Origin of the sequence: Salinicola sp. CPA57, assembly GCF_003206035.1 — a bacterium.
Classification (GTDB): Bacteria; Pseudomonadota; Gammaproteobacteria; order Pseudomonadales; family Halomonadaceae; genus Salinicola; species Salinicola socius.
Window position 1 is genome coordinate 57,672 of sequence record NZ_PZJR01000011.1, and the last position, 456,367, is coordinate 514,038.

General features: G+C 61.9%; 427 protein-coding genes, 14 tRNA genes and 1 pseudogene (2 of these 442 only partly in view). 241 read left to right on the forward strand and 201 right to left on the reverse strand.

What is annotated here, in order from left to right; all coding sequences use genetic code 11:
* The 4 genes from DOM36_RS12455 to DOM36_RS12470 form a co-directional block, all read right to left on the reverse strand.
* Positions 1-78: the start of a NahK/ErcS family hybrid sensor histidine kinase/response regulator gene (locus DOM36_RS12455; RefSeq protein ID WP_110643278.1), read on the reverse strand. It extends 3,888 nt beyond the left edge of the window; 78 of the gene's 3,966 nt are visible here — the first part of the coding sequence; it begins with the start codon at positions 76-78; the stop codon falls past the left edge of the window.
* 93 nt (positions 79-171) lie between these two features.
* Positions 172-687, reverse strand: coding sequence for a hypothetical protein (locus tag DOM36_RS12460; protein ID WP_075571475.1), 516 nt, complete (start codon positions 685-687; stop codon positions 172-174).
* A gap of 92 nt (positions 688-779) precedes the next feature.
* Entirely contained in the window at positions 780-2,561 is a 1,782-nt protein-coding gene (locus tag DOM36_RS12465) for a sodium:solute symporter family protein (RefSeq protein WP_110643279.1), read from the reverse strand.
* Positions 2,562-2,567: 6 nt separating this feature from the next.
* On the reverse strand, positions 2,568-2,828 hold the full coding sequence (locus tag DOM36_RS12470; RefSeq protein WP_075571477.1) for a DUF4212 domain-containing protein: 261 nt from the start codon (positions 2,826-2,828) through the stop codon (positions 2,568-2,570).
* A 762-nt stretch (positions 2,829-3,590) separates the two neighbouring features.
* On the opposite strand from DOM36_RS12470, the gene DOM36_RS12475 reads away from it, so the two are divergent.
* The 3 genes from DOM36_RS12475 to ttcA all read left to right on the forward strand — a co-directional run bounded on the left by DOM36_RS12475 (position 3,591) and on the right by ttcA (position 6,967).
* Positions 3,591-5,408 carry a DUF294 nucleotidyltransferase-like domain-containing protein gene (locus DOM36_RS12475; protein ID WP_110643530.1) on the forward strand — a complete coding sequence of 606 codons (1,818 nt, stop codon included), beginning with the start codon at positions 3,591-3,593 and terminating at the stop codon, positions 5,406-5,408.
* Positions 5,409-5,419: 11 nt separating this feature from the next.
* Positions 5,420-6,037 carry a 3'-5' exonuclease gene (locus tag DOM36_RS12480; protein WP_075571478.1) on the forward strand — a complete coding sequence of 206 codons (618 nt, stop codon included), beginning with the start codon at positions 5,420-5,422 and terminating at the stop codon, positions 6,035-6,037.
* Positions 6,038-6,112: 75 nt separating this feature from the next.
* Positions 6,113-6,967 carry a tRNA 2-thiocytidine(32) synthetase TtcA gene (gene ttcA, locus DOM36_RS12485; protein WP_110643280.1) on the forward strand — a complete coding sequence of 285 codons (855 nt, stop codon included), beginning with the start codon at positions 6,113-6,115 and terminating at the stop codon, positions 6,965-6,967.
* Positions 6,968-7,049: 82 nt separating this feature from the next.
* Here the strand turns inward: ttcA and hpxO are convergent, their stop codons facing one another.
* Positions 7,050-8,222, reverse strand: a complete 1,173-nt coding sequence (gene hpxO / locus DOM36_RS12490) for an FAD-dependent urate hydroxylase HpxO (protein ID WP_110643281.1) — start codon at positions 8,220-8,222, stop codon at positions 7,050-7,052.
* 171 nt (positions 8,223-8,393) lie between these two features.
* On the opposite strand from hpxO, the gene DOM36_RS12495 reads away from it, so the two are divergent.
* From DOM36_RS12495 to DOM36_RS12555, 13 genes are all read left to right on the forward strand, one after another.
* On the forward strand, positions 8,394-9,119 hold the full coding sequence (locus tag DOM36_RS12495; RefSeq protein WP_083942029.1) for an alpha/beta fold hydrolase: 726 nt from the start codon (positions 8,394-8,396) through the stop codon (positions 9,117-9,119).
* A gap of 77 nt (positions 9,120-9,196) precedes the next feature.
* A tRNA-Val gene (locus DOM36_RS12500) sits at positions 9,197-9,272 on the forward strand.
* 69 nt (positions 9,273-9,341) lie between these two features.
* Positions 9,342-9,418 (forward strand) — tRNA-Asp (locus DOM36_RS12505).
* A gap of 119 nt (positions 9,419-9,537) precedes the next feature.
* Positions 9,538-9,614 (forward strand) — tRNA-Asp (locus DOM36_RS12510).
* Positions 9,615-9,659: 45 nt separating this feature from the next.
* Positions 9,660-9,736 (forward strand) — tRNA-Val (locus DOM36_RS12515).
* Between the two features lie 4 nt (positions 9,737-9,740).
* Positions 9,741-9,817, forward strand: a tRNA-Asp gene (locus DOM36_RS12520).
* A 371-nt stretch (positions 9,818-10,188) separates the two neighbouring features.
* Complete coding sequence (locus DOM36_RS12525; RefSeq protein ID WP_110643282.1) at positions 10,189-12,201, forward strand: NADPH-dependent 2,4-dienoyl-CoA reductase; 2,013 nt, start codon at positions 10,189-10,191, stop codon at positions 12,199-12,201.
* Positions 12,202-12,464: 263 nt separating this feature from the next.
* Complete coding sequence (locus DOM36_RS12530; RefSeq protein WP_075571649.1) at positions 12,465-13,514, forward strand: low specificity L-threonine aldolase; 1,050 nt, start codon at positions 12,465-12,467, stop codon at positions 13,512-13,514.
* Positions 13,515-13,835: 321 nt separating this feature from the next.
* Positions 13,836-15,758 carry a PrkA family serine protein kinase gene (locus tag DOM36_RS12535; RefSeq protein ID WP_075571650.1) on the forward strand — a complete coding sequence of 641 codons (1,923 nt, stop codon included), beginning with the start codon at positions 13,836-13,838 and terminating at the stop codon, positions 15,756-15,758.
* Between the two features lie 120 nt (positions 15,759-15,878).
* Positions 15,879-17,159 (forward strand): YeaH/YhbH family protein, encoded by a 1,281-nt coding sequence (locus DOM36_RS12540; protein ID WP_110643283.1) that lies wholly within the window; start codon positions 15,879-15,881, stop codon positions 17,157-17,159.
* A gap of 43 nt (positions 17,160-17,202) precedes the next feature.
* The gene (locus DOM36_RS12545; protein WP_110643531.1) at positions 17,203-18,747 is read left to right on the forward strand and encodes a SpoVR family protein; all 1,545 of its coding nucleotides are present in this window, start codon (positions 17,203-17,205) and stop codon (positions 18,745-18,747) included.
* 153 nt (positions 18,748-18,900) lie between these two features.
* Entirely contained in the window at positions 18,901-19,176 is a 276-nt protein-coding gene (locus tag DOM36_RS12550) for an Lrp/AsnC ligand binding domain-containing protein (protein WP_075571652.1), read from the forward strand.
* Positions 19,177-19,182: 6 nt separating this feature from the next.
* Positions 19,183-20,037, forward strand: a complete 855-nt coding sequence (locus DOM36_RS12555; protein WP_232823823.1) for a DNA/RNA non-specific endonuclease — start codon at positions 19,183-19,185, stop codon at positions 20,035-20,037.
* A gap of 244 nt (positions 20,038-20,281) precedes the next feature.
* On the opposite strand, the gene DOM36_RS12560 is transcribed toward DOM36_RS12555, so the two are convergent.
* The 3 genes from DOM36_RS12560 to DOM36_RS12570 all read right to left on the reverse strand — a co-directional run bounded on the left by DOM36_RS12560 (position 20,282) and on the right by DOM36_RS12570 (position 20,650).
* Positions 20,282-20,368, reverse strand: a tRNA-Leu gene (locus tag DOM36_RS12560).
* Between the two features lie 46 nt (positions 20,369-20,414).
* Positions 20,415-20,501 (reverse strand) — tRNA-Leu (locus DOM36_RS12565).
* A 62-nt stretch (positions 20,502-20,563) separates the two neighbouring features.
* A tRNA-Leu gene (locus DOM36_RS12570) sits at positions 20,564-20,650 on the reverse strand.
* 271 nt (positions 20,651-20,921) lie between these two features.
* Between DOM36_RS12570 and rnr the strand changes: the two genes are divergently transcribed.
* From rnr to DOM36_RS12620, 10 genes are all read left to right on the forward strand, one after another.
* Positions 20,922-23,405: a ribonuclease R gene (gene rnr, locus DOM36_RS12575; RefSeq protein WP_110643284.1), complete on the forward strand. Its 2,484-nt coding sequence runs from the start codon at positions 20,922-20,924 to the stop codon at positions 23,403-23,405.
* Between the two features lie 45 nt (positions 23,406-23,450).
* A complete protein-coding gene (rlmB, locus tag DOM36_RS12580) occupies positions 23,451-24,266 on the forward strand; it encodes a 23S rRNA (guanosine(2251)-2'-O)-methyltransferase RlmB (protein WP_075570795.1) in 816 nt (271 codons plus the stop codon).
* A gap of 282 nt (positions 24,267-24,548) precedes the next feature.
* Positions 24,549-24,968: a 30S ribosomal protein S6 gene (gene rpsF / locus DOM36_RS12585; RefSeq protein ID WP_075570796.1), complete on the forward strand. Its 420-nt coding sequence runs from the start codon at positions 24,549-24,551 to the stop codon at positions 24,966-24,968.
* Between the two features lie 26 nt (positions 24,969-24,994).
* Positions 24,995-25,222: a 30S ribosomal protein S18 gene (gene rpsR, locus DOM36_RS12590; RefSeq protein WP_035472385.1), complete on the forward strand. Its 228-nt coding sequence runs from the start codon at positions 24,995-24,997 to the stop codon at positions 25,220-25,222.
* A 52-nt stretch (positions 25,223-25,274) separates the two neighbouring features.
* On the forward strand, positions 25,275-26,126 hold the full coding sequence (locus DOM36_RS12595; protein WP_110643285.1) for a hypothetical protein: 852 nt from the start codon (positions 25,275-25,277) through the stop codon (positions 26,124-26,126).
* Between the two features lie 16 nt (positions 26,127-26,142).
* Positions 26,143-26,589 carry a 50S ribosomal protein L9 gene (gene rplI / locus DOM36_RS12600; protein ID WP_075570798.1) on the forward strand — a complete coding sequence of 149 codons (447 nt, stop codon included), beginning with the start codon at positions 26,143-26,145 and terminating at the stop codon, positions 26,587-26,589.
* A 167-nt stretch (positions 26,590-26,756) separates the two neighbouring features.
* A complete protein-coding gene (gene dnaB / locus DOM36_RS12605) occupies positions 26,757-28,142 on the forward strand; it encodes a replicative DNA helicase (RefSeq protein ID WP_075570799.1) in 1,386 nt (461 codons plus the stop codon).
* Positions 28,143-28,205: 63 nt separating this feature from the next.
* Positions 28,206-28,499, forward strand: a complete 294-nt coding sequence (locus tag DOM36_RS12610) for a hypothetical protein (RefSeq protein ID WP_075570800.1) — start codon at positions 28,206-28,208, stop codon at positions 28,497-28,499.
* A 251-nt stretch (positions 28,500-28,750) separates the two neighbouring features.
* The gene (locus DOM36_RS12615) at positions 28,751-30,532 is read left to right on the forward strand and encodes a bifunctional diguanylate cyclase/phosphodiesterase (protein ID WP_110643286.1); all 1,782 of its coding nucleotides are present in this window, start codon (positions 28,751-28,753) and stop codon (positions 30,530-30,532) included.
* A 129-nt stretch (positions 30,533-30,661) separates the two neighbouring features.
* A complete protein-coding gene (locus DOM36_RS12620) occupies positions 30,662-30,964 on the forward strand; it encodes a DUF6482 family protein (RefSeq protein WP_075570801.1) in 303 nt (100 codons plus the stop codon).
* Positions 30,965-31,198: 234 nt separating this feature from the next.
* Here the strand turns inward: DOM36_RS12620 and DOM36_RS12625 are convergent, their stop codons facing one another.
* A complete protein-coding gene (locus DOM36_RS12625; RefSeq protein ID WP_110643287.1) occupies positions 31,199-32,761 on the reverse strand; it encodes a cryptochrome/photolyase family protein in 1,563 nt (520 codons plus the stop codon).
* A 110-nt stretch (positions 32,762-32,871) separates the two neighbouring features.
* Here DOM36_RS12625 and hemH point away from each other — a divergent pair, with 110 nt between their 5' ends.
* The gene (gene hemH / locus DOM36_RS12630; protein WP_110643288.1) at positions 32,872-33,855 is read left to right on the forward strand and encodes a ferrochelatase; all 984 of its coding nucleotides are present in this window, start codon (positions 32,872-32,874) and stop codon (positions 33,853-33,855) included.
* A gap of 27 nt (positions 33,856-33,882) precedes the next feature.
* Here hemH and DOM36_RS12635 read toward each other — a convergent pair whose 3' ends face one another.
* The 7 genes from DOM36_RS12635 to DOM36_RS20115 form a co-directional block, all read right to left on the reverse strand.
* Positions 33,883-34,275 carry a Na+/H+ antiporter subunit G gene (locus DOM36_RS12635; RefSeq protein WP_110643289.1) on the reverse strand — a complete coding sequence of 131 codons (393 nt, stop codon included), beginning with the start codon at positions 34,273-34,275 and terminating at the stop codon, positions 33,883-33,885.
* A gap of 11 nt (positions 34,276-34,286) precedes the next feature.
* A complete protein-coding gene (locus DOM36_RS12640; RefSeq protein ID WP_075570805.1) occupies positions 34,287-34,556 on the reverse strand; it encodes a K+/H+ antiporter subunit F in 270 nt (89 codons plus the stop codon).
* Complete coding sequence (locus DOM36_RS12645) at positions 34,553-35,050, reverse strand: Na+/H+ antiporter subunit E (protein WP_110643290.1); 498 nt, start codon at positions 35,048-35,050, stop codon at positions 34,553-34,555. The genes DOM36_RS12640 and DOM36_RS12645 overlap by 4 nt, the downstream gene beginning before the upstream one ends.
* On the reverse strand, positions 35,047-36,564 hold the full coding sequence (locus DOM36_RS12650; RefSeq protein WP_110643291.1) for a monovalent cation/H+ antiporter subunit D: 1,518 nt from the start codon (positions 36,562-36,564) through the stop codon (positions 35,047-35,049). Before DOM36_RS12650 ends, DOM36_RS12645 begins: the two co-directional genes overlap by 4 nt.
* Positions 36,561-36,911 carry a Na+/H+ antiporter subunit C gene (locus DOM36_RS12655; protein ID WP_075570808.1) on the reverse strand — a complete coding sequence of 117 codons (351 nt, stop codon included), beginning with the start codon at positions 36,909-36,911 and terminating at the stop codon, positions 36,561-36,563. The genes DOM36_RS12650 and DOM36_RS12655 overlap by 4 nt, the downstream gene beginning before the upstream one ends.
* The gene (locus DOM36_RS12660; protein ID WP_075570809.1) at positions 36,911-39,715 is read right to left on the reverse strand and encodes a monovalent cation/H+ antiporter subunit A; all 2,805 of its coding nucleotides are present in this window, start codon (positions 39,713-39,715) and stop codon (positions 36,911-36,913) included. Before DOM36_RS12660 ends, DOM36_RS12655 begins: the two co-directional genes overlap by 1 nt.
* 291 nt (positions 39,716-40,006) lie before the next feature.
* Positions 40,007-40,183, reverse strand: coding sequence for a hypothetical protein (locus tag DOM36_RS20115; RefSeq protein ID WP_157958639.1), 177 nt, complete (start codon positions 40,181-40,183; stop codon positions 40,007-40,009).
* 516 nt (positions 40,184-40,699) lie between these two features.
* On the opposite strand from DOM36_RS20115, the gene DOM36_RS12665 reads away from it, so the two are divergent.
* From DOM36_RS12665 to DOM36_RS12675, 3 genes are all read left to right on the forward strand, one after another.
* Entirely contained in the window at positions 40,700-41,857 is a 1,158-nt protein-coding gene (locus DOM36_RS12665) for a lytic murein transglycosylase (RefSeq protein ID WP_083941892.1), read from the forward strand.
* A gap of 228 nt (positions 41,858-42,085) precedes the next feature.
* Positions 42,086-44,347, forward strand: a complete 2,262-nt coding sequence (gene flhF / locus DOM36_RS12670) for a flagellar biosynthesis protein FlhF (protein WP_110643292.1) — start codon at positions 42,086-42,088, stop codon at positions 44,345-44,347.
* Positions 44,344-44,802, forward strand: a complete 459-nt coding sequence (locus DOM36_RS12675) for a hypothetical protein (RefSeq protein ID WP_110643293.1) — start codon at positions 44,344-44,346, stop codon at positions 44,800-44,802. The genes flhF and DOM36_RS12675 overlap by 4 nt, the downstream gene beginning before the upstream one ends.
* Positions 44,803-44,839: 37 nt before the next feature.
* Here the strand turns inward: DOM36_RS12675 and DOM36_RS12680 are convergent, their stop codons facing one another.
* On the reverse strand, positions 44,840-45,550 hold the full coding sequence (locus DOM36_RS12680) for a 16S rRNA (uracil(1498)-N(3))-methyltransferase (RefSeq protein ID WP_110643294.1): 711 nt from the start codon (positions 45,548-45,550) through the stop codon (positions 44,840-44,842).
* A gap of 298 nt (positions 45,551-45,848) precedes the next feature.
* On the opposite strand from DOM36_RS12680, the gene purD reads away from it, so the two are divergent.
* From purD to coq7, 4 genes are all read left to right on the forward strand, one after another.
* A complete protein-coding gene (gene purD / locus DOM36_RS12685; protein WP_110643295.1) occupies positions 45,849-47,144 on the forward strand; it encodes a phosphoribosylamine--glycine ligase in 1,296 nt (431 codons plus the stop codon).
* 173 nt (positions 47,145-47,317) lie between these two features.
* Positions 47,318-48,190 carry a phosphoribulokinase gene (locus tag DOM36_RS12690; protein WP_075570814.1) on the forward strand — a complete coding sequence of 291 codons (873 nt, stop codon included), beginning with the start codon at positions 47,318-47,320 and terminating at the stop codon, positions 48,188-48,190.
* 47 nt (positions 48,191-48,237) lie between these two features.
* On the forward strand, positions 48,238-48,582 hold the full coding sequence (locus DOM36_RS12695) for a histidine triad nucleotide-binding protein (protein WP_075570815.1): 345 nt from the start codon (positions 48,238-48,240) through the stop codon (positions 48,580-48,582).
* 86 nt (positions 48,583-48,668) lie between these two features.
* Positions 48,669-49,310, forward strand: a complete 642-nt coding sequence (gene coq7, locus DOM36_RS12700; RefSeq protein WP_110643296.1) for a 2-polyprenyl-3-methyl-6-methoxy-1,4-benzoquinone monooxygenase — start codon at positions 48,669-48,671, stop codon at positions 49,308-49,310.
* A gap of 105 nt (positions 49,311-49,415) precedes the next feature.
* On the opposite strand, the gene DOM36_RS12705 is transcribed toward coq7, so the two are convergent.
* The 3 genes from DOM36_RS12705 to DOM36_RS12715 all read right to left on the reverse strand — a co-directional run bounded on the left by DOM36_RS12705 (position 49,416) and on the right by DOM36_RS12715 (position 51,625).
* Positions 49,416-49,835: an OsmC family protein gene (locus DOM36_RS12705; RefSeq protein WP_075570817.1), complete on the reverse strand. Its 420-nt coding sequence runs from the start codon at positions 49,833-49,835 to the stop codon at positions 49,416-49,418.
* 96 nt (positions 49,836-49,931) lie between these two features.
* Complete coding sequence (gene murU, locus DOM36_RS12710; protein ID WP_110643297.1) at positions 49,932-50,597, reverse strand: N-acetylmuramate alpha-1-phosphate uridylyltransferase MurU; 666 nt, start codon at positions 50,595-50,597, stop codon at positions 49,932-49,934.
* Positions 50,594-51,625, reverse strand: a complete 1,032-nt coding sequence (locus DOM36_RS12715; protein WP_110643298.1) for a phosphotransferase — start codon at positions 51,623-51,625, stop codon at positions 50,594-50,596. The genes murU and DOM36_RS12715 overlap by 4 nt, the downstream gene beginning before the upstream one ends.
* A gap of 412 nt (positions 51,626-52,037) precedes the next feature.
* On the opposite strand from DOM36_RS12715, the gene lptD reads away from it, so the two are divergent.
* The 8 genes from lptD (at position 52,038) to DOM36_RS12755 (ending at position 60,312) form a co-directional block, all read left to right on the forward strand.
* Positions 52,038-54,503, forward strand: coding sequence for an LPS assembly protein LptD (gene lptD / locus DOM36_RS12720; RefSeq protein WP_075570819.1), 2,466 nt, complete (start codon positions 52,038-52,040; stop codon positions 54,501-54,503).
* Positions 54,504-54,591: 88 nt separating this feature from the next.
* A complete protein-coding gene (locus DOM36_RS12725) occupies positions 54,592-55,551 on the forward strand; it encodes a peptidylprolyl isomerase (RefSeq protein ID WP_075570820.1) in 960 nt (319 codons plus the stop codon).
* On the forward strand, positions 55,551-56,558 hold the full coding sequence (gene pdxA, locus DOM36_RS12730; protein WP_110643299.1) for a 4-hydroxythreonine-4-phosphate dehydrogenase PdxA: 1,008 nt from the start codon (positions 55,551-55,553) through the stop codon (positions 56,556-56,558). Before DOM36_RS12725 ends, pdxA begins: the two co-directional genes overlap by 1 nt.
* Positions 56,559-56,573: 15 nt before the next feature.
* The gene (rsmA, locus tag DOM36_RS12735; RefSeq protein WP_075570822.1) at positions 56,574-57,422 is read left to right on the forward strand and encodes a 16S rRNA (adenine(1518)-N(6)/adenine(1519)-N(6))-dimethyltransferase RsmA; all 849 of its coding nucleotides are present in this window, start codon (positions 56,574-56,576) and stop codon (positions 57,420-57,422) included.
* Positions 57,419-57,802 carry a Co2+/Mg2+ efflux protein ApaG gene (gene apaG, locus DOM36_RS12740; protein WP_075570823.1) on the forward strand — a complete coding sequence of 128 codons (384 nt, stop codon included), beginning with the start codon at positions 57,419-57,421 and terminating at the stop codon, positions 57,800-57,802. Before rsmA ends, apaG begins: the two co-directional genes overlap by 4 nt.
* A 35-nt stretch (positions 57,803-57,837) precedes the next feature.
* Positions 57,838-58,668, forward strand: coding sequence for a symmetrical bis(5'-nucleosyl)-tetraphosphatase (locus tag DOM36_RS12745; RefSeq protein ID WP_110643300.1), 831 nt, complete (start codon positions 57,838-57,840; stop codon positions 58,666-58,668).
* Between the two features lie 114 nt (positions 58,669-58,782).
* Complete coding sequence (gene glpE, locus DOM36_RS12750; protein ID WP_110643301.1) at positions 58,783-59,109, forward strand: thiosulfate sulfurtransferase GlpE; 327 nt, start codon at positions 58,783-58,785, stop codon at positions 59,107-59,109.
* Between the two features lie 33 nt (positions 59,110-59,142).
* Positions 59,143-60,312 carry a polynucleotide adenylyltransferase gene (locus DOM36_RS12755; protein ID WP_075570826.1) on the forward strand — a complete coding sequence of 390 codons (1,170 nt, stop codon included), beginning with the start codon at positions 59,143-59,145 and terminating at the stop codon, positions 60,310-60,312.
* Positions 60,313-60,393: 81 nt separating this feature from the next.
* Here DOM36_RS12755 and DOM36_RS12760 read toward each other — a convergent pair whose 3' ends face one another.
* A complete protein-coding gene (locus DOM36_RS12760; protein ID WP_075570827.1) occupies positions 60,394-61,740 on the reverse strand; it encodes a gluconate:H+ symporter in 1,347 nt (448 codons plus the stop codon).
* A 300-nt stretch (positions 61,741-62,040) separates the two neighbouring features.
* Here DOM36_RS12760 and DOM36_RS12765 point away from each other — a divergent pair, with 300 nt between their 5' ends.
* Positions 62,041-62,574, forward strand: coding sequence for a gluconokinase (locus DOM36_RS12765; RefSeq protein ID WP_232823824.1), 534 nt, complete (start codon positions 62,041-62,043; stop codon positions 62,572-62,574).
* Positions 62,575-62,626: 52 nt separating this feature from the next.
* Here DOM36_RS12765 and DOM36_RS12770 read toward each other — a convergent pair whose 3' ends face one another.
* The 6 genes from DOM36_RS12770 to DOM36_RS12795 form a co-directional block, all read right to left on the reverse strand.
* Positions 62,627-63,634, reverse strand: a complete 1,008-nt coding sequence (locus DOM36_RS12770; RefSeq protein ID WP_110643302.1) for a LacI family DNA-binding transcriptional regulator — start codon at positions 63,632-63,634, stop codon at positions 62,627-62,629.
* A 134-nt stretch (positions 63,635-63,768) separates the two neighbouring features.
* On the reverse strand, positions 63,769-64,698 hold the full coding sequence (locus DOM36_RS12775) for a lysine exporter LysO family protein (RefSeq protein WP_110643303.1): 930 nt from the start codon (positions 64,696-64,698) through the stop codon (positions 63,769-63,771).
* 135 nt (positions 64,699-64,833) lie between these two features.
* Positions 64,834-65,556, reverse strand: a complete 723-nt coding sequence (locus DOM36_RS12780) for a hypothetical protein (protein WP_110643304.1) — start codon at positions 65,554-65,556, stop codon at positions 64,834-64,836.
* Between the two features lie 250 nt (positions 65,557-65,806).
* On the reverse strand, positions 65,807-68,239 hold the full coding sequence (locus tag DOM36_RS12785) for a membrane-bound PQQ-dependent dehydrogenase, glucose/quinate/shikimate family (RefSeq protein WP_110643305.1): 2,433 nt from the start codon (positions 68,237-68,239) through the stop codon (positions 65,807-65,809).
* 98 nt (positions 68,240-68,337) lie between these two features.
* A complete protein-coding gene (locus DOM36_RS12790) occupies positions 68,338-69,267 on the reverse strand; it encodes a glyoxylate/hydroxypyruvate reductase A (RefSeq protein WP_110643306.1) in 930 nt (309 codons plus the stop codon).
* 120 nt (positions 69,268-69,387) lie between these two features.
* Positions 69,388-70,794 (reverse strand): PLP-dependent aminotransferase family protein, encoded by a 1,407-nt coding sequence (locus DOM36_RS12795; protein WP_075570833.1) that lies wholly within the window; start codon positions 70,792-70,794, stop codon positions 69,388-69,390.
* A gap of 196 nt (positions 70,795-70,990) precedes the next feature.
* On the opposite strand from DOM36_RS12795, the gene doeA reads away from it, so the two are divergent.
* From doeA to DOM36_RS12835, 8 genes are all read left to right on the forward strand, one after another.
* Positions 70,991-72,190: an ectoine hydrolase DoeA gene (doeA, locus tag DOM36_RS12800; RefSeq protein WP_110643307.1), complete on the forward strand. Its 1,200-nt coding sequence runs from the start codon at positions 70,991-70,993 to the stop codon at positions 72,188-72,190.
* A gap of 188 nt (positions 72,191-72,378) precedes the next feature.
* Positions 72,379-73,518 (forward strand): N(2)-acetyl-L-2,4-diaminobutanoate deacetylase DoeB, encoded by a 1,140-nt coding sequence (gene doeB, locus DOM36_RS12805; protein ID WP_110643308.1) that lies wholly within the window; start codon positions 72,379-72,381, stop codon positions 73,516-73,518.
* Positions 73,515-73,997, forward strand: coding sequence for an Lrp/AsnC family transcriptional regulator (locus tag DOM36_RS12810; RefSeq protein WP_075570835.1), 483 nt, complete (start codon positions 73,515-73,517; stop codon positions 73,995-73,997). Before doeB ends, DOM36_RS12810 begins: the two co-directional genes overlap by 4 nt.
* Before the next feature lie 216 nt (positions 73,998-74,213).
* Positions 74,214-75,677 carry an NAD-dependent succinate-semialdehyde dehydrogenase gene (locus DOM36_RS12815; RefSeq protein ID WP_110643309.1) on the forward strand — a complete coding sequence of 488 codons (1,464 nt, stop codon included), beginning with the start codon at positions 74,214-74,216 and terminating at the stop codon, positions 75,675-75,677.
* A 130-nt stretch (positions 75,678-75,807) separates the two neighbouring features.
* A complete protein-coding gene (locus DOM36_RS12820; protein ID WP_110643310.1) occupies positions 75,808-77,208 on the forward strand; it encodes an aminotransferase in 1,401 nt (466 codons plus the stop codon).
* A gap of 83 nt (positions 77,209-77,291) precedes the next feature.
* A complete protein-coding gene (eutB, locus tag DOM36_RS12825) occupies positions 77,292-78,278 on the forward strand; it encodes a hydroxyectoine utilization dehydratase EutB (protein ID WP_110643311.1) in 987 nt (328 codons plus the stop codon).
* A gap of 51 nt (positions 78,279-78,329) precedes the next feature.
* Positions 78,330-79,277, forward strand: coding sequence for a cyclodeaminase (locus DOM36_RS12830; protein WP_110643312.1), 948 nt, complete (start codon positions 78,330-78,332; stop codon positions 79,275-79,277).
* On the forward strand, positions 79,274-79,825 hold the full coding sequence (locus tag DOM36_RS12835; RefSeq protein WP_157958640.1) for a GNAT family N-acetyltransferase: 552 nt from the start codon (positions 79,274-79,276) through the stop codon (positions 79,823-79,825). Before DOM36_RS12830 ends, DOM36_RS12835 begins: the two co-directional genes overlap by 4 nt.
* Before the next feature lie 79 nt (positions 79,826-79,904).
* On the opposite strand, the gene zwf is transcribed toward DOM36_RS12835, so the two are convergent.
* Positions 79,905-81,497: a glucose-6-phosphate dehydrogenase gene (zwf, locus tag DOM36_RS12840; protein ID WP_232823825.1), complete on the reverse strand. Its 1,593-nt coding sequence runs from the start codon at positions 81,495-81,497 to the stop codon at positions 79,905-79,907.
* A gap of 202 nt (positions 81,498-81,699) precedes the next feature.
* Here zwf and DOM36_RS12845 point away from each other — a divergent pair, with 202 nt between their 5' ends.
* The 3 genes from DOM36_RS12845 (at position 81,700) to DOM36_RS12855 (ending at position 85,458) form a co-directional block, all read left to right on the forward strand.
* On the forward strand, positions 81,700-82,023 hold the full coding sequence (locus tag DOM36_RS12845) for a YrhK family protein (protein ID WP_075570842.1): 324 nt from the start codon (positions 81,700-81,702) through the stop codon (positions 82,021-82,023).
* Positions 82,024-82,131: 108 nt separating this feature from the next.
* Positions 82,132-83,571, forward strand: coding sequence for an amidase (locus DOM36_RS12850; RefSeq protein WP_232823826.1), 1,440 nt, complete (start codon positions 82,132-82,134; stop codon positions 83,569-83,571).
* 174 nt (positions 83,572-83,745) lie between these two features.
* Entirely contained in the window at positions 83,746-85,458 is a 1,713-nt protein-coding gene (locus DOM36_RS12855; protein WP_110643315.1) for a thiamine pyrophosphate-dependent enzyme, read from the forward strand.
* Between the two features lie 176 nt (positions 85,459-85,634).
* On the opposite strand, the gene DOM36_RS12860 is transcribed toward DOM36_RS12855, so the two are convergent.
* From DOM36_RS12860 to DOM36_RS12880, 5 genes are all read right to left on the reverse strand, one after another.
* The gene (locus DOM36_RS12860; protein ID WP_075570845.1) at positions 85,635-85,922 is read right to left on the reverse strand and encodes a DUF1330 domain-containing protein; all 288 of its coding nucleotides are present in this window, start codon (positions 85,920-85,922) and stop codon (positions 85,635-85,637) included.
* A 4-nt stretch (positions 85,923-85,926) separates the two neighbouring features.
* Positions 85,927-86,613 carry a type 1 glutamine amidotransferase domain-containing protein gene (locus DOM36_RS12865; RefSeq protein ID WP_110643316.1) on the reverse strand — a complete coding sequence of 229 codons (687 nt, stop codon included), beginning with the start codon at positions 86,611-86,613 and terminating at the stop codon, positions 85,927-85,929.
* A 75-nt stretch (positions 86,614-86,688) separates the two neighbouring features.
* Positions 86,689-87,723: an NADP-dependent oxidoreductase gene (locus tag DOM36_RS12870; protein ID WP_075570847.1), complete on the reverse strand. Its 1,035-nt coding sequence runs from the start codon at positions 87,721-87,723 to the stop codon at positions 86,689-86,691.
* A 92-nt stretch (positions 87,724-87,815) separates the two neighbouring features.
* A complete protein-coding gene (locus tag DOM36_RS12875; RefSeq protein WP_075570848.1) occupies positions 87,816-88,415 on the reverse strand; it encodes a TetR/AcrR family transcriptional regulator in 600 nt (199 codons plus the stop codon).
* Positions 88,416-88,497: 82 nt separating this feature from the next.
* Positions 88,498-89,412, reverse strand: a complete 915-nt coding sequence (locus DOM36_RS12880; protein ID WP_110643317.1) for a LysR substrate-binding domain-containing protein — start codon at positions 89,410-89,412, stop codon at positions 88,498-88,500.
* 92 nt (positions 89,413-89,504) lie between these two features.
* Here DOM36_RS12880 and DOM36_RS12885 point away from each other — a divergent pair, with 92 nt between their 5' ends.
* Positions 89,505-90,407, forward strand: a complete 903-nt coding sequence (locus DOM36_RS12885) for a DMT family transporter (protein WP_110643318.1) — start codon at positions 89,505-89,507, stop codon at positions 90,405-90,407.
* A 156-nt stretch (positions 90,408-90,563) separates the two neighbouring features.
* Positions 90,564-91,361, forward strand: a complete 798-nt coding sequence (locus DOM36_RS12890) for an MBL fold metallo-hydrolase (RefSeq protein ID WP_110643319.1) — start codon at positions 90,564-90,566, stop codon at positions 91,359-91,361.
* Positions 91,362-91,622: 261 nt separating this feature from the next.
* Here DOM36_RS12890 and fucP read toward each other — a convergent pair whose 3' ends face one another.
* A complete protein-coding gene (gene fucP / locus DOM36_RS12900; RefSeq protein ID WP_110643320.1) occupies positions 91,623-92,921 on the reverse strand; it encodes an L-fucose:H+ symporter permease in 1,299 nt (432 codons plus the stop codon).
* A gap of 448 nt (positions 92,922-93,369) precedes the next feature.
* Between fucP and DOM36_RS12905 the strand changes: the two genes are divergently transcribed.
* From DOM36_RS12905 to DOM36_RS12920, 4 genes are all read left to right on the forward strand, one after another.
* Positions 93,370-94,056, forward strand: coding sequence for a DUF4396 domain-containing protein (locus tag DOM36_RS12905; protein ID WP_110643321.1), 687 nt, complete (start codon positions 93,370-93,372; stop codon positions 94,054-94,056).
* 185 nt (positions 94,057-94,241) lie between these two features.
* Positions 94,242-94,625: a hypothetical protein gene (locus DOM36_RS12910; protein ID WP_110643322.1), complete on the forward strand. Its 384-nt coding sequence runs from the start codon at positions 94,242-94,244 to the stop codon at positions 94,623-94,625.
* 34 nt (positions 94,626-94,659) lie between these two features.
* The gene (locus tag DOM36_RS12915) at positions 94,660-95,190 is read left to right on the forward strand and encodes a cupin (RefSeq protein ID WP_110643323.1); all 531 of its coding nucleotides are present in this window, start codon (positions 94,660-94,662) and stop codon (positions 95,188-95,190) included.
* Positions 95,191-95,361: 171 nt separating this feature from the next.
* Entirely contained in the window at positions 95,362-96,246 is an 885-nt protein-coding gene (locus DOM36_RS12920) for an NAD(P)-dependent oxidoreductase (protein WP_110643324.1), read from the forward strand.
* A gap of 52 nt (positions 96,247-96,298) precedes the next feature.
* Here the strand turns inward: DOM36_RS12920 and argC are convergent, their stop codons facing one another.
* Together argC and DOM36_RS12930 are read right to left on the reverse strand one after the other, a co-directional pair.
* A complete protein-coding gene (gene argC / locus DOM36_RS12925) occupies positions 96,299-97,258 on the reverse strand; it encodes an N-acetyl-gamma-glutamyl-phosphate reductase (RefSeq protein ID WP_075570858.1) in 960 nt (319 codons plus the stop codon).
* Between the two features lie 63 nt (positions 97,259-97,321).
* Positions 97,322-98,587: an aminotransferase class I/II-fold pyridoxal phosphate-dependent enzyme gene (locus tag DOM36_RS12930; RefSeq protein ID WP_075570859.1), complete on the reverse strand. Its 1,266-nt coding sequence runs from the start codon at positions 98,585-98,587 to the stop codon at positions 97,322-97,324.
* A 339-nt stretch (positions 98,588-98,926) separates the two neighbouring features.
* Between DOM36_RS12930 and DOM36_RS12935 the strand changes: the two genes are divergently transcribed.
* From DOM36_RS12935 to DOM36_RS12945, 3 genes are all read left to right on the forward strand, one after another.
* Entirely contained in the window at positions 98,927-99,808 is an 882-nt protein-coding gene (locus tag DOM36_RS12935) for a 3-keto-5-aminohexanoate cleavage protein (protein WP_075570860.1), read from the forward strand.
* A gap of 122 nt (positions 99,809-99,930) precedes the next feature.
* Complete coding sequence (locus tag DOM36_RS12940) at positions 99,931-100,902, forward strand: L-carnitine dehydrogenase (RefSeq protein ID WP_110643325.1); 972 nt, start codon at positions 99,931-99,933, stop codon at positions 100,900-100,902.
* A 17-nt stretch (positions 100,903-100,919) separates the two neighbouring features.
* Positions 100,920-101,411, forward strand: coding sequence for a thioesterase family protein (locus DOM36_RS12945; RefSeq protein ID WP_232823827.1), 492 nt, complete (start codon positions 100,920-100,922; stop codon positions 101,409-101,411).
* On the opposite strand, the gene DOM36_RS12950 is transcribed toward DOM36_RS12945, so the two are convergent.
* Positions 101,408-102,391: a GlxA family transcriptional regulator gene (locus DOM36_RS12950; protein WP_075570862.1), complete on the reverse strand. Its 984-nt coding sequence runs from the start codon at positions 102,389-102,391 to the stop codon at positions 101,408-101,410. The genes DOM36_RS12945 and DOM36_RS12950 overlap by 4 nt on opposite strands.
* Positions 102,392-102,507: 116 nt before the next feature.
* On the opposite strand from DOM36_RS12950, the gene DOM36_RS12955 reads away from it, so the two are divergent.
* The 9 genes from DOM36_RS12955 to DOM36_RS12995 all read left to right on the forward strand — a co-directional run bounded on the left by DOM36_RS12955 (position 102,508) and on the right by DOM36_RS12995 (position 111,456).
* On the forward strand, positions 102,508-103,212 hold the full coding sequence (locus DOM36_RS12955; protein WP_110643326.1) for a haloacid dehalogenase type II: 705 nt from the start codon (positions 102,508-102,510) through the stop codon (positions 103,210-103,212).
* A 90-nt stretch (positions 103,213-103,302) separates the two neighbouring features.
* Positions 103,303-104,637 (forward strand): nodulation protein NfeD, encoded by a 1,335-nt coding sequence (locus DOM36_RS12960; protein WP_198651276.1) that lies wholly within the window; start codon positions 103,303-103,305, stop codon positions 104,635-104,637.
* Positions 104,634-105,422, forward strand: coding sequence for a slipin family protein (locus DOM36_RS12965; RefSeq protein WP_110643328.1), 789 nt, complete (start codon positions 104,634-104,636; stop codon positions 105,420-105,422). Before DOM36_RS12960 ends, DOM36_RS12965 begins: the two co-directional genes overlap by 4 nt.
* A 71-nt stretch (positions 105,423-105,493) precedes the next feature.
* Positions 105,494-106,198, forward strand: a complete 705-nt coding sequence (locus DOM36_RS12970; RefSeq protein WP_157958641.1) for an HAD-IB family hydrolase — start codon at positions 105,494-105,496, stop codon at positions 106,196-106,198.
* Positions 106,199-106,361: 163 nt separating this feature from the next.
* Positions 106,362-107,639 carry an Nramp family divalent metal transporter gene (locus DOM36_RS12975; RefSeq protein WP_232823828.1) on the forward strand — a complete coding sequence of 426 codons (1,278 nt, stop codon included), beginning with the start codon at positions 106,362-106,364 and terminating at the stop codon, positions 107,637-107,639.
* 75 nt (positions 107,640-107,714) lie between these two features.
* The gene (mntR, locus tag DOM36_RS12980; RefSeq protein WP_075570867.1) at positions 107,715-108,137 is read left to right on the forward strand and encodes a manganese-binding transcriptional regulator MntR; all 423 of its coding nucleotides are present in this window, start codon (positions 107,715-107,717) and stop codon (positions 108,135-108,137) included.
* A gap of 420 nt (positions 108,138-108,557) precedes the next feature.
* Entirely contained in the window at positions 108,558-110,045 is a 1,488-nt protein-coding gene (locus tag DOM36_RS12985; protein WP_110643330.1) for a SulP family inorganic anion transporter, read from the forward strand.
* 68 nt (positions 110,046-110,113) lie between these two features.
* A complete protein-coding gene (locus tag DOM36_RS12990; RefSeq protein WP_110643331.1) occupies positions 110,114-110,974 on the forward strand; it encodes a universal stress protein in 861 nt (286 codons plus the stop codon).
* Positions 110,975-111,099: 125 nt separating this feature from the next.
* Entirely contained in the window at positions 111,100-111,456 is a 357-nt protein-coding gene (locus tag DOM36_RS12995) for a RidA family protein (protein ID WP_110643332.1), read from the forward strand.
* Positions 111,457-111,589: 133 nt separating this feature from the next.
* Here DOM36_RS12995 and DOM36_RS13000 read toward each other — a convergent pair whose 3' ends face one another.
* Positions 111,590-112,195 carry a hypothetical protein gene (locus tag DOM36_RS13000; protein WP_110643333.1) on the reverse strand — a complete coding sequence of 202 codons (606 nt, stop codon included), beginning with the start codon at positions 112,193-112,195 and terminating at the stop codon, positions 111,590-111,592.
* Positions 112,196-112,398: 203 nt separating this feature from the next.
* Between DOM36_RS13000 and DOM36_RS13005 the strand changes: the two genes are divergently transcribed.
* The 9 genes from DOM36_RS13005 to DOM36_RS13045 all read left to right on the forward strand — a co-directional run bounded on the left by DOM36_RS13005 (position 112,399) and on the right by DOM36_RS13045 (position 120,062).
* Positions 112,399-112,959 carry a CinA family protein gene (locus tag DOM36_RS13005; RefSeq protein ID WP_110643536.1) on the forward strand — a complete coding sequence of 187 codons (561 nt, stop codon included), beginning with the start codon at positions 112,399-112,401 and terminating at the stop codon, positions 112,957-112,959.
* 150 nt (positions 112,960-113,109) lie between these two features.
* Positions 113,110-114,174: a recombinase RecA gene (recA, locus tag DOM36_RS13010; RefSeq protein ID WP_075570873.1), complete on the forward strand. Its 1,065-nt coding sequence runs from the start codon at positions 113,110-113,112 to the stop codon at positions 114,172-114,174.
* A gap of 89 nt (positions 114,175-114,263) precedes the next feature.
* Positions 114,264-114,716, forward strand: a complete 453-nt coding sequence (locus DOM36_RS13015; RefSeq protein WP_232823829.1) for a regulatory protein RecX — start codon at positions 114,264-114,266, stop codon at positions 114,714-114,716.
* A gap of 430 nt (positions 114,717-115,146) precedes the next feature.
* A complete protein-coding gene (gene alaS / locus DOM36_RS13020; RefSeq protein ID WP_110643335.1) occupies positions 115,147-117,750 on the forward strand; it encodes an alanine--tRNA ligase in 2,604 nt (867 codons plus the stop codon).
* 74 nt (positions 117,751-117,824) lie between these two features.
* Entirely contained in the window at positions 117,825-119,069 is a 1,245-nt protein-coding gene (locus DOM36_RS13025; RefSeq protein ID WP_075570876.1) for an aspartate kinase, read from the forward strand.
* Positions 119,070-119,299: 230 nt separating this feature from the next.
* A complete protein-coding gene (gene csrA / locus DOM36_RS13030) occupies positions 119,300-119,497 on the forward strand; it encodes a carbon storage regulator CsrA (RefSeq protein ID WP_075570877.1) in 198 nt (65 codons plus the stop codon).
* Positions 119,498-119,712: 215 nt separating this feature from the next.
* Positions 119,713-119,805, forward strand: a tRNA-Ser gene (locus DOM36_RS13035).
* Between the two features lie 55 nt (positions 119,806-119,860).
* A tRNA-Arg gene (locus DOM36_RS13040) sits at positions 119,861-119,937 on the forward strand.
* Positions 119,938-119,985: 48 nt separating this feature from the next.
* A tRNA-Arg gene (locus DOM36_RS13045) sits at positions 119,986-120,062 on the forward strand.
* Positions 120,063-120,120: 58 nt separating this feature from the next.
* On the opposite strand, the gene DOM36_RS13050 is transcribed toward DOM36_RS13045, so the two are convergent.
* The 7 genes from DOM36_RS13050 to DOM36_RS13080 all read right to left on the reverse strand — a co-directional run bounded on the left by DOM36_RS13050 (position 120,121) and on the right by DOM36_RS13080 (position 127,347).
* Entirely contained in the window at positions 120,121-121,119 is a 999-nt protein-coding gene (locus DOM36_RS13050; protein ID WP_110643537.1) for a tRNA-dihydrouridine synthase family protein, read from the reverse strand.
* A gap of 214 nt (positions 121,120-121,333) precedes the next feature.
* Positions 121,334-122,845 (reverse strand): tripartite tricarboxylate transporter permease, encoded by a 1,512-nt coding sequence (locus DOM36_RS13055; RefSeq protein WP_232823830.1) that lies wholly within the window; start codon positions 122,843-122,845, stop codon positions 121,334-121,336.
* Positions 122,846-122,939: 94 nt separating this feature from the next.
* A complete protein-coding gene (locus tag DOM36_RS13060) occupies positions 122,940-123,473 on the reverse strand; it encodes a tripartite tricarboxylate transporter TctB family protein (RefSeq protein ID WP_110643337.1) in 534 nt (177 codons plus the stop codon).
* Positions 123,470-124,483, reverse strand: a complete 1,014-nt coding sequence (locus DOM36_RS13065) for a tripartite tricarboxylate transporter substrate binding protein (RefSeq protein WP_110643338.1) — start codon at positions 124,481-124,483, stop codon at positions 123,470-123,472. Before DOM36_RS13065 ends, DOM36_RS13060 begins: the two co-directional genes overlap by 4 nt.
* A gap of 123 nt (positions 124,484-124,606) precedes the next feature.
* On the reverse strand, positions 124,607-125,137 hold the full coding sequence (locus DOM36_RS13070) for a chromate transporter (protein ID WP_110643339.1): 531 nt from the start codon (positions 125,135-125,137) through the stop codon (positions 124,607-124,609).
* Entirely contained in the window at positions 125,134-125,712 is a 579-nt protein-coding gene (locus tag DOM36_RS13075) for a chromate transporter (protein ID WP_075569493.1), read from the reverse strand. Before DOM36_RS13075 ends, DOM36_RS13070 begins: the two co-directional genes overlap by 4 nt.
* Positions 125,713-125,715: 3 nt before the next feature.
* Positions 125,716-127,347 carry a gamma-glutamyltransferase family protein gene (locus DOM36_RS13080; RefSeq protein WP_110643340.1) on the reverse strand — a complete coding sequence of 544 codons (1,632 nt, stop codon included), beginning with the start codon at positions 127,345-127,347 and terminating at the stop codon, positions 125,716-125,718.
* A 226-nt stretch (positions 127,348-127,573) separates the two neighbouring features.
* On the opposite strand from DOM36_RS13080, the gene DOM36_RS13085 reads away from it, so the two are divergent.
* Positions 127,574-128,299, forward strand: coding sequence for an FCD domain-containing protein (locus tag DOM36_RS13085; protein ID WP_110643341.1), 726 nt, complete (start codon positions 127,574-127,576; stop codon positions 128,297-128,299).
* A 39-nt stretch (positions 128,300-128,338) separates the two neighbouring features.
* On the opposite strand, the gene DOM36_RS13090 is transcribed toward DOM36_RS13085, so the two are convergent.
* Positions 128,339-128,950: a YigZ family protein gene (locus DOM36_RS13090; protein ID WP_075569496.1), complete on the reverse strand. Its 612-nt coding sequence runs from the start codon at positions 128,948-128,950 to the stop codon at positions 128,339-128,341.
* Positions 128,951-129,015: 65 nt separating this feature from the next.
* Positions 129,016-129,492, reverse strand: coding sequence for a LexA family transcriptional regulator (locus tag DOM36_RS13095; protein ID WP_110643342.1), 477 nt, complete (start codon positions 129,490-129,492; stop codon positions 129,016-129,018).
* A gap of 278 nt (positions 129,493-129,770) precedes the next feature.
* On the opposite strand from DOM36_RS13095, the gene smc reads away from it, so the two are divergent.
* The 4 genes from smc (at position 129,771) to DOM36_RS13115 (ending at position 137,196) form a co-directional block, all read left to right on the forward strand.
* On the forward strand, positions 129,771-133,274 hold the full coding sequence (smc, locus tag DOM36_RS13100) for a chromosome segregation protein SMC (RefSeq protein ID WP_110643343.1): 3,504 nt from the start codon (positions 129,771-129,773) through the stop codon (positions 133,272-133,274).
* 209 nt (positions 133,275-133,483) lie between these two features.
* The gene (gene zipA / locus DOM36_RS13105) at positions 133,484-134,740 is read left to right on the forward strand and encodes a cell division protein ZipA (protein WP_075569499.1); all 1,257 of its coding nucleotides are present in this window, start codon (positions 133,484-133,486) and stop codon (positions 134,738-134,740) included.
* Between the two features lie 153 nt (positions 134,741-134,893).
* Positions 134,894-136,930, forward strand: a complete 2,037-nt coding sequence (ligA, locus tag DOM36_RS13110; RefSeq protein WP_110643344.1) for an NAD-dependent DNA ligase LigA — start codon at positions 134,894-134,896, stop codon at positions 136,928-136,930.
* Complete coding sequence (locus DOM36_RS13115) at positions 136,927-137,196, forward strand: YheU family protein (protein WP_075569501.1); 270 nt, start codon at positions 136,927-136,929, stop codon at positions 137,194-137,196. Before ligA ends, DOM36_RS13115 begins: the two co-directional genes overlap by 4 nt.
* Positions 137,197-137,299: 103 nt before the next feature.
* On the opposite strand, the gene DOM36_RS13120 is transcribed toward DOM36_RS13115, so the two are convergent.
* Positions 137,300-138,613 (reverse strand): 2-hydroxycarboxylate transporter family protein, encoded by a 1,314-nt coding sequence (locus tag DOM36_RS13120; RefSeq protein ID WP_110643345.1) that lies wholly within the window; start codon positions 138,611-138,613, stop codon positions 137,300-137,302.
* 335 nt (positions 138,614-138,948) lie between these two features.
* Between DOM36_RS13120 and DOM36_RS13125 the strand changes: the two genes are divergently transcribed.
* Together DOM36_RS13125 and DOM36_RS13130 are read left to right on the forward strand one after the other, a co-directional pair.
* Positions 138,949-140,571, forward strand: a complete 1,623-nt coding sequence (locus DOM36_RS13125; protein ID WP_232823831.1) for an ATP-binding protein — start codon at positions 138,949-138,951, stop codon at positions 140,569-140,571.
* 3 nt (positions 140,572-140,574) lie between these two features.
* Positions 140,575-141,306, forward strand: coding sequence for a response regulator (locus tag DOM36_RS13130; protein WP_075569503.1), 732 nt, complete (start codon positions 140,575-140,577; stop codon positions 141,304-141,306).
* 53 nt (positions 141,307-141,359) lie between these two features.
* Here DOM36_RS13130 and mnmC read toward each other — a convergent pair whose 3' ends face one another.
* The 3 genes from mnmC to DOM36_RS13145 form a co-directional block, all read right to left on the reverse strand.
* Positions 141,360-143,402, reverse strand: a complete 2,043-nt coding sequence (mnmC, locus tag DOM36_RS13135; protein ID WP_110643346.1) for a bifunctional tRNA (5-methylaminomethyl-2-thiouridine)(34)-methyltransferase MnmD/FAD-dependent 5-carboxymethylaminomethyl-2-thiouridine(34) oxidoreductase MnmC — start codon at positions 143,400-143,402, stop codon at positions 141,360-141,362.
* A gap of 194 nt (positions 143,403-143,596) precedes the next feature.
* Positions 143,597-143,896 (reverse strand): YciI family protein, encoded by a 300-nt coding sequence (locus DOM36_RS13140; protein WP_075569505.1) that lies wholly within the window; start codon positions 143,894-143,896, stop codon positions 143,597-143,599.
* Positions 143,896-144,447, reverse strand: a complete 552-nt coding sequence (locus DOM36_RS13145) for a septation protein A (protein WP_075569506.1) — start codon at positions 144,445-144,447, stop codon at positions 143,896-143,898. The genes DOM36_RS13140 and DOM36_RS13145 overlap by 1 nt, the downstream gene beginning before the upstream one ends.
* Positions 144,448-144,596: 149 nt before the next feature.
* Between DOM36_RS13145 and DOM36_RS13150 the strand changes: the two genes are divergently transcribed.
* Both DOM36_RS13150 and DOM36_RS13155 read left to right on the forward strand, forming a co-directional pair.
* A complete protein-coding gene (locus DOM36_RS13150) occupies positions 144,597-145,481 on the forward strand; it encodes a PHP domain-containing protein (RefSeq protein ID WP_075569726.1) in 885 nt (294 codons plus the stop codon).
* A 112-nt stretch (positions 145,482-145,593) separates the two neighbouring features.
* A complete protein-coding gene (locus DOM36_RS13155; RefSeq protein ID WP_075569507.1) occupies positions 145,594-146,214 on the forward strand; it encodes an L-threonylcarbamoyladenylate synthase in 621 nt (206 codons plus the stop codon).
* 88 nt (positions 146,215-146,302) lie between these two features.
* Here the strand turns inward: DOM36_RS13155 and DOM36_RS13160 are convergent, their stop codons facing one another.
* The 3 genes from DOM36_RS13160 to DOM36_RS13170 form a co-directional block, all read right to left on the reverse strand.
* Positions 146,303-147,025, reverse strand: a complete 723-nt coding sequence (locus DOM36_RS13160; protein ID WP_075569727.1) for an HAD family acid phosphatase — start codon at positions 147,023-147,025, stop codon at positions 146,303-146,305.
* Positions 147,026-147,211: 186 nt separating this feature from the next.
* Positions 147,212-148,879: a methyl-accepting chemotaxis protein gene (locus DOM36_RS13165; protein WP_110643347.1), complete on the reverse strand. Its 1,668-nt coding sequence runs from the start codon at positions 148,877-148,879 to the stop codon at positions 147,212-147,214.
* 111 nt (positions 148,880-148,990) lie between these two features.
* Positions 148,991-149,887, reverse strand: coding sequence for an ion transporter (locus DOM36_RS13170; RefSeq protein WP_075569509.1), 897 nt, complete (start codon positions 149,885-149,887; stop codon positions 148,991-148,993).
* A gap of 150 nt (positions 149,888-150,037) precedes the next feature.
* Between DOM36_RS13170 and DOM36_RS13175 the strand changes: the two genes are divergently transcribed.
* Complete coding sequence (locus DOM36_RS13175) at positions 150,038-150,355, forward strand: hypothetical protein (RefSeq protein ID WP_110643348.1); 318 nt, start codon at positions 150,038-150,040, stop codon at positions 150,353-150,355.
* Positions 150,356-150,502: 147 nt separating this feature from the next.
* On the opposite strand, the gene DOM36_RS13180 is transcribed toward DOM36_RS13175, so the two are convergent.
* A complete protein-coding gene (locus DOM36_RS13180; RefSeq protein ID WP_157958642.1) occupies positions 150,503-151,405 on the reverse strand; it encodes a CYTH domain-containing protein in 903 nt (300 codons plus the stop codon).
* Between the two features lie 247 nt (positions 151,406-151,652).
* Here DOM36_RS13180 and DOM36_RS13185 point away from each other — a divergent pair, with 247 nt between their 5' ends.
* The 6 genes from DOM36_RS13185 (at position 151,653) to glrR (ending at position 159,756) form a co-directional block, all read left to right on the forward strand.
* Positions 151,653-152,333 (forward strand): TIGR00153 family protein, encoded by a 681-nt coding sequence (locus DOM36_RS13185; RefSeq protein ID WP_075569511.1) that lies wholly within the window; start codon positions 151,653-151,655, stop codon positions 152,331-152,333.
* Between the two features lie 55 nt (positions 152,334-152,388).
* A complete protein-coding gene (locus DOM36_RS13190) occupies positions 152,389-153,657 on the forward strand; it encodes an inorganic phosphate transporter (RefSeq protein ID WP_075569512.1) in 1,269 nt (422 codons plus the stop codon).
* A 244-nt stretch (positions 153,658-153,901) separates the two neighbouring features.
* Complete coding sequence (gene argA / locus DOM36_RS13195; protein ID WP_110643350.1) at positions 153,902-155,212, forward strand: amino-acid N-acetyltransferase; 1,311 nt, start codon at positions 153,902-153,904, stop codon at positions 155,210-155,212.
* An 841-nt stretch (positions 155,213-156,053) separates the two neighbouring features.
* Positions 156,054-157,649, forward strand: a complete 1,596-nt coding sequence (locus DOM36_RS13205) for a sensor histidine kinase (RefSeq protein WP_232823832.1) — start codon at positions 156,054-156,056, stop codon at positions 157,647-157,649.
* Positions 157,634-158,179 carry a hypothetical protein gene (locus tag DOM36_RS13210; protein ID WP_110643352.1) on the forward strand — a complete coding sequence of 182 codons (546 nt, stop codon included), beginning with the start codon at positions 157,634-157,636 and terminating at the stop codon, positions 158,177-158,179. Before DOM36_RS13205 ends, DOM36_RS13210 begins: the two co-directional genes overlap by 16 nt.
* 197 nt (positions 158,180-158,376) lie before the next feature.
* Positions 158,377-159,756: a two-component system response regulator GlrR gene (gene glrR / locus DOM36_RS13215; protein WP_110643539.1), complete on the forward strand. Its 1,380-nt coding sequence runs from the start codon at positions 158,377-158,379 to the stop codon at positions 159,754-159,756.
* Between the two features lie 76 nt (positions 159,757-159,832).
* On the opposite strand, the gene DOM36_RS13220 is transcribed toward glrR, so the two are convergent.
* Positions 159,833-160,762 carry a LysR family transcriptional regulator gene (locus DOM36_RS13220; protein WP_110643353.1) on the reverse strand — a complete coding sequence of 310 codons (930 nt, stop codon included), beginning with the start codon at positions 160,760-160,762 and terminating at the stop codon, positions 159,833-159,835.
* Positions 160,763-160,874: 112 nt separating this feature from the next.
* Between DOM36_RS13220 and DOM36_RS13225 the strand changes: the two genes are divergently transcribed.
* Entirely contained in the window at positions 160,875-161,690 is an 816-nt protein-coding gene (locus DOM36_RS13225) for an NAD(P)H-dependent oxidoreductase (protein WP_110643354.1), read from the forward strand.
* Positions 161,691-161,831: 141 nt separating this feature from the next.
* Here the strand turns inward: DOM36_RS13225 and DOM36_RS13230 are convergent, their stop codons facing one another.
* The 3 genes from DOM36_RS13230 to xseA all read right to left on the reverse strand — a co-directional run bounded on the left by DOM36_RS13230 (position 161,832) and on the right by xseA (position 164,881).
* A complete protein-coding gene (locus tag DOM36_RS13230; RefSeq protein ID WP_075569519.1) occupies positions 161,832-163,076 on the reverse strand; it encodes a type II toxin-antitoxin system HipA family toxin in 1,245 nt (414 codons plus the stop codon).
* Positions 163,073-163,327, reverse strand: coding sequence for a type II toxin-antitoxin system Y4mF family antitoxin (locus tag DOM36_RS13235; RefSeq protein WP_110643355.1), 255 nt, complete (start codon positions 163,325-163,327; stop codon positions 163,073-163,075). The genes DOM36_RS13230 and DOM36_RS13235 overlap by 4 nt, the downstream gene beginning before the upstream one ends.
* 147 nt (positions 163,328-163,474) lie before the next feature.
* Positions 163,475-164,881 carry an exodeoxyribonuclease VII large subunit gene (xseA, locus tag DOM36_RS13240; RefSeq protein WP_110643356.1) on the reverse strand — a complete coding sequence of 469 codons (1,407 nt, stop codon included), beginning with the start codon at positions 164,879-164,881 and terminating at the stop codon, positions 163,475-163,477.
* 341 nt (positions 164,882-165,222) lie between these two features.
* Here xseA and guaB point away from each other — a divergent pair, with 341 nt between their 5' ends.
* The 8 genes from guaB (at position 165,223) to DOM36_RS13280 (ending at position 175,566) form a co-directional block, all read left to right on the forward strand.
* The gene (gene guaB / locus DOM36_RS13245) at positions 165,223-166,692 is read left to right on the forward strand and encodes an IMP dehydrogenase (protein WP_075569522.1); all 1,470 of its coding nucleotides are present in this window, start codon (positions 165,223-165,225) and stop codon (positions 166,690-166,692) included.
* Between the two features lie 240 nt (positions 166,693-166,932).
* Positions 166,933-168,507 (forward strand): glutamine-hydrolyzing GMP synthase, encoded by a 1,575-nt coding sequence (gene guaA, locus DOM36_RS13250; protein ID WP_110643357.1) that lies wholly within the window; start codon positions 166,933-166,935, stop codon positions 168,505-168,507.
* A gap of 71 nt (positions 168,508-168,578) precedes the next feature.
* Positions 168,579-172,019: a hypothetical protein gene (locus DOM36_RS20120; RefSeq protein WP_157958643.1), complete on the forward strand. Its 3,441-nt coding sequence runs from the start codon at positions 168,579-168,581 to the stop codon at positions 172,017-172,019.
* Entirely contained in the window at positions 172,016-172,486 is a 471-nt protein-coding gene (locus DOM36_RS13260; protein ID WP_110643359.1) for a response regulator, read from the forward strand. Before DOM36_RS20120 ends, DOM36_RS13260 begins: the two co-directional genes overlap by 4 nt.
* Positions 172,479-173,702, forward strand: a complete 1,224-nt coding sequence (locus DOM36_RS13265; protein ID WP_110643360.1) for a response regulator — start codon at positions 172,479-172,481, stop codon at positions 173,700-173,702. Before DOM36_RS13260 ends, DOM36_RS13265 begins: the two co-directional genes overlap by 8 nt.
* 342 nt (positions 173,703-174,044) lie before the next feature.
* A complete protein-coding gene (locus tag DOM36_RS20630; protein ID WP_348626404.1) occupies positions 174,045-174,149 on the forward strand; it encodes a hypothetical protein in 105 nt (34 codons plus the stop codon).
* A gap of 65 nt (positions 174,150-174,214) precedes the next feature.
* Positions 174,215-174,817 carry a RhuM family protein gene (rhuM, locus tag DOM36_RS13275; RefSeq protein ID WP_232823833.1) on the forward strand — a complete coding sequence of 201 codons (603 nt, stop codon included), beginning with the start codon at positions 174,215-174,217 and terminating at the stop codon, positions 174,815-174,817.
* A gap of 233 nt (positions 174,818-175,050) precedes the next feature.
* On the forward strand, positions 175,051-175,566 hold the full coding sequence (locus DOM36_RS13280) for a PEGA domain-containing protein (protein WP_198651278.1): 516 nt from the start codon (positions 175,051-175,053) through the stop codon (positions 175,564-175,566).
* Between the two features lie 123 nt (positions 175,567-175,689).
* Here DOM36_RS13280 and DOM36_RS13285 read toward each other — a convergent pair whose 3' ends face one another.
* Positions 175,690-176,421, reverse strand: a complete 732-nt coding sequence (locus DOM36_RS13285; protein ID WP_198651279.1) for an SDR family oxidoreductase — start codon at positions 176,419-176,421, stop codon at positions 175,690-175,692.
* A gap of 172 nt (positions 176,422-176,593) precedes the next feature.
* Here DOM36_RS13285 and DOM36_RS13290 point away from each other — a divergent pair, with 172 nt between their 5' ends.
* From DOM36_RS13290 to DOM36_RS13305, 4 genes are all read left to right on the forward strand, one after another.
* The gene (locus DOM36_RS13290; RefSeq protein WP_110643361.1) at positions 176,594-177,484 is read left to right on the forward strand and encodes a LysR family transcriptional regulator; all 891 of its coding nucleotides are present in this window, start codon (positions 176,594-176,596) and stop codon (positions 177,482-177,484) included.
* Positions 177,485-177,712: 228 nt separating this feature from the next.
* The gene (locus tag DOM36_RS13295; protein WP_110643362.1) at positions 177,713-178,696 is read left to right on the forward strand and encodes a DUF1852 domain-containing protein; all 984 of its coding nucleotides are present in this window, start codon (positions 177,713-177,715) and stop codon (positions 178,694-178,696) included.
* 54 nt (positions 178,697-178,750) lie between these two features.
* Complete coding sequence (locus tag DOM36_RS13300; RefSeq protein WP_110643363.1) at positions 178,751-179,782, forward strand: methionine synthase; 1,032 nt, start codon at positions 178,751-178,753, stop codon at positions 179,780-179,782.
* Positions 179,783-179,892: 110 nt separating this feature from the next.
* The gene (locus DOM36_RS13305) at positions 179,893-180,369 is read left to right on the forward strand and encodes an NYN domain-containing protein (protein WP_075569529.1); all 477 of its coding nucleotides are present in this window, start codon (positions 179,893-179,895) and stop codon (positions 180,367-180,369) included.
* A 126-nt stretch (positions 180,370-180,495) separates the two neighbouring features.
* On the opposite strand, the gene DOM36_RS13310 is transcribed toward DOM36_RS13305, so the two are convergent.
* The 4 genes from DOM36_RS13310 to DOM36_RS13325 all read right to left on the reverse strand — a co-directional run bounded on the left by DOM36_RS13310 (position 180,496) and on the right by DOM36_RS13325 (position 184,887).
* A complete protein-coding gene (locus DOM36_RS13310) occupies positions 180,496-181,227 on the reverse strand; it encodes a hypothetical protein (protein WP_110643364.1) in 732 nt (243 codons plus the stop codon).
* Between the two features lie 240 nt (positions 181,228-181,467).
* Positions 181,468-182,310 (reverse strand): hypothetical protein, encoded by an 843-nt coding sequence (locus DOM36_RS13315; protein WP_157958644.1) that lies wholly within the window; start codon positions 182,308-182,310, stop codon positions 181,468-181,470.
* 289 nt (positions 182,311-182,599) lie between these two features.
* Entirely contained in the window at positions 182,600-184,075 is a 1,476-nt protein-coding gene (locus DOM36_RS13320) for a DUF2252 family protein (protein WP_232823834.1), read from the reverse strand.
* A gap of 218 nt (positions 184,076-184,293) precedes the next feature.
* The gene (locus DOM36_RS13325; protein ID WP_198651280.1) at positions 184,294-184,887 is read right to left on the reverse strand and encodes a LysE family translocator; all 594 of its coding nucleotides are present in this window, start codon (positions 184,885-184,887) and stop codon (positions 184,294-184,296) included.
* Positions 184,888-184,994: 107 nt separating this feature from the next.
* On the opposite strand from DOM36_RS13325, the gene DOM36_RS13330 reads away from it, so the two are divergent.
* From DOM36_RS13330 to lldD, 3 genes are all read left to right on the forward strand, one after another.
* On the forward strand, positions 184,995-185,849 hold the full coding sequence (locus DOM36_RS13330) for a LysR substrate-binding domain-containing protein (protein ID WP_110643543.1): 855 nt from the start codon (positions 184,995-184,997) through the stop codon (positions 185,847-185,849).
* 9 nt (positions 185,850-185,858) lie between these two features.
* Positions 185,859-185,987, forward strand: a complete 129-nt coding sequence (locus tag DOM36_RS20585) for a hypothetical protein (RefSeq protein WP_280952803.1) — start codon at positions 185,859-185,861, stop codon at positions 185,985-185,987.
* A gap of 185 nt (positions 185,988-186,172) precedes the next feature.
* Positions 186,173-187,369, forward strand: coding sequence for an FMN-dependent L-lactate dehydrogenase LldD (lldD, locus tag DOM36_RS13335; RefSeq protein ID WP_110643366.1), 1,197 nt, complete (start codon positions 186,173-186,175; stop codon positions 187,367-187,369).
* A gap of 68 nt (positions 187,370-187,437) precedes the next feature.
* Here lldD and DOM36_RS13340 read toward each other — a convergent pair whose 3' ends face one another.
* Entirely contained in the window at positions 187,438-188,370 is a 933-nt protein-coding gene (locus tag DOM36_RS13340; RefSeq protein ID WP_110643367.1) for a LysR family transcriptional regulator, read from the reverse strand.
* 144 nt (positions 188,371-188,514) lie between these two features.
* On the opposite strand from DOM36_RS13340, the gene DOM36_RS13345 reads away from it, so the two are divergent.
* Both DOM36_RS13345 and DOM36_RS13350 read left to right on the forward strand, forming a co-directional pair.
* Positions 188,515-189,168, forward strand: coding sequence for a glutathione S-transferase (locus tag DOM36_RS13345; protein WP_110643368.1), 654 nt, complete (start codon positions 188,515-188,517; stop codon positions 189,166-189,168).
* Positions 189,169-189,196: 28 nt separating this feature from the next.
* Positions 189,197-190,924, forward strand: a complete 1,728-nt coding sequence (locus DOM36_RS13350; protein WP_198651282.1) for a pyridoxamine 5'-phosphate oxidase family protein — start codon at positions 189,197-189,199, stop codon at positions 190,922-190,924.
* A 98-nt stretch (positions 190,925-191,022) separates the two neighbouring features.
* Here DOM36_RS13350 and DOM36_RS13355 read toward each other — a convergent pair whose 3' ends face one another.
* The 3 genes from DOM36_RS13355 to DOM36_RS13365 form a co-directional block, all read right to left on the reverse strand.
* On the reverse strand, positions 191,023-192,564 hold the full coding sequence (locus tag DOM36_RS13355; RefSeq protein ID WP_232823835.1) for a sorbosone dehydrogenase family protein: 1,542 nt from the start codon (positions 192,562-192,564) through the stop codon (positions 191,023-191,025).
* Positions 192,561-192,989 carry a DUF2231 domain-containing protein gene (locus DOM36_RS13360; protein WP_110643369.1) on the reverse strand — a complete coding sequence of 143 codons (429 nt, stop codon included), beginning with the start codon at positions 192,987-192,989 and terminating at the stop codon, positions 192,561-192,563. Before DOM36_RS13360 ends, DOM36_RS13355 begins: the two co-directional genes overlap by 4 nt.
* 188 nt (positions 192,990-193,177) lie before the next feature.
* Complete coding sequence (locus tag DOM36_RS13365) at positions 193,178-194,185, reverse strand: NAD(P)-dependent oxidoreductase (protein WP_110643370.1); 1,008 nt, start codon at positions 194,183-194,185, stop codon at positions 193,178-193,180.
* A gap of 79 nt (positions 194,186-194,264) precedes the next feature.
* Between DOM36_RS13365 and DOM36_RS13370 the strand changes: the two genes are divergently transcribed.
* Together DOM36_RS13370 and DOM36_RS13375 are read left to right on the forward strand one after the other, a co-directional pair.
* A complete protein-coding gene (locus tag DOM36_RS13370; RefSeq protein WP_198651283.1) occupies positions 194,265-194,933 on the forward strand; it encodes a TetR/AcrR family transcriptional regulator in 669 nt (222 codons plus the stop codon).
* A complete protein-coding gene (locus tag DOM36_RS13375) occupies positions 194,934-195,311 on the forward strand; it encodes an ester cyclase (RefSeq protein ID WP_110643372.1) in 378 nt (125 codons plus the stop codon).
* A 145-nt stretch (positions 195,312-195,456) separates the two neighbouring features.
* Here DOM36_RS13375 and DOM36_RS13380 read toward each other — a convergent pair whose 3' ends face one another.
* The gene (locus DOM36_RS13380; protein WP_110643373.1) at positions 195,457-196,410 is read right to left on the reverse strand and encodes an alpha/beta hydrolase; all 954 of its coding nucleotides are present in this window, start codon (positions 196,408-196,410) and stop codon (positions 195,457-195,459) included.
* Between the two features lie 95 nt (positions 196,411-196,505).
* On the opposite strand from DOM36_RS13380, the gene DOM36_RS13385 reads away from it, so the two are divergent.
* The 3 genes from DOM36_RS13385 (at position 196,506) to DOM36_RS13395 (ending at position 198,915) form a co-directional block, all read left to right on the forward strand.
* Positions 196,506-196,919: a MerR family transcriptional regulator gene (locus DOM36_RS13385; protein WP_110643545.1), complete on the forward strand. Its 414-nt coding sequence runs from the start codon at positions 196,506-196,508 to the stop codon at positions 196,917-196,919.
* A gap of 38 nt (positions 196,920-196,957) precedes the next feature.
* Positions 196,958-197,098, forward strand: coding sequence for a DUF2256 domain-containing protein (locus DOM36_RS13390; protein ID WP_110643374.1), 141 nt, complete (start codon positions 196,958-196,960; stop codon positions 197,096-197,098).
* A gap of 113 nt (positions 197,099-197,211) precedes the next feature.
* Positions 197,212-198,915, forward strand: coding sequence for a mechanosensitive ion channel domain-containing protein (locus tag DOM36_RS13395; protein ID WP_110643375.1), 1,704 nt, complete (start codon positions 197,212-197,214; stop codon positions 198,913-198,915).
* Positions 198,916-198,970: 55 nt separating this feature from the next.
* On the opposite strand, the gene DOM36_RS13400 is transcribed toward DOM36_RS13395, so the two are convergent.
* Entirely contained in the window at positions 198,971-199,846 is an 876-nt protein-coding gene (locus DOM36_RS13400; RefSeq protein WP_110643376.1) for a glycosyltransferase family A protein, read from the reverse strand.
* Between the two features lie 669 nt (positions 199,847-200,515).
* Here DOM36_RS13400 and tmpT point away from each other — a divergent pair.
* Complete coding sequence (gene tmpT, locus DOM36_RS13405; protein WP_110643377.1) at positions 200,516-201,193, forward strand: thiopurine S-methyltransferase; 678 nt, start codon at positions 200,516-200,518, stop codon at positions 201,191-201,193.
* Here tmpT and DOM36_RS13410 read toward each other — a convergent pair.
* Positions 201,109-202,071, reverse strand: a complete 963-nt coding sequence (locus DOM36_RS13410; RefSeq protein WP_110643378.1) for a LysR family transcriptional regulator — start codon at positions 202,069-202,071, stop codon at positions 201,109-201,111. The genes tmpT and DOM36_RS13410 overlap by 85 nt on opposite strands.
* 167 nt (positions 202,072-202,238) lie before the next feature.
* Here DOM36_RS13410 and DOM36_RS13415 point away from each other — a divergent pair, with 167 nt between their 5' ends.
* Positions 202,239-202,979 carry an SDR family oxidoreductase gene (locus DOM36_RS13415; protein ID WP_110643379.1) on the forward strand — a complete coding sequence of 247 codons (741 nt, stop codon included), beginning with the start codon at positions 202,239-202,241 and terminating at the stop codon, positions 202,977-202,979.
* A gap of 40 nt (positions 202,980-203,019) precedes the next feature.
* Here the strand turns inward: DOM36_RS13415 and DOM36_RS13420 are convergent, their stop codons facing one another.
* Positions 203,020-204,237, reverse strand: a complete 1,218-nt coding sequence (locus tag DOM36_RS13420) for an MFS transporter (RefSeq protein ID WP_110643380.1) — start codon at positions 204,235-204,237, stop codon at positions 203,020-203,022.
* 101 nt (positions 204,238-204,338) lie between these two features.
* On the opposite strand from DOM36_RS13420, the gene DOM36_RS13425 reads away from it, so the two are divergent.
* Entirely contained in the window at positions 204,339-205,301 is a 963-nt protein-coding gene (locus DOM36_RS13425) for a LysR family transcriptional regulator (protein ID WP_232823837.1), read from the forward strand.
* 373 nt (positions 205,302-205,674) lie between these two features.
* Here the strand turns inward: DOM36_RS13425 and DOM36_RS13430 are convergent, their stop codons facing one another.
* Both DOM36_RS13430 and DOM36_RS13435 read right to left on the reverse strand, forming a co-directional pair.
* Positions 205,675-206,265, reverse strand: coding sequence for an NAD(P)H-dependent oxidoreductase (locus DOM36_RS13430; RefSeq protein WP_110643382.1), 591 nt, complete (start codon positions 206,263-206,265; stop codon positions 205,675-205,677).
* A 264-nt stretch (positions 206,266-206,529) separates the two neighbouring features.
* A complete protein-coding gene (locus tag DOM36_RS13435) occupies positions 206,530-206,898 on the reverse strand; it encodes a helix-turn-helix domain-containing protein (protein ID WP_110643383.1) in 369 nt (122 codons plus the stop codon).
* A gap of 157 nt (positions 206,899-207,055) precedes the next feature.
* On the opposite strand from DOM36_RS13435, the gene DOM36_RS13440 reads away from it, so the two are divergent.
* The 5 genes from DOM36_RS13440 (at position 207,056) to DOM36_RS13460 (ending at position 212,440) form a co-directional block, all read left to right on the forward strand.
* Entirely contained in the window at positions 207,056-207,667 is a 612-nt protein-coding gene (locus DOM36_RS13440; RefSeq protein ID WP_110643384.1) for an NAD(P)-dependent oxidoreductase, read from the forward strand.
* A 387-nt stretch (positions 207,668-208,054) separates the two neighbouring features.
* Positions 208,055-208,909: a glutathione-dependent disulfide-bond oxidoreductase gene (gene yghU / locus DOM36_RS13445; protein ID WP_110643385.1), complete on the forward strand. Its 855-nt coding sequence runs from the start codon at positions 208,055-208,057 to the stop codon at positions 208,907-208,909.
* A 119-nt stretch (positions 208,910-209,028) separates the two neighbouring features.
* Positions 209,029-210,291 carry a dicarboxylate/amino acid:cation symporter gene (locus tag DOM36_RS13450; protein ID WP_110643546.1) on the forward strand — a complete coding sequence of 421 codons (1,263 nt, stop codon included), beginning with the start codon at positions 209,029-209,031 and terminating at the stop codon, positions 210,289-210,291.
* Positions 210,292-210,313: 22 nt separating this feature from the next.
* Positions 210,314-211,474: an N-methyl-L-tryptophan oxidase gene (solA, locus tag DOM36_RS13455; RefSeq protein ID WP_157958645.1), complete on the forward strand. Its 1,161-nt coding sequence runs from the start codon at positions 210,314-210,316 to the stop codon at positions 211,472-211,474.
* Between the two features lie 96 nt (positions 211,475-211,570).
* A complete protein-coding gene (locus tag DOM36_RS13460; protein WP_110643387.1) occupies positions 211,571-212,440 on the forward strand; it encodes a putative RNA methyltransferase in 870 nt (289 codons plus the stop codon).
* Positions 212,441-212,486: 46 nt separating this feature from the next.
* Here DOM36_RS13460 and DOM36_RS13465 read toward each other — a convergent pair whose 3' ends face one another.
* Positions 212,487-214,286 carry a sensor domain-containing phosphodiesterase gene (locus DOM36_RS13465; RefSeq protein ID WP_110643388.1) on the reverse strand — a complete coding sequence of 600 codons (1,800 nt, stop codon included), beginning with the start codon at positions 214,284-214,286 and terminating at the stop codon, positions 212,487-212,489.
* 286 nt (positions 214,287-214,572) lie between these two features.
* Between DOM36_RS13465 and DOM36_RS13470 the strand changes: the two genes are divergently transcribed.
* A complete protein-coding gene (locus DOM36_RS13470) occupies positions 214,573-214,896 on the forward strand; it encodes a helix-turn-helix transcriptional regulator (RefSeq protein ID WP_232823838.1) in 324 nt (107 codons plus the stop codon).
* 50 nt (positions 214,897-214,946) lie between these two features.
* Here the strand turns inward: DOM36_RS13470 and DOM36_RS13475 are convergent, their stop codons facing one another.
* Positions 214,947-216,014: an aldo/keto reductase gene (locus tag DOM36_RS13475; protein ID WP_110643389.1), complete on the reverse strand. Its 1,068-nt coding sequence runs from the start codon at positions 216,012-216,014 to the stop codon at positions 214,947-214,949.
* A 185-nt stretch (positions 216,015-216,199) separates the two neighbouring features.
* Between DOM36_RS13475 and DOM36_RS13480 the strand changes: the two genes are divergently transcribed.
* Positions 216,200-217,153 carry an AraC family transcriptional regulator gene (locus DOM36_RS13480; RefSeq protein ID WP_110643390.1) on the forward strand — a complete coding sequence of 318 codons (954 nt, stop codon included), beginning with the start codon at positions 216,200-216,202 and terminating at the stop codon, positions 217,151-217,153.
* Positions 217,154-217,166: 13 nt separating this feature from the next.
* On the opposite strand, the gene DOM36_RS20125 is transcribed toward DOM36_RS13480, so the two are convergent.
* Complete coding sequence (locus DOM36_RS20125) at positions 217,167-217,433, reverse strand: hypothetical protein (RefSeq protein WP_157958646.1); 267 nt, start codon at positions 217,431-217,433, stop codon at positions 217,167-217,169.
* A 387-nt stretch (positions 217,434-217,820) separates the two neighbouring features.
* Here DOM36_RS20125 and DOM36_RS13485 point away from each other — a divergent pair, with 387 nt between their 5' ends.
* Positions 217,821-219,284 (forward strand): catalase, encoded by a 1,464-nt coding sequence (locus tag DOM36_RS13485; protein WP_075569555.1) that lies wholly within the window; start codon positions 217,821-217,823, stop codon positions 219,282-219,284.
* A gap of 92 nt (positions 219,285-219,376) precedes the next feature.
* Here the strand turns inward: DOM36_RS13485 and DOM36_RS13490 are convergent, their stop codons facing one another.
* The 4 genes from DOM36_RS13490 to DOM36_RS13505 all read right to left on the reverse strand — a co-directional run bounded on the left by DOM36_RS13490 (position 219,377) and on the right by DOM36_RS13505 (position 224,289).
* Positions 219,377-221,005 (reverse strand): methyl-accepting chemotaxis protein, encoded by a 1,629-nt coding sequence (locus tag DOM36_RS13490; RefSeq protein ID WP_157958647.1) that lies wholly within the window; start codon positions 221,003-221,005, stop codon positions 219,377-219,379.
* Between the two features lie 247 nt (positions 221,006-221,252).
* Positions 221,253-222,320: a nucleoid-associated protein gene (locus DOM36_RS13495; protein ID WP_110643392.1), complete on the reverse strand. Its 1,068-nt coding sequence runs from the start codon at positions 222,318-222,320 to the stop codon at positions 221,253-221,255.
* Positions 222,321-222,529: 209 nt separating this feature from the next.
* Complete coding sequence (locus DOM36_RS13500; RefSeq protein ID WP_110643393.1) at positions 222,530-223,291, reverse strand: ABC transporter permease; 762 nt, start codon at positions 223,289-223,291, stop codon at positions 222,530-222,532.
* Complete coding sequence (locus DOM36_RS13505) at positions 223,288-224,289, reverse strand: ABC transporter ATP-binding protein (protein WP_083941639.1); 1,002 nt, start codon at positions 224,287-224,289, stop codon at positions 223,288-223,290. Before DOM36_RS13505 ends, DOM36_RS13500 begins: the two co-directional genes overlap by 4 nt.
* A 241-nt stretch (positions 224,290-224,530) precedes the next feature.
* On the opposite strand from DOM36_RS13505, the gene DOM36_RS13510 reads away from it, so the two are divergent.
* A complete protein-coding gene (locus DOM36_RS13510) occupies positions 224,531-225,121 on the forward strand; it encodes a lipid-binding SYLF domain-containing protein (RefSeq protein ID WP_110643394.1) in 591 nt (196 codons plus the stop codon).
* Between the two features lie 123 nt (positions 225,122-225,244).
* Here the strand turns inward: DOM36_RS13510 and DOM36_RS13515 are convergent, their stop codons facing one another.
* Entirely contained in the window at positions 225,245-225,973 is a 729-nt protein-coding gene (locus DOM36_RS13515) for a YebC/PmpR family DNA-binding transcriptional regulator (protein ID WP_075569559.1), read from the reverse strand.
* A 227-nt stretch (positions 225,974-226,200) separates the two neighbouring features.
* Between DOM36_RS13515 and dbpA the strand changes: the two genes are divergently transcribed.
* From dbpA to DOM36_RS13530, 3 genes are all read left to right on the forward strand, one after another.
* Positions 226,201-227,634, forward strand: a complete 1,434-nt coding sequence (dbpA, locus tag DOM36_RS13520) for an ATP-dependent RNA helicase DbpA (RefSeq protein WP_232823839.1) — start codon at positions 226,201-226,203, stop codon at positions 227,632-227,634.
* Between the two features lie 33 nt (positions 227,635-227,667).
* Positions 227,668-228,528 carry a PA4780 family RIO1-like protein kinase gene (locus tag DOM36_RS13525; RefSeq protein ID WP_110643395.1) on the forward strand — a complete coding sequence of 287 codons (861 nt, stop codon included), beginning with the start codon at positions 227,668-227,670 and terminating at the stop codon, positions 228,526-228,528.
* A gap of 127 nt (positions 228,529-228,655) precedes the next feature.
* Positions 228,656-229,663, forward strand: coding sequence for an NAD(P)-dependent alcohol dehydrogenase (locus tag DOM36_RS13530; protein ID WP_110643396.1), 1,008 nt, complete (start codon positions 228,656-228,658; stop codon positions 229,661-229,663).
* A gap of 137 nt (positions 229,664-229,800) precedes the next feature.
* Here the strand turns inward: DOM36_RS13530 and DOM36_RS13535 are convergent, their stop codons facing one another.
* Positions 229,801-230,622 (reverse strand): transporter substrate-binding domain-containing protein, encoded by an 822-nt coding sequence (locus DOM36_RS13535; protein WP_110643397.1) that lies wholly within the window; start codon positions 230,620-230,622, stop codon positions 229,801-229,803.
* Between DOM36_RS13535 and DOM36_RS20325 the strand changes: the two genes are divergently transcribed.
* The 4 genes from DOM36_RS20325 (at position 230,616) to DOM36_RS13555 (ending at position 233,025) form a co-directional block, all read left to right on the forward strand.
* Entirely contained in the window at positions 230,616-230,804 is a 189-nt protein-coding gene (locus tag DOM36_RS20325) for a hypothetical protein (RefSeq protein WP_198651284.1), read from the forward strand. The two genes, DOM36_RS13535 and DOM36_RS20325, sit on opposite strands and share 7 nt — an antisense overlap.
* 127 nt (positions 230,805-230,931) lie before the next feature.
* Positions 230,932-231,555, forward strand: a complete 624-nt coding sequence (locus DOM36_RS13545; RefSeq protein WP_198651285.1) for a LemA family protein — start codon at positions 230,932-230,934, stop codon at positions 231,553-231,555.
* Positions 231,555-232,370, forward strand: coding sequence for a TPM domain-containing protein (locus tag DOM36_RS13550; RefSeq protein ID WP_083941641.1), 816 nt, complete (start codon positions 231,555-231,557; stop codon positions 232,368-232,370). The genes DOM36_RS13545 and DOM36_RS13550 overlap by 1 nt, the downstream gene beginning before the upstream one ends.
* Positions 232,371-232,389: 19 nt before the next feature.
* Positions 232,390-233,025, forward strand: a complete 636-nt coding sequence (locus DOM36_RS13555) for a TPM domain-containing protein (RefSeq protein WP_110643398.1) — start codon at positions 232,390-232,392, stop codon at positions 233,023-233,025.
* Between the two features lie 128 nt (positions 233,026-233,153).
* Here the strand turns inward: DOM36_RS13555 and DOM36_RS13560 are convergent, their stop codons facing one another.
* Positions 233,154-234,629: a DEAD/DEAH box helicase gene (locus DOM36_RS13560; RefSeq protein WP_075569566.1), complete on the reverse strand. Its 1,476-nt coding sequence runs from the start codon at positions 234,627-234,629 to the stop codon at positions 233,154-233,156.
* 427 nt (positions 234,630-235,056) lie between these two features.
* On the opposite strand from DOM36_RS13560, the gene DOM36_RS13565 reads away from it, so the two are divergent.
* The 4 genes from DOM36_RS13565 to DOM36_RS13580 all read left to right on the forward strand — a co-directional run bounded on the left by DOM36_RS13565 (position 235,057) and on the right by DOM36_RS13580 (position 237,348).
* Positions 235,057-235,431: a VOC family protein gene (locus tag DOM36_RS13565; protein ID WP_110643399.1), complete on the forward strand. Its 375-nt coding sequence runs from the start codon at positions 235,057-235,059 to the stop codon at positions 235,429-235,431.
* Between the two features lie 84 nt (positions 235,432-235,515).
* The gene (locus DOM36_RS13570; RefSeq protein ID WP_110643400.1) at positions 235,516-236,682 is read left to right on the forward strand and encodes a glycerophosphodiester phosphodiesterase; all 1,167 of its coding nucleotides are present in this window, start codon (positions 235,516-235,518) and stop codon (positions 236,680-236,682) included.
* A 73-nt stretch (positions 236,683-236,755) separates the two neighbouring features.
* Positions 236,756-237,046 carry a cupin domain-containing protein gene (locus DOM36_RS13575; RefSeq protein ID WP_075569569.1) on the forward strand — a complete coding sequence of 97 codons (291 nt, stop codon included), beginning with the start codon at positions 236,756-236,758 and terminating at the stop codon, positions 237,044-237,046.
* An 89-nt stretch (positions 237,047-237,135) separates the two neighbouring features.
* Complete coding sequence (locus tag DOM36_RS13580) at positions 237,136-237,348, forward strand: SEC-C metal-binding domain-containing protein (RefSeq protein ID WP_232823840.1); 213 nt, start codon at positions 237,136-237,138, stop codon at positions 237,346-237,348.
* Positions 237,349-237,355: 7 nt separating this feature from the next.
* Here the strand turns inward: DOM36_RS13580 and DOM36_RS13585 are convergent, their stop codons facing one another.
* A complete protein-coding gene (locus DOM36_RS13585) occupies positions 237,356-238,276 on the reverse strand; it encodes a LysR family transcriptional regulator (RefSeq protein ID WP_232823841.1) in 921 nt (306 codons plus the stop codon).
* A 294-nt stretch (positions 238,277-238,570) separates the two neighbouring features.
* Here DOM36_RS13585 and DOM36_RS13590 point away from each other — a divergent pair, with 294 nt between their 5' ends.
* The 8 genes from DOM36_RS13590 (at position 238,571) to DOM36_RS13625 (ending at position 247,420) form a co-directional block, all read left to right on the forward strand.
* Entirely contained in the window at positions 238,571-240,091 is a 1,521-nt protein-coding gene (locus DOM36_RS13590) for an ABC transporter substrate-binding protein (RefSeq protein ID WP_110643401.1), read from the forward strand.
* 76 nt (positions 240,092-240,167) lie between these two features.
* A complete protein-coding gene (locus DOM36_RS13595) occupies positions 240,168-241,085 on the forward strand; it encodes an ABC transporter permease (RefSeq protein ID WP_110643402.1) in 918 nt (305 codons plus the stop codon).
* A 9-nt stretch (positions 241,086-241,094) separates the two neighbouring features.
* Positions 241,095-242,030 (forward strand): ABC transporter permease, encoded by a 936-nt coding sequence (locus DOM36_RS13600; RefSeq protein WP_083941643.1) that lies wholly within the window; start codon positions 241,095-241,097, stop codon positions 242,028-242,030.
* Positions 242,030-243,031 carry an ABC transporter ATP-binding protein gene (locus tag DOM36_RS13605; protein WP_232823842.1) on the forward strand — a complete coding sequence of 334 codons (1,002 nt, stop codon included), beginning with the start codon at positions 242,030-242,032 and terminating at the stop codon, positions 243,029-243,031. Before DOM36_RS13600 ends, DOM36_RS13605 begins: the two co-directional genes overlap by 1 nt.
* On the forward strand, positions 243,028-244,059 hold the full coding sequence (locus tag DOM36_RS13610; protein ID WP_110643403.1) for an oligopeptide/dipeptide ABC transporter ATP-binding protein: 1,032 nt from the start codon (positions 243,028-243,030) through the stop codon (positions 244,057-244,059). The genes DOM36_RS13605 and DOM36_RS13610 overlap by 4 nt, the downstream gene beginning before the upstream one ends.
* 60 nt (positions 244,060-244,119) lie before the next feature.
* Positions 244,120-245,538 (forward strand): M20 family metallopeptidase, encoded by a 1,419-nt coding sequence (locus DOM36_RS13615; protein ID WP_075569573.1) that lies wholly within the window; start codon positions 244,120-244,122, stop codon positions 245,536-245,538.
* Positions 245,526-246,716, forward strand: coding sequence for a M20 family metallopeptidase (locus DOM36_RS13620; RefSeq protein WP_198651286.1), 1,191 nt, complete (start codon positions 245,526-245,528; stop codon positions 246,714-246,716). Before DOM36_RS13615 ends, DOM36_RS13620 begins: the two co-directional genes overlap by 13 nt.
* Before the next feature lie 251 nt (positions 246,717-246,967).
* On the forward strand, positions 246,968-247,420 hold the full coding sequence (locus DOM36_RS13625) for a hypothetical protein (RefSeq protein WP_110643552.1): 453 nt from the start codon (positions 246,968-246,970) through the stop codon (positions 247,418-247,420).
* A gap of 86 nt (positions 247,421-247,506) precedes the next feature.
* Here the strand turns inward: DOM36_RS13625 and pip are convergent, their stop codons facing one another.
* The gene (gene pip / locus DOM36_RS13630) at positions 247,507-248,463 is read right to left on the reverse strand and encodes a prolyl aminopeptidase (RefSeq protein WP_110643404.1); all 957 of its coding nucleotides are present in this window, start codon (positions 248,461-248,463) and stop codon (positions 247,507-247,509) included.
* A 245-nt stretch (positions 248,464-248,708) separates the two neighbouring features.
* Between pip and DOM36_RS13635 the strand changes: the two genes are divergently transcribed.
* Positions 248,709-249,080: a diacylglycerol kinase gene (locus DOM36_RS13635; RefSeq protein ID WP_075569575.1), complete on the forward strand. Its 372-nt coding sequence runs from the start codon at positions 248,709-248,711 to the stop codon at positions 249,078-249,080.
* Between the two features lie 40 nt (positions 249,081-249,120).
* On the opposite strand, the gene DOM36_RS13640 is transcribed toward DOM36_RS13635, so the two are convergent.
* From DOM36_RS13640 to nadC, 4 genes are all read right to left on the reverse strand, one after another.
* A complete protein-coding gene (locus DOM36_RS13640; RefSeq protein ID WP_110643405.1) occupies positions 249,121-249,732 on the reverse strand; it encodes a nucleotidyltransferase family protein in 612 nt (203 codons plus the stop codon).
* Positions 249,722-250,693, reverse strand: a complete 972-nt coding sequence (locus tag DOM36_RS13645; protein WP_110643406.1) for an XdhC family protein — start codon at positions 250,691-250,693, stop codon at positions 249,722-249,724. The genes DOM36_RS13640 and DOM36_RS13645 overlap by 11 nt, the downstream gene beginning before the upstream one ends.
* Before the next feature lie 201 nt (positions 250,694-250,894).
* Entirely contained in the window at positions 250,895-252,049 is a 1,155-nt protein-coding gene (locus tag DOM36_RS13650) for an SIR2 family protein (protein WP_075569578.1), read from the reverse strand.
* Between the two features lie 4 nt (positions 252,050-252,053).
* The gene (nadC, locus tag DOM36_RS13655; RefSeq protein ID WP_198651287.1) at positions 252,054-252,956 is read right to left on the reverse strand and encodes a carboxylating nicotinate-nucleotide diphosphorylase; all 903 of its coding nucleotides are present in this window, start codon (positions 252,954-252,956) and stop codon (positions 252,054-252,056) included.
* 117 nt (positions 252,957-253,073) lie between these two features.
* On the opposite strand from nadC, the gene DOM36_RS13660 reads away from it, so the two are divergent.
* Positions 253,074-253,313: a hypothetical protein gene (locus DOM36_RS13660; protein WP_075569579.1), complete on the forward strand. Its 240-nt coding sequence runs from the start codon at positions 253,074-253,076 to the stop codon at positions 253,311-253,313.
* Entirely contained in the window at positions 253,310-254,839 is a 1,530-nt protein-coding gene (locus DOM36_RS13665) for a sodium:solute symporter family protein (RefSeq protein WP_110643408.1), read from the forward strand. The genes DOM36_RS13660 and DOM36_RS13665 overlap by 4 nt, the downstream gene beginning before the upstream one ends.
* A 19-nt stretch (positions 254,840-254,858) precedes the next feature.
* Here DOM36_RS13665 and DOM36_RS13670 read toward each other — a convergent pair whose 3' ends face one another.
* A complete protein-coding gene (locus tag DOM36_RS13670) occupies positions 254,859-256,103 on the reverse strand; it encodes an MFS transporter (protein WP_232823843.1) in 1,245 nt (414 codons plus the stop codon).
* A complete protein-coding gene (locus DOM36_RS13675; protein WP_110643409.1) occupies positions 256,100-257,209 on the reverse strand; it encodes a helix-turn-helix domain-containing protein in 1,110 nt (369 codons plus the stop codon). Before DOM36_RS13675 ends, DOM36_RS13670 begins: the two co-directional genes overlap by 4 nt.
* Before the next feature lie 218 nt (positions 257,210-257,427).
* On the opposite strand from DOM36_RS13675, the gene DOM36_RS13680 reads away from it, so the two are divergent.
* Positions 257,428-258,738, forward strand: a complete 1,311-nt coding sequence (locus tag DOM36_RS13680) for a carbohydrate porin (protein WP_157958648.1) — start codon at positions 257,428-257,430, stop codon at positions 258,736-258,738.
* A 141-nt stretch (positions 258,739-258,879) separates the two neighbouring features.
* Here the strand turns inward: DOM36_RS13680 and DOM36_RS13685 are convergent, their stop codons facing one another.
* From DOM36_RS13685 to DOM36_RS13695, 3 genes are all read right to left on the reverse strand, one after another.
* Complete coding sequence (locus tag DOM36_RS13685; protein ID WP_075569582.1) at positions 258,880-260,406, reverse strand: tripartite tricarboxylate transporter permease; 1,527 nt, start codon at positions 260,404-260,406, stop codon at positions 258,880-258,882.
* Between the two features lie 2 nt (positions 260,407-260,408).
* Positions 260,409-260,951 carry a tripartite tricarboxylate transporter TctB family protein gene (locus tag DOM36_RS13690; protein WP_157958649.1) on the reverse strand — a complete coding sequence of 181 codons (543 nt, stop codon included), beginning with the start codon at positions 260,949-260,951 and terminating at the stop codon, positions 260,409-260,411.
* Between the two features lie 80 nt (positions 260,952-261,031).
* The gene (locus tag DOM36_RS13695; protein WP_075569584.1) at positions 261,032-262,012 is read right to left on the reverse strand and encodes a tripartite tricarboxylate transporter substrate binding protein; all 981 of its coding nucleotides are present in this window, start codon (positions 262,010-262,012) and stop codon (positions 261,032-261,034) included.
* Positions 262,013-262,311: 299 nt separating this feature from the next.
* Between DOM36_RS13695 and glnE the strand changes: the two genes are divergently transcribed.
* Both glnE and DOM36_RS13705 read left to right on the forward strand, forming a co-directional pair.
* Positions 262,312-265,275, forward strand: coding sequence for a bifunctional [glutamate--ammonia ligase]-adenylyl-L-tyrosine phosphorylase/[glutamate--ammonia-ligase] adenylyltransferase (gene glnE / locus DOM36_RS13700; protein ID WP_110643412.1), 2,964 nt, complete (start codon positions 262,312-262,314; stop codon positions 265,273-265,275).
* A 68-nt stretch (positions 265,276-265,343) separates the two neighbouring features.
* Complete coding sequence (locus DOM36_RS13705; RefSeq protein WP_075569586.1) at positions 265,344-265,961, forward strand: YrbL family protein; 618 nt, start codon at positions 265,344-265,346, stop codon at positions 265,959-265,961.
* Positions 265,962-266,055: 94 nt separating this feature from the next.
* Here DOM36_RS13705 and DOM36_RS13710 read toward each other — a convergent pair whose 3' ends face one another.
* The 6 genes from DOM36_RS13710 to DOM36_RS13735 form a co-directional block, all read right to left on the reverse strand.
* Complete coding sequence (locus tag DOM36_RS13710; RefSeq protein WP_110643413.1) at positions 266,056-267,006, reverse strand: rhodanese-related sulfurtransferase; 951 nt, start codon at positions 267,004-267,006, stop codon at positions 266,056-266,058.
* 151 nt (positions 267,007-267,157) lie between these two features.
* On the reverse strand, positions 267,158-268,084 hold the full coding sequence (locus DOM36_RS13715; protein ID WP_110643414.1) for an ornithine cyclodeaminase: 927 nt from the start codon (positions 268,082-268,084) through the stop codon (positions 267,158-267,160).
* Positions 268,081-268,563, reverse strand: a complete 483-nt coding sequence (locus tag DOM36_RS13720; protein WP_110643415.1) for an OsmC family protein — start codon at positions 268,561-268,563, stop codon at positions 268,081-268,083. The genes DOM36_RS13715 and DOM36_RS13720 overlap by 4 nt, the downstream gene beginning before the upstream one ends.
* Positions 268,564-268,576: 13 nt before the next feature.
* Positions 268,577-269,224 (reverse strand): FMN-binding negative transcriptional regulator, encoded by a 648-nt coding sequence (locus DOM36_RS13725; RefSeq protein ID WP_110643416.1) that lies wholly within the window; start codon positions 269,222-269,224, stop codon positions 268,577-268,579.
* Position 269,225: 1 nt separating this feature from the next.
* On the reverse strand, positions 269,226-269,975 hold the full coding sequence (locus DOM36_RS13730; RefSeq protein ID WP_110643417.1) for a GNAT family protein: 750 nt from the start codon (positions 269,973-269,975) through the stop codon (positions 269,226-269,228).
* Positions 269,976-269,980: 5 nt separating this feature from the next.
* Positions 269,981-270,427 carry a GNAT family N-acetyltransferase gene (locus DOM36_RS13735; protein ID WP_110643418.1) on the reverse strand — a complete coding sequence of 149 codons (447 nt, stop codon included), beginning with the start codon at positions 270,425-270,427 and terminating at the stop codon, positions 269,981-269,983.
* A gap of 242 nt (positions 270,428-270,669) precedes the next feature.
* On the opposite strand from DOM36_RS13735, the gene DOM36_RS13745 reads away from it, so the two are divergent.
* On the forward strand, positions 270,670-272,121 hold the full coding sequence (locus DOM36_RS13745; protein ID WP_110643419.1) for a PLP-dependent aminotransferase family protein: 1,452 nt from the start codon (positions 270,670-270,672) through the stop codon (positions 272,119-272,121).
* Between the two features lie 27 nt (positions 272,122-272,148).
* On the opposite strand, the gene DOM36_RS13750 is transcribed toward DOM36_RS13745, so the two are convergent.
* On the reverse strand, positions 272,149-273,516 hold the full coding sequence (locus DOM36_RS13750) for a mechanosensitive ion channel domain-containing protein (RefSeq protein ID WP_110643420.1): 1,368 nt from the start codon (positions 273,514-273,516) through the stop codon (positions 272,149-272,151).
* 164 nt (positions 273,517-273,680) lie between these two features.
* On the reverse strand, positions 273,681-274,199 hold the full coding sequence (locus DOM36_RS13755; protein ID WP_110643421.1) for a YchJ family protein: 519 nt from the start codon (positions 274,197-274,199) through the stop codon (positions 273,681-273,683).
* A 131-nt stretch (positions 274,200-274,330) separates the two neighbouring features.
* Between DOM36_RS13755 and DOM36_RS13760 the strand changes: the two genes are divergently transcribed.
* A complete protein-coding gene (locus DOM36_RS13760) occupies positions 274,331-275,044 on the forward strand; it encodes a DUF3581 family protein (protein ID WP_075569597.1) in 714 nt (237 codons plus the stop codon).
* A 165-nt stretch (positions 275,045-275,209) separates the two neighbouring features.
* A complete protein-coding gene (locus tag DOM36_RS13765; RefSeq protein ID WP_110643422.1) occupies positions 275,210-276,049 on the forward strand; it encodes an ion transporter in 840 nt (279 codons plus the stop codon).
* Between the two features lie 212 nt (positions 276,050-276,261).
* Here DOM36_RS13765 and cynS read toward each other — a convergent pair whose 3' ends face one another.
* The 5 genes from cynS to DOM36_RS13790 form a co-directional block, all read right to left on the reverse strand.
* Complete coding sequence (cynS, locus tag DOM36_RS13770; RefSeq protein ID WP_110643423.1) at positions 276,262-276,702, reverse strand: cyanase; 441 nt, start codon at positions 276,700-276,702, stop codon at positions 276,262-276,264.
* A gap of 71 nt (positions 276,703-276,773) precedes the next feature.
* The gene (locus DOM36_RS13775; protein WP_075569600.1) at positions 276,774-277,586 is read right to left on the reverse strand and encodes a formate/nitrite transporter family protein; all 813 of its coding nucleotides are present in this window, start codon (positions 277,584-277,586) and stop codon (positions 276,774-276,776) included.
* Positions 277,587-277,669: 83 nt separating this feature from the next.
* Positions 277,670-278,140 (reverse strand): nitrite reductase (NAD(P)H) small subunit, encoded by a 471-nt coding sequence (locus DOM36_RS13780; protein WP_232823865.1) that lies wholly within the window; start codon positions 278,138-278,140, stop codon positions 277,670-277,672.
* A gap of 56 nt (positions 278,141-278,196) precedes the next feature.
* Positions 278,197-280,815: a nitrite reductase large subunit NirB gene (gene nirB / locus DOM36_RS13785; RefSeq protein WP_110643424.1), complete on the reverse strand. Its 2,619-nt coding sequence runs from the start codon at positions 280,813-280,815 to the stop codon at positions 278,197-278,199.
* Entirely contained in the window at positions 280,812-282,083 is a 1,272-nt protein-coding gene (locus DOM36_RS13790) for an FAD-dependent oxidoreductase (RefSeq protein WP_232823845.1), read from the reverse strand. Before DOM36_RS13790 ends, nirB begins: the two co-directional genes overlap by 4 nt.
* Before the next feature lie 702 nt (positions 282,084-282,785).
* Here DOM36_RS13790 and DOM36_RS13795 point away from each other — a divergent pair.
* The 3 genes from DOM36_RS13795 (at position 282,786) to DOM36_RS13805 (ending at position 286,928) form a co-directional block, all read left to right on the forward strand.
* A complete protein-coding gene (locus tag DOM36_RS13795) occupies positions 282,786-285,635 on the forward strand; it encodes a molybdopterin-dependent oxidoreductase (protein ID WP_110643426.1) in 2,850 nt (949 codons plus the stop codon).
* On the forward strand, positions 285,622-286,521 hold the full coding sequence (cobA, locus tag DOM36_RS13800; RefSeq protein ID WP_232823846.1) for a uroporphyrinogen-III C-methyltransferase: 900 nt from the start codon (positions 285,622-285,624) through the stop codon (positions 286,519-286,521). Before DOM36_RS13795 ends, cobA begins: the two co-directional genes overlap by 14 nt.
* 65 nt (positions 286,522-286,586) lie before the next feature.
* A complete protein-coding gene (locus DOM36_RS13805) occupies positions 286,587-286,928 on the forward strand; it encodes a zinc ribbon domain-containing protein YjdM (protein ID WP_075569603.1) in 342 nt (113 codons plus the stop codon).
* Between the two features lie 153 nt (positions 286,929-287,081).
* On the opposite strand, the gene DOM36_RS13810 is transcribed toward DOM36_RS13805, so the two are convergent.
* The 4 genes from DOM36_RS13810 to DOM36_RS13825 all read right to left on the reverse strand — a co-directional run bounded on the left by DOM36_RS13810 (position 287,082) and on the right by DOM36_RS13825 (position 291,301).
* The gene (locus tag DOM36_RS13810) at positions 287,082-288,434 is read right to left on the reverse strand and encodes an MFS transporter (protein ID WP_110643427.1); all 1,353 of its coding nucleotides are present in this window, start codon (positions 288,432-288,434) and stop codon (positions 287,082-287,084) included.
* A 406-nt stretch (positions 288,435-288,840) separates the two neighbouring features.
* Positions 288,841-290,139: a nitrate regulatory protein gene (locus DOM36_RS13815; protein ID WP_232823847.1), complete on the reverse strand. Its 1,299-nt coding sequence runs from the start codon at positions 290,137-290,139 to the stop codon at positions 288,841-288,843.
* Positions 290,140-290,432: 293 nt separating this feature from the next.
* The gene (locus DOM36_RS13820) at positions 290,433-290,801 is read right to left on the reverse strand and encodes a hypothetical protein (protein WP_075569606.1); all 369 of its coding nucleotides are present in this window, start codon (positions 290,799-290,801) and stop codon (positions 290,433-290,435) included.
* Positions 290,798-291,301: a hypothetical protein gene (locus DOM36_RS13825; protein WP_075569607.1), complete on the reverse strand. Its 504-nt coding sequence runs from the start codon at positions 291,299-291,301 to the stop codon at positions 290,798-290,800. Before DOM36_RS13825 ends, DOM36_RS13820 begins: the two co-directional genes overlap by 4 nt.
* Before the next feature lie 209 nt (positions 291,302-291,510).
* Here DOM36_RS13825 and DOM36_RS13830 point away from each other — a divergent pair, with 209 nt between their 5' ends.
* The 3 genes from DOM36_RS13830 (at position 291,511) to DOM36_RS13840 (ending at position 294,104) form a co-directional block, all read left to right on the forward strand.
* Complete coding sequence (locus DOM36_RS13830) at positions 291,511-291,849, forward strand: PepSY domain-containing protein (protein WP_232823848.1); 339 nt, start codon at positions 291,511-291,513, stop codon at positions 291,847-291,849.
* Between the two features lie 108 nt (positions 291,850-291,957).
* The gene (locus DOM36_RS13835) at positions 291,958-292,629 is read left to right on the forward strand and encodes a response regulator (protein ID WP_075569609.1); all 672 of its coding nucleotides are present in this window, start codon (positions 291,958-291,960) and stop codon (positions 292,627-292,629) included.
* A gap of 11 nt (positions 292,630-292,640) precedes the next feature.
* Positions 292,641-294,104 carry a HAMP domain-containing sensor histidine kinase gene (locus DOM36_RS13840; protein ID WP_232823849.1) on the forward strand — a complete coding sequence of 488 codons (1,464 nt, stop codon included), beginning with the start codon at positions 292,641-292,643 and terminating at the stop codon, positions 294,102-294,104.
* Between the two features lie 29 nt (positions 294,105-294,133).
* Here the strand turns inward: DOM36_RS13840 and DOM36_RS13845 are convergent, their stop codons facing one another.
* Entirely contained in the window at positions 294,134-295,123 is a 990-nt protein-coding gene (locus DOM36_RS13845; protein WP_075569610.1) for a LacI family DNA-binding transcriptional regulator, read from the reverse strand.
* Between the two features lie 33 nt (positions 295,124-295,156).
* Between DOM36_RS13845 and DOM36_RS20130 the strand changes: the two genes are divergently transcribed.
* The 8 genes from DOM36_RS20130 to tal all read left to right on the forward strand — a co-directional run bounded on the left by DOM36_RS20130 (position 295,157) and on the right by tal (position 304,324).
* A complete protein-coding gene (locus DOM36_RS20130; protein WP_232823850.1) occupies positions 295,157-295,384 on the forward strand; it encodes a hypothetical protein in 228 nt (75 codons plus the stop codon).
* Between the two features lie 222 nt (positions 295,385-295,606).
* Positions 295,607-296,926: a sugar ABC transporter substrate-binding protein gene (locus tag DOM36_RS13850; RefSeq protein WP_075569611.1), complete on the forward strand. Its 1,320-nt coding sequence runs from the start codon at positions 295,607-295,609 to the stop codon at positions 296,924-296,926.
* A 240-nt stretch (positions 296,927-297,166) separates the two neighbouring features.
* On the forward strand, positions 297,167-298,012 hold the full coding sequence (locus DOM36_RS13855) for a sugar ABC transporter permease (protein WP_075569749.1): 846 nt from the start codon (positions 297,167-297,169) through the stop codon (positions 298,010-298,012).
* Positions 298,009-298,833, forward strand: coding sequence for a carbohydrate ABC transporter permease (locus DOM36_RS13860; protein WP_075569612.1), 825 nt, complete (start codon positions 298,009-298,011; stop codon positions 298,831-298,833). Before DOM36_RS13855 ends, DOM36_RS13860 begins: the two co-directional genes overlap by 4 nt.
* 45 nt (positions 298,834-298,878) lie before the next feature.
* Positions 298,879-300,012 (forward strand): sn-glycerol-3-phosphate ABC transporter ATP-binding protein UgpC, encoded by a 1,134-nt coding sequence (gene ugpC / locus DOM36_RS13865; RefSeq protein ID WP_075569613.1) that lies wholly within the window; start codon positions 298,879-298,881, stop codon positions 300,010-300,012.
* A 61-nt stretch (positions 300,013-300,073) separates the two neighbouring features.
* Positions 300,074-301,549, forward strand: a complete 1,476-nt coding sequence (locus tag DOM36_RS13870) for a mannitol dehydrogenase family protein (RefSeq protein ID WP_110643430.1) — start codon at positions 300,074-300,076, stop codon at positions 301,547-301,549.
* Between the two features lie 84 nt (positions 301,550-301,633).
* Positions 301,634-303,121: a xylulokinase gene (gene xylB, locus DOM36_RS13875; protein ID WP_110643431.1), complete on the forward strand. Its 1,488-nt coding sequence runs from the start codon at positions 301,634-301,636 to the stop codon at positions 303,119-303,121.
* A gap of 246 nt (positions 303,122-303,367) precedes the next feature.
* Positions 303,368-304,324 (forward strand): transaldolase, encoded by a 957-nt coding sequence (gene tal / locus DOM36_RS13880; RefSeq protein WP_110643432.1) that lies wholly within the window; start codon positions 303,368-303,370, stop codon positions 304,322-304,324.
* A gap of 384 nt (positions 304,325-304,708) precedes the next feature.
* Here tal and DOM36_RS13885 read toward each other — a convergent pair whose 3' ends face one another.
* The 6 genes from DOM36_RS13885 to DOM36_RS13910 all read right to left on the reverse strand — a co-directional run bounded on the left by DOM36_RS13885 (position 304,709) and on the right by DOM36_RS13910 (position 310,227).
* On the reverse strand, positions 304,709-305,701 hold the full coding sequence (locus DOM36_RS13885) for an LLM class flavin-dependent oxidoreductase (protein WP_110643433.1): 993 nt from the start codon (positions 305,699-305,701) through the stop codon (positions 304,709-304,711).
* A gap of 148 nt (positions 305,702-305,849) precedes the next feature.
* Positions 305,850-306,554, reverse strand: a complete 705-nt coding sequence (locus tag DOM36_RS13890; RefSeq protein WP_232823851.1) for a hypothetical protein — start codon at positions 306,552-306,554, stop codon at positions 305,850-305,852.
* A 19-nt stretch (positions 306,555-306,573) separates the two neighbouring features.
* Entirely contained in the window at positions 306,574-307,371 is a 798-nt protein-coding gene (locus tag DOM36_RS13895) for an SDR family oxidoreductase (protein WP_110643434.1), read from the reverse strand.
* Entirely contained in the window at positions 307,358-308,053 is a 696-nt protein-coding gene (locus DOM36_RS13900) for an iron-containing redox enzyme family protein (RefSeq protein ID WP_075569619.1), read from the reverse strand. Before DOM36_RS13900 ends, DOM36_RS13895 begins: the two co-directional genes overlap by 14 nt.
* 31 nt (positions 308,054-308,084) lie before the next feature.
* A complete protein-coding gene (locus DOM36_RS13905; RefSeq protein ID WP_110643435.1) occupies positions 308,085-309,587 on the reverse strand; it encodes an AMP-binding protein in 1,503 nt (500 codons plus the stop codon).
* A complete protein-coding gene (locus tag DOM36_RS13910) occupies positions 309,580-310,227 on the reverse strand; it encodes a thermostable hemolysin (RefSeq protein ID WP_110643436.1) in 648 nt (215 codons plus the stop codon). The genes DOM36_RS13905 and DOM36_RS13910 overlap by 8 nt, the downstream gene beginning before the upstream one ends.
* 199 nt (positions 310,228-310,426) lie before the next feature.
* On the opposite strand from DOM36_RS13910, the gene DOM36_RS13915 reads away from it, so the two are divergent.
* A complete protein-coding gene (locus DOM36_RS13915) occupies positions 310,427-312,061 on the forward strand; it encodes a BCCT family transporter (RefSeq protein ID WP_075569622.1) in 1,635 nt (544 codons plus the stop codon).
* A 230-nt stretch (positions 312,062-312,291) separates the two neighbouring features.
* Entirely contained in the window at positions 312,292-312,465 is a 174-nt protein-coding gene (locus DOM36_RS20330) for a hypothetical protein (RefSeq protein ID WP_198651289.1), read from the forward strand.
* An 86-nt stretch (positions 312,466-312,551) separates the two neighbouring features.
* Here the strand turns inward: DOM36_RS20330 and DOM36_RS13920 are convergent, their stop codons facing one another.
* Complete coding sequence (locus DOM36_RS13920; protein WP_075569623.1) at positions 312,552-313,229, reverse strand: GntR family transcriptional regulator; 678 nt, start codon at positions 313,227-313,229, stop codon at positions 312,552-312,554.
* Between the two features lie 202 nt (positions 313,230-313,431).
* Here DOM36_RS13920 and DOM36_RS13925 point away from each other — a divergent pair, with 202 nt between their 5' ends.
* The 4 genes from DOM36_RS13925 to madM all read left to right on the forward strand — a co-directional run bounded on the left by DOM36_RS13925 (position 313,432) and on the right by madM (position 317,657).
* Positions 313,432-314,790 carry a malonyl-CoA decarboxylase gene (locus DOM36_RS13925; RefSeq protein ID WP_232823852.1) on the forward strand — a complete coding sequence of 453 codons (1,359 nt, stop codon included), beginning with the start codon at positions 313,432-313,434 and terminating at the stop codon, positions 314,788-314,790.
* Between the two features lie 36 nt (positions 314,791-314,826).
* On the forward strand, positions 314,827-316,365 hold the full coding sequence (locus tag DOM36_RS13930; protein WP_075569625.1) for a malonyl-CoA synthase: 1,539 nt from the start codon (positions 314,827-314,829) through the stop codon (positions 316,363-316,365).
* Positions 316,366-316,479: 114 nt separating this feature from the next.
* Positions 316,480-316,881 (forward strand): malonate transporter subunit MadL, encoded by a 402-nt coding sequence (madL, locus tag DOM36_RS13935; protein ID WP_075569626.1) that lies wholly within the window; start codon positions 316,480-316,482, stop codon positions 316,879-316,881.
* A gap of 14 nt (positions 316,882-316,895) precedes the next feature.
* Entirely contained in the window at positions 316,896-317,657 is a 762-nt protein-coding gene (gene madM / locus DOM36_RS13940; protein ID WP_110643437.1) for a malonate transporter subunit MadM, read from the forward strand.
* A 70-nt stretch (positions 317,658-317,727) separates the two neighbouring features.
* On the opposite strand, the gene DOM36_RS13945 is transcribed toward madM, so the two are convergent.
* Together DOM36_RS13945 and DOM36_RS13950 are read right to left on the reverse strand one after the other, a co-directional pair.
* A complete protein-coding gene (locus DOM36_RS13945) occupies positions 317,728-319,095 on the reverse strand; it encodes a sensor domain-containing diguanylate cyclase (protein ID WP_198651290.1) in 1,368 nt (455 codons plus the stop codon).
* A gap of 55 nt (positions 319,096-319,150) precedes the next feature.
* Complete coding sequence (locus DOM36_RS13950; protein ID WP_075569628.1) at positions 319,151-319,927, reverse strand: EAL domain-containing protein; 777 nt, start codon at positions 319,925-319,927, stop codon at positions 319,151-319,153.
* 180 nt (positions 319,928-320,107) lie between these two features.
* On the opposite strand from DOM36_RS13950, the gene DOM36_RS13955 reads away from it, so the two are divergent.
* The 8 genes from DOM36_RS13955 to DOM36_RS13990 all read left to right on the forward strand — a co-directional run bounded on the left by DOM36_RS13955 (position 320,108) and on the right by DOM36_RS13990 (position 326,955).
* Complete coding sequence (locus tag DOM36_RS13955; protein ID WP_110643560.1) at positions 320,108-320,806, forward strand: extensin family protein; 699 nt, start codon at positions 320,108-320,110, stop codon at positions 320,804-320,806.
* Positions 320,807-321,043: 237 nt separating this feature from the next.
* Positions 321,044-321,667, forward strand: coding sequence for a YbhB/YbcL family Raf kinase inhibitor-like protein (locus DOM36_RS13960; RefSeq protein WP_110643439.1), 624 nt, complete (start codon positions 321,044-321,046; stop codon positions 321,665-321,667).
* A 6-nt stretch (positions 321,668-321,673) separates the two neighbouring features.
* Positions 321,674-321,982, forward strand: coding sequence for a DUF3253 domain-containing protein (locus DOM36_RS13965; RefSeq protein ID WP_110643440.1), 309 nt, complete (start codon positions 321,674-321,676; stop codon positions 321,980-321,982).
* Positions 321,975-322,499, forward strand: a complete 525-nt coding sequence (locus tag DOM36_RS13970) for a TIGR02281 family clan AA aspartic protease (protein WP_110643441.1) — start codon at positions 321,975-321,977, stop codon at positions 322,497-322,499. Before DOM36_RS13965 ends, DOM36_RS13970 begins: the two co-directional genes overlap by 8 nt.
* Positions 322,500-322,666: 167 nt before the next feature.
* The gene (locus DOM36_RS13975; protein WP_110643442.1) at positions 322,667-323,203 is read left to right on the forward strand and encodes a carboxypeptidase-like regulatory domain-containing protein; all 537 of its coding nucleotides are present in this window, start codon (positions 322,667-322,669) and stop codon (positions 323,201-323,203) included.
* Between the two features lie 24 nt (positions 323,204-323,227).
* Entirely contained in the window at positions 323,228-323,875 is a 648-nt protein-coding gene (locus DOM36_RS13980; protein WP_110643443.1) for a glutathione S-transferase, read from the forward strand.
* A gap of 326 nt (positions 323,876-324,201) precedes the next feature.
* Positions 324,202-324,921 carry a response regulator transcription factor gene (locus DOM36_RS13985; protein ID WP_075569634.1) on the forward strand — a complete coding sequence of 240 codons (720 nt, stop codon included), beginning with the start codon at positions 324,202-324,204 and terminating at the stop codon, positions 324,919-324,921.
* Positions 324,922-325,317: 396 nt separating this feature from the next.
* On the forward strand, positions 325,318-326,955 hold the full coding sequence (locus DOM36_RS13990; RefSeq protein WP_075569635.1) for an ATP-binding protein: 1,638 nt from the start codon (positions 325,318-325,320) through the stop codon (positions 326,953-326,955).
* A 54-nt stretch (positions 326,956-327,009) separates the two neighbouring features.
* On the opposite strand, the gene DOM36_RS13995 is transcribed toward DOM36_RS13990, so the two are convergent.
* Positions 327,010-327,942 (reverse strand): LysR family transcriptional regulator, encoded by a 933-nt coding sequence (locus DOM36_RS13995; RefSeq protein WP_075569636.1) that lies wholly within the window; start codon positions 327,940-327,942, stop codon positions 327,010-327,012.
* Between the two features lie 125 nt (positions 327,943-328,067).
* Between DOM36_RS13995 and metE the strand changes: the two genes are divergently transcribed.
* The 6 genes from metE to DOM36_RS14025 all read left to right on the forward strand — a co-directional run bounded on the left by metE (position 328,068) and on the right by DOM36_RS14025 (position 334,038).
* Positions 328,068-330,356, forward strand: a complete 2,289-nt coding sequence (gene metE, locus DOM36_RS14000) for a 5-methyltetrahydropteroyltriglutamate--homocysteine S-methyltransferase (RefSeq protein ID WP_110643444.1) — start codon at positions 328,068-328,070, stop codon at positions 330,354-330,356.
* A 228-nt stretch (positions 330,357-330,584) separates the two neighbouring features.
* Positions 330,585-331,370, forward strand: a complete 786-nt coding sequence (locus DOM36_RS14005; RefSeq protein ID WP_110643445.1) for a C-type lysozyme, inhibitor — start codon at positions 330,585-330,587, stop codon at positions 331,368-331,370.
* Positions 331,371-331,591: 221 nt separating this feature from the next.
* Positions 331,592-332,200, forward strand: a complete 609-nt coding sequence (locus tag DOM36_RS14010) for an NAD(P)H-dependent oxidoreductase (RefSeq protein ID WP_075569639.1) — start codon at positions 331,592-331,594, stop codon at positions 332,198-332,200.
* Positions 332,201-332,379: 179 nt separating this feature from the next.
* Entirely contained in the window at positions 332,380-332,820 is a 441-nt protein-coding gene (locus tag DOM36_RS14015) for a VOC family protein (RefSeq protein WP_075569640.1), read from the forward strand.
* 5 nt (positions 332,821-332,825) lie between these two features.
* Positions 332,826-333,299: a TspO/MBR family protein gene (locus DOM36_RS14020; RefSeq protein ID WP_232823853.1), complete on the forward strand. Its 474-nt coding sequence runs from the start codon at positions 332,826-332,828 to the stop codon at positions 333,297-333,299.
* A gap of 52 nt (positions 333,300-333,351) precedes the next feature.
* Complete coding sequence (locus tag DOM36_RS14025) at positions 333,352-334,038, forward strand: uracil-DNA glycosylase family protein (RefSeq protein WP_232823854.1); 687 nt, start codon at positions 333,352-333,354, stop codon at positions 334,036-334,038.
* A gap of 19 nt (positions 334,039-334,057) precedes the next feature.
* Here DOM36_RS14025 and DOM36_RS14030 read toward each other — a convergent pair whose 3' ends face one another.
* Positions 334,058-334,459, reverse strand: coding sequence for a DoxX family protein (locus DOM36_RS14030; protein ID WP_075569642.1), 402 nt, complete (start codon positions 334,457-334,459; stop codon positions 334,058-334,060).
* Between the two features lie 377 nt (positions 334,460-334,836).
* Here DOM36_RS14030 and DOM36_RS14035 point away from each other — a divergent pair, with 377 nt between their 5' ends.
* The gene (locus tag DOM36_RS14035; RefSeq protein WP_157958651.1) at positions 334,837-335,889 is read left to right on the forward strand and encodes a GGDEF domain-containing protein; all 1,053 of its coding nucleotides are present in this window, start codon (positions 334,837-334,839) and stop codon (positions 335,887-335,889) included.
* Between the two features lie 44 nt (positions 335,890-335,933).
* On the opposite strand, the gene DOM36_RS14040 is transcribed toward DOM36_RS14035, so the two are convergent.
* The 6 genes from DOM36_RS14040 to DOM36_RS14065 form a co-directional block, all read right to left on the reverse strand.
* Positions 335,934-336,641 carry a phosphatase PAP2 family protein gene (locus DOM36_RS14040; RefSeq protein WP_232823855.1) on the reverse strand — a complete coding sequence of 236 codons (708 nt, stop codon included), beginning with the start codon at positions 336,639-336,641 and terminating at the stop codon, positions 335,934-335,936.
* A 216-nt stretch (positions 336,642-336,857) separates the two neighbouring features.
* A complete protein-coding gene (locus DOM36_RS14045; protein WP_110643447.1) occupies positions 336,858-339,707 on the reverse strand; it encodes a valine--tRNA ligase in 2,850 nt (949 codons plus the stop codon).
* Between the two features lie 362 nt (positions 339,708-340,069).
* Positions 340,070-340,495 carry a DNA polymerase III subunit chi gene (locus DOM36_RS14050; protein WP_075569646.1) on the reverse strand — a complete coding sequence of 142 codons (426 nt, stop codon included), beginning with the start codon at positions 340,493-340,495 and terminating at the stop codon, positions 340,070-340,072.
* Between the two features lie 327 nt (positions 340,496-340,822).
* Positions 340,823-341,563 (reverse strand): SDR family oxidoreductase, encoded by a 741-nt coding sequence (locus tag DOM36_RS14055; protein ID WP_110643448.1) that lies wholly within the window; start codon positions 341,561-341,563, stop codon positions 340,823-340,825.
* A gap of 233 nt (positions 341,564-341,796) precedes the next feature.
* Complete coding sequence (locus tag DOM36_RS14060) at positions 341,797-342,897, reverse strand: branched-chain amino acid aminotransferase (protein WP_232823856.1); 1,101 nt, start codon at positions 342,895-342,897, stop codon at positions 341,797-341,799.
* A 255-nt stretch (positions 342,898-343,152) separates the two neighbouring features.
* Positions 343,153-344,670, reverse strand: coding sequence for a leucyl aminopeptidase (locus tag DOM36_RS14065; protein WP_075569648.1), 1,518 nt, complete (start codon positions 344,668-344,670; stop codon positions 343,153-343,155).
* A gap of 351 nt (positions 344,671-345,021) precedes the next feature.
* On the opposite strand from DOM36_RS14065, the gene lptF reads away from it, so the two are divergent.
* The 4 genes from lptF (at position 345,022) to bfr (ending at position 348,540) form a co-directional block, all read left to right on the forward strand.
* Positions 345,022-346,101, forward strand: coding sequence for an LPS export ABC transporter permease LptF (lptF, locus tag DOM36_RS14070; protein WP_075569649.1), 1,080 nt, complete (start codon positions 345,022-345,024; stop codon positions 346,099-346,101).
* Positions 346,101-347,165, forward strand: a complete 1,065-nt coding sequence (lptG, locus tag DOM36_RS14075) for an LPS export ABC transporter permease LptG (protein WP_075569650.1) — start codon at positions 346,101-346,103, stop codon at positions 347,163-347,165. Before lptF ends, lptG begins: the two co-directional genes overlap by 1 nt.
* Before the next feature lie 364 nt (positions 347,166-347,529).
* Entirely contained in the window at positions 347,530-347,733 is a 204-nt protein-coding gene (locus DOM36_RS14080; protein WP_110643449.1) for a (2Fe-2S)-binding protein, read from the forward strand.
* A 324-nt stretch (positions 347,734-348,057) separates the two neighbouring features.
* A complete protein-coding gene (bfr, locus tag DOM36_RS14085; RefSeq protein ID WP_075562680.1) occupies positions 348,058-348,540 on the forward strand; it encodes a bacterioferritin in 483 nt (160 codons plus the stop codon).
* Positions 348,541-348,701: 161 nt separating this feature from the next.
* Here the strand turns inward: bfr and DOM36_RS14090 are convergent, their stop codons facing one another.
* From DOM36_RS14090 to DOM36_RS14110, 5 genes are all read right to left on the reverse strand, one after another.
* Positions 348,702-349,793, reverse strand: a complete 1,092-nt coding sequence (locus DOM36_RS14090) for a 5-(carboxyamino)imidazole ribonucleotide synthase (protein WP_110643450.1) — start codon at positions 349,791-349,793, stop codon at positions 348,702-348,704.
* 2 nt (positions 349,794-349,795) lie between these two features.
* Positions 349,796-350,296, reverse strand: a complete 501-nt coding sequence (gene purE / locus DOM36_RS14095; RefSeq protein ID WP_075562678.1) for a 5-(carboxyamino)imidazole ribonucleotide mutase — start codon at positions 350,294-350,296, stop codon at positions 349,796-349,798.
* A gap of 158 nt (positions 350,297-350,454) precedes the next feature.
* The gene (locus DOM36_RS14100; RefSeq protein WP_075569653.1) at positions 350,455-350,685 is read right to left on the reverse strand and encodes a DUF1653 domain-containing protein; all 231 of its coding nucleotides are present in this window, start codon (positions 350,683-350,685) and stop codon (positions 350,455-350,457) included.
* Positions 350,682-351,641, reverse strand: coding sequence for a tRNA cyclic N6-threonylcarbamoyladenosine(37) synthase TcdA (gene tcdA, locus DOM36_RS14105; RefSeq protein ID WP_110643451.1), 960 nt, complete (start codon positions 351,639-351,641; stop codon positions 350,682-350,684). The genes DOM36_RS14100 and tcdA overlap by 4 nt, the downstream gene beginning before the upstream one ends.
* A 10-nt stretch (positions 351,642-351,651) precedes the next feature.
* Positions 351,652-352,470 carry a pseudouridine synthase gene (locus tag DOM36_RS14110; RefSeq protein ID WP_110643452.1) on the reverse strand — a complete coding sequence of 273 codons (819 nt, stop codon included), beginning with the start codon at positions 352,468-352,470 and terminating at the stop codon, positions 351,652-351,654.
* A gap of 143 nt (positions 352,471-352,613) precedes the next feature.
* On the opposite strand from DOM36_RS14110, the gene DOM36_RS14115 reads away from it, so the two are divergent.
* The 5 genes from DOM36_RS14115 to DOM36_RS14135 all read left to right on the forward strand — a co-directional run bounded on the left by DOM36_RS14115 (position 352,614) and on the right by DOM36_RS14135 (position 356,477).
* Entirely contained in the window at positions 352,614-353,342 is a 729-nt protein-coding gene (locus tag DOM36_RS14115; protein ID WP_110643453.1) for an NAD-dependent deacylase, read from the forward strand.
* Between the two features lie 196 nt (positions 353,343-353,538).
* Complete coding sequence (locus tag DOM36_RS14120) at positions 353,539-354,498, forward strand: bile acid:sodium symporter family protein (RefSeq protein ID WP_279626530.1); 960 nt, start codon at positions 353,539-353,541, stop codon at positions 354,496-354,498.
* A gap of 95 nt (positions 354,499-354,593) precedes the next feature.
* Positions 354,594-355,400 carry a DTW domain-containing protein gene (locus DOM36_RS14125; RefSeq protein WP_075569657.1) on the forward strand — a complete coding sequence of 269 codons (807 nt, stop codon included), beginning with the start codon at positions 354,594-354,596 and terminating at the stop codon, positions 355,398-355,400.
* A 242-nt stretch (positions 355,401-355,642) separates the two neighbouring features.
* A complete protein-coding gene (locus DOM36_RS14130) occupies positions 355,643-356,344 on the forward strand; it encodes a metal-binding protein ZinT (protein ID WP_110643454.1) in 702 nt (233 codons plus the stop codon).
* A gap of 56 nt (positions 356,345-356,400) precedes the next feature.
* Positions 356,401-356,477, forward strand: a tRNA-Arg gene (locus DOM36_RS14135).
* Positions 356,478-356,765: 288 nt separating this feature from the next.
* On the opposite strand, the gene DOM36_RS14140 is transcribed toward DOM36_RS14135, so the two are convergent.
* Complete coding sequence (locus DOM36_RS14140) at positions 356,766-357,716, reverse strand: LysR substrate-binding domain-containing protein (protein ID WP_110643455.1); 951 nt, start codon at positions 357,714-357,716, stop codon at positions 356,766-356,768.
* A gap of 151 nt (positions 357,717-357,867) precedes the next feature.
* Between DOM36_RS14140 and DOM36_RS14145 the strand changes: the two genes are divergently transcribed.
* Positions 357,868-358,794 carry a DMT family transporter gene (locus tag DOM36_RS14145; RefSeq protein WP_110643456.1) on the forward strand — a complete coding sequence of 309 codons (927 nt, stop codon included), beginning with the start codon at positions 357,868-357,870 and terminating at the stop codon, positions 358,792-358,794.
* Positions 358,795-358,912: 118 nt separating this feature from the next.
* Here the strand turns inward: DOM36_RS14145 and DOM36_RS14150 are convergent, their stop codons facing one another.
* Complete coding sequence (locus DOM36_RS14150) at positions 358,913-359,635, reverse strand: cation diffusion facilitator family transporter (protein WP_110643457.1); 723 nt, start codon at positions 359,633-359,635, stop codon at positions 358,913-358,915.
* Between the two features lie 65 nt (positions 359,636-359,700).
* Here DOM36_RS14150 and DOM36_RS14155 point away from each other — a divergent pair, with 65 nt between their 5' ends.
* Positions 359,701-360,099, forward strand: coding sequence for a helix-turn-helix domain-containing protein (locus DOM36_RS14155; RefSeq protein WP_110643563.1), 399 nt, complete (start codon positions 359,701-359,703; stop codon positions 360,097-360,099).
* A gap of 815 nt (positions 360,100-360,914) precedes the next feature.
* Positions 360,915-363,071, forward strand: coding sequence for a hypothetical protein (locus DOM36_RS14160; protein WP_110643458.1), 2,157 nt, complete (start codon positions 360,915-360,917; stop codon positions 363,069-363,071).
* A 659-nt stretch (positions 363,072-363,730) separates the two neighbouring features.
* Here DOM36_RS14160 and DOM36_RS20135 read toward each other — a convergent pair.
* Positions 363,731-364,234, reverse strand: coding sequence for a hypothetical protein (locus DOM36_RS20135; protein ID WP_157958652.1), 504 nt, complete (start codon positions 364,232-364,234; stop codon positions 363,731-363,733).
* Between the two features lie 3 nt (positions 364,235-364,237).
* The gene (locus tag DOM36_RS14165; RefSeq protein ID WP_157958653.1) at positions 364,238-365,281 is read right to left on the reverse strand and encodes a hypothetical protein; all 1,044 of its coding nucleotides are present in this window, start codon (positions 365,279-365,281) and stop codon (positions 364,238-364,240) included.
* Positions 365,282-365,402: 121 nt separating this feature from the next.
* On the opposite strand from DOM36_RS14165, the gene tssI reads away from it, so the two are divergent.
* From tssI to DOM36_RS14190, 5 genes are all read left to right on the forward strand, one after another.
* The gene (gene tssI / locus DOM36_RS14170; protein ID WP_110643460.1) at positions 365,403-367,232 is read left to right on the forward strand and encodes a type VI secretion system tip protein TssI/VgrG; all 1,830 of its coding nucleotides are present in this window, start codon (positions 365,403-365,405) and stop codon (positions 367,230-367,232) included.
* Positions 367,233-367,244: 12 nt separating this feature from the next.
* Complete coding sequence (locus DOM36_RS14175; protein WP_110643461.1) at positions 367,245-367,853, forward strand: DcrB-related protein; 609 nt, start codon at positions 367,245-367,247, stop codon at positions 367,851-367,853.
* The gene (locus DOM36_RS14180) at positions 367,850-369,094 is read left to right on the forward strand and encodes a polymorphic toxin type 46 domain-containing protein (RefSeq protein ID WP_110643462.1); all 1,245 of its coding nucleotides are present in this window, start codon (positions 367,850-367,852) and stop codon (positions 369,092-369,094) included. Before DOM36_RS14175 ends, DOM36_RS14180 begins: the two co-directional genes overlap by 4 nt.
* Before the next feature lies 1 nt (position 369,095).
* Positions 369,096-369,380 (forward strand): immunity protein Tsi6 family protein, encoded by a 285-nt coding sequence (locus tag DOM36_RS14185; RefSeq protein ID WP_110643463.1) that lies wholly within the window; start codon positions 369,096-369,098, stop codon positions 369,378-369,380.
* Between the two features lie 357 nt (positions 369,381-369,737).
* Positions 369,738-370,073, forward strand: a complete 336-nt coding sequence (locus DOM36_RS14190) for a hypothetical protein (RefSeq protein ID WP_110643464.1) — start codon at positions 369,738-369,740, stop codon at positions 370,071-370,073.
* 173 nt (positions 370,074-370,246) lie between these two features.
* On the opposite strand, the gene DOM36_RS14195 is transcribed toward DOM36_RS14190, so the two are convergent.
* Both DOM36_RS14195 and DOM36_RS14200 read right to left on the reverse strand, forming a co-directional pair.
* Complete coding sequence (locus DOM36_RS14195) at positions 370,247-371,056, reverse strand: AraC family transcriptional regulator (protein ID WP_110643465.1); 810 nt, start codon at positions 371,054-371,056, stop codon at positions 370,247-370,249.
* 11 nt (positions 371,057-371,067) lie between these two features.
* Positions 371,068-371,673 (reverse strand): LysE family transporter, encoded by a 606-nt coding sequence (locus tag DOM36_RS14200; RefSeq protein WP_110643466.1) that lies wholly within the window; start codon positions 371,671-371,673, stop codon positions 371,068-371,070.
* 276 nt (positions 371,674-371,949) lie between these two features.
* Here DOM36_RS14200 and DOM36_RS14205 point away from each other — a divergent pair, with 276 nt between their 5' ends.
* Positions 371,950-372,693 carry a sulfite exporter TauE/SafE family protein gene (locus DOM36_RS14205; protein ID WP_110643467.1) on the forward strand — a complete coding sequence of 248 codons (744 nt, stop codon included), beginning with the start codon at positions 371,950-371,952 and terminating at the stop codon, positions 372,691-372,693.
* A 180-nt stretch (positions 372,694-372,873) separates the two neighbouring features.
* Here DOM36_RS14205 and ycaC read toward each other — a convergent pair whose 3' ends face one another.
* Positions 372,874-373,497, reverse strand: coding sequence for an isochorismate family cysteine hydrolase YcaC (gene ycaC / locus DOM36_RS14210; RefSeq protein ID WP_110643468.1), 624 nt, complete (start codon positions 373,495-373,497; stop codon positions 372,874-372,876).
* 108 nt (positions 373,498-373,605) lie between these two features.
* Positions 373,606-374,424: a pirin family protein gene (locus tag DOM36_RS14215; protein ID WP_232823857.1), complete on the reverse strand. Its 819-nt coding sequence runs from the start codon at positions 374,422-374,424 to the stop codon at positions 373,606-373,608.
* Positions 374,425-374,633: 209 nt separating this feature from the next.
* Between DOM36_RS14215 and DOM36_RS14220 the strand changes: the two genes are divergently transcribed.
* The 4 genes from DOM36_RS14220 to DOM36_RS14235 all read left to right on the forward strand — a co-directional run bounded on the left by DOM36_RS14220 (position 374,634) and on the right by DOM36_RS14235 (position 376,982).
* Positions 374,634-375,566 carry a LysR substrate-binding domain-containing protein gene (locus DOM36_RS14220; protein WP_110643470.1) on the forward strand — a complete coding sequence of 311 codons (933 nt, stop codon included), beginning with the start codon at positions 374,634-374,636 and terminating at the stop codon, positions 375,564-375,566.
* A gap of 43 nt (positions 375,567-375,609) precedes the next feature.
* A complete protein-coding gene (locus DOM36_RS14225) occupies positions 375,610-376,020 on the forward strand; it encodes a polyketide cyclase (RefSeq protein ID WP_110643471.1) in 411 nt (136 codons plus the stop codon).
* A gap of 134 nt (positions 376,021-376,154) precedes the next feature.
* On the forward strand, positions 376,155-376,424 hold the full coding sequence (locus DOM36_RS14230) for a hypothetical protein (protein WP_232823858.1): 270 nt from the start codon (positions 376,155-376,157) through the stop codon (positions 376,422-376,424).
* A 354-nt stretch (positions 376,425-376,778) separates the two neighbouring features.
* Positions 376,779-376,982: a cold-shock protein gene (locus DOM36_RS14235; RefSeq protein WP_071229947.1), complete on the forward strand. Its 204-nt coding sequence runs from the start codon at positions 376,779-376,781 to the stop codon at positions 376,980-376,982.
* A 172-nt stretch (positions 376,983-377,154) separates the two neighbouring features.
* Here the strand turns inward: DOM36_RS14235 and DOM36_RS14240 are convergent, their stop codons facing one another.
* On the reverse strand, positions 377,155-377,418 hold the full coding sequence (locus tag DOM36_RS14240; RefSeq protein WP_075569676.1) for a type B 50S ribosomal protein L31: 264 nt from the start codon (positions 377,416-377,418) through the stop codon (positions 377,155-377,157).
* Between the two features lie 159 nt (positions 377,419-377,577).
* On the opposite strand from DOM36_RS14240, the gene DOM36_RS14245 reads away from it, so the two are divergent.
* Positions 377,578-377,883 (forward strand): hypothetical protein, encoded by a 306-nt coding sequence (locus DOM36_RS14245; RefSeq protein ID WP_075569677.1) that lies wholly within the window; start codon positions 377,578-377,580, stop codon positions 377,881-377,883.
* Positions 377,884-377,895: 12 nt separating this feature from the next.
* On the opposite strand, the gene DOM36_RS14250 is transcribed toward DOM36_RS14245, so the two are convergent.
* Positions 377,896-378,174 carry a hypothetical protein gene (locus tag DOM36_RS14250; protein WP_075569678.1) on the reverse strand — a complete coding sequence of 93 codons (279 nt, stop codon included), beginning with the start codon at positions 378,172-378,174 and terminating at the stop codon, positions 377,896-377,898.
* 235 nt (positions 378,175-378,409) lie between these two features.
* Between DOM36_RS14250 and DOM36_RS14255 the strand changes: the two genes are divergently transcribed.
* Positions 378,410-379,987 carry a BCCT family transporter gene (locus DOM36_RS14255; protein ID WP_110643472.1) on the forward strand — a complete coding sequence of 526 codons (1,578 nt, stop codon included), beginning with the start codon at positions 378,410-378,412 and terminating at the stop codon, positions 379,985-379,987.
* 97 nt (positions 379,988-380,084) lie between these two features.
* Here DOM36_RS14255 and DOM36_RS14260 read toward each other — a convergent pair whose 3' ends face one another.
* The 10 genes from DOM36_RS14260 to def form a co-directional block, all read right to left on the reverse strand.
* The gene (locus DOM36_RS14260; RefSeq protein ID WP_075569680.1) at positions 380,085-380,558 is read right to left on the reverse strand and encodes an Hsp20 family protein; all 474 of its coding nucleotides are present in this window, start codon (positions 380,556-380,558) and stop codon (positions 380,085-380,087) included.
* 328 nt (positions 380,559-380,886) lie between these two features.
* A complete protein-coding gene (locus DOM36_RS14265; RefSeq protein WP_075569681.1) occupies positions 380,887-382,101 on the reverse strand; it encodes a TraB/GumN family protein in 1,215 nt (404 codons plus the stop codon).
* A 124-nt stretch (positions 382,102-382,225) separates the two neighbouring features.
* Positions 382,226-383,470, reverse strand: coding sequence for a serine/threonine transporter SstT (sstT, locus tag DOM36_RS14270; RefSeq protein WP_110643473.1), 1,245 nt, complete (start codon positions 383,468-383,470; stop codon positions 382,226-382,228).
* A 263-nt stretch (positions 383,471-383,733) separates the two neighbouring features.
* A complete protein-coding gene (locus DOM36_RS14275; protein WP_075569683.1) occupies positions 383,734-385,182 on the reverse strand; it encodes a TrkH family potassium uptake protein in 1,449 nt (482 codons plus the stop codon).
* 55 nt (positions 385,183-385,237) lie between these two features.
* Entirely contained in the window at positions 385,238-386,611 is a 1,374-nt protein-coding gene (gene trkA, locus DOM36_RS14280) for a Trk system potassium transporter TrkA (protein ID WP_075569684.1), read from the reverse strand.
* 179 nt (positions 386,612-386,790) lie between these two features.
* Positions 386,791-386,997, reverse strand: coding sequence for a dodecin (locus DOM36_RS14285; RefSeq protein ID WP_075569685.1), 207 nt, complete (start codon positions 386,995-386,997; stop codon positions 386,791-386,793).
* A 91-nt stretch (positions 386,998-387,088) separates the two neighbouring features.
* Positions 387,089-387,784, reverse strand: coding sequence for a nicotinamidase (locus DOM36_RS14290; protein ID WP_232823859.1), 696 nt, complete (start codon positions 387,782-387,784; stop codon positions 387,089-387,091).
* A 138-nt stretch (positions 387,785-387,922) separates the two neighbouring features.
* Positions 387,923-389,251 carry a 16S rRNA (cytosine(967)-C(5))-methyltransferase RsmB gene (gene rsmB / locus DOM36_RS14295; protein ID WP_075569686.1) on the reverse strand — a complete coding sequence of 443 codons (1,329 nt, stop codon included), beginning with the start codon at positions 389,249-389,251 and terminating at the stop codon, positions 387,923-387,925.
* The gene (fmt, locus tag DOM36_RS14300) at positions 389,248-390,309 is read right to left on the reverse strand and encodes a methionyl-tRNA formyltransferase (protein WP_110643475.1); all 1,062 of its coding nucleotides are present in this window, start codon (positions 390,307-390,309) and stop codon (positions 389,248-389,250) included. The genes rsmB and fmt overlap by 4 nt, the downstream gene beginning before the upstream one ends.
* Positions 390,310-390,425: 116 nt before the next feature.
* Positions 390,426-390,932, reverse strand: a complete 507-nt coding sequence (gene def / locus DOM36_RS14305; protein WP_075569688.1) for a peptide deformylase — start codon at positions 390,930-390,932, stop codon at positions 390,426-390,428.
* A gap of 188 nt (positions 390,933-391,120) precedes the next feature.
* On the opposite strand from def, the gene DOM36_RS14310 reads away from it, so the two are divergent.
* Positions 391,121-392,377 carry a LysM peptidoglycan-binding domain-containing protein gene (locus DOM36_RS14310; protein WP_157958654.1) on the forward strand — a complete coding sequence of 419 codons (1,257 nt, stop codon included), beginning with the start codon at positions 391,121-391,123 and terminating at the stop codon, positions 392,375-392,377.
* A gap of 85 nt (positions 392,378-392,462) precedes the next feature.
* The gene (gene dprA, locus DOM36_RS14315; RefSeq protein ID WP_110643477.1) at positions 392,463-393,686 is read left to right on the forward strand and encodes a DNA-processing protein DprA; all 1,224 of its coding nucleotides are present in this window, start codon (positions 392,463-392,465) and stop codon (positions 393,684-393,686) included.
* 54 nt (positions 393,687-393,740) lie between these two features.
* On the opposite strand, the gene DOM36_RS14320 is transcribed toward dprA, so the two are convergent.
* Entirely contained in the window at positions 393,741-394,580 is an 840-nt protein-coding gene (locus DOM36_RS14320) for a 5'-nucleotidase, lipoprotein e(P4) family (RefSeq protein WP_110643478.1), read from the reverse strand.
* 191 nt (positions 394,581-394,771) lie between these two features.
* Between DOM36_RS14320 and DOM36_RS14325 the strand changes: the two genes are divergently transcribed.
* From DOM36_RS14325 to aroE, 3 genes are all read left to right on the forward strand, one after another.
* Entirely contained in the window at positions 394,772-395,320 is a 549-nt protein-coding gene (locus tag DOM36_RS14325) for an L-threonylcarbamoyladenylate synthase (protein ID WP_110643479.1), read from the forward strand.
* A 77-nt stretch (positions 395,321-395,397) separates the two neighbouring features.
* A complete protein-coding gene (gene hemF / locus DOM36_RS14330; protein ID WP_075569693.1) occupies positions 395,398-396,330 on the forward strand; it encodes an oxygen-dependent coproporphyrinogen oxidase in 933 nt (310 codons plus the stop codon).
* On the forward strand, positions 396,327-397,139 hold the full coding sequence (gene aroE, locus DOM36_RS14335) for a shikimate dehydrogenase (protein ID WP_110643480.1): 813 nt from the start codon (positions 396,327-396,329) through the stop codon (positions 397,137-397,139). The genes hemF and aroE overlap by 4 nt, the downstream gene beginning before the upstream one ends.
* Positions 397,140-397,285: 146 nt before the next feature.
* On the opposite strand, the gene DOM36_RS14340 is transcribed toward aroE, so the two are convergent.
* Both DOM36_RS14340 and DOM36_RS14345 read right to left on the reverse strand, forming a co-directional pair.
* Positions 397,286-398,092: a M48 family metallopeptidase gene (locus tag DOM36_RS14340; protein ID WP_110643564.1), complete on the reverse strand. Its 807-nt coding sequence runs from the start codon at positions 398,090-398,092 to the stop codon at positions 397,286-397,288.
* Positions 398,093-398,206: 114 nt separating this feature from the next.
* Positions 398,207-398,872: a hypothetical protein gene (locus DOM36_RS14345; protein WP_110643481.1), complete on the reverse strand. Its 666-nt coding sequence runs from the start codon at positions 398,870-398,872 to the stop codon at positions 398,207-398,209.
* A gap of 316 nt (positions 398,873-399,188) precedes the next feature.
* Between DOM36_RS14345 and DOM36_RS14350 the strand changes: the two genes are divergently transcribed.
* The 4 genes from DOM36_RS14350 to DOM36_RS14365 all read left to right on the forward strand — a co-directional run bounded on the left by DOM36_RS14350 (position 399,189) and on the right by DOM36_RS14365 (position 405,598).
* The gene (locus DOM36_RS14350) at positions 399,189-400,061 is read left to right on the forward strand and encodes an ATP-binding protein (protein WP_110643482.1); all 873 of its coding nucleotides are present in this window, start codon (positions 399,189-399,191) and stop codon (positions 400,059-400,061) included.
* Positions 400,062-400,133: 72 nt separating this feature from the next.
* Complete coding sequence (locus DOM36_RS14355; protein WP_110643483.1) at positions 400,134-403,601, forward strand: ATP-binding protein; 3,468 nt, start codon at positions 400,134-400,136, stop codon at positions 403,599-403,601.
* Between the two features lies 1 nt (position 403,602).
* A complete protein-coding gene (locus tag DOM36_RS14360; RefSeq protein ID WP_110643484.1) occupies positions 403,603-403,989 on the forward strand; it encodes a response regulator in 387 nt (128 codons plus the stop codon).
* Positions 403,982-405,598 (forward strand): diguanylate cyclase, encoded by a 1,617-nt coding sequence (locus DOM36_RS14365; RefSeq protein WP_110643485.1) that lies wholly within the window; start codon positions 403,982-403,984, stop codon positions 405,596-405,598. Before DOM36_RS14360 ends, DOM36_RS14365 begins: the two co-directional genes overlap by 8 nt.
* Before the next feature lie 15 nt (positions 405,599-405,613).
* Here the strand turns inward: DOM36_RS14365 and der are convergent, their stop codons facing one another.
* The 13 genes from der to DOM36_RS14430 all read right to left on the reverse strand — a co-directional run bounded on the left by der (position 405,614) and on the right by DOM36_RS14430 (position 418,683).
* Positions 405,614-407,017 (reverse strand): ribosome biogenesis GTPase Der, encoded by a 1,404-nt coding sequence (der, locus tag DOM36_RS14370; RefSeq protein WP_110643486.1) that lies wholly within the window; start codon positions 407,015-407,017, stop codon positions 405,614-405,616.
* Between the two features lie 190 nt (positions 407,018-407,207).
* On the reverse strand, positions 407,208-408,374 hold the full coding sequence (bamB, locus tag DOM36_RS14375; RefSeq protein WP_110643487.1) for an outer membrane protein assembly factor BamB: 1,167 nt from the start codon (positions 408,372-408,374) through the stop codon (positions 407,208-407,210).
* A complete protein-coding gene (locus DOM36_RS14380; protein ID WP_075569703.1) occupies positions 408,374-409,030 on the reverse strand; it encodes a tetratricopeptide repeat protein in 657 nt (218 codons plus the stop codon). The genes bamB and DOM36_RS14380 overlap by 1 nt, the downstream gene beginning before the upstream one ends.
* Positions 409,031-409,128: 98 nt before the next feature.
* Positions 409,129-410,409, reverse strand: a complete 1,281-nt coding sequence (hisS, locus tag DOM36_RS14385; protein ID WP_110643488.1) for a histidine--tRNA ligase — start codon at positions 410,407-410,409, stop codon at positions 409,129-409,131.
* Positions 410,410-410,548: 139 nt separating this feature from the next.
* Entirely contained in the window at positions 410,549-411,664 is a 1,116-nt protein-coding gene (gene ispG / locus DOM36_RS14390; protein ID WP_075569705.1) for a flavodoxin-dependent (E)-4-hydroxy-3-methylbut-2-enyl-diphosphate synthase, read from the reverse strand.
* Positions 411,665-411,672: 8 nt separating this feature from the next.
* Positions 411,673-412,737, reverse strand: coding sequence for a RodZ domain-containing protein (locus DOM36_RS14395; protein WP_110643489.1), 1,065 nt, complete (start codon positions 412,735-412,737; stop codon positions 411,673-411,675).
* 60 nt (positions 412,738-412,797) lie between these two features.
* Positions 412,798-413,535, reverse strand: coding sequence for a type IV pilus biogenesis/stability protein PilW (gene pilW, locus DOM36_RS14400; protein WP_075569706.1), 738 nt, complete (start codon positions 413,533-413,535; stop codon positions 412,798-412,800).
* 204 nt (positions 413,536-413,739) lie between these two features.
* Positions 413,740-414,873 carry a 23S rRNA (adenine(2503)-C(2))-methyltransferase RlmN gene (rlmN, locus tag DOM36_RS14405; protein ID WP_075569707.1) on the reverse strand — a complete coding sequence of 378 codons (1,134 nt, stop codon included), beginning with the start codon at positions 414,871-414,873 and terminating at the stop codon, positions 413,740-413,742.
* Between the two features lie 82 nt (positions 414,874-414,955).
* Positions 414,956-415,384 carry a nucleoside-diphosphate kinase gene (gene ndk / locus DOM36_RS14410; protein WP_075569708.1) on the reverse strand — a complete coding sequence of 143 codons (429 nt, stop codon included), beginning with the start codon at positions 415,382-415,384 and terminating at the stop codon, positions 414,956-414,958.
* A gap of 277 nt (positions 415,385-415,661) precedes the next feature.
* Positions 415,662-415,988, reverse strand: a complete 327-nt coding sequence (locus DOM36_RS14415; RefSeq protein ID WP_075569709.1) for an iron-sulfur cluster assembly accessory protein — start codon at positions 415,986-415,988, stop codon at positions 415,662-415,664.
* 43 nt (positions 415,989-416,031) lie between these two features.
* On the reverse strand, positions 416,032-417,207 hold the full coding sequence (locus tag DOM36_RS14420; protein ID WP_110643490.1) for an aminotransferase class V-fold PLP-dependent enzyme: 1,176 nt from the start codon (positions 417,205-417,207) through the stop codon (positions 416,032-416,034).
* A 78-nt stretch (positions 417,208-417,285) separates the two neighbouring features.
* The gene (iscR, locus tag DOM36_RS14425; protein WP_075569711.1) at positions 417,286-417,768 is read right to left on the reverse strand and encodes a Fe-S cluster assembly transcriptional regulator IscR; all 483 of its coding nucleotides are present in this window, start codon (positions 417,766-417,768) and stop codon (positions 417,286-417,288) included.
* A 132-nt stretch (positions 417,769-417,900) separates the two neighbouring features.
* On the reverse strand, positions 417,901-418,683 hold the full coding sequence (locus DOM36_RS14430; protein ID WP_075569712.1) for an RNA methyltransferase: 783 nt from the start codon (positions 418,681-418,683) through the stop codon (positions 417,901-417,903).
* 124 nt (positions 418,684-418,807) lie between these two features.
* On the opposite strand from DOM36_RS14430, the gene DOM36_RS14435 reads away from it, so the two are divergent.
* Positions 418,808-419,602, forward strand: coding sequence for an inositol monophosphatase family protein (locus DOM36_RS14435; RefSeq protein WP_075569713.1), 795 nt, complete (start codon positions 418,808-418,810; stop codon positions 419,600-419,602).
* A gap of 114 nt (positions 419,603-419,716) precedes the next feature.
* On the opposite strand, the gene DOM36_RS14440 is transcribed toward DOM36_RS14435, so the two are convergent.
* Positions 419,717-421,099 (reverse strand): sodium:solute symporter, encoded by a 1,383-nt coding sequence (locus DOM36_RS14440; RefSeq protein ID WP_075569714.1) that lies wholly within the window; start codon positions 421,097-421,099, stop codon positions 419,717-419,719.
* A gap of 86 nt (positions 421,100-421,185) precedes the next feature.
* On the reverse strand, positions 421,186-422,142 hold the full coding sequence (gene speB, locus DOM36_RS14445; RefSeq protein ID WP_075569715.1) for an agmatinase: 957 nt from the start codon (positions 422,140-422,142) through the stop codon (positions 421,186-421,188).
* 184 nt (positions 422,143-422,326) lie between these two features.
* Here speB and DOM36_RS14450 point away from each other — a divergent pair, with 184 nt between their 5' ends.
* Positions 422,327-423,775, forward strand: a complete 1,449-nt coding sequence (locus tag DOM36_RS14450; protein ID WP_110643491.1) for a sigma 54-interacting transcriptional regulator — start codon at positions 422,327-422,329, stop codon at positions 423,773-423,775.
* A gap of 1 nt (position 423,776) precedes the next feature.
* On the opposite strand, the gene DOM36_RS14455 is transcribed toward DOM36_RS14450, so the two are convergent.
* The 12 genes and pseudogenes from DOM36_RS14455 to queA all read right to left on the reverse strand — a co-directional run bounded on the left by DOM36_RS14455 (position 423,777) and on the right by queA (position 435,682).
* Complete coding sequence (locus tag DOM36_RS14455; protein WP_110643492.1) at positions 423,777-424,991, reverse strand: AI-2E family transporter; 1,215 nt, start codon at positions 424,989-424,991, stop codon at positions 423,777-423,779.
* 260 nt (positions 424,992-425,251) lie between these two features.
* Positions 425,252-425,433 (reverse strand): annotated as a pseudogene (locus tag DOM36_RS14460) (protein translocase subunit SecF); the annotation flags it as partial.
* Positions 425,434-425,468: 35 nt separating this feature from the next.
* The gene (gene ftrA / locus DOM36_RS14465; RefSeq protein WP_110643565.1) at positions 425,469-426,509 is read right to left on the reverse strand and encodes a transcriptional regulator FtrA; all 1,041 of its coding nucleotides are present in this window, start codon (positions 426,507-426,509) and stop codon (positions 425,469-425,471) included.
* 129 nt (positions 426,510-426,638) lie between these two features.
* Complete coding sequence (locus DOM36_RS14470) at positions 426,639-427,505, reverse strand: phytanoyl-CoA dioxygenase family protein (protein ID WP_157958655.1); 867 nt, start codon at positions 427,503-427,505, stop codon at positions 426,639-426,641.
* Complete coding sequence (locus DOM36_RS14475) at positions 427,469-427,882, reverse strand: alcohol dehydrogenase catalytic domain-containing protein (RefSeq protein WP_110643494.1); 414 nt, start codon at positions 427,880-427,882, stop codon at positions 427,469-427,471. Before DOM36_RS14475 ends, DOM36_RS14470 begins: the two co-directional genes overlap by 37 nt.
* Positions 427,879-428,670 (reverse strand): hypothetical protein, encoded by a 792-nt coding sequence (locus tag DOM36_RS14480; protein ID WP_157958656.1) that lies wholly within the window; start codon positions 428,668-428,670, stop codon positions 427,879-427,881. The genes DOM36_RS14475 and DOM36_RS14480 overlap by 4 nt, the downstream gene beginning before the upstream one ends.
* 49 nt (positions 428,671-428,719) lie before the next feature.
* Positions 428,720-429,622 (reverse strand): DMT family transporter, encoded by a 903-nt coding sequence (locus DOM36_RS14485; protein WP_110643496.1) that lies wholly within the window; start codon positions 429,620-429,622, stop codon positions 428,720-428,722.
* 491 nt (positions 429,623-430,113) lie between these two features.
* Positions 430,114-431,019 (reverse strand): protein translocase subunit SecF, encoded by a 906-nt coding sequence (secF, locus tag DOM36_RS14490; protein ID WP_075569718.1) that lies wholly within the window; start codon positions 431,017-431,019, stop codon positions 430,114-430,116.
* 10 nt (positions 431,020-431,029) lie between these two features.
* On the reverse strand, positions 431,030-432,877 hold the full coding sequence (secD, locus tag DOM36_RS14495) for a protein translocase subunit SecD (protein WP_110643497.1): 1,848 nt from the start codon (positions 432,875-432,877) through the stop codon (positions 431,030-431,032).
* Positions 432,878-432,981: 104 nt separating this feature from the next.
* Positions 432,982-433,314 (reverse strand): preprotein translocase subunit YajC, encoded by a 333-nt coding sequence (yajC, locus tag DOM36_RS14500; protein ID WP_075569720.1) that lies wholly within the window; start codon positions 433,312-433,314, stop codon positions 432,982-432,984.
* A gap of 104 nt (positions 433,315-433,418) precedes the next feature.
* Positions 433,419-434,537, reverse strand: a complete 1,119-nt coding sequence (tgt, locus tag DOM36_RS14505) for a tRNA guanosine(34) transglycosylase Tgt (protein WP_110643498.1) — start codon at positions 434,535-434,537, stop codon at positions 433,419-433,421.
* Positions 434,538-434,644: 107 nt separating this feature from the next.
* Positions 434,645-435,682: a tRNA preQ1(34) S-adenosylmethionine ribosyltransferase-isomerase QueA gene (queA, locus tag DOM36_RS14510; protein ID WP_075569758.1), complete on the reverse strand. Its 1,038-nt coding sequence runs from the start codon at positions 435,680-435,682 to the stop codon at positions 434,645-434,647.
* Between the two features lie 134 nt (positions 435,683-435,816).
* Between queA and DOM36_RS14515 the strand changes: the two genes are divergently transcribed.
* Positions 435,817-435,903: transfer RNA gene (locus DOM36_RS14515), tRNA-Leu, on the forward strand.
* A 42-nt stretch (positions 435,904-435,945) separates the two neighbouring features.
* Here DOM36_RS14515 and DOM36_RS14520 read toward each other — a convergent pair.
* From DOM36_RS14520 to DOM36_RS14585, 11 genes are all read right to left on the reverse strand, one after another.
* Positions 435,946-436,965 carry a tyrosine-type recombinase/integrase gene (locus tag DOM36_RS14520; protein WP_110643499.1) on the reverse strand — a complete coding sequence of 340 codons (1,020 nt, stop codon included), beginning with the start codon at positions 436,963-436,965 and terminating at the stop codon, positions 435,946-435,948.
* Positions 436,965-438,260 carry a hypothetical protein gene (locus tag DOM36_RS14525; protein WP_110643500.1) on the reverse strand — a complete coding sequence of 432 codons (1,296 nt, stop codon included), beginning with the start codon at positions 438,258-438,260 and terminating at the stop codon, positions 436,965-436,967. The genes DOM36_RS14520 and DOM36_RS14525 overlap by 1 nt, the downstream gene beginning before the upstream one ends.
* 309 nt (positions 438,261-438,569) lie before the next feature.
* Complete coding sequence (locus DOM36_RS14530; protein ID WP_110643501.1) at positions 438,570-439,319, reverse strand: TraX family protein; 750 nt, start codon at positions 439,317-439,319, stop codon at positions 438,570-438,572.
* Positions 439,316-440,587: a secretin N-terminal domain-containing protein gene (locus tag DOM36_RS14535; protein WP_110643502.1), complete on the reverse strand. Its 1,272-nt coding sequence runs from the start codon at positions 440,585-440,587 to the stop codon at positions 439,316-439,318. The genes DOM36_RS14530 and DOM36_RS14535 overlap by 4 nt, the downstream gene beginning before the upstream one ends.
* Positions 440,568-441,650, reverse strand: coding sequence for a zonular occludens toxin domain-containing protein (locus DOM36_RS14540; RefSeq protein ID WP_110643503.1), 1,083 nt, complete (start codon positions 441,648-441,650; stop codon positions 440,568-440,570). The genes DOM36_RS14535 and DOM36_RS14540 overlap by 20 nt, the downstream gene beginning before the upstream one ends.
* Positions 441,650-442,006 carry a DUF5455 family protein gene (locus DOM36_RS14545; RefSeq protein ID WP_110643504.1) on the reverse strand — a complete coding sequence of 119 codons (357 nt, stop codon included), beginning with the start codon at positions 442,004-442,006 and terminating at the stop codon, positions 441,650-441,652. The genes DOM36_RS14540 and DOM36_RS14545 overlap by 1 nt, the downstream gene beginning before the upstream one ends.
* A gap of 10 nt (positions 442,007-442,016) precedes the next feature.
* Positions 442,017-443,537 carry a hypothetical protein gene (locus DOM36_RS20140; protein ID WP_157958657.1) on the reverse strand — a complete coding sequence of 507 codons (1,521 nt, stop codon included), beginning with the start codon at positions 443,535-443,537 and terminating at the stop codon, positions 442,017-442,019.
* 95 nt (positions 443,538-443,632) lie between these two features.
* On the reverse strand, positions 443,633-443,902 hold the full coding sequence (locus DOM36_RS14560) for a major coat protein (RefSeq protein WP_110643507.1): 270 nt from the start codon (positions 443,900-443,902) through the stop codon (positions 443,633-443,635).
* A gap of 250 nt (positions 443,903-444,152) precedes the next feature.
* Positions 444,153-444,503 carry a hypothetical protein gene (locus tag DOM36_RS14565; RefSeq protein ID WP_232823860.1) on the reverse strand — a complete coding sequence of 117 codons (351 nt, stop codon included), beginning with the start codon at positions 444,501-444,503 and terminating at the stop codon, positions 444,153-444,155.
* A 369-nt stretch (positions 444,504-444,872) separates the two neighbouring features.
* Complete coding sequence (locus tag DOM36_RS14575) at positions 444,873-445,079, reverse strand: hypothetical protein (protein WP_110643509.1); 207 nt, start codon at positions 445,077-445,079, stop codon at positions 444,873-444,875.
* Positions 445,080-446,097: 1,018 nt separating this feature from the next.
* Entirely contained in the window at positions 446,098-446,304 is a 207-nt protein-coding gene (locus DOM36_RS14585) for a DNA-binding protein (RefSeq protein WP_232823861.1), read from the reverse strand.
* Positions 446,305-446,448: 144 nt separating this feature from the next.
* Here DOM36_RS14585 and DOM36_RS14590 point away from each other — a divergent pair, with 144 nt between their 5' ends.
* The 3 genes from DOM36_RS14590 (at position 446,449) to DOM36_RS20145 (ending at position 448,422) form a co-directional block, all read left to right on the forward strand.
* Positions 446,449-446,745: a transcriptional regulator gene (locus DOM36_RS14590; protein ID WP_110643511.1), complete on the forward strand. Its 297-nt coding sequence runs from the start codon at positions 446,449-446,451 to the stop codon at positions 446,743-446,745.
* Between the two features lie 139 nt (positions 446,746-446,884).
* Positions 446,885-447,475 carry a DUF2726 domain-containing protein gene (locus DOM36_RS14595; RefSeq protein ID WP_110643512.1) on the forward strand — a complete coding sequence of 197 codons (591 nt, stop codon included), beginning with the start codon at positions 446,885-446,887 and terminating at the stop codon, positions 447,473-447,475.
* A 59-nt stretch (positions 447,476-447,534) separates the two neighbouring features.
* Positions 447,535-448,422, forward strand: coding sequence for a hypothetical protein (locus tag DOM36_RS20145; RefSeq protein WP_157958658.1), 888 nt, complete (start codon positions 447,535-447,537; stop codon positions 448,420-448,422).
* A gap of 370 nt (positions 448,423-448,792) precedes the next feature.
* Here DOM36_RS20145 and DOM36_RS14605 read toward each other — a convergent pair whose 3' ends face one another.
* Positions 448,793-449,686, reverse strand: coding sequence for a LysR family transcriptional regulator (locus tag DOM36_RS14605; RefSeq protein WP_110643514.1), 894 nt, complete (start codon positions 449,684-449,686; stop codon positions 448,793-448,795).
* A 111-nt stretch (positions 449,687-449,797) separates the two neighbouring features.
* Here DOM36_RS14605 and DOM36_RS20150 point away from each other — a divergent pair, with 111 nt between their 5' ends.
* The 4 genes from DOM36_RS20150 (at position 449,798) to DOM36_RS20590 (ending at position 451,627) form a co-directional block, all read left to right on the forward strand.
* The gene (locus tag DOM36_RS20150) at positions 449,798-449,950 is read left to right on the forward strand and encodes a hypothetical protein (protein ID WP_157958659.1); all 153 of its coding nucleotides are present in this window, start codon (positions 449,798-449,800) and stop codon (positions 449,948-449,950) included.
* Complete coding sequence (locus tag DOM36_RS14610) at positions 449,943-450,701, forward strand: SDR family oxidoreductase (protein WP_110643515.1); 759 nt, start codon at positions 449,943-449,945, stop codon at positions 450,699-450,701. The genes DOM36_RS20150 and DOM36_RS14610 overlap by 8 nt, the downstream gene beginning before the upstream one ends.
* Positions 450,702-450,714: 13 nt before the next feature.
* On the forward strand, positions 450,715-451,428 hold the full coding sequence (locus tag DOM36_RS14615; RefSeq protein ID WP_198651291.1) for an SDR family NAD(P)-dependent oxidoreductase: 714 nt from the start codon (positions 450,715-450,717) through the stop codon (positions 451,426-451,428).
* Positions 451,429-451,495: 67 nt separating this feature from the next.
* Complete coding sequence (locus tag DOM36_RS20590; protein ID WP_280952805.1) at positions 451,496-451,627, forward strand: hypothetical protein; 132 nt, start codon at positions 451,496-451,498, stop codon at positions 451,625-451,627.
* A gap of 140 nt (positions 451,628-451,767) precedes the next feature.
* Here DOM36_RS20590 and DOM36_RS14620 read toward each other — a convergent pair.
* Positions 451,768-451,844 (reverse strand) — tRNA-Arg (locus DOM36_RS14620).
* A gap of 165 nt (positions 451,845-452,009) precedes the next feature.
* Between DOM36_RS14620 and DOM36_RS14625 the strand changes: the two genes are divergently transcribed.
* Together DOM36_RS14625 and DOM36_RS14630 are read left to right on the forward strand one after the other, a co-directional pair.
* Positions 452,010-452,897: a methyltransferase domain-containing protein gene (locus DOM36_RS14625; protein WP_110643517.1), complete on the forward strand. Its 888-nt coding sequence runs from the start codon at positions 452,010-452,012 to the stop codon at positions 452,895-452,897.
* Positions 452,894-453,904: a methyltransferase gene (locus tag DOM36_RS14630; protein ID WP_110643518.1), complete on the forward strand. Its 1,011-nt coding sequence runs from the start codon at positions 452,894-452,896 to the stop codon at positions 453,902-453,904. Before DOM36_RS14625 ends, DOM36_RS14630 begins: the two co-directional genes overlap by 4 nt.
* Positions 453,905-453,960: 56 nt before the next feature.
* Here DOM36_RS14630 and DOM36_RS14635 read toward each other — a convergent pair whose 3' ends face one another.
* Together DOM36_RS14635 and greB are read right to left on the reverse strand one after the other, a co-directional pair.
* Positions 453,961-454,590 (reverse strand): EAL domain-containing protein, encoded by a 630-nt coding sequence (locus DOM36_RS14635; RefSeq protein ID WP_110643519.1) that lies wholly within the window; start codon positions 454,588-454,590, stop codon positions 453,961-453,963.
* A gap of 108 nt (positions 454,591-454,698) precedes the next feature.
* Positions 454,699-455,238, reverse strand: coding sequence for a transcription elongation factor GreB (gene greB, locus DOM36_RS14640; RefSeq protein ID WP_110643520.1), 540 nt, complete (start codon positions 455,236-455,238; stop codon positions 454,699-454,701).
* Positions 455,239-455,472: 234 nt separating this feature from the next.
* Between greB and DOM36_RS14645 the strand changes: the two genes are divergently transcribed.
* Positions 455,473-456,093: a hypothetical protein gene (locus DOM36_RS14645; RefSeq protein WP_232823862.1), complete on the forward strand. Its 621-nt coding sequence runs from the start codon at positions 455,473-455,475 to the stop codon at positions 456,091-456,093.
* Between the two features lie 28 nt (positions 456,094-456,121).
* On the opposite strand, the gene DOM36_RS14650 is transcribed toward DOM36_RS14645, so the two are convergent.
* Positions 456,122-456,367: the end of an HlyD family type I secretion periplasmic adaptor subunit gene (locus DOM36_RS14650; RefSeq protein WP_110643521.1), read on the reverse strand. The gene runs 942 nt beyond the window's last position; 246 of the gene's 1,188 nt are visible here — the last part of the coding sequence; its start codon lies off the right edge, out of view; it ends in the stop codon at positions 456,122-456,124.

Consider the following 456,367-nt stretch of genomic DNA (forward strand, 5'->3'; position numbering starts at 1 on the left):
ATCCCCGCGCCAGGCAATGGCGAACAGCGTGGCGACATAGAGCAGTGCCACGACGATCAGTAACCCGCCTTGAAACATGATTCTCTCCCTTGACCTGCGGCCATTCCAGGGCAACGCCAACCTCGAGGGCAGCCGCGATGCCGGGCTCGATGACAATGGTGCCGTGCTGGATCAGTTCTTGGTACAGACCGCCTCGAGTTGCGGGTCGTCGCTGGCGAGGTGGCGCAGGCGGTCGAGGTCGGGCTGGCGGCTGTCGCCGATGAGCGGCACGCTCTCGCGGGCGCTGCAGTTCATCAGGTACGCCTGATGTGTCAGCACGTCGCGATACTGCATCTCGAAGCGGTAGAGTATGAACTCGACGAGGCGCTCGCCTCCGGCCTGCGATTCCACCAGCTTGTCCCGGTCCACCACGCTGAACGCCGTGGTCAGCGGGTAGAGGTACGTCCACGGGCGCCATGGCATCCGGCTCTGCTCGGCCGACACTACCTGTGCCGAGTCGGGCAACTGCTGGACCTTGTTACCATACCAGTCGTACTCGTAGTTGATCTGATAGGCGATCAGGCCCAATCCCGCGCAGACCGGAATGATCCAGCGCGGCAGACGTTTACCGCTGAGAGCGCGCAGCAGCAATGCCACGCCTGCGGCGCCCAGGCCCGCGACGGCGGCGGCAACCAAATGCCATATCATAGTGAGTCCTTGCTCAAAGAATCGGGCTTCCCGCTGGGAAGCCCGATTCGATTGAAACCAGCTGGCCTGATTCGTCAGGAGTGCATTGTCGCTTAGTGATCGATCGCGATACCAGCCCCTTTGGGATAGCGCACGCTCTCGACGAGATCCTGAATCTCCTGGGGTGGCTCCTCGCTGACGCTGGAAACCACGTAGGCCACGACGAAGTTGAGGATGGCGCCGACCGCACCGATGGATAGTGGCGAGATGCCCAGTACCCAGTTGGCCTCGGTGTCCGGCAGGTTGTTGGTATCCGGAATGAAGAACCAGCCCTTGTAGACGAAGATGTAGACCAGGGTGAAGATCAGGCCCGTGAGCATGCCGGCAATCGCGCCCTTGTTGTTGATTCGTTTGGAGAATATTCCCATCATCAGCGCGGGGAAAAGCGAGGCGGCGGCGATACCGAAGGCCAGTGCCACGACCTGGGCAGCGAATCCGGGAGGATTGACGCCGAGATAGGTGGCGACGACGATCGCGACGGACATCGAGATGCGCGCTGCCCGCAGTTCGCCCTTCTCGGTGATCTTCGGATTGATCGCACCCTTGATCAGGTCATGACTGATCGCCGAGGAGATCGCCAGCAACAGGCCGGCCGCGGTGGATAGTGCTGCAGCCAGGCCCCCCGCCGCGATCAGACCGACCACCCAGCCGGGCAGATTGGCGATTTCGGGGTTGGCCAGGACCAGAATATCGTTGCTGACCTCCAGCTCGTTGCCTTGCCAGCCGCGGTTGGAGAAATCGGCGGTGTCGTTGTAGAGCTGAATGTTGCCGTCGTTGTTCTTGTCCTCGAAGCTAATCAGCCCCGTTTCTTCCCAGGTCCGGATCCAGTCTGGACGATCTGCGTAAGCGATGGGGTTGGCGGCAGCGTCCTCGTAGTTCTCGACCTGGCCGGCCATGTCCGGGTAGATGGTGGTCACCAGATTGAGGCGGGCCATCGAGGCCACGGCCGGCGCCGTCAGGTAGAGCAGGCCGATGAACACCAGGGCCCAGCCGGCGGACCAGCGCGCGTCGGAGACCTTGGGCACCGTGAAAAAGCGCATGATGACATGCGGCAGGCCCGCGGTGCCGATCATCAGCGATAGCGTGAACAACACCATGTTCAGCTTGTTGTCGACCATCGCCGTGTACTCATTGAAGCCCAGTGCGGTAACGACTTCGTTGAGCTTGCTCAGTAGGGGCTCGCCGGAGGCGCTGTGATCGGAGAACAGGCCGAGAGGCGGTATCGGGTTGTCGGTCAGCTGCAGTGAAATGAACACCGCCGGGATGGTGTAGGCAATGATCAGCACGATGTACTGCGCCACCTGGGTATAGGTGATCCCCTTCATCCCTCCCAGAACCGAGTAGAAGAACACCACGATAGCGGCGATGATCAGACCGGTTGTCGCGTCGACCTCCAGAAAGCGCGAGAAGGCCACGCCGGCTCCGGCCATCTGGCCGATGACGTAGGTGAGCGAGGCCACGATCAGGCAGACCACCGCTACCATGCGCGCCGATTTGCTGTAGAACCGGTCGCCGATGAACTCGGGGACGGTAAACTTGCCGAACTTGCGCAAGTAAGGGGCCAGCAGCAGAGCCAACAGCACATAGCCGCCGGTCCAGCCCATCAGAAAGGTGGAGGCGCCATAACCTGCCGAGGCGATGATGCCCGCCATGGAAATGAACGAGGCGGCGGACATCCAGTCGGCGCCGATCGCCATGCCGTTGGTGATCGGGTGTACCCCGCCGCCAGCGACGTAGAAGTCCTTGGTCGAACCGGCCTTGGCCCAGATCGCAATGCCGATGTAGATGGCAAAGGAGCCCCCGACAAAGAGAACGTTGATCGCAAATTGACTCATGCAGGCTTACTCCCCGAGTCCGAATTGTTTGTCCAGTCGGTTCATCTTCCAGGCATAAAAGAAGATCAGGCCGATGAAGATCAGAATGGATCCCTGTTGAGCGAACCAGAAACCCAGGTCGGTACCGCCGACGGATATGCCGGCGAGCAGGGGGCGCAACAGAATGGCGCAGCCATAGGATGCCAGCGCCCAGACAATCAGGCAGCCGGTTATCAGGCGAAGGTTCGCCTTCCAATAGGCAGCAGCGTTGGATTTGTCATCTGCCATGTTATCGTTCTCCGCGTCATTGAAGGTGGGAAGTGGCTTTGAGTTTATGTTTGCCCGGTAGGTCGGTCGTTCATCGACAAACTGTATTCATCGTGAGTGATTCGCATGCATACGAATTTTGCGCGGGGAGGTTCGACCGATTGGCACTTTTCGATCACTCATTTTATGGCGACTCCAGTCGCTCTTGATTGGCGCCATGGCTCGTCGACGGGATGCTTTATCGACGGGCGATTGCCCTGCGTTACTCAATAGCAATATTGGGCAACGAAAACAAGGCGTTAAATCTTCTACCTTAGTATCGTCGGAATGGCTGAATAATAGTTGTAGATAGTTGACTAGCTGTAAATAAAGCTGTGGTTAAAATTTTGGCCGATGTCTATAGGACAATGGTCTGGTCATGAATTCGCGTCGCCCGGTCTGGCGGAGCGGCCAAGATCGATAGTCTGTTTTTTGCTGTAAAATAGCGAGTCATTACGAAATAAAAAGACAGTGAGTTTCGTTAATTTATAATAAGCTCGAAAACAAAAATAAGAGAAAGTGCAAGTGGTGTCGAAGTCACCCCGAAAACAGTGCTGCAGAAATGTCGGAAGCGTTCGGGAGCGCTGTCGATAGCGTCTTTGCTTGAGCATCCACGGTATGGTGCTTTTCAAGAGTGAATTTTCGTAACTGAGACGATGTGGCAGTTCGAGCGCGCCTTTGAAGGGCTCGTTCGCTGCCGGATCCCCGACAAGGGTGTGCCATTGCGATGGCGGGAGCCGCATGATGGTCGATATGGACCTTTCCCAGCCGCCTTTCACGCTGCTCGACGACAGCGGACGTGAGCGTGTGGTTCGTGGCGTCGATCTGCTCTATTTCAGTCGTGACGAGATCATTCTCGATGCCGGCCAGCCCGGTGAGTTCATGTACATCATTCACAAGGGTGAGATCGCGGAGCTCGATCCACACGCGCCGAGCGATCAGGCGCGCATTGCCCATTACACGGCTGGTGACCTGTTCGGCGCTATCAGCATTCTCAAAGGGACCAGCCGATATCGCTTCAAGGTGGAGCAGGAAAGCCTCTGCTATGCGATGCCCTGGTCACTCTTCGAGCAGCTTTGCTGCGATTACCCGGCGTTCGCCGAATTCTTCCGGCGCGGGTTGGCGCAGAAGACCCGCCTGCTAGCCGAGCGTCGCGCCGAGAGTGGCGTGAACATGGCGGGTTTCATGCTGGCTCGGGTCAGCGCGTGCATGCGAGCCCCGTTGATCGTCGAGTCGACCACGAGTATTGCCGCGGCGGTCAACCGGCTCAACGAGAGCCATGCCGATAGTCTGCTGGTCGGCAACAACGGTCGCTTCGGTGTGGTGACCAAGACCGATTTGCTCAATGCCCTGGTCATGGAGGGCGCGACGCAGGCGCGTCCGGTCGTCACCATTGCCCACTTCGAGCTGGTATCCGCCGGTCCCGATCAGTATCTGTTCGAAGCGCTGGTGCAGATGACTCGGCATCAGGTGGCCAGGGTGGTAGTGGTCGAGCGGGATCTGCCGGTCGGCGTGGTGGAGTTGACCGATGTGCTCAGTTACTTCTCGAGCCGCTCCTACATGGTCAGTCTCGAGCTCGAGCAGGCCGGCGATCTCGAGGCTCTGGCTCGTGCCAGCGCTCGATTGCCGGCGTTGGTCCAGGCACTGATGGCCCAGGGGATCAAGCTCCGTTTTGTCATGGACCTGCTGGCGGCGCTCAACGGACGTATCGTCGACAAGGCCTATCAGTTTCTCATCGACCCTCGCTACCGCGTCCAGAGCTGCCTATTGGTGATGGGCAGTGAAGGACGCGGCGAACAGATTCTCAAGACCGATCAGGACAATGCACTGATCGTTGCCGACGATAGCGATTGGCCCGATCGCGCGATGGCCATGCAGCGTTTCACCGAAACGCTCTACACGCTGGGCTACCCACCGTGTCCGGGCAACATCATGGTCTCGAACCCTGCCTGGGTAGACAGTGAGAGCGGCTGGAGAAGGACGGTCTCGCGCTGGGTCGAACGCCGTGACGAGGCGTCGCTGATGAACCTCGCGATCATGCTCGATGCCCGTGGCGTGGCCGGCGACACCCGTCTGCTGGATCGCCTACGCGAATATCTCTTCGACAGCTGCTCCCACGATGAACTGCTGCTCTCCTACCTGGCTCGGGCTGCGCTGCATTTCGCCGCGCCGCTGACCCTGTTCGGCACGCTCAAGAAACCCAGACACGGTATCGACATCAAGAAAGGCGGCATCTTTCCGATCGTGCACGGGGTGCGCACCCTGGCGCTGGAATGTCGTATCGACGAAACATCGACCCTGGCCCGGCTGGCGGCGCTGGCCGAACAGGGACGGCTGGAAGCGGACTTTGCCGCGGATCTCGGCGAGGCGCTGGCGCTATTCATCGAGTTGCGCCTCAAGCAACAGCTGACCCGGCTCGACGGACGGCAGAACAGCGACGAACCCAATCTGGTCGTGGTTCAGGCCCTGTCCTCGCTGGAGCGCGACCTGTTGCGCCAGGCGCTGCATATCGTCAAGGATTTCCAGCAGCGTCTGACGCACCGTTTTCATCTGGAATACTGACGAGGGCCGCGATGATACGTTCGTTACGCCGTGCGGCCGATCGACGCCGCCAGGGGCATGGCCGCTATGACTGGCTGTTCAGCCCCTACGCCGGTGACGAGCTGGTGGCCATCGACTGCGAGACCACCGGCCTCGACACCAGGACCGCCGAACTGGTCTCGATCGCCGCAGTGCGCATCAAGGGCGAACGGGTGATGACCAGCGACTCGCTGGATCTGCATCTCCAGCCGCCGGCCAGCCTCCACGGCGACTCCATCAAGATCCATCGCCTGCGCGGGGTCGACCTGAATGATGGCGACGAGCTGGGAGAAGCGCTGGAGAAGTTCCTCGACTTCATTGGCAACCGGCCGCTGCTGGGCTGGTGTGTCGATTACGACCTGGCGGTCATCGACCGCCAGCTGCGCCCCCTGTTCGGCTTCGGTTTGCCCAATCCATGCGTCGATGTGGCACGGCTCTATCGTCGCGAAATGCATCGGACGCGGCCGCAGCTGGAGCCAACGATGAATTTCGAGCGGGTCGCCGAGGCGCTCAATGTCCCGGTGATGGGCCGTCATACCGCCCTCGGTGATGCGACGACCACGGCCTTGATGTACGTACGCCTGAAGAAGGGTGCACTGGCGGCAAGTTAGCGAGGGAGCATCGCAAGTCGCCGGGTGCAGTGATAGCATGAGCGCGCCTTCATACCCATCTGTGTCGTTCGACCCATGCAAGCATCTACCGTTACCCAGAAGTACGAGTTCAACAAGCTGCAGAAGCGCCTGCGTCGCCAGGTCGGCAACGCGATCATCGATTACGGGATGATCCATGAAGGCGACAAGGTGATGGTGTGTCTGTCCGGTGGCAAGGACTCCTACACCATGCTGGAGATCCTGATGAATCTGCAGCGCAACGCGCCGGTCGATTTCGAGCTGGTGGCGGTCAATCTCGACCAGAAGCAGCCGGGGTTTCCCGAGCACGTGCTGCCCGAATACCTGGACGCCAGGGGGGTGAATTACCACATCCTGGAGCGCGACACCTATTCGGTGGTCAAGGAGAAAACGCCCGAAGGCAAGACGACCTGCGCGCTCTGCTCGCGTCTGCGCCGCGGTTCACTCTACGGTTTCGCCGAAGAGATCGGCGCGACCAAGGTGGCGCTGGGGCATCATCGCGAGGACATCCTCGAGACGCTGTTTCTCAACATGTTCTTTGGCGGCTCGCTCAAGTCGATGCCACCCAAGCTCTTGTCGGACGACGGCAAGAACATCGTCATCCGACCGCTGGCCTACTGCCGCGAGGCCGACATTGCCGAATTTTCGCGGCAGATGGCGTTTCCGATCATCCCCTGTAACCTGTGCGGCTCCCAACCCAACCTGCAGCGCCAGGTGGTCAAGGAGATGCTGGCGGAGTGGGAGGTCAAGCATCCCGGGCGGCTGGAGACCATGTTCAAGGCGGTGACCAACGTCGCCCCCTCGCAGCTCGCCGATCGCAGTCTGTTCGACTTCGAAGGGTTGGAGGCCAAGCAGCGCCAGCGACAGGAAACGCGGATCGATGCCTTCGATCTGCTCGCCCGCGAGGCCTGAACCCGGTTTCTGGTGCAATCCTTGACCCTCGGGTCGCGACCTTCTCCACGGCCTGTCGGTCATCCGGCAGGCCGTCGGTATGTCAGCCTAGCGGGCCACCCAGGATCGTCTTGCGCATCCCGCCCATGATGCGAGTGCCGTCTTCCTCGGCCAGCTCGGCATACCAGGCCCGTGTCGTGTCGGGATTGGCGCCATGGGTGGTGTCGGCGCGTTGCCGCGCGCGGCGGACGATCTCGCCCACGCGTGCCGCTCGATTCTCGTCATAGCTCTTCAGCGCCGTCGCAATGTCGTTGTCGGCCTCGTCCAGGGCGCGGGCCAGCACCCACGCGTCTTCCATTGCCTGACAGCCACCCTGGCCCAGATCCGGTGCCATGCCATGGGCGGCGTCACCCAGAATCGCGGCACGCTCGCCGACGAGCGTGTCCAGCGGTTCGATGTCGTGGATTTCGACGCGGGCCATCGCGGCGGGATCGAAACGCGCGATCAACTTCTGCACCGGCTCCGCCCAGCCGGCGAAATGGCGTGCGAGTTCGTCACGATAACGCGTTGGGTCATTCGGTGTGTCGACCGGGAGGGGAACGTCGAAGAAGCAATAGAACTCCGGGTTGGCGGGGTCGCCGCTCATCGGCATCATCGACACGCGCTGATGATCGCCAACGTATTGTACCCAGTTCTCGAGCGGAGCCAGATCCGGCGTTGCCGATACGCGGACGTTCCAATTGACGTAGCCGCAGTAGCGGCGTTCGACGGAGCGCCCCAGCGCACGCTCGCGAAGTCGTGAATGGGTGCCGTCAGCGATCACGATGAGGTCCGCCCGGCGGGTCGAACCGTCGGCGAGTTCGGCGCTGATGCCACCGGCGTCCGGGCGGTAATCCGTGCAGGCCAGCCCCAGCGTGACACTGTCCTCTCCCACGGCGTCCAGCAGCAGCTGCTGGAGGGTCGCCCGGGCGATGGGGCAGGCACGCTGGCGGACCTGGTCATAGAGCGTCTGCAGGCCGAACCGGGTCAGGGGCTCGCCGTCCCGGGTATAATAGGCCATGGCGTTCATGCGGCCGCTGGCCAGTTCCACGGCGTCGCCCACGCCCAGTGCCTTGAGTACCTTCACGCCGTTGGACCAGACCGAAATGGCGGCGCCGACCGGGCGAAGTTCGGCGACGCGGTCGATGACCTCGACCCGGTGGCCTGATTGCTGCAGCGCGAGGGCCGCGGTCAGCCCGCCCATGCCGGCGCCGATCACGAGAATGTTCAAAGCCATGAGTTGTCCTGAAATTGTTATCGTTGGCTCGGTCGAATCTGACCGATCGATCAGGTTTTGTCATCCTACGCAAAAAAGATACCCGCTGGGAATGCCGGTGTAGCCATCTCTGGAATCGACACCAGGCTGGTGTCATCTTTTTCGACAAGGTTTCTTCGACAAGGCAAAGCGATGACCAAGGTGGTGATAGGGCCGACACTCGAGATCCAGGATCGCGAAAGGTTGCGCAAGGCGCTTGAAGCGGGCGATAGCTCACGTCATGAAACCGCTATCGGCGGATTCGTCGTCGAGGGTGTGGCCAAGTCTGCCCGGTTGATCCTGTGCCATGGCGCTGGTGCCGGACACGACTCCGAATTTCTCGCCCGACTGCGTCGGGGCCTGGCCGCGAGGGGTATCCAGGTCGTCGCGGTGGAGTTCGGCTACATGACGACCATGCGCCGGGAAGGAAGGCGTCGACCGCCGCCCAGAATCGAGACGCTGGTGACGGAACTGGCCGAATGGCAACGGACGCTGCTGACACTCGATGGGGAAACGCCGCTCTGGCTTGGCGGCAAGTCCATGGGGGGAAGAGTGGCAAGCCTGCTGGCGACACAAACCGAGGTGGCCGGCCTGGTTCTGTGTGGTTATCCGTTTCATCCTCCCGGCAAACCCACCCGGCTGCGACTCGATCACTGGTCGCGGATTGCCTGCCCACTGCTGCTGTTCCAGGGAACTCGTGACCCGTTCGGGCGGCGCGACGAGGTCGAGGGTTATGATTTTCCGGCGCAGGTCGAGTGTCATTTCATGGAGGGCGGCGACCACGACTGGCAGGCCCCTAAGCGCCATCTGCAGACGCAGTCCACATTGATCGATGAAGCTGTTGGCCACGTGGCGCGGCGGCTGGGCGCAAGTGAATGATCCAGATGAAGAAAAGCGGCGTGAAAAGCTGTTGACTTTCAACCGGCCGCAGGTAAAATGCAGCGCCACGTGACCACGGGTGGTTAGCTCAGCTGGGAGAGCACCAGCCTTACAAGCTGGGGGTCACAGGTTCGAACCCTGTACCACCCACCATCATGGTTTCATGATGCTCGGGTATCACGTGTTGCAAGTCGCAGTAGCGGGAAAAGCGTTGGAGTCTGCGGACCGGTAGTTCAGTCGGTTAGAATGCCGGCCTGTCACGCCGGAGGTCGCGAGTTCGAGTCTCGTCCGGTCCGCCATTCCATCAGTTTTCTCACGCCGTCAAGGTATGCGATATCATTGCAGGTGGGGCAGTTCGCTAGTTGCGTAGTTCGTATCAGGGGTCCTTGTTTCGACATGAATTCTTGATGCACAGAGTGGACCGGTAGTTCAGTCGGTTAGAATGCCGGCCTGTCACGCCGGAGGTCGCGAGTTCGAGTCTCGTCCGGTCCGCCACGCTTCGCACTGGTCGTATTTGTGGTATTGAATCGTTTGACGTTTGGGTGGTTAGCTCAGTTGGTTAGAGCACCAGCTTCACATGCTGGGGGTCACAGGTTCGAGTCCCGTACCACCCACCATAGCGGACCGGTAGTTCAGTTGGTTAGAATGCCGGCCTGTCACGCCGGAGGTCGCGAGTTCGAGTCTCGTCCGGTCCGCCATATCGACGTCTTCTGCTGCATTCAATACGTTTCACGCTTCGCTGCATTCAATACGTTTCACGCTTCGCTGCATTTAATACGTTTCACGCCTCGTAGTCCGGCGCTACCGCGATAACCGCGGTGTTCTGCGCTTCGACTTCTGAAGTTCTCGATACTCTCCGCTGTCCTTTGCCATGGTCCCGCCTCCGTCTGTCGGGCGAATCGTCGCTCCTGTCTGTCTTTGCACGCCTATCCTTGCGCTCGATGTCACCCGTGCGGTGCTACCGCTTTGGTGGAATGGCTCTCGTCGTGGTTTTCGTTACACTGGTCCTCATACGCGCGTTTGAAACCGCTGCCGGCGGTGTGCGCCTCGACATGAGTGGATCCGATTCGTGACGCGTTTTCCCAATCTCTTTCGTCCTCTGCAAGTTGGCTCGCTGACGCTGCGCAACCGTGTGGTGATGGGGTCGATGCATACCAACCTGGAAGAAGCACCGAGCGGCTTCGAGCGTCTGGCGGCGTTCTACGCACAACGGGCACGTCATGGGGTGGGTTTGATCGTCACCGGTGGCATTGCGCCCAACCCTGAAGGGGCGGTCTTTCAGGGCGCAGCCAAGCTTGCCGAAGAGGCCGAGGCCGAGCAGCATCGCCCGGTGGTGGAAGCTGTCCATGCACACGGCGCGCATATCTGCCTGCAGATTCTGCACGCGGGCCGTTACGCCTATTCCCCGGATCTGGTGGCGCCTTCGGCAATCGCAGCGCCGATCAGCCGCTTCACGCCACGCGCGTTGAGTGGCGACGAGATCGAACGGCAGATCGATGATTTCGTGCGCTGTGCCGAGCTGGCGCGGCGCGCGGGGTACGACGGCGTCGAGATCATGGGGTCGGAGGGGTATCTGATCAATCAGTTCCTGTGCCGCCGGACCAACCACCGCGACGACGCCTGGGGCGGCGATAGCCAGCGCCGGCAACGCTTCGCCATCGAGATCGTGCGTCGCGTCCGTGACGCATGCGGTCCGGATTTTCTGCTGATCTTTCGGCTGTCGATGATCGATCTGGTGGAGGAGGGCAGTACCGGCGACGAGGTCGTGGCGCTGGCGCTGGCGATCGAGCGTGCCGGTGCGGACGTGATCAATAGCGGTATCGGCTGGCACGAGGCGCGCGTGCCGACCATCGTCACCAGCGTGCCGCGTGCCGCTTTCGTCCCGGTCAGCCGGGCGGTGCGCGAGGCGATCTCGATACCGCTGATCGCCACCAATCGTATCAATATGCCGGCGATCGCTGAGGCGGTACTGGCCGAGGGGCACGCCGACCTGGTCTCGATGGCACGACCTTTTCTCGCCGATCCGGCCTGGATGGCCAAGGCCGAGCAGGGGCGAGTCGATGAGATCAATACCTGCATCGCCTGCAATCAGGCCTGCCTCGACCATACCTTCCAGGGCAAGTTGACCTCCTGTCTGGTCAATCCGCGCGCCTGTCATGAAACGGAGCTGACGCTGCCGCCGACCGATTCGCCCAAGCGCATCGCCGTGGTGGGTGCCGGTCCGGCGGGCCTGGCCGCGGCCACCGCCTGCGCCGAGCGTGGCCATCGGGTGACGATTTTCGAACGCGATCCGCAGATTGGCGGTCAGTTCCGGTTGGCGCAGCGAATACCGGGGAAAGAGGAATTTGCCGAAACGCTGCGCTACTTCGCCACCCAGTTGACGCTGCACGGCGTCGAGCTGCGCCTCGGCACCGAGGCTGATATCCAGCAACTGCAGGAGTTCGACGAGATCATCATTGCCACCGGGGTCAGACCGCGCGCGCTCGACATCGAGGGTATCGAGCATCCCTGCGTGATCACCTACCCTGTGGCGATCCAGCATCCCGAGCGCGTGGGACGTCGCGTCGCCATCATCGGTGCCGGCGGGATAGGTTTCGATGTCGCTGAACTGCTGGCGCATGCCGAGCAGCCGGCGCTCGATATCGAGCGTTGGTGTGACGAGTGGGGCGTTGACTTGACGGTTGAACACGCCGGCGGCTTGAAGCCGCGGCTGAAGCCCACGGTGCCGCGACAGATCACATTGCTGCAGCGCAAGACCGGCAAGCCGGGGGCAGGGCTCGGGGTGACTACCGGCTGGGTCCACCGGGCCGCACTGCGGGCTCGGCGGGTCGAGACGCTGTCGGGCTGCGTCTATCGGCGCATCGACAGTGACGGTCTGCACCTTGATGTCGATGGGGAGTCCAGGCTACTGGCGGTCGATAGCATCGTGATCTGCGCCGGGCAGGAGTCGCAGCAGGCGCTCCATCAGGCGCTGGTCGCAACCGGGGCGCGAGTTCATCGTATCGGCGGCGCCGATCTGGCAGCGGAGCTCGATGCCAAGCGTGCCATCGATCAGGGCGTGCGGCTGGCGGCGTCGCTGTGAGCCTCGCCGGGTTGCGTTGAGTCAGCGTGAGTGGCGGATAGATACGCGCTGCCGGGGCGCGAAGACAGATGTTAGACTTGGGGCTCACCAGTAAGCGCGAGCCGTGTGACGGCGACCCCGTCGCTTTCCTGGCCGCGCTTCTTGTTATTCAGGCTGCCGTGTATTTCCGACCGCCATGCCTGACCCTCAGAAACGTGCACTCTTTCCGCCTTGACCGGCTCGAGTCGCTTTTCTCGATGGAGGGATCGAACAAGGACCCCCAGATGACATCCGACTGTAACCCTCGCTATCTGGCGAGCGACAATACCTCCGGCATCTGTCCGGAAGCGCTTGATTACCTGATTCGGGCCAATGCCAGCGACGATCTCGCCTATGGCAACGATGCCTGGACTCACCGTGCCGCGGATCGTTTCCGCGAACTCTTCGACTACGATTGTGACGTCTTTTTCGTCTTCAACGGCACTGCCGCCAATTCGCTGTCGCTGGCGGCGTTGGGTCAGAGTTATCACAGCGTGATCTGTCACGAACTGGCCCATATCGAGACCGACGAGTGTGGCGGGCCGGAGTTTTTCTCCAACGGCTCCAAGCTGCTGACCAGCCCGGGTGAGAACGGCAAGCTGACGCCCGAGGGAATAGAGCGGCTGGTGGTGAAGCGCAACGATATCCACTACCCCAAGCCGCGGGTCGTCTCGATCACACAGGCCACCGAGGTGGGAACGGTCTACTCCCGCGAGGAGCTGCTGGCGATCCGCACCGTCGCGGACAAGTACGACCTGCGTGTTCACATGGACGGCGCGCGTTTCGCCAACGCCTGCAGTGCGCTGGATGCCTCCCCGGCCGAGCTGACCTGGCAGGCTGGCGTCGACGTGCTCTGTTTTTCCGGTACCAAGAATGGCTTGCCGATGGGCGAGGCGATTCTGTTCTTCAACAAGGAACTGGCCGAAGACTTTGCCTACCGTTGCAAGCAGGCGGGGCAGCTGGCTTCCAAGATGCGTTTCATCGCCGCGCCCTGGCTGGGGCTGCTTGAATCCGGTGCCTGGCGGCGCAACGCCGATCATGCCAATGCCATGGCCCGCTACCTCGCCGACGGCCTGGCGTCTCTGCCCGGTGTCTCGCTGATGTTTCCGGCTCAGGCCAACAGTGTCTTCGTCAGCTTGCCGGAGCCGGTCATCACCCAGCTGCGTGCCAAGGGCTGGACGTTCTACACCTTCATCGGCGCCGGCGGTGCGAGATTCGTGTGTTCCTGGAACACGACTTCCGAGCTGCTCGACCAGCTACTGGAAGACGCCCGCGCCGCCTTCGACGCGCCCTGATGCGCGCCGGCGCCCGGTCGATTCGGGCGCCGGTCACTTCTCGCCTCCCTCCCTTGTTGATGCGCCAGCGAATTTATCCAGTTTTTTCGATGGGTTAGCGACGTCTGCCTGAATTGGCACGTTTTATCCATGCAAATTCCCCGTGCATCGAAACCGGATCGTGATAGCGTGTTCTAAAGGGTCAATTCCGACGCTGCGTTGAAAAGACTCGCAAAATGGGTCTACCCGACGCTTCGTGAATCTGTCTATGCTGATAGTCAGCTAACCCGGCTGGCAGGACCTGGGTCCTGAGCGGTCGGGGGTCACGACCAGGAGGCTTCCATGAGCATCTTCGATCACGTGCAGAGCCGTTACGAGCAGGTTCAACAGGAAGAGATGAGCCTGCAGGAATATCTCGAGCTGTGCCGGAAGGATCCTCGAGTCTATGCCAACGCCGCCGAGCGGATGCTCAATGCGATCGGGGAGCCGGAAGCCATCGATACGGCCAAGGATCCCAGCCTGTCGCGAATTTTCTCCAACAAGGTCATCCGCCGCTATCCCGCCTTTGCCGAGTTCTACGGCATGGAAGAAGCGATCGAACAGATCGTCTCCTATTTTCGCCACGCCGCCCAGGGGCTCGAGGAGCGCAAGCAGATTCTCTACCTGCTGGGTCCGGTCGGCGGTGGCAAGTCGTCGCTGGCGGAACGCCTGAAGTTGCTCATGGAGCGCGTGCCGTTCTACGCGATCAAGGATTCGCCGGTCTACGAGTCTCCTCTGGGATTGTTCTCGCCGGAAGAGGATGGCGAGCTTCTCGAGAAGGAGTACAACATCGCCCAGCGCCATCTGAGAGGGCCGATGTCGCCTTGGGCTGCCAAGCGACTCAAGGAGTACGGCGGCGATCTCTCGCAGTTCCGGGTGGTGCGCCTGCATCCGTCACGCCTCAACCAGATCGCGGTTTCCAAGACCGAGCCCGGTGACGAGAACAATCAGGATATCTCGTCGCTGGTGGGCAAGGTCGATATCCGCCAATTGGAGCTCTATTCCCAGGACGATCCCGATGCCTACAGCTTCTCCGGCGGTCTCTGCAAGGCCAACCAGGGGCTGATGGAGTTCGTCGAGATGTTCAAGGCGCCGATCAAGGTGCTGCATCCGCTGCTGACCGCCACACAGGAGGGTAACTACAATCCGACCGAGGGCATGGGCGCGATTCCCTTCGAAGGCATCATCATGGCCCACTCCAACGAGAGCGAGTGGCAGCAGTTTCGCAACAATCGCAATAACGAGGCCTTCCTCGACCGCGTCTATATCGTCAAGGTGCCGTACTGCCTGCGCGTCTCCGAAGAGGTCAAGATCTATCAGAAGCTGCTGGAGCATTCGTCGCTCAACGAAGCGCCCTGTGCGCCGGACACGCTGCGCATGCTGGCCCAGTTCTCGACGCTCTCCAGGCTCAAGGAGCCGGAAAACTCGAGCATCTACTCCAAGATGCGGGTCTACGATGGCGAAAATCTGAAGGACACCGATCCCAAGGCCAAGTCGATCCAGGAATATCGTGACGCCGCCGGCGTGGACGAAGGGATGAACGGCCTCTCCACCCGCTTTGCCTTCAAGATTCTTTCCAAGGTATTCAACTTCGACGCTCACGAGATTGCCGCCAACCCGGTCCATCTGCTCTACGTGCTGGAACAGGCGCTGGAGCGCGAACAGTTGCCGAAAGAAGTGCACGAGCGCTATCTGCGTTTCATCAAGGAGTATCTGGCGCCGCGCTACGTCGACTTCATCGGCAAGGAGATTCAGACCGCCTATCTCGAGTCCTACACCGAGTACGGTCAGAACATCTTCGATCGCTACGTCACCTACGCCGACTTCTGGATTCAGGACCAGGAGTATCGCGATCCGGAGACCGGTGAGCTGTTCGATCGCCAGTCGCTCAACGAGGATCTCGAGAAGATCGAGAAGCCCGCCGGCATTTCCAATCCCAAGGACTTCCGTCACGAGGTGGTCAATTTCGTGCTGCGGGCGCGTGCCCACAACAACGGCATGAATCCCAGCTGGCAGTCGTACGAGAAACTCCGGGGCGTGATCGAGCACAAGATGTTTGCCAACACCGAGGAGTTGCTGCCGGTGATCTCGTTCAATGCCAAGGCGTCGGTGTCGGATCAGCGCAAGCATGAAGACTTCGTCGATCGCATGGTGCAGCGCGGCTATACCGAGAAGCAGGTGCGACTGTTGTCCGAATGGTATCTGCGGGTTCGCAAGTCGCACTAGCCGGCGATTCACTGATGTCAGCCGGGAGGCGGCCGCGGGCCGGGCCGCGCTTCCAGGGGCAGAGGCCGTTGCGGGTGGTCGCTGTCAAAGCCAGTCTGCGGCCAGCCTGCAGGAGATGCCATGAGCTACTTCATCGATCGACGCCCCAATGCGCGCAACAAGAGCGCGGTCAACCGTCAGCGATTCCTGCAGCGCTATCGCTCCCACATCAAGCGGGCCGTGGAAGAGTCGGTGAATCGACGCTCGATTACCGACATGGAGCGCGGGGAAAAGGTGTCGATTCCGGCCAAGGATATCTCCGAGCCCTCTTTCCAGCATGGGCCTGGCGGTAGGCGTACGGTGGTGAGTCCCGGCAACAAGGATTTTGCCGAGGGCGACCGGCTGCGACGGCCGGGCGGCGGCGGTGGTCAGGGCGACGGCGACGGTCAGGCGGGAAATCAGGGCGAGGGCATGGATGAATTCGTGTTCTCGCTGTCGCGGGAGGAGTTTCTCGATTTTGTCTTCGATGGTCTGGAGCTGCCGCACCTCGAACGCAAGCAGCTGCAGGTGCTGGAGGAAACCCGGCCGGTTCGCGCGGGGATTTCGAAAGAGGGTGTGCCGGCGCGGATCAATATCGTGCGCTCGATGCGCGAGGCTCAGGCTCGGCGTATCGGCATGCGGGCACCGCTGAAGCGCGCCCTGCGTGAGGCGCAGGAGGCGCTCGAGAGCGAAGAGCGAAAGGATCCGGTGCTGCGCAATCCGGCGCGTATCGGTGAACTCAAATCCGAGATCGAGCGGTTGGAGAAGCGGATCGAGTCGATTCCGTTCCTGGACACCTACGATCTGCGCTACAACCATCTTACCCATCAGCCGATGCCGTCGAACCAGGCCGTGATGTTCTGCATCATGGATGTTTCCGGTTCGATGACCCAGGCCCACAAGGATATCGGCAAGCGCTTCTTTCTCCTCCTCTATCTGTTTCTCGAGCGCAATTACGAGAAAGTCGAGCTGGTGTTCGTGCGTCATCACACCGTGGCCAAGGAAGTCGACGAGGAGGAGTTCTTCTACTCGCGGGAGACCGGCGGCACCATCGTTTCCAGTGCCCTGACGCTGGTCAACAGCATCATTGAGGCTCGTTATGCGCCGGAGCAGTGGAATCTTTACGTGGCCCAGGCCAGCGATGGCGACAACTGGGACGACGATTCCTCGACCTGCCTCGAGCTGCTCGACGAGTCGCTGATGCGCAAGCTGCAGTACTTCACCTATGTCGAGATCACGCCCCACGCCCATCAGGCGCTGTGGGAGGCCTATGACACGGTCAGAGCGGCGTATCCCGAGCGCTTCGCCATGCAGCAGATAGTCCAGGCGGAAGATATCTACCCGGTCTTCCGCGAGCTTTTCCGTCAGCGCGCGCAGAGCTGACATGGAGATCTTCGGCGGGACGCCACGCAGCGAGGAGTCACCGATGACGCGACGCAAGCCTTTAGCCACCGGCTCGGACTGGAACTTCGAGACGCTCGAAGCGTACGAGCATGCCATCGCCGCGCTGGCACGTGAATATCGGCTGGACACTTACCCCAACCAGATCGAGATCATCACCTCCGAGCAGATGATGGATGCCTATGCGAGCGTCGGCATGCCGATCGGTTACCACCACTGGTCGTTCGGCAAACAGTTCCTCTCGGTAGAGCAGGCTTACCGCCGTGGGCAGATGGGATTGGCCTACGAGCTGGTGATCAATTCCGATCCCTGCATCGCCTATCTCATGGAAGAAAACTCGCTGATGATGCAGGTGCTGGTTATCGCCCACGCCTGCTACGGACACAATTCGTTCTTCAAGGGCAACTATCTGTTTCGTGCCTGGACGGACGCCTCGGCGATCGTCGACTATCTGGACTTTGCCCGAAAGTATGTCGCCAGATGCGAAGAGCGCCATGGGGTCGAGGCGGTGGAGCAGCTGCTCGATGCCTGCCATGCGCTGCAGAACTACGGCGTCGATCGCTACAAGCGTCCTTCGCCGATCTCGGCCGAAGAGGAGGTCAGGCGTCAGGACGAGCGAGAAGCGTACCTGCAGACACAGGTCAACCGGCTCTGGAGCACGATCCCCCTGGCGGTGAGTGGGCTTGCCCAGGAGCCGCCGCACGATCACGAAAACGATCCGCTGGGCCTGCACCGTCATGGCCGCTATCCCAGCGAGCCGCAGGAAAATCTGCTCTATTTCCTCGAGAAGAATGCGCCGCTGCTGGAACCCTGGCAGCGCGAGATCGTGCGTATCGTGCGCAAACTGGCCCAGTATTTCTATCCGCAGCGTCAGACCCAGGTGATGAACGAAGGCTGGGCCACTTTCTGGCACTACACCTTGATGAATCGTCTTTACGACGACGGCCAGATCGACGAGGGCATCATGCTCGAGTTCCTGCAGTCGCATACTGCGGTCGTCAGCCAGCCCGGTTTCGACAGCCCCTATTTCAACGGCATCAACCCCTATGCACTGGGATTCGCGATGTTCAGCGATATCCAGCGCATCTGCCGGGCACCGACAAGCGAGGATCGCGAGTGGTTTCCGGACATCGCCGGCAGCGACTGGCTGGAGACGCTGCATTTCGCGATGCAGAACTTCAAGGACGAGTCGTTCATTCAGCAGTTTCTGTCGCCCAAGGTGATCCGCGACCTCAAGCTCTTCAGTCTGGTCGACGACGATCGTGACGACAGTCTTCAGGTCGAGGCGATTCACGACGATCGCGGCTATCGGCGCATTCGTGAGGCGCTGAGCGTGCAGTATGCGCTGTCGGCTCGTGAGCCCAATATCCAGGTCTGGGAAGCCGATATCCGCGGTGATCGCTCGCTGACGCTGCGTCATGTGCAGGATCGTCGGCGCCCGCTGGGCCAGAGTCTCTTTCCTGTCATGCGCTATCTGCATCAGCTGTGGGGATTCCCGATCAGGCTAGAGTCGATGGAAGGCGGCGATGTCGTGCGCCGCTATCAATGGCCGATTCCCGAATCGGCGTGATAGGGGGAGTCTCCCGCGTCCGCTTCGGCTGGGAATGGCTCGGGCATCCGCTGACGCCGGGAGGCGACCCGTCGCAGAGCTGATATACTCGCGCCGATCATCATTCTGTTGATTGGCCCGTCGATCGCGGGCCGAATTCGGTGGGAGAGGGAAATGCAGAACGCCGTCATTCTGATCAATGTCGAAAAGGGCCGGATTCGCGGTGTCGCCGAGCGGTTGGCCGACCTCGAGGGGATCAGCGAGGTCTATTCGACCTGCGGTCGCTACGATCTGATTGCCATCGCCCGCACGCGGGATTTCGAATCACTGGCCACGCTGGTGACCGAGCGCCTGATGAGTGTCGAAGGAATTCGCGATACCGAGACGCTCAACGCCATGCAGGTGCACTCGCGCCACGATCTCGACGCCATGTTCTCCGTCGGTCTCTAGGCCAGCGTGGCGCGTCGTCGAAAGCGAGGGCTGCTGGGGCAGCTGGCTCGCTCGTCCAGAATCGGTCTGGTTTTTGTCATCGTCATCAGCGGGCTGTGGTACTGGCAGGAAGGGGATGTCCGTGACCGGCTGAGCTGGATGGGCGTTCCCGAATGGCACTGGAACGACTGGCGGGGCTGGAATCGCGTGCTGCGTAACGATGGTTTCCTGGTGGGCTGGTCGGACGTGCGGGGCGAGCCGCTTTGGGTCGGCTATGCGCTGAATCGGGTCATTGATCCGCACAGCTATTCACGGCCCGATCGGTTCGAGTCCGACTGGCGCAGCCTGTGGCCCATCAGCGCCGACGACTACACCCGTAGTGGCTACGATCGCGGTCACCTGGCGCCGAACTATGCGATGTCGGTCGTTCATGGGCGCGATGCGCAGATGGCCAGCTTCCTGATGACCAACATCACGCCGCAACGCCCCAAGCTCAATCGTCAGCTATGGCAGCGCCTGGAAGAAGCGGTCATCGACGATTTCGTGCCGCGTTTCGGGAGCGTCTGGGTCGTTGCCGGGCCGGTTTTCGATGATCAGTTGCTGCATCGGGTAGGTTTCACCCAGATTCCCGTGGGTTTCTACAAAATATTGATCGTACCCGGCCAGACGCCGCGGGCGCTGGCATTTTTCATGCCGCAGGACGTCAATGGAAAAGAACCACTGGCGCGCTTTCTGGTCACGATCGACGAGATCGAGGCGCGTACCGGGCTGGATTTCTTTCCTCGACTGGCCGATCCCGTCGAGCGCCGGCTGGAAGGGCGCGTGGAGACGAACGGTTGGGGGCTGGAAGCGATCTCGACGCGGCCGGGGCGCTATCAGTGATCTCTGGCGTATCGAGCGGGCGCTGGTCGGCAGGAGTCTATCCGCGCAAACGGCGAGAAGGGTGCCGAGAGAGGCGCTCATGGCAGGAGCTGATACGGGATCGGGGTGATGAAGAGGATGACGCCGGAAAAAGAGAAACCGTGCGCAAAGAGATCTTGCGAAGAATAGATCGTTGGGCAGTAACCGGCGTTGTGTCAGACAGTCGGTGCCTGTTCGATCGAAATGTTCTGCAGTACATGACACATGGTGCCCAGGAGAGGACTTGAACCTCCACGTCCATAAGGACACTAGCACCTGAAGCTAGCGCGTCTACCAATTCCGCCACCTGGGCGTGTCATGATGCTGAACTTGCTTGGCGACCTGAAGCAGGTCTGGATTGGTGCCCGGAAGAGGACTTGAACCTCCACGTCCATAAGGACACTAGCACCTGAAGCTAGCGCGTCTACCAATTCCGCCATCCGGGCTTAATCCGACCCTGTGGCTTTCATTGAATTTTCATTCTCGAAAGCGTCACCGCAAGAAGCGATGGTGCCCAGAAGAGGACTTGAACCTCCACGTCCGTAAGGACACTAGCACCTGAAGCTAGCGCGTCTACCAATTCCGCCATCTGGGCCAAGGCGCGATGCATGATACCGACTCTGCGACCGAATGCAAGCGTCTCATGGCCGGTGTGAAAGCCGCGTTCCGAGCAGCTTCTCAGGCGTCGTCAAGCAGGGTGTCGAGGTGGCAATTGGGCCTGTAGGTCAGTGCATGGTTGGGTCGAACAGGCGTGGCCGCTATACTTGTCGCATGAATCCCAAAAAACTGAACGGCTCAAGCCGCCCGCCGCGTGCATTTTCTTTATCACTCAGGCCCAACTGGCTCAACGCAAGGACGATGGTTGCATGACTCATTGGACGTTGAATGACGATCCGCACGCGGCTCGTGAAACCCAGAAATATGACAATCCCGTACCCAGTCGTGAGTATCTGTTGGCACGACTGGAGGAGTACGGCAAGCCGATTACCCACGAAAACATGAGTGCCATGCTGGGGCTCGAGGACGAGAACCAGCTGGAGGCCGTGCGTCGCCGGCTGGCGGCGATGGAACGCGACGGGCAGATCCTCAAGGATCGCAAGGGCGCCTACGCGCTCATCGACAAGCTCGATCTGATCAAGGGGCGGGTTCAAGGCCATCGTGATGGCATGGGCTTCCTGATCCGTCATGACGGCGTCAAGCCCGATCTGGTACTGCCGCCACGTCAGATGCGCCGGGTATTCAATGGCGACGTGGTGCTGGCGCGTATCAGTGGGCGGGATCGCCGCAACCGCGCCGAGGGCACCATTGCCGAAGTGCTGGCGCGCAACACCCAGACGCTGGTCGGCGTATTTCGTCAGAACACCTCCGAGTTTGCGGTTCTGATCCCCGAGAATTCTCGGATCAGCCAGGAGGTGATCATCCCCCACAGTGTCAGCGGCGGGGCGAAAGACGGGCAGATCGTTTCCGTTCGCATCACCCAGCAGCCGGAAACGCGCAAGCAGCCGGTCGGTGAAGTGGTGGAGATCCTGGGCGAGCGGATGGATCCCGGTCTCGAGATCGACATTGCGATTCGCTCCCACGACATACCTGCCGACTTTCCGCCGGAAGTGGATGACCAGATCGCCGGCATGTCTGCCGAGGTCAAGGAGGAGGACAAGACGGCCCGTATCGATCTCCGCGAGATGCCGCTGGTCACCATCGACGGCGAGGATGCCAAGGATTTCGATGACGCTGTCTGTGCCTGGAAGACCAAATCCGGCAGTTGGAAGCTGGTGGTGGCAATCGCCGATGTCTCTCATTACGTCCGCGGTGGCAGCGCGCTGGACAACGAAGCCTATATTCGCGGCAATTCGGTCTACTTCCCCGGTCAGGTCGTGCCGATGCTGCCGGAGCTGCTTTCCAACGGGCTGTGCTCGCTCAATCCGCATGTCGATCGCCTGACCATGGTCTGCGAGATGAACATTTCGCAGACCGGTACCATCAGCCGCTACAAGTTCTACGAAGCGGTGATCCAGTCCCATGCGCGGCTGACCTACAATCAGGTCGGTACCATGCTGCAGGAGGCGGACAGTGAAGAAGGCATCGCGCTGAGAGAGCGCTATCGTGAGCTGGTGCCCTCGCTCGAGAATCTCCACGGCCTCTATCAGGTGCTGCGCAAGGCGCGCGAAGTGCGTGGTGCCATCGACTTCGAGACCACCGAAACAGAGATCGTCTTCAATGACGAGCGCAAGATCGAGAAGATCGTTCCGCGTAGCCGCAACGACGCCCACAAGGTGATCGAGGAGTGCATGCTGGCGGCCAACGTCGCGACGGCACGATTCCTCGACAAGCACGACCTGCCCGCGCTCTATCGAGTCCACCAGGCGCCGGCGCCGGAGCGTCTGGAGAATCTCCGGGTATTCCTGGGCGAGCTGGGCCTGACGCTGGGCGGGGGCGACGAGCCGACGCCCAAGGATTATCAGGCGTTGCGCGAGGTGATCCAGAACCGGCCGGACTTCGATATCATCCAGACGGTGATGCTGCGTTCGATGAGTCAGGCGGTCTACTCGCCGCAGAACGATGGGCACTTCGGCCTCGCCTATCAGGCCTATGCGCACTTCACCTCGCCGATTCGCCGCTACCCCGATCTGCTGGTGCATCGCGCGATTCGCTCGGTCATTCGCGGCCCGCGTCAGACCCAGACCGTGCAGCGTGCCGAAGGCGCCCCGGTGGAAAAACCCACCACCTGGTGCCCTTACACCTTCGAACAGATGATCGAGCTGGGCGAGCACTGCTCGATGACCGAACGTCGCGCCGACGACGCGACGCGGGATGTCACCGACTGGCTCAAGTGCGAGTTCCTTTCCGACAAGGTCGGCGAAGTCTACGAAGGCACGATCGCTTCCGTCACGCAGTTCGGCATTTTCGTGCGTCTCGACGATGTCTATGTGGAAGGACTGGTGCACGTGACGTCGCTGCCGTCCGACTACTACCATTTCGAAGCCGACAAGCATCGCCTCAAGGGTGAGCGCAGTGGTGTTGCCTATCGCCTGGGCGACGGAGTCACGGTTCGTGTGGCGCGCGTCGATCTCGATGATCGCAAGATCGATTTCGACCTTGCCGATTCGACGCCGCGGCATCACCGCACGCCGCGTGGTCAGAAGCCCGGTGCGGGGAAAGCCTCCGGTGACGGCGCATCGGCCAGGAAGTCGTCGTCGAGCAAGAGTCGTCCCGGCAAGCGCGAGCGCCAGGGCGCCGCGGCGGGAAAAGACACGAGCGCTGACGAGTCGGCGCCTGACGCGGCCAACAACGAGGGTGGCGTGCCCAAGCGTCGTACCCGCGGCCCACGTCAGCGTCGGGGAAAAGGATGAGCGCGCCGTTGATCTTTCGAGCTGCGGCGCACGGTGGGTAATGCCATGAGTCGTTCAACCAGCCGGCGTCAACCTGCCAAGTCCCAGGATCGCCCCCGCACGCCCGATGGGCTCGAATCGGTCTACGGGGTGCACGCCGTTCGCGCGCTGTTCGAGCGGGGTCAGCCGCCGAAGGTGCTGTGGATCCAGCAAGGTCATGCCGAGCAGCGCCTGGAGGCACTGTTGCAGCTCGCCCACGCCGCCGGATGTGATCTGAAACGGGTGGCGCGAGAAACCCTGGATGGGGTGTCCAATCAGGCCTCCCATCAGGGGGTGATCGGATTTTGCGAGCCGCTGGTGGCGGAAAGTGAAACCACTCTTTGGTGGCGGCTCGAGCAGTGGCTAAAGGGCGAGCCGCCGCTGCTGCTGATTCTCGATGGCGTGACGGATCCGCACAATCTTGGAGCTTGCCTGCGCAGTGCCGATGCCGCCGGTGTCAACGGCGTCATCGTTCCCAAGGACAAGTCCGCGCCGCTGAACGCCACCGTTCGCAAGGTGGCCTGCGGGGCGGCCGAGCTGGTGCCGGTGTTTCAGGTCACCAATCTGGCACGTTGCATGGACAAGCTCAAGCAGCAGGGGGTTTGGATCACCGGCACTGCCGGCGAGGCCGACAGCCTGCTCTACGACGCCGATTTCACCGCCCCCTGTGCGCTGGTGATGGGGGCGGAAGGCAAGGGCATGCGCCGTTTGACCCGCGAGGCCTGTGACGGACTGGTCAAGTTACCGATGCAGGGCGGCGTTTCCAGCCTCAACGTCTCGGTCGCCACGGGGATCTGTCTGTTCGAGGCCGTTCGTCAGCGCGGGCTCGCGGCCAGCGGTTAAGCTTGCACCGACTGGTTCCTGTCTCTACAATTGCGCGGTTCTGTGGGCAGGCTATGCTCATGGAACGCGACTCTATCCCCGAATTTCTCTGATGCGAGGGGTTCGTCCGGTCTTTCACGGGCGGGTCTGTCGGAGCGACAAGGGAAGAGCGCTAATTGGTCTGAATATTCGGATATCACTGCGATCACTCATCGCAATCCGGTATCGACTCCTTGCTTCTCATGGTGGCCATCTATCGATGATCGGCACCGTGCAGAAGCTGCCAAACCGAAAGGAGCTAACATGCGTCATTACGAAATCGTGTTCATGGTCCATCCGGACCAGAGCGAGCAGGTTCCGGCCATGGTCGAGCGCTACACCGGCCTCGTCACCGAAAACGGCGGCACCGTGCATCGTCTCGAAGATTGGGGGCGCCGCCATCTGGCCTACCCGATCAACAAGATCCACAAGGCACACTACGTGCTGATGAACGTCGAATGCAGCGGCGAGACTCTCGACGAGATCGAGAACATCTTCCGTTTCAACGACGCCATCATCCGCAGCATGATCGTGCGCAGCAAAGAGGCCGTGACTGAAGCCTCGCCGATGATGAAGCCGACCGAAGAAAAGAGCCGTCGCCGTGACGACAAGCCCTCCGAGCGTGGTGATCGTGAGCGTTCAGAACGCCCCGAGCGTTCCGAAGCCGCTGAAGAAACCCACTGATTCGATTTCGCTAAGGAGAGACTCGCATGGCACGTTTTTTCCGTCGCCGTAAGTTCTGTCGCTTCACCGCCGAGGGCGTGAAGTACATCGACTACAAAGACATCGATACGCTGAAAGCCTACGTCACCGAAACCGGCAAGATCGTTCCGAGCCGCATTACGGGTACTCAGGCGCGCTACCAGCGTCAGCTGTCAACCGCTATCAAGCGGGCGCGCTACCTGGCGCTGCTGCCGTACTCCGACAGCCACCAGTAAACCCCGGTTCCGGTACCCGTTGATCCGGTAAACCAAACCACAGCGAGACATCATGCTGGTACTGGCCCGATGGATCATGCGCGGCATGCCGCAAGCCGTTGCGGCGGCTGCACTGACAGCGCTGGTGCCGTGGCTTTTCTGGTTCAGCGCCGCCGTGGCGGGGCTGGTCACGCTGCGCCGTGGCATGACGACGGCGGCCCCGGTATTGATCGCCGCAGCCATCCCCGCCGGTTGGTGGTGGATGCAGGGCGATGCGGTACCGCTGGCCAGTATCCTGCTGGTCACGTTGATGGCCACGGTGCTGCGGTCCCGTATGCGGTGGGCGGAAGCGCTGATCGTCGGCAGTGTCGTCTGCATGGCGATGGTGCAACTGGGTATTTTCCTCCCGGCGGGCGGTACGGCATCGTTATTGGCGGAGTTACGCCAGAGTTCGTCGGAAGTGGCCCGCATGCTGGATCAGCTATCGGCGCAGGGCGTCGATACCGAGATGATGGCAGCGCTGGTAATTGGCGGTGCGACCGGCCTGGTGGTACTGCTCGCCGGCATCGCCTGTCTGGCGCTGGCTCGCAGTTGGCAGGCCGGGCTCTACAACCCTGGCGGTTTTCGCGAAGAGTTCCACGCGCTGAAACTGTCCGGGAAGCAGCTTCTGCTACTGGTCGGGTTGATGGTCCTGGGAGTGGTATTGGCCGTTCCCGCGGCCAGTCTGCTGGCTTGGGTACCGCTGCTGGTCGCCGGTGTGGCGCTGGTACACGGGTTTATCGGTTTGAAGGGAATGAGCGGGTTCTGGCTGGTAGGCTTCTATGCCTTGTTGTTGACCACCTGGCCCACGATTCTGATTGTACTGCTGTTGGCGTTGGTAGATACCTTCGCGGATTTTCGCGGTCGTCTGACACGCAGTGATTGACGAGAGGTTCACGAGAATGGAAGTCATTCTGCTCGATAACATCGGTAAGCTGGGCGACCTGGGTGACAAGGTCACCGTCAAGCCCGGCTACGGTCGTAATTATCTGGTTCCTTACGGCCTGGCCGTACCGGCAACCAAAGACAACGTCGAAGCGTTCGAGACGCAGCGTGCGGAGCTCGAAGCCCAGGCTGCCGAACGCAAGTCCCAGGCTGAGACGCGCGCTGCCCAGCTCGCCGAAATCGAGCTGTCTCTGGTCGCCAAGGCCGGTGAAGAAGGCAAGCTGTTCGGCTCCATCGGTCCGCGCGATCTGGCCGAAGCCATGGCTCAGGCCGGCATCGAAGTCGCCAAGAGCGAAGTGCGCATGCCGGAAGGCCCGCTTCGCCAGACGGGCGAATATGACATCGCGCTGCAGCTGCATGCCGAAGTCACCTCCAGCGTCCGTGTCGTGGTAGTGGCCGAGTAAGTTTCGACCGTTATCGTGATGTGACGTCTGGCTCAAGGCACGCAGGGCTCACGCCCTGCGTGCCTTTTTCATGACCGGTAGGCGTGGCGATGGCCACGAGCCACTGGGTAGAATGAGCGCCAGATCATTTCCGCAGGTTCCACGCACGATACAGGTGAACGCCAAGCATGAATCAACGCGTCGACAATGACCGGGAAACCGCGCAGCTGAAGGTGCCGCCGCATTCGCTCGAGGCAGAGCAGTCGGTGCTGGGCGGGCTGATGCTCGACAACAGCAGCTGGGACACGGTGTCGGAGCGTCTGGTAGCGGACGATTTCTACCGTCACGAGCATCGGCTGGCGTTCAATGCGATGGCGGAACTGGCCGAGAGCACCCACCCGCTCGATGTCGTGACCCTGTCGGAAGCGCTCGAGCGTCGCGATCAGCTCGAGAGCGTGGGCGGGCTTGCCTACCTGGCGGAGCTGGCGCGCAACACGCCTTCTGCCAGCAACATCCGCGCCTATGCCGATATCGTTCGTGAGCGGGCGACGCTACGCAAATTGATCCAGGCCTCGCGCCAGATCGCCGACAGCGCCTATTCTCCGGACGGCAGGCTGCCGGACGAGCTGGTCAACGAGGCCGAGCGGCTGGTCTTCCAGATCAGCGAGTCCCGGCCCAAGTTCGGCGGCCCGATCGGCATGAGTCAGTTGCTGACCAAAGCCGTCGACCGGATCGACGAGCTGTTCAACATGAAGGGCCAGATGACCGGTATCTCGACCGGTTTCCGCGACCTCGACGACATGACGTCGGGTCTGCAGCCCTCGGATCTGGTGATCATCGCCGGGCGCCCGTCGATGGGCAAGACCACCTTCGCCATGAACCTGGTCGAGCACGCGGTAGTCTCCAGCGACAAGCCGGTGGTCGTCTTCTCGATGGAGATGCCCGCCGAATCGCTGATGCTGCGCATGCTGTCGTCTCTGGGGCGCATCGATCAGACCCGTGTGAGAACCGGTCAGCTCGAGGACGAGGATTGGCCGCGGCTGACGTCGGCGGTCAATCTGCTCAAGGATCGTCAGTTGTTCATCGATGATACGCCGGCGCTATCGCCCAACGAGCTGCGCTCCCGCGTGCGCCGGATCGCCCGCGAGCACGGCAACGTCGGTCTGGTGATGATCGATTATCTCCAGTTGATGCAGGTACCCGGGCTTTCCGAGAATCGTACCGCGGAGATCTCCGAGATTTCCCGCTCGCTCAAGGGGCTGGCAAAGGAGTTCAACTGTCCGGTGGTGTCGCTGTCTCAGCTCAACCGATCACTGGAGCAGCGTCCCAACAAGCGGCCAGTGATGTCGGATCTGCGTGAGTCGGGGGCCATCGAGCAGGATGCCGACGTCATCGCCTTCGTCTATCGTGACGAGGTCTACAATTCCGACAATCCTGACAACAAGGGGTTGGCGGAATTGATCATCGGCAAGCAGCGTAATGGGCCGATCGGTACCGTGCACATGGCCTTCATCGGCAAGTACACGCGATTCGAGGATCTGGCGCCGGACAGCTACGGTCAGCACTACGAGTAAGCCGACCGACAGTGAAGAAGCCGGCGTTGCCGGTGTTTTGGAAAGATATCAAGGAGTCGAATCATGGCAGGCGGTTTTCAGCGGGGGCGTCGTCAACGGGTCCCCAAGATCGAGGTACGAGGCCAGCTGGAGAAGCTCGAGCGGGAAGGCCCCTTCAAGGAGTGGCTGGGCATGCCCGATCTCTACCGTCACTGGCTGACGGTCGATGGCGAGCTCTACAGTTACCAGACGGAAGATGCCGAGTTGCCGGTCGCCGTCGGCGATCGCGTGGTGTTTCGCTACAAGGAAGCCAAGGCGGGCAAGTGGATCGATCGAAACTCTCTGGGCAAGGCGATCGATCCTTCCGATTATCGCTAGGCCATGTCTGAAAAGTACTGCGCTTGCCCATGCGGCGTTAACAATCGGCTGGTGCGTCAGCCCGGTCAAGGTGTTCATTGACACCCCGTAAACTGGTACGCCAGCCCGGTCCGTCTTCGCCGATTTTTGCCTTGGCTACGCGCCCCGCGTCTTGCCTTCGCTCGTCGACTTTTCAGACAAGGCCTGGGCGCTGTCATTCCGACGACAATGTAATTTTATGTGTCATTATTGTGTCATGATATTGCTGTTTCATGGCATTCATGAACCCACCTCTTGCTCCCATCGACAACTCCTTCCTCAAGGAGATCGTCGCCCGTCGCGATCTGAGCGTGCATTTTCAACCGATCGTTTCCGTCGCGACCGGCCACATTCTGGCTTACGAGGCCTTGTCTCGCGGCCCGCGGGATTCGCCCTACGCGAATCCGATCCCGATGTTTCGGGCGGCCCGCGAATGCGGCCTGCTTGCCGCGCTGGAGTGCGGGTGTCGAGAACGGGCCATCGAAAGCTGGGTGGACACCGGCCTTGGCGAGCTTCTGTTCCTCAACGTCAGTCCGGAAATTCTGATCGACCCAGAGGATCTCGGCGACAGGGCGCTGGCGCTGCTGCAGCAGCACGGTCTCTCGCCGGCCCGCCTCGTCATCGAGATCACCGAACAGTCGCCGGGGATCGACCCCGACCTGATGGCCGAGGCTGCCCGCAACTATCAGGCGATGGGGTTCTCCATCGCGCTGGACGATCTGGGAGACGGGTACGCCGGCCTGCGACTTTGGTCCCAGCTCAATCCGGACTACGTCAAGCTGGATCGCCACTTCGTCAGTCGTCTTGACGAGGATCGCGTCAAGCTCCGGTTCGTACGCTCCATCATCGATATCGCACACAGCATGGACAGTCGTGTCATCGCGGAGGGGGTGGAGCGGGAGGGGGAGCTGGATACGCTTCTCGAGCTGGGCGCGGATTATTGCCAGGGGTGGTTGTTCGCGCGCCCCGATGCCGCTCCCCAACGGATACGCGAGGCGCTCGAGGCCCGGCTCGCTTCGCTGGCCGCCAACCGTCGACCGGCCACCGCCGCGACAGAGATCCAGCGCCTCAGCGTGCCTCTGCCTGCGCTGGATGCCGACCTCTGCGTGGCGGAGGCGTCCGAGCGCTTCAGCCGTCTGCCGCATGCCAACGCGCTGGCGGTCGTCGATGGCAGGAGCCGGCCGATCGGTATCCTGGGGCGTCAGCAGCTCATGGCGCTGCTCGGCAAACGCTTCGGGTTCGATCTTCACGGTCGTCAGCCCATCACCAAGGTGATGCGGACCCAGGCGCTCTGTGTGGAGGCCCACGAGCCGCTGGAGCGGGTCTCGCGCAAGGTGACGGGGCGCGAGGAGGCGTCCCGGGACGAGGATTTCATCATCACCGACGGTGGCCGCTATCTGGGCATGGGACACGTCATCAACCTGCTGCAACTGTTCACCGAACAGCAGGTTCAACTGGCGCGACAGGCCAATCCATTGACCCAGTTGCCCGGCAACCGCCCCATCAGGGTGGCACTGGAACACTATCAGCGTCAGGCGCGGGGCTTCGTCGCCTGCTATCTGGATCTCGACAATTTCAAGCCCTTCAATGACCGGTTCGGTTACGCCCTGGGGGATCGAATGATCCTTGCGCTGGCGAATCTGGTGAGCAGCGAACTGGGGCGGGAGGACTTTCTGGGCCATCTCGGCGGCGACGATTTCATACTGCTGCTGGATGACGGGAAGAATCTCCACCGTCGGCTGGCCGGTATACAACAACGCTTCATCGTCGAGAGTCATGCGCTGGTTCCCGCCGACGCCAGAGCGGAAGGTGGCTTTCATGCCAAGGATCGTTACGATCAATGGCGTTTCTTCCCGCTGGTCCGCCTGTCGATCATCGCGCTTCGCGTCGGTGCCGAGGCCAGGGTCGAGAGCTTCGGCGATCTCTGGAGTCACTTCAAGCCGGCAGCCAAGCGCGCCGGCAACGGCCGGGTCGTGGTGAGGCTAGACTGCCGTTCGGCACCGGTCGGGGAGTGAACGATCGGCGTGCCTTGGCGTCTTAGTCACAGCTCTGTCACAACGGACTGTCAGGGTGTCGCGACGGGATGGCAAGGAACGTCTCCCGATCCAGAACACGATTCCATACACGACCCACGGGAGGGAACCATGGAACTCAAGGAACTCGAACACTATCAGCGACATCACGAAAGCTTTGAAATTCGTGTCATCGCCCATGCCGGCAGTCGCTACTATCAAGTCATGCTGGAACCGGAAGACGGATCCACGCAGGTGTTGACCCGACGCGGCAAGCCGATGCTGTTTCGCGCGCTCGACGATGTCTACGGCGAGTTGAAGCGTGCAGGTATCCATCGTGCCTATCTGGTTCAGCAGGTGGCCAATGACGAGATCGTCGGGCATGAACCGCACTATCACGATCCGCTGCTGTCGCGAATGCCTCTGGTGTTCTGATCTCGACAGATTTCTCGGCGCGATCTTCCATTCACCCACATCGTTTCCCTCCGGCGAGTCGACTAGTGACTTGCCCCGTCATGGAGGGAAGTTTGTCTCCCGCCCTTGTCTCTGTTCTTGCCGGTGCTTCCTCTCGCGTTGATTCTCTCGTGGGGGCAGCTGTCAGCACCCGTTTGCTGATCGTCAGCGCCTTCCTCCCCGATGCCGCATGCCGATAGCCACTGATTCCTTGCCTCAGCGACGTTCATAACCCTCGGCGTGATCGCCCTTGCCGTAAGGGGCCTCGAAGTGAACCGAACGCAGGAATCGATCGGCCTGGTCGAGAATGGCCTGGCGTTTGTCCTGCCGCATTCGATCCCAGCTGCCGTAGATGAGCTTCATGCGATGGTTACCGCCCAGGCGTTCGCGGTGACGCTGCAGAAAATGCCAATACAGGCTGTTGAAGGGGCAGGCGTTTTCGCCGGTGACCTGCTTGACGTCATAGCGGCACTGACGGCAGTGATCCGACATGCGATCGATATATTTTCCCGACGCACAGTAGGGTTTGGAACCGAGATAGCCACCGTCGGCGTAGAGGGTCATGCCCAGCGTATTGGGCAGCTCGACCCATTCGAAGGCATCGACGTAGACCGCCAGGTACCAGTCGCAAAGTGCGGCCGGGGATACGCCGCAGAGCAACGCGAAGTTGCCGGTAATCATCAGCCGTTGGATGTGATGGGCGTAGGCGTTGTCGCGGGTCATCTCCAGTGCCCGCCGCACGCAGCGCAGATCGGTCGTCGCGGTCCAGTAGAAATCGGGTAGTCCCCGCAGCGCCTCGAGGTGGTTTTGACGTTTGTAATCCGGCATGCGCTGCCAGTAGATACCGCGGACGTATTCGCGCCAGCCCAGAATCTGACGCACGAATCCTTCGACGGCGTTGATTGGCGCGGTACCTTGATGCCATGCCGTTGCAGCTGCTTCGCAGACTTCACGGGGAGAAAGCAGCCCGATATTCATCGCGGCGGAGAGACGCGAATGAAACAGCCAGGGTTGCTCGTCGCTGATCGCATCCTGATAGGTGCCGAAATCGGGCAGCGCGTGAGCGATGAAATGACGTAGATCGCTCAGTGCCTGACGCCGGGTCACTGCCCAGTTGAAATGGGTCAGCGTGCCGAAGTGTTCGCCGAAATGCGCCTCTACCAGCGCCATCACCTCGTGGGTGATGTTGTCCGGCCGGTGACGGGGGGGCGGAGGGAATTCCAGCCCTCTTTCGACCGGCTGTCGGTTGTCATGATCGAAATTCCACTGACCGCCGGCGGGTTCGTTCTTCTCCATCAGCAGTCCGGTCCGTTTGCGCATCTGACGGTAGAAGTCCTCCATCCGGAAGCGCTTGCGCCCGTCGAGCCACTCGCCGAACTCGGCAACCGAGCAGTAGAAACGCGAATCCTCGTAGAGCCGCCAACGTGTGCCGCGATCCTGGATGCGTTCGAGTAACCGCCATTCGCCGGGATGCGTCACCCGGATCTCGTCGCAGCGGTAGGCATCGGCAAGCCGCTCGGCTTCCTGTAGCAGGTCCTGACGATTGTCATCGTCGTCGAGCGCGCTGTAGTGGACCTGATACCCTTTGTCGCGCAGGGTATCGGCGAAGTGGCGCATCGCCGACAATATCAGCACGATCTTCTGGGGGTGGTGGGGGACATAGTCTCCCTCTGCCTTTACCTCGCAGAGAGCGACCACGGCATTGGGCGGGGCGGTGGCGAGGAGTTCCAGCTCCTCGCTCAACTGATCACCCAGAATCAGGATCAGCGGACGCGACATGAAGTTATCCATAACTTATACACATGATGTTGATCGTATAAGATGATCGGGTAAGTGCAAGCGGCGATGGTAGAATTTCGTCAAAAGATGGCAGGTAAAGGAGTGGTGTTATGGCGGCCCGTTATGGAGTGCTGCTGGTCAATCTGGGAACGCCCGAGGCGCCCACGCCCAAGGCCGTGAGGCAGTATCTCGGTGAATTTCTTGGCGATCCCCGGGTCATCGACGCACCGCGCTGGCTGTGGTGGCCGATTCTGCACGGCGTCATTCTGCGTATCCGTCCGCCGAAGGTCGCCAAGGCCTACGCCTCGGTGTGGCAAGAGGAGGGCTCTCCGTTGCTGGCGATCGGGCGACGCCAGCAACGAGCGCTGCGTGAACGTCTGGCAACTCAGCATGGCGAACCGGTGCCGGTGCAATTGGCGATGACCTACGGCAAGCCCAGCATGGAAGAGGCCGGACTCAAGCTGCGTGAATCGGGTGTCGAGCGGATCCTGGTGGTGCCGCTTTATCCACAGTTTTCACGCACGACCACGGGGGCCGTGTTTCAGCGGCTGGCCAAGGCGCTCGAGCCCTGCCCGCACCTGCCGGAGCTGCGCTTCGTACGCGATTATCATGACCACCCCGACTACATTGCGGCACTGGCAGCCAGCGTTCGCCAGCATTGGGAGACCCAGGGCGACCGCGGTCGGCTGCTGATGTCCTATCACGGTATCCCCAAGCGCTACGTCGATAACGGTGATCCTTACGCCAGACACTGCCAGAAGACCAGCCAGTTGCTGGCCGAAGAGCTGGGGCTGGGCGAGGGCGAGTGGTTTCAGAGCTATCAGTCGCGGTTTGGCCGTGAAGAGTGGCTCAAACCCTATACCGACGAGACGCTGAAGGGGTGGGGCGCGGACAAGACGGAGTGTGTCGACGTCATCAGCCCGGCTTTTGCGGCGGACTGCCTGGAGACGCTGGAAGAGATCGATGCCGAGAACCGTGAATACTTCCAGCAAGCCGGGGGCGGACGCTACCGCTATATTCCCGCGCTCAACGACCGCCCTGAGCACGTCACGATGCTGGCCAATCTGGTCGAACAGCACACCGCCGGCTGGTGAAGCCGGCGGCGGGTGGCGCTTGGCTCGTCAAGGCAGTGGGGAGTCGCCCTGCGGAGCTTCCTCGACGGCATGCTTGGGTTTTTCGCTTTCCAGTTCCACCGGATTGCCGCGCGTGCGGGGATCCGGCTTCAGCTTGTGGTGCAGGGCGCTCTTGGCCAGCATGTGGGCCGACACGGGCGCGGTGATGAAGGCGAAGATGGTGATCAGCAGCTCCTGGATGATCGGGCCATCTTCGCGGCTGAAATAGATCAGCGAGCCGATCAGCGTGCAGCCGACGCCGAGCGTGGTCGTTTTCGAGGGGCCGTGAAGACGCATGTAGAAGTCCTTCAGATGCGTCAGGCCCAGCGAGCCGATAAAGGCAAATGCCCCTCCGGCGATGAGCATGAAGGCGATCACGCCTTCGATAACCGTCTCTAGCATCGTCACGCCTCCTATTCGATGATGTCGCCGCGAAGCAGATACTTGCAGATGGCGATGGTGCTGACGAAGCCCAGCATCGCGATCAGTAGCGCCGCCTCGAAGTAGTCCTTGTTGTTGACCCAGATCCCGAACAGCACGATCAGCGCGATCGAGTTCATGTACATGGTGTCCACCGCCAGAATGCGATCCGGCAGACTGGGCCCGACCACGGCACGATAGAAGTTGAGCAAGATGGCAGCGCAGAACAGCGCCAGCGCGATCCACAGAGCCATATCGATCATGATTCGAAGATCTCCAGCAGAGGGCGCTCGTAGCGCTGGTGAATGTCATCGATCAGGGCGTTGATGTCGCCCACGTCCAGGGCGTGAATCAGCAGCGTCCTGCCATCCAGACGTAGATGCGCCGAAACCGTACCAGGCGTCATGGTAATGGTGCTGGCCAGGATGGTGATCGGAAAGTTCCCCTTCAGCGTCAGCGGGTACTCGACGAAGGCCGGACGCATCCGGCCGCGGGGGTCGAGGATCAGCTTCGAGACCTGAAGGTTGGCGGTCACGATATCGCCCAGCACGCGGAAGACGTAGCCAACCAGCTTCAACGGCCGCTTGATGGTCGGCTGGCGCTCCCAGAAAGGGCGACAGATCATCGGAATCAGGATCGCCAGCAAGCCGCCGAGAATCCATTGCCCCAACGCAATGCTTTGCTGCAGCATCAGCCAGACCACCAGCAACAGCAGTGAAAGCACTGGCATCGGCAGCCAGCGAGTGGGAGGAATCATGAGTCACCTCCGGCAACATTGCGGGACAGGATCGCCTCGACGTAGGCGCTTTGATCGAGCAACTGCGTGGCACTGGCATCGGTGAATCGAGTGATCGGGCCGGCCAGGATCGACAGCACCGGTGATGCTCCGATCAACAGGATCAGTCCGGCCAGCATCGCCGGTTTCAGTCTGGGGCCGTCGCTATCGCCGCGTCCCGCCTTCCAGAACACGGTCGAACCGCTGCGCGCCATCGCGATGAGGCCGGCGAAGCTCGAGAGCAGCAGCAGCGACCACAGCCAGGGCTGCTCGTCGGGGCGTGCCGAGTCGAGCAGCAGTGCCTTGCCGATGGCGCCCGACAGTGGCGGCAGACCGATGACCGTGACCGCGCCGATGAAGTAGAACAGTCCCAGCAGCGCCGGCTGGGTGACGCCGCGACCGGGCACGATGCGCGCGCCGGCCTTGCCGCGCTGTTCTCCGATCGCGTCGGCCAGCAGGAACAGACCACCGCTGACCAGCGTGGTGTGGATCATGTAGTAGAGCAGGGCGGCGATGGGGGCTTCACGATTCATGCTGACGCCGACCAGCAGCGTCCCCACCGAGATCAGGATCAGGTAGGCCACCTGGTTACGCAGATCGCGCGCCGAAAGGACGCCCAGACCGCCGAGTGCCAGCGTGGCCAGCGCGAACCACCAGAGCCACGGCTGAACGAAGTTGGCGAGTTCGCCGGCGCCGTTTCCGAAGATCAGCGTGTAGATCCGGAGAATGGCGTAGATGCCCACCTTGGTCATGATCGCGAATAGCGCCGCCACCGGTGCCGGCGCGCTACTGTAGGCGCGTGGCAGCCAGAAGTAGAGCGGCAGGATCGCGGCCTTGAGCCCGAACACCACCAGCAGCAGAAACGCGCCGGCCTTGACCAGACCGAGCCGGTCGGGATCGAGCGCGGCCACTTTCTGCGACATGTCGGCCATGTTGAGCGTGCCGGTGGTGCCGTAGAGCACGCCGAGGGCGATCAAGAACATCGCTGACCCGGCCAGGTTCAGCGCCACGTAGTGGAAGCCCGCCTGGGTACGATCCTTGCCGCCGCCGTGCATCAGCAGCGAGTAGGAGGCGATCAGCAGCACTTCGAAGAACACGAACAGGTTGAAAATGTCGCCGGTCAGAAAGGCGCCGTTGATTCCCATCAACTGAAGCTGGAACAGGCCGTGGAAATTGCTGCCTTTGCGATCATCGCCGGCGCAGGCATAGGTGACGGCGCCCAGGGCCAGAAAACTGGTCAGGCAGACCATCAGCGCGGAGAGTCGGTCGAGTACCAGAATGATACCGAAAGGCGGTTGCCAGTCGCCCAGCGCATAGTAGGTGATCCCATCGCTGTCGCTCTGGACTACCAGCATGGCGCTGACGATCAGCAACGCGGCCGTACTGATCAGCGCGATCGCCCGTCTGGGCAACACGATCGAATCACGCCTGACCAGCATCAGCAATCCGCTCAGCAGTGGCAGAAGAATCGGGAGAATGATCAGGTGGTGCATCAGGACTTCTCCTCCTTCGACTCTTCGGCACGCTGGTCGTTGACCTGGTCGCTGCCCTGATCACCACGCACGCGCATTGCCAGGATCACCGAGAACGCGGTCATCGCGAAGCCGATCACGATAGCCGTCAGCACCAGCGCCTGGGGCAGCGGATCGGCGTAGTGGGTGACGCCGTCCTGCATCACTGCGGCCCCGTTGGTGGTCAGGCCGCCGGTGGAGAAAAGGAACAGGTTGACCGCATAGGAGAGCAGCGTCAGTCCCACGACCACGGGGAAGGTGCGCCCGCGTAGCGCCAGATAGAGGCCGCTGGCCGCCAGAAAGCCGGTCACGGTGGCAAAGAGCGCTTCCATCAGACGGTCTCCTTTTCATTCTCTTTGCTGGGGCGATGGCGTGTCGTCAGCTTGCCCAGGTTGGCCAGGATCATCAGCGTGGCGCCGACGACGGTCAGATAGACCCCGAGATCGAACAGCATCGCGGTGGCGAGCTCGATCTCGCCGATCCAGGGGAGGGAGAAGTGGCCAAAGGCGGAGGTCAGGAAGTTGTGACCGAAGACCCAGCTGCCAAGTCCGGTCATCGCAGCGATGGCGACGCCTGTCACCGCGATCGGCTGATACTGGTATGACATCCGTTGCTGCGTCCAATCCACCCCGCGGGCGATATACAGCAGGATCAGGGCAACCGCCGTCACCAGACCGGCGATGAAGCCACCGCCGGGTTCGTTATGACCGCGCAGGAAGATGAAGACCGAGACCAGCAGCGCCAGTGGCAGCAGGCTCTGCGACACCGTTCCCAGCAGCATCGGATGAAGATCCTTCGACCAGGGACGCCCTTCGCTGTCGCTCGAGGGCATGAACAGCCTCAGACGATTGAGCAGCTTGTAGATGCCGATGGCGGCAATGCAGAGCACGGTGATCTCGCCCAGCGTATCGAAGCCACGGAAGTCGACCAGGATGACATTGACCACGTTGTGGCCGCCGCCGCCGCTGACGCTGTTCTCGAGGAAGAATCCGGAAATGCTGTTCAGCGGCCGCGTCAGCAGGGCGTAGTTGAGGCTCGCGACGATACCGCCGAAAGCGGCCGCGAGCAGCACGTCTCTCACCACCCGGCCGCCGCTGGACTCCTTGGGCGTGCGCTGCGGCAGGAAGAACAACGCCAGCATCAGCAGAATGACCGTCACGACCTCGACCGCCAGTTGGGTCAGCGCAAGATCGGGGGCCGAGAAACGCGCGAAAGCCAGCGAGACCATCAACCCCACCACCGACAGCATCATCAGCGAGACCAGGCGTCGGCGATGCAGGACTGCCGTTCCCAGGCCGGCCAGGATGGTAATGGCGGCACCCGCGATGAGCAGCCCGTCGAGCGGCTGAAGTGGCAGAGGGCCCTGCAACTGCTCGAGATCCAGCAGGCCGCTGCCGGTCAGGAACAGCACGGCGATGATCAGCCACAGCATGTAGCGCTGCAGCGAGCCGTTCTCCAGGCGGTCGATCGCTTCCTGAGCCCAGTGCAGCACGCGGCGGGTATTGTGCTCGAAGATCATCAGCGCGTTGCGCTGCGGGAACTGGCGCTGGAAGCTGAACAGATTGCGACGCAAGACATAGAGACCGACACCGCCGGCCAAGGCAATGGCACTCATCAGCAGCGGCAGATTGAAGCCGTGCCAGAGGGACAGATGCAGCTCCGGCCTGGGCGACAGGATCGTGGCCTGCGCGGCCGCGTCGAGCAGGCCGGTCAGTATCAATGCCGGCATCAGGCCGACGAGGATGCATGGCACGACCAGCAGAATCATCGGCAGGCGCATCATCAAGGGGGCTTCGTGTGGCGTCTTGGGCAGCTCCTGCGCCTCCGGACCGAAAAAGACGTTGCGCACGTAACGCAGCGAGTAGGCCACCGACAGCACGCTGCCAAGCGTTGCCAGGACCGGAATCAGCCAGGCGAGACCGCCCAGGATGCCGGTGCCTAGCGTCTCGGTCAGCATCATTTCCTTCGAGATGAAGCCATTGAGAAGCGGGACGCCGGCCATCGAGGCGGCGGCGAGGGCGGCCAGCGCCGCCGTCATCGGCATGCTGCGTCGCAGGCCGCTCAGCTTTCGGATATCCCGGGTTCCGGTTTCGTGATCGACGATGCCGGACGACATGAACAGTGTCGCCTTGAACATGGCGTGATTGACGATATGAAAGAGCCCCGCCACTACCGCCAGCTTGCTGTCCAGTCCGAACAGCATGGTGATCATGCCCAGATGGCTGATAGTGGAAAATGCCAGCACGCCCTTGAGGTCGTACTTGAGCAGTGCGAAGTAGGCGGCATAGATCATCGTCACCAGCCCGGTCAGGGTGACGATGTAGAGCCACAGCTGCGAACCGGCCAGGGCCGGATGCATGCGGGCGAGCAGGAAGACCCCGGCCTTCACCATGGTGGCGGAGTGCAGGAACGCCGATACCGGCGTCGGTGCCGCCATCGCATGTGGTAGCCAGAAGTGGAACGGGAACTGCGCCGACTTGGTGAAGGCCCCCAGCAGCACCAGCAGCAGCGCCGGCAGGTAGCGCGGATCGGCCTGGATCAGATCGCGACTGTCGAGCACGGTCTGCATGTCGTAGGTGCCGACGATATGCCCGATCAACAGAAAACCGGCCAGCATGGCCAGCCCGCCCATGCCGGTGACGGCCAATGCCATGCGTGCGCCGCGTCGGGCCTCGCTCTGCTGATACCAGTAGCCGATCAGCAGGAACGACGACAGGCTGGTGAGCTCCCAGAACACCCACAACAGCAGCAGGTTGTCGGCCATGACGATGCCGATCATGGAGGTCATGAACAGCATCAGGTAGGCGTAGAAGCGCGGCATGCTGTCGTCCGGCGACAGATAGTAGCGGGCGTAGAGAATGATCAGCAGCCCGATACCCAGGATCAGCAGCAGGAACAGCAGCGAGAGTCCGTCGATCCGGAACGCGAGATCGAGCCCCAGCTGTGGGACCCAGCTCATGCTGAAGTGATACACCTCGCCGGAGATCACCCCTGGTGCGTGGGCGATGACGATGCCTAGCGCGATTGCCGGCAGCAACGCGGTGGTCAAGGCATTGAGATTGCGTTGCCGGTTGCTGCACAGCAACGGTATCAGGCTGCCCAGTAGCGGCAGCAGAACGATCAGCGGCAGTGACATGAAATTGTCGCTCTTTTCTTGAATCAGGGAGGCTCGCTCACCGGCCAGACGCTTGGCGCCAGGTCGAAGGATTCGAGCGTCGTTCTCGCGTCCGTCGCGATCGATCCGCGACCGTGTCTCGCCTCAGTGTAAGCGATGTTGCCAGCCACACGAGGCCTGGGTCGTGTGGCCGAGGCCGACAATCAGTGCGGTGATGATCTGCTCCGCGAAATGGCATCAGCAGCCGTCTACGGACAAGTAGCGGTGGCGAGCGATGGTTCCGCGTTGACGTTCAGGGAACGCGGCGCCAGATCAGAGCCGCTGGGGCGGATCGGTCAGATAGGGGCGGCGTACGCCGCGAGGTGCCAGCATCCAGGCGGGAGTCAGTCCCTGATTCGTGATCGTGCCAGCATTGGACGGCAGAGTCTGGGCACCGGTACAACAGGTCGCGCATGTCAGCGACAGCTGGCTAGGCATGTGGCCCTGCATGGTGTCTCTCCTCTCTTCAGGAAGCGCTCGACGATAATGAGGAAACGATGAAGTCTTTGAAAATATTAGTTATTTTTCGGAGTCGAGCGACTGCGTTCGACCGACTTTAGCACGCCGCCATTCGCCTAGCCATAGGCCCGGTACGCCAGGCATCAGGATCTTTTGCCCGGATGGCGAGCAGGGTTCGCCAACCGAGGCAGCGCCATTCCCATGCGGGATGAATGCGCTACACTGCTGACGCCCAGCGTCATTTTGGAACAACCCCAGCATTAAGGATGTGCTCTCGTGAAGCGTTCACTGCCGGTCAAGGCTCCTATTACATTATCGCTGTGTCTTTCTGTCGCACTCTTGGGATGTCAAAGCGTCGCGGATACCCAGACAGCATCGAGCGCGAATGCATCCGGCACGGCCAATGTCTCGACGCCGTCATCTGCCGACTCGGCGCGCTCGGCCGAGACCGGGGGGCGGTCCGAACGGAAGACCGTGCAAGCGACTTCTGGGCAGGGCACCGATGAGATGGCGACTGCCCCGAACCCCGAGGTGAGGCAGGACCCCGCCGGCTTCGAGGCCTGGGTCGACGCGTTCCGGCAGCGCGCCGCCAGCGAAGGGATCGATCAGGCAACCCTGGCCGAGGCGTTCGATCGGGCCAGCTACCAGCCGCGCATTCTCGAGTACGATCGCTCCCAGCCCGAGTTCACTCGCCAGATCTGGAGCTATCTCGACAGCGCCGTCTCGGCGCAGCGGGTTTCTACCGGTCGCGAACGCCTCGCCGCCAATCGCGCCACCGCCGATCAGGTCACGCAGCAGTATGGCGTTCCCGGAGAAGTGATCGTCGCGATCTGGGGGATCGAGAGCAACTACGGCAGCAATTTCGGTGATTTCGAGACCATCGATGCGCTCTCGACACTGGGTTTCGATGGTCGCCGCCAGTCGTTCGCGCGTGGCGAGCTGATGGCAGCACTCAAGATCCTTCAGAACGGCGATATCGATCGGGATCGCATGCGTGGCTCCTGGGCCGGCGCGATGGGTCACACCCAGTTCATTCCCAGCAGTTTCCTGGCCTATGCGGTCGACGAGGATGGCGATGGTCGGCGCGACATCTGGGGCAGTATTCCCGATGTAATGGGCTCCACTGCCAACTATCTGGACGCCTCCGGCTGGCAGCGCGGTCAGCCCTGGGGCGTCGAAGTCAAGCTGCCGGATGACTTCGACTACTCGCAGACCGAGCTGTCGGTCCGGCATACCGCCCAGACCTGGCAGTCTCGAGGTGTGACGCGCCTCGACGGCAGCCCGCTTCCGAGCTTCGACCAGGCCTCGGTCATCGCCCCCGCCGGCGCCAAGGGGCCGGCTTTCCTGGTAGGGCATAACTTCCGCGTGATCATGCGCTACAACGCGTCGACCAGCTATGCGCTGGCGGTGGCAACGCTGTCGGATCGGCTGGCCGGGCGGCCGGGTATTCAGGGCGAATGGCCGCGCTCCGAGCCGGCGCTGTCGCGGGATCGTATTCGGCGCATGCAGCAAGGCCTCAACGATCAGGGTTTCGACGTCGGCACGCCCGATGGTCTGGTCGGACCCAATACTCGAGCTGGCCTGCGAGCCTATCAGCGCAGCATTGGCGTCATCCCTGATGGCTACCCCACGCAGTCGTTGATTCAGCGTCTGACCGACGGCTGAATTCCCCCATGCGGCCGGCGCGGGAACGCCTGCGTCGGTCGTCTCCATGCCTGGATCCAGCCCCGCCCCTCGCTTGCCATCGTGATCGCCCAGCTCTCGAATTGGCGTTGATTTGATGGTCATTCCAAGCCATGCCGCAAGCCTCGCGGCTGGCAGACTGTGGCCGCGAATCTTCTAGAGGCGGCCAGCGACAGTAATCGCCGGGCCGCCTCGAACATCGAGGAAGTCATGGGCGTCCAACGTTTCGTTGCCAGTAACAGCCGTGAGGCCATGCGCCAGGTGAGATCGGCGCTGGGAGATCAAGTGCTGATTCTCTCCAACCGTTCCGTCGAGGGCGGTGTCGAGATCATTGCCATGCCCGAGCAGGAGCACGAGCAGGCGCTGTCCAGCGTCGACGGGCCAGCCGAGGACGTGGCGTCGGCGGAAGCGCCGATGGCAACGGTGACCGATCCCACGGTGGAAACCTTGCAGGCACTAAACCGTCAGTTGCTGGACGATGTCCGCGCGATGCTGCGCGAGGGCGTCGCTTCCTCGCAGGCCAGCACGCCCTCGCTGGCGACGATATTGCGCCAGCGTCTGATCCAGGCCGGCTTCAGTGCCGCGCTCGCCGACGAGATCATCCAGGATTCGCCGGACGAACTGCGCGACGAGCCGGCGGAATCCCCCGCCGTGACGGCTTGGCTGGTGCGTCAGTTGAGTTCGCGTCTGTCGCTGCTGGAGGACGAAGAGGCACTGTTCGCCGATGGCGGCGTCTTTGCGCTGGTCGGGCCCACTGGCGTCGGCAAGACCACCACGACGGCCAAGTTGGCCTCCCGCTATGTGATGCGCCACGGCCCCAAGGACGTTGCCCTGGTGACGACGGATAGCTACCGCATCGGCGCGGCCGAGCAGTTGCGGATCTACGCACGGCTGCTGGGCACCGAGGTCCACGCGCTCGAGCAGAACGGCGATCTGGGCGATCTGCTGACGCGCCTGACCCAGCCGCGCCGGGCGTTGCTGTCGCGTAGTGCGGGCAAGAAACTGACGGTGATCGATACCGTCGGCATGAGCCAGCGCGACCAGCACCTGGTGGGTGAAATTTCGCGGCTGGGCAGCGGCCCGGCCCCGGCACGTCGAGTATTGGTGCTCAATGCCGCCAGCCATGGCGATACCCTGGCGCAGGTCATCGATGCCTGGCAGCAGGCGTCACTGGAGGCGGGGGAGCCACTGTGGGGCTGCATTCTGACCAAGCTCGACGAAGCGGCGCGGCTGGGCAACGTGCTGGACGTGGTCATTCGCCACCGGCTCAAGCTCTGCTATGTCTCCCGGGGCCAGCGCGTACCGGAGGACCTCGAACGGGTGGATGCCACGTCGCTGCTGAACGAGGCATTGGCACTGGCCGGCGAGTCGCCGTTCGTCAGCGACGCGGCGGCGCGCACGCTGCCCCCGCAGCAGGCCCGGCAGCAGGCGATTTCGCGCGGCGTTCTGCGCCAGAGCGACGCGCTGGCCGCCACGCTCGATACCCTGAAGCAGCACAATCTGGGGATGACGCTGTTGGAACAGGCCTGGCACCGCACCCGGCTGCCGACGGCATCCGGCGGTGAGGAATTCTCCCGGCTGATGGCCGGCGTCACCCAGCAGAGCTTGCTCAGCGCCGCCGACACGCCCCATGCGCTCTACTGGTCGAAGGCCGTGAGCGTCAGCGGTGCCGATCAGGCCATGCCGCTGGTGTCGCTGGATCATCAGGGCATGCCTCAGCCGCTGACCTGGCCGCGGCATCGGCTACCCGCCGGCAGTGGCGAGCAGTTCCGCTGGGCCGAGAAGCTCGGCGCGGGTTGGCATCTGATGACGCAGCTTCCGACCGTTGCCGATCTCGAGCGCATCGATGCTGCCGGTCGAGGCTGGCTGGCGGCGGTGACCGGCACTCGCCGGATTCGTCACGATGGCGAGTGGCTCGCGCTGTCTCAAGCCATGGCGTTGGGTGAGACCCTCGAACCCCGCCCGCTGCGTCATCAAGGGCGCGCCGCCAGTCTGCATCTGACACGGCTGGAAACGAGCATCAGTCAGCGCCGGCGGGATTCGCACGGCTTGCCGGTGGTGGCGTGGTATGGCGAGATCCGGGATGCCGATGAGGGTCGCCGGCTGGCACGACGCTTCTGGCTGAGCAGCAGTCACCCGGGGCTCGATATCGCATCGCGGCTGCCGCAGGCGGTGATCGCCGAGGCACTGCCGGGGCTGACCCGGCAGGCCGACCAATTGTTGCAGGCACGTGGGCTGGTCGAGGATCGGGAGCAGCGCTGGCAACTGGCCTCGACGCTGTCGGCGCTGGCGCTGCGCTTGAGCGCGGAAGAGGCCAACTGGGCGATGGATGTTCGCGCGCGTCTTTCCGGCATTGCCCAACGTCGCTGCGGCCGCCGGCCCCGCGCGCTGCTGGAGGCGCTGATGGACACCCTGAGTGCGCATGATGCGCTGGCGGGCCTCGCATCGTCCGACCGGGCGCTGGCGGCATGACGGATCAGGCGGCGGGACTGCGCGCCTGGGCCGACCCCGACGCCTTGCAGCTGGGGGTAATCGGTGAGCCGGGAGACGATGCGCTGATGCAGGCGCTGACGGTGCTGCCCACTTCTCGAGGCGGCTGCTGGCAGGCGTTGCGGGTCGACCAGTTGCGAGGCCCGGCGCTGGCCTGGATGCTGTGGGTCGACACTGCGCAGATCGATGTCGCCGATCTCTATCGGCGCGTCAAGCGCGCACTGGCGCCTCCCGCTGCCTCGAGTCCTCCCACGACCGGCACGCCGGTAACGCTGCTGCTGTGGTTGCACGATGGTGGCACGAGCACCCAACCGTCGCTGGATTCAGCGACAACGCGCCTGCTCGCCAACCTGAGCATGACCCTCAAGCGCTTCTTGAACGTCGAGCTCACGCCGGATCTGGCTCGCTGGCAGCGTTGCGTTCCGATGCCGGGCTGACGTTGCCCGGTCCGCTCTGGGATACCGCTCGACTCGCTCAGAACAGTCGGGCGAGCAGTGCCGTGACTGCCGTCTCTACGCGCAGAATGCGCTCCCCCAGATGAATGCCCTCGAAACCCAGCTCGAGAAATCTGTCGACCTCGTAGTCGACGAAACCGCCCTCCGGGCCGATGGCCAGCAGCGTCGGATCGCTGATGGCGCGCGGACATTCCCGGGCCAGACCGGGGTGTGCCAGCAGACCGCGCTGATCCTCCAGCAGCGCCGGCAATCGATCTTCCACGAACGGCTTGAAGCGGGTTTCCAGCGTGATCTCCGGCAGCCGGGTATCGCGCGCCTGTTCCAGCCCGAGCAGGAGATGCTGGCGCATCTTTTCCGGCTTCAGTTCGGGAGACTGCCAGTAGCTCTTCTCGACGCGCCGGGTGTGCATCAACGTCACGCGTTTGACGCCCAGCGCCGAGACGTGCTCCAACGTTCTTGCCAGCATGCGCGGTCGCGGCAGTGCCAGCAGCAGATGAACCGGCAGCGGTGCCGGCGGCTCGCGGTCGAGGGTGACCCGGAATTGCGCTTCGGTATCGTTCAGCGAGAGCAGTTCGCCACGCCCCATCCGCCCGCCGAGGACGCCCACGGTCAGGCAGTCGCCGACGACAGCGCGATGGACGTCAGCAAGATGACGCAGGCGGCGCGGATCGCGGAGAACGGCGTGGGTGTCGTCTATCCACTCATCGGGGTGCAGCAGAATCAGATTCATGAGGGCGGCAATTCAACGCAGCGGAAAAGGGGAATCGAGCAGGGCGGCCATTTTGCCTGAGCGACGCGCTCGAACATAGACGGGGCTGAGCATGGATGGACCTGAACATGGGTGACACTAAACATGGACGTGCCTGATTATGGCAGTCCCGATCACAGCGGCGAGCGCGAGACCTTTCTGACATAATGTCCCCATTGACTCTCTCACACATACTCTCTTACACGTACTCTCTTGCACGTACTCTCTCACACATACTCTCTCACTCAGCCAGTCAAGGCTCGGCAGAAGAAGGTTAGCGATGAAGGTTCTGATCATTGGCGGGGGCGGGCGCGAACATGCGCTGGCATGGAAAGCGGCACAATCGTCGCAGGTCGAGACGGTTTTCGTGGCACCGGGCAATGCCGGCACGGCACGGGAGCCCGGACTGACCAACGTTGCCATCGATGTCATGGATAGCGAAGGGCTGATCCTCTTTGCCCGCGACAATGCCGTCGACCTGACCATCGTCGGACCGGAGGCACCGCTCGTCGCCGGCGTCGTCGATGCGTTTCAGGCCGCAGGCCTGGCGATCTTCGGGCCGAGCGAAGGCGCCGCCCAGCTTGAGGGTTCCAAGGCGTTCACCAAGGATTTCCTGGCGCGCCATTCGATTCCGTCTGCCGATTATCAGACCTTCAGTGAAGTCGCGCCGGCGCTGGCCTATCTCCGGCAGAGGGGGGCGCCGATCGTGATCAAGGCCGACGGCCTGGCGGCGGGCAAGGGTGTCGTCGTCGCGATGACCGATGCCGAGGCCGAAGCGGCGATTCGCGACATGCTCGAGGACAACGCTTTCGGCGATGCCGGCGCTCGAGTCGTGATCGAGGAGTTTCTCGAGGGCGAGGAGGCGAGCTTCATCGTCATGGTCGACGGCGAGCACGTACTGCCGATGGCCACCAGTCAGGATCACAAGCGAGCCGGGGATGGCGATACCGGGCCCAACACCGGCGGCATGGGCGCCTACTCGCCGGCGCCGGTGGTCACCGGGAACGTCCATCAGCGCATCATGGACGAGGTGATCCTGCCCACGGTTCGTGGCATGGCCGCCGAAGGACACCCCTACACCGGTTTTCTCTACGCGGGCCTGATGATCGACGCCGACGGCGCCCCCAACGTGATCGAGTACAACTGCCGCTTCGGTGACCCGGAAACCCAGCCGATCCTGATGCGACTGCGAAGCGATCTGGTATCGCTGTGCCAGGCCGCCCTGGAGCGCCGTCTCGACCAGGTCGGGTGCGAATGGGATCCCCGTGCCGCGGTGGGTGTGGTGCTGGCGGCGGAAGGTTATCCCGGCAGCTATCGCAAGGGGGACGAGATCACCGGCCTTGACGCGGCAGACGCCACCGGCTGCAAGGTGTTCCACGCCGGCACCGGCATGAGCGACGATGGTCGCGTCGTCACCAGCGGGGGGCGCGTGCTATGTGTGACCGCTCTCGGCGATACGGTCGGCGCCGCGACGGCACAGGCTTATGCCGGTCTCGAGCTGGTGCGCTGGCCCGGGGCCGAGTACCGTCGCGATATCGCCTATCGCGCCATCGCCCGAGAGCATCAGCCGGACTGAGGCAGCGCATCAGCCAACCGAGAAGTCAGGCGCTTTAGCGACAAGGAAAATCGTCATGCAGCGAGTGAGGCATCGATCAACGACCGGGCAGCGGCTCGAACGCTCGAGTGGCCACGGCATTGTGTCGGGTTCCCGCGCCAGCCGGTCGAGCTCGCTGAAGGAAGAGGTTCTGCATGTCGCGTGAATTTCCGATCATCGCGGTGACGGGCTCCTCGGGGGCCGGCACCACCACGGTCAAGCGCACCTTCGAGCGCATGTTCGCGCGTGAGGATGTGCACGCCGCGTTCATCGATGGCGACGCCTTCCATCGCTATTCGCGGGCGGAATTGGCGCAGATTCTTCAGGTCGAGCCGGAGCGCAAGGCCGAGCTCTCGCACTTTTCCGTCAACGCCAATCTGCTCGACCGGCTCGATGCGCTGTTCCAGGAGTACGGCGAGAACGGCAAGGGAACCTATCGCCATTACATTCATGCCGAAGACAAACGCATGATCGAGGCGGGCTGGCAGGTCGGGACCTTCACCGACTGGCAGCCCATTCCCAGTGGCACCGACCTGATGCTCTACGAAGGGCTTCACGGTGGGCTGGTCACCCACGAGGTGGATATCGCCAGGCACGTCGACATGCTGATCGGCGTGGCCCCGACCATCAATCTCGAGTGGCTGCAGAAGATCGATCGCGATACCAAGCTGCGGGGCTACTCCCAGGAAGCGGTCATCGATACCATCCTGGGCCGCATGCACGACTATGTGCGCTACATTCAGCCTCAGCTGTCACGCACGCATATCAACTTCCAGCGCGTGCCGACGGTGGACACCTCCAACCCGTTCGAGCTGCAGGACGTGCCCAACGATGGCGAGTCGTTCGTGGTCATTCGCTTCCGGGATCCAGAGGCCGTCGACTTTCCCTATCTGGTCACCATGATTCATGATGCCTTCATGAGTCGGCCGAACACGCTGGTCGTACCCGGCGCGCGCCTGTCTTTGGCGATGGATCTGATTCTCGCGCCACAGGTGCGCCAGCTGCTGGCTCAGCGCCGTTTTCGCTGAAGTCCGCCTGCCGATACCGACAAACCCTCTCGACATCAGGAGCGCTCATGGAGCCGACACTCTTCAGCAAGATCATCGATCGCGAAATACCGGCGGAAATCGTCTACGAGGATGACGAGGTGCTGGCGTTCAACGACGTCAACCCGCAGGCGCCCACGCATATCCTGATCATCCCCAAGAAGCCGATCGCCACCCTCAACGATATCGAGGAGGCCGATCTGGCGCTGGTCGGGCGGTTGCAGTACACCGCGGCCAGACTGGCCAGAGAGTTGGGATTTGCCGAAGACGGCTACCGTGTGGTGATGAACTGCAACGAAGCGGGCGGGCAGTCGGTCTATCATATCCACATGCATCTCCTGGGCGGACGCCAGATGCAGTGGCCGCCGGGTTGAAAGCGCGACCGCTCGACGTTCGTCCTCAGCCCGTTCGTTTCACCGTGACGGCCCTCGACCCGCCGCCAGATCGTCAGGAGACATCGATGACACGCCAGATTTCCCGCGCCGACAACCTGATTCATCAGTTCGATACCGTGCTGCGCACGCTGGTGCCCAAGGCGGCTCAGCCGAGTCGCCCGTCTCCGGCCAACGTGCAGCCCGAAAGCCCTCTCGACGAGGAACAGCGCCATCATGTCGCCGGCTTGATGCGGATCAATCATACCGGCGAGGTGTGCGCGCAGGCGCTCTATCAGGGCCAGGGCCTGACCGCGAAATTGACCGAGACCCGAGTACGGATGGAAGAGGCGGCCGCGGAAGAGATCGATCATCTGGCATGGTGCGATCAGCGCCTGCAGGAGCTCGACAGCCGCACCAGCTATCTCAACCCTGCGTTCTATACGGCTTCTTTCGGGATGGGGGCGCTGGCCGGCGCGATCGGCGACCGTGTCAGTCTCGGCTTCGTCGCGGCCACCGAAGAGCAGGTCGGGCGGCATCTCGAAGCCCATCTGCGCAAATTGCCGATCGACGACAAGCGCTCGCGTGCGGTGCTGGAACAGATGCGTATCGACGAGGCGCAGCATGAACTCTGGGCGCTGGAATCCGGCGGTCAGCGCTTCCCGCTACCGCTGAAGTGGGGCATGCGGCTGATGTCGAAGGTCATGACCAAGAGCGTCTACCGAATCTGAACGACGGCTCGGGACGTGGATGAAGGCTCGAACGTAAACCGCCAGCGATACCGTCGCTGGCGGTTTGCGTTCCGGACGTGGGGATGGATTTTTGCGGCCCGCGGTTTACGCCTCGACGATTTCGTAGGAGTGGGTGATCTCGACACCACCCTTGGCGAGCATCAACGACGCGCTGCAGTACTTTTCGGCGGAGAGATCGACGGCGCGCTTCACCACGGCGTCCTTCAGTGCCTTGCCGGTGACGACGAAATGGACGTGGATCTTGGTGAAGACGCTGGGCGTGCCATCGAAGCGTTCGGCCTCCAGCGTGGCGACGCAGTCGGTCACCTCGGCGCGGCCTTTCTCGAGAATCTGGATGACGTCGAACGAGGTGCAGCCGCCGAGGCCCATCAGCACCATTTCCATCGGACGCGGTCCGGTGTTGCGCCCGCCGTTATCCGGATTGCCGTCGATCACGACGCTGTGACCGCTGCCGGATTCGGTGACGAACTGGCGGCCGTCGGTCCATTTGACTGTGGCTTTCATGACGAGGATTCCTTGCTGGGGATTCGTTGCCGAATCACGTGTTGATCGATGAGGGCAGGATAACATTCCCGACGCTTGCTCGTGACGTCCGCGCCGTCATGACCGGAGCCTGGCTTCCAGCTCGGCCAGCCGTGCCGGGGTGCCGACGTCGACCCAGTCGCCACGATGATGCCAGCCGCCGACGCGGCCCGCCTGCATCGCATCCACCAGTAGCGGCGCCAGCTTGGCGATCGCGCCGGCAGGCAGATCGGCGATCAACCGCGGGTGAATGACGCCCAGGCCGGCGTAGATCAAGCGCGGTTCGCCTTCGGCATGCAGACGACCCCGTGCATCGAGGTGGAAATCGCCGCGACGATGAAAGTCGGTAGTGTCGGCCATCACCAGCGAGGCCAGATCGTCCGCTGTCAGCGTGAGTTGCGCGAGCGGGAAGTCCGTCCACACGTCTCCGTTGATCAGCACGAATGGGGCATCACCCAGTTCGGGGAGTGCCTGACGCAGCCCGCCGGCGGTTTCCAGCGGCGTCTCCTCGACGCTGAAGGTGAGCGAGACGCCGAAGCGTTCGCCGTTGCCGAGCGCATCGATGATCTGCTGCGCCCGGTAGCTGACGTTGACCACGATGTCTCGAATCCCCGCCGCCGCCAGGCGCTCCAGATGATGAACGATCAGCGGCTTGCCGGCGACCGGCAGCAGCGGCTTGGGGCAGTGGTCCGTGAGCGGGCGCATGCGGGTGCCGAGGCCAGCGGCGAGGATCATCGCTTTCATGATCTCCCTCCGGCACCGCTGGTCGCTCGGTGTTCGGCCAGGCGCGCCTCCATCGCCGGGCGGTAGCTCTCGCGTAGCCAGCGATGGAAATCGCCGAGCGCCGGCAGCGCTTCCAATCCTTCGTCGAGATGCGCGTAGAAGTGAGGCAGCCATTCGAGATAGCTCGGCTTGCCGTCGCGCAGGCAGAGTCGGCAGAACTGGCCCAGGATCTTGAGCTGGCGCTGAGCGCCGATCGCCTCGACGCCGGCCCGGAACGTCTCGCCATCGATATCGGGGGAGAGTCTTCCTGCCGCGAGGCAGCGTTGGCGGAACCCCTCGATCCACAGGTCCATCTCCTGCCGTGACCAGCGATGATAGCGACCCCGCAGCAGCGAAATCAGATCGTAGCCCAGCGGACCCGCCAAGGCGCCCTGGAAATCGATGATCCATAGCCGGTCCTGGTGGATCATCAGGTTCATGGCATCGAAATCGCGATGCACGGCGACGGTGGGGAGCGCCGCGATATGGCCGAGCAGATGACGCTTGACCTCAGGCCACTGCGGCGGCGTCTCGATCCCGAGCCAGCGCGTCAGCCCCCAGTCGGGAAAGCGATCCATCTCCTCGTCGAGAAAGTCGGGTTCATAGCGGGGTAGCGATGCGATCGGTGCGCGCTTTTCGATCTCGTCGAGCAGATCGAGCGCCTGTGTCGTCCCGCTTCGCGCCTCGGCGTCGGTGCCGAAATGGTGGTGCAGGCTGTCGTTGCCGAGATCGTCGAGCTCGATGAAACCCTGCTCGAGATCGACGGCATGGATCATCGGTACCGGTAAGCCTGCCGCCTGCCATTCACGGCCGATGACCACGAACGGTTGGCTATCTTCCAATGTCGGCGGCGCATCCATGACGATGCGGGAGGTGAAATCGGGAAAGGTGACGCGGCAGTAGCCGCGAAGGCTGGCATCGCCAGCGACAGCTTCCCATCGGCAGGCCTCTGGCGACAGATGGTGGCGGGTAGCGATCCAGTGGCGAAGGGCATCGAGGCGCAAGGTCATGCAGGCTTCCGGTGGTGGTGGCGGGTCGGGGCGACGGGTCGCCGTATCGGCGCTTCGCGGCGAGTTGACGAGCCGGGGATGGCACCGCATGCTGGGCTTCAACCCGGGCGCGCCGAGCCAACCGTCCGACGGACGTGACTGACGTCGCTTGACGCGCTGGCGACGGTTTCGGTGACGGGCCAGTGTGCCGCGTTTGCTCGGCATCGCCAAATCGGACGGCTTCGCTAACGCGGAATCGCAATGCGCCGACCTCACCGGATCGAGCAGCGCTGGTTTGCCCGGATCGAAAGGCACCGGCAGCGTCGGCAAGATGGCCCGGCAGCCGTTCAGGCGATCAATGAGAAATGGCTTCGCGGCAACTCCCGTCGAGGTCTGTATACTACCGACTTCACTCGGCAAGGACACAGAGGACATGGGCAAGCGACTGGTCTGGACTGCCCTGACTGGCCTGATTTCATCGACAGCTCAGGCGGCGCCCCCCGCACCGTTACCGGCGGATCAACTGGATTGGGCGCCATGGGGCGATCAAGCGCCGGCCGGCGACCTGTGTGGTGGCCGCTATATCGAACCGGGCTACCTTCTGCCCGAGGGCAAGACGCCCGAAGAAGTACTGTCCGACTCGGGATCCGCCGCATACGGCAACGACGGTGAAACCATTCTGGGCGGCAACGTCGTTTTGCGGCGTGGCGAGAGCCAGCTGGAATCGCCACGGGTCCGGGTCAATGCCGCCCGTGACACGGCGTTCGCCGACGGACCATTGACGGTTCGCTATCCGGGGATGCTGGTGCGTGGCGGAGACGGTCAGGTTTCGCTCGACAGCGATGCGGCGCGTATCGACGACGCTCACTATGTGGTTCACGATCAACGACTGCGCGGCGATGCGCAGTCGATGCAGCGGCTCGACGACGGCCGCTACCGGATGACCGAGGCGAGCTTCACGACCTGTGCACCCGATAGCCGGTTATGGCGCCTGGTAGGCAGCGATGTCACCATCGATCGTGAGCAGGGCTTCGGCACCGCCTCCAACGCGCGCTTGGAAATGGGCGACGTGCCTGTCTTCTACTGGCCGTGGGTGCGGTTTCCGATCGATGATCGCCGACAAAGCGGCTTTCTGTGGCCGACGATGGGCATCTCCAGCGACGGGCTCGACTACAGCCAGCCTTACTATCTCAATCTGGCGCCCAACTACGACGCCACCATCACGCCACGAGCGATCACCGATCACGGTTTCATGCTCGGCGGCGAGTTTCGCTACCTGTTCGGCAGCGACCAGGGGACTCTGGAAGGTTCCTACCTGCCAAACGACAGTGGTGGCGACAGCGAGAACCCCAACGATCCCGACAATGCCTTCGATGGAGAGGATCGCTGGTACATCGACTACAGTCATTACGGCCGGTTCACGGATCGACTGGACTACGCCATGCGCTACGGCGCCGCCAGCGATGGTCGCTATTTCGATGACTTCGGTACCGACTTCGGCGAACAGGACACCGAATACCTCGATCGTCTGGCTCGGCTGAGCTACCAGGGCACGACCTGGAATCTCGATGCACGCGCGCAGGGCTATCAGCGTCTCGAATATCCGCTGGACGAGGATGACCGGCCTTACTACAAGTTACCGAGCCTGACTGCCAACGCGCGCTGGGATCAGGACAACGGTCTCTATCAGGAGTGGAACTCCAACGCGACCTACTTCTGGCGCGACCTGCACGGCGTCGACAGCGACGGTTTCTGGGAGGACGAAGAGACCGGCGACATGCGCCAGATCCGGCTGCGCGAAGCGGCCAACGGCTCGCGGGTCAATCTGACACCTGCCATCGGTTGGCGCGGACAGCCGAGCTGGGGCTTCCTCGAGCCAAGATTTCAGCTGTGGCAGACCAACTACGACCTCGACTACGGCAACCGGGACACCGATCGCGACGAGAGCCTGTCTCGCACCGTGCCGGTCTATTCGGTGGATTCCGGTCTGATCTTCCAGCGCGACGTATCGCTGTTCGATCAGGACTGGAAGCAGACCTTCGAGCCACGTCTTTATTACGCTTACGTACCGGAGCGGGATCAGTCGGAGTTCCCCGACTTCGACACCGATGAGCGCCCCATCTCGTGGAGTCAGCTGTGGTCGCCGTATCGTTTCACCGGCGCCGACCGGGTGGGCGACGTCAACAAGCTCTCCTACGGTGCCTCGACGCGCTTCCTGGAGGACGATACCGGACGCGAGCGACTGTCCCTCTCCGTGGGTCAGAGTGCCTACTTCTCCGATCGCAATATCGACATCGACGGCGACCCGGATACGCTGCCGGACAAGGAAACCGACTACGAGGATTGGTATCGGGCCACCCGTGACCGTTCACCGGTCATCACCCAGCTCGACTGGCGCATCAACGATCAGTGGCGATCCCGCTACGAATGGTTCTACGACCCGGACCGTTCCAAGACCGAGAAGGCCTCGGCTTACCTTCAGTACATGAGTCCGGTCGGGCATGTGGTGAACCTTGGCTACCGTTGGCAACTCGAAGGTTTCGATCCGTCGTCGGACGACGATGATCGGCTGAACTATGACCGTGAGGACTTCGATGTGTCGTTCGCCTACAAGGCTACGTCTTCGCTGGATCTGATCGGCCGTTATCTCTACGACAACACCAACAGCCGCGACCTGGAAACGCTGGCCGGCGTTCAGTTCAACAGCTGCTGCAGTGCGGTGCAGGTGGTATGGCGCGAGTGGGTCCAGGACAATGACACCGCCAACACCATCAGCGATGACTATACCGATCGCGGGCTGTTCCTTCGCTTCGTGTTCAAGGGGCTGGGCGGTGTCGGCCAGAATACCGATGCCTACTTCGCTCGCGCGGTGCCGGGTTATGAAGCGAGCCAGTTCTGAGCCATCGGACTTTCGATGTACGTCAGGCAATCAATGTGTACGGCGGGCCCTGAGGGCTCGCCTCTCCATCAAAGCAAGAGAGGTAGGCATGCGTCCTAGATTATGGATCCCCCTGGCGCTGGTAATGCTGCTGTCGCCGTTGACCGCGATGGCGGAAGTGGTGCAGCTGGATCGTATCGTCGCCGTGGTCAACGACGATGCCATCATGCACAGCCAGCTCGAACAGCGGGTCGCCCAGGCGCGCGACCAGCTCCAGGCCAACAACATCCAGATGCCGCCGGAGCGGGCGCTGGAGCGGCAGGTACTGGACCGCATGATCGTCGAGCAGATCGAGTTGCAGATGGCCGAGGATGCCAAGCTGAGCATCGACGAGACCCAGCTCAACAGCACCATGCGCGGCATTGCCGAGAACAACGGCATGAGCCTGGACGAGTTCGCGAACACGCTGGAGAAGCAGGGCCAGAACCTGGCCGAAGTCCGCGAGCAGGTCCGTCGCGAGCTGTTGATTCGCCAGGTCCAGCAGAGCCAGGTTGCCAGCAAGATTTCGGTATCGGACCGTGAAGTCGACCGCTTTCTGGCGCAGCGCGGCGAAAACAGCAACACCGCCTACCATCTGGCCCAGATCCTGATCGCCGTACCGCAGTCGCCGACGCCGGATCAGGTGACCCAGGCACAAAACGAAGCGCAGAAACTCTATCAGCAGCTGCAGGATGGTGCCGATTTCCAGCAACTGGCCGTGGCCGAGTCGGACGACGCCCAGGCACTGCAGGGCGGTGATCTCGGTTGGCGCCAGGCGGCGCAGATTCCGTCGATCTTCGCCGATGTCATTCCCGATCTCGCCAAGGGTGACGTCAGTGAACCGATTCGCAGCCCCAGCGGTTTCCATCTGGTCAAGCTGCTCGATACCCGTGGCGGTGACAGTCAGCAGATGAGCCGCGATCAGGCGAGCCAGGCAATCTTCCAGCGCAAGGTCAGTGACGAACTCGAGGCGTGGACACAGGAGATCCGTGCCAGCGCCTACATCGACAACCGTCTCGACGAGAATTGATGGCGGTGCCGGTACTGGCGTTGACGACCGGCGAGCCTGCCGGCATCGGCCCCGAGCTTGCCCTGGCGGTGGCGCGGGACTGGCAGCAGTTGAAGGCGACGGTGGTCGCCGTGGGGGATCCCGACCTGCTGGCCGAACGCGCCCGATTGCTGGGCTGGTCGGTCGAGCTGGAGGTTCTCGCCCCTGGCGATATGCTGCCGGCACCGGTCAATGGCCGACTGCCGGTGTGGCCGGTGTCGCTGGCAACGGCTTCGATTCCCGGTCGTCTCGATACCGCCAATGCCGGCTACGTGCTCGAGACGCTGGATATCGCCGTCGATGCCTGCCAGCGGGGCTTCGCCGATGCCATGGTGACGGCGCCGCTGCACAAGGGCGTGATCATCGACGGCGGACTTGTCGGGTTTACCGGCCATACCGAGTACCTGCGGGATGCCTGCGGTGTCGAGGAGGTGGTGATGATGCTGGCTACCGAACGCACCGGCAGGCCGCTGCGGGTGGCGTTGGCCACGACTCATCTGCCGCTTGCTCAGGTGTCGAATGCGATTACCGGCGCCGGTTTGACGCGCGTCACCCGTATTCTGGCGCAAGAGCTGACCCACCGCTTCGGCATCGCCTCTCCTCGGATACTGGTGTGCGGTCTCAACCCCCACGCGGGAGAAGACGGACACCTGGGTCGCGAGGAGCTGGAGATCATCACGCCCGCGCTGGACCGATTGCGTGACGAGGGTCTCGACCTGGTGGGTCCATTGCCTGCGGATACACTGTTCACGCCGCGCCATCTCGATCATGCCGATGCGGTGCTGGCGATGTATCACGATCAGGGCTTGCCGGTACTCAAGTATGCCGGGTTCGGGCAGGCCGCCAATATCACGCTGGGCCTCGGGATGGTGCGGACCTCGGTCGATCACGGCACCGCGCTCGATCTTGCCGGTAGCGGTCTTGCCGAGGTGGGCAGTCTGCGAGTCGCGCTGCAGGTGGCTCGGCAGATGGCAGTCCGCGTTCACTGAAGGAATTCGTTTTTCATGTCTACACGCTCTTCCGAACGTTCTCCGATGCCTCGCGCCCGGAAACGGTTCGGTCAGAATTTTCTCCGCGATGGCGGGGTGATCTCGCGCATCGTGCGTGCCATCGCCCCGCGTGCCGGAGACCGGCTGATCGAGATCGGTCCCGGTCAGGGCGCGCTCACCGGTCCGATACTCGACGCCGCCGGCGCGCTGGAAGTGATCGAGCTCGACCGCGACCTGATCCCTGGCTTGCGGGTGCAGTTTTACGACTACCCCGAGTTCACGATCCACGAGGGCGACGCGCTCAAGTTCGATTTCCTCGAGCTGTCCCGACAGGACGGACGCCCGCTGCGAGTGGTAGGCAATCTGCCCTACAACATCTCGACGCCATTGATCTTTCATCTGCTGACGGCACGTGGCGCCATTGCCGACATGCACTTCATGCTGCAGAAAGAGGTCGTCGAGCGTCTCGCCGCCGAGCCCGGCGGGCCAGATTGGGGCCGACTGTCGGTGATGACCCAGTATCACTGCGAGGTCGAGTCGCTGTTCGTCGTGCCGCCCGGTGCGTTCGTGCCGCAGCCCAAGGTCGATTCGGCGATCGTCAGGTTGACGCCGTTCGCCGAGCCGCCGTGGCCGGCCAACGACGAGAGGCATTTCGCCGATGTGGTACGACAGGCATTTGGTCAGCGACGAAAGACGTTGCGCAACAACCTCAAGGGGACCATCGAGGCCGACGCGCTGGCGTCGCTGGGGATCGACCCCGGCCGTCGTCCGCAGACGCTGAGCGTCGAAGAGCTGGTCGCCATCAGCAATCATCTGACCGGCCACCAGTCGGAGAGCCATTCCGCGACGGAGAAGACTTCATGAGCGAGACCGCTCCCGTTATCACGGTCGACGTCGAGCCGTCGTTTCGCGAGGACGAGTCCTCGCCCAACGACAAACGTTTCGTGTTCAGCTACACGGTGACCGTGCACAATCGATCCGACCACAGCGTGCAGCTGCTGTCGCGCTACTGGAAGATCACCCAGGGTCACGGCAAGGTTCAGGAAGTGCGCGGCAACGGCGTGGTCGGCAAGCAGCCGACCATTACCGCCGGGCACAGTTTCCGTTACACCAGTCGCGCGGTGATCGAGTGCCCCGTGGGCGTCATGCAGGGCAGCTACACCTGTATCGATCTCTCCAGCCAGGCTTCATTCGACGTCGCCATCGCGCCGTTTCGCCTGGCCGGCCCCAATCAGGTTCACTGACCGGACGAAGTCGCGTCTCAATCACAAGGAAGCGTATGGCGACCTACGCAATCGGCGATCTGCACGGCTGTTACGTGGAATTCGAGACCTTGCTGGAAAAGCTCGATTTTTCGCCTTCCCGCGATCATCTGTGGCTGACCGGCGATCTAGTCAATCGCGGCCCCGATTCGCTCGGCTGTCTGCGCCGGAGTGTTGCGCTGGGCAGTGCCGCCAGTGTGGTGCTTGGCAACCACGATCTGCATCTGCTGGCGGTGGCACAGGGGCACGGCAAGCTCAAGCGCAACGATACCCTGACCGACATTCTGGAGGCCCCGGATCGGCCGGAGATGCTGGAATGGCTGCGCCGCCAGCCGTTGCTGATTGCCGATCATGAGCGTGGCTACGTGATGACCCACGCCGGACTTTTGCCCCAGTGGTCGATCGCCCAGGCAAGCGAACTGGCTGCCGAGGCGGAGGCGGTCTTGCGTGGTGACGATGTCGATGATTTTCTGAGCGTGATGTACGGAAATCGGCCGGCTCGATTCACGCCTGATCTGACCGGCGAGGATCGCATTCGAGCCATCGTCAACGTCTTTTCCCGTATGCGCTTCATCGCCGACGACGGCACGCTGGATTTCGCTGCCAAGGAAGGGCTGGACAGCACGCCTGAGGGTTACGCGCCCTGGTTTACCTATCCGCGGGAGGACGACCCGGCTGGCGATCGGAGGCTCACGCTGCTGTTCGGGCACTGGGCGGCGCTGGAGGGGCGCACGCCGGACGCGCAGGTCGACGTCCGGGCGCTGGATACCGGCTGCGTCTGGGGCGGTTCGCTGACCGCTCTCGATCTCGGCAGCGGTGAACGGATCGCCGTGCCCGCCAGCCGCTGAGATGCCCGGGGATTGCCGTCCACAAGCGGATCTTGTTCAAAGTTCAGCCTTTTCAACGCCGGTCCTAGCCAGACCCCCGTTTCTTTCAGAGCCTAGCCCTTTCAGGAGTGAGCCATGACCCCGTCCTTCGAACATCTCGACCCGACGACGCTGGCGCAATGGCTGAGCGAAAGGCGCCCGTTGCAGCTGGTGGATATCCGCGATCCATTGAGTTTCGCCCAGGGGCACATACTCGGCAGTCGTCATCTCGACAACACCACGGTGGCCGAACTGGTGGACAAGACGCCCAGCGACACGCCCGTGGTGGTGGTCTGCTATCACGGCCACTCCAGTCAACAGGCCGCGAGCTGGCTCGCTGGCCAGGGCTTCGACGAAGTCTATAGCCTGGATGGCGGCTTCGTGGACTGGGCGCATCGCCGGCCCGACAGCGTCGAACGTTAGATTGCCGCACGGCACCCAACCCGGAGTCAGACGATGAAGCCGCAACCCGATCCACATCCCGATCCTCGCCTCAGTGGGCTGGATGTCTACCTGGTCGGCGGCGCCGTACGCGACGCTCGCCTCGGCTGGCCGGTCGGCGATCGCGACTGGGTCGTGGTGGGTACCACGCCGGAAACCATGCGCCAGCGCGGATTCAAGTCCGTCGGTCGGGATTTTCCGGTGTTCCTGCATCCCGATACCCATGAGGAGTATGCGTTGGCCCGCACCGAGCGCAAGCAGGGCCACGGCTACACCGGATTCGAGATTCACGCGAGCCCCGACGTGACGCTGGAAGCCGATCTCGCACGGCGTGACTTCACCGTCAACGCCATGGCCGAGACGCCGGCGGGCGAGCTGATCGACCCCTACGGTGGCGCGGCCGACCTCGAGGCCGGACTGCTCAAGCATGTGTCGTCGGCGTTTGTGGAAGACCCCTTGCGGGTACTGCGAGCGGCCCGTTTTCTGGCTCGCTACCGCCGGCTCGGCTTCACCATCGCACCGGAAACCCGGGCGCTGATGTGTCAGCTGGTGGCCAGTGACGAGATGCGCCATCTGGTTGCCGAGCGCGTCTGGACCGAGACCCACAAGGCGTTGGGAGAAGCCGATCCCGCGGCCTATTTCCAGACACTGGAATCCTGTGGCGCCCTGGCAGTGCTGATGCCGCCCCTGTCGACCCCGATGTTGGAGCGTGCGCTGGATCGACTCGCGCACGTACCCGATGAGTCGGCTGATTACCCCTTGTCGCTGTGGCGCTGGGCCCGGCTCGGCGAGCACCTCGAGGACGACGAGCAGTCCCGGCTCAATGACGTCGTCAAGGCGCCCAACGCCTTTCGTGACGCCATGCGTCTGGCGGCGCTGTCATATCGATTGCGTCAGCAGATCGACGGAGTGCGTCCCGATGGCGCGGAGGATCGCACCGGGGCGATCATGGCCTGGCTCGACGCGATCGATGCCTGGCGCCGACCGGGACGGGTGGCACCGTTGCTCTCCTTGATCGCGCATGAAGACGGGGAGCTGGCGGACGACCTGGCGCTGGCCTGGCGACTCGCCTCGCAGATCCTGCCCCAGGCGCTTCTCGACGAAGGTTTTCGCGGCGCCGAGCTGGGCGAAGCGCTGTCACGCCGACGCGAGGCAACGGTGCGGGAAGCGCTGGAAGCACGCTGAATAGAGACCCACGACGGCACACGAAAACGCCCGCTGCGTGGTTTCACACGGCGGGCGTCTTGCATCAGGCCAGCTTGTTTCCTAGATGAAAAAACCGATGATCAGCGCCATGACGAGGCCAGTCAGGCCGATGATGGTCTCCATCACCGTCCAGCTTCTCAGCGTCTGTGCTTCGGTGAGACCGAAGTAGCGGTTGACCAGCCAGAATCCGGAGTCGTTGACGTGGCTCAGCACCGTGGCGCCGGAGGCGATCGAGATCACCAGCAGGCCGAGCACCGGGCCGTCGAGATTGAGCGTGGTGATCACCGGCGCCATCAGCCCGGCCGCGGTGATCATGGCGACCGTGGCCGACCCCTGGATCACGCGAACCGCAGCGGAGATCAGAAACGCCAGCAGGATCGGCGGCAGGGCGCTCTCGGCCATGATGTTGCCCATCACCTCGCCGACGCCGGAGTCGATCAGCACCTGCTTGAACACCCCGCCGGCACCGGTGACCAGAATGATGATACCGGCCGGTTCCAGCGCCTTGGTGGCGACTTCCATGACCTGTTCCCGCGTCATGCCGCGACGCGTGCCCAGCAACGTGAAGGCAAGCAGGGTGGCCAGCGTCAGCGCGACGAACGGATGACCCAGGAAGGTCAAGGCAGCCAGCACCGGGCTATCTTCCGGCAGGATGAAGCCGGACACGGTATTGAGCACGATCAGTGCCAGCGGCAGCAGGATGATCGACAGGATCAGCTTGAAGCTGGGCAGACCGCTGGTATCGATATCGTTTTTCGGCAGCTCCATGTATTCGGGAATCTGGGCGTCGATACGCTTGGCGATCCAGCGGCCGAATAGCGGGCCGGCGATGATCATGGCCGGCAGGCCGCAGATCGCGCCGAACAGAATCACGTAACCGAGATCGGCGCCGATCAGTTTGGCGACGGCGATCGGACCCGGTGTCGGCGGAATGAACGAGTGCGTCACGGCAAGTCCCGCCAGCAGCGGAATGCCGTAGTAGAGCAGCGAGCGCCCGGTGCGGCGGGTCAGGGCATAGATCAGCGGCACCAGAATGATGAACGCGACGTCGAGAAACACCGGTATCGCCACCAGAAAGCCGGTAACGCCCATCGCCCACTGAGAACGGTCCTCGCCGAACTTGTCGAGCAGCGTGCTGGCCAGACGGTCGACGCCGCCCGAGACCTCCAGCATCTTGCCGAACATGGCCCCCAGACCAACGACGGTGGCGACGAAGCCCAACGTGCCACCCATGCCTTTTTCGACGGTATCCAGCAACTGATCAACGCCCATGCCGGTAAACAGCCCGACCAGCCCGCTGACGACGAGCAGGGCGACAAACGCGTGCAAGCGCAGTTTCATGACCAGATAGAGCAGCACGATGATGCTGCCCAGCGCGGCGAGTATCAGGGATGTGGGGCTATCCATGGCAACGAAAATCCTTGGTGGGAGCACACGACGTCAGGGCCGGATATACACCCTTGGTGGCGTTGTGCTTCGCAGTGGAGTTGGCGAAAATGAATGTTACCGGTAACAAGTTGGTCCCAACAATGCACCTAAAGGTGTAGAGACAACGCTGGTCGAATCGGTTTAGGGCAATGGATCATTGGGCCCGATTCAGGTCGCCAGGTGGATCAGCGAGGCGAACCGAAGTGATCGTCTGGATTTGGATCACTGACGCACGAATCACACATGCATCAATCGGAAGGCAAAGTCATGGACGCAAAGATGGGTCAACGCATCGTCGTGATGGGCGTATCGAGCTGCGGCAAGACCGAGGTCGGGCAGCGGCTGGCGACGGCGCTGGGCGGGCGGTTCCTGGATGGCGACGACTACCACTCGCCGGAGAGCGTCGCCAAGATGTCGCGCGGCGAACCTCTCGACGACGAGGATCGGAGCGGTTGGCTGCACCGGCTGGCAGACTTCCTGGCCGAAGCCCGGGCGCAGGGCGAAACGCTGGTCATCGGCTGCTCGGCGCTCAAGCGACGCTATCGCGATACGCTGCGCAGGGGCGATGGCGCACTCACCTTCGTCCACCTCGCCGGGAGTCGCGAACTGTTGCTGCAGCGCATCCAGTCGCGCCGGGATCACTTCTTCAAAGGTGAGGCGATGCTCGATAGCCAACTGGCCACGCTCGAGCCGCCGGGTGATGATGAAGCCGTCACCGTCGATATTGCCGGTACTCTCGATCAGGTGGTCAACGAAGCGGTGTTGAAGCTCGAAAAACGCTTTCTCGCCAGCGAGCGACCAACTGGCCAATAAGCCGGGCCATGAGGCGGGCAACGGCCGCAGAAACGCGGAATCGGGAGCGCCTTCACAAACTGCCGCCGCGTCGGATCCGGAAGCCGAGGTCCTCGCTGGCCGGCTGTAGCGGCGTTCCCTGCAGACGGGCCAGCAGACGCCTGGCGATGGTGTCGCCGATAAGGCGGCGGGGCGTGACGACCGTCGCCAGTGGCGGTGAGGTCGCCTCGGTGATGTCCAGGCCATTGAAGCCCGCCAGCGCCAGCTGATCCGGGACGTTCATACGACGTCTCTGACACTCGAACAGCGCCCCGGCGGCGAGATCGTCGTTACCGCAAAAGATACCCTCCAGATCCGGCCAGCGATCGAGCATGGACGCCAGCATCTCTCCGCCCAGTCGGTAGGAGGAGGGGTGCGGCGTCGTCAGGCAGCGTTCGGTCGACAATCCCGCTTGCTGCATGGCCGTCTCCCACCCCGCCATGCGCAGCTGCGCGCGATGGTCCATGCGTGCGCCGAGAAAACCGACGCGCCGATACCCCTGATCGAGAAACGTCTGCGTCATCGCCTTGCCGGCCTGGTGCTGGTCGAGTCCGACGTTGATGTCCAGCGGCGTTTCGGTCAGCTCCAATGTCTCGACCACCGGTATCCGTGCCTGCCTCAGCAGGCGGCAAGCGTGGCCGGTATGCCGGGAGCCGGGAAGAATCAGTGCCTCCACGCCGTAACGCAGGTAGGTGTCGATCAGCCGTTCTTCCTCGAGAATCGAGTATCCGGTGTGCCCGATCAACACCTGATAACCGGCTTCACTCAATCCTTCCTCGATCCCCCGCTGAATTTCCGAGAACACCGAATTGGAGAGCGAAGGGATCAGCAGGGCGACGCTGTGCGATCGCCCGCTCGCCAGCGCGCCGGCGGAATGATTGGGAATGTAGCCGAGCTCGTCGATGGCGGATTCGATGCGGAGTTGCAGCGTTGCAGAGACGAGATGGGGCTCGCGCAGGGCGCGCGACACTGTGATCTTGGTGACGCCGACACGTTCGGCAATGTGCTGAAGCGTCACCCGCCCAGAGGAACGACGCGGCATGACAATCCCTGGAGGTCGATTTTTATGGTCGGCTGTTACCGGTAACTTTCGAAGGAGATTACCATGCAGGCCCTGACGAACTCCGTAGGGCCATAGTCGTAGAGAAGACATCGAACGAAGCCTTCATGGCGCGATCAGAACGACAGCAGCAACAGAATCAGCAGCGGTGACAGCAACGACAGCAGAAAGCCGCTGACGATGGCCAGAGGCACGCAGGTAATGCCACCGTACTGTTTGATCACCGGCAGGCTCACGTCCATCGATGTCGCGCCGGCGTAGCCGATCGCCAGCGGCATGGCGCGACGGACGAACAGCGGTACCAGCAGAAAGGCGAGCAGCTCGCGGGCCAGGTCGTTGAAGAACGCCGCGCCGCCGAGTACCGGGCCGAGCTGGTCGCCGATCAGGATGCCGGAGAGCGAATACCAGCCGAACCCGGCGGCCATCGCCATGCCCTGATTCCAGGGCAGTTGCAGCAGCGGTGCGGCGATCAGCCCGGCCAGCATCGAACTCACGAATACCGTCATTGCGATCGCCAGCCCCAGTCGGTTGAGCAGAATCTGGCGCAGTCCGAGTCCGGAGTTGCGCAACTGACAGCCGATCAGAAAGAGCAACGCATAGAGCGCCCAGGTCGCCAGCGTTTCCGCCACCGAGGCCAGGTGCCACCCCAGCAACTGGGCGCCCGCGCCGATGATGACGCCGAGCAGCACCACGCCCGCCAGCTGCAATGAGCTCAGCATCGCCTGCAGCTTGCCGGCGGAAGCCGCATCGCTTTCGCCGTTCGCCAGCGGTTTGCGCCTTGCCAGCCGCTGGCGCGACAGCCACGCCAGCGCCAGCAGGTTTATCGGCGAGATCACCAGAAACAGAATCAGTGCCGTGGATCCGATTCGGGACAACTGCCCGAGCAGATCTTCCAGGCCGCCAAGGCTCACGCCCATCAGCAGCAGGATCACGTAGACCGAGGCACTGACGCCGCGATCGATGGCCTGACGAATCCCAGCCTGGCGAACGGGGATCAGATAGCCCACGATCAATGGCAGCAGTATCCACAACAATCCCAGCAGCATGACCTCTCCCGAAGCGGACCCATGAGTCACCGACAACGATGCGGCACGAAAAAAACGGACGCCGATGAATCGGCGCCCGTGATTGGCAATGAACTCTAGAGGATACGCGCTGAAGAGGGAAGAACGGCTGGCCGGTTATCCGCCGTTGGTGCTTGCCGGGGCTGCGCTGGATGGGGCGAGCGTCAGATCGGTGAGGGTCAGGTGGCTACGTTCCTCGTCGTCGCGCACGTAGCGCATCTTGAGCAGCAGGCCAGGGATTTCGCGGTGAAAGGTGAAATAGAGATGTCGGCCCTGTTTGTCGGGATCCCAGGCGTCCACGGTAACGCCGGGAAACGTGCCGGCGGGCGTCTCGATGTCGCCACGATCGATCACCCGGTAGTAGAGCATCTCCGTCTTGCCCTTGTGATTCTGATAGTCGAGCTGGCAGGGAGAGACCTGTGCGCTGGCACACCGTGCGGATGGCGCCTTGCGGGAAAGCTCGAACAGCGCGGTCTGGCGGTCCGGTAGCGCCTGCAACTGGGACCGGTCCAGATGATAGTCGTCGCCGATTCCCACCAGCGAATAGGCGCTGGTGTAATCCAGCGCCTGGATGCGATCGCCGTCCAGCCTGAACTGGCCGCGTTCCTCGCCGCTGGCGACCTTGATGCTGGCCCGCATGTCGCTCTCCCACACATCGCCGGAATGCGAGACATCGCCCTGACGCGACAGAGCATGAGTGATCGTCGCATCCGGCCAGCCGCTGATATCGAGCTGGTAATGGGCGGTGAACGGCGTCGGCGCGGCCAGTGCCAGACTAGCCCAGCAGGCCAAGGCCAGTGCGGCGGTTGCCTTGAAGACCGAGCGATAGTTGAGTGACATGATTTCCCTTGCAGCCTATTTCAGTGGAGCGGTTGTCGCACGTTCAGTCGAGTGAGACATAAGACGCCGAATTGCTGACGGTGTTCCCAAGGGACCATTCGTGGACCCCATCTCAATATGCCGCCGGAGACCGGGGGCCGGCCAACGCTATCGGTACGGTGCCCGCACAGATACGGCCAGGACGGCAGGGCGCAGGAACGACAACGGGGCCCGAAGGCCCCGTTGATCAGTCGTGGCAGACGCTTCGACGTCAGTCGTTATCCGGCAGGGCATAGGCGATCACGTAGTCGCCGCGATCCGGTGACTGGCGAGCGCCACCTGCCGAGATCAGGATGTACTGCTTGCCCGTCTCCGGTGACACGTAGGAGATCGGCGTGCCCTGGCTGCCGACCGGCAGGCGAGCCTTCCACACTTCTTCTCCGGTTGCCGAGTCGAAGGCGCGCAGCCAGTAGTCCTGGGTCGCGGCGAAGAATGTCAGGCCACCTTGCGTCGTCAGCGAGCCGCCAATGGTCGGCATGCCGACCGGCATCGGCATGCGCAGTTTGGTGCCGAACATTACCGTGTCCTGAATCGTGCCCAGCGGGACTTCCCAGTTGACCTTCTGCGTCTTCATGTCGATCGCGGTCAGGCTGCCGAACGGCGGCTCCTGACAGGGAATGCCGAGCGGCGACAGGAAGCGGTCCTTGACCACCGAGTAGGGTGTGCCCTTGAGCGGCACCGCACCCATGGCAGCGTTGACCGCTTCGCCACCCTCGGAGGCGGCGGCGTCCTTGTCCTGCGGTTCCATGTGGACCCACAAGCCCAGGCGCATGTCATTGACGTAGAGCGTCTGGGAGGTCGGATCGTAGGAGAATCCGCCCCAGTTCAAGCCACCCAGCGAGCCCGGATAGGAGAGCGAGTAGTCGGTGTCCGGTGCGGTGAACAGTCCGTCGTAGCGATAGCCCTTGAAGATGTAGCGGCACATCAGCTGATCGAACGGGGTGGCGCCCCACATATCCGCTTCTTTCAGGTGCTCGGCGCCGATCTGCGGCATGCCGACGGAGACCGGCTGGGTCGGAGAGTACTTTTCGTTGGGGATATTCGCGGGCTTGACCTTCTTCTCGACGACATCGGTCAGTGGCTTGCCGGTCAACCGATCCAGCACGAAGATCTGGCCGACCTTGCTGCCAAAAGTGAGCGCCGGGGTGCTCGATCCACCTGCGTTGGGGAAATCGATCAACGTCGGTTGCATTGGCACGTCGTAATCCCACAGATCGTGGTGGACCGTCTGGTAGTGCCACTTCTCTTCGCCAGTGGTGGCGTCGAGCGCCAGCATGGTCGCTCCATACTTCTCGTCTTCCGGCGTGCGTTCCGGACCCCAAAGATCGATGGCGGCGCCACCTACCGGCATGAAGAGGATATTGGAAGCCGGGTCGTAGGTCATCGGCGCCCAGACATTCGGCGTCGAGCGCACATAGTTGTCACCGGGGGCCGGCGCTTCCCGATCTTGCGGATTGCCGGGATCGAACGCCCAACGCATCTCGCCGGTGATGACATCGAAACCGCGCATCACGCCGCCGGGCATGTCGAGGGCGACGTTGTCGGCCACGCGGCCGCCGACGGCGACGGTGGTGCCCGCTACCGTTGGCGGCGAGGTCAGGGAATAGAGCGGTGCCTTGGCGTCGCCCAGACCGGCCTTGAGATCGATACGACCGTTGTCGCCGAAGCTCTGGCACAGCTCACCGGTTTCAGCATCCAGGGCGACCAGAACGGCGTCGATGGTATTCATGAAGATGCGGCGGCGACAGGCCGTGGCATCGGCGGCGAGGGACGGCTGTGGAACCGGCGAGGCATCGCCCAACGTCGGCTGCTGGACCGGCTTGTCGGCATCGAAATAGGCCAGTCCGCGGCAGCGCACCCAGGTCTTGGTGTCGGTGGGAAACTCATGACGCCATTTCTCTTCGCCAGTATCCGCATCGACCGAAATCACGGTGTTGGACGGCGTGCAGAGGTAGACGGAATCGCCGACCTGCAGCGGCGTTTGCTGATCCTCGAAGCCCGCCCCGGTGGGGCTAAGCGGTGTGTCGCCGGTGTGAAAGGTCCAGGCGACCTCGAGGGAGTCGACGTTGTCTCGGTTGATCTGATCGAGCGCGGCAAAACGCCTGCCGCTGCCGTCCGAGCTGTAGTGATCCCAGTCCACCTGACGAGTGGCATCGGTAACCGGGGTCTCGCCGGTGGCGGCGACGCTATTGTGGATGCCATGGGGCTGGAACATGCCCCAGGTCATGCCCACGATCGCGATCAGTGCGACCGCGGCAGCGCCAAGGCTGATGCCTTTGTTGGCCTGCAGGCCGGCTCGCTTCAGGATCAGCGGTTGAATCAGCAGCAGCAGGAACAGAGCGCACAGGAAAGTGAAGATACGCGCGTGCAGCGCCCAGAAATCCAGCCCCGCCTCCCAGAACGCCCAGATGACCGTGGCGATGAAGGCAAGCAGGTAGATGGCCAGCGCCTTGGTGCCACCGCGAACGATTTCGATGCCCGTGGCGGCTAGCGCCAGACCCATCAGCAGGTAATACCAGCTGCCACCGCGACCGATCAGCATGCCCCCGCCGATCGCAAGCCCCAGTCCCAGTATGGTGAAGATCGCGCCGACCAAGATCAGCAAGGCGCTGACCGGCCGTGATACCCCGTTTTTTCGACTCATCCCTCGAACCCCTGTGTAATAAGCGTCGCGATTCTACCCAAGACTATAGTCATAAGCCAACTTGTTAGCATGCTACTGTTATGGTTCCGAGTCTGGCCTCAATATCCCGCCTCGGGGTCGATGGTCTCGACCACCTTGCCCTTCGACATCGCATCCAGCGCGTCGGCGACCTGGTCGGCGGCAGCGCCGATCGGGGTCGGTCCGGCCATGTGCGGGGTGATCAGGATGCGTGGGTGGTGCCATAGCGGGCTGTCCGCGGCCAGTGGTTCACTCGGGAAGGCGTCCAGCAGGGCGCCACGCAGGCGACCTTCGGACTCTTCCTCGCCGAGTGCGTCGAGCAGGGCGGGCTCGTCGATCAGGGTGCCGCGACCCGGGTTGATCAGGCTGGCGCCATCGGGGAGCTTGGCCAGATTGTCGCGATTGATGATGTGGCGCGTGGCCGGCGTGTCCGGCAGCAGCGTGATCAGCGTCTTGACCTGGCGCAGCAGCGTGTCGAGCCCGTCATCGCCGTGATGGCAGGTGAGTCCGTCGATCTGCTTGGGCGAGCGGCTCCAGCCGTGGACCGGGTATCCGTCGGCGGCGAGCATCTGCGCCACGCGGGTGCCGATGGCGCCGAGCCCCAGCACGCCGATCGACCAGTCGGGCTTGTCGACGACCGGTACCTCGCGCCATTCGCTCGTCGCCTGCTGACGCCGGTAGCGGTCGAAGTCGCGCTGGAAATGCAGCACGCCGTAGCGAACGTAGTCGCCGATCAGCTCGCCCATCCCGGCGTCGCGCAGCTTGACGATGGGGATCTCGCGGGGCAGCGACGGGTTCTGCAACAAGGCATCCACCCCGGCACCCAGATTGACGATGCCTCTGAGCGCCGTCTGTTCATCGAACACCGAGGCCGGCGGCTTCCAGGCGACCAGGTAATCGACCTGCGGGTTACCGCTATCCATCGCGACGATAATTTCGGCGTTCGGCAGACGTTCGAGCAGGATATTGCGCCATTGTTCGGCGTCGTTGTGATAGATCAAAACTCGCATCTGGGCTCCGTCCTCGTTGTCGTGTTGGAGCCCGTTATCATCGCAGGTTACGCACGGCGAAAGAAATTGCCGCGCATCGCTTGTCTGTTCCGCGACCGCGAATCAGGATGTCCCGTCGCTTCAGTACGCGATTTCCAGCATCGGCGGTGGCGCCTCGCCCAGCAACTGGCTCAACACGTCCAGGCCGCTGGCCAGGCGTGCCAGATCCGGTTCGGCCCCCAGGCTGATGCGCACGCGGCGCGGCATGGCGGACTGCTCGACCAGAAACGGCTGGGCAGTGGTGATGGCAACGCCTTCCTGGCGCGCCTGCTGCTGCAGTTCCTCGGCACGCCACGGCTCGGGAAGCGCCAGCCAGACATGCAGGCTGCTGGGGCGCGATTCGATGGCATGCCCCGCCAGCTTGCGTGCCGCCAGCGACTGGCGCTCCGCCAGCAGTTGGCGCTGTTCGTGGGCGAGCGTATCGACCATGCCGCTGGCCAGCCAGTAATCCGCCAGTTCGAAAATCAGCGGGGTCGCCATCCAGCTGGTGGCCCGCAGGCGCGGCAGGGTGTGATGCATCTGCCCACGGGGGACACTGAGATAGCCGGCGCGCAGCCCGGGCACGGTCGACTTGGTCAGACTGGTGACGTGGAAGCTCTGCTGGGGGAGACGAGCGGTCAACGGGATCAGACCCGCCGGCTCCAGCAGTGCATGGACATCGTCCTCGATCAGCCAGACATCATGACGCAGCAGAATCTCGGCCACGGCGTCGCGACGGGCGTTTTCCATGGTCGCGCCGGTGGGATTGAGCTGGGTCGGCGTCAGGCAGACGGCGCGAGGGCGGAATTTCACGATGGCCGCCTCCAGCGCCTCGGGGATGACGCCCTGCTCGTCGATCGCCACGCCGTGGAGCTGGAAGCCTAGCGTGCGCGCCAGCGCGATCAGCCCGTGGTCGGTCAACGTCTCCGTCAGCACGATGTCGCCATGCTGGACAACCGTGGCGATGGCCAGCATCAGGCCATGGGCGGCGCCGTTGCAGAGCAGCCGGTCATCGGTTTCGCCGGGGACACCCAGGCGCTCTTTCAACCAGGCGTTGGCGCGTTCGCGCTGATGCTGCAGCCCGGCGATGGGGCGGCAGGCGCCAATGACATCGGCGTGGGCGGACTTGGCGAGCTCCGCCAGGGCGTCGCGAAAGCGCCGATGATGAGAAGGCGGGCAGACCGTGTGGGCGATCGACAGATCGATCGGCGCGGCGTCGGTGACGGCCGCCGGCGCGCGCAGGTACTCGTTCTCGGAGTCGCCCTCGGCATCGCGAATCCAGGTACCGCTGCCGACACGGGCCTGAACGAGGCCGCTCTTCTCGGCCTGTTCGTAGGCGCGGGAAACCGTCTGCACGCTGACGCCGAGCGTCTCCGCGAGCTCGCGATGGGTCGGCAGGCGCATGCCGGGAGCTAGCACCCCGTGGCGGACCGCTTCGGCGAGTGCGCGGGCGATGGAAAGATATTTGGGGCCGTGCCCGCCGAGGAAGGGCGTCAGGTCGATTGTCATGATGCAATAAAGCCTTTGACGGCACGCTGAGCGACGATGCTACTATCGTCGTCGATGCATTGACCGATAATTGTCATGAATAATGGTAAGTAAATCATGACAATTTCACACCCGGTCGGCAAGCGGCAGGACACTCGGCTCGATCCCCTCGACTGCCGATGTCCCTACAATTCGGTCCCGTTAGTCGAGTGGCGCCATGTTTCAGGTTTCTTTACCTTTCTCGCGTGAAGAGTACGCCAGCCGTTTGCACAAAGTGCGCGTATCCATGGCGAGCCGGGGAATTGATGTTCTCGTTGTCAGCGACCCTTCCAACATGGGCTGGCTGACGGGTTATGACGGCTGGTCGTTCTACGTGCATCAGTGTGTGCTGGTGGGCCTGGAGGGCGAGCCTGTCTGGTATGGGCGGCGCCAGGATGCCAACGGTGCCTGGCGTACCTGCTGGATGGACGCCGAGCGCGTGCGCTACTACCCGGACTACTACGTTCAGAATCCGGACATGCATCCGATGGAGTATCTGGCCCAGTCGGTGCTGCCGGAATATGGCTGGCATACCGGTAACGTCGGGCTGGAGATGGACAACTACTACTTCTCGGGCAAGGCCTATATCAGCCTGCTCAAGGAGTTGCCGCACGCGCAATTGATCGACGCCACGGCGCTGGTCAACTGGTGCCGGGCGATCAAGTCGCCCCAGGAGATCGCCTACATGCGCACGGCGGCGAGAATCGTCGAGTGCATGCACACCCGGATCATCGAGATGATCGAGCCTGGCCTGGCCAAGAGCAAGCTGGTCTCCGAGATCTATCGGGTCGGCACCGAAGGCTGGACCGACGAGCACGGCAAGGTCCACGGTGGCGACTATCCCGCCATCGTGCCGTTGCTGCCGACCGGCAGCGACGCCGCCGCCCCCCACCTGACCTGGGACGACACCCCGTTTCGCAAGGGCGAGGGGACGTTCTTCGAGATCGCCGGCTGCTACAAGCGCTACCACGCGCCGCTGTCGCGGACCGTTTTTCTGGGCAAGCCACCGCAGGACTTCATTCGCGGCGAATCGGCTCTGCTCGAAGGCATCGACAACGGGCTGGCGGTGGCCAAGCCCGGCAATCGCTGTGCCGATATCGCGCTGGCGCTGGGTGCGGCGATGGACAAGTACGGTTTCGATCGCGGCGGCGCGCGCTGCGGCTATCCGATCGGGATCAGCTATCCGCCGGACTGGGGCGAGCGCACCATGAGTCTGCGCCCATCCGACGAGACGATTCTCGAGCCCGGCATGACTTTTCACTTCATGCCCGGCATGTGGATGGACGACTGGGGCCTCGAGATCACCGAAAGCATCCTGATCACCGAGAATGGCGCCGAGCCGTTGTGCCATTTTCCGCGCCAGCTGTTCGTCAAGTAAGTCGCGTCAGCTGTTCGTCAACTATGTTCGTCAAACAAGAGTGTGCCGGTCGTTGGTGGGATGAGGCCGAATAGCGGGTCTGAGGCCCGCCGCGATTCCGGCTCGCCCGGCTATTTTGCTATCTTTCAATGACGCGCCTGTTAGCGATCCGCTGCGGCGCGTCATCCGCTTCATTGAGGAGAGTTCGCATGTCCGCAACCCTGCGTCCCAGCCCGATCAGCGCTACCGTCGACTTCGATGCCCAGGGCGTTCAGCACGGCTTTCTCAAGCTGCCGATCTCCATCGACACCTCCGCCTGGGGCGCAGTGATGATCCCGATCACCGTGGTCGCCAACGGCGAAGGCCCCACGGCGCTGCTGACCGGCGGTAACCATGGCGACGAGTACGAAGGCATCACTTCGCTGCTCAAGCTGGCGAGCACCCTCAAGCCCGAAGAGGTTCGCGGCCGAGTGATCATCGTGCCGATGATGAACACGCCGGCGGCAGAAGCGGGCAAGCGAACGTCGCCGCTGGATGGCGGCAATCTCAATCGCAGCTTCCCCGGCGACCCCAATGGCGGCGTGACGAGTCAGATCGCCGACTATTTCACTCGGGTGCTGGTACCGATGTGCGACGTGGCGCTGGATCTGCACTCCGGCGGTCGCACGCTGGACATCGTGCCGTTCGCCGCCGCGCATCGGCTCGACGATCTCGCCCAGGAAAACGCCAGTCTCGCCGGCGCCGTCGCCTTCGGCGCGCCCTACGCCATGATGATGTTCGAGCTAGACGCCACCAAGCTCTACGACACTGCGGTGGAATCCCAGGGCAAGACCTTCGTCACCACCGAGCTGGGCGGCGGCGGCACCTCGACGCCGCAGAGCCTGGCGCTGACCGAGCGCGGCGTGCGCAATTTCCTGATTCACTATGGCTTGATGGCTGGCGAGATCGAGAAGCCGACCGAACCCATGGTCTACGTCGATATGCCGGATGCCAGCTGCTACGTCCAGAGCGAGCATTCCGGCCTGCTGGAACTGACGGTGTCTCTGGGGGAAATGGTTCAGCAGGGCGATGTGCTGGCAAGGATCCACGACATGAGTCGCACCGGCGCAGTGCCGGTCGAATATCGCGCCCAGCGCGACGGCGTGCTGATCGCGCGGCGGTTCCCGGCCAAGGTCGGAATGGGCGATACCATCGCCGTGGTCGCGGAAGTGGTCGAGTCGCTGGAACGTGCGGGTTCCTTATCCGCCCCGAAGCCGGCCCTTTCATCGGCCCCGAAGCCGGCCGAAAGCCATTCATCGGCCCCGAACCCGGCCGAAAGCCATTCATCGGCCCCGAAGCCGGCCGAATGAGACTCGATCGCTACGACCTCAAGATCCTGGAAATTCTGAGCCATGACGGTCGGATCACCAAGTCGCGGCTGGCGGAGGCAATCAGTCTCTCCGTCAGCCCGTGCTGGGAACGGGTCAAGCGGCTGGAGAAAGCCGGGATCATCGAAGGCTACAGCGCCCGCATCAATCCCGACGCCATCGTCAAGCGCACACCGGTGTGGGTGCAGATCGAGCTCAAGCAGCACAATGCCGAAAGCTTTGCCCGTTTCGAGCGCATGGTCCGGGAGACCGACGCCGTCGCCGAGTGCGTCGCGGTCGGCGGCGGCGTCGACTACCTGGTCAAGATCGCCGCCGACAGCATCGACGCCTATCAACGCCTGATCGATGCCTGGCTCGTGTCCGATCTGGGGATCGAGCGCTACTTCACCTACATCGTCACCAAGACGGTCAAGCGCGAAGGGCCGCCGGTATTCTCCGAAACGGATGCATCGAATTTCTAGCATAAGCTGAATATTCGCCCGGCCTTGGCCGGGCGAGTTTGCGCTTGTCTCCTGTCCCACCAAAAAAACCGCAACTCCTGAGCGGGCTTTCGGAAGAAAGCGTGCCGCAAAGCGGTAGAGACGAAAAGTTTCCTGCCGCCGAATCGATACCATGGTCGCACTCGCAGGATAGGCAACCCGTTCTGCTCCACCGCCGATACCCCTGCAGGAGGCGATATGAAACTCAACGATCCCAGGCTTTTCCGCCAGTACGCTTATGTCGATGGCAAATGGACCCACGGTAGCGAGGGCCGCGAGGAAGCGGTCGTCGATCCCGCTACCGGAGAGACCCTGGGCCATTGCGCATTGCTGGAAGCGGCGCAGATTACCGATACGGTAACCGCGGCAGAGAATGCTTTCGCCGCATGGCGAGCGATCAACGTCCATGAGCGCGCCGAAAAGCTGCACGCCTGGTATCGCCTGCTGCACGAGCACAAGGAAGATCTGGCGCTGCTGATGACCTACGAGCAGGGCAAGCCGCTCGACGATTCCCGGGGTGAGGTCGATTACGGCGCCAGCTTCATTCAGTGGTTCGCCGAAGAGGCCAAGCGCGCCTACGGCGTGACCATTCCCAGCCATATTCCCAACGCGGCGCTGGGAACGATCAAGGAACCGGTCGGCGTCTCGGCGATGTTCACGCCGTGGAACTTCCCGCTGGCGATGATCACGCGCAAGGCGGGGGCGGCGCTGGCTGCCGGTTGCACGGTGATCGTCAAGCCGGCCAACGAGACGCCATACTCCGCGCTGGCACTGGCCGAGCTGGCCGAGCGGGCCGGTATTCCGGCGGGCGTGTTCAACGTCGTCACCGGCGATCCGGCGACCGTCTCCGAGGTGCTGTGCAACGACAACCGCATTCGCAATATCTCGTTCACCGGCTCGACCCGCGTCGGCAAGCTGCTGATGCGCCAGAGTTCCTCCAGCGTCAAGCGCATGTCGCTGGAGCTTGGCGGCAATGCGCCGTTCATCGTCTGCGACGACATGGATCCGGATGCCGCGGCGAAAGAAGCGGTCGCCGCCAAGTTCCAGACCGCCGGGCAGGATTGTCTCGCCGCCAACCGCATCTTCGTTCACCGCAAGATCTACGACGCCTTCGTCGAGCGCTTCGTGGCACACATGCAGGCGCTGAAGGTCGGCAACGGTCTCGAAGGGAGCGATATCGGCCCGCTGATTCACCAGCGCGCGGTCGACATGGCCAAGGGTATCGTCGAGGACGGCATCCAGAAGGGCGCACGCAAGCTGGGTGGCGAGGGCCAGGCCCCCGGCGAGAACTTCTTCATGCCGACGTTGCTGGCCGATATCACCCCGGAGATGCGCGTGTTCCGCGAGGAGACCTTCTCCCCGGTCGCGGGTGTCTGTGCGTTCGACGACGATGAGGAGGTTCTCCGGCTGGCCAACGACACCGAGTACGGTCTGGCCGCCTACGTCTATACCAACGATGTTCGCCGGATCTGGAAGCTGATGCGCGGGCTCGAGTACGGCATGGTCAGCGTCAACAGCGTCAAGATGACCGGCGCGCCAATCCCGTTCGGCGGCGTCAAGCAGTCAGGGCTCGGCCGCGAAGGCGGTGCGGCAGGACTCGAGGAATATCTCGATACCAAGTACTACTGTCTCGGCAATATGCCCTCTGCCAGCAATTCGTAGATTGATCGATTCTATCGCGGGTATGACACAAGGATCACTCCGATCGCTGCGCCCGCCCGGATCGCTGCCGTTTCCGACAACGCTCGATGGTGCGAGCACGGCAGCAATCCTCTTTCGGTAAGGAAATCGTATGACCGATACTCGTACGCTGATCGACAACGATCGCCGCCATGTCTTCCATGCTTCTACCCATCTGCGCGATTACGCCCATGGCGATTTTCCGGGCCGCGTGATTACCGGTGGCAAGGGGATCTCCATCGTCGATCGCGATGGGCGCGAGATGATCGATGCCTTTGCCGGGCTCTACTGCGTCAACATCGGCTACGGCCGCACCGAGATCGCCGAGGCGATCTACGCCCAGGCCAAGGAGCTTGCGTACTACCACACCTATGTCGGCCACTCCAACGAGCCGTTGATCGCGCTGTCCGAGCGCATTGCCAAGCTCGCCGGCAACGGCTTGAACAAGGTCTACTACGGGCTTTCCGGCAGCGACGCCAACGAGACCCAGATCAAGCTGGTGCGCTACTACCACAATGTCACCGGCCGGCCGCAGAAGAAAAAGATCATCTCGCGCCAGCGCGGCTATCACGGCTCCAGCATCGCCGCCGGCTCGCTGACCGGGTTGCCCGCGTTCCATCAGCATTTCGACCTGCCCATCGACGGCGTGCTGCATACCGAGGCGCCATATTATTACCGCCGGCCTCGGGGCGAGATGAGCGAACGCGAATTCTCCGCCTACTGCGCCGAACAGCTCGAAGCGATGATCCAGCGTGAAGGGCCGGAGACTGTCGGCGCCTTCATCGGCGAACCGGTGCTGGGCACGGGCGGCATCATTCCGCCCCCGGCAGGCTACTGGGATGCGATCCAGGCCGTGCTGAAGCGCCACGACATCCTGCTGATCGCCGACGAAGTCGTCAGCGGCTTCGGCCGTCTGGGCAGCGATTTCGGCTTCCAGCATTACGGCATCAAACCGGATCTGGTCACCATCGCCAAAGGGCTGACCAGCGCCTATCAGCCGCTTTCCGGCGTGATCGTCGGCGAGCGCGTATGGAAAGCGCTGGAAGATGGCACCGGCGAATACGGTCCGATCGGCCACGGCTGGACCTACTCCGGCCACCCGCTGGGTGCCGCGGCGGCCATGGCCAATCTCGATATCATCGAGCGCGAAAACCTGGTGGGTAATGCCGCCGAGACCGGGGCCTATTTCAATGCCCAGCTCAAGAAGACCTTCGGCGAGCACCCGCTGGTCGGTGACGTGCGCGGCGAGGGGCTGATGGCTGCACTGGAATTCGCGCCGGAGAAGGGCGAGTACACGCCATTCGATCCGTCGCTCAAGGTCGGTGCCCGGGTCGCGGCCGCCGCGCTGGAAGAGAACCTGATCGCTCGAGCCATGCCCAACGGCGATATCCTCGGCTTCGCGCCGCCGCTGGTGATCGATCGTGGCCAGGTGGATGAAGTGATCGCCCGCGCCAAGCGTGCCGTCGACAAGGTCACTGATGCGCTGACGCGCGAGGGCAAGCTCAACGCCTGAGTGTTGATGGCGCCATGAGACTGCGGAAGGGTGGAAACGTCCACCCTGCCGTTTCCATTTTCTCAATCGGGAATCGCTCAACGATGTCAGACTCCGTGACGCTTCACGACATCTATCTGGCGCGAAGCCGCATCGCCGGCCAGGCGGCGCGGACGCCGCTGATTCTCTCCCAGAGCCTGTCGGCACGCTTCGATGCCGAGATCTATCTCAAGCTGGAAACCCTGCAGCCGAGCGGTGCCTTCAAGCTGAGAGGCGCGCTCAACAAGATCGCGTCGCTAGCGCCGGAGCAGCTGGAACGCGGCGTGACCACGGCCTCCACCGGCAATCATGGCCGCGCGGTGGCCTGGGCGTCGAAGCGTCTCGGCGCCCGCGCCATCATCTGCGTTTCCGAATTGGTACCGGCCAACAAGATAGCGGCCATCGAGGCGCTGGGTGCCGAAGCCCGGGTCATCGGGCGCTCCCAGGACGATGCCTTCGTCGAGGCGCGGCGTCTCGTCGCCGAGGAGGGCATGGCGCTGATCGAGCCCTTCGACGATCCGTTGATCGCAGCGGGCCAGGGCACCATCGGGCTCGAACTGATGGAAGACGTCCCCGGGCTGGACCGGGTGCTGATCGGGCTTTCCGGCGGCGGGCTGCTTGGCGGCATCGGGCGCGCGGTCAAGGGCATCAACCCGAAGGTCCAGGTGACCGGCGTCAGCATGCTCGAGGGCGCGGCGATGATCGAGAGCCTGGCCGCCGGCAAGCCCGTCGAGGTGGAGGAGGAGGCCTCGCTGGCGGACTCGCTGGGTGGCGGCATCGGACTCGACAACCGCTGCACGTTCGAACTGGTCCGCGAGGTGATGGACGACCACCACCAGGTCTCGGAAGCGGCCATCGCCCGCGCCATGCTGCACTTCTTCGAGCATGAAAAGATGCTGGTGGAAGGCGCCGCCGCGGTCGGGCTCGCCGCCATCGAGGAGCACGGCATCGACGTTCGGGGCGAGAAGGTGGCGCTGATCGTCTCGGGCAATGGCGTCGATGCAGAGACGTTGATGCGGGCAAAGACGCTGATCGACTACCCGGCGCGCTGAGCGGCTGAATGCGGATACGAATTCAAATGAACGGCCTCAGGAGCCCCCCCGATGGAACTCTATAATCGCGAGCAGATTCAGAAAGTCGTCAGTCTCGATCACGCCGCGCTCGAAGCGGTCGAGGCAGGCTTCCGTGCCCTGGGCGAGGGCAACGTGGTGCAGCCGCCGATCCTGTCGATGGCGATCGAGGAGGCCAATGGTGAGGTCGACGTCAAGACCGCGCACATCAAGGGCAACTCGCGTTTCGCGATCAAGGTCAGCCCGGGCTTCTTCGACAATCCGAAACTGGGACTGCCGAGTCTCAACGGCCTGATGATCGTGTTCTCGGCCAAGACCGGTCTGGTCGAGGCGGTGCTGTTCGACGAAGGCTACCTCACCGACATTCGCACCGCGCTGGCCGGCGCCATTGCCGCCAAGCATCTCTCGCGCGCCGACAGTCAACGCGTCACCGTGCTCGGCGCCGGGCTGCAGGCGGAGCTGCAGGTCGCCGCGCTCATGCTGGTGCGCGACATCGACACCCTCGACGTGTGGGCGCGGGACGTGGCCAAGGCCGAAGCCTACGCTGCGCGGATGCAGGAGAAATACGGGCTGACCGTGGCGGTACATACCGATATCGGCGAGGCCTGCCGCGAGGCGGACATCATCGTTACCACCACGCCGTCGCGGGAGCCGCTGCTGAGCGGCGAGCATTTACGTGAAGGCGTTCATGTCACCGCCATGGGTTCCGATAGCCCGGACAAGCGTGAGCTGGATACGTCCGTCATGGAACGAGCCGATCACTACGTCGCCGATACCCGCGCCCAGAGCGAGAACAACGGTGAGCTCAAGGCCTACGCCGGCCACCAGCCGCCGTTCGCCGTCAACGAGCTGGGCCGCGTGATCGCCAGCGGCAAGAGTCTGCGTGCCACCGACTCGCAGATCACCGTCTGCGATCTCACCGGTACCGGCGTGCAGGACACCGCCATTGCCGGTTTCACGCTGGCCCGACTGGCGTCGTGACGGAGCGGCAGCGTCGCGAGGCGATAGTAGTACGGCGGGCAACGCAGGGCGATGCGGCATCGATCGCGACAATCCATGTCGACGCCTGGCGCCACAACTACCGCGGATTGATCGACGACGACACACTGGCCAGAAGAGATTTCGACAGCCGATTGGGAACCTGGCGACGGGAGCTGGAACTGGGGGCAGAAGTGCTGGTGGCGGTGCAACGTCAGGCCGTGGTGGGCTGGGCTCGCGTCGGGGCGTTTCGTCATCCGCCCGAGACTCGCCCCGACGTGAGATCGACAACCCAGGGCTGGGCCGAGATTCATGGGCTTTATGTATCACCCTCGGCACAACGTTGTGGGGTGGGGTCACGACTGCTGCGCGAGGCGGATAGCGTGTTTACAGCACGGTGCTTTCGCAACGTCGGGCTTTGGGCCTTCGCCAACAACCTGGCGGCCATTCGCTTCTACGAGTCCTGTGGCTTCAGCGATCAAAAGCTGGACCAGAATTTCGAGATCAACGGGCAACCCTTGGTGGAACGTTTGCTGGCACGGCGTCTCTAGGTTCTGCCGCCCGTTGAGACGCGACTCGTCGTTATCCCTTGGCTTTTGCGCCGGCGCCTCATGGCACGTCAAACCGCGATCAGCGATCGCTACGTTTCGGCACCGGTGCCACGCCGGGGCCGGTGGGTTCGCCAACCTTGTGCCACAGGCGGCCGTCTCGCTGGATCAGTTCGTGGGCGCCGCTGGGGCCGTCGGTGCCGGCGGCGTACCCTTCGATGCCCGATTTTCCGGTCCCCGATTTTCGGGACCAGGCTTCCAGGAACGGCTGCACGGCGCGCCAGCCGTTCTCGATGGTGTCGGCGCGCTGAAACAGCATCTGATCGCCGGTCAGGCAGTCGTATATCAACGTTTCGTAGCCGGTGACCGCGGGCAGATCGAAGAAGTCCTTGTAGGCGAAGCCCATCTTGACCGTATCCATCTCCAGCTCCGGGCCGGGGCGCTTGGCCTGGAAGTCGAACCACATCCCCTCGTTGGGCTGGATCTGGATGATCAGCCAGTTTGAGGCCATCCGATCCACGTCGGTATTGCGAAACTGGGCGTACGGCGCCGGTTTGAAGCAGATCGCGATCTCGGTATCCCGCGCGCTCATGCGCTTGCCGGTACGCAGATAGAACGGTACGCCGATCCAGCGCCAGTTATCGACCATCACCTTCATGGTAACGAAGGTTTCGGTCTGGCTGTCCGCGTCGACACCGTCTTCCTCGAGATAGCCGGGCACCTGGCGATCGCCGAGCGTACCCGCCTCATATCGGCCACGCGCTGAGTTGTCGTCGGCTTCGTCGATGGTCCACGGGCGAATGGCGCCCAGCACCTTGGATTTCTCGCTGCGCAGCGCATCCGCCCCAAAAGCGGCCGGTGGCTCGATGGCAACCATGGCGAGAAGCTGAAACAGGTGGTTGGGAACCATGTCGCGCATGGCGCCGGCCTTGTCGTAGAAGGCAGCGCGCGCTTCGACCCCCACCGTTTCTGCCGCGGTTATCTGAATGTGATCGATATAGTGATTGTTCCAGAACGGCTCGAACAGCACGTTGGCAAAGCGGGCGACGAGGATGTTCTGAACGGTCTCCTTGCCGAGGAAATGATCGATTCGATAGATCTGATCTTCCTTCATGACTTCGAGCAGATTGGCATTCAATGCCTGCGCCGATTCGAGATCATGACCGAACGGTTTTTCGACGACGACCCTGCGGTAGTTTCCGCCTTGCTCGGTCAGCAACCCGGCCTTGCCGAGTTGCTGGGCAATCTCGCTGAAGAAGCGGGATGAGGTTGCGCAGTAGAAGATCGCGTTATCGTTCTCCGACGAGGCAATGGTGTCCTTGATCCGACGATAAATGGCCTCGTCGGTGAAGTCTCCCTGTAGATACTGAAGCCGCTTTTCGAACTCGCACCAGTGAGATTCGTCCAGTGCGCTGCCGCGACCTTCCGAGTGATTGTCGGCGGCCTTGTCGGCGATGAATTGCTTGAGATGGGCGCGAAAACCGTCGTCGTCATGCTCGGCAAGATCGACGCCGATGATTCGCATTTTGGGGTCGATGAGATGATCCCGATCCAGATTGTAGAGCGATGGGATCAGTAGACGTTTCACCAGATCACCACCGGCACCGAAGATGAACATGGTGGTGTTGTCGGCAGCCGGCGTCTGCTCATGCTGCGCTTGTGTCGAATGGGGCACGGGGCGTCTACCTCGTCTTGTGGGTTGCCGAGAGCGGGGCTGGATGGATCGCCGAGAGCCACTCGTCTCGTTTGATCTCATCATGGAAGACAATTCCTGCCGGGGCCAGTGAATTGGCTCGGGGATCCCAGGCGCCGTCTTTGCGGACCTCGGCAGGCTGAACCAGAATAGCGTGACGAAACTTACAGGGAGGATTAACGAGATGAGTGAGAGTACGCAACGAAACGCGACCCGATCGGGTCGTGACGACGAATCGCTGACGCTTCGTTTCGGCCGGGACGAACTCGTCATTCGTCAGCGCTACGAAATGCTGAGTATCGTCAACGACGTTCTGATCGGTGTCTGGTTCGTCATCGGCAGTCTCTTTTTCTTCTACGAATCTCTGACATATGCGGGCACCTGGCTGTTCGTGATCGGCAGCGTCGAGATGCTGATTCGCCCAGTCATCCGGCTGGTTCGTCGGCTGCACTTGCAACACGTGAATGGTAACTCGTCATCGCCCAGTGCCGCCGAACATGACTTCTGAGACTCCCTGGTGCCTTGGCATCTTCTCGGTGTCGACATTGCGCCCTCGCGGAACTGCCGACTAGGCTGGGTCGCAACGAACCCGTTTACCACAGGATGTGGAGGAAATGTGAGCGACGCTGATTCAGCTGCCGATCTGGGAACTGATCTTGAAAATATGGACGCCGGAAAGCTCGAGCGGTTGTATCGATCCGGGGAGGCCTCGCCGCTGGAGGCGACACGGGCGGCGCTGGAGCGGATCGATCGTTTCAATGGAGCGGTCAACGCCTATGTCCATGTCGATCGGGAGGGCGCCGAGAAGGCGGCCAAGGCATCGGCTCGGCGCTGGGGGCAGGGCAGGCCGCTAAGTGCCATCGACGGTATCCCCGTGTCGATGAAGGATCTGGCCGAGGTGGCCGGCATGCCGACACGGGGCGGCTCATTGACGTCATCGGACGCCGTGTGTCAGGAAGATTGTCCGCCGGCGCGTATGCTCCGGGAAGCGGGAGCGGTGATCCTGGGCAAGACCAACACGCCGGAATTCGGCTGGAAGGCGGTGACCGACAACCGCGTATTCGGCGCCACCTGCAACCCTTGGGATACCCGCCTGACACCGGGTGGCTCCTCCGGTGGGGCCGCTGCCGCTGCCGCGCTCAACATGGGCGTGCTGCATCAAGGCGGCGACTCCGGCGGCTCGATTCGCATCCCCGCGGCGTTTACCGGTGTCTTCGGTTTCAAACCGACCTACGGCTGGACGCCGCAATGGCCGCCGGCCACCGAGCCGTCGCTCTCCCATATCGGTCCGCTGACCAGAAGCGTCGAAGACGCCGTGCGCATGCTCAACGTGATCGGCCGCTACGATTATCGTGACCCCTATGCCACCCGAGGGCAGCCGAAGGATTGGGGTGCCGATCTCGGCCAGGATCTGCGCGGTCTGCGCATCGCCTATTCGCCCACGTTGGGTTACGCCGAAGTCGACGAGCAGGTCGCCGCCCGCGTTCGCGAAGCCGTTCGTAACCTCGAGCAACTGGGGGCCGAAGTCGAGGAGATACACCCGGGTTTCGAGTCGCCGATCGATATCTTCCAGAAGCTCTGGTTCACCGCATCGCTGGATTTCTGGTCGAAATGCAGTGACAAGGAGCGTGAGCAGCTCGATCCGGGCCTCGTTGCCAATGCGCGCACCGCGCAGCAGTGGAGTGCGCTCGATCTGTTCCAGACGCTGGGCCGACGAGCCAATTTCACCGAGTGCCTGGAACGCTTCAACCAGAAATACCACCTGCTGATGACCCCGACGGTACCGATCGAGCCGTTCGAGGCCGGCCACGAAGTGCCGCCAGGCAGCGGCATGCGGGACTGGGAAGAGTGGGCGCCGTTCTCCTATCCGTTCAACCTGAGTCAGCAGCCGGCGGCTTCCGTCCCCTGCGGGTTCACCGAGCGCGGTCTGCCGGTGGGCTTCCAGCTGGCCGGCGGCAAGCATGATGACGTCCGTGTGCTGCGCGCCTGTCACGCCTACATGAAAGCGCACCCGCCGCGCTTTCCGCGGGTGCCCGATCCTTCCGAGATGGCCTGAGTCCGAGCGTGATCGCGATTGCCGACTACGCTTGAGATAGATGTCGCGCTGAATGCGCGGCGTCTGTCGCTCTACTTTCATCGCCCAGTTTACCGGGCCCGCGACGGCGGGACCGTCGAGGACTCTATCCGAGCGCCTCGAAGGTTCTGCCGTCACGCGATAAGGAGTCGCATCATGAGTCATCAGAATGTCGCTGAAATCATCGTCGAAACGCTCTCCCAGGCGGGCGCCAAGCGCTGCTATGGCGTAGTCGGCGATACCATCAATCACTTTACCGATGCCATCCGTCGCAGCGATCTCGAGTGGGTGCACGTTCGTCACGAGGAAGTGGGCGGTTTTGCGGCCGGTGGCGAAGCCTACATGACCCGGGAGCTGGCCCTGTGCGCCGGTACCTGCGGCCCCGGCACGCTGCACTTCGTCAACGGGCTGTTCGAAGCCCATCGCAGCGGTTCGCCGGTGGTGTTGATCGCTTCCCAGGTCGGCACTGCCGATACCGGCATCGGCTTCCCGCAGGACGTCGACCCCAGGCCGATCTACGCGCAGTACAGCGTTTTTTGCGAGACGATCATCAATCCCGATCAGGTCCGTCGCATGACGGCGCTGGCGGCCCAGACGGCGCTGGCCAAGAACGGCGTGGCGGTGCTGATCGTGCATGGGGACCTGTTCACCCAGAAGCCGAGCCAGGACCTGCCCTACCGAGTGCATCGTTTCGATCCGGTCACGCGGCCGAGCGCCGAAGAGCTGGTGCCGGCAATCAAGGCACTCAATGCCGGCGGCAAGATATCCATCTTCGCGGGCTCCGGCTGTCAGCACGCGCGCAATGAGGTAATGGCGCTGGCGGCCAAGCTAAAGGCGCCGGTAGCCTGGACCTCACGGGCCAAGGATTTCATCGAACCGGACAACCCTTTCGGGGTCGGCATGACCGGCGTCTTCGGGCTGGCCGGCGGTTATCACGCCGTTGCCGAATGCGATACCTTGCTGCTGCTCGGCTGCAACTTCGCCTGGACCCAGTTCTATCCGGATAAGGCGACGATCATTCAGGTCGATATCGATCCGCAGCAGATCGGCAAGCGCCATCCGGTCGATGTCGGACTTCTTGGCAGCGTGCGCGATACCTGCGCCGCGCTCGCCCAGATCGTCGACGAGCAGAGCGACACGAAATGGCTGGAGCGGTGCCGCAAGAGCTACCGCAAGGCGCTGGAGCGTGACGCCCACGAGTCTTCGGACGATGGTCTGATCCATCCGCAGGAATTGACCCTGGCGCTCGACGAAGCTGCCCACGACGATGCGATCTTCACCGCCGACGCCGGCAGCCCGATGGTCTGGATGCTGCGCCACATCCATGCCAACGGTAAGCGCCGGACGCTGTCCAGCCTCGTCCACGGCACCATGGCCAATGCTTATCCGCAGGGAATCGGCATTCAGAAAGCGTTCCCCGGCCGTCAGGTCATCGCCATGTGCGGCGACGGTGGCATGACCATGCTGATGGGGGACCTTTTGACCCTCAAGCAGGAGAAGATCCCGCTCAAGATCGTGGTCTTCAACAATAGCTCGCTGGGCTTCGTCGAACTGGAACAGAAGGTCGATGGCCTGCTCGACACTTACACCGACCTTGAAAACCCCGATTTCGGGCTGCTGGCTCAGTCCATCGGACTGTGGGGCCGGCATGTCGAGCAGGAGCACGAACTCAAGCATGCCATCGCCGAATGGCTGGCCTATCCCGGACCGGCGATTCTCGACGTCAAGGTCAATCGCATGGAGTTGGTGATGCCGCCCAAGGTCGAACCGGGGCAGGTGACCTCCACCGCGCTCTATTCCGGCAAAGCCGTACTCAATGGCCGGATGAGCGATGTCATCGATCTGGTGAAGAGCAACTTCTGGAAGTAGACGATCCGGCGATTTCTCCGCCGCCGCTGGGTGGCATCAGGGGATGAGTGCGGGGATCGATCCAGGCCAGGGTCGGTGTTTTGAGACGCCCGGCGAGAATGAAAGAACCCGGGACGTCGACGAATCGCCCCCGGACCCGGGGGCGATCCAAGTCGGCAATCTGCCAACGCGGGCCGTTAAACCCCTTCCACCATCATGACCCGGTAGTCGGCTCCCTTGAGACGATGCTGCTTGGCTTCCTGATAGGCCGGGCTTTCATACCACGCCAGCGCGGCCTGACGATCGGGAAACTCCAGCACCACCGCACCCTCGGCTTCAGGGCCTTCCAGCGTTGTGATATCACCGTAGAAGGCAAGCGGTTTGGGCGGGTTATCTCCTCTTGCCTGGCTGGCCTTGTCGGCATAGATCGCCATCTCCTCGCTATCGAGGGTGGCGTCCTTGATGAAGATCACGTAAGTGCTCATCGACTTACCCCTTTTGGTTGAGCTGTTTCAGCAGCACCTTCGCGGTTTCGGCGGAGGAGCCTGGATTCTGACCGGTAATCAGCAGGCCGTCGGCGAGGACATAGGAAGACCAGTCTGCCCCTTTGCTGTAGTCACCACCCTGTGACTTGAGTACGTCTTCGACCAGAAACGGTACGACGTCTGTCAGGCCGACAGCTTCTTCCTCGCTATTGGAGAAGCCGGTGACCTTCCTGCCCTTCACGATCGGCGCGCCGTCGGCATCCTTCACGTGACGCAATACCCCAGGGGCATGGCAGACTAGGGCTGCTGGACGACCCGCCTGCAGGGTCCGTTCGATCAGCGCAATGGATGTCTTGTCTTCCGCCAGATCCCACAGCGGGCCGTGGCCGCCGGGATAGAAGACCGCATCGAAATCATCGATATCGACATCCGCCAGTACGTGGGTGCTGGCCAGTGCTTTGATGGCTTCCGGGTCAGCGCGGAATCGTTTGACCTCTTGGGTATCCGCTGCCGGATCGTCGCTTTTGGGGTCCAGCGGTGGCTGGCCACCCTTGGGCGAGGCCAGCGTGATATCGACACCGGCGTCCTGGAAGACGACATAAGGCGCCGCCAGCTCTTCGAGCCAGAAGCCGGTCTTCTCGCCGGTGTCACCAAGCTGATCGTGTGATGTCAGTACCATTAATACTTTCATGGGATAAACGCCTTTCGGGTTGTGACGATAGGGGTTGTCGCGGGACCTGATGTCTCTGAATCCGGAGACATGGAATCAACGCTCGCCGACCTGGATGACGAGTTTGCCGAAATTGTCGCCCCTCAACAGACCGTTGAACGCCTCGGGGGCGTTTTCCAGGCCTTGCTTGATCTCTTCGCGATAGTGAATGCGACCCTCGTCGACCCAGCGCGACATCTCATTGAAGAATTCGTCGAAGCGATGACCGTAGTCGTCGAAGATGATGAATCCGCGCACGGTGAGGCGCTTCTTGAGAATGGTCGTCATCAACAGTGGCAGACGGTCCGGCCCCGCCGGGAGATCCGTCGCGTTGTACTGAGCGACCACGCCGCAGACGGGGATCCGGGCGCTGGTATTGAGCAGCGGCAAGACGGCATCGAAGACCTTGCCTCCTACGTTTTCGTAGTAGACGTCGATACCGGCATCGCAGGCGGCTTCGAGCTGGGCCTCGAAGTCTTCGGCTCGGTGGTTGATACAGGCATCGAAGCCAAGTGTCTCGACCACATAGCGGCACTTCTCTTCGCCGCCGGCAATACCGACGACTCGCATGCCCTTGATCTTGCCGATCTGTCCGACCGTCGCTCCGACAGGGCCGGTAGCGGCAGCGACTACCAGGGTCTCGCCCGCCTTGGGTTTGCCGATATCCGTCAGCCCCATGTAGGCGGTAAAGCCTGGCATGCCCATGACGCCCAGGGTGTAGGAGGGATTCTCGGGCTGCTGGCCCAGATTGGTCAGGGCCGTGCCGTCCGACAGCGCATAGTCCTGCCAGCCGGTGAAGCCGAGCACCCAGTCGCCCGATTTGAAATCGGCATGTCGAGATTCGACGACGCGACTGACGGTGCCGCCCACCATCACCTGATCGATCTCCACGGGTGGGGCATAGGAGGGCGCGTCACTCATGCGGCCCCGCATGTAGGGGTCCAGCGAGAGGTAGACCGTGCGCAGCAAGACCGTGCCTTCCGTGACGGAGGGAATCGCGGTCTCTTCCAGGCGGAAGTTATCCCGACTCGGCTCGCCGTGAGGGCGCGAGGCCAATACCCACTGTCGGTTGGTCGCATGATTCTGCGTCATGACGTACTCCTTTCACTTCAATGAATCTGATTCGATTAGACCAGTCGTCTAGTCGCGAGGAAAATAAAAGAGCCGAGTCGTCGGCCCTGGATCTAGTCCTGATCGAGCAAGCGTCGTGTAGTGCTCAGCGCCGACTGCAACGGGCTATCGTTCTGAGTCACCTTGGCCAACATGCTGGCCCCTAGCCACATCTGGTAAAGCGAGGCAGCCAGCTCTCTGGCATCACCATCGTCAGCCATTTCTCCGTTCTGCCGGGCGCGGGTCAGCTCGCGGGTCAGACGCTCGATGATGCGATCGGTGCCGTTTTCCAATACCTGACGCATCGAAGCGGAAAGATCGCTGACCTCGGCACCCAGCTTGACCACCAGACAACGGCTTTGCAGGTCGTGCCCGCTCTGGGTTTCCACCCACCGTTGCCAGTAACGCATCAATCGCGAGACGGCGGAACGCTCGTCACTGGAAGCGAGCAACTCGTCGAGTTCGGCCAGATAGCGGCTGAAGTAACGTTCCAGCAGTGCCACTCCAAACGCTTCTTTCGATTCGAAGTAATGGTAGAAAGAGCCTTTGGGTACCTGGGCCGCCTTGAGAATTTCATTCAACCCGACCGCGGAAAACCCTCGGTTTCCCATGGTGGACTGAGCGATATCCAGGATCTGCGTTTTGACGTCGCGATTGGCAAGTGAGCGGTTCATGCATCCACTCTAGTCTTGAATAGACCGGTCGTCTAGTGTTCGTTCGCTAGGAGTTGCCGCGACGGGGCGGGTGAAGTGACCGCTAGCAGGGTGGGTCGTTCAGTGCTTCTTCCAGCCAGTCGAGCAGCGCCCGACACGCGTGGCGATCCACGGTCTCCCGGTGAGTGTAGACGGCGATCGCTTCGGGTTGAATGAGAGCTTCCACCACGGGTCTTACCAGTTCACCGGTTTCGATCGACCGCTCGGTCGTGCGCTGCCACCCCAGCGCGATGCCGTGCCCGGCCAGCGCTGCTTGCAACATCAGGGGATAGCTGTCGAACACTTTTCCGGCTAACGGCGTCGCCACGTCCCGGCCCATTGCCGTGAACCAGTCGCTCCACTCCATCCAGTCGGGCGGCTCTGCCCGATGGTGAAGCAGATCGAAATCGGTCAACGCGTCCAGGGAGATTGGCCTATTTCGAGCGGCTGGATGATCCGGGTTGCAGACGGGATAAATGGTATCCGCGGCGGTAAACGCCAATGTGTGGTTGCCACTCGGGCGGCCATGAGTCTGCAATGCGATGTCGAACGGGTCGCGTTGCTCGGTCAACGGCCGGGTCGATGTCACCAGCTTCAGATCGATATCGGGATGGCGCTGGTTGAATGTCGCCAGGCGAGGCATCAGCCAGTAGAACGCCTCGCAAAGTTGGCAGAACAGGATCACTCGAGGTGCGCGCTCTCCGCCGCGGAGGTCGTCGGCATGCTGCGCGATCCGGCACAAGCCTTGGGAGATGACCTCGGCCAGTTGGCGTCCGGCCGGGGTCAGGAAGACGCCCCGATTTCTGCGCTCGAACAGCGCCGCACCGAGATCCTTCTCCAGCGACCGTACCTGGCGACTGATGGCAGCCTGAGTCAAGCCGAGTTCTTCGGCGGCCCGAGTAAAGCTTTCCAGCCGGGCGGCGGCTTCGAACGGCAGTAAAGTGGCGAGGGGCGGCAGCGAGCGGTTCAATGGAAACATAACCCAGGCTCATGGATGGTGACGCAGCCATCGTTGGTGACGGGTGCGGTCGGTGAGGCACGCTCTGGCGATCGCCACCGACAGGAGTCGTCATGAAAGCACCTTGCGTAATTGAGGATAACCCTCGCCAAGGCATTCTGCTGATCGTCGGCGCGGTTTTTCTCCTTGCCCTGGCCGATGCATTGGTCAAGGGGCTTAGCGATACGCTTTCTCTGTGGCAACTGTTGGTGATCGCACCGCTTATTTCATTGCCGATACTGATACTGGGGTGGCGACGCCAGTACGAGCGCCTTCCACGGCGTCTCGATACCTGGGGCTGGATCGGCGTACGCAACGTCTTGCTGTTGGCCATGTGGATCGCGTTCTATGCTGCGCTGCCCTGGATTCCGCTGAGCATCGCCGCCGTCGGAATCTACACGACACCGTTGTTCATCGCCGTGCTGGCAGCGCTGGGAGGCGAGCCGCTGACGCGGCGGCACTGGACCGCGCTATGGCTCGGTTTCGCTGGCGTCGTGATCGTGCTGCGCCCTGGAGATGAGCTGTTCTCTCCGGCCATGTTGCTGCCACTGCTGGCGGCGCTCTGCTATGCGGGCGCGATGGTACTGACACGGACACGCTGTCGTGAGAGTTCTCCCTGGCTTCTGGCACTGGGGCTCAATCTCGCGTTCCTGCTGGCGGGGGTGGTCGGCAATGTCGTCGTGGTCGTCGTCGCGCCGGAAACGTCATCCGGCTTTCTCACTCTCGGTTGGCAGCGGCTCGATGCGATCGTGTACCTGATGATCGGGCTCTATGCATTGCTCATGGTGAGCGTCAACCTCGCGGTCGCCCGGGCCTATCAGATTGCGCCTTCGTCGCTGGTGGGAACATTCGACTACACCTATCTGATATTTGCCATGGGGTGGGGGTTCTGGTTATTCGGCGAGGTACCCGATGGTCCAATGCTGGTGGGCATGGCGACTATCTTGATCGCCGGATGGCTAATGGCTGATGGCTGATGGCTGATGGCTGATGGTACGGCAGTAAAGCGAGACGATCGCTGGCAAGCGCAAGGCCTCAAGCTACGTTGATAACAAGCGGCGTTGATAACAAGCGGCGTTGATAAAGCGAACTGAAAAGAGCGATGATCTGGGTCGGTTCCAGGGGAGGTCGAGATGCGTAATCATGGTTTTATCTGTGCTACCTGCGGTGTGCAATATCCGCCGAGCGAGGCCCCGCCGGAGCACTGCGGGATCTGCGAGGACGAGCGTCAATTCGTGCCCGTCGAGGGCCAGCGCTGGACGACGCCAACCCAACTGGCGACCCGTCACACCAACACCTTCCGCCACATGGCGCCAGGGCTGATGGCGATAGGCACCACCCCAAGCTTCGCCATCGGCCAACGCGCCTTCCTGTTGCGCACGCCGGCCGGCAATGTGCTGTGGGACTGCCTGACGCTACTCGACGAGGCGACCATCGAGATCATCGAAGGTCTCGGCGGACTCGATGCCATCGTGCTGTCGCACCCGCATTTCTTTTCCACCATGGCGGATTGGGCGCAGGCGTTCGACTGCCCGATCTACGTACACGCGGCAGATCGTGATTGGGTCACTGTGTCGGATGCGCGCATCGAGTTCTGGGAGGGGGCGTCACGCGAGATATTGCCGGGCATCGATATCCATTGCCTGGGCGGCCATTTCCCCGGCGCCAGCGTGCTGCACTGGACCGCGCAGGAGGTTCTGCTGACCAGTGATACGCTGATGGTGACGCCGGATCGCATGGCGTCGTTCATGTGGTCCTACCCCAACAATATTCCTCTCGACGCCAGCACGGTCGAGAGTATCGCCAGTCGCCTCGAGCCGCTCGCGTTCGACAGCGCCTATTCGGCCTTCTGGGGCCGCGAGATCCTGATCGATGCCAAACGCGTCATCGAGGAATCCGCACAGCGCCACTGCCGGGCACTGAGTGGATAACGCGTACGTCGGGATTGGGCAGCGGCATCTGCGAGCCGTTGATGAAGCCGACCTGCGCATTGTCGAATAGCGCCCGGCTGACCTGGACCTTCTGCCGTGCCTGGGCGTATGGCGTCTGGGCGCGTGGTGCGCGGTCGGTGAAGCCACCGCTCATCCGAATGACGGATCGAAGCCGGGAACCGATGCCCGGCATCGACGAGTCGAGGGCCCCATCGAAAACGCCCCTCGCGGGAGGGGCGTTTCATGTGGCTGCCGGGACGTTCAGGACGAGGCGGCGTGCGCGCCCCGGACCGACGGATGCGGATCGATGACGCGCGAGCCGCGGAAACCGTAGAAGGCGATGAACAGATAGCAGATCAGCGGCAGCACGAAGGCGTGGTGAATGCCCACGGTGTCGGCGATCGCGCCCTGGGCCACCGGCAAGATGGCGCCGCCCACGATCGCCATGATCAGCAGGCTGGAGGCCTTGCTGGTCAGCGGGCCGAGCTTGGCGATGCCGAGCGTGAAGATGGTCGGGAACATGATCGAGTTGAATAGCCCGATGGCGACGATACTCCACATCGCGACGTGACCGGAGGTCAGCATGGTCGCGGCGGTCAGCAGTGCCGCCACGATCGCGAACACGCCCAGCATCAGGCTGGGACGAATCTTCTGCATCAGCGCCGAGCCGATGAAACGACCGATCATGGCCCCCCCCCAGTAGTAGGCGACATAGCTGGCGGCGCTGCTTTCGCTCATGTTGCCGATATCCGGCAGCGAAATGTAATTGATCAGGAAGCTGCCGATGGACACTTCCGCGCCGACGTAGGCAAAGATGCCGATGACGCCGAACAGCACATGGGGATGACGCAAGGCTTCGGCGGCGGTGACGTTCTCGGTCGGGCTATCGTCGCGGGCCTGATCCTTGAAATTGGGCAGTTTCCACAGATAGATCACCACCGCGAGAATCGCGAGTACGGCGGCCAGCAGCAGGTAGGGGAGTTGCACGCTCTGGGCCTGCTGGACCCTGTAGGCCATTCGGTCGGCGCCGGACATGTCGGCGAGTTCACTGGCACCCAGCACCGCGGCGCCCAGGATCAGCATGCCGCCGAAGTACGGGGCCAGCGTGGTGCCCAGCGAGTTGAACGCCTGGGCCAGATTGAGCCGGCTCGAGGCAGAGCCTTCCGCCCCCAGCAGGCTGACATAGGGGTTGGCCGCGACCTGCAGCATGGTGACGCCGCTGGCCAGCACGAACAGCGCGGTCAGGAACAGCGGGTAGGAAGGCGCTCGAGCGGCGGGGTAGAACATCACCGCGCCCACCGCCGCGATCAACAGCCCCAGGCTGATGGCGTTCTTGTACCCGATCCTGGCGAGCACCTTGCCCATCGGTAGCGACATGATGAAATAGGCGCCGAAGAAGGTGAACTGGATCAGCATGGTCTGGGTGTAGTTCAGCGAGAAGACCGCTTTCAGGTGGGGAATCAGAATGTCGTTGAGACAGGTGATGAAACCCCACATGAAAAAGATCGTCGTGACGACGGTCAGTGCGCCGCGGTAATTAGGTCGTTGCGTGTCGGACATGATCGAAATCCTGTTGATGATGTGTCCAGGGGATGGACCGCCGATCCGAGGTCAATCGTGTCAGCGAGCATGATGGAGCGAGATGATGCATTAAGAGAGGCGGCTTATAAAGTAGCCGTTCATCATTAGAGCGATAAGGGAATTGTCGCGGATTGACGGTAGCCGATGGTGGTATTGACGGGAAGCAACGCCCAGGGGTCAAAATTACGTTTTATTCTTTCTTTTGTAGTGATTAGAAGCGGATATTTATCATTAATTCTAATTTTATTGCTAATAAAACAACAGTTTTTGCAATGATCCGTGCTCCTGAAACGACCGGTCTGAGCAACCCCCGTGCAGGACGTCGCTTGTTGGCGACGCCGAAGGTTTCTATACCTGAGGCATGTTTCCAACACGACACGAATGGGGACGTTCTGTCGTCAAGCCATCGCCACGGGAGGGCAAAACGATGCTGATTTTCTGGTCCTGGGTCTTTCTGCTGCTGGGTATGGTCACGGCGCTTGCGATTACAGTCGATGTCTCGAAGCGGCCACAGCCGATGGCCATCATGAATGTCACCTGGCCGATCACCGGGCTCTACATGCCGATCTTCGGCTGGTGGGCCTACCGCCGGATGGGGCGTGCGCCGACGAAGTCGGAACAGGCTCAGCACGCTCGTGAGGGGCACGGTCACCATCACCACGGCGGTGAGAAACCCAAGTGGCAGAGCGTCTTCGTTTCCGCAACGCACTGTGGCGGGGGCTGCACGCTGGGTGATGTCGTCACGGCGCCGATTGCCACGGCTACCGGTTTTGCCCTGCTGGGTTCGGCGGTGTTAGGGCATTTCGTGCTGGCCTTCATCGGCGCTTACCTGTTCGGTGTGCTGTTTCAGTATCTGCCGATTCGCGCCATGAGCGACGCGAGCCCCGGGGCTGCACTACGCGATGCGATCAAGGCCGATACGCTGTCGCTGATCGCCTTTCAGTTCGGCATGTACGTCTGGATGCTGATCGCTCTCTATGGCTGGCTGGGGGAGATGAATGCGTTCACGGCGCCGTTCTGGTTCATGATGCAGATCGCGATGCTGATTGGCTTCGTCACCTCCTATCCCGCCAATTGGGTACTGATCAATCGGGGCATCAAGCACGGCATGTGAAACGAGAGGCAAAAGCTGCGCTTCCACAGCTCGGTTCTGCTAATTTCTAGCGCTTGGGCTTGGTCATCGCGCAGGGCTGGCGCCTGCGCTCATTCATCGGGTGGTGTCATGGCTCTGCGTCCGCGCGCACAATTCTCCGTTCCCTCCTCCGTCGTCCGTTCCCCCTGCCTTGGGGCGCGCTGGCGTTGCTGTGGCTGGCCGGCTTTTTGGGCCTGGAGGGTTGGCCCTCGCTGGTCGCACTGGTGATCTCCGGCTTTGGTATCACCCTCGAGCTCACGCTGATCATGGCGCTGCCGCCGTGTCTGGAGCGGGGAGAAGCGGTGGCCTCGCTGACTGCCGGCATGTCCTTCGTCGGCTACGCCATGGCCTTTGTCATGCCGATGATCGGTGGCTGGCTGGCAGAGGCGTTCGCCAACGAGAATCTGGCGCTCTGGCCGATGCTGCCGTTCGCCGCGCTGAGCCTGATTGCGGTCTATCGGATGCCGCTCGACATGGAGACTGAAATGACGAACAACGACGGCCGGACGGGCGTCTCCCAGGCTCAAGATATCGAGTCTGCAAGATTGTAGAGGCCCTCAATCATGCCAGGGTCAGGAGGAGGTCATGACGAAACCACAACCCGAAACGCTGGTTCTCGAGGCCGATGAAACCAGCGGCTTCCCCAACTCGCCGCTGCCGGTATTGATCTATCGCCAGATCCTAGACACTTCCGAAGAGAATTTGGCGGCGAGGTTCGAAGCGCTGTTCGCTCGCCATCGATGGCCACCGCAATGGCGCTATGGCCTTTACGATTTCGACCATTTCCATTCCACCGCGCACGAAGCGCTGGGCGTCTTCCGCGGCCAGGCGCATGTCCGGCTTGGCGGCCCCGACGGCTGCAAGCTCGATATCGCCGCGGGCGACGCGCTGGTGCTGCCGGCGGGCGTCGGTCATGCCTGCCTCGAGGCCAGCGACGACTTCACCATGGTGGGGGCTTATCCACTGGGGCAGTCATGGGAGGTCGAGCGTGGCCAGCCCGGCGAGCTCGAATCCATCTGCCGGCGGGTGGCTGCGGTCGCGTTGCCCGATGAAGACCCTGTCGGCGGAGCGCTGTTGTCGCTATGGCGTCAGGGCGCCGAGACGACAGAGCAGTGAGATGACAGAGCAGTGATACGACAGAGCAGTGATACGACAGAGCAGTGAGATGACGGGGCAGTGAAGTGATAGCACGGCAAGCGGGCCAGAGGGATGAAACGTGTCGCTGGCTTGAAGAACGGGACTTTCGTCTATAGTCAGGAGCCTACATTTTCGTCGAGGATCCTTACGATGTCCGATTCCCGTTCCGTCGCCGTGCTGGGTTTGGGCGCCATGGGCCACGCCTTCGCCACCAATCTGCTGAAAGCCGATTTCGATGTCACCGTCTGGAATCGCTCCCCCCACAAGGCAACCGGTCTCGTCGAGAATGGCGCGCGCCTTGCCGTGTCTCCCGCCGATGCGGTGGGCCTGGCCAAGGCCGTGATCACGATGCTGCCGGATCTCGCGGTGACGCGGGACGTGCTGTTGGGTGATGGCGGTGCGCTGGCCGCGATGCCCGCAGGCGCGACGTTGATCCAGATGGGCACCCTGGGCGCGGCCGAAACCGACCGGCTGATTGCCGAAGTTGGCGAAGTGCGTGACGACATCGTGTTCATCGATGCCCCGGTTTCCGGCACCAAGGCGCCAGCGGAGCAGGGCGCGATCGGCATCCTGGCCAGCGGCGATCGTGATCGTGCCGGCGCCGTGGTCGACCCGATCTTCGACGTGCTGGGCAAGCAGATCCACTGGCTGGGTCAGGCCGGACAGGGCGCGCGGATGAAAGTCGTCGTCAATGCCTGGCTGATCTCGATGATGCAGGGGATCGCCGAGACCGCGCATCTAGCCGATTCGCTGGGCTTCGCGACCGACGATCTGTGGCAGGTGCTCGACGGCGGCCCGCTGGCCACGCCCTACATGAAACTCAAGCTGGACATGATCGCCAGCGGAGAATTCGACCCGCAGATGGCGATGCAGTGGGGCCTCAAGGATGTGGGGCTGGCGCTGGAGGCCGGCGATGACAAGGCGCTGCCCTCGCTGTCACAGATCCGCAATCTCTGGTTCGACGCCGTCAACGCCGGGTATGGCGAGAAAGACATTGCCGCGATTCACGCCTACCTGGAAAAGTATCGGCGCTGATGGCTCTGGGCTGCAGATTCCAGGCTCGGACCCAGAGCCGGGGAGCGTTTCGTCAGACACTCAACCCCGTCGTCTCATCCACCCCCAGATGCACGTTCATGTTTTGCACCGCGGACCCGGCAGCCCCCTTGCCGAGGTTGTCGAGCCGCGAGACCAGGCAGACGCGCTCCGCGTTGCCGAACACGAACAGGTCGACACGATTGGTCTCGTTGGCGCCCTGAACGTCGAAAAAACCGTTGTCCAGATTCTCGAGGGCTTCGAACGGGCGGACTTGCACGAAAGGTTCATCGGCGTAGTGTGCACGGTAGGCATCGAGCAGAGCTTCCGCCCGGGTTCCCGCGCCAAGGTGGGAGAGCTGTAGCGGCACGCTGACCATCAGGCCTTTCAAGAAAGGACCAACGATCGGCGAGAACACCGGCGGTTGCGCCAGCCGGCCGTGCTGTTGCATCTCCGGCAGATGCTTGTGGCCCAGGCCCATGGCGTAGGGGCGTGGCGCGTTCAGACGGCCGTCGCTGTCACTCCGGTACTCGGCGATCATCGCTTTCCCGCCGCCGCTGTAGCCGGTCAGCGAGAACGCGGAGAGCGGGTAGTCTGCCGGCAGCAGTCCGGCGTCCACCAATGGCCGAACCAGCAGAATGAAAGCGCTGGCATGACAGCCGACATTGGCGATGCGCTTGCTGGCTCGAATCCGTTCCCGCTGACCATCGCTCAGTTCAGGCAGGCCGTAGACCCAGCTCGGATCGGTACGAAAGGCCGTGCTGGCATCGATCAGGCAGGTGTCCGGATTCTCGACCATCGCCGCCGCTTCGCGGGAGGCGGCGTCCGGCAGGCACAGAAAAGCGACATCGGCGGCATTCAGCAGGCGCGCCCGTTCGGCCGGATCCTTGCGCTTGTCGCTGTCGATACGCAGCAACTCGATGTCGTCGCGCGCCTGGAGATAGTCGAACAGCCGCAGGCCGGTGGTCCCTTCCTGTCCGTCGACATAGACTTTGAACAAGTCCTTGAATGCCATGAGCGTTTTTCCTGCCGTTGATCGGTGGCGATATCGTGATCGCGATATTGTGCGGATTTGGGCTCAGGTTGTCATGCCGTTGATCGGTCTGGCCGCCAGCCGGGATTCGCCGTGGCACTCCTGGGCGCAACGTTCGATTCGCCGGCAGGCTTCCCGCAGGCGCTCGGCATCCACGGTCAGGCTCAGCCGCACGAACCCCGCCGCGGAGGGGCCGAAAGCGTCCCCGGCGAGTACCGACACGCCGTGCTCGTCGAGCAGGCGATCAGCAAAAGCGTGCGTACTGAGCCCGGTGGCGCGGATGTCGATCATCATGAACATGCCCGCGGCCGGCGACAGCGTGGCGACGATCTCGCTGTCACGTAGCGTCTCGACCACCGCATCGCGGCGCTGTCGATAGGTGTCGCGCATCGTGGCCAGCGCTGCCGGGGGCTCGTCGAACGCCGCAATCGCCGCGTCCTGGATGAATGGCTGACAGCCGTAAAGCATGCACAGAGCCAGATTGACAAGGTGCGACATCAATGGCGGCGGGCCGACGACCCAGCCGAGGCGCCAGCCGGTCATCGCATGGGATTTGGACAGGCTGCTGATGATCACGGTGCGCTCCGGCATTCCCGGCAGGCTGTCGGGGCTTGCATGTTCGCCATCGAAGATCAGATCGGCGTAGACGGCATCGACGATCAGCCACAGATCGTGCTCGCGGCACAGCGTGGCGATCGCGTCCCACATCGCCGGCGTCAGGCATTGACCGGTGGGATTGTGCGGGCTGTTGATCAGAATCGCCTTCGTGCGCGGCGTGATCGACGCGGCGATGTCGGCGGTCCGTGGCTGGAAGCCTGCATCGGCGGACAGCGGCACCCAGACCGGCACGGCGCCGGTGGCCTGGACCACGGCTTCATAAGTGACGTAGGCCGGTTCGGGAATGATGATCTCGTCACCCGGATCGAGCAGGCACTGGGCCGTGGCATAGAGGCCGCACTGTGCGCCGGCGAGCACGGCGACATTATCTGCGCTCGCGTCTGCGTGGCCGCCATGGGTCCGGTGAAAGTTGGCAATACGCTCGCGCAGCGTCCGCTTGCCCTGCACCTCGGCGTAGTGGGTCGAGCCGCCGCGCAGGCTGTCGACTGCCGCCTCGACGATAGAGGGCGGCGTGTCGAAATCGGGATCGCCCACCGACAGGATGATGACGTCTTCACCGCGGGCCTGACGTGCCTTGGCGCGGAAATGAATGTTCCAGGCGCTCGCGCCCTTGCCGGCAATGCGCTGGGTCAGTTGCGCATAGCGGGGAGAGGTATCATCCAGGTGAGAGTCTTGTGGTCGATCTGAGCGCATGGTCGTCCCATCATGGCGAACTGCCTCGGAAGGCGGGCAAAAAGGGATAGCCTAACGATTATGGTTCGCCACGAACAGCCGCCGAGCGGCTTCACGCTTAGGGTCGTTCCCAGCTCAAGCATTTTCCCGGGTCGACCGGAAGTCGGTTCGGAAAATCGCTACGGATGACGGCGCCACGTGGCCAATGCTCGTCGTGACAGGTCAAAATCGCGGCGTGTCATGACAATCGATGCGACGGTGCGGCACCCACAATGGGGAGCATCGACACGCACCCGGCGGGTGCACTCATGCAATGCCGCGAACCGCTACCGGTTCGGGGTTGGACCCAGAGGCTATCTCATGAATCGCGATGTCATCCTGACCTGTGCCGTTACCGGTGCTGGCGACACTGCCGACAAACACCCGGATCTGCCCGTCACGCCCAAGCAGATCGCCGACAGCGCGCTGGACGCCGCTCGTGCCGGTGCCAGCATCGTCCACCTGCACGTCCGCGACCCGGAAACCGGCGGCGTCAGCCACTCCACCGATCACTTTCGTGAAGTGGTCGAGCGCATTCGCGAATCCGATGTCGATGCGGTGATCAATATCACCGCCGGCGGCGGTGGCGATCTGTTCCCCGAGATTCGCGATGGCGTGATCCACGGGCTCGAAGGCACCGATCTGCAGACTGCAGCGGAGCGTCACGAGCCGGTGGGCCAATTGCTGCCGGAACTCTGCACGCTGGACTGCGGCAGCTTGAATTTCGGCGACATGGTCTATCTGAACAGCGCCGACTGGCTGCGCGAACATGCGCGGCTGATCCAGCAGGCGGGGGTCAAGCCGGAACTCGAGTGCTTCGATCTGGGCCATGTCTGGTTCGCGCGCCAGCTGGTCGAGGAAGGCCTGATCGATGGCGATCCGCTGTTCCAGCTCTGTCTGGGCATCCCCTGGGGAGCCGAGGCCGACACCGAAACCATGCTGGCGATGCGCAACAAGCTACCGGAAAACGCGATCTGGTCCGCGTTCGGCATCGGTCGGCAGCAGTTTCCCATGGCGGCGCAGTCGATGATCATGGGCGGGCACATGCGTGTTGGCCTGGAAGACAACCTCTATCTCAGCAAGGGCGTTTTCGCCACCAACGCGCAGCTGGTCGAGCGTGCCGCCACCATCGCCGAGAATCTCGGCGGCAAGGTGCAGACGCCGGCCCAGACCCGTGAGTCGCTGGGACTGCGCAAGCCCTGATTTCACGCTTGGCCTGATTTCACGCCAGCCCCATTCCAGCCCTTTTGGCGAACCCGCGCTCAGCGAAGACGTGAGCGCGGGATCGCGGGCTTCCCTTTTCCGAACTGCCCTGGAGGGTCTTGATGACTGCTTCCACTCTTCCCCGCAATGTCGCTGTGATCGGTACCGGCGTGATCGGCAACGGCTGGATCGCCCGCGCCCTGGCGGCCGGCTGCCGGGTCACGGCCTTCGATCCCGATCCCGCTGCCGGGGAGCGCACCCGCGCCTTCGTCGAGCGCGCCTGGCCGTCGCTCGAACGGCTCGGGCTCGCCGAGAACGCCGATCCCGAGGCGCTGACCTTCGTCGATTCACTGGAGGCCGCCGTCGAGGGCGCCGAGCTGATCCAGGAGAACGTCCCCGAGCGGCTGGCGCTCAAGCACGACGTGTTGAGCCAGCTCGACGCGCTGGCGCCGCTGGACGTGGTGATCGGTTCGTCGACCTCCGGCATCAAGCCGAGCGACCTGCAGTCCGCCTGCGAGCGGGCGCCAGGGCGCGTGATCGTGGCGCATCCGTTCAACCCGGTCTATCTGCTGCCGCTGGTGGAACTGGTCGGTGGCGAGCACACCGCGCCGGTGGTGATCGAGCGCGCCCAGGCACAGTATGCCGCGCTTGGCATGCGTCCGCTGGTGGTGCGTCGCGAGATCGAAGGTCACGTCGCCGATCGGCTGATGGAGGCGTTGTGGCGCGAGGCGCTGCACCTGGTCAACGACGGTGTCGCCACTACCGAGGAGATCGACGCGGCGGTGGTCTACGGCTGCGGTCTGCGCTGGTCGCTGATGGGGACGTTCCTCACCTTCCATCTGGCCGGTGGCGACGGTGGCATGCGACACATGCTGCACCAGTTCGGCCCGGCGCTGAAACTGCCGTGGACCAAGCTGGAAGCGCCGGAGCTGACCGACGAACTGATCGATAGGGTCGCCGATGGCTGCGAGCATCAGGCCGCCGGCCGCAGCGTCGCCGAGCTCGAGACACGCCGCGATGCGTTTCTCACCGAACTGCTGGAGCTGACCCAGAAATACTGGCCGGAAGCCGAAGGGCTCCAGGGTCGGATTTAATGAACGAGACGGATTTGATGAGCGAGGCGCCTCTGATGACCACGATTCCGGATGATCCGCTTTTCCAGACCCGGGTGCTGGATGCCTGGGTCGACTACAACGGCCACATGAACGATGCCGAGTACGCCCGCGTGTTCTCGCTGGCGGTGGAGGCGTTGATGGATCGCGTCGGTCTCGAGGAGGCCGGTCGCGCCGAGCATGGCTATACGATCTATACCCTAGAGACCCATCTCTGCTATCGCCAGCAAGCGCATCGCGGTGAAGGATTGCGGGTGGCGCTGACGCTGCTCGACAGCGACGCCAAGCGTCTGCACGTGCTGTTCACGCTGAACAATGTGGATGGAGACGTGCTCGCGACCAGCGAACAGATGCTGATGGGGATCGACGTGGCCAGTGGCCGGCCGGCACCGTTTCCCGAGCCGGTGGCCACGGCGATTGCTTCGCTGCCGGCCGCGGGTGACGAATGGCCCAGCGCTGCCGGGCGTCGAATCGGCATTCGCCGCGGCTAGTCTTCCGGCGGGACTCGGCCGGCGCGACGCGCGTCGCTCGGGGCCTGAGCGTAGCGTTGGCGGTAGGCACGGGAAAAACTCGAGGCTGAGCCGAATCCGCAGGCCAGCCCGATGCTCAGAATGTCGTGATCGGTCTCCTCGAGCAGATGCCGGGCTCGATCCAGGCGCAGTTCGAGGTAGTAATCCCGGGGGCGCTTGCCCAGTTCATCGAGAAACAGCCGCTGAAGCTGGCGCAGCGACAGGCCGATCCGCTCGCTGAGTTCGGTTATCGACAGCGGCTGTTCGAGATGCTGCTCCATCAGCGCCACTGCGTCGACCAGTGGCCGGCGATGTGTGCCCAGTCGTTTCGCCAGCGGCAATCGCTGGTGATCCTGGCGCGGGCGCAGACGAGCATGGATCAACTGTTCGGAAATATCGTCGGCCAGGCCCTGACCGTGACGACTGGCGATCATGCTCAGCGTCATGTCCATGGCCGCGGCACCGCCGGCGCAGGTGAAGCGGCGGGCGTCGATCTCGAACAGCGATTCCACGGCCTCGAGTCCCGGAAAACGCTCGCGGAAGGCGGGCAGACTCTCCCAGTGCAGTGTCAGACGATGGCCGTCGAGCAGGCCGACCTCGGCGAGTATCAGCGGGCCGGTGTCGATGCCGCCCAGCAGGCAACCTTCGCTGGCCTGACGGTGAAGCCATTGCGCCAGACGACGCGATCGGTCGCGCTCAGGCTCGAAACCGGCGCATACCGCCAGTGTCGGCAGGGAGGGCGCGTCTGCCAGGCCACAGTCGACCAGCAGGGTCATGTCGTTGCTGGCGGTGACGGGCTGACCATCCTCGCTGATCAACAGCCACCGATAGAGCTCACGGCCCGCCAATCGATTGGCGATTCGCAGCGGTTCCACGGCGGAGAAAAACGCCATCATCGAAAAGCGCGGGACCAGCAGAAATCCCACCGGCTCGGGATACGGTCCGGCGTAATCCAGGCGCATGGTTTGTCACTCCGACATTACAAAACAGAACAATGATTTCGTTCGGCTTTTCCCCGAATTCGTGAGCTCATAGTGACAAAAAACGCAATATGAAACACGTTGACCAAGGATTTAACATGCAAACACCGGTACTGGCATTCGATGTGTACGGGACGCTGGTGGATACGCAGGGCGTCGTCGCGCCCCTGGCCTCCCGGATCGGCGATGATGCGGTCGCCTTCGCGGAGCGTTGGCGAGACAAACAGTTCGAGTTCGCCTTTCGCCGTGGCCTGATGGGCGCTTACGTCGATTTCTTTCAGTGTCAACGGGAAGCGCTGGATCTGGTCGATCAGGAGCGGGGCTCGCGTTTTACCGAGGAGTTCAAGCAGGGTCTGATGGTCGTCTACCGTCGGCTGCCAGCGTTCAAGGAAGTTCCCGCTGCGCTCGAGCGTCTTCGCGGACTGGGCGTGCGCTGCGTGGCGTTCTCCAACGGCAGCCGTCAGAGCCTGGAGTCGCTGTTCGACCATGCCGGGTTGACGGCAATGTTCGACGATATCATCAGCGTCGAGGAAGTGCGGCGGTACAAGCCCGATGCGGTCGTCTACGCGCATCTGCGCCAGCGCACCCATAGCCGCCCCGACAACACCTGGCTGGTTTCCAGCAATCCTTTCGATGTCATCGGCGCGCGTCACGCCGGCCTGCGGGCTGCCTGGATCCAGCGCAATCCCAATACCCCATTCGAACCCTGGGGCGACGCGCCCGACATGATGGCGCCCGATCTCGAGGCGCTGGCGGACCAGTTCCAGGTGGTCCTCGAACGCGAGGGAAAGCGTCGCAGCTGAGCCGAACAGGACTTCCGTCTAACGGCGCGAACGCCGGAAACTGGCTACGCTGCCAATATGGCCGACTCGACGGGTGGAACTCGCAGACTCATGACGCGGCGGTGGTGCCGCGCGGCCTGGCTCGTCTGTCTGTTGGCGGGCTTGCTCCTGGCGCTGACCGGACTGGCCCAGTCGCCTGCCGCGAATCGGGCAATGGTGCTGACGCTCGACGACAGCATCAATCCGGCAACGCGTGATTATGTCGAACGCGGCATCGATCGCGCCGAGGCGATGAGTGCAGAGCTCCTGGTCATCGAGCTCGACACGCCCGGTGGACAGGTCGAATCGATGCGCCGTCTGGCTCAGGCGATCCTTGCCGCCGAGCTGCCGGTCGCGACCTACGTCACTCCGAGCGGGGCGCGGGCGGCCAGCGCCGGTACCTACCTGCTTTACGCCAGCCCCGTCGCAGCCATGTCGCCCGGTACGCATCTCGGTTCGGCGACGCCGGTGACGCTGGGCAAGGCGTCGGGCGAGGACGCCAACAGCGAGGCGATGCGCCAGAAGATGATCGAGGACGCCGTGGCGACGATCCGTGGCTACGCCGAGCGTCACGGGCGCAATGCGGACTGGGCCGAGCTGGCCGTGCGCGAGGCGGCCAATCTCGGCGCGGAGGAGGCGCTCGATCGCAATGTCATCGATGTGGTGGCCACCGATCTCGAGGATCTGATGACGCAGCTGGATGGCAGGCAGGTCGCGCTGGCGGACGGTGCGAAGACGCTGTCGACCCAAGGCATCGAACTCGTTCGCGAAGGGCCGGACTGGCGTACTTCACTGCTCTCGCTGATTGCCAACCCCGTCGTGGCCTACGGCTTGCTGCTGATCGGCTTCTACGGGCTGGTATTCGAACTCGCCAGCCCCGGCACGCTGGTACCTGGCATCATCGGGGGCATCAGCCTGCTGCTGGGCCTTTTTGCCTTCCAGGTGCTGTCGATCGATCTGGCCGGGCTGGGGTTGGTGCTGCTGGGTCTTGCGATGATCGTTGGCGAGGCCTTCCTGCCCAGTTTCGGTGCGCTTGGTGCGGGCGGTATCGTCGCTTTCGTGATCGGTTCCATCCTGCTGATGGACGAGGCCAACAGTGCCGTGGCGTGGCCGCTGATCGGCGGTACCGCACTGATCGCCGCCGGCTTCCTGCTGTGGGGTGTGATGCGTCTGATGACGGTGCGACGGCGGGCTCCTCTGGCCGGTCGTGAAGAGTTGATCGGCGCCGATGCGGTGGCACTGGGGGATTTTTCCGCCGGCCGTGGCAAGGTGCTGCTGCATGGCGAGCGCTGGCGGGCCCGTGGCGAGGGCAGCATTCATGACGGCGACAAGCTTCGTGTCACGGCCTTGGAGGGTTTGACCGTCAGTGTCGAACCGACCCCGGCCCCCTGGGAGGAGACGAGATGATGTTGGCCTATCTGGTACCCGTCGTACTGCTGATTCTGCTGTTGCTGGCCTCGGTCCGGATTCTGCCGGAATACCGCCGCGGCGTGGTGTTCTTTCTCGGTCGCTTCCAGGATGTCAAAGGGCCGGGGCTGTTCTTCCTGATACCGGTGGTGCAGAAGATGCAGGTGGTCGATCTGCGCGTGATTACCATGGACGTCCCGGAACAGGACGTCATCTCCCGGGATAACGTCACCGTGCGTGTCAACGCGGTGCTCTATTTCCGTGTCGTCGACCCGGAGCGGGCGATCATCCAGGTCGAGAATTACGTCAACGCCACCAGTCATCTGGCGCAGACCACGCTGCGTTCGGTGTTGGGCAAGCACGATCTCGACGAGATGCTTTCGGAGCGGGACAAGCTCAACGACGACATCCAGGAGATCATCGATACCCAGACCGAAGCCTGGGGGATCAAGGTCGCCAATGTCGAGATCAAGCATGTCGATCTCGACGAGAGCATGATCCGTGCGATCGCGCGCCAGGCCGAAGCCGAGCGTGAGCGCCGGGCCAAGGTGATCCATGCCGAGGGCGAACAGCAGGCCGCCGAGAAGCTGGTCGAGGCGGCCGATATCATGTCCCGCAATCCGGCGGCGCTGCAGCTGCGTTACCTGCAAACCATGAGCGACATGAGCAACAAGAACGCTTCAACCATCGTTTTTCCGCTGCCAATGGACATCATGGAGGCATTCAAGACCATGGCGGGCTTCAGCAGCCGCAAGCCTGACCCCAACGTGTCGGAAGAGACATGACGACGGCTCAATGCCGCGGCGAGAGCGTGTATGCTTGAGATTCATTCCGCCGACAGACCATGGAGCCTCGCTTGGCCACGTCACAATTCCCCTCGCCACACCGGCCATCCGCACTCGCCATCTTCGATCTCGACGACACCCTGCTCGATGGCGACTGTACCCATCTCTGGCTCGAATGGATCATCGAATGCGGCTGGGTCGAGGACGGGTCGGCTCTGCTGGAACAGATGCGCGAGCACGACAAGCAGTACCATGCCGGCACGCTGAACATGACCGATCATCTGCGTTTTACCCTTGCACCGCTGATCGGTCGCACTCGCGGGGTGGTGAAAGAACAGGTCGACGCCTTCGTCGAGGACAGAGTTCGGCCGCGCTTGATGCAGGAAGGGGTCGCGCGGCTCCAGGCCCACAGCCGGGACGGCCACGCCACGCTGGTGATCTCCGCCTCGATGCATCATCTGGTCGAGCCCATCGCGCACGCCATCGGCGCGGACGGTGCCCTGGCGACGCTGCCCGAGCTCGATGCCGACGGTCGTTTCACTGGCGAGCCCACCGGTATCCAGACCTACCAGCGCGGCAAGCTCGACGCCTTCGAAGCGTGGCTATCCAGCCACGACACCGGCTTTGCCGAAGGCTGGGAGACCTGGGGCTACAGCGACTCCTTCAATGACCTGCCTTTGCTCGAATTCGTCGACCATCCCCACGCCACCCAGCCGGACGCCCGCCTGCGCGAAATCGCCGAAGCGCGTGGGTGGCCGGTTCTGCAGTGGCGCTAGCGCCCGACAGCCACCACCGAAATCATCAATCACCCTGATTGAAATAACTCATGGCGGGTCACCGTTGCGTCATCGGTAACTGGGGTATATTTTATCAACCGAGGTTTAACTTGATAACCGAGGCATCGTTGCCTGGGTATGTTGATCATCTCCAGAGGCCGTCGTGTCCAACTCCTTGACCGAATCCCGTGACGAACGCCTGTCGGCGCCGGCGACTGCTCGCCGTCGATCGGGGCTGTCGCGCTTTCTACCGTTTTTCGGCCCGGCAATGATCGCGGCAGTCGCCTATATCGATCCGGGCAACTTCGCCACCAACATCGAAGCGGGCTCGCGTTACGGTTATGTCCTGCTGTGGGTGGTGCTGTGGGCCAACCTGATGGCGATGCTGATCCAGACGCTATCGGTGCGGCTGGGTCTGGCAACCGGCAAGAATCTGGCGGAGATGATCCGGGATCGCTATCCGCGCCCGCTGGTCTGGTTCTACTGGGTCCAGGCCGAACTGGTTGCGATTGCCACGGACCTGGCCGAGTTCCTCGGTGCCGCGCTGGCCTTCAATCTGCTGTTCGGGATGACGATGCTCGAAGGGGCGCTGCTCACGGGCGCGATCACCTATGCCGCGCTCTACATGCAGCGCTTCGGTTTCCGCCTGCTGGAGGTCATCATCGGCAGCATGCTGCTGGCGGTGGCCGCCGGATTCGTCATTCAGATCATCATGGGGCGACCCGAGGCCGCGCCGGCCATTCAGGGCTTGCTCCTGCCGCAGTTTCCCGATGGCTACGCGGTGTTTCTGGCCGCCGGGATCCTGGGCGCGACGGTGATGCCCCACGTCATCTATCTACACTCGTCGCTGTCGCAGCGCCGCGTGGCGACTCATACCGACGAACAGCGCCGCCGTGCCATGCGCTATTACCGCTGGGACGTGATCATCGGCATGGGTATCGCCGGAATCATCAATCTGTCGATGCTGGCACTGGCCGCCTCGGTCTTCTTCGATAACGGCCGTACCGGCGTCGCTTCCATCGAGCAGAGCTATCAGCTGCTGGCGCCGTTGATGGATCGGGATCTGGCGAGCACGCTGTTCGGCTTTACACTGCTGATGGCGGGGCTATCCTCGTCCATCGTCGGCACCATGGCGGGCCAGGTGGTGATGCAGGGGTTCGTCGGCTTCACCATTCCGCTGTGGCTGCGCCGCCTGTTGACGATGCTGCCGGCGATCGTGGTGATCATGCTGGGTTTCCCCGAGCAGCAGGTTCTCGTCGCCAGTCAGGTGGTCCTCAGTTTCGGCATTCCCTTTGCGTTGATTCCGCTGATCCACTTCACGGCACAGCACCGGTTGATGGGAAATCTGACCAACCGTCGCTGGGTAACCGGGCTGGGATGCCTCATCGCGGCGATCATCATCTTGCTGAATGGGTATGTGTTGGCCTTCGAGTTGCTGTAGGCTTTCAAGGACGCGCGCGGGCGAACTCCTGAAAGGCTCCCGCCGCCCATCATTCTGCCCGTCGATGAGAACATCATGTCAGTGACGCCACGCCCCCGTTATGCCCGCTTCGAGCGTACGCGCCTCGACCACCAGCAGGAGCTGGTGGAAGATTACGTGGAGGAGATCGCGCAGCTACATCGCGACCACGGCGAAGCTCGGGCCAGCGATCTGGCCGAGCGTTTCGGCGTCAGTGCCGCTGCGGTCTCCAAGGTGATTGCGCGGCTCAAGCGTGACGGGCTGGCCGAGGCGCGTCCGTATCGCGGCGTCTTTCTGACCGTGAAAGGCAGTGAGCTGGCCGAAAAGGTCGAGGCACGCCATCAACTGGTATTGTCGACGCTGCTGGCACTGGGCGTGCCGCCCCATGTGGCCGAAGCCGATTCCGAAGGCATCGAACACCACTGCAGTGATGCCACCGTCGAAGCCATGCAAAGGTTTCTGGAAGCGCATAACCGCTAGACAATGGCATTGGCCGCAGATGCCCCTCCCTATTCCGTCTGGGAACCTTTCGACGTTGGTGGTAGAATCTTGCGCGTTGAAAGTCCTCGATCCATCACGCGCTCGACAAGGTCGCCTTCATGCAAGACCGATTCGACAACATCACCGGCATGACGCCACCCTAGCGTAACGCCCCCACCTCGACGTGCCTTCTATGCGCGCGTCTGGCTGTCCCGATACCGCTGTATCGGCGAGACGGCTCGTATTCGTTCGACCCATTCAATCCAAATTCTTGCCGCGACTGCGTGGCCGTCCTTTGATGGCACTCTTTGCTGACGCCTCGTCAACGACGGGCAGTACAGGTGGTCATCCTGTCTCCGTGCGATCAGGCGGGTAGCAGCCCATGACGGTTCACCGCGGCCCATGACAGGGAACTTGCCCATGCTTGAGATGATAAAAAAACACTGGTTATCCAATGTCCGTGGCGACGTGCTGGCTGGCGCAGTCGTCGCGATGGCGCTGATTCCGGAGGCGATCGCATTTTCGATCATCGCCGGCGTCGATCCCAAGATCGGTCTCTACGCGTCGTTCTCGATTGCCGTCGTGATCGCCTTTACCGGCGGCCGACCGGGGATGATCTCGGCGGCGACCGGCGCCACGGCACTGCTGATGGTGACCCTGGTGCGTGATCATGGCCTCGAGTATCTGCTGGCCGCAACGCTGTTGACGGGAGTGATCCAGATCGTATTCGGCTATCTCAAGCTGGGCGAGCTGATGCGCTTCGTGTCGCGCTCTGTAGTGACCGGCTTCGTCAACGCCCTCGCCATTCTGATCTTCATGGCGCAGCTGCCGGAACTGACCGATGTCACCTGGCATGTCTATGCGATGACCGCCGCCGGGCTCGGTATCATCTATCTGTTTCCGTATCTGCCGATCATCGGCAAGGCGTTGCCGTCGCCGCTGGTCTGCATCGTGGTGCTGACGATCGTCTATATGGTCAGCGGCATGGACATTCGTACCGTGGGGGACATGGGCGAGCTGCCGGACTCGCTACCGGTGTTTCTGTGGCCGGACGTGCCGCTCAACCTCGACACCTTGATGATCATTTTCCCCTATTCGCTGGGCATCGCCATCGTCGGCCTGCTGGAGTCGATGATGACCGCGACGATCGTCGATGAGTTGACCGATACCTCGAGCGACAAGAACCGCGAGTGCAAGGGACAGGGCGTTGCCAATATCGCCTCCGGCCTGCTTGGCGGCATGGCGGGTTGTGCAATGATCGGCCAGTCGGTGATCAACGTGAAATCCGGCGGTCGTACGCGTCTATCCACCCTGATCGCCGGCGCTTTCCTGCTGATCCTGGTGGTCTTCCTGGGTGACTGGGTCTCGCAGATCCCGATGGCCGCGCTGGTCGCGGTGATGATCATGGTCTCGATCGGCACGTTCAGTTGGGAATCCATCGTCAACCTGCGTCGCCATCCGATGTCGACCAACATCGTCATGCTCGCCACGGTGATCGTCGTGGTGACGACCCACAACCTGGCGATCGGGGTTCTGGTCGGCGTGCTGCTGGCCTCGCTGTTCTTCGCCAACAAGGTCGGGCAGATTCTCTACATCGGGAGTCGCATGGACGGCGACGCCAAGACGCGCAACTATGACGTCGTGGGGCAGGTGTTCTTCGCTTCCTCGACCCGCTTCAATGCCGGGTTCGATTTCAAGGAGGCGATCGAACGGGTGACGATCGACGTCTCCCGCGCTCACTTCTGGGACATTACCGCGGTCGAAGCGCTGGATAACGTGGTGGTCAAGTTCCGCCGCGAAGGTACCGAGGTCGAGGTGATTGGCCTGAATCAGGCCAGTGCCACCCTGGTCGATCGATTCGGGGTGCATGACAAGCCGGACGCGGTAGAAAAGCTCATGGGCCACTGAACCCTGGTCATCGGGCCGGGCTGGCCCGCTTTCCATCATCAACCAATAATGGCTGAAAGGAGAATCCCATGAGTGAACGTCAGGTTCTGGCCTGCATCGATGATTCGCGCCACGCTTTTGCAGTCTGCGCCGCGGCTTCGTGGGCCGCCGAGCGGATCGGTGCGCCGCTCGAGCTGCTGCACGTGCTGAGCAAGGCGCCGAGTCTGGGCGCCACCGATGCCAGTGGGCAGATTGGTCTCGGCAGTCGTGAGCACCTGCGCGAGCAACTGACCCAGCTCGACGAACAGCGCGCCAAGCTGGCTCAGCAGCACGGCCGGGAGTTGCTGGAAGCGGCCCGAGGCCAGGCCGAGCGTCTGGCTCCGGGTACGGCGGTAACCACCGCGTTGCGTCACGGTGATCTGATCGAATCTCTGGTCGAGCGCGAGGCCCAGACCCGGCTGGTCGTGTTGGGCAAGCGCGGCGAGTCGGCGGATGGAGCGCTCGAACATCTGGGCAGCAATCTCGAGAGGGTCGTGCGCACGCTGCACACGCCGATTCTGGTGACGCCTCCCGAGTTCCAGCCGCCATCTCGGCTGTTGCTGGCCTTTGACGGCGGCCAGACGACCCGCAAGGGCGTCGAGATGATCGCCGACAGCCCGCTGCTCAATGGTCTGGTCTGTCACGTGGTCATGATCGGTGCCGGCACCGACGACCAGCGAGCCCAGCTCGAGTGGGCGCTGAACCGGCTTCGTCAGGGGCAGGTCGATGCTCAGGGCACGATCCTGGCCGGTGACGTCGATGAAGTGCTCGCCGACTATGCCGATCAACAGAAGATCGATCTGATGATCATGGGCGCCTATGGCCACTCGCGAATCCGTCACCTGCTGGTCGGCAGCACCACGACCGCCATGCTGCGACATACGCGAACGGCAACGCTGATACTGCGCTGACCCCGCATACTACGCTGACCCTCATACTGCGCTGATCCTTATACTGACTGATCGCCACGACACGCCACTGTCGTCGTGGCATCGATGACCATCGGCCGCTATTGGCAGGCCTTCAGGAGTCTCGAATGACCATTCAACGCCACGATCCACAAACCCGCATGAGCCGGGCGGTGATTCACAACGGCACCGCCTATCTCTGCGGCCAGGTGACGGGTGCCGAAGCCCGTGACGGGGACATTACCGCCCAGACGATCAGCATGCTCTCTCGTGTCGAGGCGCTGCTTGAGGAGATCGGATCAGATCGCGAGCATCTGCTTTCGGCCACGATCTATCTGGCGGATGGCGAGGATTTTGCGGCCATGAATGCGGTGTGGGACGCCTGGGTACCGGTTGGGCATGCGCCGGCGAGAACCTGCATCGTTGCACCGATGCCGGCCAGGGAGCTCAAGGTCGAGATCACGCTGACGGCGGCGATCAAGTAAAACCTAGTGTGGCGTCTCGCAAGTAACGCGAAGAAATATCGGATGCATGGCGGCGCCAGGGACCGATATTATTGGATGGTATTTGTGAGACACCACACTAGAAAAAGGGGGACCAGGATCTATCTGGATTGGCTCAGCCGTCGTCGCGCGATGGCTGTGCCGGCTGATGGTTGAGAAAGCGTGACAGTCGCTCCTTCTGGCTTTCGCCGATCTGGCACAGCTGCCAGGCGATCTCGGCGTACTGCATGAGCGTCGGCAGCATCAGCTGCAGCCGATGCGCATCGTTTTCATGCCGCTCTGCCTCGGCGTCCAGCCACTCGAACAGCCGTGCCAGGCGGGTGTAGTTCACGTCGCCCCGGCCGCTGTTGCCCCGTAGCGCGTCGATCGCCAGGCAGCGCATCACGCTACGCTTGTTCGGGTCGAGGCTCTCCTTGTCCAGCAGCGCTTCAGCATGCTGCACGAACTGGCCCATCAACTGTGACAGTTCGGCAGCTTCCAGCTGGCGGCGCACCGCGTCCTGACTTTCGATCAATGCCTGCTGCTGGCGCTTGAGTCCCTTGACCAGAACCACCAGCTGGACGCACAGCCAGCCCGCCAATACCAGGGTCAGCAGATACACGCCCAGCGGTGCCAGCGCATGGACCGGCAGAGGCCAGCCAAGGTCGCTGGCCAGCACGCCGCCGACGGCCAGCGCCAGCAGCACGATAATGATCAGGGCGATGGAAATGCCGGAATTCATGCGGTGTCCATGACAAGAGAGGCGGTGGTGCCATGACGCTTTATCGGCACCGAATCGCTATCCTTGAGCTTCCGCTAATATGGATTTTGGGCGCGTTGAGTGCTATCTCCCCCAGAATTCCTATTCTTCGGCACGAGCTTCGCCTTTGGACATACTTGTATGCTCTGGTAGAAATCTTGTCTCTGATCAACGAGGAGCCATTCATGGTATCGGACTCCATCCTGCCTCACGATACTGAACTGGGGGCTTACGAGCTGTCTCGGCGGCTGGGCAAGGTCTGCCTGGCTCGAGGAGTGCGAGTGACGGCGGCGGAGTCCTGTACCGGCGGCGGCGTCGCCAGTGCGATTACCGCGATTGCCGGTAGCTCCGCCTATTTCGAGACGGGTTACGTGACCTATGCCAATACTTCCAAGCAGCGTCTACTGGGCGTTTCCCGCGCCACGCTGGATGCTCACGGCGCCGTCAGCGAGGCGACCGTGCGTGAGATGGTCGTCGGGGCATGCCGCGACAGCGGCGCGGAACTGGGCGTCTCTGTCAGCGGTGTGGCCGGTCCGGATGGCGGTACGCCTGACAAGCCCGTGGGTACGGTCTGGTTTGCCTGGGGCAATGAGCGACACCAGCGTGTGTGCTGCCATCATCTGCCCGGTGATCGCCAGGGCGTGCGCGAGCAGGCCGTGTCGGTGGCGTTGGCGGGGTTGATCGAGGCGCTGACGGATGATGACTCCGATGGTGCCCCGGTGACAGCGAAGGGATCGATTCCGTAGCCTTTGCTCGAGACATGATTGAAAATCTGACGGCGGGGATAGGCGCGCGAGCTTTTTTTCGCCATACTACTGTCTAACCATACAGTATGTGAGCCGAGCGACGCGAAAGGCGTTGCCCCGTCTCACCCTGCGCATTCATAGGAGACGTTCATGGCACAGGACGAAAACCGCAGCAAGGCACTCAATGCGGCTCTGTCACAGATCGATCGCCAATTCGGCAAAGGTACCGTGATGCGTCTGGGTGACACCCCGCGTACCGCGATTCCGGTGGTGTCGACAGGGTCTCTGGGGCTGGATATCGCGCTGGGTGTCGGCGGGCTGCCTTACGGCCGTGTCGTCGAGATCTTCGGTCCCGAGTCCTCGGGCAAGACGACGCTGACGCTGTCGGTCATCGCTCAGGCACAGAAGGATGGCAAGACCTGCGCCTTCATCGATGCCGAGCACGCACTCGATCCCGCCTACGCCGAGAAGCTGGGTGTCAATCTCGACGACTTGCTGGTATCGCAGCCCGACACGGGCGAGCAGGCGCTCGAGATTTGCGACATGCTGGTGCGCTCGGGCGGTGTCGACGCCATCATCATCGATTCCGTCGCGGCATTGACACCGCGTGCCGAGATCGAAGGGGAGATGGGGGATTCCCACGTCGGTCTGCAGGCGCGCCTCATGTCGCAGGCGCTTCGCAAGATCACCGGGAATATCAAGAACGCCAACTGCATGGTGGTGTTCATCAACCAGATCCGCATGAAGATCGGTGTCATGTTCGGTAGCCCGGAAACCACGACAGGCGGTAACGCCCTGAAGTTCTACTCCAGCGTGCGCCTCGACATTCGCCGCATCGGCTCGGTCAAGCAGGGCGACGAGGTCACCGGCAACGAGACCCGGGTCAAGGTGGTCAAGAACAAGGTGGCGCCCCCGTTCCGCCAGGCGGAGTTCCAGATTCTGTACGGGAAGGGCATCTACCACGCCGGCGAGGTGATCGATCTCGGCGTTCAGTGCAACCTGGTGGACAAGGCCGGCGCCTGGTACAGCTACAAGGGCAGCAAGATCGGCCAGGGCAAAGCCAATGCCGCGCAGTATCTGGAAGAGCATCCCGAGATCATGAACGAAATCGAAACTCAGATTCGGGCCCAGTTGCTGGCGGCACCGACGACCAAGGAAAAGGCGCCTGAAGCCGCCGTGGCCGAAAGCGATGATTCCAGCGATACGCTACTGTAAGTAGCCTTGGAGCGGTACTGATGTTCGGTAATGGCGGCAGGTCCGCCCGGGGTGATTCCTCTTGCGATGCTTCGTCGGGAGAGGCGCCCTTGCGAGATGTGTCCCCCAGAGACATTGCCATCCAGTTTCTGGCCCGGCGCGAATATTCCCGAGCCGAGCTGGTGACTCGGATGGGCGCGAAGGGGGTCGAGATTGATGAAATCCATCGCACGCTGGACCAGCTCGCCGAAGACGGGCTTCAGTCCGATGCGCGTTTTGCCGAGGTGTTCGTGCGCTCGCGCATCGCGCGGGGGCAGGGGCCGGTCAGAATACGCGTCGATCTGGGCCAGCGAGGCATCGACGAACCGCTGATGGCGCTGGCCTTCGAGGCGGAATCGCCCGATTGGCAGAGCCTGGCCTGCCAGGCCCTCGCCAAGCGCTTCGACGGCCCCGGCGCTACGCCCAGAGAGCGTGCCAAGCGCGAGCGCTTCCTGGCCGGGCGCGGTTTCGAGTTCGACCATGTTCGCCATGCCATGACCCACGCCTGGCGCGAAGAGGGCTGATCGGGCCGCTGATGTTCGATGCGCTCTCTCCTCCCGACTGCTTCGATTCACGGCGCGCCATACCGCCGATCCTTTCGTGTAGGCAGCAAGTAACGCCACGACAGCTGCCGCCCTGCTGATTTTCCTCGCAGTCTCTCGCGCCTCTCCTCTAATCTAGCCTCTCGATAACCTGAGTTTGGCCTCGGTACGCCTGATATCGGCGTTCACGGGACGCACGGATCCAGTTTCTCCCGCGCCAGTCGCGGAGGCATTGCGTCGTCGAATCCCGGCGACAACGGTGTCGCACTCGACAGACTATCGGCCGACCACGTTATACTAATGCGCTTTGCGATGGCCGGAGAGGTGCTGATGGCGCCTTTTCGTTGCCGGATTTTGCGTCGCCACGTGGTCTGCTAGCCGCCGTGGGCGCGCCTATCGCCACGGATTGTTTATGAAAAGTGCAGATATCAGACAGGCTTTCCTGAGCTACTTCGAGGATCTCGGACACACGATCGTGCCTTCGGCCTCTCTGGTGCCGGAAAACGACCCGACGCTTCTCTTCACCAACGCTGGCATGGTTCCGTTCAAGGATGTCTTCCTCGGCCGCGACCCCCGCCCGTACGTGCGCGCCACCTCGGCGCAGCGCTGCGTGCGCGCCGGCGGCAAGCACAACGATCTCGACAACGTTGGCTATACCGCCCGCCATCACACCTTCTTCGAAATGATGGGCAACTTCAGCTTCGGCGACTACTTCAAGGCCGACGCCATCCGTTATGCCTGGTCTTTCATTACCGAAGTGCTGGGGCTGCCCAAGGACAGACTCTGGGTCACCGTCCATATCAGTGACGATGAAGCCGCGAGGATCTGGATCGATGACATCGGCGTCGACCCGACGCGTCTGTCGCGTCTGGACGAGGACAACTTCTGGCAGATGGGCGATACCGGCCCCTGCGGCCCCTGCTCGGAGATATTCTACGATCATGGCCCCGAGGTCTGGGGAGGGCCGCCGGGCAGCCCGGAAGAGGATGGCGATCGCTACATCGAAGTGTGGAACCTCGTTTTCATGCAGTTCGATCGCGATGCATCCGGCAACATGAATCCGCTGCCCAAGCCGTCGATCGACACTGGCATGGGACTGGAGCGGATGGCGGCCGTGATGCAGGGCGTGCACTCCAACTACGAGATCGATCTGTTCCGAAATCTCCTGTCGGCGGCGGCCGAGGTGACCGGTCACGACGATAGCAAGACGCCGTCGCTGCGTGTCATCGCCGATCACATTCGCTCCTGCGCGTTTCTGATCGTCGACGGTGTGCTGCCGTCCAACGAAGGGCGCGGCTACGTGCTGCGTCGGATCATTCGTCGTGCCGTGCGTCATGGCCACAAGCTCGGGGCCAGCGAGCCGTTTTTCCACAAGCTGGTGGCGGCACTGGATGCCGAGATGGGCGAAGCCTACCCCGAGCTACGCCAGGCTCGCGATCAGATCGAGCGCGTGCTGTTGAAGGAAGAGCAGCAGTTCGCGCGCACGCTCGATCATGGCATGGGCCTGCTCGAGGAGGCGCTCTCCACACTCGACGGGGAGATCCTGCCGGGCGAGACGATCTTCAAGCTCTACGATACCTACGGCTTTCCGTTCGATCTGACCGCGGATGTCTGCCGCGAGCGTGGCGTCACTCTCGACGAGGCGGGGTTCGAGCGTGAGCTGGAGGCCCAGCGCCAGCGGGCGCGAGCCGCCAGCCAGTTCGGCGGTGACTACGGCGCCGCGCTCGAGCTCGAGGGTAGCACCGAGTTTACCGGTTACGACCGTCTCGAGGACTCGTCGACGGTCATGGCGATCGTCGATGCTGAGGGCACTCCTCTCGACGCGCTCGAGGAGGGCCAGAAGGGTGTGGTCGTGCTGGATCGTACCCCATTCTATGGCGAGTCCGGCGGGCAGGTGGGCGATACGGGCTATCTGCAGGCGACCGATGGCCGCTTCCAGGTCACCAACACGCGCAAGCAGGCCGGGCATCATCTGCACGAAGGCGTGATGGTCGGCGGCCGCCTGAGCGTCGGCGAGGTTCTCACGCCGCAGGTCGACCCCTCGCTGCGGCAGGCGACCATGCGCAATCACTCGGCGACTCACCTGCTCCATGAAGCGCTGCGGCTGACGCTGGGCGAGCATGTGCAGCAGAAGGGCTCGCTGGTCAGCGCCGATCGGCTGCGCTTCGATTTCAGCCATTTCGAACCGCTCACGCCGGAACAGCTGGCGCAGATCGAGCGGATCGTCAATGCTCAGGTGCTGGCCAACGCGCCGACGCAGACTGACTTGATGACGCTCGACGAAGCCAAGGCCAAGGGCGCTCGTGCACTGTTCGAAGCCAAGTATGCCGATAGCGTGCGGGTACTGACGATCGGCAGTGACGACTTTTCGATCGAGCTCTGCGGTGGTACCCATGTCGCGCGCAGTGGCGATATCGGACCTTTCCACATTGTCTCCGAGTCCGGCACGGCGGCCGGCGTGCGTCGCATCGAGGCCGTCACCGGCGAGGGTGCGCTGGCCTGGTTCGACGCCCAAGGGCGTGAGCTCGACGCCGTCGGTGAGCGGCTGAAAGCCAAGCCGGATCAGATCGTCGAGCGTCTGGATGCGGTGTTGGAGCGCCAACGCGCGCTGGAGAAGGAGCTCGAACGGCTCAAGGCGAAGCTGGCGAGCGCGGCCGGCAACGATCTGCTGGCTGAAGCCCAGGATGTTGACGGGATCAAGGTGCTGGCAACGCAGGTCGACGGTATCTCGGGCAAGGAACTGCGCGGCTTGCACGATCAGCTCAAGCAAAAGCTGGGCTCCGGGGTTCTGGTGCTGGCGACGGCTCAGGATGGCAAGGTCAGTCTGATTGCCGGGGTGACCGACGATCTGACCGCCAAGGTCAAGGCAGGCGAGCTGGTCAATCACGTCGCCGCCCAGGTGGGCGGCAAGGGCGGTGGGCGCCCTGACATGGCGCAGGCGGGCGGTAGCGATCCGACGCAGCTGCCGGCGGCGCTGGAAGGCGTGCCGGCCTGGGTCGCCGCGAGGCTGGGCTGAACGCGGCCGGGCTAAATGCATTCACGGCCGGCGTCAGCGTCGGCCGACAACGCTAGGGAGCGAGAAACAGACTCATGGCGCTATACGTACAAAAGTTCGGAGGCACATCGGTCGGCTCGGTCGAGCGGATCAAGGCCGTGGCAGAGAAGGTCAAGCGTGACCGCGATGCCGGCCATCAGGTCGTGGTCGTGGTATCGGCCATGAGCGGGGAAACCAACCGCCTCATCGGGCTGGCCAGCCAGATCAACGAGGATCCCACGCCCCGCGAGATGGACATGCTGGTCTCGACCGGCGAACAGGTCACCATCTCGCTGCTGGCCATGGCTCTGCACCAGCTGGGGGTGCCGGCGACGTCCTACACTGGCGCTCAGGTGGGTATTCGCACCGACAGCGCGCACACCAAGGCGCGCATCCAGCGGATCGAGACCGATGAGATTCAGGAAGATCTGGACGATGGCCAGGTCGTCGTCGTCGCGGGTTTCCAGGGTGTCGACGAAGAAGGCAATATCACCACGCTGGGACGTGGCGGTTCGGACACGACCGGTGTCGCCCTGGCCGCTGCGCTGAAGGCCGATGAGTGCCAGATCTATACTGATGTCGACGGTGTCTACACCACGGATCCCCGAGTCTGCTCCAAGGCCAGGCGTCTGGAGAAGATTACCGTCGAGGAGATGCTGGAACTCGCTAGCCTCGGCTCCAAGGTGCTGCAGATCCGCGCCGTGGAGTTCGCCGGCAAATACAACGTACCGTTACGCGTGCTTTCGAGTTTCGAGGAAGGCCCAGGCACGCTGATCGTGGCAGACGAGGAATTCGAATCGATGGAAGAACCGCTCATTTCCGGTATCGCCTTCACGGCGAACGAAGCCAAGCTGACGTTGCTCAACACCCCTGATGTCCCGGGCGTTGCCTCGCGGATCCTGGGGCCGATCGCCGATGCCAACATCGAAGTCGACATGATCGTGCAGAACGTCGCCCCGGCTGGCGACTACACCGACTTCACCTTCACCGTCGCCAAGGGCGACTACAAGCAGACCACACGCATTCTGCAGAATGACGTCATCCCGGCACTGGGCGGGGGCGAGCTTCGCGGCGACGAGAACATTGCCAAGGTGTCTCTGGTGGGTGTCGGGATGCGGTCTCACGCCGGCGTCGCGTCCAAGATGTTCCGCGTGCTCTCCGAAGAGAATATCAATATCCGCATGGTGTCGACCTCCGAGATCAAGATCTCCGTGGTGATCGACGAGAAGGCGATGGAGCTGGCGGTGAGAGCACTGCATACGGCTTTCGGTCTCGATAAAGACAGTATTCAGAGCGAATAATCGAATAACCCCTTCACGAATGTCTCAGGCGTTCTACGCTAAGGGTGAGTTGGAAGAAAGTGAATGGAACATGCGTTCTTTCAACGTTGCCGCGGGGTTGCATGGAATGGCGTCATTGGCCTGAGAGCCCGTATGACGCATAATCGGCTCTCGGGTAGCAGGCTCGTTTCGCAGGAGGCCCGAGAGCGTCACCCGAGAATGGAAGAAGGACCTGAGAAGGAGATCAGATAATGCTCATCCTGACCCGTCGCGTGGGAGAGACTCTCATGATCGGCGACGATATAACCGTCACCGTTCTGGGGGTGAAAGGGAATCAGGTGCGTATTGGCGTGAATGCGCCCAAGGATGTGGCCGTCCACCGTGAAGAGATCTATCAGCGCATCCAGCGCGAGAAATCCGAAGACGAAGACGGCGATCCTGGCGCGTGAGTGCTGGATAGGCGCTTTGGTACCGTCTGAGCTGGTGAAGTCGTCCCCTTTATCGGCTCGGGCTATCCCCGAACATCCTCTTCGTCTGCCGGCATCCGCCTTCTTCCTTCGCTCATCGGTAACTTCTTCATCCTTTAAGGTTTTTTTCGAAAAAAGTTTGGCCTGTCGGCTGGACAACCTGCCATGGAATCGGTAATCTACGCGCCGTGCTGATCGGAGAGGTGGCCGAGTGGCTGAAGGCGCTCCCCTGCTAAGGGAGTATAGGGTTTATAGCCCTATCGAGGGTTCGAATCCCTCCCTCTCCGCCATTTCCGAACAATCGGAAACCGCGATCGACACTGTGTGAAGAAATTGGTGGATCAAGCGCCCGTAGCTCAGCTGGATAGAGTACCTGACTACGAATCAGGGGGTCGGAGGTTCGAATCCTCCCGGGCGCACCACTCGACATGAAGCCGGATATATCGACGTCGCCCTTCACGGTTTTACAAGCGCCCGTAGCTCAGCTGGATAGAGTACCTGACTACGAATCAGGGGGTCGGAGGTTCGAATCCTCCCGGGCGCACCATCTTCTCGAGAACCCCCGCACTCCTGTTACAAAGGGTGCGGGGGTTTTTGTTCATGGGTCATTCGATTGTGGTCGGGCGCAGGTGGCCCCACGACGGATCGCGCCCGGACTCATCGCTATCCAGACCGGCCAGAAAGGATGGCAGGGCGGTTTCCCGTCGCAATGCCATGAAGCGCGTTGCCGCTTCTGCATCTCGGCCCCGCATGATGTTCAGCCACTGCTTCAGCAACGATACGATCACTTTCTCCTGCATTCCCGCCTGCTGCTTGGCCTGTGCATAGCGCGTCAGCATTGCGCTGCGCGCCGACCACGGCGTCGGCGATAGACGTTCGCCGCCGGAATCCTGCCAGTGACGGATGCGCCGAGCCAGCCACGGGTCGGCCAGCATGCCGCGGCCCAGCATGACATCGTGACAGCCCGAGAGCGTGCGCGCTTTCCAGTAATCCTCCAGCGACCAGATATCGCCGTTGGCCACCACCGGCACGCTGACGGCGCTGCGGATACGAGCGATCCATTCCCAGTGGGCGGGCGGGCGGTAGCCCTCGCGCCGCGTTCGGGCATGGACCACCAGTTCCTCGGCACCGCCAGCTTCCGCCGCCTGTGCGCAGGCCAGGGCCAGCTGCTTGTCATCGAAGCCGAGCCGCAGCTTGGCGTTGACCGAAACCCCGAAGCGCCGTCCCGCATCTGCCACCGCCGTGACCACGGCATGAACACGCTCCGGTGTGCGCAGCAGTGAAGCGCCGCCGTCGTGACGATTGACCGTCTTGGCCGGGCAACCGAAGTTGAGATCGAGACGTGTCGCACCCTGAGCGATCGCCTGCTCGGCATTGGCGGCCAGCGCCTGCGGGTCGGAGCCGAGCAGTTGCAACGTGACCGGCGTGGACGACGGCGTGAGCGGCCCCGAACTGCCTGCCGTCGCCAGCTCCGGACAGTGGCGCAGGAACACTCGCGGTGGCAGCTTGGCGTCGACGACGCGCACGAATTCGGTGACGCACCAGTCAAGCGCGCCATCGTCGCTCAGTAGGGCGCGAGTGTCGGCATCGATGACGCCCTCCATGGGCGCCAGGCCGATACGGCCCCTCTTGATCGAGGGTGCGCGAGAAAAAGGCACGTCGGGAGAGGCGGTGTCAGAAAAGGCGGTGTCAAAATAGGAGAAAGGCTGTGCCATACGACCTCCGGAGAATCGGTCGCCACGCTAGCACACCTCTCGCCGAGGACGAATGAAAAGATGAGCGGCACCGTCGCCGGATTGCCGCTCGTCCTGTGATTCATCAAGTGCTGGCGCGGACGGCAGCCCGTTGCTGAAGCAAGCGCCGGACCGTAAACACCACCGAGAGCACGGCAAGCAGCAGCAGCGCCGCCGAGATCGGGCGAGTGAAGAACAGCGTCCAGTCCTCGTCGGCCATCAGCGCACGGCGCAGGTTGGTTTCGGCGATCGGTCCCAGAATGACCCCGAGTACCAGCGGTGCCAGCGGGTAATCGAGCTTGGCCAACAGGTAGCCCACCAGGCCGACGCCGATCAGAAGATAGAGATCGGTGACTCGATTGTTGAGTGCCAGCGCGCCGACCGCGCAGCAGACCAGCACCACCGGGACGATGATCGACTTGGGGATTTCGGTGATCCGCAGGAACCAGCGCATGCTGATCAGACAGAAGGCCAGCACCATGCCGGCGGCCACAAACATCGCCAGGAACATGCCGTAGACCAGATCGGCGTTGTCCATGATCAAGCGGGGACCGACGCTGACGCCCTGTACCATCAGCGCGGCCATCAGTACGGCGTCGACCGCGCTGCCGGGGATGCCCAGCGCGATCATCGGGATCAGCCCGCCGCCGGCCGTGGCCGAGTTGCCGGACTCCGACGCGACCACGCCATCGGCGATACCGGTGCCGAAAAGCTCCGGTGTCTTCGACGCGCGTTTGGCCTGATCGTAGGCGATCAGGTTGGCGATGCTGCCGCCGGCGCCCGGTACCGCGCCGATGACCACGCCCAGCATCGACGAACGCAGCAGATTGACGGGCCGGCCAAGCACCTCTCGCATTACGGCGAACGGTCGAAAATGCATCTTCCCGCTCACCAGCGCCTGCCCCTGATGGAGTTCCGCAGGATTCTCGACTTCGCTGGCAAGCTGGCTGACCGCGAAGATACCGATCAGCACTACCAGGAATGGAATGCCGGCCGCCAGCACGTCGATACCGAAGGTGAATCGGGGCACCCCCATCATTGGATCCTGTCCCACCGTCGCGATGAACAGTCCCAGCAGGCTCATCATCAGCCCCTTGAGAATCGACTTGCCGACCAGGCTTGCCACCACGGTGACGGCGAACAGGATGAGCGAGAAGTACTCCCAGGGCCCGAGCTTGACGGCGATCATGGCCAGTGGCGGCGCGGCCACGATCAGCACCACGGCGCTGATCAGCGCACCGAAGAACGAGGCCCAGATCCCCAGTGCCAGCGCTCGGCCCGGCTCGCCCTTGCGGGCCATGGGATAGGCATCGAAAGTGGTCGCTACCGCCGAAGGTGTACCGGGAATGCCCAGCAGCGCTGCGCTGATCAGCCCGCCGGACCCGCCCCCGACATAGACCGCAAGCATGGTCGCCACGCCTTGCAAGGGCGGCATGGTGAAGGTGACCGGCAGTGTCAGCACGATCGCCATGGTGATCGTGAATCCGGGAATGGCGGCGGCCACGACACCAGCCATGACCCCAATCATCATGCTGACGAGTGTCGCCAGCGAAAACAGTTGTTCGACGCTGCTGAGCAGTGCATCGGTCATTGGCATGGGAAATTCTCTCGTCCCGTTGGTCTTGTTTGAGTGGGCTATCAGTCCAGGGCTATCCGTTCAGGACTATCCGTTCAGGGCTTACGGTCTCCAGCTACCAGAGGTGCCCCCGGGGTAGTGAAATCAGGAACACGTGGCTGAACAGGACGTAGAGTCCTAGGCCGAAGACCGCGGCGATCACGCCAGCAATCAGCAGTCGTCTTCCGCGTCGGGCGCCCAGAATGACTTGCACCGCCAACAGGAACAGCAGTGATGCCAACGCGAAGCCGATCCACGGCATCAGCAGGGCGTAGAGCGAGAATACCGCCAGCGTGGCAAAGGCCATGCGGCGCTGGATGAACCAGTGGGTGGCTCCCACGCCCGCCTCACGATCGGTGCGGCGCAGCGCTGCCACCGACTGCACCATGATCGCCAGATTGAAGATGATCAACGCGCCCAGAATCAGCCGGGGAAAGGATCCGGCACCCAGCGGTTCCCACATCGACGAGGGCAGATCGCCGGCCTGCAGGAACAGACCCACGAACAGCGCCGCCAGGCCGGCATTGAAGATGATGTTGGCGAGCGCCTTGCCGCGCTCGCTGTCAGTCTCCCGCTCGACGCGGGAGCCCGTGTTGGTGGCATCGTTCATCGCGCCAGCTTGCCGGAAAGGCGCTTGATGGTTGCATCGACGTCAGCAAGGTAGTCGGCGTAAGCCTGCGGCCCCATGAACTCGACTTCGGCGCCAGCCTTGTTGACCCGAGAGATGAACTCCGGATTCTGGGACATGGTTTCGAAACCCTTTGCCAATGTTTCCACCTTGGCCGGATCGATTCCCTTGGGTGCGACGATGCCGCGGTTGATGCTCAGGTTGAGATTGTCGTAACCGAGCTCCTTGAAGGTAGGTACGTCGGGTGTCTGCTTGAGACGCTCCTTGCTGCCGACGGCGAGAAAGCGCAGGTCGCCGTTCTTGACGAACTCCAGGCTCGAGGAGATATCGCCGATCGAGGCGTCGATGTGACCTCCCACCAGCGAACGAATGCGCGCGCCGGTTCCCTCGAAACCGACGTATCGGAACTGGGCGCCGATAGCGTCTTCGATCATCGCTGCATGGACATGGGGAATGCCGCCGAGGGTGGCGCCGACACGAATCTCGCCAGGATTGGCCTTGGCGTACTCGGCGAACTCCTCGAATGTCTTCCAGTCACTGTCGGCATTGACCACCAGGTATTGCGGTGAGGAGGCCAGCGAGGCGATCGGCTGGAAATCATCCCAGTTGAGCTGGGTCAGGCCGGTGGCGTTGGAGGCCATCAGCCCCTCGTGGATCTGACCCACGGTGTAGCCGTCGGGATCTTTCTGCGCGAGCTCCTTGAGGCCGATGGTCCCGCTGACGCCGGGCATGTTGATCACCGGCATCGGCTGGCCAAGGGTTTCCTGGGCGGCGTTGGAAATGATGCGCATCAGGGCATCGCTGCCACCGCCCGGCGACCACGGCACGATGAATTCGATGGCGTGATCGGGGTAGTCGTCGGCTTGTACCGACTGACTGGTCGCCAGAGCGGCGGCGCCGAGCCCGACGGTCAGTGAAGCGATCGCCGCGCTGGAGGCGAGCGCTCGGCCCAGCTTTCCATGGGCGGCATGGTGGAGTACGTCGTAGAACATGAGTTGTCCTTATTGATTTGTTGGTTTGACGTCGTGTCGTCTTGCTTCGAATCGTTGTCTGTCTTCGAGGTGCTGCTTTTTTGAGGTGCTGCTTTTCTTCGGCTCGGGCGGTTTTCCCACCGCTTATCCGAGCAGAAATCCGCCATAGATCAGGCCAAGAAGCACGGCCCATACCGGATGAAGCTTGAGTCGCCACAGCATGACGCAGGCGATCGCGGCGATGATCGCAGTGTGAATCCAGCCGGCGTCGCCGACCCCTTCGCTCAGAAACGACCAGGTGAGATAGCCCATCAGCACCATGATCACCGGTCTCACCCACTGGCTCATCGACTTGACCTTGATCGAATCCCGGTAGCGATACAGGGTTCCCAGTGCTACCAGCATCAGGATCAGCGAAGGGGCGACGGTGGCAAAGGTTGCCACCAGACCGCCGCCGATCCCGGCCACGTCGTAGCCGATGTAGCCGGCCATCTTGGTGGCGATGGGGCTGGGCAGCGTGTTGCCCAGCGCCAGGGTCTCGGCGAACTGCTGTGAAGTCATCCAGCCATAGCGGCCGACCACTTCGTTCTCGACCAGCGGAATGATCGCAGGGCCGCCGCCGTAGCCGATGATGTTGGGAATGAAAAAGGCGAGGAACAGATCCCAGTAGATCATGACTCGGTCTCCCCGCTACGCTCGCGCCGCCGGTCCGGGCGCAGCAGCGCCGCCACCAGAATTGCCGCGATCACCAGCCCCGGGTGGATATCCAGCCCGTAGATCAGGCCACCGGCGATCGCTCCCATGATCAGGGTCACGATCCAGCCCAGCACGGCGCGTGATTTCTGAAAGAAGTCCCAGGTCAGTTGGGCCATCATCACCATCACCACCGGGACGACGCCCTCGCTCATGCCCTGAATCCAGCGCTGATCGCGGTAGCGGGTGAACAGTCCCAACAGCACGACCATTGCCACGATGCAGGGCACGATCACCGCCAGGACGGCGTTGATGCAGCCCAGCACGCCGCCGACTCGATAACCGATGGTGCCGGCCATCTTGGTCGCGATGGGCCCGGGCAAGGTATTGCCGATGGCCAGCACGTCGCCGAACTCTTCATCGTTCATCCACTGGTAGCGCGTGACCGCCTCGGCACGAACCAGCGGAATCATCGACGGGCCACCGCCGAATCCCAGCAGGCCGATGCGCAGGAACGCCACGAACAGGCGTCGCTGAGTCGTCAAGGATGAGGGCATGGCTCAGAGCACCGCGATGCTGGAGTCGGTACGCGGCTCGGTGCCGCCGCAGTAGATCCCGCTTTCAGGATCGCGCAGAATGATCTGGCCGCGGCCGTAGGCGGTGCTGTCGACGGCCATCGTCATCTGATGACCGCGTACCGCCATCTCGCGAATCACATGCATCGGATAGCCCGGCTCGATACCGATCTGGCGTCCGCCCATCCACTGCCAGCGCGGTGCGTCCAGCGCTGCCTGCGGGTTGAGGCCGAAGTCGACCAGATTCATCACCACCTGCATGTGACCCTGCGGCTGCATGAAGCCGCCCATTACGCCAAACGGGCCGAGCGCGGTGTCGCCGCGGGTCAGGAAGCCGGGAATGATGGTGTGAAAGGTGCGTTTGCCGGGCGCCAGCACGTTGACGTGACCGGCATCGAGGCTGAAACCGTGACCGCGATTCTGCAGCGAGATGCCGGTATCCGGCACTACCACGCCGGAACCGAAACCGTGATAGTTGCTCTGGATATAGGAGACCATGTTGCCGTCGCTGTCGGCGGTAGCCAGATAGACGGTGCCGCCGGCTTGCGGCTGGCCGGGCTCGGGATCGATGGCGCGCTCGCCGATCAGACGGCGACGGACGTCGGCGTACTCGTCGCTCAGGAGCGAGGCGACGCTGGTGCGCATGTGCTCGGCCTGAGTGATGTGATGATGGCCATCGGTGTAGGCGAGTTTCATCGCCTCCAGCTGACGATGCAGCAGTTGCGGATCGTCGCGCACGGTGACATCGAATCCTTCCATCATGCGCAGCGCCATCAATGCCACCATGCCTTGGCCGTTGGGCGGAATTTCCCAGACGTCATAGCCGCGGTAGTTGACCGAGATCGGATCGACCCACTCGGGCCGATAGTTCGCCAGGTCCTCGGCTCGCAGGTAGCCGCCCGTCGCTCGCGAAAAGGCGTCGATCTTTTGCGCCAGCTCGCCACGATAGAAGCTCTCGCAGCGGCTCTCGGCCAGCGCCTCGAGGGTTCTGGCCTGGGCCTCGTTGCGGTGGAGTTCACCGGGCTGGGGCGCGTGACCATTCGGCGTGAAGGCCTCCAGCCACGTCGCGATGGCGGGATCATCCGCCTTGGCACGAAATTCGACCTCGGCGCGCTGCCATAGCAGGCTGATCACCGGAGAGACAGGGAAGCCTTCCCGGGCGATGCGGATCGCCGGCGCCAGCAGGGTGGCGAAGTCCAGCTTGCCGTACTGCCTGGAGAGCTCGGCCCAGGCGGCGGGAATGCCGGGGACGGTGACCGGCGTCCAGCCGTGCAGGGGCATCTCATCGTGACCGGCGGCCTTGACCGCCTCGGGCGTCAGCCGCGCCGGCGCATGGCCACTGGCGTTGAGGCCATGGAGCTTGCCGCCACCGTCGTGGCCCTCGGCCAGCCACACCAGCGCAAAGGCATCGCCGCCGATGCCGTTGCCGCTAGGCTCGACCACGGTCAACACCGCTGCCGTCGCGATGGCGGCATCGATCGCGTTGCCGCCCTGAGCCAGCATATCGCGTCCGGCCTGGCTGGCCTGTGGCTGTGACGCCGCAACCATGCCCCGGCTGGCATAGGTGGCACTACGGCGAGACGGAAAGGGGTTGTTGTGATCGAAAGCGAGTGACATGGCATTTCTCGATTTATTGTGAGCCGATTGACCGTGAGACGGTTCGCTGAAGCCGGCCGCCCCGAGATCGAAAGGTCTTACGGTAAACTGATGTAAATCGTTTATGATATGAAAAATCGATTTTTACTATGGCGTCGTACTCTCGTGCAGGTCAAGTCCCTTGTCGGCATCATGGGCGACGTCGACAAATCAGTGAGTTCTCGTCATCGAAAGAAGGTCAGTCTCTATGGGAGCCGAAGCGCCCACCGGCAGCCTGTCGGCCAGCCAGCTGTACGCAGCACTGAAACGCGATCTGATCGGCGGTCGTTTTGCCACCGGACAGAAGCTCGCCATTACCGCACTCAAGCAGCATTATCGTGTCGGGCTGAGCCCGTTGCGCGAAGCGCTGAATCGACTGGCGGCCTATGGCCTGCTGGAGCAGGAGAGCCAGCGGGGCTTTCGGGTTCCCGCGCTGAAACGTACCGAGCTGGACGACATCGCCGATTTAAGGCAGCGCTTCGAGGGGCAGGCGCTGGAGCAGGCGCTCGAAGCCGGTGGCGACGAATGGGAGGCCGGCCTGCTGGCGGCGTTCCACCGGCTCAAGCGGGCGGATGAAGTCTCCGGGCAGCTCGATCACTGGGAACAGATGCACCTGCAGTTCCATCGTCATCTGCTGGAGCCCTGCGGCTCACCCTGGCTGCTGCGCTTCATCGAACAGCTTCATGATCAGTTCGACCGCTACCGCCGCATGGCGCCGGCCAACGACGCGGTACGGACGATGCTCAATGATCAGCATGGCCAACTGGTCGACCTGGCGATGGCACGCGATATCGCCGCCGCCAGAGGTTTGCTCGAAGAGCACATACGGCTCTCCTACGAAGTGGCTCAGGGCGCCTGCCAGGAGAATCGGAGGAGCGGAGGTAGCAACGAGGGGGGGAGCGAGCGAGAAGGCGGAAGCGTGCCGGGTGCGTAACGACGCCACGGTTCGATCACACGGCGCGAGAGAGACCGATCAAAGGCGTACCAGTGCGCCTTTGAGGCGTTGCTCGAGCGACGTCAGCGAGACGCTGTCATCGGCGGGCCATTCCAGTGCCAGGCGCGCGCCGTGGCTATCGTAATCGGCGCTGGCGACGGGGATGTCGTGCTCCGCCAGCCAGCGACGGGTTTCCGCCTCATGGCTGAAATCGACCTGGATAGCCACCGCGCGACGCTCGGTGAACGCGCGCCGGGGTAGCGTTTCGAGCGCCTTGAGCACGGCCTGGGTGTAGGCGCGAACCAGGCCGCCGGTACCCAGCTTGGTGCCGCCGAAATGGCGTGTCACGACAGCGCCGACCTGTCCCATGCCGCTGCCTTCCAGGGCCTGGAACATGGGTCGTCCGGCGGTGCCGCCCGGTTCGCCATCATCCGAGAATCCGATCGCGACCTGCTCGCCGGGCGCGCCGGCGATGAAGGCAGAGCAGTGATGGCTGGCATCGGGATAGGTGGCCCGCGCCTCGTTCAGAAGCGTGTCGAAGGCAGCGCTGTCTGGCGCATGACAGAGCCAGCAGATGAAGCGGCTCTTCTCGATCTCGATGGCATGAACATGACGCTCGGAGGGGGCAAGATCGGGGATCGGATAGCGCATGGAATCTCTTGGTCGATTCGAGCAGGCAAAGCCTGCTCGGGCCGCTGCCAGTCCGGCCCGATGGCTCAGGCCGCCTGAGGCGAGTTGCTGCGCATCACGCCCATGACCAGACCGAGCACCTGAACGTCCTCGTTCTTCAAGTAGATCGGCGGCATGCTGTCGTTGGCGGGCTGCAGGCGGACGCCGGATTTCTCGATGAACAGCTTTTTCAGCGTCACTTCTTGATTGTTGATCAGGACTACCGCGGTCTCGCCGTTTTCCGCCGACTCGTAGCGTTCGATGATGATGACATCGCCATCGAAGATGTTGCTGTCGATCATCGAATCGCCGCGGACGCGCAGCGCATAGGTGTTGCGGCGGACCAGCTTCGCCGGGACGTGCACGGTAGCATTGTCGAGGCAGGCTTCCATCGGCAGGCCGGCAGCGACCTGGCCCAGCAGCGGGATCTCGACCATATCGGTGGCGTCGATGGGTTCCCAGTTGCCGTCGATCAGCGGCAGATTCGGCTGGCGCTGGAGATAGCTCGGTGCGGCGTTTGTCATCGTCTTCTCCCGAGGTGGTATCGCCATCATAGCAAGGCAAGCGGCTGCGGCAAGTTGATAGCGCCACTTCCCTTGGCAACTTCACGTTCTTTCTTCACATTCTCGATGTCTGCCGCCGGCCATGCCCAAGTCGGCTCGAGGGCTGGCGCGACCGATTCGGCGACATTGACGCTGGATATCGACCACGCGGTGCCTTAGGCTCTGCCGAAACCTGCAGCGGGCCGCCAAGACGGGCATTTCGCCGCTGTGACATCGGGTCCGGGAGCTCCATTTACTGCATGCGCCTCAAGTCCATCAAGCTGGCCGGCTTCAAGTCGTTCGTCGATCCGGTCACGGTACCGTTCGACGGCAACATGACCGCCATCGTCGGACCCAACGGTTGCGGCAAGTCCAACGTCATCGACGCCGTGCGCTGGGTGATGGGCGAATCCTCCGCCAAGACACTGCGCGGCGAGTCGATGACCGATGTCATCTTCAACGGCTCCACCGGTCGATCCCCCATCGGCCTGGCCTCCGTCGAACTGATTTTCGACAATCGCGACGGTGATCTCGGCGGCGCCTACGCCGGTTACAACGAGATCGCAGTGAAGCGCCAGGTCACCCGCGAAGCGCAGTCCACCTACTTCCTCAACGGCCAGAAATGTCGCCGCCGCGATATCGCCGACATTTTCCTGGGCACCGGCCTGGGGCCACGCTCTTACGCGATCATCGGCCAGGGCATGATTTCCCGGCTCGTCGAGGCGCGTCCGGAAGAGCTTCGCAATACGCTGGAAGAGGCGGCGGGAATCTCCAAGTACAAGGAGCGCCGCCGGGAGACCGAGAACCGGCTGCGGCGTACCCAGGAGAACCTCGAGCGTCTCGACGATATTCGCGAGGAACTCGACAAGCAGCTCGAACGCCTCAAGCGCCAGGCCGAAGCGGCCAAACGCTATCGCACGCTGAAACAGGAGGAGCATCGCCTGCGGGGCGAGCTGGCGGTCCTGCGCGAGCGGGCGCTGCGCAGCCAGCAGCGCGACGAGGAAGCCCGCGTGCGCGACTGCGAGATCCAGGTCGAACGCGAGATTCTTGGGCAGCGACAGTGTGAAACGCGCCTGGAGGAAGGTCGGGAGATGCGCGATGCCGTGGCCGCGGAGCTGGAAACGCATCAGGCCGCGTTCTACCAGACCGGTGCCGATATCGCCCGGCTGGAGCAATCGCTCGAACATGCCCGCCAGCGGGCGCAGCAGTTGGCCGGTGATCTCGACGGTGCCCAGCGCGAGCGGGATTCGCTGGCACAGCTGGTCGAGCAGGACGCCGCGCGTCGTGCGCAACTGGAGGCCCGACTCGAGACGCTGCTGCCCGATGCCGAGATTGCAGACGAGGCATTGCTGACATTGGAGGCTCAGCTCGAGGAGGCCGAGGCGGCAGCCCATGAGCGCCAGCAGCAGTGGGAGGCGTTCAACGAACGGGACCGGGACGCACGCCACCGCGCCGAACGCGAACAGGAGACGATCCAGCGCCTCGAACGCCAGCTCGAGGAGTGGGCCCGCGAGCTCGAGCGCCGTCGGCAGCAGCGGGCGGAGCTGCCCGACGTCGGTGACCTCGACGTGGAAAGGGAGGCGCTGCAGGAAGCCTTGGCGGTATTGGACGAGCGACAGCAGACGCTGGAGATTCGCCGCGAGGAGCGTCATCAGTCGCGTCAGCGTGCCCGGGAGGGGCAGGCCGACGTTCAGGCATCCCGGGATAGCGAACGCGAGCGTCAGCATCGTTGCCAGGGAGAGATTGCCTCGCTCGAGGCCCTGATCGAGGCGGCGCTGAGCGATGACGACGCCAGTCTGGCCGAGCATCTCGATGATCACCCGCTGGCTGACGCGCCGCGGGTTGCCGAGGGTCTCGCCGTAGCGGAGGGCTGGGAGCGTACCGTTGCCTGGGTGCTCTCGCCCTGGCTCAAGGCGCGTCTGGCGGACCCTGAAGCTGCCCGTGCGCCGCTGGAATCGCTGACTCGCGGCGAGCTGCCGGTGGTGTCGGGTCAGGCAGCAGGCGCCGCACCGGCGCAGTCGTTGGGCGCGAAAGTCGACGGTGCCGGCGCGCTGACGCTGTTGCTGTCGACGATCCACTGCGTCGACGATTCGGCAACGGCCTGGCAGAGGGCGGCCGAGCTTTCCGAAGGCCACAGCGTGATCACCAAGGATGGCCTGTGGCTGGGCCACGGTTGGGCCAGGCGTCTGGGGCGGGACGACGCCAACGCGGATAGCGTCTTGCTGCAGCGTCAGCGTCGCGACGTGCTGCTCGAGGAACTGGCGACACTCGACGCCTCGCTGGCCGAGCGCGAAGCGCAGATCGCCCGCTGGCAGACCGAGACCCACGCCAACGAGGCGGCGCTGGAAACCCTGCGGCAGGAGGAGCGTGAGCTCGCCGAACAGCGCCAGATGCAAGCGACCCGACTCGCTACCCTGGAAAGTCGGGTCGAGCATGTGGCCTCGCGACTGCGGGAGTTCGACACCGAGCAGGCGCAGGGCCAGGAGCGGCAGGCTTCCCAGGCGTTGGAGCTCGAAAGTGCCAGGGAGCGCTGGCAGCAGGCGCTCGATCAGATCGAGGCCAACAGCGCCGAGCGCGACTCGCGACAAGCGTCCCGCGAGCAGAGTCAGGCACGGTTGACCGGACTGCGCCAGCAGCAGCAGCAGGCGCGCCAGACCCAGCAGCAGCTGGCGCTCGAACGTCAGCGTCTGGAGGCCCAGCGCGGCGAGCTTCAGCAGCAGGCCGAGCGCAGCCGGGAACAGCTCTCTCGGCTCGAGGAGCGTTGCGAGCTGCTGCGAGAGCAACGCGAGACACTCCACGAGCCCGACGACGATCAACGCGAGCGCCTGGCACAGCTGCTCGAAACGCGATCGCAGCAGGAAACCGCGCTCAATCGCTGTCGGGATCGCGCCAATCAGATTGGCGAAACGCTGCGTCAGACCGAGATCGATCGCCAGCAGCATGAACGCCAGCTGGAAGGGCTTCGTCAGCGGCTGCAGGAAGCCAGAATGCAGGTGCAGGCGTTGACGCTCAAGGCCGATGCTCAGCAGGAGGCGCTGGCGGAGCAGCAGCAGGACGCCCGCGAGCTACAGCAACATCTCGATCCCGATGCCACCGAATCCGCCTGGCAGACCCGCCTGGAAGAGACCGGCGAGCGCATCCGGCGGCTCGGTGCCATCAACCTGGCGGCGATCGAGGAGTACGAGCAGCAGGCCGAACGACGCGACTATCTTGAAGCCCAGCATGCCGAGCTCAGCGAGGCGATCGACACGCTGGAACGGGCAATCAAGCGCATCGATCAAGAGACACGATCCCGTTTCAAGCAGACTTTCGAACAAGTGAACCAGGGCCTGATGGCACTTTTTCCACGAGTCTTCGGCGGTGGGGCCGCGTGGTTGACGCTCACGGGGGAGGATTTGCTGGAGACGGGCGTGGCAATCATGGCACGCCCCCCTGGCAAGAAAAACAGCACCATTCATTTGCTGTCAGGGGGTGAAAAAGCGCTGACGGCACTGTCTTTGGTGTTTGCTATCTTCCAGCTCAATCCGGCCCCTTTTTGCATGCTCGATGAAGTCGATGCGCCACTCGACGACGCGAATGTCGGACGCTATGCGAAGCTGGTCAAGGAAATGTCCGAGAGCGTCCAGTTCATCTTCATCACCCATAACAAAATTGCGATGGAAGCTGCCGAACGATTGATGGGCGTGACCATGCAGGAGCCGGGCGTATCCCGTCTGGTATCCGTCGGTGTGGAGGAAGCGGCATCGATGGCAGAGGCGTCCTGATGTTGTCGAAAATAGCCAAACTGGCTATGGACGTAATAGGATGTCGCACATGGGATGGAATTGAAGGGTGATTGCTGATGGGCAAAACTTCACTTGACAAAGAAAAAAAGTAGCCCATTTTTGACAAATCACGCTATGCTAGGGCCAACATGCCGTGAGCATGTTGTCCTCTTCCAGCATAGTGGCACCGCGAACAGGCAAGACGACCCATGGAACTAAGAGAGTGGCTGATCATCCTGGGGCTGGTTTTGGTGGCGACCATCGTGGTCGATGGCTTCCGCCGCCTTCAGCGCCAACGTCGGGTTCCGCGCCTAGATCAGGCGATCGGAGAGAGTGGAACTGACGACGGATCCGAGGCGGATCCGGAACAGGCGGCCCGCGAGGCCGAGGTCAACTGGGAATTGCCCAATGGAGGGGCACGTGTCGTCCGTGCGGCGACGTTCGAACGTAGCGGTAACGGTGCGGAGCCGGTCAGGCCTTCCGAGCCCAAGCGTCAGGAGCGGATTCCGAAAGAGGAGCTGCAAAGCAGCATTCTCGATCGTGGCACGCGCTCGTCGTTCGCCGACATGCAGCACAACGTGACGAACAATGTGAAGAGTGCGGTTCGTGCCGGTGCCAAGCGTGTCAGTGATTCGGCACACCGTCTGAGCCACAGGCGCGACGATGCCAGGCGTGAAGCGGAGGACGCGCGGGCGCAGAAGGCGGAGCGTCATCTCGAGCCGCGGCTGGCGTCCGAAGAGGGGATGTCAGCCGAGCCCGCCAGCCGTCTGCAGATCACCACCCTGGTGCCGAAGGATGGTGATGCCGTCGCAAACGGTGGCCGGCAGGACGTCGAGGAGACGAACGTGGCCGATCAGCCGGAATCGATTCGGTCGGATCGCCGCGCCGAGCCGAAATGGGAAGGGCAGCCGGCTACCGATCTCGATGCCTCATCGCGCCATGATGTCGTCACCCAGCATCCGGCGGTGGAACGGGCCAAACGTCACCACGTCAGTGCCGCACGCGCCCGCGAGACGCTGGCACATTCCGACGAGATCATCGTCATCAGCGTGCTGGCCAGAACCGAGGATGGTTTCGACGGTGCCGATCTGCTCAACTTGATGCTGGCGTGCGGTCTGCGGTTCAGCGAGATGGGGATCTTCCACCGCTACGAGACCGAAGCCGAGGACAGCGAGCTGCAGTTCTCGATGGTCAACGTGGTCAAGCCGGGGGTGTTCGATCTCGACAGCATGGAGGAGATCGTGACGCCGGGCGTGACCTTCCTGATGCCGCTGCCTGGTGCCAACGATACGGCGGCCGCCTTCGAAGCGATGCTGGAGACCGCGATGGTGCTGGTACGCAACCTCGGTGGGGAGCTCAAGGACGAAAATCACAGCGTGATGACCGCCCAGACGATCGAGTTTGCCCGTCAGCGCGTGCAGGAGTTCGAGCGTCGCCATCGGTTGCATCGCTATCAGGCCAACTGAGTTGGCAACGGCCTGAGCCGAGCTGGACGTGACGACGGGGCCCTTCGGGCCCCGTCGCCGTTTCCGGTCTTTGGATATCCCCGCGCTGCGGCAGTCACGCCCGGCTTCCGCTACAATGCGGGCACACTTTGTGCGGCGACCGAATCGAGTGTCATGAGCCAGATCCCCCAAGCGGTCCGAGAGCGGGCCGGTGCGTTGCGCCAGCAGCTGGACGATGCCAACTACCACTATTACGTCGAAGACCAGCCGCAGATTCCGGATGTCGAGTACGACAGCTTATTGCGCGAGCTGCAGTCACTGGAGAACGATCATCCCGAGCTGGTAACGCCGGATTCACCGACCCAGCGGGTCGGCGCGCGTCCCGCCGAGCGCTTTCTCGAGGTGACTCACGTCGTGCCCATGCTGTCGCTCGACAACGCTTTCAGCGAAGAGGAGCTCGCGGCGTTCGTCAAACGGGTGGCCGACAAGCTCGAGAGCGATGCACAGACGCTTCGTTTCTGCTGTGAGCCCAAGCTCGATGGACTCGCGGTGTCACTGGTCTACGAAAACGGGCAGCTGGTTCAGGGCGCGACGCGGGGCGACGGACGCACCGGTGAAGACGTTACGCTCAATCTGCGCACCCTCCACTCCATTCCTCTCAAGCTGCGCGGCCAGTCAGTGCCGTCGCTGATCGAGGTGCGTGGAGAAGTCTACATGCGCCACTCGGGCTTCGAGGCGATGAATGAGCGCGCGCGCGAGAATGGCGACAAGGTCTTCGCCAATCCACGCAATGCCGCTGCCGGCAGCCTGCGCCAGCTGGATTCCTCGATCGCCGCCAGGCGGCCGCTGGAATTCTGCGCCTATCAGGTCGCCCGGCTCGAAGGCGATGACGATGCGAAGTCGCATTCGGATTATCTGAAGCGGCTGCGCGAACTGGGCTTTCGCACCAGTCCGCTGCTCGACGTCGTCGAGGGCGTGGACGGCGTCGTCGCGTTCTGCCATAACCTGGGCGAGCGTCGCGACGCGCTGGACTACGATATCGACGGCGCCGTATTGAAAGTCGACAGCCTGCGCGATCAGCGCGAACTGGGTTTCGTCTCCCGCGCGCCGCGTTGGGCCATCGCCTACAAATATCCGGCCCAGGAGCAGACCACGACGCTCAACGACGTGGCCTTTCAGGTTGGTCGTGTCGGTACGCTGACGCCGGTGGCCAAACTGGAACCGGTTCAGGTTGCCGGGGTGACGGTATCCAATGCCACGTTGCACAACATGGACGAGGTCGAACGGCTTAACGTGCGCATTGGCGACACCGTGATCGTGCGCCGCGCCGGCGACGTCATTCCCCAGATCGTGGGGATCGTCGAGGCGCAGCGCCCGAAAGACACTCGTGCCATCGAGATGCCCACCGCATGTCCGGTCTGCGGTTCGCAGATCGAGCGGCTCGAAGGCGAGGTCGCCGCCCGCTGTTCCGGCGGTCTTTACTGCCCGGCGCAGCGCAAGGAGGCGTTGAAGCATTTTGCCAGTCGGCGCGCCCTGGATATCGATGGCCTCGGCGAAAAGCTGATCGATCTGCTGGTCGAGCGTGAGTGGGTCAAGACGCCGGCGGATCTGTTTCGGTTGAGAGCCGAACGGCTCGCCGAACTGCCGCGGCTGGCCGCGAAATCCGCGAACAATCTGGTCCAGTCGCTCGACGCGGCCAAACGGACGACGCTGGCACGTTTCGTCTACGCCATCGGGATCCGTGAAGTGGGCGAAGCCACCGCGGCGAGCCTGGCGCATCACTTCGGCGCTCTGCAGACGCTGCGAGAGGCATCGCTGGAAGCGTTGAAGGCCGTCGACGATGTCGGCCCCGTGGTGGCTCACCATATTCATACCTTCTTTCGCCAGACGCACAACCAGGAGACGCTGGACGATCTGCTGGCGGTCGGCGTGACCTGGGAAGAGGAAGTCATCGGCGACCGACCTCAGCCGCTGGAAGGGCAAACCTGGGTACTGACCGGTAGCCTGGAAAACATGACCCGCGACGAAGGCAAGGAGCGCCTGCAGGCACTCGGCGCCAAGGTTGCCGGCAGCGTGTCGAAGAAGACCGCGATCGTCGTCGCCGGGCCCGGTGCCGGTAGCAAGCTGGCCAAGGCCGAAGAGCTGGGCATCGAGGTGATCGACGAAGCGACGTTCATCGAGCGGCTGACACAATGGGAGGCGGAGACATGAGTGGACGCTTCGTCGAGATTCCGCATCGGATGTTGCCCGCGGAAACGCTGGATGCCCTGCTTGAGACCTTCGTGACCCGGCAGGGCTACGACACCACCGACGTGGCGACGGACATGCATGACTGGGTGCGCGATCTCAAGCGCCAGCTGGAGCGTAGCGAGCTGCTGATCGTGCACGACCTGCAGACCGAGAGCACCGAAGTCATGACCCTGGCCCAGTGGCGCGGCTTCGGCCGTGACCTTGCCGACGACGAGGAAGAAGGCTGAATGGAGCGGCCGTCGCCGAGTCATCCGGAACACGAAAAACGGCGCCACGGNNCCGTGGCGCCGTTTTCATGACCCGGCATTCTGACTGGCCATTGCTGACAAATCAGGTGAAGAACAGCGGCACCACGATGCTGGATATCAGCAGGATCAATGCACCACCGAGACGCGACGAGATCTGCGCGAACGGCATCAGCTGCATCCGCTTGGCGGCTGAGAGTACTGCGACATCACCCGTTCCGCCCATGTTGGCCATGCACAGTCCGGCGGTGATCGCGGATTCGATCGGGTAGAAGCCGACCAGCTTGCCGACCAGCCCGGCACCGAACGCTGCGCCGGCGACGACGGCGAAGACGATCATCACGTAGGTGATGGAGATCGCGTCGATCACCTGACCGAGATCGGTGTAGGCGATCCCGATGCCGAACAGCAGGGCGAAGGTCCAGTTCTTGGCGACGAACTGGAACCATTGCGCCGCGGCATCGTTGATCGACTCCGGTACCACGTTGGCGATCTTGAGCACGGCGACCAGAATGATCATCAGCGCGTACGGATGCAGCGGAATGAAGCCGCCCAGGATCTCGCCGGCGACGAAAAAGGTGAGTGCGGCGATGATGCCGATACCCAGCTTGGAAAGATCCGGCTTGCTTTCGCGCTCTTCGATTTCCACACCCGGCATCATCTGGCCATTGCCGGTCAGACTCGGCATGCGATTGGCCAGGCCATTGAGCAGACCGGCGATGATGATGGCGAAGACGTTACCCAGCGCCAGTGCGGGCACCAGAATGGAGATATAGTAGCTGGCCGGCTGACCCAGCAGCTGCTCATAGATCTGGCTCATCGGTACGGCACCGGCACCCATGCCGCCGCCCATGATCGGCAGGGCGATGACCACGACGGCATCCTGCGGCGAGAAACCCATCATCCAGCCGACGGCGATCGCGAACAGGGCCGCGAACAGCACGGCGCAGACCAGCGGCAAGGCGTAGCGCGAACCGACCTTGACCAGCACCTTGGAATCCATCCCCAGGATGCTGCCGGTGATCAGCGCGGCGATATAGAAGTTGAGGAAGCCGCCGCCCTTCATGAACTGGGTCACGTTGTCGACGACGCCGGTCGGCAGCCACTGAACGTAGACTAGTGCTGCGGCACCGAAGATGGCGAGAATGGCGCCGCCTCCCAGATAGGTTTTGACGATCGGTAGCCGATCACCGATAAATCCCATGAGTTCGCCAAGGATCATCATCACCAGCAACGCGCCGATCATGCCGGTCGGGATCGTGTCGGTCACCATGGAAGCGATCAGAACCAGCGTAGCGATGGCGAAAAGGGGCAACGGAATGCCGAAGATGGGCGTCGATAGCCAGCTGTCTCGGCGTCCGGCATCGGACGACGCGGTTTGCGTCACGGTTGAAGTCATGGTTGGCTCCCCAAGGATTTTCGCCCAAAGGGCGTTAGGCGATATTCGTGCCCCGTAGGGCGGTACGCAGCCGAGGATAGAGGCCTCACCGCGTCGACCAAGTTTTATGAAATTATTAAAGCCTTATTAAATTATTGAAAGACGGGCGTTCGCGCCCGGCACAGACCTGGATTGCGCGGTATACCACCATGGTCTAAATCCACGGTCGTACCGGCATGAACCTCGGGGAGCAGTGATGCGGATCGGTGATGGGCGAGGCGATGGGCGAAACGATAGTCAAACAGGCGCGGATGGGTCCGACACTCCAGCCAACAGGACGAGGTCGGAATGACATCATGGCTAACTGGAAAAGCGGCATGAGGCGCTTGCGTCTGAGTGCCCAGATATCGATTCTGGTCGCCAGCATGATCGTGCTGACGCTGGGTGTCGCACTGCTGCTGTTCAACTATCAGCTGCGCGCCAATCTCGAGGAGGCCCAGGGCGAACGGGTGATGGGGCTGGCGGCGGTGCTGGCCGACCGGGAGGACGTCAAGGCGGCGTTGGCGGCCCGGCCCATCGTCCACGACCCTCGCTCGCCGCTGCGCCAGGAGATCGAACGACTGCGCGAACGCCTGGGGGTGGATTTCATCACGGTCATGGATCTCGATCATCTACGCCTGACCCATCCCGATCCCGACGAGGTCGGGCGGTATTTCCGCGGCGGCGACGAAGATCCCGCACTGGCGGGTGAATCCTACGTCTCTCGCTCCGAAGGGACGCTGGGCGTCAGCATTCGCGGCTTTTCGCCTGTGGTCGATGCCCAGGGCACGGTCATCGGAGCGGTCTCGACCGGTGTCACGCTGACCCGTGTCGGCCTGCTGCTGGCCGAACGACGCCAGAGCCTGTTGATCGGCATCGCGCTGCTGATGCTGGTCGGCGCTTCGGGTGCCTGGTGTCTGGCACGCTATATCAAACGCATCCTTCTGGGGTTCGAACCCCACCAGATATCCCAGTGGGTCCGGGAGCGCCAGGCGATGCTGGCGTCGTTACACGAGGGGGTATTGGCAGTCGATGGCGGGGGCCAGGTCACGCTGGTCAATCCCGCGGCCTGTCAGTTGCTGGATCCCTCGGCGGCGGACGATGGCTCGGGGATTCCGACCGCGACGCTCAAGGAGCTGTTCGACAGCGGCGTTCCCGCGCTTGATCGTCGGTTGACGCTGAACGGCCGTGCACTGATCGTCAACCGTGTACCGATTCGCGGCGAACGCGGCGCGGGCGGCAGCGTGGTGACGCTGCGCGATCGCAGCGAGGTGAACCGGCTGGCGGAAGAACTGACCGGCGTCAGCCGATACGCCCAGGCGCTGCGTGCTTCCACCCATGAGTTCAAGAATCGACTGCACGTCATTCTGGGGCTGGTCCAGCTGCGGGATCTGGGGCGCCTGGAGCGCTATCTGCGCGAGCTCGACGACACCTTGATCGCCCCGGCGGCGGCGCGGATCGCCGGCGTTCGAGACCCGATCCTGGCCGGCTTCCTGCTGGCCAAGGGAAGCGAGGCCAGAGAGCGGCGGGTGGAATTCGAGATCGACCTGGAGAGCGAGATACCTGCGCCTGACGAGAGCGAGGTTCTTCACCTGCTGGTGTCAATCATTGGCAATCTGGTGGAGAACGCATTCGAAGCGGTCGCCGGACGCGAGGCGCCACGGGTCAGCCTCTCCCTGGGGGTCGATGGCGGGGCGCTGTCCCTGCACGTCTCGGACAACGGTCAGGGGATGGCCGAGAACCAGCGCCAGCAGGTCCTGCAGCAGGGGTTCTCCTCCAAGGGAGAGGGACGAGGCTACGGGTTATCCCTGGTCAAGGCGCACGTGGAGTCGCTCGGTGGATCGCTGGCGCTCTATTCGACGCTGGGGCGTGGCACGCTGGTCGAGGTGACAGTACCCTATGCGATGGCGGTAACGCAGGTAACCGACGGAGTGACGTGAACGATGCGCGTGCTGGTGGTAGAAGACGACCCGATGGTGATGCGGCTCAATGTGGAGTTTCTCAATCGCATTGACGGCATCGACCTGGTCGCGCAATGCGAGGATTTGCCGGCAGCGAGAGACATGCTGGCAAAAGAGCCAGTGGATCTGCTGCTGCTGGATGTCTATCTGCGCGAACACAATGGCCTGTCGCTGGTGCGTGATCTGCGCCGCCAGGCCCGTGATATCCAGATCGTGCTGATCACCGCGGCCTCGGAAATGGAGACCGTGCGTGAAGCCAAACATCTGGGTGTCAGCGACTACCTGGTCAAACCGTTCAAGTTCGAGCGTTTCAAGGACGCTCTGAGCCGTTGCCTGGACACCCACCGCCGACTTTCTCGGCTGCCGGCGCGCGCCCACCAGCGCGACCTGGATGCACTGTTTCGCCGCGAAGCGGCTGCCAGCCAGCCGGCCCGCCCCGGCGATCTGCCCAAGGGGCTGACCGCCAATTCGCTGGCCCAGGTGGCGAGAGCGGCCGCCGAGCAGGAAGGCGCGGCTTTCACCACCGAAGGGTTGAGCGAAAATACCGGCATGTCGCGAGTGTCGGTGCGCAAGTATCTCAAGCATCTGGTGGATCGCGGCGTGCTCGAGGAGTCCTTCCATTACGGCCAGATCGGCCGCCCCTCCTTTACCTACCGCTGCCTCGATGGCGACGCGCTGACGCAACTGGCGGAGACCGGCAGCGCGGGCGCGTGAGCGTCCGGTCGAATCGGTTGTGTCGGTAAATCGGACCGGGAAATCGAGCCGTATCAGCGGCCGCGAATCAGATCGGCGATGATTCGCCGGCCGGGATGCAGATGATCGATCAGCTCGCGTTCCAGCGGCATTGGCTCGTCGTATAACCGTGACGCGATCAGTTCGGCGCACAGCGGCGCGCTGACCATGCCACGAGAGCCGTGGGCCGTACTTACCCAGAGCCCGGGATAATGGCTGCCCGGACGGTCGAAACGTCGCTTGGCATCCTTGCCCAGTGCTGCGTAGTCGTCGCGCCAGCACCCGGTATCCGGCAGCGGCCCGGCGTAGGGTGTCTTGTCGGGGCTGGCGGCGCGAACGCTGGCGCGCCCGGTGCAGTCAGCGGTCGTCAGGCCGGCGAACTGCCCGGCCAGCGCCGGTGCCGTCCGCGCCAACTCGTCGAGATTGCGTCGATGATCCACTTCCCGGACGGCGGTAGCGTCATCGTTGGGCGAGAAGGTCGCGCCGAAGGTGAGCTTGCCCTCTCGCGCCGGCATCACATAGCCCTCCGCACAGAGCACGCGCGCCAGCGCCGAGGCACTATCGGCGTCGGTGTCCGCATCGGCGTCGGTGTCCGTATCGGCGTGCGGCGGCCACGACAGCGTGGAGATCTGGCCACGGACGGATTGCAGCGGCAGGCCGTCGAGCCAATCGTGGCTGGCGTGGCCGGTGGCGAACACGACCTGATCGACGTCCAGCGAACCGTCTCCCAATTGGAGCTGCCAACCGGCTTGTGTCTCTCGCAGCGATGTGAGCTCGGTGCGGCGAAGCGCGATGCCTGGCGTCGCCGCCAGATGGTGGCACAGGGCGATCGGATCGACCCAGCCTGCCTGGGGATAATGAAGGGCGGGCTGGGCCAGATCGATGCCGGCGAGCGCGGCGGCATGAGAAGGATCGCTGGCGGAAACGACAGCCGCCGGCAAGTCGTAGTTGGCCAGGAACCGCTGCCGTCGCCGATCGTCTCCGGCCAGTTGCAGCAGTCCGCAGTCCGACCACCATTGGCGCTGGGGGTCCAGGCGCGCCAGCCAGCGCTGCGTATGGAGTAGTGCCGCCAGATAGAACCGGCTCTGGAGATTGGGTTCGATCGCCAGTTTGACGTAGAGCGCCGCCTGGGGATTGCCCGAAGCGCCGGCTGCGATACCGGCACGGTCGATCAAGGTCACCCGGCTGCCGCGCCGCGCCAGCGCCGCCGCGACGCTGGTGCCGGCAATGCCGGCACCGATGACGGCAACATGGCCGACGGCCATGACGGGCGGAGGCTGGAACCAGGGCGTCGTCGCTCGGGAAGACATGGCCTCGGATGCCGGCGGCACCGATTCGTCTCGCTCGCCACGCAGCATCTCGCGCTTGCGGCCGAAGCCCGGTACCTTGCGCCAGCGGAAGCCGGCGGCGGCCAGGCCACGACGCACGAAACCCGCGCAGGTAAAGGTGGCAAAGGTGGCGCCCGTCCGGCTGGCGATGGCCATGGCGGTGAACAGTTCGGGTCGCCACATGTCGGGATTCTTCGACGGCGCGAAACCGTCGAGAAACCAGGCATCGATCTGGCCGTCCAGACGCGACAGGCAATCCGCGGCGTCACCGAAATGCAGATCCAGCGTGACGCGGTCATCCAGCTGCAGCCGATGGACGCCAGCCACCGCCGGTGGCCACTGTGCGATCAGCGAGCCGGCCTGGCGTGACAGTTGCGGCCAGCTGCGCCAGGCGCGCTCCAGCGCATCGCGAGTGAGCGGATGCTTTTCGGTCGAGACCAGATGCAGTCTGGCGCCAGCGGGGGCGTATTCATCGAAACACGCCCAGGCACACAGCATGTTGAGCCCGGTGCCGAAGCCGGTTTCACCGATCGTGAACGGCCGCGGCTCGTGCCAGTCAGCCAATCGCCGTGGCAGATCGTTGTTGTCGATGAAGACGAAGCGCGTCTCTTCGCGGCCATCCTGACGAGAGAAATAGACGTCATCGTAGGCGGTCGAGAAGGGCGCCTCGACGTCGCCATCGTCCACGCGCCAGTCGAGTTCGGCATGATGGATGCCGTGGCGATGAGGGGTAACCGGCTTGGCGTTCATGATCGTCACGCTCGCGGGCCGTCAACCGGTCGACTCGTCAGGGACCGGCGACGCGTTGTATGAAAATTGATCGCTTGCCGTCAGGCGACGGCTTGTCGGCAGCTTGGGAAGGCGTCCGCGGGATCTTCACAGTGTTATCCACAGCAAGTGTGCAAAACCCGGCTGTGGATAACGAGGCGGCTGGAGGGCCCGGGTTACGGCAGTACCCGCTTGAACGGTTTGACCCGCACTTGCGAATAGACCCCGGCGGCGACGTAGGGGTCGGCGTCGGCCCAGCGCTGGGCGGCTTCGAGCGAGTCGAATTCGGCCACGATCAGGCTGCCGCTGAAACCGGCATCGCCTGGATTGTCGCTGTCGATGGCCGGATGGGGGCCGGCGAGGACCAGCCGCCCCTCGTCTTTCAAGGCTTCCAGCCGTTCGACATGCGCTGGACGGACCGAGAGCCGCTTGTCCAGGCTGTCGTCGATGTCATCGCTGATGATGGCGTAGAGCATCAGGAACCTTCCTCCGATTGTGATTGCGAAAGGTGGCGGGCCAGAAACAAGCCTTGCCCGACCACGAACAGCAGGGTCAGCCCCAGCATGCCGAACAGCTTGAAGTCGACCCAGGTCGCTTCGTCGTAGTAGCTGAAGACGTAGACGTTGAGCGCGGCCATGGCGAGGAAGAACAGCACCCAGGCCAGATTGAGCCGCCGCCAGGTGGCTGCCGGCAGCGACACCGCCTTGCCCATCATCCGCTGGGTCAGCGTCTGGCCGCCGAACAGCGGCGAGAGCAGAAAGGCAACGCCGAACAGCGCATTGATGACGGTGGGCTTCCACTGAATGAAGGCCGGATTGTGGAAGGCGATGGTGGCGCCGGCCGAGACGATCACGATGATCGAGGTGATCAGCAGCATCTTTTCGATGCGGCGCTGACGCCACCAGACGATGCCCAACTGCGCCAGCGTGGCGGGGATCAGCACCATCGTCGCCGTGATGATATCGCCGCTCAGATGATAGACGGCGAAGAAGATCGCGATGGGCAGGAAATCGAACAGCAGTTTCATACGGGCTAGGCCTCCGGCGAGTGGTGACGACGCAGACGTTTGACCCGGCCCGTCGCGCCCGTCACCATAGTCGATCTATTCTGACAAAGACGCTGGCTGGCGTCATGCCCATGAGCGTTTTTCCCACCGATGATCTCGAAATCCACCCGATGAAGCTGGCCGACACGCTCGACGGCATTCGGGGCGTCGATCTACACCTGCACTCCACGGCCTCCGACGGCAAGCTCTCGCCCGCCGAGCTGGCGGATCTTTGCCATGCCCGCGGGATGACCCACGTCGCGCTGACCGATCACGATACGATCGACGGGATCGAGGAGGCGCGGCAGCGATGTCGCCATCACGGCATCAACCTGATGGCGGCCGCCGAGCTCTCCTGCCAATGGCGAGGGATCGGTCTGCACATCGTGGCGCTGCTGCCGCAGGGCACGTCTTCCGCTCTCGACGCGGGCCTGGAGATACTGGCCAACGCGCGCGACCTGCGATCCCGCGAGATCGCTCACCGCCTGGAAAAGGTCGGGCTGGCCGACGGGCTAGCCAGGGCGCGACAGGCGGCCGGAAGTGAGCGCCCACTGGGGCGGCCCGATTTCGCGGCGGCGCTGGTTGCGGCCGGCGTGGTCCCGGACGTCAAGACGGCCTTCAAACGCTATCTCGGCGCCGGCAAGCGCGGCGACGTCAAGATGCACTGGCCCGAGCTCGCGACGGTCGTCGGTTGGATTCGCGATGCCGAAGGTGTCGCCGTCGTCGCCCATCCGCTGCGTTACGGCATGACCCGGCGCAAGCGCGATCTGATGTTCTCGGCGTTCATCGACGCCGGCGGCGAGGCGGCGGAACTGGTCAGCGGTTACCAGAACCCGGATACGACCCATGACCTGGCCCGGCAGCTCGACTTCCACGGGCTGTATGGCTCGATCGGCAGCGATTTCCACTATCCGGGTGGCCCCTTGTCGCCGGGGACGATCAGTCCGCCGCCGCGCTCCCGCGTCAAACCGGTGTGGTGTCATCCGGCCTTGCAACGCTTCGCCGACGGCGAGTAGCGCCGCGTCTGTTATTCTTGAGAGCAGTTGTTGTCGAAAGCCAAGATCATCCGTGATCGACCACAGACCTGCGTGGCGGGACGGGTTTCAAAAGCGGTGTCAGGAGAGCGTGATGACCCAATTTTTCCAGATTCATTCGCAGAATCCGCAAAAGCGTCTGATCGACCAGGCCATCGAGATCCTGCGTCAGGGCGGCGTGATCGCCTATCCCACCGACTCCGGCTATGCCCTTGGCTGTCGGCTGGGCGAAAAGAAGGCCGTCGAGAAGATCAAATGGCTGCGCCAGCTCGATGACCGTCACAACTTCACGCTGGTGTGTTCCGATCTGTCGGAGATTGGCACCTATGCCAAGGTCGACAACAGCGTGTTTCGGCTGCTCAAGTCACACACGCCCGGCGCCTACACTTTCATTCTCAGCGCGACCAGCGAAGTGCCGAGGTTGCTTTTGCATCCCAAGCGGCGGTCGATCGGCGTCCGCGTGCCGGACCATAACATCACTCACGCCTTGCTCGACGCGCTCGGTGAGCCGCTGATGAGCGTGACGCTGATCCCGGCAGGGGAAACCTGGCCGATGACCGACGCGGAAGAGATCCGCGAGCGCTTCGGGGCGCATCTGGAGTTGATCATCGACGGCGGCGCCTGTCAGCTCGAACCGACCACCGTGGTCGATTTGCGCGAGATCCCGCCGGTGATCGTCCGCGAAGGACGGGGCGATTCTTCGGCCTTTCGTTGAGTCATCCACTGCGTGGACGGCTCGGCCGAGCGGCGCTCGAGCCTTGATGACGAGGTAGGGCGGGACCTGCGGCGTCCCGCCTCCCACGCTAGCGAGTCTTCAGTGGCGCCGACCACGCTTCGAGATCGGCATCGCTCCAACTGCCGTAGCTGGCGTTGGGGAACATGATCCAGTCATCGCCGAAATGGGCATCGTCCTCGGCCACCAGCCGATGCTGGTCCTTCAGGTCGGCGTGATGGAAATCGCTGGAGAAGTCCGCCAGCGAATCACCCAGTTGCAGGACCAGCTCGTGATCGCGCTCGATGGCGGCGCGGCGCTCTCCCTTCGAGGGACCCAACAGCCGGACCTGGGCGTCGTCGACCTGGGGCAGATGCAGCGAGCGGAGTGTCGCGAGCGTCGACGCCTTGTTCTCCTGGTAGCGGTCGGAGACGTAGAAAATCGTCACTCCCTGGGCATCGGCGTAATTCAGGAACCTGCGTGCGCCGGGAATCAGCCGCGGGTGTCCCTCGCGCTCCCACACCTTCCAGGTATCCCAGCCGGTGAAATCGTGACAGGCCTGCATGTCGCGGACGAGCAGTGCCGAGTTGTCGATGACGGTCTCGTCCAGGTCGGTCATGATCGCCAGGTTGTCCGCCTCGGGGTGGGCGGCGATCTTCTGCTGCAATCTCGCCGTGGCCAGGGCGTAGCTCTGCCGCTGCAGTGCATCGACCTCGGCCGACTGCTGTTGATAGCGAAGGGCCATCGCGTAGGCCTCGGGGGCGCAGGCTTCATCGGCGGCAGCGGCCTGGAAGGTCGAAGCGATACCCAGCATCAAGCCGGTCGTCAGCGCCCACGAGAGTCGGTGCTTGGGGCTGGTCGTGTCACTGGTCTTGTTCATTGAAGCGTCCCTCTGAGATGTCGGCACGGTGGCCGGAAAGCATGGCAGGTGGTATCCGAAAAGCGGCTTCGCTCACCCATGGGCATCACCAGTCGGCTCCAGGGGGAGACGATGCCGCTCTCAAACCGGCAGCGCCTTGTGCTCCTCATGGTGCTTTCTCACGCTGGAGCGGGGCCGGTCGTCGGCCAGAGCCATGCTATCCGGCTCGGCAGTCTCCTGCATCCCGGCGTCGGGTCCCGGCACTGGCGTCTCCAGCCTGAACTGGTTGCATTGCTCCTGCTGGCGCTGCGCCCGGGCGTCCAGATCCTGCGTCGCCCTGAGCGTGCGTTCCGCCAGCGAGACGTTGCGCTGGGTGGCGATGTCGATGGCATTGATGGCCTGGTCGATCTGGTGGATGCCGTCGCGCTGCTGCTGGCAGGAGAGAGCGATACCCTCCAGCAACTGGCCGAGCTGATGGCCGGACTGCACGGCGGTGGCCATCGTCTCCCTGGCCTGGTTCAGGACCTGGGCGCCTGTCCTGACCTGGAGGTGCGTCCCCTCGATCTGTGCCCGGATAGTCTTGGCGGCTTCGGCGGAGCGCGCCGACAGACCGCGAACCTCGGCGGCAACCACGGCGAATCCGCGGCCCTGCGCCCCGGCCCGTGCCGCCTCGACCGAGGCATTCAGCGCCAGCAGGTTGGTCTGGAAAGAGAGCGAATCGATCATCCCGATCACTTCCAGCGACGATTCGGAGCGGGCCTGGGCCGCCTCGATCTCGGTGACCGCGGTGGATATCTGGTCTCCGCTGGCGTCGATCCGGCGCCGGTTCTCCTCCGACAGCGTCCGTCCCTGGTCGGCGTGATCCGCCGTATGCGCCACGGTGGCAGTGATCTCTTCCATGCTGGCGGTGGTCTGCTGGAGCGCCTGGGCCTGCTGCCGGCTCTGGTCGTTCAGGGCATGGCTGGCTTTGGTCAACTCCAGCGCGTCGCCACGCAGTGCCCGGCTCTCCCGTTGCACTTGCGAGACCAGCTCCAGCAGCGAGGCCTGCATCGCGTCGACGCCGGACTTGAGCAGCCGCATCTCCCTCACGCCCCGGGTCGACAGGCGCTGGCTGAGGTCGCCCTGGGCGATGTCGGCGCAGTGTCGCCTCACCTCGCCCAGCGGGCGCAACAGATGGCGCTGGAACATGAAGAAGGCCAACAGGATCAACGACAGCGTGACCACGGCCGCCGTGATCAGCCCGACCTGCAGGAGGTGCACGTCACGCCCCATGGCAGCCGCACCCGACACCGCATTGGCTTTGGCGGTGGAGGACAAGCCGGCAAGACTCGCATCCAGCGCGGCGGTCAGGTCGTTGGCCTGCTTGACGCTGGTTTGATAGGCCGAGACATCCCAAGCCTTCAGCGTATCGAAGCCGGGCTGGATGCCGTCGTCGATCAGCGCCCTGAAGCGATCGGCGAGATCGCCCCCGGGCGACTCGGGGGTTGCCGGGGGCAGCTCCGCGAGGCGCTGCTTCGCACTCGCGAAAGTGGCCTGCGCCTGCGCCCAACTCTTCCTGGCGGGCTTGACGCGCAAGCGGTTGTAGTCGGTCTGATAGCTGTCCAGCAGAACCCGGGTCTGCATCAGTTCGGCATAGAGTTCGCGTGCCATCCCGAGCTGCACGACATTGAGGGCATAGACCGAATCGAAGGCGTTTCTCGCCTGTTTCATGGCCAGGTAGCTGCCGCCGCCGATGACTGACATCAGCAGCGCGAACAGCAGCAGCATGGCCACGAGGCCGCTGCGGAGCGTGAGGCGAAGCGATTGCATGACAACTCCCGATGATGACGAACCGCCTGGTGTGGCATCGTGGGATGGGAGTTTGTCGCCTTTATGTCACAGGTTGATGACAAAAGTTAACGTTTCGGTGGCCCTGCGACATCAATCACCCTTGTCGTGCGCCTCGGGAGGTTCCGCTTCCGTCTCGTCGTCGTCGGGGGCATTCGGGTCCTGCGTCTCTTCGTTGAGCCAGGAGCCGCAAAACCGGCAGTACTTGGCATCTCGTTCATGGCCTTCGCGGCCGCAGCCGGGGCAGGCTTCCTCGGAATAGCGCTCGCGCTGGATCGAACGAATGACCTCGGCGGAGAAGACCCCGGTGGGTACGGCGATGATCGAGTAGCCCAGGATCATCATGAACGCGGAGATGAACTGCCCCAATGGCGTTACCGGGGCGATATCGCCGTAGCCGACCGTCGTCAGGGTAACGACGGCCCAGTACATTGCCCGCGGCATGCTGGTGAAACCCGCCTCCGGCGGCTCGATCATATAGATGACGGAGCCGAAGATCGTGATGATCAGCAGTATGGTGGTCAGGAACAGCAGGATCTTGCGCTGGCTGCGCTGCAGCGCTTCCACCAGCATGCGGCCCTCGCCGACGAACTCCATGAGTCGCAGGACCCGGAACACGCGCAGCACCCGCAAGACTCGAACCACCAGCAGCGATTGTGCGCCGGGTATAAAGAGAGCGAGCCAGGTGGGGAGGATCGCCAGCAGATCGAGAATGCCGTAGAAACTGCGCAGATAACGCAGTGGCCGGTCGAGACAGTAGAGCCTCAGGGCCAGCTCCAGCGTGAAGATCAGCGTGAAGCCCCACTCCACCACGTAGAAAATCTCGCCGAAGCGCTCATGAAGCCCCGGCACGCTGTCGAGGAAGACGGTCGCCACGCTTACCAGGATGAGCGTGATCAGTACGATGTCGAAGGCCTTGGCCTTTGGGGTGTCCGATTCGAAGATGATCTGAAACAGCCGTTTGCGTAGCGATGAGCCGCCCGATTGCATCAATTGAGTTCCTGTCCTGGTGGCCGGCTACGCGATGAAGCGCGTCCGATAATTCATTTATATGATATTCAATTTCTCGGCGCGTCCGCCGACAATGCCAATGATACTTCGGGTTCACCGAGGTCGATCGACCGTCAGCCCGGGATATTGATGACGCTGTATGCCGATCTGTTCATCGACTGGACGCGTCGACACGACCCCATGTTCTTCTCGATGGCCGATTCGGCGCAAGCCTTCCTCGGTCGACAGCCTGCCATTCACGCCTCTCTCGGCGCTGGCATTCGCGACCCCCATCTGCGTAGCCGGGTAAACGACAAGTTGCAGGTCGTCGAGCAGGGCGGGCGCGTGCTCGAGGAGCAAGCGCAGTCCGGCGAGCTGTTGGAAACCCGCTGTCGGCATCGCAGTGACGAATGCTGTCGCTTCGAAATGACGTTCGCGACCGGGTCGGTGTCAGGGGCCCTGACATGAGCAGGATTGTGCCAGCGCAATGGCGATGGCGTGGCCATTCGCATGGCCGGCACCCAGACCGATACCACGGAACAGCGGCTGGTCGCGGACTTTGCCCCCCTGGCCCTATCGCGTCAGGGGGTCGGGTCGCGCTGCCACGTCCCGACGTTAAGCAGCGTCATGTCTGAGAGCCAGCCAGTCCTGTCCGCGCCAGGGAACGACGCCCCGACCCAGGTCCGCCAGAATTCGCTCGGCCGCCTCGATGCGTTCGTCATGCTCCCGGTGCGGAGCAATCCGCCGGGCATTCCATTGCTGAACGAGTCGATCGCAACGGTCTCTGGCGGTGGCGAGCCAGGCGGGGGCCTGGCTGTCCTGCCAGTTGTCGATGGCGTCGATCAGCGCGTCCACCGAAGCCGTCTCGATAACGATGGGCGCGGTCCAGCCGCTGCCCAGGCAGCCGGCGCGGCTGGCCTTGCTGTGGTTGGCCGGACGCGCCGGCAGCGGTGGGGCGCCTGATGTCGAGGGTTCGCACAGGCGCTGTGCCAGTGCCCACAGCTGCTCCGGAAGACCGTGCTTGAGCTCGAGCTCGAGCTCGCAGATCGGCAGGCTGGCATCGCCAACGTGAATGGTGCCCTGGTCCAGCGCAATTTCGATATCGCTGCCCTCGATCTGATACCGCCACAGCCGCCGCTCGAAATCGGTGGTGAATACCGGACGCAGCGTTTCCAGGTCCAGTCCGGAAAGGGCGGGGTGGTCGAGTTCACGAAGCCCGCCCAGATCGAGACCGGCGGCATTGCACGCGGCGCTGTCGATCGACCACTCCCACTCGCCGCGGCTCGACAGCCCTCCCTGGCTTTCGGCAGCGCTCTTCAAGGTCTGCAAACGCCGATCATCTTGCCGGCGAACCCGCAATGCGACGCGACGCGACTGCAGAATGCCCTCGGCGGTGTCGTAATACTGGTTGCCTAGAGAGACCGTCCGCGAGGCCATTGTCTGCAGCAGGGGGTGATCGATCAGGTGGGCAGGGCCTTCCGGCGCCAGCGCCAGTTTGAGTTCGATCTCGTCGCTCATGCATGCTCCCGCGGTGACTGTTGGTTGAACGCTGAATGAGGTGCCGGTTTGAACGTTGTCCGGCATCGCTGCTTGAACCGGAACCGTGCAGTAGACCGGAACCGGGCATTGGACCTGAGGCGAACCCGATCTCGAATGCGGCTTCGAACGCGAACACGGGCGGCGGCGCCTTCATGAATTTTTCATGACGCATCCAGATGCAATCATTATACTGGCGCCGCCACTTCCAACGCATCCAGGCCACGTTATGGTGAGTACCAATCCGTTCTCGGCGCTGTTTGGACGATCGCCGTTCCAACCGCTTCTGGCTCATATCGTCAAGACCAGCGAGTGCGCCGGCCAGCTGCTGCCCTTCTTCGATGCCGCGCTGGGTGGCGATTGGGATGAAGCGAAAAAGCACCGCGAAGCGATTACCCGGCTCGAACACGAGGCGGACGAGCTCAAGACGCAGCTGCGCCTCAACCTCCCCAACACCATGTTTCTGCCGGTCTCCCGCTCCGACCTGCTGGAACTGATCAGCGTTCAGGACAAGATCGCCAACAAGGCTCGGGATATCACCGGGATCATGTTGGGCCGCAACATGATCATCCCCGAACCGCTCGCGGAGCCAATGCGCGATTATCTTCGCACCGCCGTCGAAACCGTCGACCAGGCGCGCAAGGCGCTCGAGGAGCTCGAGGATCTACTCGAATCGGGCTTCGGTCGCAATGTCTCCGATGTCATGCACGAACTGATCAAGGAGCTGCATGATCTCGAGCACAAGGCCGACGAGCAGCAGATCGACATTCGTCGTCGCCTGTTCCAGCTCGAAGCGGAACTGCCGCCGGTCGACGTCATCTTCCTCTATAAAATCATCGAATGGATCGGTGAACTGTCCGACCGCGCCGAGCGCGTGGGCAGCCGCCTGCAGATACTGACGGCCCGCTGATTGCGGGTCTTCGCCATTCTACGCCTTCGTCACGCCACTCAAGCGAACAGAGCCTATGTCCATCATTGCGCAATACGGTGATGTCTTCATCATTCTCGCCTGTGTCTTCGGCTTTTTCATGGCATGGGGAGTTGGTGCCAACGATGTCGCCAACGCCATGGGAACCTCGGTCGGCTCCAAGGCAATCACGATCAAGCAGGCGATCATCATTGCGGTGATCTTCGAGTTTCTCGGCGCCTGGCTGGCCGGGGGGCAGGTCACCGAAACGATCCGCAAGGGCATCATCGACCCTGCACTGCTCGAGAACGATCCACAGATGCTGGTCTACGGCATGCTGGCTTCGCTGCTGGCGGCCGGTTCCTGGCTGATGATCGCCTCGTTCAAGGGCTGGCCGGTTTCCACCACGCACTCGATCGTCGGCGCCATCGTCGGCTTTGCGGTGGCGGGGCTGGGCGTCCAGTCGGTCAACTGGGGATCGGTGGGTACGATCGCGCTGAGCTGGATCACCTCGCCGCTGATCGCCGGCGTGTTCGCTTTCATGCTGTTCCGCTCGGTGCAGGTGCTGATCTTCGACAGCCCCGATCCCTTCGCCGCCGCCAAGCGCTATGTGCCGGGCTACATCTTCCTGGTCGGCTTCATCGTCTCGATGGTGACACTGGTCAAGGGGCTGTCCCACGTGGGGCTGCATCTGACCTTCGGCGAGAGTCTGCTGCTGGCGGTGGCGTTCGGCGTGGTGATCATGATGTTCGGCCTGCTGCTGGAAAACCGGATCAACCGCGGTGATCGGCGGGCCCGCAGCAATTACGACTTTTCCAGCGTCGAGCGTATCTTCGGCGTACTGATGATGTTCACGGCTTGCGCCATGGCCTTCGCCCACGGCTCGAACGACGTCGCCAACGCGGTCGGTCCGCTGGCGGCCGTGATCAGCGTGGTCGAGAACGGTGGCGGTGTTTCCGGCGCGGCGGCGATGCCGTGGTGGGTGCTGGTGCTCGGCGGCGGCGGGATCGTGGTCGGCCTTGTCACCTACGGCCACAAGGTCATTGCCACCGTGGGTACCGGGATCACCGAACTGACCCCGAGCCGCGGGTTCGCCGCGACGCTCTCAGCCGCTTCCACCGTCGTGCTGGCTTCCGGTACCGGCCTGCCGATCTCGACCACGCATACGCTGGTCGGCGCCGTGCTCGGCGTGGGCCTGGCCCGCGGCATGGCGGCGCTCAATCTGCGCGTACTCGGATCGATCGTGCTCTCCTGGCTGATCACGCTGCCGGCCGGCGCGCTCCTCTCCATCGCCTTCTTCTTCATGTTCAAGGGCATGTTCGGCTAGATTCTGAAAACTGGCTGCGCTCGGTAATACCGCGTTAAAAATCGGCTTAAAGTGCTCATTTACAACCTGTAAACTGGAACGCCAGCCCGGCCCGTTTTCGCCGATTTTTGCCTTGTCTTACCTTCGCTCGCCGACTTTTCAGGGAGCGAGTTTTTATGGGGCAGTGCCCAAAGACGCTCTGGTATAGTTGAGGCAGGCCCCACGCGGGTCATGCCTCACAGCCCACAGCCGGAGCGTCAACCCCTTGGACTCGCGTTTCCCCTTCGTCGACTGGTTTCGTCACTCATCGCCCTACGTCAATGCCCACCGCGGCAAGACTTTCGTCATTCTGATCGAAGGCGAGGCGATGGCATCGTCGCGACGCGGCCAACTATTGCAGGATCTGGCACTGCTGCACACGCTCGGTGTCCGGGTGGTGCTGGTTTACGGCATCCGGCCGCAGGTCGGCGCGGCGCTGGAGACCGACGGCATCACGCCGATGCGGGTTGGCGGGCGCTGGGTCGCCGATCGCCAGATCATGGATCACGTCGAGCGTATCGCCGCCATCCAGCGGCTCGAGCTCGAAGCCCAGCTGTCGCTGGGATTGCCCAATACGCCGTTGCATGGCGTCGAACTGACGGCGGTTTCCGGCAATCTGGTGACGGCCAAACCGCTGGGCGTCCGCGGCGGGGTGGATTTCGATCACAGCGGTGAAGTTCGTCGCGTGCGCAGCCAGGCCATCGAGAGCCTGCTCGCCGGCGGCAACCTGGTGATTCTGCCGCCGCTGGGCTACTCACGCACCGGGGAGATCTTCGATCTCGACGCCTCGGAAATCGCCCAGCACGTGGCGGTGTCGCTCAGGGCGGATAAGCTGATTCTGCTGGGCGAGTCGGCCGGGCTGCATGACGACAGCGGCCAGTTGCAGCGCCAGCTGACACCCGACGAAGCCGACACCCTTCGCGAACGGGCGACTCCCGGCAGCGAACTCTCCCGACACCTGGGTGCGGCCTGCGGGGCGGCTCGTCACGGCGTCGGGCGTACCCATCTGCTCTCCTGGCACGATCACGATGCGCTCCTTGGCGAGCTGTTCACTCGTGATGGTATCGGCACCATGATCACCCAGAACCACTATGAGCAGTTGCGTCAGGCGGTGCTGGACGACGTCGGCGGCCTGTTGGCGCTGTTGAAGCCGCTCGAGGCCAGCGGCATGCTGGTGGCGAGAACCCGCGAGCGGCTGGAGCACGAGATCGAGGACTACATCGTGATCGACCGCGATGGCATGGCGATCGGCTGCGCGGCGCTGCACGATTACGCCGACGCCCGGATGGGCGAGCTCGCCTGTCTGGCCGTCCATGATGATTATCGCCGCGGTGCGCGGGGGGAAACTCTGCTCGAAGAGATAGAGCGGCGTGCCCGCCGGCAGGGGCTCACGCAGCTTTTTGCCCTGACCACCCATACCACGCACTGGTTCGTCGAACGTGGCTTCTCCGTCGCCTCGCCGGAGGCGCTTCCCGATCTCAAGCGCGAGACCTACAACCAGGCCCGTCGCTCAAAGGTGTTGCTGAAGTCGCTGTAAAGCGACACTCGAAAGCCCCGGATTGCAGCGATGGCGTCGGCAAAAGGGGACGCTGTAACTTTATGTTTTATAAGGAATCAATGGATTTCGGCCGAAAGGCGTCGTGAAATGGCGACGTTTTTCGGCCTTTTTGATGACCCTGTCACGGTACTCCCGATCAGGGAGCGTTTCTGAATCAATCGACCATATTTAAGCTATTGATATTTAAGGTTTTAATAAAACCTGGCACAGGTCTCGCTATTACCTACAGCGAGAGCAACGAGATGGTTTCTCTGAAGCTATCTCGTCGGATCTGGTCAGTGCCCCTAACTACCCTGTGCAGGGCCTGGCAGGATTCGACAGCGTCTGCTCCACGCGATGTGTGACTTAGGTTGCGATGAGACGGGTGCGGCCTTAACGGGCAAGGAGATGCACCATTAGGGCAAGGATGCCCCGGCAAGGATGCCTTCCCCCTCGCGAGAGGGGATCCATTGCGATGGGTCGCCGGATTGTTTGGAAATGATCTTTCGATCGATCAGGCGGCCGATTCAGAAACGAAGCAGGCGGTTCGCCGTCACGCTATTCGATAGCCCCTGAATGGCTGAGTCGAATATCGGCTTCGGGGCCATCTGGCCCGCGGGAGCGGTCTCGAATAGCTGATTCAGGCAGTGTTTCAAGGTCGTTCTCGACCCTTCAGTTCCCTGCGTACTTGGGCCGGCTCTGCCGGCCCTCTTTTTTTGAGTGGATTCCCGGCGCACGACCGGAGGCGGCTGTCGATCAGGGTGAGGCTGATATCCCTGCGCGCTCGACGCTTCGACCTGAATGAGCATTCAATAATAATGTTATCCTTGCGGAACGATCCATGACCCCGATGGGCATCCTGCATAGAGCGATTTTCATGACCACCGAGTTCTCCCGACGCTGGCGTCCTCGCTCGCTACTGCAACTGGTGTTGCTGGCATTCGTTGTCGTCATGCTGCCGATTGCGGTGCTGATGTTTCAGGCCGGCCAGGCGCTGTCTCAGCTGTCGACGCTCGCCGACCAGAGCGCTCGGGAAGCCGTCGAAGAGACACGCCGGGCGCGCATGCTGAGCTCGCTGGCGCTGCAGATGGAGCGCAGCGCCCGCCAGTACGCCGTGATCGAGGAACAAGGACTTCGGGATATCTACGATCAGAAAGTCCAGCAGTTCGGGGAGTTGCTGCAACAGCACGAACCGTTGATGCGCGACAATCCCGACTTTCAATCGCTGGACCAGCGCTTTCAGGAGCTGCAGCGCCTGCCCCAGGCATCGGTGGATGACATGGACGCCTTCCTGGCGCGGTTTTCAGGGTTCGCCACCGAGTCCGATGCGGTAAGGAACGCCACCAATGCGCTGGTCGATGCGCGTATCGCGGATATCCGCGATCAGGCGAACTCGGTCAAGGCGAGGCTGTGGATGCAGACCGCCGCACTGGTTTCCGCCAGCCTGATCCTGATGCTGTTCTTCACCTGGTTGATCACGCGACCGATTCGCCAGATCGAGCGGCGAATCTTCGGGCTGGGTAGTGGCGATTGCGATCACGTACCGACCCGCATTCAGGGCCCGGCGGAACTGGTCCAGTTGGGCGATCGACTCACCTGGCTTTCGAATCGGCTGTCGGAGCTGGAAGCGCAGAAGCAGCAGTTTCTCCGTCACATGTCGCATGAGCTGAAGACGCCGCTCGCCAGTGTCCGGGAGGGGACTTCGTTGCTCTCCGACGGCGTGGCCGGTGAACTCAACGAGCGTCAGAGCGAGGTCGTGAGGCTGATCGACGAAAACGGGCAGGAATTGCAGACGCTGATCGAGCAACTGCTGGATTACAACCTGCTGCAGAACAGTCGCCGAATGAAGGTCGCCTCGTTCGATGTCGCTACCGTGATACAGGAAGTGCTGGCCAAGCACCGGCTGGCGCTGGACAACAAGGGCATGCAGGTCAAGAGTCCGCACCACCCGTTGCAGTGGCAGGCGGATCGCGAGCGCACGGTGCGGATCCTGGACAACCTGGTTTCGAATGCCATCGCCTACGGTGACGACGGCGGTCAACTGGTCATCCGCGTTGCACAGCAGCGCGACTGGCTGGTGCTGGACGTCGCCAACAGCGGCGAACCCATCGCCGAAATCGATCGCGAACACCTGTTCGAGGCGTTCTATCAGGGCAGCGCGCGGCGCAAGGGCCCGTTGAAGGGGTCGGGCATCGGCCTTTCCGTGGCATCGGACTGCGCCAGGTTGCAGGATGGGGAGCTGGTGCTGGTGGATGACGCCGACCTCCCGGTCTGTTTTCGACTTACCCTGCCGTGGGCCAATCGCGCGGCTCCCGGTTCGCAACAGGATGCGGCGCACGGTTCGCAACACGATAGAGCGCAACACGATAATGAAGCCGCGCCAGATGAGTCGCTCCTGGGCGGTGAAGGAAGGAAAGAAACATGGTCAGTCAGATAAGAACGACGTTGGCGCTGGTCGGCGTGATGGCACTGGCGGGTTGCCAGTCGCTCTCCCGTGAATCCGTTCCCTACGGTTGCGGCGACATCCCGACTTACGCCGACAATGTATGCCTGGTCGACACCTGGATCGCGTTCGGCCTGCAGGCCCAGCGCGGCGATGCGGAGTGGCGCGAAGAGATGCTGGCCGACGTCGGCCAGCGTCGTATGGATCAGAAGGCGGTGCGCGCCGTGGTGCTCTCCTGGGATGGCCCCGGCGAATGGCAAAAGGCATCGAATCTGTACAAGGCGTCGATCGACTCGGCGCCGGCCCGGCTGCAGCCGCTGCTTCGGCAGTGGTTGAACGAGCTGGAGGCGCGGCGTCAGCTATACGCCCAGCGTGGCAATAGCGTCCGCGGGCAGGGCAGTCGCCACGACGGCACGCAGGCGCTCAAGCGGGAAAACGAGAAGCTGAAGCAACAGCTCAAGGAGATGTCGGACAAGCTGGAAGCCCTGACCGATATCGAACGAACCATCAACGCCCGCGACTGACACTCGCCCAGCGACCTACACTCACGTCAACCAAGCCATCCGTGCGATTCGAGCAGTATCGGCATCGCACGACCGCGTCACAAAGAGCGTGACAACCCTTCAATCGGCAACGACAAGGCGAAGCGGTGGCAGGAGGTGCCCATTCGATGTCCCTGAATACAGAAGCTCCCAAGACCCGACCGGTCAGAACGCCGGCCATGCAGCCAGGCAAGCGCAGTAACGCGGCCCATATCCTGCTGGTCGACGACGATACCAGCCTGCTCAAGTTGCTGGGCATGCGTCTGGAAAGCCGCGGCTTTCGGGTCACCACGGCCGAAAGCGGCCGCGAAGCGCTGACCCATATCGAAGAGACCGCGCCGGACCTGGTGCTGTCCGATCTGCGCATGGACGAGATGGACGGCCTGGCGCTGTTCCATGAGTTGCAGCGCCGCGTGCCGGGCATTCCGGTAATCATTCTCACCGCCCACGGTTCGATTCCGGATGCCGTCAGCGCGACGCGCCAGGGTGTGTTCAGTTTCTTGACCAAGCCGATCGATCGCGATGAGCTGTTCGAAGCGATCGACGAAGCGCTCAAGCAGACGCCGACCACGCGTGGCGAGGGCGGTGAAGCGTGGCGTTCGAAGATCATCACCCGCAGCCCGCAGATGGAGCGCATTCTCGAGCAGGCCTACATGGTCGCCGCTTCGGACGTCAGCGTGCTGCTGACCGGCCCCAGCGGGAGCGGCAAGGAACTGCTGGCCAATGCCATGCATCAGGCCAGCCCGCGCGCCGACAAGCCCTTCGTCGCCATCAACTGCGGCGCACTGCCGGAACAGCTGCTGGAAAGCGAACTGTTCGGTCATGCCCGCGGCGCCTTCACCGGCGCCGTGAGTCAGCATGACGGGCTGTTTCTGGCGGCCGATGGCGGCACGCTGTTCCTGGACGAGATCGGCGATATGCCGCTGCCGCTGCAGGTCAAGCTGCTGCGCGTACTGCAGGAGCGTCAGGTTCGCCCGCTGGGCAGTACCAAGTCGTTTCCGATCGATGTCCGGATCATTTCCGCCACCCATCGCGATCTCGACCGCGCCATGCACGAAGGCGACTTCCGCGAGGATCTCTACTATCGCCTCAACGTGGTCAACCTCAAGCTGCCGCCGTTGAGAGATCGCGCCGAAGACATCCCCCTGCTCGCCAAGCACATCGTGGCCCAGGTCTCGACGCGGCATAAGCCGTTCGTCAAAGGCTTCTCGCCGGAAGCGCTCAATCTGCTCGCCTCCAGCGGCTGGCCGGGTAACGTGCGCCAGCTGGTCAACGTGGTCGAGCAGTGCGTCGCCCTGACCAGCACCCCGATGATCCCGGAAGCGCTGGTCTCCCAGGCGCTGGTCGCCGAGGAGAACGCACTGCCCTCGTTCAGCGAGGCGCGTGCGGGTTTCGAGCGCAGCTACCTGATCAAGGTACTCAAGATCACCGAAGGCAACGTCACCCAGGCGGCGCGCATCGCCGGACGAAACCGCACCGACTTTTACAAGCTGCTGTCGCGTCACGATCTGGACCCCAGCACCTTCAAGCCGAGCGCGATGCCGGATCCGGCAGGCTGACCGCTGCCAATTGACAATGACCCGATCCGGCAAGTGCTGCCGGATCGGGTTTTTTATGTCGCCAGGGAAGCGAATGCTATATCGCGTCCGTACCCGCCTCGCCCGGTGTGCGGGGAACCAGCTCGATAATCCGCTGACGCAGCCATCGGTGCAGCGGGTGAGTCGTGGTGCGGTCATGCCAGACCATGGCCATGTCGAAACCGGGAACGGGGAGCGGCGGGTCAAGAAGCCGCACCCGACCGACGCGGTCGTTGGCGACTCGTGTAGGGACCAGAGCGATCATGTCGCTGCGCGCAACGATCTCCGGCACCACCAGAAACCCCGGCGCCGACAGGGCCACCCGGCGACGCAGGCCGACGGCGGCCAGCGCATCGTCCACGGGGCCATGAAAGCCGCCGCCTTCCGGCGAAACGATGACGTGGTCCAGTCGGCAAAAGGTGTCGAGATCGAGGGGGCCCGGCAAGGCCGGGTGGTCGGGGCGAACGATGGCCACGTACGCCTCGCGATAGAGCGTGCGCATGCGCAAGGTTTGCGGCGCCGTCCCGGGCGTCGTCAGGGCCAGATCGACCTCGCCGCGAGCCATCTGCGCATCGAGGGTCGCCGTATCTATCGTTCGCCACGCAATGCGGATCCCCGGGGCTTCGCGACTCAAGGCCAGCGCCAACGGCATCAGCACCGAGTACTGCACATAGTCACTGGCGGCGATGGCGACCGTAGCCTTGGCCGTGGCCGGCTCGAAAGGGCTGGTGTCAGCGATGACCTGTCGCACGCCTTCGAGGGCGGCGTGCAGTGGTGCCTGGAGCTCGAGTGCCCGCTGGGTCGGGATCATGCCGCGCTGGGCAGGCAGCAACAGCGGGTCCCCCAATAATTCTCGCAATCGGGTCAAACGGGTAGAAAGGGCCGGTTGGCTAAGATGCAGTCGCTTGGCGGCACGACTGACATTGCGTTCGACCAGCAGCGTGTCGAGGGTCACCAGCAGGTTCAGATCGAGTCGATCAATATCCATTGTATTTATACCAAGACATAAAATATCCGATTTCTACAATACCAGACGACACGTCAAGATCATGGCCGAACGTGATCATTCCCCGATCATTGCCACAATGAGGAACCGGCCCATGAGTCATATTCTGATCGTCCATGCCCACCCCGAGCCTCAGTCGCTGACCAGCGCATTGAAGGATCTGTCACTGGAAATTCTGCAGGCGCAGGGGCACGAGGTGCAGGTTTCGGATCTCTATGCCATGCAGTGGAAAGCGATCGCCGATCGCAAGGACTTCATCGAGACGGTCGACCCGGATCGATTGCGCTATATCGCCGAATCCCGCCATGCCTATGCGTCAGAGACGCAGACCCTGGATATCGCCGCCGAGCAGCGCAAGCTGCTGTGGGCCGATGCCGTTCTGTTCAGCTTCCCGCTGTGGTGGTTCGGCATGCCCGCGATTCTCAAGGGATGGGTCGATCGTGTGTTCGCTTTCGGGTTTGCCTATGGCGTCGGCGAACACGGCGGGGAACGGTGGGGCGATCGTTATGGCGAGGGCGTATTGGCTGGACGGCGGGCGATGCTGATCCTGCCGATTGGCGGGCGCGCGCCTCACTACAGCGATCGCGGCGTCAATGGCAGCCTGGAAGAGATCCTGTGGCCGATCCATCACGGCACGCTTTACTACCCCGGAATGGAGGTGATGCCGCCCTTTCCGGTGTATCAGAGCGACCGGCTCGACGAAGCCGGCTGGCAGCAGATAGCGGTCGATCTCAAGCGTCGTCTCGAGCGGCTGTTCAGCGATGCGCCCATCGCGTTTCGGCGTCAGAACGGCGGGCATTACGACACCGATCAGCGTCTCAAACCGGGCCTTGGCCAGGGTGAAGGCGGGACGCGCATCCATCTCTTGCAGCCGGGAGACCCCGAGGAGCGGCTGGTACAGGGTGTATGAAGGAGGATGGCGTGGCCGCGAAAGCAGAATTGCCATTATCGTTACGGCCCCGGTAACCAGATTCCCCACCATGGCCTCTTCAGGCCTTCGGCAGTGGCTTTTGGGGCGCTACAGATTCATCCGGTGTCGTGTCTTCAGCGTTTATGACACCCACCTCGCTCTGGCACGCTTCACTTGACCTAGAATGTGATGGCTGAGGCGTTCGATCAGCGTTTGCTCGGTGCCTTGGCGGGCAACAAGCGCCAGCCGAACGCTGACCCGCTCGACGGCATCTGGCATGGACTCGGCAAGCGCGAGACCTTGTTGTCGGAAATAGCGCGGCTGCAGCTCAAGCTCTTCGGCGCAGGCATCAAGCTGTTGGCGGCCAATCTGGCCTGGTCGGTTCTCGCCCCCCAGGCTGAACGCGAACCGCCGAGCCAGGCCTGAATAAAGATTCGTGCCCATCAGATCGTAAAACGGCGCCAGGCGAGGGCCTTCAGTCGTAAACAGCACGGACAGATTCTTGGCGTGACTATCGTGGTTGCCGATCAGCAGGTTGAAGAAAACCCAACGAATGAAGCGCTGATGGTCGGTCAGGGGAACCTCTGCTCGCTTCAGCAACTCTCGACAACGGGCGAGACCGGGGCCACCATCGCTTTCATACTTGACGTCCGATCGGACCCCGGCGAGCTGGCAGAAATCCAGTTGATGCAGGCGGCGCAGCTCGCCTTTGTCATCCCATATACGATCGTAGCGAGTGATGAGACAAGCCTGCGTTTCCGGCTGATAGACAGCTTCGGCTGCCCCTAATCCCAGTTCTTTGGCCAGCTGTTGGCCAAACGTTTCGTTCAGCGCCGAGGCCCAGACGCTATCGAACGTGCGGATGTCCGGTTTGAGGATATGACTGGAAGGGGAGGAGCCCTCGGGTAGATAGGGGATACCCTCTTTCACCATCAACAGGCGTTTATTTTGGGCGCCGGCCAGGGATAGACGCGCGTCTGTCCCTTCGAAGCTGCTCAGTGTGGGCTCTCCGTTGGCAAGGCTGCGAGCCAATTCGTCCCAGGTGGTCTGCCGATATCGGACTGCTTTCGGTCGCACCCCCGATGGCTGCAGAGAGAAGCCGCTGGCGGTATCGCCGCCCACGGCATCCAGCAGCCCGAAGAGCGTGGTAGCGTGCCTTTGCTGCTCCAGAAATTCGCGTAGTCGACCTTCCGGCAATAGATTTTCGAAGAACGATTCGACGCCAGTGCCTGCGTGCATCGGGACCTCGGCTGGCAACCCTGGCGCCAGTGACAGGCCACCGTCGTCGATCCAGCTCTGGGCATAGCAAAACCGTAGTGGTTGCTCGTCGAAGAGAGTGCCGACTTGCGACTCTGCCGCGTAGAGATCCAGCGATCGCACACTCATTCGGCGCTACCTTTGCGTCGAATGGACACTTCCAGCCCCATCAGATCGAGGACATCGAGCACCTTCTGCATCTGAAGTGTCGGTTTGCCTTTCTCCAGGTCGACGACGAACCGGTTACCCGTGCCCGCTAGCCCCGCCAAATCGGCTTGGAGCAGCTTCTGTTCCCGGCGCAATTGTTGAACGATCTCACCGATTGCTTCGGTCGAGCGAACGGTTTGGGGTAGGGAGGGGGATTCTCCCGTTCGAGCCATGGTGGTCTCCCGAAGTTACCGAACGGTAATAATAGCGTTTCTCAAACAATGATACGCCAAAAGATTACCGAGCGGTAATTTACAGCGAAGGTTGGCGATTCAAAGCCGATTTATTCCCGAGCGGTAACTTTCTGATTCTGGCCTGCTTCAGCGCTTCAGCCGCCGCTTCACTTCCAACTTCAAACGGCCTTCGCCGAGGCGGGCCGTCAGCATCTGGCCGGGCTGGGTCTGGCTGGCGGCGCGGACGACCTGGCCACTATCGTCCTGCAGAATCGAGTAGCCTCGGCCCAGCACGGCCAGCGGGCTGACGGCGTTGAGCTCACGCGCGATTCCCTGCAGGTTCTGGCGTTCCTGGTGCAGCCGACGACGCTGAGCGATGTCGAGCCGCTGGCGAAGCTGGTCGATCCGTTCCCGCGACTGGCGCAGCGTGCGGCTGGGGTCGTGCAAGGTGAAGCGTCGGTTGGTGGCATCGAGCCGCTGGCGATCCCGCTGCAGACGCTGGCGCATCGCCAGTTGCAGCCGCCGATCCAGCGCCGCCAGATGCTGGCGCTGCTGGGCGAGGCGTTCGCCGGGGTGGCGCAGCCGGGCGCGGAGATGATCGAGGCGTTGGGATTCGGCGTTGAAGCGCCCGCGCCAGGCCTGGTGAAGCCTTCGTCGCTGCTGATTCAGCGTCGCCTCGAGATCGCGTCGGTCCGGCACCAGCCGTTCGGCGGCGGCGGAGGGCGTCGGCGCGCGCACGTCGGCGGCGAACTCGGCCAGGGTCACGTCGACTTCGTGGCCGATGGCGGCCATCACCGGCAGCCTGGAGTGGAAGATCGCCCGCACCAAGTGTTCGTCGTTGAATGCCCACAGGTCTTCCAGACTGCCGCCGCCGCGGGTGATCAGGATCGCATCGAAGGGATCGATCGCCGGGCGCCCGATGTCGTTGTGAGTCTCCACGTCTTTGTGAGTCTCGGTATCCTTTCGCGCCTGACGATTGATCAGGGCCAGCGCGCGAATCAGCGCCGGCGGTGCCTCGCGCCCCTGAACCACGGACGGAAACACGCTGACGCGAACCATCGGCCAGCGCGCCTGCAGTACTGCGAGCACATCGCGAATCGCCGCGCCGGTGGGGGAGGTGATCAGCGCCAGATGGCGGGGCGGGTAGGGCAGCGGCCGGGCGTTGGCGAACACGCCTTCGCCGCTCAGCTGCTGCTTCAGCCGTTCGTAGGCCGCCATCAACTCGCCTTCGCCGCTGGGCTGAACGGCATCGACGATCAACTGGTAATCGCCGCGCGGCTCGAAGATCGACACCCGTCCGCGAACCTTGATCCGGTCGCCATCCTTCAGCGGCGTGCGCGACAGGCTCGCCCGGTTGCGGAAGAACGCACACTTGAGCTGGGCCTTGGCGTCTTTCAGGCTGAAGTAAATGTGGCCGGAGGCGGGCCGCGCCAGCCCGGAAATCTCGCCCTCGACCCAGCAGTCGCCGAAGCCGCGCTCCAGCATCTGGCGGGCCTGGCGATTGAGATCGCTGACGGAGATCGCCTGTGGCGACGGTGAGGTGAACGCAAGCATGGGCTGACCCGAAAGGAAGCGGTGATGAATGGTCGAAAGCCTAGCACGAAGCCGGCGGCCCTGGTGCTGGTCAGAAACGATGCTGATCAGAAGCGTTGCTGGTCAAAAACGGCGCCGGTCGAATACAGCACCGATCGAACCCGCAACCGACGCTTGCCATTGAGAGGCAACGGCCAAGCGACTATAATGCGCGATTAACTTTTCGCGGCTCCCGGTTCATTGCCGAGTCCACACTGCAAGAACGGTCTCCAAGGCTTGTCCCAGGGCATTCACCTTCAAGACCATCGCGGTGCCGCAGGCTGTCACAGGCTCCCCACCACCTGCCAATTGGGTTTCCGACCATGCTACGTATAGCGCAAGAAGCTCTTACGTTCGACGACGTATTACTCGTACCCCGCTACTCGGATGTCCTGCCCAGAGACGTCGACCTCAAATCCCGCCTGACCCGCAACCTGACCCTGAACATCCCGCTGCTCTCTTCGGCCATGGATACCGTGACCGAAGCGCGTCTGGCGATTGCCATGGCGCAGGAAGGCGGTATCGGCATCATCCACAAGAGCATGTCGATCACCCAGCAGGCCGCCGAGGTCCGCAAGGTCAAGAAGCACGAGAGCGTTATCGTCAAGGACCCGGTCACCGTGGGCCCCAACGCCAAGCTGCAGGATCTGCTGGAGATGGCCAAGGAGTACGGCTATTCCGGCTTCCCGGTCGTCGAGGGCGAGACCCTGGTCGGGCTCGTCACTGGGCGTGACATGCGCTTCCAGCCGGATTACAGCGACAGCGTCGAAGCGATCATGACCCCGCGTGAAAAGCTGGTCACCGTGCCGGAAGGCACCTCGCTCGACGTGATCAAGACCAAGCTGCAGGAAAACCGCATCGAGAAGATCCTGGTCGTCGACAAGGACTTCCACCTGCGCGGCCTGGTCACCGTGCGTGACATCGAAAAAGCCCGCACCTACCCGATGGCCGCCAAGGACGCCGATGGCCGCCTGCTGGTCGGCGCCGCCGTCGGCACCGGCCCGGAAACCCCGGACCGTATCGCCGCGCTGGTCGAAGCCGGCGTCGACGTGCTGGTCGTCGATACCGCCCACGGTCACTCCAAGGGCGTCATCGATCGCGTGCGCTGGGTCAAGGAACACTACCCGGAGCTGCAGGTGATCGGCGGCAACATTGCCACCGGCGACGCTGCCGTGGCACTGGCCGAAGCCGGCGCTGACGCGGTCAAGGTCGGTATCGGCCCCGGCTCCATCTGCACCACCCGCGTCGTCACCGGTGTCGGCGTGCTGCAGATCACCGCCGTCGCCAACGTCGCCGAAGCGCTCAAGCCGTTCGACATTCCGCTGATCGCCGATGGCGGCGTGCGCTACTCCGGTGATATCGCCAAGGCGATCGTCGCCGGCGCCAGCACCGTGATGCTCGGCAGCATGCTCGCCGGCACCGAGGAAGCACCGGGTGAAGTCGAACTGTTCCAGGGCCGCACCTACAAGGCCTATCGCGGCATGGGCTCCATGGGCGCGATGTCCCAGACTCAGGGCTCCTCGGATCGCTACTTCCAGAGCAAGGACGAAGGCGTCGAGAAGCTGGTGCCGGAAGGGATCGAAGGCCGCGTGCCCTACAAGGGCCAGATGAGCGCCATCGTTCACCAGATGATGGGCGGCCTGCGCGCCTCCATGGGCTACACCGGCTGCCACAACATCGACGAAATGCGCACGCTGCCGGAGTTCGTCAAGATCACCGGTGCGGGCATTACCGAGTCGCATGTACATGATGTGCAGATCACGAAGGAAGCGCCGAACTACCGCGGCGCTTGATAGGACGTGCCCGGGCCGGCACCAGGCGTTGTTGGAAACGCACTCGGCATGCTCATGAACAACTCGTTCACTCCGCTGCCTCGTGCGTTTCCGCCTAGCCTGGCACTCGGCCCGAACACGCCGATGGTCTGTCCCGGCAGGAAGGGCAGGCTGATCAACCAATTTCCAGCCATTTCCGTCTCATCAGCGGCGCCTAACAGCGCCGCTGTTTGTTTAAGCACTATTTCCAGGGCTCATCCGATGACCGATATCCATTCGCACAAGATCCTGATCCTCGACTTCGGCTCCCAGTACACGCAGTTGATCGCGCGCCGTGTGCGCGAGATCGGCGTGTTCTCCGAGATCCGCGCCTTCGATATCACCGAAGAAGAGATCCGCGAATACAATCCCAACGGCATCATCCTTTCCGGTGGGCCGGAATCGGTCTCCGAGCTGGGCTCGCCGCGGGCACCGGAGTGCGTGTTCGAGATGGGCCTGCCGGTCTTCGGTATCTGCTACGGCATGCAGACCATGGCCGAACAGCTCGGCGGCGCCACCGAAGGCTCCAACAAGCGCGAGTTCGGTTACGCCCAGATCAGCGTCGCCTCGGAAGACGACCTGCTCGGCGGCATCAAGGATCATGTTGGCGAGCGTGGCGATGCATTGCTCGACGTGTGGATGAGCCACGGCGACAAGGTCGCCCGCGCCCCGGCGGAATTTACCATCACCGCCTCCACGCCGAGCTGCCCGATCGCTGCCATGACCTGGCCGGAAAAGCGCTTCTACGGTGTGCAGTTCCACCCGGAAGTGACCCACACCCTGCAGGGCCAGCGCATCCTCGAGCGCTTCGTGCTGGATATCTGCAAGGCGGAAAAGCTTTGGACCCCGGCTCAGATCATCGAAGACCTCACCGAGCGCGTCCGCGAGCAGGTCGGTGACCGCCACGTACTCCTCGGCCTTTCTGGCGGCGTGGATTCCTCCGTGGTCGCGGCGCTGCTGCACAAGGCGATTGGTGACCAGCTGACCTGCGTGTTCGTCGACAACGGCCTGCTGCGCAAGCAGGAAGGCGACCAGGTGATGGAAACCTTCGGCCAGCACATGGGCGTCAAAGTGATTCGCGTCGATGCGGAAGACGAGTTCCTGGGCAAGCTGAAAGGGGAGAACGACCCCGAAGCCAAGCGCAAGATCATCGGCAACACCTTCATCGATGTGTTCGACCGTGAAGCCGCCAAGATCGACGGCGTCGAATTTCTCGCCCAGGGCACCATCTACCCGGACGTGATCGAATCCGCCGCCAGCAAGACCGGCAAGGCCCACGTGATCAAGTCGCACCACAACGTCGGTGGCCTGCCGGAGACCATGAAGCTCAAGCTGGTCGAACCGCTGCGGGAACTGTTCAAGGACGAAGTGCGCAAGCTCGGCCTCGAACTCGGCCTGCCCTACGACATGGTCTACCGTCACCCGTTCCCGGGGCCGGGCCTCGGCGTGCGCATTCTGGGTGAGGTGAAGAAAGAATACGCCGATATCCTACGGGAAGCCGACGCCATCTTCATCGAAGAGCTGCACAACTTCGACTGGTACCACAAGACCAGCCAGGCGTTTGCCGTGTTCCTGCCGGTGAAGTCAGTCGGTGTCGTCGGCGACGGCCGCCGCTACGAGTGGGTCATCGCCATCCGCGCCGTCGAAACCATCGACTTCATGACCGCCCGCTGGGCGCATCTGCCGTATGAGCTGCTGGAGACAGTCTCCAACCGCATCATTAACGAGATCAGTGGCGTATCGCGGGTGACGTATGACGTTAGTAGTAAGCCGCCCGCGACGATTGAGTGGGAGTGAGTTGGTTGCCGATCGACTGAATGAAAAAGCCCGCCAATTGGCGGGCTTTTTGTTGAATATCACGATCTACAATGATAGAACAGAAGAAAAATTTATGCGTTTCAATTATACAGGTTGTGACAGTGCCAAAATCATCATTGTTAAAATTTAAAAATAATACCGTTAACTCAAGATTTCAGCCGTTTTTTAGTTTAAGTAAATCTAGGAGAGATCTAAGGTATGAAGATTATGCGTCTGCCATAGCTTGGATTTTTTCTGCTAAAAAAAAGGGTGAACTTGTCTTTAAACATTGGATTGTTGCTCAGCGCCCAATGAAACTTTCCTATCTTAAGAAACTTCCGGAGTTAGACAAGATAACTCCAGAAGGAGAGTTTCGATGGTGTTGTGAGGTATTGTTAAAGCACTCTAAAGATTTGAATAAGTTTGTCGCCATTAAGGACCAGGTTGAAGATAGAATTAAAGATAACGACCCCATAACAGCTTGCGATTTATTGGATGAGATAGAGAAAGAGTTTGGTTTTTCTCTCTGGGTAATGGAGGTAAGGCTTGCCATATACCAATACTTTTACGGGTTGGAGAAGCAAAAAGAATACCTTGAAAGAATTAAGAACGAGGCAAGTCCTGTAATTAAATGGCTGTCATCTAGTTTAAGTAGAAGAAACGAAGATGCTAGCACATTTTACAGGTACATGACAAAAACTATTGAGGTGCTTACGGATAGTGACTTGCCTGCCGGGCTGAAAAAATCTCTTATCTATAAAACTACTGGAGTTTTTCCTGATAATATTGAAGATTTATCTGAGATACTCCGTTACGAATCGGCATCGTCCTTTATAGATCAATATACAGTCTTGTTAAGTGTTCTATCAATACTAGTTTCAAGCGCCGGGAATGAAAAGCTCATCAATAAGTGTCTTTCAAGACTAGGGTCAGAAATTAATGATAGAAGCATTAACAGGATTGTATTCTTAAATGGTGGTGACGTTAACTCAAATGAAGTGTGGGAAAGCGTTGAAGACGGCAAGTCTTACCCAAATGTTTTTATTGATGAAAGTTGCTTAGATACCCTCGCACCTCAGTTCTTATCGACAGTTGCAGAGTCTTGTATTCGAAATAACTTTCTTCCATTAAAAAAAGAAGGGGTGGTGGATGAATTGTTCCACTGCTTGCTAGATATTTATTACGACGGCAGTTTCTCTAATCATGTCTTAAGTAAGGGCATGAAGTTATGCTTGAACTTTAGCGCTTTTAATTTTGCGCAAGTGTTAGCTGTAGATTTTTTGGCAGAAATATCTTCAAGCCCCGTTTTGAGCGAAATTCGTTTCAATAGTAGGTTTATTGCGTCTCCATTACTTGATCCATTATATGTAGCTTATTTGCCAGAGAGCCAGAAAGACAAACTTCTCGAACACTCGAAGAGCCTTTATGGACAATCGTATGTTGTTAAAATGGCTGAATATATGATTGGATTTTACAATAATTTGGGAGACGTGGTTGAGGGAGTGGATGAGGAATTCCGTATTTGGTTGGATGCAGAAAAAGCATATTCAAGGAAAGAGTTTTCAAAAGTTTTAGAATTTTCAAAAGAAGAGTTGAAGATAAGTTCTCCTAGATTGAAAAGAGTATTTATAAGACTTATAGCCAATGCGATAGATCAGGCTGGAGATATTTCGGATTTAAATTATTTTATCGCTAATAAAGCCGTGGCTTATCCTTCTGTAATTAATATGCTTCCTCTCGTAAAATGCGCTAAACAATTGGATAAGAATACCCGAAAAGAATTAGCAGCCGATATTTCCACACCTATTGCATTGCATTTGTACTCGGTGGCATACGATGATGAATACGATAAAGTACTTTCTTACGCCTACGAAGATTTTCTTACCGTTAATAATATTACAAAGCCATCCGAAATGCTAAAAATTGCAGATGGATACGATTCAGCTCTTGTGATTTATTATCTGAAATATATTTGCGTTCCTCAGATAATGAAAGTCTCGACTGAGTTTAATGGTACGTCAGAACTCGAAAATGAAAGGATGGCGGTTTGCTCAATATTACTGCAATTGGACCCTGGTGACGCAGAAATATATGAGTCAGAAATTAAAGAAATAACCAAAACGCAGGTGATCCGTAAAGGGGTTAGACATGTCGAGCAAAGCAAAATATCTATTGATGTTCCATCCATAAGAAAGTGGGCCGATAAAAATCTACAAGAAAATTTCTATCGTTATCAAGCTTTAGTAAGTTCAGGATTTAATCCAGCAGCGGGATTCGAAGAGGCACTCTATGAATCAATAGCTTCGGGTAAACCTTTATCGGGTGACATTTTTGACGTGCCCCAAGATGAAGCCGGAACTTTACTAAAAGGGTTAGTACACGATCTTCTAACAGAATGTACGGTTAGCCCTGTTCATGGTTTAGACTGCTACTTAAGCATGAGGGTTCGTCATGGTGCTCTATCCGGCCAGCTTCGAGGCCCCGTGGAGCTGGAAAAAATAATTACTCAGAAGTTGGATGAAGAGGGTAGATATGCATCTAACGAATACTGGTCGAATAAATATGAAGATCTTGGTGAGCAGTTGATTAAGCATCTCGATGATTGTTTAGTCAGGTTCAGTTATGAGTACGATGAACTTATAGATTTTACTGCGAATCAGTTAGTCCAAATCAAGTCGTTTGTAAAACCGGAGGGTTTGTTCGAAATAAAAATCACACGCCGTGATTTGATGTTCATTGCATCAACAGTTAACGATAAATCGTCATTTAGCGACTTTGTTGACCGATGTATAGACTTGTTCTGGCAGTGCGTGGATTTTTGCTTGTCAGAAGTTAGAAGAGTGATTGAAGTTGAACTAAAATCCAAGTTAAATAAAATATTCTACGAATTGCAAGACAGTGTCGATAGTGTTGTGGATGGCGGTAGTGCTGCGGAATTTAATCGTGCCCTGAGAACAGCTCAAACAAACTCTCTGCAAGCGCTAACTCAAATTGTAGAATGGTTTAAACTTCCTGCACCCAAAAGTGAACCTAATTTTTCTCTCGAAGATTTGATTGATGTTGGACTGCAGTGCGTACAAAGACCTCATAAAGACTTTTATCCAGAAGTACGGAAGCGGTTGCCTGATTTACCTGTTTTTGTTGGTGCGTTGAATATCTTTTCCGATATTTTTTACATTATTTTTGATAATATAAAAAAATATTCAAACAACGGCGGTAAAGTGCAGGTGGATGTGGTGGCTGAGAGGGTGACCGGAAATAAACTTCAGATAAGTGTGGTTAGCGAAGCGAGTGAAATAATGCGCAGTGCTGATTCAATAGCTAAAGTAGAAAAAATAAGGCGTCTTATAGATAGCGATAAGATCTATGATTCAGTCAAGTCGGAAGGTGGAACTGGATTGATCAAATTGAAAAAAATAATAGGGTCTAATAACAGTCTTGATTTTGGTTATGTAGGGTGCAATTCATTCAAGGTGGAGTTTTCATTGTCGATGCATGAGTTTAGCGCATGAAAATTTTAATAGTTGAAGATGATGAAAACAAGAGAATTCAGCTTTCTAATTATCTGGATGAAGTTGTTCCTGATGCATTCTTGCTTATTGAACGCTCTTTGCAAAGCGGAGTAAGGAGAATAAGGAGGGAGCAGTTTGATTTAGTGATATTAGATATGACTTTGCCAACTTTTGATCCGAGTTCAGATGAACCAGGTGACGATACTGTGATTTTCGGAGGCAAAGATTTTTTGAGTCAAATGGACAGGTTTGATATCACTACACCGGTTATAGTTTTTACTCAATTTGAGGTTTTTGGACGCGGATTGAATGAAGTTGATCTGAAGGATTTGGATCAAGAGTTAAAGAAAGGGTTTCCCGAAATCTATCATTCAGTGGTTTACTATCACGCTTCTATTGACAGCTGGAAGACTAGTTTGAAAGCGGCGCTGGTAGGTACGAACTGCCTAAGAGCTAACAATGATTAATTTGCTAGTGGTTGAAGATGGACAAGAAAAACTTAAGCGTATACTTAACGGATTAAAGGAGATTCCGGAATGTACGAATAATATTGACGTTGCTCGAGACGGCATTGAAGCAAAAGAAAAACTAAAAGGTAAGTTTTATGATTTAATGGTTCTTGATATCGCCTTGCCCCTATCATCCGATCAAGACCCCGATCCAATGGGTGGCGTGAAGTTGCTTGAAGAATTAGCTGAAAGGGATGTTTTTAACAAACCGCGAGAAGTGATTGGACTGACGGCGTTTAATGATATCAGAATAAGATCAAACGAAAAGCTAAGTAATCATCTTTGGCAAGTGCTACAGTATGACGTAGCTTCCAATGAATGGCTCGAGCGAATTAAAAGGAAAGTATACCATATATTGGAAACGAAAGGTGCTGCTGAAGCTTTGAAAGAATATGAATATGACGTTTGTATAATAACTGCGTTGAAAGAGCCAGAGCTTAAAGCTGTGCTTAACTTGCAGTGGAACTGGCAGTTAATAAGTGATGATAGTGATCCAGCGGACTATTACAAAGGTAATGTGTTTTCATATGATGGATCTAGTTCATATTCGGTTGTGGCGGCTTGTGCTCCTAGAATGGGAATGACTGCATCTTCCATTTTGGCCACTAAAATGATATTAAAATTCAAGCCAAGATACGTGGTTATGGCTGGTATAACTGCAGGGGTTAGAGATAAGGTCAATTTGGGTGATGTTGTAATTGCTGACCCAAGCTGGGATTACGGTAGTGGTAAGCAAACGTTAAGTGACGAAGGGTCACACTTTCACGCAGCCCCTAATCAAATATCTTTGGATCCATTTATCAAGTCAAGGGCTTCTAAGTTAAGCTCGGATAAAGAGTTTTTGTCTGAGTTGGCGAAATATTGGCCAACGGATCTACCCAATGTTGTCAAAGTTCACATTGGCCCGGTCGCTTCCGGTGCAGCTGTATTAGAGGATACAGCGCTGGCTAAGCATATTCAAAGCCAGCATCGAAAATTGATGGGTATCGAAATGGAGACCTATGGAGTTTATGCCGCGTGTCAAGACTCTCCTCTACCGCAGCCTAAAGCTATATCTCTAAAATCTATATGTGATTTTGCGGATTCTGATAAAAATGACACTTACCAAGAATATGCGGCTTACACTAGCGCTTCGGCAGTAAAAATGCTTGTAGAAAGGTATTTGTTTAGTTAGTAAGTATTTTGATGCTGCCAGTTGCTTCCATCGCAGGCGCTTTAATACTTGTCTTGGATCTTCTTATCATAACTCGCGCCGCCATCTTCTTGGGTACACAGGACGTCTACTACGCCGTGCGTGAAGTCTACGGCAAACCGTCGGTTCTAGGCGAGGTTGATGGCGAATTGGGAGGTGCTGAATGCCCGCTGCTATGCCATTTACGAGGGCGACGCAAAGCAGCGCGGTTTTCAGAACACACTGTGAACGATCGGCTTTAAGGGGAAGCTAAATCCGTTCATCCATCGCGCGGACGGTTCCGCTAGGGAAAACTTTACCCTGCTAGCGCTGAAGATTCGTAAGGTGTATGGCAAACGCGTCGAGGTCTACGGCTTGCCCAAGCTCACCGTCCATTCCCTCATCAATGCCGCTAGCCAGTTCATAACGATCGAGGGCGACTGCTGCTGAGTTGAGGCATCGATGCGGCGCGCCGTCGGAGAGTGCGTGATATTGTCCATTGATGCCAAACGCACTTGGGTCAAATCAATATGGGCGAACAGCCACAAATTCTGATCTACGAAGATGCCGAGAAGGCGGTTGACGTCCGTCTGGATGAAGGGCGCGAGACCGTCTGGTTGACGCAGCGGCAGATGTCCGAACTGTTTAATAAAGATGTTCGCACGGTCAATGAGCATGTGCTGAACGTTTACGACGAGGATGAGCTTTTGAGAGAGCCAACTATCCGGAAATTCCGGATAGTTCGCCAGGAGGGCTCGCGTCAGGTTTCACGCGACATCGAACACTACAACCTGGATGTGATTATTTCGGTTGGCTATCGCGTCAAATCACAGGCGGGAACTCGGTTTCGCCAATGGGCAACTCGCGTCCTCCGAGAACATCTAACCCAAGGCTGGACGCTGCACCAACAGCGCTTCGAGGCCAACGCGCGGGAGCTGGAGGCGGCGATGGCGCTGGTGCGCAAGGCGGCGCACAGCTCGGCGTTGGATCCGCCGGTCGGCCGAGGGCTGGTGGATATCGAGGCGCGTTATTCGCAGACGTTCTCGATCAATTCGTCTTCGGCGAGCCGGCCTGTCCGAGTATCGAGTCGAAAGCGACGCATCTGCTCTATTTCGTGATCAAGAATCACCCGTTCGCCGACGGCAACAAACGCAGTGCGGCCTTTCTGTTCGTCGATTTCCTGCATCGCAACGGGAGTTTTTTAGACGCTAAGAACCATGGTTTTCTTTGGATAATTAAAGAAGTGCGGCGGAATGTCGTTATTAGACAGACACTTGCATCGTGAAAGAACGTGCGGTGTGTTTCCGAAGGCCTTCAAGAGCCTACCTGTACTTCAAGAGAACGTAGATTAATGAGCTTCAAGACCCTTGCCGCCCTCATGGGCACCTGCGCTGCGCTCAGCCTGACCGGTTGTGCTTCCATTGTTGGCGACAGCGATCAGAGCCTGACGATCAGTAGCTCGCCCTCCGACGCGGCGGTCGTCATCACCGACGAGACGGCCAAACAGATATTCGTTGGCACGACGCCCACCACCGTGACGCTGAAGAAGTCCGATGGCAGTTACTTCGGCGGGAAGACCTATCACGTCGAGATCGACAAGCCGGGATACCAGACGCGCGAGATGGAGCTGACCGCGTCGGCAAACGGCTGGTACATCGGCGGTAACATCCTGTTCGGTGGCTTTATCGGCTGGTTGGTCGTCGACCCGTTCAACGGCGGCATGTACACGTTATCCCCGGATGAGATCAACGCTGACCTCGGTGATGCAGTATCGATCGAGGGTGAGAGTCAGTCACTCAATCTGGTCATGATGGAAGACGTGAGCGCCGACATGAAAGACAAGCTGGTCAAGATCGGACAGATCTGACCTCCACAGGCCGGGCGCTTGCCCGGCCTGATCCTCTCTCCACTCCCATCAGCCTCTCCACTCCCATCAGCCCATCCATTCCCAAGAAAGCCGAATGCCTCTCTATGCTTATCGTGCGTCGACTCAATTCGCCGATGCCGTCGGGCGAATGGTGATCTCGGTAGTATCGACGCTGGCCGGCGCTTCGATGAGCTGTCGGACGGCGCGGGCGATGTCGACCGGTTGCAGGGCGATGGCACGATAGTCGTCCATGAACGCGGCGGTTTCGTCGTGGGTGATGGTCGCGGCCAGGTCGCTGGCGACGACGCCGGGGTTGACGCAGGTCACGCGAATATTCGAACTCTCCTGGCGCAATCCATCGGAGATCGCACGGACCGCGAACTTGGTGCCGCAGTAGACCGCGCCGGTGGGTACGGCCTGTAGGGCGCCGATGGAGCCGATGTTGATGATCTGGCCCTCGGCCTGACGCTCCATTACCGGCAGCACGGCGCCGATTCCCCACAGCACGCCCTTGATGTTGACGTCGACCATGCGCTCCCATTCGTCGAACTTGCCAGCGGAAAGCGGCGAGAGCGGCATGATGCCGGCGTTGTTCACCAGCACGTCGATACGCCCCCAATGATCCAGCGCAGTTTGGGCGAACGCGGCCATGGCGTGTCGATCCGTGACGTCCAGTGCGCGCACTTCCACGGTACCGCCGTTTTCGCGAATGTCCGCCGCGATCTGCTCGAGTTTGTCGATACGGCGCGCACCCAGTAGAACGTTGGCCCCGGCGGCGGCCAGTTCGCGGGCGATGCCCTCACCGATGCCGCTGCTGGCACCCGTGATCAAGACGATTTTGCCTTTCATGCTCATGGTCTTCTCTCCTGTTGTCTCTGGAATGCGTTCTGTAATGAGCTCTGGAATGAGCTTTGAACCGAACTCTGGAGCGAACTCTCGTTCGGCTCCGGCGAGCAACAAGATAGGGCGCGAGACTGTTGAACAGAATATGCTGAACGCTGGACACATCGGTTAGCTAGGTTTACCAATGAACAATGATCTCAATCTCCTGACGATGTTCATCGCTGTGGCAGAAGCGGGAAACTTCCGCGCTGCCGCCGACCGGCTGGGTGTGACACGCTCCGCCGTGAGCCAGGGTGTCCGGCGCCTCGAAAGCGCGTTGGAAAGGCCGCTCTTCAACCGGACCACGCGTAGTGTTCGGCTGACGCAAGAGGGTGAGCGGTTACTGCAGGCGGTTTCCACTCCGCTGGCGGAAATCACGGCCGTGCTGGAGGCCACGCTGGATTCGCCCGAATCGCCCCATGGCATGCTGAAGGTCACGGCGACGTCGATTGCGGAGCGGTTTCTGTCAGGGCCGCTGATCGCTGATTTTGTCGAGAAGTATCCCCGCGTCACGCTGGATGTGACGGTGACCGACGAGGAGTTCGATATCGTCGCGGGCGGGTTCGACGCGGCAATCAGACTCGGGGAGGTGATCGAGCAGGATATGGTTGCCGTCCCGCTGACCGGGGAGCAGCGTCAGGTCGCCGTCGCTTCGCCGAACTATCTGGCCCGCCACGGTCGGCCGATGTACCCGCAGGAGTTGGCCTATCACCGCTGCATCGGTTGGCGTCCGCTACCCGAAACGGCGCCGTATCGATGGGAGTTCGAAGGCGACGGCAGGGCGTTCGACGTGGCGGTCGAGCCGCAGGTGACCACCAACGACATGCTGTTGATGATCCGGACATCGCTTGCTGGCGGCGGCATCACATTCGGGATGGAAGAGACGTTTCGACCCTATATCGAGCGCGGCGAACTGATCACGATCCTGGATGAGTGGCTGCCGCCTTTCGCCGGCTTCTATCTCTACTATCCGAGCCGCCGCACCGTCACGTCTAGGCTTCGCGCCCTGATCGATCACGTTCGCGAGTATCGATAGACGGCACGACGACCCTGGCTTCCAATCACATCATGAGTCTGCCTCATGTTCTGGTGAGGCTAAATCACTTTTCCTCATCTTCTCACTCTGGCATAAAGTACCCATCATTTTTCGATACTCAGACACGATGACGTTTATCCCTGGGCACGTAGGAATCGCGCGAACTCGCGCTTACGTGAATGCCGGTAAATGAATCGATTGTCTGCTTGACCAGGGTACAGGTTAGCGATGAACAGCCAGTTCAGTTTCGACATCAAGAGCATCCGGTTCGACGAGCATTACCGTCCGGCCGAGAACACGCGCACGACCACCAACTTCGCCAACCTGGCAAGAGGGGAGCGTCGAGAGGAGAATCTGCGCAATACCCTGACCATGATCGACAACCGTTTCAACGCGCTGGCGCATTGGGACAACTCCAAGGCGGATCGCTACGCCGTCGAGCTCGACATCATCACCGGCGAGCTGAGCGTGGGGGCCGAGGATGAGGACGACACTTTCCCGGCGATCGAGATGCTGAAAACGACGATCATCGACAAGCAGACCCGCAAGCGTATTCCGGGCATGGTAGGGAACAACTTCTCCTCCTACGTGCGCGACTACGACTTCAGCGTCTGGCTGTCGGAGCACAACCGGGATCGTTCCGAATTCGGTATCCCCGAAGGGTTCGGCGACCTGCACGGCAAGCTGTTCAAGCGCTTCGTCGACTCCGATGCGTACCGGGCTTCCTTCAGCAAGGCGCCGGTCATCTGTCTCAGCGTCTCCAGCAGCAAGGTCTATCGCCAGACCGACAATCGCCACCCGGTGCTGGGCGTGGAGTACGAAAACGACGAGTCCTCGCTGACGGACTTCTACTTCGGCAAGATGGGCCTGCAGGTGCGCTACTTCATGCCGCCGCATGCCGTCGCGCCGCTGGCGTTCTACTTCTCCGGCGATCTGCTGGCCGATTACAGCGATCTCGAACTGATCAGCGCCATCAGCACCATGGAGACGTTCCAGAAGATCTATCGTCCCGAGATCTACAACGCCAATTCGGTGGCCGGCAAGATCTACCAGCCGAGCCTCGAGCATCAGGACTACTCGCTGACGCGCATCGTCTACGATCGCGAAGAGCGCAGCCAGCTCGCCGTCGAGCAGGGCAAGTTCACCGAGCGGCACCTCATCAAGCCCTACCGCCATGTGCTCGAGCAGTGGTCGGCCGATTATTCCCTTTGATTAACCCGTTCCAACGACATCCTTTGATCAACCCGTTATTAAGGTCATTTTTGCATGAAGACTTTGTTGCCCACGTCGACGGCCGGTAGCCTGCCCAAGCCCGCCTGGCTGGCCCAGCCCGAGACGCTCTGGTCGCCGTGGAAACTGCAGGACGAGGAGCTGGCCGAGGGCAAGCAGGATGCGCTGCGGGTCTCCCTGCACGACCAGCAGCGGGCCGGTATCGATATCGTCAGTGACGGCGAACAGACCCGTCAGCACTTTGTCACCACCTTCATCGAGCACTTGAGCGGCGTCGATTTCGAAAAACGTGAAACCGTCAAGATCCGTGATCGCTACGATGCGAGTGTGCCGTCAGTCGTCGGTGCGGTCTCTCGCGTCAAGCCGGTTTTTGTCGAAGATGCCAAATTCCTGCGCCAGCAGACCGACCAACCGATCAAGTGGGCGCTGCCGGGCCCGATGACCATGGTAGATACGCTCTATGATGGTCACTATAAAAGCCGCGAAAAACTGGCCTGGGAGTTCGCCAGGATTCTCAACCAGGAAGCCCGCGATCTCGCCGCCGCCGGCGTGGACATCATTCAGTTCGATGAGCCCGCCTTCAACGTCTTCTTCGACGAGGTGAACGACTGGGGCATCGCCGCGCTGGAAAAAGCCATCGAAGGCGTCGAGTGCGAGACCGCCGTGCATATCTGCTATGGCTACGGCATCAAGGCCAATACCGACTGGAAGAAGACTCTGGGCTCGGAGTGGCGCCAGTACGAAGAGATCTTCCCCAAGCTGCAGGCGTCGAACATCGATATCGTCTCGCTGGAGTGCCAGAACTCCTACGTGCCGATGGAGCTGATCGAACTCATTCGAGGCAAGAAAGTGATGGTCGGGGCGATCGACGTGGCCACCAACACCATCGAAACCCCGGAAGAGGTCGCCGAGACCCTGCGCAAGGCGCTCAAGTTCGTCGATGCCGACAAGCTCTACCCCTGCACCAACTGCGGCATGACGCCCTTGTCTCGCCGGGTGGCCCAAGGCAAGCTCAGCGCTCTGAGTGCTGGCGCGGAGATCGTTCGGAAGGAGCTCGCGGCTCGATAGCAGGGTTCCAAACGGCGAAAGACGCGGCGGTGGTCATCAAGACTCTGGCCGGTGGTTGGCAACACGTTGCCGGCACCGGCCTTCAAGCGTTTCCGGGAATCCCTTTTACCATGACCACCGTTGCCATCTTCGTCGACACCCAGAACGTCTACTACACCGTGCGCGATGTTTACGCCAAACAGTTCGACTATCGCCGGTTCTGGGCGAAGGTGACCGCGAACCGCGAGGTGCTGACCGCGCGCTGTTATGCCACCGACAAGGGCGACGCCAAACAGCGCGGCTTTCAGAACACGCTGCGAACGATCGGTTTCGAAGTGAAGCTGAAGCCATTCATCCAGCGTGCGGATGGCTCCGCCAAGGGCGACTGGGACGTGGGCATCACGCTCGATGCCATCGATTACGCGGTCCAGGCGGATGTGATCGTGCTTGTCTCCGGCGACGGCGACTTCGACCTGCTGGCGAGGAAGATTCGCGAGGTGCACGGCAAGCGCGTCGAGGTCTACGGCGTGCCCCGGCTCACCGCGCACTCGCTCATCAACGCGGCGAGCCAGTTCATACCCATCGAAGGCGACCTGCTGCTGGGGTGAAGTGCCAGCGATGTCTCTTAGGCCAACAGTCCGTTAGACGACGCCTTCAACGATCGATACGTTGACATCCAGAGGGAAATTTTCTGGTGGTGAAGGATTATCAATCCTCTCTCATCTTGGGCTGGCTCAATTTCCCTTCAATCGCTCTTCATGCGACGTATCGTCGTAGTCAAAATCTAGCCATTTTCGAAAAGCCCGATACCGATTCATGGTCAGAGCGGTCGCTAGTATACTCGCCACGACGTAGCCAAACCCAAGCGTTACCTGCACAGGAAGGCTCTTCTGAATTAGCCAATCACCGATGGATGTCCGCGTCAAAAGAAAAGCGGCGAGCAATGCAAAAGAGCAGAAAGCTGTCGCAACTTTGAGTCGGTAGCGTAGAAGGTAAAAGCTGCCGTATTTCTCAAGTACACCATGGATGTTGATGGCATTATGATATTCGAGAACCACTCCCATGCCTGACGGTTTTTCTTTAAGCGTCTTGAGGCGGCTGAAATTCAACAGTGCTTGTAACGCAGGCCGGCTTCGAACGTTAATCATGGCAACGGTAAGCGTGATGGTGTTGTCCACCAGAGGCGCATAGATAATTTCGGCACCGGGCGGCCAATAGAGCTGAATATCATTGATGAAGTAAGTGTAGGTGGTAAAACGCCCGCCGTTCCCTGTACTCCCCGTTACTTTTTTCTCGATCAGCCGGCCGTGCAGCTGGGTGGTAATTGGCTCGAGGGTTGCTGCTCGGCCTAATCCATGGGCGATAAACAGTATTCCTATCGCCATGACGGCCAAATCCACCAGGATCATGACACCGACGAGCAGTATAGGCTCACGGATATTGTCGTATACGAAGGCGACCGCCAAGGCTAAGCTCGAGAGGACGAATAGGAACCCTAGTAGTACGATTAGATATTTAAAAAAAGTGATCCGTAGATAGACTGAATAGGCGTGAAATCTTTCCAAGTCCGTCAGTGGTCGATGTGAATGGTTCAAGCGGACACCTGTTGTGGTCAGTGATACACCGGTGATTCAGTGTTTGATTCTCATCAATAATATGGTGAGGTTTGGGGGCTTTTGGTAACCCGTGATCTGGTGGCGAAAAGACTACCCCCGCAATTTTTGCTCAAGTGGTGTATCGTCATAATGGGGGTTCAGCCACTTTCGTAGCAGTATGTAGATTTTTAGCAGGCCATACAACGCTAGACCACTGGCGATAAAGTAGCCGATCATGGCCAGTAGGAAAATGAGTACGTTTCCCTGAGAAACCAGTGCTAATGTAAAAGGTTGCATGGCAATGTAGAGCGTTAGCGCTGCCCAGCATACGGCGCCGATGATATACGTCATCTGATAGATCACGAGATAGTAACGCCCATATTTTTTCAGTGACTGGTGAATATTGATCGCGGGCTGATAGCGAAGTACCACCGCATAGGCGGAGGGCTGCTTTTTAAGCGTCGCCGAGGCAAATCTTGCCAGCAGCTCTTGCAGCCTTGCGTGAGGTTTGAGCGCAATCATGGCGACCGTCAGCGATATGTAGCGGCCGATCATCGGACGAAGGATGTCGCTGGAACCTGGTGGCCAATAGATCTGGGTGTCCTCGATGAAATAACGTCGGTAGACAGAGCCTTTATAGTAAACGCGCCTTTCGATCAGGTGGCCGCGTAACTGGGCAGTCTTGCTCATGGGCATGAACGCCAAGCGAAGACCCAGCGCAATGCAAAGCACGCCCACCCCCAAGAACAGGATACCCAGCACTATCATGAACAGACCCAGCAGCTCCGGTACCCCCTGCCTATCGAAAAACAGCGCCGTGGGTAGCGTCAGGCCCGTCAACAATAAGGCTCCACCAAACAGTAGCACGATCCATTTGAGTACGATCAAGCGTAGGTAGAAAGTGCGGACGTGGCTCTTTTCCATGGACGATAATGGGCGGGTGTCGTTACTCAAAGGGCTCTCTTTTTGCGTTTATCGCTTTCTCTCGAGTCTCTGCAGGTGCTTTTGCGTGCTTGCGCAGTGCATGGTGAGTCGTGGCGTAACGAGGGTAGCAGCTTGCGCCCACCGAACCGACCCCGAGGGCGCGAGATGTGTTTTCTATACCACGCCGCGAATTGCTTTGTGGGTCGCAACTGAATAGGGCGCGCAGGCCTTGTTGGAATACCTCAGCGACACCGTACTTACATTACCACCGATAACCTCCAGGTTGCGGCGTTACCGAGTGCCTTGCCGTAAACAGGTCTCACCGATGCACGCAATCAAGATGCTCGAACGCCCCCCGGGCGTGATCCTCACGGAACATTTCGTGGTCGCGGCGCACGCGGTCGGCGGCCTCAACAGCGAACTCGACCATGTCTTCGGTAAACAGCGCCGGCGGGCCGATGGCTTTCACGATCGCCGGTTCGATGTCGTAGTCGACCCTGCCGGATTCGTCGGAGCGGGCGTGCACGGTGGCCAGTACGCCGCCGCAGATGCGGGCGTACTCCTTCCACTCGCTTTTGGAGAGATCGTCCAGGTCGATATCGTCGCGAAACGGGGCGCGCTCGCGCGATAGATAGCTCAGACCGTCGAACTCGACGTGGCCGTAGAATACGTCGCCGCGTACCAGATGCACGGCCTGGGCGTGGCTGACGCGCTCGGCGAGGGTGTCGAGCTCGTAGGCCGAAGGCGGCACCAGACCGGATAGGGCAGAGCGCCGGGCCTGCTTGAACTCGATGATCAGATCGTCCGTACCGTCGCGCTCGGGGCCTTCGATCAGCACGTAGTAGCGGTTGAGACCCAGCGAGGCAGTGCCCTGGCCGCGACGTATCGCGACATCCTTCACGCGCATGGCTTTCTCGTTCAGCCCTTCCTCGTTCAACCCTTTCTCGTCAAGCCCTTCCTTATCCATGCGCCTGGCGCGTTCCGGGACCTCGATCTCGTTCTCCTCGATCAGCCGGTCGGTGATCGTCTGGAATTCGTCGCGACGGGACGAGATCGGCACCAGTTTCTGGGTGGGGCGAAAGCCGCAGCGGCTCTCGTCGAGATAGTCGTCGATCAGCCACCCCGCGCGGTCCTCGTCGGCGTCCTTGAACAACTTGCGAATGAGCTTGGGCGCGTTGTCGTAGCGCATCTCTTCATCCTGCTCGGTGCCTTCGCGAGCCAATCGCTCCATTTCTTCGATATAGCCCCGCACGAAATGGCGCACGATCTTGATCTGATGCTTGCGCTTGAGCTCTCCCTCGGCCTCCGCGGCGATCATGAAACCGACCGCGCCACGCTTGATATCCCAGGTAAACGGGGCGTAATAGGCCTCGTCGAAATCGTTGACCGAGAAGATCGGCACGTTGTTCACGTTGGGCATGACGCCGAAATTGCCGGGGTGGACGTCACCCAGCGCCAGCACAGTCGGCATCCAGGCATCTTCGCCGGCCATGTCGCGATAGAAAAGCAGCGCCGTGCCGCGAAAGAACGAGAACAGCGAATCCGACAGCTTGGCGAACTTGACGCCGGCTTCTTCGGAGCCGTTGGCGATGCGGGTCTGGTGATCCTCGCGCAGCGTCTGGCGCACGTGCCGACGACGCTCGAAGCCGGTCAGTACGCTCGGGCGCAGCACGAATTCGCCGTCGGCCACCGCTTCTGCCAGACGTTTGAACGTCTCGAAACGCGTCGCGACTTCGGGGGCCGGTTCCTTGGGCGATTCCTGCTCCAGCGCCGCCGCCAGTTCTTCCTTGCTCATGGAAGAGCGTCCCGGGACATCACGCTACTGAGCGCGTTCGTATAGCGCCTGGCGCGTGGCTTCCGAATTCGTGGACATGAACACTCCGGTTCTTATGGGCCGTACTCGCTTGGTCTGGGTGTGAGTCAAACGAGCTCAAGCCGAATGGGTGTCGGTGTCTTCAGCATGCACGACTTGCGTGGGCGTCGCATGCCTCCATCGGATATTCCCAAGGTAGCTTACTCGAACCACATCGGGATGATGGACGCGCCAAGGAGTGCCCCCAGCGTCATATTGACCAACCGCCATTGCTGGTCAGTTCTGATGAGACGGGCCAGTAAGAGGCCGACGGCGCACCATAGCGTTAGAGAGCCAAACGCTGCTAGGCCAAAGGATAGACCCAGAAGTGCTCCGAGCTGGATTGGGCCGCTCGCGAGAGTGGCAAACGAAGCTGCCGCACTCAACGTCATCGCCCAGCCTTTGGGGTTATGCCAAAGTAGCCAGATCCCCCCGAGAAAACGAGTCGGTTTGGCTAGCGTTGTCTGTGCATGTGGTGGCGGGCTCTGAGCGATTTTCCAGGCTAGCCACAGCAGATAGAGCGATCCCAAGGCCTTCATGGCGACCTGAATCGAAGGTAGCGCCAATAGAATGGCGCCTAGGCCCGCGGCGGTAGATGCTCCCATGGAACCCAGGCCGACAGCGATGCCTCCCATCAGCGGTAAGGACCGACGGTAACCGAAGTGGGCGCCGGAGGCTGTCGCGAGCGTCGTGGCGCCGCCGGGTGTCATCGTCGAAGTCACGACAAACAGTAAAAGCGGCAAGATTTCAGTCACTGATATCCTCGTCGTCAGAGTGGAATATCGGAGCAGGTTATCGTGTGAAGTCGAATTACAGAATCGCATATTGAGCATGGTTGGTATTAGCATTCATAATGCTGCACATGTCTCGCAATCTTGAAATCTCATTACTTCGTTCATTCGTCGCAGTCGCGGATCATGCCAGCATGACGGCAGCAGGACGGGCCCTGCATTTGACCCAGAGCGCGGTCAGCCAGCAGATCGCCCGCCTTGAAGACCTCTGCGGGCCGCTTTTCAAACGTGAAAGGCGAGGCATGCGCCTGACGTCAAAGGGTGAGCAGTTGCTGGGTAAAGCGCGGCGACTGATCTTGCTGAATGATGAGCTATGGTCCGATGTCCAGGAGTCGACGATATCCGGCCGCGTACGGCTGGGGGCGCCTTACGATCTGATAGGCCCATGGCTTGGGCCTATTTTAAAGGCTTATGCGCAAAGCCATCCTTCAGTGGAGCTCTCGCTTTCCTGTGCTTCGTCGCCGGATCTACGCTCAGCTGTCGCTGACGGAAAAATAGATATCGCCTTGGTCGAAGAGCCCACGGGTATGCATGAGGGTGAATGTCTTGCCGTTGATCGGCTAGTGTGGGTCGGAGCGAAAGGCGGAGGGGCGCATTGGCGAACGCCCCTCCCGTTATCTCTGGTGGCAGAAACATGTGCTTTTCGACCGGTCGTGCTGGGGGCACTGGACGACCACCGCCGGCAGTGGCGAACCTTGTTCGAAAGCGGCAGCATCGACGCTACGACCGAGACCGTACGCTCGGATCTGGCGGTTACCGCGTGGTTGGCTTCTACTGTCCCAGCCGATCTCAGCATTCTGGGGCCCGATGCGGCACTGCCAGAATTGCCCCCATTCGCGATCAGCCTTTATCAACACAAGGGAATCGCCACGGACGCGGTAACCAAGCTGTCGGAGGCGATTCGCTGGGGCTTTGGCAATCGTTAGGTGATACCGATGGCGCTGAGAGTCGACCATCAGCGCGTCTGCGCGCACTCGGGGATGACCATCGAGGAATTCCATCAACAGCGGCGCGACGTGGATGCGTTCGAACGCCTGTGGGCAGGCGATACGGCCTCCGACTAAAGTCACGCTCTCCCGATCCGCTTTTCTCGAGGGGGAATTGATACGCTACGGTCAAACGGCGTCTCTCTTTCATCGCCGCCTACGACGAGCGCCCGTTTCATCGCTCCCGAACCGAGCGTCTCTTTCATCGCTCTCGTACCGAGCGTCACTTCCATCGCTCCCGAACCGAGCGTTAAGGCGAATCCATGATCATTTCAGGTCCTTCCGATTACCGGCGCGCCGCCCAACGTCGTATTCCTCGTTTTCTGTTCGACTACCTCGATGGCGGTGCGGTGACCGAGAGCACCATGCGCGGCAACGTCGAGGCGCTGCAGGCGATTCCGTTGCGCCAGCGGGTGTTGCAGGGCGGCGGCACGCCGACGCTCGAAACCGACGTGCTCGGTAGCCGTTGGCAGATGCCCGTGGCGCTGGCACCGATCGGGGCCACCGGCATGTACGCCCGTCGCGGTGAAGTGCAGGCGGCGCGAGCCGCGCAGAAGGCGGGCATTCCCTACACGCTCTCCACGGTTTCCGTCTGTTCGATCGAGGAGGTGGCAAAGGCTGCGGCGGGGGAGTTGTGGTCCCAGCTCTACGTGCTGAAGGATCGCGGTTTCATGCGGAACGCGCTGGAGCGAGCCTGGGCTGCTGGCATGAAAACGCTGGTGTTCACGGTCGACATGCCGCTACCGGGGTCGCGCTACCGCGATCGCCACTCTGGCATGTCCGGCCCTCACGCCAAGCTGCGCCAGTACGCTCAAGCGCTGACACATCCCCGCTGGGCGTTCGATGTCGCCCTCCAGGGCAAGCCGCTGTCGTTCGGCAATATCGAAGCCTACACCGGCCGCCAGATGAACATGGACGACTACATGGGCTTTCTGGCCAAGAACTTCGACCCTTCCATCAGTTGGAGCGAACTGGAGTGGATTCGGGACAGCTGGAAGGGCAATTTGATCATCAAAGGGCTGCTGGACAAGCAAGATGCGCGAGATGCGGTAAGAATGGGCGCCGATGGCATCATTGTCTCCAACCACGGCGGGCGCCAGCTCGATGGTGCGATTCCCACCGCCCAGGCGCTGCCGCGTATCGTCGAGGCGGTCGGGGACGAACTGACGGTGCTGGCGGATTCCGGCGTTCGCTCCGGGATGGATGTGATCAGAATGTTGGCGCTGGGTGCCAAGGGTGTCCTGCTCGGCCGCGCTTACGCCTATGCACTGGCGGCCGAAGGGGAGCGTGGCGTCTCGCATCTGCTCGACCTGATCGCCGCCGACATGCGCGTGACCATGACGCTGATCGGTGCCAACTCGCCGGCCGATATCAGCGCCGATCATCTGGATTCCGTCGCGAGGGAGCTGAAGGGCGAGCAGCGTCCGGCGGTCGCGGAGCCCGATAAAGCGGCGTTCTGATCGGTGATCGTCACTGACGATTCGATCGATGATTGATCGTCGTCTATGCCGTCGATCGGCAGGCAACCTCAGCGCAGACCCTCGATCTGGCGCAGACCATCGATCTGGCGCAGACCATCGATCTGGCGCAGTCGCGAGGCGGCGAAGTCGATGAAGGCTCGGACCTTCGCCGCCGCTCGGCGTCCTTCGACATGGACGAGATGAATCGGTAGCGGGGCGGGTTCGTGCTTCTCCAGAACGGTCTGGAGACGGCCCGACCCGAGATCGGGCCCGACCTGATACGACAGCACACGGCACAGGCCCCAGCCTCGTCTGGCGATATCGATGGCCGCAGCCAGGCTGCTGACCGTGAGCTGAGGATTGACCCGGACGACATGCGTCCCATCCCTCCCGAGGCGCCACTCGTTCAGCGGCGGGGTGGATCCGCTCGAAACGACGCGATGAGAGACGAGCTCGCTCGGGTGTTCGGGCCGGCCGCGCGTGGCGAAATAGTCGGGCGACCCGCAGATGACGCGGCGGACCTGGCCGATGCGGACGGCGGCTAGCTCGGATGCGGGCAGGTGGCCGATGCGTACGGCGATGTCGAAGCCTTCCTCGACCAGGTTGACGATGCGGTCCACCATCAGCACGTCGGCGCGGACCTGGGGATGGTCATCGAGAAATTCGGTGAGCAGCGGCGCGACGTAGATTCGCCCGAACTCCTGCGGACAGGTGATTCGCAGTTGCCCGACGGGCGTGTTGGCTGCGCCCGAGGCCGTGTCGTCGGCGGCTTGCAGATGAGCGAGGATCTCTCGCACCTCCCCGAGATACGTCTGGCCGACCTCGGTCAGCCTGACTCGCCGCGTCGAGCGGGTGAAAAGCCGGGCACCGAGGGCGGTCTCGAGCATGTTGATGGCTCGTGTGGCGGAAGGCGCACTGAGCCCGGTGGCGCGGGCACCCTTGGCGAAGCTTTCCGCTTCGGCGACGGCGACGAAAACTTTCAGGGCCTGAAGGCGATCCATGACGTCTTGCTCAGTTCGGGGTCAATGATAGTTTCAGAATTCAAAGTGGTGCCTTTCAGAATAGACCGATTCTTCTGCGACTCGTAAGGATCTACAGTGGCTTCTTCGATAACCCCACCCATCCATGGGATGAAGGAGCCTGTCATGTCGAGCGCCGACCTTGAAACCAACGCCCTCACCGATCAGCCCGTAAAACTCTATCGCAACCCCAAGTCCGGCCACTGCCACCGCGTCGAGCTCATGCTCGCGCTGTTGAAGATCCCCTACGAAAACGTCGATCTCGACATGGCCAACGGCGCCCATCACGAGCCTGACTACTTGAAGATCAGCCCGCTGGGGCAGGTGCCGGCGATCGATGACAATGGCATTGCGCTTTCGGATTCGAACGCCATCCTCGTCTATCTGGTCGAGCGCTACGGCGATCCTGCTCTCTGGATCGGCACCGATCCGATCGAGAAGGCTCGAGTTCAGCGCTGGCTTTCCATCGCGGCGGGCGAGATCGCCGCTGGCCCCTGTGCCGCGCGTCTCGTCACCGTATTCGACGCCCCGCTCGATCACGAGGGCGCCAAGGCGAAGGCGCATAAGCTTTTCGTGATGATGGACGCCCATCTCGACGGTCGCGACTGGCTGGCAGCCGACAGGCCGACGCTGGCCGACATCGCGGGCTACAGCTATATCGCCCATGCGCCGGAAGGTGGCGTCGGTCTCGCCGACTATCCGCACGTCCGGGCCTGGCTCGCGCGTCTCGAGTCACTGCCACGCTTCATCGGCATGGCCCGCTCGCCGGCACTCGCCTGAGTCGAAAAGGTTCGAACGGAGGTCGGTCATGACACACGAAACGATGCCTTCCCAAGAGACGACTGTCCAAAATCCGCCGTTCCACGAAGGCGAACTCGAGGCGCAGCGGCGCGCCGGGGTGGCCAGTATCGCCAGCTCGGCAGGTCGTTTCATCCGCGATCACATGCCCGCGCAGCATCGTGAGTTTTTCAGCAGCCTGCCTTTCGTGGTCCTCGCAGCCGGCGACGAAACCGGGCGTCCCTGGGTCACGTTGCTGGAAGGGAAACAGGGATTCATCGCCGCACCCGATCCGCGCCAGCTGACGGTCGCGGCGAAACTCGGTGCTCAAGATCCGCTGGCGTCGACGTTCGGCGCCGGAACCGATGTGGGTCTGCTCGGCATCGAACTGGCGACGCGGCGGCGAAACCGTGTCAATGGGGTGATCAGACCCGCTGGCGATGCCTTCGTCATCGAGGTGCGACAGAGTTTCGGCAATTGCCCGCAGTACATTCGCGAGCGCGAATGGCGGTGGGTCGGTCCGGCGATCGACACCCGTGCGACCGTATCGGATCGACTGGCGGCTGAGCAGCGGGCTCGGATCGTCGCGGCCGATACCTTCTTTATCGGCTCCGGCTTCAGTTCTGCCCCCGGCGGCGAATCGGGCGGAGAACCGGGCAGCGAGACAAGCATGAGCCGAGGTTACGACGCCTCTCACCGGGGCGGCGATCCCGGCTTCGTGCGGGTGACCGAGAACGGAACGCTGCAGATCCCGGACTACGCCGGCAACAACTTCTTCAACACGATCGGCAATCTGATCCAGGACCCGCGCGTGGGGCTGCTGTTCGTCGACTTCGAGAGCGGCGGCATGCTGCAGATCACCGGCCGGGCCCGCATCGACTGGGCGCCGCAGGAGCGTCGAGTTGAGATCCTCGACCCGAACGCGAAGCGATGGATCGAGGTGACCGTCGAGCAGGTCGTGGACCGCCCGGCGGCACTGGCCCTGAGATGGCATCGCGAAGACGAGGCACCATTGCGACTGGAAGTCGTCGACAAGGTGATCGAAAGCGACCAGATCACCTCCTTCTATCTGGCCGATGCCGGAGGTCGCGCGCTTCCGCCCTTCGAGGCCGGTCAGCATCTGGCGGTCGAGCTGGAAATACCGCATCAGTCCATTGCGAACCGCCCGGCGCGGGTCGGTCGCAGCTACTCGCTCTCGGGATCGCCATTCGCGGGGACATATCGGCTTAGCGTCAAGCGGGAAGATCGGGGCGTCGTGTCGCGCTTTCTGCATGACCGGATCGGTATCGGCGACAGGATCGCGGCGCGCTCGCCCGCGGGCGAATTCGTCGTGCCTCCTCGGCACGGGCCACTGGTGCTGGTCAGCGCCGGCGTGGGTATCACGCCGATGCTCGCGATGCTGCACGCGGTCGTGGCGGAAGCGGACAACGATCAACGTCCGGTCTGGTTCGTCCACGCCACGCGCCACGGCGGGACACACGCTTTCCGGGCCGAGGTCGAGGCGCTGCTAGCCCAGTCCGGCAGCGTGGCGCAACGCATTTTCTACAGTGCCCCGCGTTCGAGCGACAGGCCGGGTATCGACTACGACGTCAAGGGACGGATCACGGCCGATGACCTTCTCGGGCTCGGCGCCGGGCGGGAGGCGAGCTATCTGCTCTGCGGTCCGGCCCGGTTTCTCGCCGAGCTCAGCGCCGGGCTGGAAGATCGTGGTGTCGATGCGGAGCGGATCGGATTCGAAACGTTCGGCCCGGCGGGGTGAAACGGATCGTAGGGATCAAAAAATACCCCAAGGGGGAAACGCCCTTGGGGTATTGCGCGACAGCATCACTGCGTCAGGCGATCGTGAGACGATGACATTCAGGGAGAGTTGCTGGCCTCGCCTTCGGACGTGGCCGATCCGTCGTCCGGCGCGGTGGCTTGTTCACCGCTCGTGTCGGATTCCATCGCCGTACCAGACTCGTCTCCGGACATGGTGGCGTCATCCGCGGCTGCGGCAGAACCCTCTTCAGCCATCGTGGATTCATTCGCGGGCACGGCCGCGCCATCCCCGGCGGCGGCGGATTGGCTAGTGCCGCTATCCTGCTCCGCGCTGGCGCCGTCCCGCGTCACGCGCCACACCGCGTTGGTCAGATCGTCGGCAATGATCACCGAGCCATCCGGGGCGACGGTCACGCCGACCGGGCGGCCACGCGTCCGGCCATCATCGGTGAGAAAGCCGGAAACGAAGTCGATGGGGTCTCCGGCAGGTTCGCCGTTCTGGAACGGTACGAACACGACCTTGTAACCGACGGGATCGGCGCGGTTCCAACTGCCGTGCTCGCCGACAAAGGCGCCATCCGCGAACTGTCCCCCTACGGCCGGGTTGGAGAAGTCGACACCGAGCGGTGCGCGGTGGGAGCTCAGGCTGTAATCCGGCGCGATTGCCGATTTCACCAGCTCCGGGTTCTCCGGCTTCACCCTAGGGTCGACGTTCTGACCCCAATAGCTGTACGGCCAGCCGTAGAAGCCGCCTTCCTGAATCGAGGTCAGATAGTCCGGCACCAGATGCGGGCCGAGTTCGTCTCGCTCGTTGGCGACCGCCCACAGCTCGTCCGTATCCGGCTGGAAGGTCAGTGCGGTGGGGTTGCGCACGCCGGTGGCGTAGGCGCGGTGCGCGCCGGTCTCCGGATCGATCTCCCAGATTTCGGCGCGGTCGACTTCCGCTTCCATGCCGCGCTCGGTGATGTTGCTGTTGGAGCCGATACCGACATACAAGTGCTGGCCGTCCGGGCTCGCCGCCAGCGACTTGGTCCAGTGATGATTGATCCTGGCGGGAAGCGGCGTCACCACCTCGGGGTCACCGCTGGCTTCAGTCTGGCCTTGCTGGTAGTCGAACCGCACCAGGGCATCCTGGTTGGCGACGTAGAGATCGTTGCCGACCAGCGCGAGGCCATAAGGCGCGTCGAGGTTTTCGGCGAAAACCGTCTGCTCTTCGTAGGTGCCGTCACCGTCGCTGTCGCGCAGCAGCGTCAGGCGGTTGCCGCCCTTGACCGAGGTCTTGCCCTTCGCCTTGATCACGCCGGCGATGAAATCCTTCGGCTTGAGTTTCGGGGCATGGCCGCCGCTGCCTTCGGCAACCAGAATATCGCCATTCGGCAGCACCAGCGTCTGACGCGGGATCTTGAGGTCGGTGGCAATGGCCTTGATGCTATAGCCATCCGGGACCGTGGGAAGCTCGTCATTCCAAGGTGCCTGTTCCGGTACGCCCATGTTGGGTAGCAGGCCGCGTTGAGGATCGGGCAGCTCTGGATTGGCGCCATACTGTGGATCGACATCGGCGGCATTGGCGCCACCGGCCAGCAGCAGGATCGAAAGTGGAGCGGCGTAACGCAGGCGGGCGAAAGGGCGTGCGTATTTCATGAAAGACCTCCGGTCTTGCGGCTGGTGAATCCGATCCAGATCGCGACCAACGAGAGCACCGCGACGACGATCGACAGAGTCAGGCCCGTCGGCATCATCGCCCAGGCATCTCTGGCATGGACCAACGCATTGATGAAGCCGAGAACCCAGGTCACCAGCAACAGCACGAAGTAGAGGATGGACAGACCACGACTACCGGCAGGGCGAAAGATCCCGATGAGAGCGCAGATCATCGCAAAGCCGCAGAACACCAGGCCGCCGGCAATCAGCCAGGAGGAAAAAGTGCTCCACAGTATTTCAAAGCTCGTTGAATACATGTAGTCGCTTAGCGCGGCACCCAGGAAGAGGGGGAAGGCGCCGGCAAGCAACATTCCATGAAGTGGATTTGGCCCGGTCTGAACCGGGCGTTCTGCAGTGGCAATCATGGCAAGCTCCTTTTGCGGGTAAGCCAGAACGTCTCTCACATCACGATATTTCCCGATCAGAATAGACCCCGATGCGAAACATTCATCCTGATGCTGATATTTCGTTCGTGTGGCTGGAGTCTAGTCGACGCGGGGAGTCTTCACCCAGACAATAGCTTGGCGCGTGTCATCCTCTGTTTTTGACCTCGTCACGACGGCTCGAGCGCCATGATCTTTCCTCCTGCCTGCTTGAAGCGAGCGAGATATCCCTCAGGTTCGAGCAATTGATAAGGAAAGTAGAGTCCAGGGGGCGTTGCCGGCTTTCCATCGAAACCGAGTAGCCGTTCGATCAACAGCGCGACACCCAACCCAGTCAGTGGCATCTGCCCGTCGGGATGAACGACCGCGTGACGCGTGCGCAGCGGCTGGCCAGCGATATCGATGCCGTGGAGCTCGATCAAAATCTCGGCCGACATCGGCTCGCCATGGGAGTGATCCGCGTCCTGCCTGACTGCCAAATTGAACTCGACGTTGGATGCGCTGGTCTCCGTTGCGAGCGCGACGACATCGTGGGGCGAGAGCGCCATGGCGGGCAGCATCGTCCCGTCTAGGGTTTGCAGCTCGGCTTTGAGATCGTCACCTTGACGCCAGATCCAGATGCCATCGCGACGTGCTTGAATGGCGGGGAGCGTCTGCGTCTGGCGCTCGAGATCGTCGAACCCGGCAGGTCCGGTGGCGTCCTGCTCGCCGAGAACCGCCCCCAAACGAATGGTATCGACTCGCTTGAACGACCTGACGAATTCGAGCGTCGGAATCGTTGTCGCTCCGACCAGCCATTCGGTGCCAAGAACGACCGGCGCAGCCGTTGGTTGATGCATGTACGCTGCGACTTCCGGTCCGACTTCGTGGAGCGCTGGCGAAATACTGATGTACGGTACACGCTGGCGTTGGGCGAAACGGAGCGCGGCGGTCGTCGTATCGGTGAAATAGATCGCGACCGCGCTGACTGGCCGCTTACCAAGGCCCAGATCGGCTGCGGCGAGGTCGATCTTCACGCCCTCGGCATTGCCGATACTGGCTGCCGCCTCTCTCGCTTTTTCAACGTTACGCCCGCCGATCAATAGGGGAGCGTCTGGATGGGTGGAACGCAGGAATTCAGCCGTCTGGCGACCGACGATGCCGGCCCCGCCAATGAGCAGAATGGGATCGAGTGTCATTGCGAATTCTCCTGAGTGCGTGATAAAACCTACCAATAGTAGGTTTTAAAAACGATAATCTACTTTTGGTAGGTTATCAATGAGGAGTGATCGATTGGTAAACGAGGAAAAAAAGGGAAATCCCCTGGAGGAGACGGTAAAGCCTTTGTCTCGCCGGCTTTCCCGAGTTCAGCGGCGACATCAATTGCTGGATACGGCGTTGACGATCGTTCGGGATGAGGGCGCCGATCGGTTGACGCTGGGGCGCCTGGCGGCGCGCGCCGGGATCTCCAAACCGGTCGCCTACGACCATTTCGGTACGCGTTCGACGTTACTCATCGAACTCTACAAGTCGCTCGACCAGGCACAGGCAGCGGCGCTCAAGGAAGCACTGACCACTGGCGAGCGCGGCATCGAGGAGACCATCACCGCTCTCGCCTCGGCCTACATTCACTGCTACGCCGATACCACTGGCGAATGGCACGCAATCGGCGCGGCGCTGGCGGGGAGCGAGGAGAAAGAGACGGTTTATCAGGAGCTGCTCGATGGTTACGTTCGGCTGTTCGCCGCCGTGCTGAAACCGCATGTCGATCTCCAGCAGGCCGAGCTGGAGCGGCGCTGCATCGGTCTGATCGGCGCCGGTGAAGCCTTGTCAGCCGTGATGGTGCGCGGCAATTGCGGTGAGGCCGAAGCCGCAGAGACTTTCGCATCGCTGATTCGGGGCGGGTTGCGAAACTCCTTTTCATGTCGATCAGACGAGGAGGCGTGAATGGATCTAAAGCCGCGCTATGAAGCCTATATCGCGTGTCTGAACGCCCGTGATCTCGATGGTCTCGACGAGTTCGTCAGCGATACCGTCATTCACAACGGTTCGATGATTGGCATCCGCGGGTATCGCGCAATGCTGGCCGGCAACTATCGCGACATACCCGACCTGCGCTTCTCCGTCGAACGGCTGATATCCGATTCTTCGACCGTTGGCAGCAGGCTGCGTTTCGACTGTCATCCGAAAGCCAAATTTTTGGGGCTGCCGATCAATGGGCGATTTGTGGTGTTTCACGAGAATGTTTTCTACCGATTCTCGGAAGGTCGAATCCAGGAGGTCTGGTCGATCATCGATAAGGCTGAGATCGAACGACAGTTGTAAGTTTGTCGGTGCCTTTGGGAGGGTGAGTGACGCACTTGCTCTCCGTAGGCGATAAGAACTTCCGCAGCAGCACTGCAACGGGCCGTCTGGAACGGCCCGCCTGTTGATGGATGACTCTGGCTTCTGGAAGCTGCTCGGGGCGAATTCAGGGTGGTGTAACGCGCTCCACGAACGTCAATAGATCGCGATTGAAGCGTTTGGACTCTTCCAGAAACGGCGCATGACCGGAATCGGCATATAGCTTGCTGTCGATACTCGGATTGAAACTTCTGGCTCTCGCGATCGTCGCTTCTGGTTTGAGTAACGCGTCTTGTGCGCCCGAGATGAAAAGCAGAGGTACCGTGGCATTGCCCAGGCCTTCGGCGGCGGGGATCGTCATCGACTGTACCGAGCGCTGCATGTCCCAGGAGGCCATCGCGGCGTTGGCCAGCAGGCGTTCGAAGGTCACCTGATCAGGCTGTTGATGGAAGCAGAGACCCAGGAAGGTGCGTTCGGCATCGAGATGGGCCTTCAGATCGGTGGAAACCATGTCCCGATAGACGTCCGGATGCGACTGGATTTGATCCGGCTTGAGTTCGACGACCCCATCGACATAGACCGCGCCGGTGATATCGCCATCGCCATAGGCCGCGAGGTAGTTGGTCATCACGGCGCCGCCCAGGGACCAGCCGACCAACACGGGCTTGTGGATATCGCGAGCTTGAATGATGGCCGCGAGATCGTCGGCCCAGCGGCGTCCTTCGGTGTAAGCGCTAGCCTCGGTTGGCTTGCCGGACTGGCCGTGACCCCGGAGGTCGTAGGTGATCAGGCGATGCTGCTGCAGGGTGGGATCTTCCAGCTGCTTCTCCCAATTCAGGTGGCTCCCCAATAGCCCATGGATAAAGATGATCGGCGTGCCGTCGGGATTGCCGGTTTCCTGGACTGCCAGATCCACGCCGTCCGGTGCCTTGACGACATTAGTATTAACAACATTGTTATTGACGACATTGGTATTGACGGCATGATTCTGCGTTTCGGCCAGGGCTGCCGTTGAAACGGCCAGCCAAAGCGTTGCAAGCACGAGTGATGCGAAGCTTCGCGGCGGAGATATTGAAAGCATGTGTCTTTCCTTGATTGAGGTTACCAGGCGAAGCTTCCGGGCTTACACTAGCGTCAAGGTCAAGAAAAAAGAGATAGGCTCCCCCCATGAGCGTTATGAGCCACAAAAAAAGCCCTCCCGCGACGATCTCCATCGGCGAGCTTTCCGAGCGAACCGGCGTCAGTCGACGGGCGCTACGACACTACGAGAACGAGGGGCTTCTCGCGTCCAGGCGAGCGGACAACGGCTACCGGTGGTTTCCGGAAGCCGCCGTGACACGCGTGATTCAGATCCAGCGCTTTATTTCCGCAGGCTTCAGCCTAGTGGAGATTCGAACCTTCCCCGAGTGCATGCTGATGTTGGATGGCGCGGTCCCATGCCCTGAAACCGTCGCTGCGCATCGCCAGCGCCTGGCAATGATCGACAGCCAGATGGCAGACCTCGAGCGACGGCGAGCGCTGTTGAAGTCACTGCTGAAAGACGTTGAACCCACGACATCGCCGATGGCCGGCGCGCCTTGGACGATGTGAGTGCCTGACCTTATCCAGTCGAGAACCGGCAGCGATTCATGCCCCCGCGAAAATCCAACCTCCCCACCAAGATATGTCCCGTCTGTCAGCGGCCGTTCGCCTGGCGCAAGAAGTGGGCGCGGGAGTGGGAGAATGTCGTCTACTGCTCGGAGCGATGTCGGCGCCAGGGGCGAGACTGACCCGCACGGACGGGCCTTGGGTGGTTGATCCACGTGATGGACGCGCTCCGGAGAAGTCGGGATGATCCGCCGGATGGACTACACGGATGACTCACTAGAGCGGTGACGCACGGATGAAAAGAATCGGCTCGTGGCAACGATGGATGCTGGCTGTCGTGATACTGCTGGTCTCCAGCGTGTGTCTGGCGCAGTCGCAGGACGAGGGGACCGCGCAGGACTGGTACGCCCTCGATTCGCTCAACACCGGACTGGGGAAGGCGCCGGGCTCCGTCAAGCTCAGAACGCCTCGGGAATCGATGCGAACCTTCCGGGATCTCACCGATAGCGGGAATTTCGAGGCGGCGGCGCATATCCTCAACCTCGCCGACCTGACACCGGCGGCGCAGCGCGAACGGGGTGCCGAACTGGCCCGGCAGCTCTCCGAGATATTCCAGCGGGGCAAATCGATACGGATCTCCAGCCTTTCCGGGCGCCAGGACGCTGCCATCGAAGATCCGACGGGAGAGAGTCCTCAGGCCGGTAAGCCGCGTCGGGATATCGAGCTGGCTTCCCTCGAGGCCGACGGTAACGCCTATGACATCCGGCTGGGGCGATACCAGCTGGGGAACGAGGAGCCGGTCTGGCTGATCATGCCGGAGAGCGTGGCCGCGATTCCGGCACTCTATCGGGAGTACGGCCCAACAGAATTCGAGCGACACATACCGGAAAGCCTCAAGGGCTCCTTCGGGGTGCTCAGGATCTGGGAATGGATCGCCATTCCGCTGGTGCTGCTGGGCGTCGCACTCGTTGGCAAGGGCGTCTATCGACTGGTCGAGTTGGTGACACGCTGGCTGCCGTCCGGTTCGCCGAGCATTTTTGCCAAGCAGATTCGCGGCCCCGTGGCACTCATCGTGATGTCGCTGTTGACCCAGGCGCTACTCGATTACGTCGTTTCCTTTTCGGCGGCGGCAACCATCACGCTGCGAGTCGTGCTGATCGCCATTCTGGCCTGGGGCGCCGGCGCCGTTGCACTGCGTCTGGTCGATACCATGATGCTGAAGATGACTCGCCGCCTCGCCGGGCAGATCGACGACTCCAAACCCAAGGACGAGCGCAAGCTGCTGACCACGCTGTACGCGGTGCGTCGGATCATCATTCTGATCATGGTGACGGCGGTCACGATCTACGTGCTGGGCCAGATCCAGCTATTCGAGACGCTAGGATTGTCGATTCTGGCCTCGGCCAGCGTATTGGCGGTTCTGGTGGGCGTGGCGGGGCAGGCGGTGCTCGGCAACATCCTGTCGTCGTTCCAGCTGTCGCTGGCGAAGCCGATACGGGTCGGCGATCTGGTGGCGTTCGAGGGGCAGTGGGCTTATGTCGAGGGGATCTTCTATACCTATATCCGGCTGCGACTCTGGAACGAACGGCGCCTCATCGTTCCGGTCACCTATTTTGCATCGAAGGCGTTCGAGAATCTCTCCGCCAAGAGCACGAAGGAGTATCGGAGCCTGGTGCTGACGCTGCACCTGAGCGCCGATATCTCGCTGGTGAGGGAAAAGTTCCTCGAATTCGCCAAGGCCGAGGAGAACGTCATCGAGCATCACAAGCTGCTCTGCTGTGTCACCGATCAGAATGGCCCGGCGCAGACGGTCACCTGCTATCTGATGACGATCGATCCATTATCGGGGTGGGCCGCCGAGGTGAGTGTCAGAGAAAAGCTGTTGGCATTCATTCGCGACGAGCATCCCGAATGGTGGCCGAGGGAGGTCGTCGTGATCAGTCATCGGGACATCGCCCGCGGCCACACCACTGCCGGTGACGATGACGTCACCCAGTGACCGCGGATTGATCGCGCTGGCGCTCGGGTTCTGGGCCGGGCGCCAGACACTGACGTTACCGGCAAGCTTCCTCGCCATCGGCCCACATCCAGTAGCCGGCGCCGAACAGCAGGCCGACGATCAGCCCCGGCCCTGTCGCGGCGCCCGCCAGCACGGCCAAATTCCAGCCGCCCGCGGCCATGCCGGCGGTCTCCACGCCGTAGTGGGCGCAGTCTTCACTCAATCCGCCGTACTCGTGGAGTGAGTACTTGATGCCTTGCTTCACGCCCACAGCCGCCAGCGCCGTGAGGTACGGATCGCCGATAGAAGATAGGAGCGGATTGGCCTCGCTGTAGCCGTGGTCCAGCGCGTAAGCGGTCGTGGCGGCATCCAGCGTAGTACCCAGGCCCGGGGGGCGCGTGTTGGCACAGCCGGTGAGCGTGACGGCTGCCAGCGCGGCTCCTATGAGCATTATCGAACGAGTCAGTTTCGAGCGATTCAGGCTCGAACGATTCAGGCTCGAAAGCTTCATGTCGGTGTCGCTCTGGTGCCGGTCGCGAAGCGGCGTGACGGCATTGGCTGCATCACCCCATGGCGATCCCGAATAAGTCACATCGAAGCCATCATCGACGAGGAGGTCGATCAAATGGAGGCCCAGTTGAGTCGGCCCCCAACGGTCATCGGAGTCGATAAATGCAATATGTTCACCTCGCGCCACCGCGACACCACTGTTGCGAGCATCGGCCGCCCCGCGATTTTGCTGAGTCACGATACGAATGCGCTCATCACGAAACGCGCGACACACCTCCAGGGTGCGATCGACAGATCCATCGTCAACGATGATCAATTCAAAATCCTGAAACGTCTGATCAAGAACCGACTGAATGGCGTCACCGACACAACGTTCGGCATTGTAAACGGGCAGTACGATGGAGAAGGTAGGCAGATTCATGGCATTCACTTTTGCTGAAATAAAGGGAAAATTATTTACTCTTCCCTACAATCAAAAAGCATGCCAACTCTATTTTCATAGTATAAACATTGGCTTAAAAGAATCCCTTCCGCGGGCGCTTCTTAATTTGCAACTAATTGTAAGTGCAGTGTGCAATCTAGAAGTCTTAGACTTCGCAAACTGCAAAGGCGAAGAGTGCGTCGAACTGTGTTCCTGGCCGATGTCAGGTGGACGCTTCCTGTCCCATCGGAGATTCCTTGACGATTCCGCTCCCAGCGAAGGCTGGGGCCGGTGCTAGTCATCGACCCGACAGAGGTAAACTTTAATTAGGTTTGTAAGTTTTTCGCCATATACTCCTATGCATCTATTTTGGATGAGATTTTTCCATGCCTATCGCTCTTTGCGTTGAGAAAACGGAAAGAGCGATAGCATGGCTTCGGTACTTGCAGACAGATTTGGGGCTCGATACGCGCCGAGCCTCATCGTTTCTCGACTCGGTCAATGAAACGTCCTGGGCTACTTCGCATATCCCAGTGGTGAGCCGAATGCTATTCGTCGCTTCGACGACATAAATCGAGTTCTCGGTTCGAAATACCCTGCCCAGGTCGAGCAGCCAGCTTGGGCAAAAGCGGTTAAGCTCAAGATTCGATTGGAGAGGAAGACGGCCTTATGGAACACGATTTCTGGCAGGCGCGGTGGGAGAGCGAGCAACTGGGTTTTCATCTCCCTTTCGTTCATCCCATTCTCAAGCGCAATTTGGCGAGTTTCGAACTCGATGCCGACGCGCGGATCTTTCTACCGCTCTGCGGCAAGACGATGGATATCGGCTGGCTGCTGGCGCAGGGCTATCGAGTCATTGGCGCGGAGCTGAGCGAGATCGCGGTGGCTCAGCTGTTCGAGAGCCTGATCAATGACCAAGGCATGGCGGAGCCCGTGATCGATGAATGGGTTGGCGGCCAACGCTGGCAGGCCGGAGGCCTGACGATCTTTCAGGGTGATATCTTCCAGTTGACGGCGCAGGATCTGGGCCCGATCGATCTGGTTTATGATCGCGCCGCGCTGGTGGCGCTGCCGCCGGCCATGCGACCCATCTACGCCGAGCAGATACTGGCCCTGACCCTTGCCGCACCGCAGCTGCTGATCACCTTCGAATACGATGCCGCCGAGAAGGACGGTCCGCCATTTCCGGTACTGCCGGAAGAGGTGGCGGCTCACTACGCCGGGCGTTACGAGCTCACCGAGCGATCGCGCAAGGATGTGCTTCAGTCGTCGCTCAACTTCCGCGAGGCCGGTGTGTCTCGGTTCGTCGAAGTCGCCTGGTCGCTGTCGCCAAAGCATGCGCCGTAGATCGTCGTCAGCCACTCCAGGAACACGCGAACCCGAGGCGAGAGCTGTCGTCGCTGCGGATAGACCGCGTAAAGCGGTAGCGTCGGTTTTTTCCACCCGGACAGGATTTCCACCAGTTCACCCCTGGCCAGATGCGATGCCAGTCTGAAATGGGGCAGCTGGATCAGCCCGAAGCCTTCCAGGGCGCTCGTCACGTAGCTTTCCGCATCGTTGACGGTCAGCCAGCCCCCGGTAGTGAAGGCGCGTGTCTTGCCGTCGACGATCAGGTCGAGCGTCCTGTCCGGCGCGTTGGACCCGGAGACGAAGTGAATCCCGTGATGGTGGCGGAGCATGTCGGGTGTGCTGGGCGTTCCCATGCGTTCCAGATAGGCCGGGCTCGCGCAGATGACCTGCTCCAGCGTTGCCAGTCGCCGGGCGACCAGGCTGGAATCCTCGGGTTCACCACTGCGTACTGCGCAATCGATACCTTCGCCAACGAGGTCGACGCGCCGGTCTCCCGTGGTGATGACCAGCTCCAGCGCCGGGTAGCGTGCATGGAAGGCTTCGAGCCGTGGCAGCACGATTCGGCTGGCGTGAGTGCCATGCAGTTCGACGCGCAGCACACCCCGTGGATTGTCCGCGACCGGCTGAAGAATGGCCTCGGCATCCTCGAGTTCCGCCAGCAGATGAACGCAGCGTTCGTGAAAGGCCTCGCCGTCCGGTGTCGGACGCACCTGACGCGTGGTGCGCTCCAGCAATCGCACGCCGAGCCGAGCTTCGAGCTGCTGGATCGTCAGCGTGGCGGTCGCGCGGGGAATATCCAGCGCGTTGGCCGCTCGGGTGAAACTGCCGCTTTCCACGATGCGCACGAAGAGCGTCATCGCCTCGAATCTGTCCATCGAGATTATTGGCCTGTGCTGAATAGTATTGGCAGATTAGTCGATTTATTCATTTCAAAGAAACACCAATACTGGCTTTGGTTCGCTTGGCCTGTTCGCCCGCAAAGCGCGGTTGCCAAGTATGTTCCTGAAATCACTGTCTACCGGAAAGCAATAGGAGTCGATTGATGACGAATACCGTACAGAAAGTCGCCCTGGTCACCGGCGCCTCTCGGGGCATCGGCCGTGCTATCGCGCTGCAGCTGGCCGCCGATGGGTTCGCCGTGGTGGTCAATTACGCCGGCAACAAGACGCTCGCCGAGCAGGTCGTTGCCGATATCGAAATCGAGGGTGGCCGCGCTTTGGCGGTCCAGGCTGATATCGCCGAGACGAGCGCCGTCACGCAGTTGTTCGAACAGACGCTGGCGGCATTCGGTCGGATCGACGTGGTGGTCAACAACGCCGGCATGATGCAGATGGCGAAGCTCACCAGCGACAACGTCGAGATTCTCGACCGGACGCTTGCAACCAACCTGCGGGGCAGTTGGCTGGTGATGGCGAAAGCCGCCGAGATATTGAGCGACGGCGGTCGGATCATTGCGTTTTCCTCTTCGGTGCTGGGCAAGTCGTTCCCGGGCTACGGTGCCTATATCGCCAGCAAGGCCGGCGTCGAAGGCCTGGTCAGGGTGTTGGCCAATGAGCTGAGAGGTCGCAATATCTCAGTCAATGCCGTGGCACCGGGACCGGTGGGGACCGAGCTGTTCTTCGAGGGCAAGAGCGAGGAGCAGGTTCAGACGATCGCCAGCATGGCGCCGTTCGAACGTTTGGGTCAGCCGGACGAGATCGCCGGTGTGGTGTCGTTTCTGGCCGGGCCGCAGGGCCGCTGGATCAATGGCCAGATCCTGCGCGCCAACGGCGGCATGGTGTGACGCCTCGAGACAGCAACCGGCGGCGTTTTATTGCCCTGGCTCAATGCTGAGCGGCCGGCATCGGCGTTCGATCGAGCAGGCGGATCAGCAAGGCGCCCAGTGCCGATACCGTGGCCAGCGCGATAACGCCTGGCCAGCCCCATACACCGAGCAGCAGACTGCCCAGCGCGGATCCTACCGCCATGCCGATGAATACCAGCGTGAACATCACGGCATTGAGACGACTGCGGGCGGCGGGGTCGAGCCCGTAGATCAGCGTCTGGTGGGAGACGAGGGTGGCCTGTATGCCGAAATCGAAGCCCAGCGCACCCATCACGATCAGCCCCAGAGCCAGCGGCGCGGGGAGCCAGGGTTCGGCCGCCATCGCCACGAACGAAAGCAGCACGATCGCACTACCGATTCGCGTGACCTGATGCGGGCCGCTGCGATCCGCCATGCGGCCGGCAAGGGGAGCGGCGAGCGCACCGGCGGCACCGGCCAGCCCGAACGCGCCGGAAACCGCACTTCCAAGCTGGTAGCGCTCTAGCAGATGAATCGAGAGGGTCGACCAGAACGCGCTGAAGGCGACCGAGAGCAGCGCCTGCGCCGTGGCGGCTCGGCGTAGCTCAGGCTGGTCGCGCCACAGATGGTAGAGCGTCGTCAGCAGGGCGCGGTAGCCCAGGTTGGAGGTCGGCTCGAAGCGGGGCAGGCCCCGCCATAAAGGCGCGCTGATCAGCACGATCAACCCCGTGGCGATGAAGAACATCGCGCGCCAGCCGAACGCTTCGGCCACCACGCCGCTGACGACACGTGACAGCAGAATGCCCAGCAGCAGGCCGGTCATCACCGTTCCGACGACCTTGCCGCGCTCCCGATCGGCGGCCAGCATGGCGGCGGCCGGGACGATGTCCTGAGCGATGGTGGCGGTCAGGCCCACGGCCAGGCTCGCCAGCAGGAGGGTCGCGATCGACGGTGCCAGCGCGGTGGCCAGCAGCGCAATTGCCAGTAAAACCGCCTTGATCACGATCAACAGGCGCCTATCCATTCGGTCGCCCAGCGGGATCAACAGCAGAATGCCCAGCGCGTAGCCCAGTTGGGTCAGCGTGGGGATCAGGCCGGCCGTGCGCGCGTCGATATCGATATCCGCGGCCAGAATGCCGAGCAGCGGCTGCACGTAGTAGAGCGATGCCACGCTGAGCCCGGCGCTGGTCGCCAGCAGGATGATCAGTCGTCGAGGAAGCGCGGATGACGCTGTCGGATCCTGGAAAGTAAGAGGCATGACGATGTTCCTGAGGCCGGACGGGAGGTGCAGCGCATTCTGATGGTGTATGAACATTGCGTGTAGTAGCGTGATTCGAACAACGGTTATACGCGGAGCGAATGAATCGCATGGATGAGTCCCGGTTTGGTTCCCCCGATCGCCTCGAATTGCTGCAGACCTTCATGCGTATCGTCGAGACCGGCAGCCTGTCGGCCGCGGCTCAGCGCGTGGGGGTGAGCCAGCCCACGGTCAGCCGTCGCCTCAAGGCACTGGAAAGCCTGCTGGGACTGCGTCTGGTGCAACGCTCGACCCATCGTCTCAGCCTGACCGATGACGGCGAGCGCTGCTTTCGCCATGCGCAGGGGGTCTGCGAACGCTGGGCCTCGATGGCTCAGGATCTGCAGGGGCTGACCGAAACGCCGCGTGGCAGGCTGCGCGTGCTAGTGCCGCATGCCTTCGGCCAGGATCAACTGCTGGAATTGCTGGAATTCTATCTTCGGGAATGCCCGGAAGTCAGCGTCGAGTGGCTGCTGCACGACCGTTACCCGGATTTCATCGCAGAGGGCATCGACTGCGCGATCCGAGTCGGCAAGGTGGAAGACCCTGCGGTCGTCGCCGTGCCCGTGGCGGAGGTGCCGCGTATCGTGGTGGCGGCGCCGGCAGTGATCGCCGGCATCGAGATCGACGATATCGAGGCGGTGGCCACGCTGCCGTGGCTGGCGCTGCGCACCTTCTATCGCGACCGTGTTTCGCTGATTCACGCCGGCGATGGTCGCGAACACCACTTCGCTATCGCGCCTCGGGTGAGTAGCGACAATCTGGCGGCCATTCGTCAGCTTGCCGTCTCCGGCTTCGGCGTCGCCATCGTGTCCGCCTGGCGGGTCGCCGAGGATCTGGAGGCCGGGCGCCTGGTCCAGCTGGTGCCGAGCTGGTGTGCCTCGCCGCTACCGGTCTACCTGGTCTATCCCTATGCCGACGATTACCCGCCGCGGCTGCGACGATTCATCGATCTGGTCCGCGCGCAGGCCCCCGGCATGTCGGGCATGACGATGCGCAGGAAGACTCTGCCGTCAACCCGCTGAAACCTGACCGCGACGCTCCTGCAAGATCAATCGCACCGCAACCGCCGCCGCGATCACGCCGGCGGCCACCATCATCGCCCCGCGCGACCCGGCATGATCGCCCACCCAGCCGACGATCGGCGCGCCGGGCGGGGTGCCCCGAATCGATAGTTGTAGACCCGCAGCGAGCGGAAAAGACGCGCGTCGCTCATCGCGCGCGGGGTTCTCGGTGACAGGGCGCGACTGACCTTGGTCGGGGGATGATCATCAACAGCGAAGACGCCTTGTCCTGAAAGTTGATGCCGGACCGAGATCCCTGCTCGGCCTGTCTGCCAATGGGTGTGGATTCGTCAGCATGACGGGCGGCCCCAGCGGGGTGGCGAGAACGGCCGGCCTAAAAGGGCGGGGCGCGATGAGCGCGCTGGCGTTTGCCCGCCTCGGTCCACCATGAGAGGTCATCGGCAAAGCGATCGAAAGCGCGTTCGAAGGAGGCGCCGGCATCGCCGAGCGGCGCACCTTGCTCGTCCAGCGTTCTGCCGATCTGACCGACCGTGACCGTGCTGGAGATGACGACCATGCCCATCTCGGCCAGCGTGCCGTGCCAGGCGAGATTGGCGTGGGCGCCGCCGAGGCGTCCGGCCGAATAGCTGACGATGCCGGCCGGCCGCCAGAACCATTCTTCCAGAAAGTGATCGGTCAGGTTCTTGAGCCCGGGCTGCATGCCCCAGTTGTATTCGCCGGTGACGAAGACGAAACCGTCCGCGTCGCGAATCTTGCCGGCCAGAGTTTCCATCGCCTCCGGCGCCTCGCCCTCGGGATACTCCTTGTACATGCGATCGAGCATCGGCAGATCGATCTGCATGGCATCGATCAGTTCGGCATCGGCGCCGCGGGCGTTGAGCGTGCGCACGGCATAGTCTGCCAGGCGGATGCCTGCGCGGTCGGATCGGTAGGAACCGTAGAGAACCAGAATGCGATCGGCCATGGGAAGCTCCTGAATCAAAGCAATGAGTCAAACCGGGAGGGTCTGTCGATAACCGCTGTCTCTCGACGCCCGCCACGAACCGCCGACGAAGTGAAGAGACTGGCATTGGCCACAGCATAGCCGCCGGCGCGGCCTTCGGCTCGCCCGAGCGCGGATCTCGCGATTCGCCTCGTCATCCGCTCGCTGAGGTGGTCGACCAGCGCCCTGGTCTCGTCCGCAGGGTTCAAAACGCTGGCTCGCTGGCGCGCCGATGTTTCGATGCGCTCAGCGACTCGCCCGATAGTGTGCGCGCGCGTCGACAATGGTCCTGTGGTTCTCGTCGGCCCACGCCACCAGGTGCTGCATCGGCTGCAGAAAGGAGCGACCCAGATCGGTCAGGGTATATTCCACCCGGGGGGGAACTTCGGCATACACCGTGCGCGTCACGAAGCCGTCCTGCTCGAGCTGTTTCAGGGTTCGAGAAAGCATTTGCTTGGAGATATCACCAATCTCGCGCAGCAGGGTATTGAAGCGAAATGTGCCGGATTCCAGCGTGCTGAGGACAAGCAGGCTCCATTGATCACCGATACGATCCAGAACGTCGCGAACCGGACAGGGCTGTTCGAAGTCGTGAGCGTCACGCAGTGAAGACATCTGAAGTTTCTCGAGTCGCGATGTTTAGCCAAAGGTCATCTGGCAGTGACCGGGTCAGGTCCAACTGCCTTCTTGCGGTTGGGAGAAAAGTCTCATAATTTCACTCAATGGTCTAATGAAAAGACCAAGGCAAAAAATGAGACTCAGGAGGTCGATCATGGCAACTGTTGCGTTGATTGGTGCGTCCGGCAACGCCGGTTCTCGTATTCTGAAAGAGTTGTCGGATCGCGGTCACCGCATCACTGCGATAGCGCGCGATGCCGGCAAAATCCCGGCGCTCGACGGCGTGACCGCGAAATCCGCTGACCTGTTCGACCGCCAGGCGTTGTCACAACAGCTCCGCGGTCACGATGCGGTCATCAGTGCCGTGCATTTTGTCGCCAGCGATTTTGATGCCCTTGTGGGGGCCGTTCGCGATGCCGGCGTCAAGCGCTATCTGGTGGTTGGCGGGGCGGGCAGCCTTGAGGTCGCACCCGGTCAGCGTCTGATCGACCAGCATGATTTCCCCGCTGCCTACCGGGAGGAAGCGACTGGAGGTGCGGAATTTCTGGATCGACTCAAGCAGGTCGAAGACCTGGACTGGACCTTTCTGTCGCCTTCCGCAATGTTCCTACCCGGCGAGCGTACGGGGCAATTTCGCATCGGCAAGGACACGCTGCTATCCAACGATCAGGGCTCCAGCATCTCGTTCGAGGACTACGCCCTCGCGCTGGTCGATGAACTTGAAACGCCACGCCACCTTCGCGAGCGCTTCACCGTCGGCTATTGAGCGTAATTGGTTGGATCGTGGCAAGCCTGATTGCATTCGCCAACGCGCCGGCATACGCCGGCGCGTTGACGTTTCAGCGCGCCACTGCAAGGCTCGCACGTTCAAGGATAGCAACGGAGCCATGAACGATGGCGATCGAGGTAGATCGAATCCGCCGGCATGCGCTGATCGCCGGTGCCTCGCGTGGTATCGGGCTGGGACTCGTCAAACGCCTGCTGGGTCAGGGCTGGGAGGTCACTGCCACCCATCGGAAGGCTCGACGCTTTCCTGGTAGGGGCAGATCGATTGCAGCTCGCCGAGCAACCTTTAACACGCTATGTTTTCCTCACACGATGGCGATGCCGGATGGACGGCATCGTCGCAGCCACTTCCTGTCACGGAGTTGTGATGAGCGATTACACCCCACCCAAGGTCTGGGAACCGAAAGAGAGCGGCGGCAAGTTCGCCAGCATCAACCGTCCGGTCGCCGGCCCGACCCACGACAAGGCGCTGCCGATCGGCGAACATCCGTTCCAGCTCTACTCGCTGGCGACGCCCAACGGCGTCAAGGTCACCGTGATGCTCGAGGAGTTGCTGGCACTGGGCAAGGACGCCGAGTATGACGCCTGGCTGATCAAGATCGGCGATGGCGATCAGTTCGGCAGCGGCTTCGTCGAGGTCAACCCGAACTCCAAGATCCCGGCGCTGATGGATCGTAGTGGCGACAAGCCGATTCGCGTATTCGAGTCCGGCTCGATCCTGCTGCATCTGGCGGAGAAGTTCGGCGCCTTCCTGCCGAGCGATCCGGCCCAGCGTGTCGAGACGATGAACTGGCTGTTCTGGCAGATGGGCAGCGCGCCGTATCTCGGTGGCGGTTTCGGCCACTTCTATGCCTATGCACCGGAGAAGATCGAATACGCCATCGATCGCTTCACCATGGAAGCCAAGCGTCAGCTCGACGTCCTCGACCGTCGCCTGGCCGAGTCGCGCTATCTGGCCGGTGACGAGTACACCATCGCCGATATCGCCACCTGGTCCTGGTACGGTCAACTGGCGCTGGGGCGGCTCTACGATGCAGCGGAGTTTCTGGACGTGGAGAGCTACGAGAACGTCCAGCGCTGGGCCAAGGAGATCGATGCCCGGCCTGCCGTGCAGCGTGGCCGCATGGTCAATCGCACCTTCGGTGAGCCGGAATCGCAGCTCCACGAGCGCCACGAGGCAAGCGACTTCGAAACGAAGACCCAGGACAAGATCGGCGGCTGATACGCGGGTCCGGTATCCCCAGCCCGGCTATCACGCCGGGCTTTTTGCGTTACGCTACGTGACATCGACACCGCGTCGACTTCGCGGGGTTATCCAGCAGCTCCTTCATAGGCATGTTCATGAAAACTCTGTTTCGAGGCTATCTCGAATCCTCGTTGATCCTCCGTGTCACCATCGCGCTGGTTCTCGGCGTGGCGGTGGGGCTGATCGGGGGAGAGACGGTCGCCGCGTGGCTGGCGCCATTCGGCGATCTGCTGCTGCGACTGCTGCAGTTTCTGATCGTACCGATCGTGCTGTTTACGCTGATCGTAGGCATCAATCAGGCCGATCTTGGCCGCATGGGCCGGATCGGCGGCAAGGTATTCGTCTATTACGTGGCGACGTCGGCCATGGCGATCGTGGTCGGGCTGGCGGTGGCGTCGCTGTTCTCCCCGGGCAGTGGCATGACCCTGGGCGACGGCGCCAGTGTCGAGGTGCCGGACAATCCGGGCCTCGTCAGCGTGCTGTTGAGTATCGTCCCGGATAACATCGTCGCGGCGCTCGCCGAGCCCAACCTGCTGGGAATCATCTTTACCGCCTTCGTGTTCGGCATTGCGCTGCTGAAGATGCGTCACGGCGAGGGGCAGCGCGCACTTGATAACGGGCTGGGCGAAAAGCTCTACGAGGTCATCGAAGCGCTCAACGCGGTGACCATGAAAGTGATGGCGGGCGTGCTCCAGTACGTGCCGATCGGGGTATTCGCGATCGTGACCGGCACCGTCGCCAGGCAGGGCATGGATACGATTCTCTCGCTCGGCAGTATGGTTATCGTTCTTTATGTCGCGCTGGCGGTGCATCTCTTCCTCTACTGCGTGCTGATGACGACATTCGGCGTGCGCTTGAAGGCCTTCTTCCGCGAGGCACGCACGCCAATGGCCACGGCCTTCGCGACCCAGAGCAGTACCGGCACGCTACCACTGACGTTGAACGCGGCGCAGCGGCTCGGCATTTCGCAGAGTCTGTACGGCTTCAGCCTGCCGCTGGGCGCGACCATCAACATGGATGGTGCGGCGATCCGGATCGCGATCTCGGCTGTTTTTGCCGCCAACGTTGCCGGCATCCCGCTGGACTTCATGACCATGGTCGAGATCGTGCTGATCGGCACACTGACCTCCATCGGCACCGCGGGCGTACCCGGCGCCGGTATCGTGATGATCGCGACGGTCTTCGCCCAGGTCGGGCTGCCGATCGAGACCGTGGCGCTGTTGACCTCGATCGATGCGCTGGTCGGCATGGGTTGCACCGCGCTCAATGTGACCGGCGATCTGACCGGTACCGCCATCATCGCCCGCTGCGAGGACAAGCGGGCGGATGCGCAACATACGGAAGCCACGAAGGCTTGATCTCGATTCCAGGAAATCTCGAATGAGTCCTACCACACGCTCGGACTATCTGATCATCGGCGGCGGCAGCATGGGGCTGGCGGCGGCCGACTATCTGGCCTCCCGCCCCGACGCCAGCCGCCAACCTTCGGTGCAGGTGCTCGACGCTCACAGCCCGCCCCACGATCAGGGCGCACATCATGGCGAAACCCGCCTGATCCGGCTGGCTTACGGCGAGGGTAGCGGCTACGTCTCGCTGGCAATGCGTGCCCTGGACCGCTGGCAGGAGCTGGAGCGGGAGACTGGGGAGTCGTTGTTTCTACCCACCGGGGTGCTCAACCTGGGTCCGGCAGCGGCGCCGTTCATCCAGCAGGTCGAGGCAAGTGCGCGGCAGTACGATCTGCCGCTGGAGAGACTCGGCGGTGAGGCTGCCTCGGAGCGCTGGCCGGGGTGGGCGCTCGATGCTTCGATGCGCGGCGCTTTCGAATTCCGCGCAGGCGTGTTGCGGGTCGAGCGAATACTCGCCAGCTGGCGTCAGCGGGTAGACCGAAGCGCGAACGTGACCTTGACGACGGGGGCGCAGGTGACACGGCTTCAGCCATTGGCAAAAGGCGGATTCGAGGCGACGTGTGCCGATGGCCGTCGATTCAGCGCCGATCGACTGCTGGTCTCGGCAGGACAGCACCTGGCACCGCTGCTGGCTGCACTCGGGATCGAGCTGCCGCTGACTCGCGTTCGCAAGACGTTTGCCTGGTTCGAGGCCGGCGCGCGTTACGGTCCCGAGAGCTTTCCGGGATTTAGCCTCACCGACGAGGAGCTGGGCGTCTACTACGGCTTCCCGGATATCGATGGCGCCGGATTCAAGATCGGCCGCCATGATAGCGGCCAGATCCTGGCGCCGGGCGAGCGGATGGCGGCCTTCGGAGATTATCCCGACGATATCGTCGAGCTGCAGCGGGTGATCGAGCGCTATCTCCCGGGGGTAGGGGCTCTGCGCCATGGCGCCGTCTGTCAATACATTCGCACCCCGGACGAACATTTTCTGATCGATGAACCCCTGCCCGGCCTGATCGTGGCGGGGGGATTCTCCGGGCACGGTTTCAAGTTCGCCAGTGCCCTGGGTGAATCCCTTGGGGAATGGCTGGTCAGCGGTCATGCCGCCCCCGGGTTGGCCGGGTTCGGTCTGGGGCGTTTTTCGAAGTGATTTCTTCTTCAGCGTAACGTTTCCCGATGTGAGAGGGCCTTTCGCCAACGTCGAGGTCGCGTAAACTGGGCGGCTTCACGAGCAAGCGGTAGCACTATGTCCTTCGTCTCTTTTTCCGCCCTGGCGTGTCCGCTGGACGGCGATCCGATGCATCGCGAGGGCCAGGCATGGCGCTGCGCGGCCGGCCACAGTTACGACATCGCCAGGCAGGGCTACACACATCTGTTGCCGGTGCAGCACAAGCGGTCTCGCGATCCGGGGGACAGCAAGGGGATGGTGGCGGCACGTCAGCGTTTTCTGAACGCCGGTCATTATCAGCCCGTGGCCGAGGCCGTCGCGGGGGCCGTGCTGGCGAAAGGGTCGACCTCGACAACGCTTCACTGTCTGGATGCCGGCTGCGGCGAGGGTTACTACCTGCGCCAACTGGCGCAGGCCGATAGTGACGTGTCGCTGTCACTGCTGGGCCTGGATATTTCCAAGTGGGCGGTGCTGGCTGCTGCCAAACAGGAGCGGGGCGCCACCAGACAGGAGGAGGAGGGACGCGCCAGTTGGGTGGTGGCCAGTAACGCCAACCTGCCGGTTCAGGACGGCTCACTGGACTGCGTGCTGTGCCTGTTCGGCTTTCCCGCTTATCCGGAGTTCGTCCGCGTGCTCAAGCCGGGGGGCGTGTTGATACAGGCCGATGTCGGACCGGATCACCTGCGAGAGCTACGGGAAATCATCTATCCCAGCCTGAAACCGGAGCGCGAGCGCCCGGCATTGGCGCCCGACGGACTGATCCCGTTGGAGGTCGAGACGATTCGCTACGTTCTGACCCTGGAAGAGCCGCAGGCCGTCGCCGATCTGCTGGCGATGACCCCGCATCTCTATCGCGCCAGTGCCGAGGGCCGCGCCAAGGCGGAAGCGTTGACGTCGCTCAGCGTGACCATCGACGTCCGCCTGAGGCGGCTCGAACGGCTGGCGTAGCTTGCGGGGATAAGGGAACTCGTGGAGACGCGTCGGGCTCGTCCTTTCAAAAAGCCCGGTGATGCAGGCAGTACTCGCCGGCCCACTCGATGGCGTCTTCGAAAGGCAGCGCCGGACTGTAATGGAATCCTTGCCCCAGATCGCAGCCGAGCGCTCTAAGCCGCGACTCGATCGCCCCATTTTCGACTCCCTCCGCGATGACAAGGCGTTTGAAGCTCTTCGAAAGGCCGATGATCGCGGCAACGATGGCCTCGTCCTCGGGACTGTCGAGCATACCGATGACGAAGGAGCGATCGATCTTGATCTTCTGGGTCGGAAAGGTCCGTAGATAGCTGAGCGATGATTGTCCCGTGCCGAAATCATCCAGCGACAGTTGCAGGCCGAGCCGTAGGCAGCCCCGAATGTTGGCGACGATGGTATCCATGTCCTGCTGCGGCGAAGTGCTTTCCAGGATCTCCAGTGTCAGCCTCCCTACCAGCTCTTGATCATGCCTTGCGAGAGTCTGATGCAGGTGGTCGATGAAACCGCTGTCGAGAAAGCAGGAAGGATTGACGTTGACGCTGACGGCGTAGGGCAGGCCACGTTGCATGCAGTGTTCGAGTGCCGTCAGCCCCTTGTCGATGACGTACTTGCTCAGCTCGACATCGAGCCAGGTATTCTCGACATGGGGCAGAAAGCGCCCCGGAGGCAGGATCTCACCAGAAGGCAGGCGCCAGCGAAGTAACCCCTCGAAGCCGGCGACGGTATCGTCGCGGTAATCGATCTTGGGCTGATAAAACAGCTCCAGCCGTTGCTGTGAGAGAGCCTGGTGTACGTCTCCGACAATGGCGATACGCGCTCGCCGGGCATGATGAAGCTCGAGATCGAAACGGCAGTAGCCGTTCTTGCCGGCTTCCTTGGCCGAGTACATGGCTTGATAAGCGTGGTGTAGCAGCACGTCCACGTCCGCTTCGTCGCCGGGATAGCCAGTGATCCCCATGCTGGCCGTGAGGGCGTGAACGTGACCCGAGGTCTCTATGGGACTGCGAATCTGGTCGAGGATGCGCTGACAGGCCTCCGCCTGGAGTACGTCGCGCATGACGATGACGAATTCGTCTCCCCCCAGGTGAATGACGAGATCCTTGCGCCGTACCGCATCGCGAAGACGCGCCGCAACTGTCCGCAGCACCGCGTCACCGATATCGCTGCCATGCAGTTCGTTGATGCTCTTGAAGCCATCCAGATTGAGCAGGCACACGGAAAGGTGGCCCCGGTGCTGTCTGGCAAGTGTCAATTCCGCTTTCATCAGCGTTTGCAGGAAACGTCGGTTCGGCAGGCCCGTCAATGTATCGATGTCATCGAGCGTCAACCCTGGCGGTCGGCGGGTCAGCAGATGATGTCCGATCTCGTCCGCTATCTGGCTGGCGAGGACATGGAGCATGTCGAAATTCAGCGCTGCGGCCGAAACCGGTGACGTATGCACCAGACAAAGCGCGCCGATGCCGACACCCTCGTGATCTCGTACGGGCACACCGGCATAGAAACGCAAGCCAGGCGAGCCGACGACCAGAGGATGTCTGGTGAACTCGGGGTGACATCGTGCATCTTCGATGACGAAAAGCGCGTCGTGACGGAGCGTGCGATGCGCGAGCGAAAGCGCATCAGGGATGTCGGTCGATAACGCTCCTACGCGGGTTCTGCGCCACTGCTGATCTTCACCCGGCAGCGTGAACCAGGCATCCGTGACCTCGTAGTGCTGCCTGGCTATCCAGCGCACCCGATCGACGCGCTCTTCAGTCAGTGCGTCGATGAGTGTTGCGTCATGCATGGCTTGCTGACGCCATGGTTCGTATCGATCCAGATTCACGGCGTGGCACCTCATCGAAAGCCGTCTGCGTTGCCCCATCCGTGTGGCATTCCAACAACCGCTCTATAGTAAACTTAGGACTCTGCGACTATGGTTGAGTGCTACAAATCGACAGGAGTTGAATTAATTATTCAATACAAATTTGAACCGTGGTTCAACTTAAATTGAACAAATAGTTCAAATTAAATCAATGGATGAAAAACAGTTGTTTGCGCTGCGTCTTCAAGCGGCTCTCACTGCCGCCGGGTATGAGTGTCGCCCTTCCGTTCTGGAACGCGAATTCAATTTGCGCTATTGGGGCGCGCCAATCACCTTTCAGGCCGTGCGCCGATGGTTACGGGGCGACTCGATACCTTCGCAGGACAAGTTGCAAGTGCTGGCGGGTTGGCTGGGCGTCGAACCCCAATTCCTGCGCTATGGCCAACAATCATCACAGGACCGGGGAGAGATGCAGGCAACTTGGGTGATACCCGTGGGCGGAGAAGAGGACGAAGTGTTGCGGATCTATCGGGGATTGACCGAAGAGCAGCGCAAGATCCTGCGGCAGGTGGTGTTGACGTTCGCGAGGGCCAATGGACTGCAGCCGGAGGATACCGAGGGATCCTCCTGACATGCATCGGCGACGGAGCCGATCGGATCGCGCTCCGTCGCCGCGTCCCGTTACCGCTGCCGCGATGCTGACATCTGCCCGCGGCGATAGTCGCCCTGACGATCCAGCATCCAGCCCGGATACTCCGGCGGCAGCGCGCTGACCTGGTCGAGGCGGTCCAGTTCGTCCTCGTCGAGACGCACCTCGGTGGCGGCGATATTGTCGTCGAGCTGATCGAGACGCCTGGCGCCGACGATGACGCTGGTCACGGCCCTCTGATGCAGGAGCCACGCCAGCGCGATCCGGGCAACCGACACGCCCTTGGTATCGGCTATTTCGCGCATGGTGTCGATGCAGTCGAAGCCGCGCTCCCGGTCCACCGGCGGGAAGTCGAAGGTGGCGCGTCGGTCGCCGGCCTGTGCTTCTCCGTCCCGCGTGTACTTGCCGCTGAGCAGCCCGCCGGCCAGCGGGCTCCAGACCATCAGCCCCAGCTTTTCGTTCTCCAGCAGCGGGACGATCTCGCGTTCGAGGTCGCGCCCGGCCACGGTGTAGTAGGCCTGTAACGATTCGAACCGGTGCCAGCCGTTCTGCCGGGCGATGCCCAGCGCCTTCATGATCTGCCAGGCCGCCCAGTTGGAGACGCCGACGTAGCGTACGTGGCCGTGCTCGACCAGCGTGTGCAGCGCGCGTACGGTCTCCTCGATCGGCGTCGCGGGGTCGAAGCCGTGGATCTGGTAGAGATCGATGTGGTCGAGCTGCAGACGCTTCAGGCTCGCCTTGACGCCCTCCATGATGTGGTAGCGCGAAGCGCCGCGATTGTTGACCCCGCTGGAGCGGTAGGGATCGTCGGTGCCGGTGGGGCCGAAGACCTTGGTGGCGACGACGACATCGTCGCGCGCAACGCCGAGATTCCTGAGCGCCTGGCCGGTGATGACTTCGGACTGGCCCTGGGAGTAGACGTCGGCCGTGTCGATGAAATTGATGCCGGCGTCGAGAGCCCGGCCGACCAGCTTGTCGGCATCCGCCTGCTGCAGATTGCCGATCTGGCTCCACATCTCGCCGTTGCCGCCGAAGGTCATGGTGCCCAGGCAGAGCTCGGAGACGAACAGGCCGGTATTGCCCAGATTGCGGTAGCGCATGGTGGTACTCCTCGTTATCGATGAGGGAAGGGACGACAGAGAATCGAGTATGGTCGACAGGGGGAAACGAGACTGGCTCGATCCGATCGGATCCTTGCCCAAAACTGCCAGAGGCAGCTCCTCGAGTGCCTTTCGGTGGCGGGTTGGGATAGGCTGGATCTCTCGTGGGGAGAGATATCGCAGTCATGAATCAACGAGTCGATGCACTGAAGCCGCTGTCCGGGAAGGAGATGGCGGCCGGGAACGATAGGGCGCTCGTGGGTTACCGCCAGGCACTGGTCGAGTTGCTCGATCGTCTGACACTGGGTCGCGAGGGGAAGTTGCCGAGCGCCATACCCGGGCTGTCGATCCATCGGCTGAGCGCGCCTCGGCCGCCGCAGTACGTGGTACACGATCCGGTGTTCAGCGTGATCGCCCAGGGCGCCAAGCGGCTCTCGATCGGGCAGGAGATCTACGAATACGACCCGATGCATTACCTGGTCTCGTCGGTCGACCTGCCGGTACTGGCGGACGTTTCCCGGGCCAGCCGGGAGGCGCCCTACCTCGGGTTGCGCCTGGATCTCGATGTCGAACTGATCGGCGAGCTGATCCATGACGATAACCTGGCGACCGTCTCGGCCACCGAACCGGCGCGGGGTCTCTACGTGAACCGGCTGGAAGCCCCGCTGCTGGAAACGGTGCTGCGTCTGCTGCGGTTGCTGGAGTCGCCGCAGGACATTCCGGTACTGGCGCCAATGATCAAGCGCGAGATCGCCTACCGCCTGCTTCGCCATGGGCACGGTGCCCGGCTCCGCCAGATCGCGCTGAAGGATAGCCAGACCCGGCGGATCGCCGCGGCGATCCGCCTGCTGCGCGAGCGTTACGCCGAACCGCTGCCGGTCGCCGTCATCGCCGGGAACGTGCATATGAGCGTGTCGTCGCTGCACCATCACTTCAAGGCGGTCACGGCGATGAGTCCCCTGCAGTACCAGAAGCAGCTGCGCCTGCAGGAGGCCCGGCGCTTGCTGCTTGCCGGGACCCTCGAGGTGACTGCGGTGGCGCAGCGTGTCGGCTACGAGAGTCCCTCCCAGTTCAGCCGCGAATATCGGCGCTGTTTCGGTCTGCCGCCGCAGCGGGACAGGCAGCGCTGGCGCCCCTAGCCGAGTGCCGGGATCACGCCATCATCGACGGCATCATGCGGTAATACGGATTGAACGGTATCCCTGGCGTACCGCCTACCATGATGGTCGGAATCGAGAGAGTGAAGAGGATTCGCGACAGCTCCTCGCGCCTGTTCCTGGTCGACAATAGGGTCAGATCCATCGAGCAGAAATCATTTCGGTCGATGCCCGTTCCGGTGGGGAAGACGATCACTTGTGGTGACAGCCATGAAATTTGCCCATGATCGATATGGTCAATGGCTATCAGGCCGTGTGGCATGAAAAGCCAATAACTATTACGCAGCCCTTGCGGCGCCTGATGTGGACGTTTTCCCAGCCGGCGGCAGTGCGTGCCGCACCCCCGACAGATGCCGGCTCGTTGCCCTAAAGTTGGCCTGTGTCGGTTGGACAGCGCCTGGGGTTCACTCTATAAGTTGTGGTGCGCCCGTATCGGGCAACCGTCTTTTCTGAATCGGGTGAACGCGTTTGAGTTCTGGGCGGTTCAGGCGGGCAAAGTCGAGGCGATCGCGTCGCGAATCTGGCTCCGGGGCTATCGATTTCCCGCAGTGAAGGGCTTGTTGCGACAACCACGCCGAAGGGGTCGCCGCGTGGGTAGCAGTATCGAGGCGATCAATGCCTCGCATCAAAGAATTAGGGAGAGATCACCGTGACTAGCGACAATCGCAAACCGACAACGACAGATGCCGGTATTCCAGTGGCGAGCGAAGAAAACTCGCTTTCCGTAGGTCCGGATGGCCCGATCGTGCTTCACGATCACTATCTGATGGAGCAGATGGCGGCATTCAACCGGGAGATGATTCCGGATCGCCAGCCCCACGCCAAGGGCGGTGGTGCCTTCGGTCATTTCGAAGTGACCCACGACGTCAGCCGGTATACTCGAGCGAAATTTCTCCAGCCAGGCAAGACGACCGAGATGGTCGCTCGCTTCTCTACCGTCGCCGGTGAAAGCGGTAGCCCGGATACCTGGCGTGACCCGCGTGGCTTCGCGCTCAAGTTCTATACCGAAGATGGCAACTTCGACATGGTGGGCAACAATACGCCCGTCTTTTTCGTGCGCGATCCGATGAAGTTCCAACACTTCATTCACTCCCAGAAGCGCCGTGCGGACAATGGGTTGCGCGATCACGACATGCAGTGGGACTTCTGGACCATGGCGCCGGAGTCGGCCCACCAGGTGACCTGGCTGATGGGTGACCGCGGCGTGCCTGCCAGTTGGCGTCACATGAACGGATACTCCAGCCACACCTACATGTGGGTCAACGCACAGAGCGAGCGTTTCTGGGTCAAGTATCACTTCAAGACCGATCAGGGCATCAAGTGCATGACCCAGGAGCAGGCGGACCAGATGGCGGGCAGCGATGCCGACTATCACCGCCGCGACCTGTTCAATGCGATCAAGCGGGGCGACTACCCGACCTGGACGCTGCAGGTCCAGATCATGCCGTTCGAGGATGCCAAGACCTACCGCATCAATCCGTTCGATCTGACCAAGGTCTGGCCGCACGACGACTACCCGCTGATGGAAGTCGGCAAGATGACGCTGAATCGCAATCCGGAAGACTTCCATACCCAGATCGAGCAGGCTGCCTTCGAACCCAACAACATGGTTCCCGGTACCGGACTGTCGCCGGACAAGATGCTGCTGGCACGCTCCATCTCCTACGCCGACGCGCACCGCGCTCGTCTCGGAGTGAACTACAAGCACATTCCGGTCAATACGCCGAAGGTGCCGGTCAACAGCTACAGCAAGGGCGGCGCGATGCGCATGCATAACGCCAGCGATCCGGTCTATGCCCCCAACAGCAAGGGGGGCTCCAAGGCCGACCCAGAGCGTTACCCGGAAGATGCGGTATGGTCGGCGGACGGTGAGTTCGTTCGCGCCGCCTATACGCTGCGTCCGGCGGACGACGACTACAGCCAGGCCAACGATCTCGTCAACAAGGTGATGGACGATGCGGCCCGGGACCGTCTGGTCAACAACGTCGTCGGCCACGTTTCCGGCGGTGTCGAGGAGCCGGTTCTGTCCCGTGTGTTCGAGTATTGGCACAACATCGACGCGACCATCGGTCGTCGTATCGAGGAAGGTGTGAAGGCCAATCGCGGGCAGTGACGCGTTGCTGCCGGCACAGATCTGAAGCTGTCGGCTAGCGAATTGAAAAGGCCCCGTTCANNTGAACGGGGCCTTTTTACGTCACGATGCGATCAGAAGCTGCTCCACTCCTCGGTTTCCATCGGTGCTGTCTTCCCGGCGGGACGGGCGGGGCGAGCAGAGGTCGAAGATGCGCCGGAGGCCAGGGGCAGCGGTCGATGGTTGACGCTCGCCGGCGCTTCCTGATAACCACTGAAGAAGCCGACCTCGCGCGCCAGCAGCTCGGCCTGAACCTGCAGGTTCCCGGTTACACCGGTGGATTCCTCGACGAGGGATGCGTTCTGCTGAGTCACGCTGTCCATTTCCCCAACCGCGAGATTGATCTGCTGGATCCCCGTCGATTGTTCCCGGCTGGCCACGGCGATTTCCGATACCAGATCCGTCACCTTCTCGACGTTGCTGACGATGTTGGCCAGCGTTTCGCCGGAGCGGTTGACCAGTTCCGAACCGCGTGAGACTCGCTGTGCGCTCTCCGATACCAGTTGCTTGATCTCGCCAGCGGCATTGGCGCTGCGGCTTGCCAACTGACGGACCTCGTGCGCCACCACCGCGAACCCCCGCCCTTGCTCGCCGGCCCGAGCGGCCTCGACGGAGGCATTGAGTGCCAGAAGGTTGGTCTGGAAGGCGATCTCGTCGATCATGCCGATGATGTTGGAGATCTGCTTGCTGGAGCTGTCGATCTGCTGCATCGCAATGATGGCTTCGTTGACGACTTCGCCACCCTGCTTGGCCTGAGTACTGACCTGGCTGGCGAGTTGGTCGGCCTGAACCGCATTGTCCGCATTCTGCCCGACGGTATTGGTGATCTGCTCCAGCGCCGCGGCGGTTTCCTGCAGGCTGGCGGCCTGTTCCTGGGTCCGCTGGCTCAGGTTCTCGTTACCGGCCGCCAGCTCGGCGGAGATCGATTCGACGTTTCTCGCGTTGCGTGCCACTTCGCCGATGACGCTGGAAAGCTTGTCGCGCATGCCGGCCATGGCATTCAGCATACGGCCGAATTCGTCGCGGTAGCTGGCACTCAGGCGCGCACCGAGATCGCCCTTGGCCAGTGCCTCGGAGAACGCCGTGGCTTCGCGCAGCGGGCGGAGAATGCCGCGAACCAACCACCAGCCGATGGCGATGGCGAATAGCAGGCCGATGCCAATGACAAACGCTATGACGTTGCGGCTGAAGGTATAGTCGGCGACGCTCTGTTGATAGTCGGCCATGGTGGACTCCCGCGCAATGCGATAGAGCGAGGTCACCGAATCATAGAGGCCAGTGTAGCTTTCATTGATCTGTTGTTCGGTTGCCTGACCACTATCCAGTACATCACGAAGTGTCTGCAGCTGCTGGAGATAAGTCTCCGAGAGCGTCTTTTCGGCATCACTGGTTGCCAGCACTGGATAATATTCACTCCAGGCCTCATCGGCTCGATCCCGATTCTGATCGACTTCCTGACGCTGTTGAGCGGAAAGATCACCTGCGCCGACCTTGGCGAAGATCGTGCGATTATCGCTGGTCGCGGCTATCACCGATGAGAGCGTGACCATCGTTGCGACATTGTCTTCGACGATGGACTGCATGGCTTGCTGTGTCTGCCGGTTGCTCAGTATTCCCTGAACGCCGATCCCAACCATCAGGGCGATCATCAGCCCCAATGCGATGATCAGCCTTGCCTTGACGCTTTTCCTGATGTCTAGCACTCGTATTCACCCCGCCGGATTGATATGGACCCGCCATTTTTTTCTGTGTCGCTGCACATGGCTTTTGGTTGCCGAACTGGCTCGGCTAGAGGTCTATCGGCGTGGTGAATCCTGGATTTAGCGGCTTGCGTGGAATTATTCGCTACTTTACGAGCCAGATTAGGGTAACGGGCTGTTTTGGCTCGTTTAGCAGCATGAATTAATTATGATTCGGACTGGGGGGCTCTCTCCGGCCTGAGTCGCTCTGTCACCCCTTGCGCTGCTTGATCTGATCTTTCAACTGCCCGGGTACCTGCTTGATGATCAGACGGTCGCGTTCGTCGTCGTACTCGATGCTGTTGCCGAGCAGGTGGGAATCGAAGCTGATCGAGACGCCGCTGGCACGTCCGGCGAAACGCTTGAACTGCTGCAGGGTGCGCTTGTCCGGCGGAATTTCGGCGGCGAGCCCGTAGTCCTGGTTGCGGATATAGTCGTAGAACGCCTTGGGCTGCGTTTCATCGACCAGCTCGGAAAGCTCGTCCAGCGTGATCGGCTCGCCGCGCTTGGCCTGACCGTTGGCGTAGTCGATCAGCGCTTCGGTCTTTTCGCGGCTGGCGTCCTCGGGCAGGTCTTCGCTCTCCACATAGTCGCTGAACGCCTTGAGCAGGGTGCGGGTCTCGGCGCCGGCGTTGACGCCTTCCTGACATCCCAGCCACTCCCGGAAAGCTTCCACCAGCTTCTTGTTGCCGCGGTCCTGCACATAGGTGATGTACTGGCGCGACTGTCCGCGCTGCCACTGGGTCAGATCGATTCGTGCCGCCAGCATCAATTGGCCGAGGTTGAGCTGCTGAACGGGGACGACGTTGAGGTCGGCATCGAAGCCGTAGCCGTCGCGCTGATGGAGCAGGGTCAGCGTCAGATACTCCGCCTCGCCCTGACGGGAGTGCACGAACCACCAGTGGCCGCCGATCGAAAGGTGGCCATCGATCAACGGCATCAGGCTTTCCGTGGTCTGACGCGTGAAATCGGTAAAGTTGATCTCACCGCGGCGGTAGCGCTCGAGCTCGAAGGCGAAACGGGACGTCGTCGATGGGGTTTCGGGGTTACCGTCGTCGGCGTCTTCTGTTTCGTTCCCGCTCGCCACGTCGTCTGGCTGGGCGTCCGCCTCTCGAAAATGCCCCCACGCCTTGGGTTTGCCGTGGAAGCTCGAAGTGAACGTCGCCAGTAGGGATTCTGCCATCGCGGTGTCGGTCATCGCCTCGCCGGGAGTCAACGTGGCGGGCTGTTCGTCGCTCCGTTTATCGAGGCGATGGGCGCAGGCTTGCAGTATCGGCATGAGATGGCTCGTGAAACGTGAAAGGGCAGGCCGCCACTCGGCAGCCCGCGCAAGAAAGAGGATATGGCTTGGCGCTCGTTCTTTCCGTGAGTTCCTCGCCCCCGTTCTTCGCCCCAGTTCCTCGCGCTAGCCCCAGGCGCAGTGGGCTTGGCGTGACGAACCTGGCGCGACGAACCTGACGTGACGAACCTGACGTGACGAACCTGACGTCAGGGGCGCAGTCGGTATCCGGTACGGAAGATCCAGCTGATGACAGCCAGGCTGGCCGCCAGGAAGACGCCGATCATGACCAGGCTGGCGACGATACTGACATCGCTGATCCCGTAGAAGCTCCAGCGGAAGCCGCTGACCAGATAGACCACCGGGTTGGCCAGCGTCACCGTCTGCCAGAATGGTGGCAGCATGTCGATGGCATAGAAACTGCCGCCGAGGAACGTCAGGGGCGTGATGATCAGCAGCGGGACCAGTTGCAGCTTCTCGAAGCTATCCGCCCAGATCCCGATGATGAAGCCGAGCAGACTGAAAGTGAGCGCGGTCAACAGCAGAAACAGCAGCATCATGAACGGGTGCAGGATGTGCAGGTCGACGAAGAAGTTGGCGGTGACGAGAATCACCAGCCCCAGGATCGCGGACTTCGAGGCGGCTGCGCCGACATAGCCGAGCACGATCTCGAAATACGAGATCGGCGCCGACAGCATTTCATAGATGGTGCCGGTGAACTTGGGGAAGAAGATCCCGAACGACGCGTTGGAGACGCTCTGCGTCAACAGCATCAGCATGATCAGGCCGGGCACGATGAAGGCGCCGTAGCTGACGCCTTCGACCTCCTGGATGCGCGAGCCGATGGCGGCGCCGAAAACGACGAAGTAGAGCGATGTCGAAATGACCGGCGATATCAGGCTCTGTAGCAGCGTGCGCCCGGCGCGGGCCATTTCGAAGACGTAGATGGAGCGGACGGCTTGCAGATTCATGGGCGCTCTCTGACCAGGTTGACGAAAATATCTTCCAGCGAACTTTGCTTGGTGTGCAGATCCTTGAAACGGATGCCTGCGGCCTCGATCTCGTTGATCAGCGCACTGACGCTGACATGGCCGTCATCCCCGGCATCGCTGGCGTCGTAGGTATAGACCAGCACGCTGCCTTCCTCGGCCAGGGTCAGCGGGTAATGCGCCAGCGCCGGCGGCACGCTGGCCAGCGGCGTCTGCAGGTGCAGCGTCAGTTGCTTGCTGCCGAGTTGACGCATCAGCGCCGCCTTCTCCCGCACCAGCACGATCTCGCCGCCGTTGATGACGCCGATACGATCGGCCATCTCCTCGGCTTCCTCGATGTAGTGCGTGGTCAGGATGATGGTCACGCCGCTATTGCGAAGTTCCCTGACCACTTCCCACATGTCGCGTCGTAGCTCGACGTCGACGCCGGCGGTGGGCTCGTCGAGAAACAGGATTTCAGGCTCGTGGGCCAGCGCCTTGGCGATCAGCACACGGCGCTTCATGCCGCCGGAGAGCGTGATCAGCTTGTTCTTGCGCTTGTCCCACAGCGACAGCGCCTTGAGTATGCGCTCGATATGGGCGTCATTGGGCGGCTTGCCGAACAGGCCACGGCTGAAGCGTACCGTGTTCCAGACGGTCTCGAAGGCGTCGCTGGTCAATTCCTGTGGCACCAGGCCGATCTTGGCGCGTGCCGCGCGATAGTCGGTGACGTTGTCGTGGCCATCGACCATCACGCTGCCGCTGCTGGCATTGACCAGTCCACAGATGATGCTGATCAGGGTCGTCTTGCCGGCGCCGTTGGGGCCGAGCAGTGCGAAGATCTCGCCGCGCTGGATCTCCAGGTCGATCTGCTTCAGCGCTTCGAAACCGGAATCGTAACGCTTGGAAAGACCGGTAATGGCAATCACCGGCGTTGGCTGGACGGCAGGCGTCTCGGTTCGTACCGTGCGCTCTGGTGCTGTGGGCGTCTCGTGATTCATGAAGGCGATACATCGTGACGTGGTGGGGGCCCACCATTGTAGGCGAAAAAGACCGCGGGCTGGACCCGGGCGTGATCGAGATCGCATCGGCATCGCGATGGCCGACGGAACAGCGGTCTCTTGTTGCGGCGAAACGGGCGCAATGGCGCAGAGTTGTCTATAACAAACAGGCAACATAAAAAATCATACAGGCAGGATCGGTGTCGAAACGACGCCGAGTTTTCCCGCAAGGAGGCCATTCATGCCACGTTCTTCCCTTATCAACCGTACTGCCATCGTGTTGTTCGCTGCCGTTCTCGGCGGAACTGCGCTATCGGCGTGTACCACGACCACCACGTCCGACCGCGAAAGCCGGCTGTCGCAGCGTGAACAGCTGGATCAGGACGTCCAGCAGACGCTGGACCGGCTCTATCGATCGGTCCCCGAATCGCGGTCGCTGGCACAGCAGGCCGAAGGGGTGCTGGTCTTCCCCGGCGTGCTCGGCGCCAGTTTCATCGTCGGGGCCAGCCATGGCGACGGCTCGCTGCTGATGGATGGTGCCAAGGCGGGTTACTACACCACGACCAGCGGCTCGATCGGGTTTCAGGCGGGCGCGCAGTCGCAGGCGGTCATCTATATGTTGATGACGGAAGAGGCGCTCAATCGCGTCCGTAGCGACAATGGCTGGTCCGTCGGTGCCAGTGCCGGCGTGGCCGTCGCGGACGTGGGTGCCAATGGTCAGATCACCAACAATACCGCCAACAAGGAAGTGGTCGCGTTCGTGATGAACAACCAGGGGATTCAGGGTGGCGTGTCGTTGGGCGGTGCCAAGATCTCCAAGGTCAGTCCCTGAACCGGATCCGACACGCAGGCGAGGCCGGACGGACGCCTCGGTTCATCAATTCCTGAAGGTCTGATGCCAGAAACCCACCGAAAGGTGGGTTTCCTGTTGGCGACCGAGAAGCCTTCCGTCGCGTCAGGCGCGTTCGGGTAGCTCGGCGTTGTGATAGACGTTCTGGACGTCGTCGAGATCGTTCAACATGTCGATGAATCTTTCGAAAAGAGCGACATCATCGCCTTCCAGCGGCGTATGGGTCTGCGGCAGAAACTGAATTTCGTCGGCTTCGAACTCGAGTTCGCCGAAGGCATCGATCAGTGCCTGCTTGGCCTTGGCATACTCGGTATGCGGCGCGAACACCGTGATGTGACCCGCCTCGTTCTCGATGTCGGTGACATCGACGTCGGCCTCCATCAGCGCCTCGAGCACCGCCTCCTCGTCTTCACCGGCAAAAGCGAAAATGGCGCAGTGGTCGAACATGTGGCTGACCGCGCCTTGAGTGCCGATCTTGCTCTTGGTCTTGGTGAAACAGCCGCGGACATCGCCGAAGGTGCGGTTCGGGTTGTCGGTCAGGCACTCGACGATCACCATGCAGTTGCCGGGACCGAAACCCTCGTAGCGGGCTGCCGAGAAATCCTCGCCGCCGCTGCCCTTGGCCTTGTCCAGCGCCTTGTCGATCACGTGCGAAGGAACCTGATCCTTCTTGGCCTTGTCGATCAGCCCGCGAAGCGTCAGGTTGCCGGAAGGATCGGTGCCGCCGGCCTTGGCGCAGACATAGATTTCGCGGCCATACTTGCTGTAGACCTTGGTCTTGGCGTCGGCCGTTTTGGCCATGGATTCCTTGCGATTCTGGAAGGCCCTACCCATTGTCACTACCTATCAGGTTGTCAACGACGGCGAGATTTTACGCAACATTGCGCCGATGTTGCAGGTTTATTTGGGCTTTATCGCACCAATTGGCTAGCCCGAGCCATGAGACGGCGTCAATCTCCTCGTGCTCTGGTATTCTGCCGCGCCTGAGCATGACGTGGTGAGGCCCAAGGTGTCCGCCGGTTGATTGCATCGCCCCTTCAACTCGATCAGGAGCATTTGCCGTGCCCGAGACCCATCACTCCGAGACGATTCGCCCCGAGGCTCGTCATGCCAAGGCGTTCTCCTCGCTGCCGCTGGCCGCGGAGCTTCTGGATAATCTCGAATCACTGGGCTATCTGGCGATGACGCCGATCCAGGCTGCCAGCCTGCCGCCGATCCTGCGCGGTCAGGACGTGATCGGCCAGGGCAAGACCGGGTCGGGCAAGACCGCTGCCTTCGGACTTGGCCTGTTGTCGGCGCTCGACGTCTCGCGCTTTCAGGTGCAGGCACTGGTGCTGTGTCCGACCCGCGAGTTGGCGGATCAGGTCGCCGAAGAGCTGCGTCGGCTGGCGCGGATGCTTGCCAACGTCAAGATTCTGGCGCTCTGTGGCGGCACGCCGCTGGGCCCGCAGTTGAACTCGCTATCGCATGGCGCGCATGTCGTCGTCGGTACGCCGGGACGTATCGAGGAACATCTGCGTAAAGCATCGCTGGATCTCTCGTCGCTCGCCGTGCTGGTGCTGGACGAGGCCGACCGCATGCTCGACATGGGGTTTCAGGCGGCGCTGGAGGCGATCGTCGCGGCGACCCCGACAGCGCGCCAGACACTGCTGTTCAGTGCCACCTATGGCGATAGCGTGCGCCCGGTCGCGGAGCGCATGCTGCGTGAGCCGGTGAACGTGGAAGTCGACTCGACCCACGATGAACGGAGCATTCGCCAGCACTTTCATCAGGTCGCCGACGAACCGGGCCGGCTCGCGGCGCTAAGCCGGCTGTTGCTGCACTACCGGCCGGAGTCCAGCGTGGTGTTCTGCAACACGCGTCGCGAGACTCAGACCGTGGCGGACGAGTTGGCCGCGGCCGGCTTCAGTGCCCAGGCGTTGCACGGCGATCTCGAGCAGCGCGATCGCGACCAGACCCTGATTCGCTTTGCCAACAAGAGCCTGTCGGTTCTGGTAGCGACCGACGTGGCCGCGCGTGGACTGGATATCGACGCGCTGGATGCAGTATTCAACTACCAGATCGCCCGGGAGCTCGAAGTCCACGTGCACCGCATCGGCCGGACCGGGCGCGCGGGCGCCAGTGGCGTTGCCTGCACGTTGGTGACCGAGAAGGAAGCCTATCGGTTCGAACGTCTGGAAGCCTTTCTTGGCGAGACGCTGACGCTCGAACCGTTGCCCGGTCGCTCGACCGCATCGCGGGAACCGTTCAAACCCCGCATGGCGACGTTGCAGATCGATGCCGGCAAGAAACAGAAAATCCGCCCGGGCGACGTGCTGGGGGCATTGACCAACGGCGACAACGCCCTCAGCGGCGACCAGGTCGGCAAGATCAAGGTGCTGGATCGCAGCGCTTACGTGGCGGTCGAGCGCGGTATCGCTCAACAGGCGCTGGCGACGTTGAGCGCCGGCAAATTGAAAGGGCGCAGCTGTCGAGTGCGCCGAATCGGACGCTGAGGGATAACGAGGACCTGTGAGGATAGCGAAAGCATGAAAGTACCCAAGCGATTGCAGCCGCTGGTCGAGGATGGCCTGGTGGACGAGGTCGTCAGTCAACTGATGAGCGGCAAGGAAGCCCAGGTTTTCGTCGTTCGCTGTGGAGATGAGTTGCGCTGCGCGAAGGTGTTCAAGGAAGCCAAGCAGCGCAGTTTCAAGCAGGCGGTGGCCTATCAGGAAGGGCGCAAGGTGCGTAACAGCCGCCGTGCGCGGGCGATGTCGAAGAAGACCCGCTACGGCCAGCGCGAACAGGAGTCGGCGTGGCTGAATGCGGAAGTCGATGCGCTCTACCGCCTCGCCGAGGCGGGCGTGCGGGTACCGACGCCACATGGCTTCGTCGACGGCGTGCTGCTGATGGAGATGATCGTCGACGCCGATGGTGACGTCGCGCCGCGCCTCGACGACGTCGAGCTGACACCGGAACTGGCGCTCGAGTATCACCAGCGCCTGATCGGCGAAATCGTGCAGATGCTGTGCGCCGGTCTGATTCACGGCGATCTCTCCGAATTCAATATTCTGGTGGGTGCCGAGGGGCCGGTGATCATCGATCTGCCCCAGGCGGTCGATGCCGCCGGCAACAACAACGCGCCCTGGATGCTGGTTCGCGACGTCGACAACCTGCGCAGCTATTTCGGCCACTACGCGCCGGCGCTGCTGAAGACCGACTACGGCAAGGAGATCTGGGCGCTCTACGAAGCCGGCGAACTGCATTCCGACGTTCGTCTGACCGGTCGCTATACCCCGGATACGACGCTGGTCGATGTCAGCAATGTCATGCAGGTGATCGACGCCGCCCGTGAAGAAGCGGCGGAGCGTCAGGAGCGTGAACAGGACGATGACGAGGAGAGCTGGTAAAGCGTCGTGCTGACAACTTTCGGCACCGTTTTGTCGGCCTGGCTTGATCCTGGCCGGAGCAGAACGTCTACACTTTGAGCACCCCATCAAGCGGTCTTTCGAGATCGTTTCGTTCAAGGAGTGCTTCATGCGAGTCATCAATCTCAAATCACCCGGTGGCCTGGACCAGCTCAATCTTCATGAGGTCGAAGGCCCAGGCGAGCCAGGGCCGGGGGAAATTCAGATCCGCCTCCACGCCAGTTCGCTCAATTTCCACGACTATATTGTCGCCAGCGGGAAATCCCCGACCGAGGAAGGTCGGATCCCCATGGCTGACGGTGCCGGTGTCGTCGAAGCCGTGGGCAAGGGCGTCACCGAGTTCAGGGCCGGTGATGCCGTCGTTTCCACGTTCTTCCCGCACTGGCTCGATGGGCCGGCGCGCGTTGCCGACTTCAAGACGGTGCCGGGCGATGGCGTCGACGGCTACGCCCGCGAGCAGGTGGTACGACCGGCCCAGTGGTTCACCCATGCCCCCGAGGGCTACACCCATGCCGAGGCCGCCACGCTGACCACGGCCGGCCTTACGGCCTGGCGTGCGCTGATCGTCGACGGTGGCCTGAAGGCGGGCGATACGGTGCTGACGCTGGGTACCGGCGGGGTGTCGATCTTCGCGCTGCAGCTGGCCAAGGCCATGGGTGCGACGGTCATCTCGACGTCGTCCTCCGAGGAGAAGATCGCGCGGCTGAAAGCGCTGGGTGCCGATCATACGATCAACTATCGCGAAGAGCCGGAGTGGGGCAGGAAAGTGCAGGAACTGACCCACGGACGCGGTGCCGACCATGTCATCGAAGTCGGCGGGCCGGGCACCCTGCCGCAATCCATCGATGCTGTCGCCATCGGTGGGCATATCTCGCTGATCGGCGTGCTGACCGGTCGCGGTGGAGATATCCCGACGTCCAAGCTGATGGCGAAACAGGCCCGGCTTCAGGGCTTGATCGTCGGCAGCCGTCAGCATCAGATCGAGATGATCCGTGCCCTTGAGGTGATCGGACTCAAGCCGGTCATCGACTGCTCGTTCCCGCTGGATCGGATTGCCGATGCCTTCCGCCATCAGGAGTCCGGCAAGCACTTCGGCAAGATCTGCCTGGAATTCTGATCGTCACACCGGCGCGGAAATGCCAATCTCCGCGGCCCGATGGACAGCCGTAAACGCAAAGCGCCGCCGGAACATTTCCGGCGGCGCTTTTTCATGGGCTCTGACGTTCTTGAGTGCTTTGACTGTCTTGACGGAGGTTACGAGCCAGACTTGCGAGAGGCGGGGCGCAGATCGTAGTCGAAATACTGGTGCATCAGGGTTTCGAACGTACCGTCTGCATAGACGCTATCCAGCGCCTGATCGAAGGTCTCGGCGAGATCCTTGTCGCGTGGGCGCACCGCGATCGCGTTGCCCTTGCCGAAAATCGACTCCGGGCTATCGAGCCGGGGGCCAACCTGAACGTATTGGCTGTCGGGGCTGCCGATCTCCAGAGTATCCAGGGCGACCGGATAGTTGAGAAACGCCAGATCCAGGCGCTGCGATTCCAGATCCAGCGCGACATCCGCCGCCGTGGCGTAACGCTGAACGTCGAGCTTGTCGCCATACTGCTGGGTGATGTAGCTATCCTGGGTGGTGCCTCGCTGCACGCCCACCGACAGTCCCTTCAGCGACGCCGTATCGTCGAGAGAGATATTGCTGCCGCGTCGCGCCACCCAGACCTTGGGTGACATGGCGTAAGGCCTGGTAAACAGCACCTGGCGTTCGCGAGCCGGGGTGATCCGCATCGATGACATGATGGCGTCGTACTTGCGAGAGAGCAGCCCGGGAATGATGCCATCCCAGCCCTGAACCACCCACTCGCAGTCGAGCTTGGCCCGCTCGCAGAGCGTGTTGCCCAGATCGATCTCGAATCCTTCCAGCTCGCCGTCGGCGTTGCGGTACTCGAACGGCGGGTAGGGCACGTCCACGGCGATACGGACGTGCTGAGGCGCGGCGGCATGGGCGCCGGCCGCCAGGCCCAGGCCGACGGTCAATACCGCGAGAGGACGGGCAAGGCGAAGATTGAATCGTTGTGTCACGCAATGATCCTCATATTGTTGTGGTGATGGGATTCCACCATCCGATCATCGCGCAGGGCAGTAATGAAGACCAGAGGGAGAACACGAGGGAGAACATCTCCTCCCATGACTATCGGCGTGCGGACGATGCCGGACTGGCAGCGCTTGCCGCCCGGATCCGGGCCAGCGGCGACGCGGGCTGAGCTGTGGGGGAATCGCCTTCCCATGGCGCCGGCCAACCTGTAACTTGGCGTTATCGCCGCCTGGGCCCCGAGCATTCGGGAACCCTCGTGGCTTCGATTTCCAATCTTCTCCAATCGGGAACCTTCCATGCAGACACCTGTGACCGCCTTGCCCGCCGCCGCTCGTCAACCGTGGCGGTGGATGCTGCTGCTGGTACTGATGCTGTCGCTCTCCGGCTGCGGCATCAACAACATTCCGACACTGGACGAGAAGGTGAAGTCGGCCTGGTCCCAGGTCGAGAACCAGTATCAGCGCCGCGCGGATCTGGTCCCCAACCTGGTACAGACGGTGAAGGGTTTCGCCAGTCAGGAGCGCGAGACGCTGACGGCCGTCGTCGAGGCGCGCGCCAAGGCGACCTCGATCCAGGTCGACGCCGATTCGCTGAACGATCCGCAGAAGCTGCAGCAGTTCCAGCAGGCCCAGAGCCAGCTGACCGGCGCGCTGAGCCGATTGATGGCGGTTTCCGAACGCTATCCCGATCTGAAGTCGAACCAGAATTTCCTGGCCCTGCAGTCGCAGCTGGAAGGCACCGAGAATCGGATCGCGGTGGCACGTCGCGACTTCATCCAGGCGGTCGAGGCGTACAACACCGAGATCCGCACCTTCCCCGGCAAGATCTGGCATAGCGTGTTCTACAGCGACATGCCGATTCGCGAGAACTTCGAGGCGACAGCGGAAGATGCCGATCAGGCACCCAAGGTGGAGTTCTGATGCCGGTATTGATGCGACAACGGATTCGACGATCGTGTACTCGCGCCATTTCGCTGACGCTGGGCCTCTGGCTGCTGACGTTTGCGCTGGTCGCGCAGGCGGCGCCGGAGTTCCCCGATCTTACCGGACGTGTGGTCGACAATGCCGAGCTTCTCGACGCTTCGACCCGATCCCAGCTGACCGACATGCTGGCGGCCCATGAGGAGGCGACGGGTGAACAAGTCGTCGTGGTGACGCTGCCGAACCTGCAGGGCGAGGCGATCGAAGACTACGGCTATCAGCTCGGCCGCCACTGGGGCATCGGCCAGAAGGGCGAGGATACCGGCGCGCTGCTGATCGTGGCGGTGGACGAACGTGCCGTGCGTATCGAGGTCGGTTATGGCCTCGAGGGCCGGCTGACCGACGCTCAGTCTTCGATGATCATCAATCAGATCATTACCCCGGCCTTTCGCGACGGCGACTTCGCCGGCGGAATTACCCGCGGCGCCCAGGCGATGGTCGAGGTGCTGGGGGGCGATCCCTCGGCGGAAACGGCACCGCAGCAACCCGATCGGCAGGCGTCGCGCCATATTGGCGGCGCCGGTTTCTGGTTCTTCGCGCTGTTCATGATCGTCATGCTGATCGTCCGTAGTGGCGGCGGTGGTGGTGGTGGCCGCGGTGGCAAACGACGTCGGCGCGGGGGCTTCATGGGTGGCTTGCTGATGGGCGGGGCGCTTGGAGGCTCCGGTGGCTTTGGCGGCGGTGGTTTCGGCGGTGGCGGCTTCGGCGGCGGCGGCGGTGGTTTTGGCGGCGGCGGTGCCTCCGGTGGATGGTAGACGACAGGATAACGACAGCATGGCTTTATTGAATGAAAGCGAACAACGGCAGGTCGGCGATGCGATCACGCGAATCGAGCGCGATACCGACGCCGAGGTCGTCACTGTCCTGGCGCGTCAGGCCGATGATTACACCTATATCCCGCTGCTGTGGGCCGGACTGACGGCGCTCATCGTCCCCGGTGCGCTGAGCGTGATCGCCAGCTGGCTGGGGTGGCTGGACGGCATCAGCGCCTGGTACCTGCTGCTGGTGCAGTGGCTGCTCTTCATCGTGCTGGCGGTGGTGTTTCGGTTGCCGTCGGTGCTGACGCGGCTGATCCCGCGCCAGGTGCGCTTCTGGCGCGCTTCCAATCTGGCGCGGCGGCAATTTCTGGACCAGAACCTGCACCACACCGATGCGGGCACCGGCATGCTGATCTTCGTCTCGGAGGCCGAGCGTTACGTCGAGATTCTCGTCGACCGGGGGATTTCGGAGCGACTGGACGATGACACCTGGCAGTCGATCGTGGTCAGCTTCACGGCCAAGGTGAAAGCCGGAGAAACCTTGCAGGGTTTCCTTGAGTGCATCGAGGGTTGCGGCGAGTTGTTGAAGACTCACGTCCCGGCGACACATGAGCGCAACGAGTTGCCCAACCGACTCGTCGTGCTCGACTAGACTTTCGATCCCGATCCCGATCCCGATCCCGATCCCGATCCCGATCGCTAGATCCGGTCCGTTCATCGGCCGGATACGACAACGCCACCGNNGGCGTTGTCGTTGGATGCCGGGTGGAATGTCGGGTATCAGACGTTGCCGTTGGGGGTGCCACCACCGCTACGTCGTTGGCCGCCGCCGGAGCGCTGGCGGCGTTGCGCCGGTGCATCACCATTGCGATTGCCGCCGTCGCTCCGGTTGCCATTGGTATTGCCGCGGTTATCGTCGCGTGCGCTGCGCTGGCTCGATGAGGTGCTACGCCCACCGCCATTGCCACGCCCACCACCGTTGCTGCCGCGTGCGCCACCGCCGCTATTGCCGCGTCCGCCACCACCATTGCCGCTGCGCCCGCCACCGTTGCTGCGGCGCTGGCCGCCACGAGGCTGGCGATCTTCGTTCTCGTCGACCTTGGGGCCGCCGCCGGGCGTCGGTTCGAAACCTTCCACTGCCTGACTGTTCAAGCGCTGACTGATCAGACGCTCGATGCCGGCCAATTCCTTCTTTTCGTCCAGGCTGACCAGCGAAACGGCCTGCCCGCTGGCGCCAGCACGACCGGTACGACCGATACGGTGAACGTAGTCTTCCGCCACATTGGGAAGCTCGAAGTTGACGACCTGCGGCAACTGATCGATATCCAGCCCGCGGGCGGCGATGTCGGTGGCGATCAGTGCACGAACACCGCCGCTCTTGAAGTCGGCCAGCGCTTTGGTACGCGCATTCTGACTCTTGTTGCCGTGAATCGCCGCGGCTTCGATCCCCTGACCCTCGAGATACTTGGTCAGACGGTTGGCGCCATGTTTGGTGCGGGTGAAGACCAGCACCTGCTGCCACTGATGGGTCTGGATCAGATGCGACAGCAAGGCCGGCTTGCGGCTCTTGTCCACCGGATGCACCCATTGGGTCACCGTGGCGGCGGCGGCGTTGCGCGGCGTGACCGACAACTCGACCGGATCGTTGACCAGGCCCTTGGCCAGCTTGCGGATATCGTTGGAGAACGTCGCCGAGAACAGCAGGTTCTGACGCTGCTTGGGCAGCACGGCCAGAATCTTGCGGATATCGTGGATGAAGCCCATGTCGAGCATGCGATCCGCTTCGTCGAGCACCAGCACTTCGAGCTTGTCGAAGCGAACCACCTTCTGCTGATAGAGATCGAGCAGACGGCCAGGTGTGGCGACGAGGATGTCGACGCCCTGACGTAGCGTGGCGATCTGCGGATTGATCTTGACCCCGCCGAAGACCACGGCGCTCTTGAGCGGCAGGTGCTTGCCGTAGGTCACCACGCTCTCGCCAACCTGCGCGGCGAGTTCACGGGTCGGGGTCAGGATCAGCGCACGCACCGGAATCTGTGAACCGCCCCGAGGGCGTTCACCTTGAGACAGGCGGTGCAGGATCGGCAGGGTGAATCCTGCGGTCTTGCCGGTGCCGGTCTGTGCGGCCGCCATGACGTCTCTTCCCTCGAGGACGGCAGGAATCGCCTGTGACTGAATCGGGGAGGGAGTGTCGTAGCCCTGTTCGGCAACGGCTTTCAGCAACGGGGCACTAAGGCCCAGTGAGTCAAAACTCATTCGGTATTCTCTAGGTCGCGGCGATTAGCGAAGCGAAGCGGCTAAGCTCTACCGGGAAATGCCAGTGCTGGCTGATGCGCCTGGAGGCGGCAAATAGGAGGGTCGTCAACTCTTTCAGCTTCGCGTGACGACGGTCAGACAGGTAACGGCGTTGGGGCTGCAGCTTAACGCATGTGGACTCGCGCCGCCATCCCGGTACCGCGACTATCGTCGAATGAGGCCCGGCGCCGGCTTTGGAATGAAGCGGACCAATGAGAGGAGCCTGGCCGCTCGCCTGCAGCCGAAGTAAGGACTGACTGGGGCGAGGGAAGACGATTGGGGGAAGCCGTTGAGCGAAGTCAGTTATAGACAGGCCGTCATGCCCGGCGCTGGCTATGCTGGATAGCGACACGCTTTCTGGATCTGCTTAACGGACAGGAGAACGATAATGCACAAGAGTCGTCTGGCGGCACTCGTCATCGATAGCCAGGGCGAGGAGAAATCTTCCGCCATCGATTTCTGGGCCCGGGCACTGGGCTGGCCTTGTCAGGAGACCGACGACAAGTACGGCAAGCTGGCCACGCCTCCGGATCAGCCCGATGTGTTGATCCAGCAGGTGGATCATCCCAGCCGGGTTCATCTGGATATCGAAAGCGACGATATCGAGGCAGAAGTGACCCGGCTGGAAGGGCTGGGTGCGACGGTGATCCAGCGGCGGGAACGCTGGACGGTGATGGAGGCGCCTACCGGCCATCGGTTCTGTATCGTTCATCCGCAGCGACCGGATTTCGCCGACGCCGATAACGTCAACGTCTGGTCCTGACTTGGTCAACGTTGGGATTATCGGGTAGCGTCTAGGTCCGATCGGGTCGAGAGATCCGATAACGAATGAAGCGAGGAGATAACGATGACCATTGTGCCACGTCGCTGGCTACTGGCCTGTGGTGTCAGCCTGCTGCTGCCGGTGGGGGTCGCCCATGCGGCCAATGCCCAGTCTCAGGACGACGGCGAACCGCAAGGCTCGACGCTTTGTACCAAGATTCCGATTCCCTGTGACGCGGTCATCGCCCATCGGGGCGCCTCCTACCAGGCGCCGGAGTCGACCCGGCCCGCTTACCTTCTGGCGCGGGATCTGGGCGTCGATTATCTGGAACTCGATCTACAGCGAACGAAAGATGGCGTGCTGGTGGCCATTCACGACAATACCCTGAACCGGAATACCAACGTGGCCGACGTGTTTCCCGACCGGGCCGACGCGGCAGTCTCGAGTTTCACGCTCGACGAGCTCAAGCAGCTCGACGCCGGCAGCTGGTTCAACGCGAGCTATCCGGACCGTGCCCGCGACAGTTATTCAGGTCTCGAAATATTGACGCTGGATGAGGTGATCGACATCGCCGAGAGTGGCGATAACCATCCCGGGCTCTATATCGAGACCAAGGTGCCCGAGCAGTTTCCGGGTATCGAACAGGATCTGCGGGACAAGCTCGAGGCGCGGGGATGGCTCGGCAAGGCAGCGAAGACTCGACCTGCCGCCGAACAGGGGGCTGTGAACGTGGGTGACACGCCGGGCCGCGTGGTGATGCAGACCTTCTCCAAGGCGAGCCTTGAGACGCTGGAGGAGACCATGCCGGAGGTACCGCGCGTCTTGCTGCTATGGCTGGGGAAGGGCGGTATCGAGGCCGCGCCAGCCAAGCCGCAGCGGGACGACGAGAGCAAGGCCGATTACTACGCCCGCCAGCAGGTCGCTTCACCAGAGGCGTATCGGTCCTGGCTCGACTTTGCCAAGGATCATGGCGCGATCGGCGTCGGCCCGTCGGCGATCCAGACGGAGCACGACGGCCAGTTCAGCAGCCAGTTCAGCTACATGGAGCTGGCCGAGCCCTGGATGGTCGGCATGGCCCATGACGACGGCATGCTGGTGCATCTCTATACGGTCGACGAGCCGGCGGACTTCGAACGCTACCAGCAGCGCGGCGTCGATGGCTTCTTCACCAACCGCGCGGAACAGTTGCTGGAATTCCATGGCCATCCGGCCCAGGACCAGGACGCCATCCTCGAGCGCCACGGCTACTGACGACCCGGTCGGGCATCGGCAAAATCGCGTCGACGCCCGGCGTACCCCACGATTTCGACAGAGGAGTTGTTGCATGAGCGCTTCGCGCCCCCAGGCCCAGCCAACCGTACAGATCGACAATGACCGTGTCGTGGTGACCGAGTGGCGCTTTCCTCCTGGCGCCGAGACCGGCTGGCATGCCCATGAGCACGACTATGTCGTGGTGCCGCAGTCCACCGGCAAGCTCGAACTCGAGACGCTGGATGGCCATACGTTCTCGACGCTGGAAGCCGGCGTTTCCTACTACCGGGACAAGGGCGCCGAGCACAACGTGGTCAATGCCAACGATTTCGAATTCGTGTTCGTCGAGATCGAGATCAAGTAGCGCGCTCACGTCGCCAGGCAATGGCGCTGCCTCGAACCATGGAGGATAATCGCCCGTCGGTCATCCTCCATTCATCACGGTATCGCGTTATGACTCAGCCTCACGTCCACGGCCCGGACTGCCAGCACGACCACAGCCACGACCATTATCATGGTGCTTCCGGTCACGTTCACGGCCCGCATTGCCAGCATCATCACCACGAAGCGCAAGCGCCGGCGCGCAATGCGATGAAGGATATCGGCCGCAACGACCCTTGCCCCTGTGGCAGCGGCAAGAAGTTCAAGAAGTGCCACGCCGGCTGAAAGCCTGTCATGGCTTGCCAGCTTCCATCATCGCCTTGAGATGTTCGAGAAACGCCTCGGTCGCCGCCGGCAGCGTGCGGTTGGCGAGTGTCTGCAGCTCCACGTGGCGCGCGTCCATGCCGGCATCTCTGATCGGCACCGCGACCAGCCGGTCATGAAGCAGCCGATGACGAATCGAAATCTCGCCGGCCAGAGCAATGGCGCCGCCCAGCATGGCGAAATTGACCAGTGCCTCGGTGTAGTTGCTGGTGAAAATCGACTCGAAGATCAGATTCTGCTGACTGCAGCAGATGTCGAACAGCTGACGTAACGTCGTCTCCGGGGGCGGCAGGGCGATAGGATGGGGCTGCAGCTGTGCCAGCTTCACGTCACGTCGGCTCGCCAGCGGGTGGTCATGGGCCATCAGCGCCTGGATGCGCGAGCGCTGGCGCGAGGCCACCTGAATGTCGCGCTCCGGGGCCAGGCTGAAGGTCAAGCCGATATCCGCTTCTCCTTCACGTACCTTGCGTGTCACCTCGGCAGGCGAACTCACGCTGAGCCGAAACTGGATGCCTTGATAGCGGCGTCGAAATTGGATGATCGTCAGCGGTATGAAATCCACCGCGAAACCCTCCGAGCAAGCCAGGCGCACCGTGCCACGTTCGAGCCCTTGAAGTGCTTGAATGTCACTGGCCACGCGTTCGGTTTCCAACTGCATGCGCCTGGCATGCGCCGCCAGTAGCTCCCCGGCGGCGCTCGGCACCATGCCTCTGGCGCGGCGCTCGAACAGCTGGGTGTCGAGCTCGTATTCGAGTCGCGCGATCTGCCGACTGATCGCCGAAGCCGCGACATTCAGGCGAATCGAGGCTTCGCTGATCGAGCCGCTTTTGACCACCGTCAGAAAATAGCGCAAGGCAGTTTCCTGCAGCGCGCGGCTATTCATCGCCATGAATATCGATCCATGAAACTCATCCTTTGTTTTTATTAAGGTTTGCCGAAATGGCAACGGTTGATTCTAAACATTGTACTTGTGGCATGGGTGGGCGTTCGATAGCTTCGAGTGAAACGGGGCATTTCTTCAAGCGGATCCACAACACAATATCCTCCGCCAACGAGGCGCCGCCGCCGGTCGTTCGGATGCTCATCCATCAACCCGATCCCATCCAACGATACGCTTTCGTGACAACAACACGCTCTCATCCAACAACACGCTCTCATCCAACAACACAACAATGAGGTTGAAATGCGATCTAACCTGACGTTTCGCCATATCGTGGCCGGCACGGCGCTGTGCTGCCTGTCACTACCGGCACTGGCCAACAAGACCGACGATACGCTGGTCTACGCCTCGGACAGCGAACCCGAAAACATCAGTCCGTATCACAACAATCTGCGAGAGGGCGTGATCATCTCGCACCTGGCGTGGGATACGCTGATCTACCGCAACCCCGAGACCAACGCCTACGAGCCGATGCTCGCCACCGAGTGGCACTGGGTCGACGACACCACGCTTGAGATGACGCTGCGTCAGGGCGTGACGTTCCAGAATGGCGAGCCTTTCAATGCCGACGATGTGGTCTTCACCTTCAATTATGTGGTGTCGCCCGACTCGAAGGTGGTCACGCGTCAGAACACCGACTGGATCAAGAGCGTCGAGAAGATCGACGACACCCATGTCCGCTTCCATCTCAACGGGCCTTTCCCGGCGGCACTGGAATATCTCTCCGGTCCGCTTCCGGTCTTCCCGGATCAGTACTTCCAGAAAGTCGGCCTCGAGGGTTTCAGCAAGCAGCCGATCGGCACCGGCCCTTACCGGATTACCGAAGTGACGCCGGGGGAAGGCGTCAAGATGACCCGCAACGACGACTACTTCGCCGATAGCCCGATCGGCAAGCCGCACATCGGCAAGCTCGAATTCAAGGTGATTCCCGATCAGGATTCCCGCGTGGCGCAGTTGATGACGGGGCAGGTCGACTGGATCTGGCGTGTACCGGCAGATCAGGCCGAGCAGATGCAGGGCATGCCCAACCTGACCGTGGACAGTGGCGAGACCATGCGGGTCGGGTATATCTCCTTCGATGCTGCCAAGCGTGAAAATTCGCCGTTGAGTCATCTCGAAGTGCGTCAGGCGATCAATCACGCGATCAATCGCCAAGGCATGGCCGACAATCTGGTGCGGGGCGGCAGTCGACCCCTTTATGCGCCGTGCTTTCCCGCCCAGTTCGGCTGCGAGACTCAGGATGTGGTCGAGTACGATTATGACCCGGACAAGGCGCGCCAATTGCTGGCGGACGCCGGCTACGGCGATGGTTTCGAGCTGAACCTCTACGCCTATCGCGAGCGGGACTACGCCGAGGCGATGATCGGCGACCTGCGTAACGTCGGCATCCGCGTCAACTTACGCTTCATGACCTCGCCGGCGTTGCTCGAGCAGCAGCGCGGCGGCAACACCGACATGTCGTTCAAGACCTGGGGCTCCTATTCGGTCAATGACGTTTCCGCGTTCACCAGTGTCTATTTCGGTGGCGGTGCCGATGACCACTGGCAGGACGAGCAGGTGCAGCAGTGGCTCCACACCGGCGATACGTCCGTCGACCCCGACGTCCGCAAGGAGAATTATCGCAAGGCGCTCCAGCGGATCTCCGAGCAGGCCTACTGGGCGCCGCTGTTCTCCTACTCCACCTACTACGCCTATACCTCCGATCTGAATTTCACGCCCTACCCGGACGAGTTGCCGCGCTTCGCCGAGGCCAGCTGGAAGTAACGCTTTCCGCTATCCGTAACCCGTACGCGCGGTCCTGCGCCTGGTGAGGCGAGGCCGCGCGGCGTGAGGAGGTTTCATGGGCACTTTCATCATTCGCCGGATTCTGGTGGCGATCAGCGTGGCGCTGACCATCTCGATCGTCAGCTTCATGCTGCTGCATCTTTCCGGCGATCTGGCGACGTCGATCGCCGGGCCGGAGGCGACCGCCGAGCAGGTCGAGCAGATTCGCATCGATTACGGACTCGATCAGCCCATCGTCAATCAATACCTTGACTGGCTGGGTGGCGCGCTGACTTTCGATTTCGGCCGCTCCTACTACTACCAGAGCACGGTGGTCGATCTGATCGTCGATCGAATGCCGATCACGTTGACCCTGGGCGGCCTCGCGCTGGCACTGGCGGTGAGCATCGCGATCCCGCTCGGCGTGTTGGCGGCGCTCAAGCGCGACACCTGGGTCGATCGGCTGGCGCTGCTGTTTGCCGTCGTGGGTCAGGCGATGCCGAGTTTCTGGTTCGGCCTGACCCTGATCGTGATCTTCGCCGTCACCCTGCAGTGGCTGCCTGCCGCGGGTAGCGACGGCTGGCAGCATTTCGTGCTCCCGGCAATCGCCCTGGGCTACTACGCCACGCCCGCGATGATGCGCTTGACCCGGACCGGCATGCTCGAGGTGCTGGAGGCCGACTATATCCGCACGGCTCGGGCCAAGGGGCTGCGCACCGGGTCGGTGATCTTCAAGCACGCGCTGCGCAACGCGATCATTCCGGTGGTGGCGCTGGCCGCCGTCGAACTCGGGTTCATGCTCGGCGGTTCGGTGGTCATCGAGTCGGTCTTCTCGCTCAATGGGCTGGGTCAGCTGGCCTGGGATGCCATCTCGCGCAACGACTATCCCGTCGTGCAGGCCGTGGTGCTGATCATCGCGCTGTTCTACATCGTGCTGACGCTGCTGGCGGATGTCGCCAACGCGGCGCTCGATCCCCGTATCCGCACCCGCTGAGGAGACGACATGACGATTTCGAACGTTTCGCCGGCCGAGTCTTCCGCGTCGACGGCCGGCGCCTCTCTGGGCGAGATTCCGCTGCCGGCGCCGGCATGGTCGCGAGTGACCCGTCGACTGTTCGGCCATCGCGGTCTGGCGATCGGCCTGATCGTGGTCGGGCTGGCCGTGCTGATCGCGCTCTTCGCGCCGCTGCTGGCGCCTCATGACCCCTATCACCAGGACATCGCCAACCGGATGGTGCCGCCGGTGTGGCACGACAAGGGCTCATGGATACACGTACTGGGCACCGACAAGCTGGGCCGCGACACCTTGAGTCGGCTGCTCTTCGGCACTCGCATTTCATTGACCATCGGGCTGGTGGTCGCACTGATCTCCGGCATCATCGGCACCACGCTGGGCGTGCTGGCCGGCTATTTCGGCGGCCGTGTGGATGCGGTCATCAGCTACATCATCACCACGCGTCTGGCGATGCCGGTGGTGCTGGTGGCGCTGGCGCTCTCCTCGCTAACCGGTGGCTCGCTGACCACGGTGATCGTGTTGCTGGGTCTGCTGCTGTGGGATCGATTCGCGGTGGTGTCACGCTCGGTCACCCAGCAGGTGCGCGACGCCGAATACGTCTATGCGGCACGCACGCTGGGCTGCTCGCTGCCGTACATCCTGCTGCGGGAAGTGCTGCCCAACATCGCCGGCTCGCTGATCGTGGTGATGACCCTGGAGATGGCCCACGCGATCCTGCTCGAGGCGACGCTGTCGTTTCTCGGCATGGGCGTGCAGCCGCCGCTACCGTCCTGGGGCCTGATGGTCGCCGAAGGCAAGGCCTACATGTTCTTCCAGCCCTGGGTCATTGCAATTCCGGGGATCGCGCTGTTCGTGCTGGTACTGGCGATCAACCTGCTAGGCGATGGGCTACGGGATCTCAACGCACCGGGAGGGCGCAACTGATGCCATTGCTGGACGTGAAAAACCTGCGCGTCGATCTGCCGGTAGAGGCGGGTACGCTGCACGCCGTGCGCGGTATCGACTTCCACGTCGATCGCGGCGAGATGCTCTGCCTGGTCGGGGAGTCCGGCTGCGGCAAGTCGATGACGTCGCTGGCGCTGATGGGACTGCTGCCGCGCAAGGCCAGGCTGACGGCGGACCGGCTCGAGTTCGACGGGATCGATCTGACCACGCTCTCCGAACGGCGCCGCAGCGACCTGCGCGGCGCGCGGATGTCGATGATTTTTCAGGAGCCGATGACCGCGCTCAATCCGGCCTACACGCTGGGCAATCAACTGTGTGAAGGCGTGATTCGACACTGTGGTGTCAGTCGGCGCGAGGCCAGCGAACGGGCGATCTATCTGCTGGAGCGCGTCGGCATCAGCGCCGCCAAGGACCGGCTCAATCAGTATCCCCATCAGCTCTCCGGCGGGTTGCGACAGCGCGTGATGATCGCCATGGCGCTGATGTGCGAACCCGACCTGATCATCGCCGACGAGCCGACCACGGCCCTCGACGTGACGATTCAGGCCCAGATCCTGCGTCTGCTGCGTGAGCTGCAGCAGGAGTTCGGCACCGCGGTGATCTTCATCACCCATGACCTCGGCGTGGTGGCACGCATCGCCGATCGCGTCTCGGTCATGTATGCCGGCGAGGTGATCGAATCGGCACCCACGCCGGCACTCTACGCCAATCCCGGACATCCCTACACACGCGGCCTGTTGAGCTGCATTCCCGCGCCGGGCAAGACACCTCCCGGCAGTCGACTGCAGGCGATTCCGGGCGTCGTGCCCAGTCTCGTGGGGACCGTCGAAGGGTGCGCCTTTCGCAATCGCTGTCCGCAGGCGCAGCCGACCTGTGAACGGACGCCGCCATTGAAATCGTTGCTCGACGATCATCAGGCCCGCTGTCACTTTGCCGATCAGCCGGTACCGGCGCCGCGTCAACCGGAGACGATGTCATGAACGTAGATTTGACCACCGAGATAGCCGGACCGCGCCCGTTGTCGACGACGCCGAGCGCCGCTTCGATATCGCGAACGCCGCCGGCACTGGAGCTTTGCGGACTCTCGAAAAGCTACACGCTGGGCGGTGGACTGTTCAAACGGGGACGCTCGCTCGGCGCAGTCAGCGACGTTTCACTGCGGATCCCGCGGGGGCAGGTCATGGGGCTGGTGGGGGAGTCGGGCTGTGGCAAGAGCACCCTGGCCAAGATGCTGCTGGGGCTGACGACACCCAGCGAGGGTGACGTGCTGGTCGATGGCAAGCCGCTGCGGGGCGCCAACCAGAAAGCGCTGGCGCGGCACGTTCAGCCGATCTTCCAGGACCCATACTCCTCGCTCAATCCGCGCAAGCGGATTTCACAGATCGTTGGATTGCCGTTGCAGGTGCACGGCATTGGCACGGCCCGCGAGCGAGCGGCACGCGTCGCCGAAACCCTGGATGTGGTCGGGCTGCCCCGACGCGCCGCCGATCAGTTCCCGGGCCAGCTTTCCGGCGGCCAGCGCCAGCGGGTGGCCATTGCCCGCGCGTTGATCATGCGTCCGGACATCGTGATCTGCGACGAGCCGACCTCGGCGCTGGACGTCTCTGTTCAGGCACAGATTCTCAACCTGCTGCTGGATCTCAAGCAGGCGTTCGGATTGACCTACCTGTTCATCAGCCACGACCTGGCGGTGGTCGAGCATCTGGTCGATCGGGTGGCAGTGATGTACCTGGGGCGTATCGTCGAGGAGGGCACGCGAGCACAGATCTTCGGCGCGCCGCGTCATCCCTACACCCAGGCGCTGCTGGCCTCCGCCTTGACGCCGGAGCCCGGGCTGGGCGTGCCGGATATCGGCTTGGGCGACGCCATGCCGGATCCGAGCGCGCCGCCCTCCGGGTGCGCCTTTCATCCGCGTTGCCCCAGGGCTGAGGCGGTCTGTCGTCAACAACGGCCGCGACTGGAGGATATCCGTGGCGACAACGCCCGAGTCGCCTGCCATTTCGCCTGAGTTCGTTCGACACGAACTCAGGCCGTTCCACCATCATTCGAATTCAACGAGGAGAGATTCATGGCGCGACCACAAGCGCTGCAACACGCGCGGGATGGCTTCGACAATGGCGACTTCCTGCGTCAGCTCGATGCCCGCATCGCGGTGCGTAGCGAAAGCCAGGAGGCGGGGCGCGACAGCGAATTACGCCGTTATCTGACCGACTTCGTGATTCCCGATATCGAGAAACTGGGATTCACCTGGGAGATCGTCGATAACCCGGTCAGCGGTTTCGGGCCGTTCCTGCTGGCCGAGCGTATCGAAGTCGAGACGGCGCTGACTTTGCTCACCTACGGTCACGGCGATGTCGTGCGCGGCTACGATTCGCAGTGGCGGGAAGGTCTGTCGCCCTGGCGAATCGTGGTCGAAGGCGAGCGCTGGTATGGCCGAGGCACTGCCGACAACAAGGGCCAGCACACCATCAACTTCGCAGCGCTTGCGAGTGTCATCGACGCGCGCGGCGGCAAGCTTGGCTACAACGTCAAGCTGATTCTGGAGATGGGAGAGGAGACCGGCTCGCCAGGGCTCAAGGCTGTCTGTGAAACCCATCGAGATCGCCTTTCGGCGGATCTGTTCATCGCCTCCGACGGTCCGCGGCTATCGGCGGACTCGCCGACACTATTCCTCGGCTCCCGTGGATCGTTCAACTTCGATCTACGCCTGCGCGTCCGTGACGGCGCGCATCACTCCGGTAACTGGGGCGGCGTGCTCTCGAATCCGGCAACCCGACTCGCCAATGCCTGGTCGACGCTGGTCGATGCCCACGGCAAGATCCTGATCGAAGGCCTGCGTCCGCCGGCGATTCCTGAACCGGTTCGCGAGGCGGTCGCCTCGCTCGAGGTCGGCGCGACACCTGGCGACCCGGCGATCGACACGAGCTGGGGCGAGCCGGGCCTGCTGCCCGCCGAGCGGCTGTTTGCCTGGAATACGCTGGAGCTTTTGGCGATCAAGGCCGGCAACCCGGATGCGCCCGCCAATGCGATTCCCGGAGAGGCGTATGCCCATTGCCAACTGCGCTTCGTGGTCGGCAGTGACCGCGAGCGCTTCCTCGAACATCTGCGTCGGCATCTCGACGCTCACGGCTTCGACGACGTGGAGGTCAGCAGCGCGCGCATGTCGCAGATGAATGCGACGCGACTCGACCCGTCGGATCCGTGGGTAACCTGGGCGCTGGCATCGATTCGCGAGTCCAGCGGCAAGGTGCCGACGCTGCTGCCCAACCTGGGCGGGTCGCTGCCCAACGATGTGTTCGCCGAAACGCTGGGGCTGCCGACGCTGTGGGTGCCGCACTCCTATCCGGCCTGCTCTCAGCACGCCCCCGACGAGCACGCCCTGGCGAGCATCGTACGGGAAGGTCTGGGTATCATGGCCGGGCTATGGTGGGATCTGGCCGAACACGGACAAGACATGTTGAAGGAGCGCGAGCAATGGCATCGCTGAACGATGCAGAGAGAATGACGGCGACGGCCTGCGACTGGCTGGCCGGGCAGCAGGCGGAGATGGTCGACTGTTTGAAGACCTTGGTCGATATCGATTCCAACAGCTACGACAAGGCCGGCACCGATGCGGTGGCGGACGTCATCGTGGGCTGGCTGGAAGCGGACGGTATCGACGTGAAGCGCATCTCGCGTCCGGAATCCGGCGATATTCTCGAGGCGTGGCTGGAGGGCGACGGCAGCGATGCCGGTCATGTGCTGATGATGGGGCATCGCGATACGGTGTTTCCGACCGGCACGGTCGCCGAGCGTGGCTACACCCGGCAGGGCGATACCGCGTTCGGCCCCGGCGTTGCCGACATGAAATCGGGGCTGGTGCTCAATATCTTCGTGCTGCGGGCGCTCAAGCGCCTGTCGCCGTTGCCCTTCCCGGTGCGTGCACTATTCACCGCAGACGAGGAAATCGGCTCCCGCGACGGTACCGCCTTCATTCGCGAAGCGGCCAGTGGTGCACGGGCCGTGCTCAACGCCGAACCGGGCCGTATCAGCGGCAACGTGGTCACCGGCCGCAAGGGCGGAGCAGCCTTTCTGATCGAAGTGACCGGCAAGGCGGCCCATTCCGGTGTCAGCCATGCGGATGGCGCCAGCGCCATCGAAGCGTTGGCGCGCAAGATCGTCAGGCTCCATGCATTGACCGACTACGACAGCGGCGTGACCACCAACGTCGGATTGATCGAGGGTGGGGTGTCGCGCAACACCGTGTCCCCTTCGGCCACGGCACAGCTGGACACGCGCTTCGTCACCAACCAGCAGCGGCTCGATCTGCTGGCAGCGATCGAGGCGATCATTGCCGAGGAGGACATTCCTGGAACGCAGGCAACGATTCGTCAGACGTCGGGATTCCTGCCGATGGAGCCGGCGATGAGCGAGGGGCTGTTCGCGCGATACCGTACGCAGGCCGAGAAGATCGGCTTCAATGTCGAGGGCGAATTCACCGGTGGCTGTTCGGATGCCGGTACCACGGCGAGCCTGGGTATCCCCACGCTCTGCGGAACGGGCCCGGTGGGCGCCAAGATGCATACGGCAGATGAGTATTGCCGACTGGAGACCTTCGTGCCGCGCGCCCAGGCGGTGGCGGCGACGATCGTGAGTCTGGCTGCCGAACCATCGGTGCAGCCATGAGTAGCGGCAGGCAGCACGGCATCCATCAACGGAATGAACGGTGCGACTTGCACTAGGTTACGCAAGGTGACGTTTCGGTTTCACTATGTCGATCAATGATACGTTTTGGCCTCCTTGTGGGGATTGCCGCGTTTCATAATCGACGGGTTCCCGCTTTGCGGGCACTAGCCAGAGGCACGCTGACAGAAGTCATGCCGATGTCATCCAGCCGCGCCACAATAATCGAAACGAACCTCATGCAGGGGAACCCGATGTCTACCGTCACCGCCACGGGCAATAGTCCCGCCAACCCGTCGTCTTCCTTCTCTTCCTTCGAAGATCAGCTTTCGACCTCCCGGTCCAGCAAGATCCTTGCAGACTATGTCAAGGATCATGGCGGTGCGGTGTGGAAAAGCGACCTTCAGGCGCTGGCCAACAATGCCAGCGGCAATACGCCGCCGGAGGTTTCCGCGGCCGCCAGCTATATGCTGAGCCATCCCGATGTCTACACGGCCATCGAGACTCTCGACAATCCGAACGCGGATGGTCTTTCCGGTCACTGGAACTTTCAGAACGCAGCCGATGGCGCGCTTGGGAGTACCGGGACGATGGCCGATCTGAAGGACGTCTTCGATCGAGCCATCAAGAGTTCGGCCGAGATCACCAAGCTGACCACCGAGAAGAAGACCGGGCTGGATGCCACCAAGCAGCGTCCTCAGAACTGATTCCTCGATCGTCACGAAAACGGGAAGCCAATGGCTTCCCGTTCTGGGTCGTATTGTTTTGTCGGGATCCTCGAGGCGTCCGGAGATCAGCGGCGATCGGCGAAACCATCGGTTGCCCGAACCAGCGCGGCCATGATTTCGGGTTCGCTGAACGCATGGCCGGCGGCTTCGATGATCTCGAGCCTCGCTTCGGGCCAGACCTTCGACAGATCCCAGGCGTTTTGAAGCGGGCAGACCATGTCGTAGCGACCGTGAATGATCACGCCGGGAATGCCGGTCAGGCGATCGGCCTGACGCAATAGCTGATCATCGAACTCGAAGAAACCCTTGTTGATGAAGTAGTGGTTTTCGATCCGGGCGAAGGCCAGTGCGAAGTGGTCGACGGCATGCGAAGCGGTGGCATCGACGGGAACCAGCTTCGAGGTTTCGCCTTCCCACACGCTCCAGCGCTGGGCGGCCTCGAGCTGGCGTTCGCGATCCTCGCCCATGAGCCGTTCGTGAAAGGCCGGGATGATATCGTCGCGCTGGCCCTCCGGGAGTATTTCGACCAGGCGCTCCCATTTTTCGGGGAACATGTTGCGCGCGCCGTGCTTGTAGAACCAGTCGAGCTCCTGCTGGCGCATGGTGAAGATGCCGCGCAGCACGAGTTCGCTGACACGCGCAGGATGGCGTTCGGCGTAGGCCAGTGCCAACGTCGATCCCCAGGATCCGCCGAAGATCTGCCATCGCTCGGCACCGATCATCTCGCGCAGACGCTCCATGTCTTCGGTGAGATGCCAGGTCGTGTTGTTGTCGAGACTGGCGTGCGGCGTCGAGCGCCCGCAGCCGCGCTGGTCGAACAGCAGGATGTCGTAGCGCGTTGGATCGAACAGCTGACGATGGATCGGCCGGCAGCCACCCCCGGGACCTCCGTGGAGGAAAACCACCGGCTTGCCGTCTGGGTTACCACAGCGCTCCCAGTAGATCTGGTGGCCGTCTTCGGTCTCCAGATGGCCACTGGCATGAGGTTCGAGGGGGGGATAGAGCGGATTGGATTCGGACATGATTGACCTTGTTGGAAATCTGACGCTGCGTCGTCTTGTCGTCGCACCAGCATAAGGGCCGCACGGGGAGGGTGCCAACTGCACTGCCGGCCCCGCCATCGAGATTCGGGCGGTCCGCACGGACAGTCGATGCCGATGATGTCGTCATGGACCTCTGCTACCATCGTCGCCTATATACGTTGGCAGAGCGCCGACACTCGAATCACGTTAGAGGGCAGCCGCGCATCGGGCTGCAACGGACATCCATGAAATCTCGCGACACCGGTTTTCGTCATCTGGTCTACTCCACGGGGTACTCGTTGAAAGGTCTGGTGGCGGCATTTCGCAACGAGACGGCCTTTCGCCAGGAAGTGGCGCTTTGCGTCGTGCTGGTGCCCTTTGCCTGGTGGATCGGCAAGAATCCCGTCGAATGGCTGGTGCTGGTCGGCAGTTGCATCTTCGTGCTGATCGTCGAACTGCTCAACAGCGCGGTGGAGACGGTCGTCGATCGAATCGGCCCCGAACATCACGAGCTCTCCGGGCGCGCCAAGGACATCGGCTCGGCGGCGGTGATGCTGGCCCTGGGGATGGCGGCCGTGACCTGGGGGCTGCTGGCCTGGGACAAGTTCTTCGGTTGATGTCGCCCAGTTCGTTGTCCCCGAGGCGAGTGAACAACGTCTAGTCTTCCAGATCCTGCGGGGTGTCGACATCCCGCCAAATGCCGGCATCGTCGACATCGACGAGATGAACGGCTTCGCGATTCGCCTTCACGATGGCTCTCGCCCCGTCTCCTTTCTTCAGCTGTGCCAGCGCCGGCCAGAAAGTGCGCCCGAACAGCACCGGATGACCGCGTTGTCCCTGATGGCAGGGGATGACGATACGCTCGGAACGGGCATGGCGATTGAGTTGTGCACAGGTGGTCGCATTCAGCCACGGCATGTCTGCCAGTACCACGGCGGCAGCGACTGCCGGCTCGTCTTCAACGATCAGATGACGGAACGCGTCCCCGAGGCTGCCACCCAGCCCGCCGCTGGCGTGGGCCGCCGTCAGTCGCCGAAGCGGGGAGGTTCCGGCCAGCTCGAGCGCAGCGAGGACGGCATCGTCGCCCGGGCGCGTCGTCAGCCAGCATCGGGAATAGGCCTGTGAAACCGTTTCCAGCGTCGTCGCCAGCAGCGTTCGGCCGTCGCCGAGCCTGGCCTGGCGCTTGTCGCTGCCGAAGCGGCGAGACACGCCGGCCGCCATGATCAGCGCCACGACGGCTGGCGGCTCGGTCTGGGAGTCAGAGCTCATGGCGTGACTTGCCGCGCCTTACGCGGAGCACGTCTGCGACCACGGCGAGGGCGATCTCGGCGGGCGTCTTGCTGTCGAGATTGAGCCCGATCGGCATCTGGATGCGCGAAATGGCGTCGTCGTCCAGTCCGCCGGAGCGCTTGAGACGCTCGGCGCGCTTCTCGGAAGTGCGTTTCGACCCCATCACGCCGATGTAGAACGCCGGCGTGCGTACCGCTTCGATCATCGCCAGATCGTCGATCCGGGGGTCGTGGGTCAGCGCGACGATGGCGGTAGCGGCGTGGGTGGCGCCGGCGCCGATGAACAATGACGGCAGCACCGACTGCACCTCGATGCCCTCGACCTGGAAATCGCGGCGGGCTTCTTCTCTGGGGTCGCAGACGATCACCTCGAAGCCCAACGTGCGCGCGAACTCGGCGCAGAAACGCGACACCGGCGAAATGCCCGCGATGATCAGGCGCAGAGCCGGCCCCACCCGAAGCTGGATGATCTGGCCGTCGCGCTCGACCCGCGGACCATTCTCGCCGGCTTCGACGAAGCGCTTGCGGCCGCTCTCCAGATCGATCCGCCGGACCAGCGAGCGCTGGCCCAACAAGGTGGCGTGAAGCACTTCCAGATGCGTCAGCGTCGCGGCATCCGGCGTCAGCCGCTCCACCAGCACGTCCAGAATCCCGCCGCAGGGCAGCGATACCTGAGGGGATTCGTCGGCGCCTTCACCGTAGCGTACGACCGACAGCGCATCGTCGAAATGCCCCTCGGCGATCCTGCCGAGAAAGTCCTCTTCGATGCAGCCGCCGGAGAGCGAGCCGACATGCGTGCCGTCGGCCTTGGCGACCAGCATCGAGCCCGGCTCGCGCGGCGAGGAGCCGAATGTCGCCAGCACGCTGCAGAGCCAGATCGGTTCGCCGGCATTGGCCCATTCGAGGGCGGCATCGATGACTTGGAGATCGAGGTGTTGCATGAGGTTTCCGTTGTGAGCGAGAAGGCCGCGTCTTCCGTGACGGGCGGAAAGGTCATGGTGCCTAGGATAAGGGATCTTCGGGGGCCCGTGGGGTCGAGTTCCGCAACGATGCGCCATTTGACGGGCGGCCGTGAGTCATGATCGACGGCCGGCGAACGGCGAATGAGGAGCGACTCACGACCAGCGAATGACTGGTGAACGTCAGCACCGGGCGATGCGCTTGCAGAAGTCCTCGAAGCGGCCGCTGTAGTAGTGCTCGCGAGGCCAGCCGGTGCGCGGGAGATAGAAGAACATCTCCTCGAGCCGCGACTTGATGGTCGAATGATTCTTGGTGTCGATGACGAACACATGCTTGCCCTTGGCATCGTTGGGACTCTCCGCCAGCTGGCGCAGGATGAATCGAACCAGCGAGTCCTCCTGGGGCATGCTGTAGCCGACGATCACCAGCACGTCGGTTTCGCGCAACAGACGCACGGCCTTGGGAAAGACCTGATGGAAATAGGGTTCGTCGTAGTCCTGAACCTGGGACGGCAGGATCAGCAGCGGCGGCTCCTGCCGGATTTCGGTATCGCTGCGGCGGCGATACTCGAAGTCGAAACCCTGAGCCGTGGGCAGGATCTCGAACCCGCCGTTGATCTTGATCACGTTGCGATCGACGGTGCGCGGCAGGTGCTCCCAGATCGAACCGCCGCAGATCCGCTGTGGCGTGATGCCGCGATACAGGCGACCGAATACCGGAGCCTGCTGGCGGTAGACGTGCTCGAGGATGGTCTCGATGGTGAAATCGTAATTGGTGGTCAGGAAGTGATAGAGCGGCCAGTTCTCGTCGAGGCCGGCGCGTTCCGCGCGATCTTCCAGCGAGGCGAAGAATTGCGTGATCGCGCGCTGGCCGTCGCTGTCGTAGGGCGAGGTGAAGCGTAACGTGGTGTCATCGACGTTATGGATGTCGCAGGCGGCGCTGAAGCGACGCATGACCAGGGTTCGCAGCTCGTGAATGCTCAGCCGCAGGTTCTGGTCGTCGAAGTAGCGATTGCGGATATCGGGGTAGCGTACCTGCATGTCGAGCACGTAGCGCAGGTTCTTGAATCGCTCGAAGTCCAGGTGGCGATAATGCTCCCAGCCGATGACGTGCATCACATGCTGGAGGTTGGGAAAATCGCGAATGTCGTCGAGATCGATGGCGAACAGCTCGCCGTCGGTGGGCGAGCGCGGATCCCACGCCTTCGAGAACCCCGCGCCGCACCAGAAGGTGACGACGGGCGGCTTGCGCAGCCCGAAATCCTGCGCCAGCAGGCCCGACATGAGCGTATCGAACGCCTCGACGGTGGCGGCGTTGCTGATCTCGGTGGATGACATCGAATCACGCCTCCCGGGTCGGCGGCACGTCCACGACGTCATCCAGGCCAATATCGACCGCCGGTGCCGATTGGGTGATCCGCCCGACCGAAATGAAGTCGACGCCGGTTTCGGCGATGGCGCGTATCGTCTCCAGGCGTACGCCGCCGGACGCTTCCAGCGGTTCGCGGCCGCGCACCAGCTCGACGGCGCTGCGCATCGTCTCCACCGCCATGTTGTCGAGCATGATCATGTCCGCGCCGGCGGCGAGCGCTTCCTCCACCTGATCCAGCCGGTCGCACTCCACTTCGATACGCGTCAGCACCGGCACTCGTGATCGAGCCCGCGCCACGGCCTCTGCGATACCGCCGCAGACCGCGATGTGGTTGTCTTTCAGCATCACGCCACTGTCGAGGCCGAGCCGATGGTTGCGACCGCCGCCGCAGGCCACGGCGTGTTTTTCCAGCGCGCGCAGGCCGGGTGTCGTCTTGCGGGTATCGACCAGCTGCGCGCCGGTGCCGGCGACCCGTTCGACGTATTGCGCCGTGAGGGTCGCGATGCCCGACAGATGCTGGATCAGATTCAACGCGGTGCGCTCTGCCGTCAGCAGGCTACGGGCCGGGCCTTGCAGCCGCATCAGCGTGATGCCTTCGGAGACCGTCTGGCCGTCCACGGCCAACAGTTCGATCTCGATACGCGCGTCGTAGAGCGAGAACACGCGGGCGGCGACCGCAAGCCCGGCGATCGTCATTGGCTCTCTTGCGCGCATCTCGAACTGGCCGATCGACGCTTCGTCGACCATCAGGGTCGCGGTCAGATCCACGTGACCGATATCTTCGGCCAGGAAGTCGCGCAGGCGTGCGTCGAGTGCCATGGGGTCCATCTGCCACACGGTCGAAACGTCAGAGACTAGGGAGGTTGCGGTCATCGAAAATTCCATGGCGGTTTCATCGTCTTCGAGACTATCGCGTTATCATGGGCGCTGCAGTGATGCGCTTACTGTAAATGACAAAATGTCCAAAAAGCACAAGGTGGGGAATTGCCAATGAGCGCTCGGGGTTGGATATGGGGCGTCTGGATACTGGTCCTTTCGTGTTACGTCGTGCCGTATGGTCTGCTTGGACAGGTTCATGCCTGGTACGGCAGCTTCCTGTTCTGGTGCGTGGTCGGCGTGCTGGTCATCGTCGCCAACATCATGATCACCCGGACGTTTCAGACAGGGGAGTCGCCTGACGCGGAGCCTCGCGGTGACGAGTTGCCGACGCAGCGGAGGCGCAGACGATGACGACAGGACTGATCTGGAGCGCGGTCATCGTCTACCTGATCGTGGGCCTGGGCGTTGCCTTTCTCTCCCGCGGCAAGACCACCAACGGGGCCGGTGTCGACATGTCCGGGTATTTTCTCGGCAACCGCCAGATGAACGGTTTCGTCTCGGCGCTGAGCTACAGTGCCACGACCTACAGTGCCTTCATGATGGTGGGGTTGGCGGGGCTGACCTACGCCGGGGGCGTCGGCGCGTTCGGGTTCGAGATCGTCTATTTCGCCGGCGTGTCGCTGGTAGCGATCTTCGGGCCCAAGTTCTGGGCGGTGGGCAAGCGTTTCGGTTACGTGACGCCCAGCGAGATGCTCGGCCATCGATACGGCGATCGAAAAGTCGCCGTGGCGACCGCCATCGCCAGCTGTCTGTTTCTGATCCCCTATGCGGCGGTACAACTGGCCGGCGTCGGCTATCTGCTGGCGGGGATGAGCGGCGGCGCGATCTCGTTCACCACCGGCGTGGTCGTGTCGACGGTACTGGCGATCCTGTTTTCCTATATCGCCGGGATTCGTTCGGTGATGTGGACGGACTCGCTGCAGGCACTGTTCATGATCGTCGCGTCGACATTGGTGGCACTGCTGGTGGTGCACTCGCTTGGCGGCTTCGCCGAGCTGTTCGACACGCTCGCCACGGAGCACCCGGCTTCTCTCACGGTCCCTGGGCCAGGACTTTTCAGCTTCACCACCTTTCTGGGGCTGACGATTCCATGGTTCTTCTTCAGTCTCTCCAACCCCCAGGTCAGCCAGCGGCTGTTCATGCCGGCGTCGCTGAAGTCGATGCGCCAGATGCTGATCGGCTTTCTGATCTTCGGTTTCCTCTACACCGTTGTCTCGGTGCTGTGGGGCTTCTCGGCGCTGGTGGCGTTCCCCGATCTGGCCCAGTCGGATCTGGCGACGCCGACGCTGCTGGCCTCCGAACACGTGCCGCCGGTGCTGGGCGTGATCGTGATGGTGGGGATTCTGGCGGCGGCGGTGTCGACCATCGATTCGATCATGCTGACGCTGTCGTCGATGCTGTCGCGGGACGTCTATGCCAACATCGCCACCGGTGCCAGCGAGGCGACACAGCTCAAGGTAGGCAAATGGGTGCTGCCGGTCATCGCGATTCTCGCCTTCCTGTTCGCGGAGCTGCAGCTCAGTCTGATCGCGGTGCTCTCGGTGGCGGCTTCCACCGGTCTGGTCGTCGTCGTTCCGGCGATCATCGGCGCCTTCTACTGGAAGCGCGGTACGGCGGCGGGTGCGCTGGCCAGCATCGTCATCGGCGGTCTGGTCGTTATCGCGCTTTACCTGAGCGGCGCCAAACCGCTGGGGCTGCCGGCAGGTATCTGGGCGCTGCCGGTTGCCGTGGCGCTGTTCGTGATCGTGAGTCTACTGACCCGGCCGAACCGAGAGTCGGCCAGCGAGTTCATGACAACGGCGGGCACGGCGACATCGAGTGGCGGGAGAGCTGCTGCAGGCGAGTCTTCCGGCATCTCGCCCGACGGTCGCCTGTAACCGACCGAAAGCTTGTCCTTCATCTTCCGAGCCCGGCTTCGTGCCGGGTTTTTTTATGCACGGCGTTTTCCTGGAGGGTTTTTTCCTGCCGGGCTTGCTGCCGCAGTACCAGCAGCACGAGCCACATGCCCAGGACCAGCGGTATCAGCATCAGGTTGAGCGTCTGCCAGCCGAGCCAGGCATTCAGCGGTCCGGCGAGTAGCGCCGAAAGGGCCGTCAGCGAAAACACCGCGCAGTCATTGAGGGCCTGTACCCGTGGGCCTTCGCCGGATCGATAGGTGGTGGTCAGCCACGCGCTGGCGGGCAGGAAAGTGAAGTTCCAGCCCAGTCCCAGCAGGAACAGACCGATAGCGAACGTCCACAAGGAGGCGGGCAGCAGGGCGTAGAGCAGACTGGCCAGTAGACTCAACGAACCCACGACAATCATCCGCTGATGGCCGAAGCGCCGGGTCAGGTCGCCGGTGACGAACGAGGGCGCGAACATCGCCAGGATATGCCACTGGATCACGTTGGTGACGTCGCCAAAGCCGTGCCCGGCGTGTGTCATGGCCAGCGGCGTTGCGGTCATCGCCAGATTCATGATGGCGTAGCTCAAGGTGGCGATCAGTACCGCGGCGAGCAGCGGTGGATGGCGCAGCAGCGCGCCGGGTCGGCGCGCCAGCTTGGAGTCGGGGCTGCGCTGTGGAGAAGGAAGTGTCAGCCGCGACAGCAGTACCAGTGCCAGCGCGTAGAGTCCGGCGAGACCTACGAAGCAACCCAGGAAGGGAATCTCGAAACCGTGCTGTGAAGCGCGCGCCAGCCAAGGCCCGAGAAAGGCGGCGATGACGCCGCCGGCCATCACCAGACTCAGCGCTCGGTCACGTTGGGCGGGGCCAGCCGCGTCGATGGCCGCGAAGCGGTAGAGCATGCCGGCACCGATGCTCATGCCGATGGCGAACGTTCCCAGATTGAACAGCGGGAAATTCGATGCCTGCAGCGCCAGCATGCAGATCGCGATGCCGACAAGCCCGACACCGTTGCCGATCAAGAAGGTGCGCTTTCTCCCAAGCCTCGCGGTCAGCCAACCGGAAGGCAGGGTGGCTGCCGTCAGCCCCAACAGTTGGGCTGCCACGGGTAACGTGCTCCAGTCGGCATTCGCTGATAGTTGATTACCCACCAGCGGCGAGACGGCAATCAGCAGGATATTACCGCTGACCAGCAGTGCCTGGCATAGCGCCAGACCCCAGACAGTGAGCGGCAGGCGCGGTGTGATCCGAGTCGTCATGAGGCATCTCGCGTTTCAGGATTGGCGCCGGCAAGGCCGAACCGGGCACGGTAAGCGCTGGGTGCCAACCCGTAGCGACGCTGGAATTGGCGGCGTAACTGCTCGGCACCGCCAATGCGGCAATGCTCGGCAATCCGTGTCAGCGAGGCATCGCTCTCCGCCAGCAGACGGCGTGCGGATTCCAGTCGCAGACGGGTCAAGAATTCGAACGGGGTCATCTGTAACTGCTGGCGAAACAGGCGCTGAAAGTGACGCGGCGTGACGGCTATCGATTCGGCCAGGCCTTCGCTGTTCCAGTCCGCCAGCGGATCGTTCAGCACTCGATCAATCAGCGTCCTCAGCCTGCCGTGACTGGCGAGCTGGCAGCGAAGCCCTTCACTGAACTGTGCCTGATCGCCGGGGCGATGGAGAAACATGACCAGCTCTCGCGCCACCTCTCCCGCGAGTCGATGATCGTGATCCTGGGCGACCAGCGCGAGCGCCAGATCCATGCCGGCGGTGACGCCAGCGCTGGTGTAGAGGTTGCCGCTTTGCCGATAGAGCGCATCGGCTGCGACATGGATCTTGGGGAATTCCCGCGCCAGCCGCTCGGCCTGCCGCCAGTGCGTCGTGACGCAGCGACCGTCGAGCAGGCCGGTTCTCGCCAGCGCAAAAGCGCCGGTGCAGATCGAGCCGACACGAGATGCCGATACGGCCCGTTCGGCGAGCATCCGAATGACCCTGTCGTCGAGATCGTGAACGCCGTGACCGCCGGCGACCAGCAGCGTATCGGTGGGGGACGTCGTGGCCGACGGACGGCTGGTCGATGCGAATGCGCCCAATGCATGAGTGGCCACCAGCGTCATGCCGCCGTTGGACGTGACTTCGCCGGGTTCGATGGCGTTGAGACGCAGGTCATAGTGGCGGCGGCCCAGCAATGTGTTGGCGCTGGCAAAGACCTGCCAGGGCCCGCTGGCGTCCAGCAGTTGGCAGTTCGGATAAACGAAGAGATCGACGGTATGGGACACACCCTTGCCTCTGCTGAAGATGACGCGAATCTCGAAGGTGACTCGGGCCGATTGCGATGAGCCCAGTGTGAGTCGATCGAGGTATGTCGGCAATGACATCAATCCCACCCGAAACGACATGGTGGCCCGCTTCGATATCACCGACTCGAGTGGTGCCATCCATGGTGGGATGGACACCGGGTCATGCCGCGAACGTCTTATCCTTTGGTCGACCCTGCTGGCGCCGTGGGCGCCGTTGGCTATCGGTGCGTGAGAATTGGGATTATCATCTTCTGCGCATTAGTAACGTGCTAACTATATTTTGGGGAGGCCAGTTCATGGCAGATGTCACATCACGGGTTATCGGAATCGGCGGTGTATCGGTGATTCTATTGGGTGGTTTCGGGGTGATGGGCACGGCGCAGGCATATTCGGCATTTTCTGCGGATTCCCCCGACATGTTTGGAGACTGGGGCGGCGGGCGCACCGCGCTGGAAGATGCCGGCGTCAGTTTCGATTTCGACTATGTGGGCGAGGCGGCCACGATTCTCGATGGTGGCTATCGCGACAGCCATGTGACCAAGTACGCGGATCAGTTCGCGGTCGGTGCCAATTTCGACCTCGACAAGCTTGCCGGCATTCCCGACGCGGAATTCCAGCTCACCGTCACCAACCGTAATGGCCATAGCGTCAACGACAGGTTGAGCGATCCGGGTGCGACCGTTGGCGGCTCGTCGGTGCAGGAAGTCCAGGGGCGCGGACCGGTCACCAGGCTGACCCAGTTCTGGTACCGCCAGCGTTTCTTCAATGACGCGCTTGCCGTCAAGCTGGGGCGAATTCCGTTCGGCGATGATTTTGCCACCATCGACAGCAACTTCCAGAACCTGGCATTCGGCGGCGCACAGCCGGGCAACTGGGGCAATAACATCTACAACTGGCCGATCGCGCAGTGGGCCGCGGTGATCCGCGCCAATGTCGCGCCAGAGTGGTACGCCCAGGTTGGTGCGTTCAATATCAATGACAGCAATCTGCAAAACGATAACGGCTTCGATCTGCGCACCCGCGGTACCGAAGGCACGCTGTTCCCGGTGGAGCTCGGTTATACCCCGACGCTGAACGGTCTGGCGGGTGCCTACAAGCTCGGTTTCTATACCCAGAACGTCGACAACCGCGCGTATGGCGATGGTCCCGCGGATCGCACCAGCGATACCAATACCGGGTTCTATTACGTGGTCCAGCAGCAGGTGACCCAGCGTGGCGGCGACGCGGATCGTGGCCTGACGCTGTTCAGCATGGGCAACGCCAACCAGGGTGACACCGCGGGCATCGATCGCTACGTCTCGGTCGGCGCGACCTACGCAGGGCCGTTCGATGCGCGTCCGCAGGATGACGCCGGCATCGGCCTGGCCTATCTGCACGTCAACGACGACGTCAATGACTATGTCGACTATTACAACGCCACGCCGGCCGGTTCGCTGTCACCGCTGCCGCGCCAGGGCCACGAGTATGACGCCGAGGTCTACTACAGCTTCAACCTGACCGGCTACCTGACGCTTCGGCCCAATCTGCAGTACGTGGTCAATCCCTCGGCAGTGGACTCGGTCGACAACGCCTGGGTCGCAGGCACGACGATCAAAGCGAGCTTCTGATCAGGGCCGGTTTGCAGCCTCACGTGCGATCGGCTCCACGCAAGAACGGCTGCCCTTGGGCAGCCGTTTTCGTGACGATGCTTCGATACAATCCGCGCCAAGTGCTGGTTTCCCATCGCGCATGGCCGCGACAGGTTCGTCCTATGCGGGCCGTGTTCCCAGCCCGTTGTCCTTGGGCTTGCGAATCACCATGAAGTAGAAGAACACCACGGTCAGCGCGATGAAGAAGAGACTGTCCGGGCTGGTGAAGAAGATCAGCGGGTTACCGTCGTTGATGGAAAGCGCTCGACGGCAGTACTCCTCCAGGCTCGGTCCGAGCACGAACCCCAGCAGCAGGCAGACGGTGGGATATTTCTGCTTGCGCAGGTAGTAGGCCAGCACACCGAATACCAATGCCAGCGCCATCTGGAACGTGGAGTAGGTGGCCACGTAGCTGCCTACCAGTGCCACGATGGCAATGCTCGAATAGAGCACGTCACGGCGGATCGACACGATCTTGAGAAAGTAGGGACCGAGCAGATAAAGGGTCAGCGGAATCAGGATCAGGGCGCTGACGAACAGCGAGGCGAACATCGGCGCGATCAGGTCGAGCTGTTGGGTCATGAACTGCGGGCCGGGCTGGAGGCCGTTGATCACCAGCACGCCGAGCACGATGGCGGTGGTCGGATCGCCGGGGATGCCGAACGTCAGCATCGGCACGAACGCGCCGCCGCACATCGAGTTGTTGGCGCATTCTGCCGCCGCGATACCTTCCGGATTGCCCTTGCCGTAACGCTCCGGGTGCTTGGACGAGCGCATCGATTCGGCGTAGGAGACGAAAGCCGCCATCGAGCCGCCGGCACCGGGGAGAATGCCGACCGCGTAGCCGATGACCGCGCTTTTCAGGTAGCGCAGCGCGCCAATCTCGCGGACTTCGGACAGCGGCGGGATGAAATCGCGACGTCTCACCTTGGCCGCCTTGATCATGCTCGGGTCGACGGTGCGGGTGCTACGGCTATCGGCTTGGACCAGTAGCTCGCTGATGGCGAAGGTGCCGATGATCAGCGGCATCATGTCGATGCCCTGGACCAGCACGCCGGTGCCGAAGGTAAAGCGGGCCAGCGGCTGGACCACGTCGATGCCGATGGTGGCGATCATGACGCCGAACAGGGTCGCGATCATGCCCTTGGTGATCGATCCGCGCTGGGAAATGATGATCACGATCAGCGCAAAGGCGATCAGCGAGAACTTGCCCGGCGTGCGGATCAGCAGCGCCACGTCCGCCGCCAGCGGTGCCATCACCATCAGCAGCAGGGCGCCCAGCGAACCGCCGATCATCGAACCCAGTGCGGCATGGCCGAGCGCCTTGGCACCCTCGCCGCGCTGCTGCATCGGGTAACCTTCCAGGGCGGTCATCATCGACGAGGGCGCCCCGGGAATGTTGATGGTGGTGGCGGTGATGCTGCCGCTGCACATCCCGGCCATGAAGATGCTGGCACAGGCGACCAGCGCCGTGGTCACGTCGAGGCTGTAGGTCAGCGGCAACAGCAGGGCAATCGCCAGTACCGAGGTCAGCCCCGGCACCGCGCCGAAGAAGGTGCCGATCAGGAATCCCCCGATCATGTAGAGCAGGGTTTCGGGATTGGCGAGGGCGGCGAAGCCGCCAAGCAGCCCGGAGATCGCGTCCATGATCATTGACTCCAGAGAGTGGGCAGGCGGACCTGGAAGACGACCTCGAACAGCAGGTAGCCCGCCAGGGTGATGGCGACGGCGGCAATCAGCTTGGTCAGCCATTTATCGCGGAAGCCGCCGCCGAACAGACAGCAAAGCAGCAATACGTAGACGAACGTCGCGACGAAGTAGCCGATCAGATCGAACGCCAGCAGATAGCCCGCCGTCAGCACGACGACGCCGATCGCGCCGAGGGAGAGCCCGGCGTACTGGCGGCCGCTGGCAATCTCATCGTGGCTTTCCGCGTCGGCGGACGACGATTCGGCGGATGCCCTGGCCTTGCCGCGCAGCGCATGAACCATGGCGCAGGAGAGCGCAATCAGCATGATGATCGCGGTCGCGATGGGGAAGAAGGACGCGGTCATGTTGCCGGCCTTCATCGGTGGGCCGAGCTGGATCGCCGAGATCAGATAGATCAGGGTGATGATCGCGAGCGCTGCCGGTACATAGAATTCACCACTCAGTCCAGCGCGTCGGGAAGAGTGCGGAGATGACGGTTTCAACGACATAGGGCACCTGAAGTCGCAGCGCTGCGCCATGCGAACGGCATGGCGCAGTGTGGATAGGAACGAACGCGAGTGGCTTATTTTTCCAGCACGCCCTTGTCGACCAGCTCATCCATGGTGCTGAAGAGCTGCTGCTGCGTATCGTTCGCCCATTGGGTCACGTCGTCGGCTCCCAGCCAGGCGGGCGTCACGCCGATCTGTTTCAGCCACTGCTGGAATTCGTCGCTCTCATAGGCCTTGTGGTACGTGGCTTCCAGCTTCTCGATCACGTCATCCGGGGTGCGGGCCGGGGCGACCATGATGATGAAACTGCCCATCTGCAGATCCAGGCCGGTATCGGTCTCGGTGACCGGCGGTACATTGGGGAAGCCTTCATTCTGGGTGTCGGAAAACTCGACCAGACCGCGCGCCTGACCGGACTCGATCAGCGGCGCCAGATCGCCGAGACTGGTGACGACGGCATCGACTTCGCCGTTGAGCAGGGCTTCCTTCTGTGACGCTGCGCTGTTGTCGTAGGAGACGATCTTGAACTTGGCGCCGGTCTGTTCCTGCAGCTGCAGCAGCGTCAGATGGGTTCTGGCCCCCATGTTCTGGATGCCGACGCGAAGACTGTTGGGCTTTTCCTTGGCCGCGGCAATCAGGTCATCCAGCGTCTTGTAAGGAGAGGATTCCGGCACGGTGATCGCATCGGCTTCGCTGGTGATGCGCGCAATCATGCGCATCTTGTCCATGTTGAAGCCGGGCAGCATGTTCTTCCACGGGATCGTGATGATGCTGTCATAGGTGATCGCGGCGATGGTCTGCCCGTCCGGGCGCGCTTTCATCAACTGGAGCAGGCCGGTTGCCGTCATGCCGCCTTCCACGTTCTCGACATACATCGAGACGGGCAGCGACTCTTCGGCGATGTTGGAGGCCTTGCGAACGATGGCGTCGGTACCACCGCCGGCGGCTGCCGGCACGATGACGCGGATATCCCGATTCGGGAAGTCGGCTTGGGCGGTGCCTACCGTCAGTGATGCCAGGCAGGCGATCCCCAGCAGGGTTTTCTTGAACGTCATGAGGTAATCCTTGGCAGTGGGTGGACTTCGGGAGTGGGGTCGGCAGATTGACGAGCGCTTGTTGTTGGAGGAGTGCACCCGGACCCGGCTAATTGGCTTGTGCCTTTGTAGCCGGTTTATTCGTACGATGTAATACAACCTTGGTTTGACACCGTGCATCTGGCCGAGCGATGGCGCCAATCAGTCGAGGCGTCGGCAAGTGGGCAACGACCTTCGTCGCTTGGGTCTCGCTCGAGGCTTTCGTTATGCTGGTCAGACCTATCCGCGTTGACCCGCCCATCGCCCGCCTGGAGCCCCTGATGCCGTTACCCGAGTCCTGGTTTGCCGAGATCGACGTTCCCGTCGCGCTGGAAAGTGCGTGGCGCGAGGCCAGGCAGCGCCTGAGCGAGGGACTCGCGGCCACGACCATCGACCCTGCCATCATCGACGGCTGGCTTTCCCTGAACGACACGCGTCGGCGCGAATTTTCCCGACTGGTCCTGCTGTCGGACTTCGCCCTGGACGCGCTGACCACGCGCCCCGCGCTGCTGCCCACCTTGATCGAGAGTGGCGAGCTGGAGGCGGCACCGAGCCGGGCACAGATCGAAGCGTCGCTCCACCAGGCGCTGGCGCCGGCGGACAGCGAGGAGACGCTTCATCGGACGCTGCGTCGTTTTCGCCAGGCGCGGATGGTGGGCATCGTCTGGCGGGATCTCAACGGCGCCGAGATGTGGACGACCGCCCGCGCCGTCTCCGAACTGGCGGAAATCTGCCTCGAAGGGGCGCTGGGGTGGCTCGAGGGGCATTTCGCGGCCCGCTGGGGGATACCGGCTCCACGCGCCGACGGCACAGCCCAGCGGCTGATCGTGCTGGGGATGGGCAAGCTCGGCGCTGGCGAGCTCAATCTCTCTTCGGATATCGATCTGATCTTCGCGTTTGCGGAGAAGGGCACGACCCGGGGCGGAGAGCGCGAATACGAGCATCAGCAGTACTTTACCAAGTTGGGCCAGAAGCTGATCGCGGCGCTGGATGCGATAACGGCGGACGGTTTCGTCTTTCGGGTCGACATGCGCTTGCGTCCGTTGGGCGACGGCGGGCCTCTGGTCGGCAGCTTCAACACCTTTACCAGCTACTATCAGGATCAGGGGCGCGAGTGGGAGCGTTACGCCATGCTCAAGGCGCGTCCCGTGGCCGGTGATCTTGACGCCGGGCATGAGTTGCTCGATGAGCTCAAGCCCTTCATCTATCGCAAGTATCTGGATTTTGGCGCGATCGAGTCGCTGCGCGACATGAAGGCGATGATTCATCGCGAGGTCAAGCGCCTGGGGCGGGACGACAACATCAAGCTGGGGCGGGGCGGGATCCGCGAGGTCGAATTCGTGGTTCAGGCGTTTCAGCTGATTCGCGGCGGTCGCGACACCGAGCTCCAGGTGACGTCGTTGCGAGAAGCCATGGCGCGCCTGGTGACGCTCGAGCTGCTGCCGCAGTCGGTGGTCGACGAACTGCAAGAGGATTACGCGTTCCTGCGGGATCTCGAGCACGCGCTGCAGGCCCAGCAGGATCGTCAGACGCAGCAGTTGCCGAACGATCCGGAGAACCAGGCGAGGTTGGCGATGGCGATGCAAATGCCTGACTGGGATGCCTTGAAAGCAGCACTCTCCGCGTGCCGGGAGCGCGTTCGACGCCACTTCGACGCGGTGGTCGCCGACCCGGACGACGAGTCGCAGGCGCCCGCTGGAGAGTCATCCCAAAACGACGCGGTCTGGCGCCAGCTGTGGCACGGTGAAATGGACGACGCCGAAGCCGAGCGCGTGATGGCGGCAGCAGGCTACGAGCCGCCCGAGGCGCTGCGGCGGCTCAAGACTTTCCGCGATTCGCGCGGCGTGCAATCGATGCAGCGTATCGGTTATGAGCGCCTCGACGCCGTCATGCCGATGTTGCTGGAATCGGTCGCCGACAGTGAAACGCCCACCACTGCGCTGGAGCGTGTGCTGCCGTTGATCGAAGCGGTGCTGCGGCGCACCGCCTATCTTTCGCTGCTGCGCGAGAATCCGCAGGTACTGCCGTCGCTGGTCCGGCTGTGTGCGGCCAGCCCCTGGATCGCCGAACAGCTGGCGCGTCACCCCATTCTTCTCGATGAGCTGCTGACCCCGGCAACGCTCTACTCGCCTGCCGACAAGCAGCGGCTGGCGGACGAGCTGCGTCAGACCCTGGCCCGGATCCCCGAAGACGACGAGGAGGGTTGGCTGGAGGCGATGCGAGTCTTCAAGCAGACCCAGGTGCTGCGGGTTGCCGCGTCCGACATTGCCGGCGGCCGTGTGCTGATGAAGGTCAGCGATTATCTGACCGCGATCGCGGAAGTCGTCCTCGATAGCGTGCTGCAGATGGCGTGGCGCTCGCTGAGCGCGCGCTACGGTCAACCGGAACCGCGCGAGGGGGCTGATCGAGCCGCTTTCCTGATCGTCGGCTACGGCAAGTTGGGTGGCATCGAGCTGGGCTACGGCTCCGATCTCGATTTGGTGTTCCTCTACGATGCCGCACCTCGCGGCGTTACCGACGGCGCCAAATCGATCGACAATCTGGTGTTCTTCACCCGGCTGGGGCAGCGCATCATCCATCTGCTCAGCGTCACTACGCCGAGCGGCACGCTCTATGAAGTCGACATGCGCCTGCGCCCCTCGGGTAACGCCGGCTTGCTGGTCTCCTCGTTGCAGGCTTTTGCCGAGTACCAGCGCAAAGACGCCTGGATCTGGGAGCATCAGGCACTGGTCCGCGCGCGCGCGGTGGCCGGGAATGATGAATTGGCAACACGCTTCGAGGCTATTCGCCGCGAGATGCTGGCGCGAGAGCGGGACTGCGCCGAGCTGCGCCAAGAAGTCGTCAGGATGCGTCTGAAGATGCGAGAGCACCTCGGCAGTGGCGGCGAGGCGCGGGAAGCCGGCCAGTTTCACCTCAAGCAGGATGCCGGCGGGCTGGTGGATATCGAGTTCATGAATCAATACGCGGTGCTGGCGTTGTCGTCCCGGACGCCGGCGCTGCTCGAGGTCACCGACAATATGCGGTTGATGGATGCGCTGGCCGAGAGCGGCCGCCTTCCCGAACAGGACGCGCGGAATCTGCAGGCGGCCTATCTCGCCTATCGCGATGCCAGTCATCGCGCATCGCTGGCCAAGCGCGGCAGTCTGGTATCGGCCGAGACGTTCGCCGATCACCGCGCGCATATCCTGGCGCTATGGCAGCGCTGGATGCAGCCTGAGACAGAATCCGGGGCGAACGATCAATGAATACAGTGTTTGATTACGTTATTATTAACGAGTCATGACGTCTTGATGTCGGCTCGGAGTGGCCCACGATGTATCGACTCGCCCCTGTCAACGAGATTGCCCACGGCAACGACCGAGCGATCTACCGGCACCCGGATCGTCCCGAGTGCTGCATCAAGGTGCCTCGTTTTCCTGAACGCGGCAGTCAGCAGAACGAACGCGAGAAAGTCTATTTCGAGAATCTGAAGCGCCGGGGCGTCGATGACTGGCGCCACGTTCCGGAGTATTTCGGCGCGGTGGCGACGGATTGCGGGGAAGGGCTGGTCTTTGGCCTGATTACCGATGCCGATGGTCAGATATCTTCCACCATTCGGCAATATCGTCAGCGGGGCGAGACAGCCTGGTTCGAGTCCCAGGCGTTCTCCAACGAGCTGCAAGGGCTCTATCGTTACCTGCGTGACAACTGGATCGTGCCGTCCGATATCAACGATCGCAATATCGTCTGCCAGCGCCGGGTGGACGGCACTCGGCGGCTATGGCTGATCGATGGCGTCTCCAACCCCGACTTCATGCCGCTGGCCAATGTCTGGCCATGGTTCGCGCGGCAGAAGATCGATCGACGGATGAAACGATTCTTCGCCAAGTTGGCCGGTTACGGCCTGTTGCCCGAGCCCGAGCGCAACGAGCGGGTTCGTAGCGTTCACTAATCTTCGCTGACTGCCGTACTGACGCCGCCATGTCTTGCAAGGACGACGGCCTCTCGATGAATTCGAGAGGCCGTCTGCATTGGTGTCAACCCGATCAGCGACCCGCAGATGCGGCGCGCGGGTCACGTCCCAGCGGATGCGGCTCGTTACGCGCTTTGGCCAGATCGATCTGCTTCTGCCGTTCGCGGGCACTGGCACGGGTCTTTTCCGGCAGCGAGTCCCAGCAGTGGGGGCAACTGATACCGGGCGAGTAGCGCTCTGAGGCCTGGTCCTCGGTGGAGATCGGCATCCGGCATGCGTGGCACTGTTCGAACTCGCCCTCGCTCAGATCGTGGCGAACGGTGACTCGGTTATCGAACACGAAGCAGTCGCCGCGCCAACGAGTCTGGGCTTCCGGAACCTTCTCCAGATAGCTCAGGATGCCGCCCTTGAGGTGGAACACCTCTTCGAAGCCCTCGTCGAGCATGAAGCTCGAGGCCTTCTCGCAGCGAATGCCCCCGGTGCAGAACATCGCCACCTTCTTGTGCCGGGTGGGGTCGTAGTGCGTTTTGACGTACTCCGGAAACTCGCGGAACGACTTGGTCTTCGGGTCGACGGCGCCTTCGAAACTACCGATCGCTACCTCGTAGTCGTTACGCGTATCGATCACCAGCACTTCGGGGTCATCGATCAAATCGTTCCACTGTTCCGGCTCGACGTAGGTGCCGACGCGCCGATTGGGGTCGACGCCGTCGACGCCGAGCGTGACGATCTCGCGCTTGAGCTTGACCTTGGTGCGATAGAACGGATGCGCTTCGCAGTACGACTCCTTGTGCTCGAGCGCCGCGAAGCGCGAGTCACGCTTGAGCCAGCCGAGCAGCGCATCGATATCGGCACGCGTGCCGGAGACCGTGCCGTTGATACCCTCGACGGCGAGTAGCAGCGTGCCCTTGACGTCGCGACGCTTCATCTCGTTCAGTAGCGGCTCGCGCAGGGTTTCGAAATCGTCCAGCGTGACGAATTGATACAACGCCGCGACGACGATCGGTAGATCGTTGGATGACATGCAGGACTCCTGGTTGTCGCCCTCGCAAAGGGCGGACCGGGTAAGGCGAGGGCTATCGAGGCCCTCGATGAACGTCACGTATTTTACGCCGCTGAGCGGCGTCGTCCAGCGGTCGGCTGTCGCAGCTCGGGTAAGCGGGTCTCGTTTGCCGTTACTGAACGCTCTCGGCGATATAGCGTGCGATCATCAGGTCGAGATGCGCGCCGCCGCCATTCTTGAATACCGTGATATCGCTCCCGTCCTGCCGGCCAGGATGGCCGTCGAGCAGATCGTAGAAGTCGCCGAGAACGTCTTGTTCGGAGATGGCGCCACTGGCGATGGGAATCTTCAGTTCCCCGATATGGCCCATCGTTGTCTCGCGGCTATCGACGAACAGGCGGCCGGCTTTCAGCAATTCGTCGTCCGCCTCGCGCATGTCAGCCTTGTAGGCGCCGATGAGGTCGACGTGGGTGCCGGGCTGTATCCACTCTCCCAGAATCAACGGCGCACGCGCCATGGTGGCGCTGGTGATGATGTCCGCCGACCGGGCGGCGGTTTCCAGATCGGTCACGGCGGTGACGTTCAGGCCGCGCTTGGCGCAGGTTTCCGCCAGTGTCGACGCCTTGTCGTGAGTACGATTCCAGACGCTGATGCGTTCGAGCTCGGGAAAGAGCGAGGTGTAGGCATCGATCAGACTGGCAGCGACATTGCCGGCACCGCAAATCAGCAGATGACGACTGCTCGGGCGGGCGAGCAAAAGAGCGCCCAAGGCGGAATCGCTGGCCGTCTTGATTTCGGTGACGAGCCGGCTTTCGATGATCGCCTTCAGCTGACCATCATCGGGCGCGAAATAGAGCATGGCGCCCTGCACGGTATCCAGCCCACGGGCGGCATTACCATCGAAGACAGTAACCGCCTTGGCGCCATAGCCCACGCCGGGAATGAAGCAGGAGCGGTTGAGCAGCGTCTTGTCGGCCGGGCCCAGGAAGGTATCGTCGATCTCCGGCCGCGCGGCGCGATGGCCCTGCTTCAGGGCCTCGACGGCCTCGGCCCAGGAAAGGCGGTCGCGGGCTTCGGTATAGGTGATGAGTCGGGTCATGGGGGCTCTCGGGGTTCGACGATCTCGGTGACGACGGCGGTCTTGACAGAGTTGGCGATGAAGCAGCCCCGGTGGGCCTGGTGGTGCATCGTCTCGAGCTGCTCACGTGTCGGCCGGCGCTCGCCGGAAAACGTCACGGCCGGTCGCAGGGTCACTCGCGTGATGGAGAGTCTGCCCTCCGCATTTTTCTCCATCACGCCGATGGCCTGGTCTTCGTAGCGGTCCACGGCAAAGCGTCGTTTGGCGGCGATACCCAGGAACACCAGCATGTGACAGCTGGCCAGCGAGGCGACGAACGCCTCCTCGGGATCGACATGGGACTCGATGGAGTAGGGCAGCGGGACAATGTGGGGCGATGACGATGCCGGTACACTGACACCGCCATCGAAAAGCCATTCATGGCCGCGACTGTAGCGGTTGTCGGTGAAAGCTTCCTCGGACTGACGCTGCCACCGAACGGTGGCGATGTAGTTGGCCATCGTGACTCCCTTCTCAGTCTAGGCCGCTCAGGCATCGAGCCGCGTCGTCAGGATAGCCGTACTCTACCTGGAGCCCTCGATAGATCGACTCGCGCTCGCTGATCGGCTTGTGTTGACTCGCCTTGCGCTTGCCTTCCAGCCGCTCGATGGTCAATTCGATACCCATGATGGCACGACACATTCCGGCGATGTAGTCATCCGGGGCATCGTCGATCGACCACGGTGACGGCCGGTCCTGCTCGAAGCGCAGGGTGAGTCGTCCCACGAGCCGTTTCAGCCATTCGGGATCATCGATCAGCCGTAGCCGGCAGTGGGCGTGCACGACCTGATAGTTCCAGGTCGGCACGACCTTGCCATGATCTCGCTTGGCGGGGTACCAGCTCGGCGTGATATAGGCGTGCGGTCCGTGGAAGGTGGCCAGGGCCGAGCGCGTGTCCGGGCCGTTCTTCAGCTCGCGGGCGAGCGGATTGCCACGGGCGATATGCCCTAGCAGTGTGGCTGGCGTCGCCCCGTCGTTGGCCGGCTCGAACAGCATAGGCAGATGGTCGGCGGTCAGCCCGCTGTCGGCGCCGTGGGTGACCAGCGTGGCAAACGGCGATTGCTCGATGGTCAACTGCAGGGTTTCGGCATCGTCGATCCGAAAATGGCTCGGTTGGTACATGCTACCGCTCCCTTCCCGGCAGTTGGCCGGTCATGCTCGACAGCGATCGTCGTTGGCGGCCGTTGGCGTCGAAGTTCTCGGCTGCGAGCCACCGTTCGTGGCAGCGCCGAATCGCTGGCCACTCTTCGTCGATGATCGATAACCAGGCCGTATCGCGGTTGCGGCCGTTGACCACGCGATGCTGGCGAAATACGCCCTCGAAGCGAAAGCCCAGGCGTTCCGCGGCGCGACGCGAGGGCGCGTTCAGCGCATCGCACTTCCACTCCACGCGGCGGTAGCCGAGCTCGAAGGCGTAACGGATCATCAGCATCAATGCTTCGCTCGAGATCGGCGTGCGCACCATGCGGGGAGAGAAACTGAGATGACCGATTTCGATGCGCCCATCCGCCGGGACGATGTTCAGATAGGTCGCCATGCCAACGGCCTGATCGTTCGTCGGATCGATAATGGCGTAGCAGAGCGGGTCGGCGCCCGCGGTCATCAGCTCGAGCCAGCGCCGGCAGCCGATTTCATCGTCGAAATCGCGTCCGCCGAGGTAGGTCCAGCGCGCCTGGGCATCATGGTCATTGGCGATAGCGGGATCGGGGTCCTGCCATGCCTGCCATAGCGCGGGTGCGTGAAGCGCGGCATCCAGCGGTTCCAGTCGACAGAAACGGCCCTGCAGAGCGATACCGTCCGGTGGAGAAGGGGGCTGCCAGCTTTCGATATCGGCGCCGACGGGTTGGCCGTATGGGTTGGTGATCGAGGTCATGGTGACTACACGCTCAGCAGGTAGGTATGAAACGCCTCGTCGCGCTGCCAGCCGAGCGACTGGTAGCGGGACTGGGCGGCGGCGTTCTCGACCTGGGTGCGCAGCATCAATTGGGCAATACCGTGCTCGGATGCCAGCTCCCTGGCGGCCTGCAGCAGGGCGCTGCCGATGCCGCGGCAACGACCCTCGGGGACGACGAAGAGATCGTTGAGAATCCAGCGTGAACCGAGTGATGTGGTCGAGGGCACGGGGAACAGCTGCACGAAGCCGACGGCCGAGCCAGTGCCGTCCAGCGCGATAAGAAGATGCGCGTCTTCCCGCTCGAAGCGCTGGATCAGAAAGTGCCTTGCGCCCTCCGGGTCGCTGGGTTGTCGATAGAACTGACGATAGCCGTCGACCAGCAGAGCGAGGTCGTCGATATCTTCGGGCTTGGCTACACGAATGGTGGGCATGTCGGGCTCCTTCGGCAGTGACGTGAAATGAGTCTGGCATCATACTGGTTCCCCGGTAAGATCCAGTTGGCGCGGTAATAAGGGGACCGGTAGTGGAGGAACCCGTGACCAGTCACCCAGTGATCAGTCAACCAGTGAAGATAGAGCCAGTGAAGATAGAGCCAGTGAAGATAGAGCCAGTGAAGATAGAGCCAGTAACACCGCCTCATGCCCACCGACTCTGGATCATCGACGCGCTGGCGATGCAACTCGCCTCGCCGTCGACGCGGACCTTGAGCCAGCGACTCTATCAATCGCTGCGAGAATGGATTCAGCAAGGTCAGCTCGGTGTCGGCAGCGCACTACCTTCTTCGCGCCAGTTGGCTCGCGAACTCGGACTGGGGCGTAACACCGTGCTGGCCGCCGTCGACCGGCTCACGGCCGAGGGCTTCGTGGAGACACGCCCAGGCGCGGGAGTCTTCGTCGCCGAGTGGCAATCGGAGCGCGGCGCGGGGGCAATACCGGTATCCAGTGCTGGTGCCGTCTCGCATGAACTCTCCGCTCGGGGGCAGCGCATTCTCGATTTCAGCAGGGTGTTGAGCGATCGCCATACCGCCTTCGCCCCGGGCGTACCCGCGCTGGACCAGTTTCCGCGTGAACGCTGGCAGCGCCTGCTGCGTCGGCATTACCAGCGAGCACCGATCGAATGGCATGACTACCAGCACCAGGGCGGGGTCGCGGCGTTACGCGAAGTGCTGTGTGACTATCTGCGGCTGTCGCGCTCGGTGCGTTGCCGGCCCGAACAGATCCTGATCACCCAGGGGGCCCAGCAAGGCTTCGAACTGATCGCCCGACTGCTTGCCGATGCCGGCGACGCGGTGTGGGTGGAAGAGCCCGGTTATGGTGGTGCGCAGTCCTGCTTCGTGGCGGCCGGTCTGAACGCCATACCCCTGGCGGTGGACGAGGACGGCGCGAACGTGAATCGCGTAGCGGACGAGACGCCGGCGCCCCGATTGATCTACGTCACGCCTTCACACCAATATCCCAGCGGCGTGACGATGAGCCTGCCGCGGCGGATGGCGTTGCTCGAAGCCGCCTCCCGTCACGGGGCCTGGATCATCGAGGATGACTATGACAGCGAGTTTCGCTACGCCAGTGCACCGATCGCGTCGCTGCAAGGGCTCGTCGACGACGCGCCGGTAATCTACGTCGGCACGTTCAGCAAGGTACTCTATCCGGGATTGCGGCTGGGCTATCTGGTATTGCCGGAAGCACTGGTCGAGCCGTTCACGCGCGCCAATGCGCGACTTCACCGGGAAGGCCAATACGTGGCACAGGCGGCATTGGCGGCATTCATTGGCGAGGGGCACTTCGTGCGTCACGTTTCGCGGATGCGTGAACTCTACCGCTGGCGGCAGGCGCAGTTACGCGAGGCGCTGGCTTCGGCCGTCGCACGCGGGCTCGTACTGTCGGCGGGGCAGGCGGGGATGCATCTGGTTGCCCAATTGGAGAGCCGCGAGATCGAATCCGAGCTGGTCGCGCGGGGGCGCCGGGCCGGCATTCTGCTGTCGCCGCTGTCAGGTTACTTCCTGCAGCAGCCGGGCAGGCCCGGACTGGTGTTGGGTTACGCCGGCGCCACGGATGCCGAAATCGCCACGGCCGGGCGCTGGCTGTGCCGCGCCTGGTGTGAACTGAGCGCTCCGGACAGGCGTTGATCCGGGGCTTGTCGGTGGAAGCCGACGTCAGGCGTCGCCTTCTCCATCCCCGTCGGTATCGCTGGGGCCTGGGGCACTCCGGTGGTTGTTTTCCGGAGATCGTCGCGCCGTGCGTGATGACGTGCCGTGGCGAGTGCGCCGCTGTTCGCTCTCGTATTCTGAGTCTGTGTCCTGACGCTCGCCGTTTTCATGTTCGAGGTCATCTCGCCCGGTGCCGTCGTTGCTGGAGTTATCCTGCCGAACTCGGTCTTTTTCGACGCTCTCTTTTTTGACGCTCTCTTTTTCGACACCTTCGGGCAGATAGATGCGGGAGGCCGGAATGGCCAGTTCCGCGCCCCGTTCATCGATGATGTCGCGAATCTTCAACAGGATTCCCTGCTTGATCTCGTGAAAGCGTTGCCAATCCGTCTCCAGGGTAAAGGCGTAGACGATGATATCCAGCGAGTACTGGCCGTAGGTGGAGAAGTTGACCGTGATCAGTTCGTCCTGATTGATCTCCTCGTGCTCCAGCAGCATGTTGCGGATATCCCGAGCGACATTCTCGATGACACCGATGTCCTGGTAGCGGAGGCTGATGGTTTCCCACAGCCGACGGCTGACCATTCGTGTCGGGGTTTCCACCGAAATCTGACTGAACCAGGCGTTGGGCACGTAGAGCGGTGGGCCGGCGAAGGTCCTGACGGTGGTGAGACGCCAGCCGATGTCTTCGACGATGCCCTCGATCTGGCGTTCGGGGGAGCGAATCCAGTCGCCGACCACGAACGGCTTGTCCAGATGAACGACCATGCCGCCGAAGAAATTGGCGATGACGTCTCGCGCGGCAAAGCCGATCACCAGGCCGCCGAAGCCGCCCATGGCGAGAATGCTCGACATCGATACGCCCAGAATCTGGAGGCCGATCAATATCAGCGTGACGATCAGTACGGCGCCGACGATCTTGGTCAAGGCGGACGCCGAGGTGGGGTCGACCGGCTTGGCATGACAGTTGCCGGGGGGAAACACCAGCCGCTGTTCCAGGCGCCGGAAAAGCCGGATGCCGCCCCACGCCACGAGCAGGAGCGTGATCAAAGCGCCGATCCGTGACAGCACGGGATTGGCTCGCTCGATCCCGAAATGCGCCCCGATAACGCCGAGATCGATCATCAGTGCCGTGACCCAGACCCACCAGCGCAGCGGAAGGCGCAGCCCGTGAAGGATGGGGTCGTCCCATCGACGCGGTGACTCGCGCAGACGACGCTCCATACGGTTGAGTACGAAGTGCAGCGCGATGTCGATGATGATCGCCGCCAGTAGCACCAGGGCCGGCAGTACGATCCAGCCGGGGATATGGAGCCATTGCCCCAGCTCGTTCTGGAAGCGGGAAAGAAGGTTCGTGGCGCTATCGGAAATATTCATGCACCTGCTTTTTATGTCGGGGAATCGGCGCGCTGTGGCGCGCCGGTAGGGCTTAATGACTCACCGTGTCGAGTCGTTGGCGAGGCTCCGGTTCGAGAAAAGCGTAGCGGGCCATCGCCGTGTGTTCCACAGCGATGGTCGTTTCGTCGCGTTATCGAACGGGATCAGCGCAGGCAGCAGCGTTTGGCCTTTTTGCCGCTGCCACAGGGGCAGGGCGCATTGCGTGAAACGGGGACGCCGTCGGCCGGCGGATCGATGATGCCGTCGAGGTAACGCCAGATGCCCCGATGTCGACTAAAACGGGAGCGCTCATGAAGCACCTGCGGCGCGGCGAGCGCCGCTGCCGTGGCCGGACGGAAACGCGCCTTGAACTCGACCGTGCCACGCGCACCGCTCTCGCGGGCGTCGAGGATCTCGAGCCCCAGCCACTGGTTTTCCTGTCGATCGAGCTGTTCGGCCGTCAGCGCCGGATCGATCGTATCGGCATCCCAGGTCTCGACGAGATAGCCGCCAAGCCCGCCCAGCGCGAAGGCGGTATAGCGTGAACGCATCAGTGCCTCTGCAGTCGGCGCGGCGGCTTCCCCGAGGTGATAGATTGCACAACAGCGGGCGTAGGGATTATGACTCCCGCAGGGGCATAATCGAGAATCGAGGGTTTCCGAGGCTGTGGTTGGAACATTCATTTGGGTACACTACGCTATCGTTTGTCTCTAAATGTTAATGGTGCGCTGCGATTTACCCTAACATGTGGTAAAAGAACGGCGCCTGGAATCCCAACCAACGCCAAGTCATTCGACACGTGGGTCGACCACTTATGTTTCTCGACGAGTTTCATTCCGCTGACGCGGACCGCATCTGTATCACCGCAGAGCAGGCCAGTCAGTTCGCGCGTCAGATCGCGGGAGATTACAACCCGATCCATGACCCCTGTGCGCGTCGTTTCTGCGTGCCGGGCGATCTGCTGTTCGCGCTGGTGCTGTCTCGTTATGGCTTGTCCCAGCACATGACGTTTCACTTCTGTGGCATGGTCGGGGACCGGGTGTCGTTGAGCTTCGTGGAAGATGACGCCGGAACCGTCAGCGTCGTGGATCAGGGCGGCAAGCAGTATCTGCGCGTCAAGCGAAGCGGCTGGACGATTCGCGATCCCGCCACCGTCGAGACTTTCACCCGTCGCTACGTGGCCTTCTCGGGGCGCAACTTCCCGCATTACCTCAAGCCGCTGCTCGAAGAGAAGGGCGTCATGTTCAACCCCCAGCGGCCGCTGGTGATCTATGACAGCATGGGATTCACGCTCGAGGATCACGATCCGTGCGATCTGGACCTGGACTTTGCCGGAGCCAATCTGGATGTCAAAGGCAAGCGCGGAGAAGCCCATCTCGAATTTCGCATGAGTTGCCATGGCCACGACGTGGGTATCGGCTCCAAGAAGCTGGTCATCAGCGGGCTTCAGGATTACGACGCGGACAAGATGGAGACGTTCGTGACCAACTTTGCCCAGTTGAAGGCGGCCAACCCCTGCTCGGCCTGAAAATTCGCCTGGCGGACTTCAGGTCATACAGCGATCGCGTTGTGCCCGACGGGCGTTGAGCCTTCGATTCGTGTCTGATCGCCTCTTTCGCCGATAATGCCATTCATGCCGTCTGTCGCGGCCAAGGGCTGACGGCGCCTGATCGTCGACGTGAATGGAATCCCCATGAAGGAACACGTGACCCCCTTCCAGTTCTTCATCCTGGCGCTTTCGTTCTATGTGCTGGGGGCAATGCTGGCGGAAATCTTCCTCGCTCTGCCGGCCGATATTCTTCAGTTGTTCGACTATCTGGACTATATCGTCTGTTTCTTTTTCTTCATCGACTTCTGCCAGCGGTTCTATCATGCCCCCAGCAAGTGGCGATACATGCGCTGGGGATGGCTGGATCTGCTGGCGTGTATTCCCGCCGGCTGGTTTCAGGCGGCGCGTCTGGCCCGTGTCGTTCAGATCATTCGCGTGCTCCGCGCGCTGCGCTCCCTGGAACTCATCTGGCAACTGCTGTTCCGCAACCGGGCCGAGGGCGTGCTGGCATCGGCGGCGACGGCGACCGTACTGCTGGTGGTCTTCGGGGCGATGACCGTGTTGATGGTGGAAACCCCCAACCCGAACAGCCCCATCAATACCGCTGAAGAGGCGCTGTGGTGGGCGATCGTGACCGTGACCACTGTCGGTTATGGGGATTACTACCCGGTCACGACGCTAGGGCGGATCGTTGCCGTGCTGCTGATGGTCTGCGGGGTGGGGCTTTTCGGTAGCTTCGCGGCCTACGTCAGTTCGCTGTTCGTCGAGGACCAGGGCGAATCGGATTCTCGCCAGCACAAGGCGAATCGGCGCATGATGCGTCACATGATCGAGCAGGTGAGCGAGTTGCAGGTCGAGATCGAATCGTTACGACAGGAGCTGCGCGAGCACCGTCAGGAACTGGCCGAGCGCCATGACACCGGGCGCGATGAGGGTGAAGGCGACGATCTTCGCCAAAAACCCGATGGCGACGGCGATGGCTGATGAGCGCAATGACGATATTGCATTGTCGGGAAAATATAAGGGTGCTAATATAATCCCATCGAATGAAGACACTTCGATAGCAGTCGTTCGAGTCGCGTCTCCAAGTATCACCCCGCCTCGCCCGCGCATCCCCCCTCTTGCGCGGGCTTTTTTATGTCCGTTTTCAGGGTCTCAGAAAGCATGAGTCCAGGACCGTAACCCCGCTGGATGGATTACCAACTCTTGTAGGGCAGGAACTTGCCGCTCAGGGTAACTACCACGCGATCCCCTTTGGGATCGGGCTGGCGATCGACTTCCATCTCGAAGTCTATGGCGCTCATGATGCCGTCGCCGAATTTTTCCTGAATCACGTCTTTCAGTGTCGCTCCGTAGACCCCCACGATCTCGTAGAGTCGGTAGACGAGCGGATCCTGAGGAATTGCCTGATCCCAGGTCTTGGTCGGGAAAGCTTCCAGCGCGGCAATCACGTCATCGCCCAGGTCCAGAGTGGCCGCGATGCGCCGAGCGGCCTCGGACGGGGCACTGTTCATGCCGTGGCACGCCGATGCGACCCACACGGGCGAGCGGCCGACGGCTTCTCCCAGTGTGTCCCACGAGATCCCCTTGCGCGCCTTGGCGGCCATCAGCGTATGGTGCATTTCCTGTTTGTCCATGACTGTGCTTCTCCAGTGGGTGGTTGACGTAATCGATGTTGACGCGGCGCTCTGATGAGCGCCGCGACGGTTCAGATCAGATTACGCCTGGGGCCGGTCTTGACGTGGGTGGCGTAGAGCGTCAATCCGGTGAAAGCGAGCCCTCCGGCCAGATTGCCCAGTACGGTCGGGATTTCGTTCCACCACATGTAGTCCCACACCGAAAAGCCACCCCCCATGATCAAGGCCGAGGGAAAGAGAAACATGTTGACGATCGAATGCTCGAAGCCCATGTAGAAGAACAGCATGATTGGCATCCACATGGCGATGGCCTTTCCGCTGACCGAGGTGGAAACCATTGCACCGACGACGCCCATCGAGACCATCCAGTTGCATAGCATGCCGCGGATGAAGATCGTTACCCAGCCAGCCAGACCATATTCGGCATAACCCAGCGTGCGCGCCTCGCCAATCCCGGCGATCTTGTCACCCACGACACCCGGTCCAATGGAAAAGCCATAGGTCAGAATGAAGGCCATCATGAAGGCGACCGTCAGCGCGCCGCCTAGATTGCCGAGGAAGACCCACGCCCAGTTGCGCAGCACTCGATTGAGGGTAACGCCCGCACGGCGATCCAGCAGCGCCAACGGGGTCAGCATGAAGACGCCGGTCAGCAGGTCGAATCCCATCAGATAGAGCATGACGAAACCGACCGGGAACAGAATGGCGCCGACGAGTGGCTGTCCGGTCTGAACGGTGATCGTGATGGCGAACGCCGCCGCCAGGGCCAGAATGGCGCCGGCCATGAAGGCGCGGATCAACGTGTCTCGAGTCGACATGAAGATCTTCGATTCGCCGGCGTCCACCATCTTGGTGGCGAACTCCGCTGGGACGAGATAGGACATGGTCGATTTCCTTTTGTATTTGTCTGGGAACTGAGGTTCATCAACGACAACTGCCATCGGCGGCGTCACGGGTATCGTTCATGTCATCGCGGTTCCGCCTCCACGGGGATGTGAAGCTCGACGTCGTCGCCATTCCAACCGACGGTCCAGGTGCGCAAACGCCGGGTGGCATCCTCGATGCACTGACCGTCCGTTAGTCGGAAATGCTGTTTGTAGATGGGAGAGGCGACCACCAGCTCGCCCTGGAGATCGCCGACGATGCCGCGGCCGATCACGTTGGCGCCGGAAAACGGATCGTAATTGCCTAAGGCGTAAAGCTCACCGGCGTTATCGGGCCGGTCGAGCAGGCTGTCGGCGGTATCGGGCCGGTCGAGCAGGCTGTCGGCGGTATCGGGCCGGTCGAGCAGGCTGTCGGCGGTATCGTCGGGCCGACAAGGCAGCCCGTCAGCGGATTCGGGCTGACTAGGTAAAAAGAAGATCGCGATCTGATGCCCTTCATGCCAGGCAACGATGCCGGAGCCGGCGACCAGGTCAGCGCGACTGCACAGGCGCACGTGGCGAGAAGAGGAGGCAGATTGCCCTGACTCGGTTTCTAGCGGGGAGAGTACGCTCATGACGTCACCTCCACGGCCAGTGCGTCGATCTCTTCGGGACGCGCAGGCCGGGGCTGATCGCGTTCGCTGACGGCAATGATGTCCGGATCGCTGCGCTTGTCGTTGACGAAGGTGCGGAAGCGCTTGAGCTTGTCCGGATCCTTGAGCGCGTTGGCCCATTCGCATTCGTACTGATCCACCACGTGCTGCATCTGGGCCTCGAGCTCATGCCCCAGCCCCAGGCTGTCCTCGAGGATGACCGCCTTGAGATAATCGAGCCCGCCGTCGAGGTTCTCGCGCCACACCGAGGTACGCTGAAGGCGATCGGCGGTGCGGATATAGAACATCAGCAGCCGGTCGATGATGCGCAGCAGTTCGGTATCGTCGAGATCGGTGGCGAACAGCTCCCCATGGCGTGGGCGCATGCCGCCATTGCCGCACACGTAGAGATTCCAGCCGTGCTCGGTGGCGATCACGCCGATGTCCTTGCTCTGGGCTTCGGCGCACTCCCGGGTGCAGCCGGAGACGGCGAACTTCAACTTGTGCGGCGAGCGCAGTCCCTTGTAGCGATTCTCGATGGTCAGTGCCATGGCGACGCTGTCCTGAACGCCGTAGCGACACCAGGTGTTGCCGACGCAGGATTTCACGGTGCGGGTGGATTTGCCGTAGGCGTGGCCGGTCTCGAAGCCGGCGGCGATCAGCTCGCCCCAGATCTCCGGAAGTTCGTGCAACTGGGCGCCGAACAGGTCGATACGCTGGCCGCCGGTGATCTTGGTATAGAGATCGTACTTCTTGGCCACCGCGCCGATGGCGATCAGCTTGTCCGGAGTGATCTCCCCGCCGGGAATACGCGGCACCACCGAATAGGTACCGTTCTTCTGCATGTTGGCCATGAAGGTATCGTTGGTGTCCTGCAGCGGCACCAGCGAGGGATTGGTGATCGGCGCGTTCCAGCACGAGGCCAGGATCGAGGCGACGGCCGGCTTGCAGATATCGCAGCCCAGCCTTCCCTTGCCGTGACGGGCATGGAGCGCCTCGAAACTTTGAATGCCCTCGACCCGGATGAGGCCGTAGAGCTCCTGGCGGGTATAGGCGAAGTGCTCGCAAAGGCTGCGGTCGACTTCGACCCCGCGACTTTCCAGCTCATGCTCGAAGACCTGCTTGAGCAGGGCCGTGCAGCCGCCGCAACCGGTGCTCGCTTTGGTTTCCCCCTTGAGCGCGCCGAGGTCGGTACAGCCGGCGTCGACCGCCTGGCAGACAGCCCCTTTGGAAACGTTGTGGCACGAGCAGATCGTGGCACTTTCCGGCAGGGCATCCGCGCCCAGCAGCGGCGCGCCCTCGCCCTGAGGCAGGATCAGGCTGGCCGGATCGGCGGGCAGCGCGATGCCGTTCTGCACGTACTGCAACAGCGTATCGTAATAGCTGTTGTCACCCACCAGCACGGCGCCCAGGGCGCGCTTGCCGTCGCCGGAGACCACCAGCCGGCGGTAGCCGTGGCCGGCTTCGTCGATGAAGCGGTAGCTCACGGCGCCTTCGGTCGCCGCATGCGCATCGCCGATGGAGCCCACGTCGACGCCAAGCAGCTTGAGCTTGGTCGACATGTCGGCGCCGCTGAACGGCTCGCCGCTATCGACCAGGCAGCCGGCTACCGTGCGCGCCATGGTGTAGCCGGGGGCGACGAGGCCGAAGACCTGGCCGCTCCACAGCGCGCATTCGCCGATGGCGAAGATGTCCGGATCGGAGGTGTGGCAGGTGTCGTCGATCACGATGCCGCCTCGCTCCCCGATCTCCAGGCCACAGTCGCGGGCCAGCCGATCCTGGGGGCGAATACCGGCCGAGAACACGATCATGTCGGTCTCCAGCCACTCGTTGTCGGCGAAGTTCATGCGGTAGCGGTGGGTGTCGCCGGTCACGATGCCGCTGGTGGCGCGAGCGAGATGCACCTGCACGCCCAGCGCTTCGATCTGACACTTGAGTGCCTCGCCGCCCTCGGCATCCAGCTGCACCGGCATCAGGCGGGGGGCGAACTCGACCACGTGGGCCTCTAGCCCCAGCGACTTGAGCGCGTTGGCGGCCTCGAGGCCCAGCAGGCCGCCACCGACCACCACGCCGCGGCGGATTTCCCGATCTTCCAGTGACAACGCCGCCTCGCGGATGCGGTCGAGATCGTCCAGCGTTCGGTAGACCAGGCGGGCATGGCCGCCATCGTCGGTCTCTGGCGTCGGTATCGGCGGCACGAAGGGATAGGAGCCAGTCGCCAGAATCAGTTGGTCGAAGTCGTGCAGGCCGCGATCGGTGGCGACGTTGCGGGCGGTGCGATCGATCGAAGTGACCGCTTCGCCCAGGCGCAGGTCGATACCGTGACGTGCGCAGAAATCCGCTTCGCCCAGCGCCAGCGCATCGGCATCGCTGCCGGTAAAGTAGTCGGACAGGTGCACGCGGTCATAGGCTCGATGGCGCTCCTCGCCGAAGACGGTGATTGCGTAGCGATGGTGAGCACCGCGCTCTACCAGTTGCTCCAGACAGTAGTGTCCGACCATGCCGTTGCCGATCACCAGCAGGCGGGGCTTGTCGGTCGTCGTGACCGGGGCGTGTGTCGTGACAGGGGCATGTGTCGTACCAGGAGCGTGAGTCATGCCGCTTCCTCCAGTTTATCAGTGGCGTTGTCGGCCAGAAGTCGGGTGGCGTCATCGGCGCCGAACAGCAGTACGTCGCGGCAGGCGCTCAGATCGTGGGCCTCACGGGCGTGATGGAAATAGCCGGGGCCTGCGGCGGTATCGCCGTAGAGCACCGCGCCGACGAGACGATCGTCGTGCAGCAACAGCCGACGGTAGTCGCCGTTCTCGGCATCGGCGTAGGTCAGCGTCTCGTGCCCTGGCGGAATCTCGACCGGGCCGAAGGCAAAGATCGAGATATCCGCGACCTTGAGACGGGTTGCACACGGGATCTCGCGGTAGGGGGCGCTGTGCTGGCCGCAGAGCCGAGCGGCCAGCACATCCACCTGTCGCCAGATCGGGTCGACCAGACCGTAGGTGTTGCCCTCGAACTCGCAGCACTCGCCGAGGGCGTGAATGGCGGGGTCGCTGGTCGTCAACGTCGCATCGACGACGATACCGCGGGCGACATGCAATCCGGATTGTCGGGCCAGTGCCGTATGGGGCTTGATACCGGCGGCGACCACCACGCAGTCGGCAGGCAGTCGGCGGCCATCCTCCAACCGCACCGCGGACACGTTGCCATCGGTATCGCCTTCGCAGGCGGCCAGGTGGGCGTGGGTCTCGATGGTCAACCCGCGGCTCTCCAGCTCGGTACGCAGCCAGCTCGCCGCTGTCTCATCCAGTTGCCGGTTCATCAAGCGCTCGCTGCGCTGGAGGACGGTGACGGCCAGCCCTCGCTTGCGCAGACCTTCCGCCGCCTCCAGCCCCAGCAGCCCGCCGCCGACGACGACCGCACGGCTACCCACGGCTCGCGACGTGAGCCAGGCGGTATCGACGACATCGCGGAACCCACCGACATTGCCCAGCCGAACGCCGGGAACGTCCGGCAGGGCAGGGCGCGAGCCGGTCGCCAGTATCAGGCGGTCGTACGCCACCGGTTCGCCCCGGTCGGTCTGGATCCGGCGTCGTCGCCGGTCGATGGTGACCACGCGCTCGCCCAGCCGCCATGTCACGCCCGCCGTCGCGACATTCTCGAGGGGGAGATCGAGCGCTTCACGTTCGATCTCGCCGGCCAGCCACGGCGACAACAGGATGCGGTTGTAGGCCGGCGAGGTTTCCTCGCCGATGACCGTGATGCGTTCGGGTCGTTCGGGGTGTTTCAACACCGCGCTCAGCAGGCGATGGCCAGCCATGCCATTACCGACGATCACCAGGTGCGTCGGGATGCTGTGGGGATCCGAGGGCAAGTTCCGGGAAGCGTTCGGGAACCTGTCTTGACTACTTTTCCGGGACATGAAGTCTCTCCCATCCGCCGTCGTGGCTATCCTTCAGATGATGGCCAACAACGAAAAAGGCGCCTGATGACACGAAGCGGGGGCTTCGCGGCATCAGGCGCCTTTGCCTGAAATTCGAACAGTGTCTGTCTCGCTGTCATGCGACGGGTGCCAACAGCGTTGCAGGCATCGTTTCGCATCGACGCGACCGCCATTGGTCGTCGTCAGATTGGAGGAAGCGAAAAGCGTGCCAACGCTTCCTCGATGCTGTCATTTCAGCGCGATGAGGCCTTTCTTCTGTTTTTTCGAGAGACGTCTGACCCTCGTCTTTGCGCAACATCGGTGCGCAACCGACGGCTACTGCACCAATGCGTGCCATACCTTCCATCGAAGCGCCGGGGCGAGGCCGACAACGTCCTGGTCCGAATGCGGCAAGACACTACTCTGCGGCTATCATGACGAGATTGGCCCCATTCTTGCTTGCTCTGGAACATGAAACGAAGTTGATCAGAGATGTCTCGTCTCGATCGACCTGATCGGTGCCAACGGCGGCATCGGTCTAGCCGGAACGACATCGATAACGCGCCGGCGAGTCATCTGATTCGCCGCCAGCAGGCAACGAGGCCTGACGTCACCTTGGGTGATGTCAGGCCTTTTTGCGTTTTGGAGGTTCGCATGTCAGATCAGCAGGCCAAGGGCTGTTCGGTTACCGAAGACACGGCTATTTGTCCGCCTTTCAAAGACACCACCCCCTGTCCGCCTTTCAAGGACACCACCCCCTGTCCGCCTTTCAAGGACACCACCCCCTGTCCGCCCTTCAAGGACACCACCACCTGTCCTTATTGCGGCGTCGGGTGTGGGGTCGTCGTCGGGCATGACGGCGAACGGGTGAGCGGCGTCGAGGGCGATCGGAGGCATCCGGCCAATTTCGGCCGGCTCTGCGTCAAGGGTAGCGCCCTTCACGAGACCCTGGGCGACGAAGGGCGCTTGCTGCGCCCCCGTGTCGACGGCAAGTCGGTGGATTGGACGACGGCGCTGAATGCCGTGGTCACCCGGTTGGCGTCGACGCAGCGCGAGCATGGTCGAGACGCGGTGGCGGCCTATCTGTCCGGCCAGCTGCTGACCGAGGACTATTATGTCGCCAACAAGCTGTTCAAGGGCTTTCTCGGTACGCCGCATGTGGATACCAATTCCCGACTGTGCATGGCCTCGGCGGTGGCCGCCTACAAGCGCGCCTTCGGGGCGGATGCCGTGCCGTGCTGCTACGAAGATCTGGAGTGCGCCGAACTGGTGGTACTGGCGGGTTCCAATCTGGCCTGGAACCATCCGGTACTCTATCAGCGCCTGAAGGCGGCCAAGGCGCGTAATCCATTGATGCGCGTGGTGGTGATCGATCCGCGCGTGACCGACAGTTGCGAAATCGCCGATCTCTACCTGGGGCTCGAGCCGGGCAGCGATGCGCGGCTGTTCAATGGCCTGCTGGCGTGGATGGAAGAGCAAGGTCGGGTCGATCACCGTTATCTGGCCCTGCATACTCAAGGGTTCGACGCCGCACTGAGCGCTGCCTGCGAAGATGGCAACAGCCTCGCGGCCATCGCCCGCGACTGCGATGTCGATCCTGAACGGTTGGAAACCTTCTTCTACTGGTTCGCGACCCATCTGCACGTGGTGACGCTCTACTCCCAGGGTATCAACCAGTCGAGCAGCGGCACCGACAAGTGTCAGGCGATCATCAACTGCCACCTGGCCGGGGGCAAGATCGGTCTGCCGGGGGCCGGGCCGTTCTCGATCACCGGACAGCCCAATGCGATGGGCGGTCGTGAAGTCGGCGGGCTGGCCAACCAGCTGGCCGCGCACATGGACTATCACACCCCGGGCGCCATCGATCGGGTCACCCGTTTCTGGCAGACGGCCTCGCTCGTGCCGACGTTGCCGAACGAGCCGGGGCACAAGGCCGTCGAGCTTTTCGATGCCATCGAACGCGGCGAGATTCGCGCAATCTGGATCATGGCGACCAATCCGGTCGTCAGCATGCCCGACGCCAACCGTATCAAGCGCATCCTGGCGGCCTGCCCGCTGGTCATCGTCTCAGACTGCATGGCCAACGCCGAGGTGCTGGAAGTGGCAGATATCGTGCTGCCGGCCAGCAGCTGGGCGGAAAAGAATGGCACCGTGACCAATTCCGAACGTCGGATCTCGCGCCAGCGAGGGTTGCTTCGGCCGCCCGGTGAAGCGCGCCACGATTGGTGGATCATGAGCCAGGTCGCGGCCGGGCTGGGTTTTGGCGAGGCGTTTGCCTATACGCATCCCGCCGATATTTTCGCCGAACATGCGCGGCTTTCGGGTTTCGAGAACCCCTCCGACAAACCGGGCGAGGATGCCAGGTTGTTCGACATATCCGGCCTCGCGGCGCTCGATCGTGCCGGTTACGAGGCGCTGGCGCCGATCCAGTGGCCAGTCAACGATCGCGCACCCAGGGGCACCGCCCGGCTGTTCGAGGATGGCCAGTTCGCCACGCCGGACGGCCTGGCGAAACTGCTGCCAGTGCGTCCGCGAGCCCCGCAGCAGGAGGTCAGCGCTCGGCGACCGCTGCGGCTCAATACCGGACGAATCCGCGATCAATGGCACACCATGACCCGTACCGGGCGCGCGTCTCGTCTGATGAATCATCGCCAGGAGCCGTTCGTCGAGATGCATCCCGCCGATGCCGAAAGCCATGGAATCGTTGATCAGCAACTGGTCGAGCTCGACGGTATCGGGGGACGGTATCGGGCGCGAGCACGACTGGCCAAGGGCCAGCGACGTGGCGAGCTGTTCGCGCCGATGCACTGGAACGACGCCTTCAGCGGCCAGGCCAAGATCGGCGGGCTGATCGCGCCGATGACCGATCCGATCTCCGGTCAGCCCGAATCGAAGCAGGGCGCGGTGAGTCTGAACACGCTCGAGACGGCCTGGGAGGCGACATTGATCGTCGCCGGCGATCTCGCCGGGACGGTGGATCCACGCGACGACTGCGCATATTGGACGCGCATTCCGATGGCTCACAGCCTGCGCTGGCAGCTCGCCGGCGAGCCGGCCTTGGAGAATCGCGACTGGCTGGCCTGGGCCGAGAGCCGGCTACCGCTCCCGGCGACACAGTGGAGCCAGGACAGCGCCAGGGGGCGGCTGCGCGCCAGCGGTCTCGAGGCGGGTCGACTGCGCTGGTGGCTGATGGTGGGCCCGCCGGCCACGTTGCCGGCACTGCACTGGCTGGATGCCTGTTTCGCCCGTGGGCCGAATGCGTCGCTGGACCCGGCCACGCGCCGACGCATCCTGGCCGGTTGTGCCAGCGGTGCCAGTGATCAGGGAGCGATCGTCTGCAGCTGCCACCAGGTCGGCCAGCGTTCGATCGTCGAGGCGATCCGTGCCGGCGATGCCAGCGTCGAAGCGCTGGGCGCCAGCCTCGCCTGCGGTACCCAATGCGGCTCCTGTCTCCCTGAATTGAAATCCCTGCTCGAAGAGGAGAGCGCCCATGTCAGCGTATAACCCGTCACGTCATACGTCGTTCAGTCATACGCCGGCCAAGGTCGGTCATTGGATGGCCCGCGTCTGGCAGGCCGGCCGAGAGCGGTTGGCCGACGAATGCAGACGTCCGCCCTCAGGTACATTGTCGACCGACAGTGGCAAAGTCTATCTGGTCGGGGCCGGTCCGGGGGCGGCGGATCTGCTGACGCTGCGGGCCGCGCGTCTGATCGAGAGCGCCGAGGCGATCGTCTACGACCGGCTGGTGGGCGAGGATATCCTGGCGCTGCTGCCGCGGGGTTGCGAGCGCTACTACGTCGGCAAGGCGCGCGGCCACCACAGCGTGCCCCAGGCGGAGATAGGCAGCTTGATGGTGCGCCTGGCCCAGGCCGGCAAACGGGTGGTGAGACTGAAAGGCGGTGATCCGGGCATTTTCGGTCGCATGGGAGAAGAGCTGGCCGCGCTCGCCGAAGCCGGGACCCCGGCGGAAATCGTTCCCGGGATTACCGCCGCGTCCGGTGCCGTAGCGGCCATGGGGATGCCGCTGACGGATCGTGCCCACGCCCAGCAGGTTCGCTTCATCACTGCGCAGGCCTGTCGCGAAGACCAGGTTCTCGACTGGCGTGGTTTGGCCCGGCGTGATGAGACGCTGGTGTTCTACATGGGGTTGAGTCGTGTCGAGACCATCTGCCAAGGTCTGACTGGCGCCGGGTTGCCGTCCGACTGGCCGATCATGCTGATTGCCAACGCCTCGCTACCGCAACAGCAATCCCTGGTCGGTACGCTAGCGGACATGCCGCAACGGCTCGTCGCCAACCCCTTGCCCTCGCCATGTCTGATCATGGTGGGCAGTGTGGTGGCCATGGCCAACGACCTGGTGGGCGGGGAGACAACGACCGCCGCTCGCTGAACGGCGCTAGGCAGGCCGGCTGACGGCGCGTAGACTCCGCGCCTTTCCCTTCCTCAGGAATGACCATGAGTCAGTTGCCTCCCTGCCCGCAGTGCGGTTCCGAATTCACCTACGAAGACGCCGGCGTTCTCGTCTGCCCCGAATGTGCCCACGAGTGGACCCTGTCCGAGGCCACGAGTGGTGATATCGACGACCGGCGCGTTACCGATGCGCATGGCACGCCGCTCGTGGATGGCGACAGCATCACCGTGATCAAGGATCTGAAGGTCAAGGGGTCTTCCCTGGTGGTGAAAGTCGGCACCAAGGTCAAGAACATTCGCCTGGTGGATGGCGACCACGACATCGACTGCAAGATCGACGGCATCGGACCGATGAAACTGAAATCGGAGTTCGTCAAGAAAGCCTGAAACCGGTCCAGCGCGTCTTTGGGGTATCCGCCAACGTAGAGAACATCAAAAAGCCGCCGCCCGAAGGCGGCGGTAAAGATCCCATGGACGTGCGAGGGAGAAGGTCGTGATGACAGGTCGTGATGACAGGGCGTCATCGAAAAGGAAACGCGCTCAACCGGTAGCGGCCTCCTGCTCGACGCGGCGCGCGCCATCCGCTTGACGGTAAGCGGCGGTCTCGGCGGCTTCGGTCTCCGAGGAGAATTTGACCGTCAGAGCAAATAGCGAGGCGGCGATGACTGTCAGGCCCAGATAGAATAGGCCCTGTTGATAAGACAACGATTCCGAGCGAAACAGGAAACCGGCGGCCACGGCACCGGCATTGCCTCCGGCACCGACGATCCCCGCGACGGCGCCCATCGCGTTCTTGTTGATGAAAGGCACAACCCCGAAAGTGGCACCCTCTGCCATCTGTACGAACAGGCTGAACACCAGCATGATGCTGATCGCCACGGCCAGGGTCTGCATCTGGGCGAAGCCGGTCAGCGCGATGCCCTCGCACAACAGTGCGATGAACAGCCAGCGTACGCGGCCCTTGAGTCCGCCGTTGCGCGCGAACAGGTCCGAGAACCATCCGCCTAGGGTGCGGGCGAACAGATTCATCAAGCCGAACAACCCCGCGATGAGTCCCGCCGTGGCCAGATCCAGCGAGAAGGTATCGAAGAAGTAGATCGCGGCGATGTTGTTGATGGTGAGCTCGACACCGAAGCAGGCGGCATACACCGCGAACAGCGCCCAGACGCGAATGTCCCTGGCGGCGGCAGTGAAACTTTGCAGAGCACCATGTTCCTGTGTAGCCGGAGGGAGTTCACCGCGGGCACGCAGGTCGCTGAAGTTGCCGTCGGGGGCGTCCTGGGTGAAGTGGTAGTAGGCGAGACCGGTCAGGAACAGCACGATTCCGGGCACGATCATCGCCAGTCGCCAGCCCAGGGTTTCGCTGACGCCCAGCATCAGCACGCCGGAAAACACCAGCGGCATCAGGATCTGGGTGGTACCGCCGCCGAGATTGCCCCAGCCGGCGGTCGTGGCGTTGGCGGCCCCGACCACGTTGGGCGCGAACATGACGGTCGAATGGTATTGGGTGATGACGAAAGAGGCGCCGATCGCGCCGATTGCCAGTCGAGCCAGCAGAAAAGTTTCGAAGCTATCGGCCAGACCGATCAGCATGACCGGCAGCGACCCCAGACAGAGCAGCCAGGTATAGGTCTTGCGTGGCCCGAGACGATCGCAGAGCAGTCCGATCACCAGCCGAACGACGACGGTGATCGCCACGGAAGCGATGATGGTATTGCCGATCTGCGTCTTGGAAAGATCCAGATCATCGCGCACCACGGCCATCAGTGGAGCGATGCCGAACCAGCCGAAGAAACAGACGTGAAAGGCGAACCAGGACAGGTGGAAGGCGCGCATCTGCGGTGTGGAGAAACTGAACAGGCGTATCTTGTTGGCCTTGTGACGAATGTTCATGGCGGAAAGTCGCTCCGGTTCGAGGCGATGACGTCTCGGGTCATCGGTTCATGGCATAAAAAAACGGCGCCCATCGCTCGCCATGGAAACCATGTCGAGCCGATGGACGCCGTTGTCCGTTCGGAGAGCGATGAATTCCCCGAGCCAAGTCTTGCTCGAAGTCCATCCTCTCCTGTGATTGTCGATTGTCTTTTCGACGATCGGATCGGGCCGCCGTTGACCCGATGTCTGGAGATCAAGCAGGGAGGGTGCCAGGAATGGGGGTTTTCCTGAGAATCAACAGGATAGTGGCGAACTTCAGAGGCAGGTACGCCGCAATCTCGAGTGCCCGGCGGCGCTGGTGCGGAGTCTTGGTGCAGGGTTTGCGAAGTTGCACCGGGAGGGCGCGACGCCGCACCAGAGCGGCTCAAACGTCATGTCGACTCAGCATATCGGCTAGGTCGATCACGCTTTGCGCCACGCTTGCCAACGGTTTGCTCTGATCCATGGCGGTCTTGCGCAACAGCCGATAGGCCTGCTCTTCGGAGAGTTTCTGGTGGGTCATCAACAGACCCTTGGCGCGTTCGATCAGCTTGCGTTCTCGCAGCGTCTTGCGTGTGCTCTCCAGTTCATCACTGATGCTTTGCAGTCGTGCGCTCTGGGTCTGTACCAGGTCGATCAGCGAACGGCTGAAGCGCGAATCCATGGCATTGGCAGTGATCCCCTCAAGCTGGGAAGCGACGGGATTTTCTGAAGAGTCCTGTAACAGCGACGGGGTCGCGCTCCACAGTTCGCTGTGCAAGTTGGCCAGTAGCCCGGTCGAATCGCGTGCTTCTCGCTTGGCGGTAGCGATCTTGTCCCGACAGGTCGCGTGCAGTTCCTCGATGAGTCGTTCCTCGAGGCCCTGCATGGCATCGACGCGCAAGGTGGCGATCGCGTACCACTGCTCACCGGGCGACTCCAGATCGGCAGGGAGGGTCGCGTTCTGGCACGCCAGCTCACGTAGCCGCAGGATATCGGCATGAACGGGGCGCTCCAACTCCTCTTGCCAGCGTGTCAGCGTGTCGAGACTGGCAAATTCCACGAAGGTATCCAGACAGCGCCGCTGTGCATCGATCAGTTGTCGCATGCTATCGCGATGGGCTGCGTCGAATTCGCCGAGGGTAAAACCGAACGCACCACAGGCACGCTCCTGGCCGGCGAGTTCCTTGCCTTGAATGAAGTGAAACAGGCATACCAGTGCCCGGGTCACGTCAGCATCGCTGGCGGTATCCGCAGCCTCGAAGATCACCGATAGCAGGTTGCTGATCAAGCGATTGAACAGGCGCATGGCGTCGTCGGCTGAGACGCGTTGGACGCCGATATCGTCACGGATGCTGGGCAGGGCATCGAACCCGTGCCAGACCGCGGCGACCCGATGGAGCAGGCGCGCGTCGGCGACATAGCGATTGTCTTGCTTCGCCTCGGGTTGCGTCCAGTTTTCCAGTCGCTGGCGCAGGGATTCCTCGGCGTCGAGACAATCCTGGATTCGCTTCTGCCGTTGGCCGGCAAAGCGATCGCCTCCCGAAGCCAGGTAGATACAGGACGAGCCGCGTTCGCGCTGCAAAGCATGCACGAAACGGCTGATATCACCGACGACCGCACAGGTCTCGGCCAAGCGCGAGAGTTGCTCGATTTCGGAGGATTTGGCGGCACACAGCAGCCGCTCGGCAGCGTTTCGAGTCACGGTATGCATCCTCTTCCGCCGCACGTGACGACCAGGTGTCCGACGGCGATGATGTCGTCTCTGTTCTTGTCGTGACCTTTGTCGGACCTGCTCTGCCGCTCGTTCGAGGGAGCGATCTTCGACCAAGGTCTAAACGACTCTACCGCGTACGTCGTATCGACGCACGCGGTAGCGGAAGAAGTGGGTGCGGCTGGAATGGCGGAAAGCGTGAATGCGTATAGGCGAGGATGAGCCGCGAACGTGAGTGAGGCCAGGGGTATGACGCGGATTAAATGTGACTCGAAAGTGCTGACTCAGCGATGGTTTTTGACCTCATACTCACCATCCAGCACGCGTTGGGAGCGTCCGGCGGAGTGGGTATTTCCGGCATGGGCGCCATCGTGATCGGCAGTGCCGCCGGCATACTGCGCCTGCGAGGCGCGGAACTGCTCGGCGCGCTTTTTCATTCGGTGACGGACGAAGGGCAGCATGGCCCAGCCGATGACGAGAAAGAAAAGGCCGAGAAAAGTGCCGACGATCAACATGATGCCGAACAGTAGCCAGGTGAACAGCAGGCGAAGACCGCTCGTCCGCTGACTGGGTCGAGTCTGCTGGACCCGCTCGCGCCATTGCTGCGCGGCACGCCATGCAGCGTTGTCGCTGTGCTGGTGGTTGTCGGTCATCCACTTTCTCCTTGGTTGCCGAGATCGCTCACGTCGAGATTGTCAGTACTCAGATCGTCCCGATGCAGGTCGAGATCGAGTTCATGCCGCTGTGCGTTGTAGCCTTCGATCTCGATATGGCCATCACTATCGACCTCGAGTTCGGCGAAACGTTGCATGCCGCGATTCTGGGCCAGCGCCAATGCCTGCTGCAACTCGTCGCCCGTCAGGCTCCAGTCCGGAGTGGTCGATCTGCGCTGGCTCTCGCGCATCAAGGTGCCATCGTCCAGCGCCATCGAAACGTCCAGCTCCCAGCCGTCATCGCGCCATCCCTCGATCTCGAACCGGTTGTCTTCGCTGTCGACATCCAGTTTTTCATAACGATTGAAGCCGTAGCGCTCGGCGCTGTCGAGCAGTGTCTTCAACTGACCGTAGGATAGCGTCGCGTCGCTGGCCAGTGCTCCTGCGCTCATGCTGCTGCCCAGCGCCACGGCGGGAAGCATCCATAGGTGAGTTTTCATGGCAAATCTCCTGATGTTCGATGTCGACAGACATGCGTCGCGATAGAAGTCGAAATGCGCCGATAGCCATCGTTATACTCGCGATCACCTTGCCCCGAACTGACAGCGGCGTTCATCCGGGGTTCATCGCGCGGCTTCGAGTTCAGGTGCGTGCGGCGCCGTCTCACGTATTCATGTCGGATTCATCGCCATTGCGGCACACTGCCTGCATGAAAATTCGCAACTCGCTACTGCTGCTGGTCTTACCGCTGTTGATGAGCGGCGCCCTGGTGCCGGTCAGTGCCGACGGCGACAATTGGCGTGACCTCCACAAGGAGGTCAAGGAAGGACATCTGGTCGGCATCGGTGCGATCATGGATTGGCTGGAAGCTCGCTACGAGGGCCAGATTCTCGAGGTCGAGCTGGAGCAGGAGGATGGCAGGATCGAATATGAGGTAGAGATGATCGGCCCGCGAGGGCAGGTCGTCGAATTCGAGTTCGACGCCACCAATGGTGAGCTTCTGAGCGTCGAAGGGGTCAACATCGAGGCGATGAAGAAGCCGCCGTGAGTGTTTTTTCAGCGGCGTTGGCATCGGTGACGTTGAATACGAGTGATGCTGGACGTGGCCCATCGCTGGGCGACGACGCCAGCGACGCCTTGAATCACGGAGTCGGGAATGAAGGTACTGTTGGTCGAAGACGATGCGGCCCTGGCCAGAGCGCTGGCCGAGGCGTTGGCAGAGGCCGGGTTACTGATCGAGACGACGACCACTGGCCGGGAAGCCGATTATCTGGTGCGCACCGAGCGCTACGACGCGATCATTCTCGATCTGGGGCTGCCCGATGGCGATGGCACGCGCTGGCTTTCCCAGTGGCGCGAGGATGCGATCGATCTGCCGGTGCTGGTGTTGACGGCACGAGAGCGCTGGTCCGACAAGGCTGCCGGTTTTTCCGCCGGGGCCGACGATTACGTCGTCAAGCCGTTCGAGACGGCCGAAGTGCTGTTTCGCCTGCGAGCACTGGTCCGGCGGAGTCACGGCCACGCCCACCCGGTGATCCGGGTCGGCGAGCTGACCCTGGATACCCATTCGGGCAGTGTCTCGCTGGCCGGACGGCCCATCACTCTGACCGCTCAGGAATCCCGGCTGCTCTCGTATCTGATGCACGCCTCGCCGCGGATCGTCAGTCGGGCCGAACTGGTCGAGCACGTCTACAACCGCGATCATGAGCCCGACTCCAATGTCATCGACGTTCAGATCAGTCGCCTGCGGCGCAAGTTCGGCCGGGCCAGGATCGAAACGCTGCGGGGCCAGGGTTATCGCCTGGTGGATCTCGAAGCCGCGATTTGAAAGGCCATTTCTTGAAAATCGACGATTGGAAACGCTGGCGACCACGCTGGACGACACGCATCGGTGAGCGGCTGCGACGGGCGCCGCTGGGCGCGCGTCTGCTGGTCGCCTCGCTGGTACTGGTCATCGTGCTGCTGCCCCTGGCGGGTGTCGGGTTGAGCTACAACTTCCGGCAATCCGCCACCGCCTCTTTCGACAGCCGCCTCGAGTCCCTGCTCAATGCGCTGCTGGCCGGTATGCAGGTCGACAATGTCGGCCAGCATCTGCAATTGAATCGCTCGCTGGGCGATGCCCGCTTCGATCGTGTCTATTCCGGCTGGTACTGGCAGGTAACCGACGGTGGCGATCTCACTCTGACCTCTCGCTCGCTGTGGGATCAGCGCCTGCCGATTCCCGATCATCGGAGCGGTATCAACGTCTTCGAGGTCGACGGCCCTCGCAACGACGATCTCCGAATGATCGAACGTGACTTGCGCCTGCCGGGGCAGAACGCGGCGATTCATGTGGCGCTGGCCGGATCGACCACCGAGCTCAACCACGAGGTCGAGCGTTTCGAGCGCCTGCTGATATTGTCGCTGGCCAGTTTCGGCGTGCTGCTGTTGGCGGGGCTTGCGCTGCAGATGCGCTGGGGGCTGGCGCCTCTGAGACGGATGTCCGCCAACCTGCGAGCGGTGGAGGAGGGCGAGATCGAACGTCTGGATACGCAGTTGCCGGTGGAACTCAAGGAGCTGGCGCTGGCCATGAACGGCGTGCTCGAGCGTGATCGGCGGTTGATCGAGCGTGGTCGTGCGGCCGCCGGCAATCTGGCGCATGCGCTGAAGACGCCGGTCAGCGTGCTCAAGACCCTATCTGAACGCTTTCCCGAAGCGCAGCGCCAGCCCATCAATACCGAACTGATCCGCATCGACGATGCGGTTCGTCACCATCTGGCGCGGGCGTCGGCCGCGGGGGGCGTGGCATTCTCGGGGCGGGTCTCGATTGGCGACGCGATCGCCCCCGTCGTTCAGGGGCTGGCCCGCTTGGCCGAACGCCGCGGCATACAGTTCGACGCCGATATCGATCCGAAAGCGGCGGCTCGCATCGATCCGCAGGACATTCAGGAGCTCACGGGCAACCTGCTGGAAAACGCGCTGCGCTGGGCCAGCGGCCGCGTCCTGTTCCGAGTCTCTCGAGTGCCGCAGGGCGTGCGTCTGCGAATCGAGGATGACGGGCCGGGAATGACTCGTGCCCAAAGCGAGTCGGCGCTGGCGCGGGGCGTGCGGCTGGATGCCCGCGGCTCGGGTCCTGGCCCGGGCGGCTCCGGCGGTTCCGGGCTGGGGCTGGCGATCGTCGAGGATCTGATGGTGCTGTATGGCGGCACGTTGCGTCTGGAGCGTGCTGCGCTGGGCGGGTTGGCGGCAGATGTGTGGCTGCCGGCCTCGCCGGTTTCCGCGCAGGCTGGCGAGGCCGCCGGTCAGCCTCCGGTATCCGACTGATCGCGAGGGCGTCTTTGCTTGTTTGCGGGTCAACGCGTGCGGAGTTGACCTCGGACCACGGTGCGGAAGCCGCGCTGCTCCGGTGATTGGATCGCCGCCAGCGCCAGCTGCAGCGCCTGCTGGGCAATCTCCGGCAAATTGTGATGGATACAGGGAATGTGCAGCCCGAACACGTCGCTGTGCTCGATGTCGTCGATGCTGAACAGCTGAACGTCTCTCTGCGGCACGACGCCCTGCTCGTGGCAGAGTTTGAGCACTGCCATGGTGATCTGGTTGTTGGCGCCGATGATGCCCTGGGGCCAGGGATGATCGAGCAGATATTGCCGCAGTGCGTGGTAGGCGGGCTCGAAGGTGAAATCGCTGTACACCACGTCGAGTGCGATGCTGCGGCTGCCGATCGCTTCGCGCAGCCCCGACATGCGCCCGATCGACACCATCGAGTCGGCAGGCCCGGAGACGGCCAGCAGCTGCTCGAGACCTTGCTCCAGACAGTAGCGACCCGCCTGATAGCCACAGTCGAGGTTGTCGATGTAGACCCCGCCGTAGTGCGCTGCCTTCAGTTCACGATCGACCAGCACGACCGGAATCCCCGCCGCCTGGAGGCGATCCAGATAGGCCGGGTGATAATCGATGTCCGACGAGATGACCGAGAGAATCACGGCATCGACGGAGAACTCGATCAGCTTGCCGATGGCTTCCGCTTCCAGCGTTTCCGACTCGTAGGAGTCGAACACCAGCACCGTATAGCCGCGCGCTCTTGCGGCAAGCGTTATCTCCCGGGTCATGCGGCCGAAGAAGGGGTTGCTCATGTTGGGGTTGACGATGCCCAGCGTGCGCGTGACGGCGGTCTCGCGCTGGGATATCTGCGACGGCGACACGTAATTGAGTTCCCGAGCGATGCGCAATATCTGATCACGTGTTTCGGCGTGGACCTTTTCCGGCGAGGAAAACGTTCGCGAAACGGTAATCTTGCTGACGCCGGCCTGGCGGGCAACATCTTCGAGCGTAGTTCGAGGCATCGACCTCATCTCCCTGACAACACCCGTGGTTTCATGAGCTTAGGGCTAATGGCTGGTGCTCTGGCACAGCAGCGTCATTGCGCCAACCGACATTTTATCATGGACAGAAGATATCATTTTGTATCATTTTATATCATCGATATTGCCTCTGCAGGGCGCTATTTTCTCTACCACTTAGGTCTAGGCAGATCATTAAACATTGGTCTAACATTTTTTTATCTCATTGTTTTTGATGATTTTTATAAAAAACGAATCGCTTGATTCCTTCAGTGTTAACGCTATGATTTGATCCTGATGTCATGGGCGTTGAAACAGGTGTTGCACAAAGCGCACGGTTGATCCTCGTCTTCATCAAAACGCCAGCCTGGCTAGAGATCAGGCCCGACCGTATCCGCGGGATCATTCGATACTCGGCGTGACACCAGTCGAAAACGATAGCCGTCGAAAATAGAGCAATAACGAGCGCTACGAGAGGAGTTCCAGATGAGACTTGCCTTGTTTGTTTCAGGCATCGGAATCGCGGGCCTGGGTGTCTGTTCCGCTGCCATGGCGCAGAGCACTGAGATCACCGTTGCCACCGTGAACAATCCCGACATGGTGACGATGCAGAGCATGATGTCGGCCTTCAACGAGTCGCACCCGGATATCAAGGTCAACTGGGTGACGCTGCCGGAAAACGAACTGCGTCAGAAGGTCACCACCGATATCGCCAGCGGTGCCGGCCAGTACGACGTGGTCACCGTGAGCAACTACGAGACGCCGATCTGGGCGCAGAACGACTGGCTGACGCCAATGGAGAATCTGCCCGACAGCTATGATGTCGACGATCTTCTCAAGCCGGTCAAGGACGGCTTGTCGGTGGATGGCACGCTCTACGCGTTGCCGTTCTACGCCGAATCCTCGGTGACGTACTATCGCAAGGATCTGTTCGAGAAGGCCGGTATCGAGATGCCGGACAAGCCCACCTGGAGCCAGATCAAGGATTTCGCTGCCAAGATCCAGTCGTCGTCGGATGGCGTCTACGGAATCTGCCTGCGCGGGTTGCCGGGCTGGGGGCAGAACATGGCGCTGTTCGGCACCATGGTCAACAGTTACGGCGGGCGCTGGTTCGATATGGACTGGGAGCCACAGTTGACGAGTGAAGAGTGGAAGAATGCGGCCAATGCCTATGTCGATCTGCTCAACAACTATGGCCCTCCGGGCGTGACGTCCAACGGCTTCACCGAGTCCGAGACGCTGTTCGCCAATGGCCAGTGCGGGATGTGGGTGGATTCCACCGTTGCGGCCAGCTATCTCAGCGATCCGGAAACCTCAAAGATCGCGGACAAGGTCGGCTTCGCTCAGGCGCCCTACGAGACGACCGAGAAGGGATCCAACTGGCTGTTCACCTGGGCGCTGGCCGTGCCGCAGTCCTCCAAGCACCAGGAAGCCGCCAAGACGTTCGTGGACTGGGCGACGTCCAAGGACTACATCCAGGCTGTGGCTGACGACAAAGGCTGGCTGGCAGTCCCCCCGGGAACGCGTCAGTCGACCTATTCCAGCGAAGATTATGTCAAGGCCGCGCCGTTCGCGCCGCTGGTCGAGACGGCAATCAAGAGCGCCAGCCCGAACGATCCCAGCGCGCAGGAAGTGCCTTACACCGGCGTGCAGTTCGTCACCATCCCGCAGTTCCAGGCGATCGGTACCCGTGTCGGTCAGCTGATGGCGGCGATGCTTTCCGGGGATACCAGTGTCGACGAAGCGCTCCAGCAGGGGCAGACCTTCACCGACCGTATCATGCAGCAGACCGGCAAACCGCAGTAAGCGATGCGCCTGTAGACACCGCCGATCGGTTGTGACGATCGGCGGTGTCGCTGTGTCAGCCGACGCTGTGTCAGCCGGCGCGATTCAAGCTGGAGCTGTCTGCTCGGACCAGCGATTGCGTCATGCAATCCAAAGCTACGGGACTCACGCATGAAAGCCATTTCTCGAACCTCTTCGGCCACCGCGCCATCCGCCGAGGTAACCGGTGCGCGCTCGTTCGCCCGTACCACGCGACTGCTGATGGCACCGGCGGTCATCTTCCTGCTGATCTGGATGCTCGTGCCGCTGGCCATGACCATCTACTACTCGTTTCAGCAGTACAACCTAGTCATGCCGATGTACAACGGCTTTGCGGGGTTGAACAATTTCGCGATCCTGTTGAGCGACCCCACTTTCTGGAAGTCGCTGGCCAACACGCTGATCATCGTCGGGGCCAGTCTGGTCATCACGGTGAGTCTCGGGTTGATGCTGGCGCTGTTGTTCAACCGGACCTTCGTCGGCCGTGGCGTGGCTCGCACGCTGGCGGTCGCGCCGTTCTTCGTGATGCCGGTGGTGACCGGCCTGATCTGGAAGAACATGCTGTTTCATCCGGTCTACGGTCTGTTCGCCTGGGTGGCGCGGCAACTGGGGTTGGAGCCGGTCGACTGGCTCGCCCACTATCCGATGCTGTCGGTGATCATCATGATCACCTGGGAATGGACACCGTTCGCGCTACTGGTGCTGCTGACCGGTCTGCAGTCGCTGCCGGAAGATCAGATCGAGGCGGCCAGGCTCGATGGTGCCAGCGCCTGGCAGGAGTTTCGCCATATCGTGATTCCGCATCTGGGTCAGGTGCTGTACGTCGTGGTGATGCTGGAAAGCATCTTCTTCCTGACCTCGTTCGCCGAGATCTACACCACCACCAGTGGTGGGCCCGGTACCGCCACCACCAACCTGCCTTACTACATCTTCCAGACCGTGTTCCAGCAGACCGATATCGGCATCGCCTCGGCGGCGGCCATCGGTGCAGTGATCCTGGCGAACATCTTCGCCATCATGCTGATTCGCTTCATTGCCGGAAACCTCAACGCGGGAGCCGCACGATGAATTCATCTCGTTTCACCAACGGTGTCATGGGCGTGCTCGCTTGGATCGTGGCGCTACTGATCTTCTTCCCGATCCTGTGGCTGCTGCTGACCGCGTTCAAGACCGAGCAGCAGGCCTTCACGGTAGTGCCCAACTTCTTTTTCTCGCCGACGTTGGAGAGTTTCAAGACCGCACTGGCGCAGGGCAGCGGTTACTGGCACTACGCCTGGAACTCCGTGTTGACTGCCGTCGCCTCGACAGTCATCGGCCTGGCACTGGCAGTGCCGGCGGCGTATGCGATGGCGTTCTATCCCAACAAGCGCACCGACTTCCTGCTGGTATGGATGGTCTCGACCAAGTTCATCCCGGCGGTCGGCGTCCTGATTCCGATCTACCTGGTCTACAGCGCGGTCGGACTGCTGGATAACGCGCTGGGACTGACGCTTCTGTTCACGGCGATGAACCTGCCGATCATCGTGTGGATGGTCTACTCCTATTTCCGCGACATCCCCAAGGATATCGTCGAAGCGGCCGACATCGACGGCGCCAGCATCATGCAGACGCTGTTCAAGGTGGTGCTGCCGCTGGCGCTGCCGGGGTTGGCCTCGACCGGACTGCTGGCGCTGATCCTGGCATGGAACGAGTCGTTCTGGAGCATCACCATGACTGACCATAGCGCGGCGACACTGGCGGTCTACATCGCATCGTTCAAGAGCGCCGAAGGGCTGTTCTGGGCCAAGATGTCCGCAGCTTCGGTGCTGGCCATCGCGCCGATCATCGTGCTCGGCTGGTTCACGCAACGCCAGATGGTCAGGGGACTGACCTTCGGCGCCGTCAAATGACCGGCGATCGCGCTGGTACCGAATTTTATCGAGAGGGTTAACGACATGGCCATCGTCGAACTCAAGAACGTCGCCAAACGCTATGCATCACAGCAGGGATCGAGCGGCAGCAACGCCGTCGACAACTTCAATCTGGTTACGCGCGACGGTGAATTCGTGGTGCTGGTGGGGCCTTCGGGTTGCGGCAAGTCGACCACCATGCGCATGATCGCCGGGCTGGAGCGCAACACCGAAGGCGAAATCCTGATCGGCGGCAGAGACGTCAGTCAGGTACCGCCCAAGGAGCGTGACATCGCCATGGTGTTCCAGAGCTACGCGCTCTATCCGCACATGAGCGTGGCGGACAACATGGGGTTCAGCCTGAAGCTGAAAAAACGCCCCGCGGCAGAGATCAAGGCCAAGATCGAGGAAGCGGCACAGACACTGGGAATTGAGCCTCTGCTGGATCGCAAGCCGCGCGAGCTTTCCGGCGGTCAGCGTCAACGCGTCGCGCTGGGTCGGGCGATCGTGCGCGATCCGCAGGTTTTCCTGATGGACGAGCCACTCTCCAATCTGGATGCCAAGCTGCGCGTCGATATGCGTGCGGAGATCGTCAAGCTGCACAAGCGTCTCAAGGTGACCACGTTCTACGTGACCCACGACCAGGTCGAAGCCATGACCATGGGCGAGCGCATCGTGGTGATGAAGGACGGCAGGATTCAACAGATCGATACCCCGATCAATCTCTATGAATTCCCGGCCAATCGTTTCGTCGCCGGTTTCATCGGCAACCCGTCGATGAACTTTCTGCGTGCCAAGCATGCCGAAGGAGTCGTCAGTGGCGACGGCTATCGGCTTGCGCTGGACGACGCCCATCGGAGCTCGATGGCCTCACGTGGGGCGGCGGACGTCTGGGTCGGCATTCGTCCGGAACACCTTCGCCTGGGCGATGCGACGGATACCAATCGTATCGAAGGCAAGGTGGAGGTAGTCGAGACGCTGGGGGCGGTAACCATGGTGCAATTGAGCGTGGGCGAGCACTTCGTTTCCGCGCAGCTGCCCGGCCACCGGAAGGTCGAGATCGACGACACGCTGACACTGGCCTGCGACAGTGACAAGTTGCACCTGTTCGACACCGACAGTGAACTGGCCATTGGCCGCGAGTCCGCGTCGCAGCCTTCGACAGCCGTCGAAGCGTGATCGGGCCTCACGCGGCGCCCAGAACCTTTTTCGGGGCAGTGACTTTTTCAGGAGAAACCCTATGGCATCGTTGAATTCGGCAGCCCTCGACCCACTCGACGGTTCCGTCGCCAAGCCGTCCTACGATCGTAGCCGGGTTACGCCGGGCATCGTGCATTTCGGCGTCGGGGGGTTTCATCGCGCTCATCAGGCGATGTATCTCGACGATCTCATGAATCGGGGCGAGGCGCTGGACTGGGGCATCGTCGGCGTCGGCGTGATGCCTGGCGATCGGCGCATGCAGGCCGCGCTCTCGGCCCAGGATCATCTGTATACCTTGGTGGTCAAGCATCCGGACGGCGAGTACCAGGCGCGGGTCATCGGTTCGATCATCGACTACCGTTACGCGCCGGATGATATCGAGGGCACCCTCGAGCTGCTGGCGGACCCCGAGATTCGTATCGTCTCGCTGACGGTGACCGAGGGGGGCTACAACTTCCACCATGTGACCGGCGAATTCGACCTCGGCAACGCGGACGTGCAGCACGATCTCGCCTCACCCCGGACCCCGAAGACGACGTTCGGCATCGTCGCCGAGGCGCTGGCCCGACGGCGGGAGCGCGGCATCGAGCCGTTCACCGTAATGTCTTGCGACAATATCCAGGGTAACGGCGAAGTCGCTCACAAGATGTTCGTGGCCTATGCTCGGGCGCGGGATGCGGAGCTGGGCGACTGGATCGATGCCAATGTCCACTTTCCCAATTCGATGGTCGATCGTATTACACCGGTGACGACCGAGGCGGATATCGAAGAGATTCATCAGCGCTTCGGTATCGAAGACCGCTGGCCCGTGGTGTGCGAGCCCTTCACGCAGTGGGTGCTGGAAGACCATTTCAACAGCGGTCGGCCGGTCTACGATCAGGTTGGCGTGCAACTGGTCGAAGACGTGATGCCTTACGAGCTGATGAAGCTGCGCCTGCTCAATGCCAGTCACCAGGCGTTGACCTATTTCGGCTATCTGGCCGGCTATCGCTACGCCCACGAGGTGTGCCAGGACCCGCTGTTCGTCGACTTCCTGCTCGACTACATGAACCGGGAGGGCACGCCCACCCTGCGGCCGGTGCCAGGGGTCGATCTCGACGACTACAAACGTACCCTGATCGCGCGCTTTGCCAATCCGGAGATCAAGGACACCCTGGCGCGGCTGTGCGCCGAAAGCTCGGACCGCATTCCCAAGTGGTTGCTGCCGGTGATCCGGGAGCAGCTGGCGCAGGGTGGAGAGATGCATCGCAGCGCGGCGGTCGTGGCCAGCTGGGCACGCTATGCCGAAGGTGTTGACGAGCGGGGCGAGCCGATCACCGTCGTCGACCGGCTCAAGGACGAATTGATGGCGATCGCCAAGCGCAATCGCGACGAGCCGACTGCCTTCATCGAGAATCGTCAGCTGTTCGGCGATCTGGCCGACGACGAGCGTTTTCGTGCGGCCTATCTCGATGCCTTGGAGCGGCTCTACCGCGACGGCGCGCGTGGCTGCGTCGAGCATCTCGTCGCCGGTTGACCCCAGTGGCTGGCGGCGTAAGGTCGGCGTTCGCGCCGGCCTTCAACGCGGTACGGAATCGGAACTGATCAAGGGATGGATACGATGTATATCGGCGTGGATTGTGGCACGCAGAGCACCAAGGTCGTGGTGGTCGATGGTGACGACGGTCGCATCGTAGGTGAGGCTTCTCGTCCCCACCAACTGGAACAGGGCGACCACGGCCGGCGGGAGCAGCGGGTCGAAGAGTGGACCGAGGCATTTCGCGGCGCGCTCGACGAGGCTCTGGGCGATGCCGGCGTGAAGGCAGATGCTATCCGGGCGATCGGTATTTCCGGCCAGCAGCATGGCATGGTGGCGCTGGACGGAGATGGCGTGCCGGTGCACCCGGCCAAGCTCTGGAACGACACCGAGACTGCCGAGTGGAACGCGCGGCTGATCGAGCAGCTCGGCGGCGAACAGGGCTGCATCGACAAGCTCGGGCTGGTGCTGCAGACCGGCTACACCGCCTCCAAGATCGCCTGGCTGCGGGAAACGCATCCTGACGCCTATCGGCGGATCGCCACGCTGCTGCTGCCGCACGACTATCTCAATTTCTGGCTGACGGGTGAGCGGGTGGCCGAACCGGGCGATGCTTCGGGTACCGGCTACTTCGATACACGCACGCGAACCTGGCGCCGCGACGTTTTCTCGATCATCGCGCCGGAGCTCGACGCCGACCTCGTGCTGCCGAGACTGATCGATTCCCGCGAGGCAGTGGGGAAGGTGCGCCCGGAGCTGGCGCGCGAGCTGGGGCTCAGCGATGACGTGCTCGTCTCCAGCGGTGGTGGCGACAACATGATGGGCGCCATTGGCACCGGCAACATCGCGCCGGGCCGGGTCACGATCAGTCTGGGGACCTCCGGCACCATCGCCGTTCACTCTTCCGATCCGGTGGTGCCGGACAACGCCATGGTGGCGAACTTCTGCGCCAGCCATGATGGCTGGCTACCGCTGATCTGCACCATGAACGTGACCTCGGCGACGACCACGCTGCGAGAGCTGGTCGGGCTCGATATCGACGGTTTCAATCGTGCCGTGGCCAAGGCCGAACCGGGCGCCGGTGGCATTACGCTGTTGCCGTTCTTCAGCGGCGAACGGGTGCCGGCACTGCCGCAGGCGCAGGCGAGCATGAGCGGCATGACCAGCTTCAACACCACCCCGGAGAACCTGTGTCGTGCCGCTGTCGAAAGCGCGACATTCGGACTGCGCTACGGACTCGAGCTGCTCGGGCCGCTGGCCAGCCAGGCAACCCAGATCCGCCTGGTCGGCGGCGGCGCGAAGAGCCCGATCTGGCGTCAGATCGTCGCCGACGTTCTCGATATTGAAGTCGTCTGCCCGAAGGTTACCGAGGCGGCGGCGTTCGGCGGCGCGATCCAGGCCCGCTGGTGCGATGATCGCGAGTCCAGAGTGGCGCTGGACGATCTCTGCCAGCACTGGGTGCGCCTGGACGAATCCACGCTGACTCGCCCTCAACCGGAAACCGTCGCCCGCTATCACGGTATCTACCGACGTTACCGGGAGGCGCTGAGCCGCGAGCACGGTATCGCCTGAGACTCTTGCTGGAAGTATCGCCCCGGCGACGTTGAAATCACCGCGGGGCTCCCACATAGAGGGAACGTGCGGTGACTTTCTTGCCGGTCTTTGCTCGCCCGATCTCCCGTGCAACCGTGAACGAGCCTGGCACCGTCCAACTCGAAACTCGATGTGGGTCACGGCGACCGTCACGCATCGGTGTTATGCTTTTAGAATCAGGATTGCGAAGGGATGCAATCACACGCTACGACGATGGAGTGACTCATGACGCAGCAACTCGACTCTCTCAAACAGCTTTCCATGGTGGTTGCCGACACCGGTGATCTGGATGCCATCCGCCGCTATCAGCCGCACGACGCGACCACCAATCCGTCTCTGATTCTCAAGGCCTTCGATCTCGAAGGTTATCAGGCGCTGATCGACGAGACGCTGACCGCGGTGAAGTCGGAAGTGTCCGATGCCGACGCCCGTGTCGAGGATGCGGTCGATCGTCTCTGCGTGGCGATCGGCACCGAGATCACCAAGATCATTCCTGGCCGTGTCTCCACCGAAGTGGCCGCCAAGCTCTCCTTCGACGAGGAAGCCAGCTTCGAGAAGGCCCATCATCTGATCAAGCTTTACGAGAAACAGGGCGTCTCCAAGGACCGCGTGCTGATCAAGCTCGCTTCCACCTGGGAAGGCATTCGCGCTGCCGAAAGGCTCGAGAAGGAAGGCATCAAGTGCAACCTGACGCTGCTCTTTTCCGATGCCCAGGCGCGTGCCTGTTTCGAAGCCGGCGTCTATCTGATCTCACCCTTCGTCGGCCGCGTCACCGACTGGTACAAGAAATCCACCGGCACCGAATCCTACGCGCCAGACGAGGACCCGGGCGTCAAGTTCGTCCGCGGCGTGTGCGACTACGCCAGCCAGTACGGCTACAAGACAGTGGTCATGGGCGCCAGCTTCCGCAACACCGATCAGATTCTGGCGCTGGCCGGCTGTAATCGCCTGACCATTTCGCCGGCGCTGCTCGAAGAGCTCTCCTCCGCGGAAGGGGAAGTGACACGCAAGATCACCGACGAGGGTAGCGGCACCGAGCGTCTCGATCCGATCGGAGAAGCGCAGTTCCGCTGGGAGCACAACGAGGACGCCATGGCGACCGAGAAGCTGGCCGAGGGTATCCGCACCTTCGCCGCCGACCAGAAGAAGCTGGAAGGTTTGCTGGCCAAGCGTCTGGGTTGATAGCCCTTGGGCTGACTTCTCATCGCTGCTTTGAAATGAAAACACCCGGCCATATGCCGGGTGTTTTTTCGTGGGTAGTTAGGATTCTTCTGATTCGCTGGCGGAGAGCCTGTCACTGATCGTGCATTAGCGATCCTCACCGTTGATTGACGAGGGGGCTTAACGCTCGCCCCCTCGCCGCTCCCCTTTATTGGCGTCGCAAGACCGCGAAACCCGGTATGAGAAAGCGCCTGCGCTTCGGGTCGGCGCGCACGGACATCCTTGTCCTGGCGCGCCTCGCGCGACATCCCTGTCGCGCGACCCGGCTTGGCGCTTCTCATCCCGCGCGGTCTTGGAGACGCCGGGAGGCAAATTCTAGCCTCTAGATCTACGACTGTTCAGCAATCAGGCCTTCCATACGTCCGCCAGAATCTCGTAGGACTTCACCCGTTCGGCGTGATCAAAACAGTCGGTGTTGACCATGATCTCGTCGGCGCCGGTCTGCTCGAGCAGGTTCTCCAGTTGCTGCCGCACGCTCTCCGGCCCGCCGACCACGGCGGCCCCCAGGTTCTGAGAGACCATGGCCTGCTCCTGTGGCGACCAGTCGAGGTTTTCCACCGGTGGCAGGGTGCGCGTACTTTTGCCGCGAATCAGATTGAGAAATTTCTGTTGCTGCGTGGTGGCGAGAAAGCGGGCGCGCTCGTCGGTGTCGGCGGCGACCAGTGGAATCCCGATCATGGCGTGGGGCTTGTCGAGCACCCCCGGCTGGAAACCCTCGCGATAGAGGTGCAGTGCCTCGATCATGTAGCCGGGAGCGAACTGCCCGGCGAACGCGAACGGAAGGCCGAGTCTGGCAGCGAGTTGGGCACTGTAGCCACTGGAGCCAAGCAGCCAGATGGGCACGTGGGTGCCTTCACCGGGAATCGCGCGCACGCGCTGGCCGGGCACGCTGTCGCCCAGGTAACGGCGCAGTTCATCGAGGCGATCGGGGAAATCGTTGACGCCGGCGCGCGGGTCGCGACGCATCGCCTGCATGGTGATCCCGTCGGACCCCGGCGCACGGCCCAGGCCGAGATCGATCCGATCCGGGTAGAGCGTGGCCAGCGTGCCGAACTGTTCGGCGATCGCCAGCGGCGGATGGTTGGGCAACATGATGCCGCCGCTGCCGACGCGAAGCGTCGAGGTGGCGCCCGCGATATGGCCGATCAACACGCTGGTCGCCGCGCTGGCGATCCCGTCGATGTTGTGGTGCTCGGCCAGCCAGTAACGGTTGTAGCCGAGTCGTTCGGTCTGTTGGGCCAGGTCGACGCTGTGACGGAAGGTCTCCGCCGCGGTACCGTCGCGCGTGATCGGTGCCAGGTCCAGCACCGAGAGAGGAATGTCGGCAAGTCGTGACATGAGCGTTCTCGTCAAGAAATGGGTGGACGCTCGTTAGCGCCCTCATGATCCCTATCATGAGGGCGCCAGAGACGAATGCAACCGATTCCACCGCCGCCGATCTCCGCGCTGCCTCCGGGTTGCTCGGACGTTCGAACGAGGCGTGCGCCTAGATCTCATTCAGCAGAGCCTGAATGTCCTGACGACGCCCGGCATCGGCCGTCTCCCTGCCGGGGCGCGGCGCTGCTGCCATGGCCTTCTCGATGGCCTGGCGGGCCTTCGCATCGTCGCCCTGATCGTGGAGGAAGTCGGCCCAGAAGTAGTTGCTGTCGATCCCGTCGGGATTGAGGCTCAAACCTTTCCGCAGCAGCTGTCGCGCCTTGTCGTCGTCACCGAAGCTGATGGGCCAGCCGGGCACCTGGTGATAGAGCGTCCCCAGGCTGGTATACGCCGAACCGCTCAGCGTCGTCGGATCGATCGACAGCGCCTGCTCGAACTCGGCACGGGCCTCCTTGACCTGCGATAGGGCGCTTAGACCGCCCTCCGCGCCTGCCTGGGAGCCACGAATGATACCCGCCCAGGTGTGTAGTTCTGCACTTTTGGGTTGTGCTTCAAGTAAAGCCTGAGCGCGCTGATAGAGCTGCTCGAAGGCATCGGCACGCCGCGCTTCCGGCGTCTGGTACTGAATGTTGGCCCAGCGGCTCTGGAGTTCATGCAGGCCCGCGGCGACCGTCGCTGCCGAGACCGCGGTCGATGCCGAAGCCGTCAAAGGTTGTGCCGCCAACACCATGGGGCTGTCGGTAAGCGCGATCCCTGCCGTCGAGGCGAGAACCATGGCGAGAACCATGGCCTTCAAAGAGTGCTGTGCTGTCATGGTGATCTCCCTGTGCGGGTCAGGACGACGTGGAAGGACGACGCGCATGTTGCTGGATCGTTGGAAGCTGCTTTTTGAGCGCGCGATCGACGAGGCCTGGCAGCATGCCGTTAAGCTTGACCAGCAGGCACTCCGGCCAGCCAAGTTGTCGATCACGAGCATGCTTCTCGATGCCGCGGATGACGCTCGCGGCGACGTGAGCGGGTTCGTCCACGTGGTTGCCCAGCGCGATGTTGAGGGCATCGGCGCGGTCACTGTTCATGCTCGTGCGGGTGGCACGAGGCGAGATATGCAGCACCTGGATCGGCGTATCGGCTAGCTCTCGACGCAAGGCCTGACTGAATCCGCGCAAGGCGAACTTGGTCGTGCAGTAGGCGGTATAGCCCGGGTGGCCAATCGCCCCGAAAGCAGATCCGAGGTTGACGATCCAGGCGCTATTTTCGTGCAGCAGTCGCGGTAGCAGCGCCTGAGTGAGCAGCAGGGTGGCTGTTACGTTGAGGTCCACCATCGACGATATCGCTGCCGGAGACTGCTCGTCGAAGAGGCCGAAATGATTCACCCCGGCGGCGTTGATCAGCATGTCGATTCGTGCGCCATCGGCGGCCTCGACGATCCTGCGACGCTCATCTGGTGCCGTCAGGTCGGCGGGGAGCGCACGAATGCGCTCGGGCGCGAGCGCTGCCAGGTCTCTCAGCACGCTGGCGTTACGCCCCACGATCAGCATCTGGGCGCCGCGCTGGGCCAGCAGTGTCACGAGTTCCCGTCCGATGCCGCCACTGGCGCCCGTGATCAGGATGCGGCGATCAGACCAACGCATGGCTCAGGCCCTCATGACTGGCGACGTCGCCGGCAGCCCGCTGAAGATTGCGGAACATGGCACCGTAGAGGCGATAGACCATGTTGGCGGAATCGATGATGGCCTGTAGGTCGGCGGGGTCTTCGAGCCGGTTGATCTGTTCCTCGAAGAACGCCAGATGCCCGATATCGAGGCTGCCGTGGGATTCGAGGTAGCGAAAGGCGTTGGCCGGGAGTCCGGCACCGTCGCGCATCTGCTCGGCGGCTTGGGTGGCGATGGCGGTACTGGTGCCCTCCAGCACGTGCACCATGCCGAAGAAGCCGACTGGGTTGTCGTAGGCTATGACATCACGGATGTAGCGCACCATCAATTCGGTAGCCGGCGCGGGTGTCGCACTGGCGACGGCATCGGCATCGCCCCCAATGGCGCGAATATCGTCCAGAATCCACTCCTGGTGGCCGTACTCCTCCTCAATGTATTCCACCAGCGCGCCACGCAACCATTCGAGGCGAGCCGGCAGGCGCGCCCCGCAGGCCATCATCAGCGGCACCGTCTGCTTGACGTGGTGATAGGCCTGTTCCAGAAACGCGAGATAGATGTCGCGCGTGATGTTGCCCTCCAGCGCCCGGCGAATGACCGGCGTGTCGAGCAGCCATTGGCGATGACTGGCAGTGGCTTGCTGCAGTTTTTCATAGTGGGACATGATGTCGTCTCCTGAGGCGTAAGCGGATGTCTTACACATCCGCCGGTGGATAGACCGGGCTCGTAAGCCAGGTGTGGTAATGGTTGACCAACGCGTCACGGCGCAGTCGGCCATTGGCGGTTGCTAGACCGTTTTGTGCAGTAAAGGGGGCGCTGCGTTGCCACAGTGAGACGCGCGCGTAATCGGGCAACCGGGCATTGGCTCGCGCCACGGCGTCTTCGATTTGGCGATCGTTGACCCAGTCGCCTCGCGGCACCAACAAGGCACGATTGAAGGACTGCGCTTCACCGCTCACCCAGGCCTGGGCAAGCGCGGGTTCTGCGGTCAATTCAGCCTCGACCCAGGCCGGATCGACATTGCGGCCATAGGCGGTGATGAAGACCTGGCGATGACGTCCCTTGAGCCTCAGGTCATCGCCATCCCATTCACCTAGGTCGCCCGTGGGCCAGACCGTGGGCGCCGGGCCGCTGTCACCCAGGTAGCCCAGCATCACATTGCCCCGAACCAGCACCTCGCCATCTTCGGACAGGCTCACCTCCGCATGAGGCAATGGTCTGCCCACGCGACCGGGTCGATGTTCACTGGGACGCGCTTCACCGGGACGATTGAGTGTGACGACGGACGCGCACTCGGAAAGGCCGTATCCTTCGAACACTGGCCAGCCTGCGGCTTCCGCGCGCGCCAGGAGCGCGGGCGACACCGTGGCCCCGCCGACCGCGAAGAAACGGCCAAAGCCGATGGGCCCATCGCCTTGCTGGGTGAGTAACGCCGAAAGCAGTTGCGGCACCACAATGAGACTGTCCGGCGCGTGATCGGTAATGACCTGCCAGCCGAGGGCGCTATCGAAACCACTTGCCCCCAGCCAGCCGATTGCTTCCAAGGAGGGCAGTGTGACGCTGCCGCCCAGCCATAGTGGGGCGTAGATGCCTCCGATGTTCTCCAGCAGCGTCGCCAGCGGGAGTATTGCCAGGTGTCGGCGCACCTCGACGCTAGCGGCGATCTCGGCGAGACTCTCGGCGACGACGAGCTGATTGTCGCTACTCAGGCAGACGCCTTTGGGTGTGCCGCTGGTGCCCGAGGTGAAGGTGATCTTGTGCGTGCCTTCGGGTAAGTCTGGAAGTGACGAGACACCGCGGCGCTGCCAGAGCGTGGCGTCTCTGGTGTTCGTGGAGCCGCTGGTGTCTGTGATAGCCACGAAGCCCGATGCCGTCGCCACGGACGGCGTCCCGATCAGCGTATCCAGACCTGCCTGATCGACCACGTGGGCTAGCTGTGACGGCGCAAAAAAACCGGGTAGCGGCACGCTGACGATGGCTTCCTGCATCATCGCGAGATCCCACAGTACCCAGTCGACGCCATTATCGAGGGCCAATCCGACGCGCTGACTACCGAGTTGACGTAGCTGCTGTGCGCGGGATTCGACGAGCGTCATCAGTTCGCCGTAATCGATCGACCGGGTCTCGTCCTCCAGGGCGACACGGTTCGCGTCGGTCTTCCCCAGCGTCCACAAATGGTCCAGAAAGCGCTCACGCATGATCGGTATCCTTGAGAAGCGGGGCAGCGGCGGGCACGGTGGTGATGATCGTGCGGTCGCCAGCCGGGGCGAGGCGATGCCAAGCGGCAAGCAAGTCGCCACCCATGACCCAGGGGCGGTGCAGGTAATAATTGCCCCAGTCGCCTTGCGCGGAACCCAAGCGGGTCGGGTTGGCCTCCGCGAGACAATGAACGTCTAGGCCAAGGCGTCGAAACCCATTGCGAACGGTTGCCGTTGCGGTGAACGCCAGCCACCGGCACTCCTCGGCGACGAGCGAGGCAACCAGTGCTCGAATCAGCGGGATCGTCATGCCAGGCCGACGAGCGGCCAGATTGCCGATTTCCGCCAATGCCGTGCGATCGACCTGGGTCTCCAGAACGGCGGAGAGGGCCTGCTCGATGGGCGTTTCCAGGTAGTGCTCTAGAAACAGCGGGGATGCGTCGGCTCGACGCACGCCGACGGCAGCCTGCAGTTGATCTTGCTCCCACAGCCCGTATAGACGCGGTGCGAACTGGGCGATCGAAGCGCCATGCTGCTGCCGGTAGGTATCCGCGATGAAGTGCTCGAGCGTGGCTCGCTCCTGACTGTTCCGACTTTCACGCCAGATGATGTTCGCCGCTGGGGCACATAAACCCGTCATCGATAGCCCTCCACCCAATATGATGAGGGCGAGATTGAGGCACAAAGGCTTAACGAAGACTTACGTCGAGGGAACTTTCGTTTGACATCCCGTTGACTCGCCAAGGGCTGCGAGGTAGACCCGGAGCGGCCGCAGAGAGTGGAGGCTTCGTCTACACTGTTGGCGTCAGAGGCAATCAGCACAATCAAAAGGGGACGACATGCCCAAATTCGGCAAGCAAGGCGTATTCATCGTCTCGGCGTTGGTGATAGTGGCGATCGTGGCCGTTGGTGCCATTTTCCCGACGGGATTCGGGAATATCGCCAATTCGGCACTGGGTGCGACCACTCACTACTTTGGATGGTTCTATCTGATCTCCGTATTCGGATTCGTGATTTTTCTGGTGGGGCTGGCATTCAGCAAGTACGGAAAAATTCGCCTGGGTCCCCAGGACAGTAAACCGACCTATGGCTTCTTTTCCTGGGTGAGCATGCTGTTGGCGGCAGGGTTCGGCGTCGGCCTGGTGTTCTATGGCATGGCGGAACCGATGACCCATTACATGACGCCGCCTTATGGCGACGTGGCGCCGGAATCCGCTGAATCCGCGCGTTACGCGATCCAGTACGCGTTCTTCAACTGGGGTATCCACCAGTGGGCGGCATTCTCTGTCGTCGGTCTGATCATCGCCTATTACCAGTTCCGTAAGGGACAGGCCGGCATGGTTTCCAATGTGCTGTCGTCGGTAACGGCCAAACGCCCGAAACTGCGTCGGCTCGGGCCGATCCTCGACATCTTCGCCGTCGTCGCGACGGTGATGGGTGTGGCAACTTCCATTGGTCTAGCCGTTCTTCAGATCAATGGCGGCCTACATTCGGTATTCAATGTTCCCGAAAACATGATGTGGCAGTTCATCATCATGGGGGCGATGTTCGTCTGCTACATGATCTCGGCAACCTCGGGTCTGGACAAAGGCATCAAGAATCTGTCCAACCTCAACCTGATCATCTGCTTCGCATTGATGTTCTACATCCTGTTCACGGGTCCGACCATTGCGATTCTCGAGACCATCACGCTGGGCATCGGTGATTATCTACAGAACTTCATCGGCATGAGCCTGCGGATGTCGCCTTACGACGATAGCCAATGGGCGTCCAACTGGACGATATTCTACTGGGCATGGGTCATTGCCTGGTCACCGTTCGTGGGTACCTTCGTGGCCCGGATCTCGCGCGGTCGCACCATCAAGCAGTACGTTTTTGGCGTGCTCGTCGTGCCGCCGCTGCTGGCCTGTCTGTGGATCGGCGTCTTCGGTGGTGCCGCCATCCAGATGGAGATGAACAGCGATGCCGGTCTGGCACAGGCGACCTCGGACAACATTACCTCGGCGCTGTTCCAGATGTTCGATCTGATGCCGTTCTCGAACGTGCTGTCGGTGGTCGCACTCTGTCTGATCTTCATTTTCCTGGTGACCTCGGCGGACTCCGCGACCTACATCGTGTCGCAGATGACCGATAACGGCTCGCTCAATCCGCCGCTGATGAAGCGGATCATCTGGGGAGTGCTGATCGCCGCGATCTGCCTGACACTGCTTTCGGCAGGCGGCGAGAACGGGCTCAAGGGACTGCAGTCGGCATCGGTACTGGCAGCGTTACCCTTCACGTTCATTCTCTACGGGATGATATTCGTGACGCTGAAAGAGCTTCGTGCCGATCGCAAGGCGATGCTGACCGCGTTGTATCGCCGCCACAGCGATACACCGGTAGGGGCCGATGCCTTCGAAGCCGAAGAACTGGCAGACGAGGACCGTTATCGTCGTGCGCCGGATATCAAGAATCGTCGTATCAACCCGCGCTGACCGATAGCGCTGTCGACCACGGCCCCGATCCGAACAGGATCGGGGCCGTTTTGTGTCGAGGTCGGCCCTCGGTGGCGGGTCAGGTCAGCCAATTTCAGACGTAAGGGTGGAGAAATGGGTCGAAACGACCTAATTTGATACCGGATTGAACAGTCTGCTAACAGACTGGAGACTCAATTTGAGTGGCGTGCCGCCGTTAACACCATAATGACGAATTGCGGAGCCTGCCCATGCCCCCCGCCTTGAAGCCTTCTCGCCAGCTGCACCATGGTGCGACTCGACGCGCGACCGTGCCTCCCGATTCCCGAGTCGACCGCTGGCTCAACCTGCTGGTAAGCGTGTTCGTGACCACGGCGCTGGTCGTCGGCAGCGTGGCGCTGCTCGTCACGCTGCTGTTTCAATGAAGTTGGCGATTGCCGCCACTGCCTGAAAGGCTGGCAGCCCCGCCTGCAGAAGTCCGTGGTTTCGACATGAACCTACTCGCGACCCCTTATCGCTCCTGGCTGCGGCGCTGTTGCAGACGCTGCATCGACGCCACCAGGTCGTTGAACCGTTCGCCCTGGATCTGCACATGCGCCTTGATGGCCGCTTCCGCAGCGTCGGCATCGCCGCGTTCCAGCGCTGCCATGATCGCTTCGTGCTCGTCGAAACTACCGGTGAGGCGGTGGCGGGCGTGCAACTGCAGACGACGATACGGCTTCAGGATGGCGTGCAGCCGCGCCGCTTCACGGGTCAGGAAGTCGTTGTGGCTGGCCTGATAGATCAGATGATGAAAGGTGCCGTTTTCGTAGTAGTAGCCGTCGGCATCGCCAGCCGCCATGCACTCGCGACAGGCGGTGTGGGCATCGCGCAAGGCGGCCAGTTCCTCCTGTGACATGCGTCGTGCCGCCAGGCGCGCGCACATCCCCTCCAGTTCTGCCATTACCTCGAAGCGTTCGACCAGCTCGGTCACGCTGAGCTGAGCGACGAAAGTCCCGCGCTTGGGGAGGACGCGAACCATGCCGGATGCCGCGAGTTGCTGCAGCGCCTCGCGAATTGGGGTACGCGAACAGTCGAACTCGCGAGCCAATGCTTCCGGGTCCAGTTTATCCCCCGGCGCATACTGACCATCGACGATGGCATCCTCGAGCAGGTCGCGAAGCCGCTGGGCATGCGGGGTGCGGGCCATATTAGACTTTCTCCTATGTTGACACCGGGCGGGTAGCGGCATAACTGTTATATATAACAGAGCGATGACATGTATGTTAACAGTCGGTTCCCGGATTATCGGATTCCGACGGTCGCATTCCTCCGCCTCGCTCCGTTCAGCGCTTGCCGCTGCCGCCAACTCCGGTAGTGCAGGCTTCAGCCACAGACCCGAGAGGGCCGGCATGAACGTCAACATGAATTTTCTGCAGGATCTTCTCTCCAGCATCGGCCGCCGGACACGGGGTCAGCATCTTTCCGGCGGCGAGGGCGCCCCGAGTAGTCTGGCGAGGCTCACGTCGGTATGTGAAACCCTGATGCAGCCCGGTGGCGAGGCGTCCCAGATTCTGATCGCCCAAGAGGCACTCGAGCGCTACGCCTCGCTCGGCGACAGCGATCGTGTCGCTTTTTTCCAGTTGCTGGGGGAGCGCTATGCCGCCGAGCCCGACGCCATCCATCAGGCCTATGCGGCGTACCGTGACAACGGAGACAACGCCAGTCTGCAGCAGCTGTTTGCAGCCTGTGAGCCACGCCGCCAGCATCTGTTACGTCGGCTCAATCTCTGCCCCGGCGGGACTTACGAGCTGGTCAAGATGCGTGCGGATCTGTTGCGCTGTCTCAAGACCAACCCCGAACTGGCGCCGCTGGATGCCGACTTCGATCATCTCTTCGCGTCCTGGTTCAACCGCGGGTTCCTGGTACTGGAGAGCATCGACTGGAATACGCCGGCGGCGGTGCTGGAAAAGATCATTCATTACGAGGCGGTACACGCGATCGGCGACTGGTCGGATCTTCGCCGACGTCTGGACCCCGAGGATCGCCATTGCTACGCCTTCTTCCACCCGGCCACGGGCGACGAGCCGCTGATTTTCGTCGAGGTGGCGCTGTGCCGCGGTATCCCCAACAACATCCAGACGATTCTCGAAGGGGGCGACGAGGTGCGTCCGGAGGAGGCCGATACGGCCGCCTTCTACAGCATCAGCAACTGTCAGGCCGGCCTGCGCGGCATCTCGTTCGGCAACTTCCTGATCAAGCAGGTGGTGCAGGAGCTCAAGCGCGAGCTGCCCAATCTCGAAAACTTCGTGACCCTGTCTCCGGTGCCCGGTTTCGCCAGATGGCTGGCGGACGCGCGCGACAGCGGCGCCTGTCAACTGGCAGATGAAACCGCCAAGGGAATCGATGAAGGCCGCTGGCTGGAAGACGCCAAGCTGCGCGACAAGCTCACACCCGAGATACGGGCTTTGGCGGCGCATTATCTGATCGATGCCAAGCGTGACAACGGCCTGCCGCTGGACCCGGTAGCCCGCTTTCACCTGGGCAACGGGGCCAGTCTGCATCGGCTCAACTGGCCGGGCGACAGCTCCGAGAACGGACGCCGTCAGTCCCACGGTCTGATGGTCAATTATCTCTACGAGCTCGATCGTATCGAGCAGAATCACGAAGCGTTCAGCCGCGAGGGCACGGTGGTCTGCACCAGCGAGATCCGTCGTGAGGCCAAGCAGGGGCGTTCGCGCTGCCGCCATGGCTCGCGAACCGATGCCTGACCGGCCATGACCGTTTATCAAAGCAGGAGTGGTGGAATGAATCAGAATCTGTATCTGCAATTCTCGGGCAATTTCGAGCGCCACCCGGACAAGGTGTTGATCGACACCCCGAGCGGCGAGCGGTATCGCTATCGCGACGTGCTTTCCACCTCGCGGCGGATGGCAACGGTGCTGCGCGAAAGCGGCGTGGAACCGGGCGATCGCGTCGTGGTTCAGGTCGACAAGAGCCCGCAGGCGATCATGCTGTATCTCGCCTGTCTGCAGACAGGCGCCGTCTATCTGCCGCTCAACACGGCGTATACCGAAGCGGAAGTCGAGTATTTCCTGACCGACGCCGAGCCTCGGGTCTATGTCTGTCGGCCGCAGGATCTCGAGATCGCACAGCGACTGGCCGAGCGTTGCGGCGTGGCGGTCGTCGAAAGCCTGGGTGCCGATGTCGATGGTTCGTTGATGGAACGGGTCGGCAACGCCGAGGAAGATTCTCGTCTCGCCGACCTCGAAGCCAATGACCTGGCCTCGATCCTGTATACCTCCGGCACCACCGGGCGTTCCAAGGGCGCCATGCTGAGCCACGGCAACCTCGCCGCCAACAGCCAGGCGCTGGCGCAGACCTGGCAATTCACGGCCGACGATCATCTGCTGCACGCGCTGCCGATTTTCCATACTCATGGACTGTTCGTGGCGTGCAACATCATTCTGACCGTCGGCGCCTCGATGACCTTTCTGCCCAAGCTCGATGCCGAGCAGCTGCTGGACCTGATGCCGGGAGCGACGGCGCTGATGGGCGTCCCGACGTTCTACACCCGGCTGCTGGCCAGCCCGCGCCTGAACAGGGAGACGACCGCCAACATGCGACTGTTCGTCTCCGGTTCGGCGCCGCTGCTGGCCGAGACCCATCACGAATTTCACCAACGTACCGGCCACGCCATTCTCGAACGCTACGGCATGACAGAAACCAACATGAACACGTCGAATCCCTACGACGGCGAGCGCCGCCCGGGTACGGTCGGCTTCGCACTGCCGGGTAGCGAAGTGCGCATCACCGAGCGCGAGAGCGGCAGGACGCTGCCGGCGGGGGAGACGGGGCTGGTGGAAGTTCGCGGGCCCAATGTCTTCCAGGGATATTGGCGCATGCCGGAAAAGACCGCCTCGGAGTTTCGCGACGACGGCTTTTTCATCACCGGCGATCTCGGGCTGATCGACGACGATGGCTACTTGCATATCGTCGGGCGCGACAAGGATCTGGTGATCTCCGGCGGCTACAACGTCTATCCCAAGGAGATCGAACAGTGGATCGATGAACTGCCGCAGGTCATGGAGTCGGCCGTCATCGGCGTGGCGCATCCCGATCTCGGCGAAGGGGTAACCGCGGCCGTGGTGCTGAAAGCTGGCGAATCACTGGACGAATCCCAGGTGCTGGCAGCGCTCAAGGACAAGGTCGCGCGCTACAAGCAGCCCAAGCGGGTGTTCTTCATCGACAGCCTGCCACGCAATGTCATGGGCAAGGTGCAGAAGAACGCGCTGCGAGAACGCTACGCCGATATCTATCTCCGTGCCGAAACGGCCAATCCGTAGGCGAAAAGAGGCGATCACCCCCGCCGCGTGGGTAACGCGGCACGACACGCCAAGCTCCGATGACGGGCCTAAGACATAACCATTCTCTATAACAACGCCCAAGAGGTGATAACGATGGTGATTTACGGTGTAGCACTCCTGGCCGGCTGCATGCTGGCCGGGCTGATCATTGGCGACGTACTCGGCCAACTGCTGGGGATCGATGCCAACCTGGGTGGTGTGGGTATCGCCATGCTGCTGCTGATCTTCGTGACCGGCTATCTCAAGGATCGCGGCAGGCTGCCGGAAACGACCGAAAGCGGCATCAACTTCTGGAATGCCATGTACATCCCTATCGTCGTCGCCATGGCGGCGAGCCAGAACGTGGCTGCCGCCTTCAGCGGTGGCATGGTGGCGATCCTGGCCGGTGTGCTCTCGGTCGTTCTGGGATTGGCGCTGGTACCGGTGCTGACCGGCAAGAAGACCGATGACGCGAGTCCGCTCGAGCCGACCCCCACCGCCCCTAGCGGCCACTGAGCGAGGTATTCGACATGAACGATTCCATCGTTTCTCTGGTCGACAAGTATCACCTGATTGCGGCTTTCGCGGTGATCGGTCTCACCATGTACGTGGCCTACTGGCTCAGTCGTCATCTGACCGCCGGGCGACTTCACGGCTCGGCCATCGCGATCATCATCGGCCTGGTTCTCGCCTATATCGGCGGCGTGTCGACCGGCGGCAGCAAGGGGCTCTCGGACGTCACGCTGTTCTCCGGACTTGGCTTGATGGGCGGCGGCATGCTGCGGGATCTGGCGATCATCGCGACCGCGTATGGCGTGCGCTTTCAGGAGATCAAGAAAGCGGGGCTGCGAGGCCTGATCGCGCTGTTCCTCGGCGTCCTCGTTTCGTTCGTGGCGGGGGCAGCCGTCGCGGTGGGCTTCGGCTATACCGATCCGGTCGACATCACCACCATCGCGGCGGGTGCCGTCACCTATATCGTCGGGCCGGTGACCGGGGCCACCCTGGGGGCAAGTTCGGAAGTGATCGCGCTGTCGATCGCCGCCGGTCTGGTCAAATCGATTCTGACCATGATCGCGACGCCGATGACCGCGAAGCTGATCGGCCTGGACAATCCGCGTTCGGCGATGATCTTCGGCGGTCTGATCGGCACGACCAGCGGTGTCGCGGCGGGCCTCGCGGCCACCGATGCGCGGCTGGTGCCCTACGGCGCGATGACCGCGACGTTCTACACCGGGCTCGGCATTCTGCTGGCCCCGACGGTGCTGTTCCTGGCGGTACGAGCGGTGTTCTGATTCCACGCCGTCGAGAGAACTCGCTCGCGGCGCGGGAATCTGACGATCGGCTATCGGCCGATCGTCAGCGTTACAGCGTCGAAAGCGTCGGGTCGTCCTGCGCTTCCGGCCGAGAGGTGGGAACCGGCACGATCGCGACACAGCCCCGGCCGGCCGACTTGGCCTGATAAAGCGCCTGATCGATCTCTTCCAGCAGCGCTTCCAGGGTCTGCTGACGATGCTCGCCCACCCCCGCGGAAAAGCTCACCCGGAGCCCGGCGGCACTCAGAGGGCGGTCGACCAGTTGCAGTAGCACCCGATTCACCGTGGTCTGCGCCGCGAAGCGATCGATGCCGGGCAGAATCATCAGAAACTCCTCTCCACCCCAGCGAATCAAGGTGTCGCTGGTACGCAGCACGCCCGCCACGAAATGACTGAATTCCTTCAATATCGTGTCGCCGACCGCGTGGCCGTAACGGTCGTTGATCGCCTTGAAGTGGTCCAGGTCCAGCATGACAACGGAGATTTTGTCGCCGCAGCGCCTGCTACGTTCCAGCGACTGGCCGAGCATCTCCAGGCCAAATCGACGATTGTGCAATCCGGTCAGATGGTCGCGCGTTGCCAGGTACTCGAGCCGTCGATTTTTTTCCTGCAGACGACGTTCGACGTCGAGACGCTCTGTGATATCGACGAGAAAGGCAATGCGTTGGGGTTGGCCCTCTTCATCGTGGCTGACCGTGTCCTCGATGATCACGCTTCGTGTCGATCCATCCTGTAGCCGGACTTCCACGGCTCGGCGCTGGTTCAGTGCCTCGGGGAAGCCGGAGGCATCATGCTTCTCTGCCTCCGGCTGGTGCCGGGCAGGCAACAGCTTGCGAAAGTGGGCGTTCAGCAGCTCACTCTCTGCATAGCCGAAGAACTCGCAGAAGGCGGGGTTGACCAGGCGCAGATAGCCTTCGGCATCGATGATGCACACGCCCATGGCCAGGTTGCCGAGCATCTGGCGAAGATGCGGTTGTGTCTGTGACAGCAGACTCGGGGTGTCGTCCACGGCGGTGATCTCGCCGATGGCGACCAGTACGTGAATGGTGCCGTCGGCGCCGTCCGCCGTTTCCAGCGCTGATACTTTCAGCTGAAGCGACTGCAGTGGCTGCAATGGCTGACGGATGTGGAAACATTGCCACTGCTGCGACGCATTCGAAGCGCTGGCCATCAAGGCCGGGTGATCGTGGCGTGGGACCGGGCCAAACTGTGCATCGAGCCACTGCCAGGGATCGGTGATGGGTAAACGATCCCCGATCTGCAGCCGAGTTTTCGCCGTCTCGTTGGCATCGACCAGCAGTGGCATGCCTGCTTCGAGCCGATAGATCAGCGCGGCAATATTCAAGGTGTCCAGCCCATCCGGCGTGGAAGGACTCTCCACGACCTGAGGTGAGGAGGGATTTTTCGAAGCAACCATAAGCCAGGATACCGGGGTCAAACGGTGGAAAGAGTTACCGGAAATGCCGCGATCGTCAGTGTTCGCCTCGAACCAGCGCGAAACGAGAATCCGGACAGGCCGGTAGTTGTTCTGCAACCGGTCTGGCAAACCAGTATCCCTGCTGCCTGGCGATACCATGGCGGTAGAGCCAGCGAGCTTCTTCTATCGTTTCGACGCCCTCGGCCACCAGCGAGATATCGAGCTGGCGTGCCAGGGTAATGATGTGGCCCAGAATCCATTGCTGCCGTGGCGCTGAATGGATGCCGCTGACCAGCTGGCGGTCGATTTTCAGCACATCAGGCGTGATATCGATCAGCAGGTCGAGATTGGCGTGGCCGGTACCGAAATCGTCCAGCGCCGTTTTCATTCCCATCGCCTGGTAGCTGGCAACGATGTTCTGGAGGTGGTGACGATCCTTGACGCTTTCGGTTTCGGTAATCTCGAAGCACAGCCGACTGACCGGCCAGCCGACCCGGTTGGCGGCTGCCAGCGTGGCTTGAATGCACGCTTGGGGTTCGTAGACGGCGTTGGGCAGAAAATTGATCGAAAGAAGACCTTCGGCGCTCAGTTCGTGGGCCATTTCGATCGCCTTGACCCGGCAAGCCTGATCAAAGCGGTAGAGATTGGAGCCGTCGACCCGGGCCAGTACTGACGCGGCCGATTCGCCTTGGGTTCCTCGCACGAGCGCTTCATAGCCGTAGACACGGCTTTCCTCGATGTCGACCAGTGGCTGAAATGCCATGGTGAAATCGAAATTCAGCGGTTCATCGCAGCGTCCGCAAACGTTATGGTGTCTGGCGCAACCCGGCATCGTTGTCCTCCTTGACGACAAGCACGGTGAGGTTCGTCCTTGCCATCGATGCGCGCCATGGCGTTCTCGACAAGTCAACCAAGCCTAGAATACATGACTGTGCTCGAATAGCATCGATTTGAAAGGAAAGTATGAGAAGCGGTGTACGGCACGCCTCCAAACACCGATCCGACGGAATCCATGAAGCCATCTCCGCTGACCCTATTCTGCCTTGTGGCGATCGCCGCCGGCATCGCCTTCGACAAGGGCATCTGGCAGATTCCGCCGGCGTGGAACCCCTTCGCGCCGCTGGTGGTGAGCGACCCGGTGACCCCGATCACCCGCTGGAAACTGAAAGCGCTGTCCGGCGATGGTGAGGCGTGTCGAGAAGCCCTGAACACGGCCCCGGATATCGCCTACACCCCGTTGGCCGATTACACCCCGGCGGCCGGTTGTCCGCTGGAGAATGTGGTGCGGTTGGCACATACGCAGGTCCGATTCAACGCCAGCTTCGTCGCCAGCTGCCCGCTGGCGCTGGCATGGACCATGTACGAGCGGCACGAGCTGCAGCCGCTGGCTCGGCGGATCTTCGGCGAGCCCGTGTCCCGCGTTCAGCATTACGGCTCTTTCGCGTGTCGTAATATCTATCACCGCGAGAATGCCCGGCGCAGCGAACACGCCACGGCATCGGCCCTCGATGTCGCGGCTTTTCAACTGGCGGATGGGCGTCGCATCGGCGTGCTCGAGGATTGGGGCGACGGCGGCGATCTTGGCCGTTTTCTCGAGGAGGCGCAGGCGGGCGCCTGTCGCTATTTCGGTACCACCCTGGGCCCGGATTACAACGCCGCCCACGCCAACCACTTCCATCTCGGCATGCGCGGCGTCTCGTTCTGCCGTTGAGCTGGCATCCGCGGCTAGCCGCATTATCCTTCCGCCGAACCGCTTGAGTCGTTCACGCTATCGAGCCAGCCGTATCGTCGATCCCCCGGTTTCCCGTCGTCGCTTGATCATGACAAAAACCGCCAGGGGACCTAAGGTTGTCGTAAATCTCGCGCACGCGCATGCCGGAGGCACCATCGACGGCGTGACGTCGGGAGGGCAGCAACACCCGTTCCAGTTATCGACGAGGAGTGATCCATGCGTTTGACCATCAAAGGTATCGAGGAAGGCAAGCCGATCCCTGCGCCGTTCGCGTTTGCCGTGCCTGATCCCGAGCAGCATATGCGCTTTAGCGACAACCGTAATCCGGAAGTGCGTTGGCTGGACGCACCGCAGGGAACACAGAGTTTCGTGCTGCTGGTGACCGACCCTGACGTGCCGGGCGTGGCAGACGACGTCAACCAGGAGGGCAAGACACTGCCCGCGGAACTGCCGCGCGTCGATTTCTATCACTGGGTTCTGATCGACATTCCCCGCGAGATCAATCTGATCGAAGAGGGCGAAATGGCCGATGGCGTGGTGCCCAAGGGGAAGACGCCGGGACAGACCGCCAAGGGCATCAGCGGTATCAACGGCTACACCGGGTTTCTGGCCGGCGATCCCGACATGGCGGGTGTCTACGGCGGCTACGACGGGCCTTGCCCGCCCTGGAACGACGACGTCATTCATCGCTACACCTTCGGCCTGTTCGCGCTGGACATCCCCACGCTGGAGCTGGCTGGCGAGTTCACCGGCGAGCAGGCCCGCGAGGCGATGAAGGACCACGTGCTGGCCGAATCGAGCGTTACCGGGACCTATACCCTCAATCCGGATCTGCGCTGAACCTGCATGACGCCGCCAGATGATGAAGCGATGCGTGGTGCAATACTGGCCATGGCTCGATCACGCGGGCCCGACAAGACTTTCTGTCCTTCCGAAGTGGCGCGCGAGCTGGCCGCCGAAGCGCAGGAGTCGAAGGCGACATCATCGTCGCAGGGCGATGACTGGCGAGCGTTGATGACGCCCATACGGGACTGCGCCCGCGTTCTGGCTCGCGAGGGATGCCTGCGCGTGACCCAGCGAGGCCGGGAGCTTTCACCCGACGCCCCCTGGCGTGGCGCGGTTCGTCTGCAACGATGCCCTGACAGCGATGAGTGACGACTCGCGCGCGGTCCGTCGAACCGGCATCGGCATGATGGTGCTGTTCTGGATCCTGCTGCTGTTGCTGGCGGGCTGGTGGTTTCGCGGCGTCGAGCAGCAGCGTCGCCACCCCAATGCCGAACTGGCCAGCATCGTCGCCGCCGAGCAGACTCCGGTCACGCTGGTGCGCAACGTCGATGGACACTTCGTCGCCCCGGGCGAAATCGACGGCCATGGCGTGAGGTTTCTGATCGATACCGGGGCCACCTACGTCTCTCTTTCCCGCTCGCTCGCCGACGCTCTGGGGCTTTCTCGCGGACAGGAAGTCACCTTCGCGACCGCCAACGGCCGGGTGAAAGGCCGGCTGACGACGCTCGACAGCGTCAGGCTGGGCGGTCTCATGGCCCGGCAGGTGCCGGGATCGATCCATGCCGGCATTGATGACGATGTCGTGCTGCTGGGCATGAGCTTTCTGGGACGCTTCGATATCCAGATACGCGGTGACCAGATGATTCTGGGACTGCCCGATCGGTGATTGGAACCATGATGGGACGAGCCTGGCGGCTGTGCCCGCGGCCCTATTCGAGAGTGGGAGCGGCATTCGTCGCGCGGATGAAGCGTCTTGCGAACTTGTTGCCCGATTGGCGGGCAGGATAACGAGCTTCCGCTGATGGTCAGCGGTGAACCTTGAGGGAACAAACGATGGTGGCGGGAAATCTTCGGCTGAGCGTGCTGGTGCTGACAATGCTGGTGTTGGCGGGCTGTGAAAGCCTATCGACGGGATCGTTCCAGATGCCCGATATCTTCGATCGCTCCGACAGCGACGAGACGGTGGTGAAACGCAATATTCCCTTCCCGGCCGAAGAGTATGCCAGGCTCGAGAAAAACGGGACCTCTGCGGTCCAGGGTCGTCTGACCTACGAAACATCGGCCGGCCAGACGCTGATCGGCGCTGGCGAGACGGTATCCGTGGCACCGGCGACGCGCTATGCGGCGGAAGCCGCCGACGTGGCGCTTTCGGGTCGCAAGATAGAGCCGGCCGACCCGCGCGCTCGTGAATATACCCACTATGCCAAGACCGATGATAACGGTTACTTTGTCGTCAGGAACGTGCCGGCGGGCGTGTTCTACGTTGCCGGCAGCGTGCTGCTTCCCGGTGGCGAATCCCGCAGTCCGATCATCATCAAGCAGATCGAGCTGGGTAAAGGCCAGACAAGGGACGTGGATCTGAGCCGTTGAATTCAATGACAGGAGAGTCGAGTCGTGCTGACTATCTGGGGACGGCGTAGTTCCTATAACGTCCAGAAAGTACTGTGGCTGGCGGATGAGCTGGGGCTGGACTATTCCCATCGGCCGGCAGGCGGCGAGAAGGGGGGACTGGATTCTGCGGCATTCCTGGCGTTGAACCCCCACGGGAAGATCCCGGTCGTTCAGGATGGCGACCTGGTGGTCTGGGAGACCCACGCGATCCTGCGCTATCTGGTCGCCGAATACGGGAGCGAGGGGTTTCGACGCGCGACGCCTGGTGCGCAGTCGTGGAATGATCGCTGGCTCGACTGGTCGCTCTCCGAGCTGGAGCCTGCGTTTTTCGGCGGCGTTTTCTGGGGTTTCTATCGTACGCCTGCCGATCAGCATGATGATGCCGCCATCGAGCGCTCCCTGGCTCGCTGCGATACTCTCTATCGCCTGCTCGACAGCCAGCTGTCGGAGGCGCCATTTCTGAGCGGCGACACTCTGGGGCTGGCGGATATTCCGGCTGGCACCACCCTCTACCGCTATTTCGAACTCGAGATCCCGAGACCGTCGCTGCCCAATGTCGATGCATGGTACCGGCGGCTCGAGTCCCGGCCCGCCTACCGGCGCCATGTGATGCGTCCCTTCAATGACCTTTATGGACGACTGGCTTATTGAGATTGAAGTGCCGCCCTGAACGCCGATGATTTTCCTCGCGAAGGTCGGCCTGATCATGCCCTCGGCTGAATTTGCCCATTAACTGCGTAGCCTGTGGGCGATACTGGGTTACAAAAGGAACAATTCGGGTATGATGCAGGTTAGTTCGCCATGAGCTCTGCTCAGGCGTGGCATCAGGCATGGTGCTGAATGTGATGGTATTTGAAGACATCAAGGCAGTGATGGTGAGTAATATCGACTTGGCACTTGATGCCGCTTGATACCGTCATTCGCTCAATAATAAATCAGGACCGTGGTATGCAGGGTTTCGAGGCCAACTCAAAGGGATGGATGACAGCTTGGACAGCACTGCACATCAAGATCGCGTATTGATCATCGAAGACGACGAGCGCCTGGCGCATCTGACCCGCGAGTATCTGGAGGCCAATGGCTTTCAGGTTTCGCTCGAGCACGATGGCGCTCACGGGGTGGAACGCATCGTCGAGGAACAGCCGGATATGGTGATTCTCGACCTGATGCTGCCCGGTGAGGATGGGTTGTCGATCTGCCGTCGGGCGCGCCCGCATTATGCCGGCCCCATTCTGATGTTGACGGCTCGCACCGACGACATGGATCAGGTTCTGGGCCTGGAGATGGGGGCCGACGATTACGTGCCCAAGCCGGTTCAGCCCCGGGTGCTTCTGGCACGCATGCGTGCGCTGATGCGCCGTGCCGATAGCCTGGTCTCCACCAGCGGAGCGACACGACTGACGTTCGACAACCTGGTCATCGACAGTGCCACCCGCGAGGCCTGGCTGGAAGAAGCACGTATCGACCTCACCAGCGCCGAGTTCGATCTGCTCTGGTTGCTGGCCGACAACGCCGGTCGGGTGCTGACGCGGGAGGAGATATTCTCCCAGCTGCGTGGCATCAAGTACGATGGGCAGGACCGTTCCATCGACGTGCGGGTTTCTCGCATTCGACCCAAGATCGGTGACGACCCCAATCACCCTCATCGTATCAAGACCGTACGCAGCAAGGGGTATCTGTTCGTGAGGGATAGCTGAGCCGAAGCGACGTCGATGTCGAGTCGCGCCTGGCAGGTCGTTTTACCGGCACTGTCGCTGGCTTCGGTCGATGGCGCCGGTGGCGGTTGTCGCCGGGTTCGATACCTTCGCCGAGCGCTTCGGACCTTTGTCCGAAGCTACGGGTCCTTGTCGGAAGCTTCGGGTCCTTGTCGAGACTGGCGATGGCTTTCGCGATCACGGCATCGGTCGTTGGCCCTTGATCCGCCACGTGCTCGCTCGATATCTTCAGAGCATGGCAACGAGGGGCCGGCGTGGCTTCTGACGGTGCCCGGTTCACTCGACCATCCTTCATCGATGGATTCAGCCTCCGCCTGACATCGGACGACTCTGACCTTCCGAGCCATTCACGAAGCGGATTGCCGCGCGAGATCCAACATGCGTCGTTCCTTTACCGACAGCACCTTCCTGCGATTCTACGTATCGCTGCTGGCGGCGTTGGTCATCACCTTTGCACTGGTCCTGTTCGGCTTTCTGATGGTCGACAAGGTGCGCCAGGAACATTACCGGGAGAATCTCGTCAGCGGTCCGCTGGCGCTGCTTTCCGACCTGGTCTCCCGCCAGCCGCTGGTAAAGCGTGATGACTGGCTGGCATCGATGGCGTCGACGCTGGGCATGCCACTGGGGTTGTTCAAGCTCGACGACCTATCGCTGAACTACTTCGAGCGCGCTCGATTGCGTGAAAATCGACCGGTGATCGAATCGACCGACGATGGCTGGCGATCCCTCTATCAGCTGCCGCACTCCACCTGGGTGCTGGCCGCGCGCATCAACAGTCTCAACGAGATGCAGCTTCGCGGTATCACCGAAGTGTTGCGTAGCTGGTTGAGCGGTGAGCGGGACGATATTCAGGCTCGTCGGCTCGAACGTGTCAAACGACAGTTCCATATTCCGATCGGTCTTTACACCTCGCCACCTACCGGGGTCGACCCCATCCAGGCCACGCGTCTGGACGCGGGCGAGGTGGTGGTTCGGCTGGAGACGGGCCTGAGCGCGCTCTATATTCATGCCCGGGTCGGGCCGGATCGCTGGTTGCGAATCGGCCCGCTGCCCAGTTTCGAATCGATGCCTCTGTCGCTGGCGCTGGCCTTGCTGATCATGGTGTTGACGACGCTGGCGGGGGCGATCTATCTCATCGTATGGGGTGTCGAAGGCCGGGTCGGCCGGCTCGAACGCGCCGCCACGCGAATCGCGGCAGGTCATCTCAACTCGAGAGTGCGAGTAGACAGCAACGACTTCATCGGCCGCCTGGGGATGGCGCTCAACGGCATGGCGGCGCAGGTACAGTCGCTGCTGCGTAGCCAGCAGGAGATGATTCGTGCCGTCTCCCATGAGCTTCGCACGCCGGTGGCGCGCATCCGTTTCGCGGTGCAGATGCTGGAAGATCTGAGCAAGGACGATGTTGCCCAGCGACAGCTGGCGGGCATCGACGAGGATATCGCCGAACTCGATCGGCTGATCGATGAAATTCTCACCTATGCCAAGCTCGACAGCGAGAATGCCCAGGGGGTGACGCTGCAGACCGAAACCCTTGAGTGCCGCGCGGTAGCCTGGCGAGTCCTGGATACCTTGAGCCCGCTGCACCCCCATCTCGAGCTTGGCGTCGCCGATGGCGAGGAGCTGGAAGTGGAAGCGGAGCCACGCTACCTCCAACGTGCGGTCCAGAACCTCGTCGCCAACGCCTGCCGCCATGCCGAGAGGCAGGTCCTGGTGACGGTTCATCGAGAACCCAGGGCCGTGCGTATCGATGTCGAGGATGATGGGCCAGGCGTGCCGGAAGAGAAACGCATTGCCATCTTCAAGCCGTTCGCGCGACTGGACGACAGCCGCACGCGGCGCTCGGGTGGCTACGGCCTGGGGCTCTCCATCGTCCAGAAGATCATGGCCTGGCATGGCGGTAATGTCGTGGTCGATCGCAGTGAACAACTGGGAGGCGCCCGCTTCAGCCTGCTGTTGCCGCTACATGGTCGGGAGGCGATCCGGCCGCTGACGTTCGACGACGAAGAAACGATTTGACGCTCTCCCGCCATGATCGGGTGGTCGCGCTTGCGCGCTGCAGTGCGCAAGCGATCAGGCGTCTTCCGATGTGCCGGCCGGCTTGACGCCACTCAGTACCGCAAACGAGGTATCCCTCGCGGTGCGAATGAAGTCCTCCATCCATGGAAGCTCGAGGTTGTCTTCACGGACTGCCGCATAGAGGGTGCTCCACACGCCTTCCTTGCCCAGCGGCAGGGCCTTGACGTAGTCCCGCTCCAGATACTCCGTCAGCGCCCAGTTGGGCAGCGCACACACGCCGCGTCCACTCGCCACCAGCTGCATCATCATGACCGTGAGTTCGGCGCTGCGGATCTCTTGCGGGCGCACGTTGGCCGGGTCGAGAAACTGCGTGAAGACGTCCAGTCGGGAATGTTCCACCGGATAGACGATGAGCGTTTCTGCCGCCAGATCGGAAGGCTCGACCCAGCTGCGCGTCGCCAGCGGGTGCTGCTTGGAGACGGCGAGCAGGCCTTCGTAGCGAAACAGTGGCGCATAGTGGACGCCAGGCAGCGGCTCGGGGTTGTCGGTGATGACCAGGTCAAGCACCTCGCGGGTGAGGCCGGGCAGCAGGTCGAAGTTCTGACCGCTGGGGATATCGACCTCGACCTCGGGCCAGTGATCGCGAAAATGATCGACCGTCGGCATCAGCCACTGGAAGCAGCTGTGGCACTCGATCGCCATGTGCAGGCGGCCCTGCTCGTGGCCTGCCAGGCGAGCCAGATCCCGTTCCGCCAACCGCAGTTGGGGCAGCACCTGCTCGGCCAGCGTCAGCAGGCGCTCCCCGGCGCGCGTGAACGATACCGGGCGAGTCTTGCGAGTGAACAGCGGCATGCCGAGCCGCGATTCGAGATCCTTGATCTGGTGCGACAACGCCGACTGGGTCAGATGAACGCGCTCCGCCGCCTCGACCAGTGAACCGGTGTCGCGCAGGGCAATCAACGTGCGGAGATGACGAAGTTCGAGCATGCTATGAATGTTGCTCACGTTGAGGATTAGATAAACGCGTTTGATTCAGGATGCGTCGCCGGAGAGACTGCCTGCCAGGCAATGATCTGCTTCATTCTAACCGCTAACCCTGAGAGACCCTACACATGACCACCCTGGTGCACACTCTGGGCTATCCGCGTATCGGCGCGCGTCGTGAGTTGAAGAAAGCTGTCGAAGCGTACTGGAAGGGCGAGCTTGGCCGCGAGGGTCTCGAGCACGAAGGCGCGCGTCTGCGCCAGGCGCATTGGCAGGACCAGGTCGATGCCGGCCTGGATGTGGTGACGGTGGGCGACTTTGCGTTCTATGACCAGGTGCTCAACGTTTCCGTGCTGGTCGGCGCCGTGCCGCCCCGTTTCGGGCGCGTCGACGGTGAGGTGGATCTGGACACCAGCTTTCGCATGGCACGCGGTCGGGCACCCAGTGGTGAGCCGGCCGCCGCCTGCGAGATGACCAAGTATTTCGATACCAACTACCACTACCTGGTACCGGAGCTGTATGAGGGCCAGACGTTCCGCATCGCCAGCGAGCGGCTGTTCGAGGAAGTCGCCGAAGCGAAGGCGGCAGGGCATCCGGTCAAGGTGGCGTTGACCGGGCCGGTCACCTGGCTGTGGCTGGCCAAGTCCAAGAGCGAAGGCCTGGACCGGCTTTCTCTGCTCGACGACCTGGTGTCGACCTACGGCCAGATCCTGAGCCGGCTTGCGGACGCTGGCGTGGAGTGGGTCCAGCTGGACGAGCCGGCGCTGGTGCAGGATCTGCCGAGCGCGTGGCAGCGCGCGTTTGAATCCGCCTACAGCCAGCTGCAGTCGGCTCCGGTAAAGCTGCTGGTGGCGAGCTACTTCGGCGGACTCGGCGACAATCTGGGGCTGGCGTTGTCGCTGCCGGTCGAGGGGCTGCACGTGGATCTGGTGCGCGCACCGCAGCAGTTGGCGACCGTGCTCGATCGCCTGCCGCCCTACAAGGTGCTCTCTCTGGGAGCCGTCGATGGTCGCAATATCTGGCGGGCCGACCTGAGTCATCTTGTCGCCGAGCTGAGAGATGCCAAGGCTCGCCTGGGCGATCGTTTGTGGCTCGCGCCTAGCTGCTCGCTGCTCCACGTGCCGGTGGATCTGACCAGCGAAACCCGGCTGGACCCCGAATTGAAGAGCTGGCTGGCATTCGCGCGCCAGAAGCTCGATGAGGTCGTGACGCTGGCGCACGTGCTCGATGGCACCGAGACGGCGACGGACCGACAGCGCCTGGAGGATGCCAGTCGAGCCCTGGCCGCGCGGCGCGAATCTCAGCGTATTCACAAGCCTCAGGTCGCCGAACGTCTGGCCAGGGTCGGTGCCGCCGACACGCGTCGTGGCAACGTCTACACCGCACGGGCGGTGGCGCAGCGGGAGCGGCTCGGTTTGCCGCTGTTCCCGACGACCTCGATCGGCTCCTTTCCGCAGACGCAGGAGATCCGCACGGCCCGTCGTGACTTCAAGCGAGGCGAGCTCGACGTCGCCGACTACGAAGCGCGCATGCGGGAAGAGATCGCGCTGGTGGTCGAACGCCAGGCCCAACTCGGGCTCGACGTACCGGTACACGGCGAGGCCGAGCGTAACGACATGGTCGAGTACTTTGGCGAACAGCTCGACGGTTTTGCCTTTACCCAGAATGGCTGGGTGCAGAGCTACGGTTCCCGCTGTGTCAAACCGCCGGTGATCTTCGGTGACGTGACGCGTCCTGCCGCGATGACGGTGCGTTGGAGCGAGTACGCCCAATCGCTAACCGACAAGCCGATGAAAGGCATGCTCACGGGGCCGGTGACCATTCTGCAATGGTCCTTCGTGCGCGACGATCAGCCGCGTGCCACGACCTGTCGCCAGATTGCGCTGGCGCTGCGTGACGAAGTCGCCGATCTCGAGCGCGCCGGCATCGCGATCATTCAGATCGACGAACCGGCGCTGCGGGAAGGGCTGCCGCTACGTCAGGCCGAGTGGCAGACGTATCTGGACTGGGCGGTGGAGTGCTTTCAGCTGAGCGCTGCCGTGGCAGCCGATGAAACCCAGATTCACACTCACATGTGCTACGCCGAATTCAACGACATCATCGGTGCCATCGCGGCGATGGATGCCGATGTCATCACCATCGAGACGTCGCGCTCCGACATGGAGCTGCTGGACGCCTTCCAGCACTTCGATTATCCCAACGAGATCGGACCGGGCGTCTACGACATTCATTCGCCGAACATTCCCGAGCGCGCCTGGATGGTCGATCTGATGGCCAAGGCGGCGGAAAAGATTCCCCCCGAACGGCTCTGGGTCAACCCGGATTGCGGTCTCAAGACTCGCGGTTGGGCAGAAGTGGAACCGGCATTGGCCAACATGGTCGAGGCCGCCCGCGAGTTGCGCAAGCGCTACGCGTGAGGCGAGTGCCGAGCGACGAACGGCGTGACCGGGGCGTGATCGGTCCCGCCAATACCGCTGGCATGTTAGGCTGAGCGTTGCGCCGCGAGACGATCTCGCGGCGCTTTTTTGTGACCTGCCATCCCTGGCGGTCACCGTCCGGGCCGTCGCTGCGCGACGTCAAAAATCGCTCCCGGCGACTTTTTGTGACGGCTATTCGTGTTCAGACATCTTTCGGGAATCTTGCTCATGTCCAAAGCGCCTCAGGCTGGCAGAGACCGCCGCGCCCTTCATCGTCATCCCTCACCGGTTCGCTGGTTGGCCCTGTCGGTCGGCGCGCTTCTGCTCGCGGGCTGTGCCGGTGGTGGTCAGCATCAGAGCAGCGCCACCGCGCCGTCGTCAGGCCTGGCTGCGCTCAAATCACCGCTGATGCCGAGTGCCTTCTTTGCGGATGGTGGCGATGCCTTCACCGCCTGGCGCTGCACGCCATCTCAGGATCTGGTGACGACCACGCCCGACGATAGCCGGTTGCGACTATGGACCGCACTGGGTGAAACCGAGCTGCCTCGTGCCGTGGTGGGGGCGGGTTCTCGCTATGAGCTCGGCGGACTATCGTTCTGGCGCCAAGGACGCGATGCGCGTGTCGAGAGCGACAACGGTCGGCTGGTCTGTACCCTTGCCAGTGAACGCAAGACGGCCACGCGCCAGGAACATCCCGACACCATCTTCTATGCCGGTGGCAACGAACCCGGATGGAACGTCTCCCTCGATCGCAACAGCCATTCGTTGACGCTGATATCCGACTATGGCCAGGCCAAGGACACCTTCGATTATCGGGTCGCCTCGGTAACCAACGGCGGTGATGCTGGCATGGTGCTGGTCAGCGACAGCGGCCGATATCCCATGGAGCTCGATCTGCGCGCTGGCGCCTGCTTCGACGACATGAGCGGCAGGCCGTGGCCGGTCAAGGTGACGCTGCGTTACGGTGGCCGCGAATTTCACGGCTGCGGTCAGGGGGTCGAGGCCCGTGACTGAATCGCCAGTCAGCGAGTGGATGGCATCGAATGGATGGATGGTCTCGAGCGGGTGGGTGGCTCGTGAGAGTGAATAGCTGGGGTGATGAGTCGAAATCATCGAATGCTTCGTGCCAATTTTCGCGTTTTTCATTTCAAAAAAGCCAATGAATAATGCTTCCAACATCAGCCGGCAAGCGTCGGCCTGCTGGTCGATTGGCACCCCATATTGGAGGCATATTCATGACACAACGCATTCTTCTCATTACCAGCTCCCTTTTCGGCGAAGGCGGCCAGTCCCGCGCGCTGGCGGAGTCCTTCAAGGCGGCACTGGCCGGGCATGACGTCGAGCTGACCGAGCGCGATGTGGTCGAGCAGGCGTTGCCACACCTTACGGGTGCGGAAATGACGAGCTGGATGACCGACCCCGCCGAGCGCAGTGCCGAGCAGACAGAACTGGCGCGGCATTCCGATGCGCTGCTGGCGGAAATCGAAGCCAATGACGTGCTGGTGCTGGCCGTGCCGCTTTACAACCTGGGGATTCCCAGCCAGTTGAAGGCCTGGTTCGACCGCATCTTGCGCGCCGGCAAGACTTTCCAGTACACCGCGAACGGCCCGGTCGGGTTGCTCGAAGGCAAGTCCGGCCTGATCCTGGCAGCACGTGGCGGCATGTATGCCGGCTCCGACATGGATTCCCAGACACCGCACCTCAAGCACATGCTGGGACTGATCGGCATCAAGGAGGTACACACGATCTATGCGGAAGGCCTGAACATGGGCGACGAGCGCAAGCAACAATCCTTGAAGGAAGCCCGGCAGGCGATCGCTCAGTACGTCGAATCGCGGTTCTGATCGATCGGACGACCCTCGGCCGCCAGCCCAGCACGCCGTTCGAGACTGTCGAGCTCGGGCGGCTTTGCTGTCTGCATTGCGCGGTGGCCGATCGGCTATCGCTGAATCCTGATTCACCGATCGGTGGCCGTGGTCTACCATAGAGTGGTTCAACACACTGACGAATCAGGAAGATTTCCATGGAATACCTTCACACGATGGTTCGCGTCGCCGACCTCGACGCTTCTCTGCATTTCTACTGCGATCTGCTGGGTCTGCAGGAAGTGTCGCGCAAGGAGAGCGAGAAGGGGCGTTTCACTCTGGTGTTCTTGGCGACGCCCAACGACACGCCGCGTGCCAAGGCCGAACAGTCGCCAATGGTCGAACTGACCTACAACTGGGATCCGGAAACCTATACCGGCGGACGCAACTTCGGGCACCTGGCCTATCGCGTCGACGACCTCTACGCGCTGTGCGAACAACTGCAGGCGGGGGGTGTCACCATCAACCGTCCTCCTCGGGATGGCCACATGGCCTTCGTCCGTTCGCCGGACGGCATCTCTATCGAGCTGCTGCAGAAAGGCGACGCGCTCGAACCCAAGGAGCCCTGGGCATCGATGGAAAATACGGGTAGCTGGTAAGCGCCGTGAATCGTTCGATCTTACCCTTCTTCGGGTGGCTGTTGCTGGTAGCGATTGCCGCCAGCAGCGGTATTCTGGCTCCGCCGGGTGAGTGGTATGCCGCGCTCGCCAAACCGCCGCTGACGCCACCTGACTGGCTGTTTCCTGCCGCCTGGACGCTGCTCTATCTGATGATGGCGGTGGCGGCCTGGAAGATCACCCTGATCGTGCCGCGCGACGAGCGCCGAGGGGCGTTGACGCCTTTCGTGCTGCAGCTGATCGCCAACGGTCTGTGGTCGTGGCTGTTCTTCGCGGCGCACTGGATGTTGATCGGCTTGCTCGATCTGCTGCTGATGTGGGGGCTGATCGTGTGGACGATCGTGACGTTCTGGCGCCATTCCCGGTCTGCTGCCGGATTGCTCGTGCCCTATCTGGTGTGGGTCAGTTTCGCCGCCTATCTCAATGCGTCGCTGCTGATCCTCAACTCGCCTTGGGGCTGATGGCTCGAGCCACGGCGATGAACGACGTCTCTTCGAAAGCCAAGGAGGGCTCATGATGCGGCAGGCTAAACCGCTTCCCGCCGACATCGAAGACGCGATGCGTCGAGAAGCGGTCGATCTCGAGCGGCTGGATCGCGAGATCTATCGTCAGTTCGATCGAGATCCGCTGACACCCATAGTCGGCCTGGGCCCCCGCGCGGCGAAGCTCGCCGTCTTCGGGCGCGATCCCGGCAGGAAGGAGGTCGAGATCGGGTTGCCGTTCGTCGGCGCCGGTGGACAGAAGGTTCGGGACGCGCTCTATCGTCACCGTCAAGGGCGTCCGTTGCCGGACTTCGAGGCATCACTGTCGGTGGGCGAAGATCTGTTCTGGATCAACACCGTTCCCTACAAACCGCTCGGCAACAAGGCCTGGTCGATGGCGGTGAAACGGCGTTTCCAGCCGCTGGTGGCAGCGCTGCTGATGCGGCAGTGGAGCGGCGATCAGATCATCACGCTGGGGCGCGAAGCGTTTTTCTGGTTCGGAATCGGCCAGACGAAAGAGATCCGCGACGCACTCGAAGCCTTCTGGTCCCGCGACGACCGTTTCAGCGTGACGCACGTGACCGAGCTGACACTCGACGACGGCGAGCGCAAGCGCTTCGTCCTCGCACCTCTGCCACACCCATCGCCACTCAATCAGCGCTGGTTCAAGCGCTTTCCCGAGTTGCTGGATCGGCGCCTGTCGACGCTCGACGTCTGAGACGGCCGATCCCCGGGGTTCAGTCCGGACGGGCCGCCATGCGCCCGCTACCCAGAAACATGATCGCAAGTGCGCCGAACAGATACATACCCTGGAGTTCCAGCGTCCAGCCGCCCTGACCGTTGAGTGTCCACAACTGGCCCATGTGGACGAGAATCAGTGCCACGATCATGTTTGCCGCCATCAACAGCCCGCCGATACGAGCTTGCCAACCGACGATCGCCATCAACGGGGCGACGATCTCACCGATGAGTACGCCATAGGCGACGAACGACGGCAGGCCCATTCCCGACAAGTGCTGAGCGATGCCGTTGAGGCTGGTGGGGTCCATCAGCTTGCTGATGCCATGAAGCAGAATCAGGACGCCGACACACAGGCGTAGCAACAGCTTGCCGAGATCTTCATTGTGCAGGAAGCGCATTAGCAGAGTTCCGTATCGTTCAGGTTCCGGTGCCGGTTCGGCGCACTCAGGCTACCAGAACTGGCGTTCTTTTCATGGGGCAAATATTCGCGGATCGATTTGTAGTCCTAGGACTACACGATCGATATCTGTTATTACAATGTTGTTTTTTGTCAAAACCGGCGATACTCGGTCTTTGATTTCCGCCCGGCTGATCGACACTTTCATGGAGCCAGCCCGGGAACCGCTCTCGAAAACGGGTCATATCCCAACACAATAACGAGTCGCACATGCGGAGCCTGTTCTTTGCTATTCGGCAGAAATGTACCGAGCTCTGGCGAAGGTGTACCAAGGCGCCCGACGCTCTTGCTGCGGAGCGCCGACGCAGCTTCGAGATCATGGCCGAGATCTATCTGCTGGCATTCTGTCTTCAGGCGGCCGTGGCGCCGCTGATGTTTCTCGTCGATCGCCCGCTGCTCGGCGGACTCAATCTGCTCTGCCTGGCGGCTTATGTGGTGGCTCTGGTGCTGCATCACCGGCTTTTCGTGGCCACTGCCCTGACGATAAAGCTTTGCACGTTTCTCGTCTTCGTCATCGTCGGGGTGGCCGTTGCCGCCAATCAAACCAGCTTGATCTACTATCTGCTGTTTGCCGAAGTCGAGCTGATGCTGGCCGATCTCCGGCGCCGCACCAAGATTCTGGTCACCGCCTGCCTGATCGCGATCACGCTCGGCGTACTCCATCTGCCACCGCTGCACGGCACGGATGCGACGTCATCGGCGGTGGATACGATGCTCTCCGACCTGGGACTGGCGCTTGTCTTCGTCATGCTCTGCGTGGTGATTCTTCGCATGCTGGCGATCACCGATCACCATGAACATCGCTATCGCAGCGATGCCATGTACGACTCGCTGACGCGGGTGCTCAACCGGCGTGCCATCTTCGAACGGGCTTCCGTCCATTGGCGGACGCAGCGCGATTTCGCCGTCGTGCTGGTAGATGCCGATCACTTCAAGGAGATCAATGACAATCATGGTCATACGACGGGCGATGCGGTGCTCTACCATCTCGCCACCCTGTTGCGGGAATCGCTACGCGGTGAAGATAGCGTCGGCCGGGTAGGCGGGGAGGAGTTTCTGCTGCTGCTCCCTGACGCAGGAAAAAGCGACAGCATTGCGGCTGCCACGCGCATCCGCGATTCGCTGGCGAACCATCCCTGCCGCCTCGATAAGGTCGAGCTATCGGTGACGCTGTCGATGGGGATCGCGACTTCCGATGAGGGGCTGCATCTGCGGGATCTGATCGAGCTGGCTGACAGACGCCTTTACGCGGCCAAGTCCGCCGGACGTGACCAGGTGGTGGCCGAGGGCTATCTGGATACCGCCGCATCTCGCAATGCGCAGCGTCTGGCTCAGGGCGTCGAACGTGCGCTGGAGACCGACGAGGCGTAGATTTTCCGACAATCCTGCACCCGCGGCGAGCCTGGTTCACGGGCTCAACGGGCCAGGGGCAGACGTGACAGGCAACGCTGGACGAACCTCGTCATGCCGCCCGCCACCGGGGTGCAGAGGACCCACGGCAGGGCGAGCAGCGCAATGCTGAGCGCACCCATGTAGACGTCGCTGAACCAGTGCGCGCCAACCATGATGCGGGGAGCGCTCAACAGCAGTACGAAGGCAACGCTCCAGCCGGCGGTACGCCGATCGGCGAAGCGCAGCATGAAGCCGGCGAAGATCATCAGCATCAAACCGTGATCGCCGGGAAAGCTGTTCGAAGCGCTATCCTTGGTCGGAATCGAGACGATATCGGTCAGATGGGCCGCGTGTGCGAAGAAACGCGTCGGACTGGGGTGGCCGTAGGTAATCGCCTTGTTGGTCACCACTGCGATCACCCCGGCTGTCAGCAGCATGGTCACGCCGATGCCGAGCCAGCGCCGCCATCGATCAGGCCGCGGATCGCGGCGCATGGCCACACTGAACAGTACGCCCATCACGGCAAATGACGCCGCGTCGAAGAAGCGCGTATTGAGCAGTGCCAGCACGTCATCCCATAGTCCGTTGTCCGGCGTTATCCACTGATTGAAAGTCCAGAAGATCCGATCATCCAGATCGGTCCAGGGCAGCCCGTGGGGCAGGGCCCAGCTCAGCAACAGGATCAGTCCGGTCAGGTTGAAGCCTAGCAAACGTTTCCATTGCACGTTCATGGGTCACTCGCAGGGTGAATCGTCTGCGAGCATTATAATTTAAGCGATTCATAAGGAACAGTGTTTGATAACTGATTCCGAGTACCAGCGTGCAAAACGCCTCCACGGCCTGGGCCGGTGGAGGCGCTTGTCCCGCTCCCCGCCACGCCGACATCGACGCGCTATCCAGTCCGGCGTGATATCGGGTGTGGCGCGGTGTCCATCCTGTCGCGGCGCTTACAGCTCCATGATCTTGGTCCGCTGCTCGACCAGAACCTGGCGGGTGGCCAGATACTCCTTGAGCTTGCCTCGCTCCTTCTCGACCACCGCTTCCGGCGCCTTGGCGGTAAAGCTCTCGTTGCCGAGCTTCTTCTCGATGCCGACGATCAGCTTGTCCTGCTTGTCGATCTCCTTGGCGAGGCGCGCAAGCTCGGCGTCCTTGTCGATCAGATCGGCCATCGGCACCAGCACCTCCATATCGCCGACCCGTTGGGTTGCCGACAGCGGCGCCTGCGCCGGATCGTCGAGCCAGGTCACGCTCTCGAGCTTGGCCAGTTTGGAGAGGAACAAACGGTTGGCGTCGAGACGCTCGCGATCGCCGGTGGCGCCCTTGGTCAGCAGGACGTCCAGCGGCTTGCCGGGGGCGATGTTCATTTCGGCGCGGATATTGCGCACCGCGACGATCACGCCCTTGAGCCATTCGATATCGCGGATCGACTGTTCGTCGATCCGGGAAGCATCCGCCTCCGGCCACGGCTGGGTCATCAGGCTATCGCCTGAGGCATCGGAAATCGTATCCGCCAGCGGTGCGACGCGCTGCCAGATCTCCTCGGAGATGAACGGCATCATCGGATGGGCCAGGCGGAGAATCACCTCGAGCACACGGACCAGCGTGCGGCGAGTGCCGCGCTTGGCCTCGATGGAGGCGTTCTCGTCCCACAGTACCGGCTTGGAGAGCTCCAGATACCAGTCGCAGTACTCGTTCCAGACGAAGTCGTAGAGCGCCTGGGAGGCGTGATCGAAGCGATACTCTTCCAGCGCCTTGGTGACCTGGGCTTCGGTCTGCTGCAGGCGGGAGATGATCCAGCGGTCGGCCAGTGACAGCTCGACGCTCTCGCCGCCGAGGCCGACATCCTGGTCTTCCGCGTTCATCAGCACATAGCGCGAAGCGTTCCACAGCTTGTTGCAGAAGTTGCGATAGCCGTCGAGGCGGCCCATGTCGAACTTGATGTCGCGACCGGTGGTCGCCAGCGACAGGAAGGTGTAGCGCAGCGCGTCGGTGCCGTGCGACTCGATGCCGTCAGGAAACTCGCTGCGGGTCGCCTTCTCGATCGCGCGGGCTTTCTGCGGCTGCATCATGTTGCCGGTGCGCTTGGCCACCAGGGTTTCGAGATCGATGCCGTCGATCAGATCGATCGGGTCGAGCACGTTGCCCTTGGACTTCGACATCTTCTGGCCCTGGGCGTCGCGCACCAGGCCGTGAACGTAGACGGTCTTGAACGGTACCTCGCCGGTGAAGTGGCCGGTCAGCATGATCATCCGCGCGACCCAGAAGAAGATGATGTCGAAACCGGTCACCAGCACGCTGGTGGGGTGAAAGGTCTCGAGTTCCGGCGTTTTCTCCGGCCAGCCCAGGGTGCCGAAGGTCCACAGCCCGGAGCTGAACCAGGTGTCGAGCACGTCGTCGTCCTGGGTCAGCGTGACGTCGGCGGCGATCCCGTGCTTCTCGCGCGCCTCTGTCTCGGTGCGGGCGACGAACACATTGCCCTCGGCGTCGTACCAGGCGGGAATGCGATGGCCCCACCACAGCTGGCGGGAGATGCACCAGTCCTGCAGGTCGCGCATCCAGGCGAAGTACATGTTCTCGTAGTTCCTGGGCACGAACTCGATGTCGCCGTTTTCGACGGCTTCGATCGCCGGCTTGGCCAGCTTCTCGACCGCGACGAACCATTGGTCCGTCAGCAGCGGCTCGATGACGTCGCCGGAGCGGTCGCCGTAGGGGAGGGTGTTGGTAACCGTCTCGACCCGTTCGAGCAGGCCGGCGGCGTCCATGTCGGCAACGATCCGCTCGCGCGCGACGTAGCGATCCAGCCCGGCGTAGGCCGCCGGCAGGGTCGCGTCGATGTCGGGCAGCGGGCGGCCCTGCAGATCGAACACCTCGGCGCGCTCGAGCACCGTGGCATCCTGGGAAAAGACGTTGATCAACGCATGGTCGTGGCGCTTGCCGACTTCGTAGTCGTTGAAGTCGTGGGCGGGGGTGATCTTGACGCAGCCCGATCCCTTTTCCATGTCGGCATGTTCGTCGGCGATCACCGGAATCCGACGACCGACCAGCGGCAGCTCGATGAACTTGCCGATCAGCGAAGCGTAGCGCGGATCTTCGGGATTGACCGCCACCCCGGTGTCGCCGAGCAGCGTCTCCGGGCGTGTGGTGGCAACGACCAGATAGTCCTTGCCATCGGCGGTCCTGGCGCCATCGGCCAGCGGATAGCGGAAGTGCCAGAACTGACCCTGCTGCTCGCGGTTCTCGACTTCGAGATCGGAAATCGCGGTGTGAAGCGTCGGGTCCCAGTTGACCAGGCGCTTGCCGCGATAGATCAGCCCCTCGTCATGCAGCCGCACGAACACTTCCTGCACCGCCTGGTAGAAGCCGTCATCCATGGTGAAGCGCTCGCGGCTCCAGTCGACGCTGGAACCCATGCGGCGTAGCTGGCGGGTGATATGCCCGCCGGACTCTGCCTTCCATTCCCAGATCTTGTCGGTGAACGCCTCGCGGCCCAGATCGTGGCGCGTCTGGCCGGTCTCTGCCGCCAGCTTGCGCTCGACCAGCATCTGGGTGGCGATGCCGGCGTGATCCGTCCCCACCTGCCACAGCGTGTTGTTGCCACGCATGCGTTTCCAGCGCACCAGCGTGTCCATGATCGTGTCCTGGAACGCGTGGCCCATGTGCAGGCTGCCGGTCACGTTGGGCGGCGGGATCATGATCGAGAATGGCTCGCCTTCGCCGCTCGGGGCGAAACGATTGTCGGCTTCCCAGCGTTCATACCAGCGGGTTTCGATCTGATCGGGTTGGTACGTCTTGTCCATGGCGGCTATCGGGCTCGGCAATGAGTGGCGACGACACGCGGCACACCCGGCTTGCGAGGGGCGAGGTGCGGCGTAGCGAAAATGGCGGGGATTATACCCTTTGGCGGCAGGCGGCGTCATGGCGGGAGTCCGCCGGACTCTATTTGGCGGCACCGTTGCGAAACGTTGGCGAGCGCAGCCACTTTTGCTAGGAAACGCTGAATGAATCGACGAGCGGAGTAAAACGCAAGGCGTACGGAGCACAGGAACCGGAGCCTATGGGGTTTAAGGGAGGATTCCTATCGGACCGGCGCCCCGGTACCGCACACCGAAGCGATTTGCCGGGGACGCCGAGTTCGCGCAGACATTTATGCAGTGTTTCCCTAGAGCTTGTGCGCCTCGACCCGATACCCCCGGTCCTTGTAGGTCTTCCAGCAGGCGCGCTTGGTGCGCAGCACGTCCTGATGCTGGTTGATGATCTCGGCGACACGCTCCAGGCGCGAAAACCACTCGGGGATCTCGTCGTTCAGATTGAGCATCGCCTGTACGCCGGGCTCCGGTACGGCCTCCCAGCCGATCGTCACCGGCGGTGGCGGATCCATGGCATCGCCCGCGACGCGATGCGGGACGTAGCTCTCCTCTCGGAACGTCCACAACAGCTCGTCGAGTTCGCGAGCCATGGTTTCGTCCTGGGTGTGGATATGCAGCTGATAACCCTTGCGATAGATCGTCTCCGCCAGTCGGCAGGCGAAGGTCAGCCGGGCTTCCAGCGTGGTATCGGGCAGGATGTAGAAATCGACTTTGGTCATGACATTCCGTTGATGGAGAGCTTCGGGCCAGGGTTACGAGTTACCAATGTTACCCGACTCGATACCGAGCGAGATGAGGGGTCTCAAGCGAACCCGAGCGATTGCGCGAGCTAGCCTCAGGCAAGGCGAATCCAGCCAAGTGAGCGCAGTCGAGGGTTCTTCAATGAGCATCGCGAAGCTGGATTCAGCATCTCGTCACTGAGTCGGCGCCGAGCGAGATGAGTGGCTAGGCGCACGGCGCGTAGGGAACGAGACATAACAGGGGGTTAGGCGAGGCCCGCGCGCGCCGTGCAACAACGCCAATCGCTCGCGCAGGCCCGACCTCTCTTAAACGCCGCCGTCGATGTCGATGAGTGCCCCCGTCGTGAACCCCGCCTCGGCCAGCCACAGAATGCCGTTGGCGATCTCCTCCGGCTCGCCGATGCGACCCATCGGGATCACCGAGCCGGCGATGTCGGGCTTGTCAGGGTTGCCGCCGCTGGCATGAATGGTGGTGCGGATGACGCCGGGCCGGATGGTGTTGACGCGAATGCCTTCGCCGGCGACTTCCTTCGAAAGCCCCTCGGTCATGGTATCGATGGCGCCCTTGGAGGCGGCGTAGTCGACGTATTCCCCCGAGCCGCCGAGGTGGGAGGCCGCAGAGCCGACGTTGACGATGGCACCGCCGTTGCCGCCGTGCCTGGTGGACATGCGCTTGATCGCTTCGCGGGCGCAGATGAATGGGCCGACGACGTTGATCTTCATCATCCGATCGATGCGCTCGAAGCTCATTTCGTCGACGCGGCTGATCTGGTCGACGATGCCGGCGTTGTTGACCAGAACGTCGACCCGGCCCAGCTCGCGGTCGACGGTCTCGAACATGGCAACGATGGCGGCTTCATCGACGACGTCCGCCTGGATCGCGATGGCGCGACCGCCGTCGGCTTCGATCTCGGCGACCACCTTGTCGGCGGAGGCATTGTCGCTGCGATAGTTGACGGCCACGGCATAGCCTTTCTGGGCGGCCATGATGGCGGTGGCGGCGCCGATGCCGCGGCCGGCGCCGGTAATGATCATCACGGGTTTCATCACATCCTCCTTTCGCAAATGGGTCGTCGAACTCTCGAGACGAAGCGACCGCCGGTGGGCGGTCGTTTCGGGTCTACGATCTGAGGCTCGACGTGTGGCACGATGTCAGCGTAGGACGAAATCTTTCCCTTCGCACCGGGCCTATCGCACCGGGTCTATCGCACCGGGTCTATCGCACCGGGCCTATCGCATCAGTCAGATTGCCTCAGGCCGATTGCATCGGGTCAGTCGCGTCAGGCCAGTTGCATCAGCCAGCCGCGAGTGTCTTCGCTGCGGCCGTACTGGATGTCCAGCAGGCGCTTGCGCAGCTTGGCGCTGACCGCTTCGCCTTCGATCGGCGGCGTGACGATGCGGTCGCTTTCGGTCACCAGCTGGCCGATCTGGGTGATGACGGCGGCGGTACCGCAGGCGAACACCTCGACGATGTCGCCGTTGGCAACGCCGTCACGCCATTCGTCGATGCTGATCGGTCGCTCTTCCGGCGTGAGGCCGGCATCGCGGGCCAGCTCCAGGATGGAATCGCGGGTAACACCTTCCAGAATCGTGCCGGTCAGCGCCGGCGTGACCAGACGACCATCGCGATAGACGAAGAACAGGTTCATGCCGCCCAGCTCTTCGATCCACTTGTTCTCCGCCGCATCGAGAAACGCGACCTGATCGCAACCATGGCTTTCGGCCTCGGCCTGAGCCAGCAGCGACGCGGCGTAATTGCCACCGCACTTGGCGAAACCGGTGCCGCCGGGCGCGGCGCGGTTGTAGTGCTGGGAGAGCCAGATCGAGACCGGCTTGCCGCCGCCCTTGAAGTAGGCCGCAGCCGGCGAGGCGATCAGATAGTAGTCGACTTCGGCCGCCGGCTTGACGCCCAGCGACTTGCCATTGCCGATCATGAACGGGCGCAGGTAGAGACTGCACTCCTCGGCCTCGTTCTTCGGCGTCGGGACCCAGTCGACATCCTGGGCAACCAGCGTCTTGAGCGATCCGAGGAAAGTCTCGTCGTCGAGTTCCGGCAGGGCGAGGCGACGGGCGGAGGCGCGGAAGCGTGCCGCGTTCTTCTCCGGGCGGAAGGTCCAGACCGAGCCATCGGCGTGACGGTAGGCCTTGATACCTTCGAAGATCTCCTGACCGTAATGCAGCACTGGAGACGCCGGGTCGATCAGCAGCGGCCCGTAAGGGCGAATCTCGCCGCGCTGCCAGCCGCCGGCCCTGGTCCAGCGTACGTGCACCATGTGGTCGGTGAAGTAGCGGCCGAAGCCCGGGTTGGCAAGAATCTCGTTGCGTAGAGCGGCATCGAGCGGATTGGATGCAAGGCGGGCTTCGAAACCTGAAGTGGACACTGCGACTTCTCCTGACAGTCCATGCTGCCTGACGACTCGAGCGGGACGCCAGGCGGTCGATGACTTCGGTAGGGAACTGCCCGGATCACCGGGCAGCGGACAGATTGAAATTAGCATGCAAAGCGTTGGCTGCGAAGAGGGCGCCCGGGCTTATCCTTCGACGCCCTTCGCGCAGTCTTTCTGCACTGACGGCTTGGCCTGTCCAGATTGACGGCTTGGCCTGTCCAGATTGACGGCTTGGGCTCTCTGTACGGATCAGGCTTCCGGCGTCACCACCAATTCGCTCTCGCGATCCAGCAGGTAGCGGGTCAGCAGGCCTACCGGGCGACCGGTGGCGCCTTTCTGCTTGCCGCTGTCCCAGCCGGTGCCGGCGATATCGAGGTGTGCCCATGGATACTTGTCGGCGAAGCGTGACAGGAAGCAGGCGGCGGTGATGCTGCCGGCCGGCCGGCCGCCGATATTGGCGAGATCGGCGAAGTTGGAGTCCAGCTGCTGCTGGTAGTCATCCCACAGCGGCATGTGCCAGGCGCGATCCCAGGAGGCCTCGCCGGCTTCGAGCAGGTCCAGCGCGAGATCGTCGTCGTTGGAGAACAGCCCGCTGGCATGATCGCCCAGCGCGATGACGCACGCGCCGGTGAGCGTGGCGACATCGACGACGCTGGCCGGCTCGAAACGCTCGGCGTAGGTCAATGCATCGCACAGCACCAGACGTCCCTCGGCGTCGGTATTGAGAATCTCGACCGTCAGCCCCTTTAGCGTGGTGACGATGTCGCCCGGCTTGATCGCGCGACCGTCCGGCATGTTCTCGGCGCTGGCAACGATCGCCACCACGTTGAGCTTCGGTTTCAGGGCGATCACGCTTTTCATGGCGCCGAATACGCTGGCGGCACCACACATGTCGAATTTCATCTCGTCCATGCCGGCACCGGCCTTGAGCGAAATGCCGCCGGTGTCGAAGGTGATACCCTTGCCGACCAGCACGTGAGGCGACTCTTCGGCGTTGTCCGCGCCCTGGTACTTCATCACGATCAGCTTGGAGGGCTCCGCGCTGCCTCGGCCCACGGCCAGCAGCGAGTGGGCACCGAGCGCCTCGAGCTCGGCTTCGTCGAGAATCTCGACATCCAGCGAGCCGGCGGATTCCGCCGCCATCGTCTCGGCCTGATTGGCCAGATAGGTCGGGGTGCAGATGTTGCCGGGCAGGTTGCCCAGCGTACGGGCCAGGTTGACCCCATCGCCCAGTGCCGCACCGATGCGGGCTCCGGCCTTGGCGCTATCGGCCTGGTTCGTCTCGCTGACCAGCAGTTCGATCGTGCGCAGCTGCGGGGCCGGAGATTGCGTCGACTTGCATTGGGTGAAGCGATAGACGGCGCGGGTCGCCGATTCCAGGGTCATCTGCGCGTTCCAGGCGACGTCGCGATCCTCGACCTCGGCGTCCGCGAAGGCGACGGCGGCGCTGTCGACCGGCAGTTTGGCGAGCGTGGTGAAAGCGGCGTCCAGCGACTTGCGCAGGGCGCCTTCATTGAAGGTTTCGCGCTTGCCCAGGCCGACCAGCAGCAGTCGCTCGGCGGCGAGGCCCGGCGCGAACGGGATCAACTGGACATTGGCCAGCTCCGGGGTGAAATCGCCGCGCTCGACCAGTTGTGCGATCAAGCGCTCGCTGGCGTCATCCAGCTTGGCAGCGGCGGACAGCAGATCGCCATCCTGAAACAGCGGTACCACGAGGCAGGCTGTCTCGACCTTGGCCGGATTGACGGTCAGTACGGAAAATTCCATGTCGTCTCCAATGAACGATTGAGCGGACAAGCCTGTCGGTAACAAGACAAGCGAGTGGTGATTCAGGATAATGGCGCCGAACGAATCTGCGCGGCAATGACGGTTGGCGCCTGAATGGGTACCGAAAATGGGTACCAAAATTGAACTCGAAGGCCCAAACTCGCTGCCGCCGACGAAAGGCCCATCGATGCGGCCAGTCTACGCAAAGCCGAAGCGCGTTGCACAAACCGTATCGCCGCCAGGGTGCCTCGGCGGCAACGGGGTAACGATCCACGCCGTCGGAGGGCGTGGCCGACGAGGCCGGTCGCGGCAGGAAGCCAAATCAGGTGTAGATGTTGCCAGGAGTTGAGTTTGATCGTATTCCGCTATTTGACACGCGAGATTCTGCTGACGATGTCGGCAGTGGCAGGCGTGCTGCTGCTGGTGATCATGGGCAGTCGTTTCATTCGCTACTTCACCGATGCGGCTCAGGGCGAGCTTCCGCTCAGCGCGCTGGGCACGTTGATGCTCTTTCACATGCCGAGCTTTCTGGAGCTGGTGCTGCCGCTGTCGTTCTTCCTGGCGATCCTGCTTGCCTACGGTCAGCTCTATCTCAACAGCGAGATCACGGTGCTGGTGGCCTGCGGGATCAGCCCCAATCGGCTACTGCAGGTCACGTTGCTGCCGGCGACGCTCATCGCCGTGCTGGTCGGAGTGTGTAGCCTGTGGCTGACGCCCGCCGGTGCCGCGCACAACGAGCGCCTGATCGACGAACAGCAGAGCCGGCTCGACTTTTCGCTGCTGACACCCGGGCGCTTCCAGGATTTCGGCGATGACCGAACCGCCTATACCCAATCGCTCAGCAGCGACAATTCCCGCATGCAGGGCGTGTTCATCAGCGAATACCAGAGCGGTGGCGATGGTTCGCCGCAGCAGGTGGTGACGCGAGCCGAGAGCGGCTATCAAACCACCGATCCCGATACCGGCAGCCGCTATCTGGTGCTCGAGAACGGTCAACGCTACAGCGTCGACCCCGGCAGCCGGGTGGCGGAGAAGCTGGTATTCGGCAGCTACGGGGTGCGCCTGGCAACCGACGAGCCGACCGAACTCGACCAGGATAGCGAGTTGATGACCACGCCCGCGCTGATCGCCGATGGCGACGACGACTCCATGGCGCAACTGCAGTGGCGGCTATCGATGCCGTTGATGATTCCCATCCTGACGCTGCTGGCGCTGCCGCTGTCGCGGGTCAATCCGCGCCAGGGCCGTTTCGCCAAACTGCTGCCGGCGATCTTTCTGCATGTCAGCTATCTCAGTCTGCTGCTGGCGGCGCAGGACGCGATCGCGCGGGGCAGCCTGCCGGCGAGCATCGGCATGTGGCCGATTCACGCGGTTTATCTCGTGCTCGGTCTGTTCCTGCTGCGACGCGACCAGACGCAGGGAGGCCGCTGATGCTGATCGATCGTCTCGACCGTTACATCGCCCGCAGCGTGCTGGGCGCGATGCTGGTCGTTCAGGTCATGGTGCTGGGACTGGATCTGGTGATCTCCTACATCAACGACCTGGGGGATGTCTCCGGCAACTACACCGCCCTGGACGTGCTGATCTATCTGATCATGCGGCTGCCTTGGCGGTTCTACGAATACGCGCCGGTGGCGGTGCTGATCGGCGCACTGGTCGGGCTGGGATCGATGGCGTCCAGCAACGAATTGACGGTGATGCGGGCGTCCGGCCGTTCGTTGGGCCGGATCCTGCTGGGCGTGCTCAAGCCGCTGGTGCTGGTGATCCTGATCACCATGGCGATCGGGGAGTTCGTCGGGCCGGCCACCGAGCAGCGGGCCGAAGCGTGGCGGCTGGAACAGTCCGAGGGCTCGGATGCAGTGCTGTCTCATCGAGGCGGCTGGCAGCGAGAGGGCGACAACTTCTATCGCTTCGGCACGATTCGCGCCGACGATACCTTGATCAACGTCACCTGGTACCGGTTCGACGGTCAGCAGCTGGTCGAGGCCACCCAGGCGGCCCGCGCCGTCTGGAACGACGGCAGCTGGACGTTGGAAGATGTCGAGGTGACCCATTTCGAGGATGGCAGGACGAGTGCCGAAACGTTGCCCACCGAGACCTGGGAAACTGCGCTGACGCCTTCGCAGCTCAATCGACTGCTGCGACCGCTGGACAGCCAGCCGATGAGAAGTCTGTGGCGCTATGCCGATTATCTGCAGGCCCAGGGACAGGAAGCGACGCAGCCACTGCTCTATTTCTGGCAGAAGAGTCTGCTTCCGGTGACGCTGGCAGGGCTGGTGCTACTGGCCGCCTCGTTCGTGTTCGGCCCGCTGCGCAGCGTGGCGGCGGGAACGCGAATCTTCTACGGCGTGATCGTCGGCCTGACCTTCAAGTACCTGCAGGATCTGTTGGCGCCGGCGTCGGTGCTGTTCGGCTTTTCGCCTTCGCTGGCGGTGGTGGTGCCGACGGCCACCTGCTATCTGCTGGGCTTCTGGCTGCTGCGCCGTACCGGCTGAGAGCCTGGCTACGATCTGCTGCACGTCGGCCAAACAGGGTTGAAAGCACTATCGGAATGCTCATTTAGCCCCAGGTAGACTCGTGCGAGAGCCCGGTCCTTTCCTCAAGTGTTTTCGCCTCGTTTGGCTCTGGCTCGCTAGGTCGTGGCCAGGTTCTGACCGACATCATGACAGTGGATCACCGAAACGCCGCGACCCGAAAGGGGCGCGGCGTTTTCGTGTCCGCAGGTCGAATGTCCCGGCGCGAGCTCAGGTTCCGTTAAGCCACCGACGAGTATTCTCGGCGAGATGATTGTGATTCCGGGTTGAAATTGCCTATGCGAATCATTTACATTTGCTATCTCGTTACCAGTGAGGCTTTTCCGTGTACGTCTGTCTCTGTGTAGGGGTCACCGACCGCGATATCGAAAATGCCGTTTCGGACGGCGCTCGCAGCTGGCGCGAAGTGCGCGAGACGACCGGCTGTGCCGGCCAGTGCGGCAAGTGTGCCTGCACCGGCAAGAGCGTCATGCGCGAGGCGATCAGTCAGGAATTGACGATGGATCTGGATCTCGCCTACGCGGTCTGAGCCGGGTTCTCGCGCTCGGCGCCGTGCTTCCCATTGATTCCGCTTGGTTTCCACGTTGGCTGCGACGCCGGGAGTCGTCATTCGATAGCGCGATTCGTTATCAGCCGTGTTCTCATCTGCCAATCGATTGCAGATGAGAGTGTGTCGTAACCCACTGTAATACTTGTTATTTATTCTTCCCCTGAGGGATACTGCCGCTATCGGATCGACGCTGCCAGTTGTGGTAGCGTGATTCATGCGGGAGTGCGTGGCCAAGCGTGCCTCCCATCGCCGACTATCAATCACTCGATCCCAGTGGCTCGAGGCAGTGAGGAGAACACGACAATGAAAGGCGACGCCAAGGTCATTTCCTATCTCAATACGGTGCTCGGCAACGAGCTGGTCGCGATCAACCAGTACTTCCTGCACAGCAAGATGTACAAGGACTGGGGATTCAGCGTGCTGGCCAAGTGGGAGTACGAAGAATCGATCGAAGAGATGCAGCATGCCGACCGGCTGATCGAGCGCATCCTGTTCCTGGAAGGTATTCCCAATCTGCAGGATCTCGGCAAGCTCAACATCGGCGAGAACTGCCAGGAGATGCTCCAGAGCGATCTCAAGATCGAGCACAAGGCCCGGGCCGACCTGCAGGAAGCGATCCCCTACTGTGAATCCGTCCGCGATTACGTCAGTCGCGATCTGTTCATCAAGATCCTCGACGACGAAGAAGAGCACATCGACAAGCTGGAAGCGGAGCTGGGCCTGATCGACAAGGTCGGCATCCAGAACTACCTGCAGAAGCACATGTTCACGACAGAAAAAGAGTAATCCGCCAGCGGTTGGCGAATGCGCAACCGTTGCTGTCGTCAACGACAGGCGCTGGTAGCGATAAGCGCCGATAACGAAAAGCTTCGATAACGAAAAGCCCCGATGTCAGCTCGAGCCGACATCGGGGCTTTTTTCGCGCACTCGCTGCGGGTGTCTCGAACTCAACCCAGATCGTTGACCAGCAGCGCCTCGACGGCCGCGATGCGGGTTTTCAGTGTCTCGTCGTCGCTGGCCAGCACGGTGATATGGCCGATCTTGCGGCCTGGCCGGGGCGCCTTGCCGTAGTCGTGCCAGCGGGTGCCGGGCAGGGCGAGCACGGCGTCGCGCGCGGGGAAGGCGCCGATCACGTTGAGCATCGCGCACGGCGCCAGGCGGTCGGTCTCGCCCAGCGGCAGCCCGGCGATAGCGCGCACATGGTTCTCGAACTGGCTGGTCACCGCGCCTTCGATGCTCCAGTGGCCCGAATTGTGAACCCGCGGCGCGATCTCGTTGGCCAGCAGGCCGGCGGCGGTGACGAAGAACTCGAACGCCATCACCCCGACATAGTCGAGCTCGTTCATGACCCGGCTGGCGTAATCTTCCGCCTGCGCCTGCAGCTGGTGAGAAACCTGCGGCACCGAGCAGTGCAGAATGCCCTGGCGGTGCTCGTTGCGGACCACCGGCCAGTATCGGATCTCGCCATCGCGACCGCGCACGGCGATCACCGAAATTTCATGGTCGAAATCGATGAAGCCTTCGAGAATCAGCGGCACGCCGCCCAGCTCGTCGAACGTCCCGGCGACGTCTTCCGGCCCGCGCAGCACTTTCTGGCCCTTGCCGTCGTAGCCCATGGTGCGGGTCTTGATCACCACCGGCAGACCGATTTCGCTCACTGCGGTATCGATATCGGTCTGGCTGTCGATCCGGGCGATCGGCGGCACGTCGATATCCAGCGTGCGAAACAGTGATTTCTCCAGCCAGCGGTCCCGCGCCGTGGCCAGCGCCGAGGCGGGCGGAAACGCCGGGCGCTGCTCGGCCAGACGCTCGACGGCTTCGGCCGGCACGTTCTCGAATTCGAAGGTGATGGCGTCGCAGGTCGCGGTCAGCGTGTTCAGCGCTTCCGGATCCTGCCAGTCCGCCTGGAGATGCTCGCCGTGCGCAGCGGCACACGGCTCGCTGCCGGGATCGAGGAAGGTAAAGCGTATGTCCAGCGGGGCGCCTGCCTGGGCGAGCATGCGCCCGAGCTGACCGCCGCCGACGATGCCGATTCGCATGGTCACTCCTGGTCTTCGGGTCGAGGATCGGGGTTGTCGAGCACCTTGCGCGTCTGCTCGGCGCGGTAGGCTTCCAGCGCTTCGCGGATGCGCTCGTCGTGATTGGCCAGCATGGCGGCGGCGAGCAGGGCGGCGTTGATCGCCCCGGCGCGGCCGATCGCCAGCGTCGCGGTAGGAATGCCGGCCGGCATCTGGACGATGGAGAGCAGCGAATCGACCCCGGAGAGCGTGCTCGACTTCACCGGCACGCCGAGCACCGGCAGCCGCGTCTTGGCGGCGCACATGCCGGGCAGGTGGGCCGCGCCGCCGGCACCGGCGATGATCACTTCCAGGCCCCGGTCGGCGGCGGTCTCGGCGTATTCGAACAGCAGATCCGGCGTGCGGTGGGCGGAGACCACCTTGGTTTCATGCTCGATACCCAGCTTTTCCAGGGTCTCGACGGTATGGCAGAGAGTCGACCAGTCCGACTTAGAGCCCATGATCACGCCGACGCGTACGCTCATGCTTCCTCCCGTGGGAAATGATTCGCCGGCCCTTGTTGTGGATATCATCGTGTGGATTGTCGGGCCGTCGTTTGGAAAGCAGCGAATTGTACGGGAATCCGGAGAATCGATCAGCCGTAAAATCTTTCTTGCAGGAAACCGTAGCCCGCCGACGGCACTTAGCGGAACGCCTTCTCCAGCGCGAACCGCGACACCGGTTCGTCACTGACGCTGACCTGCTCGCAGAACATGGCGAGCGGGCGCACCCACAAGCCATAGTCGCCGTAGAGCGCGCGGTAGACGACCAGCCACTCCTCGGTCTCGCTGTGTTGGGCCACGTCCAGCACCTCGTAGAGCTGGCCCTTGTAATGGCGATAGATGCCCGGCACCGGCTTGTGGTGTTCACTCATGACGAACTCTCCTGAGTCTCGACTGGCGTTTCGGTCGCGGCGGCTGTTGCTTCCGTCGAGATTGTCCGTGCCGTTGTGCTCGGCTCTGACGTACCAGTTTCCGTGTTCGGCTCTGCCGTCACTGATGCTGTTGCACTTTCGGCCGCTCGCCTGGCCTTGTCGGCCAACCGGGTCAGCACGCGGCCGGCGGCGACGAAACCGAAGGTGCCGGTGACCACGCTGACCGCACCGAAGCCGGCGGCGCAGTCGAGCCGAGTCGCCTGGCCCGGCGTCGGTTTCTGCAGGCAGACCTCGCCATCGTCGCCGGGGTAGACCAGCTGCTCGTCCGAATAGACGCACTCGACACCGAAGCGTCGCTTGGGATTGCGAGAGAAGCCGTGATCGCGGCGCAGTTTCGAGCGCACCTTGGCCAGCAGCGGGTCGTGCTCGGTGCGGGTGAGATCGGCCACGTGCACGCGGGTCGGGTCGCTCTGGCCGCCCGCGCCGCCGGTCACGGTGATCGGCAGCTTGCGCCGGTTGCAGTAGTGGATCAGGGCCGCCTTGGCACCGACGTGGTCGATGGCGTCGACCACGTGATCGGCATCGGCTGGAATCCGCTCGGCGAGATTGGTCGGCGTGATGAAAGCCGCGTCGGCGTGTATCTCGATACCTGGCCAGATCGCGCGGCAGCGCTCGGCCAGCACCTCGACCTTGGGCTTGCCGATCTGGCCGTCCAGCGCGTGAAGCTGACGATTGACGTTGGAAACGCAGACATCGTCCAGATCGATCAGGGTCAGCTTGCCGATGCCGGAGCGTGCCAGCGCTTCGGCACTCCAGCTGCCGACGCCGCCCACGCCGATCACGACCACATGCGCGCGGCGAAACGCGTTGGCCGCACGGGTGCCGTAGAGCCGGCGGATGCCGCCGAAGCGGAAATCGTAGTCGTCGTTGTCTCGAGTCTCGGTCAATTCGGTCATGGGCTCTCGATCATAAAGGGATGTCGATCGGTTCGGCATGCTCGGCGGCGCTGGCGCCATCTTCCCACCGGGCACCGTTCTGCGTCAGATGCGCCTGCCAGCCGAACCGCGTGAGCAGGTCGGAAAAAGAGTCATCGGAGGCCGCTTCCAGCGTCAGCTGACGGCCCTCGAACGGGTGGCGGAACTGCAGCGTGACCGCCGACAGCAGCAGATGCGGGCACTCCAGGTGATCGCGAAAGTAGCGATTGTGAATGCCCTTGCCGTGCTTGGCATCATTGATGATCGGATGCCCGCAGTGCGCCAGATGGCGTCGAATCTGATGGCGCCGACCGGTTTCCGGCCGCGCTTCCATCAGCGAATAGCGCGAGTGCGGATAGCGATCGATCGCCACCGGAATCTCCACCGTCGCCAGCCGCCGGAAGTGGGTCAGCGCCGGATGCGCCGGCATTTCCGCCTTGGGCCGAATGCCGTCTTCCTCGCGCAAGGGCGTATCGACGCTGATCGCCTCCGGACCCCAGCCACGGACCACGGCCAGATAGCGTTTGGTCACCCGATGCTCGGCAAATGCCAGGGTCAGTGCGGCGGCCGCTTCGCTGTCCAGCGCGAACAGCAGGACGCCACCGGTGGGGCGATCCAGCCGATGAACCGGATAGACGTGCTGGCCGATCTGATCGCGCAGCGTCTGTAGCACGAAGCGGGTTTCCCCGCGGGCCAGCGCCGTACGATGGACCAGCATTCCCGGCGGTTTCACGACGGCGATCAGGCGCGCGTCGCGATAGATCACCGCCAGCGGCGCAACAGGCGCGGTTGTGGCAAGCGTCGCGATCATGGATTGACCAGGGAAGTCGGGTAGAGCGCTATTGTCGGGGCTGACGCGGGCGATCTCAAGGGCCGGGCATCAGGGCTGGGCATCAGGGCTGAGTAAGGCTAGCCTCGGGATTGCAAACGAACCACCGGAATGAGCCTGCGTCCATGAGTGATATCGATTTCCCGCATCTGGTCGTGCTGACCGGTGCCGGCATCAGTGCCGAAAGCGGTCTCAAGACCTTTCGTGATGGCGATGGCCTGTGGGAGAACCACCACGTCGAGGATGTCGCCACGCCGCAAGCCTGGGCGCGAGATCCGCAAACCGTGCTGCGCTTCTACGACGAGCGCCGCGAGCAGACCCGCCGGGCGCAGCCGAACGCCGCGCATCGGGCACTGGCCGAACTCGAGGCGGCAGGATTTCGGGTCAGCGTGGTCACCCAGAATATCGACGATCTGCACGAGCGCGCCGGTTCCCGCCATGTGCTGCACCTGCACGGCGAGATTCGGCTGGCGCGATCGTCCGTCGACGCCAATCTGCGCTACCCGGTGGATGAGATCTCGACGAACGGCACCATCGCGCTCGGCGATCTGTGTGACAAGGGCAGCCAGCTGCGCCCGGACGTGGTCTGGTTCGGCGAGGCCGTGCCGCGTTATGCAGAAGCCTGCGACATCGTCGCCGATGCCGATGCGCTGCTGGTCGTCGGCACGTCGCTGGCGGTGATGCCCGCCGCGCTGCTGTTGGAACAGGCACCGTTCGATGCGCCGTGCTGGCTGGTCGACCCTCACGCGCGCGAGCTGGCGCCTGCCGGCGTCAGTCCCATCGCCGAGTCGGCCAGCCGCGGCGTGCCCACACTCGTCGCCCGCTGGCGAACGCAGGGTGGTTTTTCCGCCTGACGCGGTGACATTCCTGACCGGCCACCGTGCCCCGCGCCGCTTCCTGCCTTTTGCCTATTTAGTCGAGGCCCGTGGTGCGGCAAAATAGCGCGCCCGGTCGCTCTCGGATCCGCTTTGGTGTCCGGTTCGACCCCAACAGAGCCGCTCGAGCGGCCCCGGCTCGCCAGATCGGCAAGCCAGACTCTCGCTAGGACACATCATCATGTTTGAACGCATCAACCGGCTGTTCCCGGTCTGGGCCGTTTTGCTGGCCGTCATCGCAGCCTTCGAGCCGCAGTTGTTCGTCGGGCTGAAGGCGGATATCACGACCCTGCTCGTGGTGATCATGTTCGCCATGGGACTGACGCTTAGCCGCGAGGATTTTGCCCGGGTGGTCAAGGCGCCCAAGCCGATCGCTGTCGGTGTCGTGCTGCAGTTCCTGATCATGCCGGCCGCCGCGCTGCTGGTGTCGCGCTTGCTGGGGCTGAGCCCGGAGCTGACCACCGGCATGATCCTGGTCGGCGCCACCGCCGGCGGCACGTCTTCCAACGTGATGACCTGGCTGTCCGGCGGTCACGTGGCGCTCTCGGTGTCGATGACCATGGTTTCCACCGTCATCTCCGTCGTCGCCACGCCGTTCATCACCTGGCTGCTGGTCGGCCAGAGCATCGACGTGCCGGTCGTCGGCATGCTCCTGAGCATCGCCAAGCTGGTCATTGCCCCGATTGCGCTTGGCGTGATCGTGCATCACCTGCTGGGCGCGCGGATCCGCAAGATCGAATCGGCCCTGGCGACGCTGGCCATGGCCGCCATCGTGTTGATCATCGCCATTGTCGTCGCGCTCAACGCCGGCAATCTGGCAACGCTGGGCCCGATCGTGGCGATTGCGGTCATCGCCCATAACAGCATCGGCCTCGCCGCCGGCTACTGGCTGAGCCGCGCACTGGGCTTCGATATTCGCACCGCGCGCACTATCGCGTTCGAGGTCGGCCTGCAGAACTCCGGCCTGGCGGTCACCCTCGCCAATCAGTTCTTCACCGCCGGTGCCGCGCTGCCGGGCGCGCTGTTCTCGGTCTGGCACAATGTCTCCGGTTCGCTGCTGGCGGGTTACTGGAAGCAGCGCGGCGTTCCCGCCAAAGGCGCGACGCCGCAAGCCAGCGAGAGCATCGGCCGCTGAGATAACGTCAGATGTTGTCTCAATTCCGGCGTCAGCAAGGCGGGGCGTAGTGCTAGAATGCGCGCCCCGCTTTTTGTGCCCGAGATAGCCGATCCATGCGTGATGATGCCGAACTGACGATCGAACCCCGGTCGTCGAGCGAGACCCAACAGCCGAGTGCCGACGCTCGGCGCGACGCGGCTGGAGAAGACGCGAACCCGCCGCGCCGTGAGTTCAAGGCGCGGGGCAGCTTCGTCGAACGCTGCGACGGCTGTCGTCTGCCGGTGCTCAACTGCCTCTGTCCGTATCGGGTAACGGCGACGAGCGACGCCCAGGTATGGCTGCTGACGCATCCCTACGAGCACAACAAGCCTACCAACACCGGGCGCCTGATCGCCGATGTGCTGCCGCTGACCCAGACCTTCACCTGGTATCGCACCGCACCGGAGGCGCGCCTGCTCGAACTGCTGGCGGACCGGCGCTACGTGCCGTTCGTGGTTTTTCCCGATGACCAGCCGGACTATCAGCATCGCGTGGTCGACGAGCGTGCGGTGATCGGCGCCAAGCAGGATGGCTTCATCCCGGTGTTCATCCTGATCGATGGCACCTGGCGTCAGGCGCGGCGGATCTTCCGCAAGAGCCCGTATCTGGATGGCCTGCCGGTGCTGCCGCTGCATACGGATCGATTGACGCGCTACCGGCTGCGCAAGCCGGCTTCCGCCTCGCACCTCTGCACTGCCGAAGTCGCCGCCGAACTGCTGCGCAAGACGGGGGATGTCACCGCCGCCAGTGTGCTGGACGACTACTTCGACGCCTTCAACGAGAGCTACGCCGCGAGCCGCTTCTATCACAAGCTCGAAAAGCCCAACGCCGCCATGCAGCGTCTGCTCGACCGGCGAGCCACCGGTTCCACCTACGCCTGAATCGGGCTGACCGTTCTTTCCGGGACCAGGGCCGAGACGGCCGAGTTCTGGCCCCTGATCCTCCTGCCCGCGGTGCGGACGTGGCGGGGCGGCAGACGGCTGTCGTTGTTTTTCTCGTGGCCTTTTCCGTCTCCTTTTCTCGTGGCATGCAGGAATGCGAGGATTGATAAATTGTTATGATATAACGTATTGTGTCGTTGGCAGGTAAGCCCATACGTGAGTCAGAAACAGAGAATCAATCGATGAAATTATTATCAGCGCAGAGCGCGGGCGTGGTGGCGATCGGTTTGTTGGCAATGGGGAGCTGGCAGACGGCGCTCGCGGCGGACCATGATCATGATCACGACCATGAGCACGGCGATCACGGACACAGCCATGCACACGGCCACGACCACGACCACGACCACGACCAGGATATCCACGCAGGCTACTTCGACGACGACCAGGTCGAGGATCGACAGCTCTCCGACTGGGCAGGGGAGTGGCAGTCCGTCTATCTCTATCTTCAGGACGGCACCCTCGACGAGGTATTCGCCCACAAGGCCGAGCACGGCGACAAGAGCGCAGACGAGTACAAGAGCTATTACGAAGAGGGTTATAGGACCGCCGTCGATCGCATCGTGATCGACGGCGACGAGGTCACCTTCTATGAAGGGGACGAAGCGCATACCGGCGAGTACGCCTACGACGGCTACGAGATACTGACCTACAAGGCCGGCAACCGTGGCGTGCGCTATATCTTCGAGCGGGAAGGTGGCGACGAAGACGCCCCGCAGTACTTCCAGTTCAGCGACCACGCCATCGCGCCCACCGATGCGGATCACTACCACCTCTACATGGGCGATGACCGCGAGGCGCTGCTCGAGGAAGTCGTCAACTGGCCGACCTACTACCCTTCGGACCTGAGCGGTGAGGAAGTCGCCGAGGAGATGATGGCGCACTGATCGTCATTTCGGGCCTCGCATCCGAGGCCCGAGCAATGTTATCTTCTGCGCCGTGCGCCCGAATAGCTCAATTGGATAGAGTACCGGCCTTCGAAGCCGTGGGTTGCAGGTTCGAGTCCTGCTTCGGGCGCCAGTCCCTCGCTCCCGCGTTGACGACCTTCCGCAGTGACGACTTTGCTCGCGAGCTGCGGATATGCAGCGATATTCGAGACACTCTCTTCCCCGCCGTTTCTCCACATTCCCGGTCCATGCGATACCCTCGTGGTATAGCGTATGGTCTATGGCCCGTTCGAATTCGAGCGCTATACCAGGACGCCCGTGGCCCCCCGCCAGCTCGAGAAACCCAGCCCGTACCCCGAAGCTCAAACCCTAGGTAAGGCGGGCGTGGCCGGCGCAAGCCACCAAGCGCGGTACTGATGGCTTAGGGGGCCGGCATGCCGGGGGTGGTCAGGCTGAAATGACGGGCCTCGTCGAGCAGCCAGTCGATGAACTCGCGAATCCCTTGCGGCGGCTTGCCGTTGTCGGGGATGACCAGTTCATAACGGAACGGAGACGGCAGCATCCATCGATCGCCGAACGGGCAGGTCAGGACGCCGCTGACCAGGCGATCCGCGACCACCGGCAGGCTGGCGAGGATCAGGCCGCGACCCGCGATGACCTGATCCAGGGCGAGGCCATACAGCGAGTAGTGACGCAGGGTCGGAAGCGGCTGCCCGGCCAGGCCCGCCGCGGAAAACCAGTCTCTCCAGTTCGGAAAGCCGCCACTCCCGGACGTCGACCAGCAGACATCGAACAGGGTGTGTGCCAGCAGGTCGCGTGGCTGCTCGATGGGCCGGTGGTCGAGCAGTGTCGGCGAGCAGACCGGGACCAGTACATCCCCGAACAGTGGCAGCGTGCTGACGCCGGGCCAGGGCGGCCTGCCGTAGCGCAGTGCCAGACGGGCGTCCGTATCGTGCCAGCTGGGTTCGCTAAGCGCCTGGCTGGCGTCGATCGAAATCTCCAGCTGGCGGTGGCGGAGTTCGAAATCGGCCAACCGTGGCAGCAGCCACAGCTGGGTGAAAGAGGGTGGTGCGCTGAGCAGCAGACGGGTGACGTCAGGCGTGATATTGGCGATCGCTTCCATGCCGGCCGCGATACGTGCCAGACCGGCATCGACATCCTCGGCCAAGCGTCTTCCGGCGGCCGTGGTTCTGACACCGTTGGCATGGCGCTCGAACAGCGTCACCGCCAGACGCTCCTCGAGCTGCTTGATCTGACGGCTGACCGCCCCAGGCGTGACACCCAGTCGGTCTGCCGCCACCTTGAAGCTGCCCTCGCGAGAGGCTGCCGCGAAGGCACGCAGGCCATTGAGAGGCAGGCGTTCGATCTTCATGAGTTGAGTTTTCCTGAGCCTGGCCCTGCAAGATAATCGCTTGGCGGCCCAGGCGGCAAATGGTCCACTTCCCGACCTGATTCATCGGATTTCCAGGCACGGCGCAGATAGCGCCGGTGCCTGTGTGAGCCGTATCGAGGGGGGAGGTCCCATGTCTTGTTCTTCCGCATCATCCACAGCCGGCGCGGCGTTACCGACGCGTCGTGCCATCGATGTGCCGGCCGGCGCAGCCATGGTGCTGTTCTGTGTGGCGCTGGGCCTGCAGCAGGTGGCGATCAAATCGGCCGCGGCGGACATTGCGCCGCTGAGTCAGATTGCGCTGCGTTCGATGCTGGCGGCCATTCTCATATGGGGGCTGGCGGCCCTGCGAGGCATCCAGTGGCGTGATTTCGTGGCGAGCCTCGGGCCAGGGATACTGGTTGGCCTGGGTTTTACCTTCGAGTTCGTGTTCGTGGCATTGGGGCTCCACTACACCACGGCATCTCACATGTCGGTCTTCCTGTATACCGCGCCGGTATTCGCGGGCCTTGGGCTGCATTTCCTGGTACCTGGAGAACAGCTGGCCAAGCGCCAGTGGTGGGGCATGGCGCTGGCCTTTGCGGGCCTGGTACTCGCCATGGCGCCCAGCGGCGAGGGCGCGAATGCTGGTGCCATGTTGGTGGGGGATGTCTTCGGTCTACTGGCGGGCATGAGTTGGGCGGCCACGACGTTGGTGCTGCGGCGTACTTCACTCTCGGAGGCGCCGCCGCTGCAGACCCAAGGTTATCAACTGCTGACCGCAGGCGTGCTGTTGTTGCCGGTGGCGCTGTTCAGCGGCGATCTTGCGGCGATACGATTCAGTTGGATCGCCGTTACCAGCCTGGCCTTCCAGACGCTGGTGATCTCCTGCGCGGCGCTGTTGCTGTGGTTCGCGCTACTGCGCCGCTACTGGGCGTCGCAGCTGGGGGTATTCTCGTTTCTGTCGCCCATCTTCGGGGTGATGTTTGGTGCACTACTTCTAGATGAAGCGCTGACCGTCAGTTTCCTGGTCGGCGGAGCCATGCTGTTGGCCGGAATCGTCACTGTCTCACGCGGTTAACCCTCAACGACCCCGTTCGCGGCGTGCTCCAGTCCGCGTATCTCGGTGACTACGCGTTCGGCCCGAGCCAGGGCGAAGGACTGATGGCAGCCGCCGCCTGAGCACGCCCCTTGGGTCGTCAAACCCTGGCGTCGGATGGCCGTGCACAACATGACGAACTGGACTTGCAGCAACTCTCGTCATTCGGCATGTTCTCGGGAATCGAAGGCTTGTTTGCCTTGTCTGGATCCGTGTTTCGCCACGCCACCCATGCCTCGGTCGAGACCTGCCAAGCCGAATGCAGGAACAGCGCCGCAATGGCCAGACCGACCACCACATCGGGCCAGACCGTACCGGTCACGCCAACGGCTATTGCAGCTAGCACTACGCTGGTATTCGCGATGAGATCATTGCGCGAACAGAGCCAGGTCGAGCGCATGTTGAGATCCGCCGAGCGATAGCGCAGCAGCATGATGAAACAGACCGTATTGGCGGCCAGCGCCAGCATACCCATGATCCCCATCGCGCCGGCCTCTGGCACGCTGCCGACCACGCTCTTGTGGATCGCCTCGGCAATGACCGCTAGACCGAATACGAACATGAACAGGCTTTTGACCAGCGCTGCGCCGGCTCGCGTTCGATCACTTCGGTTCAGCGCGTATAGCGTCAGCACGTAGACGGTCGCGTCTCCGAACATATCGAGCGAGTCCGCCAGTAGCGCCGTCGATCCGATCAGCCAACCCGCCACGAACTCGATCACGAACATCGAGCCGTTGATACCGAGTACCCAATACAGCACCTTGGCCTGCGCGCCCCGTAATTGCGCCAGCTCGCCAGCCTTGTTCTCGCAGCAGGAATCCATGCCAGTGCCTCCTCGAATGATTGGCTGATAGCATGAAGGTTCTAGCCGCTATAGGGTCAAGCATCATGGAGTCCCGGATAACCATCGGTCAGCTTGCCAAGGCCACCGACACCAAGGCGGTGACCATCCGTTATTACGAAAGCGCGGGGCTACTCTCGCCGGTGACCAGAACGGAGGGTGGCTATCGCCTCTACACGGATCGTGAGCGGGATCGCCTGATCTTCATCAAGCGCGCCCGTCATCTGGGGTTGAGCCTGGAGGACGTGAAATCGTTACTTGGGCTCGCCGATGACGAAAACGCACCGTGCCGACAGGTCGATTCGATCATCCACGAGCAACTGGAGCGGGTCAGGTCGAGGCTGAAGGACCTACAGCAGCTGGAGCGGGAACTCGACCGGCTCGAGCAATGCTGCCAGGCGGACACGGTGGCCGACTGCAAAATCATCGAGTCGCTCTCGCGGTGACAGCGACGAGTGGGTGACCGCGTCCTTGTGGCCACCATCCTGCCCTTATCTCGCCGCAACCTGCCGGCGCGCTGTCGACTCCCCGCCCCGCCTGCGCGCTAAATGGGTCGGTTTTGATGCAGAGTTGCAGAGGGCGCCAAGCCGCGCCGTTGCTGGGCCGGTGGGACGATTTGCCACCTAAAAAAACGATGCGGAATGATGCATTTTGTAGCGTACTCGACTAAAGGCGGGGCGAGTTAGATAGAGAAGTGAAACTGATTGTGGCAGATTGATACGGAAGGTGTTCTTAATAGCACCTTAGAAGTCTTCCGCGTTCCGGCTCAGAGCGGCTTGGTGGAGAGGGGTGGGAGTTTCTCTCTCATTAGAAAGTGGCTTCACTTACCGCTGAGCATTTAATAGTTTTAATTAAGGAGAGAGGCATGGGAATTAAGCCAGGACCTAAAAGAACTGCTAAATCGACAGGAGAGCCAGATAAGCGTCAACGTGACAACAAAGGCACTCCCGGGAACACGCCATCACTCAAACCCCACAAGCACAAAAAAGGTGATTAGTACAGTGACCGGCAGGTACAGTCCGAGGGTTTCCAAAAGCCCTCGGATAGCTCTAGTTCCAGAGCTATTGATTAATAGCTCGTCTCAGATTACAAGAAAAGAGTTGCGTTCGTAAAGAGGTGTCGACTGACGTCTATCGTTTGTGCTTTAGCAGTCTAGATCTACTACAGTTTATCTAGCCCACGTCGGCTCCTTTTAAGATAATAACATTAACAGAAGTCAGTCCCGTCGAATAATTCTATAAATAATTTTAAGGATGGTGATATGAAGTTGGATGTGAGTTTAAGCAACTGCTACGGGATAGGTGAGTTGAAGTATTGTTTTGACTTCACTAATAGCAGTGGATACGCGATCTATGCGCCAAACGGCTTCATGAAGACTTCGTTGTCAAAGACTTTTGATGATCACGCTAAGGGCAGAGACTCAGAAGATCTTATCTTTCCTGACAGACCCACAACAAGGATGCTCACGGATGATGATGGGGTGAGCATCTCAGCGGATTCTATCTTTGTTGTAGAGCCCTATAATCAGGAATTCTCTTCCGAACAAACCTCGCTTTTGCTAGTGAATTCTGAAATAAAGCAACAATATGATGATGCTCTGAAGCAAATCTCTGATAAGCTTTCAGCATTATTAGGCAAGTTAAAACAACTTTCAGGCTTGACTGGTCGTACAGTTACGCCGGAGACTGAACTCTTAAAGGTATTCGGTTCGAGTAATATTACTGATCTACTGGATTCGCTGAAGGATGATATTGATCAAGCTCGCAGTAGCAATCTTGCCGACTTAGTTTATGCTGAGATCTTCAATGATAAAACACTCGCATTGCTTGAGTCGGGAGCGATCAAGGATCAACTAGAAGAGTATATACAGCGCTATGATGATCTGGTTTCCAAGTCAGATGTCCTTAGTAAGCAATTCAACCATTACAGCGCTAGTGCTATAAACAAACAGCTTGTTGATAACGGTTTTTTTGCGGCAAGGCACAGCGTAAATCTGCACACTAAGGATGGTAAGGAAGAGATAACTTCTTCAGATCAGCTAAAACAAAAAGTTGAGAGTGAGCGGCAAAAGATTTTTGCGGATAAAGATCTTGCAGCAAAATTTGATGCGATCGATAAGAAGATTCAGAATGCTGATTTAAGGAAATTTCGAGATTATCTATATGATAACAAGGAAATCCTGCCTGAGCTGAAAAACTTTAAAGAATTTCAAAAAAACGTTTGGGTTGCCTATCTTGCTACCCAACAAGATCTCTATGATCAGTTCTTGATTCAATACACGGCAAGCAAATCAACTATAGATAGAGCTGTAAAGCAAGCACGGGAAGAGCGGACCCTTTGGGAGCAAGTTGTTGCAACTTTCAATAAGCGATTTTACGTGCCTTTCAAAATGTCTGTATCAAACCAAGAGGATGTAATCCTAAAAGGGATCAAGCCTTCTATTGCTTTCAACTTTTCTGACGGTGACCGAGAAGGCGATGTTCTCCGAGACTCTTTGTTGAAAGTGCTTAGTCAAGGTGAAAAACGTGCGCTTTATATCTTGAATATTCTCTTTGAAATTCATTCTAGGCAAAGTCTTGGGAGGCCAACAATTCTTTTAGTAGATGATATTGCGGACTCATTTGATTATAAAAATAAATACGCGATAATAGAATATTTAAAAGACATAGTTCGTTCAGGAGTTTTTTATTGCATTTTTTTATCGCATAATTTCGACTTCTATCGTAGTGTGAGTGGAAGGCTAAATCTGAGGCGCGAATGTAAACTCACAGCCTTGAAAAAAGGTAGAGATATAAAGTTAGAACAAGAAAGGTATCAGAACAATCCGTTCATTTTTTGGAGGAATAATCTTCAAAATTATTCATGTTGCATATCGGCCATTCCTTTTGTCCGTAATCTTGCGGAATATTGTGGTCATGATAACGACTACCAGGTACTAACTTCACTTCTTCACATTAAGAAGGGTACAGGCACCATCACCCTTGATGATCTATGTCAAATTTATAAAAAAATATTGACTGGTAAAACGGAATTGATATTGTCTCCTCCCGATCGGCCAGTAATTGATGTTATTTTGCAGGAGGCTGACTCGATTTCCGTGGAGGATGGTGAACATGTTGAATTAGAGAAGAAAATTGTTTTGTCAATCGCTATACGCCTACTTGCAGAAAGACACATGATCAGCCGCATCAACAACCAAGCTTGGGTTGATGGTATTACTAAAAATCAAACTATAGAACTCTTGAATGAGTATGCAAGGGCCGAAGCTGGAACACTGGAAGAGATTGAGAAGTTGGATCAAGTGAATCTTATGACGCCCGAGAACATCCACTTAAATTCGTTCATGTATGAACCGATACTTGATATGGGGTCTTCTCATTTAAAGGCGCTGTATTTTGATATGAAGGCTCTTGTGTGAATTAATATTTTCAAAATTTTGATCTTTTTGTATTTAACTGGATTTAGTTCACGCTACCTTCCGCGAAGATATCAACAACTAGCATTAGTGGCTCACTCGTTAGAAATGGGTATGTCGGAGAACTGTTTTCGGAAGCGAGGGGGGGGCGGACCAAGTTTGCAAAACAGACAGCTGAGGGGCTGGGGCCTAATGCGCAGTCTTGCTCGAAATCAACAGTGGAGAGACTACACCCTTTCAGATATGGGAGGCAGGCTCACCCAATCGATAAGCGGTTCTAGCGTGGGCCGCCTTAAGGGGACAAATGTATTCAATATGGAGGGAGGCCCTCCGATTGCATTACCATGGCATATGAAATGGCATATATTTCCTTCAACCTATTTAATTTCTCTATATAAAACATATGCCTAGGCGCTTTTTCTAGTCCTGCTTCGGTCACCAGTTAGCTTTCCCATTCTGACGCGGCGCTATCGGGAAATTAGATGGAGTTAAGACTGCTGCTCAAGCTAGCAGGCGCTTAATAGAGAATCAAACGACTTTAAGTTGACAGTGAAAGCGCGGTCCCACGTTAGCGATGCCTTGTTGCTCCACCTACTTCAGAAGTTCTGACGTTGCAGGAGCAGCGGGACGGGTTGGAGGCCTTCGACAGATCTGATCCATATTCAACGGCTGCTGGTGCAGAGAGTTTTGTCTTTCACCCAGTAGGAATCCCAGCCAGACCCTTCTGTCATCTCCGAACAGTGAGAGTATCCCCCGTGCCAAATGAGGGGGACTGTCAGGAGCGACAACGTACCTCCGACACCGAGGGAACAAATCAGACTCAACGCTACGGACCATTTGAGCGTTTTAGCGAAGAAAGGTTTCATCTCAGATGGAACCAGAACCCGTCTATAGAACAATGTCGACCAACCCGCCATTCCAAGAAAATAGCTTCCAGGTACTCCGCCAAGCAAAAAGAGTGCACCATAGTTAATATTGACGACCGATTTTTGAGTCAATAGTTCGATTAAAGAATAGGCTGCGCGAGGAAAAATTAATACACCGACAACAAAGCAAAACAATGCCATTATTAGCGCGGCTACAGCTTCAAGTATGGTTCTCGATCTTTTTTTTGCATCAAATCTTTGCTGCAGGGAATGTCCCGAGCTATTTTGCTTGAAAAACATCAATCAGTTTCCCATCATATTTTTTAGAAGTCTCATGACACTGTTTGACATCGCTTCGGACTGTATTTGTCGCGAATATGCCGCTCGCCCTAGAACTCCAGCGTCCCCGCTTTTCTCAATTAGTGTCTCCAGCCTTTCATCAGATTGGCGTACACTGGCTGCGAGTCCCCTACGCATATGAGCCATCACTTCATCTAAATTCTGCGACAGGTCATCGAACTGCTCCGCAGTCCAATGGCCTAATGGGCCAGTGTTGTACTCCATCCATTCAAGCACTGCAGCTGTGCCCGCGCGAACTTTGTCTTTCAACTGAAATTCATTATCCAGTATGTTGAGCCCCCAACCCACCGCAGCTCCGACAAAGACAAAAGTCGCGATAGGAGCAAACGCAAAGGTTGCAGTACCAGCAGCAAAGCCGTAGAAAAATGTGGCGAGTCCCGCAGCTACGGCTCCCTTTCCTACCTCGGTGATAATTCCTCCTATCAGATCGGAGAAAGAGTGGTCATCTTCGACTAGCCACAGGAAAACCTCGAGGGCTACACCGATGAACAAGGCAACCTTCATTCCTCCCCAGATTGTCGGTTTTGCCGCTGCAGTCCCGTCTCTACCGATTCCCGCTTCTATGATCTTTGGATTATCAGCTCGGTAGCGCGTCCCGGTTAGTAACGTGCGCTGAGCTCGATCACCCTTAATGATGACGTAGGTTTGGCCTCGGGTTGTTTTTTCATAAACCTCAGTGAACAGGCCGTTCAGCATGCTAGCCGGGCGATACACGTCTCGGTAAAAATCGCGTGCCCCGAGGCCTGCTGGCAGTGCCCAGGAGCTGTTATATAGCGGTTCCACTACGTTGCTGGCCAACCATTCAGGCGCACTGGGCCTGCTCTGCAAAGGCGAGGGAGGCTCCATGGCCGCAGAGACGGGAGTGCGGTTGAGTGGTATCTCGCACATCACTGAATCGAAGTGTTCTTTCGTCAGGATGGAGATGTACTCCATGTTCTGATCCAGTTGCTCGCCAGCAGCTTCGAGTTGCGCTCTGGTAACTGTCATGTACTCGGGCCTGTTTTGGGCGGCGGATATCAGATAGGGTAGTCGAGTATGAGTTATAGTTACACTGTGTATACTCGCCTTCCCTGTCACTTAATGTAATCCAAGTAACAGAGCCTTGAACATGGACCCACAAAGTGTAATTGACGAGGCCGCTGGGCTTCTCGATCCGCAGCACCGCCGACTGATCAAGCTTAACAGTTCACTACCCGATGCTTACGGGTTGAAGGTGGATTCTTTTCAAGGAGAGGAAAATTTCTCACAGCTGTATCGATATGACTTACAACTTTTGTCAGAGAATGCTTACATCGAGCTCAAACAATTCAGCGCTCAACCCTTGCAGTTGGAGATTGAAACCTCGGGGCCAGAGCCGCGCTATATTTCTGGTTATGCTGCCAGCGTTTCGAGCCGAGGGGCGGATGAAGGTCTCGCGCGTTATTCGGTAACGCTCAGGCCGTGGATGTATTGGCTCGCCCAGAGGACCAATTCTCGCATTTTCCAAGATGTCAGCGTCGAAGAGATCATCCGTCGGGTATTCAGTGAATATGGCCCGCTACCGGTCTTCGAATTTCAGCTGCGCAATCCGTTGCCCACGCGATCCTACTGCGTGCAGTATCGTGAGTCGGACCTGCAGTTCGTTCAACGCCTGATCGAGCGTAGCGGTCTGTTCTACTTCTTCGAGCAGTCTGCTGATGGCCACAAGCTGATCATCACGGATTCCAGCATCGATCTGCCCCGGCTCGAACAACAGCCTCAAATCCGATTCCACCGTGCCCAGGTCAATGAAACCGAGGATTCGGTCACGCAATGGTCTGCGACACGGACGGTGCAGCCCACACGGGTCTCGCTCAAAACCTTCGACTACAAGCAGCCGGGTCTCGATAGTTCGGTCTCGTTGCGATCGATCATGGAACAGGGGGACGACGATGCCGGTGCCCTAGACGTCTTCGATTACCCGGGTGAGTATCGCTACTCAGGAAAGGACCAGGGCGAACGGCTAGCCCGACAGCATCTCGAAATGCTTGAAGCCAAGGCGAAAGTTTTCCAAGGCCAGGGGAATGCTCGTGCTTTGCAACTAGGGCGGTGGTTCCAACTGGAAGGCCACTACGATCATGAACGGGACCCCGCAGAAGAACGGCAGTTTCTGGTCACGAGTATCCAGCATTACGGACGCAACAACTTTGGTCAGGCGAACTCGATGCCTGCCAGTTACTCGAATGCGTTTACCTGCATCCGTCTAAAGATCCCTTTCAGATCGACTTACGACACGCCAGAGCCTGTCATCAACGGTCCTCAGACCGCTACCGTTGTCGGCCCCGAGGGGGAGGAGATATTCACCGACGAGCTCTATCGCGTGAAGGTCCGTTTCCATTGGGATCGCTATGCTACCGGCGACGATAAGAGTTCTTGCTGGCTTCGGGTATCGAGTGTCGGCGCCGGCCAGGGGCACGGCTTCGTTCGCATCCCCCGCATTGGCGAGGAAGTCATCGTTCAGTTTTTGGACGGAGATCCTGACCGCCCGATCGTGACCGGTACCGTCTACAATGGGGTTAATGGTGCCCCCTGGTCAGGCGATAGTTCCATCAGTGGCATCATGTCTCGATCGACGAAAGGCGGTACTGCTGATAATGCGTCCTGGTTGATGATGAAAGACACGCTTGGTGATGAGTTGGTGCATTTACACTCTGAGCGAGTGCTTAACATCACCGTAGAAGCCGACGAGCAGCACCAGGTTGATGGCAGCGAATTCGAAGACATCAAGAAAGACAAAACGGTTCAACTCGCTGAGGGGAACTACACACTCAATGTTGCCCAGGGGAAAGTTACCCTCGTTGCCGCTGAAGAAATCTCCCTGCAGGCCGGGGCCAGCAAGATCACGATGACCAAGGGAGGTGATATTCAAGTCGACGCCAAGTCGTTCAAGGTCAACGCCTCTTCTATTGATCTGGCCTAATGAGGAACCATCATGCAAGACCGCAGCAGCATCTTCGATAACCTTCATAAGCGTAAAGATCTGGAGAGAGAAGAGGAAGATCGCACTGTCCTTGAAGAAGAGGAGATCCCCGATCCAGGCCCCCCGCCGAGATTTCATGCCAACGAGTTGAGCTTCGAGCGCCCCGAGGGGATGCAAGATGGTACTTGGCATGTGCTGAGTGACAATCTAAATGGCCCAGGTTTCTCGATCGTGATTGGGAGAGCACCGGTTCCATCAGATCAGACGCTGGAATCGCTTGCCCAGCAGGTTTTAAAGCAACTCACGGAGAGTGCTGACCCCACTTTCACGAAGCCTCTCTATGAGTTGGACATCGCGTCAGTTCCCGCACGACGCATGCAATTCAGCCGTCGGCAGCAGGGCACGTTGGTTCACCAGGATCAGGTTTTGCTACTGACAGAGGATGAACGACAAACGCCTCTACTCGTTCAGTTCATCGCCACGAGCGCGAACCCGACCGGATTAACATCCGACGAGAAACAACGATTTGAGGACTTTCTGGCCAGTATCGAGTTACGCGATGGAGGCGAAGAAAGCGCTGAGGATATTGAGGGGAGCGAGGACGAAGAGGCTCCATCATGACAGCGGCTGCGGCGCGACTCCATGATCCAATTTCTCATACATCCGCCATGGGTGGCTTGCTGACCGGCCTGGCGATCGGGGCTGGCGTCGCATTGGCTGGAATCGCCATTGCTGGCACGGGTGGCTTGGCGGCGGTTGCCATCGTCGGAGCGAGTGCCAGCGCCGGCGCCGGTATTGGTCAGGTTATCGGGAGCTTGAGCGGGTTCACCAACGAATCGGGCATGATCTCGTCGGCTTCACCAAACGTGCGCATCAATGGCGTCCCAGCTGCAAGAGCGCATGCAGACTACGTAGACTGCAGCAAGCATGACCATGGGCGAAAGGTCATCGCCGAGGGATCCGTCGGGGTGCGTATCAATGGCTATCCTGCGGCGAGAGTGGGTGACAGGACGGCTTGTGACGGAAAAATCAGCAGTGGTTCGTCGAACGTTCGTATCGGCGGTAAGACTGTTCAAACCGACGAAATCAATCCCGAGGTACCGGTATGGCTGGAATGGACGATAGCCGGTGTCGGTATCGCTTCTGCCTTGGTCCTCGCTAGCCCAGCTGTTGTCACTTTGGGTTTGCTGGGGGGATTGGGCGGAGGAGCGGGGGGGAACTGGCTAGGGGGTGAGCTGTACGGGGCAGGCTCTGACGGCCAGAAACTAATGACGCTCGGAGGAGCTTTTGTCGGTGGTCTCGCGGGAGCGAAGGGCGCGCAGAGGATTTCACTTTGGGCTAACCCGAAATCTCATACAAGCACTTTACAACAAACCTCGTCTCGGAGAGCCTATTTGAATGAGAGGTTCAATAGGACCGGCGATTTAAACAAAGATATCAATATCAGGGGAAATAAAAGGATAGCGCTTGATTATTTTGAATCGCAAGGAATTTCAAAGGCCGATGCGAGGAGTTATCTTAACGGGGTCGACCTCACGAAGGATGTCCGTATTGAAACATTGAATCGTGGAAAGAGTCTGTGGCAGTACCAAACTCCAGGTGCGCCTCAAGGAAAATGGTATAGCAAAACGCCTGATATTACGCCAGAGAAACTTGGAATTAATCCTATGGGCGACCATCGGGCGACAGGTACGGTTGTTCCTAAACAGCTGAATAGTTATATTGCCAATGAGAAGGGGCAGGTTCTTAGAAGTATAGCGGCGCCCGCGGATGACTTCTGGTCTGTTAAAGGTGTGACTTACCCAGCCCCTGGTGGCGGTTTGCAATATTTTACAAATAGCTCGAACATTGGGGTGCGTTAGCATGGAGATTAATGATTATATAGCTCGGGCTAAATCAGTCTTGGCTACACGAAAAGCTGAAGTTCCTGGCAGTCCAATGCATGCAGATATCGAAGCTCAGTTGAATTATGTGCAAGCTGTAGTTGATGGGGATGAAAGTGACAAGTCCAGGCTGCATAAGCTTACGTTGGGAGTATATGCAGGAAAAGAATATGATGTTTCAGATCCAGAGTTTGCCAGAGCACTTAGTGATGTGTATTACATAGCATGTCAAATTGCAGATGGGCTCAAGGTTAAACTTCCTTGATCTGGGAAAGTCTTGCAATTTTACTTTTAGACCGTGTTTAAAGCCGTCCCTATGGCTGGTTAAAGCAGATCAGCGAACAACCGATCAACGTCATGGCGTAGTGGATATCGGAACCGCATTTGTCACATGCCTTGTCGGCATGAAGCTTGCGAAGACGATGTCGAGGGCGTCCTCGTCGCCTCCGAAACCCGAGTTCGACAGAGGTAGAAGCGTAACCCACGGATTAGCCTGCATCCGCCGTGTCTTATTTTTGATTTGTAAGTCGATGTGAGTTGAAAGGCAAGTTTTTAATGGTTGTAAGAGGATGTGTGGTGCTTAAAATGATGATTTTAGTGTTGCGTTTTACGGTTTTGATAAATGGCTAAAGCTTCTACGTTAAGCTACGTAAAAAAAGCTGACCTTGATGATGTTTATGTCGTGGTCAAAGAGCCGTCGATTGGTGCGGCGATAATGGCGTTGGGATTCAAGCTTGATGCAACTGACGGACTCTATAAGCTCAATACTCAAGATGATTTGGAAAAAGCTAGCATTTTCGACAAGCTGAGATCGATTGGGTTACCTTTTATGGGCGGATCCGAGTGGTCTCCGGCTGAAGTGTTCGAATATCTTAGGGAAGATTTGCAGTTACTATCCGGACTCTATGAGAAAGCTGTTTGGATACATCCAGGCGCTGCTAAATTGGAAATGTCTTAATCTTCGATTTATGAGCTTTGCAGGTATTGTTGCATCTGCTGGGCAATATCAGCGCCGCCGGAATATCAACATTAGCCGCGTAAAACCAATGCGTCGCCCGACCGGCTTTTCGCCGATTCTTTCCTTGTCTGGCTATCGCGCATCAATTTTTCAGTCAGAGCTTGGCCAACACCTCAACCCCGCCGCAGCAGCGATCGCCACCGCGAGGGCGTCATGCCCAAGGCGCGACCGAAGGCGCGGGTCATGTGGCTCTGGTCGGCGAATCCCGCCGAGAGCGCCGCTTCGCTCAGGCTGATACCGGCGGTGATGCACTGCCTGACGACATCCAGCCGGCGTAGCGTGAGGTAGCGATAGGGGCTGGTGCCGAACAGCGCGCGGAAGTCGCGGGAGAGCGTCCAGCGCTCCTGGCCGGAGATCGACTCGAGATCGTCCAGCGTCACGCCCTCGTGAGTGTGGGCATCGAGATAGTCCCGAACCCGGCTCGCCGCGCGGTAGTCGGGTGTCGCTCGCGAGCGGGCGATCCGGGTATCGCTGTTGGCTTCCAGCACGGCGGCCAGGTCGGCAATGCCGTTCTCCTCCTCGAGCGCATCCAGAGGCGCCTCGACCGAGGTCAGGAGAAAGCGGACGGCCTCTCTCAATCGCGGGTCCGTCGACAGGCCGCCGGCAATGTGGGGCAGGGCCTTGCCGCCCAGCGCGGTCTGGATCAGCGCCGGGGCGATGTAGAGCATGCGGTAGCGAAACCCGCGCTCGTCGCCGGCGTGGCCATCATGGGCCTCGTCCGGGTGGAGCACCATGACGGTGCCGGGCAGGCTGTGCCGATAGTCGCGCCGGTAGTGGAAGCTCTGCACCCCATCCAGCGTGATGCCGATGGCGAAGGTGTCGTGGCGGTGGGTATCGTAGGCATGACCCCGAAAGCGCGCCTCCAGGCGCTCGATGCGAGAAGGCGAGCCCACGATGCACCAGTCGGCACTGTTATCGGACATGGCGGTTCCTGTCATAGCAGCGGTACGACAACGTAATCGAAGAACATTATCACTGCGACCACGACGAGCAGCATCGCCATGATCCGGTTGCAGAGACGAAAGTATCTCGGTTGATGGATTTGCTTGCCAACGATCTTGCCAGCCCAGAAGTAGAGCGCGGGAGCGCCGCCGCCGCCCAGCGCGATGAGCGCCGAACAGCCGATCAACGCCGCGCCGGTGATTTCCCGGCCCGGGAACATCACCGTAGTGATCGGGATGACGACGAGTGAGTTCTTCGGGTTGAGCAGTTCCATGAAGAATCCATTGCCGAAGCTCAGCCGCCCGGAACGGAGCCCGTCCCGATCCCCGGCCGCCGTCGGGGTCGATGTGAATACCTTGAACGCCAAGTAGAGAATATAGGCGCTGCCGGCCAGCGCGATGTAGGGGATCAGGTCCCGGACGATCAGGATCAGGCCCGCGAAACCGATCACGGCGAACCAGCAGAAGATCGCCAGTGCCACGCCGGCGAAGAACCCCCGCGTCTCCCTGAGCGGAGCGCTCAGCCCTTCATTCAGGCTCAGCAGGTTCACCGGGCCGGGGGTGTACATCACGGTGAACGCGTACAGAACGATCTCCATCTCTCTGCCTCATCGATGACCCGATTTCGGTGGGATCGACAGGCTAGAGCGCCGAAGGCGACGAGTCTTGAACGATCCTGCAGCGGATGTTCCCGGAGGGGAGGGCGGGCTTTCGATGGCGCAGCGATCATGGCGCGATTCGAAAAAGTCTTCCCCTGAAGCGGGCAATTCGGCATTGGTCAAATTGTCAGCCCACGAGGCGCGGCGCACACTCTCTGCCCAATCGGCCATTCAGTCCTCCGCCTGCAGGGATGCGTCGTCAATGTCGCAACGCTCGTGAATTTCGAAACGATCGCGATCATCGCCTTTGCCTATCTGGTGGCGGCCTTCGTCAAGGGTGCCACTGGCCTCGGCTTCTCGACCTCCGCGCTGCCCATCCTGGCGCTGGGCCTGGGGCTGAAGTCGGGGATGCCGCTGGTGATCATCCCTTCGCTGGTCAGCAACCTCATCGTGATGCGGCAGGCGGGGCACTTCGGCGAGACGCTGCGGCGCTTCTGGCCGATGTTCCTGGCGACCGTTCCCGGCCTGCTGCTCGGCCTCGCCGTGCTGGATCTCATCGATAGTCTCGTGGCCGGGGCAATACTCGGCGTCGTGCTGATCGTCTACGGGGCGTTCACGCTGTTTCGCCCGGGGCGGCCGTTATCGGATCGGTTGGGGCGCAAGCTGGCACCGGTCTCGGGATTCCTGACGGGACTGGTGAACGGCACGACCGGGTCGCAGGTGATGCCAATTCTGCCGTTCCTGTTGGCGCTGCGGCTCGATCCGAAGCGGTTCATCCAGGCGATCAATATCTCGTTCACGCTGTCGAGCCTGATCATGGCGCTGGGGCTGGCGAAGCTTGGCCTGATGACGGCGGATTCGATCTGGATTTCGCTGGCGGGGCTGGTGCCGGTCTATCTCGGCACCCGGCTTGGCGGGGCCGTGCGCCAGCGGATGGGCGCCGAGTCCTTCCGCAAGGTGGTTCTCATGATGCTGATCGTCTTCGGCGTGGTGCTGGTGGGCAAGACCGCGCTGGCGTAGTCGGCGCCGTGCGGTCCGGTGGGCGAATGTCCAGGGTCGAGCGCCAACGTGGCCTGTCGTCTCGTTCCCTGCGGTGCAAACCGGGCTGCTCTCGCAAGGCCTCCTGGGCGTGAAACCCACGCGCAAAAAGGCTGCCGCCGCCGAGTGTGTCGGCGGCGGCAGCGCTGATGTGTTTGTCGTTTAGCTTTTCAGCGTCGCGTCGCGGCTCTGAATCAGGTTCGAGTAGTGGGGCAGGTGTCGGGTGAGAATACCGCCAAAGCCTTCGATGTCGTTACGCCAGTCGCGATGCAGTTCGCCAGCGACCGAGAACCAGTTCATCAACTGGACACCGGCCTGAGACATGCGGCTCCATGCGGCGTCGCGCACGGTCGTATTGAAGGTGCCCGAAGCATCGGTGACCACGAAGACGTCGTAGCCCGCTTCACGCGCGGCCAGTGCCGGGAAGGCGACGCAGACATCGGTCACCACGCCGGCGATCAGCAACTGTTTCTTGCCGGTGTCCTTCACTGCCTGGATGAAGTCTTCGTTATCCCAGGCGTTGATCTGGCCGGGACGGGCGATGTAGGGCGCGTCGGGGAATTTCTCTTTCAGTTCCGGCACCAGCGGGCCGTTGGGGCCGTCCTCGAAGCTGGTGGTGAGAATCGTCGGCAGGTTGAAGAACTCGGCGATGTCGGCAAGCGCCATCACGTTGTTCTTGAACTCGTCGGGGCCGAAGTCGCGAACCAGCGATAGCAGGCCGGCCTGATGATCGATCATCAGCACGGCGACGTCGTTCTTGTCGAGTCTCTGGTAGGAATAGGCCATCACGCATCTCCTTCTATCTTGGGAAAGAGCGGAATACCAGGCTCGGTATTCCGCTGGGCATCAAGCGATACTGGCAAGTCCAGATCGTCCCGGCATCGCTCGAATCCTTCACGACGCCGTGTCGACTTGTTCTGCTTGAAACTGCCCGGCCTGGAACCGGCGCATCGAATCTTCGATCTCTTCGCTAGAGTTCATGACGAACGGTCCGTACCCGACGACAGGCTCATCGATCGGCTCGCCGGTCAGCACCAGCAGCTTGGCTGCGTTATTGGCTTCGATCCGGATCTCGCGGCCCGCTCGCTCAAACAGGGCAAGCTCGGCATCCCGGGCGATCTCGGTGCCGTTGAGCTGCACGGCGCCGCTGAGCACGACGATCATCGTGGTGTGGCCTTCCGGCACGCCGAGCGTGGTAGAGCCGCCCTGGTTCAGACGCAGATCCCACACGTTTATCGGGCTGAAGGTCTGTGCCGGGCCGCTCGCGCCGGCGTATTCCCCGGCGATCACCGCGAGTTGACCGGCGCCTTCGGCCAGTTCGACGCGCGGTATCTCCGCGGCCTTGAGCGACTGATAGCCAGGGGGAACCGATTTGTTCGTGGCCGCCAGATTCACCCACAGCTGAACGACTTCGAAACGCCCGCCGCGCTCGGTGAAGGCCGGGGAGTGAAACTCCTCATGGACGATGCCGTTGCCAGCCGTCATCCACTGCACGTCTCCCGGGCCGATGATGCCGCCGTTGCCGGTGGAATCCCGATGCTCGACTTCGCCTTCGTAGACGAGGGTCACGGTCTCGAAGCCGCGATGCGGATGCGCGCCGACGCCGCGTGGCTTGGTCGCCGGGGTGAAGTCCTTCGGCCCGGCGTAGTCGAGCATCAGAAACGGCGTGACGTGATGCGCGCCCATGCGGTCGTAGGTGAACAGCGAGCGCACGGGGAAGCCGTTGCCGACCCAGTGGGCGCGAGGCGCGGAGTAGATACCCGTGATGTTTTTCATTCTGCCCTCCCGCCGATCGCTCGGCTTTGATTGATGAATAGAGCTTATTGACAGGACGAAGGGGCGATAAGATGGCAATAGATCAACGCTGCGTCTTATATATAGAACGATCTCATTCAGGAACGATCTGTTCAGGGAGCGTGGACATGCAGGATCTCAACGATCTCTACTACTTCGTCCAGGTGGTCGAACACGGTGGCTTCGCCCCGGCGAGCCGGGCGATCGGGGTGCCGAAGTCCAAGCTGAGCCGGCGCGTGGCCGAACTCGAAACCCGTATCGGCGTACGCTTGATTCATCGCAGTACGCGTAGTCTCGCCGTTACCGATCTGGGGCGTGCCTATTACGATCACTGTGCGGCCATGGTGGTGGAGGCCGAGGCGGCACAGGAGACGATCGACCGTTCGATCGCCGAGCCCCAGGGCCTGGTGCGCGTTAGCTGCCCGCCGGGCTTGCTGTGCTTTATCGTCGGGGACCTGCTCACCCAGTTCATGGCGATGCATCCGCAGGTTCGAATCGAGCTGGAGGCGAGCGGTCGGCGGGTCGATGTGGTGCGTGAAGGGTTCGACCTGGCCATTCGGGTGAGATTTCCGCCGATCGAGGACAGCGACCTCAGCCAGCGCCTGCTGTCGCGCAGCCCGCAGCGTCTGATGGCGTCACCGGCGCTGTTCGAGCGTTTCTCCCAACCGAGCGTGCCGGGGGATCTCAACGGCTTGCCGTCGCTCGATTGGGAACGGCCGGGCGCGAGTCATACTTGGTGTCTGGAGGGGCCGGATGAGGTGAGTACGCGTATCGATCACCGGCCACGACTGGTTACCGATGATCTGGTGACGTTGCGACGCGCGGCGCTGGCGGGGCTCGGGATCGTGCAACTGCCGATGCTGGTGGCCGGGCCCGATATCGCCAAGGGCCGGCTCGTCGATGTGCTGCCGGACTGGGCGCCACGCGACGGCGTGGTGCAGGCGGTATTCCCCTCGCGACGCGGCTTGTTGCCGGCGGTACGTACGCTGATCGATTTTCTGGCCGACAACTTTGGGCAGGAGGATTTCATGACGGATGTCGGTTCGGCGCATCAAGAGTGACGGTCAGTAGGCTAGGGGAAAATCAGAAACGAGAGGTGAACGCATGCACGACGCCATCACGATCAGCCTCACGGTCGAGTGCCCGTGGCAGTCTGTCTATGAAGCCTTCTGGCGGCCGGAGGCCTTTCCTCTATGGGCTTCCGGGCTCAGCCAATCCCGGCTCAGCCAACAGGGCGAGCGTTGGCTGGCGAAGGGGCCAGAAGGATCCGTCCTGATTCGTTTTACGGGCCACAATCCTTACGGCGTCATGGATCATTGGGTCGAGCTGGCGTCGGGCGAGGTGGTCTACGTGCCGTTGCGGATCATCGCCAACGATGGCGGGGCGGAAGTTCAGCTGACCCTCTTCCGACGACCCGGCATGGACGAGGCAACATTCGAGCGGGATACCGATTGGGTTCGCCAGGATCTGCTTGCGCTTAAAACGCTCTCCGAAACATCGATCTTGTCAGGCTAGCGTTGGCGGGGGGGCCGGCAAGGGCAGGATTGCCAGCTCCTGAGGCGCGGCACACACTTTCTATTCCTATCTATCTGACCGCGCGAGCTCACTTCCAGGCGATCAATATCTCCTTCACCTTATCGAGCCTGATCATGGCGCTGGGCCTGGCGAAGCTTGGCCTGATGACGGTCGAATCGATCTGGATGTCGCTGGCGGGGTTGGTGCCGGTTTACGTCGGCACCCGGCTTGGCGGCATCGTGCGCCAGCGAATGGATGCCGAGGCCTTCCGCAAGGTAGTGCTGATGATGCTGATCGTTTTCGGTGTGGTGCTGGTCGGCAAAACCGCACTGGCCTGGTTTGGGCACCGCATCCGGTGGCTGAAAGGCGGATATCGCCCAAGGCGAGCGTCGTTGCGGGCGTAGCGCCAGGCGGGCGCCAGCGCGGTACGCGACCTCCCAAGCTATCGATCGCGCCTGGCAGGGCGGGGGAGATCGGCATGCAGGCTGCGAAACCAGGGAAGAGAGGCTATGATCTCTGTGTGGGCAAAATCCGGTCTGCCGATCGGATGGAAAGTTTTTAGCTTTTCGATGAACACGGGGGTTGACTCGCTGCCGGTGAGAGAGCAAACTGAATGCCTAGTTGGTTAGCAAGTCGCATATTGTCAGTTGCACTCGAATCATTCGGTAGCCTGGTTATATCCCCTTGTTTTACCCACTATATCGGGTAGCACCCGGCAATCGTAATTAAGCGTTAAGCGCATTAAAGGAATTCGTAACATGGCAACTGGCACAGTTAAGTGGTTCAACGACACTAAAGGCTTTGGCTTCATTTCTCCGGCAGACGGTGGCGATGACCTGTTCGCACACTTCTCCGAGATCCAAGCCGACGGCTTCAAGTCTCTGCAGGACGGTCAGGAAGTTTCTTTCGACGTCACTCAGGGCAAAAAAGGTCTTCAGGCTGCTAACATCAAGCCGCTCTAAGACTTTCGGTAGATCCTTCGCCCCAGGGCGATAGAGATTCCAGCACCAAGGCCCGCTAACGCGGGCCTTGGTGTTTTTGCGCGTCAATAAATAAGTTCCAAACGAAACGCGCCGGCATCGATGATGCCGGCGCGTTGTCGTGGGTTTCGCTCTCGCTTTCGTGAATCCCGCTTCAGCTGTTGCGGCGCGCTGCGATACTGCCGAAACGACGCTTGAACTGTGCGGCACGGCCTTCGGTGCCGACTTCGCGCTGCTTGCCGGTGTAGAACGGGTGCGACGCCGAGGAAATGTCCAGTTGAACGAGAGGGTAGGTGTTGCCGTCTTCCCACTCGATGGTTTCATCCGACGTCATGGTCGAGCCGATCTTGAAATACTCGTTGACGCTGGTGTCGTGGAAGATGACCTGACGATAGGCGGGGTGGATGCCTTCTTTCATGGGGAAGCTCCTTTTGGTTAATTTTGTTATGTTATTACATAATTGACGGTTGGCGCAATCCGCCAGATCTTATCTGCCGAACGCGACCTTGCCCCTGTGCGAAGAGATTCGGCATCCGTTATCATCGCGTATCCTCTTTCTGCCAGATAACGATTCTACATGCACAACCTCTACATTCCCGTCGTCGCCATTCTGGTGGCTTTCGCCATCATCTTCGGCGGGCAGGCCGTCTTGGACAGCCAGGTCGATGATGACATCGAGTCGTTGATTCTGCGGCAACTCGATGTCGAGGGCGACATCGAGTTGCAGGCAACCAAAGAAGTTCAGAAAGGCTACGGTGTGTGCGGGCTGTATCAGGTCGTCGGTCAGGACCAAGGCGCGCTGCCTTTCTACTATAGCAAGGTCAATGAGCGCGTAACGCTGGACGCCGAATCTGAGCGATATCGGCGTCACTGCGATAGCTGAGCGGGAGCTTGGTCAAATCTGTCGGAATCGGTCGATGCGCTCGCGAATGGCGTTTTCGGGGCCGATGAGGCTCTGCAGATCCGATTCGGTCAGGCCGATGTTCTCATGACCGCGTACGATCGATGTGTAGTTTTCCCCTTCCCGGATCGCTTCCTCGACCAGCAGCGAAAGCTCCTTGCGATCATGAAGCGAGGCTGGATCGTAGCTCTGGCGCGAACGCTGAAACTGGTTGGCCTGCTCTCTGCGACAACGTTGCAGCAAACTGTCGGTGATGAACGGTGTGCTTTTCATGGGCCGTATTCCTCCATCGGCGAAATCCCTCTTGAGAGTAGAGCCGATACGAAGGCGGCCACCATTGGCATTTCGGTGTAGATCGAATGGTTTACCGGCCGATCGGATCATGGATCACCACGGGGCCGCGTCGCCAGCGTCAGTTTTCCTCTCCGTAGCGCGATAATGAATTTGCGATCTACGACTAAGGTCGGTAGTGTGGCGCGCTTCATGCCTAAAGAACCCTCTCCCTGATATGACCTCCGACACCAACGTGCCATCGACGCAGGGTGGCCGCTTTGGCGATCCCGTCGTACTTGTCTTGACCATCGGTTTCATCCTGATCTTTCTGGCGGCCTCGGCGATGGCGCCGGATACCGTTGCGCAGGTGATCGATGTCGGTTTTACCTGGTCCGCCAAAACCTTCGGCAGCCTCTTTCAGCTGCTGATGCTGCTGACGTTCTTCATCGCGATCGGCGTTGCGGTGTCGCCGGCCGGGCGCGCGCGCATCGGATCTCAGGATCGGCCCGACATGAGCACCTTCCGCTGGGTGTCGATCATCCTGTGTACGTTACTGGCGGGTGGTGGCGTGTTCTTCGCCGCCGGCGAGCCGATCTATCATTTCGTGGTCACGCCGCCGGCCTTCGACTCCCAGCCCGGTAGCGCCGAGGCCGTGCCTAACGCGCTGGCACAGGCCTTCTTCCACTGGGGCTTTACCGGCTGGGCGATCCTCGGCACGCTGCCGGTCGCGATCCTGTCGCATCAGCATTATCAGCGCGGTATGCCGCTGCAGCCGCGAACGCTGTTGGCGCCGGTACTGGGAGATCGCCTGGTGCGCGGTTTCCTCGGCGGTGTGGTGGATGCCATCTGCGCGATCGCCGTCACCGCAGGTACGGTCGGCCCGTTGGGCTTTCTGGCGACTCAGGTCAGCTTCGGCCTGCACGATCTGTTCGGCTTCCCGCGGGGCTATGAAGTGCAGCTGGGAATTCTCGCCGCACTCGGGGCGATCTATGTGACGTCCGCGGTGACCGGTATCGATCGCGGCATCCAGGTACTGAGTCGTCTGAACGTCATTCTGGCGATGATCATCGGTGGCATCATTCTGCTGTTCGGGCCGACGCAGTTTCTGGTCGACAGCTGGTTCCAGGGCTTCGGCACCTACCTCGGGAATTTCTTCGAGATGTCGACGATGACCACGGTGACGGCGGCGCCAAGCTGGATGAAGTGGTGGACGGTGTTCTTCTTTGCCTGGTTCGTGGGTTTCGCCCCGCCGATGGCGATCTTCGTCACCAGGATCTCGCGCGGGCGGACGGTACGCGAGATGATCATCGCCACGGCAGTGCTGGCGCCGATCGTCACCACGGTCTGGTTCACCTTGCTTGGCGGTTCGGGCATCTTCTATGAACTGCAAGGCGTGATCGATCTCAGTCAGCCGTTGCAGAACTTCCAGTTCGACGTGGCCACGTTGACCGTGGCGCAGGCGTTGCCCGGCGGTGTCTGGATGGCGCTGGCGGTACTGGTGCTGACGACCGTGTTCGTTGCCACGACCGGCGACTCGATGAGCTATGCCGTGGCCGTGGTGTGTGCCGGTAACGATAATCCGGGGTCGGCACTGCGGGCCTTCTGGGGCGTCATCTTTGCGTTGATGGCGGCGATCCTGCTGGGTATGGGTGAAGGTCAGGTCAGCGTGCTGCAACAGTTCCTGGTGATCCCGGCCGTGCCGGTCGCGCTGGTGCTGATCCCGACCCTGTGGCACGGGCCCAGGGCGGCCTACGCGATGGCGAGAGCGCAGGGCGTGCTGGACGATTCGAGCACGCTCCAGACACCGCGCTGACCCTCCAGGCTTCCCTGGAAAGACGACACCCCCGACNNGTCGGGGGTGTCGTCGTCTGGTCAGCTGCCATCGGCTCGACGGCTGGCCGTCACGCGCTTCAGGCAGTGACTGTCTCTGCGCTCGATTGCGTCTCGGTCAGGCGGCGCTGGCTACCGTTGATCGGAATCTGGCGCGGACGCTGCTCTTCCGGTATCACGCGGAGCAGATCGACGATCAGCAAGCCGTTCTCCAGCCGGGCGCCCTGGACTTCGATGTTCTCATCGAGCCGGAACGACAGCTTGAAGGCGCGCTGGGCGATACCCTGGTGCAGATACTGCACGCTGTCGTCGTCCTGACGTTCGCCCTTGCCGGCGGTGATGGTCAGCACGCGTTTCTCGACATTGACGTCGAGCTCCTGCTCGGCGAATCCCGCCGTTGCCACGGCGATACGGTAGTCGTTGTCGCCATGTTTCTCGACGTTGTAGGGCGGGTAGCTGGGCACGTCGTTCTGCAGCGAGGATTCGAACAGGTCGTTGAGACGGTCGAAGCCCACGGAGCGACGGAACAGTGGGGAGAGTGACAATGTGTTCATAGGTAACCTCCTGATTGACAGCGAAGTCAGGAAATACGCTAGGCACGCCTGCGCGGGCAGAGCTGTATTTCCGTGGTCATGCAGACCCGCTTGGCGGCATCTGCCGTCGAGGGAGGCGATGCACCGAGGCGCCATCGCTGTGAGTCCATCTCGACGTTATGTTAAATAGGGTCGCCGAATCCGTTTTCAAGCGATCGAAATGCCAATTCATGAAATTTTTCGGTGCGCCCGAAACCGGCGTGGTTGACGGCCTCAGGCGCGATATGGAGTCGTTTGCGCGGGATTCAAGCGCCGACCGGGTGGACGGCGCACTCATCAGTCGGATCGATCAGCCGAGCAGTTGCCCGGCGATACGCAGCCCGGCGACCCAGGTCGCGATGGCGGAACCCACGCTCGATAGCAGGAAGACCAGCAGGGTACGGGCGACACGATTGCGCCACCAGCCGCGCCAATGGCTGACATCGCTGCGAAGCTTCGAGAAGTCGCCGACGGTGGGGCGACGAAGATAGAGCTCGACGCCGGCGGTCACGAAGCCGACGCCGATCGTCGGATTGAGCGAAGTCAGTGGCGCACCGAAGAACGCCGCCAGGATCGTCAATGGGTGCCCCAGCGCGATCAGTGCGCCCAGGGCGGAGAAGCTGCCGTTGATCAGTACCCATTCGCCGACCAGTGACCAGCCGAAGGCGGTATCGCGGCTGAAGCCGATGGCGAAGCCGGTCAGCACCAGGGCGACGATCACCCACGGGATCGCTTTCCACCAGCGCGAGCGGGGCGCGGCTGACTCCAGATTGGCGCGTTCCTGCATCACGGCGTCGAGTGGCGGCCGCTGCTGATCCAGGGTCTCCAGATGCGCCTTCATGCCCTTGAGGTGGCCGGCACCGATCACGACGAGCACGCGCCGGGCGCCGCCGTCCGGCAGCTCCTCGATCAGCTTGAGCGCCATGTAGCGATCACGTTCGGTGATCAGGGGTTCGTAGAGCGTCTGAGACTGTTCCGCGAATTCGGCGAAGGTGGATTCGAGCACGTCGCCCTGCTTGAGCTTCTCGATCTCTTCGCTGGAGACTTTCTGGCGCGACAGCACGCTACCCAGCAGCCCGGAAATCAGGCTGAAGCGCTTGTACCACGGCACGTTCTGATAGATACGCTTGAGCGTCACGCCGATCTCGCGATCGATCAGATAGAGCGGCAGGCCGGCGCGCGTTGTCTCCTTGACCGCGGCGCGCATCTCCGCGCCGGGTTCGATCCCCGACTGTTCGGCCACGCGCTGCTGAAAGGCGCCGAGGGCGAGACTGGCGGCCACCATGCCCGCCTTGCCCTGCTTGAGCACCTGAAACAGGTCGAGCTTGGCCATGGCATCCGGCTGTACCAGGCTCTGGTGGCGGGAGGCACAGAGCTCGATTGCGACGGCATCGAATTCGCCGGAGCGAATCAGTTCGCTAACCTCATCGGCACTGGCCTGGGAAACGTGGGCGGTGCCCAGCAGCGTCAAGTGGTGGTCGGCGAGGTCGACGATCTCGCGAGGTCCGGCGGCGGTGTCAGACATCTAGGGGCGTTCCAAGACTGAAAGGACTGAAGGATAGTCGCCCCATATTGCACGTCACGCCGCCAATTCCAAACCGTGGATACCGAAAACGGCTCAAAACGGCGGCGCCGACTGCGGTTGCCGGTCAGTCATTCCCGGCGAGACGAGCCTTGGCGCGGGGAGAGCGACAGGCGGCGGCGGTAAACAGCACGTCGGTCGAGGAGTTGAGCGCGGTCTCGGTGGAGTCCTGAATCACGCTGATGACGAAGCCGATCGCCACGACCTGCATGGCGACATCCGCCGAGATTCCGAACAGGCTTGCCGCCATCGGGATCAGCAGCAGCGAGCCGCCGGCCACGCCGGAAACGCCGCACGCGGCCAGCGCCGAGACGACACACAGCAGCACCGCAGTGGCGAAATCCACATCGATTCCCAGCGTATGGGCGGCGGCCAGCGTCATCACGGTGATGGTGACGGCCGCGCCGGACATGTTGATCGTGGCCCCCAGCGGAATCGAGACGGCGTAGGTGTCGGTGTGAAGATCGAGCCGTTCGCACAGTTCCATGTTGACCGGAATGTTGGCCGCGCTGCTGCGGGTGAAGAACGCGGTGATGGCACTGCCGCGCAGGCAGGTAAATACCAGCGGGTAGGGGTTGCGACGGGTGTAGAGAAAGACGATCAGCGGATTGGTCACCAGCGCCACGAACGCCATGCAGCCGAGCAGCACGATCAGCAGCTGGCCGTAATCGGCCAGCGCGCTCATTCCCGTCGAGGCGAACGTCGTCGCGACCAGGCCGAAGATACCCAGCGGTGCCAGCCGAATGATCCAGCGCACCAGCCCGGAAACGGCATCCGAGAGATCAGCCAGTGCCCGGCGCGTGGTGTCGTTGGCCTGACGCAGCAGCAGCCCGAGTCCCACGGCCCATGCCAGAATGCCGATGAAATTGGCCTCGCTCAACGCGCTGATCGGGTTGTCCACCGCGCTCATCGCCAGATTGCGCAGTATCTCGGCGATCCCCGCCGGCGGCGTGCCACTGGCCCGAGGCGCGTCGATGATCAGTGACGTCGGAAAGAGAAAGCTCGCCGCGACCGCCACCAGGGCGGCAACCAGGGTGCCGATCAGGTAGAGCACCAGCACGCCGCGCACCTGGGTCGGTTGGCCACGCTGGTGGCTGGCTATCGCCGCCATGACCAGTGCGAAGACCAGAATCGGAGCGACCGCCTTGAGCGCTCCGATGAAGAGATCGCCGAGAATGGCCACCGAAGGGGCGAGGGAGGGCGCCAGGACGGCAAGGGTCAGGCCCGCCGCGATGCCGATCAGGATCTGTGGAATGAGACCGATGCGAGGCAGGCGCGAGAAGACGGTTCGGGTATCGGAGCTGGCGGACATGACTCTCTCTTGAAGTTACCGAGATGGCAGTGGCGACGCGTGCCACGAGGGGCGGCATTCTATCATCGCTGCGCGCGCGGCACGCGCTGGAAGACCTGTCTTTCGATCAACCTTTGGTGGCATTGACTGCCGGCATGTCAGTTCTTGGAATTTTCGACGAAATCAGGCGGTTTTCAGCGTCCGTTGGCAGCGTCGGGGGAGTGGGTGTCGTCAGCCGTCGCGTCGTCAATCCTCATAAGGCGCCATCGGCCGTTGACGAGCGTTCAGCGGCGCCAGAATGCCGGTGTGAACAGCACCAGGATGGTGAATATCTCGAGGCGGCCGAGCATCATCGCCAGTACCAGAATCCACTTGGCGGTGTCGGGAATGTCGCCGTAATCGGTGGTGACCTCGCCCAGACCCGGGCCGAGATTGTTGAGCGCGGAGCCGACCGCCGACCACGCCGTTACCTGATCGAGGCCGGTGGCGAGCAGGGCCAGCAGCATCACCACGAACAGCATCATGTAGACCGAGAAGAATCCCCAGACAGCCTCGGCCACGCCCTCCGAGATGCGCATCTTGCCGACCTTGACGGCAAACACGGCATTGGGGTGAATCAGCCGATGGATCTCGCGGATGCCCTGTTTCAGGATCAGCAGGATCCGGATCACCTTGATGCCGCCGCCCGCCGACCCCGAGCAGGCGCCCACGAAAGCCGCCATGAACAGCATGATCGGCAGCACGCCGGGCCACAGCGTGAAATCGGCCACGCTGAAGCCCGAGGTGGTTGCTACCGAGACCGCCTCGAACAGGCCATGACGGATCCCGGTGGCGTCGTGATAGGTGCCGGTGGCGAACAGCGTGATGATGGTGATCGCGATCAGCAGGCCCAGAAACGTCACGAAGAAGCGGAATTCCGGATCGCGGATGTACTGCATCAGGCGCCGTTCGCGCCACACCGCGAAATGCAGGCCGAAGCTGACCGAGGAGACGATCATGAAAAACGCACAGATCATCTCGATCATGGCGCTATCGAAGTGACCGATGCTGGCGTCATAGGTGGAGAATCCGCCGACGGCCACGGTGGCGAAGCTGTGGCCGATGGCATCGAACCAGTTCATGCCGGCTACCCAGTACGCCAGCGCACAGACCACGGTCAGAATCACGTAGATGTACCACAGCGCCTTGGCTGTTTCGGTGATCCGCGGTGTCAGCTTGGAATCTTTCAGCGGCCCGGGGATTTCGGTGCGGTAGAGCTGCATGCCGCCGATGCCGAGCGTCGGCAGGATCGCCACGGCCAGTACCACGATCCCCATCCCGCCCAGCCACTGGAGCTGCTGGCGGTAGAAGCGAATCGAGGCCGGCAGATGCTCGATGCCGCTGAGAACCGTCGCCCCGGTGGTGGTGAGACCCGAAAAAGACTCGAACAAGGCGTCGGTAAACGACATCGACGGCGCTTCGGAGACCATGAAGGGGATCGTTCCGAACAGCCCGAGGACGCTCCAGAACAGCACCGTGATGATGAAGCCGTCACGGGTGCGTAGCTCGCGTTTGGCGTGGCGGTTGGGCCAGTAGAGCAGGGCGCCGGTGACGATGGATATCGCCATGCCGGCCCCGAAGGCATGCCAGTTGCCGTCGTGGAAGATCCGGGCGATGACGATCGGCGGCACCATGGTCAGGCTGAACAGCATCAGCAGCAGCCCGACGATGCGCAGAATCACCAGCAGGTTCACGGAAGGTCGCTCCCAGCCGGCCGAAGCAAGCGGGTCGTGCCGAAGGCGTGATGCATCAGAAGAAGGTCAGGCCGACTTGGAATAGCCGCTCGACGTCGCGAATGCGGCGCTTGTCGATCACGAACAGGATCAGGTGGTCGCCGCTTTCGATCATGACATCGTCATGGGCGATCAGGACTTCCTTGCCCCGGACGATGGCACCGATGCTGGTGCCGCTGGGCAGATCGACCTCGCTGATCGTGCGCCCGACCACGCGGGAGGAGCGCTTGTCGCCGTGGGCGATGGCTTCGATCGCCTCGGCGGCGCCACGGCGCAGCGAGTGGACATTGACGATATCGCCGCGGCGAACGTGCGTCAGCAGGCTGCCGATGGTGGTCTGCTGCGGCGAGATGGCGATATCGATCTCGCCACCCTGAACCAGATCCACGTAAGCGGCGTTGTTGATCAGCGTCAGTACCTTCTTGGCGCCGAGACGTTTGGCCAGCATCGACGACATGATGTTGACCTCGTCGTCGTTGGTCAGCGCGCAGTAGATGTCGCAATCCTCGATGTTCTCTTCGAGCATCAGCCGCTTGCTGGTGGCGCTGCCGTGCAGCACCACGGTGCGGTCGAGCTTTTCGGAGAGCGCGCCGCAGCGGGTGAGATCATGCTCGATGATCTTGACCTGATGCTTGTGCTCCAGCGTCTCGGCCAGGCGCTCGCCGATATTGCCACCGCCGGCGATCAACACGCGCCGGAAGTCGCGATCGACCTTGCGAAGCTCCCCCATCACGGTGCGGATATCGCGCCGCGCGGCGATGAAGAAGACTTCGTCGTCGGCTTCGATGACGGTATCGCCGGTAGGAATGATCGGTCGGTCGCGGCGGTAGATCGCCGCCACGCGGGTATCGATGTTCGGCATGTGGCGGCGCAGGAATCCGAGCTCCTGGCCCACCAGCGGGCCGCCGTAATAGGCCTTGACCGCGACCAGCTGGGCCAGGCCACCGGCGAAATCGAGCACCTGCAGCGCGCCGGGATACTCGATCAGACGACGGATGTGGTCGGTCACCACCTGTTCCGGGCTGATCAGCACGTCCACCGGGATCGCATCGTTGGAGAACAGGCTCTTGCGCGTCAGGTAGGCCGTCGAACGTACGCGACCGATCTTGGTCGGCGTCCGGAACAGCGTGTGCGCCACCTGACAGGCAACCATGTTGATCTCGTCGGAGCTGGTCACCGCGATCAGCATGTCGGCGTCTTCGCCACCAGCCTGACGCAGAATGTTGGGGTAGGACGCGGTACCGATCACCGTGCGGATATCGAGGCGGTTCTGCAACTCGCGCAGCCGCTCCTCGTTGATATCCACCACCGTGATGTCGTTCTCTTCATTGGCCAGGTGTTCGGCCAATGTGCCGCCGACCTGACCGGCACCCAGAATAATAATTTTCATGCCTAACCGTCACGGAAATACGGCGTACCGCCTGCCAGTTTACCCGGCGCCCGGAAGCCGGGACGAACCCCGCCGGGCGCCGAAATCAGCGCGTAGCATAACGAGCCGGGCGGCCGAATGACAGGACCGTGGACGACATCTCTGCGGCCGGCCCTGACCTTCGCCGCAGGCGGCGTCGATCAATCCAGCGTGACGCCGACCTTGATGGTCACCTGCCAATGAGAAAGCTGGTTGTCCTCGAGATGGCCACGGGTCTCGGTAACCTCGAACCAGCGCATCCCGTGCAGCGTCTTGCTGGCCTTCTGCAGCGCGTTCTGAACGGCATCCTCGATGCTGGTGGTCGAAGAACCGGTAAGTTCGATCTGCTTGTAGACGTGGTCGCTCATGATGAAACTCCTGGGGTGAACCGTGGTTATGGGTCCCCGGCGGTCGCTTCCGGGGTTCCGGAGATATTCAAGGACCTGAAAGCCGAGAGGCTCAGATATCGACGATGGCGATACCCAGATCCGAGAGACGCTGGCGGGTATCGTCGTCGGTCTCGTAGGTGACCGGTCGCGTCAACGACCACAGAAAATGCGTCTTGAAGCCGGCCGCCACGGCGTCCTCGGCAGTCCACAGAACGCAGACATCGCGCGCCAGGCCGCAGACATGGACATCGGTGACCCGACGATCGCGCAGCCATCCGGCGAGCCCGGTGGCGGGGCGATGACCGTCGGGGCCGATATTGTTGCGAAAGGCGCTGTAGGAATCGATGCCGGGATCGGTGCCCTTGCGAATGATCGCATCGCAGGATGCCCAGTCGATCGCCGGATGCAGGGCCGCGCCCTCGGTGCGCTGAATGCAGTGATCGGGCCACAGGGTTTGAGAGTGACCGTAGAACTCCAACGCTTCGAACGGTTGATGGGGCGGGTGCTTCGAGGCAAACGAGACGTGTCCTGCCGGGTGCCAGTCCTGGGTCGCCACCACATGATCGAACGCATGCTGGGCCAGCAACCACTCGAGACCCAGCAGGATCTCGTCGCCTCCGGTACAGGCCAGCGCGCCGCCGGGCATGAAGTCCGGCTGCACGTCGACGATGATCAGGGCGCTATGCGGGTTGATGCCACCGAGCGCCAACCCGGCGGGCTGCATCTCGGTGCGTGGTGGACTATCGATAATATCGGTATCAGGCACGGCGAGCGCCCCTCGAGTGACGGATTCCCGTTCAGTATCGGAGGCGGGCGGGGATGTCGCAAGTGAGGCGGCCGCCAAGGCGGGGAGCTCGCATGTGGGCGCCATCGACGGCATCGATGCGCGCTCGCCTTGACGCGATCAGGCGTTCTTGCGAAGCCGGGCATAGAAAAAGCCGTCCTGACCTGCCGGCTGGGGAAACAGTTGGCGCCCGTGGCCGGCCGGCTGACCCCAGTCGAGATCGTCAGGCGTGTCGGCAACGGCGTCCGCTGTACGGGCCAGGAACGTTTCGATCTGATTCGCGTTTTCCGCCGGCAGCACCGAGCAGGTGGCGTAGAGCAAGATCCCGCCCGGTGCCAGCTTGGCCCACAGCGTGTCGAGCAGGCGTCCCTGCAGCGCGGCCAGTTCGGCGACGTCACTGTGGCGGCGGGCGAGCTTGATGTCCGGATGGCGTCGAATGACGCCCGTGCCGGAACAGGGCGCGTCGAGCAGGATGGCATCGAAGGGCTCACCGTCCCACCAGGCGTCGTCGGCGCCCGGGGCGCTGGCATCGCCCGCATGAAGCGTGGCTTCCAGCCCCAGCCGCTGAAGGGTCGAGGAGACCCGCTTCAACCGCGACGCGTCGACGTCCAGCGCGGTGAGCCGAACGTCGAAACGCTCGAGCAGATGGGCCGTCTTGCCGCCGGGCGCACTGCAGGCATCGAGAACGCGCTTCTCGGCGTTGTCCGCCAGTGCCGGTGCCAGCAGGTCGGCACACAGCTGAGCGGATTCGTCCTGGACGCTGACGTCGCCGTCGGCGAAGCCGGGCAGCTGGGTCACGTCGCAGGGCGTTTCCAGCTGAATGCCGTCTTCTGCAAAACGGCAGGGCACGGCGGCCAGTCCCGCGCTCTCCAGACGCTGCAGATAGGTATCGCGGGTGACCCGGCGACGATTGACCCGCAGCGTCATCGGCCCCGCTTCGTTGTTGGCCTCGCAGATCGCGCGCCAGGCGTCCGGCCAGGCATCGCGAAATTCGAGCAGTAGCCAGTCCGGATGCCACAGGGCGACCGGCGCTGCCTTGTCGACCTTGGCTTGCAACGCGACCGATTCACGCTGAAAGCGACGCAGGCAGCCGTTGAGCACACGGGTCGCCCACGGTTTGCCAAGCGCCCGCGCGGCACCCGCGGTCTCGCTGACGGCGGCATGGGCCGGCACGCGCATGTGCAGAATCTGGTACAGGCCGATCAGCAGCAGTGCCTGAACGTCGGTGTCGCGCTGTTTCATGGGCTCGCGCAGCAACTGCCCGGCGAGTGCTTCCAGACGCGGATGCGCCCGGCAGACGCCGAAGCAGAGCGCCTTGACGAAGCCGCGGTCGCGCTCCTTGATCACGCTGGAGGCCAGGTCGGCGTCCAGGCTCGACAGCGAGCCTTTGCCGTTCAGCACCGGCACCAGCAGTTGCGCGGCAAATGCGCGGGTATCGCCAGAGTTCATTGGGCGGCTTCCTTGGATGACTGATCGTGGCCTTGTTCGGAAGATGGGCCGGAATCTTGACCGAGACGCTGGCCGGAGCGAAGGCGAGGGTGATTGGCGTTGAGCAGATCGCGTGCCGCGAGCGGCTTGCCACCGGGCATCTGCAGCTGGGTTACCCGCAGCACCTCGCGGCCGTCGGCGCCGCAGGCGATCCGCAGCGCGTCGGCGGCGGATTCGAGCAGCGTACCCGGCTGTGGCGCGGCGGAGCTGACCCTGTCGGAGGGCATCGTCTGGTCATCGGTTTCCGGCAGCGCCAACCACAGCCGCAGTGGCTCGCCGTCGAGCCGAGTCCAGGCCACCGGCCACGGGTTGAAGGCGCGAATGCGGCGTGACAGCGCGACCGCCGAATGATGAAAGTCGAGCTCCGCTTCCGACTTCGAGAGCTTGCTGGCGTAGGTGACGCCATCGTCCGGCTGCGGCGTGGCGCTCAGGCCGTTCCCGGCCAGCGCGTCGACGCCCTCGATCAGCGTCTGGCCACCGAGCTCGGCGAGACGATCATGCAGTGCGCCGCCGGTCGTGGTGTCGTCGATCGGCGTGCGCTTGATCAGCAGCATGTCGCCGGTATCGAGACCGGCATTCATCTGCATCAGGGTGATACCGCTCTCGCTGTCGCCCGCCTCGATGGCGCGCTGGATCGGCGCCGCACCACGCCAGCGAGGCAGCAGCGAGGCGTGGACGTTGAGGCAGCCTAGCCGAGGAATATCGAGTACCGCCTGTGGCAGCAGCAATCCATAGGCGACGACGATCATCACATCGGCCTCGAATTCGGCCAGCCGACGTTGGGCGTCCTGCTCCCTGAGACTGAGCGGCGTTTCCACCGGCAGCGCGTGCTCCAGGGCAAGGCGCTTGACCGGGCTGGGCGTGAGCTTGCGGCCACGACCGGCGGGGCGGTCAGGCTGCGTGTAGACCCCGACGACCTGATGACGGGAGGCGAGCAGGGCCTTGAGGCCTTCGGCGGCGAAATCCGGGGTGCCGGCGAAGACGATCCGCAGCGGTTGTCCTTCAACACGGTGGCTCATTCGCTAAGTTCCTGATGTCCGCTAAGTTCCTGATGCATGCTGCCGGAAAATGAATGACGAAAGGCCGGCGTCGCGAGGACCGCCGGCCTTTGAGAGCCTGGGGGTGACGTGGGCGATCAGGCGTCCTGCTTCAGGCGCTTCTGCATCTTCTTGAGAATCCGGTCGCGCTTGAGCGGCGACAGATAGTCGACGAACAGCACGCCTTCGAGATGATCGCACTCGTGCTGGATGCAGTGGGCCAGCAATCCGTCAGCGTCCAGTTCGTAGGCATTGCCGTCGCGATCGGTGGCCTTGAGATGAACCCGTAGCGCGCGCGGCACCTCGGCGTAGTAATCAGGGATCGACAGGCAGCCTTCCTGCAGCGGCTCGCGTTCGTCATCCAGCGGCTCGTAGCTCGGGTTGATCAAGACCAGCGGGCCATTGCGGTCGTCGCTGACGTCCATGACGATCACACGCTGATGGACGTCGATCTGGGTCGCGGCGAGTCCGATGCCGGCGGCGTCGTACATGGTTTCGAGCATGTCGTCGACCAGCGTACGGATGTCGTCGTCGACCTGGGCGACCGGTGCCGCTCGGGTGCGAAGGCGCGGATCGGGATACTGGAGAATGGTTCTGATGGCCATATTCGTTTGCGTGCCTATCGGCATGTTTGACGTGATCTCCCTATTGTAGAGCGCCAGCGTCGACGGGGGAACCGCTTCACGGGGATCGCGTGTGCCGCCGCTTGCGTGTCCTGCCCTCAAGTCCAGCCTGTCAGCGCCGATCTAGGACGTTATAGGTCGGTGGGTTCACGCTGGGGATGACAACGGCAATGATCAGTTTGGAAGGTTGGCGAGCGCGCCGCCCGCGCTGTCGTGGCGTGGCGGCGCGACTGCTGATGTCGGGCGGGCTGGCCCTGTTGGCGGCGCTGCCCACGTCGGCTTGGGCGCTGTCGGCGCAGGCCGATTCGCCGTCGGCTCGGTCCACTTCGCTGTCGCTTAGGGCGGATGCGCCGGCCAGTTATACCGTTCGCCAGGGCGATACGCTCTGGGGCATCGCCGCCCGCTTTCTCGAGGCGCCTTGGCGGTGGCAGAAACTGTGGCAGCGCAATCCGCAGATTGGCTCGCCGCGCAGCCTGTATCCCGGTGACGTGATCTCTCTAACGACGCGGGCCGGCACGCCGGGCCTTTCCCTCGAGCGCGGCCGCGGTCAGCCGGTTCGGCTCTCTCCCGGCGTGCGCCGCGTACCAGCGCGACAGGCGGTGCCGGGGCTGCCGCTGGCGCGTATCAAGGTCTTTCTCGAGGCCTATCAGATCGTCGATCCCGGCGTGATCGAGGGCGCTCCGACCGTCCTCGCCGGGCAGGGCCAGCGGCTATTGAGCGGTGCGGGCGACAGGCTATACGCCCATGGGTCGCTGCCGGCGGTCGGGGCCACGCTCGGCGTCTACCGTCCAGGCAACGATTATCGCTCCCCCGCGGCATCCGATGACCTGGCAAATAGGTCGATAACCGGATCGACACCGACACCGACACCGAGATCGACAACCACGTCCAAAGCGACGTCGACAAACACGCCAGCCCAACGATCGCTGGGGCTGGAGTTGCGGCGTCTCGGTCACGTGCGGGTGAGTCGAAACGTGGGTGATGTCGGCGAGCTCGAGGTGCTGGACGCCGTGCAGGAGATTCGCAATGGCGACTACCTGCTGGCACTGGACGAAGGCGGCATTGCCACCCGGTTTCTGCCGCGTGCGCCTGAAACGCCGGTGGTAGCGACGATTCTTTCGGTGCCGAACGGGGTAAGATTCATCGGCCGTCATGATGTCGTGGCGATCGATCGAGGTCGCGCCGACGGACTCGAGACCGGCCACGTGCTGCAAGTGATGCGACAGGGCGAACGCGTGCATGACGACAGTCGCGACGACTGGGTGACGTTACCGGATACCGAAGCCGGCGCGGTGATGGTGTTTCGCGTTTTCGATCATCTCAGTTACGCCCTGGTGATGCGCGCTTCTCAGGTGCTGGCGGTGGGCGATCGATTGGTCGTGCCGCGCGATCTTCGCGAGACTCTGGCCAGCGGAGGGGCATTTTGACGAGTCTGCTGACGAGCATTGGCGGTCAGGGGATTGCCAGGGCCGATCGTCGTTTCGACAGCCCTCATCGCCGCGGGTGTCGGCCATGACGCCGGGACTGCGAGACTGGCTCGCGCTCGACGCGCTTCCCGGGCTGGGGCCGGCCAAACTGGCACCGTTGGTGCGACGCTGGCGCGAGGGTGACGATCTGCACTGGCCTCAGGGTTGGCTGGCAGCGTTGCCAGCCAGCCTGGCCCAGCCGCTGCGACTGTGGTTGGAGCATCCGGCCCGAAGCCCGTTGACGCCTGCGATCGACGCCGCGATCGGGTGGGAGCGCGCCGACTCACTTCATCACCTGCTCCATCCCGGGCATCCGGCCTGGCCCGAATTGCTGAACCAGCTACCCGACCCGCCGACGATACTCTGGGCCAAGGGCGACCTCGCGATCCTGTCGCGCCCCGCCATGGCGATCGTCGGTACCCGGCGGCCCACGCGGGAGGGGCAGGACAACGCCGCGCGCTTTGCCCGGGCGCTGGTCGAAAAAGGATTCTGCATCGCCAGCGGCATGGCGTTGGGCATCGATGGTGCGGCCCAGAGAGCAGCGCTTCAGGTCGGCGGCGCCACCATCGGCGTGCTTGGCTGCGGGGTGGATGTGATCTATCCGCCTCGTCACGCCTCGCTCTACCGCGAATTGCTGGCCGGGCAAGGGCTGCTGCTTTCCGAGCATGCGCCGACGACGCGAGCGCATCCCCGCTTCTTCCCGCGGCGCAACCGCCTGATCACCGGGCTATCCCTCGGCGTGCTGGTGGTGGAGGCGGCGGAGAAGAGCGGGTCGCTGGTCAGCGCGCGTCTGGCGCTGGAACAGGATCGGGAGGTCTTCGCGATACCGGGATCGATTCACAACCCGCAGTCTGCCGGTTGCCTGCGCCTGATTCGCCAGGGGGAGGCGGCGCTGGTTCGCGACGTCGACGACATGCTTGCCGATCTGTCGACCTGGCAGGTGGCGGCGCTCGATCCGCTGTCGAAGCCGTTGGATCGGTCGCTAACCGCAATGGGCGCCCCGCTCGATGATGCTGCGAACCCTCCAGCTTCGACGCCATCTTTACTCTCACCGTCACCGTCGTCACCGTCGTCTCCGGCGTTGGCCGTTTCGCCCGTGGCGCCGGAGTCGCCGCTACTGGCAGCGCTCAGCGACGCCCCGACGCCGGTGGACCTGCTGGTCGAGCTGACCGGTCAGTCGGTGGCCGAATTGCAACTGGGCCTGCTCGAGCTCGAGCTCGATGGCTGGGTGGCACAGACGACCGGCGGCTGGGTCCGAAGAGGGCGATGACGCTCGCTTCGGCCCCGCCTGCCTTGACTCGCTCTTCTACCGCCAATCTCTCGTCTACCGAGTCGCCGGTCCGCCCCACACTTCCAGATGGTTGCGACGGGCACGTGATTTTTGCTCGTCGCTCAGGCTCCAGTCGCCGCCGTAGATCGCTTCCTCCCAATCGCCGTAAGCCGGGTTGGGCAGCACGATGTATCGGCTGCCGAAGGCGTCGGCCTGGGCATTGACGGCGGCACGGCGAGCGGCGGCAGTGTCGCGATCGAAGCCGGCGGAAAAATCGCCGAGGTTGTCGCCCATCAGCAGTACGACCCAGTGTGATTGCGCCACGCGCTGGCGTCGTGCGGTCTTGTCGCTGGAATCGTTGCGCGGCAGGAAATGCTCGCTGTCGGCATCGGGAAAACCGACCTGCTGCAGGTTGCGAAGCGTCGCTTCGGTTTCGCTGTCGCGGCGATTGGTGACATAGAAGACCTCGACCCCGCGCGACGCGGCGTAGTCGAGAAACGCCTTGGCGCCGGGTATCGGCACGGCGCTGGCTTTCTCCACCCATTGATGCCAGCTGTCGCTGGCGTAGTTCTCGCTCTGGGCGATCAGCCAGGCTTCGTAGGGTGAGTTGTCGAGCACCGTCTCGTCGACATCGACGATGATCGCCGGCCGGCGCTGTTGGCCGTTGGCGGGTGCGGAGAGCGCACGGTCCAGATTCATGCGCGCCAGATTGAAGGCTTGATGGCTAAGCGCGGCGTATTCGCCGGAGGACTGCATCCAGACCGTTGCCATCACCAGTTCGTCGGCAAGAGACACCGGAGGGCCTAGCGGTTTCGCCGGATGCTGGGCGCAGGCGGAGAGTCCGCCGGCCAGGATCAGCGAGAGCAGAGACAGAGAGAGCGGGGAACGGGGCATGATCGGTTTCCTGGTCGTTTTGCCGTGAAGGAGTGCGTTGCCGATAGGTCAATATGGTCGGCGAGAGGCGGTCTTGCCAGTCGGAACAGGGAGCCGGGTGCGACGTTCAGGCACGGCAGGATGTGGTCCGGCCATGCTAGAATTCGTCCCCATTCAGCGCTGGGTTGGCTTGCGACAGAGAGATCGGGAACATGCAGGAAAAGGCAGCGGCCGTGGCGTCACTCAAACGAGGCGGCATCATCGCGTATCCCACCGAAGGCGTCTGGGGGCTGGGTTGCGATCCGGACAATGAGCAGGCCCTGGCAGCGTTGATCGCGCTCAAGGGGCGCGCCAGCGACAAAGGGCTGATTCTGATCGCCGGTGACATCCGGCAGCTGGCGGACTGGCTCGCGGGGGTCGATGAGGCGGCAATGGCCCGGCTGATTGACAGCTGGCCCGGCCCCAACACCTGGTTGATTCCCGACAACGGTCGTGCCAAACCGCTTCTGCGCGGTAACCATGTCACGCTGGCTGTGCGCGTCAGCGATCATCCGCTGGTACAGACTCTGTGCGCCGCCTGGGGCGGGCCGCTGGTATCGACCTCGGCCAACCGTGCCGGTGAGCCGCCGGGGATGAGCGCCGAACAGGTGCGCCAGACGTTCGGCGATGCGGTGGACGTGATCGTCGATGGCCCGCTTGGCGGTCGCGACCGGCCGAGCACCATCCGCGATCTGATGACCAACCGGACGTTGCGCGCTTGAGCGCGCCAGCGCTTCCGCGGCCGCAATCCCGACTCACGCGCTGAACCCTATTCTCCGGACCTGAAGGAACGACGATCGTGGCACACCCCCATCTCGAACGCGTCAAGGACTACCTGCTCACGCTCCAGGACAGGCTCTGCGAGTCGCTGACCGCGCTCGATGGCGGCGGATGTTTTCGGGAGGAGACCTGGGACCGTCCCGAAGGTGGAGGCGGGCGCTCGCGGGTGATCGAAGAGGGCGCGCTGTTCGAAAAAGGCGGCGTCAACTTTTCTCATGTCTACGGTGCGGCGTTACCGCCCTCGGCGAGCGCGGCGCGCCCCGAGCTGGCAGGGCGCAGTTTCCATGCGGTTGGCGTGTCCTGGGTACTGCATCCCCGCAATCCGCACGTGCCGACGGTACACGGCAACGTCCGTTTCTTCATCGCCGACAAGCCCGGCGAGGCGTCCGTGTGGTGGTTCGGCGGCGGCTACGATCTGACGCCCTACTATCCCTATCTCGAAGACGTCCAGCATTGGCATCGCGTGGCCAAGGCGGCCTGCGATCCTTTCGGAGACGATGTCTATCCGCGCTTCAAGGCCTGGTGCGACGAGTACTTCTTTCTCAAGCACCGCGACGAGACCCGTGGTGTCGGCGGGCTGTTCTTCGATGATCTCAACGCAGGGTCGTTCGAGGAGTGCTTCGCCTTCCAGCGCTCGGTCGGCGACAGCTTCCTCGAGGCGTTCGAGCCGATCGCCCAGCGTCGCCGGGCGGTGCCGTTCGGCGAGCACGAGCGCGAGTTTCAGGCCTATCGTCGCGGACGCTACGTCGAATTCAATCTGGTGTGGGACCGCGGCACCCTGTTCGGCCTGCAGAGCGGCGGGCGCACCGAATCGATTCTGATGTCGATGCCGCCGCTGGCACGCTGGCAATATCAGTGGGCGCCGCAGGCCGATACCGTCGAGGCTCGCCTGAACGCCTATCTCCAGCCCCGTGACTGGTTGAGCACAACGCAGGAGCCGCAGCCGAAATGACTGATCGCTACGCCGTTTTCGGCAACCCCATCGGACATTCCCGATCACCGCGAATCCACACTGCATTCGCCGAGCAGACCGGCGAGGCGATCAGCTACTCGGCGATCGAGGCGCCCGTGACCGATTTCGCGGTTGCCTGGCGCGCCTTTGCCGAGGCCGGTGGCCGCGGTGCCAACGTGACCGTGCCGTTCAAGCAGGCGGCCTTCGCCCTGGCGCAAGTGCTGTCGCCGCGGGCCCAGCTGGCCGGGGCGGTGAACACCCTTTCTCTCGGCAACGATGGGCTTCTGCACGGCGATACCACCGATGGTGTCGGTCTGGTTCGGGATCTGCAGGCCCATGCGGCCCCGCTGGCCGGCGCGCGGGTGCTGTTGCTCGGCGCCGGTGGCGCGTCGCGTGGCGTGATCGAGCCGCTGCTGGAGGCGGGTATCGCGTCGCTGACGGTCGCCAACCGCACCGTGTCCAGGGCCGAGGAACTCGCTTCGCTGTTTGCCGCCAGAGGCGAGGTCTCCGGATGTGGCTTCGAAGACGTCGCGGGGCCGTTCGATCTGGTGATCAACGCCACCAGCGCCAGCCTGGCCGGCGACCTTCCGCCACTGCCGGGCGAAATCTTCGCGGCGCAAGGGCTGGCCTACGACATGATGTATGCCGCCGAGCCGACGGTCTTTCTCCGCTGGGCGGCCGAGCAGGGTGCCCGATCGGTCGACGGACTCGGCATGCTGATCGAGCAGGCGGCGGAATCGTTCTGGCTGTGGCGCCAGGTGCGGCCGGATACCGCGCCGCTGCGGGAGCTGCTGAGGCGGGAGCTGTAAGCGCTCCAGCGGGCAGGGTTTCGCCGTCATGCGACGTCAAGAAAGGGGAGCGCGAGGGGATCCCCCTCGCATTCACGAGCAACAGGGCGGTTGACGCGACGTCAGTGGTCACTCGAACACCTTCGAATATGTTGCCCTGATCCCAATCAAACCTTGCAGTTGGGCCGCTTGCCATTGGCCTTGGCTTGCTCGTAGCGTGGCTGGGCTTCGTTGAGCCGATCGTGCAAGCCTTCCATGCGCTGGCTGTTGCTGGGATGGGTGGACATCCAGGCCGGCGGTTCGCCCTGGCTGTTGGCCGCCATGTTTTCCCACAGCTTGAGACTGGCGCTGGGGTCGAATCCGGCATCGGCCATCAGATCCAGCCCGACCAGATCGGCTTCGGATTCCTGCTTGCGCGAGAACGGCAGGATGACGCCGTACTGGGCGCCAGCACCCAATAGCCCCATCACCTGTTCGCCTCCCGCGCCTTGCAGGCCGGCGACCGTTTGCAGTACCGAAAGCCCGCTCTGGGTGGCGGCCTGGGTGGAAACCCGCTCATTGGCGTGATGCGCCAGAACGTGTCCAACCTCGTGGCCGATGACTGCAGCCAGCTGATCCTGATTGGTGGCGACGTCGAGCAGCCCGGTATTGACGCCGATATAGCCCCCCGGCAGCGCGAAGGCGTTGGCGGTGTCGTCCTTGAAGAGCTTGACCTCCCAGTTGGAAATCCCCTCGCTGGCGGGCACTTCGGCAGTGATCGCCTTGGCCACGCACTGGACGTAGGCCGCCTTGGCGCCGCCGACAGTGGGTAGCTCCTGTTCATACTGGGCAAAGCTCTGCTCGCCCATCTGTGCCAGTTCATCGTCGGAGTAGAACGCCAGCTGGTTGCGGCCCAGCGGAGAGGTGCTGCAGGCGCTCAGCAGGACGGCAACGCCGAGGGCGCCAATCAGCCGGGTCGAGGGTCTTGCCGACATGCAGGGTTTCGAATCTTCCATGAGGGTCTCCGGAGCTGCCTGAAACTGTATCGTCGCGGCGATTTGCCGGGACTGGTTATGAATCCGCTCAAGATACCCGGCCTGGCGGAGCGGTCAACCCGAGGGCTTGTCTCTCGCGTCCCCCGCGGTGTTTTCGGGTGCGCTCTCCTGCGGGTTGTCTGGCGAGATCGTGGCCGGCTCGCCGACATCCAGCGTCAACGTCGGCGCGGTGACGATGCCGTCGAGCGCCGCCGGTAGTGTCGGGGTCAGCGATAGCTGGCTGCCTGCCGGCAGTTCGCCGCTACGACTGAGCTGGCGGGCGAGGGAGAGCAGCGACGAGACACGCTCGGCCTTCGAGCTCAACGCATCGATCCCGGTCGGCTCCAGGGCCACCGGCAACGTGACCGTCGCCGGCTCGCCGCCCTGCAGTCGAATGGTCTCGTCGATTTCACCGGCAGTCGGCTCGGCGCCCGGTACCTGCAACTGCCAATCGAAGCCCTGAAGTTCGATCGGGGGAGCGCCGGCAGGCAGCGTCATGGCCAGGGGCAGATCGATGTTCACCGGTAGCCCGGCCAGTGCCAGGCCGGAGCTCAGCAGCGAGAGTTCGTCGATACCCTGCAGGCCGGGCGAGAAGTGATAATTCCCGATCCGCACGTTCTCCACGCCCATCGACGACAGGGCGATCCGCCCCAGCATGAAGCCGACCTGAGGCAGCGCCAGGCAGCCGCCCAGCAGGGCCACCGACGCCAGTGCGATGAACGGACGGTAACGAGACGGCATCGCCTCTCCTTGCCTGAGACAGCTCGAGATGGACGGCAGAAGCCCAGCGCAATGGCACTGTCGTCAGCGGCCGATTCGACGACTAGCCTGCGGCCGATTCGACGACCAAGGGCACGGCGATGGGCTGCAACTGGACCCGCGGATTCAACCGGCACAAGATACGCTGTTTCCGGCAATCCGCAATCGTTACTGATGAGGGCCTTTAGTGTCCACGTCATAAGGCTGGTGGAGCTGTCTTGTCACGCCCGTCCTGAGGGCACGAATATCATTACGGAGAGAAAAATGCGGTATGGAGAGTGGAAAAGGGGAGTCAACGATGGACGCTGATCTGGCGCAACGTTTGAGCCGGCTGCTGGATCGGGTCGAAAGCTGGTTGCCCGAGCAGCCGCCGGCGGTGGACTGGAGTCGCGATATTGCGGCGCTGTGGCACTCCCATCCGATGGGCGGTCAGTTGGTGGCCGTATTGCCGCGCGACGGCGTTCGACTGGACGATCTGATCGGCGTCGAGCGCCAGAAACACGCGCTGCTGGAGAATACCCGCGCATTTCTGAAGGGCTATCCCGCCAACCATGCATTGCTGTGGGGCGCTCGCGGCAGCGGCAAATCCTCGATGGTTCGCGCCCTGCTCAATACCCTGGCGCCCGATGGACTGCGGCTGATCCAGGTCGATCGTCACGACCTGGTGGCGTTGCCGATCCTGGTGCAGCGTCTGCGCGACCGTCCGGAGCGGTTCGTGGTCTATTGCGACGATCTCTCGTTCGAAGGCAGCGACGATGCCTACAAGGCACTGAAAAGCGTGCTTGACGGTACGCTGACCGGTCCGCCGGACAACGTGCTGCTGTACGCGACGTCCAACCGTCGTCATCTGCTGCCGGAATCCATGGCCGACAATCAGCAGACTCAGCTGGTCGATGGCGAGCTGCATCACGGCGATGCGGTGGAAGAGAAGATATCGCTGTCGGATCGGTTCGGCCTGTGGCTAGCGTTTCATCCGTTCGGCCAGCAGGCCTATCTCGAGACTTGCCAGCACTGGGTTGCCCATCTGGGAGGAGAGAACGCCTGGAACGAGGACGCCCGCGCCGAAGCCGTTCGCTACGCCACCTTGCGCGGCGTCCGCAGTGGTCGGGCGGCGTGGCAATTCGCCTGTCTGTGGGTCGGTTCGCAATCTATTCAACGCGCCACAACGTAAGTAAATGGTTTACCCTCATGAAAAAGCATGAGTTCTTCCACTCATGCTGACTCTTCATGAGGGAAGGGACTGGTGAAACTTTCTCGCTTACCGATATGGCTGATTCTGCTGGGTAGCACCTTGCTGACGGTGTTCTTTGGCTGGATGCTTTTGCAAGCGCTGCACAATGATCGTCAAGCTTTCTTTCGGGATCTGGATTTTCAGTCACAAGAGCAGGGGATCACGGTCGGCGCTTCCCGAGCCGGGCTCGAGCGACGTGTTCGACTGTTGGCAACCACCCTAGTCGCAGCCCCCGCCGTTCGCAGTCTCATGGCGCAAGCCGCCAATCCGAACTCACCAGAGAGACTCCAGGCGATCCGAGGTCGACTGCGCGGTAATCTCATGCCCTATTGGGAGGCGCTTAAGGCCGGTAATGCACTGGAGCTCAATCTCTTTCGGCTGAGTGACAGTGAGGCCAACCCTTTCCTGAGCTTACGGCCTGCGGATGCTGGCACGCCATCTTACGGGGATAGTGATCACCTGTTACACCAGAGCTTGATGACACGAAAGCCAGTGCAAGGTATTGAGTTCGACGGTCAGCGAGCATCCACGGCCGGTATCGCGCCGATCTTTGCCCCGGACGATGAAAAGAACGATACGCTCGTCGGACTGTTGGAAGTCGAGTTTGCCGTCGTGCCAAATATCGGCAGGCTTTCCGAGCAGTTGGAGAGTGGTGTCGCGGTCCTCTCGCGCCAAGAGAAAGGCAGAGGCGCCGGGCCGTCATGGCAGATAGCCGAAAGCTCAGATTCACTGATCAGCGGTTGGCTGTCGCAGCAGCAGTCGCCTGACGCTCTTGAACGACCCGATTGGTCGGTAGTGAAGGAAAGCGGCGGGCGCGGGTACCTGCTGACGCTAGTGCCTCTGAGGCAATCCGGCGATAGTACGATGCGGACGGTAGCCGCGATAGCTGTCTGGAAGGACATCACCGCACAGCTTGAGCACCGTGATTCGTTGGTCATCAGTACCTGGTTGCGGTGGGGAGTGGCCTGGTTGATCGCAGAAGCATGTCTGCTGCTGCTGCTGTGGGGCACTCGTCGTGCGACGCGTCATGCCATGCTAGAAAACCACCGGCGATTGCAAAATCAGAAGGAAGCTCTCCAAACACTCAACGATATTGCCGCACTGGAAAAGACGTCATTACTCGAGCTCATCGAAGACGCGTTGAAAGTCGGGTGCGAGTATCTGGACATGCCAATCGGCATCGTCAGCCATATTAATGATCAAGTCTATCGCGTCGAATCAGCGCACTCGCCGGACGGCAAGCTCGAACGGGGGCAGTGCTTCAATGTTAAGGACACCTTCTGTGAGTTGACACTGAAGGCGCAAGACGTGGTTTCATTTTCTAACGCAGAAGAGGCCGGATATGGAGAGCATCCCTGCAGTGTCATTTATGCGTTCAAAAGTTATGTCGGGGTACCGCTTTGGGTTCTTGGTAAGCGTTACGGCACTTTGGGTTTCAGTAGTGATTCGCCCCGTTCCAAGCCCTTCGATGAAGCCGAGCGTGAATTCGTTAGACTAATGGCCAAATGGATCGGGGCCACATTGGCTAGATGGCAGGAGGTAGAGGCTCGAGAGGAACTGAGCCAGCGCTTGAGCAAGATAGCCTCTCAAACGCCGGGTATGATCTATCAGTATCGGGTCGACGCAGAAGGAGGGGCCTCGTTTCCTTATGCCAGCGAGGCAATCAAGACGCTTTACGGCATCACGCCGGAACAGGCTGCCGAAGATTCCTCTGCCGTGATCGAGGCGATTCTGGAAGAAGACCGGCCCAAGGTTCTCCAGTCGATTACCGAGTCCCTGGAAAATCTGACCCCATGGCACTGTGAATATCGCATTCGGCATCCTGATGGTCGTGTCATTTGGTTGGCGGGTCAATCGATCCCGGAACGTGAGGCGGACGGAGGGACTTTATGGCATGGGTTCCTGCACGATGTGACCGAACGCAAACGCGACGAACGTCTTAAAACGGAGTTTATTTCGACCGTCAGTCACGAGCTGCGGACACCGCTGACATCGATTTCCGGTGCGCTTGGGTTGATCCAGGGTGGTGCGCTGGGCACGCCCCCGGAATCCATGCGCGGCATGCTGACCACTGCCCATAATAACTCGCAGCGTCTGATCATGCTGATTAATGATCTGCTCGATATGGAGAAGCTGGTCGCCGGCAAGATGACGTTCCAGATGCAGGATCAGCCGTTGATGCCGTTGATAGACCAGGCCGTCGAGTCGAATCAGGCCTATGCGGATCAGTTCCGTGCGCGTTATCTGGTGACCGAGCGGCTGGATAGTATGGGCGTTAATATCGATGCCATGCGTTTTCAGCAGGTCATGAGCAACCTGTTATCCAACGCTGCCAAATTCTCCCCGCCGGATACCGAGGTCGAAATCCGCGTCGAGGCGATCGCCGACCGGGTCCGTGTCAGCGTGATCGATCACGGACCCGGGATTCCCGTCGAGTTTCACGACCGGATCTTCCAGAAGTTTTCCCAGGCTGATGGCTCGAGCACGCGAAAGCAGGGTGGTACAGGGTTGGGACTGGCGATCACCCGCGAACTCGTCGAGCGCATGCGGGGCTCGATCAATTTCTTCTCGGAAAAAGGGCACGGTGCTTGCTTCTTCGTGGAGTTGCCATGTGTCGACCTGCCACCAGATTCAGCGGTTCCATCGGTGGCACTGCCGGTGGTTGCTGTTGACGAGGCGGCGGGTACCGATGCCTCAGGCTCGAGGTTACTGATCGTCGAGGATGACCCGGATACCGCTGTGCTAATGGCCACGCTGGTTCGGCACTGGGGATATCAAGCCGAGATCGCCCATACCATGGGTGATGCACTGAAATGGCTGGAGCGGCGCAGCTTCGACGCCATCACTCTCGATCTGATGTTGCCCGACGGCAACGGTCTGACGTTGTTGCGCCAATTGCGGGAGCAGCCACAGACACGTGAACTTCCCGTGCTGGTGGTATCGGCGAAGGCGGAGGAGGGGCAATTGGAGATCGGCGGACGTCTGGAGGCGGTGGACTGGCTGGCCAAACCCTTCGATCAGAAGCGGCTGGCTGGCGCCCTGCACAGCTCGTTGAGTCTGCGGCCGCATCGCGAACGCATCCTGCATATCGAAAGCGATGCTGAGTTGTCTCAACGGGTTGCCGAGCAGATCGCACCGAGCATGATGCTAGACGTGGCTCGATCGCTCCAGGAGGCACGTTATCTGCTCGATAGTCACGAATACGGATTGATCTCCATCGATCTGACTGCTTCTCAGGGGCCTGGATGGGAAGTCATATCGTTATTGAGTCAACTGGCTCGGCAGCCTGCCGTGGTCATTCTCTCTGAGGAAGCTCTGGCGCCGACGTTGCTTGGCCGTGTGAAGACGGCGATCGCCAAGCCAGGTCTTTCCGCAGAGGCTTTGATGGACGCATTCGACCGCCAGCTTCATGCTGCCAAAGTATCAACGGATGACGGTTCCGAGGGCGATAAAAAAGGCGATAGAGAGGAGCGAGACTGATATGAAACCCCTTCAACGGATCCTGCATGTCGAGGATGACGTCTCGATTCAGGAAGTGGCCAAGGTGGCGCTCGAGATCGTCGGCGGCTTCGAGGTCACGAGCTGTGACGATGGCCAAACGGCGATATCGAGAGCCGACGAATGGCAGCCGGACCTGATTCTGCTCGATGTCATGATGCCCGGCATCGACGGCCCCACGACCCTGGACAAATTGCGAGAGCAGGCGTCGACCCGGGAGATTCCGGTGATCTTCATGACCGCCAAGGTCCAGCCCAGCGAGATCGAGCACTATCGCACCATTGGCGCTCTGGATGTGGTGATCAAACCCTTCGACCCCATGATGCTGGCAGAGCAGCTGCGGACGATCTGGGAGCGCTCGAATGTCTGATATTGACGTTCAGGCCCGACTGGCCGCGCTGCGCGAGCAGTATAGCCTTCGCCTGAGTGACGACTTGCAGACATTGATGGCGCAGGCCCGGGAGTTGAGTGCACGCCAGAGCGCGATCGGGCTCGACGCTCTGGAGACGCTGCGTCAGGGCCTGCATCGCATCGCGGGTTCTGCCGGCACCTTCGGCTACGCCGCGCTGAGTCGAGACGCGCGCGAAATGGAAGTCTGGCTGCAGACGGTGATCGAAAGCGCCGCGCAGCCGAAGCCTCCGACGCTGGTGGTGCTGCACGATCGCCTGCAGGAGAGTTATCGGGATCTGGAGCTCGCGCAGACTTCGGAAGTGGTCGAGCCCGAGGGCAGTTACCATCTTGCCAGCGGCGACCGGGGGATTCGCGTGGCCGTACTGGCCGACGGTGATACCGATACGCTGATTCGCGCGCTGAGCGGCTTCGGCTACGAGTGTCGCAGCCTCGACGACCAGGCGACATTTCCCCAATGGCAGCCGGATATCGCCATCGTCGATACGGCCAAGGTGGCGGATGAAGTCTGGAAGCCGGCGGTGGAGGCGGCTCCCAAGGCGGCGTTGATTCTGCTCAGCGGCGCCGGCGATTTCGAGACGCGGTTGAAGGCCGTTCGCAACGGTGCTCAGGGCTTTTTCACCCATCCGGTGGACGTCCCTTCGCTGGAGCATCGTCTGCGCCATTTGATCAACCTGCCGCAGCAGGATCCCTATCGGGTGCTGATCGTCGACGACGACGTCGATCTGGCCGAGCATTTTCGGCTGACACTGAAGATGGCCGGGATCGAGTCCCGAGTGATCAGCGACCCTCGCGATGTCCTGAAAGGCCTGCGGGATTTCGTGCCCGATCTGGTGCTGATCGACATCAACATGCCCGGCTGCTCCGGGCCGGAGCTGGCACGGATCATCCGATTCGACGACGACTGGCTGAAGATCCCGCTGATCTATCTCTCTGCCGAGTCGGACGCTCATCGTCAGGCGCAGGCGTTGGCACAGGCGGGAGACGACTTCCTGGCCAAGCCGATCACCGATGTGGCGCTGGTCGCCGCCGTTACCGCGCGGGCGCAGCGTTCGCGTCAGCTGAGTCTGGCGCTGGCTCGCGATGGCCTCACTGGGTTGATCAAGCATCCCGCGATAAAGGAACTGATCGAGCTCGAGGTAGCGCGTGGTCAGAGAACCGACACGGGGGCTTGCGTGGTGATGATCGACATCGATCGCTTCAAGTCGATCAACGACACCTATGGTCACGGCACCGGCGACTACGTCATTCGTCTGCTGGCCAACCTGCTGCGGCAGCGACTTCGCCGGGTGGATCACGTCGGGCGCTATGGGGGGGAGGAGTTCGTTGCCGTGCTGCCATCCTGTTCGCTGGAGAATGCCCGAGACGCCATCGAGCGGATTCGCGTCAGCTTTTCCGAACTCGAGTGCGTGGCGGACGACAAGACGTTTCACGCGACTTTCAGCGCCGGCGTCTCCTGCACCCAGGATTGGCGGGATGCCGAGACGCTGCTCGAAGCCGCCGACAGAGCGATGTACGCGGCCAAGCAGGGTGGCCGCAATCAGACGCGGATCGCGGCTTCACGGCAGTGAGCGCCAAAGTCCCGCTCAGCGGCGGCTCTTGCGGGCTTCGCGACTGCGCCCCAGCTCGCGTTTCTTGGCCTTCTCGCGGTCGCTGGCGCCGGCGTCCGGATTGTAGGGGTTGTCGCCAGAGCGGAATTCGAAACGAATGGGCGTGCCGCGGACCTTCAACACCTTGCGGAAGGTGTTGGTGAGGTAGCGCTTGTAGGCTTCCGGCAGTGACGCCGTCTGGTTGCCGTGGACGACGATGATCGGCGGGTTGCTGCCGCCCTGGTGGGCCATGCGCAGCTTGATACGTCGACCGTGGATCATCGGCGGCTGGTGCTCGCTGACCGCGTCCTGCAGGATCGAGGTCAGGCGGTTGGTCGACCAGTGGCTGTTGGCGCTGTCGAACGCCTTGTCGACCGATTTGTAGAGATCGCCGACGCCGGTGCCGTGCAGTGCCGAGATGAAGTGTAGCTCGGCGTAGTCGGCAAAACCCAATCGGCGCTTGATGTCGGAGCGCATCTTGTCCCGGGCTTCGCCTTCCAGACCGTCCCACTTGTTGACCGCCAGCACCAGCGCACGACCGCTGCTCAGGACGTAGTCGAGCAGATGCAGGTCCTGCTCCACCAGTCCGGTGCGTGCATCCAGCACCATGATGGCAACGTGGCACTCCTTGATCGCTTCGAGCGTCTTGATGATCGAGAATTTCTCGGCGATCAGGCTGACGTTCTTGCGACGACGCACGCCCGCCGTATCGACCAGTACATAAGGCTTGTCGCGCCGTTCGAACGGGATCTCGATGGCATCGCGGGTGGTGCCGGCCTCATCGAACACGACCACACGCTCTTCGCCCAGCATGCGGTTGACCAGGGTCGACTTGCCCACGTTGGGACGGCCGATGACACCGATATGAATGCCGGGATGGTTGCCGGCCGGGCCGGCATTGGGATCGCGCTCGGGAAAGGGCGCCAGCACTTCGTCGATCAGCGTGGTGACGTTGCGACCGTGGGAGGCGGCGATGGGGCGCGGGTCGCCCAGACCCAGGGCCCAGAAATCGGCCATTGCCGTCTGCTCTTCGAGCCCGTCGGTCTTGTTGACCACCAGCCAGGTCTTTTTCTGGTTCACGCGCAGGTGGTTGGCGATCGCCTGATCGGCCGGCATCAACCCGGCACGGGCATCGACCATGAACAGCACGATGTCGGCTTCATCGATGGCGGTGAGCGACTGCTCCGCCATGGCCGCATCGATGCCCTCCTCGTCGCCGCTGATACCGCCGGTATCGATTACGGTGTAGGTCTTGTCGCCGAGCTGGCCGCTGCCGTATTTGCGGTCGCGTGTCAGACCGGGGAAATCGGCCACCAGCGCATCGCGGGTGCGTGTCAGGCGGTTGAAAAGCGTCGACTTGCCGACGTTGGGTCGGCCAACCAGGGCGATAACGGGATTCATGGCGATTCGCAAAAGGGCGGTGACAAGATGGACGATCGGAGGGAGGGGTCGGATAACCCAATACGATCGATGCTGATAGCTCGGCATTCTAGCATGTGACAAGCGCGAAGTCCGAACCTCTCGAGGTTCTAGAGCCGGGACGCAATCGGCCCCGCCGAAGCGGGGCCGATGGTGAAGCCGACGATACCGATCAGTTCTGGTCGGACATGCTCTTCACGTCATAGGCCACCAGGGTGCCATCGTTGCTCAGCGCATAGAGACGCTGGGTGCCCGTCAGCAACGGCAGGGTCAGGCCATCGCCACCGATATGGGTACGACCGCTCATTTCGCCGGTCGAGGCGTCGATGAGATGGATATAGCCCTGATAGTCGCCCACGGCGATGTTGCCATCGACGAACGACGGTGCGGTCAGCGAGCGACCTTCGAGAGCGTCGGAATCCCACATCACGCGGCCGGTGTCTGCCTCGATCGCGATGACATGGCTGGCGGCATTGACCGTGAACAGGTAGTTGCCCACCACCAGTGGCGTCAGGTAGCTGGATTCTTCATGCTCCCACAGTACCTTGCCGGAGGTGGCTTCCAGCGCCAGCAGGCGTCCGTTGTAGCTGGTCACGAACAGGCGGCCGTCCTCGGTCAGCACCGGCTGGCCATCGAGGTCGACGAGCTGGTCGACTTCGGTACGTCCCTTCGGCACCGCGACGCGCATGTCCCACAGCGGCTGACCGCTACGGTTGTCCAGGGTGACCAGACGACCGTTGGCGAATCCGGCGAAGGAGACCGGTTCGATGACACGAGGCGCGCCAGTACCACGCAGCGTCAGCGCCGGCTGCGAGCTGGAGTAGACCCACTGTTCGTTGCCGTCCAGACGATCGAGCGCCGTGACCGTGCCATCGACACTCTGCACGACGACCAGCTGGCTGTTGACCTGGGGCGCGGCCAGCACTTCGCTGGAGACCCGTGATTTCCAGTCGATGCTGCCATCTTCGCGATTGACGGCCAGGACTTCGCCGTTGCGGGTGCCGATGTAGAGACGCCCACCGTCGGCACCGATGCCGCTGGAGATCGGCGTGCCCAGATCGACGTCCCACTGGGTATCGCCACTGTCGGTGTCGATCGCGCGCAGGTCGCCGGTCTCGTCGACCGCGTAGATCGTGCCGTTATCGATGATCGGCGTCAGCGGATAACGGGCGCGACCCAAGCCGTCACCAATACCCTGATCCCAGCGCTCGTCGAGGCTGACCTTGGGCGTGAAATCCTTGAGTTCCTTGGGCGGATACTGCGGTTCGACGCTGCCGGCACAGCCGGCCAGCAGTGTCGCGGTCAGCCCCAGAGGCAGAAGCAGGTGAGTCAGTTTCATCAGGTGGCATCCTCCGCACCGAGATCGTCTAGCTTGAGCTGCAGGCCGTAGATGGTCTGGTCGGCATCCTGCGCCAGAGTCTGCGCCTGTTGATAGGCATTACGCGCGTCCTCGGGTCGCTCGAGCGCGGTATAGGCGTCGCCGAGCACGTTCTGACGCTGCGCTTCCAGGGCGCCGGGAACGCTGTCCCCGAGCGTGTCGAGCGCCGTGTCGGGGTCGTCGCTGGCAATCTGCAGGCGAGCCAGATCGATGCGCGCCAGACCTTGCATGTAGGGGCGGTCGCTGTTGTCGATGACATCCTTCAAGGCCTTCAGGGCGCGATCGTTGTCATCGGCGTTGACGGCGATCTTGGCTTCCAGCAATCCGGCCAGATCGGCATACAACGTGCCACCATGATCGCTCTGCAAGCCGTCAGCGAGGTCGAACGCCTGGGTGCGGGCGTTGTCATCGAGAGTGTCGCTGCTGGCAATCGCGATCAGCTGCTGATAGGCATTGGATGCCTCGGCAGACTGGCCTTCCTGGTAGCGCTGCCACGCCTGCCAGCCGAAGACGCCGGCCGCGGCGATGACGATGCCCACCAGCAGGGCGCTTCCGTTGGCCTTCCACCACTGCTTGATCGCGTCCAGCTGCTCTTCTTCGGTCCTAAGCTCCGCCACGGGCGGTCTCCTTCTGTATTCAAGACGGCAATCGGTATTCAACACGGCAATCAATGGGAAACGTGTATGTCTCCCCGTTGCCGGTCAGCCGCTCAGGTTCAGGCAAACTGCTGGCCGAGCCAGGTGATGGCGTCATCCAGTTCGAGTGTCCGTTGTTCACTGCCGTCGCGCAGTGGCTTCAGCGTCAGGCGGCCATTGGCGATCTCGTCCTCGCCGAGAATCAGCGCCACCGTCGCGCCACTGCGATCGGCACGACGGATCTGGCTCTTGAAGCTGCCGCCGCCGCAGTGTACCTGAAGACGCAGCGTGGGCAGAACGTCGCGCAGACGCTCGCCGAGCAGCAGCGCTTCGCGCTCCGCCGAATCACCCATGGCCAGCAGGTAGGCGTCGGCGCCGCCCTTGGCTTCTTCGGGAACCAGGTCGAGAGTGTCGAGCAACAGCATGAGACGTTCCAGCCCGATGGCAAAACCCACGCCGGGCGTGGGTTTGCCGCCGAGCTGTTCGACCAGGCCGTCATAGCGCCCGCCACCGCAGACGGTGCCCTGGCTGCCGAGGGCGGTCGTCGTCCATTCGAATACGGTGCGCGAATAGTAGTCGAGCCCCCGCACCAGCCGGGGGTTGATGCGATAACCGATGCCGGCAGCGTCGAGCGTCGACTTCAACTGTTCGAAGTGCGTGCGGGACTCCTCGTCGAGATGCTCGAGCAGCTGTGGCGCGTCAGAGAGCATCTCTGCCATGGCCGGGTTCTTGGAATCCAGGATCCGCAGCGGATTGGTGGTCAACCGACGCCGGGAGTCCTCGTCGAGAAGCTCGTGATGGGATTCGAAGTAGGCGACCAGTGATTCACGATAGGCCGCGCGGGCTTCCGGCGACCCCAGCGAATTGAGCTCGAGGGTCACGTGCTCGGCCATTCCGAGCTGGCGCCAGAGCCGCGCGGATAGCAGGATGATCTCGGCGTCGATATCCGGCCCGGTCATGCCGTAAGCCTCGATGCCGATCTGGTGGAACTGGCGGTAGCGGCCTTTCTGCGGACGCTCGTAGCGGAACATCGGGCCCATGTACCACAGGCGCTGCGTCTGATTGTGCAGCAGGCCGTGCTCCATCGCCGCGCGCACCACCGCCGCGGTATTTTCCGGGCGCAGTGTCAGACTCTCGCCATTGCGATCGTCGAAGGTATACATCTCCTTCTCGACCACGTCGGTCGCTTCGCCAATGGAGCGGGCGAAAAGGGCGGTCTGCTCGACGATCGGGGTGCGGATTTCACGATAATCGTAGCGGTCCATCAGCGAGCGCAGCTGTCGCTCGAGGTATTGCCACGCAGGCGACTGATCCGGCAGCAGATCGTTCATGCCGCGAATGGCTTGTAGTTTGGTACTCAACTGACACTCCTGCCTATACGGAAACGCCACAGGCGGCCTGCCTGGGCGTTCGTCGGTGATTCACGGGTTGTCTTGGGCGGCGACGCATCCGGGTTCGCGTTACCTTACCGGGCTTCCCGCGATCCGGGCCTCGCGCCGATCAGGCTTCGCGGGCGATCAGATCGTCGGTGCGGCTCTCTTTCTCTTTGGCCTTGGCGCGGATCAGCGCTTCGAGATCGTCGACCAGATGATCGTTTCGCAGTTTGCTGGCCGGCTTGCCGTCGATATAGACCAGGTTGGCCGGACTGCCACCGGTGAGGCCGATATCGGTTTCCTTGGCCTCGCCGGGACCGTTGACCACGCAGCCGATGACCGAGACGTTCAGCGGCGTCATGATGTCTTCGAGGCGCTCCTCGAGGGCATTCATGGTCGCGATGACGTCAAAATTCTGACGCGAGCAGCTGGGGCAGGCGATGAAGTTGATGCCCTTGGCGCGCAGCTTCAGGCTCTTCAGCATGTCGAAGCCGACCTTGATCTCCTCGACCGGATCGGCGGCCAGCGAGACGCGAATCGTGTCGCCGATGCCATCCATCAGCAGCATGCCGAGTCCGATGGAGGACTTCACCGTGCCGGACCGCAGGCCGCCGGCCTCGGTAATACCCAGATGCAGCGGCTGTTCGATCTGCTTGGCGAGCAAACGGTAGGCGGCGACGGCCATGAACACGTCGCTGGCCTTGACGCTGACCTTGAAGTCGGGGAAATCGAGCCGGTCGAGGTGGTCGATATGGCGCATGGCGGATTCGACCAGCGCCTCCGGCGTCGGCTCGCCGTACTTCTTCTGCAGATCCTTCTCCAGCGAACCGGCGTTGACGCCGATACGGATCGGGATGCCGTGATGGCGAGCGGCGTCGACCACCGCGCGTACACGATCCTCGCGGCCGATATTGCCGGGGTTGATGCGCAGACAGTCGACGCCGAGTTCGGCCACGCGCAGAGCGATCTTGTAATCGAAGTGGATATCGGCCACCAGCGGTATGCTGACCTGGCGCTTGATCTTGCCGAACGCTTCAGCAGCGTCCATGTCCGGTACCGAGACGCGCACGATATCGGCCCCGGCCTTCTGCAGGCGCTGGATCTGATCCACGGTAGCGGCGACATCGTTGGTGTCGGTATTGGTCATGCTTTGCACGCTGATCGGCGCGCCGCCGCCGATGGGTACGTCACCGACATGGATCTGTCGCGAGACACGGCGGGTGATCGGAGAGGGCATTTGCATGGCGCTTCTCAGTCTCCCAATGTGAAGCGGGCAACGTTGTTGCCACCCGCGTATTGACTCAGGTCGATCGGTTCGCCGCGGTATTCGAGCGTCACGCCACTGGCGTTGCCGACGGTCAGGCGGAAGGGTGGTTCGCCTTCCGCGGTTGCCTGACTGCCGGCGGACTGCAGGCCGCTGAAGATCCGGTCGTCGTTGGCATCATAGATCTCGGTCCATGACTCTTCGTTGAAAGTCAGGGAGAGCGTATCGTCGCCGGCCGCAGCTGCCGTCGAGCCATCCTCTGTCGAGCCATCCTCTGTCGAGGCGGTCGACGTGACATCATCCGCCGCCGATCCGATCTGCCCGGCCTGGCGCGCGTCGTCGTCCGGCGTCGCCGATTCCGCCGATGCGGAAATGCCCGTGCCGTTGCCAGTGTCAATCCCGCCGCCCGTGAGTGCAGAACCGCTCGTCGAAGTCGGTGTGCCGTCACCGGCCGATGGCGTGTCCCCCTGGGTGGCCAGCGGTGGCAACTGGGTATCGGTATTGGGGGCCATCGCGCCACTGTCTGCATCTGCGGCGGTGGACGCAGTGCTGTCGTCATCGCCGTTCAGGCGGTCGACCGCGATCGGACTGTCATCGCTGCCACCGCCGAAGATCTCGTTGCCTTCTCGGCTCTGCCACCACAGCAGTGTCAGCGAGATCAGTCCGACGATCACCAGCAGCGTGAACAGGCGGAATATCCAGGCACCGACCCGCGAGGGCTGATGTGAGGTATGAACCGGTGCCAGCTTGCGATCCATGTCGCCACGCCCGTGGGTGGCATCATAGGCGGCGACGACGCTGGTCTCGTCAAGACCCAGCAGGCGCGCATAGGCCCGCACGTAGCCCCGTCGGTAGGCGGCGATCGGTACCTGATCGAAGCGATCCTCCTCCAGGCCGGTCACCACGATCGGGCGCAGGTTGAGCTGCAGCGCGACCTCTTCGACGCTCAGTCCCTGGCGCTCGCGCTCGTTCTGAAGCATGTTGCCTGCCGTTTCACGAGAAGGGCTGGGCGCATCGTATTGCTTGGTCGAGGGTTCTTTCATTTCGCTCATGGGCGAAAATCCTTCTGATCTCTTTCCCGAGCCGAGGCTCGAGTACGGGGTCTGTTAGCCTCAGGAGCCGCCGAGCTGCCGGCGATAAAAGGCAGCACGCGTCGAGTCGCCTTGCGCGCTGGCGATATCGCTCGCCAGGTGCAGGCTCTCGGCATCGGTGCCGGCCACGGTGAAATAGCGCTGCAAGCGCTCCCAGGCGCGTTCGTTGTTACCCTGCGTGTGATCGATACGAGCCAACGCCAACAGGCTACGCGCATTGCGCGGATCGATGTCGAGTGCGCGCTCGTAATATCGGCGAGCGGCGGTCTCGTCGCCGTTGGCAATCTGGCACTGGCCCAGATTCGCGAAGAGCTGTGCTCTGTTGGTATAGGTGATGTCCTGACTGGCGACGTTCAACTGATCGCACGCCTTGGCGTACTCGCCACGCTGATACAGCAGCGCCGCATAATTGTTGCGAATGCGCGTCGCGTCGGGCTCGGCTTTCAAGGCCTGCTGAAAGAAGTGGTCAGCCTGGTCGAGCTCCTGCTGACGCTGATACAGCAGCGCCAGCCCCTCGAGCGCGCCGCCGTCGCCGGGATCGAGGTCGATGGCGTGTTCCAGAGCCTGCTGTGCCCGCGGGAGATTGTTCTCGGCAAGATAGGCCTTGCCAAGCCGGGTATAGGCCGCCGCTGCGTCCTCGGGACTGTCCTGCTTCGGCCCGTTGGAGGAAACCGCCGTGGCGCAGCCACCCAACAGACACACCACACCCATGGCGATACTCAGCGACCGTATCGAAGAAGGGCGAGATGGGTGGGTCATGCACGGCTCTCCCACGTTAAGAGGCTGCGACGGCCGATACGTCGCGTCCCGGACAACTGAAAACAAAGCGGTTTTGGGGTTCCCATCAAAGCGCTGCACCGTGGTGAAGTCAAGGTGACGGCTATCCGATTCGCTGTCGGCGTTGCCACGGCCCACCGGTTTTCGAGGCCAGGGGCGGGTTGCAACAGCGGCAACCGCCCAGACTCAGTCGGCATCCAGCTGGATCGACTGGATGTAGCGTTCGTGGCGTTTGGTGCGATCCTTCACCTTTCCTACCAGCTGACCGCAGGCGGCGTCGATATCGTCGCCACGCGTCGTGCGTACCATCGCGGTGTGGCCGAGTTCGTAAAGCCAGCTCTGGAAGCGCATCACCTGGTTGCGGGATGGCTTCTCGTACCCGGAATGGGGAAACGGATTGAACGGGATCAGGTTGATCTTGCACGGCAACTCGTCGAGCAGTGCGATGAGCTCCTGCGCATGCACCTGCTGGTCGTTGACGTCCTTGATCAGGGTGTACTCGATGGTGATGTGGCGCGCATCGCCGCATTTGGCCAGGTAGCGCTGGCAGGCATCGAGCAGCGTGCGGATGTTGTACTTGCGGTTGAGCGGTACCAGTTCGCTGCGTAGTTCGTCATTCGCGGCATGCAGCGAGATCGCCAGGCTCACGTCGATGTCGTCGCCGAGCTTATCGATCATCGGCACCACGCCGGACGTGGACAGTGTCACCCGGCGCTTGGACATCCCGTAGGCGTTGTCGTCGAGCATCAGCTTCATCGACGGCAGCACGCTATCGTAGTTGAGCAGGGGCTCGCCCATGCCCATCATCACCACGTTGGTGATCGCGCGGCGTCCATCCGGGGCGCTCATGCGGCCACCGGCACGCTGCTGGGCGACCCAGACCTGACCGATGATCTCGGCACTGGTCAGATTGCGCTGAAAGCCCTGCTTGCCGGTGGAACAGAAACTGCAGTCGAGCGAACAGCCGACCTGGGATGACACGCATAGCGTCCGCCGTGCGCCATTGTCGGCCGGGATCAGCACGGTTTCGACGTAGCTGCCATCCTCCACCTCGAGCACCCACTTGCGGGTACCGTCGCTCGATGTGCCTTCGTAGACCACTTTCGGGCCCCGGATCTCGGCACTCTCTTCCAGTCGGGCACGCAGCGGCTTGGAAAGGTTGGTCATCGACTCGAAGTCGTCGCAACCTTCCTGGTGGATCCACTTCATGACCTGGGCGGCGCGGAATTTCTTCTCGCCCAGAGAGACGAAGAATGCCTCCATCTGCTCGCGGGAGAGCCCCAGTAGATTGGTGCGCGGAGTATCGGTAGCAGCGCTCATGGCAACGGAATCGGCTCGAGGGTGGCGGGGTGTCCGGGAACGGGGATGAACGACCGGCACGAATGGCCGGTCGGTCGACGAATCAGCCGCGGGGGCAGAGTTCTTCTTCCTTGAAAAAGTAGCTGATTTCGCGGGCGGCGGATTCCGGTGCATCGGAACCGTGCGCGGCATTGGCATCGATGGACGAGGCGAAGTCGGCGCGGATGGTGCCTGGTGCGGCTTCTTTCGGGTTGGTGGCACCCATCAGCTCGCGGTTCTTGGCAATCGCGCCTTCGCCTTCGAGAACCTGGACCATCACCGGACCGGAGGTCATGAAGCTGACCAGGTCGGCAAAGAAGCCGCGCTCGGCGTGCTCGGCGTAGAAACCTTCAGCCTGCTCCTTGGAGAGGTGCAGCATCTTGGCGCCAACGATCTGCAGGCCGGCTTTTTCGAAACGGCTATAGATGTCGCCGATCACGTTCTTGGCAACGGCATCGGGCTTGATGATGGAAAGCGTACGCTCGGTGGCCATGACTTCGGTCTCCTGGCTGTAGTGAATCGATCGCGATTATCGCGAGCGGAAAAAGATCATGAGATACGAGACGACGCGCCTCTGATGCTCGTGCATAGATTAGCGCGCCGTCCGAAATCATCGTGGTCGTGGGCGGAGCCGATCACGAACGGTGATCGTCCCTGCCGAAAAATCGCGCCATTGTAGCGCAAGCCCGCGCCAGACGCATCCCGCGGCTGATCGGGCCGATACCCCTCGAACCGGGGCCGGACGTGGCGAGATCGGTACGGAGCGAAGCTCAGACGTTGAAGCTTTCGCCGCAGCCGCACTCGTCAGTCACGTTGGGGTTGTTGAAGCGGAAGAAGCGGTTGAGCCCTTCGCTGACGTAATCGACTTCGGTGCCATCGAGAACGGCCAGCGCTTCCTTGTCGACCAGCACCTTGACGCCGCGCTCCTCGAAGGCGACGTCGTCTGCGCGCAGGTCGTCGGCGATATCGAGCACATAGCTGTAGCCGGAGCAGCCACTCGGCTTGATCGCCACGCGCAGCCCCAGGCCGCTGCCGCGCTCCTCGAGGACGTGACGGATCTGAGTGGCGGCGGATTCACTGATGGTGATGTTCTGCATGGCATTTCTCCTTGCCAAGGAGAATGGCGATGACGCCATCCCCCTAACGATGATTCGTGGCGGCTTTCGACGGCTGGCGTAGCCCGCTCAGGGCGCGGCGTATGTCGGCTGCGGCCGCATCGATCTCTTCAATGGTGGTGAACCGGCCAAAACTAAAGCGGATCGACGAAAGCGCCTGTGAATGAGGGATGCCGATTCCCTTGAGCACGTAGGATGGCTCAACGCTTGCCGAGTTGCAGGCCGAACCGGTGGAGACCGCCAGGCCGCGCAGTGCCATCAGCAACGACTCGCCGTCCACGCCGTCGAAGGCGAGATTGACGATATTGGGCACGCAATGCTCGAGCGGCGAATGGTTGTGAATGCCACCACAATCGGCCAAGCCGTCGAGAAAGCGTTGGCGCAGCGCACGAACGTGCTCGCCGTCGGCCTCACGTTCATCGCGTGCCAGCGCAAACGCCTCGCCCATTCCCACGATCTGATGCGTGGGAAGGGTGCCCGAACGCATGCCGCGCTCGTGGCCGCCGCCGTGAATCAGCGCTTCGATTCGCAGATCCGGATCGCGGCGAACGTAGAGCGCGCCGACTCCCTTGGGGCCGTAGGCCTTGTGGGCGGAGAGCGACATCAGGTCGATGCCCATCGTCTCCACATCCAGCGCCAGTCGGCCGGAGGCCTGCGCGGCGTCGACATGAAAACGTGCGCCGAATTCATGCGCGATGGCGGAGAGCGCGGCAAGATCGTTGACGCTGCCCAGCTCGTTGTTGACCGCCATCAGCGAGACCAGCGCGGTGTCGTTGCGCATGGCCGCGCGCAGTTGCTCGGGGGCGATGCGGCCATCGCTGCCAGGCGTCAGCCAGCTGACCTCGAAACCTTCCGTCTCCAGCGAGATCGCGGTGTCCACGATCGCCTTGTGTTCGATGATCGATGTGACCAGGTGGCGCCCGCGGCCGCGGTTGGCGCGCATGAAACCGATCAAGGCCAGGTTGTCCGCCTCGGTGGCGCCGGAGGTCCAGACGATCTCGCGCGGGTCGGCGCCGATCAGATCCGCAACCTGACGGCGGGCATTCTCCACCGCCTGTTCGGCCAGCCATCCGGGCATATGGCTGCGCGACGCCGGGTTGGCATAGACCCCATCCAGCGTCAGGTGGCGCATCATCTGCTCGGCCACGCGCGGGTCGGTCGGGGTGGTAGCGGCATAATCGAGATATATCGGAGCGCTCATGGCACGGCAGATCTCTGGCAATCGATCGAAATGAATTCAGGCCCGTTACGATCAAGCGTCGTCGCGGCAATCATCCGGTTAGTGTGACGACACCGTGATCGTGGCGACATCGTCAGCGAAAGTGCGTGTCCCGGATTCGGCTCGGGTGGCGGTGCGAGCCTCCTCCCGGCGCACCAGCTCCTGCAGGCTGATGTCGCTCAGGAAGCGCTGGATCTCGTCGGAAAGGTCGCACCACAGATGATGCGTGATGCACTTGCTGCCTTGATGACAGTCCGCCTGGCCCTGACAGCGCGTGGCATCGACGGATTCGTTGACCGCATCGATCACGCCGGCGACCGAGATCTCGGAGGGCGCTCTTCCCAGCAGATAGCCGCCGCCCGGGCCGCGCACGCTGCTGACGAGCTTGGCGCGGCGCAATCTGGCAAACAGCTGCTCGAGATATGACAGCGAGATGTCCTGACGTCTGGAAATATCCGCCAGACAGACCGGACCCTGACCGGCATTGAGGGCCAGGTCGAGCATCGCGGTAACGGCGTAACGCCCTTTGGTAGTCAAACGCATCGGCGGGTATCGGCTGTCGCTGCATCGGTGACGCCATTATGGAAAAACCCAGTAACACGGTCAACCATTCTGGCGGCGTCCGATTCGTCGATGTGTCGATCGCGATCGGGCTTCCGGTCGGTACCTGCGGCTTCAGGACCTTTCCCGCAGCCGCTTGTCGATGGTGCCGAGAATGCCGCGCAGGATATTCATCTCCATCGAGTCCAGATGCGCACGCATGAAGAGCCGCCGCAGTCGCGCCATCAGCTGGCGGGGATTGTCCGGGTCATGGAATTCGATCGCCGTCAGCGTGCTCTCGAGGTGGACGAAAAAGCGCTCGAGATCGGCGTGCGTGGCAGGCGGATTGTCCCACTCGACACCGAAAGGCTGCTCGCTCTCGCTGATGGATTCGCCGGAAGATGCCTGCAAATCGGAATCCAGAGCCAGAAATGCCTGGCGGCATTCGTAGGCGAGTACCTGGACGGCGGCGGCCAGATTCAACGAGCTGAAATCGGGGTTGGTCGGAATATGCACATGCTGGTGGCAGCGCTGCAGCTCGGCATTGGTCAAGCCGGTATCCTCGCGGCCGAAAACCAGGGCGACTCTCGCCTCGGCCGGTGCCAGAGCCTGCGGCAGGCTCTCGGCCAGCGCGCGCGGGGCGACCATCGGCCACGGCAGGTGGCGCGATCGTGCGCTGGCGCCGACCACCAGCGTGCAGTCGGCAACGGCTTCTTCGAGTGCGTCGTATTGCCGCGCGGCGTCGACCAGGGTGTTGGCACCGGAGGCGCGCGAATAGGCCTCGCGATCCTTGGGATCGCAGCGGGGCGTGACCAGCGCGAGGTCCTCGAGGCCCATGTTGCGCATGGCGCGAGCGGCGGCGCCGATGTTACCGGGATGGCTGGTACCGATAAGGACGATACGGATACGGTCGAGCATAAGGAGGCGATTGTCAGTGCTGTGGCAAATGGGAAAACGCGCAGTCTAGCATGACTGCGCGGGCCCGCTTCTGCTAGACTGCGCGGCGTTCTTTAACAGCCCCCGACACCCCAAGGCCAGATCCATGCATCCGATGGTTCAATATGCGCTGCGCGCCGCTCGCAGTGCCGCTGAGCAATTCGTTCGTATCCGTGACCGTCTCGAGGTCAATCACGACGAGCAGGCAACCGCCAGTCTGCTCGAGGATACGGCGCGCAACGCCGAAACGCTGATCGTGCATCAGCTCACTCGCGGCTATCCGCAGCACGGTATTTCCGGTCGCTATACCCCTTATCGCGAAGGCAAGGGCGCCGACAAGGAAACCGTCTGGCACATCGAGCCGATCCACGGCGAGTCCAACCTCGGTGTGGCGAACCGGCAGTTCGCAATCTCGATGGTATGCCTGGTCAAGGGGCGTCCGGAACATGCGGTCATCATCTCGCCGTTCAGCGATGACGAGTTTTTGATCAGTCGTGGTCGTGGCGCTCAGGGCAACGGCAAGCGCATGCGTGTCTCAAAGACCGTGAGCATCAGCGGAGCCAGAATCGCGCTGGCCTGGCCGACGCAGGAAGCACGTGCACGCTGGTTGCCCCAGTATCTCACCGTGGCCGAGCGCCTCGGGCCGCAGATCGACACGCTGACCGGTAGCGGCTGTGCGCTGCTCGACATGATCGAATTCGCGTTCGGTCGTGCCGATGCGGTCTTCGTGCTGGGCCTGGAAGAGCAGGACCGTCTGGTCGGTTCGCTGCTGCTGAAGGAAGCGGGCGCGCTGACCGGTGCCATCGACGGCTCGCCGAGTGTCGAAGATGGCGGCAGCCTGATGGCCGCGGGCCCGCGCCTCTACAAGGCGCTGGCGCAGCAGCTCAAGGCTGGCGCCTGAGTTAGTCGGCATGTGAAGCGCGGCTCGCTCTGTGTTGCGGGTCGACAACCAAGAAGCGCCCTGCCGGGTCATTCCGGCAGGGCGCTTTGCGTTGGGGTGTTCCCCCGCCCTGGATCAGGGCGTCGAAGAGGCTATCGAGTGGGGGCGAGTGAGCAGGCTACCCGCGATGAACGCGATCATGCTGGCGGCAAGCCCGGCATAGATCGGCGAGTTCGCGAGCAAGCCATCTTTCAGCATCAAGACGATAACCCCCGCGCAGCCGGCCAGCATGCTGGCAATGGCGCCGGTGGTCGTGGAGCGCTTCCAGAATAGTGCCCCCAGCATCGGAATCAGCATGCCCCCAACCAGCAGGTTGTAGGCGACCGTCAACGCGCCGATGACATCGCTCACGTTGATCGCGATGATCACGCTCACGACGCCGATCAGCCCCGTGCAGAGCCGATTGATGCGGACGTCGTCGATCTCTCGGCCACCGCGCAGTGCCGGCAGAATATCCTGCGTCAGCAGTGTCGACGAGGCGAGCATCCCGGCGCTGGAGGTCGACATCATCGCGGCCATCGCGGCGGCGATGATCAGCCCGCGGACGCCGTCCGGCAACGCCAGCTGCGCGATCGCGGCGAAGGCGTTGTTGGCATCTTCGAGATTCGGCAGCAGGATGCTGGCTGCGATACCGACCAGCGCACCGATCGCGCCGTAGAGAATGCAGTAGATGCCGGCGAATGTGCCGGCACGGCGGGCAACGCCACTGGAGCGTGCCGTAAACACTCGCTGCCAGATATCCTGACCGATCAGAATGCCCAGAAAGTAGATGACGAAGTAGGTGATGATGGTGTCCCAGCCGATGGCCGTCAGCGAGAAACTGGTGGCCGGGGCTTTTTCCAGCAGCGCATCCCAGCCGCCTACCGAGTGGATCGTCATCGGCAGCAGCAGCGCCACCATGCCTACCGTCATGATCACGAATTGGACGATATCGGTCAGCGTCAACGACCACATTCCGCCGATGGTCGAGTAGATCACCACCACGATGCCGCCGATGACGACTGCCTGCCAGGCCGGCATGCCGAAGATGACGCTCAGCACGGTGCCGATCCCGATCGTCGAAGTCACGGCAAGCATCAGGTCGTACGCAAACATGATGATCGAGCTGATCAGCTTGGCCGCCGGAGTGTAGCGGCGCTCCAGGACCTGAGTCACGGTATAGAGTTTGAGCTTCATCAGGGGCTTGGCCAGAACCAGGCTCAACACGATCAGCCCCAGACCCAGCGAAGCACAGAGCCACAGCCCGGAGAGACCGTAGGTGTAGCCGAGCTTGACCGTGCCCACGGTCGAAGCGCCGCCGAGTACGACGGCCGACAGCGTACCCAGGTACATGCCGGGGCCAAGGCGGCGTCCTGCAACGAGATAGTCTTCCCGGCTGCGGGCGCGTTTCATGCCCCACCAGCCCAGGCCGAGCATGCCAAGCGCGTAGAGCGCGACGACGAAGAGATCCAGCATCATGATGTTTTGTCCTTCCGCTGCATCAGCGGCGATTGTTATTGTGGAACGACGGTCGACGGTGTTGACGATGGGGTTGTGGCGGCTTCTCAGCGACGTTTGACGCCGGGCAATATGCAAAGCATCTCGAACAGCAGGTTGGCCGCCACGACGGCGGTCTGGCCGTGAGCGTCGTAAGGTGGAGAGACTTCGACCAGGTCGCAGCCGACGATATCGAGTCCGTGAGCGCCGCGAATGATCTCCAGCGCCTGCGGGATGGTCAGCCCGCCGATTTCGACCGTGCCGGTGCCCGGGGCATAGGCGGGGTCGAGACTGTCGATATCGAAGCTCACATAGACTGGACCGCCGCCAACCTTGTCACGGATTTCAGCCATCAGCGGGGTCAGGCTTTGGTGCCAGCACTCTTCGGCCGGCACCACTCGGAAGCCCTGTTGGCGCCCCCAGTCGAACTCTTCCGCGGAATAGCCCGTGCCTCGCAGACCGATCTGAGCGACGCGGTCGCAGTCCAGCAGACCTTCCTCGACGGCGCGGCGGAATGGCGTGCCGTGCGCGATGGCTTCACCAAACATGTGCTCGTTGATGTCGGCGTGGGCGTCGACGTGGATCAGTCCCACCGGACCGTGCTTTTTCGCCATGGCGCGCAGTATCGGTAGCGCCAGCGTGTGATCGCCACCCAGCGTCAGCGGAATCACATCGTGGGTCAGCAGCTCGTCGTAGTAGCGCCCGATGATGTCGACGCTCTTCTTGAGATCGAAGGTATTGATCGGAACGTCGCCGATGTCGGCGACCTGCAGGCTTTCGAACGGCGCGGCGCGGGTCGCCATGTTGAATGGGCGCAGCATGCGCGACTCGTCCCGGATCTGGCGCGGCCCGAAGCGAGTGCCGGGGCGATTGGACGTGCCGATATCCATGGGAATGCCGACGAAGCAGGCATCCAGCCCTGCGGCGCTCTTCTGCGTCGGTAGCCGCATCATGGTGGCCGGTCCGCCGAAGCGGGGCATCTCGTTGCCACCCAGCGGCTGGTTGTACGACGGTTGCGTGGGCATGAAGACTCCTGACGTTGTGATTGTGGTGAATGACGCGCAGGAATCGTGCCAACCGATAAACCATTGAAGTTGTTGAACAATAAAATCCGGCTGATGCGTTTTTGTATCGCCAGATGGATTTGAATGATCCATTGATGTATCAATGATTCATTTATGTATCCGTGCAGCAGTAGAGGGACGCGTAATGACACATCCGATGTCGACCGAGGAGACTGCGCAGTTGACGCTGGAGACGCTGATCCAGACGGCTCAGGATCACGTGTTCATCGTCGATGGTGATGGTCGTATTCTTGACGTGAGCCCCGGCAGCGCGGCGGTCTACGGGCTGCGTCGAGAAGCGCTTCGGGCCACCACCGTTCAGGCGCTTCAGGCCAGCGGCGTGCTGTCGCCCTCGGTCTCCCTGGAAGTCATCCGCACCGGTCAGCCTGCGCAGATCATGCAGCGTACCGGCACCGGCCGGCAGGTCATTGCCGAGGCGTTCCCGGTCTATGCCGACGGCAAGCTGATCCGCGTGATCAGTCGTTCGCGAGACCTTACCGACCTGAGGCTGTTGCAGGACGAATATGCGCTCCTTCAGCGGCGCTTTTCCGAACATCTGAAGCGCCATCATGATCCCGAGGTCGATAGCGATGACGCGCTCGGCGAGCTGGTGGTCAAGAGTCGGATCATGCGGGAGATGGTCCACTTGCTGAAGCGCAGTGCACCCACCGATGCCACCGTCCTGATGCTGGGCGAGTCGGGTGTCGGCAAGACGGCTTTCGCCCGGCAGCTGCATCGCTGGAGCCGAAGGCAAGAGGGCGATTTCGTCGACGTCAACTGTGCGGCCATACCGGAGTCGCTGTTCGAGTCGGAGATGTTCGGTTATCAGCCCGGCGCGTTCAGTGGCGCGTCGCGCCAGGGCAAGGCGGGACTTCTCGAACAGGCGCATGGCGGCACGCTGTTTCTGGACGAGATCGGCGAGCTGCCGCTATCGATGCAATCCAAGCTGCTCAAGGTCATTCAGGATGGTTCGTTGACGCGGCTGGGGGATACGCGCTCGCGCCAGGTCGATTTCCGGCTGGTGGTGGCGACCAATCAGGACCTGGCCAGACGGGTCGAGGAGGGCGCTTTCCGACTCGACCTCTACTACCGACTCAACGTCATTCCCGTGACGTTGCCGCCACTGCGAGAGCGCCGCGAGGATATCCGCGGGTTGGCCGAGCGCCATCTCGATCAGCTCAACCGCCGCTACGGAGCAGAGAAGGTCCTGCATCCCGGGGTATGGGCAACGCTGATGAGCAACGACTGGCCGGGCAATATTCGCGAGCTGGAGAACTGGCTGGAGCGTGCCTGGCTATCGGCAGAAGGCGGCGTGGTGGGGGCACCGGCCCCGAGAGGGTCGTTGCCCGGTAGAGATGCGTTCGCTGACGATTCGAACATTGCCGAGCCCGCCCGCGAAGCGGGGCAAGCATTTGGCATTTCGCTGGCACCGGGTCAGACGCTCCGATCCGCCATGGACGACCACGAGCGGGCGATTCTGGAAACGTTGGCAACGACGCACCGTACGACCTATGCGCTGGCCGAACGGCTGGGCATCAGCCAACCGAGCGTCGTGCGCAAGCTCAAACGTCACGGTCTTCAGACAGGCCGCTGACTCATCGGCTGATATCGGCATTCGTGTCGTCGTTGGTGCTTGCCGTCGTGACACCGTTTCTCGTCGACGCCTTTCCGCTCGTGGCGCTGGAGGACCTCGAAATCGAGCGGGAGATCGCCGTGCGCTTGCCGTATCCCCAGCGTTCGGCTTCCGACGGTGCGTCCGGCGCGCTGTCGTCGTGCAGCCATTCGCGCCAGCTTGCGACCAGCAGCGCCATCAGCACCGGGCCGACGAAAAGACCGACGATCCCCATGGTTTTGACGCCACCGACCAGACCGAAGAAGGTCGGCAGGAACGGGAGCTTGATCGGGCCGCCTACCAACCGTGGGCGCAGGGTCTTGTCGACGACGAAGAGCTCGAACGCGCCCCAGATGAACAGGCCGATGCCGTTGGCCATGTGACCGGTCGCCAGCAGATAGAGCGACACCAGCGTGAATGTCAGTGGCGCGCCGCCGGGAACCAGCGCCATGAACGCGGTGATCACGCCGAGTACCACTGGCGATTGAATGCCGGCGATCCAGTACGCGGTGCCGAGCACCAGACCTTCTCCGAGCGCGATCAATCCCATGCCCATCACGGTCGAGCTGATCGTGGCCGGGACCACGCGCGAGAAGCGCTGCCAGCGCGCCGGCAGCACGCGCTCACCGACGATATCCAGCTGACGCGCCATGCCGGCGCCATCCCGGTAGAGAAAGAACAGCGTGATCAGCATGAACAGCAGGGTCAGCGCCAGATGCAGCGCATTGCTTCCCAGCGCCAGCACCCAGCGCGAGATGTTGCCGATGTGCTCGCCGCCCACCAGCTGAATCAGATATTCCGGGGCGTGGGGCTCGGCCAGATATTCCTGCCACTGTACGGCAAGCCAGTCCCCTATGCCCGGAAGAGGTTCGACCCAGGTCGGTGTCGGAATACCATGCTCGTTGGCGACCATCAGCCAGCCGACCCAGCCCTTGAGCTCCTGGAAAGCGTAGGAGCAGGCGAGGACCATGGGGATCACCAGGCACAGGATGATCAGGCCCAGCGCAATGGTGGCCGCCAGCGCTCGGCGCTGACCGCAACCTGCCAGCAGGCGTCGATAGATCGGCCAACTGGCAACGCAGATGATCAGCGCTGCCAGAACGGGAATCAGAAAGTCGATGAAGAAGTAGACGCCGGCGACCATCATCAGCACCAGCAGCCAGCGGGCGACGCTGCTATCGGCAAAGATTGGGGCCATGAATCACTCGTGAACGCGACGGATGAAACCGGATAGACCGGGCGAAATCGAACGGCATGCCAAGCGGCAGCGAAGCATCATACCCCAGCGGGGTCGATCCGCGGTTATCGCGGCGGTGGAAAGTCTGCGATGTCCGCGCCGATGCGGGAATGTCAGGCGCGGCTATCAAAAGAGGCGCCACGAAAAAGCCCCTCCAGCAAAGAGGGGCTTGAAGGCCGGGCGGAGTGCCCGCGGAGGGCGCTCTTGCCTGCGGGCTGGGATCAGGGCGTGTCGTCCTCGATTTCGCCTTTCTTCACCGGGATCAGATCCTGGCGCTCCAGCTTGAAAACGATCAGCAGCGCCGCGGCGACATAGACCGAAGAGAAGGTGCCGGCCACGATCCCCAGGATCAGCGAGATCGCGAAGTTGGGATCATGTCACCGCCGAGGAAGAACAGGGCGAGACTACAGATTGAGGCGGGTTGACTTGCTCAGCGAGCTACGGAAGCGCCATGTCATGATCGTTGCTGACTGGGTCTATGGCATAGGATAATGCAATGTTGCTCCTGGCCACTGTTCGACGCCTATATTCTCTTGGAGAAAGCCCCAGTTTCTTGCGGAAATGGTGTCGCATCGCAGGTAGGCTACCAAAACCGCATTTTTCGGCGATGACTTCCAGCTGTAGTTCGGTCGAGTTCTCAAGAAGATTGCAAGCCGCGCGCAGACGCTCATTCATGATCCAAGTGCTTGGCGGCAAGCCTGTCATGGCCTCAAATCTGCGTTGGAAGGTCCGGACGCTCATGCCGACCTCGGCGGCGAGGTCCGATAGGGCATGACCCCTGGCCAGATCCTTGCGCAATGCGTCGATGAGATGCCCCAGACGGGATGACTCACGCGTCCGCGCGACAGGCATGGGGATGATTTGTGACTCCCCGCCATCGCGATGCGTCGGCATGACCAGGCCCTGGGCAATGATATTGGCGTGCTCCATGCCATAGTCCTGGCGGACAATGTGGATGCAGAGGTCCATCCCCGCGGCGCTTCCGGCGGCGGTCATTACATCTCCATCATCGGTGTAGAGCACATCTGGATCGAAGGTGATCTCCGGATAGGTCCGACTCAGCTCCTCGGCAAATCTCCAGTGTGTCGTTGCGATGCGATCGTCGAGCAGCCCCGCCGCGGCCAGGACCGCGGCGCCGGAGCAGAGCGAGGCAATGCGCGCCCCGCGGCCGTGCGCGTCACGCAGGGCATCGATGACTGCTTGGGAGACGGGCGCTGTGAGGTTGGGCCAGCCCGGTACGACGATAAGATCCGCCTTTTCGAGGGCTTCGAGGCCATCCTGGACAAAGACCGGGAGCCCGCCACTGGACTTGATGAAGCCTGGTGTGACGGCTACGGAACTGAAGCGGTACCAGTCATCTCCGAATTCCGACCGAGGCAACCCGAAGACTTCGTAGGCGATGCCAAATTCAAACGATAGCAGCTCATCCGATATCAAGCAGACAACGTTTGGACCGCTCTTCGTGTCGTAAACCACCATCACTTCCTCCGAGGCCGCGATTTCGCTCTTCAACTACGGTAAAGTGAAATTTCGGTTTCGCCAAGTCACCTTTGAAGCACGCCCCCGGGACTGAAATTGGCTCGAGCCGGGGGCCTTCCGCTCGATAAGTCATGTCGTTTCAAGGCGGTCCCCACGTACAGAGGGGCGTTGAAGCCGACCTAACTCATCGACTGGTTTCCATTCTTCCTCGAATTCACGATTGCCGACTCTGCGGGCCATACCGGGCAGAAAAACTTTCTGCTGACCGCCGTGTGGGTTCTTGTTGTCATACCAGCGATTGTCGCGAGCATCGCTTGCCAGCTGGTAGCGCGTATCCGAAGTCAGGCGGCACCGGTTGATCGGCGAGCGGTTGTCAAGCGAGGCGTGGACCAGGCGGACATCGAAGCACAGGATGTCGCCGGCCTCGAAGGCAGAGGTCAGCCAGCGGCCGCCGATGGCTTTCTGCACCCCGATCGGGTTCTCGCTGAGCCAGCCCACGTGATCCTTATCGGCATCCTTGCCCCAGTATTCCTTGAGCTTGGAGAACTTGTGGCTCTTCTCCAGCAGCACGATGGGGCCCTCGTCCAAGGCGACATCGCCAATCGGGATCCAGGTGGTCCAGACGTTCTTGGCACCGCCCGAGACGTAGATGTTGTCCGAGTGGATGCCGGTGCCTTCGCCGGGGCGCACGAAACGCGGCCACTTGAAGTCGAAGGTGCGGACCGGGCCGCCCAGCAGCTTCTCGTAGACCCCCATCAGCCGGGTGTCCTCGGTCAGGTCTTCATAGGCCGCACCGCGGCGGATGCTCTCGGTGAAGGCGATCAGGTTCACGTTCGCGATGAAGCTCTGCTCCTGCAGGATGGCATCCATGACGTCGTTTTTCATACCGTCGATCTCACCGATGATGGCGTACTTCAGCAGGATTTCGCGACGTGCCTTCAGGACTTTCTCGCGGTTGATCAGCCTCCGGAAGAACAGGTATCCGTCCTCGGCCATGGGGTCTTTGCGACCTGGCATTCCCAGCACTTGTGGCAGGTCTCATGGACATCGAGGAAGGTGATGACGTCGCCCTTCCGGACCGGGCGACCGTCCACGGCCCGCACATCGCCATTCGCCTCATCGACGACGCCGACCGAGAAGTGGCCGGGGATGATCGGGTAAGGAACGCCGTCAAGGTGCCCGTTCTGGATATGGACATCGGTACCACAAACCTCCGACAGGAGCGTGCGCATGATCACCTCGCCAGGGCCCGCGGCTATGATCGGGAAGGACCGGATCTCGACCGGTCGATCCGCACCGGGGATGACGGCGGCACGATAGGTCGTGCCGGCCGAAACAGCCGCGGAAGGATGGCGCTGGGCGATGGTGTTCATGACCAGAGCACCATCTCATCGTCCGCGGTCCGCCCGATTGCCGAGGTGAAGGCGACGCGTTCGCCCTTGGTGGGTTCGACGTAGTGGAAATTGCGGGTGTTGAAGATGACGATGTCACCGACATCGGGTGAGAAGCTGGCTTCCTCGCAGCGATCCACCACGCTCTTGTTGTCGCCGTAGATGCCTTCCTTGCGATCATCGTCGGAGGGCTGCCATTGCCGGTTGAAGACGTGCGTGCGGCCGCTGTTGGTATCCGAAACGCGCAGATAGAGGTTCCAGACCAGCTGCTCCTTGATCGAGGCGATGTCCCAGTCGGGCTGCTCGCCGGGCGCGTAGTCGACGTGGAGCTGCGTGCCCTTTTCGATACGGCGCATCAGGCCAGCGTAGTAGTCTTGCCCTTCGGTGTTGCTGGCTACGCCCACCGCCGTGCCGGTGCGGGCCCGGAGCAGCTCGAGAAAACGCTCGAGCGGGTTGAAGGACTTGGCGAACATCCGGTCCTGCACCGCCTTCAGGGAGAGGTTCTTTTCGAAGTATTCGTGCTTCGAGATGCTGTTGTATTCGAAGACCGTGTTGCCGATCCTGTTGATCACCGGCTCGACGCCGCGGTAGGCGCTGAACCCTTCGGCCACTGCGGCCTGGACCAGCGCCTCGCATTCCTCGGGCGTGGCGAAATTGCGGATCCGAATGAAGGGGGTGACCCCTCGGAAGAGGTGACACATCGCGCAGCCAGTAAGCTTCTCCTCGGCTTTTTCGCTCCAGGCGATGCGGGGTTTGACGTTCATGTTCATGGTCATGGTCAGTCCTCTCTGTACTGCTGGGGAGCCGGTTGGCTTGGCTTCAGGTGGTGGGGCAGGGGGATTTGCGTCGACGCGTCATGGCAATCACCCCCGGGGCTGCCATGCCTGCTGCCATAGCGAGCAGACCGATGATCTGGATGACGGTGAGCGGCTCGCCGAGCAGGAAGTATCCGCCGATCGTGGTGATGATCGGCACGCTGGGCATGAAGAGCGAGGCACGCTGCGGGCCGATTTCCCGGACGATGAAGGTGTAGATCACGATGGCGGCGACCCCGGCGAGGGCGCCCTGAGCGACCGCCTGGAAGACGATCTCCTGCCAGGAAGCAGCCGAGAAGCCGGTCTCCACAAATCCGTGGGTGAGCAGCGCCGGAATACCGGAGGCCAGGGAGATAGCTGCTGTCCCGAGGATCGGGTCGACGTTCCAGCGCTTGATGAGCACGCCGTAGAGCGAGAACATGAATCCTTGGAGGACGAAGAGGGATGTCCCGAGGGAGGAGAGGCTCGCGACCAGAAAGGTGTTGTAGACGAACAGTCCGATACCGATGCAGATCAGGGTCGTGCTGATCACGCCAGACCGGTCCGGGAGGGTGCGCAGGATCGCGAGCGGTAGCAGGAAGGAGAAGAGCACGATCGACCCAGGGCCTACTGTGGCGACGTAGCCCGCCGAGGTCAGCGAAATGCCGGTGTTGATCACCATCAGGTAGGGGAAACCCGCCAGCACCGAGAGAATGAAGATCCGCCCCAGTCCCAGGCCCGCCAGCCGCGCCATATTGCCCTTGACGAACAGGTAGGGGATGAAGATGGCCGCGGCGGCGAAGAAGCGCAGGATCGTCAGCCCAACAGGGGTGATGGTCGACTGCAGGCTCGCGCGGGCACTCAGGAATTGCAGTGCGTAGATGAGGATGAGCATGACACCTGCGCCGGCCACGTTTTTACTAGTCATCTTTCTCCCTCCGCCTATTTTTGATGCCTTGTCATCCCTGGCGGACACTTCGTGCCGCCTCGAGCATCGAAAACCTCTCCCAGCGTTTTTTAGTCACATCCCCGAACCGGCACAGGCCGAACTAAAGTGATTACGGTATGAAGCCAGTGTGGGGTGAAACGCCAGCAGGGCATGAGACGTGTCGACGCCAAAAAGCGTACAACTAACGCCATTTATAACGCTGCTTAGGCGAGACGACGGCTCGAGATGACGGCTTCGGCGTCGTGCGGTGATTAATCTTGAAGAATCGGAATAGTGGCGAAAAACGACGCTCATCGAAGTCTGTCGGTGTCGAACAGATTGATGGGCGAGTTTTCGGTGTCAGCAGTCACAGAGAGCGGTTTTTGACGGTGCGTAGCGACGGCCCATAGGGTGGCCGCCAGGGACGGCTGGCCACAAAAAAGGCCCCTCGCCGTGCGAGGAGCCTTGAAGACGAGATCGAAACGCTCGCGTTACGGCGTGTCGTCCTCGATTTCGCCTTTCTTCACCGGGATCAGATCCTGGCGCTCCAGCTTGAAAACGATCAGCAGCGCTGCGGCGACATAGACCGAAGAGAAGGTGCCGGCCACGATCCCCAGGATCAGCGAGATCGCGAAGTTGTGGATCATGTCACCGCCGAGGAAGAACAGGGCGAACAGGACCAGCAAGGTCGTGCCGGACGTGGCCAGGGTGCGCGACAACGTCTGGTTGATCGCTTCGTTGAAGATCTGGGCCAGATCCTCGCTGCGCGACAGCCGGATGTTTTCGCGGATTCGGTCATAGACGATGATGGTATCGTTCAACGAGTAACCGATCACCGCCATGATCCCTGCCAGCACCGTGAGATCGAACTCCCACTGAAACAGCGCGAACAGACCCAGCACGATCAATACGTCGTGCCCCAGCGAGATGATCGCACACAGCGCGAACTTGTACTGGAAGCGGAAGGCGACGTAGACCGCGACGCCGGCCAGGGCCACCAGCATGCCCAGGCCGCTCTGATCGCGAAGCTGATCGCCGACCTGGGCGCCGACGAACTCGGCGCGAACCAGATCGATCTGGGCGCCGCCGCTGCTCAGGGCTGAAACGACCTGATTGCCGACATCGTTGCTGAAGGTCTGCTGCAGGCGCACCAGGATCTCGTCAGTGGCGCCGAAGGTTTGTACCGAAAAGTTCTCGAAGCCACTGTTGGCCAACAGGGTACGGATATCGTCGAGCGACGGCACCGCAGCGTAGTGGAGTTCGACCACCGTACCGCCGGTGAAGTCGAGACCGAGATTGAGGTTCAGCAGGGCGAGGGCCGCCACCGACACGATCGTGAACAGGATCGAGACGATGAAGGCGATGCGGCGCTTGCCCATGAAGTCGAATTGGCGCATTGCTCGTCTCCTAGATCCAGAGTTTCTTCACCGGCTTGCCGCCGATGGAGAGGTTGACGAGAGCACGCGACACCATGATGCCGGTGAACATCGACGTGAGAATGCCGAGTGACAGCGTCACGGCAAAGCCTTTGATCGGACCGGTGCCGATCGAGAACAGCACGACCGCCACCAGCAGCGTGGTCAGGTTGGCGTCGACGATCGAGGTGAAGGCACGACCGTAACCGGCGTGAATCGCCTGTTGCGCCGGAGTCTTTCGCCTGAGCTCTTCTCTTATGCGCTCGTAGATCAGCACGTTGGCATCCACCGCCATGCCCAGCGTCAGCACGATACCGGCGATGCCGGGCAGCGTCAGCGTGGCGCCCAGCATCGACATTGCCGCGATCAGCAGCACCAGGTTGACCGCCAGTGCGGCATTGGCGATGACGCCGAACGCCTTGTAGCGAATCAGCATGAATGCCACGACCAGCAGACCACCGACCAGCACCGAGAAAATCCCGCGTTCGATGTTCTGCGCGCCCAGGCTTGGGCCGATGGTGCGCTCCTGAACGAAGTAGATCGGCGCGGCCAGCGAACCGGAGCGCAGCAGCAGCGCCAGCTCACTGGCTTCGGTCGGAGAATCCAGGCCGGTAATACGGAACCGGTTGCTGAGCGCACTCTGCACCGTCGCCAGACTGATGATGCTGCGGCTTGTCGTCGGGATGCGCTCCTGAACCTGCCGTCCATCCTTGGTGACCGTGCGCGTATCCGTGCTGTGGTCGATGTACAGCACGGCCATGTTGCGACCGATATTGGTGCGCGTCGCCTGATTCATCAGCGAACCGCCGGTACCATCGAGGTTGATATTGACCTGCGGACGGCCATTCTGATCGAAGCCCTGGCTGGCGCTGGAAACGCGATCGCCGGTGATGATCACGTCACGCGACAGCGTCGCGCTGCGCTGCGGGTCGTTGCGGAACGGGAAGGTCTCGGTCTCAGCCTCCGGCGTATCCGGACGTGCCTCGAGACGGAACTCGAGGTTGGCGGTGGCGCCGACGATACGCTTGGCCTCGGCGGTGTCCTGCACGCCGGGTAGCTCGGCCACGATGCGGCTCGGCCCCTGACGCTGGACCAGCGGCTCTGAAACCCCGAGTTCGTTGACGCGATTGCGGATCGTGGTCAGGTTCTGCTGGACTGCATAGTCCTGAATGTCCTTTATCGACTGCTCGGTCAACGTCATGTCGAGGAACGCGCGGCGGCCTTCTTCGCGGTCTTCCAGCTGAAACTCGCGGAAGGTCTGGCTGATCTGTTCGCGCGCGGCATCGCGGTCTTCGCTGTTGGCGAATTCGAGATGCAGGGCGTTGTCGTCGACGTCGGTGGACCGGTAGCGGATGCGCTGGTCGCGAAGGTCGGCGCGAATGGCGCTCGCCGTGGCCTCGAGACGCTGTTTGACGGCGGCATCCATATCCACTTCGAGCAGGAAATGAACCCCGCCACGTAGATCGAGGCCGAGTTTCATCGGCGCCGCAGAGAGGCTGGTCAACCAGGAGGGCGTGGAATCGGCGAGGTTGAGCGCTACGGTGTACTTGTCGTCGAGCGCCTTGTCGACCACTTCGCGTGCGGGAAGCTGCTGTTCGGCGTCATCGAGCCGAATCAGGGCGGTATTGGTGCCAGTCATGGCTGCTGATTTGACCTGGATATCGTCGTCGGCCAGCGCCTGGGTGACACGGTCGAGCTGCTGGCTGTCGAGAGAACCGTTGGTCGTGCTGATCTGGACGGCGGGGTCCTGTGGGTAAAGATTGGGTAACGCGTAGATGACGCCGACAACACAGACAATGAGTATCAGCAGATACTTCCACAGGGGGTAACGATTGAGCATGGAAGCCCTGTCCTTTCAATCAATGACGATCGGGCAATGACCGTCGTGCGAAGAGTGTCGCAGGAAGAGATGGCTGCCGATGGGGACACCGGCAGCCAGGAGAGTTACAGCGACTTCAACGTGCCTTTGGGAAGGACGGAGGCCACGGCGCTCTTCTGAACGCTGACGACGGTGCCTTCGGCAATCTCCATGCTGATGAAATCGTCGGTCACGTTGGTGATGCGGCCGAGCAGCCCGCCACCGATAACGATTTCATCACCCTTGGACAGGTTGGTGACCAATTTCTTGTGCTCTTTGGCGCGCTTGGACTGCGGGCGCCACAGCAGGAAATAGAAGATCAACACGAAGCCGACCAGCATGATGATCTGGGCTATACCACCGCCGGCAGGGCCGCCCGCATCCTGGGCATGAGCCGCGGGGATGAAAAAGTCCAGCATGGATGTATCTCCGAAGGTTGTGTAAGGAAGTGGTTATGTAATGAAATCGTTACATGGATGAGGCTGACGAAACGGTTCATCGGTCGACGGTCGGTTGAATCTCGTCAGTCGACCCCGGGCGGCACGGGCAGTCCGCGTCGCTGGTAGAATTGTGCTACGAAGTCGGCCAATGTACCCGCTTCGATAGCCCCGCGCAAACCCGCCATCAGGCGCTGGTAGTAGCGAAGATTGTGAATCGTGTTGAGCATCGAGCCGAGCATTTCGCCACACCGATCCAGATGGTGCAGATAGCCGCGAGAGAAGTGCTGGCAGGTATAACAGTCGCAATCCGCTTCCAGTGGACGGGTGTCGTGGCGATGGGTCGCGTTACGAATCTTGACGGTGCCGTCGGCGGTGAAGAGATGGCCGTTTCGCGCATTGCGGGTCGGCATCACGCAGTCGAACATGTCGATTCCGCGCCGCACACCCTCGACCAGGTCCTCGGGCTTGCCGACGCCCATCAGATAGCGCGGCTTGTCTTCCGGCATCCAGCTCGGCAGGTAATCCAGCACGCGGATCATCTCCTCTTTCGGCTCGCCTACCGACAGTCCGCCGATTGCCAGCCCGTCGAAGCCGATCTCCAGCAGGCCTTCGAGCGAACGCTTGCGCAACTCCGGATACATGCCGCCCTGGACGATACCGAACAGCGCCGACGGCGAATCGCCGTGGGCGGCGCGGGAACGGGCCGCCCAGCGCAGCGACAGCTCCATCGATTTCTGCGCCTCGGATTCGGTCGCCGGGTAGGGCGTGCACTCGTCGAAGATCATTACCACGTCGGAGCCCAACGAGCGCTGCACCGCCATCGATTCTTCCGGCCCCATGAACACCTTGGCGCCATCCACCGGCGAGCGGAAATGCACGCCCTGCTCGGTGATCTTGCGCATCGCGCCGAGCGAGAACACCTGAAAGCCACCGGAGTCGGTCAGGATCGGCTTGTGCCACTGAGAGAAGTCATGCAGATCGCCGTGGGCCTCGATCACCTCGGTGCCCGGACGCAGCCACAGATGAAAGGTATTGCCGAGAATGATTTCGGCGCCGATCGCCTCGACATCCCTGGGCGTCATTCCCTTGACCGTGCCGTAGGTACCCACCGGCATGAAGGCCGGTGTTTCCACCGTGCCACGCGGGAAGGTCAGTCGGCCGCGACGGGCGCGTCCTTCCTGGGCCAGTCGCTCGAATTTCATGAAGCATTCGTCTCGCATGGTGTCTCTCTTCTTTATCAACGCGCCCGAATCCGCGCGTAAAGCCCATGGCATGGACGCGCCCGAACCCGCGCGCAACGCGTTGGTGATCAGTCGGGTTGGCGAGTCAGATACATTGCATCGCCATAGCTGAAAAAGCGGTACTGCTCGGCGACGGCTTCCCGATAGGCACGCATGACGGCGTCGTAACCGGCGAACGAAGAGACCAGCATCAGCAGTGTCGACTCCGGCAGGTGGAAGTTGGTCACCAGCGCATCGACGCAGCGCCATCGATAGCCGGGATAGATGAAGATATCGGTTTCGCCACGATACGGTGTCAGCTCGCCATTGCCGCTCTGGCTGGCGGTTTCCAGGCAGCGCACGCTGGTCGTGCCGACGGCGACGACCTTGTTGCCGGCGGCGTGAGCGCGATTGACCCGCTCGCAGACCGATTCGTCGACCTCCAGCCACTCGCTGTGCATATGGTGTTCGCGGATGTCGTCGACGCGCACCGGCTGAAACGTGCCAGCGCCGACATGAAGTGTCACGAAGGCCGTCTCGACGCCCTTGGCGCGCAGCGCTTCCATCATCGACTCGTCGAAATGCAGCCCGGCGGTCGGGGCGGCAACGGCACCTTCGCGGCGGGCGTAGACCGTCTGATAGCGCTCGCGGTCGGCCAGCTCGTCTTCACGGGTGATGTATGGTGGCAGCGGCATATGGCCATGCCGTTCGAGCAGCGCGATCAGCGGCGTCTCGCCCAGAAAACGCAGCTCGAACAGCGCATCCTGACGCCCCTCGACCACGGCGCGGATATCGCCTTCGAAAATCAGCTCGGTGCCCGGTTTCGGCGATTTGCTGGCGCGTAGATGCGCCAGCCCGCGATGAGCGTCCAGCGGCCGTTCCAGCAGCATTTCCACCTTGCCGCCGCTCGCTTTCTGGCCGAACAGGCGCGCAGGAATCACGCGGGTATCGTTGAACACCACCACGTCGCCGGGGTCGAGTCTTGCCAGCAGATCGGGAAAGCGAGCATGTTCCAGCGCGCCGGACTCGCCGTCGACGCATAGCAGGCGACAGTCGGTGCGCTGTTCGGAAGGGTAACGAGCGATCAGCTCGTCGGGCAGATCAAAATGAAAATCGGCGCGCTGCATGGCGTAGGTCGCGTATCGGTTCGAATCTGGATGGACGAGAGGCGTTTGGACGGGCGCCATCATAAAGCACCCGCTCGATTAAGTCAGCGCGATGATTGACGCCGGGCGGGGCGTCCGTATAATGCGACTCCGCTGCCGGCGTGGCGGAATTGGTAGACGCAGCGGATTCAAAATCCGCCGCTGGAGACAGTGTGTCGGTTCGAGTCCGACCGCCGGCACCATGCTTTTCAATGACTTAGCGTCATTTTCCCCCGCATTACCCCTTACGGTTTCTCGTCAGTGTCCACACTTTGTCCATCGACCTTTGGCGCGTATTTAATGGCGTCTGCCAGGTGGTCGGGCGACAGATGGGCATAGCGCATTGTCATCGTAATTGTCTGATGTCCCAGTATCTTTTGCAGCGTTAATACGTCACCGCCATTCATCATGAAATGGCTAGCAAAGGTGTGGCGTAAAACGTGCGTTCGCTGTCCCTTTGGTAGCTGAATACCCGCTTCCTTTATGGCCTCCGAAAATGGGTTGTAGCCCGTGGTCGGAAAGAGACGGCCTATGCATCGACCGTGCGCAACGAGCGTCTGGTAGAGCCCCTGGGGTAGTGGGATGGTGCGATTGCGCCCGTTCTTGGTGCCGGTAAAGGTGACTCGGCCGTCACGCAGCATTTCGGCTCGGAGATATTGCGATTCGGACCAACGTGCACCGGTAGCGAGGCAGAGCCGGGTGATAAGCGCGGCATCCTTGTTGGCGCGGCGGTCGAGTATCGCGAGGAGGTCGCCGATCTGCGATTCGGTGAGGTAGCTCAACTCGGTTTCGTCGATCCTGAGAGGCTGGATACCGGCGAAGGGGTTGGGTAGGTGCCACTCCCCGAGCTTGGCCACGCGATTGAACACGGCTCTCATGTGGGCTTGATCGTGGTTGGCGGTGGTTGGGGTGAGGCCGTCGGCGAGACGCTGTTGCCGAAACCGGGCGGCATCCATCGGGGTGATGGTCCTGGCGACGGGGTTACCCATCTTGTGAGCCAATGCCAGGAGCTGCTGATAGCGACGCTTGCCATCCTTGAGTGAGACGCCGTGGAAGTCGTACCACATCTGGACGAGTTCGGAGAGACGGCGGTTATCGCGCTTGGTGGGCGTGTAGCGGCTGCCATCGGCGACCTGGGCGAGGATCTTGTTTTCGAACCGACGTGCCTGGGCCTGAGTCTTGAAGGTACGGCGAACGCGCTTACCGTCTCGACCATTCGGACGAACGTCTACCTTCCAGCCAGAATCCGTTTTCTTGATCGCCACTAGGCAGCCTTCCCCAGTAATCGCCTTTCGACGAGCCGTTGCGAGATGAGTAGTCGTAGCTGATCGGCGTCTATCCCCCGTCTCCGGTAGTAGTTGGCGATGTCGTCCCAGGCACCGCAGCGCGTGAGGCCGTTCATGGCTTGTTGGGTGGTGAAGCCCTGGCGTGCGTAGAGCGAGATAAGGTTACCCACGACCAGGGCGACGTTCTTTTCGTTGCCGAGCCCAGGGGCCTTGCGGGCCCGTTTGTAGAGAAAGTGCGGTTCGTGATCGTAGAACCGGGCGTCTTCCTGGAGCAGTTGCCAGGCGCTGTCGATGAGGTTGCGGGAGTGGTCGAGGCGGTACTTGCCGAGAGCGGTCTGCCAGAGGCCGGTGAGGTGGGGCACGGTGTCGATGAAGCGCTTGAATCCGTGGTCCATATCCAGGCATTCGCCGGTGTCGACGTTGCAGGGGACGCCCTGGGCAAACTCCCGCAGCACGGATTGATGGAACCGCATCTCGATACGCCACACGTCGCGGTCGGGGTCGTAGTCGGAGACGGTGGGGTCGTCGCTGGAGGCGGTGTTCCAGATGCTTTCCCAGAAGTGGATCTTGTCGCGGGCGTGGGCTTCCTTGGTCTTGTTGTAGATGCAGCACTGGAGCGCACTGGCGGTGCCGAACATGAAGGTTTCGGCGTTGCCGTAGGTGGTGGCGATGGTGCCGTGGTTGAAGCTGAAATCGTCGATGCCGTCGATCTTGGTGACCTTTTTGGAGCGGGTGACGAAGCGGTCCATGAAGTCTTTCGGGGGCTTCCAGCCCTGGACGTCCAGGGCGAGGTGGACGGCACAGCCCATGGGCTCGACGTGGGCCAGCAGTTCCTTGGCGATACTGTCCAGGTAGGTCTGGATATCGGCGGTACTGCGCTCGTGGATGAAGTGGGGTGACAGCTCGATCTTGAGGTGGGTACCGATGTCTTCGGCCTTGGTGTGCCGGGCGTAGAACAGGACGATGACGCCAAGCTCGTTGTTCTGGAGCCGGTAGCGGAAGCCGCTGTTGGTGTTGCCGGCGCCGACGATCCAGGTGGTGCCGAACAGGTCGATGGTGGCGCCACGTCCTTCGCGGTACGTCTCGATGATCTGATCGAACAGGTGCATGCACGGCTTGCCGGCGTAAAGCTGACGTACGGTGTCGACGCCGGTGTGGAGAAGCTTGATGTTCGAGAGATTGCGCTGGCCCTTGGGACTGATGAAAAGCGAGCCCCGTTTGTCCTGCTCGTCGCGTGCCAGTGATTCGAGTGAATAGCGTTCCCAAGTCTTCATTTCATAAAACTCCAAAACTGTACGGTGTGAGCCGAAATGGTCGGTTCGTTATTTGATCTGCGAGACGTGTTACAGGGAGGGTCTCGCCGAGTGGGATGGCTGGATGATCATTTATGAGGTGCTCCCCCGTAAGTACCTGTTCCGATATGTGCATCGGGTTTTGCCAATGACATGTAATGACACGCAGTGAACCAGTGGTTTTTCCTGTTATGTCGTGTTGGGCATAACGTGCTTTGACTCCCGTTGATCCACGACAGATTCGCCCAGGCTCACTAGTCATGGATCCCCGGCAGTCCGTGATGAAGATGCTCATGGCGTGATTCCCCAGGTGATGACGGCAATAGTGGCGAGGTGCAGCGGATACCAGGAGAGCCGGAGCGGGCGCGGGATGGCTGGGATCGGAACGTCGAGGCGCAGCGAGCCGTTGGCCAGCAGGACGAGCGTCATGGCCGTGGCGGTGCTGATCAGCATGTGAAGCGGTGTTCCATTGATCATGGCGGCCAGGAGCAATGCCGGGATCGCGGCGACGGTGCGGTGTGGGTAGCGATAGGCCAGTACGAATGCCGGCACCAGGAGCAGGCCCAACAGGCCGTATTCGACGTAAGGGCTGATCGAGAGAGCCAGGATGATCAGGACGATACCGATGGCGGCCTGGAGGGTGCGTTCCTGGATCTGCTGCAGGGCGATGATGGCGAGCGTGCCTAGGCCGAGGGTGAAGCAGACGTTGAGCTTGTCCGGCGTGATCACCAGGGCATAGGGCAGCTGCGCCAGGGAGCCGACCCAGAGCAGCCGGAGGCCGTAGCGAGCCGGTCGGCGGGTGTTGTGGAGAAGGTGCCAAGCCACCATGCCGGCGAACAGCGGGAAGGCGATTCGGCCGAGAGCGATGGCCCAGGGCGTGAACGCGGCAGCCGGCCAGAGGAACTTGGAGACGTGCTCGACCGTCATGGTCAGGATCGCGAGCCATTGGGCGAGCGGTACCCAGGCGTTGGATAGGGGCTGTCTATGAGATCCACCGCGATCGTCGCGGGAAAAGCTATCGATAGCCGTTGTCGAGGTCATGAGGCGGTTTCCTGAGTCGGTAGCACGGTGGCCTGGAGCAGCACATAGAGATTGCTGGTCTGGCTGCTGGTCGAAGTCGAGCGGAACAGGCCACCGATGACGGGGATGTCGGAGAGCACCGGGACCGAGTTGTCCTGGCGGCGGTTTTCCTCGGAGACGAGGCCGCCCAGGAGCACGGACTGGCCGGACTGGATCTGAACCGTGGTGGCAATGCTGCGCTGGTTGGTGATGATGTCCGAGGCCAGCAGCGAGTCCGTCAGGCTGTCGGCGGCGGTGTTGACGTCCATGACCACCAACCCCGAGGGCGTGACCACCGGGAACACGTTCAGGGTGATGCCGATGTCCTTGCGCTCGATGGTCTGGAACGGGTTTTCGATGTTGGCCGCTTGGCCGGTGATGCGCCCGGTGATGAACGGGACGTTCTGGCCGACGCTGATGGTGCCGCGCTGACCGGAGAGGGTGAGGATCTGCGGGGTGGAGAGCACCCGGGCATTGGAGTCGCGGCGGATGGCGTTGACGGCGAGCGCGAGGGTGTCGCCATCGAAGATCCCGAACGATGCCCCGGGCACGGACAGCGCGTTCCCCAGGCTGGAGGTGTTGAAGCCGCCGGCGGGGTTGCTGCCGTTTCGGGCCCGTCCGAAGGCGACACCGAGATCGAAGGTATCGCCGTCGCTGGTTTCGAAGATGATGGCGCGGATGAGGACCTGGGCGCGGGTGACGTCGATCTGGGGCAGTAGGCGTTCCAGGTCATCGACGCGATCCGCCGGGCCGTTGACCAGGAGCGCGTTGGACGCGTGGAGAACCTGGGCGTTGGCGGTCGACAGGCTGCCGGTGGTGGTCTGGGCCAGAAAGGCGTTGACCAGGGGCGCGAGATCGTCGGCCCGGAGATGGGTGATCGGCAGCACGCGGGAGACGGTGGGTTGCTGTGGTTCCGGGGTGCCGATCTGGCCCATGAACGTCTGTTGGGCGCGGGCGGGTACCAGTGTCGGCGGGTTGCCGGGGACAAGCTGGTAGCCGTGGGACTGCATCACGCCCTGGAAGAACTCGGGGAGCTGTTCCGGTGTCACGTCCGGGGCGTAGACGGTGAGCGTACCGTCGACGCGGGGATCGATGGCGATGGGCGTGGCGGTCTGCTGGGAGTACCAGTGGACGAACTCCCGCACGTCGGCGCCCTGCATGTCGATGGGCATGGCGTGAGCGGGAATGGCAACGAACGAGACGGCGAGGGTGATCGCGGCCAGGGCATGTCTAGCAACCGATGTCAGCATGTTGGGCTCCAGATGCGAGGCGGAGGTGACAGGCGCCCATCGGCACAACGGTGAGCCCTTGGCGCTCGAGGTCGTGGCTGGTGGTGGGCCGGTTGTCGCCGTCCAGGAGTCGATAGGTGGTGAGGTCGCCCAACTGGGCATACCCGGTGATCCGCGCCCGTCGGTAGGCCGTGAGGTCGACCGTCGGGGCGGAGGTGTCGGGCGTGGCCTCGGTGTCTGCTGTGCTGTTGCGGGCATCGACTTGATCGATGACCAGCACGGACGTGGTGAGGACGATTCCCAGAACGAAAGCGGCGACCGCCATCAACGGTCGGTTGAAGCGTTTCCAGTAGATGCGGGTCAGGCGCATATAGAACCTCGCGTCGCGGGGTACGCGGAACACGCCATGGGTGAGCCACGGCGGCAGCATGGAATAGGTCTGGTGGGGATAGGCGTCGGAGAACGCCTGTTTGGTGTCATAGGCCGGATAGAGGGAGCGCCCGGTGTAGGTCCAGCGTTCGACGACGAGGCTTTGCGGAGAATCGCCGTACTTGACGATGCCGAGGTGGACCTTGGGCATCGGCAGCTTGCCGCCGGCGAACATCGACCACAGCGAGCCGATGAACGGGATCGAGAGACGATCCAGGCGGCGGCAATAGACGACGTGTTCGGCCAGGGCAACGCGGGCCTGCTTGTCCATGATCGAGAGATCCTGGATCAGGAAAATGATGTCCCAGCCCAATTTGCGAGCGTGGAGAAACCAGTCGATGACGGCCTGGCGTGACTTGTCCGCCCAGGAGCGGGAGTTGAACCAGGTACCGCACTCGTCCAGCACCAGGAGACCGTTCTTGTGCTCGTCGTAGCTCTCGTTACCCCTGCCGATCGCTTCCAGGTCGGCCAGCTGGGGCTTGTCCGGGATGCGATAAACGCGGGTGTTCCTGGCTTTCTCCCCGATCAGCTTGTTCAGCCGGAGATCCAGGTTGGTAGCTACCGGGCAACCGCGGTTGAGCTTGTCCTTGATCTTGCCGACAGCGACCAGGGTTTTACCCGCGCCGAGTTTGCCGGTGACAACGTAGACGGCCATCAGAAGTCACTCAGAAATAGCGAGATCAATTTGGTGTAGATCGCGAACAGGAACGCGACTGCTTTAACACCGATGATCGCGGAAAGGCAGGCGATGAAATTGCCCGGCAGAATACGCTCGATGCCCTGGCTGAGCATGGGAGGAAGTGAAACCGCGATAGTGCTGAAAAGATCGTCGACCGTGGTGTAGAGAAGCGAAATCACCAAGACGATGGCACCAACCTTGATCAGGAAAAGGCCGGTGCGAAGGACCATCTTGATGCTGAATATCTCGACGTGAGCTTTAAAAACGCCCTGACTGATAACTTGAACGGCTGCGGCCCAGATGGCGGCAGCGGCGGCGATAGGTGCGGCCATGAAAATCTCCTTAAGCGGGGCGGCTGGCGAACATGGTTGAGATCATGATCCAGGCCGTGAAGGCGTAGAGAATCCACGCGAGCGCAGCGCGGATGAGTTCGAAAATTTCGCATTCGATGGTGACGCTATAGACCTTGCCGGGAGCGAAAACGAGAGGGGAACACGAAGGCGAAGGCACATCGGGCAGGACAGATCCGGCCAGACTTTCCATGCTAGAGACGAGGTTGGAAAAAGTGGAATCGCTGCCGTCGATATAGTCGGTGAGCGTGCTACCGGCTCCGTCGAGAGCTTCCTGCATCACCCCCTCGCTATTGCCAACCAAGGCTTCCAGATCGGCCTCGGTCGGGCCGGATTCAGCAAGCGCCGAGAAACGATCTTCGGCAGCCTGATTGCCTTCATCGACGGAGGCCTTCACATCATCCACGGAGTCGGTGACGCCGTAGACCTTATCGACGAGTCCCTGGAAGCCATCGTTGATGGCCTTGCGTACCCCCGCTATGGCATCGAGAACGGCACCTAGACCGTCGCCGTCATCGTTACCGCTGTCACTGTCACCACCGGAACTGCCACCGTCAGAGCCGCTATCGCCACCGGTCGAGCCACCTGACCCACTACCGCCCCCTGACGAGCCGCCACCGCTAGAGCCGCCGCCGCTGCCGGAATCACCACCGGTTGAGCCGCCGTCGGAACCACCGCCCGATGAGCCGCCACTACCGCCCCCCGATGAGCCGCCACCGCCACCGCCAGAGCCACCACCGCTGCCGGAATCACCACCGCTGCCGGAATCACCACCGGTTGAGCCGCCGTCGGAATCACCACCGGAAGAACCGCCGTCAGAGCCGCCAGTATCGCCAGAGTCGCCGCCTGTATCGCCGCTATCAGAGCCATCGCCAGTTTCGGAATCATTTGAATCAGGTACAGGGTATTCATGAACGGGTGACGCCGTACCGTTATAACAATAGGTTTTGCCGGCAGAGGTATATGAACCATTCGAGCAGCTGGACGGATCATCCGTTAACGAGAATTTAGTATCATAAACACGACCCGTAACATCGCCATTCATCTCGCCTGTGGACTCTGCCATCCAATAATTAGAACATCGTTGAGTACCATCATCATTATTAGTGCAGAATGTGACCCCCGGAGTAGGGTAAAGACGACACGCACCTGTATCTATAGCAGATGTATTAGAAATATCAGCATTAGCAGGAATAACTATATCCCGCATGACGCCACCGCCATACGTATCCTCACATTGCTGATCGGTATACACTAAATTATAAATAAAATGATCAGTGTTGTTGCCGGTAGGAATTTCAGAAAAAGGATCATCTAGATCAATAGTATGAGCCCCATATGTTGGAGGAAAACCACGGGTAGACCATGAGATATAATAGGGAGTCGCACCACAATCGCGAGCAGAAACCTCCTTTATTCTCTCATAGGAGGATGCCTGAGCGCATGTTGTAGATGCAAAAGCCTTTACAGGAACAAACGCGAAAATAAATATTATAAAGAACAAGTAGCGCATAAATCACCAACAAAAAAGGAGCCCCGGAAGGCCCCTTGAGTCACCGGCCCCGGTGTACGCCCAGGGCGGAGATCGGGGCCGGTTGAACCACCCAATCAGGTGGCTTTGTTGGCGAACTTCTTGAACAGGCCGATGGCGAGCAGCGAGCCGACGATGGCGGTCACGACGGGCCACGCTTCGCTGGCCATGCTGCTGGCCTGGCTGGAGAGTTCGGAGAACGCGGCAGAGGCAGCGGAACCGCCTTCGGACGCCATGGCAGCGGTGGTACCGCCGATCATGGTGAGGGAGACGGCCGTTGCCTTGCCGGCGACGTTGCGGAGGGCGAAACGGGTACGGACGACAGCGTTTTTCAGTTGAGTTTTCATAGTGTTTTTTCCATGAATTGCTTGAACGCGAGTGTGGACTTACCCCACGCCCAACCGAGGGCGTAGGCTCCTAGCAGGTAGCCGATGAGGGTTGCGGAACTCATCGCTGGCCACCTTTGATTGCACCGAGCCCGAATGAGACGACGAGCGCGGTACAAAACGTGAGGAGCCACAGTTGATCGAACTGTTCAGCGGTCATCGGTGGCTCCTCGTTGTTGGGAAGACGTCTGGTGATGAATCAGGTGTGGCGTTACGCCTTGGCCGATTCCGGCTTGGCGTTGCTGGCCGGTGCCGATCCGGCGCCCTTGGGGCGGCGGGCAGCAATCACGTGCATCGAGGTGGTTTGCTGCTTGTTCTGGCCGGCGCGAACCATGCGCAGCTCGATATCGAGTTCGAGGTTGCAGGGCAACTCGACCCCGGCGTTACGAATCTGATCGACGATGGAGAAGTCGGCGGACATATCGGAGTTCTGCATGCCGATCTGGTTGTCGTTGTCGGCGTCGACTTCGTTGATGATGCTGACCTTGCCGCCTTTGCGGCCTTCGAATTCGTAACGAGAGGCACCGGAAACGCGAGCGATGATGGTGTTGATCATGGACATGGTGGATTCCTTGTTAGCGTTGGTACTGGGTTGCCAGGGTGTGGCAGTGGCGAGCGAGTACGACTAGCTCAGAGAGGTCGGATGACTCGGGATCGAGCATCCGGGTTAGGTGTTCCGCCTGGGCGTAGAGGAGCGCGGCGTGACCGTAGGCGCGCCCCTGGAGACACCGCCGGGCCCGCTCCCTCAGAACTCGGGGCTCCGGGCAGGCGTCTGCCCACCCGACACCGCGCGCCATCGGTCGTGATGCACGGCGGCCGATCCCGCCCCCCCCGTCAACCCGTGCTGCGCAGGGTATGACGGGGGGCACGGTTCCGGCCTGGGAGGCCGTGCGACCGATGGGCGACGGGTGACGGGCAGGCAGGAACATGATTAGCGCCCCGGTTCCGGGCGGGCCGGAGAAGGGTCACCTTCCAAGACGGAGCGGTCGCCGCGCTCGAGTTGGGCAAGGCCATACTGAAAGAGCCGTTCGCCCAGGGCGGAAGGTGTGAGTTGGTTCATGCCTGCCTGAACCAGAAACCGAGAGTGATCGGTCTGTTCCAGGAACACGCGAACGGGTTGCTTCTTCGCGGTGGTCATTGGGTGTTCCTCGTGTGGGTGGGTACTGCATGACTGCGATGCGCATTCAGGAGTGAACGCATCATCGCTGTGGGGAGAAAAAAGGCCCGTGACGCTGGGGCAACCTGCCGGGATGGGATAGACGAGCAGGCGGAAGCGCCACGGACCAAAGGGAACGCGGTTGAGGCGGAAATCGGGGGCAAAAAAAACGGCCCGGTCAGTGTCATCGGGGAGATGAGGGACTTAGGGGCCGGAAAAGATCGCTTCCCCTGGAAGGCGACCATGAACGCGATGAAGGCAGAATCGAGTAATGATGACTCAGGCCTAGTAAGGAAAGTGTCGTCGATAAGCGTCGCCCGGGCAATTAAAAAAACCCGAGAAATCAAGAATAACGCGGTTTTTGGCGATACTTTAGTCGCACAAATAAGAGCAGCTAATATCGCGCGATAGATCGCGATAAAAGTTTGTAGATATGTAATGAGAGAATTACAAAAAAACCGCACTGGATATACGGCTTGATAGCGCCATAGGCCAGTGCGGGCGAGTGTTGCGTCAACTGATCGAGTCAGGACGTCGTTTAGGTAATAGCGCTGTTCATGGTCGCTATAGTTCGGTGCAAGCCTATTAATGGCTCTGACGGACTTGAGTTCGGAGGAACGGGCCGAGGAACAAGAGACCGTTGCACAGGCTGATGCTAAACCGACTTTTAGAAGAAGAGAAATAACCTTCGTTAAATAAATTGATGTAGTGATATACAGCTTTTGGGTGATGCCTGATTTTGCTGCAAAAAAAACCCGGCTATGGGAAGCGGTCGGGATAGACCGTTTGCCATACCGGGTTGAAGCGGTCGCGGGGAAGCAACCAAAAGTCGATTTTTTGGCGTTTCTGACAGGTCGGGGTTCGAGGTCGCCTGTAGCAATCGAAAAGGGGGCACGGCCGTCTTGTTCAGCCGTGTTAACGCATGTTAACGACAAACGGCGCGAAAAATGAAGGCCTTGGCCTAAATAAATTTTGGAAAGTTGGGTAGGAGATCGACGATTCATGACCAGTCCTCCGACTGGAGGCATTCGGCGGTCAGGAGAGCGATGTTGACCATGCGGCGACGGCCGATCTTGAACAGCGGAAGGTTGCCGAGCTGTAGCTGCCCTTTGATGGCGCTGTAGGACATGCCGGTGAGCTCGGAGAATCGCTCGATGGTCATGACTGGCACGGTGGCCGAGACCTGAGGCGCGTTATTCTTTTCCATTGTCGTATCGGCTCGTTTTGGCTCGCTGTGGTAAGTTCTGTCTGTTGTCACGTGCTGACGAAAAGACAACAGTCGCTGTTCCTCGTTATGGGTAGACTCATAAATGAGCACAGCTTAATTCGGAGTGTACCCAGAGATAGGCACATGTCAAGCGACCTTGCGCAAAAAATTCGTCTCATCCGTGAAACAGAGACGTCGGGCCGTGCAGAGTTCTCAGAACTTGTTGGTGTGCCGAAAAAGACTCTTATTGGGATCGAGCAGACGGGAAGGGTCCCGAAAGGGGACCTACTGGCTTCTATTTGCCAGCAATGGCCGAAGTACACGCTGTGGCTGATGACCGGGCAGGTCAACGAAGCAGCGGGGCAGGTGAGCCCGGAGATAGAACGGACGAGAGATCGGCTCAAGCCGACAGGAACGGATACCGGGTCGCGAGGCGAGTAGCCGAGCGCTGGTACCGGTGAACAGGGAACGAGTGATGGGCGGGGAAAGGGAAAGGGCGCGCTAGACGCTCAAGAATCCCAAGGATCTACCGATGAACCTGGAATACAGATAAGAAGCAGTACCGGGCGTCGGGGGAACAATGCAGTTAAACGACCTGATCGCGTACGCCGCGATTACCTTCCTGGTGGTTGGCGTTTTGTGTGTCGCCTTGCTGGCAACGCTGAATGGCCTATTCAGAAGGATTGTTTACTGGGCCATCGTTAGCGGTTTCAAAAAGGGATATCGAGGCAAACCCACCAGACAGCCAACGAAAGTCACGGCGGCCGAGTTGATCGAACGTGGCGATGCTTATGTGAAGAAGGGTCGCTTGCTCACCGAGCCCGAGCAGGTGCTATTCAAAGTCCTGCAGCACAAATATGGCGACACTCACCGCGTGTTTTGCCAGGTCCGCGTGGTCGACGTCATCCAGCCGAATACCGCTCTCTATAAAGAACGAAGCCGTGAGTGGATGGCCCTGTTTCGGCAGGTGTCGCAGTGGCATTTCGATTTCGTGATTTGTGATAAAGAATCGATGGAAGTGGTGAGAGTGATTGAGTTGGATGATGCTAGTCACAAGAGAAAAGATCGGGTGGGACGCGATAGAGTTTTAAATAATGTCTGTAAAGGCAGCGGTGTGACAATAGAAAGAGTCGATGCTGATTGGTTGACTGGGAGTAGGCTATGGGGCTGATGGCCAATGGACAGGTGTTTTTTTAAAAGACAAGTTTAGAATAAAATGGGAGTCGGGTTTTGAACTCTATAGTTGATTGGTTTGAGGGTTGTTACTCAAGGTTTAAGAGGTTCTCAGAAAATGAGAGGGCTAAGTTTTCATTGATAGTAGCCTTGTGCGTGATGTTGGCAGCTTTAATCGGATGTGGCGTAGGTGCTTTTTTTGAGTTTGGAGGTACACCGCCGCGTGTGGCTGGTTTCGTAGTTGCTGCGCTTGTTGCGGCTGCTGTGGGGCTCTTCGTCAGTGAGTCGAATAAAGAGAATGAAATTGGAAAGCTTAGAGAAAAATGGCTTAATGAGCTTAAGCATTGTTGTGCAAATTATGCAAGTGGAATCGAGGATGTCTGTGATATCTTACTTCAAGAGGTAGCAAAAAGTCGCGAGCGGCCTAGTACTATGATGGGAGGTGTTAAAGGTGGTGAGGTTCTGAAAGATATCGAGGAAAGAGCTAGGGTTGTTAATAAGAATTTTCATTTGCTGGTGTTGTATGTTGCCACAGATGAAGATAAGCCAGAAGCTGAAGTCTACAAGCTGGCAGTGAATTTGAAATGGAGGTTGTGGAGGATTTTGGCAAACATGCGAAACTGTTTTGATGAATTTGGGCGGCTTGAAAGTAAGTTTCTATCCTTTTCAATAGAGGGTAAGATAAGTAAAATTAGTCAGGATCAAGTTGATGGATTTGTTAGATTTGTAAAAATGTATGTTGACGATGAGTGGAAGACGATCAAAAAGGGTCACTTTACATATAAGATAAAAAGAATGATTTTTGCTAGCGTGTTAGCATTTTTAGCTTTTTCTTATTTTAGTTACACCGTCAATTATTATGAGGGGGCTGCGCAAGACGTTAAATCAAATCTGGAGGGCAGTATAGACCCACGGATAGCACAACCCATTGATTCGGCTTGGTAATTGTCACTGAGGACCAGAGTTGATTTGCTCATGATCTTTTGACCACAAACTGTCCACCTCAAGTGGGCAAATCTAGCCTTTGCGAACCAGCGTAATGAAGTTAATCGACTGATTTCTATGGAAACTAGCTCTACTGAACTCCTGGGAATTCGCTCTCATAATCCCTTGGCCACATAGCGTCCACATTAACCGTGCTTGCCTAGCCACTGTGGCCTCAAGTTATCACGGTAATCGACTGATTTTTATAGAAACTAGCTGTAGTGAGCCTGTTAGGCTTCGCTTTCAAAATCCGCCGCTGAAATAGTGTGCCGTTTCGAGTCAACCGCCGGCACCATCCTCGAAACCGGTACCTTGCCTTTATTTCCGCTCTCTACGCTAGAAGTGTATCCAGAAAAGCTCGAACGGCGGGTGCCATTCGGCGTTGACGTTCATAGCAGAGAAAGAAGCCTGGAAAGCTGGCGCTCCATTCTTCTAAAACCGGGACAAGTCGCCCGGCGGCGATGTGATCTTTGACGGTATCTTCCACACAGAAAGCGATGCCGATCCCGTCGAGGGCTGCCCGGATCGCGACTTCCCGATCGTTGACGATCACGGGGCCGGTGACCCGGACCTGGAACCAGCGTCCGTTCTCGAAGAATTCCCACTTGTAAGGTTGGGCCGTGTCGGGCCACCGCCAGCAGATGCATGCGTGTCCGGGAAGATCTCGCGGGGTAGCCGGTGCGGGATGGCGTGCGAGATATTCAGGGGCCGCGACGGCAATCTGGCGGAGCTCGTCACTGAGCTTCATCGCAATCATATCCTGCTCTATGACTTCACCGATGCGCAGGGCGAGATCGAACCCGCCTGCGATGGGATCGCTGAGACTGTCATCCACCGAGAGATCGATCGTCACATCGGGATATCGTGCATTGAACCCCGCCAGCCTGGGGGTGATGAAACGCTCGGCCGCCGATCTGAAACTGATGACTCTAACGGTCCCCGCCACGCGAGAAGCCGCGTCCCGACTCTGGCGCAAAGCCTGGCCGATGTCAGCGAACGCCGGGGCTATCTTGGCTTGCAGACTTTCACCGGCTTCTGTCAGCGACACGCTACGGGTCGTGCGATGAAACAGCCGTGCGCCAAGATCCTTTTCGAGAGCCTTGATGGTCTGACTGAGCCCTGAAGGCGTGATGCCCAAATTCCCCGCTGCTCGAGAGAAGCTCAGGGACTCGGCCACGGCAAGAAACGCACGCAACTGGGTGAAATTGGCAGATGACACGGACATGAGCGTCTCAATTACGTAGTTTTTCTAACAAGGTGGATGAAATATCGCCGTATTATCATGGTTATTTTTACCTATTAGGATGCTTCCTGACAATTGACAGGAGATTGATTCATGAAGCATTGGCTCCTTGCTGGCTTGGCGCGTGACCCCGATAGGGGCGTGCTGGCGCTGGCGACCGGACGAACAACAAAACGTCATTACGCGTTGATCGCTTGGCAAGACTTGGCCCTTTCGACCGATTTCAAGGAGATGCCCGATGCGTGATCCTCAACCACCCGGATCATGGGACTTGACCGGGAAAGTTGCCCTGGTGACTGGCGCCGCGCGTGGGATTGGCGAGGCGACCGCCAAGCTACTGCGACAACGTGGCGCCAGCGTCGTGGCTTCAGATCTGAGCGCCGCCGTCACTGATTTGGAGGGAGACGGCCTCGTCACGATTGTCGGGGACGTGAGCAGCGAGGACATGGCAAGGCGCAGCGTGGCGTTGGCGCTAGAGAGCTTCGGCAGGCTCGATATTCTCGTCAACAACGCGGGCCGCACGCTCAACAAACCGTTGCTCGACACGAGCCTCGAAGATTGGCAGGCGCTTTTCGATGTCAACGTGTCGGGGACGTTCCTGCATTCCCGTGAAGCGGTACGCGCGATGCTCACGTCGGGTGGCGGCACCCTTGTCAATCTGACCTCGATCGTGGCTCGGGTCGCGATGAAGGAAACCGCGGCGTATGCGGCGTCCAAAGGTGCGATCGCACAGCTGACCAAAGTGATCGGTGTCGAATACGGTGATCGCGGTATCCGAGCCAACGCGCTGGCGCCGGGGGTTGTCGAAACCGACATTCTCGAGGGCATCGTCGACGATAGCCGCGCGACGCTCGCAAGTTACGCCTCGGCACATCCGCTTGGCCGCGTGGGGCAGCCGCAAGACATTGCCGAAATCGCAGCATTCTTGGCCTCTCCCGCTTCATCGTTCATGACCGGCGCACTGGTCATGGCCGACGGCGGCTACACCGCACTTTAAGACGGAGACAGTGATGAGCCGGTCTATTCTTATTATCGGAGCCGAGCGCGGTCTGGGCCTGGGCCTTGCACGGATTTTCTTTAACAGCGGCTGGAACGTTACCGCGACCGCGCGCGCGGGAGACGACTGCGCTGGCCTGGTCGCCGTCGGTTCCCGTGATCCCGCACGTCTGAGCGTCGCCTATATCGATGTCACCCGCGCGGAACAGATACCCGAATTCAAAACCCGCTTGGGCGATAGCGCATTCGATATCGTCTTTCTCGTTGCCGGTATCTATGGGCCACTTCACAACAGTGTGATCGAGGCCAGTGACGACGAATTACTTCACATCATGCTGACCAACTGTTTCGGGCCGGCGCGACTGGCGCGTCATCTCCTGGATCGACTGATTTGCCCGGGCGGTACACTGGCGTTCATGTCCTCGCATCGGGCGAGCATCGAAATGAATGTGGAGCCGAAACTCCCCCTGGAGCTTTACCGCGCCAGCAAGGTCGCGTTGAACATGCTTGCCCGAGGTATTTACGCCGACCATGCCGCGGAAGGCGTAACTGTCTTGTCCCTTCATCCAGGATGGGTTGCTACCGCCATGGGCACTCTCGATGGCACGGTCGAGGCGGAGATCGAAGTCGAAGAGAGCGTCAATGGGCTTTATCGAGTTCTAGACCAGCATGCCGGCAGTGGAAGGAACCTCTATCTCGACTGGACGGGTGCCACGCTCCCCTGGTGACGAATCTTCATTCCCGTTTCCGGGCTTGGTGGTAGCTTAGCCGCGCTCAGGGGCAAGAGGCGCGTTGTTGATCGATTCGATCCATGCTGGTGGCAAGGTCGATACGCCAACGTCTCAGCGCGTCTTCCGGTGCCCGATCGAAGGCGCGATTGCGATAGCGCTACTGCTGGGTGGCGGGATCGTCGAAAGCCGGTGCTGATGCGCCGGCTTTTTTGTAGTCATCGCGCGTTTCGGGGAGGGAACTGTGATCTTCAGAAAAAGCCATCGAAGCCGCTATACCCGTCGGCAACGGGAAGCGAATCATCGTCATAGAGGGGAGAAATCAATAGGGCGATACGCTGGTGCCCCCAGCAGGATTCGAACCTGAGACCTGTCCCTTAGGAGGGGACCGCTCTATCCAGCTGAGCTATGGGGGCGAGGCGGGATGGCGTCAATACGGGTCGACGCGAGCGGCGCATAGTATAAGCGTCGGATTGCGCGAGATAAACCCGCGTTGACGCCTGCGCAGCGACGCTGCCGGGACGCGTCGCCTTGGCGTTGGTACAATGCCGGCTCTCGAATTCGACCCTCCTCGGTACTTCATGCCTGCTTCTGACGATGCTTCGACGATAAACGCCTCACGCGCCCGACACGGCAACGACGTGCCGGTGGATCGTGATCGCGTGTTCGACGGTCTGGCGGACAAGTTCGCGTCGAGCCTCTATGCCACTGCTCGCGGCAAGATTCGCCTTGCCGTGCTCGACGAGATTCTGTCCCGCGAGCTGCCGGCGGATGCCTCCGATGTATTGGACGTGGGCGGCGGCCTCGGTCAGATGAGCCAGTGGCTGGCCGAGAGAGGTCACCGCGTCACGCTGGCGGAGCCATCCGAGGAGATGTTGAGCCGGGCAAGAGTCAATCTGGGCGAGTTGCCCGTTCACACGTTGCAGGCGTCGCTGCAGGCATTGCCCGAGGTGGCGCCGGGGCCGTGGCCGCTGATCGTCTGCCATGCGGTGCTGGAGTGGCTGGCGCAGCCGCGCCAGGCGCTATCGGTGTTGAAGACCTTGCTGGCGTCCGATGGTCGTTTGTCGCTGATGGTGTTCAATCGAGACGCGCTGCGTTTTTCCAATGTGGTCAAAGGCAATCTCGACAAGGCGCTGGAGGATCGGCTTTCCGGCACCGGCCAACGCCAGCGCCTGACGCCGATTTCACCATTGACCCACGCCGACATCGAACGCTGGTGCGAAGAGGAAGGGCTGGTGATCGAGAGCGTCAGCGGGGTACGGATCTTTCACGATTATCTGCGTGAACGGTCGCCCACCGAGTCGCAGCTCGAGACGATCATCGAACTGGAAAAACGCCACTGCCAGAACGATCCGCACTGGCGGTTGGGACGTTATCTGCACTATTTGATTCGTCCCGAAGCCGACGAGCCGGTTCGTCCCGACACCCACGATGCGATGCATCCCGTTTCACAGAGAGAGAAATCATGACGGCGCAGACGCCTTCGTGTCAGTTGATGGCACGCCAGGATGCCGACTACCGCGGCTGGTTGTGGGTCGCGCCGCCGCGAGAGAGCTGGCTCGAGTCCGGCGAGGGCAGCGTGTGGAGTGCGGATCTGGATGTCTGCGAGGCCTGGCGCAATGCCGGACGCCCGGCCTACGGGGCGCTGACCGCACCGCCCGCCGAGGTACCGGGGGCGGTGCTGTTCTGGCCCAAGAGCCTCGCGCTGGGGGAATGGTGGCTGAGCGCGCTGAATACGGCGCTGCCGGCGGGCACGCCGATTCAGATCGTTGGCGAGAACCAGGGCGGCATCAAGCGTGTCCCGAAGATACTGGAAGGCTTTGAGCAGACGTGCCGAAAGCTGGATACGGCGCGTCGCTGCACGCTGTTCGCGAGCCGGACGGTCGAATCCGAACGCGACCCGGATGCCGTCTGGCAGACGTTCACGGCAGAAGAGCTGACGCTGGCGAGCCATCCTGGCGTCTTCGGCCATGGCAAGCTCGACGACGGCACGCGGCTATTGCTGAAAGCATTGGCGCAGTCGCCGTTGCCTTTGCCGGCGCGCGGTAAGCCGCTGCGGGCGCTGGATGTCGGCTGTGGGGATGGCATTCTGTCGGCGTGGTTGGCGAAGCAGGGCTCCCAGGTCACGGCGGTCGATCTCAACGCCTTCGCGGTCGAGGCCACGCGGCGCACGTTAGTCGCCAATCAGCTGACCGGCACGGTCATCCAGAGCGATGTCTATCGCCAGCTGGAGGGGACCTTCGAGGCCATCGTCAGCAACCCGCCGTTTCATCAGGAGCGCTCGATCGATTACGGGCCGACCCAACGACTGATTCGCGAGGCGCCGGCGCATCTCGTCGATGGCGGCAGCCTGACCCTGGTCGCCAATGCGTTCCTGCCGTATCCGGATTGGCTGCAGGAGACGTTCGGCAGCTTCGAAACCCTCGCCGACAACCGACGCTTCCGCGTCTATCGTGCGATCAAACCCCGGCGTTGATTCGCCGTGCACGCCCGGCTAAGTTCTTCGGAAGTCGGCGCTCAGGAGTTCGGCGCTCAGGAGTCGGCACCGCCGTGCATGACCTGCGGTCGCGCCAGATAGTAGCCCTGGAACAGGTCGCAGCCGGCGCGCTGACAGCAGCTCAGGTCGTCTTCCGTTTCCAGTTTTTCCGCCAGAATCTTGAGCTCGGGATAGTGAAGGCGTAGCTGTTCGACGATGTACTTGAACGTTTCGTCGCAGTAATACGGGTATTCGAGTTTGACGATATCCACGAGGGACAGGTAGGGATGCTCGACGTCCACTTCGGCATAGTCGTCCAACGCCAGAGTGAAGCCTCGCTGGCGCAACTGCTGCAGGCAGTCACGGATGGTGTCGTCGACCGGCGTATCTTCGAGAATTTCTACTACCAGACGTGAGGTATCGAACGGCAGATCGATACTCAGCATGTCGGCGGTGAAGTTGATGAATAACGGCTTTCCCTCGCTGACCGTCTCCAGCTCGCCCTGGCTGAACGCATTCATCAGAACCGTGCTGGTGGCCCGATTGCCATCGAATGGCATCGGCCTTGGGCCGCCATCCGTCGGGCGATAGAGTAGCTCGTAGGCGACGATTTCCAGGGCGGTGTCGAAGATCGGTTGCCGAGCGAACAGTATCGACGATGAGGGCGGATCGATGGCATTCGGCATGGGCTGTCCTCGAGGGCTCGTTCATGTCAGCGACGGATAACGGTCTTTCCACGCCGGTTCGGCGGGCGGTCTGATCCGCACTCCCGGCCCACTTCTGGGTCTGCGGCTTCAGCTTTCGGAATCGACATAGGCGATATCGGTCACAATGTAATGGGTCTCGCCGCCCGGGGCCGCGACGACGACATCGTCATCCAGCGCCTTGCCCAGGAGCGCCTGCGCCAACGGCGCATCGATGCTGATCCAGTGCTTGTCGGTGTTGGTTTCGTCGTGGCCGACCAGGCGCACCTGCAGCTCTTCTCCATTATCGTCTTCCAGCGTGACGCTGGCACTGAAATAGATCTTGCCGGTATCCGCCGGCAGGCGATCGACGACCTGGAGCTCGTCCAGTCGCTTCCGCAGATAGCGGATCCGGGCAATGACGCGGTTCAGCTCTTTCTTGTTGTAGGTGTAGTCTGCATTTTCGCTGCGATCCCCCAGTGCTGCGGCTTCGCCGACCTTCTCCGACAGCTGCGGGCGTTTGACCCGTGACAGATGGTCGTGAATGCCCTGTAACCGATTCCATCCCTGCGGCGTGATCAGGTTGCTCTTCTTCTCCTGACGCGGATCCGTCTTGGGATCGCGCCAGCGCGTCATGTTGCGGCCTTGCATAAGAAGATCCTGTTACGCTCATCGAAGGCGGAGCGTATCGTAATCCGGTGTCTGGCGGCCATCTCATGCGATTAAAACCGCGTCTCTTGCGACTAAAACCCTATAGTGATGGATTCAAACGCTCGTTAGATTGCTAGCACGATTGATTATTAGCACGATCCCCCAGGAGAGATGTCGATGCGACAGCAATGCCAGTGGTCCCCGTGCAGCCGTTTTCGACTGATGTTAATGCTCATGATGTTGGCCGTGGCGTCCAGCGGCGTTCTCGGTGCGGCTACCGCGATGGCGCAAGCGCCGGACTCCTCCCTCTTTTCCCTCATGCAGCGGTGGGGCAATGTCGAATACCAGATGCAGGGCGATGCCCAGTTGCGCGCTTTCGAAGATCTCGCGGGCGAAGTCGACATGTTGGCCAGGAGCGAGCCGGAGAATCCCCATATATTGACGGCCCGGGGCGTGATTCTGGCCTCGTACGCCAAGGCCAAGGGCGGCCTCGGCGCCCTGGATCTGGCCAAGCAGGCACGCACGGCACTGGAGAAGGCGATCGCCATCGACCCGCAGGGCGAAGACGGTTCGGCCTACGTGACGCTGGGCGCGCTCTATCAGCACGCGCCGGGCTGGCCGATCGCCTTCGGTGATGACGACAAGGCCCGGCAACTGCTCGAGCGCGCGGTATCGATCCGGCCTGCCGGTATCGATACCAACTTCTACTACGCCCAGTTTCTGGAGGATCAGGGTAAGGACGACGACGCCTTGACCTACGCCCAGCGCGCCGTCGATGGCCAGTCGCGGGCTGGCCGGCCTTCCGACGAGGCGCTGCGGAAAGAAGCTCGAAACTGGTTGGCCGAGCGACGCTGAGCGTCGTGCCCGCTCGGATTGGGAACTATCAATACAGGTTGGCCTTGAGCAGCGGCTTGAGCAGATAGTCCAGCACGCTGCGTTCCCCGGTCTGGATGTCGACCTGGGCGATCATGCCGGGAATGATCGGCAGCTCTTCGCCTCGATGCGTCAACGAGCCGCTGTCGGTGCGGATATAGACCTTGTAGTAGGATTCCGTGCCGCGCGGCGTTTCCTCTTCGATGGTGTCGGCACTGATCTGCTCGACGGTGCCCTCGAGATCGCCATATATGGT

Excerpts from the sequence above, each read along its gene's own strand:
- DOM36_RS20115 (WP_157958639.1), bottom strand. The coding sequence starts at position 40,183 with ATGCAGGGCCACATGCCTAGCCAGCTGTCGCTGACATGCGCGACCTGT.
- DOM36_RS12790 (WP_110643306.1), bottom strand. The coding sequence starts at position 69,267 with ATGCGAGTTTTGATCTATCACAACGACGCCGAACAATGGCGCAATATC.
- DOM36_RS13145 (WP_075569506.1), bottom strand. The coding sequence starts at position 144,447 with ATGAAACTGCTGTTCGATTTCCTGCCCATCGCGATCTTCTTCGCCGTC.
- cynS (WP_110643423.1), bottom strand. The coding sequence starts at position 276,702 with ATGGACAAACAGGAAATGCACCATACGCTGATGGCCGCCAAGGCGCGC.
- DOM36_RS13375 (WP_110643372.1), top strand. The coding sequence starts at position 194,934 with ATGGATCTAAAGCCGCGCTATGAAGCCTATATCGCGTGTCTGAACGCC.
- DOM36_RS13905 (WP_110643435.1), bottom strand. The coding sequence starts at position 309,587 with ATGCGTGAGCGCTTTCTGGACCATTTGTGGACGCTGGGGAAGACCGAC.
- DOM36_RS12695 (WP_075570815.1), top strand. The coding sequence starts at position 48,238 with ATGGAGCCGACACTCTTCAGCAAGATCATCGATCGCGAAATACCGGCG.
- DOM36_RS14155 (WP_110643563.1), top strand. The coding sequence starts at position 359,701 with ATGGAGTCCCGGATAACCATCGGTCAGCTTGCCAAGGCCACCGACACC.
- tal (WP_110643432.1), top strand. The coding sequence starts at position 303,368 with ATGACGCAGCAACTCGACTCTCTCAAACAGCTTTCCATGGTGGTTGCC.
- DOM36_RS12680 (WP_110643294.1), bottom strand. The coding sequence starts at position 45,550 with ATGAATCTGATTCTGCTGCACCCCGATGAGTGGATAGACGACACCCAC.
- DOM36_RS13345 (WP_110643368.1), top strand. The coding sequence starts at position 188,515 with ATGTCGAGCGCCGACCTTGAAACCAACGCCCTCACCGATCAGCCCGTA.
- DOM36_RS14585 (WP_232823861.1), bottom strand. The coding sequence starts at position 446,304 with ATGGAAAAGAATAACGCGCCTCAGGTCTCGGCCACCGTGCCAGTCATG.
- xseA (WP_110643356.1), bottom strand. The coding sequence starts at position 164,881 with ATGCTTGCGTTCACCTCACCGTCGCCACAGGCGATCTCCGTCAGCGAT.
- DOM36_RS13580 (WP_232823840.1), top strand. The coding sequence starts at position 237,136 with ATGACTCAGCCTCACGTCCACGGCCCGGACTGCCAGCACGACCACAGC.
- DOM36_RS14240 (WP_075569676.1), bottom strand. The coding sequence starts at position 377,418 with ATGAAAGAAGGCATCCACCCCGCCTATCGTCAGGTCATCTTCCACGAC.
- xylB (WP_110643431.1), top strand. The coding sequence starts at position 301,634 with ATGTATATCGGCGTGGATTGTGGCACGCAGAGCACCAAGGTCGTGGTG.
- DOM36_RS20150 (WP_157958659.1), top strand. The coding sequence starts at position 449,798 with ATGAAGCATTGGCTCCTTGCTGGCTTGGCGCGTGACCCCGATAGGGGC.
- DOM36_RS13265 (WP_110643360.1), top strand. The coding sequence starts at position 172,479 with ATGATTAATTTGCTAGTGGTTGAAGATGGACAAGAAAAACTTAAGCGT.
- DOM36_RS14420 (WP_110643490.1), bottom strand. The coding sequence starts at position 417,207 with ATGAGCGCTCCGATATATCTCGATTATGCCGCTACCACCCCGACCGAC.
- alaS (WP_110643335.1), top strand. The coding sequence starts at position 115,147 with ATGAAAAGTGCAGATATCAGACAGGCTTTCCTGAGCTACTTCGAGGAT.
- ftrA (WP_110643565.1), bottom strand. The coding sequence starts at position 426,509 with ATGGTGGTTTACGACACGAAGAGCGGTCCAAACGTTGTCTGCTTGATA.
- DOM36_RS13000 (WP_110643333.1), bottom strand. The coding sequence starts at position 112,195 with ATGAATTCCGGCATTTCCATCGCCCTGATCATTATCGTGCTGCTGGCG.
- DOM36_RS13235 (WP_110643355.1), bottom strand. The coding sequence starts at position 163,327 with ATGGCTCGAACGGGAGAATCCCCCTCCCTACCCCAAACCGTTCGCTCG.
- DOM36_RS14005 (WP_110643445.1), top strand. The coding sequence starts at position 330,585 with ATGTCCAAAGCGCCTCAGGCTGGCAGAGACCGCCGCGCCCTTCATCGT.
- nadC (WP_198651287.1), bottom strand. The coding sequence starts at position 252,956 with ATGACCGCAACCTCCCTAGTCTCTGACGTTTCGACCGTGTGGCAGATG.
- DOM36_RS12815 (WP_110643309.1), top strand. The coding sequence starts at position 74,214 with ATGAAACTCAACGATCCCAGGCTTTTCCGCCAGTACGCTTATGTCGAT.
- DOM36_RS13635 (WP_075569575.1), top strand. The coding sequence starts at position 248,709 with ATGAAATCTCGCGACACCGGTTTTCGTCATCTGGTCTACTCCACGGGG.
- DOM36_RS13205 (WP_232823832.1), top strand. The coding sequence starts at position 156,054 with ATGACCCCGATGGGCATCCTGCATAGAGCGATTTTCATGACCACCGAG.
- tcdA (WP_110643451.1), bottom strand. The coding sequence starts at position 351,641 with ATGACCGAATTGACCGAGACTCGAGACAACGACGACTACGATTTCCGC.
- DOM36_RS12960 (WP_198651276.1), top strand. The coding sequence starts at position 103,303 with ATGACGCGGCGGTGGTGCCGCGCGGCCTGGCTCGTCTGTCTGTTGGCG.
- DOM36_RS12880 (WP_110643317.1), bottom strand. The coding sequence starts at position 89,412 with ATGTTTCCATTGAACCGCTCGCTGCCGCCCCTCGCCACTTTACTGCCG.
- DOM36_RS13950 (WP_075569628.1), bottom strand. The coding sequence starts at position 319,927 with ATGCCGGGTTGCGCCAGACACCATAACGTTTGCGGACGCTGCGATGAA.
- DOM36_RS13295 (WP_110643362.1), top strand. The coding sequence starts at position 177,713 with ATGAACAGCCAGTTCAGTTTCGACATCAAGAGCATCCGGTTCGACGAG.
- DOM36_RS14195 (WP_110643465.1), bottom strand. The coding sequence starts at position 371,056 with ATGTCCGATAACAGTGCCGACTGGTGCATCGTGGGCTCGCCTTCTCGC.
- DOM36_RS12955 (WP_110643326.1), top strand. The coding sequence starts at position 102,508 with ATGCAAACACCGGTACTGGCATTCGATGTGTACGGGACGCTGGTGGAT.
- flhF (WP_110643292.1), top strand. The coding sequence starts at position 42,086 with ATGGGCGTCCAACGTTTCGTTGCCAGTAACAGCCGTGAGGCCATGCGC.
- DOM36_RS14470 (WP_157958655.1), bottom strand. The coding sequence starts at position 427,505 with ATGGCCGAGGACGGATACCTGTTCTTCCGGAGGCTGATCAACCGCGAG.
- DOM36_RS13590 (WP_110643401.1), top strand. The coding sequence starts at position 238,571 with ATGCGATCTAACCTGACGTTTCGCCATATCGTGGCCGGCACGGCGCTG.
- DOM36_RS13150 (WP_075569726.1), top strand. The coding sequence starts at position 144,597 with ATGAAGCTGGCCGACACGCTCGACGGCATTCGGGGCGTCGATCTACAC.
- DOM36_RS14225 (WP_110643471.1), top strand. The coding sequence starts at position 375,610 with ATGCACGACGCCATCACGATCAGCCTCACGGTCGAGTGCCCGTGGCAG.
- fmt (WP_110643475.1), bottom strand. The coding sequence starts at position 390,309 with ATGAGCCACCGTGTTGAAGGACAACCGCTGCGGATCGTCTTCGCCGGC.
- DOM36_RS12610 (WP_075570800.1), top strand. The coding sequence starts at position 28,206 with ATGGCAGGCGGTTTTCAGCGGGGGCGTCGTCAACGGGTCCCCAAGATC.
- DOM36_RS12715 (WP_110643298.1), bottom strand. The coding sequence starts at position 51,625 with ATGACCTTGCGCCTCGATGCCCTTCGCCACTGGATCGCTACCCGCCAC.
- nirB (WP_110643424.1), bottom strand. The coding sequence starts at position 280,815 with ATGACTCACGCTCCTGGTACGACACATGCCCCTGTCACGACACACGCC.
- DOM36_RS12595 (WP_110643285.1), top strand. The coding sequence starts at position 25,275 with ATGCTGGTACTGGCCCGATGGATCATGCGCGGCATGCCGCAAGCCGTT.
- DOM36_RS13510 (WP_110643394.1), top strand. The coding sequence starts at position 224,531 with ATGCCACGTTCTTCCCTTATCAACCGTACTGCCATCGTGTTGTTCGCT.
- DOM36_RS12795 (WP_075570833.1), bottom strand. The coding sequence starts at position 70,794 with ATGACAATCGACCTGACGCCCTTCCTCGGCGGGCACGGCCCCAAATAT.
- DOM36_RS13175 (WP_110643348.1), top strand. The coding sequence starts at position 150,038 with ATGACGCTGTATGCCGATCTGTTCATCGACTGGACGCGTCGACACGAC.
- ugpC (WP_075569613.1), top strand. The coding sequence starts at position 298,879 with ATGGCCATCGTCGAACTCAAGAACGTCGCCAAACGCTATGCATCACAG.
- DOM36_RS12535 (WP_075571650.1), top strand. The coding sequence starts at position 13,836 with ATGAGCATCTTCGATCACGTGCAGAGCCGTTACGAGCAGGTTCAACAG.
- DOM36_RS13515 (WP_075569559.1), bottom strand. The coding sequence starts at position 225,973 with ATGGGTAGGGCCTTCCAGAATCGCAAGGAATCCATGGCCAAAACGGCC.
- DOM36_RS14090 (WP_110643450.1), bottom strand. The coding sequence starts at position 349,793 with ATGCGAATCGGCATCGTCGGCGGCGGTCAGCTCGGGCGCATGCTCGCC.
- DOM36_RS13430 (WP_110643382.1), bottom strand. The coding sequence starts at position 206,265 with ATGGCCGATCGCATTCTGGTTCTCTACGGTTCCTACCGATCCGACCGC.
- DOM36_RS13285 (WP_198651279.1), bottom strand. The coding sequence starts at position 176,421 with ATGAGCATGAAAGGCAAAATCGTCTTGATCACGGGTGCCAGCAGCGGC.
- DOM36_RS13320 (WP_232823834.1), bottom strand. The coding sequence starts at position 184,075 with ATGAGCAAGGAAGAACTGGCGGCGGCGCTGGAGCAGGAATCGCCCAAG.
- DOM36_RS13420 (WP_110643380.1), bottom strand. The coding sequence starts at position 204,237 with ATGCCTCTTACTTTCCAGGATCCGACAGCGTCATCCGCGCTTCCTCGA.
- argC (WP_075570858.1), bottom strand. The coding sequence starts at position 97,258 with ATGGCATTCAAGGACTTGTTCAAAGTCTATGTCGACGGACAGGAAGGG.
- DOM36_RS12620 (WP_075570801.1), top strand. The coding sequence starts at position 30,662 with ATGGAACTCAAGGAACTCGAACACTATCAGCGACATCACGAAAGCTTT.
- DOM36_RS12965 (WP_110643328.1), top strand. The coding sequence starts at position 104,634 with ATGATGTTGGCCTATCTGGTACCCGTCGTACTGCTGATTCTGCTGTTG.
- DOM36_RS13480 (WP_110643390.1), top strand. The coding sequence starts at position 216,200 with ATGAATCAACGAGTCGATGCACTGAAGCCGCTGTCCGGGAAGGAGATG.
- ndk (WP_075569708.1), bottom strand. The coding sequence starts at position 415,384 with ATGGCCACCGAGCGTACGCTTTCCATCATCAAGCCCGATGCCGTTGCC.
- DOM36_RS13735 (WP_110643418.1), bottom strand. The coding sequence starts at position 270,427 with ATGCCCACCATTCGTGTAGCCAAGCCCGAAGATATCGACGACCTCGCT.
- DOM36_RS20140 (WP_157958657.1), bottom strand. The coding sequence starts at position 443,537 with ATGCGCTACTTGTTCTTTATAATATTTATTTTCGCGTTTGTTCCTGTA.
- DOM36_RS13280 (WP_198651278.1), top strand. The coding sequence starts at position 175,051 with ATGAGCTTCAAGACCCTTGCCGCCCTCATGGGCACCTGCGCTGCGCTC.
- DOM36_RS13640 (WP_110643405.1), bottom strand. The coding sequence starts at position 249,732 with ATGAGCTCTGACTCCCAGACCGAGCCGCCAGCCGTCGTGGCGCTGATC.
- rpsF (WP_075570796.1), top strand. The coding sequence starts at position 24,549 with ATGCGTCATTACGAAATCGTGTTCATGGTCCATCCGGACCAGAGCGAG.
- DOM36_RS12660 (WP_075570809.1), bottom strand. The coding sequence starts at position 39,715 with ATGTCACTGCCGCTGATCGTTCTGCTGCCGCTACTGGGCAGCCTGATA.
- DOM36_RS14160 (WP_110643458.1), top strand. The coding sequence starts at position 360,915 with ATGAAGTTGGATGTGAGTTTAAGCAACTGCTACGGGATAGGTGAGTTG.
- purD (WP_110643295.1), top strand. The coding sequence starts at position 45,849 with ATGAAGGTTCTGATCATTGGCGGGGGCGGGCGCGAACATGCGCTGGCA.
- DOM36_RS13530 (WP_110643396.1), top strand. The coding sequence starts at position 228,656 with ATGCGAGTCATCAATCTCAAATCACCCGGTGGCCTGGACCAGCTCAAT.
- secD (WP_110643497.1), bottom strand. The coding sequence starts at position 432,877 with ATGCTCAATCGTTACCCCCTGTGGAAGTATCTGCTGATACTCATTGTC.
- DOM36_RS12915 (WP_110643323.1), top strand. The coding sequence starts at position 94,660 with ATGACGAAACCACAACCCGAAACGCTGGTTCTCGAGGCCGATGAAACC.
- rsmB (WP_075569686.1), bottom strand. The coding sequence starts at position 389,251 with ATGAACTCTGGCGATACCCGCGCATTTGCCGCGCAACTGCTGGTGCCG.
- DOM36_RS13765 (WP_110643422.1), top strand. The coding sequence starts at position 275,210 with ATGAAGGAACACGTGACCCCCTTCCAGTTCTTCATCCTGGCGCTTTCG.
- DOM36_RS13670 (WP_232823843.1), bottom strand. The coding sequence starts at position 256,103 with ATGACGACTCGGATCACACCGCGCCTGCCGCTCACTGTCTGGGGTCTG.
- pip (WP_110643404.1), bottom strand. The coding sequence starts at position 248,463 with ATGTCCGAATCCAATCCGCTCTATCCCCCCCTCGAACCTCATGCCAGT.
- trkA (WP_075569684.1), bottom strand. The coding sequence starts at position 386,611 with ATGAAAATTATTATTCTGGGTGCCGGTCAGGTCGGCGGCACATTGGCC.
- DOM36_RS13360 (WP_110643369.1), bottom strand. The coding sequence starts at position 192,989 with ATGATTGCCACTGCAGAACGCCCGGTTCAGACCGGGCCAAATCCACTT.
- DOM36_RS12780 (WP_110643304.1), bottom strand. The coding sequence starts at position 65,556 with ATGTCACTCAACTATCGCTCGGTCTTCAAGGCAACCGCCGCACTGGCC.
- rsmA (WP_075570822.1), top strand. The coding sequence starts at position 56,574 with ATGTCTACACGCTCTTCCGAACGTTCTCCGATGCCTCGCGCCCGGAAA.
- def (WP_075569688.1), bottom strand. The coding sequence starts at position 390,932 with ATGGCCATCAGAACCATTCTCCAGTATCCCGATCCGCGCCTTCGCACC.
- DOM36_RS12930 (WP_075570859.1), bottom strand. The coding sequence starts at position 98,587 with ATGCGCTCAGATCGACCACAAGACTCTCACCTGGATGATACCTCTCCC.
- DOM36_RS13755 (WP_110643421.1), bottom strand. The coding sequence starts at position 274,199 with ATGAATGTTCCAACCACAGCCTCGGAAACCCTCGATTCTCGATTATGC.
- glrR (WP_110643539.1), top strand. The coding sequence starts at position 158,377 with ATGCAGCCAGGCAAGCGCAGTAACGCGGCCCATATCCTGCTGGTCGAC.
- DOM36_RS14185 (WP_110643463.1), top strand. The coding sequence starts at position 369,096 with ATGGAGATTAATGATTATATAGCTCGGGCTAAATCAGTCTTGGCTACA.
- DOM36_RS14065 (WP_075569648.1), bottom strand. The coding sequence starts at position 344,670 with ATGGAATTTTCCGTACTGACCGTCAATCCGGCCAAGGTCGAGACAGCC.
- DOM36_RS14145 (WP_110643456.1), top strand. The coding sequence starts at position 357,868 with ATGTCTTGTTCTTCCGCATCATCCACAGCCGGCGCGGCGTTACCGACG.
- DOM36_RS14035 (WP_157958651.1), top strand. The coding sequence starts at position 334,837 with ATGGCCGAGATCTATCTGCTGGCATTCTGTCTTCAGGCGGCCGTGGCG.
- DOM36_RS14610 (WP_110643515.1), top strand. The coding sequence starts at position 449,943 with ATGCGTGATCCTCAACCACCCGGATCATGGGACTTGACCGGGAAAGTT.
- rpsR (WP_035472385.1), top strand. The coding sequence starts at position 24,995 with ATGGCACGTTTTTTCCGTCGCCGTAAGTTCTGTCGCTTCACCGCCGAG.
- mnmC (WP_110643346.1), bottom strand. The coding sequence starts at position 143,402 with ATGAACGCCAAGCCGGTTACCCCTCATCGCCACGGCATCCATCATGCC.
- DOM36_RS13665 (WP_110643408.1), top strand. The coding sequence starts at position 253,310 with ATGACGACAGGACTGATCTGGAGCGCGGTCATCGTCTACCTGATCGTG.
- DOM36_RS13500 (WP_110643393.1), bottom strand. The coding sequence starts at position 223,291 with ATGAATCTGCAAGCCGTCCGCTCCATCTACGTCTTCGAAATGGCCCGC.
- DOM36_RS14590 (WP_110643511.1), top strand. The coding sequence starts at position 446,449 with ATGTCAAGCGACCTTGCGCAAAAAATTCGTCTCATCCGTGAAACAGAG.
- DOM36_RS13435 (WP_110643383.1), bottom strand. The coding sequence starts at position 206,898 with ATGTCTTCACTGCGTGACGCTCACGACTTCGAACAGCCCTGTCCGGTT.
- lptD (WP_075570819.1), top strand. The coding sequence starts at position 52,038 with ATGGGCAAGCGACTGGTCTGGACTGCCCTGACTGGCCTGATTTCATCG.
- DOM36_RS13885 (WP_110643433.1), bottom strand. The coding sequence starts at position 305,701 with ATGTCACGACTTGCCGACATTCCTCTCTCGGTGCTGGACCTGGCACCG.
- DOM36_RS13160 (WP_075569727.1), bottom strand. The coding sequence starts at position 147,025 with ATGCTGGGTATCGCTTCGACCTTCCAGGCCGCTGCCGCCGATGAAGCC.
- DOM36_RS12770 (WP_110643302.1), bottom strand. The coding sequence starts at position 63,634 with ATGCCGCGTCGTTCCTCTGGGCGGGTGACGCTTCAGCACATTGCCGAA.
- DOM36_RS14560 (WP_110643507.1), bottom strand. The coding sequence starts at position 443,902 with ATGAAAACTCAACTGAAAAACGCTGTCGTCCGTACCCGTTTCGCCCTC.
- DOM36_RS13930 (WP_075569625.1), top strand. The coding sequence starts at position 314,827 with ATGAATCAGAATCTGTATCTGCAATTCTCGGGCAATTTCGAGCGCCAC.
- purE (WP_075562678.1), bottom strand. The coding sequence starts at position 350,296 with ATGAGCGTACGCGTCGGCGTGATCATGGGCTCTAAGTCGGACTGGTCG.
- DOM36_RS12830 (WP_110643312.1), top strand. The coding sequence starts at position 78,330 with ATGGAACTCTATAATCGCGAGCAGATTCAGAAAGTCGTCAGTCTCGAT.
- hpxO (WP_110643281.1), bottom strand. The coding sequence starts at position 8,222 with ATGGCTTTGAACATTCTCGTGATCGGCGCCGGCATGGGCGGGCTGACC.
- DOM36_RS14220 (WP_110643470.1), top strand. The coding sequence starts at position 374,634 with ATGCAGGATCTCAACGATCTCTACTACTTCGTCCAGGTGGTCGAACAC.
- hemH (WP_110643288.1), top strand. The coding sequence starts at position 32,872 with ATGGCGGCCCGTTATGGAGTGCTGCTGGTCAATCTGGGAACGCCCGAG.
- iscR (WP_075569711.1), bottom strand. The coding sequence starts at position 417,768 with ATGCGTTTGACTACCAAAGGGCGTTACGCCGTTACCGCGATGCTCGAC.
- DOM36_RS13475 (WP_110643389.1), bottom strand. The coding sequence starts at position 216,014 with ATGCGCTACCGCAATCTGGGCAATACCGGCCTGTTCGTCTCCGAGCTC.
- DOM36_RS12635 (WP_110643289.1), bottom strand. The coding sequence starts at position 34,275 with ATGCTAGAGACGGTTATCGAAGGCGTGATCGCCTTCATGCTCATCGCC.
- DOM36_RS14455 (WP_110643492.1), bottom strand. The coding sequence starts at position 424,991 with ATGGCCCCAATCTTTGCCGATAGCAGCGTCGCCCGCTGGCTGCTGGTG.
- DOM36_RS13575 (WP_075569569.1), top strand. The coding sequence starts at position 236,756 with ATGAGCGCTTCGCGCCCCCAGGCCCAGCCAACCGTACAGATCGACAAT.
- queA (WP_075569758.1), bottom strand. The coding sequence starts at position 435,682 with ATGCAGCGCGCCGATTTTCATTTTGATCTGCCCGACGAGCTGATCGCT.
- madM (WP_110643437.1), top strand. The coding sequence starts at position 316,896 with ATGAACGATTCCATCGTTTCTCTGGTCGACAAGTATCACCTGATTGCG.
- DOM36_RS12645 (WP_110643290.1), bottom strand. The coding sequence starts at position 35,050 with ATGATTCCTCCCACTCGCTGGCTGCCGATGCCAGTGCTTTCACTGCTG.
- DOM36_RS13560 (WP_075569566.1), bottom strand. The coding sequence starts at position 234,629 with ATGAGTTTTGACTCACTGGGCCTTAGTGCCCCGTTGCTGAAAGCCGTT.
- DOM36_RS13955 (WP_110643560.1), top strand. The coding sequence starts at position 320,108 with ATGAAGCCATCTCCGCTGACCCTATTCTGCCTTGTGGCGATCGCCGCC.
- tssI (WP_110643460.1), top strand. The coding sequence starts at position 365,403 with ATGGACCCACAAAGTGTAATTGACGAGGCCGCTGGGCTTCTCGATCCG.
- pilW (WP_075569706.1), bottom strand. The coding sequence starts at position 413,535 with ATGACCCACCCATCTCGCCCTTCTTCGATACGGTCGCTGAGTATCGCC.
- DOM36_RS14475 (WP_110643494.1), bottom strand. The coding sequence starts at position 427,882 with ATGAACACCATCGCCCAGCGCCATCCTTCCGCGGCTGTTTCGGCCGGC.
- DOM36_RS13415 (WP_110643379.1), top strand. The coding sequence starts at position 202,239 with ATGACGAATACCGTACAGAAAGTCGCCCTGGTCACCGGCGCCTCTCGG.
- DOM36_RS13260 (WP_110643359.1), top strand. The coding sequence starts at position 172,016 with ATGAAAATTTTAATAGTTGAAGATGATGAAAACAAGAGAATTCAGCTT.
- DOM36_RS13920 (WP_075569623.1), bottom strand. The coding sequence starts at position 313,229 with ATGGCCCGCACCCCGCATGCCCAGCGGCTTCGCGACCTGCTCGAGGAT.
- DOM36_RS13125 (WP_232823831.1), top strand. The coding sequence starts at position 138,949 with ATGGCTAACTGGAAAAGCGGCATGAGGCGCTTGCGTCTGAGTGCCCAG.
- DOM36_RS14530 (WP_110643501.1), bottom strand. The coding sequence starts at position 439,319 with ATGACCTCGACAACGGCTATCGATAGCTTTTCCCGCGACGATCGCGGT.
- DOM36_RS13975 (WP_110643442.1), top strand. The coding sequence starts at position 322,667 with ATGGTGGCGGGAAATCTTCGGCTGAGCGTGCTGGTGCTGACAATGCTG.
- DOM36_RS13745 (WP_110643419.1), top strand. The coding sequence starts at position 270,670 with ATGCAACTCGCCTCGCCGTCGACGCGGACCTTGAGCCAGCGACTCTAT.
- DOM36_RS14115 (WP_110643453.1), top strand. The coding sequence starts at position 352,614 with ATGAGTGATATCGATTTCCCGCATCTGGTCGTGCTGACCGGTGCCGGC.
- DOM36_RS13290 (WP_110643361.1), top strand. The coding sequence starts at position 176,594 with ATGAACAATGATCTCAATCTCCTGACGATGTTCATCGCTGTGGCAGAA.
- apaG (WP_075570823.1), top strand. The coding sequence starts at position 57,419 with ATGAGCGAGACCGCTCCCGTTATCACGGTCGACGTCGAGCCGTCGTTT.
- DOM36_RS13075 (WP_075569493.1), bottom strand. The coding sequence starts at position 125,712 with ATGCCCTCATCCTTGACGACTCAGCGACGCCTGTTCGTGGCGTTCCTG.
- DOM36_RS13890 (WP_232823851.1), bottom strand. The coding sequence starts at position 306,554 with ATGACAGCACAGCACTCTTTGAAGGCCATGGTTCTCGCCATGGTTCTC.
- DOM36_RS13185 (WP_075569511.1), top strand. The coding sequence starts at position 151,653 with ATGGTGAGTACCAATCCGTTCTCGGCGCTGTTTGGACGATCGCCGTTC.
- DOM36_RS13710 (WP_110643413.1), bottom strand. The coding sequence starts at position 267,006 with ATGTCATCCAACGATCTACCGATCGTCGTCGCGGCGTTGTATCAATTC.
- glnE (WP_110643412.1), top strand. The coding sequence starts at position 262,312 with ATGCCGTTACCCGAGTCCTGGTTTGCCGAGATCGACGTTCCCGTCGCG.
- DOM36_RS14180 (WP_110643462.1), top strand. The coding sequence starts at position 367,850 with ATGACAGCGGCTGCGGCGCGACTCCATGATCCAATTTCTCATACATCC.
- DOM36_RS14140 (WP_110643455.1), bottom strand. The coding sequence starts at position 357,716 with ATGAAGATCGAACGCCTGCCTCTCAATGGCCTGCGTGCCTTCGCGGCA.
- DOM36_RS14050 (WP_075569646.1), bottom strand. The coding sequence starts at position 340,495 with ATGACCAAAGTCGATTTCTACATCCTGCCCGATACCACGCTGGAAGCC.
- DOM36_RS13550 (WP_083941641.1), top strand. The coding sequence starts at position 231,555 with ATGCCGGTATTGATGCGACAACGGATTCGACGATCGTGTACTCGCGCC.
- DOM36_RS13505 (WP_083941639.1), bottom strand. The coding sequence starts at position 224,289 with ATGAATCACGAGACGCCCACAGCACCAGAGCGCACGGTACGAACCGAG.
- DOM36_RS14245 (WP_075569677.1), top strand. The coding sequence starts at position 377,578 with ATGCACAACCTCTACATTCCCGTCGTCGCCATTCTGGTGGCTTTCGCC.
- DOM36_RS13795 (WP_110643426.1), top strand. The coding sequence starts at position 282,786 with ATGTCAGATCAGCAGGCCAAGGGCTGTTCGGTTACCGAAGACACGGCT.
- DOM36_RS14010 (WP_075569639.1), top strand. The coding sequence starts at position 331,592 with ATGACACAACGCATTCTTCTCATTACCAGCTCCCTTTTCGGCGAAGGC.
- DOM36_RS13850 (WP_075569611.1), top strand. The coding sequence starts at position 295,607 with ATGAGACTTGCCTTGTTTGTTTCAGGCATCGGAATCGCGGGCCTGGGT.
- doeA (WP_110643307.1), top strand. The coding sequence starts at position 70,991 with ATGTTTCAGGTTTCTTTACCTTTCTCGCGTGAAGAGTACGCCAGCCGT.
- DOM36_RS13685 (WP_075569582.1), bottom strand. The coding sequence starts at position 260,406 with ATGGACGCGATCTCCGGGCTGCTTGGCGGCTTCGCCGCCCTCGCCAAT.
- DOM36_RS14365 (WP_110643485.1), top strand. The coding sequence starts at position 403,982 with ATGTCTGATATTGACGTTCAGGCCCGACTGGCCGCGCTGCGCGAGCAG.
- DOM36_RS12625 (WP_110643287.1), bottom strand. The coding sequence starts at position 32,761 with ATGTCGCGTCCGCTGATCCTGATTCTGGGTGATCAGTTGAGCGAGGAG.
- DOM36_RS14435 (WP_075569713.1), top strand. The coding sequence starts at position 418,808 with ATGCATCCGATGGTTCAATATGCGCTGCGCGCCGCTCGCAGTGCCGCT.
- DOM36_RS14440 (WP_075569714.1), bottom strand. The coding sequence starts at position 421,099 with ATGATGCTGGATCTCTTCGTCGTCGCGCTCTACGCGCTTGGCATGCTC.
- yghU (WP_110643385.1), top strand. The coding sequence starts at position 208,055 with ATGAGCGATTACACCCCACCCAAGGTCTGGGAACCGAAAGAGAGCGGC.
- DOM36_RS12845 (WP_075570842.1), top strand. The coding sequence starts at position 81,700 with ATGAGTGAGAGTACGCAACGAAACGCGACCCGATCGGGTCGTGACGAC.
- DOM36_RS13555 (WP_110643398.1), top strand. The coding sequence starts at position 232,390 with ATGGCTTTATTGAATGAAAGCGAACAACGGCAGGTCGGCGATGCGATC.
- DOM36_RS12755 (WP_075570826.1), top strand. The coding sequence starts at position 59,143 with ATGAAGCCGCAACCCGATCCACATCCCGATCCTCGCCTCAGTGGGCTG.
- DOM36_RS12615 (WP_110643286.1), top strand. The coding sequence starts at position 28,751 with ATGGCATTCATGAACCCACCTCTTGCTCCCATCGACAACTCCTTCCTC.
- DOM36_RS14340 (WP_110643564.1), bottom strand. The coding sequence starts at position 398,092 with ATGTCGGCAAGACCCTCGACCCGGCTGATTGGCGCCCTCGGCGTTGCC.
- rlmN (WP_075569707.1), bottom strand. The coding sequence starts at position 414,873 with ATGAGCGCTGCTACCGATACTCCGCGCACCAATCTACTGGGGCTCTCC.
- DOM36_RS12745 (WP_110643300.1), top strand. The coding sequence starts at position 57,838 with ATGGCGACCTACGCAATCGGCGATCTGCACGGCTGTTACGTGGAATTC.
- DOM36_RS12905 (WP_110643321.1), top strand. The coding sequence starts at position 93,370 with ATGCTGATTTTCTGGTCCTGGGTCTTTCTGCTGCTGGGTATGGTCACG.
- DOM36_RS13805 (WP_075569603.1), top strand. The coding sequence starts at position 286,587 with ATGAGTCAGTTGCCTCCCTGCCCGCAGTGCGGTTCCGAATTCACCTAC.
- DOM36_RS13910 (WP_110643436.1), bottom strand. The coding sequence starts at position 310,227 with ATGACGGGTTTATGTGCCCCAGCGGCGAACATCATCTGGCGTGAAAGT.
- DOM36_RS12475 (WP_110643530.1), top strand. The coding sequence starts at position 3,591 with ATGGTCGATATGGACCTTTCCCAGCCGCCTTTCACGCTGCTCGACGAC.
- DOM36_RS13180 (WP_157958642.1), bottom strand. The coding sequence starts at position 151,405 with ATGAGCGACGAGATCGAACTCAAACTGGCGCTGGCGCCGGAAGGCCCT.
- DOM36_RS14260 (WP_075569680.1), bottom strand. The coding sequence starts at position 380,558 with ATGAACACATTGTCACTCTCCCCACTGTTCCGTCGCTCCGTGGGCTTC.
- DOM36_RS13425 (WP_232823837.1), top strand. The coding sequence starts at position 204,339 with ATGAATCGCATGGATGAGTCCCGGTTTGGTTCCCCCGATCGCCTCGAA.
- DOM36_RS13750 (WP_110643420.1), bottom strand. The coding sequence starts at position 273,516 with ATGAATATTTCCGATAGCGCCACGAACCTTCTTTCCCGCTTCCAGAAC.
- DOM36_RS12765 (WP_232823824.1), top strand. The coding sequence starts at position 62,041 with ATGGGTCAACGCATCGTCGTGATGGGCGTATCGAGCTGCGGCAAGACC.
- yajC (WP_075569720.1), bottom strand. The coding sequence starts at position 433,314 with ATGCTGGACTTTTTCATCCCCGCGGCTCATGCCCAGGATGCGGGCGGC.
- DOM36_RS14395 (WP_110643489.1), bottom strand. The coding sequence starts at position 412,737 with ATGAGCGAAATGAAAGAACCCTCGACCAAGCAATACGATGCGCCCAGC.
- DOM36_RS14235 (WP_071229947.1), top strand. The coding sequence starts at position 376,779 with ATGGCAACTGGCACAGTTAAGTGGTTCAACGACACTAAAGGCTTTGGC.
- DOM36_RS12875 (WP_075570848.1), bottom strand. The coding sequence starts at position 88,415 with ATGAACCGCTCACTTGCCAATCGCGACGTCAAAACGCAGATCCTGGAT.
- coq7 (WP_110643296.1), top strand. The coding sequence starts at position 48,669 with ATGACACGCCAGATTTCCCGCGCCGACAACCTGATTCATCAGTTCGAT.
- DOM36_RS14615 (WP_198651291.1), top strand. The coding sequence starts at position 450,715 with ATGAGCCGGTCTATTCTTATTATCGGAGCCGAGCGCGGTCTGGGCCTG.
- DOM36_RS14360 (WP_110643484.1), top strand. The coding sequence starts at position 403,603 with ATGAAACCCCTTCAACGGATCCTGCATGTCGAGGATGACGTCTCGATT.
- DOM36_RS14055 (WP_110643448.1), bottom strand. The coding sequence starts at position 341,563 with ATGAAACCCGTGATGATCATTACCGGCGCCGGCCGCGGCATCGGCGCC.
- DOM36_RS13960 (WP_110643439.1), top strand. The coding sequence starts at position 321,044 with ATGCGTTTGACCATCAAAGGTATCGAGGAAGGCAAGCCGATCCCTGCG.
- DOM36_RS12655 (WP_075570808.1), bottom strand. The coding sequence starts at position 36,911 with ATGGAAGCGCTCTTTGCCACCGTGACCGGCTTTCTGGCGGCCAGCGGC.
- DOM36_RS13305 (WP_075569529.1), top strand. The coding sequence starts at position 179,893 with ATGACCACCGTTGCCATCTTCGTCGACACCCAGAACGTCTACTACACC.
- DOM36_RS14345 (WP_110643481.1), bottom strand. The coding sequence starts at position 398,872 with ATGCCGTCTCGTTACCGTCCGTTCATCGCACTGGCGTCGGTGGCCCTG.
- tmpT (WP_110643377.1), top strand. The coding sequence starts at position 200,516 with ATGGAACACGATTTCTGGCAGGCGCGGTGGGAGAGCGAGCAACTGGGT.
- DOM36_RS14265 (WP_075569681.1), bottom strand. The coding sequence starts at position 382,101 with ATGTCTGACACCGCCGCCGGACCTCGCGAGATCGTCGACCTCGCCGAC.
- DOM36_RS14045 (WP_110643447.1), bottom strand. The coding sequence starts at position 339,707 with ATGGACAAGACGTACCAACCCGATCAGATCGAAACCCGCTGGTATGAA.
- DOM36_RS13825 (WP_075569607.1), bottom strand. The coding sequence starts at position 291,301 with ATGAAAACTCACCTATGGATGCTTCCCGCCGTGGCGCTGGGCAGCAGC.
- DOM36_RS13720 (WP_110643415.1), bottom strand. The coding sequence starts at position 268,563 with ATGGCCAACTACATCGCCACCGTTCGGTGGCAGCGTCAGTCCGAGGAA.
- DOM36_RS13820 (WP_075569606.1), bottom strand. The coding sequence starts at position 290,801 with ATGACCGACAACCACCAGCACAGCGACAACGCTGCATGGCGTGCCGCG.
- DOM36_RS12550 (WP_075571652.1), top strand. The coding sequence starts at position 18,901 with ATGCAGAACGCCGTCATTCTGATCAATGTCGAAAAGGGCCGGATTCGC.
- DOM36_RS12945 (WP_232823827.1), top strand. The coding sequence starts at position 100,920 with ATGAGCGAGGCGCCTCTGATGACCACGATTCCGGATGATCCGCTTTTC.
- DOM36_RS14415 (WP_075569709.1), bottom strand. The coding sequence starts at position 415,988 with ATGCAGAACATCACCATCAGTGAATCCGCCGCCACTCAGATCCGTCAC.
- rlmB (WP_075570795.1), top strand. The coding sequence starts at position 23,451 with ATGAGTCGTTCAACCAGCCGGCGTCAACCTGCCAAGTCCCAGGATCGC.
- DOM36_RS14040 (WP_232823855.1), bottom strand. The coding sequence starts at position 336,641 with ATGAACGTGCAATGGAAACGTTTGCTAGGCTTCAACCTGACCGGACTG.
- DOM36_RS14255 (WP_110643472.1), top strand. The coding sequence starts at position 378,410 with ATGACCTCCGACACCAACGTGCCATCGACGCAGGGTGGCCGCTTTGGC.
- DOM36_RS12890 (WP_110643319.1), top strand. The coding sequence starts at position 90,564 with ATGCGTAATCATGGTTTTATCTGTGCTACCTGCGGTGTGCAATATCCG.
- DOM36_RS13660 (WP_075569579.1), top strand. The coding sequence starts at position 253,074 with ATGAGCGCTCGGGGTTGGATATGGGGCGTCTGGATACTGGTCCTTTCG.
- DOM36_RS13140 (WP_075569505.1), bottom strand. The coding sequence starts at position 143,896 with ATGCTCTACGCCATCATCAGCGATGACATCGACGACAGCCTGGACAAG.
- DOM36_RS12690 (WP_075570814.1), top strand. The coding sequence starts at position 47,318 with ATGTCGCGTGAATTTCCGATCATCGCGGTGACGGGCTCCTCGGGGGCC.
- guaB (WP_075569522.1), top strand. The coding sequence starts at position 165,223 with ATGCTACGTATAGCGCAAGAAGCTCTTACGTTCGACGACGTATTACTC.
- DOM36_RS13525 (WP_110643395.1), top strand. The coding sequence starts at position 227,668 with ATGAAAGTACCCAAGCGATTGCAGCCGCTGGTCGAGGATGGCCTGGTG.
- lldD (WP_110643366.1), top strand. The coding sequence starts at position 186,173 with ATGATCATTTCAGGTCCTTCCGATTACCGGCGCGCCGCCCAACGTCGT.
- pdxA (WP_110643299.1), top strand. The coding sequence starts at position 55,551 with ATGGCGGTGCCGGTACTGGCGTTGACGACCGGCGAGCCTGCCGGCATC.
- dnaB (WP_075570799.1), top strand. The coding sequence starts at position 26,757 with ATGAATCAACGCGTCGACAATGACCGGGAAACCGCGCAGCTGAAGGTG.
- DOM36_RS12990 (WP_110643331.1), top strand. The coding sequence starts at position 110,114 with ATGAGTGAACGTCAGGTTCTGGCCTGCATCGATGATTCGCGCCACGCT.
- DOM36_RS13715 (WP_110643414.1), bottom strand. The coding sequence starts at position 268,084 with ATGACCCGACTCATCACCTATACCGAAGCCCGCGACCGCCTTTCCTGG.
- DOM36_RS12995 (WP_110643332.1), top strand. The coding sequence starts at position 111,100 with ATGACCATTCAACGCCACGATCCACAAACCCGCATGAGCCGGGCGGTG.
- DOM36_RS20125 (WP_157958646.1), bottom strand. The coding sequence starts at position 217,433 with ATGCCACACGGCCTGATAGCCATTGACCATATCGATCATGGGCAAATT.
- DOM36_RS12675 (WP_110643293.1), top strand. The coding sequence starts at position 44,344 with ATGACGGATCAGGCGGCGGGACTGCGCGCCTGGGCCGACCCCGACGCC.
- DOM36_RS12480 (WP_075571478.1), top strand. The coding sequence starts at position 5,420 with ATGATACGTTCGTTACGCCGTGCGGCCGATCGACGCCGCCAGGGGCAT.
- DOM36_RS14525 (WP_110643500.1), bottom strand. The coding sequence starts at position 438,260 with ATGAAGACTTGGGAACGCTATTCACTCGAATCACTGGCACGCGACGAG.
- DOM36_RS13005 (WP_110643536.1), top strand. The coding sequence starts at position 112,399 with ATGGTATCGGACTCCATCCTGCCTCACGATACTGAACTGGGGGCTTAC.
- DOM36_RS20585 (WP_280952803.1), top strand. The coding sequence starts at position 185,859 with ATGGCGCTGAGAGTCGACCATCAGCGCGTCTGCGCGCACTCGGGGATG.
- secF (WP_075569718.1), bottom strand. The coding sequence starts at position 431,019 with ATGCGCCAATTCGACTTCATGGGCAAGCGCCGCATCGCCTTCATCGTC.
- DOM36_RS12885 (WP_110643318.1), top strand. The coding sequence starts at position 89,505 with ATGAAAGCACCTTGCGTAATTGAGGATAACCCTCGCCAAGGCATTCTG.
- DOM36_RS14285 (WP_075569685.1), bottom strand. The coding sequence starts at position 386,997 with ATGAGCGACCACGTCTACAAGCAGATCGAACTTACCGGTTCTTCGACC.
- DOM36_RS14540 (WP_110643503.1), bottom strand. The coding sequence starts at position 441,650 with ATGGCCGTCTACGTTGTCACCGGCAAACTCGGCGCGGGTAAAACCCTG.
- DOM36_RS13895 (WP_110643434.1), bottom strand. The coding sequence starts at position 307,371 with ATGCGTTGGTCTGATCGCCGCATCCTGATCACGGGCGCCAGTGGCGGC.
- DOM36_RS14450 (WP_110643491.1), top strand. The coding sequence starts at position 422,327 with ATGACACATCCGATGTCGACCGAGGAGACTGCGCAGTTGACGCTGGAG.
- DOM36_RS14150 (WP_110643457.1), bottom strand. The coding sequence starts at position 359,635 with ATGGATTCCTGCTGCGAGAACAAGGCTGGCGAGCTGGCGCAATTACGG.
- DOM36_RS13860 (WP_075569612.1), top strand. The coding sequence starts at position 298,009 with ATGAATTCATCTCGTTTCACCAACGGTGTCATGGGCGTGCTCGCTTGG.
- DOM36_RS13330 (WP_110643543.1), top strand. The coding sequence starts at position 184,995 with ATGTCTCGCAATCTTGAAATCTCATTACTTCGTTCATTCGTCGCAGTC.
- DOM36_RS12855 (WP_110643315.1), top strand. The coding sequence starts at position 83,746 with ATGAGTCATCAGAATGTCGCTGAAATCATCGTCGAAACGCTCTCCCAG.
- DOM36_RS14025 (WP_232823854.1), top strand. The coding sequence starts at position 333,352 with ATGATGCGGCAGGCTAAACCGCTTCCCGCCGACATCGAAGACGCGATG.
- DOM36_RS13705 (WP_075569586.1), top strand. The coding sequence starts at position 265,344 with ATGTATCGACTCGCCCCTGTCAACGAGATTGCCCACGGCAACGACCGA.
- guaA (WP_110643357.1), top strand. The coding sequence starts at position 166,933 with ATGACCGATATCCATTCGCACAAGATCCTGATCCTCGACTTCGGCTCC.
- DOM36_RS13870 (WP_110643430.1), top strand. The coding sequence starts at position 300,074 with ATGGCATCGTTGAATTCGGCAGCCCTCGACCCACTCGACGGTTCCGTC.
- DOM36_RS13810 (WP_110643427.1), bottom strand. The coding sequence starts at position 288,434 with ATGAACATTCGTCACAAGGCCAACAAGATACGCCTGTTCAGTTTCTCC.
- DOM36_RS14175 (WP_110643461.1), top strand. The coding sequence starts at position 367,245 with ATGCAAGACCGCAGCAGCATCTTCGATAACCTTCATAAGCGTAAAGAT.
- lptG (WP_075569650.1), top strand. The coding sequence starts at position 346,101 with ATGCTGATCGATCGTCTCGACCGTTACATCGCCCGCAGCGTGCTGGGC.
- DOM36_RS13115 (WP_075569501.1), top strand. The coding sequence starts at position 136,927 with ATGAGTGGACGCTTCGTCGAGATTCCGCATCGGATGTTGCCCGCGGAA.
- DOM36_RS13095 (WP_110643342.1), bottom strand. The coding sequence starts at position 129,492 with ATGACAAACGCCGCACCGAGCTATCTCCAGCGCCAGCCGAATCTGCCG.
- DOM36_RS13595 (WP_110643402.1), top strand. The coding sequence starts at position 240,168 with ATGGGCACTTTCATCATTCGCCGGATTCTGGTGGCGATCAGCGTGGCG.
- DOM36_RS12760 (WP_075570827.1), bottom strand. The coding sequence starts at position 61,740 with ATGGATAGCCCCACATCCCTGATACTCGCCGCGCTGGGCAGCATCATC.
- DOM36_RS13990 (WP_075569635.1), top strand. The coding sequence starts at position 325,318 with ATGCGTCGTTCCTTTACCGACAGCACCTTCCTGCGATTCTACGTATCG.
- DOM36_RS13300 (WP_110643363.1), top strand. The coding sequence starts at position 178,751 with ATGAAGACTTTGTTGCCCACGTCGACGGCCGGTAGCCTGCCCAAGCCC.
- DOM36_RS14015 (WP_075569640.1), top strand. The coding sequence starts at position 332,380 with ATGGAATACCTTCACACGATGGTTCGCGTCGCCGACCTCGACGCTTCT.
- DOM36_RS13085 (WP_110643341.1), top strand. The coding sequence starts at position 127,574 with ATGGGAGCCGAAGCGCCCACCGGCAGCCTGTCGGCCAGCCAGCTGTAC.
- DOM36_RS13845 (WP_075569610.1), bottom strand. The coding sequence starts at position 295,123 with ATGCCTCGAACTACGCTCGAAGATGTTGCCCGCCAGGCCGGCGTCAGC.
- DOM36_RS13050 (WP_110643537.1), bottom strand. The coding sequence starts at position 121,119 with ATGGAGGGCGTCATCGATGCCGACACTCGCGCCCTACTGAGCGACGAT.
- DOM36_RS14605 (WP_110643514.1), bottom strand. The coding sequence starts at position 449,686 with ATGTCCGTGTCATCTGCCAATTTCACCCAGTTGCGTGCGTTTCTTGCC.
- DOM36_RS13605 (WP_232823842.1), top strand. The coding sequence starts at position 242,030 with ATGCCATTGCTGGACGTGAAAAACCTGCGCGTCGATCTGCCGGTAGAG.
- DOM36_RS13350 (WP_198651282.1), top strand. The coding sequence starts at position 189,197 with ATGACACACGAAACGATGCCTTCCCAAGAGACGACTGTCCAAAATCCG.
- DOM36_RS14485 (WP_110643496.1), bottom strand. The coding sequence starts at position 429,622 with ATGACTAGTAAAAACGTGGCCGGCGCAGGTGTCATGCTCATCCTCATC.
- DOM36_RS14480 (WP_157958656.1), bottom strand. The coding sequence starts at position 428,670 with ATGAACATGAACGTCAAACCCCGCATCGCCTGGAGCGAAAAAGCCGAG.
- DOM36_RS12460 (WP_075571475.1), bottom strand. The coding sequence starts at position 687 with ATGATATGGCATTTGGTTGCCGCCGCCGTCGCGGGCCTGGGCGCCGCA.
- DOM36_RS13650 (WP_075569578.1), bottom strand. The coding sequence starts at position 252,049 with ATGTCATCCACCGAGATCAGCAACGCCGCCACCGTCGAGGCGTTCGAT.
- DOM36_RS13610 (WP_110643403.1), top strand. The coding sequence starts at position 243,028 with ATGAACGTAGATTTGACCACCGAGATAGCCGGACCGCGCCCGTTGTCG.
- greB (WP_110643520.1), bottom strand. The coding sequence starts at position 455,238 with ATGCAAGGCCGCAACATGACGCGCTGGCGCGATCCCAAGACGGATCCG.
- DOM36_RS13565 (WP_110643399.1), top strand. The coding sequence starts at position 235,057 with ATGCACAAGAGTCGTCTGGCGGCACTCGTCATCGATAGCCAGGGCGAG.
- DOM36_RS12985 (WP_110643330.1), top strand. The coding sequence starts at position 108,558 with ATGCTTGAGATGATAAAAAAACACTGGTTATCCAATGTCCGTGGCGAC.
- DOM36_RS12860 (WP_075570845.1), bottom strand. The coding sequence starts at position 85,922 with ATGAGCACTTACGTGATCTTCATCAAGGACGCCACCCTCGATAGCGAG.
- solA (WP_157958645.1), top strand. The coding sequence starts at position 210,314 with ATGAGTCCTACCACACGCTCGGACTATCTGATCATCGGCGGCGGCAGC.
- DOM36_RS13775 (WP_075569600.1), bottom strand. The coding sequence starts at position 277,586 with ATGTCCTATCTCGTCCCAGCGGAGTTCGCCACCAAGATGGTGGACGCC.
- DOM36_RS14030 (WP_075569642.1), bottom strand. The coding sequence starts at position 334,459 with ATGCGCTTCCTGCACAATGAAGATCTCGGCAAGCTGTTGCTACGCCTG.
- DOM36_RS13370 (WP_198651283.1), top strand. The coding sequence starts at position 194,265 with ATGAGGAGTGATCGATTGGTAAACGAGGAAAAAAAGGGAAATCCCCTG.
- DOM36_RS13070 (WP_110643339.1), bottom strand. The coding sequence starts at position 125,137 with ATGATCTACTGGGATCTGTTCCTCGCCTTTTTCATTCCCAACATCATC.
- DOM36_RS12465 (WP_110643279.1), bottom strand. The coding sequence starts at position 2,561 with ATGAGTCAATTTGCGATCAACGTTCTCTTTGTCGGGGGCTCCTTTGCC.
- metE (WP_110643444.1), top strand. The coding sequence starts at position 328,068 with ATGACCACCCTGGTGCACACTCTGGGCTATCCGCGTATCGGCGCGCGT.
- DOM36_RS12640 (WP_075570805.1), bottom strand. The coding sequence starts at position 34,556 with ATGATCGATATGGCTCTGTGGATCGCGCTGGCGCTGTTCTGCGCTGCC.
- DOM36_RS14165 (WP_157958653.1), bottom strand. The coding sequence starts at position 365,281 with ATGACAGTTACCAGAGCGCAACTCGAAGCTGCTGGCGAGCAACTGGAT.
- DOM36_RS13545 (WP_198651285.1), top strand. The coding sequence starts at position 230,932 with ATGCAGACACCTGTGACCGCCTTGCCCGCCGCCGCTCGTCAACCGTGG.
- ttcA (WP_110643280.1), top strand. The coding sequence starts at position 6,113 with ATGCAAGCATCTACCGTTACCCAGAAGTACGAGTTCAACAAGCTGCAG.
- DOM36_RS14125 (WP_075569657.1), top strand. The coding sequence starts at position 354,594 with ATGCGTGATGATGCCGAACTGACGATCGAACCCCGGTCGTCGAGCGAG.
- DOM36_RS14630 (WP_110643518.1), top strand. The coding sequence starts at position 452,894 with ATGACGGCGCAGACGCCTTCGTGTCAGTTGATGGCACGCCAGGATGCC.
- DOM36_RS13460 (WP_110643387.1), top strand. The coding sequence starts at position 211,571 with ATGTCCTTCGTCTCTTTTTCCGCCCTGGCGTGTCCGCTGGACGGCGAT.
- DOM36_RS13025 (WP_075570876.1), top strand. The coding sequence starts at position 117,825 with ATGGCGCTATACGTACAAAAGTTCGGAGGCACATCGGTCGGCTCGGTC.
- DOM36_RS20330 (WP_198651289.1), top strand. The coding sequence starts at position 312,292 with ATGCCCCCCGCCTTGAAGCCTTCTCGCCAGCTGCACCATGGTGCGACT.
- aroE (WP_110643480.1), top strand. The coding sequence starts at position 396,327 with ATGACTGATCGCTACGCCGTTTTCGGCAACCCCATCGGACATTCCCGA.
- DOM36_RS13925 (WP_232823852.1), top strand. The coding sequence starts at position 313,432 with ATGAACGTCAACATGAATTTTCTGCAGGATCTTCTCTCCAGCATCGGC.
- DOM36_RS13830 (WP_232823848.1), top strand. The coding sequence starts at position 291,511 with ATGAAAATTCGCAACTCGCTACTGCTGCTGGTCTTACCGCTGTTGATG.
- DOM36_RS12495 (WP_083942029.1), top strand. The coding sequence starts at position 8,394 with ATGACCAAGGTGGTGATAGGGCCGACACTCGAGATCCAGGATCGCGAA.
- recA (WP_075570873.1), top strand. The coding sequence starts at position 113,110 with ATGGCACAGGACGAAAACCGCAGCAAGGCACTCAATGCGGCTCTGTCA.
- ispG (WP_075569705.1), bottom strand. The coding sequence starts at position 411,664 with ATGCAAATGCCCTCTCCGATCACCCGCCGTGTCTCGCGACAGATCCAT.
- DOM36_RS13060 (WP_110643337.1), bottom strand. The coding sequence starts at position 123,473 with ATGAACGATGCCACCAACACGGGCTCCCGCGTCGAGCGGGAGACTGAC.
- DOM36_RS12665 (WP_083941892.1), top strand. The coding sequence starts at position 40,700 with ATGGCGACTGCCCCGAACCCCGAGGTGAGGCAGGACCCCGCCGGCTTC.
- tgt (WP_110643498.1), bottom strand. The coding sequence starts at position 434,537 with ATGAAATTCGAGCGACTGGCCCAGGAAGGACGCGCCCGTCGCGGCCGA.
- DOM36_RS13355 (WP_232823835.1), bottom strand. The coding sequence starts at position 192,564 with ATGAAATACGCACGCCCTTTCGCCCGCCTGCGTTACGCCGCTCCACTT.
- DOM36_RS12935 (WP_075570860.1), top strand. The coding sequence starts at position 98,927 with ATGAATCGCGATGTCATCCTGACCTGTGCCGTTACCGGTGCTGGCGAC.
- DOM36_RS13225 (WP_110643354.1), top strand. The coding sequence starts at position 160,875 with ATGAGTCATATTCTGATCGTCCATGCCCACCCCGAGCCTCAGTCGCTG.
- DOM36_RS13165 (WP_110643347.1), bottom strand. The coding sequence starts at position 148,879 with ATGCAATCGCTTCGCCTCACGCTCCGCAGCGGCCTCGTGGCCATGCTG.
- DOM36_RS14575 (WP_110643509.1), bottom strand. The coding sequence starts at position 445,079 with ATGACCACCGCGAAGAAGCAACCCGTTCGCGTGTTCCTGGAACAGACC.
- DOM36_RS14190 (WP_110643464.1), top strand. The coding sequence starts at position 369,738 with ATGGCTAAAGCTTCTACGTTAAGCTACGTAAAAAAAGCTGACCTTGAT.
- DOM36_RS12545 (WP_110643531.1), top strand. The coding sequence starts at position 17,203 with ATGACGCGACGCAAGCCTTTAGCCACCGGCTCGGACTGGAACTTCGAG.
- DOM36_RS13440 (WP_110643384.1), top strand. The coding sequence starts at position 207,056 with ATGGCAACTGTTGCGTTGATTGGTGCGTCCGGCAACGCCGGTTCTCGT.
- DOM36_RS12775 (WP_110643303.1), bottom strand. The coding sequence starts at position 64,698 with ATGCTGCTGGGATTGTTGTGGATACTGCTGCCATTGATCGTGGGCTAT.
- DOM36_RS14100 (WP_075569653.1), bottom strand. The coding sequence starts at position 350,685 with ATGAGTGAACACCACAAGCCGGTGCCGGGCATCTATCGCCATTACAAG.
- DOM36_RS13365 (WP_110643370.1), bottom strand. The coding sequence starts at position 194,185 with ATGACACTCGATCCCATTCTGCTCATTGGCGGGGCCGGCATCGTCGGT.
- DOM36_RS13965 (WP_110643440.1), top strand. The coding sequence starts at position 321,674 with ATGACGCCGCCAGATGATGAAGCGATGCGTGGTGCAATACTGGCCATG.
- ligA (WP_110643344.1), top strand. The coding sequence starts at position 134,894 with ATGAGCCAGATCCCCCAAGCGGTCCGAGAGCGGGCCGGTGCGTTGCGC.
- DOM36_RS12470 (WP_075571477.1), bottom strand. The coding sequence starts at position 2,828 with ATGGCAGATGACAAATCCAACGCTGCTGCCTATTGGAAGGCGAACCTT.
- dprA (WP_110643477.1), top strand. The coding sequence starts at position 392,463 with ATGACGCCGGGACTGCGAGACTGGCTCGCGCTCGACGCGCTTCCCGGG.
- DOM36_RS13220 (WP_110643353.1), bottom strand. The coding sequence starts at position 160,762 with ATGGATATTGATCGACTCGATCTGAACCTGCTGGTGACCCTCGACACG.
- DOM36_RS13230 (WP_075569519.1), bottom strand. The coding sequence starts at position 163,076 with ATGAGTGTGCGATCGCTGGATCTCTACGCGGCAGAGTCGCAAGTCGGC.
- DOM36_RS13190 (WP_075569512.1), top strand. The coding sequence starts at position 152,389 with ATGTCCATCATTGCGCAATACGGTGATGTCTTCATCATTCTCGCCTGT.
- DOM36_RS13985 (WP_075569634.1), top strand. The coding sequence starts at position 324,202 with ATGGATGACAGCTTGGACAGCACTGCACATCAAGATCGCGTATTGATC.
- DOM36_RS13380 (WP_110643373.1), bottom strand. The coding sequence starts at position 196,410 with ATGCTTTCAATATCTCCGCCGCGAAGCTTCGCATCACTCGTGCTTGCA.
- DOM36_RS20130 (WP_232823850.1), top strand. The coding sequence starts at position 295,157 with ATGAGCTTAGGGCTAATGGCTGGTGCTCTGGCACAGCAGCGTCATTGC.
- DOM36_RS12920 (WP_110643324.1), top strand. The coding sequence starts at position 95,362 with ATGTCCGATTCCCGTTCCGTCGCCGTGCTGGGTTTGGGCGCCATGGGC.
- DOM36_RS14230 (WP_232823858.1), top strand. The coding sequence starts at position 376,155 with ATGGCGCTGGGCCTGGCGAAGCTTGGCCTGATGACGGTCGAATCGATC.
- DOM36_RS13495 (WP_110643392.1), bottom strand. The coding sequence starts at position 222,320 with ATGCCGATACTGCAAGCCTGCGCCCATCGCCTCGATAAACGGAGCGAC.
- glpE (WP_110643301.1), top strand. The coding sequence starts at position 58,783 with ATGACCCCGTCCTTCGAACATCTCGACCCGACGACGCTGGCGCAATGG.
- DOM36_RS13835 (WP_075569609.1), top strand. The coding sequence starts at position 291,958 with ATGAAGGTACTGTTGGTCGAAGACGATGCGGCCCTGGCCAGAGCGCTG.
- mntR (WP_075570867.1), top strand. The coding sequence starts at position 107,715 with ATGTCAGTGACGCCACGCCCCCGTTATGCCCGCTTCGAGCGTACGCGC.
- murU (WP_110643297.1), bottom strand. The coding sequence starts at position 50,597 with ATGAAAGCGATGATCCTCGCCGCTGGCCTCGGCACCCGCATGCGCCCG.
- DOM36_RS13695 (WP_075569584.1), bottom strand. The coding sequence starts at position 262,012 with ATGACGTTCAAGAAAACCCTGCTGGGGATCGCCTGCCTGGCATCACTG.
- DOM36_RS13340 (WP_110643367.1), bottom strand. The coding sequence starts at position 188,370 with ATGGATCGCCTTCAGGCCCTGAAAGTTTTCGTCGCCGTCGCCGAAGCG.
- DOM36_RS13995 (WP_075569636.1), bottom strand. The coding sequence starts at position 327,942 with ATGCTCGAACTTCGTCATCTCCGCACGTTGATTGCCCTGCGCGACACC.
- DOM36_RS13385 (WP_110643545.1), top strand. The coding sequence starts at position 196,506 with ATGAGCCACAAAAAAAGCCCTCCCGCGACGATCTCCATCGGCGAGCTT.
- DOM36_RS14130 (WP_110643454.1), top strand. The coding sequence starts at position 355,643 with ATGAAATTATTATCAGCGCAGAGCGCGGGCGTGGTGGCGATCGGTTTG.
- eutB (WP_110643311.1), top strand. The coding sequence starts at position 77,292 with ATGTCAGACTCCGTGACGCTTCACGACATCTATCTGGCGCGAAGCCGC.
- DOM36_RS13625 (WP_110643552.1), top strand. The coding sequence starts at position 246,968 with ATGTCTACCGTCACCGCCACGGGCAATAGTCCCGCCAACCCGTCGTCT.
- DOM36_RS14430 (WP_075569712.1), bottom strand. The coding sequence starts at position 418,683 with ATGCTCGACCGTATCCGTATCGTCCTTATCGGTACCAGCCATCCCGGT.
- csrA (WP_075570877.1), top strand. The coding sequence starts at position 119,300 with ATGCTCATCCTGACCCGTCGCGTGGGAGAGACTCTCATGATCGGCGAC.
- doeB (WP_110643308.1), top strand. The coding sequence starts at position 72,379 with ATGTCCGCAACCCTGCGTCCCAGCCCGATCAGCGCTACCGTCGACTTC.
- DOM36_RS14565 (WP_232823860.1), bottom strand. The coding sequence starts at position 444,503 with ATGTCCATGATCAACACCATCATCGCTCGCGTTTCCGGTGCCTCTCGT.
- DOM36_RS13645 (WP_110643406.1), bottom strand. The coding sequence starts at position 250,693 with ATGCAACACCTCGATCTCCAAGTCATCGATGCCGCCCTCGAATGGGCC.
- DOM36_RS13600 (WP_083941643.1), top strand. The coding sequence starts at position 241,095 with ATGACGATTTCGAACGTTTCGCCGGCCGAGTCTTCCGCGTCGACGGCC.
- DOM36_RS13155 (WP_075569507.1), top strand. The coding sequence starts at position 145,594 with ATGACCCAATTTTTCCAGATTCATTCGCAGAATCCGCAAAAGCGTCTG.
- DOM36_RS13130 (WP_075569503.1), top strand. The coding sequence starts at position 140,575 with ATGCGCGTGCTGGTGGTAGAAGACGACCCGATGGTGATGCGGCTCAAT.
- DOM36_RS12870 (WP_075570847.1), bottom strand. The coding sequence starts at position 87,723 with ATGACGCAGAATCATGCGACCAACCGACAGTGGGTATTGGCCTCGCGC.
- DOM36_RS14535 (WP_110643502.1), bottom strand. The coding sequence starts at position 440,587 with ATGCTGACATCGGTTGCTAGACATGCCCTGGCCGCGATCACCCTCGCC.
- DOM36_RS13970 (WP_110643441.1), top strand. The coding sequence starts at position 321,975 with ATGAGTGACGACTCGCGCGCGGTCCGTCGAACCGGCATCGGCATGATG.
- sstT (WP_110643473.1), bottom strand. The coding sequence starts at position 383,470 with ATGTCCGCCAGCTCCGATACCCGAACCGTCTTCTCGCGCCTGCCTCGC.
- DOM36_RS13080 (WP_110643340.1), bottom strand. The coding sequence starts at position 127,347 with ATGTCACTCGCTTTCGATCACAACAACCCCTTTCCGTCTCGCCGTAGT.
- DOM36_RS14200 (WP_110643466.1), bottom strand. The coding sequence starts at position 371,673 with ATGGAGATCGTTCTGTACGCGTTCACCGTGATGTACACCCCCGGCCCG.
- bamB (WP_110643487.1), bottom strand. The coding sequence starts at position 408,374 with ATGAAACTGACTCACCTGCTTCTGCCTCTGGGGCTGACCGCGACACTG.
- DOM36_RS14310 (WP_157958654.1), top strand. The coding sequence starts at position 391,121 with ATGATCAGTTTGGAAGGTTGGCGAGCGCGCCGCCCGCGCTGTCGTGGC.
- DOM36_RS12530 (WP_075571649.1), top strand. The coding sequence starts at position 12,465 with ATGACATCCGACTGTAACCCTCGCTATCTGGCGAGCGACAATACCTCC.
- DOM36_RS13620 (WP_198651286.1), top strand. The coding sequence starts at position 245,526 with ATGGCATCGCTGAACGATGCAGAGAGAATGACGGCGACGGCCTGCGAC.
- DOM36_RS13615 (WP_075569573.1), top strand. The coding sequence starts at position 244,120 with ATGGCGCGACCACAAGCGCTGCAACACGCGCGGGATGGCTTCGACAAT.
- DOM36_RS14110 (WP_110643452.1), bottom strand. The coding sequence starts at position 352,470 with ATGATCGCGACGCTTGCCACAACCGCGCCTGTTGCGCCGCTGGCGGTG.
- DOM36_RS13585 (WP_232823841.1), bottom strand. The coding sequence starts at position 238,276 with ATGGCGATGAATAGCCGCGCGCTGCAGGAAACTGCCTTGCGCTATTTT.
- DOM36_RS20120 (WP_157958643.1), top strand. The coding sequence starts at position 168,579 with ATGATAGAACAGAAGAAAAATTTATGCGTTTCAATTATACAGGTTGTG.
- DOM36_RS13900 (WP_075569619.1), bottom strand. The coding sequence starts at position 308,053 with ATGTCCCACTATGAAAAACTGCAGCAAGCCACTGCCAGTCATCGCCAA.
- rplI (WP_075570798.1), top strand. The coding sequence starts at position 26,143 with ATGGAAGTCATTCTGCTCGATAACATCGGTAAGCTGGGCGACCTGGGT.
- DOM36_RS13065 (WP_110643338.1), bottom strand. The coding sequence starts at position 124,483 with ATGTTCTACGACGTACTCCACCATGCCGCCCATGGAAAGCTGGGCCGA.
- DOM36_RS12940 (WP_110643325.1), top strand. The coding sequence starts at position 99,931 with ATGACTGCTTCCACTCTTCCCCGCAATGTCGCTGTGATCGGTACCGGC.
- DOM36_RS13090 (WP_075569496.1), bottom strand. The coding sequence starts at position 128,950 with ATGCGCTATCCGATCCCCGATCTTGCCCCCTCCGAGCGTCATGTTCAT.
- cobA (WP_232823846.1), top strand. The coding sequence starts at position 285,622 with ATGTCAGCGTATAACCCGTCACGTCATACGTCGTTCAGTCATACGCCG.
- DOM36_RS13730 (WP_110643417.1), bottom strand. The coding sequence starts at position 269,975 with ATGACCTCGATCACCAACCCATACGGCCAACCCGTCGGCGCCGATATC.
- DOM36_RS14325 (WP_110643479.1), top strand. The coding sequence starts at position 394,772 with ATGCAGGAAAAGGCAGCGGCCGTGGCGTCACTCAAACGAGGCGGCATC.
- DOM36_RS13570 (WP_110643400.1), top strand. The coding sequence starts at position 235,516 with ATGACCATTGTGCCACGTCGCTGGCTACTGGCCTGTGGTGTCAGCCTG.
- DOM36_RS12950 (WP_075570862.1), bottom strand. The coding sequence starts at position 102,391 with ATGCGCCTGGATTACGCCGGACCGTATCCCGAGCCGGTGGGATTTCTG.
- DOM36_RS13395 (WP_110643375.1), top strand. The coding sequence starts at position 197,212 with ATGAAAAGAATCGGCTCGTGGCAACGATGGATGCTGGCTGTCGTGATA.
- rnr (WP_110643284.1), top strand. The coding sequence starts at position 20,922 with ATGACTCATTGGACGTTGAATGACGATCCGCACGCGGCTCGTGAAACC.
- speB (WP_075569715.1), bottom strand. The coding sequence starts at position 422,142 with ATGCCCACGCAACCGTCGTACAACCAGCCGCTGGGTGGCAACGAGATG.
- smc (WP_110643343.1), top strand. The coding sequence starts at position 129,771 with ATGCGCCTCAAGTCCATCAAGCTGGCCGGCTTCAAGTCGTTCGTCGAT.
- DOM36_RS12705 (WP_075570817.1), bottom strand. The coding sequence starts at position 49,835 with ATGAAAGCCACAGTCAAATGGACCGACGGCCGCCAGTTCGTCACCGAA.
- DOM36_RS13390 (WP_110643374.1), top strand. The coding sequence starts at position 196,958 with ATGCCCCCGCGAAAATCCAACCTCCCCACCAAGATATGTCCCGTCTGT.
- DOM36_RS13120 (WP_110643345.1), bottom strand. The coding sequence starts at position 138,613 with ATGACTTCAACCGTGACGCAAACCGCGTCGTCCGATGCCGGACGCCGA.
- fucP (WP_110643320.1), bottom strand. The coding sequence starts at position 92,921 with ATGTCCGACACGCAACGACCTAATTACCGCGGCGCACTGACCGTCGTC.
- DOM36_RS13675 (WP_110643409.1), bottom strand. The coding sequence starts at position 257,209 with ATGTCATTGCCGACATACCTCGATCGACTCACACTGGGCTCATCGCAA.
- DOM36_RS14545 (WP_110643504.1), bottom strand. The coding sequence starts at position 442,006 with ATGGCCGCACCTATCGCCGCCGCTGCCGCCATCTGGGCCGCAGCCGTT.
- DOM36_RS12865 (WP_110643316.1), bottom strand. The coding sequence starts at position 86,613 with ATGAAAGTATTAATGGTACTGACATCACACGATCAGCTTGGTGACACC.
- DOM36_RS13680 (WP_157958648.1), top strand. The coding sequence starts at position 257,428 with ATGGCAGATGTCACATCACGGGTTATCGGAATCGGCGGTGTATCGGTG.
- DOM36_RS14625 (WP_110643517.1), top strand. The coding sequence starts at position 452,010 with ATGCCTGCTTCTGACGATGCTTCGACGATAAACGCCTCACGCGCCCGA.
- DOM36_RS14250 (WP_075569678.1), bottom strand. The coding sequence starts at position 378,174 with ATGAAAAGCACACCGTTCATCACCGACAGTTTGCTGCAACGTTGTCGC.
- DOM36_RS13400 (WP_110643376.1), bottom strand. The coding sequence starts at position 199,846 with ATGAATCTGCCTACCTTCTCCATCGTACTGCCCGTTTACAATGCCGAA.
- DOM36_RS13725 (WP_110643416.1), bottom strand. The coding sequence starts at position 269,224 with ATGTACCAACCGAGCCATTTTCGGATCGACGATGCCGAAACCCTGCAG.
- DOM36_RS13945 (WP_198651290.1), bottom strand. The coding sequence starts at position 319,095 with ATGGTTGCTTCGAAAAATCCCTCCTCACCTCAGGTCGTGGAGAGTCCT.
- DOM36_RS13055 (WP_232823830.1), bottom strand. The coding sequence starts at position 122,845 with ATGCCAATGACCGATGCACTGCTCAGCAGCGTCGAACAACTGTTTTCG.
- DOM36_RS12540 (WP_110643283.1), top strand. The coding sequence starts at position 15,879 with ATGAGCTACTTCATCGATCGACGCCCCAATGCGCGCAACAAGAGCGCG.
- DOM36_RS13760 (WP_075569597.1), top strand. The coding sequence starts at position 274,331 with ATGTTTCTCGACGAGTTTCATTCCGCTGACGCGGACCGCATCTGTATC.
- DOM36_RS14645 (WP_232823862.1), top strand. The coding sequence starts at position 455,473 with ATGATGTTGGCCGTGGCGTCCAGCGGCGTTCTCGGTGCGGCTACCGCG.
- DOM36_RS13410 (WP_110643378.1), bottom strand. The coding sequence starts at position 202,071 with ATGGACAGATTCGAGGCGATGACGCTCTTCGTGCGCATCGTGGAAAGC.
- DOM36_RS12810 (WP_075570835.1), top strand. The coding sequence starts at position 73,515 with ATGAGACTCGATCGCTACGACCTCAAGATCCTGGAAATTCTGAGCCAT.
- DOM36_RS14350 (WP_110643482.1), top strand. The coding sequence starts at position 399,189 with ATGGACGCTGATCTGGCGCAACGTTTGAGCCGGCTGCTGGATCGGGTC.
- DOM36_RS13855 (WP_075569749.1), top strand. The coding sequence starts at position 297,167 with ATGGCACCGGCGGTCATCTTCCTGCTGATCTGGATGCTCGTGCCGCTG.
- bfr (WP_075562680.1), top strand. The coding sequence starts at position 348,058 with ATGAAAGGCGACGCCAAGGTCATTTCCTATCTCAATACGGTGCTCGGC.
- DOM36_RS20135 (WP_157958652.1), bottom strand. The coding sequence starts at position 364,234 with ATGTTTTTCAAGCAAAATAGCTCGGGACATTCCCTGCAGCAAAGATTT.
- madL (WP_075569626.1), top strand. The coding sequence starts at position 316,480 with ATGGTGATTTACGGTGTAGCACTCCTGGCCGGCTGCATGCTGGCCGGG.
- DOM36_RS14635 (WP_110643519.1), bottom strand. The coding sequence starts at position 454,590 with ATGCCGAATGCCATCGATCCGCCCTCATCGTCGATACTGTTCGCTCGG.
- DOM36_RS12820 (WP_110643310.1), top strand. The coding sequence starts at position 75,808 with ATGACCGATACTCGTACGCTGATCGACAACGATCGCCGCCATGTCTTC.
- zipA (WP_075569499.1), top strand. The coding sequence starts at position 133,484 with ATGGAACTAAGAGAGTGGCTGATCATCCTGGGGCTGGTTTTGGTGGCG.
- DOM36_RS13450 (WP_110643546.1), top strand. The coding sequence starts at position 209,029 with ATGAAAACTCTGTTTCGAGGCTATCTCGAATCCTCGTTGATCCTCCGT.
- DOM36_RS13210 (WP_110643352.1), top strand. The coding sequence starts at position 157,634 with ATGGTCAGTCAGATAAGAACGACGTTGGCGCTGGTCGGCGTGATGGCA.
- DOM36_RS12725 (WP_075570820.1), top strand. The coding sequence starts at position 54,592 with ATGCGTCCTAGATTATGGATCCCCCTGGCGCTGGTAATGCTGCTGTCG.
- DOM36_RS14595 (WP_110643512.1), top strand. The coding sequence starts at position 446,885 with ATGCAGTTAAACGACCTGATCGCGTACGCCGCGATTACCTTCCTGGTG.
- DOM36_RS14320 (WP_110643478.1), bottom strand. The coding sequence starts at position 394,580 with ATGCCCCGTTCCCCGCTCTCTCTGTCTCTGCTCTCGCTGATCCTGGCC.
- der (WP_110643486.1), bottom strand. The coding sequence starts at position 407,017 with ATGAATCCCGTTATCGCCCTGGTTGGCCGACCCAACGTCGGCAAGTCG.
- ycaC (WP_110643468.1), bottom strand. The coding sequence starts at position 373,497 with ATGGCCTATTCCTACCAGAGACTCGACAAGAACGACGTCGCCGTGCTG.
- DOM36_RS13170 (WP_075569509.1), bottom strand. The coding sequence starts at position 149,887 with ATGCAATCGGGCGGCTCATCGCTACGCAAACGGCTGTTTCAGATCATC.
- DOM36_RS13915 (WP_075569622.1), top strand. The coding sequence starts at position 310,427 with ATGCCCAAATTCGGCAAGCAAGGCGTATTCATCGTCTCGGCGTTGGTG.
- DOM36_RS12785 (WP_110643305.1), bottom strand. The coding sequence starts at position 68,239 with ATGAGTCGAAAAAACGGGGTATCACGGCCGGTCAGCGCCTTGCTGATC.